Origin of the sequence: Cupriavidus pauculus (genome assembly GCF_008693385.1) — a bacterium.
In the GTDB taxonomy this organism is placed as follows: Bacteria; Pseudomonadota; Gammaproteobacteria; order Burkholderiales; family Burkholderiaceae; genus Cupriavidus; species Cupriavidus pauculus_D.
Genome location: NZ_CP044065.1, coordinates 281,606 through 738,160 on the forward strand (window position 1 = coordinate 281,606; position 456,555 = coordinate 738,160).

At 66.5% G+C, this 456,555-nt stretch carries 418 protein-coding genes, 11 tRNA genes, 1 other RNA gene and 2 pseudogenes (1 of these 432 running past the window's edge); 238 read left to right on the top strand and 194 right to left on the bottom strand.

The window, feature by feature from the left end:
* From FOB72_RS01355 to bamE, 3 genes are all read left to right on the top strand, one after another.
* Positions 1 to 97, top strand: the 3' portion of a protein-coding gene (locus FOB72_RS01355; RefSeq protein WP_150370895.1) for an autotransporter assembly complex protein TamA. Its footprint begins 1,745 nt before the window's first position; 97 of the gene's 1,842 nt are visible here — the last part of the coding sequence; the start codon falls outside the window, past its left edge; it ends in the stop codon at positions 95 to 97.
* Positions 97 to 4,305, top strand: coding sequence for a translocation/assembly module TamB domain-containing protein (locus tag FOB72_RS01360; RefSeq protein WP_150370896.1), 4,209 nt, complete (start codon positions 97 to 99; stop codon positions 4,303 to 4,305). Before FOB72_RS01355 ends, FOB72_RS01360 begins: the two co-directional genes overlap by 1 nt.
* Positions 4,306 to 4,373: 68 nt before the next feature.
* The gene (gene bamE / locus FOB72_RS01365) at positions 4,374 to 4,922 is read left to right on the top strand and encodes an outer membrane protein assembly factor BamE (protein ID WP_150373695.1); all 549 of its coding nucleotides are present in this window, start codon (positions 4,374 to 4,376) and stop codon (positions 4,920 to 4,922) included.
* Positions 4,923 to 4,980: 58 nt separating this feature from the next.
* On the opposite strand, the gene metG is transcribed toward bamE, so the two are convergent.
* Together metG and FOB72_RS01375 are read right to left on the bottom strand one after the other, a co-directional pair.
* Entirely contained in the window at positions 4,981 to 7,041 is a 2,061-nt protein-coding gene (gene metG, locus FOB72_RS01370; protein WP_150370897.1) for a methionine--tRNA ligase, read from the bottom strand.
* 219 nt (positions 7,042 to 7,260) lie between these two features.
* Entirely contained in the window at positions 7,261 to 7,896 is a 636-nt protein-coding gene (locus tag FOB72_RS01375; RefSeq protein WP_150370898.1) for an OmpA family protein, read from the bottom strand.
* A 280-nt stretch (positions 7,897 to 8,176) separates the two neighbouring features.
* On the opposite strand from FOB72_RS01375, the gene apbC reads away from it, so the two are divergent.
* From apbC to FOB72_RS01395, 4 genes are all read left to right on the top strand, one after another.
* On the top strand, positions 8,177 to 9,265 hold the full coding sequence (gene apbC, locus FOB72_RS01380; RefSeq protein ID WP_150370899.1) for an iron-sulfur cluster carrier protein ApbC: 1,089 nt from the start codon (positions 8,177 to 8,179) through the stop codon (positions 9,263 to 9,265).
* A gap of 89 nt (positions 9,266 to 9,354) precedes the next feature.
* Positions 9,355 to 9,927 (top strand): superoxide dismutase family protein, encoded by a 573-nt coding sequence (locus tag FOB72_RS01385; protein WP_150370900.1) that lies wholly within the window; start codon positions 9,355 to 9,357, stop codon positions 9,925 to 9,927.
* A gap of 139 nt (positions 9,928 to 10,066) precedes the next feature.
* Positions 10,067 to 10,633, top strand: a complete 567-nt coding sequence (dcd, locus tag FOB72_RS01390) for a dCTP deaminase (RefSeq protein WP_109580308.1) — start codon at positions 10,067 to 10,069, stop codon at positions 10,631 to 10,633.
* Between the two features lie 50 nt (positions 10,634 to 10,683).
* Positions 10,684 to 12,945 carry an arginine/lysine/ornithine decarboxylase gene (locus FOB72_RS01395; protein ID WP_150370901.1) on the top strand — a complete coding sequence of 754 codons (2,262 nt, stop codon included), beginning with the start codon at positions 10,684 to 10,686 and terminating at the stop codon, positions 12,943 to 12,945.
* 53 nt (positions 12,946 to 12,998) lie between these two features.
* Here FOB72_RS01395 and FOB72_RS01400 read toward each other — a convergent pair whose 3' ends face one another.
* From FOB72_RS01400 to FOB72_RS01440, 9 genes are all read right to left on the bottom strand, one after another.
* Complete coding sequence (locus tag FOB72_RS01400) at positions 12,999 to 15,386, bottom strand: hypothetical protein (protein ID WP_150370902.1); 2,388 nt, start codon at positions 15,384 to 15,386, stop codon at positions 12,999 to 13,001.
* A gap of 132 nt (positions 15,387 to 15,518) precedes the next feature.
* The gene (locus FOB72_RS01405; RefSeq protein ID WP_150370903.1) at positions 15,519 to 17,273 is read right to left on the bottom strand and encodes a TRAP transporter large permease subunit; all 1,755 of its coding nucleotides are present in this window, start codon (positions 17,271 to 17,273) and stop codon (positions 15,519 to 15,521) included.
* Positions 17,270 to 17,812, bottom strand: coding sequence for a TRAP transporter small permease subunit (locus FOB72_RS01410; RefSeq protein ID WP_150370904.1), 543 nt, complete (start codon positions 17,810 to 17,812; stop codon positions 17,270 to 17,272). The genes FOB72_RS01405 and FOB72_RS01410 overlap by 4 nt, the downstream gene beginning before the upstream one ends.
* Before the next feature lie 163 nt (positions 17,813 to 17,975).
* On the bottom strand, positions 17,976 to 19,397 hold the full coding sequence (gene argH, locus FOB72_RS01415; protein WP_150370905.1) for an argininosuccinate lyase: 1,422 nt from the start codon (positions 19,395 to 19,397) through the stop codon (positions 17,976 to 17,978).
* Positions 19,398 to 19,506: 109 nt separating this feature from the next.
* Positions 19,507 to 19,695 carry an anti-sigma factor family protein gene (locus tag FOB72_RS01420; protein ID WP_150370906.1) on the bottom strand — a complete coding sequence of 63 codons (189 nt, stop codon included), beginning with the start codon at positions 19,693 to 19,695 and terminating at the stop codon, positions 19,507 to 19,509.
* Positions 19,692 to 20,243, bottom strand: a complete 552-nt coding sequence (locus tag FOB72_RS01425; RefSeq protein WP_150370907.1) for a sigma-70 family RNA polymerase sigma factor — start codon at positions 20,241 to 20,243, stop codon at positions 19,692 to 19,694. Before FOB72_RS01425 ends, FOB72_RS01420 begins: the two co-directional genes overlap by 4 nt.
* 92 nt (positions 20,244 to 20,335) lie before the next feature.
* Positions 20,336 to 23,554, bottom strand: a complete 3,219-nt coding sequence (locus FOB72_RS01430) for an efflux RND transporter permease subunit (protein ID WP_150370908.1) — start codon at positions 23,552 to 23,554, stop codon at positions 20,336 to 20,338.
* On the bottom strand, positions 23,551 to 24,714 hold the full coding sequence (locus FOB72_RS01435; RefSeq protein ID WP_150370909.1) for an efflux RND transporter periplasmic adaptor subunit: 1,164 nt from the start codon (positions 24,712 to 24,714) through the stop codon (positions 23,551 to 23,553). Before FOB72_RS01435 ends, FOB72_RS01430 begins: the two co-directional genes overlap by 4 nt.
* A gap of 47 nt (positions 24,715 to 24,761) precedes the next feature.
* Complete coding sequence (locus FOB72_RS01440) at positions 24,762 to 26,282, bottom strand: efflux transporter outer membrane subunit (protein WP_150370910.1); 1,521 nt, start codon at positions 26,280 to 26,282, stop codon at positions 24,762 to 24,764.
* A 226-nt stretch (positions 26,283 to 26,508) separates the two neighbouring features.
* Between FOB72_RS01440 and FOB72_RS01445 the strand changes: the two genes are divergently transcribed.
* The 3 genes from FOB72_RS01445 to groL all read left to right on the top strand — a co-directional run bounded on the left by FOB72_RS01445 (position 26,509) and on the right by groL (position 29,402).
* On the top strand, positions 26,509 to 27,189 hold the full coding sequence (locus tag FOB72_RS01445; RefSeq protein WP_223851382.1) for a DUF899 family protein: 681 nt from the start codon (positions 26,509 to 26,511) through the stop codon (positions 27,187 to 27,189).
* Between the two features lie 236 nt (positions 27,190 to 27,425).
* Positions 27,426 to 27,716, top strand: coding sequence for a co-chaperone GroES (gene groES, locus FOB72_RS01450; RefSeq protein WP_109580319.1), 291 nt, complete (start codon positions 27,426 to 27,428; stop codon positions 27,714 to 27,716).
* A gap of 42 nt (positions 27,717 to 27,758) precedes the next feature.
* Entirely contained in the window at positions 27,759 to 29,402 is a 1,644-nt protein-coding gene (groL, locus tag FOB72_RS01455; RefSeq protein ID WP_150370912.1) for a chaperonin GroEL, read from the top strand.
* A gap of 87 nt (positions 29,403 to 29,489) precedes the next feature.
* Here the strand turns inward: groL and FOB72_RS32760 are convergent, their stop codons facing one another.
* Together FOB72_RS32760 and FOB72_RS01465 are read right to left on the bottom strand one after the other, a co-directional pair.
* A complete protein-coding gene (locus tag FOB72_RS32760; RefSeq protein ID WP_150370913.1) occupies positions 29,490 to 31,025 on the bottom strand; it encodes a YncE family protein in 1,536 nt (511 codons plus the stop codon).
* A 44-nt stretch (positions 31,026 to 31,069) separates the two neighbouring features.
* On the bottom strand, positions 31,070 to 31,507 hold the full coding sequence (locus FOB72_RS01465; RefSeq protein WP_411859820.1) for a DUF305 domain-containing protein: 438 nt from the start codon (positions 31,505 to 31,507) through the stop codon (positions 31,070 to 31,072).
* Positions 31,508 to 31,786: 279 nt separating this feature from the next.
* Between FOB72_RS01465 and FOB72_RS01470 the strand changes: the two genes are divergently transcribed.
* Together FOB72_RS01470 and FOB72_RS01475 are read left to right on the top strand one after the other, a co-directional pair.
* Positions 31,787 to 32,347 carry an RNA polymerase sigma factor gene (locus FOB72_RS01470; protein WP_150370915.1) on the top strand — a complete coding sequence of 187 codons (561 nt, stop codon included), beginning with the start codon at positions 31,787 to 31,789 and terminating at the stop codon, positions 32,345 to 32,347.
* On the top strand, positions 32,344 to 33,192 hold the full coding sequence (locus FOB72_RS01475) for an anti-sigma factor family protein (RefSeq protein WP_150370916.1): 849 nt from the start codon (positions 32,344 to 32,346) through the stop codon (positions 33,190 to 33,192). The genes FOB72_RS01470 and FOB72_RS01475 overlap by 4 nt, the downstream gene beginning before the upstream one ends.
* A gap of 41 nt (positions 33,193 to 33,233) precedes the next feature.
* Here the strand turns inward: FOB72_RS01475 and FOB72_RS01480 are convergent, their stop codons facing one another.
* The 15 genes from FOB72_RS01480 to FOB72_RS01550 all read right to left on the bottom strand — a co-directional run bounded on the left by FOB72_RS01480 (position 33,234) and on the right by FOB72_RS01550 (position 47,699).
* Positions 33,234 to 34,022, bottom strand: coding sequence for a metallophosphoesterase (locus FOB72_RS01480; RefSeq protein WP_150373696.1), 789 nt, complete (start codon positions 34,020 to 34,022; stop codon positions 33,234 to 33,236).
* A gap of 48 nt (positions 34,023 to 34,070) precedes the next feature.
* Positions 34,071 to 35,378, bottom strand: a complete 1,308-nt coding sequence (locus tag FOB72_RS01485; RefSeq protein ID WP_150370917.1) for a vWA domain-containing protein — start codon at positions 35,376 to 35,378, stop codon at positions 34,071 to 34,073.
* A 25-nt stretch (positions 35,379 to 35,403) separates the two neighbouring features.
* On the bottom strand, positions 35,404 to 36,036 hold the full coding sequence (locus tag FOB72_RS01490) for a TadE/TadG family type IV pilus assembly protein (protein WP_150370918.1): 633 nt from the start codon (positions 36,034 to 36,036) through the stop codon (positions 35,404 to 35,406).
* Positions 36,036 to 36,512 carry a TadE/TadG family type IV pilus assembly protein gene (locus FOB72_RS01495; protein WP_150370919.1) on the bottom strand — a complete coding sequence of 159 codons (477 nt, stop codon included), beginning with the start codon at positions 36,510 to 36,512 and terminating at the stop codon, positions 36,036 to 36,038. Before FOB72_RS01495 ends, FOB72_RS01490 begins: the two co-directional genes overlap by 1 nt.
* A gap of 32 nt (positions 36,513 to 36,544) precedes the next feature.
* Positions 36,545 to 37,501, bottom strand: a complete 957-nt coding sequence (locus FOB72_RS01500) for a type II secretion system F family protein (protein WP_150370920.1) — start codon at positions 37,499 to 37,501, stop codon at positions 36,545 to 36,547.
* 30 nt (positions 37,502 to 37,531) lie between these two features.
* Entirely contained in the window at positions 37,532 to 38,515 is a 984-nt protein-coding gene (locus tag FOB72_RS01505; protein ID WP_150370921.1) for a type II secretion system F family protein, read from the bottom strand.
* A 12-nt stretch (positions 38,516 to 38,527) separates the two neighbouring features.
* Entirely contained in the window at positions 38,528 to 39,940 is a 1,413-nt protein-coding gene (locus FOB72_RS01510) for a CpaF family protein (RefSeq protein ID WP_150370922.1), read from the bottom strand.
* A gap of 36 nt (positions 39,941 to 39,976) precedes the next feature.
* A complete protein-coding gene (locus FOB72_RS01515; RefSeq protein ID WP_150370923.1) occupies positions 39,977 to 41,185 on the bottom strand; it encodes a CpaE family protein in 1,209 nt (402 codons plus the stop codon).
* A 24-nt stretch (positions 41,186 to 41,209) separates the two neighbouring features.
* The gene (locus FOB72_RS01520) at positions 41,210 to 41,512 is read right to left on the bottom strand and encodes a hypothetical protein (RefSeq protein ID WP_150370924.1); all 303 of its coding nucleotides are present in this window, start codon (positions 41,510 to 41,512) and stop codon (positions 41,210 to 41,212) included.
* 28 nt (positions 41,513 to 41,540) lie between these two features.
* Entirely contained in the window at positions 41,541 to 43,481 is a 1,941-nt protein-coding gene (locus FOB72_RS01525; protein ID WP_223851384.1) for a type II and III secretion system protein family protein, read from the bottom strand.
* Between the two features lie 32 nt (positions 43,482 to 43,513).
* Positions 43,514 to 44,353, bottom strand: a complete 840-nt coding sequence (gene cpaB, locus FOB72_RS01530; protein WP_150370925.1) for a Flp pilus assembly protein CpaB — start codon at positions 44,351 to 44,353, stop codon at positions 43,514 to 43,516.
* Positions 44,354 to 44,470: 117 nt separating this feature from the next.
* Complete coding sequence (locus tag FOB72_RS01535; RefSeq protein ID WP_150370926.1) at positions 44,471 to 44,653, bottom strand: hypothetical protein; 183 nt, start codon at positions 44,651 to 44,653, stop codon at positions 44,471 to 44,473.
* A gap of 61 nt (positions 44,654 to 44,714) precedes the next feature.
* A complete protein-coding gene (locus FOB72_RS01540) occupies positions 44,715 to 45,329 on the bottom strand; it encodes a prepilin peptidase (RefSeq protein ID WP_150370927.1) in 615 nt (204 codons plus the stop codon).
* A 107-nt stretch (positions 45,330 to 45,436) separates the two neighbouring features.
* On the bottom strand, positions 45,437 to 45,622 hold the full coding sequence (locus FOB72_RS01545; protein ID WP_411859805.1) for a Flp family type IVb pilin: 186 nt from the start codon (positions 45,620 to 45,622) through the stop codon (positions 45,437 to 45,439).
* 1,105 nt (positions 45,623 to 46,727) lie between these two features.
* A complete protein-coding gene (locus FOB72_RS01550; protein ID WP_411859806.1) occupies positions 46,728 to 47,699 on the bottom strand; it encodes a LysR substrate-binding domain-containing protein in 972 nt (323 codons plus the stop codon).
* A gap of 69 nt (positions 47,700 to 47,768) precedes the next feature.
* Here FOB72_RS01550 and FOB72_RS01555 point away from each other — a divergent pair, with 69 nt between their 5' ends.
* Positions 47,769 to 49,034, top strand: coding sequence for an MFS transporter (locus FOB72_RS01555; RefSeq protein WP_150370928.1), 1,266 nt, complete (start codon positions 47,769 to 47,771; stop codon positions 49,032 to 49,034).
* Positions 49,035 to 49,054: 20 nt separating this feature from the next.
* Here FOB72_RS01555 and FOB72_RS01560 read toward each other — a convergent pair whose 3' ends face one another.
* From FOB72_RS01560 to hemL, 4 genes are all read right to left on the bottom strand, one after another.
* A complete protein-coding gene (locus FOB72_RS01560; RefSeq protein WP_150370929.1) occupies positions 49,055 to 49,558 on the bottom strand; it encodes a TPM domain-containing protein in 504 nt (167 codons plus the stop codon).
* A gap of 15 nt (positions 49,559 to 49,573) precedes the next feature.
* Positions 49,574 to 50,419: a TPM domain-containing protein gene (locus FOB72_RS01565; RefSeq protein WP_150373700.1), complete on the bottom strand. Its 846-nt coding sequence runs from the start codon at positions 50,417 to 50,419 to the stop codon at positions 49,574 to 49,576.
* Positions 50,420 to 50,524: 105 nt separating this feature from the next.
* On the bottom strand, positions 50,525 to 51,148 hold the full coding sequence (locus FOB72_RS01570; protein WP_150370930.1) for a LemA family protein: 624 nt from the start codon (positions 51,146 to 51,148) through the stop codon (positions 50,525 to 50,527).
* 74 nt (positions 51,149 to 51,222) lie between these two features.
* Entirely contained in the window at positions 51,223 to 52,515 is a 1,293-nt protein-coding gene (gene hemL / locus FOB72_RS01575) for a glutamate-1-semialdehyde 2,1-aminomutase (protein WP_150373701.1), read from the bottom strand.
* 185 nt (positions 52,516 to 52,700) lie between these two features.
* On the opposite strand from hemL, the gene FOB72_RS01580 reads away from it, so the two are divergent.
* The 6 genes from FOB72_RS01580 to FOB72_RS01605 all read left to right on the top strand — a co-directional run bounded on the left by FOB72_RS01580 (position 52,701) and on the right by FOB72_RS01605 (position 63,219).
* Positions 52,701 to 52,871 (top strand): rubredoxin, encoded by a 171-nt coding sequence (locus tag FOB72_RS01580; protein ID WP_109580342.1) that lies wholly within the window; start codon positions 52,701 to 52,703, stop codon positions 52,869 to 52,871.
* Positions 52,872 to 53,214: 343 nt separating this feature from the next.
* Positions 53,215 to 53,658, top strand: coding sequence for a response regulator (locus FOB72_RS01585; RefSeq protein ID WP_150373702.1), 444 nt, complete (start codon positions 53,215 to 53,217; stop codon positions 53,656 to 53,658).
* Positions 53,659 to 53,693: 35 nt separating this feature from the next.
* A complete protein-coding gene (locus FOB72_RS01590) occupies positions 53,694 to 54,062 on the top strand; it encodes a PleD family two-component system response regulator (protein ID WP_150370931.1) in 369 nt (122 codons plus the stop codon).
* Between the two features lie 99 nt (positions 54,063 to 54,161).
* On the top strand, positions 54,162 to 54,713 hold the full coding sequence (locus tag FOB72_RS01595; RefSeq protein WP_150370932.1) for a chemotaxis protein CheW: 552 nt from the start codon (positions 54,162 to 54,164) through the stop codon (positions 54,711 to 54,713).
* 92 nt (positions 54,714 to 54,805) lie between these two features.
* Positions 54,806 to 57,001, top strand: coding sequence for a methyl-accepting chemotaxis protein (locus tag FOB72_RS01600; protein WP_150370933.1), 2,196 nt, complete (start codon positions 54,806 to 54,808; stop codon positions 56,999 to 57,001).
* A 41-nt stretch (positions 57,002 to 57,042) separates the two neighbouring features.
* The gene (locus FOB72_RS01605; RefSeq protein WP_150370934.1) at positions 57,043 to 63,219 is read left to right on the top strand and encodes an Hpt domain-containing protein; all 6,177 of its coding nucleotides are present in this window, start codon (positions 57,043 to 57,045) and stop codon (positions 63,217 to 63,219) included.
* 41 nt (positions 63,220 to 63,260) lie between these two features.
* Here FOB72_RS01605 and FOB72_RS01610 read toward each other — a convergent pair whose 3' ends face one another.
* The 4 genes from FOB72_RS01610 to FOB72_RS01625 form a co-directional block, all read right to left on the bottom strand.
* Positions 63,261 to 64,565 (bottom strand): MFS transporter, encoded by a 1,305-nt coding sequence (locus FOB72_RS01610; protein WP_150370935.1) that lies wholly within the window; start codon positions 64,563 to 64,565, stop codon positions 63,261 to 63,263.
* A 52-nt stretch (positions 64,566 to 64,617) separates the two neighbouring features.
* Positions 64,618 to 65,376, bottom strand: coding sequence for an SDR family oxidoreductase (locus FOB72_RS01615; protein WP_150370936.1), 759 nt, complete (start codon positions 65,374 to 65,376; stop codon positions 64,618 to 64,620).
* Between the two features lie 65 nt (positions 65,377 to 65,441).
* A complete protein-coding gene (locus FOB72_RS01620) occupies positions 65,442 to 65,684 on the bottom strand; it encodes a hypothetical protein (protein ID WP_150370937.1) in 243 nt (80 codons plus the stop codon).
* Positions 65,677 to 67,113 (bottom strand): aldehyde dehydrogenase family protein, encoded by a 1,437-nt coding sequence (locus FOB72_RS01625; protein ID WP_150370938.1) that lies wholly within the window; start codon positions 67,111 to 67,113, stop codon positions 65,677 to 65,679. Before FOB72_RS01625 ends, FOB72_RS01620 begins: the two co-directional genes overlap by 8 nt.
* A gap of 111 nt (positions 67,114 to 67,224) precedes the next feature.
* Between FOB72_RS01625 and ppa the strand changes: the two genes are divergently transcribed.
* A complete protein-coding gene (ppa, locus tag FOB72_RS01630; protein WP_150370939.1) occupies positions 67,225 to 67,752 on the top strand; it encodes an inorganic diphosphatase in 528 nt (175 codons plus the stop codon).
* Positions 67,753 to 67,830: 78 nt separating this feature from the next.
* Here the strand turns inward: ppa and FOB72_RS01635 are convergent, their stop codons facing one another.
* Positions 67,831 to 69,009 (bottom strand): GNAT family N-acetyltransferase, encoded by a 1,179-nt coding sequence (locus tag FOB72_RS01635; protein ID WP_150373703.1) that lies wholly within the window; start codon positions 69,007 to 69,009, stop codon positions 67,831 to 67,833.
* A gap of 150 nt (positions 69,010 to 69,159) precedes the next feature.
* Between FOB72_RS01635 and FOB72_RS01640 the strand changes: the two genes are divergently transcribed.
* A complete protein-coding gene (locus FOB72_RS01640; RefSeq protein WP_150370940.1) occupies positions 69,160 to 71,226 on the top strand; it encodes an NAD(+) synthase in 2,067 nt (688 codons plus the stop codon).
* Positions 71,227 to 71,373: 147 nt separating this feature from the next.
* Positions 71,374 to 71,712 carry a P-II family nitrogen regulator gene (gene glnK, locus FOB72_RS01645; protein WP_061957551.1) on the top strand — a complete coding sequence of 113 codons (339 nt, stop codon included), beginning with the start codon at positions 71,374 to 71,376 and terminating at the stop codon, positions 71,710 to 71,712.
* Between the two features lie 66 nt (positions 71,713 to 71,778).
* Here the strand turns inward: glnK and FOB72_RS01650 are convergent, their stop codons facing one another.
* From FOB72_RS01650 to trxB, 3 genes are all read right to left on the bottom strand, one after another.
* The gene (locus FOB72_RS01650; protein WP_150370941.1) at positions 71,779 to 72,426 is read right to left on the bottom strand and encodes a trimeric intracellular cation channel family protein; all 648 of its coding nucleotides are present in this window, start codon (positions 72,424 to 72,426) and stop codon (positions 71,779 to 71,781) included.
* Positions 72,426 to 73,100 carry a Smr/MutS family protein gene (locus FOB72_RS01655; RefSeq protein ID WP_150370942.1) on the bottom strand — a complete coding sequence of 225 codons (675 nt, stop codon included), beginning with the start codon at positions 73,098 to 73,100 and terminating at the stop codon, positions 72,426 to 72,428. The genes FOB72_RS01650 and FOB72_RS01655 overlap by 1 nt, the downstream gene beginning before the upstream one ends.
* A gap of 101 nt (positions 73,101 to 73,201) precedes the next feature.
* On the bottom strand, positions 73,202 to 74,149 hold the full coding sequence (gene trxB / locus FOB72_RS01660; RefSeq protein WP_150370943.1) for a thioredoxin-disulfide reductase: 948 nt from the start codon (positions 74,147 to 74,149) through the stop codon (positions 73,202 to 73,204).
* Between the two features lie 179 nt (positions 74,150 to 74,328).
* Between trxB and FOB72_RS01665 the strand changes: the two genes are divergently transcribed.
* The 4 genes from FOB72_RS01665 (at position 74,329) to FOB72_RS01680 (ending at position 79,009) form a co-directional block, all read left to right on the top strand.
* Positions 74,329 to 76,680, top strand: coding sequence for a DNA translocase FtsK (locus FOB72_RS01665; RefSeq protein WP_150370944.1), 2,352 nt, complete (start codon positions 74,329 to 74,331; stop codon positions 76,678 to 76,680).
* A 176-nt stretch (positions 76,681 to 76,856) separates the two neighbouring features.
* Positions 76,857 to 77,450, top strand: coding sequence for an outer membrane lipoprotein chaperone LolA (lolA, locus tag FOB72_RS01670; RefSeq protein WP_317889538.1), 594 nt, complete (start codon positions 76,857 to 76,859; stop codon positions 77,448 to 77,450).
* A gap of 9 nt (positions 77,451 to 77,459) precedes the next feature.
* Entirely contained in the window at positions 77,460 to 77,882 is a 423-nt protein-coding gene (locus tag FOB72_RS01675; protein WP_150370946.1) for a hypothetical protein, read from the top strand.
* A gap of 77 nt (positions 77,883 to 77,959) precedes the next feature.
* Positions 77,960 to 79,009, top strand: coding sequence for a Fe(3+) ABC transporter substrate-binding protein (locus FOB72_RS01680; RefSeq protein ID WP_150370947.1), 1,050 nt, complete (start codon positions 77,960 to 77,962; stop codon positions 79,007 to 79,009).
* A 13-nt stretch (positions 79,010 to 79,022) separates the two neighbouring features.
* Here the strand turns inward: FOB72_RS01680 and FOB72_RS01685 are convergent, their stop codons facing one another.
* Both FOB72_RS01685 and FOB72_RS01690 read right to left on the bottom strand, forming a co-directional pair.
* On the bottom strand, positions 79,023 to 79,691 hold the full coding sequence (locus FOB72_RS01685) for a hypothetical protein (RefSeq protein WP_223851386.1): 669 nt from the start codon (positions 79,689 to 79,691) through the stop codon (positions 79,023 to 79,025).
* A gap of 114 nt (positions 79,692 to 79,805) precedes the next feature.
* Complete coding sequence (locus FOB72_RS01690) at positions 79,806 to 81,470, bottom strand: ABC transporter permease (RefSeq protein ID WP_150370949.1); 1,665 nt, start codon at positions 81,468 to 81,470, stop codon at positions 79,806 to 79,808.
* Positions 81,471 to 81,539: 69 nt separating this feature from the next.
* Here FOB72_RS01690 and FOB72_RS01695 point away from each other — a divergent pair, with 69 nt between their 5' ends.
* From FOB72_RS01695 to FOB72_RS01710, 4 genes are all read left to right on the top strand, one after another.
* Positions 81,540 to 82,655, top strand: a complete 1,116-nt coding sequence (locus FOB72_RS01695) for an ABC transporter ATP-binding protein (RefSeq protein WP_411859807.1) — start codon at positions 81,540 to 81,542, stop codon at positions 82,653 to 82,655.
* Positions 82,656 to 82,681: 26 nt separating this feature from the next.
* Positions 82,682 to 84,055 carry a replication-associated recombination protein A gene (locus FOB72_RS01700; RefSeq protein ID WP_150370950.1) on the top strand — a complete coding sequence of 458 codons (1,374 nt, stop codon included), beginning with the start codon at positions 82,682 to 82,684 and terminating at the stop codon, positions 84,053 to 84,055.
* 157 nt (positions 84,056 to 84,212) lie between these two features.
* A complete protein-coding gene (serS, locus tag FOB72_RS01705) occupies positions 84,213 to 85,526 on the top strand; it encodes a serine--tRNA ligase (RefSeq protein ID WP_150370951.1) in 1,314 nt (437 codons plus the stop codon).
* A 101-nt stretch (positions 85,527 to 85,627) separates the two neighbouring features.
* Positions 85,628 to 85,717: transfer RNA gene (locus FOB72_RS01710), tRNA-Ser, on the top strand.
* A gap of 132 nt (positions 85,718 to 85,849) precedes the next feature.
* Here the strand turns inward: FOB72_RS01710 and FOB72_RS01715 are convergent.
* Together FOB72_RS01715 and FOB72_RS01720 are read right to left on the bottom strand one after the other, a co-directional pair.
* Positions 85,850 to 87,178, bottom strand: a complete 1,329-nt coding sequence (locus FOB72_RS01715) for a hemolysin family protein (RefSeq protein ID WP_150370952.1) — start codon at positions 87,176 to 87,178, stop codon at positions 85,850 to 85,852.
* Positions 87,179 to 87,245: 67 nt separating this feature from the next.
* Complete coding sequence (locus FOB72_RS01720) at positions 87,246 to 88,226, bottom strand: LysR substrate-binding domain-containing protein (protein WP_150370953.1); 981 nt, start codon at positions 88,224 to 88,226, stop codon at positions 87,246 to 87,248.
* A 160-nt stretch (positions 88,227 to 88,386) separates the two neighbouring features.
* Between FOB72_RS01720 and FOB72_RS01725 the strand changes: the two genes are divergently transcribed.
* From FOB72_RS01725 to FOB72_RS01740, 4 genes are all read left to right on the top strand, one after another.
* The gene (locus FOB72_RS01725) at positions 88,387 to 89,694 is read left to right on the top strand and encodes a D-amino acid dehydrogenase (RefSeq protein ID WP_150370954.1); all 1,308 of its coding nucleotides are present in this window, start codon (positions 88,387 to 88,389) and stop codon (positions 89,692 to 89,694) included.
* An 80-nt stretch (positions 89,695 to 89,774) separates the two neighbouring features.
* Positions 89,775 to 90,683 (top strand): glutamate/aspartate ABC transporter substrate-binding protein, encoded by a 909-nt coding sequence (locus FOB72_RS01730; RefSeq protein WP_150370955.1) that lies wholly within the window; start codon positions 89,775 to 89,777, stop codon positions 90,681 to 90,683.
* Positions 90,684 to 90,855: 172 nt separating this feature from the next.
* Complete coding sequence (locus FOB72_RS01735; RefSeq protein WP_150370956.1) at positions 90,856 to 91,665, top strand: transporter substrate-binding domain-containing protein; 810 nt, start codon at positions 90,856 to 90,858, stop codon at positions 91,663 to 91,665.
* A gap of 118 nt (positions 91,666 to 91,783) precedes the next feature.
* Entirely contained in the window at positions 91,784 to 92,443 is a 660-nt protein-coding gene (locus FOB72_RS01740; RefSeq protein WP_150370957.1) for an amino acid ABC transporter permease, read from the top strand.
* 23 nt (positions 92,444 to 92,466) lie between these two features.
* On the opposite strand, the gene cphA (FOB72_RS01745) is transcribed toward FOB72_RS01740, so the two are convergent.
* Positions 92,467 to 95,037, bottom strand: a complete 2,571-nt coding sequence (cphA, locus tag FOB72_RS01745; protein ID WP_150370958.1) for a cyanophycin synthetase — start codon at positions 95,035 to 95,037, stop codon at positions 92,467 to 92,469.
* Positions 95,038 to 95,071: 34 nt separating this feature from the next.
* Entirely contained in the window at positions 95,072 to 97,714 is a 2,643-nt protein-coding gene (gene cphA / locus FOB72_RS01750) for a cyanophycin synthetase (protein WP_150370959.1), read from the bottom strand.
* 287 nt (positions 97,715 to 98,001) lie between these two features.
* Between cphA (FOB72_RS01750) and FOB72_RS01755 the strand changes: the two genes are divergently transcribed.
* Positions 98,002 to 100,332, top strand: coding sequence for an ABC transporter ATP-binding protein (locus FOB72_RS01755; protein WP_150370960.1), 2,331 nt, complete (start codon positions 98,002 to 98,004; stop codon positions 100,330 to 100,332).
* A gap of 10 nt (positions 100,333 to 100,342) precedes the next feature.
* On the top strand, positions 100,343 to 100,813 hold the full coding sequence (locus FOB72_RS01760) for a DUF1854 domain-containing protein (RefSeq protein ID WP_150373705.1): 471 nt from the start codon (positions 100,343 to 100,345) through the stop codon (positions 100,811 to 100,813).
* 36 nt (positions 100,814 to 100,849) lie between these two features.
* Here FOB72_RS01760 and FOB72_RS01765 read toward each other — a convergent pair whose 3' ends face one another.
* A complete protein-coding gene (locus FOB72_RS01765; protein ID WP_223851387.1) occupies positions 100,850 to 101,317 on the bottom strand; it encodes a hypothetical protein in 468 nt (155 codons plus the stop codon).
* Between the two features lie 331 nt (positions 101,318 to 101,648).
* Between FOB72_RS01765 and FOB72_RS01770 the strand changes: the two genes are divergently transcribed.
* Positions 101,649 to 102,464 carry a CsgG/HfaB family protein gene (locus tag FOB72_RS01770; RefSeq protein ID WP_150370961.1) on the top strand — a complete coding sequence of 272 codons (816 nt, stop codon included), beginning with the start codon at positions 101,649 to 101,651 and terminating at the stop codon, positions 102,462 to 102,464.
* A gap of 123 nt (positions 102,465 to 102,587) precedes the next feature.
* Positions 102,588 to 102,938, top strand: coding sequence for a c-type cytochrome (locus FOB72_RS01775; protein WP_150373706.1), 351 nt, complete (start codon positions 102,588 to 102,590; stop codon positions 102,936 to 102,938).
* A gap of 38 nt (positions 102,939 to 102,976) precedes the next feature.
* Here FOB72_RS01775 and FOB72_RS01780 read toward each other — a convergent pair whose 3' ends face one another.
* Together FOB72_RS01780 and FOB72_RS01785 are read right to left on the bottom strand one after the other, a co-directional pair.
* Positions 102,977 to 103,870 carry an SDR family oxidoreductase gene (locus FOB72_RS01780; protein WP_150370962.1) on the bottom strand — a complete coding sequence of 298 codons (894 nt, stop codon included), beginning with the start codon at positions 103,868 to 103,870 and terminating at the stop codon, positions 102,977 to 102,979.
* 42 nt (positions 103,871 to 103,912) lie between these two features.
* Entirely contained in the window at positions 103,913 to 104,353 is a 441-nt protein-coding gene (locus FOB72_RS01785; RefSeq protein WP_150370963.1) for a hypothetical protein, read from the bottom strand.
* Positions 104,354 to 104,487: 134 nt separating this feature from the next.
* Here FOB72_RS01785 and FOB72_RS01790 point away from each other — a divergent pair, with 134 nt between their 5' ends.
* The 3 genes from FOB72_RS01790 to FOB72_RS01800 all read left to right on the top strand — a co-directional run bounded on the left by FOB72_RS01790 (position 104,488) and on the right by FOB72_RS01800 (position 106,315).
* On the top strand, positions 104,488 to 105,378 hold the full coding sequence (locus FOB72_RS01790; protein ID WP_150370964.1) for a LysR family transcriptional regulator: 891 nt from the start codon (positions 104,488 to 104,490) through the stop codon (positions 105,376 to 105,378).
* Positions 105,379 to 105,482: 104 nt separating this feature from the next.
* Entirely contained in the window at positions 105,483 to 105,812 is a 330-nt protein-coding gene (locus tag FOB72_RS01795) for a type II toxin-antitoxin system PrlF family antitoxin (protein ID WP_150370965.1), read from the top strand.
* Positions 105,809 to 106,315: a type II toxin-antitoxin system YhaV family toxin gene (locus FOB72_RS01800; protein ID WP_150370966.1), complete on the top strand. Its 507-nt coding sequence runs from the start codon at positions 105,809 to 105,811 to the stop codon at positions 106,313 to 106,315. Before FOB72_RS01795 ends, FOB72_RS01800 begins: the two co-directional genes overlap by 4 nt.
* A gap of 119 nt (positions 106,316 to 106,434) precedes the next feature.
* On the opposite strand, the gene ssrA is transcribed toward FOB72_RS01800, so the two are convergent.
* The 4 genes from ssrA to ompA form a co-directional block, all read right to left on the bottom strand.
* Positions 106,435 to 106,792: a transfer-messenger RNA gene (gene ssrA / locus FOB72_RS01805) on the bottom strand.
* 81 nt (positions 106,793 to 106,873) lie between these two features.
* Positions 106,874 to 107,536 carry a phosphoglycolate phosphatase gene (gph, locus tag FOB72_RS01810; protein WP_150370967.1) on the bottom strand — a complete coding sequence of 221 codons (663 nt, stop codon included), beginning with the start codon at positions 107,534 to 107,536 and terminating at the stop codon, positions 106,874 to 106,876.
* 5 nt (positions 107,537 to 107,541) lie between these two features.
* Positions 107,542 to 108,282 (bottom strand): bifunctional 2-polyprenyl-6-hydroxyphenol methylase/3-demethylubiquinol 3-O-methyltransferase UbiG, encoded by a 741-nt coding sequence (gene ubiG, locus FOB72_RS01815; protein ID WP_150370968.1) that lies wholly within the window; start codon positions 108,280 to 108,282, stop codon positions 107,542 to 107,544.
* A gap of 79 nt (positions 108,283 to 108,361) precedes the next feature.
* On the bottom strand, positions 108,362 to 109,021 hold the full coding sequence (gene ompA / locus FOB72_RS01820) for an outer membrane protein OmpA (RefSeq protein ID WP_109580381.1): 660 nt from the start codon (positions 109,019 to 109,021) through the stop codon (positions 108,362 to 108,364).
* 434 nt (positions 109,022 to 109,455) lie between these two features.
* Between ompA and gyrA the strand changes: the two genes are divergently transcribed.
* The 14 genes from gyrA (at position 109,456) to rfaD (ending at position 125,899) form a co-directional block, all read left to right on the top strand.
* On the top strand, positions 109,456 to 112,188 hold the full coding sequence (gyrA, locus tag FOB72_RS01825) for a DNA gyrase subunit A (RefSeq protein WP_150370969.1): 2,733 nt from the start codon (positions 109,456 to 109,458) through the stop codon (positions 112,186 to 112,188).
* Positions 112,189 to 112,340: 152 nt separating this feature from the next.
* Positions 112,341 to 112,925 carry a DUF2059 domain-containing protein gene (locus tag FOB72_RS01830; RefSeq protein ID WP_150370970.1) on the top strand — a complete coding sequence of 195 codons (585 nt, stop codon included), beginning with the start codon at positions 112,341 to 112,343 and terminating at the stop codon, positions 112,923 to 112,925.
* Positions 112,926 to 113,069: 144 nt separating this feature from the next.
* Entirely contained in the window at positions 113,070 to 114,242 is a 1,173-nt protein-coding gene (gene serC / locus FOB72_RS01835) for a 3-phosphoserine/phosphohydroxythreonine transaminase (RefSeq protein ID WP_150370971.1), read from the top strand.
* Positions 114,243 to 114,318: 76 nt separating this feature from the next.
* Positions 114,319 to 115,458, top strand: a complete 1,140-nt coding sequence (pheA, locus tag FOB72_RS01840) for a prephenate dehydratase (RefSeq protein ID WP_150370972.1) — start codon at positions 114,319 to 114,321, stop codon at positions 115,456 to 115,458.
* A gap of 12 nt (positions 115,459 to 115,470) precedes the next feature.
* Entirely contained in the window at positions 115,471 to 116,370 is a 900-nt protein-coding gene (locus FOB72_RS01845; RefSeq protein ID WP_150370973.1) for a prephenate dehydrogenase, read from the top strand.
* 32 nt (positions 116,371 to 116,402) lie between these two features.
* A complete protein-coding gene (aroA, locus tag FOB72_RS01850) occupies positions 116,403 to 117,716 on the top strand; it encodes a 3-phosphoshikimate 1-carboxyvinyltransferase (protein ID WP_150370974.1) in 1,314 nt (437 codons plus the stop codon).
* Positions 117,717 to 117,775: 59 nt separating this feature from the next.
* The gene (gene cmk, locus FOB72_RS01855) at positions 117,776 to 118,435 is read left to right on the top strand and encodes a (d)CMP kinase (RefSeq protein ID WP_150370975.1); all 660 of its coding nucleotides are present in this window, start codon (positions 117,776 to 117,778) and stop codon (positions 118,433 to 118,435) included.
* Between the two features lie 155 nt (positions 118,436 to 118,590).
* A complete protein-coding gene (rpsA, locus tag FOB72_RS01860) occupies positions 118,591 to 120,285 on the top strand; it encodes a 30S ribosomal protein S1 (protein WP_150370976.1) in 1,695 nt (564 codons plus the stop codon).
* Between the two features lie 33 nt (positions 120,286 to 120,318).
* Positions 120,319 to 120,741 (top strand): integration host factor subunit beta, encoded by a 423-nt coding sequence (locus tag FOB72_RS01865; RefSeq protein WP_150370977.1) that lies wholly within the window; start codon positions 120,319 to 120,321, stop codon positions 120,739 to 120,741.
* A gap of 179 nt (positions 120,742 to 120,920) precedes the next feature.
* Positions 120,921 to 121,268, top strand: a complete 348-nt coding sequence (locus tag FOB72_RS01870) for a lipopolysaccharide assembly LapA domain-containing protein (RefSeq protein ID WP_150370978.1) — start codon at positions 120,921 to 120,923, stop codon at positions 121,266 to 121,268.
* A 3-nt stretch (positions 121,269 to 121,271) separates the two neighbouring features.
* A complete protein-coding gene (lapB, locus tag FOB72_RS01875) occupies positions 121,272 to 122,474 on the top strand; it encodes a lipopolysaccharide assembly protein LapB (RefSeq protein WP_150370979.1) in 1,203 nt (400 codons plus the stop codon).
* A gap of 42 nt (positions 122,475 to 122,516) precedes the next feature.
* A complete protein-coding gene (locus FOB72_RS01880) occupies positions 122,517 to 123,890 on the top strand; it encodes a UDP-glucose dehydrogenase family protein (RefSeq protein WP_150370980.1) in 1,374 nt (457 codons plus the stop codon).
* A 14-nt stretch (positions 123,891 to 123,904) separates the two neighbouring features.
* On the top strand, positions 123,905 to 124,843 hold the full coding sequence (rfaE1, locus tag FOB72_RS01885; RefSeq protein ID WP_150370981.1) for a D-glycero-beta-D-manno-heptose-7-phosphate kinase: 939 nt from the start codon (positions 123,905 to 123,907) through the stop codon (positions 124,841 to 124,843).
* A 48-nt stretch (positions 124,844 to 124,891) separates the two neighbouring features.
* Positions 124,892 to 125,899, top strand: a complete 1,008-nt coding sequence (rfaD, locus tag FOB72_RS01890) for an ADP-glyceromanno-heptose 6-epimerase (protein WP_150370982.1) — start codon at positions 124,892 to 124,894, stop codon at positions 125,897 to 125,899.
* 1 nt (position 125,900) lies between these two features.
* Here the strand turns inward: rfaD and FOB72_RS01895 are convergent, their stop codons facing one another.
* The 8 genes from FOB72_RS01895 to FOB72_RS01930 are packed head-to-tail and all read right to left on the bottom strand — an operon-like array spanning position 125,901 to position 134,076.
* Positions 125,901 to 126,596 (bottom strand): helix-turn-helix domain-containing protein, encoded by a 696-nt coding sequence (locus FOB72_RS01895; RefSeq protein WP_150370983.1) that lies wholly within the window; start codon positions 126,594 to 126,596, stop codon positions 125,901 to 125,903.
* Positions 126,583 to 127,911, bottom strand: coding sequence for a M20 family metallo-hydrolase (locus FOB72_RS01900; RefSeq protein ID WP_223851388.1), 1,329 nt, complete (start codon positions 127,909 to 127,911; stop codon positions 126,583 to 126,585). The genes FOB72_RS01895 and FOB72_RS01900 overlap by 14 nt, the downstream gene beginning before the upstream one ends.
* Before the next feature lie 49 nt (positions 127,912 to 127,960).
* Complete coding sequence (locus FOB72_RS01905) at positions 127,961 to 129,250, bottom strand: amidase (protein WP_150370984.1); 1,290 nt, start codon at positions 129,248 to 129,250, stop codon at positions 127,961 to 127,963.
* 48 nt (positions 129,251 to 129,298) lie between these two features.
* Positions 129,299 to 130,006: an ABC transporter ATP-binding protein gene (locus tag FOB72_RS01910; RefSeq protein WP_150370985.1), complete on the bottom strand. Its 708-nt coding sequence runs from the start codon at positions 130,004 to 130,006 to the stop codon at positions 129,299 to 129,301.
* A complete protein-coding gene (locus FOB72_RS01915; protein WP_150370986.1) occupies positions 130,003 to 130,785 on the bottom strand; it encodes an ABC transporter ATP-binding protein in 783 nt (260 codons plus the stop codon). The genes FOB72_RS01910 and FOB72_RS01915 overlap by 4 nt, the downstream gene beginning before the upstream one ends.
* Complete coding sequence (locus FOB72_RS01920; protein ID WP_150370987.1) at positions 130,782 to 131,951, bottom strand: branched-chain amino acid ABC transporter permease; 1,170 nt, start codon at positions 131,949 to 131,951, stop codon at positions 130,782 to 130,784. Before FOB72_RS01920 ends, FOB72_RS01915 begins: the two co-directional genes overlap by 4 nt.
* Positions 131,952 to 131,955: 4 nt before the next feature.
* A complete protein-coding gene (locus FOB72_RS01925) occupies positions 131,956 to 132,885 on the bottom strand; it encodes a branched-chain amino acid ABC transporter permease (protein ID WP_150370988.1) in 930 nt (309 codons plus the stop codon).
* A 48-nt stretch (positions 132,886 to 132,933) separates the two neighbouring features.
* The gene (locus FOB72_RS01930) at positions 132,934 to 134,076 is read right to left on the bottom strand and encodes a branched-chain amino acid ABC transporter substrate-binding protein (RefSeq protein WP_191002223.1); all 1,143 of its coding nucleotides are present in this window, start codon (positions 134,074 to 134,076) and stop codon (positions 132,934 to 132,936) included.
* Between the two features lie 338 nt (positions 134,077 to 134,414).
* On the opposite strand from FOB72_RS01930, the gene FOB72_RS01935 reads away from it, so the two are divergent.
* The 3 genes from FOB72_RS01935 (at position 134,415) to cysM (ending at position 137,251) form a co-directional block, all read left to right on the top strand.
* Positions 134,415 to 134,834: a ComEA family DNA-binding protein gene (locus FOB72_RS01935; protein WP_191002173.1), complete on the top strand. Its 420-nt coding sequence runs from the start codon at positions 134,415 to 134,417 to the stop codon at positions 134,832 to 134,834.
* A gap of 106 nt (positions 134,835 to 134,940) precedes the next feature.
* Positions 134,941 to 136,260 (top strand): solute carrier family 23 protein, encoded by a 1,320-nt coding sequence (locus FOB72_RS01940; protein ID WP_150370990.1) that lies wholly within the window; start codon positions 134,941 to 134,943, stop codon positions 136,258 to 136,260.
* A gap of 88 nt (positions 136,261 to 136,348) precedes the next feature.
* Positions 136,349 to 137,251, top strand: coding sequence for a cysteine synthase CysM (cysM, locus tag FOB72_RS01945; RefSeq protein WP_150370991.1), 903 nt, complete (start codon positions 136,349 to 136,351; stop codon positions 137,249 to 137,251).
* 12 nt (positions 137,252 to 137,263) lie between these two features.
* On the opposite strand, the gene mltB is transcribed toward cysM, so the two are convergent.
* Entirely contained in the window at positions 137,264 to 138,400 is a 1,137-nt protein-coding gene (mltB, locus tag FOB72_RS01950) for a lytic murein transglycosylase B (protein ID WP_150370992.1), read from the bottom strand.
* Positions 138,401 to 138,494: 94 nt separating this feature from the next.
* Here mltB and FOB72_RS01955 point away from each other — a divergent pair, with 94 nt between their 5' ends.
* From FOB72_RS01955 to FOB72_RS01985, 7 genes are all read left to right on the top strand, one after another.
* Positions 138,495 to 139,418 carry a histone deacetylase family protein gene (locus tag FOB72_RS01955; RefSeq protein ID WP_150370993.1) on the top strand — a complete coding sequence of 308 codons (924 nt, stop codon included), beginning with the start codon at positions 138,495 to 138,497 and terminating at the stop codon, positions 139,416 to 139,418.
* Positions 139,419 to 139,586: 168 nt separating this feature from the next.
* The gene (locus tag FOB72_RS01960) at positions 139,587 to 140,621 is read left to right on the top strand and encodes a methionine ABC transporter ATP-binding protein (RefSeq protein WP_150370994.1); all 1,035 of its coding nucleotides are present in this window, start codon (positions 139,587 to 139,589) and stop codon (positions 140,619 to 140,621) included.
* Positions 140,611 to 141,267, top strand: a complete 657-nt coding sequence (locus FOB72_RS01965; protein ID WP_109580407.1) for a methionine ABC transporter permease — start codon at positions 140,611 to 140,613, stop codon at positions 141,265 to 141,267. Before FOB72_RS01960 ends, FOB72_RS01965 begins: the two co-directional genes overlap by 11 nt.
* 37 nt (positions 141,268 to 141,304) lie before the next feature.
* Positions 141,305 to 142,105 (top strand): MetQ/NlpA family ABC transporter substrate-binding protein, encoded by an 801-nt coding sequence (locus FOB72_RS01970; protein ID WP_150370995.1) that lies wholly within the window; start codon positions 141,305 to 141,307, stop codon positions 142,103 to 142,105.
* A 256-nt stretch (positions 142,106 to 142,361) separates the two neighbouring features.
* Positions 142,362 to 143,111, top strand: coding sequence for an electron transfer flavoprotein subunit beta/FixA family protein (locus tag FOB72_RS01975; protein ID WP_150370996.1), 750 nt, complete (start codon positions 142,362 to 142,364; stop codon positions 143,109 to 143,111).
* Positions 143,112 to 143,128: 17 nt separating this feature from the next.
* Positions 143,129 to 144,064 carry an electron transfer flavoprotein subunit alpha/FixB family protein gene (locus FOB72_RS01980; RefSeq protein WP_150370997.1) on the top strand — a complete coding sequence of 312 codons (936 nt, stop codon included), beginning with the start codon at positions 143,129 to 143,131 and terminating at the stop codon, positions 144,062 to 144,064.
* A gap of 91 nt (positions 144,065 to 144,155) precedes the next feature.
* Positions 144,156 to 145,925: an acyl-CoA dehydrogenase gene (locus FOB72_RS01985; RefSeq protein ID WP_150370998.1), complete on the top strand. Its 1,770-nt coding sequence runs from the start codon at positions 144,156 to 144,158 to the stop codon at positions 145,923 to 145,925.
* 72 nt (positions 145,926 to 145,997) lie between these two features.
* On the opposite strand, the gene FOB72_RS01990 is transcribed toward FOB72_RS01985, so the two are convergent.
* Complete coding sequence (locus tag FOB72_RS01990; RefSeq protein ID WP_150370999.1) at positions 145,998 to 147,302, bottom strand: D-amino acid dehydrogenase; 1,305 nt, start codon at positions 147,300 to 147,302, stop codon at positions 145,998 to 146,000.
* A 119-nt stretch (positions 147,303 to 147,421) separates the two neighbouring features.
* Between FOB72_RS01990 and FOB72_RS01995 the strand changes: the two genes are divergently transcribed.
* Complete coding sequence (locus FOB72_RS01995) at positions 147,422 to 147,928, top strand: Lrp/AsnC ligand binding domain-containing protein (protein ID WP_150371000.1); 507 nt, start codon at positions 147,422 to 147,424, stop codon at positions 147,926 to 147,928.
* Positions 147,929 to 148,005: 77 nt separating this feature from the next.
* Entirely contained in the window at positions 148,006 to 149,220 is a 1,215-nt protein-coding gene (locus FOB72_RS02000; RefSeq protein WP_150371001.1) for a PA0069 family radical SAM protein, read from the top strand.
* A 12-nt stretch (positions 149,221 to 149,232) separates the two neighbouring features.
* Here FOB72_RS02000 and FOB72_RS02005 read toward each other — a convergent pair whose 3' ends face one another.
* Both FOB72_RS02005 and FOB72_RS02010 read right to left on the bottom strand, forming a co-directional pair.
* Positions 149,233 to 149,757, bottom strand: a complete 525-nt coding sequence (locus tag FOB72_RS02005; RefSeq protein ID WP_150371002.1) for an NINE protein — start codon at positions 149,755 to 149,757, stop codon at positions 149,233 to 149,235.
* Positions 149,758 to 149,858: 101 nt separating this feature from the next.
* Entirely contained in the window at positions 149,859 to 150,290 is a 432-nt protein-coding gene (locus tag FOB72_RS02010) for a hypothetical protein (RefSeq protein ID WP_150371003.1), read from the bottom strand.
* A 496-nt stretch (positions 150,291 to 150,786) separates the two neighbouring features.
* Between FOB72_RS02010 and rpsP the strand changes: the two genes are divergently transcribed.
* The 5 genes from rpsP to FOB72_RS02035 all read left to right on the top strand — a co-directional run bounded on the left by rpsP (position 150,787) and on the right by FOB72_RS02035 (position 153,787).
* Positions 150,787 to 151,044 (top strand): 30S ribosomal protein S16, encoded by a 258-nt coding sequence (gene rpsP / locus FOB72_RS02015; RefSeq protein ID WP_150371004.1) that lies wholly within the window; start codon positions 150,787 to 150,789, stop codon positions 151,042 to 151,044.
* A gap of 17 nt (positions 151,045 to 151,061) precedes the next feature.
* The gene (rimM, locus tag FOB72_RS02020) at positions 151,062 to 151,724 is read left to right on the top strand and encodes a ribosome maturation factor RimM (RefSeq protein ID WP_150371005.1); all 663 of its coding nucleotides are present in this window, start codon (positions 151,062 to 151,064) and stop codon (positions 151,722 to 151,724) included.
* A 16-nt stretch (positions 151,725 to 151,740) separates the two neighbouring features.
* Positions 151,741 to 152,523, top strand: a complete 783-nt coding sequence (trmD, locus tag FOB72_RS02025) for a tRNA (guanosine(37)-N1)-methyltransferase TrmD (protein WP_150371006.1) — start codon at positions 151,741 to 151,743, stop codon at positions 152,521 to 152,523.
* Between the two features lie 72 nt (positions 152,524 to 152,595).
* On the top strand, positions 152,596 to 152,988 hold the full coding sequence (gene rplS, locus FOB72_RS02030) for a 50S ribosomal protein L19 (protein ID WP_150371007.1): 393 nt from the start codon (positions 152,596 to 152,598) through the stop codon (positions 152,986 to 152,988).
* A gap of 115 nt (positions 152,989 to 153,103) precedes the next feature.
* A complete protein-coding gene (locus tag FOB72_RS02035; protein ID WP_150371008.1) occupies positions 153,104 to 153,787 on the top strand; it encodes a CoA pyrophosphatase in 684 nt (227 codons plus the stop codon).
* Between the two features lie 21 nt (positions 153,788 to 153,808).
* On the opposite strand, the gene FOB72_RS02040 is transcribed toward FOB72_RS02035, so the two are convergent.
* Positions 153,809 to 154,660: a sulfurtransferase gene (locus tag FOB72_RS02040; RefSeq protein WP_150371009.1), complete on the bottom strand. Its 852-nt coding sequence runs from the start codon at positions 154,658 to 154,660 to the stop codon at positions 153,809 to 153,811.
* A 164-nt stretch (positions 154,661 to 154,824) separates the two neighbouring features.
* Between FOB72_RS02040 and dnaE the strand changes: the two genes are divergently transcribed.
* Positions 154,825 to 158,349, top strand: a complete 3,525-nt coding sequence (dnaE, locus tag FOB72_RS02045) for a DNA polymerase III subunit alpha (protein WP_150371010.1) — start codon at positions 154,825 to 154,827, stop codon at positions 158,347 to 158,349.
* Positions 158,342 to 159,592, top strand: a complete 1,251-nt coding sequence (locus tag FOB72_RS02050; RefSeq protein ID WP_150371011.1) for a glycosyltransferase — start codon at positions 158,342 to 158,344, stop codon at positions 159,590 to 159,592. The genes dnaE and FOB72_RS02050 overlap by 8 nt, the downstream gene beginning before the upstream one ends.
* Here FOB72_RS02050 and FOB72_RS02055 read toward each other — a convergent pair.
* On the bottom strand, positions 159,522 to 160,307 hold the full coding sequence (locus FOB72_RS02055; protein ID WP_150371012.1) for a glycosyltransferase family 2 protein: 786 nt from the start codon (positions 160,305 to 160,307) through the stop codon (positions 159,522 to 159,524). The two genes, FOB72_RS02050 and FOB72_RS02055, sit on opposite strands and share 71 nt — an antisense overlap.
* Before the next feature lie 191 nt (positions 160,308 to 160,498).
* Between FOB72_RS02055 and msbA the strand changes: the two genes are divergently transcribed.
* Positions 160,499 to 162,256 carry a lipid A export permease/ATP-binding protein MsbA gene (msbA, locus tag FOB72_RS02060; RefSeq protein ID WP_150373709.1) on the top strand — a complete coding sequence of 586 codons (1,758 nt, stop codon included), beginning with the start codon at positions 160,499 to 160,501 and terminating at the stop codon, positions 162,254 to 162,256.
* 64 nt (positions 162,257 to 162,320) lie between these two features.
* Positions 162,321 to 162,932, top strand: a complete 612-nt coding sequence (locus FOB72_RS02065) for a peroxidase-related enzyme (RefSeq protein ID WP_150371013.1) — start codon at positions 162,321 to 162,323, stop codon at positions 162,930 to 162,932.
* A 13-nt stretch (positions 162,933 to 162,945) separates the two neighbouring features.
* Here the strand turns inward: FOB72_RS02065 and FOB72_RS02070 are convergent, their stop codons facing one another.
* From FOB72_RS02070 to phnG, 8 genes are all read right to left on the bottom strand, one after another.
* Positions 162,946 to 163,368, bottom strand: a complete 423-nt coding sequence (locus FOB72_RS02070; protein WP_223851468.1) for a hypothetical protein — start codon at positions 163,366 to 163,368, stop codon at positions 162,946 to 162,948.
* A gap of 227 nt (positions 163,369 to 163,595) precedes the next feature.
* Positions 163,596 to 164,810 (bottom strand): alpha-D-ribose 1-methylphosphonate 5-triphosphate diphosphatase, encoded by a 1,215-nt coding sequence (locus FOB72_RS02075; protein ID WP_150371015.1) that lies wholly within the window; start codon positions 164,808 to 164,810, stop codon positions 163,596 to 163,598.
* 22 nt (positions 164,811 to 164,832) lie between these two features.
* Positions 164,833 to 165,567, bottom strand: a complete 735-nt coding sequence (gene phnL / locus FOB72_RS02080; protein ID WP_150371016.1) for a phosphonate C-P lyase system protein PhnL — start codon at positions 165,565 to 165,567, stop codon at positions 164,833 to 164,835.
* A gap of 5 nt (positions 165,568 to 165,572) precedes the next feature.
* Entirely contained in the window at positions 165,573 to 166,349 is a 777-nt protein-coding gene (phnK, locus tag FOB72_RS02085; protein WP_150371017.1) for a phosphonate C-P lyase system protein PhnK, read from the bottom strand.
* Entirely contained in the window at positions 166,346 to 167,251 is a 906-nt protein-coding gene (locus FOB72_RS02090) for an alpha-D-ribose 1-methylphosphonate 5-phosphate C-P-lyase PhnJ (protein WP_150371018.1), read from the bottom strand. Before FOB72_RS02090 ends, phnK begins: the two co-directional genes overlap by 4 nt.
* Complete coding sequence (locus tag FOB72_RS02095) at positions 167,248 to 168,441, bottom strand: carbon-phosphorus lyase complex subunit PhnI (RefSeq protein ID WP_150371019.1); 1,194 nt, start codon at positions 168,439 to 168,441, stop codon at positions 167,248 to 167,250. The genes FOB72_RS02090 and FOB72_RS02095 overlap by 4 nt, the downstream gene beginning before the upstream one ends.
* 1 nt (position 168,442) lies before the next feature.
* A complete protein-coding gene (phnH, locus tag FOB72_RS02100) occupies positions 168,443 to 169,078 on the bottom strand; it encodes a phosphonate C-P lyase system protein PhnH (RefSeq protein ID WP_150373710.1) in 636 nt (211 codons plus the stop codon).
* 34 nt (positions 169,079 to 169,112) lie between these two features.
* Positions 169,113 to 169,619, bottom strand: coding sequence for a phosphonate C-P lyase system protein PhnG (gene phnG, locus FOB72_RS02105; RefSeq protein ID WP_150371020.1), 507 nt, complete (start codon positions 169,617 to 169,619; stop codon positions 169,113 to 169,115).
* A gap of 191 nt (positions 169,620 to 169,810) precedes the next feature.
* Here phnG and phnF point away from each other — a divergent pair, with 191 nt between their 5' ends.
* From phnF to phnN, 4 genes are all read left to right on the top strand, one after another.
* A complete protein-coding gene (gene phnF / locus FOB72_RS02110) occupies positions 169,811 to 170,545 on the top strand; it encodes a phosphonate metabolism transcriptional regulator PhnF (RefSeq protein WP_150371021.1) in 735 nt (244 codons plus the stop codon).
* A 90-nt stretch (positions 170,546 to 170,635) separates the two neighbouring features.
* The gene (locus tag FOB72_RS02115; RefSeq protein ID WP_150371022.1) at positions 170,636 to 171,847 is read left to right on the top strand and encodes an alpha-D-ribose 1-methylphosphonate 5-triphosphate diphosphatase; all 1,212 of its coding nucleotides are present in this window, start codon (positions 170,636 to 170,638) and stop codon (positions 171,845 to 171,847) included.
* Between the two features lie 11 nt (positions 171,848 to 171,858).
* Positions 171,859 to 172,578 carry a DUF1045 domain-containing protein gene (locus FOB72_RS02120; RefSeq protein WP_150371023.1) on the top strand — a complete coding sequence of 240 codons (720 nt, stop codon included), beginning with the start codon at positions 171,859 to 171,861 and terminating at the stop codon, positions 172,576 to 172,578.
* On the top strand, positions 172,575 to 173,168 hold the full coding sequence (gene phnN, locus FOB72_RS02125) for a phosphonate metabolism protein/1,5-bisphosphokinase (PRPP-forming) PhnN (protein ID WP_150371024.1): 594 nt from the start codon (positions 172,575 to 172,577) through the stop codon (positions 173,166 to 173,168). Before FOB72_RS02120 ends, phnN begins: the two co-directional genes overlap by 4 nt.
* 14 nt (positions 173,169 to 173,182) lie before the next feature.
* Here phnN and FOB72_RS02130 read toward each other — a convergent pair whose 3' ends face one another.
* The 12 genes from FOB72_RS02130 to FOB72_RS02185 form a co-directional block, all read right to left on the bottom strand.
* On the bottom strand, positions 173,183 to 173,719 hold the full coding sequence (locus FOB72_RS02130) for a phosphonate degradation HD-domain oxygenase (RefSeq protein WP_150371025.1): 537 nt from the start codon (positions 173,717 to 173,719) through the stop codon (positions 173,183 to 173,185).
* A gap of 34 nt (positions 173,720 to 173,753) precedes the next feature.
* Positions 173,754 to 174,554 (bottom strand): phosphonate ABC transporter, permease protein PhnE, encoded by an 801-nt coding sequence (phnE, locus tag FOB72_RS02135; protein ID WP_150371026.1) that lies wholly within the window; start codon positions 174,552 to 174,554, stop codon positions 173,754 to 173,756.
* 76 nt (positions 174,555 to 174,630) lie between these two features.
* Complete coding sequence (phnD, locus tag FOB72_RS02140) at positions 174,631 to 175,632, bottom strand: phosphonate ABC transporter substrate-binding protein (protein ID WP_150371027.1); 1,002 nt, start codon at positions 175,630 to 175,632, stop codon at positions 174,631 to 174,633.
* Positions 175,633 to 175,700: 68 nt separating this feature from the next.
* On the bottom strand, positions 175,701 to 176,549 hold the full coding sequence (gene phnC / locus FOB72_RS02145) for a phosphonate ABC transporter ATP-binding protein (protein WP_223851389.1): 849 nt from the start codon (positions 176,547 to 176,549) through the stop codon (positions 175,701 to 175,703).
* Positions 176,550 to 176,611: 62 nt separating this feature from the next.
* Positions 176,612 to 178,075: a ribonuclease G gene (gene rng, locus FOB72_RS02150; protein ID WP_150371028.1), complete on the bottom strand. Its 1,464-nt coding sequence runs from the start codon at positions 178,073 to 178,075 to the stop codon at positions 176,612 to 176,614.
* Between the two features lie 45 nt (positions 178,076 to 178,120).
* Entirely contained in the window at positions 178,121 to 178,741 is a 621-nt protein-coding gene (locus tag FOB72_RS02155; RefSeq protein ID WP_150371029.1) for a Maf family protein, read from the bottom strand.
* Positions 178,742 to 178,780: 39 nt separating this feature from the next.
* A complete protein-coding gene (rlmH, locus tag FOB72_RS02160; RefSeq protein ID WP_150371030.1) occupies positions 178,781 to 179,257 on the bottom strand; it encodes a 23S rRNA (pseudouridine(1915)-N(3))-methyltransferase RlmH in 477 nt (158 codons plus the stop codon).
* A 39-nt stretch (positions 179,258 to 179,296) separates the two neighbouring features.
* Complete coding sequence (rsfS, locus tag FOB72_RS02165) at positions 179,297 to 180,076, bottom strand: ribosome silencing factor (RefSeq protein ID WP_191002174.1); 780 nt, start codon at positions 180,074 to 180,076, stop codon at positions 179,297 to 179,299.
* Between the two features lie 13 nt (positions 180,077 to 180,089).
* Entirely contained in the window at positions 180,090 to 180,821 is a 732-nt protein-coding gene (locus tag FOB72_RS02170) for a nicotinate-nucleotide adenylyltransferase (protein WP_150371031.1), read from the bottom strand.
* Positions 180,818 to 181,747 carry an oxygen-dependent coproporphyrinogen oxidase gene (gene hemF, locus FOB72_RS02175; protein WP_150371032.1) on the bottom strand — a complete coding sequence of 310 codons (930 nt, stop codon included), beginning with the start codon at positions 181,745 to 181,747 and terminating at the stop codon, positions 180,818 to 180,820. The genes FOB72_RS02170 and hemF overlap by 4 nt, the downstream gene beginning before the upstream one ends.
* Before the next feature lie 147 nt (positions 181,748 to 181,894).
* Positions 181,895 to 183,163 (bottom strand): phosphoribosylamine--glycine ligase, encoded by a 1,269-nt coding sequence (gene purD / locus FOB72_RS02180; RefSeq protein ID WP_150371033.1) that lies wholly within the window; start codon positions 183,161 to 183,163, stop codon positions 181,895 to 181,897.
* 83 nt (positions 183,164 to 183,246) lie between these two features.
* Complete coding sequence (locus FOB72_RS02185; RefSeq protein ID WP_109580443.1) at positions 183,247 to 183,972, bottom strand: YebC/PmpR family DNA-binding transcriptional regulator; 726 nt, start codon at positions 183,970 to 183,972, stop codon at positions 183,247 to 183,249.
* A 146-nt stretch (positions 183,973 to 184,118) separates the two neighbouring features.
* Between FOB72_RS02185 and FOB72_RS02190 the strand changes: the two genes are divergently transcribed.
* Both FOB72_RS02190 and FOB72_RS02195 read left to right on the top strand, forming a co-directional pair.
* Positions 184,119 to 185,672 carry a helicase HerA-like C-terminal domain-containing protein gene (locus FOB72_RS02190; RefSeq protein WP_150371034.1) on the top strand — a complete coding sequence of 518 codons (1,554 nt, stop codon included), beginning with the start codon at positions 184,119 to 184,121 and terminating at the stop codon, positions 185,670 to 185,672.
* 351 nt (positions 185,673 to 186,023) lie between these two features.
* A complete protein-coding gene (locus tag FOB72_RS02195; RefSeq protein WP_150371035.1) occupies positions 186,024 to 187,130 on the top strand; it encodes a porin in 1,107 nt (368 codons plus the stop codon).
* Between the two features lie 65 nt (positions 187,131 to 187,195).
* On the opposite strand, the gene upp is transcribed toward FOB72_RS02195, so the two are convergent.
* Both upp and FOB72_RS02205 read right to left on the bottom strand, forming a co-directional pair.
* Positions 187,196 to 187,846: a uracil phosphoribosyltransferase gene (upp, locus tag FOB72_RS02200; protein WP_150371036.1), complete on the bottom strand. Its 651-nt coding sequence runs from the start codon at positions 187,844 to 187,846 to the stop codon at positions 187,196 to 187,198.
* Positions 187,847 to 187,994: 148 nt separating this feature from the next.
* Positions 187,995 to 189,017 carry a Bug family tripartite tricarboxylate transporter substrate binding protein gene (locus FOB72_RS02205; RefSeq protein WP_150371037.1) on the bottom strand — a complete coding sequence of 341 codons (1,023 nt, stop codon included), beginning with the start codon at positions 189,015 to 189,017 and terminating at the stop codon, positions 187,995 to 187,997.
* Positions 189,018 to 189,193: 176 nt separating this feature from the next.
* Between FOB72_RS02205 and FOB72_RS02210 the strand changes: the two genes are divergently transcribed.
* From FOB72_RS02210 to FOB72_RS02220, 3 genes are read left to right on the top strand one after another with little or no spacing between them, the layout of a single operon-like run.
* The gene (locus tag FOB72_RS02210) at positions 189,194 to 190,114 is read left to right on the top strand and encodes a DMT family transporter (protein WP_150371038.1); all 921 of its coding nucleotides are present in this window, start codon (positions 189,194 to 189,196) and stop codon (positions 190,112 to 190,114) included.
* A gap of 38 nt (positions 190,115 to 190,152) precedes the next feature.
* Positions 190,153 to 190,941 (top strand): SDR family oxidoreductase, encoded by a 789-nt coding sequence (locus FOB72_RS02215; RefSeq protein WP_150371039.1) that lies wholly within the window; start codon positions 190,153 to 190,155, stop codon positions 190,939 to 190,941.
* 17 nt (positions 190,942 to 190,958) lie between these two features.
* On the top strand, positions 190,959 to 191,342 hold the full coding sequence (locus tag FOB72_RS02220; protein WP_150371040.1) for a methylglyoxal synthase: 384 nt from the start codon (positions 190,959 to 190,961) through the stop codon (positions 191,340 to 191,342).
* Between the two features lie 43 nt (positions 191,343 to 191,385).
* Here FOB72_RS02220 and FOB72_RS02225 read toward each other — a convergent pair whose 3' ends face one another.
* From FOB72_RS02225 to FOB72_RS02250, 6 genes are all read right to left on the bottom strand, one after another.
* Positions 191,386 to 191,679 carry a YkvA family protein gene (locus tag FOB72_RS02225; RefSeq protein WP_121490629.1) on the bottom strand — a complete coding sequence of 98 codons (294 nt, stop codon included), beginning with the start codon at positions 191,677 to 191,679 and terminating at the stop codon, positions 191,386 to 191,388.
* A gap of 95 nt (positions 191,680 to 191,774) precedes the next feature.
* Positions 191,775 to 192,914, bottom strand: coding sequence for a BMP family ABC transporter substrate-binding protein (locus FOB72_RS02230; RefSeq protein WP_150371041.1), 1,140 nt, complete (start codon positions 192,912 to 192,914; stop codon positions 191,775 to 191,777).
* 34 nt (positions 192,915 to 192,948) lie between these two features.
* Complete coding sequence (locus FOB72_RS02235) at positions 192,949 to 193,869, bottom strand: ABC transporter permease (RefSeq protein ID WP_150371042.1); 921 nt, start codon at positions 193,867 to 193,869, stop codon at positions 192,949 to 192,951.
* A 16-nt stretch (positions 193,870 to 193,885) separates the two neighbouring features.
* The gene (locus FOB72_RS02240) at positions 193,886 to 194,980 is read right to left on the bottom strand and encodes an ABC transporter permease (protein ID WP_150371043.1); all 1,095 of its coding nucleotides are present in this window, start codon (positions 194,978 to 194,980) and stop codon (positions 193,886 to 193,888) included.
* Positions 194,973 to 196,538 (bottom strand): ABC transporter ATP-binding protein, encoded by a 1,566-nt coding sequence (locus tag FOB72_RS02245; RefSeq protein WP_150371044.1) that lies wholly within the window; start codon positions 196,536 to 196,538, stop codon positions 194,973 to 194,975. The genes FOB72_RS02240 and FOB72_RS02245 overlap by 8 nt, the downstream gene beginning before the upstream one ends.
* Before the next feature lie 254 nt (positions 196,539 to 196,792).
* Positions 196,793 to 197,719 (bottom strand): pirin family protein, encoded by a 927-nt coding sequence (locus FOB72_RS02250; protein ID WP_150371045.1) that lies wholly within the window; start codon positions 197,717 to 197,719, stop codon positions 196,793 to 196,795.
* 518 nt (positions 197,720 to 198,237) lie between these two features.
* Between FOB72_RS02250 and FOB72_RS02255 the strand changes: the two genes are divergently transcribed.
* Genes FOB72_RS02255 through FOB72_RS02270 form a run of 4 tightly spaced genes read left to right on the top strand, consistent with a single transcriptional unit; the run spans position 198,238 to position 201,773 of the window.
* Positions 198,238 to 198,951: an ABC transporter permease gene (locus FOB72_RS02255; RefSeq protein WP_150371046.1), complete on the top strand. Its 714-nt coding sequence runs from the start codon at positions 198,238 to 198,240 to the stop codon at positions 198,949 to 198,951.
* 14 nt (positions 198,952 to 198,965) lie between these two features.
* Entirely contained in the window at positions 198,966 to 199,952 is a 987-nt protein-coding gene (locus FOB72_RS02260; RefSeq protein ID WP_150371047.1) for a glycine betaine ABC transporter substrate-binding protein, read from the top strand.
* Positions 199,953 to 199,977: 25 nt separating this feature from the next.
* On the top strand, positions 199,978 to 200,628 hold the full coding sequence (locus FOB72_RS02265) for an ABC transporter permease (RefSeq protein ID WP_150371048.1): 651 nt from the start codon (positions 199,978 to 199,980) through the stop codon (positions 200,626 to 200,628).
* Positions 200,625 to 201,773, top strand: a complete 1,149-nt coding sequence (locus tag FOB72_RS02270) for a betaine/proline/choline family ABC transporter ATP-binding protein (RefSeq protein WP_150371049.1) — start codon at positions 200,625 to 200,627, stop codon at positions 201,771 to 201,773. The genes FOB72_RS02265 and FOB72_RS02270 overlap by 4 nt, the downstream gene beginning before the upstream one ends.
* A 69-nt stretch (positions 201,774 to 201,842) precedes the next feature.
* On the opposite strand, the gene FOB72_RS02275 is transcribed toward FOB72_RS02270, so the two are convergent.
* The 3 genes from FOB72_RS02275 to FOB72_RS02285 all read right to left on the bottom strand — a co-directional run bounded on the left by FOB72_RS02275 (position 201,843) and on the right by FOB72_RS02285 (position 204,652).
* Positions 201,843 to 203,420 (bottom strand): aldehyde dehydrogenase (NADP(+)), encoded by a 1,578-nt coding sequence (locus FOB72_RS02275; RefSeq protein WP_150371050.1) that lies wholly within the window; start codon positions 203,418 to 203,420, stop codon positions 201,843 to 201,845.
* Between the two features lie 191 nt (positions 203,421 to 203,611).
* Complete coding sequence (locus FOB72_RS02280) at positions 203,612 to 204,364, bottom strand: FadR/GntR family transcriptional regulator (RefSeq protein ID WP_150371051.1); 753 nt, start codon at positions 204,362 to 204,364, stop codon at positions 203,612 to 203,614.
* Between the two features lie 198 nt (positions 204,365 to 204,562).
* Positions 204,563 to 204,652: transfer RNA gene (locus tag FOB72_RS02285), tRNA-Ser, on the bottom strand.
* 242 nt (positions 204,653 to 204,894) lie between these two features.
* On the opposite strand from FOB72_RS02285, the gene FOB72_RS02290 reads away from it, so the two are divergent.
* On the top strand, positions 204,895 to 205,422 hold the full coding sequence (locus FOB72_RS02290; RefSeq protein ID WP_223851469.1) for a glycine zipper 2TM domain-containing protein: 528 nt from the start codon (positions 204,895 to 204,897) through the stop codon (positions 205,420 to 205,422).
* Positions 205,423 to 205,441: 19 nt separating this feature from the next.
* Here the strand turns inward: FOB72_RS02290 and hemW are convergent, their stop codons facing one another.
* The 5 genes from hemW to FOB72_RS02315 form a co-directional block, all read right to left on the bottom strand.
* Positions 205,442 to 206,680: a radical SAM family heme chaperone HemW gene (gene hemW, locus FOB72_RS02295; protein ID WP_150371053.1), complete on the bottom strand. Its 1,239-nt coding sequence runs from the start codon at positions 206,678 to 206,680 to the stop codon at positions 205,442 to 205,444.
* On the bottom strand, positions 206,677 to 207,291 hold the full coding sequence (gene rdgB / locus FOB72_RS02300) for an RdgB/HAM1 family non-canonical purine NTP pyrophosphatase (RefSeq protein WP_150371054.1): 615 nt from the start codon (positions 207,289 to 207,291) through the stop codon (positions 206,677 to 206,679). Before rdgB ends, hemW begins: the two co-directional genes overlap by 4 nt.
* A gap of 17 nt (positions 207,292 to 207,308) precedes the next feature.
* Positions 207,309 to 208,025 (bottom strand): ribonuclease PH, encoded by a 717-nt coding sequence (rph, locus tag FOB72_RS02305; RefSeq protein ID WP_150371055.1) that lies wholly within the window; start codon positions 208,023 to 208,025, stop codon positions 207,309 to 207,311.
* A 74-nt stretch (positions 208,026 to 208,099) separates the two neighbouring features.
* On the bottom strand, positions 208,100 to 209,014 hold the full coding sequence (locus tag FOB72_RS02310; protein WP_150371056.1) for a PP2C family protein-serine/threonine phosphatase: 915 nt from the start codon (positions 209,012 to 209,014) through the stop codon (positions 208,100 to 208,102).
* Between the two features lie 110 nt (positions 209,015 to 209,124).
* Complete coding sequence (locus FOB72_RS02315; RefSeq protein WP_150371057.1) at positions 209,125 to 210,165, bottom strand: serine/threonine protein kinase; 1,041 nt, start codon at positions 210,163 to 210,165, stop codon at positions 209,125 to 209,127.
* Positions 210,166 to 210,378: 213 nt separating this feature from the next.
* Here FOB72_RS02315 and FOB72_RS02320 point away from each other — a divergent pair, with 213 nt between their 5' ends.
* The 4 genes from FOB72_RS02320 to FOB72_RS02335 all read left to right on the top strand — a co-directional run bounded on the left by FOB72_RS02320 (position 210,379) and on the right by FOB72_RS02335 (position 214,878).
* Positions 210,379 to 211,314, top strand: a complete 936-nt coding sequence (locus FOB72_RS02320) for a YicC/YloC family endoribonuclease (protein ID WP_150371058.1) — start codon at positions 210,379 to 210,381, stop codon at positions 211,312 to 211,314.
* Between the two features lie 33 nt (positions 211,315 to 211,347).
* Complete coding sequence (gene gmk, locus FOB72_RS02325; protein WP_150371059.1) at positions 211,348 to 211,998, top strand: guanylate kinase; 651 nt, start codon at positions 211,348 to 211,350, stop codon at positions 211,996 to 211,998.
* A gap of 95 nt (positions 211,999 to 212,093) precedes the next feature.
* Positions 212,094 to 212,297 (top strand): DNA-directed RNA polymerase subunit omega, encoded by a 204-nt coding sequence (gene rpoZ, locus FOB72_RS02330; RefSeq protein ID WP_006578656.1) that lies wholly within the window; start codon positions 212,094 to 212,096, stop codon positions 212,295 to 212,297.
* Positions 212,298 to 212,442: 145 nt separating this feature from the next.
* A complete protein-coding gene (locus FOB72_RS02335; RefSeq protein ID WP_150371060.1) occupies positions 212,443 to 214,878 on the top strand; it encodes a RelA/SpoT family protein in 2,436 nt (811 codons plus the stop codon).
* 8 nt (positions 214,879 to 214,886) lie between these two features.
* Here the strand turns inward: FOB72_RS02335 and greB are convergent, their stop codons facing one another.
* Positions 214,887 to 215,459 (bottom strand): transcription elongation factor GreB, encoded by a 573-nt coding sequence (gene greB, locus FOB72_RS02340; RefSeq protein ID WP_150371061.1) that lies wholly within the window; start codon positions 215,457 to 215,459, stop codon positions 214,887 to 214,889.
* Positions 215,460 to 215,583: 124 nt separating this feature from the next.
* Here greB and FOB72_RS02345 point away from each other — a divergent pair.
* From FOB72_RS02345 to FOB72_RS02360, 4 genes are all read left to right on the top strand, one after another.
* Positions 215,584 to 215,660 (top strand) — tRNA-Arg (locus tag FOB72_RS02345).
* A 162-nt stretch (positions 215,661 to 215,822) separates the two neighbouring features.
* Entirely contained in the window at positions 215,823 to 216,092 is a 270-nt protein-coding gene (locus FOB72_RS02350) for a hypothetical protein (RefSeq protein ID WP_150371062.1), read from the top strand.
* A gap of 149 nt (positions 216,093 to 216,241) precedes the next feature.
* Positions 216,242 to 216,475, top strand: coding sequence for a hypothetical protein (locus FOB72_RS02355; protein WP_150371063.1), 234 nt, complete (start codon positions 216,242 to 216,244; stop codon positions 216,473 to 216,475).
* A gap of 93 nt (positions 216,476 to 216,568) precedes the next feature.
* Positions 216,569 to 216,645 (top strand) — tRNA-Met (locus FOB72_RS02360).
* A gap of 171 nt (positions 216,646 to 216,816) precedes the next feature.
* On the opposite strand, the gene FOB72_RS02365 is transcribed toward FOB72_RS02360, so the two are convergent.
* Positions 216,817 to 217,074 carry a hypothetical protein gene (locus FOB72_RS02365; protein WP_150371064.1) on the bottom strand — a complete coding sequence of 86 codons (258 nt, stop codon included), beginning with the start codon at positions 217,072 to 217,074 and terminating at the stop codon, positions 216,817 to 216,819.
* Between the two features lie 51 nt (positions 217,075 to 217,125).
* Positions 217,126 to 217,425, bottom strand: a complete 300-nt coding sequence (locus FOB72_RS02370; RefSeq protein ID WP_150371065.1) for a hypothetical protein — start codon at positions 217,423 to 217,425, stop codon at positions 217,126 to 217,128.
* A 196-nt stretch (positions 217,426 to 217,621) separates the two neighbouring features.
* Between FOB72_RS02370 and FOB72_RS02375 the strand changes: the two genes are divergently transcribed.
* The 3 genes from FOB72_RS02375 (at position 217,622) to lpxO (ending at position 220,521) form a co-directional block, all read left to right on the top strand.
* Positions 217,622 to 219,085, top strand: coding sequence for a DUF2252 domain-containing protein (locus FOB72_RS02375; protein WP_191002175.1), 1,464 nt, complete (start codon positions 217,622 to 217,624; stop codon positions 219,083 to 219,085).
* Positions 219,086 to 219,162: 77 nt separating this feature from the next.
* Positions 219,163 to 219,492 carry a hypothetical protein gene (locus FOB72_RS02380; RefSeq protein ID WP_150371066.1) on the top strand — a complete coding sequence of 110 codons (330 nt, stop codon included), beginning with the start codon at positions 219,163 to 219,165 and terminating at the stop codon, positions 219,490 to 219,492.
* A gap of 126 nt (positions 219,493 to 219,618) precedes the next feature.
* Positions 219,619 to 220,521, top strand: coding sequence for a lipid A hydroxylase LpxO (gene lpxO, locus FOB72_RS02385; protein WP_150371067.1), 903 nt, complete (start codon positions 219,619 to 219,621; stop codon positions 220,519 to 220,521).
* Between the two features lie 18 nt (positions 220,522 to 220,539).
* On the opposite strand, the gene FOB72_RS02390 is transcribed toward lpxO, so the two are convergent.
* Positions 220,540 to 222,045 carry a GGDEF domain-containing protein gene (locus tag FOB72_RS02390; RefSeq protein WP_223851390.1) on the bottom strand — a complete coding sequence of 502 codons (1,506 nt, stop codon included), beginning with the start codon at positions 222,043 to 222,045 and terminating at the stop codon, positions 220,540 to 220,542.
* A 130-nt stretch (positions 222,046 to 222,175) separates the two neighbouring features.
* On the bottom strand, positions 222,176 to 223,621 hold the full coding sequence (locus FOB72_RS02395) for a PLP-dependent aminotransferase family protein (protein ID WP_150371068.1): 1,446 nt from the start codon (positions 223,619 to 223,621) through the stop codon (positions 222,176 to 222,178).
* A 176-nt stretch (positions 223,622 to 223,797) separates the two neighbouring features.
* Between FOB72_RS02395 and FOB72_RS02400 the strand changes: the two genes are divergently transcribed.
* Together FOB72_RS02400 and FOB72_RS02405 are read left to right on the top strand one after the other, a co-directional pair.
* Positions 223,798 to 224,208: a hypothetical protein gene (locus FOB72_RS02400; protein ID WP_150371069.1), complete on the top strand. Its 411-nt coding sequence runs from the start codon at positions 223,798 to 223,800 to the stop codon at positions 224,206 to 224,208.
* Positions 224,168 to 225,787 carry an NAD(P)/FAD-dependent oxidoreductase gene (locus tag FOB72_RS02405; protein WP_150371070.1) on the top strand — a complete coding sequence of 540 codons (1,620 nt, stop codon included), beginning with the start codon at positions 224,168 to 224,170 and terminating at the stop codon, positions 225,785 to 225,787. Before FOB72_RS02400 ends, FOB72_RS02405 begins: the two co-directional genes overlap by 41 nt.
* Before the next feature lie 9 nt (positions 225,788 to 225,796).
* On the opposite strand, the gene FOB72_RS02410 is transcribed toward FOB72_RS02405, so the two are convergent.
* On the bottom strand, positions 225,797 to 227,083 hold the full coding sequence (locus FOB72_RS02410; RefSeq protein ID WP_150371071.1) for a TIGR03862 family flavoprotein: 1,287 nt from the start codon (positions 227,081 to 227,083) through the stop codon (positions 225,797 to 225,799).
* A 113-nt stretch (positions 227,084 to 227,196) separates the two neighbouring features.
* On the opposite strand from FOB72_RS02410, the gene FOB72_RS02415 reads away from it, so the two are divergent.
* Positions 227,197 to 227,769, top strand: a complete 573-nt coding sequence (locus FOB72_RS02415; protein ID WP_150371072.1) for a DUF1415 domain-containing protein — start codon at positions 227,197 to 227,199, stop codon at positions 227,767 to 227,769.
* Here FOB72_RS02415 and FOB72_RS02420 read toward each other — a convergent pair.
* The gene (locus FOB72_RS02420) at positions 227,760 to 228,665 is read right to left on the bottom strand and encodes a class I SAM-dependent methyltransferase (protein ID WP_150371073.1); all 906 of its coding nucleotides are present in this window, start codon (positions 228,663 to 228,665) and stop codon (positions 227,760 to 227,762) included. The two genes, FOB72_RS02415 and FOB72_RS02420, sit on opposite strands and share 10 nt — an antisense overlap.
* A 260-nt stretch (positions 228,666 to 228,925) precedes the next feature.
* On the opposite strand from FOB72_RS02420, the gene FOB72_RS02425 reads away from it, so the two are divergent.
* Positions 228,926 to 230,536, top strand: coding sequence for a DUF342 domain-containing protein (locus FOB72_RS02425; RefSeq protein WP_150373714.1), 1,611 nt, complete (start codon positions 228,926 to 228,928; stop codon positions 230,534 to 230,536).
* A 299-nt stretch (positions 230,537 to 230,835) separates the two neighbouring features.
* Positions 230,836 to 231,252, top strand: coding sequence for a response regulator transcription factor (locus FOB72_RS02430; protein WP_191002176.1), 417 nt, complete (start codon positions 230,836 to 230,838; stop codon positions 231,250 to 231,252).
* A 1-nt stretch (position 231,253) separates the two neighbouring features.
* Here the strand turns inward: FOB72_RS02430 and FOB72_RS02435 are convergent, their stop codons facing one another.
* The 10 genes from FOB72_RS02435 to FOB72_RS02480 form a co-directional block, all read right to left on the bottom strand.
* Positions 231,254 to 231,628 (bottom strand): hypothetical protein, encoded by a 375-nt coding sequence (locus tag FOB72_RS02435; RefSeq protein WP_150371074.1) that lies wholly within the window; start codon positions 231,626 to 231,628, stop codon positions 231,254 to 231,256.
* 46 nt (positions 231,629 to 231,674) lie between these two features.
* Positions 231,675 to 232,364: a DUF1120 domain-containing protein gene (locus FOB72_RS02440; protein ID WP_191002177.1), complete on the bottom strand. Its 690-nt coding sequence runs from the start codon at positions 232,362 to 232,364 to the stop codon at positions 231,675 to 231,677.
* Between the two features lie 235 nt (positions 232,365 to 232,599).
* A complete protein-coding gene (locus FOB72_RS02445) occupies positions 232,600 to 234,276 on the bottom strand; it encodes an L-lactate permease (protein WP_150371076.1) in 1,677 nt (558 codons plus the stop codon).
* A gap of 264 nt (positions 234,277 to 234,540) precedes the next feature.
* The gene (locus FOB72_RS02450; protein WP_150373715.1) at positions 234,541 to 235,185 is read right to left on the bottom strand and encodes a glutathione S-transferase family protein; all 645 of its coding nucleotides are present in this window, start codon (positions 235,183 to 235,185) and stop codon (positions 234,541 to 234,543) included.
* Between the two features lie 111 nt (positions 235,186 to 235,296).
* Positions 235,297 to 236,484, bottom strand: a complete 1,188-nt coding sequence (locus FOB72_RS02455; RefSeq protein ID WP_150371077.1) for a PLP-dependent aminotransferase family protein — start codon at positions 236,482 to 236,484, stop codon at positions 235,297 to 235,299.
* A gap of 46 nt (positions 236,485 to 236,530) precedes the next feature.
* Positions 236,531 to 236,986: a RidA family protein gene (locus tag FOB72_RS02460; protein ID WP_150371078.1), complete on the bottom strand. Its 456-nt coding sequence runs from the start codon at positions 236,984 to 236,986 to the stop codon at positions 236,531 to 236,533.
* A 10-nt stretch (positions 236,987 to 236,996) separates the two neighbouring features.
* Positions 236,997 to 238,004: a DMT family transporter gene (locus FOB72_RS02465; RefSeq protein ID WP_223851391.1), complete on the bottom strand. Its 1,008-nt coding sequence runs from the start codon at positions 238,002 to 238,004 to the stop codon at positions 236,997 to 236,999.
* A gap of 22 nt (positions 238,005 to 238,026) precedes the next feature.
* Positions 238,027 to 238,665 carry a LysE family translocator gene (locus tag FOB72_RS02470; protein ID WP_150371079.1) on the bottom strand — a complete coding sequence of 213 codons (639 nt, stop codon included), beginning with the start codon at positions 238,663 to 238,665 and terminating at the stop codon, positions 238,027 to 238,029.
* Positions 238,662 to 239,390: an alanyl-tRNA editing protein gene (locus FOB72_RS02475; protein ID WP_150371080.1), complete on the bottom strand. Its 729-nt coding sequence runs from the start codon at positions 239,388 to 239,390 to the stop codon at positions 238,662 to 238,664. Before FOB72_RS02475 ends, FOB72_RS02470 begins: the two co-directional genes overlap by 4 nt.
* A 30-nt stretch (positions 239,391 to 239,420) precedes the next feature.
* The gene (locus FOB72_RS02480) at positions 239,421 to 240,107 is read right to left on the bottom strand and encodes a VOC family protein (protein ID WP_150371081.1); all 687 of its coding nucleotides are present in this window, start codon (positions 240,105 to 240,107) and stop codon (positions 239,421 to 239,423) included.
* A 189-nt stretch (positions 240,108 to 240,296) separates the two neighbouring features.
* On the opposite strand from FOB72_RS02480, the gene FOB72_RS02485 reads away from it, so the two are divergent.
* From FOB72_RS02485 to FOB72_RS02505, 5 genes are all read left to right on the top strand, one after another.
* Entirely contained in the window at positions 240,297 to 241,721 is a 1,425-nt protein-coding gene (locus FOB72_RS02485) for a PLP-dependent aminotransferase family protein (protein WP_223851392.1), read from the top strand.
* 102 nt (positions 241,722 to 241,823) lie between these two features.
* Positions 241,824 to 243,725, top strand: coding sequence for a molecular chaperone HtpG (gene htpG, locus FOB72_RS02490; protein ID WP_150371083.1), 1,902 nt, complete (start codon positions 241,824 to 241,826; stop codon positions 243,723 to 243,725).
* Between the two features lie 32 nt (positions 243,726 to 243,757).
* Positions 243,758 to 244,258: a DNA-deoxyinosine glycosylase gene (locus tag FOB72_RS02495; protein WP_150371084.1), complete on the top strand. Its 501-nt coding sequence runs from the start codon at positions 243,758 to 243,760 to the stop codon at positions 244,256 to 244,258.
* Positions 244,259 to 244,482: 224 nt separating this feature from the next.
* The gene (locus tag FOB72_RS02500) at positions 244,483 to 244,668 is read left to right on the top strand and encodes a type II toxin-antitoxin system HicA family toxin (RefSeq protein ID WP_150371085.1); all 186 of its coding nucleotides are present in this window, start codon (positions 244,483 to 244,485) and stop codon (positions 244,666 to 244,668) included.
* 58 nt (positions 244,669 to 244,726) lie between these two features.
* Positions 244,727 to 245,146, top strand: coding sequence for a type II toxin-antitoxin system HicB family antitoxin (locus FOB72_RS02505; protein WP_150371086.1), 420 nt, complete (start codon positions 244,727 to 244,729; stop codon positions 245,144 to 245,146).
* Positions 245,147 to 245,153: 7 nt separating this feature from the next.
* Here the strand turns inward: FOB72_RS02505 and FOB72_RS02510 are convergent, their stop codons facing one another.
* The 3 genes from FOB72_RS02510 to FOB72_RS02520 form a co-directional block, all read right to left on the bottom strand.
* On the bottom strand, positions 245,154 to 246,389 hold the full coding sequence (locus FOB72_RS02510) for an MFS transporter (protein ID WP_191002178.1): 1,236 nt from the start codon (positions 246,387 to 246,389) through the stop codon (positions 245,154 to 245,156).
* Between the two features lie 49 nt (positions 246,390 to 246,438).
* Positions 246,439 to 246,720 carry a hypothetical protein gene (locus tag FOB72_RS02515; protein WP_150371088.1) on the bottom strand — a complete coding sequence of 94 codons (282 nt, stop codon included), beginning with the start codon at positions 246,718 to 246,720 and terminating at the stop codon, positions 246,439 to 246,441.
* Positions 246,721 to 246,990: 270 nt separating this feature from the next.
* Positions 246,991 to 247,482 (bottom strand): hypothetical protein, encoded by a 492-nt coding sequence (locus FOB72_RS02520; RefSeq protein WP_150371089.1) that lies wholly within the window; start codon positions 247,480 to 247,482, stop codon positions 246,991 to 246,993.
* 205 nt (positions 247,483 to 247,687) lie between these two features.
* On the opposite strand from FOB72_RS02520, the gene FOB72_RS02525 reads away from it, so the two are divergent.
* Together FOB72_RS02525 and FOB72_RS02530 are read left to right on the top strand one after the other, a co-directional pair.
* A complete protein-coding gene (locus FOB72_RS02525; protein WP_150371090.1) occupies positions 247,688 to 248,449 on the top strand; it encodes a tetratricopeptide repeat protein in 762 nt (253 codons plus the stop codon).
* A gap of 36 nt (positions 248,450 to 248,485) precedes the next feature.
* Positions 248,486 to 249,382, top strand: a complete 897-nt coding sequence (locus FOB72_RS02530; RefSeq protein WP_191002179.1) for a spermidine synthase — start codon at positions 248,486 to 248,488, stop codon at positions 249,380 to 249,382.
* A 33-nt stretch (positions 249,383 to 249,415) separates the two neighbouring features.
* On the opposite strand, the gene FOB72_RS02535 is transcribed toward FOB72_RS02530, so the two are convergent.
* Positions 249,416 to 251,011: an ABC transporter substrate-binding protein gene (locus FOB72_RS02535; protein ID WP_150371092.1), complete on the bottom strand. Its 1,596-nt coding sequence runs from the start codon at positions 251,009 to 251,011 to the stop codon at positions 249,416 to 249,418.
* 110 nt (positions 251,012 to 251,121) lie between these two features.
* Here FOB72_RS02535 and trmB point away from each other — a divergent pair, with 110 nt between their 5' ends.
* Positions 251,122 to 251,829 (top strand): tRNA (guanine(46)-N(7))-methyltransferase TrmB, encoded by a 708-nt coding sequence (gene trmB / locus FOB72_RS02540; RefSeq protein WP_150371093.1) that lies wholly within the window; start codon positions 251,122 to 251,124, stop codon positions 251,827 to 251,829.
* Here trmB and FOB72_RS02545 read toward each other — a convergent pair.
* The 6 genes from FOB72_RS02545 to FOB72_RS02565 all read right to left on the bottom strand — a co-directional run bounded on the left by FOB72_RS02545 (position 251,818) and on the right by FOB72_RS02565 (position 259,175).
* Positions 251,818 to 253,020, bottom strand: a complete 1,203-nt coding sequence (locus tag FOB72_RS02545) for a DUF2863 family protein (protein WP_150371094.1) — start codon at positions 253,018 to 253,020, stop codon at positions 251,818 to 251,820. The two genes, trmB and FOB72_RS02545, sit on opposite strands and share 12 nt — an antisense overlap.
* 124 nt (positions 253,021 to 253,144) lie before the next feature.
* Positions 253,145 to 253,279 (bottom strand): hypothetical protein, encoded by a 135-nt coding sequence (locus FOB72_RS32765; protein WP_258307836.1) that lies wholly within the window; start codon positions 253,277 to 253,279, stop codon positions 253,145 to 253,147.
* A gap of 147 nt (positions 253,280 to 253,426) precedes the next feature.
* Positions 253,427 to 256,132 (bottom strand): aconitate hydratase AcnA, encoded by a 2,706-nt coding sequence (gene acnA, locus FOB72_RS02550; protein WP_150371095.1) that lies wholly within the window; start codon positions 256,130 to 256,132, stop codon positions 253,427 to 253,429.
* A 199-nt stretch (positions 256,133 to 256,331) separates the two neighbouring features.
* A complete protein-coding gene (locus FOB72_RS02555; protein ID WP_150371096.1) occupies positions 256,332 to 256,901 on the bottom strand; it encodes a hypothetical protein in 570 nt (189 codons plus the stop codon).
* Between the two features lie 192 nt (positions 256,902 to 257,093).
* Positions 257,094 to 258,074, bottom strand: coding sequence for an HpcH/HpaI aldolase/citrate lyase family protein (locus FOB72_RS02560; RefSeq protein WP_150371097.1), 981 nt, complete (start codon positions 258,072 to 258,074; stop codon positions 257,094 to 257,096).
* Positions 258,075 to 258,191: 117 nt separating this feature from the next.
* Complete coding sequence (locus FOB72_RS02565) at positions 258,192 to 259,175, bottom strand: malate dehydrogenase (protein WP_109580504.1); 984 nt, start codon at positions 259,173 to 259,175, stop codon at positions 258,192 to 258,194.
* Between the two features lie 218 nt (positions 259,176 to 259,393).
* Here FOB72_RS02565 and FOB72_RS02570 point away from each other — a divergent pair, with 218 nt between their 5' ends.
* The 29 genes from FOB72_RS02570 (at position 259,394) to FOB72_RS02710 (ending at position 290,726) form a co-directional block, all read left to right on the top strand.
* Positions 259,394 to 260,266 carry a GntR family transcriptional regulator gene (locus FOB72_RS02570; RefSeq protein ID WP_150371098.1) on the top strand — a complete coding sequence of 291 codons (873 nt, stop codon included), beginning with the start codon at positions 259,394 to 259,396 and terminating at the stop codon, positions 260,264 to 260,266.
* A 318-nt stretch (positions 260,267 to 260,584) separates the two neighbouring features.
* Entirely contained in the window at positions 260,585 to 260,995 is a 411-nt protein-coding gene (gene sdhC / locus FOB72_RS02575) for a succinate dehydrogenase, cytochrome b556 subunit (RefSeq protein ID WP_150371099.1), read from the top strand.
* Positions 260,996 to 261,008: 13 nt separating this feature from the next.
* Entirely contained in the window at positions 261,009 to 261,374 is a 366-nt protein-coding gene (gene sdhD / locus FOB72_RS02580; protein ID WP_109580507.1) for a succinate dehydrogenase, hydrophobic membrane anchor protein, read from the top strand.
* Between the two features lie 3 nt (positions 261,375 to 261,377).
* Positions 261,378 to 263,156 carry a succinate dehydrogenase flavoprotein subunit gene (sdhA, locus tag FOB72_RS02585; RefSeq protein ID WP_150371100.1) on the top strand — a complete coding sequence of 593 codons (1,779 nt, stop codon included), beginning with the start codon at positions 261,378 to 261,380 and terminating at the stop codon, positions 263,154 to 263,156.
* 34 nt (positions 263,157 to 263,190) lie between these two features.
* Complete coding sequence (locus FOB72_RS02590; RefSeq protein WP_109580509.1) at positions 263,191 to 263,892, top strand: succinate dehydrogenase iron-sulfur subunit; 702 nt, start codon at positions 263,191 to 263,193, stop codon at positions 263,890 to 263,892.
* A 138-nt stretch (positions 263,893 to 264,030) separates the two neighbouring features.
* A complete protein-coding gene (locus FOB72_RS02595) occupies positions 264,031 to 264,318 on the top strand; it encodes a succinate dehydrogenase assembly factor 2 (protein ID WP_191002224.1) in 288 nt (95 codons plus the stop codon).
* Positions 264,319 to 264,359: 41 nt separating this feature from the next.
* A complete protein-coding gene (gene gltA, locus FOB72_RS02600) occupies positions 264,360 to 265,661 on the top strand; it encodes a citrate synthase (RefSeq protein ID WP_150371102.1) in 1,302 nt (433 codons plus the stop codon).
* A 507-nt stretch (positions 265,662 to 266,168) separates the two neighbouring features.
* The gene (locus FOB72_RS02605; protein ID WP_150371103.1) at positions 266,169 to 267,296 is read left to right on the top strand and encodes a branched-chain amino acid ABC transporter substrate-binding protein; all 1,128 of its coding nucleotides are present in this window, start codon (positions 266,169 to 266,171) and stop codon (positions 267,294 to 267,296) included.
* A gap of 68 nt (positions 267,297 to 267,364) precedes the next feature.
* The gene (gene livH / locus FOB72_RS02610) at positions 267,365 to 268,291 is read left to right on the top strand and encodes a high-affinity branched-chain amino acid ABC transporter permease LivH (RefSeq protein WP_150371104.1); all 927 of its coding nucleotides are present in this window, start codon (positions 267,365 to 267,367) and stop codon (positions 268,289 to 268,291) included.
* A 4-nt stretch (positions 268,292 to 268,295) separates the two neighbouring features.
* Complete coding sequence (locus FOB72_RS02615; protein ID WP_150371105.1) at positions 268,296 to 269,543, top strand: high-affinity branched-chain amino acid ABC transporter permease LivM; 1,248 nt, start codon at positions 268,296 to 268,298, stop codon at positions 269,541 to 269,543.
* A complete protein-coding gene (livG, locus tag FOB72_RS02620; RefSeq protein WP_150371106.1) occupies positions 269,540 to 270,307 on the top strand; it encodes a high-affinity branched-chain amino acid ABC transporter ATP-binding protein LivG in 768 nt (255 codons plus the stop codon). The genes FOB72_RS02615 and livG overlap by 4 nt, the downstream gene beginning before the upstream one ends.
* Positions 270,307 to 271,008, top strand: coding sequence for an ABC transporter ATP-binding protein (locus FOB72_RS02625; RefSeq protein ID WP_150371107.1), 702 nt, complete (start codon positions 270,307 to 270,309; stop codon positions 271,006 to 271,008). Before livG ends, FOB72_RS02625 begins: the two co-directional genes overlap by 1 nt.
* Before the next feature lie 306 nt (positions 271,009 to 271,314).
* Positions 271,315 to 272,724 carry a 3-isopropylmalate dehydratase large subunit gene (leuC, locus tag FOB72_RS02630; protein ID WP_150371108.1) on the top strand — a complete coding sequence of 470 codons (1,410 nt, stop codon included), beginning with the start codon at positions 271,315 to 271,317 and terminating at the stop codon, positions 272,722 to 272,724.
* A gap of 51 nt (positions 272,725 to 272,775) precedes the next feature.
* Positions 272,776 to 272,907, top strand: coding sequence for an entericidin A/B family lipoprotein (locus tag FOB72_RS02635; protein WP_150371109.1), 132 nt, complete (start codon positions 272,776 to 272,778; stop codon positions 272,905 to 272,907).
* A gap of 31 nt (positions 272,908 to 272,938) precedes the next feature.
* Positions 272,939 to 273,589: a 3-isopropylmalate dehydratase small subunit gene (gene leuD, locus FOB72_RS02640; protein WP_150371110.1), complete on the top strand. Its 651-nt coding sequence runs from the start codon at positions 272,939 to 272,941 to the stop codon at positions 273,587 to 273,589.
* A gap of 43 nt (positions 273,590 to 273,632) precedes the next feature.
* Entirely contained in the window at positions 273,633 to 274,700 is a 1,068-nt protein-coding gene (leuB, locus tag FOB72_RS02645; RefSeq protein ID WP_150371111.1) for a 3-isopropylmalate dehydrogenase, read from the top strand.
* Positions 274,701 to 275,025: 325 nt separating this feature from the next.
* Positions 275,026 to 276,162 carry an aspartate-semialdehyde dehydrogenase gene (asd, locus tag FOB72_RS02650; protein ID WP_150371112.1) on the top strand — a complete coding sequence of 379 codons (1,137 nt, stop codon included), beginning with the start codon at positions 275,026 to 275,028 and terminating at the stop codon, positions 276,160 to 276,162.
* 245 nt (positions 276,163 to 276,407) lie between these two features.
* Positions 276,408 to 279,359, top strand: coding sequence for a FimV/HubP family polar landmark protein (locus FOB72_RS02655; RefSeq protein WP_150371113.1), 2,952 nt, complete (start codon positions 276,408 to 276,410; stop codon positions 279,357 to 279,359).
* Between the two features lie 107 nt (positions 279,360 to 279,466).
* Positions 279,467 to 280,291, top strand: coding sequence for a tRNA pseudouridine(38-40) synthase TruA (gene truA / locus FOB72_RS02660; RefSeq protein ID WP_150371114.1), 825 nt, complete (start codon positions 279,467 to 279,469; stop codon positions 280,289 to 280,291).
* Positions 280,275 to 281,012 (top strand): phosphoribosylanthranilate isomerase, encoded by a 738-nt coding sequence (locus tag FOB72_RS02665; RefSeq protein ID WP_150371115.1) that lies wholly within the window; start codon positions 280,275 to 280,277, stop codon positions 281,010 to 281,012. Before truA ends, FOB72_RS02665 begins: the two co-directional genes overlap by 17 nt.
* Positions 281,013 to 281,117: 105 nt before the next feature.
* Positions 281,118 to 282,311, top strand: coding sequence for a tryptophan synthase subunit beta (gene trpB / locus FOB72_RS02670; protein ID WP_150371116.1), 1,194 nt, complete (start codon positions 281,118 to 281,120; stop codon positions 282,309 to 282,311).
* On the top strand, positions 282,311 to 283,207 hold the full coding sequence (locus FOB72_RS02675; RefSeq protein ID WP_150371117.1) for a DNA-methyltransferase: 897 nt from the start codon (positions 282,311 to 282,313) through the stop codon (positions 283,205 to 283,207). The genes trpB and FOB72_RS02675 overlap by 1 nt, the downstream gene beginning before the upstream one ends.
* 15 nt (positions 283,208 to 283,222) lie before the next feature.
* A complete protein-coding gene (trpA, locus tag FOB72_RS02680; protein ID WP_150371118.1) occupies positions 283,223 to 284,020 on the top strand; it encodes a tryptophan synthase subunit alpha in 798 nt (265 codons plus the stop codon).
* A 103-nt stretch (positions 284,021 to 284,123) separates the two neighbouring features.
* A complete protein-coding gene (accD, locus tag FOB72_RS02685) occupies positions 284,124 to 284,996 on the top strand; it encodes an acetyl-CoA carboxylase, carboxyltransferase subunit beta (protein ID WP_150371119.1) in 873 nt (290 codons plus the stop codon).
* 133 nt (positions 284,997 to 285,129) lie between these two features.
* Positions 285,130 to 286,440: a bifunctional tetrahydrofolate synthase/dihydrofolate synthase gene (gene folC, locus FOB72_RS02690; protein WP_150371120.1), complete on the top strand. Its 1,311-nt coding sequence runs from the start codon at positions 285,130 to 285,132 to the stop codon at positions 286,438 to 286,440.
* A gap of 49 nt (positions 286,441 to 286,489) precedes the next feature.
* Positions 286,490 to 287,284 carry an SPOR domain-containing protein gene (locus FOB72_RS02695; RefSeq protein ID WP_150371121.1) on the top strand — a complete coding sequence of 265 codons (795 nt, stop codon included), beginning with the start codon at positions 286,490 to 286,492 and terminating at the stop codon, positions 287,282 to 287,284.
* Between the two features lie 66 nt (positions 287,285 to 287,350).
* The gene (locus FOB72_RS02700) at positions 287,351 to 287,848 is read left to right on the top strand and encodes a CvpA family protein (protein WP_150371122.1); all 498 of its coding nucleotides are present in this window, start codon (positions 287,351 to 287,353) and stop codon (positions 287,846 to 287,848) included.
* A gap of 116 nt (positions 287,849 to 287,964) precedes the next feature.
* Positions 287,965 to 289,500, top strand: coding sequence for an amidophosphoribosyltransferase (gene purF / locus FOB72_RS02705; RefSeq protein WP_150371123.1), 1,536 nt, complete (start codon positions 287,965 to 287,967; stop codon positions 289,498 to 289,500).
* A gap of 20 nt (positions 289,501 to 289,520) precedes the next feature.
* A complete protein-coding gene (locus tag FOB72_RS02710) occupies positions 289,521 to 290,726 on the top strand; it encodes an O-succinylhomoserine sulfhydrylase (protein WP_150371124.1) in 1,206 nt (401 codons plus the stop codon).
* 59 nt (positions 290,727 to 290,785) lie between these two features.
* On the opposite strand, the gene FOB72_RS02715 is transcribed toward FOB72_RS02710, so the two are convergent.
* Positions 290,786 to 291,649 carry an ABC transporter permease gene (locus FOB72_RS02715; RefSeq protein WP_150371125.1) on the bottom strand — a complete coding sequence of 288 codons (864 nt, stop codon included), beginning with the start codon at positions 291,647 to 291,649 and terminating at the stop codon, positions 290,786 to 290,788.
* A 1-nt stretch (position 291,650) separates the two neighbouring features.
* Positions 291,651 to 292,562 (bottom strand): nodulation factor ABC transporter ATP-binding protein NodI, encoded by a 912-nt coding sequence (gene nodI, locus FOB72_RS02720; RefSeq protein WP_150371126.1) that lies wholly within the window; start codon positions 292,560 to 292,562, stop codon positions 291,651 to 291,653.
* A gap of 151 nt (positions 292,563 to 292,713) precedes the next feature.
* Between nodI and FOB72_RS02725 the strand changes: the two genes are divergently transcribed.
* Positions 292,714 to 293,331, top strand: a complete 618-nt coding sequence (locus FOB72_RS02725) for a LysE family translocator (protein ID WP_150371127.1) — start codon at positions 292,714 to 292,716, stop codon at positions 293,329 to 293,331.
* A 65-nt stretch (positions 293,332 to 293,396) separates the two neighbouring features.
* Here the strand turns inward: FOB72_RS02725 and rpsU are convergent, their stop codons facing one another.
* On the bottom strand, positions 293,397 to 293,609 hold the full coding sequence (gene rpsU / locus FOB72_RS02730; protein ID WP_029044331.1) for a 30S ribosomal protein S21: 213 nt from the start codon (positions 293,607 to 293,609) through the stop codon (positions 293,397 to 293,399).
* A 402-nt stretch (positions 293,610 to 294,011) separates the two neighbouring features.
* Between rpsU and FOB72_RS02735 the strand changes: the two genes are divergently transcribed.
* Positions 294,012 to 295,574 carry a M14 family zinc carboxypeptidase gene (locus FOB72_RS02735; protein WP_150371128.1) on the top strand — a complete coding sequence of 521 codons (1,563 nt, stop codon included), beginning with the start codon at positions 294,012 to 294,014 and terminating at the stop codon, positions 295,572 to 295,574.
* Between the two features lie 73 nt (positions 295,575 to 295,647).
* On the opposite strand, the gene FOB72_RS02740 is transcribed toward FOB72_RS02735, so the two are convergent.
* The 3 genes from FOB72_RS02740 to fdxA all read right to left on the bottom strand — a co-directional run bounded on the left by FOB72_RS02740 (position 295,648) and on the right by fdxA (position 297,456).
* Positions 295,648 to 295,723: transfer RNA gene (locus FOB72_RS02740), tRNA-Asn, on the bottom strand.
* 215 nt (positions 295,724 to 295,938) lie between these two features.
* A complete protein-coding gene (locus FOB72_RS02745; protein WP_150371129.1) occupies positions 295,939 to 297,045 on the bottom strand; it encodes an NAD(P)/FAD-dependent oxidoreductase in 1,107 nt (368 codons plus the stop codon).
* Positions 297,046 to 297,132: 87 nt separating this feature from the next.
* Entirely contained in the window at positions 297,133 to 297,456 is a 324-nt protein-coding gene (fdxA, locus tag FOB72_RS02750; RefSeq protein ID WP_150371130.1) for a ferredoxin FdxA, read from the bottom strand.
* Between the two features lie 332 nt (positions 297,457 to 297,788).
* On the opposite strand from fdxA, the gene FOB72_RS02755 reads away from it, so the two are divergent.
* The 6 genes from FOB72_RS02755 to FOB72_RS02780 all read left to right on the top strand — a co-directional run bounded on the left by FOB72_RS02755 (position 297,789) and on the right by FOB72_RS02780 (position 304,438).
* A complete protein-coding gene (locus FOB72_RS02755) occupies positions 297,789 to 298,310 on the top strand; it encodes a hypothetical protein (protein ID WP_150371131.1) in 522 nt (173 codons plus the stop codon).
* Between the two features lie 88 nt (positions 298,311 to 298,398).
* On the top strand, positions 298,399 to 299,574 hold the full coding sequence (pncB, locus tag FOB72_RS02760; protein ID WP_150371132.1) for a nicotinate phosphoribosyltransferase: 1,176 nt from the start codon (positions 298,399 to 298,401) through the stop codon (positions 299,572 to 299,574).
* Between the two features lie 109 nt (positions 299,575 to 299,683).
* Positions 299,684 to 300,370, top strand: coding sequence for a lactate utilization protein C (locus FOB72_RS02765; protein WP_150371133.1), 687 nt, complete (start codon positions 299,684 to 299,686; stop codon positions 300,368 to 300,370).
* A gap of 241 nt (positions 300,371 to 300,611) precedes the next feature.
* Positions 300,612 to 302,009: a sodium:proton antiporter gene (locus FOB72_RS02770; protein WP_191002225.1), complete on the top strand. Its 1,398-nt coding sequence runs from the start codon at positions 300,612 to 300,614 to the stop codon at positions 302,007 to 302,009.
* Between the two features lie 5 nt (positions 302,010 to 302,014).
* Positions 302,015 to 303,010, top strand: coding sequence for a 2-hydroxyacid dehydrogenase (locus FOB72_RS02775; protein ID WP_150371135.1), 996 nt, complete (start codon positions 302,015 to 302,017; stop codon positions 303,008 to 303,010).
* 6 nt (positions 303,011 to 303,016) lie between these two features.
* A complete protein-coding gene (locus FOB72_RS02780) occupies positions 303,017 to 304,438 on the top strand; it encodes a DNA recombination protein RmuC (RefSeq protein ID WP_150371136.1) in 1,422 nt (473 codons plus the stop codon).
* Between the two features lie 16 nt (positions 304,439 to 304,454).
* Here the strand turns inward: FOB72_RS02780 and FOB72_RS02785 are convergent, their stop codons facing one another.
* The 5 genes from FOB72_RS02785 to FOB72_RS02805 all read right to left on the bottom strand — a co-directional run bounded on the left by FOB72_RS02785 (position 304,455) and on the right by FOB72_RS02805 (position 311,467).
* On the bottom strand, positions 304,455 to 304,730 hold the full coding sequence (locus FOB72_RS02785) for a hypothetical protein (protein WP_109580544.1): 276 nt from the start codon (positions 304,728 to 304,730) through the stop codon (positions 304,455 to 304,457).
* Between the two features lie 221 nt (positions 304,731 to 304,951).
* Positions 304,952 to 306,250: a gephyrin-like molybdotransferase Glp gene (gene glp, locus FOB72_RS02790; RefSeq protein WP_150371137.1), complete on the bottom strand. Its 1,299-nt coding sequence runs from the start codon at positions 306,248 to 306,250 to the stop codon at positions 304,952 to 304,954.
* 9 nt (positions 306,251 to 306,259) lie between these two features.
* Positions 306,260 to 306,868: a molybdenum cofactor guanylyltransferase MobA gene (gene mobA, locus FOB72_RS02795; protein WP_150371138.1), complete on the bottom strand. Its 609-nt coding sequence runs from the start codon at positions 306,866 to 306,868 to the stop codon at positions 306,260 to 306,262.
* Between the two features lie 14 nt (positions 306,869 to 306,882).
* Positions 306,883 to 308,007: a GTP 3',8-cyclase MoaA gene (gene moaA / locus FOB72_RS02800; protein WP_150371139.1), complete on the bottom strand. Its 1,125-nt coding sequence runs from the start codon at positions 308,005 to 308,007 to the stop codon at positions 306,883 to 306,885.
* A 232-nt stretch (positions 308,008 to 308,239) separates the two neighbouring features.
* A complete protein-coding gene (locus tag FOB72_RS02805; protein WP_150371140.1) occupies positions 308,240 to 311,467 on the bottom strand; it encodes an Rne/Rng family ribonuclease in 3,228 nt (1,075 codons plus the stop codon).
* An 846-nt stretch (positions 311,468 to 312,313) separates the two neighbouring features.
* Here FOB72_RS02805 and FOB72_RS02810 point away from each other — a divergent pair.
* Genes FOB72_RS02810 through FOB72_RS02825 form a run of 4 tightly spaced genes read left to right on the top strand, consistent with a single transcriptional unit; the run spans position 312,314 to position 315,600 of the window.
* On the top strand, positions 312,314 to 313,321 hold the full coding sequence (locus FOB72_RS02810) for an RluA family pseudouridine synthase (RefSeq protein WP_150371141.1): 1,008 nt from the start codon (positions 312,314 to 312,316) through the stop codon (positions 313,319 to 313,321).
* 37 nt (positions 313,322 to 313,358) lie between these two features.
* A complete protein-coding gene (locus FOB72_RS02815) occupies positions 313,359 to 314,018 on the top strand; it encodes an HAD-IA family hydrolase (protein WP_150371142.1) in 660 nt (219 codons plus the stop codon).
* Entirely contained in the window at positions 314,011 to 314,403 is a 393-nt protein-coding gene (locus FOB72_RS02820) for a Rieske (2Fe-2S) protein (protein ID WP_150371143.1), read from the top strand. Before FOB72_RS02815 ends, FOB72_RS02820 begins: the two co-directional genes overlap by 8 nt.
* 39 nt (positions 314,404 to 314,442) lie before the next feature.
* Positions 314,443 to 315,600 carry a S49 family peptidase gene (locus tag FOB72_RS02825; RefSeq protein ID WP_150371144.1) on the top strand — a complete coding sequence of 386 codons (1,158 nt, stop codon included), beginning with the start codon at positions 314,443 to 314,445 and terminating at the stop codon, positions 315,598 to 315,600.
* Positions 315,601 to 315,609: 9 nt separating this feature from the next.
* Here the strand turns inward: FOB72_RS02825 and FOB72_RS02830 are convergent, their stop codons facing one another.
* Positions 315,610 to 316,341, bottom strand: coding sequence for an SAM-dependent methyltransferase (locus FOB72_RS02830; RefSeq protein WP_150371145.1), 732 nt, complete (start codon positions 316,339 to 316,341; stop codon positions 315,610 to 315,612).
* Positions 316,338 to 316,964 (bottom strand): Maf-like protein, encoded by a 627-nt coding sequence (locus FOB72_RS02835; RefSeq protein WP_150371146.1) that lies wholly within the window; start codon positions 316,962 to 316,964, stop codon positions 316,338 to 316,340. Before FOB72_RS02835 ends, FOB72_RS02830 begins: the two co-directional genes overlap by 4 nt.
* A 133-nt stretch (positions 316,965 to 317,097) precedes the next feature.
* Between FOB72_RS02835 and FOB72_RS02840 the strand changes: the two genes are divergently transcribed.
* The 21 genes from FOB72_RS02840 to nagZ all read left to right on the top strand — a co-directional run bounded on the left by FOB72_RS02840 (position 317,098) and on the right by nagZ (position 336,517).
* Entirely contained in the window at positions 317,098 to 317,748 is a 651-nt protein-coding gene (locus FOB72_RS02840; RefSeq protein ID WP_150371147.1) for a DUF177 domain-containing protein, read from the top strand.
* A gap of 116 nt (positions 317,749 to 317,864) precedes the next feature.
* Positions 317,865 to 318,044 carry a 50S ribosomal protein L32 gene (gene rpmF / locus FOB72_RS02845; RefSeq protein WP_017229329.1) on the top strand — a complete coding sequence of 60 codons (180 nt, stop codon included), beginning with the start codon at positions 317,865 to 317,867 and terminating at the stop codon, positions 318,042 to 318,044.
* A gap of 138 nt (positions 318,045 to 318,182) precedes the next feature.
* Positions 318,183 to 319,274 (top strand): phosphate acyltransferase PlsX, encoded by a 1,092-nt coding sequence (gene plsX / locus FOB72_RS02850; protein ID WP_150371148.1) that lies wholly within the window; start codon positions 318,183 to 318,185, stop codon positions 319,272 to 319,274.
* 78 nt (positions 319,275 to 319,352) lie between these two features.
* Positions 319,353 to 320,333: a beta-ketoacyl-ACP synthase III gene (locus FOB72_RS02855; RefSeq protein WP_150371149.1), complete on the top strand. Its 981-nt coding sequence runs from the start codon at positions 319,353 to 319,355 to the stop codon at positions 320,331 to 320,333.
* A 56-nt stretch (positions 320,334 to 320,389) separates the two neighbouring features.
* Complete coding sequence (gene fabD / locus FOB72_RS02860; protein WP_150371150.1) at positions 320,390 to 321,319, top strand: ACP S-malonyltransferase; 930 nt, start codon at positions 320,390 to 320,392, stop codon at positions 321,317 to 321,319.
* A gap of 37 nt (positions 321,320 to 321,356) precedes the next feature.
* Positions 321,357 to 322,103, top strand: coding sequence for a 3-oxoacyl-ACP reductase FabG (gene fabG, locus FOB72_RS02865; protein WP_150371151.1), 747 nt, complete (start codon positions 321,357 to 321,359; stop codon positions 322,101 to 322,103).
* A gap of 164 nt (positions 322,104 to 322,267) precedes the next feature.
* The gene (gene acpP / locus FOB72_RS02870) at positions 322,268 to 322,507 is read left to right on the top strand and encodes an acyl carrier protein (protein ID WP_008644813.1); all 240 of its coding nucleotides are present in this window, start codon (positions 322,268 to 322,270) and stop codon (positions 322,505 to 322,507) included.
* Between the two features lie 152 nt (positions 322,508 to 322,659).
* The gene (gene fabF / locus FOB72_RS02875; protein WP_150371152.1) at positions 322,660 to 323,892 is read left to right on the top strand and encodes a beta-ketoacyl-ACP synthase II; all 1,233 of its coding nucleotides are present in this window, start codon (positions 322,660 to 322,662) and stop codon (positions 323,890 to 323,892) included.
* 214 nt (positions 323,893 to 324,106) lie between these two features.
* On the top strand, positions 324,107 to 324,706 hold the full coding sequence (gene rpoE / locus FOB72_RS02880; RefSeq protein WP_109580561.1) for an RNA polymerase sigma factor RpoE: 600 nt from the start codon (positions 324,107 to 324,109) through the stop codon (positions 324,704 to 324,706).
* Between the two features lie 104 nt (positions 324,707 to 324,810).
* Positions 324,811 to 325,473, top strand: coding sequence for a sigma-E factor negative regulatory protein (locus tag FOB72_RS02885; RefSeq protein WP_150371153.1), 663 nt, complete (start codon positions 324,811 to 324,813; stop codon positions 325,471 to 325,473).
* A gap of 8 nt (positions 325,474 to 325,481) precedes the next feature.
* Entirely contained in the window at positions 325,482 to 326,567 is a 1,086-nt protein-coding gene (locus FOB72_RS02890) for a MucB/RseB C-terminal domain-containing protein (protein ID WP_150371154.1), read from the top strand.
* Between the two features lie 122 nt (positions 326,568 to 326,689).
* Positions 326,690 to 328,159, top strand: coding sequence for a DegQ family serine endoprotease (locus tag FOB72_RS02895; RefSeq protein ID WP_411859821.1), 1,470 nt, complete (start codon positions 326,690 to 326,692; stop codon positions 328,157 to 328,159).
* Positions 328,160 to 328,462: 303 nt separating this feature from the next.
* The gene (gene lepA / locus FOB72_RS02900) at positions 328,463 to 330,256 is read left to right on the top strand and encodes a translation elongation factor 4 (RefSeq protein WP_150371156.1); all 1,794 of its coding nucleotides are present in this window, start codon (positions 328,463 to 328,465) and stop codon (positions 330,254 to 330,256) included.
* Positions 330,257 to 330,289: 33 nt separating this feature from the next.
* Positions 330,290 to 331,189, top strand: a complete 900-nt coding sequence (lepB, locus tag FOB72_RS02905; protein WP_150371157.1) for a signal peptidase I — start codon at positions 330,290 to 330,292, stop codon at positions 331,187 to 331,189.
* 140 nt (positions 331,190 to 331,329) lie between these two features.
* Positions 331,330 to 331,653 (top strand): DUF4845 domain-containing protein, encoded by a 324-nt coding sequence (locus FOB72_RS02910; protein WP_150373717.1) that lies wholly within the window; start codon positions 331,330 to 331,332, stop codon positions 331,651 to 331,653.
* Between the two features lies 1 nt (position 331,654).
* A complete protein-coding gene (gene rnc, locus FOB72_RS02915) occupies positions 331,655 to 332,425 on the top strand; it encodes a ribonuclease III (protein ID WP_109580567.1) in 771 nt (256 codons plus the stop codon).
* A complete protein-coding gene (gene era / locus FOB72_RS02920; protein WP_150371158.1) occupies positions 332,422 to 333,360 on the top strand; it encodes a GTPase Era in 939 nt (312 codons plus the stop codon). Before rnc ends, era begins: the two co-directional genes overlap by 4 nt.
* A gap of 5 nt (positions 333,361 to 333,365) precedes the next feature.
* Positions 333,366 to 334,247: a DNA repair protein RecO gene (gene recO / locus FOB72_RS02925; protein WP_150371159.1), complete on the top strand. Its 882-nt coding sequence runs from the start codon at positions 333,366 to 333,368 to the stop codon at positions 334,245 to 334,247.
* Positions 334,248 to 334,257: 10 nt separating this feature from the next.
* Positions 334,258 to 335,052 (top strand): pyridoxine 5'-phosphate synthase, encoded by a 795-nt coding sequence (pdxJ, locus tag FOB72_RS02930; protein WP_150371160.1) that lies wholly within the window; start codon positions 334,258 to 334,260, stop codon positions 335,050 to 335,052.
* Positions 335,049 to 335,471 (top strand): holo-ACP synthase, encoded by a 423-nt coding sequence (gene acpS, locus FOB72_RS02935; RefSeq protein WP_150371161.1) that lies wholly within the window; start codon positions 335,049 to 335,051, stop codon positions 335,469 to 335,471. Before pdxJ ends, acpS begins: the two co-directional genes overlap by 4 nt.
* The gene (gene nagZ, locus FOB72_RS02940; protein ID WP_150371162.1) at positions 335,468 to 336,517 is read left to right on the top strand and encodes a beta-N-acetylhexosaminidase; all 1,050 of its coding nucleotides are present in this window, start codon (positions 335,468 to 335,470) and stop codon (positions 336,515 to 336,517) included. The genes acpS and nagZ overlap by 4 nt, the downstream gene beginning before the upstream one ends.
* Before the next feature lie 62 nt (positions 336,518 to 336,579).
* Here the strand turns inward: nagZ and efp are convergent, their stop codons facing one another.
* Positions 336,580 to 337,140 carry an elongation factor P gene (gene efp / locus FOB72_RS02945; protein WP_150371163.1) on the bottom strand — a complete coding sequence of 187 codons (561 nt, stop codon included), beginning with the start codon at positions 337,138 to 337,140 and terminating at the stop codon, positions 336,580 to 336,582.
* 110 nt (positions 337,141 to 337,250) lie between these two features.
* On the bottom strand, positions 337,251 to 338,432 hold the full coding sequence (earP, locus tag FOB72_RS02950) for an elongation factor P maturation arginine rhamnosyltransferase EarP (RefSeq protein ID WP_150371164.1): 1,182 nt from the start codon (positions 338,430 to 338,432) through the stop codon (positions 337,251 to 337,253).
* An 86-nt stretch (positions 338,433 to 338,518) separates the two neighbouring features.
* Here earP and uvrC point away from each other — a divergent pair, with 86 nt between their 5' ends.
* The 5 genes from uvrC (at position 338,519) to FOB72_RS02975 (ending at position 341,756) form a co-directional block, all read left to right on the top strand.
* Positions 338,519 to 340,585: an excinuclease ABC subunit UvrC gene (uvrC, locus tag FOB72_RS02955; RefSeq protein ID WP_150371165.1), complete on the top strand. Its 2,067-nt coding sequence runs from the start codon at positions 338,519 to 338,521 to the stop codon at positions 340,583 to 340,585.
* A gap of 99 nt (positions 340,586 to 340,684) precedes the next feature.
* Positions 340,685 to 341,284: a CDP-diacylglycerol--glycerol-3-phosphate 3-phosphatidyltransferase gene (gene pgsA, locus FOB72_RS02960; protein WP_150371166.1), complete on the top strand. Its 600-nt coding sequence runs from the start codon at positions 340,685 to 340,687 to the stop codon at positions 341,282 to 341,284.
* Positions 341,285 to 341,463: 179 nt separating this feature from the next.
* Positions 341,464 to 341,539: transfer RNA gene (locus tag FOB72_RS02965), tRNA-Gly, on the top strand.
* A 58-nt stretch (positions 341,540 to 341,597) separates the two neighbouring features.
* Positions 341,598 to 341,673 (top strand) — tRNA-Gly (locus FOB72_RS02970).
* 9 nt (positions 341,674 to 341,682) lie between these two features.
* Positions 341,683 to 341,756, top strand: a tRNA-Cys gene (locus FOB72_RS02975).
* A 69-nt stretch (positions 341,757 to 341,825) separates the two neighbouring features.
* Here the strand turns inward: FOB72_RS02975 and FOB72_RS02980 are convergent.
* Entirely contained in the window at positions 341,826 to 342,743 is a 918-nt protein-coding gene (locus FOB72_RS02980; RefSeq protein WP_150371167.1) for a LysR family transcriptional regulator, read from the bottom strand.
* A 105-nt stretch (positions 342,744 to 342,848) separates the two neighbouring features.
* Between FOB72_RS02980 and FOB72_RS02985 the strand changes: the two genes are divergently transcribed.
* Entirely contained in the window at positions 342,849 to 343,964 is a 1,116-nt protein-coding gene (locus tag FOB72_RS02985; RefSeq protein WP_150371168.1) for a YeiH family protein, read from the top strand.
* 82 nt (positions 343,965 to 344,046) lie between these two features.
* On the opposite strand, the gene FOB72_RS02990 is transcribed toward FOB72_RS02985, so the two are convergent.
* Positions 344,047 to 344,133 (bottom strand) — tRNA-Leu (locus tag FOB72_RS02990).
* Between the two features lie 175 nt (positions 344,134 to 344,308).
* Here FOB72_RS02990 and FOB72_RS02995 point away from each other — a divergent pair.
* The 3 genes from FOB72_RS02995 (at position 344,309) to FOB72_RS03005 (ending at position 345,776) form a co-directional block, all read left to right on the top strand.
* Positions 344,309 to 344,647, top strand: coding sequence for a hypothetical protein (locus tag FOB72_RS02995; RefSeq protein WP_150371169.1), 339 nt, complete (start codon positions 344,309 to 344,311; stop codon positions 344,645 to 344,647).
* A gap of 284 nt (positions 344,648 to 344,931) precedes the next feature.
* Positions 344,932 to 345,201, top strand: a complete 270-nt coding sequence (locus tag FOB72_RS03000; RefSeq protein ID WP_150371170.1) for a hypothetical protein — start codon at positions 344,932 to 344,934, stop codon at positions 345,199 to 345,201.
* 167 nt (positions 345,202 to 345,368) lie between these two features.
* Entirely contained in the window at positions 345,369 to 345,776 is a 408-nt protein-coding gene (locus FOB72_RS03005; RefSeq protein WP_150371171.1) for a GlcG/HbpS family heme-binding protein, read from the top strand.
* A gap of 95 nt (positions 345,777 to 345,871) precedes the next feature.
* Here the strand turns inward: FOB72_RS03005 and FOB72_RS03010 are convergent, their stop codons facing one another.
* The 4 genes from FOB72_RS03010 to FOB72_RS03025 form a co-directional block, all read right to left on the bottom strand.
* Positions 345,872 to 346,198, bottom strand: a complete 327-nt coding sequence (locus FOB72_RS03010; RefSeq protein WP_150371172.1) for a hemin uptake protein HemP — start codon at positions 346,196 to 346,198, stop codon at positions 345,872 to 345,874.
* A gap of 178 nt (positions 346,199 to 346,376) precedes the next feature.
* Complete coding sequence (locus FOB72_RS03015; RefSeq protein ID WP_150371173.1) at positions 346,377 to 346,790, bottom strand: ExbD/TolR family protein; 414 nt, start codon at positions 346,788 to 346,790, stop codon at positions 346,377 to 346,379.
* 20 nt (positions 346,791 to 346,810) lie between these two features.
* Entirely contained in the window at positions 346,811 to 347,542 is a 732-nt protein-coding gene (locus FOB72_RS03020) for a MotA/TolQ/ExbB proton channel family protein (RefSeq protein WP_150371174.1), read from the bottom strand.
* Positions 347,543 to 347,608: 66 nt separating this feature from the next.
* On the bottom strand, positions 347,609 to 348,262 hold the full coding sequence (locus FOB72_RS03025; RefSeq protein WP_150371175.1) for an energy transducer TonB: 654 nt from the start codon (positions 348,260 to 348,262) through the stop codon (positions 347,609 to 347,611).
* 437 nt (positions 348,263 to 348,699) lie between these two features.
* Between FOB72_RS03025 and FOB72_RS03030 the strand changes: the two genes are divergently transcribed.
* Positions 348,700 to 351,000 (top strand): AAA family ATPase, encoded by a 2,301-nt coding sequence (locus tag FOB72_RS03030; protein WP_150371176.1) that lies wholly within the window; start codon positions 348,700 to 348,702, stop codon positions 350,998 to 351,000.
* Here FOB72_RS03030 and murI read toward each other — a convergent pair.
* The 4 genes from murI to FOB72_RS03050 all read right to left on the bottom strand — a co-directional run bounded on the left by murI (position 350,990) and on the right by FOB72_RS03050 (position 355,147).
* Positions 350,990 to 351,802 (bottom strand): glutamate racemase, encoded by an 813-nt coding sequence (gene murI, locus FOB72_RS03035; RefSeq protein ID WP_150371177.1) that lies wholly within the window; start codon positions 351,800 to 351,802, stop codon positions 350,990 to 350,992. The two genes, FOB72_RS03030 and murI, sit on opposite strands and share 11 nt — an antisense overlap.
* A 54-nt stretch (positions 351,803 to 351,856) precedes the next feature.
* Positions 351,857 to 353,380, bottom strand: coding sequence for a fumarate hydratase (locus tag FOB72_RS03040; protein WP_150371178.1), 1,524 nt, complete (start codon positions 353,378 to 353,380; stop codon positions 351,857 to 351,859).
* A 196-nt stretch (positions 353,381 to 353,576) separates the two neighbouring features.
* Entirely contained in the window at positions 353,577 to 354,134 is a 558-nt protein-coding gene (locus tag FOB72_RS03045; RefSeq protein ID WP_150371179.1) for a TIGR00645 family protein, read from the bottom strand.
* 83 nt (positions 354,135 to 354,217) lie between these two features.
* Positions 354,218 to 355,147, bottom strand: a complete 930-nt coding sequence (locus FOB72_RS03050) for a DMT family transporter (protein ID WP_263364767.1) — start codon at positions 355,145 to 355,147, stop codon at positions 354,218 to 354,220.
* A 266-nt stretch (positions 355,148 to 355,413) separates the two neighbouring features.
* Between FOB72_RS03050 and acs the strand changes: the two genes are divergently transcribed.
* The 3 genes from acs (at position 355,414) to FOB72_RS03065 (ending at position 359,719) form a co-directional block, all read left to right on the top strand.
* Positions 355,414 to 357,396: an acetate--CoA ligase gene (acs, locus tag FOB72_RS03055; protein WP_150371181.1), complete on the top strand. Its 1,983-nt coding sequence runs from the start codon at positions 355,414 to 355,416 to the stop codon at positions 357,394 to 357,396.
* A 132-nt stretch (positions 357,397 to 357,528) separates the two neighbouring features.
* A complete protein-coding gene (locus tag FOB72_RS03060) occupies positions 357,529 to 359,580 on the top strand; it encodes a sodium:solute symporter family protein (protein WP_150371182.1) in 2,052 nt (683 codons plus the stop codon).
* A 48-nt stretch (positions 359,581 to 359,628) separates the two neighbouring features.
* Positions 359,629 to 359,719: transfer RNA gene (locus FOB72_RS03065), tRNA-Ser, on the top strand.
* Between the two features lie 197 nt (positions 359,720 to 359,916).
* On the opposite strand, the gene FOB72_RS03070 is transcribed toward FOB72_RS03065, so the two are convergent.
* The 6 genes from FOB72_RS03070 to oxlT form a co-directional block, all read right to left on the bottom strand.
* Positions 359,917 to 360,657 (bottom strand): hypothetical protein, encoded by a 741-nt coding sequence (locus FOB72_RS03070; protein ID WP_150371183.1) that lies wholly within the window; start codon positions 360,655 to 360,657, stop codon positions 359,917 to 359,919.
* 84 nt (positions 360,658 to 360,741) lie between these two features.
* Positions 360,742 to 361,026, bottom strand: a complete 285-nt coding sequence (locus tag FOB72_RS03075; protein WP_150371184.1) for an XRE family transcriptional regulator — start codon at positions 361,024 to 361,026, stop codon at positions 360,742 to 360,744.
* 258 nt (positions 361,027 to 361,284) lie between these two features.
* Positions 361,285 to 361,647, bottom strand: coding sequence for a hypothetical protein (locus FOB72_RS03080; RefSeq protein WP_223851393.1), 363 nt, complete (start codon positions 361,645 to 361,647; stop codon positions 361,285 to 361,287).
* Positions 361,648 to 362,229: 582 nt separating this feature from the next.
* Complete coding sequence (locus FOB72_RS03085) at positions 362,230 to 362,871, bottom strand: hypothetical protein (RefSeq protein WP_150371185.1); 642 nt, start codon at positions 362,869 to 362,871, stop codon at positions 362,230 to 362,232.
* 112 nt (positions 362,872 to 362,983) lie between these two features.
* Positions 362,984 to 364,714, bottom strand: a complete 1,731-nt coding sequence (gene poxB, locus FOB72_RS03090; RefSeq protein ID WP_150371186.1) for a ubiquinone-dependent pyruvate dehydrogenase — start codon at positions 364,712 to 364,714, stop codon at positions 362,984 to 362,986.
* Between the two features lie 238 nt (positions 364,715 to 364,952).
* Positions 364,953 to 366,275 carry an oxalate/formate MFS antiporter gene (gene oxlT / locus FOB72_RS03095; RefSeq protein ID WP_150371187.1) on the bottom strand — a complete coding sequence of 441 codons (1,323 nt, stop codon included), beginning with the start codon at positions 366,273 to 366,275 and terminating at the stop codon, positions 364,953 to 364,955.
* 706 nt (positions 366,276 to 366,981) lie between these two features.
* On the opposite strand from oxlT, the gene FOB72_RS03100 reads away from it, so the two are divergent.
* The 3 genes and pseudogenes from FOB72_RS03100 to FOB72_RS03110 all read left to right on the top strand — a co-directional run.
* Positions 366,982 to 367,932, top strand: a complete 951-nt coding sequence (locus FOB72_RS03100; RefSeq protein ID WP_223851394.1) for an ABC transporter substrate-binding protein — start codon at positions 366,982 to 366,984, stop codon at positions 367,930 to 367,932.
* Positions 367,933 to 367,945: 13 nt separating this feature from the next.
* Positions 367,946 to 369,541, top strand: coding sequence for an amino acid ABC transporter permease/ATP-binding protein (locus FOB72_RS03105; RefSeq protein ID WP_150371188.1), 1,596 nt, complete (start codon positions 367,946 to 367,948; stop codon positions 369,539 to 369,541).
* Positions 369,528 to 370,823, top strand: a pseudogene (locus FOB72_RS03110) (acetamidase/formamidase family protein); the annotation flags it as partial. The gene FOB72_RS03105 and the pseudogene FOB72_RS03110, both read left to right, overlap by 14 nt.
* Before the next feature lie 5 nt (positions 370,824 to 370,828).
* Here FOB72_RS03110 and FOB72_RS03115 read toward each other — a convergent pair.
* Positions 370,829 to 373,243 carry an acetamidase/formamidase family protein gene (locus FOB72_RS03115; protein WP_150371190.1) on the bottom strand — a complete coding sequence of 805 codons (2,415 nt, stop codon included), beginning with the start codon at positions 373,241 to 373,243 and terminating at the stop codon, positions 370,829 to 370,831.
* Positions 373,244 to 373,648: 405 nt separating this feature from the next.
* Here FOB72_RS03115 and FOB72_RS03120 point away from each other — a divergent pair, with 405 nt between their 5' ends.
* Positions 373,649 to 374,020 (top strand): hypothetical protein, encoded by a 372-nt coding sequence (locus FOB72_RS03120; RefSeq protein WP_223851395.1) that lies wholly within the window; start codon positions 373,649 to 373,651, stop codon positions 374,018 to 374,020.
* A gap of 38 nt (positions 374,021 to 374,058) precedes the next feature.
* On the opposite strand, the gene FOB72_RS03125 is transcribed toward FOB72_RS03120, so the two are convergent.
* A complete protein-coding gene (locus tag FOB72_RS03125) occupies positions 374,059 to 375,108 on the bottom strand; it encodes an FUSC family protein (protein ID WP_150373721.1) in 1,050 nt (349 codons plus the stop codon).
* Positions 375,109 to 375,351: 243 nt separating this feature from the next.
* Between FOB72_RS03125 and FOB72_RS03130 the strand changes: the two genes are divergently transcribed.
* Positions 375,352 to 376,392 carry a 2-dehydropantoate 2-reductase gene (locus tag FOB72_RS03130; protein ID WP_150371191.1) on the top strand — a complete coding sequence of 347 codons (1,041 nt, stop codon included), beginning with the start codon at positions 375,352 to 375,354 and terminating at the stop codon, positions 376,390 to 376,392.
* On the opposite strand, the gene FOB72_RS03135 is transcribed toward FOB72_RS03130, so the two are convergent.
* The 11 genes from FOB72_RS03135 to bcsD form a co-directional block, all read right to left on the bottom strand.
* Positions 376,379 to 377,107, bottom strand: coding sequence for a GGDEF domain-containing protein (locus FOB72_RS03135; protein ID WP_150371192.1), 729 nt, complete (start codon positions 377,105 to 377,107; stop codon positions 376,379 to 376,381). The genes FOB72_RS03130 and FOB72_RS03135 overlap by 14 nt on opposite strands.
* A 20-nt stretch (positions 377,108 to 377,127) precedes the next feature.
* Positions 377,128 to 377,517, bottom strand: coding sequence for a DUF1987 domain-containing protein (locus FOB72_RS03140; protein WP_150371193.1), 390 nt, complete (start codon positions 377,515 to 377,517; stop codon positions 377,128 to 377,130).
* Between the two features lie 21 nt (positions 377,518 to 377,538).
* Positions 377,539 to 378,117, bottom strand: a complete 579-nt coding sequence (locus FOB72_RS03145; protein WP_150371194.1) for a SiaB family protein kinase — start codon at positions 378,115 to 378,117, stop codon at positions 377,539 to 377,541.
* 27 nt (positions 378,118 to 378,144) lie between these two features.
* The gene (locus tag FOB72_RS03150) at positions 378,145 to 379,383 is read right to left on the bottom strand and encodes a SpoIIE family protein phosphatase (RefSeq protein WP_150371195.1); all 1,239 of its coding nucleotides are present in this window, start codon (positions 379,381 to 379,383) and stop codon (positions 378,145 to 378,147) included.
* A 239-nt stretch (positions 379,384 to 379,622) separates the two neighbouring features.
* Positions 379,623 to 384,143 carry a cellulose biosynthesis protein BcsC gene (locus FOB72_RS03155; RefSeq protein WP_150371196.1) on the bottom strand — a complete coding sequence of 1,507 codons (4,521 nt, stop codon included), beginning with the start codon at positions 384,141 to 384,143 and terminating at the stop codon, positions 379,623 to 379,625.
* A gap of 11 nt (positions 384,144 to 384,154) precedes the next feature.
* A complete protein-coding gene (gene bcsZ / locus FOB72_RS03160; RefSeq protein WP_150373723.1) occupies positions 384,155 to 385,414 on the bottom strand; it encodes a cellulose synthase complex periplasmic endoglucanase BcsZ in 1,260 nt (419 codons plus the stop codon).
* On the bottom strand, positions 385,414 to 387,837 hold the full coding sequence (gene bcsB, locus FOB72_RS03165) for a cellulose biosynthesis cyclic di-GMP-binding regulatory protein BcsB (RefSeq protein WP_223851397.1): 2,424 nt from the start codon (positions 387,835 to 387,837) through the stop codon (positions 385,414 to 385,416). Before bcsB ends, bcsZ begins: the two co-directional genes overlap by 1 nt.
* Positions 387,838 to 387,882: 45 nt before the next feature.
* Positions 387,883 to 390,213 (bottom strand): UDP-forming cellulose synthase catalytic subunit, encoded by a 2,331-nt coding sequence (bcsA, locus tag FOB72_RS03170; RefSeq protein ID WP_150371197.1) that lies wholly within the window; start codon positions 390,211 to 390,213, stop codon positions 387,883 to 387,885.
* Positions 390,159 to 390,935, bottom strand: a complete 777-nt coding sequence (bcsQ, locus tag FOB72_RS03175) for a cellulose biosynthesis protein BcsQ (protein WP_150371198.1) — start codon at positions 390,933 to 390,935, stop codon at positions 390,159 to 390,161. The genes bcsA and bcsQ overlap by 55 nt, the downstream gene beginning before the upstream one ends.
* Complete coding sequence (gene bcsP / locus FOB72_RS03180) at positions 390,932 to 391,504, bottom strand: cellulose biosynthesis protein BcsP (protein ID WP_150371199.1); 573 nt, start codon at positions 391,502 to 391,504, stop codon at positions 390,932 to 390,934. The genes bcsQ and bcsP overlap by 4 nt, the downstream gene beginning before the upstream one ends.
* Before the next feature lie 59 nt (positions 391,505 to 391,563).
* Positions 391,564 to 392,019 carry a cellulose biosynthesis protein BcsD gene (gene bcsD / locus FOB72_RS03185; protein WP_150371200.1) on the bottom strand — a complete coding sequence of 152 codons (456 nt, stop codon included), beginning with the start codon at positions 392,017 to 392,019 and terminating at the stop codon, positions 391,564 to 391,566.
* A gap of 360 nt (positions 392,020 to 392,379) precedes the next feature.
* On the opposite strand from bcsD, the gene FOB72_RS03190 reads away from it, so the two are divergent.
* Positions 392,380 to 393,249: a D-amino acid aminotransferase gene (locus FOB72_RS03190; protein WP_150371201.1), complete on the top strand. Its 870-nt coding sequence runs from the start codon at positions 392,380 to 392,382 to the stop codon at positions 393,247 to 393,249.
* A gap of 58 nt (positions 393,250 to 393,307) precedes the next feature.
* Entirely contained in the window at positions 393,308 to 393,580 is a 273-nt protein-coding gene (locus FOB72_RS03195; RefSeq protein ID WP_150371202.1) for a hypothetical protein, read from the top strand.
* A 24-nt stretch (positions 393,581 to 393,604) separates the two neighbouring features.
* On the opposite strand, the gene FOB72_RS03200 is transcribed toward FOB72_RS03195, so the two are convergent.
* From FOB72_RS03200 to FOB72_RS03210, 3 genes are read right to left on the bottom strand one after another with little or no spacing between them, the layout of a single operon-like run.
* Positions 393,605 to 394,129: an OmpA family protein gene (locus FOB72_RS03200; protein ID WP_150371203.1), complete on the bottom strand. Its 525-nt coding sequence runs from the start codon at positions 394,127 to 394,129 to the stop codon at positions 393,605 to 393,607.
* A 13-nt stretch (positions 394,130 to 394,142) separates the two neighbouring features.
* Positions 394,143 to 395,417 (bottom strand): diguanylate cyclase domain-containing protein, encoded by a 1,275-nt coding sequence (locus tag FOB72_RS03205; protein WP_223851398.1) that lies wholly within the window; start codon positions 395,415 to 395,417, stop codon positions 394,143 to 394,145.
* Positions 395,418 to 395,470: 53 nt separating this feature from the next.
* A complete protein-coding gene (locus FOB72_RS03210) occupies positions 395,471 to 396,082 on the bottom strand; it encodes a YfiR family protein (protein ID WP_223851399.1) in 612 nt (203 codons plus the stop codon).
* 326 nt (positions 396,083 to 396,408) lie between these two features.
* Here FOB72_RS03210 and FOB72_RS03215 point away from each other — a divergent pair, with 326 nt between their 5' ends.
* The 3 genes from FOB72_RS03215 to FOB72_RS03225 are packed head-to-tail and all read left to right on the top strand — an operon-like array spanning position 396,409 to position 397,553.
* Positions 396,409 to 396,963, top strand: coding sequence for a YXWGXW repeat-containing protein (locus FOB72_RS03215; protein WP_191002180.1), 555 nt, complete (start codon positions 396,409 to 396,411; stop codon positions 396,961 to 396,963).
* A gap of 56 nt (positions 396,964 to 397,019) precedes the next feature.
* A complete protein-coding gene (locus FOB72_RS03220) occupies positions 397,020 to 397,244 on the top strand; it encodes a hypothetical protein (RefSeq protein ID WP_150371205.1) in 225 nt (74 codons plus the stop codon).
* Between the two features lie 39 nt (positions 397,245 to 397,283).
* Positions 397,284 to 397,553, top strand: coding sequence for a hypothetical protein (locus FOB72_RS03225; protein ID WP_150371206.1), 270 nt, complete (start codon positions 397,284 to 397,286; stop codon positions 397,551 to 397,553).
* Here the strand turns inward: FOB72_RS03225 and FOB72_RS03230 are convergent, their stop codons facing one another.
* From FOB72_RS03230 to glpK, 4 genes are read right to left on the bottom strand one after another with little or no spacing between them, the layout of a single operon-like run.
* On the bottom strand, positions 397,554 to 397,934 hold the full coding sequence (locus FOB72_RS03230; protein ID WP_191002226.1) for a hypothetical protein: 381 nt from the start codon (positions 397,932 to 397,934) through the stop codon (positions 397,554 to 397,556). It abuts the gene before it with no gap.
* 48 nt (positions 397,935 to 397,982) lie between these two features.
* Complete coding sequence (locus FOB72_RS03235; protein ID WP_150371208.1) at positions 397,983 to 398,366, bottom strand: MliC family protein; 384 nt, start codon at positions 398,364 to 398,366, stop codon at positions 397,983 to 397,985.
* A gap of 21 nt (positions 398,367 to 398,387) precedes the next feature.
* Positions 398,388 to 400,007: a glycerol-3-phosphate dehydrogenase/oxidase gene (locus FOB72_RS03240; RefSeq protein ID WP_150371209.1), complete on the bottom strand. Its 1,620-nt coding sequence runs from the start codon at positions 400,005 to 400,007 to the stop codon at positions 398,388 to 398,390.
* A 21-nt stretch (positions 400,008 to 400,028) separates the two neighbouring features.
* A complete protein-coding gene (gene glpK / locus FOB72_RS03245) occupies positions 400,029 to 401,588 on the bottom strand; it encodes a glycerol kinase GlpK (RefSeq protein WP_150371210.1) in 1,560 nt (519 codons plus the stop codon).
* Between the two features lie 27 nt (positions 401,589 to 401,615).
* Between glpK and FOB72_RS03250 the strand changes: the two genes are divergently transcribed.
* A complete protein-coding gene (locus tag FOB72_RS03250) occupies positions 401,616 to 402,503 on the top strand; it encodes a DUF4743 domain-containing protein (protein WP_411859808.1) in 888 nt (295 codons plus the stop codon).
* A 62-nt stretch (positions 402,504 to 402,565) separates the two neighbouring features.
* Complete coding sequence (gene purU / locus FOB72_RS03255; protein WP_150371211.1) at positions 402,566 to 403,432, top strand: formyltetrahydrofolate deformylase; 867 nt, start codon at positions 402,566 to 402,568, stop codon at positions 403,430 to 403,432.
* 25 nt (positions 403,433 to 403,457) lie between these two features.
* Here purU and FOB72_RS03260 read toward each other — a convergent pair whose 3' ends face one another.
* Positions 403,458 to 404,228, bottom strand: coding sequence for a DeoR/GlpR family DNA-binding transcription regulator (locus FOB72_RS03260; RefSeq protein WP_150371212.1), 771 nt, complete (start codon positions 404,226 to 404,228; stop codon positions 403,458 to 403,460).
* Between the two features lie 169 nt (positions 404,229 to 404,397).
* On the opposite strand from FOB72_RS03260, the gene FOB72_RS03265 reads away from it, so the two are divergent.
* From FOB72_RS03265 to FOB72_RS03290, 6 genes are all read left to right on the top strand, one after another.
* The gene (locus FOB72_RS03265; RefSeq protein ID WP_150371213.1) at positions 404,398 to 405,552 is read left to right on the top strand and encodes an ABC transporter ATP-binding protein; all 1,155 of its coding nucleotides are present in this window, start codon (positions 404,398 to 404,400) and stop codon (positions 405,550 to 405,552) included.
* 1 nt (position 405,553) lies between these two features.
* Positions 405,554 to 406,666 carry an ABC transporter ATP-binding protein gene (locus tag FOB72_RS03270; RefSeq protein ID WP_150371214.1) on the top strand — a complete coding sequence of 371 codons (1,113 nt, stop codon included), beginning with the start codon at positions 405,554 to 405,556 and terminating at the stop codon, positions 406,664 to 406,666.
* Positions 406,663 to 407,547 carry a carbohydrate ABC transporter permease gene (locus FOB72_RS03275; RefSeq protein WP_150371215.1) on the top strand — a complete coding sequence of 295 codons (885 nt, stop codon included), beginning with the start codon at positions 406,663 to 406,665 and terminating at the stop codon, positions 407,545 to 407,547. The genes FOB72_RS03270 and FOB72_RS03275 overlap by 4 nt, the downstream gene beginning before the upstream one ends.
* Positions 407,540 to 408,367, top strand: a complete 828-nt coding sequence (locus FOB72_RS03280) for a carbohydrate ABC transporter permease (RefSeq protein ID WP_150371216.1) — start codon at positions 407,540 to 407,542, stop codon at positions 408,365 to 408,367. The genes FOB72_RS03275 and FOB72_RS03280 overlap by 8 nt, the downstream gene beginning before the upstream one ends.
* A 13-nt stretch (positions 408,368 to 408,380) precedes the next feature.
* On the top strand, positions 408,381 to 408,689 hold the full coding sequence (locus FOB72_RS03285; RefSeq protein WP_150371217.1) for a DUF2160 domain-containing protein: 309 nt from the start codon (positions 408,381 to 408,383) through the stop codon (positions 408,687 to 408,689).
* A gap of 115 nt (positions 408,690 to 408,804) precedes the next feature.
* Positions 408,805 to 410,544 (top strand): ABC transporter substrate-binding protein, encoded by a 1,740-nt coding sequence (locus FOB72_RS03290; protein ID WP_150371218.1) that lies wholly within the window; start codon positions 408,805 to 408,807, stop codon positions 410,542 to 410,544.
* 2 nt (positions 410,545 to 410,546) lie between these two features.
* On the opposite strand, the gene FOB72_RS03295 is transcribed toward FOB72_RS03290, so the two are convergent.
* Complete coding sequence (locus FOB72_RS03295) at positions 410,547 to 412,502, bottom strand: diguanylate cyclase domain-containing protein (RefSeq protein ID WP_150371219.1); 1,956 nt, start codon at positions 412,500 to 412,502, stop codon at positions 410,547 to 410,549.
* Positions 412,503 to 412,795: 293 nt separating this feature from the next.
* On the opposite strand from FOB72_RS03295, the gene FOB72_RS03300 reads away from it, so the two are divergent.
* Positions 412,796 to 413,395, top strand: a complete 600-nt coding sequence (locus FOB72_RS03300) for a cysteine hydrolase family protein (protein WP_150371220.1) — start codon at positions 412,796 to 412,798, stop codon at positions 413,393 to 413,395.
* 100 nt (positions 413,396 to 413,495) lie between these two features.
* Complete coding sequence (gene waaC, locus FOB72_RS03305; protein ID WP_150371221.1) at positions 413,496 to 414,518, top strand: lipopolysaccharide heptosyltransferase I; 1,023 nt, start codon at positions 413,496 to 413,498, stop codon at positions 414,516 to 414,518.
* Here the strand turns inward: waaC and FOB72_RS03310 are convergent.
* Positions 414,479 to 415,138, bottom strand: a complete 660-nt coding sequence (locus FOB72_RS03310; protein WP_150371222.1) for a hypothetical protein — start codon at positions 415,136 to 415,138, stop codon at positions 414,479 to 414,481. The two genes, waaC and FOB72_RS03310, sit on opposite strands and share 40 nt — an antisense overlap.
* A 74-nt stretch (positions 415,139 to 415,212) precedes the next feature.
* Positions 415,213 to 415,842: a flavin reductase family protein gene (locus FOB72_RS03315; protein ID WP_150371223.1), complete on the bottom strand. Its 630-nt coding sequence runs from the start codon at positions 415,840 to 415,842 to the stop codon at positions 415,213 to 415,215.
* 157 nt (positions 415,843 to 415,999) lie between these two features.
* On the opposite strand from FOB72_RS03315, the gene FOB72_RS03320 reads away from it, so the two are divergent.
* Both FOB72_RS03320 and bluB read left to right on the top strand, forming a co-directional pair.
* Entirely contained in the window at positions 416,000 to 418,915 is a 2,916-nt protein-coding gene (locus FOB72_RS03320) for an HD domain-containing phosphohydrolase (RefSeq protein WP_223851400.1), read from the top strand.
* A complete protein-coding gene (gene bluB, locus FOB72_RS03325) occupies positions 418,905 to 419,573 on the top strand; it encodes a 5,6-dimethylbenzimidazole synthase (protein ID WP_150371224.1) in 669 nt (222 codons plus the stop codon). The genes FOB72_RS03320 and bluB overlap by 11 nt, the downstream gene beginning before the upstream one ends.
* A 73-nt stretch (positions 419,574 to 419,646) precedes the next feature.
* Here the strand turns inward: bluB and FOB72_RS03330 are convergent.
* The 4 genes from FOB72_RS03330 to FOB72_RS03345 form a co-directional block, all read right to left on the bottom strand.
* Positions 419,647 to 419,721 (bottom strand) — tRNA-Val (locus FOB72_RS03330).
* Between the two features lie 159 nt (positions 419,722 to 419,880).
* On the bottom strand, positions 419,881 to 420,627 hold the full coding sequence (dnaQ, locus tag FOB72_RS03335) for a DNA polymerase III subunit epsilon (protein ID WP_150371225.1): 747 nt from the start codon (positions 420,625 to 420,627) through the stop codon (positions 419,881 to 419,883).
* A 22-nt stretch (positions 420,628 to 420,649) separates the two neighbouring features.
* Positions 420,650 to 421,087 (bottom strand): ribonuclease HI, encoded by a 438-nt coding sequence (rnhA, locus tag FOB72_RS03340; RefSeq protein WP_150371226.1) that lies wholly within the window; start codon positions 421,085 to 421,087, stop codon positions 420,650 to 420,652.
* Between the two features lie 30 nt (positions 421,088 to 421,117).
* A complete protein-coding gene (locus tag FOB72_RS03345) occupies positions 421,118 to 421,912 on the bottom strand; it encodes a class I SAM-dependent methyltransferase (protein ID WP_150371227.1) in 795 nt (264 codons plus the stop codon).
* A gap of 11 nt (positions 421,913 to 421,923) precedes the next feature.
* Here FOB72_RS03345 and gloB point away from each other — a divergent pair, with 11 nt between their 5' ends.
* Positions 421,924 to 422,718 carry a hydroxyacylglutathione hydrolase gene (gene gloB / locus FOB72_RS03350; RefSeq protein ID WP_150371228.1) on the top strand — a complete coding sequence of 265 codons (795 nt, stop codon included), beginning with the start codon at positions 421,924 to 421,926 and terminating at the stop codon, positions 422,716 to 422,718.
* An 80-nt stretch (positions 422,719 to 422,798) separates the two neighbouring features.
* On the opposite strand, the gene FOB72_RS32390 is transcribed toward gloB, so the two are convergent.
* On the bottom strand, positions 422,799 to 422,960 hold the full coding sequence (locus FOB72_RS32390) for a hypothetical protein (protein WP_223851401.1): 162 nt from the start codon (positions 422,958 to 422,960) through the stop codon (positions 422,799 to 422,801).
* Between FOB72_RS32390 and FOB72_RS03355 the strand changes: the two genes are divergently transcribed.
* The 15 genes and pseudogenes from FOB72_RS03355 (at position 422,947) to FOB72_RS03425 (ending at position 442,371) form a co-directional block, all read left to right on the top strand.
* Positions 422,947 to 424,524 (top strand): transglycosylase SLT domain-containing protein, encoded by a 1,578-nt coding sequence (locus tag FOB72_RS03355; RefSeq protein ID WP_223851402.1) that lies wholly within the window; start codon positions 422,947 to 422,949, stop codon positions 424,522 to 424,524. The genes FOB72_RS32390 and FOB72_RS03355 overlap by 14 nt on opposite strands.
* Before the next feature lie 142 nt (positions 424,525 to 424,666).
* Positions 424,667 to 425,776 carry a glycerophosphodiester phosphodiesterase family protein gene (locus tag FOB72_RS03360; protein WP_223851403.1) on the top strand — a complete coding sequence of 370 codons (1,110 nt, stop codon included), beginning with the start codon at positions 424,667 to 424,669 and terminating at the stop codon, positions 425,774 to 425,776.
* A 79-nt stretch (positions 425,777 to 425,855) separates the two neighbouring features.
* The gene (locus FOB72_RS03365) at positions 425,856 to 427,748 is read left to right on the top strand and encodes a propionate--CoA ligase (protein WP_150371230.1); all 1,893 of its coding nucleotides are present in this window, start codon (positions 425,856 to 425,858) and stop codon (positions 427,746 to 427,748) included.
* Between the two features lie 114 nt (positions 427,749 to 427,862).
* The gene (locus FOB72_RS03370) at positions 427,863 to 430,193 is read left to right on the top strand and encodes a bifunctional salicylyl-CoA 5-hydroxylase/oxidoreductase (protein ID WP_150371231.1); all 2,331 of its coding nucleotides are present in this window, start codon (positions 427,863 to 427,865) and stop codon (positions 430,191 to 430,193) included.
* Positions 430,194 to 430,201: 8 nt separating this feature from the next.
* The gene (locus FOB72_RS03375) at positions 430,202 to 431,014 is read left to right on the top strand and encodes an SDR family NAD(P)-dependent oxidoreductase (protein WP_150371232.1); all 813 of its coding nucleotides are present in this window, start codon (positions 430,202 to 430,204) and stop codon (positions 431,012 to 431,014) included.
* A 28-nt stretch (positions 431,015 to 431,042) separates the two neighbouring features.
* Entirely contained in the window at positions 431,043 to 431,918 is an 876-nt protein-coding gene (locus tag FOB72_RS03380) for an enoyl-CoA hydratase family protein (RefSeq protein ID WP_411859809.1), read from the top strand.
* Positions 431,919 to 431,935: 17 nt separating this feature from the next.
* Positions 431,936 to 433,096, top strand: a pseudogene (locus tag FOB72_RS03385) (acyl-CoA dehydrogenase family protein); the annotation flags it as partial.
* Between the two features lie 83 nt (positions 433,097 to 433,179).
* The gene (locus FOB72_RS03390; protein ID WP_150371234.1) at positions 433,180 to 434,844 is read left to right on the top strand and encodes an AMP-binding protein; all 1,665 of its coding nucleotides are present in this window, start codon (positions 433,180 to 433,182) and stop codon (positions 434,842 to 434,844) included.
* Positions 434,841 to 435,284, top strand: coding sequence for an acyl-CoA thioesterase (locus FOB72_RS03395; protein WP_223851404.1), 444 nt, complete (start codon positions 434,841 to 434,843; stop codon positions 435,282 to 435,284). Before FOB72_RS03390 ends, FOB72_RS03395 begins: the two co-directional genes overlap by 4 nt.
* A complete protein-coding gene (locus FOB72_RS03400) occupies positions 435,281 to 435,697 on the top strand; it encodes a RidA family protein (RefSeq protein ID WP_150371235.1) in 417 nt (138 codons plus the stop codon). Before FOB72_RS03395 ends, FOB72_RS03400 begins: the two co-directional genes overlap by 4 nt.
* 280 nt (positions 435,698 to 435,977) lie before the next feature.
* Positions 435,978 to 437,114 (top strand): glutamine-hydrolyzing carbamoyl-phosphate synthase small subunit, encoded by a 1,137-nt coding sequence (gene carA, locus FOB72_RS03405; RefSeq protein ID WP_150371236.1) that lies wholly within the window; start codon positions 435,978 to 435,980, stop codon positions 437,112 to 437,114.
* 34 nt (positions 437,115 to 437,148) lie between these two features.
* Positions 437,149 to 437,829 (top strand): leucine efflux protein LeuE, encoded by a 681-nt coding sequence (gene leuE / locus FOB72_RS03410; protein WP_150371237.1) that lies wholly within the window; start codon positions 437,149 to 437,151, stop codon positions 437,827 to 437,829.
* A gap of 73 nt (positions 437,830 to 437,902) precedes the next feature.
* On the top strand, positions 437,903 to 441,151 hold the full coding sequence (gene carB / locus FOB72_RS03415; protein WP_150371238.1) for a carbamoyl-phosphate synthase large subunit: 3,249 nt from the start codon (positions 437,903 to 437,905) through the stop codon (positions 441,149 to 441,151).
* A 226-nt stretch (positions 441,152 to 441,377) separates the two neighbouring features.
* Positions 441,378 to 441,854 (top strand): transcription elongation factor GreA, encoded by a 477-nt coding sequence (greA, locus tag FOB72_RS03420; protein WP_109580648.1) that lies wholly within the window; start codon positions 441,378 to 441,380, stop codon positions 441,852 to 441,854.
* 13 nt (positions 441,855 to 441,867) lie between these two features.
* Positions 441,868 to 442,371, top strand: a complete 504-nt coding sequence (locus tag FOB72_RS03425; protein ID WP_150371239.1) for a DUF4149 domain-containing protein — start codon at positions 441,868 to 441,870, stop codon at positions 442,369 to 442,371.
* Positions 442,372 to 442,422: 51 nt separating this feature from the next.
* Here FOB72_RS03425 and FOB72_RS03430 read toward each other — a convergent pair whose 3' ends face one another.
* Complete coding sequence (locus FOB72_RS03430) at positions 442,423 to 442,926, bottom strand: YhbY family RNA-binding protein (RefSeq protein ID WP_150371240.1); 504 nt, start codon at positions 442,924 to 442,926, stop codon at positions 442,423 to 442,425.
* Between the two features lie 125 nt (positions 442,927 to 443,051).
* On the opposite strand from FOB72_RS03430, the gene FOB72_RS03435 reads away from it, so the two are divergent.
* From FOB72_RS03435 to phoR, 11 genes are all read left to right on the top strand, one after another.
* Positions 443,052 to 443,717 carry an RlmE family RNA methyltransferase gene (locus FOB72_RS03435; protein ID WP_150371241.1) on the top strand — a complete coding sequence of 222 codons (666 nt, stop codon included), beginning with the start codon at positions 443,052 to 443,054 and terminating at the stop codon, positions 443,715 to 443,717.
* A gap of 127 nt (positions 443,718 to 443,844) precedes the next feature.
* A complete protein-coding gene (gene ftsH, locus FOB72_RS03440; RefSeq protein ID WP_150371242.1) occupies positions 443,845 to 445,731 on the top strand; it encodes an ATP-dependent zinc metalloprotease FtsH in 1,887 nt (628 codons plus the stop codon).
* A gap of 79 nt (positions 445,732 to 445,810) precedes the next feature.
* On the top strand, positions 445,811 to 446,668 hold the full coding sequence (gene folP / locus FOB72_RS03445; protein ID WP_150371243.1) for a dihydropteroate synthase: 858 nt from the start codon (positions 445,811 to 445,813) through the stop codon (positions 446,666 to 446,668).
* Between the two features lie 40 nt (positions 446,669 to 446,708).
* Positions 446,709 to 448,052, top strand: a complete 1,344-nt coding sequence (gene glmM / locus FOB72_RS03450; RefSeq protein WP_150371244.1) for a phosphoglucosamine mutase — start codon at positions 446,709 to 446,711, stop codon at positions 448,050 to 448,052.
* Between the two features lie 252 nt (positions 448,053 to 448,304).
* Positions 448,305 to 449,336, top strand: coding sequence for a phosphate ABC transporter substrate-binding protein PstS (pstS, locus tag FOB72_RS03455; protein WP_150371245.1), 1,032 nt, complete (start codon positions 448,305 to 448,307; stop codon positions 449,334 to 449,336).
* Positions 449,337 to 449,433: 97 nt separating this feature from the next.
* Positions 449,434 to 450,399: a phosphate ABC transporter permease PstC gene (gene pstC, locus FOB72_RS03460; protein WP_150371246.1), complete on the top strand. Its 966-nt coding sequence runs from the start codon at positions 449,434 to 449,436 to the stop codon at positions 450,397 to 450,399.
* Positions 450,396 to 451,298, top strand: coding sequence for a phosphate ABC transporter permease PstA (gene pstA / locus FOB72_RS03465; RefSeq protein WP_150371247.1), 903 nt, complete (start codon positions 450,396 to 450,398; stop codon positions 451,296 to 451,298). The genes pstC and pstA overlap by 4 nt, the downstream gene beginning before the upstream one ends.
* Before the next feature lie 23 nt (positions 451,299 to 451,321).
* Positions 451,322 to 452,110, top strand: a complete 789-nt coding sequence (gene pstB, locus FOB72_RS03470; protein ID WP_109582615.1) for a phosphate ABC transporter ATP-binding protein PstB — start codon at positions 451,322 to 451,324, stop codon at positions 452,108 to 452,110.
* 68 nt (positions 452,111 to 452,178) lie between these two features.
* The gene (phoU, locus tag FOB72_RS03475) at positions 452,179 to 452,883 is read left to right on the top strand and encodes a phosphate signaling complex protein PhoU (RefSeq protein ID WP_150371248.1); all 705 of its coding nucleotides are present in this window, start codon (positions 452,179 to 452,181) and stop codon (positions 452,881 to 452,883) included.
* Between the two features lie 37 nt (positions 452,884 to 452,920).
* Positions 452,921 to 453,628 carry a phosphate regulon transcriptional regulator PhoB gene (gene phoB, locus FOB72_RS03480; protein ID WP_150371249.1) on the top strand — a complete coding sequence of 236 codons (708 nt, stop codon included), beginning with the start codon at positions 452,921 to 452,923 and terminating at the stop codon, positions 453,626 to 453,628.
* 155 nt (positions 453,629 to 453,783) lie between these two features.
* On the top strand, positions 453,784 to 455,109 hold the full coding sequence (phoR, locus tag FOB72_RS03485; protein ID WP_150371250.1) for a phosphate regulon sensor histidine kinase PhoR: 1,326 nt from the start codon (positions 453,784 to 453,786) through the stop codon (positions 455,107 to 455,109).
* Here the strand turns inward: phoR and FOB72_RS03490 are convergent.
* The 3 genes from FOB72_RS03490 to FOB72_RS32770 are packed head-to-tail and all read right to left on the bottom strand — an operon-like array spanning position 455,106 to position 456,453.
* Positions 455,106 to 456,167 carry a fimbrial protein gene (locus FOB72_RS03490; protein WP_191002181.1) on the bottom strand — a complete coding sequence of 354 codons (1,062 nt, stop codon included), beginning with the start codon at positions 456,165 to 456,167 and terminating at the stop codon, positions 455,106 to 455,108. The two genes, phoR and FOB72_RS03490, sit on opposite strands and share 4 nt — an antisense overlap.
* Positions 456,164 to 456,322, bottom strand: coding sequence for a hypothetical protein (locus FOB72_RS32115; protein ID WP_191002182.1), 159 nt, complete (start codon positions 456,320 to 456,322; stop codon positions 456,164 to 456,166). The genes FOB72_RS03490 and FOB72_RS32115 overlap by 4 nt, the downstream gene beginning before the upstream one ends.
* On the bottom strand, positions 456,319 to 456,453 hold the full coding sequence (locus FOB72_RS32770; protein ID WP_263364752.1) for a hypothetical protein: 135 nt from the start codon (positions 456,451 to 456,453) through the stop codon (positions 456,319 to 456,321). The genes FOB72_RS32115 and FOB72_RS32770 overlap by 4 nt, the downstream gene beginning before the upstream one ends.
* Between the last annotated feature and the right edge of the window lie 102 nt (positions 456,454 to 456,555).

Here is a 456,555-nt window from a genome sequence, read left to right on the forward strand (position 1 = left end):
CTGGCGAAGTCCCGTGGGGCCGCTGCAGCTCGACCTCGGCTACGGCATCCAGCAGAACCAGTTCCGGCCGCATATCTCGCTGGGGGTGGCGTTCTGATGAACAGACCGGACATGCCCCCCATGCCGCGCCCGGACGACGACGCGCCGCGCCCCGCGCGCCAGCCGCGCCGACGGGCATCGCGCATCTTGCGCGTGTTCGCGTGGATCGGCGCGGTCATCGCGCTGCTGGTGGTCCTGCTGATCGGCGCCGTCGTGCTCGCGCTGCGCACCGAGGGCGGCACGCGGCAGCTCTGGTCGGTGGCCACGCGGCTCTCCGCCGGCATGCTCGCGGGCGAGTTCGAAGGCGGCACCGTGGCCACGGGCCTCCGCCTGCGCAACGTGGTGTATGCGAGCGGCGAGGGCGATACCGCCACGCGCGTGGCCATCGATCGCATCGACGGCACGTGGTCGTTCGCATGGTCGCCGGCACGGCTGCATGTGCAGGACCTGCGTATCGGCAATGTCGACGCGAAGCTGCCGCCGGCGGCGCCCGATCAGGCGGACCGCGCACCGGCGCGCATGCCGGACTCGCTGTCGCTGCCGCTGGCCATCGATATCGACACGCTGACGCTCGCGCAGCTGTCGCTGGTCCAGGGCAATGCGCCGACGGCCACGCCGCTGGTCTTCAAGGCGCTGGCCGCGGCGCTGCATTCCGATGGCACGAACCATCGGCTGACCGTCGATCGGCTCGTCACGCCCTACGGCACGCTGCAGGCCAATGCGCAACTGGCCGGGCCAAAGCCGTATCCGCTCACGGCGGAAGCGCTGCTCGAAGGGCAGTGGCAGAAGGAAACGTTCGCGCTGTCCGCCAACGTGTCCGGCTCGCTCGACGCGCTGCGCGCGCAGGTGGAGGCGACCGGCGACCGGATTCGCGGCCGCGCCACGGCCGACCTCACGCCGTTCGGCGCGGTACCGTTCACGCATCTGCTCGTCGATGGCGAGCGCATCAATCCGCGCCTGTTCAGCCCCGGCGCGCCGCAGGCCAACCTGACCGTGCACGCGGAGCTGCGCCCCGTGGAGGCGGTGGCGCCGCCGCCCGTGATCGCACGGCCGCAGCCGGGCCAGACCGCGGCGAGTGCCGTGGCGGAGGCTTCGGCGGCGTCGGCCTCCGCGCCGGTGCCGACACCGGCGACCCCCGCGCCCGGCACGCCGCCGCTGGCCGTGGCGGGCGAGATCACGGTGCGCAATCTCGAGCCCGGTCCGATCGACAAGGAACGGCTGCCCGTGGAATCCGTGCACGCGCGCGTGGAGGTCAGCGAGGCCGCGCAGAGCGTGCGGGACCTGCGCATCGCGCTGTCGGGCAAGGGCGAGATTCTGGGGCAGGGCATGCTGCGCGACGGCCGCGGCGGCTTCGACCTCGACGTGCGCCGGCTCGACGTGGCCGCGCTGCATACCGCGCTCGTGCCCACGCGGCTCGCGGGCCCGGTGATCCTGCGGCTCGAGCCGGGCCGCCAGAGCGTGGCCCTCGATCTCGCGGGCGGCGAGCTCAAGCTGTTTGCCGATGCGCGCGTCGATGAGGATGCGGTCACGCTGACGTCCCTGCGCGCGGGCATCGGCGCGGGCACGCTGACCGCCGACGGCAAGCTCGCGCTCAAGGAGGAGCAGGCCTTCCAGTTCAAGGGCAAGCTCGCGAACTTCGATCCCGCGCGCGTTGCCAAGGTGGCGCCGGGCCGCATCAACGCGGACTTCTCCACCACGGGCTCGCTGGCCGCGGGGGCGAACAAGGACGCGCTGCGCGTGGCCGTGGATTTCGCGCTGCGCGAAAGCGAGTATGCGGGGCTGCCGATGACGGGCAACGGCAAGATCCGGCTCGAAGGCGAACGGCTGCTGCCGAGCGAGGCGTCGCTGAGCATGGCCGGCAACCAGGTGGACCTGCGCGGGAGCTTCGGCGCGCGCGGCGACCGCCTCAGGGTCGCGATCGACGCGCCGCAGCTGGACCGCCTCAAGTTCGGCGTGGCCGGCCGCGCGAAGGTCGATGCCGACATCACGGGGACGATGCGGCGGCCCGAGATCGTCGGCGATTACAGCGCGCAGGGTCTCGTGTTTGGCCCCCACAAGCTCGCGAGTGCCAGCGGCCACGCCGAACTGCGCGGCGGCCTCGACGGCACGCTGTCCGCGCAGCTGACCGCGCGCGACTATCAGGGGCCCGACGCGGTCATCCGCACGCTCGACGCGAACCTTGCGGGCACGCAGGCCAATCACACGTTCGAGGCGAAGGCAGCCGGCACCGTGCGGCGCCGGCAGGTGCAGCTGAACGTGGCGGGGCAGGGTGCATGGCAGGGCAGCGATCGAAACGGCGGGGGCTGGAATGGCACGATCCGCACGCTCGAGGAGCGCGGCGCGGTCAATCTGCGCCTGACCGCGCCCACCACGCTGCTGGTGGCGGACCAGCATATCAAGGTCGGCGCGGCGCGCTTCGCGTTCGATAACGCCGCGCTGGCCATCGACGGGCTCGACTGGGACCACGGCCGCATCCGCACCGCGGGGTCGCTCGATGGCGTGCGCGTGGCGCATGTGCTCGAACTCGTCGAACTGTTCAGCGGCGAGGCGCCGCCCGTGCGCTCGGACCTCGTGCTCGACGGCAAGTGGAACCTCACGCTCGCCGAGACGGCCTCGGGGTTTGCGGAAATCCGCCGGCGGTCGGGCGATGCCTCGATCAATGCGGGCCGGGGATGGACCACGCTCGGCCTCGGCGAGACGCAGCTGCGCGCCGATATCGCCGGCAATCGCGTCACGCTGCGCGGCGGCACCGTGGCCGAGCGCATCGGACGCATCGTCGTCGATGCGTCGGCGGGCCTCGTGACCGAGCAGGGCCTGCAGAACGTCGGCCCCGCGTCCACGCTCGATGGCACCGTGGCGTTCGATATCCCGAGGCTCAAGTCGCTCGAGGCGTTCACGGGGCCGCAGTACGCGCTCGAAGGCAAGCTCGCCGCGAATATCAAGCTCGCTGGCACCGTGGGCAAGCCGCTGCTGACGGGGAATGTCGATGGCAGCGGCATCGGCGTGACGCTTTACGACCTCGGCATCCGCCTGACCGACGGCATCGTGCAGGTCGTGCTCGACCAGAACACCGTGGAACTCAGGCAGGTGCGTTTCCGCGGCGGCGACGGCACGCTGACGGCGACGGGCGCGATCAAGCTCGGCGAGTCCGATCCGAACCTCACGGGCAAGATCGTCGCGGACAAGCTGCAGCTGTTCGCGAGCCCCGAGCGCACGCTCATCGTGTCGGGCGAGGCCGGTATCGCCAACGAGGACCGCAAGCTGGCGATTCGCGGCAAGTTCCGCGTCGATCGCGGGCTGTTCGACCTGCCTAAGGCCGGGGCGCCGGAACTCGGCGACGATGTGGTGGTGATCCGCCGCAGCGACCAGCGCGAATTGCCGACCGCCAGTGCGCCGGTGCCCGAGGACAAGCCCACGAGCCAGTTCAGCCCGGTGATCGACCTCACGATCGATCTCGGCAACAACTTCCGCTTCCGGGGCGCGGGCGCGGACCTGCTGCTCGCGGGACAGCTCGGCATTGCCAGCGCGCCGCTCACGCCGCTGCGCGCGACGGGAACGGTGCGCGTGGTCGATGGCACGTACGAGGCCTTCGGCCGCAAGCTCAATATCGAACGCGGCATCGTGAACTTCAACGGGCCCATCGGCAATCCGAACATCAATATCCGCGCGATGCGCCGCAATCAGGAGGTGGAGGCGGGCGTCGAGGTGACGGGCACCGTGCGGTTGCCGCGCGTGCGGCTGGTGTCCGAGCCCAACGTGCCCGACGAAGACAAGCTCTCGTGGCTGATGTTCGGCTACGGCGCGGAGAGCGCGGGCGCGGGACAGCAGCGGCAGCTGAGCGGCGGGGCGCTCGGGGGCGCGGCGCTCGGCATGATCGGCGCGCGCGCGGGCAAGGGCATCGTCCAGCATTTCGGCATCGACGAGTTCTCGATCGGGCCGAGTACCGCGGGCCTGAACGACCAGCAGGTGGTCAGCGTGGGCAAGGCCGTGACCGAGCAGATTTCGGTCGGCTACGAGCAGAGCCTGACGTCGGCGTCCAATATCGTCAAGCTGACGTGGGCGTTCTCGCGGCGGTGGTCGCTGATTGCCAAGGGCGGGTCGATCAACGGGCTATCGGTGCTGTTCAACCGCCGGTTCAACAACTGGAGTAGTCTGTTCGCGGGGAGCACCAACCGGCGGACGACCGATGTCGATCCGGATCTGTCGCCCGACGGCCGGCCGGCCAGCGAGCCCGCCGGCGATCCGGTCGAAGCCATCAAGCGTTGAGCGGTGGATGCCGCCCCTCTGGAGACGACATGCGAAACCCTGACGCGTCTGCCCGACGCCTTGCCGCCATGGGAATGATTGCTGCCTTGCTGGCGCTGGTCGGATGCGACCAGCAGAAGGTCGATGAAGCGATGAAGAAGGCCGGCGATACCGCGCGTGGCGTGTGGAACAGCGTCAAGCCGGACAGCCAGCTGTTCAAGGGCATCGAGATCGGCCGCTCGACCGAGGACGATATCCGCCGGCAGGCGGGCAAGCCCGAGATCGTATGGGAGGAATCGGACGGCGGACGCCGGCTCGAGTATCCGCGCGGGCCCGAGGGGGCCACCACGTGGATGGTGACGATCGGGCCGGACAATACCGTAAGAAAGATCGAACAGGTCCTGACGGCCGAGAACTTCGCGCGGGTGCGGCCCGGGATGACACAGGACGCGATACGCCGCCTGCTCGGCAAGCCGACAAAGATCGAGAAGTTCGCGTTGAAGCAGGAAGAGGTCTGGGGCTACCGCTGGTACGAGACGCCCAACGACCGGGCGTTCTTCAACGTGCATTTCGACCCGCAGGGGACGGTAACGACGACGTCTCGCAGCGACGATCCGTCGCGGCGGCAGGGCGGCTGAGGGCGATCGAGGGCGATCGAGGGCGATCGAGGGCCGGCGCCCCCAACCGTTTTACCCCTTAGCGAATGCGCATGCCCGGGACCGCGCCGTCGTGCGGTTCCAGGATCCACAGGCCCGGATTGGCCTTTTCGTCGGCCGCGCTGGCCGCGAGGACCATGCCCTCGGACACGCCGAACTTCATCTTGCGCGGCGCGAGGTTGGCGACCATCACGGTCAGCTTGCCCACGAGCTGCTCGGGCGAGTAGGCCGACTGGATCCCCGAGAACACGTTGCGCGTCTTGCCTTCGCCGAGATCCAGCGTGAGCTGCAGCAGCTTGTTCGAGCCCTCCACCTTCTGGCAGTCCACGATCTTCGCCACGCGCAGGTCCACCTTGGCGAAGTCGTCGATCGTGATCGTCTCGGCGATCGGCTCGATGGCAGGCGCGCCCGAGGCCGCCGGCGCCGTGGCCTGCAGCGACTCGCGGTTAGCCGCCAGCAGCGCTTCCACCTGCTTGCCATCGACGCGCGTCATCAGGTGCGAGTACGGCTGCACCGGGCGCGACGACGACAGTTGCGTATCGATCGCGCGCCAGTCGAGCGGCGCCACGTTGAGGAAGCGCTCGACGCCGGCCGCCATGGCCGGCAGCACGGGCTTCAGGTACACGGTCAGCAGGCGGAACGCCTCGAGGCACACCGAGCACGCCGCATGCAGGGCCGCGCGCTTCGCCTCGTCCCTGGCGAGTTCCCAGGGCTTCTCGGTATCGACGAACGCGTTCACGGTGTCGGTGAGTTCCATCACGAGGCGCAGCGCCTTGCTGTATTCGCGCGCTTCATAGAGCTGCGCGACCTGCGGCGCGGCTTCGCGTAACTGCAGCAGCAGCGGATGCGCGAGCGCGCCGTCATCGACCTTGCCGTCGAAACGCTTGACGAGGAAACCCGCCGCGCGGCTCGCGATATTGACGTACTTGCCCACGAGGTCGCTGTTCACGCGCGCGATGAAGTCGTCGAGGTTCAGGTCGAGGTCTTCCATGCTCGCGTTGAGCTTGGCCGCGAAGTAATAGCGCAGCCATTCGGGGTTCATGCCCGTGTCGATATAGCTCTGGGCCGTGATGAACGTGCCGCGCGACTTGCTCATCTTGGCGCCATCGACGGTGAGGAAGCCGTGCGCGAACACGTTGGTCGGCGTGCGATGGCCCGAGAAGCGCAGCATCGCGGGCCAGAACAGCGTGTGGAAGTACAGGATGTCCTTGCCGATGAAGTGGTACTGCTCGGCGGTCGAATGGGGGCCTACCCAGGCGTCGAAGTCGATGCCGCGCTGCTCGCAGAGGTTCTTGAAGCTCGCGTAGTAGCCGATCGGCGCGTCGAGCCACACGTAGAAGTACTTGCCGGGCGCGCCCGGAATCTCGAAGCCGAAATAGGGGGCGTCGCGCGAGATATCCCAGTCGGAGAGCGTCGAGGCCTCGCCGTCGCCACCGAGCCACTCCTGCATCTTGTTGGTGGCCTCGGGCTGCGCGAGATCGGCGACCCATTCGCGCAGGAACGTCTCGCAGCGCGGGTCCGACAGCTTGAAGAAGTAGTGCGTCGAGGACTTGCGCACGGGCGTGGCGCCCGAGACGGTCGAATACGGGTTGATCAGGTCGGTCGGCGCGTACGTCGTGCCGCACACCTCGCACGAATCGCCGTACTGGTCCTTCGCGTGGCACTTGGGGCATTCGCCCTTGATGAAGCGGTCCGGCAGGAACATTTCCTTGACCGGATCGTAGAACTGCTCGACGTCGCGCGCGTCGATCAGGTTCTCGGCCTTCAGCGCGAGGTAGATCTTCTCGCTCAGCACGCGGTTCTCTTCCGAGTCGGTGCTGTAGTAATTGTCGAAGGACACCAGGAAGCTGTCGAAATCGCGCTTGTGCTCGGCCCAGACGCGGTCGATCAGCTGCTTCGGGGTGATGCCTTCCTTCTCCGCCCGCAGCATGACCGGCGTGCCGTGCGTGTCGTCGGCGCCGACGTAGTAGACCTCGTTGCCCATCATGCGCTGGAAGCGGACCCAGATGTCGGTCTGGATGTACTCCACCAGGTGGCCGATATGGATCTGGCCGTTGGCGTAGGGGAGGGCTGACGTGACGAGGATGCGACGGGCGGTCATAGGGGAGCCGATGGGTGATGCAGAGAGGGGAAACGGCTATTTTAGCGGAAGCGCCGACGCTGGCGGATTTGAGCGCCGGGCAAAAAAAAAAGCGCCGGTCGATACCGGCGCAGCTTTCCACAACGGAAAAGGAGGAGAAATCAGGCACCGCCCGGGAGGTCAGCCACCTATCGCGAGCCAGCAATCGGTAGCAAGCGGCACCTGAACTCTATGACTCCGTTATCCCTGAATTGGTTTCAAAAATATTTCGACCCGGCGATTCTGGGCGCGTCCGGCCTCGGTGGCGTTGTCCGCCACGGGCTGCGTCTGGCCCCGGCCCTCGGCCGTCAGGCGGTTGCGCGCGACGCCGCGGTCACCCAGGTAGGACGCCACGCTCTGCGCCCGGCGCTGCGAAAGCTGCATGTTGTACTGGGCGTTGCCGGTGCTGTCCGTATGGCCCACGACATTGGCCGACACGTCCTGATGCTGGCCCAGCGTCTGCGCCACCTGATCCAGCACGCTGCGGAACGACGGCTTGATCGAGGCGCTGTCCGTATCGAACGTCACCTGGCTCGGAATGTTCACCTTGAGCGAGCCGTCCGGCTGCTCGGTGATCTGCGTGCCGGTACCGGCCGTATCCTTGTTGAGCTTGCCCCGGATCGCGTTCCAGTTGTAGCCCGTCGCGCCGCCCAGGGCGCCGCCCACGGCCGCGCCGACCAGCGTGCCGGTGGTATTGCCGCCAATCAGGTTGCCGAGACCGGCACCGACCGCGGCACCCACACCGGTGCCCACCGCGGTATGGGTCTGCTGTTCCGTGGCGCAGCCGGCCACCAGAAGCGTGGCGACCAGCGGAACGATGGCGAACTTCGCGTGCATGCTTTCTCCTTCTGAGATTTCCCTTGAATGTCTTACCGACTGCATACCGCATGGTAACGGGGTTTGTGCAGGTTCGGCTGTCAGCGTTCATCTGTATCGCGCGTACGGAATGCGACGGTGACAGGCGCACTACAATAGGCATATGCCGCGCCGTGCACAAGCGTCAGACTGTGAGAGATGTAAATGTCTGTAATCGCACACTCACTGCTAAGCTGGCGCCTGTGCGGGCACCGCGCGCCTCATACTCGACTAATTCATCCCCCTACAAGCGGAGACCGTCTTGAGCCTCACCACTGAGCAGGTAACCGAAGCCCTGCGTTCCGTCATCGATCCCAACACCGGCCGCGACCTCGTCTCGTCGCGCTCGGCCCGAAATATCCGCGTGGACGGTGCCGACATCTCCCTGGAAGTGGAGCTTGGTTATCCTGGCAAGAGCCAGATCGAGCCGATCCGCCAGCTTGTGATCGGTGCGCTGCGCAAGCTGCCCGGCGTGGGCAACGTGAGCGCGGCGGTGACCATGAAGATCGTCGCGCACGCGGTGCAGCGCGGCGTCAAGCTGCTGCCCGGCGTGAAGAACGTGATCGCGGTCGCGTCCGGCAAGGGCGGCGTGGGCAAATCGACCACGGCCGTGAACCTCGCGCTGGCGCTGGCCGCCGAGGGCGCCCGCGTGGGCATGCTCGACGCCGACATCTACGGGCCGAGCCTGCCGATGATGCTGGGCATCAGCGGCCGGCCGGAATCCACCGACGGCCAGACCATGAGCCCGCTCGAGGGCCACGGCATCCAGGCCAATTCGATCGGCTTCCTGATCGAGCAGGACAATCCGATGGTGTGGCGCGGCCCGATGGTGACGTCGGCGCTGGAGCAACTGCTGCGCCAGACCAACTGGAACGACCTCGACTACCTGATCGTCGATATGCCGCCGGGCACCGGCGATATCCAGCTGACGCTGTCGCAGAAGGTGCCGGTCACGGGGGCCGTGATCGTGACCACGCCGCAGGACATCGCGCTGCTGGACGCCAAGAAGGGCCTCAAGATGTTCGAGAAGGTCGGCATTCCGATTCTCGGCGTGGTCGAGAACATGGCCGTCTACTGCTGCCCGAACTGCGGCCACGTCGAGCATATCTTCGGCGAGGGCGGCGGCGCGCGCATGAGCGCGGAATACCACGTGGACATGCTGGGCAGCCTGCCGCTGAACCTGTCGATCCGCGAACAGGCCGACGCGGGCCGCCCGACCGTCGTGGCCGAGCCGGACGGCGCGATCGCGGCGATCTACCGCGAGGTGGCGCGCAAGGTGGCAATCAAGGTCGCGGACAAGGCGCGCGACATGACCAACAAGTTCCCGAGCATCGTCGTGCAGAACACCTGAGATCCGTGCGAGCTGTGATGCATCTATCACGATATCGCCCATAAGCCAGCGATAAAATCGCGGCCACTTTCACCGTGAGGAGGTTTGGCATGAAACGTGTACTTTTCGGTTTGGCAATCGGCGCGGCAGCCGCGGTCGTCGCGGGCTGCGGCAGCATGGGCGGCGACTCGGGTTCGGGCAGCATGGCGAGCGCGGCGGCCCCGGCGGGCGGCAGCGCAAAGGCCGCAGCCCCGCTGGCCGCCAAGAGCGGCACCAATACCGGGGGCCGCGTCACGTTCGAGCAGCAGTCCGGCGGCACGCTCGTCACGGTGTCCGTCACGGGCCTCGCGCCGGGCTCCGTCCATGGCTTCCATGTCCACGAGAAGGGCGATTGCTCGGCCCCCGACGCGATGAGCGCCGGCGGCCATTTCAACCCGACCGCAAAGCCGCACGGCCAGATGGCGATGGGCGACCATCACGCTGGCGACATGAACAACCTGACCGCCGACGCCAACGGCAACGTGCGCGTGCAGTTCGTGATGAAGGACGTGACCGTGGCGCCGGGCACCGCCAGCGTGGTGGGCCGCGCGGTGGTCGTGCACAAGGATCCGGACGACTACCGGACGCAGCCGACGGGCAACTCGGGCGGCCGTATCGCCTGCGGGGTGGTGGCGGCGATCTGATCGGGGACCGATCGGGTAGCGGGGAGCGGCTGGCGGGCTGGAGCGCCGGCGGGTCGGCGGATCGAGGGCGTTGTTGGCAGATGCCTGTACAATCCCGCCTCATCGCGCGGCAGGGGCCGCCGGCCCTCTTTCACTTCCTATGAGCATCAAGTCCGACAAGTGGATCCGCCGCATGGCGGAGCAGCAAGGCATGATCGAGCCGTTCGAGCCGGGGCAGGTCCGCGAGCAGGACGGCCGCAAGATCGTGTCCTACGGCACGTCCAGCTACGGCTACGACATTCGCTGTGCCGACGAATTCAAGATCTTCACCAATATCAACAGCACCATCGTCGATCCGAAAAACTTCGACGAGAAGTCGTTCGTCGACTTCAAGGGCGATGTCTGCATCATCCCGCCGAACTCGTTCGCGCTGGCCCGCACGATGGAATACTTCCGTATTCCGCGCAGCGTGCTGACGATCTGCCTGGGCAAGAGCACGTATGCCCGCTGCGGCATCATCGTCAACGTGACGCCGTTCGAGCCCGAGTGGGAAGGGTACGTGACGCTCGAGTTCTCCAACACCACGCCGCTGCCCGCCAAGATCTACGCGGGCGAGGGTTGCGCGCAGGTACTGTTCTTCGAGAGCGACGAGGTCTGCGAGACCTCGTACCGCGATCGCGGTGGCAAGTATCAGGGTCAGCACGGCGTCACACTGCCGAAGACCTGATCGCATACAATGCGGCCCGCCTTCAGTCCAATTTTCTTCGAGGACGCCCGATGAAATTCCGCTTTCCCGTCATCATCATCGATGAAGACTTCCGCTCCGAGAACATTTCCGGCTCGGGCATCCGCGCCCTCGCGCAGGCCATCGAGGCCGAGGGCATGGAGGTGATGGGCCTGACCAGCTACGGCGACCTGACGTCGTTCGCGCAGCAGGCCAGCCGGGCGTCCACGTTCATCGTGTCGATCGACGACGACGAGTTCGTGCGGGCCGACGATCAGCCCGAAGCGGCCGCGATCGAGAAGCTGCGCGCGTTCGTCAACGAAGTGCGCCGCCGCAATTCCGATCTGCCGATCTTCCTGTACGGCGAGACCCGCACCTCGCGCCATATCCCGAACGATATCCTGCGCGAGCTGCACGGGTTCATCCACATGTTCGAGGACACGCCGGAATTCGTCGCGCGCCATATCATCCGCGAGGCCAAGGTGTATCTGGACTCGCTGGCGCCGCCGTTCTTCAAGGCGCTGATCGACTACGCGCAGGACAGCTCGTACTCGTGGCACTGCCCGGGTCACTCGGGCGGCGTGGCATTCCTGAAGAGCCCCGTGGGCCAGGTGTTCCACCAGTTCTTCGGCGAGAACATGCTGCGCGCCGACGTCTGCAACGCCGTGGACGAACTGGGCCAGCTGCTCGACCACACGGGTCCGGTTGCCGCATCCGAGCGCAATGCCGCGCGGATCTTCAACTCGGATCACATGTACTTCGTGACCAACGGCACGTCGACGTCGAACAAGATGGTGTGGCACGCGAACGTGGCCCCCGGCGATATCGTCGTGGTGGACCGCAACTGCCACAAGTCGATCCTGCACGCGATCATGATGACCGGCGCGATTCCGGTGTTCCTGATGCCGACGCGCAACCACTACGGCATCATCGGCCCGATTCCGAAGAGCGAGTTCGATCCCGAGACGATTCGCCGCAAGATCGCCGCGCATCCGTTCGCGAGCAAGGCCGCGAATCAGAAGCCGCGCATCCTGACGCTGACGCAGGGCACGTACGACGGCGTGCTGTACAACGCCGAGCAGATCAAGGAAATGCTGACGACCGAGATCGACACGCTGCACTTCGATGAAGCGTGGCTGCCGCATGCGTCGTTCCACGAGTTCTATCACAACATGCACGCGATCGGCCGTGGCCGGCCGCGCAGCAAGGACGCGCTGGTGTTTGCCACGCAGTCCACGCACAAGCTGCTGGCGGGCCTGTCGCAGGCCTCGCAGATCCTCGTGCAGGATTCCGAGACGCGCAAGCTGGACCGCTACCGGTTCAACGAGGCGTACCTGATGCACACCTCGACGAGCCCGCAGTACTCGATCATCGCGTCGTGCGACGTGGCCGCGGCGATGATGGAAGCGCCCGGCGGTACCGCGCTGGTGGAAGAAAGCATTCAGGAAGCACTGGACTTCCGCCGCGCGATGCGCAAGGTGGAAGGCGACTACGTGGCCGACAACGGCGACTGGTGGTTCAAGGTGTGGGGCCCGGACGCGCTGGCCGAGGATGGCATGGCCGACCGCGAGGAGTGGATGCTCAAGGCCAACGAGCGCTGGCACGGCTTCGGCGACCTCGCCGACGGCTTCAACCTGCTCGACCCGATCAAGGCCACGATCATCACGCCGGGGCTGGACGTCGATGGCGAATTCAGCGATCGCGGCATTCCGGCGGCGATCGTCACCAAGTACCTGGCCGAGCACGGCATCATCATCGAGAAGACCGGGCTGTACTCGTTCTTCATCATGTTCACCATCGGCATCACCAAGGGCCGCTGGAACTCGCTGGTGACCGAGCTGCAGCAGTTCAAGGACGACTACGACCAGAACCAGCCGCTCTGGCGCGTGCTGCCCGAGTTCGTGGCGCGCCATCCGCAGTACGAGCGCATGGGCCTGCGCGACCTCTGCGATGCGATCCACAGCGTCTACAAGGCCAACGACGTGGCGCGCGTGACCACCGAGATGTACCTCTCGGACATGGAACCCGCGATGAAGCCGTCCGACGCCTGGGCGATGATGGCGCACCGCGAGATCGAACGCGTGCCCGTGGACGAACTGGAGGGCCGCGTGACCGCGATCCTGCTGACGCCGTATCCGCCGGGCATTCCGCTGCTGATTCCGGGCGAGCGCTTCAACCGCACGATCGTGCAGTACCTGAAGTTCGCGCGCGAGTTCAACAAGCTGTTCCCGGGCTTCGAGACCGATATCCACGGCCTCGTGGAAGACGAGATCGACGGCCAGAAGGCCTACTTCGTGGACTGCGTGAAGCAGTAACCCAGGAAGCTACGCGGCCAACCCGCTTATCGACGCGATCGCCGCGACCGCAGCTAGGGTCGCAGCTCGCGGCGATATTCGAGCGTTGACTCCCACGCCCGCCTATTCGCGTGCAACAGCCGCTGGAAGGTGTCCGCGTTGCCGAGAAAGCGGCCGAAGAACGCGCCGTAGTGCGACGCCGGGGCCGGGCTCGCGTCCAGTGGCCGGCGCACCGGTTCCGGCAGTCTGTCCGCGGTCTGCTCCAGCACGCGCAGGACCTCGCGCAGCGAGTGGCCGCCATCGCGCATCACCATCGTGGCCAGTCCCAGAATCATGTGGTCGATATCCAGCCGCGCCACGGCGCTTGCGGTCGCGGGTTTTGTCGCGGCATCCGCCAGGAAATGCAGCAGGAGATTGGTCGTTCCCGACGAGCCCCAGACACTGGGGCGTCCGGTCCGCAGCGCGGTATCGATCTCCGTCGTGCGCGCGCCGAAATCGGTCACGCTGGACAACACACCGCGCACGTCCTCCTTGTCGTCGTAGTTCACGAAGTTCGGGGAGATCTGATGGCGCATCAGTAGCCCGACATCCGGTCCTTCCTTGAAGCTGTCGTCCGGGAATTTCGCCGGTCCCCGCTCGTCGAGCAGCCGGTCGTAATTCTCGTCCGAGGCGTCCTTCCATGTCGCGACGTCCGGGACCTCGTCCTGCATGGCTGCCAGCACGCGGCAGGCGACGAGGTACGTGGCCATGCAGGACACCCCGTCCCTGACGGTGCGGTTCAGGAACGCTCTCAGCGCCATGGCGTCGTCCGGGCGCTCGCGCAGCCATGCGGTGGCCATGTCTGCGTCGAGCCAGTGTCCGGGATACGCGCTTTCGATGCGGTTCACCGCGTTTTCCGTGATGGCCTGCTTCTGGGCGGGCGTGCATGTTGCCAGGGCTGCCGACAATAGCCGGCGCAGGTTCGTCGCCGCGTCCAGCATCGCGGGCGACGGATTCTCGGCCAGCGCTTCCGCGAACGCGGATTCCCATCGCCGTCCGTTGACGTTGTCGTGGAGGCGGGTCGCCGCGGGACCCTCGGCACCGTGCGATCGCAATCCCTCGATCTTCTCCCCGATGTCCGTCGCGGCCTGCGCGAGCCGCGGGTCGCCGGTGGCCTGCAGGCCCTGCCGCATCGCCGTCAGGAAGGCGATGGTCGATGCCGTGTCGAGGCGATCGGTCAGCCAGTGCTGCTGGGCGCGCTGGCCAATGAGGGTAAAAGCTTGCTGGTGCCCGGGCGAGCCGCCGGACTCCCTTGCGCCGCGATCCGCGAGATCGACCAGCCAGGCGATGGCTTCGGTAGGCGTGGGTTTCGCCGGCGGGGCATCGACATCATCGTGCTGTGTGGAAAGGCGGCGGTCCTGGGCCAGCAACGGAATGTTGTCGAGCAACGCGACCGCGTGCCCGGCGGTCAGCGGCTCGCCGCTGAAATCCGCCTTGAGGTCCTGCAATTGCTGCGGCGGCAGATCGGTACCGCGGCCGGCCAGCTCGGTCCACGCGTGATCGAACATCTGCATCAATGCCTGCTGCGCAAGCGCTTCGGCCGGTCCGGGGGTATGTGTCAGCCGGCTGGTCATGACGATACCGCCACGGCCATCGAGGTAGGCCGAGAGATAGCTGCCCGGCGCGACGGCGTCCAGAAACGGCAGCAACTGCCCGCGGTTCCCGGGCGTCGGCGGCATGGGCAGCGTGACGGCGGGCGGAGTGGCGTAGCGTGCCAGGCGTGCCTCGATCTTTCCGGCGAGCGCCATCACGTCATTGGCATCGAGCGGCGCGGCATTGGGGCCAAAGCGCGTGAAGTCCTGCTCGGGAAACAGGATGCCGGGCGCATGGTCGTCGGCGTCCGGCAGCGCGCGGATGGCCTGATTCACGACGGCCTGGAGATAGGCTTTCGCTTCCGCGGCGCCGGCGAGCGGCTGTGTACCGGCCTCCGATCCGGCCTCCGATCCGGCCTCCGATCCGGCCTCCGATGCGGCATCCGACGCGGCATCGGGTGCGCTATCGGGTGCCGGTGCGGGTACCCATGCGAGGCGAGGACCCGCGGCGGTCTGCTGCAGGATCAGGTAATGCAACGACGACGACGGCGGGTCGTCGAGCGGGCCCAGCTGGCCGAGCAGGCGTTGCCAGCCACCGTCATCACGCGGCAACGGCGTGGACGACGAACCTTGCGTCGCGGGCTGGGGAAGGCGGCTGCGCGGAACGGGCCGGCGCGCGGCGCGCGGATGGGTGGGGGTCGCCACCGAGGGGGACATCGAGGGCGCCGCGGTACCCGCTTGCGGTGCCGTCCCGCCCGGCATGCCGGGCGGACGGGCGTGGGGGGCGCCATGCCGCCTGTGGTGTCGCGCGGGCGCGCCCGGCGCCGCGGGGTTCGACGTGTCTGGCTCGCCGTAGGCGTCGACGGCGGAGCGGGAAGAGACTTTGGGCATCACGGCTGTGCGATCGATAGTCCGAACGCCGACCATCTTCCGCGCCCGACCGGGCGCGTGGGACGGTAATGCGAAGACCCGTGTGCGTGGGCGAAGCCCGGTCGTCTTGCTGTCGTCTCTCCCGGTCCGGCGTCAGTTCTTCTTCTCGAACTCGAACTGCGGTGCCGCCGGTTCGCTCTCGCTCTGCTGCGGCACGTTGAGGTCCAGCGAGCCCGCGCTGGAGCCTGGCGCCGATGCCGGTGCCGTCGGTGGCGGCACGTTCTCCGCGCCACCCCCGCCCCCAAGCGGAATGCTGATCTCCGCCGAGTTGCTGTGTTTCATCGACCCCTTGTCGAGGAACATCGTCACCATGCCGGGCCAGAACATCACCAGCAGCACCATGATCATCTGCAGGCCGACCCAGGGCAGCGCGCCCCAGTAGATGTCCGAGCTCTTGACTTCCTTCGGCGCGATGCCGCGCAGGTAGAACAGCGCGAAGCCGAACGGCGGGTGCATGAACGACGTCTGCATGTTCACGCACAGCATCACGCCGAACCAGACCAGCGCGGCCGTGGCCGCCGCTTCGGGGTTGCCGCCCATCGAGTCCGCGACCACGGGGGCCAGCACCTTGACGGCGACCGGCGCGAGCATCGGCACGACGATGAACGCGATCTCGAAGAAGTCCAGGAAGAACGCGAGGAAGAAGATGAACAGGTTCACCACGATCAGGAAGCCGATCCAGCCGCCCGGCAGCGAGGTGAACAGGTGTTCGACCCATGCCCCGCCATCGACGCCCTGGAACACCACCGAGAAGCAGGTGGAACCGATGAGGATGAACACGACCATCGCGGTGATGCGCGCGGTGGACTGGTAGGCATCCACGATCAGCAGGCGCAGGTCGGTCAGCTGGCCCGCGCGCAGCAGCAGCCAGACCACCACGAGGTAGGCCACGGCCAGCGGAATGCGGAACGCGTGCGAACCGAACGCAAACACGCCGACCGCGGCGGCCACGAGCGTCGCGGCAATACCGATGCGGTAGATGTTGCGGTCGATACGGTTGAAGCCCTTGTCGCGGATGACGGCCAGCACCAGCGCGCCGACGGCGCCCATCGCGCCCGATTCAGTCGGGGTGGCGATGCCGAGCATGATCGTCCCGAGCACCAGGAAGATCAGCACCGCGCAGGGAACGATGCCGCGCAGGCACTTGGCCCACAGCGCCCACCCGCGCAGCGTGCGCGCTTCCGCGGGCACGGGCGGCAGCCAGTCCGGCTTGATGCGCGTGAGCACGAACGTGTAGAGCGCGAACAGCGCGATCTGCACGACCGACGGCCCCCATGCGCCGAGGTACATGCTGCCGACGTCTGCACTGCCGGCCGGCGTCTTGAGCTGGTCCGCCAGCACCACGAGCACGAGCGACGGCGGCACCAGCTGCGTGATGGTGCCCGACGCGGCCAGCACGCCGGTGGCGTACTTCATGTTGTAGCGGTAGCGCATCATCACGGGCAGCGAGATCATCGCCATGGCGATGACCTGCGCGGCCACGGTGCCGGTAATCGCGCCGAGGATAAAGCCGACGATGATCACCGAGTAGCCGAGGCCGCCGCGCACGGGGCCGAACAGCTGGCCCATCGAGTCGAGCATGTCCTCGGCGAGCCCGCATTTCTCGAGGATCGCGCCCATGAAGGTGAAGAACGGGATCGCCAGCAGCAGTTCGTTGGCCAGCACGCTGCCGAACACGCGGGTCGGCACGGCCTGCAGGAACTGGAGCGGGAAGTAGCCCCATTCGATGGCAAGAAAGCCGAACGCGAGACCGACGGCCGACAGCGAGAACGCCACCGGGAAGCCGATCAGCATGAACAGCACCAGGCCGCCGAACATCAGCGGCGGCATGTACTCCAATGGAATCATTGCACGGGCCTCTCGTATTTCGATTCGATGCGCACGAGGCCCTTGAGGGCGGCAAAGCGCTTGATGAGTTCGGAAATGCCTTGCAGCGTGAGGAAGGCAAAGCCGAGCGGTACCACGAGCTTGATGGGGTAGCGGGGGAGGCCGCCCGAGTTACCCGATTGCTCGAGGATGCGCCACGAGGGCATGAACAGCGAATCCCACGCCAGCCACGTGAAGAGGATGGTCGAAGGCAGCAGGAACACGACAATGCCGAAGATGTCGATCCAGTGCTGCGCGCGTTCGGACACGTTGCCGTAGATCAGGTCCACGCGCACGTGCTCGTTGCGCTGGAACGTGTACGACGCGCCGAACATCACCGCGACGGCGAACATGTACCACTGGAGTTCGAGCGGCCAGTTGTCGCTGAGATTGAAGCCGTAGCGGAGCAGGGCGTTCCCTGCGCTGATCAGGCACGACAGCAGGATCATGATGTTTGCAAGCCTGCCCGTGTGCTGATTCAACCTGTCGATCTGCCGTGACAGACCAAGCAAGTAGTTCATGGGTTGTCTCCCCCGTATTTTGCGGCGATTAGTGTATCTGTAACAAAATGCTGCGGCGCTCCGTAGTTGTACCTATCGATGGCGTGCGCGCAACGGACAGACATGAAAAAAGCCGCCGGAGCTTTCGCTCGGCGGCTTTTTGTTGCGCAGGCTTACGCGAAACTTACGACGATGGCGAGAGGCTCGCGCGCGCCGCCTTGATCGCCGCCCGCACCTGATCGGGAGCGGTGCCGCCGATATGATTGCGCGAGGCCACCGAGCCTTCGAGCGTCAGCACCGCATGCACGTCGTCACCGATCAGCGAAGCCTTGTCGCCAAGGCCCGACGCGTCGCGGAGCTCGGCCACCGTGAGGTCGGCCAGATCGCACTGCCGCACGTCGCAGGCGCGCACGGCGTGGGCCACGGCCTCGTGCGCGTCGCGGAACGGCAGGCCGCGCTTGACGAGGTAGTCGGCCAGATCCGTCGCCGTGGCATAGCCCTGCAGCGCGGCCGCGCGCATGGCATCGGGCTTGACCGTGATGCCGGGCACCATGTCCGCGAAGATGCGCAGCGTATCGACGACCGTATCGACGGTGTCGAACAGCGGTTCCTTGTCTTCCTGGTTGTCCTTGTTGTACGCGAGCGGCTGGCCCTTCATCAGCGTGAGCAGGCCGATCAGGTGGCCGTTGACGCGGCCGGTCTTGCCGCGCGCCAGCTCGGGCACGTCGGGGTTCTTCTTCTGCGGCATGATCGAGCTGCCCGTGCAGAAACGGTCAGCGATATCGATGAAGCCGACGCGCGGGCTCATCCACAGCACGAGTTCTTCCGAGAAGCGCGAGACGTGCGTCATCACGAGCGCGGCGGCCGCGCAGAATTCGATGGCGAAGTCGCGATCGGACACCGCGTCGAGCGAGTTGCGGCACACGCCGTCGAAGCCGAGCTGGCTCGCGACGAATTCGCGATCGATCGGATAGCTCGTGCCGGCCAGCGCGGCGGCGCCCAGCGGCAGGCGGTTGACGCGCTTGCGGCAGTCGGCCATGCGCTCGGTGTCGCGCGTGAACATTTCCACATAGGCCATCAGGTGGTGGCCGAACGTCACGGGCTGGGCGACCTGCAGGTGCGTGAAGCCCGGCAGGATCGTATCGGCGTTCTGCTCGGCGAGGTCGAGCAGCGCGCCGCGCAGGGCGCCGAGCAGCCCGATGATGTTGTCGATTTCGCTGCGCAGCCACAGGCGGATGTCGGTCGCTACCTGATCGTTGCGCGAGCGGCCCGTGTGCAGGCGCTTGCCGGCGTCGCCGACCAGCGCGGTCAGGCGTGCCTCGATATTCAGATGGACGTCCTCGAGGTCGAGCTTCCACTCGAACGCGCCGGACTCGATCTCGCCACGGACCTGCGCCATGCCGCGCTCGATCTCGGCACGGTCGGCCTCGGCGATGATGCCCTGCTTCGCCAGCATGGCCGCGTGGGCCAGCGAGCCCTGGATATCGAACAGCGCGAGGCGCTTGTCGAAGAAGACCGAGGCGGTATAACGCTTCACGAGGTCGGATACCGGCTCCGAGAAGCGGGCGGACCAGGCTTCGCCTTTCTTGGCAAGTTGGGAAGTCATGACGGCAGGGCGCAAAAACGGGAAACCGCGATTATAAGCCGAGGCGGCCTCCCGGCTGGCGTCTTGTCCCGATGCGACCGCTGGCCCATGCCGGCGCGTGTGACGAAAGCTACTCTCCGCAGGTGTCGAAGTAGACGGCGCCGTCGCGCACGAGCTTCCGCAGCGTCCGCAACCCCCCAAGCATCTCCACGCAATCGGAGCAATCCTCGAGATGATGTTCGAGCCGGACGCTGTCCCCCGCGCCGATCTCCCCGTCCGCACACACCTCCAGCAACTGGCGGGCTTCGTTACAGTTCATGGCGTGGAACTCCGGAGCAGGACGATGGTGGCGGCGAGCTGGCGCCGCGCGCGGGAGAGCGTGGCCTGCACGGCCTCGCGGGAGCTATCGGTGACGGCGGCGATATCGCGGTAATGGAGTCCCTCGAGCTCGCGCAGCACGATGGCCTCGCGCGCCGCAACGGGCAGCCGTTCGAGCGCGGCCTGCACGAGGGGGAGATCCTCTTCGCGCAGACGGAGCATCGGATCGCCCGCGCTGGGCGTGCCGAGATCCAGCGTATCGCGCTCGGGCATGGCGGGCTGCCGCGCGCGCCACGTCGCGTGGACCATGGCCAGCAGCCATGTGCGGGGCCGCTCGCCCTGAAAGCCGCCGATGGCTTGCTCGGCATGGCGCAGCGATGCGTGCGCGAGGGCATCGGCGTCCTGCGCATTGCCGCACAGCCAGCGCGCGAGATTGTGCGCGGCATCCGCGTGCGGCAGCACGAGCGCGTCGAAACGGTTGGTCCGGGCGGACGACGTGGATGATGCAGACGAGGCAGACTGGACAGTCTGGTGAGACCACAGGCTCATGCGCTAACCCTCCCGCCGTCGGCATGACGGCGGGCCCAGTGTATCCGCGGCCCTTCCATTGCGCATCGACTTTCTGTCATGCGCCTGCCGCATCAATCGGGGTTCGACTCCGCGAGAGGCCGGTCGTGCGGGGCATGCGGCGATGCTGCACCGCCGCGAGCCAGGCGCGCGGCTTCGTGTGCTTCCGCACGCGCGGCCTTGCGCCGCATGTACCAGTAGTGCGCGCGATCGAGGTACAGGTAAACCACAGGTGTCGTGAACAGCGTGAGCAACTGCGAGACCAGCAGCCCGCCGACCATCGCGTAGCCGAGCGGGCGGCGCAGCTCGGAGCCCGCGCCGTGGCCGAGCATCAGCGGCAGGCCCGCCAGCAGCGCGCACATCGTGGTCATCATGATCGGGCGGAAGCGCAGCAGGCACGCTTCGTAGATGGCCTCCTGCGGCGTCAGTCCGCGTTCGCGCTCGGCCTGCAGCGCGAAGTCCACCATCATGATGCCGTTCTTCTTGACGATGCCGATCAGCAGGATCACGCCGATCAGCGCAATGACCGTGAAGTCGTAGCCGCCGAGCAGCAGCACGAGCACCGCCCCCACGCCGGCCGACGGCAGCGTCGAGAGAATCGTCAGCGGATGGATATAGCTCTCGTACAGCAGGCCCAGCACGATATAGACGGCGATGAGCGCCGCCGCGATCAGATACGGTTGCGAAGCCAGCGAGGCCCCGAACGCCTGCGCGGTGCCCTGGAACGCGCCCGAGAGCGCGGTGGGCTTGCCCATGGCCGCGAGCGCCTGGTTGATCGCGGTCACCGCGTCGCCGAGCGACGTGCCCTGCGACAGGTTGAACGAGATCGTCACCGCGGGGAACTGCCCCTGATGGCTGATCGACAGATACGACGTGCGGCCCGTGTCGATGCTGACGAACGCGGATAGCGGCACCTGCTGGCCCGTGATGGGCGAGGTCACGTAGAGCTTGTCGAACAGGCGCGGGTCTTCCTGCAGTTTCGGCGTGGCTTCGAGAATCACGTGATAGCTGTTGATCTGCGTGAAGTACTGCGCCACCTGCCGCTGGCCGATCGCGTCGTACAGCGTGGCGTCGATGAGCGCGGGCGTGATGCCGAAGCTCGAGGCGCGCGCGCGGTCGATCGTGATCATCGCGGCCGCCGCGGCGTTCTGCTGGTCGGACGCCACGTCGGCGAGTTCGGGCAGTTGCCGGAAGCGCTGCAGGATGCGCGGCGCCCAGCTGTTGAGTTCGGCGAGGTTGGCGTCGGTCAGCGTGAACTGATATTGCGTGCGCGACAGCCGGCCGCCGACGTTGATGTCCTGGCCCGCCTGCAGGAACAGGTTGGCGCCTTCCACCCTGGCCAGCTTCGGCCGCAGGCGCGCGATGACCTCGTCGGCGGTGGCCGTGCGGCCCTCGTCCTTCGGCTTCAGCGAGATAAAGAAGTTGCCCGTGTTGACGGTGTTCTGGCCGCCCGTCATGCCCACCGCGGCCACATCGGGATCCGCGCGCACGACGTCGGCCAGCGCGACCATGCGCGCATTCATCGACTTGAACGATGCGTCCTGCGCGGACTCGGCAAAGCCGAACAGGAAGCCGGTGTCCTGCTGCGGGAAGAAACCCTTGGGGACATACAGGAACAGCGCCACGGTCGCGGCCACGGTCAGGATGAACGCGCAAAGCGTGAGGAACTGGTGGCGCATCACGCGATCGAGCCCGTGCCGGTAGGCGTTGAGCATCGCGTCGAAGCCGCGTTCGAACAGCTGGAACAGCTTGCCGTGCTGCTCGGTGTGCCCGGGCGTATGGGGCTTGAGGAAGCGCGAGCACAGCATTGGCGTGAGCGTCAGCGAGACGATGACCGACACCGCGATCGTCAGCGTGACCGTCACCGCGAATTCGCGGAACAGCCGTCCGACGATGCCGCCCATCAGCAGCAGCGGAATGAACACGGCCACGAGCGACACCGAGATGGAGATGATCGTGAAGCCGATCTCGGCGGCGCCCTTGAGCGCGGCCTCCATGGGCGCCATGCCGTCCTCGACGTGGCGGTAGATGTTCTCGAGCATCACGATCGCGTCGTCCACGACGAAGCCCACCGCGATGGTCAGCGCCATCAGCGAGAGGTTGTCGCGCGAGTAGCCGAGCATGTACATGCCGCCGGCGGTGCCGAGCAGCGCGAGCGGCACCGTCACGCTCGGGATCAGCGTGGCGGGCAGGTTGCGCAGGAACATGAAGATGATCATCACGACGAGCGCGATGGTCAGCACGAGCGTGAACTCGACGTCCGCTTCCGACGCGCGGATATTCTGCGTGCGGTCCGCGAGCACGTTGACCTGCACCGACGCCGGGATCGACGCGCGCAGCTTCGGCAGCGCGGCCTTGATGCTGTCCACGGTGGCGATCACGTTGGCGCCGGGCTGCTTGGTCACCGCGAGGATGATCGCGCGGCCATTGTGGATGGTGGCGTCCTCGGGCACGGCCGCGCCCGCGAAGCCCCAGCCCGCGAGCTTGGCGTTCTCGGGGCCGTCGATCGCCACGCCCACGTCGCGCACGCGCACGGGCGCGCCGTTGCGGTACGCGAGCACCATGTCGTTCCACGCGGCGGCCTTGGTGAGCTGGTCGTTCGTGTAGACGTTGAACGCCTTGCTCGGCCCGTCGGTGCTGCCGGTGGGCGCGTTGACCGTGGTCGAGGCGATCACGCCGCGAATGTCCTCGAGGCTCATGCCGAGCGCCGAGATCTTGCCCGGGTCCACCTGGATGCGCACGGCCGGCTTCTGCTGGCCGCCGATATTGACGAGGCCGACGCCCGCGATCTGCGAGATCTGCTGCGCGAGGATGTTGTCCGCGTAGTCGTTGACGGCCGTGAGCGGCAGCGCGTCGGACTGCACCGCCATGACGAGGATCGGCGAGTCCGCGGGGTTGATCTTGCGGAACGAGGGCGGGCTCGGCAGGTTGGTCGGCAGCTGGCCGCCGGCCGCGTTGATCGCGGCCTGCACGTCCACGGCGGCGGCGTCGATGCTGCGGTTCAGGTCGAACTGCAGCGTGATCTGCGTGCTGCCCTGCGCGCTTTGCGAGGTCATCTGCGACAGTCCCGCGATCAGCGAGAACTGGCGCTCGAGCGGCTGCGCGACGTTCGACGCCATCGTTTCGGGGTTGGCGCCGGGGAGATTGGCCGTGACCTGGATCGTCGGGAAGTCGACCTGCGGCAACGGGGCGATGGGCAGCAGCGGCCAGGCGGCCACGCCGACCAGCAGCAGCGCCAGCGCGAGCAGCGACGTGCCGATCGGGCGCTTGATAAAGGCGGCGGAAATACTCATGAGCGGGGCGTGGCGGCGGTAGCGGTGGATTCGACGATCTTTGCGCCGGCGCGCAGCTTGTACTGGCCTTCGGCGACGACGCGGTCGCCCGCGGCGATGCCCTTGGCGATGACTGCGCGGTCGCCCTGCAACTCGGCGACATCGACGGGCTTCATCGCCACGGTGTCGTCGGCCTGCACCGCATAGACATACGTGCCCGCATCGTTGCGCTGGATGGCGGAAGAGGGCACCGTGATCGCCTGCGTGCGCTGGCCCAGTACGAGGCGCGCATCGACGTACTGGCCCGGCCACAGTGCATGGGTCGGGTTCGGAAAGCGCGCCTTGAGCTGGATGGTGCCGCTCGTGGTATCGATCGTGTTGTTCACGAGAATCAGCTTGCCCTCGCCGAGCCGCTTGCCGGACTCGCGCTCGTTGGCATCGACGGCCAGTGGGGTGGTGTCGTCGTGCGTGGCGTCATGAATGCGCGACACCGCTTCTTCGGGCAGCGTGAACACCACGTCGATGGGATCGATCTGCCGGATCACGACGAGACCCGTGGTATCGGTCGCGTGGACGATATTGCCGGGATCGACGAGGCGCGCGCCGACGCGGCCGGCCAGCGGCGCGGTGATCGTCGTGAAGTCGAGCTGCACACGCGCGAGCGCGATCTGCGCGTCATCGTTACGCACCGCGGCTTCGAGCTGCGCCACCGTTGCGCGCTGCGTATCGAGCGTCTGCTGCGTGGTCGCGTTTTCCGTGATCAGTCCCTGGAAGCGCGTGAGGTCCAGCTTCGCGTTGGCGAGGTTGGCCGCGTCGCGCGCGCGCGTGGCCTGCGCCTGCTGCAACTGCGCCTGGAACGTGCGCGGGTCGATGCGCGCGAGTACCTGTCCCTGCTTCACGTCCTGCCCCTCGACGAAGCCCACGCTCTCCAGCTGTCCGTCGATGCGCGGCTTGACCGTGACGGTCTGCATCGCCTGCACGGTGCCGACGCCGACGAGGCCGATATCCACGTCCTGCGCCTGTGCGCGGGCCGTGGTCACGCCGACGGGCGGCGTGGGGGGCTTGCCCGGCTTGGGCGCGAACACGCGCGTGGCAACGTACCCGCCCACGCAGACGAGGAGGATCGCCGCGATGGCGATGCGTGCGCGGGCGTGCTTGTGAGGTCGGGCTGCGGCGGTCATGGCAAGGGATCGGTTGGTATGCGGGGCGTATGAGAGCGGCGCGCGGTTCAGCGCTGGGCGGCGACGGCCGGTGCGTCGTGGGTAGTCATCGGCGGTGGAGACCGCAATGCATCGGTCTGCCATCCGCCACCGGTCGCCTTGACGAGTGCAACGCTGGCCGCGAACGCGCGGCCGCGCAGCGTGATGGCCGTGCGCTCGTTGGTCAGCGCCAGCTGCTGCGCGGTGATGACGGTCAGGTATTGCGCGGTGCCGGCGCGGTATTGCGCGAGCGACACGCGCTCGGCGCGCCGCGCGGCATCCACCGCGCGGTCTTGCACCACCACTTCCTGATCGAGCACACGCAGCGCGGACAGGCTGTCTTCCACTTCCTGCAGGCCCGAGAGCACGGTCTGGCGGTATGCGGCCGCGCTTTCATCATAGGCCGCGACGGCCTGATCGTTGCGCCCGCTGCGCAGGCCGCCGTCGAAGATGGTCTGCGCGAGGCCCGCGCCCAGCGACCATACCCGGCCCGGCGCGATAAACCAGTTGGCAAGGTTCGCACTGCTGCCGCCGCCCGATGCGGACAGCGTCAGCTGCGGGTAGTACGCGGCGCGCGCCACGCCGATCTGCGCATTGGCGGCCGCCATCCGGCGTTCGGCGGCGGCGATATCGGGACGGCGTTCGAGCAGCGTGGACGGCAGGCCCGGCGGCGGCGCGAGCAGCCGCATCGTGACCGGCGTGCCGGGTGCGGCCTGCGCGAGCGCGAAGGCGCCGGGCGCATGGCCCGTGAGCACGGCCAGCGCATGTTCGAGTTGCGTGCGCTGGACGTCGAGGTCGATGCCCTGCGCGCGCGCGGATTCGAGCGTGACCTGTGCCAGCGACACGTCCGCATCGGTGGCGATGCCCGCGCGGAACTGGCTCTGCGTGAGCTTCAGCGACTCCTCGTCGGCGGCGACCGTGCGCGCGAACAGATCCTTGAGCACGTCGGTCGTGCGCAACTGGACGTAGTCCTGCGCGACCTCGGCCTGAATGGCGAGCCGCGCGGCGGCCAGGTCGGCCGCCGTGGCCTGCTCGGTGTCGCGCGCGGCTTCCACGGCGCGGCGCACGAGGCCCCACAGATCGACTTCCCAGCTGGCATCGAGCAACGCGGCATGGCTGTTCGACACGGCCGGCACGCCATTCGACGACGCGCGGCCGCGGCCCGTCGAGACCTCCGCGCCGAGCGTCGGGAACAGCCCGGCCCGCGCCTGCTGCGTGAGCGCGCGCGCCTGCCGATAGCTCGCTTCCGCCTGCCGTAGCGTCTGATTGGCCGCCATGGCCGCATCGACGAGTCCATTCAGGGTCACATCGCCATAGGCGGTCCACCAGTCCTGGTTCGGATCGATGCTGGCCGGCTGCGCGACCTTCCACTGGTCGTCGGGCGGCGGCACCTCGCGCCAATTGGCCGGTAATTGCTGGTCGGAGAGCGTAGGCTTGACGTAGTCGGGGCCGACCGTGCATCCGGAGAGCGCCGCCAGCGCGGCGAGCGCGAGCGTGGTGAGGGTGGCGGCAACGGCGGCGCGCGCGGCACCTGGTGGGGGAGCGGTCATTGGCGGACTCTGTCGGTCGGGCTTGACGGGCAAGCAGGCGCGCGACGGTCTGCTCGGGGCAGCCATCGCGGACAGATTCACTGTAAGCCTCGCGGGGGTGCCCGTGTATGTCCGGTTACACGTGGCGTATTACGGTGTGTTTCTCCGTATTACGCCATGTTTCGCACTTGGTACCGAGTCGCTTCCCACGCGCTTTCCATGGGCTTTCCAACGAGGAGACATGACGATGCCAGCATTGCACGACCATCGCTATCCGAACGAATCGGCCGACTACCGCGCCGCGCGCGACGCGCTGCTCGAGGCCGAAATCGCGCTGCGCCGCCAGACCGAAGCCGTGGCCGCGATGCGCCGCGCGCTGCCGCCGGGCGGGCGCGTTGAGGAAGACTATCTGTTCGAGCAGGCCATGCCCGGCCAGCCGGGGCAGGTGCGGCTCTCGGAACTGTTTGCGCCGGGGCAGGACACGCTGGTGCTCTACAACTTCATGTACGGACCGAACATGAAGCAGGCCTGCCCGTCGTGCACGTCGATCCTCGATGCGATCGACGACGTGGTCCCGCACGCGCGCCAGCGCATCGGCTTTGCCGTGGTGGCCCGTTCGCCGCTGGAGCGCCTGCTCGCCTATGCCCGGCAGCGCGGCTGGGCACACATGCGGCTGCTGTCGTCGGCCAATAACGCGTATAACGCCGACTACCATGGCGAAACCGCCGAGGGCGCCCAGATGCCGATGCTCAACGTGTTCACCCGCCGCGACGGGGAATTGCGCCATTTCTACGGGACCGAGCTGATGTTCACCAAGGGCGAGGACGGCCAGGATCCGCGCCACGTGGATCCGATCTGGCCGCTCTGGAGCCTGCTGGACTACACCCCGGAAGGCCGGGGCGACTGGCGGCCGGCGCTGAATTACTGACTTCCCACGTGAATCTTTCAAGACATTAGGGAAAACCCGTATCAAGTTCCTGCCTTGAAAAGGACATACCCCGTCCTTATAATTAGCACTCGTCGGGCCTGAGTGCTAACAGCATTCACCCGCAGGCACGTGAAGCGTGCCAACCCCTTCCCGATGGAAACCTGATGGTCGTCCGGATGTTCAAGACTGGACGGCCATTTGTGGATCAAAACTCACTTTTTGTATTAGGAGTCCGTATGAATCTGCGTCCCTTGCACGACCGCGTGATCGTGAAGCGTCTGGACAACGAAACCAAGACCGCGTCCGGCATCGTGATTCCCGATAACGCCGCGGAAAAGCCCGATCAGGGCGAAGTGCTGGCCGTGGGCCCCGGCAAGAAGGACGACAAGGGCAACTCGATCGCCCTCGACGTCAAGGTGGGTGACCGCGTGCTGTTCGGCAAGTACGCCGGCCAGGGCGTGAAGGTGGATGGCCAGGAACTGCTGGTCATGCGCGAAGAAGACATCATGGCCGTGGTGCAGAAGTAATTTTTTCGCATCCACCTCGTACAGCATCAGGAGAATCAGAACATGGCAGCAAAAGACGTAGTGTTCGGCGACGCCGCCCGTGCCAAGATGGTCGAAGGCGTGAACATCCTCGCCAACGCAGTGAAGGTTACGCTGGGCCCGAAGGGTCGTAACGTGGTGCTGGAGCGCAGCTTCGGCGGCCCGACCGTGACCAAGGACGGTGTGTCCGTGGCCAAGGAAATCGAACTGAAGGACAAGCTCCAGAACATGGGCGCGCAAATGGTCAAGGAAGTGGCTTCCAAGACCAGCGACAACGCCGGTGACGGTACCACCACCGCAACCGTGCTGGCCCAGTCGATCGTGCGCGAAGGCATGAAGTTCGTGGCCGCCGGCATGAACCCGATGGATCTGAAGCGCGGCATCGACAAGGCCGTGGCCTCCGCCGTGGAAGAGCTCAAGAAGCTGAGCAAGCCCACGACGACCAGCAAGGAAATCGCTCAGGTTGGCGCCATCTCGGCCAACAGCGATGCCTCGATCGGCGAGCGTATCGCCGAAGCGATGGACAAGGTCGGCAAGGAAGGCGTGATCACCGTGGAAGACGGCAAGTCGCTGGCCGACGAGCTGGAAGTCGTGGAAGGCATGCAGTTCGACCGCGGCTACCTGTCGCCGTACTTCATCAACAACCCGGAAAAGCAGGTTGTTGCCCTGGACTCCCCGTTCGTGCTGCTGTTCGACAAGAAGGTGTCGAACATTCGCGACCTGCTGCCGGTGCTGGAGCAAGTGGCCAAGGCTGGCCGTCCGCTGCTGATCATCGCTGAAGACGTCGAAGGCGAAGCCCTGGCGACCCTCGTGGTGAACAACATCCGTGGCATCCTGAAGACCGCCGCCGTCAAGGCTCCGGGCTTCGGCGACCGCCGCAAGGCCATGCTGGAAGACATCGCCATCCTGACCGGCGGTACCGTGATCGCCGAAGAGATCGGCCTGACGCTCGAGAAGGCTACCCTGCAAGACCTGGGTCAAGCCAAGCGCATCGAGATCGGCAAGGAAAACACCATCATCATCGACGGTGCTGGCGACGCATCGGCCATCGAAGGCCGCGTGAAGCAAATCCGTGCCCAGATCGAAGAAGCGACCTCGGACTACGACCGTGAAAAGCTGCAAGAGCGCGTGGCCAAGCTGGCCGGCGGTGTTGCCGTGATCAAGGTTGGCGCTGCCACCGAAGTCGAAATGAAGGAAAAGAAGGCACGCGTGGAAGACGCGCTGCACGCAACCCGCGCTGCCGTGGAAGAAGGCATCGTCCCCGGCGGTGGTGTTGCACTGCTGCGCGCTCGCGCTGCCATCTCGGGCCTGACGGGCGACAACGCCGATCAGAACGCCGGTATCAAGATCGTGCTGCGCGCGATGGAAGAGCCGCTGCGCCAGATCGTGCTGAACGCCGGTGAAGAAGCCTCGGTCGTCGTGGCCAAGGTCATCGAAGGCAAGGGCAACTACGGCTACAACGCGGCCTCCGGCGAGTACGGCGACCTCGTGGAAATGGGCGTGCTGGACCCGACCAAGGTGACCCGCACCGCGCTGCAGAACGCCGCTTCGGTGGCGTCGCTGATGCTGACGACCGACTGCGCCGTGGCGGAAACGCCGAAGGAAGAATCGGCGCCGGCAATGCCGGGCGGCATGGGTGGCATGGGCGGCATGGAAGGCATGATGTAATTTGCCTGACAGCCGGCCTCCATCGGCCTGCTTCAAGAAAAACCCCCGCGGGTGCGAACCCGCGGGGGTTTTTTCATTGGCGTGCGGTTATTGCTGCTGGAGCTGGACCGGCGCGCCGGGCTTGCCGTCGGCCTGCGGCGCCACCATCAGGTAGCGGCGCTTGTCGGTTGCGGGATTGGTCGGCGCGTGGGTCGGCGCGTGGGTCGGCGCGTGGGTCGGCGCGTGGGTCGGCGCGTGGTCCGGCGTCACAACCTGGCGGATCGGGCCGATCGAATTGACGATGGCCGAGCCCGCGGGATTGGTCATGAACGACGCGAGCGGCTGCACGTTGCCGCTGCCGTCGGCGTTGTCGGCCAGCGCGAGCACATACGGCGCCCTGGGCTGCAGACCCGTCACCGATGCCTGCAGCACCTGCACGAGGCCCTGATCGAACAGCGAGACGCTGGTAGGGGCCGCGGCCGCGCTGGCACCGGCCGGCGCGAGCGTCAGATGCGAGACCTGCCCGGCCACGCCGAGCGGCTGCAGGTTCTGCGTGCCGTCGCCTTCGGGCACCGCGTCTGGCACGTAGGCGATGGCCTGCGGCGCCTGGCCGATCGGCACATTGGCGACCACGCGCTGCGTGGCGGTATCGATCGCGGCAAGCGCGTCCGCGTTCTCGAGGCCCACATAGATGCGCGTGCCATCGGCCGAGGGCCACACGCCGTGCGGGAGCTTGCCGACCGGAATCGTCGCCACCAGCGAGAAATCGTCGGTGCGGAAGACCTTGACCACGTTGAGGCCGCCGACGGTGATATAGGCGAACGTTCCCTTGGGCGTGCGCGCGAAGTTCACATGGTTGGTGATCGGGCCGGTGTCGATCGTCCGGATCGGCGCGAACGGCGGCCTGGCATCGAACACCTGCGTGCGGCCCACATCCTTGAGCGTGAACCAGACCTGCGTGCCGTCCGGCGAGGCGGCGATATTCGGGCAGAACGGGCTTTCCTGCTTCACGGTGCCGACGATCTTGTGATCGGCCACGGAGACGACCTTGGTCTCGGGATTGAACGACGAGCAGATATAGCCGTACTTGCCGTCGGGCGAGAAGATCTGCATGCCGGGGCCCGCCGGCGTGACGATGCGTGTCTTCTCTTCGAACGTGTTCGCATCGAGCACGGCCACGTAGTTCTCCCCGCGCACGGTGACCCAGACCTCCTTGCCGTCTGGCGTGTAGAAGGCCTCGTGCGGCGAGCGGCCGACGTAGGTCGTGTGCTTGACCGTATTGGTCTGCGTGTCGATGAACGTGACCGAGTTGGAGCCGATGGATACCACGGCGAGCGTGCGGTGGTCGGGGGAGAAGCCCATGCCGTGCACGAGCACCTGCCCGCGATAGAGCGGGCTGAAGTTGCCCGGGGACGGATCGCCGAGGCGGATCACGCCAAGCAGGCGGTTATCGGCGGGGTCCGTGACCGATACCGTGTTCGAGAACTGCTCGGCCGCGTAGAGACGGTCGCGGTGGCTGATGGGAATGTCGGCGGCGCTGGCTGCGCCCGGGGCCTGGCCGGCCCAGGCGGTGGCGGCGGTGGCGGTGAGGGCGATGCCAGCGGCGAGCGCGGCGGCGAGGCGGGTAAGCGGGTGATGTGTCATCGGGGCTTGGGTCGTTGGGATGTATGGGTGTGCAAGAGGACGCGTCAGTCGTGATGCGACATGGACATCGCGTGGGAATGCGTGCCCGATGGCGCGGTGGCGGCCGCCGGCGCCGCGGTCGGAGCCGCCCCACCCGGCGCGGTAGGGGCCGGGGCCGATGGCGGGGCCGGCTGGCCGAGCGCGAGCTGCATGGCGGCGATCTCCTGCTGCTGATCGACGATGATTTCCTGCGCGATGCGCCGCAGCTGCTCGTTCTTGCCATGGCGCAGCACGGCCTGCGCCATCTCGATGGCACCCTGATGGTGCGGCGTCATCATGGCGACGAAGTCGCGGTCGATGTCGCCGGTAGGCTGGATGTCCATGTCTTTCATCATCCTGGCCATGGCGGCATCGTTCTCGGCGATGAAAGCCGCCTCGCCGGCGGGCGGCGCCGCAAAGGCAGGAAGGACGACAAGCGGCGTCAGCAACGCCAGCAGGCCCAGCTGGCTTCGCGGCCGTCTTGTTCTCGGGGCCGGTGCTCTCGGGACCGGTGCTGTCGGGACCGGTGCTGTCGGGACTGGTGCTCTCGGGCCGGATGCGTTCGCGCGTCGTGGCATGGGATCTCTCCATCGGGGTTGTTGCCGGGTATACACGGCCGCCACGCGCTTATTCCGCCACGTGGCGCAAATAAAAAATTTGCCGGCACGCTGGAATAAACTCGCGGCTGCCCGTGTATGCCTCGGGTAAGGGCGGCTCGATGCCGCCGCCAACGGAAACCGACGATGAACATCCGGGATGTCCTGATCGACCATGTGCCGCGGCTGCGCCGCTACGCGCGTGCGCTGATCCAGAACCGGGAACTGGCGGACGATCTCGTGCAGGACACGCTGGAACGCGCGCTCGGCCATGCGCACCAGTACCGGCCGGACGGCGATGCGCGCGCATGGCTGTTCGCGATCATGCATAACGTCCACGCCAACCAGGCGCGGCGGGCATCCGCGCGCGCGCCGCATGTGGCGATGGAGGGCGATGTGCTCGATGCCGCCATCGACGCCGCGGGGTTTGCCGGCCTGGCGGGGACCCCCGACGGCCAGGCGCGCGCGCTGGAGTTGCGCGACCTCGACGCGGCGCTGGCGAAGCTGTCGGCCGAACAGCGCGAGGTGGTGCTGCTGGTCGGTCTGGAGGACATGAGTTATGCCGAGGTGGCGCAGACGCTCGGCATTCCGCTGGGCACCGTGATGTCGCGCCTGTCGCGCGGACGCGAACGGCTGCGCGCGCTGGTGGCGGGAGAAGCCGGCGACCTCGGGCAGGGCGCCGCGACGAAACTGAGGGTGGTGCGATGAACGACGAACGACCAACGGGCCCGGCCGACGCGGCCATCGGCGAACTCGAACTGCATGCCTATGTCGATGGCGAGCTGTCCGCCGAGCGGCGGGCGGCCGTGGAGCGCGCGCTCGAGTCCGATCCGGTGCTCGTGGCGCGCGTGGACGACTACCTTGCGCAGAAGCGCCTGCTGCATGCGCGATACGACGCCGTGCTCGACGAGGCCGTGCCGCGGCGATTATGGCCGGCCGCCAATGCGCGGCGCCGGTCGCGAATGACCGTGGCGTTTGCGATGGCCGCGATGCTGGCGCTCGGCGTAGGGATCGGCATCGGCATGGGTGGCGTCATGGGCGGCGTCATGGGCGGCGTCATGAGCGGCGGGCCGTCGTCGCGCGTGGTGGTGGCGTCGCAGGGCGGCGACGCCTCGTCGGGCTTTGCGCGCCGCGCGGCGCTCGCGCATGTGGTGTTCATGCCCGATATCGTGCGGCCGACGGCGATGGATGGCGGGCACGAGCAGGACTTCGTGAACTGGCTTGCGCAGCGGCTCGGGACCGATGTGCATCCGCCGATGCTCACGCGCAGCGGGTTCGAACTCGTGGGCGGGCGGCTGCTGCCCGATGCCAATGGCGATGTCGCCCAGTTCATGTATCGCGATGCGCAGGGGCAGCGGATCACGCTATGCGTGTCGCGGCGCAAGGCGGACAGTGGCACGACCGCGTTCCGGCTCTATCAGGATGGGTCCGTCAATGTGTTCTACTGGATCGATGGCGATTTCGGCTATGCCGTATCGGGCGGCATCGGCCGCGACGTGCTGCTCGAGTTGTCGCACGACGTGCATGAGCAGATTGCGAACAGGAAGCGTTAGCCGGCGCTTCAGCGCTCTCCGACGCTTCAGCGCTGTCCGCTTCAGATCTCCACGACGTAGTTCCAGTCGAACCGCGGGTTCTCCATCTCCCCCGTCCGTCGCGACCGGTAGCCGCGCGGGTTGCAGACCACACGGGCATCGTCGATGCGGTAGTCGAAGCCCGTATGCGTATGCCCATGCACCCACAAATCTGTCTGCATGACCAGGTCCGGCCGTTGCGAGAGGAAGCCCGCCGACACGATATCGTGCGCATAACGCGCATCGAGGCTGCCGATATCGGGGCCGTGATGCGTGACCACGACGGTCTTGCCGTCGAACGGCTGCGCGAGCGTTGCCTCGAGCCATGCCGTCGCGCGCCGGTGCCGGGCCAGCGCATCGGCGGGCGTAAAGCGCCGAAGCGTCCCGTCTTCCGAAGCCGTGTGGATCAGCCGATGGTCCACCATGACGCTCGCGCAGGCCGCCATCGCGTCGTCGAAGCGCGCCGCGCCGAACAGCTGGTAGTCGGTCCACCACGTGGTGCCGATGACGCGCACACGCGTCCCGTCGCGATCGGCAAATTCCGCCACCGCCTCGTTGAGCACGATCACATGGCCGAACTCGGCCGACGCGGCCGCGAGCTGCCGATCGACCAGCGCGAAATTGCTCTCGTAGTACTCGTGATTGCCCGGCACATAGACCACGGGCACGTCGAACGTGCGCGCGGCCCAATCGACGCCCTCGCGACCGTTGGCGATATCGCCGGCGAGGATCACGAGATCCGCGTCGCAGGTGGGCACGTCCTGCGGCATGTCGTGCTCGAGGTGGAGATCGCTGAGCAGGCGCAGCTTCATGGGCAACTCCCGGATGCGTGAAGGATCAGGCATCCGATTCTCCCACAGCTATTTGGAAATGCGCAGGATCTCCGAGGCCAGTTTCGCGAAGCAGGGACGCAGGTCGTTGATCGTGGCCGCGTAGCAGTACACGCCACTTGTCTGCTTGTTGTTGTAAGACGGGGCGTCTGGGGTATTGGCCATGTTCCGCAGCAGATCCGCGTCGAAGCCGCCGTTGCCGTCGAGGCCGAGCGTGAAGATATACACGCCCGCGTCGCGCATGGACGACGCCATGGCCAGCGGTACGTTGGCCGCCGCGTTGTAGACATTGCGTGCGAGATTGTTGCCGTTGGTGGCGGCCGTCACCGTGTTGGGCTTGCTGCCGACGATCAGGAACTCGGTATCGTTCGCGTTGTGCACGTTGTAGTAGGTGGGCATCTGCGTCGGCGCCTTGTTGCCATTGACCGCGTCGCAGTTGCCGCCCATGGTCGAGTTCTGCTTGTCGAACGTGTAGTAGCCGCTCGGCGTCGCGGTGGGGGAAGACGCCGTGATGCCGCCCGCGCAGGTGCGATTGCCGTTGAGCTGGTACGTGGCCGCGATCGTATTGGGCCGCCCGTCGGAGAAGAACACCACCACGCGCAGGCTCGACCGGTTGGTCTGCAGAATGCTGTTGAGCTGCGCGCGTGCCTGCCAGAGCCCCTCGGCATAGTTCGTGTTGCCGCCGTTGCTCATATTGGTGATGGTCGTCTGCATCGTGGGCCGGTCGAAGCCCCGCTGCGACGTGCGGATGGGAATGTCCGTGAGGCCACCCGACGAAAAATGTACCAGGCCCACGCGATCGGTCGTCGGGCTGAACTGGTTCAGGAAACTGTTGGCATTGGACCGCACGGTGCTCCAGACCGGACCCATCGAGCCCGACGAGTCGATCACGAAGATCATGTCGAGGTCTTTGCGGATCGTCGTGGACGTGGCCGCGACCGCGACGTTGTTGAAGCCGAGGACCTTGAGCAGCGTGAGGGGCATCGTGCTCGTGGCGGAAACCGAAATCGTGACCTTGCCCTGTTCGAACTGCACGGTCGGGGTGTTGAGCGACGGCGTGCCGCGCAGATAGCCGTTGGCGAAGTTCGCGTGGAAGAAGTCGGAGGCGGCCTGCTGTGCCGAGGCGGTCTGCTGGGCCTGCGTCGTGCCGTTGGTGACGGCGCGCGCGGCGGCCACGGCGGCCGAGTCCACGGCCGCGTTGAGGCGCGCCTTGGTGACGTACGCCATGCCGGCGTCCACCGCCAGCCCGACGATGCCCGCGAGTCCGATCATCGTCAGCGCGGCGATGATCGTGATCTGGCCTTGCTGACGTGCATGTCGTGGGGAGAGGGGTTTCATGGTGCCTCCTGCCGCTTGGCTTCGCTCAGAACACCGTCGAGGAATACAGGTTGGGGCCGAGCGTCGGCATCCGCAGCGTGCCGATGCCCAGACCCTGGAAGAACATGTTGAAGCTGTAGTACGACTCCACGACCCAGATGACCTGCCCGTCGGCGATCTTGCCGGGCATCGTGTTGGCGGTGGGCGAGCCGGTGCCGGGCGAGGGCAGGCTCGAACAGCTGCCGTCGTTGCCCCAGCGGCTGCAGCTGCCGTACGTCTTGCTGGCGGGCGCGCTGCCGCCCATGCTCCAGCCGCCCGTCCAGCGATATTGCTCGAGCACGATATTGCGGACCGTGCAGTTGGTGCCGGACTTGTTGCAGTTCTCGGCATTGCCCATCACCTTGGTCACGTAGATCATGCCGCGCCGGCCCATATCGAGCGGCGGCGTGGTCTGCGCGAGCGAGTTCATGATGACCTGCGGCGTCTGCGAACTGCGCGACGCCAGGCTGGCGCCTTCGCGCGTGAGGTTGACGAGGATGAGGTTGGCCTGGATCGCGCGGGCGAAGTCGATGACGGGCAGCGTGAGGAACACGAAGATCGGCATCAGGATCGCGAACTCGATCACGGCGATGCCGCGTTGCGTGCCACGCTGGGTCCGGAGGGTGCGTGCGGGAGTCATCAGAAGGCCTCGTTGCGCATGGTGGCCGCCACGCGAAAGCGGTACTTGCCGCCGGTGGAGGTGTAGAACGCGGCCACGACGGGGGTGAGCAGCGGCCAGTTGCAGGTGACCTCGATGATCACGATGTCGCCGGCCGAGCCGAACATGCCCGCGCCGCTGGCCTGCGAGGTACCGTTGACCCGCGTGGTGACCTGCGCGCCGGACATGTCGTACACCCCGAGCGAACTGTCGTGGATTTTCTCGAGCACGGCGCGATAGCGCTGCTGGCTGCTCGTGTTGGGGTCGAGGTTGGTCTGGCCCGTCACCGCATAGCGCGCGCCTTCGCGCACCGCGTGCTGCATGGTGAGGTTGGCCCACATCATCGCGCTGAAGTCGATGATGGAAAAGAACGTGAGGAAGAACAACGGGGCCACGAGCGCGAACTCGACGGCGCTGGCGCCACGCGTGCGAGCGCGACGAAGGATGCGTGCAGTCATGGGAATCCCCCCTTGCATGGCAGCGTGGGCGGCTATCCGCCCTGTCCCATCATGAACGGCATGAGCGCGCGATAGAACTGCAGCGCGGGCGAGCCGAGCAGTACGACCATCAGCGACGGAAAGATAAAGAAGATGAGCGGGAACAGCAGCTTGACCGCGATCTTCGCCGCGCATTCCTCGGCGCGCTGTCGGCGCCGTGTGCGCAGCGTATCGGCCTGCACGCGCAGCGACTCCGCGATGCTCGTGCCGAAGCGGTCCGCCTGAACGAGCATGCTGACCAGCATGTCCACGTCATCGACGTCCGTGCGCAGCGCGAGATTGCGCAGTGCCTTTTCGCGCGAGAGGCCGGCGCGCAACTCCAGCACCAGCAGTTCGAGCTCTTCGCCCAGCGCGCCGCGCTGGCTGCGCAGTTCCTCCACCACCTTGAGCAGCGCCGCATCGAGCGCGAGGCCCGCCTCCACGCAGACCGTGATCAGGTCCAGCGCATCGGGGAACGCCTCGAAGATTTCCTGCTTGCGCTGGCGGATGCGCCGGCGCAGGACGAGGTCCGGCAGGTAGAAGCCCGCGATGGCCGCGGCGAGCATCGCGATGGGCAACAGCCGCGGGTTGTCCTCGCTGACCACACCGCCCGTGGCGAGGAACACCGCAAGCGGGAACGCAAGTGCCAGCGCGGTCTTGGCCGCGAAGTAGACGGGAATCGCCGCGGGGCTGCGCCAGCCGGCGTTCATGAAGCGCGTGCGCAGCACCGAGCCGTCCCAGCCTTCCTTCGGCACGGCGAGCTTCGCGAGGGGCTTCGATGCCTGCGCGAGCCGTTGCAGCCATTCGTCCTGCAGGACCGACGGCGTGTCGTCCTCCCCGGCCGTGGCGCGCGAAGCCTCTTGGATGCGCTTGCGCGAAGCATCGGGCTGGAGCAGCAACATCGCCGCGAGCGCCGCGCCAAAGGCCAGCACGAACGTCAGCACCAGTACCGCGATCTGTTCGACTTTCATGTCGCACTCCTCATGGCGATCTCCCGGTGTCTAGATATGGATCCGCACGATCCGGCGCATCCACACGAGTCCCAGCGCCATCAGCAGCAGCGCATAGCCGACGATCCACGGTCCGGCCGGATCGTTGCGCAGCGGCTTGAGAAAGCCGGGGTTCACGAGGTACATCGCGCCCGCCAGCCCGAACGGCAGCAACGCGAGGATGATGCCGGACAGCCGCCCCTCGGCCGACAGCACGCGCACCTGGCCCATGAGCTTCATGCGTTCGCGAATGATGTAGGCGACGTTGCCGAGAATCTCGGCCAGATTGCCGCCCGACTCCCGCTGGATCAGCACCGCGATGACGAGGTAGCGCAGGTCGGGCAGCGGCGCGCGCTCGGCCAGGTTGGTCAGTGCATCGTGCATCGAGGCGCCGTAGTTGATCTCGTCGAACGTGGTGCGGAACTCGGCGCCGAGCGGATCGGACAATTCGGCACCGGCCATATCGAGCGCGCTCGAGAACGAGTGGCCGGCGCGCAGCGCGCGGCTGATCATGTCCGCGGCCTCGGGCAACTGCATCTCGATGCGTGCGAGCCGGCGCGCGCGGCGGCGCTGCACGTGCCAGAACGGCAGCACGAGCCAGCCGAGGCAGGCGACGGTCAGCATGAGGTCGGGCACGCCCAGCAGCCGGCCCAGCAGCCACAGCGCCACCGGCGGCAGGAACGTGATGGTCGTGAACGTCGAGACGTTCCACCGCAGCCCCGACTGCATCAGCATGCGGTCCAGCGCGTGGATGCGCGGCATGCGCTCGAGCAGCGCCGCGACGAATGGCGAGCGGCTGAACGCGCGGTCCTTGACGATGGAGCCGGCACCGTTGCCGTCTTCCTGCCAGCTCGCTTCCGACACCGCGCGCAGGCGGCGGTCGAAGCGGCGCGCGGCCGCGCTATGGCGGCGCATCCACCATTGATAGCCGAGCGCGAGCATCACGACGATGGCGATGAAGAGCGACAGCGCGAAGCCGATCAGCGTGTTGTCCATGGCGGTCTCCAATCAGACGTCGAACCGTATCGAAGGCTCGTAGAGCCGCTCGGGCACCGACAGCCCGAACGCGGCGAGGCGGTCCGAGAAGTGCGGCCGCACGCCCGTCGCGCAGAAGTAGCCCTTGACCCGGCCGTCGGCATCGACGCCCGAGCGCTTGAACGTGAAGATCTCCTGCATGTTGACGACGTCGCTCTCCATGCCCGTGACTTCCTGGATGCTCAGCAGCTTGCGGCGGCCATCGGTCAGCCGCGATACCTGCAGGATCACCGTGATGGCGGACGTGATCTGCTGGCGCATCGTGCGCGGCGGCAGCGAGAGGCCCGCCATGCTGACCATGTTCTCGAGGCGCGTGAGCGCGTCGCGCGGGCTGTTCGCGTGGATCGTGGCGAGCGAGCCTTCGTGGCCGGTGTTCATCGCGTGGAGCATGTCGAGCGCTTCCGCGCCGCGCACTTCGCCGAGGATGATGCGGTCCGGGCGCATCCGCAGCGCATTGCGCACGAGCGAGCGCTGCGTGATCTCGCCACGGCCCTCGATGTTGGGCGGACGCGTTTCCAGCCGCAGCACGTGGTCCTGCCGCAGCTGCAGTTCGGCCGCGTCCTCGATGGTCACCACGCGCTCGCTGGCGGGAATGAAGCCCGAGAGGATGTTCAGCATCGTGGTCTTGCCGCTGCCGGTGCCGCCGGAGATCAGGATATTGAGCTTGGCCTTGACCATCGCCTCGATCAGCTGCGCCATCGGCGGCGTCAGCGTCTGGAGTTCGACCAGGTCCTTGACCATCAGCGGATTCACCGCGAAGCGGCGAATCGACAGCAGCGGGCCATCGACGGCCGAGGGCGGGATGATCGCGTTGATGCGCGAGCCGTCGGGCAGGCGCGCATCGACCATCGGGCTCGATTCGTCGATGCGCCGGCCCACGCGCGAGACCATGCGGTCGATCACCTTGAGCAGGTGCGCGTCGTCGTGGAACGTCACGTCGGTGAGTTCGAGCTTGCCGCGCCGTTCCACGTAGACCTTGCTCGCGGTGTTGACGAGGATGTCCGAGATCGTGGGATCGGCGAGCAGCGGTTCCAGCGGACCGTAGCCGAGCATCTCGTCGCGCACGTCGGAGACGAGCCTGCGCCGTTCGGCCTCGTTGATCGGGATATTGCGTTCCTCGATGATGCGCTCGACGAGCACCGCGATTTCACGGCGTACCTGATCGGGCGTGAGGCGCTGCAGCTTTTCCAGTTCCACGCGCTCGATGATGGCCGCGTGGATATCGAGCTTGAGTTGCTGATAGGCGGCGTTGGCGCCCGACCCGGGGGGCTGGGCGCTACCGCCGCCCGGATGGCAGGCGTTGGCCGCGGTGCCGGTATCGGCGGCCACCACATGGTCCGGCATGGCCTCGCCGGCTTTCTCGAACAGTTGGGCGCGCAGGGACATGGCGGTTCTCCGTGGGGGTCTCGATCGGTGGCGGCGTCAGGCCTGCTTGCCGAGCGCGAGCGGCCGGGCCGGCGCGGCGCGGTGGCCCAGCAGCCGCGAGAACAAGCCTTCTTCGCGCGCGCCGGCCTGCGGGAACATGTCATCGACCATGCGCGTGAACGCGCGCGAGATCGCGCTGTGCGGCGCGAGCTGCAGCACGGGCACGCCCTGGTTGGCCGCTTCGCGCGCGGTCTTCGGATCGTGCGGCAGCGTATGGGCCACGCGCGCGCCGAGGGTTTCCTCGAGCGTGCGTCCGGTGATGGGTGCGTGGCGATCGAACTGGTTGACGACCAGCTGCGTGCGTTCGGCCGGGTAGCCGAGCGAACGGAAGATGTCCAGCAGATGGCGGCCCGCGCGCAGGTAGGGCAGCGACAGTTGCGTGACGCAGTGGATCGAGTCGCTGTGGTCGAGCACCATGATCGACGACGGATTGATCTCCTGCCCGACGTCGAACACGAGCACGTCGTACGCGGGTCGCGCGAGGTCGAGGATCAGTTCGAGATGCGCGGCCTTGAGATCGCCGGCCTTGACCGGATCGCCGGCGCCGGCGATCACGTCGAGATTCGGATGCGCATGCGTGATGCATGCATCGAGCAGCGCGAGATCGAGCCGGCCCGCCTGCTGGCAGATATCGGCAATGGTGGCGGGCGGCTTCTTGTCGGTGACGACGAACGCGGCGTCTCCGAACTGCTGCACGAGGTCCACGAGCAGCACGCGCTTGCCGCGCAGCGCGGCCACCGCATGCGCGAAGTTCGCCGCGACGAAGGTGGTGCCGGCACCGCCCTTGCACGAGGAGAACGAAATGGTGCGCGCCTCGGCCTGCATCTCGGCCGGTGTGCGCGCGGCCACGCGGCAGAGCTCGGCGTGGAATTCGCGCGGGTCGAGCGGCCAGCGCAGCACGCTGCGCACGCCCATGCGCATCGCGCGCATCAGCAGGTCCGCGGACGGCGCCGGCGTGACGAGGATGCAGGGCACGTCGCCCGGTTCCGGAAAGCGCTGGCGCAGCCGTTCGAGCACGTCGGCGTCGAACTCGTCCGCCTGCAGCACGAGGAAATCCGACGTGTGGATCAGGCCGGCCATGGCGAGCGCCTTGGCGGGCTCCGCGCACACGAGCTGCGGCTGGCGCTGGATGTCGGCCTGCTGGGCCAGCGCCAGCATCTGCCGTGCGCGGGTGTCGTCGGCCGACACCAGGATAAGCTTTGCCATGGCGAATCTCCGTTGGATGCAAGTTCAGGGCGAACCCACGCTGCCGCCGCCCACGCCGATCACGTACGCATTGGTGTCGGTCGGCGGATTGCGAAAGGACTGGTTGTAGCGGTCCATGGCGAACGTGGCCGCGCGGCCATCGACGCCCGTGACGGGGTCGGGGTTGTATGGCGCATTGGGATTGAGCGTCTGCATCATGCGCACGGTGCGCACGGCGTCACCGAAGTGCGCGTCCCAGACGGGCGAGGTGTTCATGCAGCCCCCGAGGCCGAGCGTGAGCAGCGCGCCGAGGACGGTGAGGGCGGTGGCGATGGGACGTGAGTTCATGTCGGTCTCCTTGACGATGCCGTGCGGACTACTGCGTGCTGCTGGCCGCCGCCAGCGAGGACGCCGTGGCGGGGGGCGCGGAGGGCGGCAGCGCGGCCGTCGGTGTGAAGCCGCCGCTCGCCGGTTGCTGCGGCGTCGGTGCCAGCGGCGTTGCGGTGACGGCAGGGTCCGCAACCGTGTTGACCGTTGCCGGCGCCGGCGCGATCGATGTGGTCGGGGGCAGGGCGCTGCCGGGGGCGGGCATCGGTTGCGGCTGCGGCACGACCATCGGCGGCGTGCGCGGGTGGCCTTCCATATTGCCGTTGATAAAGACCTCGCCCGGCGTCACTGGCCCGAACGAATCGGTCGGCATCGGATAGTTGGCCGGCAGCGGCTTGACCAGACGCGGCGTTACCACGAACAGCAGTTCGCTGCGGTCCTGCTGGAAGTTCGTGCTGCGGAACAGGTTGCCGAGAATCGGCAGCTCGCTCGCGCCGGGCAGTCCCTTGAGGCTGCCCGTCACACCGCTCTTGATCAGGCCGCCGATGGCGAAGCTCTGGCCGTCCATCACCTGCAGCGTGGTGGACGCGCGTCGCGTATTGATCAGCGGCAGGATCGTCGATCCGGACAGGTTCGGCGCGGTGAGCGCGACGCCCGTCGGCGACAGTTCGGAGACTTCCGGTGCCACCTTGAGGTTGATGCGCCCGTTGGCGAGCACCGTCGGCGTGAAGCGCAGGCCCACACCGAAGGTTTCTTCCTGCAGCACGATCGAGGTCACGCCGCCGAACGTCGATTGCGGCACGGGAATGAAGACCTTGCCGCCGGCGAGGAAGCTCGCTTCCTGCCCGCTGATCGCCATCAGGTTCGGTTCGGCGAGGATCTTGACGAGGCTGTCGCCCTTCTGCGCGTCGATCGCGACCTGGAAGGGCAGGTTGTTCGCCTTCGAGCCGGTGATCACGCCCGAGGCGCCCGAGAGGAAGTTCGCGAGCAGGCCGAACGACCAGCTGCCGAACGCGCCCTGCAGGTTCGCGGCCGCGCCGAGCTGGTCGATGAGCGTCTTCGACACCTCGGCCACCTTCACCTCGAGCATCACCTGCTGCGGGGCATCGACGGACATCATGTTGATGATGCGCGGGTTGCGAACGGGCATGCCGCCGTTGCTCGTGGCGGCAAGGTTGTTGGCCATCGGCATCATTGCACCGCCCATCGCACCGCCCATCGCCATGGCCGGCATCATCGGCATGCCAGGCGTGCCCGGCGTGGGCGCCGGCGTGCCCATCGGCTGCTGCGGCGCCTGCAGCGGGCTGCGGCTCTGGCGCTGCACGAAGGCGTTGGCGATATCCATGATCTGCTGCGCGACGATCGCGTCCGGCACATTGCCGGACAGCACGAGGCTGTCGGCCGCCGCGGAGACGCGCACCGCGCGGGCCTGCGGCAGCAGCGAGTGGAGCGCGGACTGCAGGCCGGCCGGATCGGCACCGACCGTCACGTCGATCACCGTGCAGCGGCCGCTGCGTCCCTGCACGATCATGTTCGTGGTGCCGACGTCGAGGCCGAGCACATAGAGTGTCTGCGGCGAGACCAGCATCGCCTGGACGATGCTCGGATTGCCGAGCGTGCGCGTGCGCACGGGCTCGGGCAGCGGCAGCATGCGCGACTTGCCGATGGGCACGGTGACCTGTTCGGGCTCGGCGGCGGCGCCGACGCAGCTGGGGCCGCGGCTGATGCTGCCGTCGGCCGGTGCTGCCGGCGCGGCGGCGGCGCCGATGGTCAGCTGGATCGGGCCCGTCGCCGCGATGCGTGTCGGCTGCCCCGCGGCGGCCGAAGCCGCTGCCGCTTCCTCCGCGGCCTGTACCTGCTCGCTGGCCAGCCAGACGCTGACGAACGCGAGGCTCGCGAGGGTGGTGGTACGCAGGACCCGGCGCATGCGCGGGCGATCGGTGGAGCGCGTAGACCGTGGGGTCCGCGCGGGCGTATGGCTGGCTTTCATTTCGATTCCCCCGGTGGATATGGACACGGTGCTTAGAAGCACTCCTGGTTCTGTTGCATGCCGCTGATCACGCCGACGCACTGGCTGTTGAGCTTTTTCTCGACGACGCGTTGCACGACCTGCACGGCACGGACGACCGGCGCGGGCGCGGCGGCCTGCACCACGGGCTCGTTGAGCAGGCTGCGCTTGGTGGCGCCCGCCGTATCGACGGGGCGCTGCTCGACCTGGTTGCGCAGCACGAGCGAGAGCGAGCCGACGCTACGCGCGAGGTCGAGTTTCTCCGCCTCGACCGGCGACACTTCGAGGGTTACCGCGTTGACGACCTTCGGCTTGGTTTCGTCGCGGTTCACTTCCTGCGCCACGGCGAGCACGAGGATCTTCTCGAGCACGATCTTCGAGATCGATTGCTCGGGTTGCGCGCCGTCGGGTTTGTCCTTTTGCGTATTGACGATGATGTCGACGAAGCTGCCGGGCAGCGCGAAGCCCGCCACGCCAACCACGTCGTTCACGCGCACGGTGATCGCGCGCTTGCCTTCGGCAATGACGGCCGAGAGGCCACCCTTGGTGCCCGCGGGCGTGAGCTTCGACTCGAGGATCGGCTCGCCGCGCATCACACTTGCCTTGGTCACGCGGCCGTCGATCGTGGCGACGTCGCGCATCGCGCCCGGCGGCAGGCTTTCGCGCGGCCAATCGACGAGCTTGACGAACTCGGGCGCGAGGCGTTGCCCGAGATTGATGTCGGCGGTAGCGACCGCGACCTTGGTGGTGCTGCCGGCGCTCTGCTGGACCATCCAGCGCGAGGCCATCACTACCGCCGCCAGGCCCGCGAGGGCTGCGACCAGCAGCATCACCAGTGTGCGTACGTTTCTCATTTCAAGGTCCCTCCGGTCTGTCGGTGCGAACGCATGCACGCCGCCCTGGCCGCGCCGGTTGCCGGCGCGCCATGGTCGTGATGCGGTGGTGCGGTAATGCGGGCGAGCGTCGCTGCGCTAGCGGAACATTCGGCCCGCGAGCTGCCGCATGTGGCGGCCCGCCTGCAGCGGCGCCTCGCCCTGCGGCGAGCGGCTCCAGAAGCGGGAGGGGCAGGGGCGCTGGCTGGCGGCGGCGGTGTCGCCGGCGTTGCTGTCGCCGTCCTTGCGTGCGTTGCGTGCGTTGCGGTCTGACCTGGCCATGATGTTTCTCCCGTTCCTGACTTCCCTGTGTTGCCTGTCGAATGCCCGTCGGTGGCCGGCGTCAGAGGACGCCCGTCATGACCAGCAGGACGCCGCCCGCGATGGCGACTGCATAGGGCAGCCGCGCGGTGGTCGTCATGTTCGTTTGCGCGGTGCCTTCGCTGCCGGCGCGCCAGCTGAACGGCAGCCACAGCAGCGTGCCCATCACCCCGGCCATCGTGCGGCGCACGTGCCGGCGCATCACCATGGTCCACACTGCCATCGCCCCGCCGCACAGCAGCGTGGCGATCAGAATCTCGAGAGCGGTCTCGGGGCCGACGAACGCGCCCACGCAGGCCATCAGCTTTGCGTCGCCCGCGCCCACCGCGCTGACGAGGTACAGCACGACGAAGGGCGCGATGCCGGCCGCGAGGCCGGTGAACCAGAGCCATGCGCCAGGGCCCGCCCCATGCAGCGCGATCTGCAGCAGCAGGGCCGCGATGGCGGCCGTGGCGACGAGCCGGTTCGGAATACGATGACTGCGGAAATCGGTCACGGCGGCCGTGCCCACCAGCGCCAGCAGGCCGATGGCGGTCAGCGCATCGAAGCGGCCCAGCTGTCCGGCGGTGGCCATGCCGGCGAGCGCGGCGAGCGGCTCCAGCAGGCGGGACAGCGAGCTGACGGGTTCGATGGCCATGATGCGATCCTTTCAATCGTTGAACGATGAAGCACGGAGGCGCGGCGCGAAGCCCGGAAAGTGGCGCACTTCCCGGGCCGCGCGGCGCACCGCCCGACCCGATCGACTCAGGTCGAAGCTGCCGTCAGGGCGGTCTGGATGCGGGTCCAGATCGTCGTGACCGCGGTTTCGATCGCCGGACCCGCGGCGACCATGCAGAGGGCCACGAATGCGAGCAGCAGCGCGTATTCGATGCCAGCGGCGCCGTCTTCCTCATGTGCAAAACGCTTGATGCCTTCGAACATGGTGTTCATGTCCTTCTCCTTCACGTCATGGTTGATGGGAAAAAAGCGCCCGCTGGAGACCGGGCACAAGCTTCGGCCGGCAATGCCGGCCGGGCCAAACCGGACCGCGGCCGCTGGCGCGAGCGCGTTCCCGTTCCACCCTGCCCAGGCGGCCCCGCCGCGGCCAGAGACCGCTGCGGCGCGCGTCGCCCGATGCGTGGCTGCTCCCGGCAGGCCATGCACCCCGTTGGGCGCCGCGGACCGGTCCGACCTTCTCCAGGGACCGGCCCGCGCCTGAATGTGCTGCTACCCGCGTTCGACGGTCCCGTTTCCGGGTCCCGCCCCGGGCGGCATTGCAGCGTGCCGCCCGGCCTTCCTCCCCCCGGGCGGACCTCGACTGCGATCCTTTGGCCCGTTCCCCGTCCCCACTTGTGCGTATCCGCTTTCTTGCGGCCGGTCCGCTGTGACGCTGGCCGTCCGTCGTGGTTGCGGGACATGGAGCGACGAACGTGCCATTAAGGCTAAGTCTTTGATTTATATAGAGGTGGGATTTGCCGAGTGCGTCGTTTTCGAGACTGTGTAACTAATTGTTTCTGTGTGGTTACTAGTCTTTTTGAGCACTTCAGCACGCGCGTTTGCTCGCTTTTTCATCATTTGTGATGGAAAAGGCGTATCAAACGCCGTCAAATGTGATCGGAACGATGATCGGGGAGGGGTTGTGCCCGATATGGTCCGTGCGGACCAAAACGTTTCATTTGTGAAGCGGCTAAACATCCATACGGCCGCGCGACGCCGGGAGAAACGCGACGGCTCCATCTTTTGGCGCGGCCGATCGCACGAGTCCCTCGGGCAACCGGATGTCCCTTCGGCGGCGTGGCATGGCGTTGCAACGGGGGGTTGCGCCACATATTGGGTGAGTCCCCACTCATCCTTTCAGGCGAGGCACAGGCTGGAAGGCTCTGCCACGCCACAACGGCATCGCCCAGAAGATGGAGGCAAGCGCTCGCTGCGGGCCCGAACGCGCGCGCGGCGAAATGGTTGCATCCGTGAAACCTCGGCCCCTGCCGGGCGCGAGTTGTTAAAAACGTGAAGCGCCTGACAGGCCATATGCCGACCGGTCGGTCCGGGATCTGTTTCAGTTCGGAAACGGCAGTGAAGATTGTTCAACCTGCTGGCACAGCCACTGGTAGAAGCGATGGATCGCGCGCTCGCGAGGATTGCCTTCGCGCCAGGTGACCCAGTAGTGGAGGCTGGACGGGATGCGCGTGGTCCCAACCTGCACGAGCTGCCCGCTGGCCAGGTAGTCGTGCGCGAGCTGCGCGCGCGCCGTGGCCACGCCGAGGCCCGCCACCGCCGACTGGAGCATCAGGCCGGCATCCTGGAAGATCGGCCCGCGCTCGGGCTCAACCGGCGGCAGGCCGGCCACCACGAGCCAGTCGCGCCAGGGCCGCAGCGCGAAGCGCAGCATCGGCAGCCGCGGCAGGTCGGCCACGGTGAAGCCGGGATACTGCGCGAGCAGCGCCGGGCTGGCGACGGCGATCACATAGTCCTCGATCAGGTTGTGACAAACGAAGCCGGGCAGGTCGATGCGCTGGTGCCAGATGCCGACGTCCACCGCGTAGGGGTCGGGCGGCGGCGAGATCTCGGCATGGAGCCGGAGATGCAGATCGAGCTCGGGCGCCTGTGCATGGAGGCTCGGCAGTCGCCGGATCAGCCACGCGTTTGCCAGGTCCGCCATCACGCTGATCTGCAGCTGGACGACGGGCGGGCCCGCGTCGTGGGTGGCCTCGCGCAGCGCGGACTCGAGGTCGTCGAGTGCGCTCCGCACCTGTTCGGCGAGCCGCGTCCCCGCGCTCGTGGGCGTCATCGAGCTGCCCGTGCGCTGGAACAGCTTGGTGCCGAGGCTATCCTCGAGCCCGCGGATATGGTGGCTGATCGCGCTGTGGGTGAGCGCAAGCTCCTCCGCCGCGCGCGTAAAGCTGCGGTGCCGCGTCGCGGCCTCGAGCGCGCGCAGCGCCTGCAACGCCGGCATGTGGAAGGGGCGCTGCGCGCGATCCGGGCGGGAAGACGGCGCGGCGGGGGTGGGAGGAGTTTGGGAATCGGCCATGGCCGTCAAATTCTACTCACAATGGGCGCGGGTATCTTTCGCTGGCCTTGCACTGTTTTGGTGACGACAATGCACGGCATGACCGCCACCAACGCTTCTTCCCCCGCCGTCGACGTGCGGCCGCCGGCCGCCGCCGGCAATGCGCGCTGGCGCGTGCTGGCCGTGTTCTCGCTCGGCTTCCTCGTCTCGTATATCTTCCGCGGCGTCAATCTGGGCTTCGCGCCGCACCTCGTCCGCGAACTGGGACTGACCGCGGGCGACCTCGGCCTGCTGACCAGTTTCTATTTCCTCGGCTTTGCCTGCGCGCAATTGCCCGCCGGCCTGCTGCTCGACCGCTTCGGCCCGCGCCGCACGGAGGCGGCCCTGCTGTTGCTGGCCGTGGCCGGGTCGCTCGTGTTCGCGTCGGCGCCGGGCATGGTGGGCCTGGCCGCGGGCCGCATGATGATCGGCATCGGCGTGTCGGTGTGCCTCGGCGCCGCGATCCAGGCACTGTCGATGTGGTTTCCGCTGTCGCGCATGCCGCTGCTGAACGGCGTGGTCATGGCGATCGGCGGCCTGGGCGCGGTCGTGGTCGGCACACCGCTCGCCTGGCTGCTGTCGTGGACCGACTGGCGCACGCTCAGCGCCGCCATGGGCGGCGTGTCGCTCGCGATGGCCGTCTTGCTGTGGTTCGGCGTGCCCGACGTCCCGCGTGTGGGACGCGAGAGCCTGGCCGAGCAGTTGCGTGGCACACGCGAGATACTCTGCAGCGAGCGCTTCTGGCGCGTCGTCCCGCTCACGCTGCTCAACCAGGGCATCTTCCTCGCGGTGCAGACCCTCTGGGTCACCGCGTTCATGCGCGACGTGCAGGGACTGGCCGCCGCCGACAGCGCGCGCTATGTGTCGGTGATCGGCATGGCGATGATGACGGGCTGCGTCGGCGCGGGCTGGGCCGCGCGGCACCTCGAACGCGCGGGCATCAGCCTCTATGCATTCGCGGGCTTCGGCATGATGGGCTTTATCGCGATACAGGGGCTGCTGATGCTGCGTGTGCCCGTGCCGCTCGCGGTGCTATGGGCCGCGTACGGCGTGTTCGGGTCGAGCGGTATCCTGACGTACGCGGTGCTCGCGCGGCGCTTTGCGGATGCCATGATCGGCCGCGCGACCACGGCGCTGACGCTGACGGTGTTTCTCGCGACGTTTGCGTTCCAGATCGGCATCGGCTTCGTGCTCGATTTCTGGCCGGCCACCGACGGCCACTATCCGCCGGCCGCGCACCTGTCGGTGTGGGCGGGGCTGGTCGTGCTGCAGGTGCTGGCCGCCGCGTGGTACCTGATGGGCCGCAGGCCCGGCTGAGACTGCGGGCCGAGACCGCGCTACAGCACGATCGGGCGGTCGTCGAGCTCGTTCGGGTTGTAGCCGCCGTCCGAGGGGTAATGCTCGATCAGCAGCGCGTGGATGCGCGCGATGGCATCGAGCACGGGCTTGACCGACAGATCCTTCGCCAGCCCGCGCGCGAGGTCGTCGCAGATCTGCCGCCACGCGGTCTGGCCGACGCGCGCGTCGATGCCGCGATCGGCGAGCAGCTCCACCGCATGATCGGCGAGGTTGATATAGAGCAGCACGCCCGAATGGTCCTCGGTATTCCAGACCTCGAGCGCGCCGAACAAGGCGCGCGCGCGCTCGCGCGGCGTGACGCCGGCCCACGCGTGGCCCACGGGCATGGCGGACTCGATTGCCACGCGCACCTCGCCGCGATGATGCTGTTCGCCGGTATGGACGGCCACCTGCAACTGGTGCTGGGCCTCGGGCGGAAACGCCTTGCGCGCGGCGCTCTGCGTGGTGCCGAGATGTCGCAATGCACGCTTGAACGATGGCATCGACCGGGCCTCCCGTTACCAGTTGCCCGAGGCGCCGCCGCCGTCGAACGTGCCGCCACCGCCGCCGCTGAAACCGCCGCCGCTGCTTCCGCCGCCAAAATCGCCACCACCGAGGCCGCCACCGAGGCCACCACCAAAGCCGCCGCTGCCGCGTCCCCAGCGCTGCCCGATCTCGTAGCCCGCGATACCGCCGAGCCCGCCCGCCGTCGTGTTCTGCCAGCCGCGCCGGCCCGTGACGATATGCGGCCCGCGCGACGCGCGCATCAGTGCCGAGAAAAAGAAGAACGCGATGATCGCCAGCGGAAACAGTACGGGCAGCCAGTCCTGCCACGACGACTGCTGCGCGCGCTGTTTCGCCTGCGGCGCGGCCAGGCCTTCCTTGTCGATGGTGGCCTGGATCGCCGTGATGCCCGCCGCGAGCCCGCCGTAGAAATCGTTCTGACGGAAGTGCGGGGCGATGACGTCCTGCAGGATGCGTTTCGACATCGCATCGGTCAGCGAGCCCTGTACGCCGCGCCCCACCTCCAGCCGCAGGCGGCGCAGATCGGGCGGGTTGTTCATGGCCACCAGCAGGATCACGCCATCGTCGATGCCCTTGCGGCCCGCGCGCCAGGCGTCCGCCACGCGGATGCTGTACGCGTCGATGGTCTCCGGCGCGGTGGTCGGCACCATCAGCACGAAGATCTGGCTGCCGCGCTGCTGATCGTATTCGGCCAGCACGTTCTCCAGCGCGCTACGCTGGTCCGCCTTGAGCGTGCCGGTCAGGTCGGTCACGCGCTGGGTCAGCGGCGGCACATTGACGAAGCCGTCCGTCGTGCCCTGCGCCCGCGCGGCACATGCAAACGCGCACAGCAGCACCATGCTCAGCAACTTCGTGGCGGCCGCGCGCCACCGCGCAGGTTGCGGCAACAGGCCCAGCGACGGACGACGGGTTTGCGGACAGGCCGCGCGCGCAAGCATGACGCGTCAGAATTTGACGGCTGGCGGCGTGGAGATCGCCTTCTCGTTTTCCACCGTGAACGACGGCTTGACGGGGTAGCGGAAGACCATCGCGGTCAGATTGGTCGGGAAGCTGCGCGCGAGCACGTTATAGGACTGCACCGCGGCGATATAGCGCTGGCGCGCGACGGTGATCCGGTTCTCGGTCCCTTCCAGCTGCGACTGCAGGTCGCGGAACCCCGCGTCGGCTTTCAGCTGCGGATAGTTTTCCGATACCGCGATCAGGCGCGACAGCGCACTCGAGAGCTGGCCCTGTGCCTGCTGGAAGCGCGCGAACGCTTCGGGATCGTTGAGCGTCTCGGGCGTGACCTGCACGCTGGTGGCCTGCGCGCGCGCCTTGGTCACGGCCTCGAGCGTCTCGCGCTCGTGGCTCGCGTAGCCCTTGACCGTGTTGACGAGGTTGGGAATCAGGTCGGCACGCCGCTGGTACTGGTTGACGACCTCGGCCCACGCGGCCTTGACGGCCTCGTCCTTCGACTGGAAGTCGTTGTACCCGCAGGCGGACAGCAGGCTGACGGCGCACAGCAGCGCCAGCCAGCGGAAAACGTTGATTCGGGCAATGGGGGGGACAACGGTCGGGGATGCGCGCATCGATGGCTCCTGAACACAAGGTGCGACAGCAACCAGTGTAGCGCAGGGCCGACGCGCGGCACCCCTGTCCTGGATCAATCGGCGGCGAATGCCCTGGCCGCGGCGGCCACGGTCGCGTCGATGATCGCGTCGTCGTGCTGGGCCGACACGAAGCCCGCCTCGTATGCCGACGGCGCCAGGTAGACGCCTTCGTTCAGCATCGCGTGGAAGAAGCGGTTGAAGCGGCCGACGTCGGATTCCGTGACTTCGGCGAAGCGCTTCGGCACCTCGTTGCGGAAGTAGAGGCCGAACATGCCGCCGACCGCGTCCGCGGAGAACGGCACGCCGGCCGCGCGCGCCGCGGCGGTCAGGCCGTCGGCGAGCTTGCGCGTCTGCGCGCCCAGGCGGTCGTAGAAGCCCGGTGCCTGAATCAGGCGGAGCGTCGTCAGGCCCGCGGCCACCGCCAGCGGATTGCCGGACAGCGTGCCGGCCTGGTAGACGCCGCCGAGCGGCGCGAGCTTCGCCATGATGTCGCGCCGGCCGCCGAACGCCGCCGCGGGCATGCCGCCGCCGATCACCTTGCCCAGGCAGGTCATGTCGGGCCGGATGCCGTAATGCGCCTGCGCGCCACCGAGCGCCACGCGGAAGCCAGTCATCACTTCATCGAAGATCAGCACGGCGCCGTGCTGGCTGCACAGATTGCGCATCGCGCGCAGGAACGCCTCGCTCGCGCGCACGAGGTTCATGTTGCCGGCCACGGGCTCCACGATCACGGCCGCGATCTCGCCCGCATGGCGCGCAAAGGCCTGCTCGAGCTGCTCCACGTCGTTATAGGCGAGCACCATCGTGTGGCGCGTCACGTCGGCGGGCACGCCGGCCGAGGACGGGGCGTTCTGCGTGGTGTCCGCGAACGTCAGCAGGCCGGAGCCCGCCTTCACGAGCAGGCTGTCCGCATGGCCGTGGTAGCAGCCCTCGAACTTGATGATCAGGTCGCGGCCCGTGAAGCCGCGCGCCAGCCGCAGCGCGCTCATGGTGGCTTCCGTGCCCGACGAGACCAGGCGGACCTGCTCGATCGACGGCACGAGCTTGCAGATTTCCTCGGCCATCTCGATCTCGCCCTCGGTCGGCGCGCCGAACGAGAAGCTGTGGGCGGCGGTCTCCTGCACCGCGCGCACCACGTCCGGGTGGGCATGGCCGACGATCATCGGGCCCCAGGAGCCGATGTAGTCGATATAGCGCTGGCCGTCCGCGTCCCACATGTAGGCGCCCTCGGCACGCGTGATGAAACGCGGGGTGCCGCCCACCGAGCGGAAGGCACGGACCGGCGAATTGACGCCGCCGGGGATGGTTTGCTGGGCACGATCGAAAAGCTGCTGGTTACGGGACATGGTCACGGGAGTGTCTTGAAGGTGCAAAAGAGGCGAAGCGCGCGCGATTTCGTTATCAACGGCATATAACAGGCGCGAACGCGTGAGAACTGGCCTGAATCTTGCGGCGCCACGCTGGCGCCTTGGGTATCGATTCGGGTACCATCATGCGCTGGATTTTAATGGAGAGTGGCAGAAGCCTGAATATGGAATACAAGACCTGGATGTGCCTGATCTGCGGCTGGATCTATGACGAGGCCACCGGCGCCCCCGAAGACGGCATCGCGCCGGGCACCCGCTGGGAAGACGTCCCGATGAACTGGACGTGCCCCGAGTGCGGCGCGCGCAAGGAAGATTTCGAAATGGTTGCCATCTGACGCGGCGTTTCGCCGCGCCCGGCGCGCCGTAGCGCCAAAGCGACAGATCGGCGGGCCGCGTCCGGGGCTCCGGATTGACGGCCCCTCGCCGAGAAGTCACACTCTGCGGCAAAACCGGATAACCGTCCCGACTCCCGGGGCGGCATGGAAATCCGGAAGCTTTGCAATAAAACAGAGGCCCTGAACCGGGCCCATGCGTACAGCGCCGGCTGGTCGGCTGGCTTTTTTTGACTGGGAAACAGGATATCGGGGGCCGCCGCCGCAGCGCTTTGCTGCGTCGTGCGGGTGTTCTCAAGTGAATACTGGCGCCTGCTTTCCGCAGGCAGCTGGTCGCGGGAACAACATGCGGGTCACGCAAACAGAAGACGTATCGGGTCAGGCGGCCGCGCGCCGCAAGGTGCTCGTCATCGACGACTCCAGCACCATCCGCCGCACAGCGGAGATTTTCCTGTCGCAGGCAGGCTGCCAGGTCATGCTCGCCGAGGATGGCTTCGACGCGCTCGCCAAGATCGGCGACATGCATCCCGACCTGATCTTCTGCGACATCCTGATGCCGCGCCTCGACGGCTATCAGACCTGCTCCCTCATCAAGAAAAGCCCGCGTTTCCACGCGATCCCGGTGATCATGCTGTCCTCGCGGGACGGCGTGTTCGACCGCTCGCGCGGCAGGCTCGTCGGCGCGCACGATCATCTCGCCAAGCCCTTCACCCGCGAAGCCCTGCTGCAGGTCGTCAATACCTGCCTGCCGGGCGGCGTACCGGAGGAGGGCGCGGCCGTGGCGGCCTGAACGGGGCCGCCACAGCATTCCCAGGAACGATACCAATGACCATCAGCAAAATCCTCATCGTCGACGACTCGCCCACCGAAGCCCTGTTCATGTCCGACCTGCTCGGCAAGAAGGGATTCAAGGTTTCCGTGGCCGGCAACAGCGACCAGGCCATGGCGCGGCTCGAGGCCGAAGCGTTCGACCTGATCCTGATGGACGTGGTGATGCCCGGCCAGAACGGCTACCAGACCACGCGCGCCATCAAGCGCGACGACCGCTTCAAGGACATCCCCGTGATCATGTGCACGAGCAAGGGGCTCGACACGGACCGCATCTGGGGCATGCGCCAGGGCGCGTCGGACTATGTCGTGAAACCCGTCGACGGCGAGGAACTGTTGTCGAAGATCGCCGCGCTGGCCCAGTAACCGGGCACCGGCCCGCCGCCGCACTGTTGTAGTCGCCACCTTGCCATCCCGGCGGCGCTGCGCCCATGCAGCCCGCCCTCCGCCTTGGGTATTCCGATCATGAACGCGCCGCGCCAAGACCTCCGAGCCCGCCAGACCAGGTTGCAGGACTATCAGGCCATGCTGGCCCGGCGCCTGCGCGAGGCGCGCAGCCTGCCCGCGGTGGACAGCTACCTCGGCGTGCAGATCGGCCAGCGCCACTGGCTGCTGCCGCTGCCCGAGACCGGCGAGGTGCTCGAAATGCGCCAGCCCGCGGGCGTGCCGCTGACCCAGCCGTGGTACCGCGGCCTGATCAACGCGCGCGGCAACCTGCTCGGCGTGATCGACTTCGGCATGTTCTGCGGCGAGGCGCCCACGCCGGTGCAGGCGGGCAGCAAGATCGTGGTGCTGTCGCGCAACGTGGAGCGCGCGTGCGGGATCATCGCGACGCGCGTGGTCGGCCTGCGGCACGCGGGCGACCTCACCCTGCCGCACGGCGAGCTGCCGCCCGCCGAGTCCGCATGGGAAGGCGCGAGCTTCGCGGACCGCGACGGCCGCGACTGGCAGGTGCTCGACATCCGCCAGCTGCTGGAAGCGCCGGCATTTCTGCAGGCCGGCCGCGTGGCAGCCTGATATCGGTTTGTTTTCGAGGGTAACTCCCGGCTCCGGACGGAGCGGGAGGCAGCAGATAAACAGGTCAGACGAATAACGACAAGAGGGTTGCTATGGGTATCAAGAAGATCAGCCTGGGACGCCGGGGAGCGGCGGCGGGCGCGGCCGAGGCCCCCGCGGGTATCGCGCCGGGAAGCGTGTTTGCCAAGCGCAAGGCGCCGAGCGGGCTGGGACGGACCCCCGTGGAGCAGATGTCGTCGTGGCTGTCGCGCATGCCGTTCGCCTCCCAGCAGCGCGTGCTGACCGGCGGCGTGGTGGTGTCGCTGCTGGCCCTGCTGGCCTCCGTGTACCTCGATAACCGCCAGGCGACCAACGGCGCGGCGCAGATCGAAATCGCCGGTAACATGCTCATGCACTCGCAGCGCCTGGGCAAGGCGGTGCCGGTGGCGCTGCTCGGCAATGCACAGGCTTTCACGCAGCTGCGCCAGTCCAAGGAAGAACTCGCGGCCGACCTCAAGGCGCTGCAGGACGGCAGCGACGAGCGCCACGTGCGCGCCACGACGGGCACGGCGCAGCCGCTGCTGGAACGCGCGATCGACTCGTGGAAGCGTTCCGAGAAGAGCGCGGGCGACGTGCTCGCGCAGCAGCCCATCCTGACGCAGATCGGCCAGACGCTGCAGATCTTCAACGCCTCGAACCCCGAACTGCTCGAAGCCGCCGAACAGGTGGCCGCCATCAAGCTGCAGGCCGGCTCCAACGCGCGCGAAGTGGCCGCCTCCGCGCAGCTGGTGATGCTGACGCAGCGTCTGGGCAAGAACCTCAACGAATTCCTCTCGGGCGAAGGCGTGAACCCCGAGACCGCGTTCCTGCTGGGCAAGGACACGAACACGTTCCGCGAAACGCTGGACGGGCTGCTCAACGGCTCCGAACCGCTGCGCCTCTCGGCCGCGGCCGACGCGGAGACGCGTACCTACCTGCAGCAGCTCTCGCAGCGCTTCGACGCGGTGCAGAAGACCACGCAGACCATTCTGCAGAACCTGCCCGGCCTGATCGCCGCCAAGCGCGCGCAGCAGCAGATCTTCAACGACAACGAAGCGTTGCGCGGGGAACTGGGCACGTTGCAGAGCGCCTACGTGGAAGCCGCGCGTTTCCGTCCGTGGACGCTCGGCGCGATGATCGTGTCGGCGCTGGCGACGCTGGTGTTCCTTGGCGGGCTGGCCGCGCTGTATCTGCGCGACTCGCGCCTGCGCGCGGTGGAAGCCGAATCGCGCGAGCGCGAGGCGGATGCCCGCCGAATGGAAGAAAAGCGCACCAACGACGCGACCCAGAAGGCCATTCTGCAGCTGATGAACGAACTGCAGGACATCGCCGACGGTGACCTGACGCGTCAGGCAACGGTGACCGAGGACATCACGGGCGCGATCGCCGACTCGGTGAACTACACGGTGGAAGAACTGCGCGAACTGGTGGGCCGGGTCCAGCAGACCGCGGGGGAAGTGCAGAACGCCTCGAGCCAGGTGCAGGAAACGTCGGTGCAGCTGGCCGCGACCACGGAAGAGCAGTCGCGCCAGATCCGCCAGACCGGCGAGTCGGTGGTGGAGATGGCGGACCGCATCACGCAGGTGTCGCGCGGCGCGGCGGAATCCGCGAACGTGGCGCGTGCCTCGCTGTCCGCGGCCGAGCAGGGCCAGCACGCGGTGCAGAACGCCATCGCGGGCATGAACGACATCCGCGAGCAGATCCAGGAAACGTCCAAGCGGATCAAGCGCCTGGGCGAATCGTCGCAGGAGATCGGTGAAATCGTCGAACTGATCTCGGACATTACCGAACAGACCAACGTGCTGGCGCTGAACGCGGCCATCCAGGCCGCATCGGCCGGCGAGGCGGGCCGCGGCTTCTCGGTGGTGGCGGAAGAAGTGCAGCGCCTGGCGGAACGCTCGGGCGAGGCAACGAAGCAGATTGGCGCGCTGATCCGCACGATTCAGACCGATACGCAGGATGCCGTGCACGCCATGGAGCGCAGCACGCAGGGCGTGGTCGAAGGGGCCCGCCTGTCCGATAACGCCGGTGCCGCACTGGTGGAGATCGGCCGCGTGTCGCGCCAGCTTGCCGAGCTGATCGAGCAGATCTCGCAAACGACGTCGCATGAGGCGGACCTCGCCACCAACGTGGCACGCCATATCGAAGGCATCCTGCAGGTGACCGCGCAGACCACCGCCGGCACGCGACACACCGCGAGCTCGGTGCGACAGCTGACGGCACTGACCGAAGAGCTGCGTAACTCCGTGTCGCGGTTCAAGATCGCCTGAGTCCTCACGCCCGGACGCGTCCGGGCACAACCCAAGCCGTCATGTCCCTGAATTCCACCGTCCCGAGCGCCCTGAACGAGCCAAGCGACCCGAGCGATCCGGCTGAGCCGCTTTCCACCCACGCCGCCGCTGACATCGACAGCGGCGCCCCGGTGGCGGCGCAGCGCGACCTGTCGGTCCTCGCCTGGCTCGCGCCGAGCCTGCGGGCCGCGCTCGACGATGCCGCGAGCGAACTCGGCCATTACATGGACGAGGTCCGGCAGACGCCCGAGGCGCTCGGCGCGCGCGACACCACGTCGCTGCGCCTGGCCGGCCAGCAGCTGCATCAGGCCGCGGGCGCGGTGCATATCGTGGGACTGCGCGGCGTGGACGTGTATTGCCAGGCCTTGCGCCGGCTGCTGGAGGCCATCGACGCGGGGACGGTGCCGGCGGGCGCGGAAGCGCTCGCGGTATTCCGCCATGGCGTGCAGGCACTGGCCGAGTACGTCGACGACCTGATGGCCGGCGACGCGGAAGATCCGTTACGGCTGTTCCGTCCGTATGCCGACGCGCTGGTGCTGATGAAGGAAGAGCGCATCCATCCGGCCGACCTGTGGGTCGAGGAGCTGCAGATGCTGCCGGGCATGGTGCTGCCGTCGCGTTCGGCCACCGCCGTCACGCGCGCGCGCCAGCGCTTCGAGGCCGCGCTGCTGCGCGCGTTGCGCCTGCCCACGCCGTGCCATGACGCGTCGCTGTTGCGCGAGGCGTGGCTGCCGCTGCAGACCGCGCTCGACGAGGTGCGCAACCACGAGCAGGACTCGCGCCGCTCGTCCGATCATCCCGACCGCGGTATCTGGCATGTGCTCGCGCTCGTGTTCCGCGCGCTCGCGCACGGGCTGCTGCCGTCGGACCTGCTGGCCAAGCGCTTCGCGGCGCGCGCGCATCTGCTGCTGCGCCAGTATCTGCAGGGCCAGGTGCGCGTGCCGCAGGCGCTGCTCAACGATGCGGTGTTCCTGCTCGTGTCCACGGGGTTGATGCCCGATCCGACGCCGGATGCCACCACGCCCGCGATGCAGGCCTCGCTGGACGTGCTGCGCATCGATATCGCGCGCTGCCTGCAGGCGTTCCGCATCGATGCCGCGCATGCGTCGGCGCGCGCGGACTTCCGTCTGCGCTACTACGGCTGGCTCGACCCGATCGATTCGCAGAACCTGCAGCAGGCCGCGGGCGCCATCGAGCGCGCGGCCGGTGGCGATGCCGCCGAATGGGAGCGCGCGCTCGCGGCGCTCGCGGAAGCCGCGATGCCGCTCTCGCAGCCCGCGTTACAGAAGCTTATCGCCACGGCCGCCGCACGCGGCGGCGAGGCCGGCGACAGTACCCGCGACGATGGCGGCGACGCCAGCGATGCGCGGGCCGAGGCGCTCGGACCGGCGGGGCTCGTCCTGTTTCTCTCGCGCGCGCTCGCCATGCCGTGGCGCGTGCATGGCAACTCGGGCCATCCGTCCGCGGCAGCGTTCGCGGCGCGCTGCGAGGCGCTGACGGCCTGCCTCGAGGACGCCGGCGCGGCTGTGCCCGACTGGTTCGCGGAGATGGTCGAGGCCGCGCAGGCGCAGACGCTGCGGACCGAAGCGGTCACGCAACTGCGCGCGCAGCTCGACAGCGGCGAGTCGTGGCTCGACACGTACGACCGCAATGCCGCCAATCCGGCGGGTCCCGGGGCGCCGGCCGTGTCCAGCGCGCTCGGCGACGCCATCGGCGCGTTCGACGCGCTGCGCGCGACGCTGGAACGCCTGCGCGACAGCGTCGCGATGCCCGAAGGCATCGACGCGGAAGCCGACGCCGCCCGCACGGCGATGGCCGCGGTACGCGAGCGCCTGGACGCGCTCTCCGCGCTCGGCGGTGCCACTACCGCCGAAATGCGGCTGGACCGGTTGTCCGCTATCGCGTCCGAACTCGGCGCGGTGCATGCGTTCGTCGATACGCTCGAGTTCGGCCGCGGCAAGCGCAATGCCGATCCGCTCGCCGATGTCGAGAGCCTGCTGACGGGCGGCGGCGCGCTGGAAGGCACGTCCGGCGCCGCGCTGAATCCGCTGGCGGCTGCGCGCGCGGCCGCGGTCGATGCGATCCGCGTGGGCGCCGGTGCCGATTCGACCGAGGTCGCGCGTCTGCGCGCGGCCCTGCAGGTGGTGTCCGACCAGGCCGCGATCGACGACGACGCGGCGCTGCGCAAGCAGGCCCACGATGCCACCACGCAATTGCATGCGTGGCTGGCCGGCAGCGAATCGGCCGCGGAGCGGCTGGTCGTCGCGCTCGCGGAGCCGATGCCCGCGCCCGCGTCCGCGGGCGAGCAGAAGCCGGGTGCGCCGATGCCGACCGATGCGGCGGCCATCGATGCCGAGCTGCTCGAGATTTTCCTGGCCGAGGCCGAAGAGGTGCTTGGCAATGTCGCGCTGGACCTGCCCGGCGGGCTCGATGCGTTCCGCAATGCCGACGTGCTGAGCCGCGTTCGCCGCGCGTTCCACACGCTCAAGGGGTCGAGCCGCATGGTCGGCCTGACGCGCTATGGCGAGGCCGCGTGGGCGATCGAGCAGGTCATGAACCTGTGGATCGCCGAGGCGCGCGAGCCCGTGCCCGCGCTGCTGGCATTGCTCGAACGCGCGCACGCGCTGCTGGGCGACTGGGTCGCCGCGCTCCAGCGCGATCCGGCATCGCTGCGCGATATCACGTCGCTGGTCGAGGACGCGCAGCAGCTGCGCGAGCCGTCGCAGGGCGGCGCGCAGGCCGCGGCGGAGGAGCCGCTGTCGCTCGATGCGCTGCTGGCCGCGCATTCGGAGGGCGCGACCGACAACGCGACCCACAACGCGACCGACAGCGCGACCGACGGCGCGACCGACGTGGCGGGCGATATCGATCCGCTGGCCGAAGCGAACGAGCCGTCCGCGACGATCGTGATCGCGCCGTTCAACGACGCCGGCGATGCCATCGGCATGACCGCGTCCGACGACAACAACGTGCTGCCGTTCCGGCTGCCCGATGCGCTGTCTAACGACGACGATCACTTCAAGGTCATCGGTCCGATCCGCATCGGCCTGCCGCTCTACAACGTGTACCTGCAGGAAGCCGACGACCTGCTGCGCCAGTTCGCGACGGACCTGTCCGAGTGGCGCCTGTCGGGCTATCCGTCGCCGAGCGACCTGTCGCTGCGCGTGGCCCACACGCTGCAGGGCAGCGCCTCGACGGTCGGCCTCGAACCCGTGCGCGAGATCGCCGGTGCGCTCGAGCGCCTGCTGCTGTTGCTCGGCAATCATCCGGTGGTCATGCATCCGGGCGACTTCCGTCTGCTCGAACAGGCCGTGGAACGGCTGCGCGGCATGCTGCATCAGTTCGCGGCGGGCGTGTGGCCCGATGCCGAGCCCTCGCTGTGCCGCAGCCTCGACGAGTTCGGCGACCGTGCGCTCGTGCGTCCGCGCGTCAACCTGCCGCCGCCGCAGGTCAGCGTCGGCAACGAAAGCTCCGTGGCGCAGCTGTTCGAACAACTGCCGCAGGCCTCGGTGCTGCCACTCGTGTCCGAGCCTTCGCTGCATGCGGGCACGGCATCTTCCGGCGCGCTGCCGTCGATCGATGCCGTCACGCCGCATCTGACGCCCGTTACCGAACTGCCACCCGTGCACGATGCGGTGGTGCTGCCGCTGCGCCAGCCGCAGGCCGCGACCCTCACGTCCTTCGCGCACGATCCTTCGCACAAGGAAGTCGTTGAAATCCGCGCGCCCGAGCCCGAGAACGATCCGTCGCTCGATGCCTCGCTGCTGGACCCGGCCCTCGTCGAGATCTTCCTCGAAGAGGCGCAGGGCAGCGCGCCCGAACTCGGCAAGCTGCTCCGCACGTGGGAGGCCGCGCCCGAGGAAACGCAGCATGGCGGGCTGATGCTGCGCGCGCTCCATACGCTGAAGGGCAGCGCGCGCATGGCCGGCGCCATGTCGCTGGGGCAGGCCGCGCATGAAATGGAAACGCTGGTCGAGGCCGCGGTGCGCGGCCAGCGCATCGAGCCCGATCTGTTCCGTCGGCTCTATGCCTGGTACGACCGTATCCTCGCGCACGTCGATGCGCTGCAGAACGGCCGCCTGCTGTCCGCCGACGACGCGGAAGTCGTCAACGGTCTCGTCGAGGCGCCCGCCGATCCTGCGGCGCCGCAGGGGCAGCCAGGCGAGGCATCGCAGGCGATCGCGGAGAGCGAGCCGGCGCAGGGTACCGGCGGTGCCGCGCTCGTGCCGGTGGCCGCGGCCTCCACGCCGCCCGCGACGCAACTGCCGGCGCAGTCCGATGGCGAGCGCCAGCGCGCGATGGTGCGCGTGCAGGCGCGCGCGCTCGACACGCTGATCAACGACGCGGGCGAGGTCGGTGCCACGCGTGCGCGGCTGGACAGCGAACTCGAGGCGCTGCGTTCGTACCTCGGCGAACTGAACGACAACGTCGCGCGTCTGCGCGGCCAGCTGCGCGAGATCGAGATCCAGGCGGAAACGCAGATGGCCTCGCGCATCGCGGACCAGCAGCAGAATCAGGAGTTCGATCCGCTCGAGTTCGACCGCTTTACGCGCTTCCAGGAACTCACGCGCATGATGGCCGAGTCGGTGAACGACGTGGCCACGGTCGAGCAGAACCTGCAGCGCGGTTTCGACCGCGCGTCCGGGGACCTCGCGGCGCAGGCGCGGCTCACGCGCGGACTTCAGCGCGGCCTGATGCAGGCGCGCATGGTGCAGTTCGATGCGCTGGCCGAACGGTTGTATCGCGTCGCGCGGCAGGCCGCCGGCGAGACCGGCAAGGAAGTGCGGCTGCTGATCAAGGGCGGTACGGTGGAGATCGACCGCTCGGTGCTGGACCGCATGGCCGGCCCCATCGAGCACCTGATCCGCAACGCGGTGGTGCACGGTATCGAGGACGCCGTGGTGCGGCAGGCCGCGGGCAAGCCCGCGACCGGTTCGCTGTCGCTGGAAGTGCAGCAGGAAGGCAACGAGGTCGTGCTCCATTTCTTCGACGATGGCGGCGGACTGGACCTCGCGCGCATCCGCTCGCGCGCCATCGAGCGCCAACTGCTGTCGCACGACGACGATGCGAGCGAGGCGCGGCTGACCGAGATGATCTTCGCGCCCGGTTTCTCGACGGTCGATGCGGTATCGGAACTCGCGGGCCGTGGCGTCGGCATGGACGTGGTGCGCGCGGAGACCGTGGCGCTGGGCGGCCGGATCAACCTGACCACCGAAGCCGGCCGCGGCACGCGCTTTACCGTGCATCTGCCGCTGACCACGGCGATTACGCAGGTGCTGCTGATCTCCGTGGGCAACCGTCTGTACGCGATGCCGAGCGGCATGGTGGACCAGGTGCATCAGCTGCGCTCGCAGCCGCTGCTCGAAGCCTACAACGCGGGCACCTATGCGGCGGCGGGCGGCGACGTGCCGTTCTTCTATTTCGGCACGCTGCTCGAGGAAGCCGCGGCCATTGCGTCGGGCCGCAAGTATTCGCCGGTCGTCGTCGTGCGCTCGGGTGCCGAGCGTGTGGCGGTGCACGTCGATGAAGTGGTCGGCAACCGAGAAGTGGTGGTGAAGCATATCGGGCCGCATCTCGCGCGTCTGGAAGGCATTGCCGGCGCGACGACGCTCGGCGATGGCGAGATCGTGCTGATCTACAACCCGGTGGTGCTCGCGCAGCGCTTCGTGCGCGAACGTGGCGACCAGCCGGCGGCACTGCCGATGCCGGCCACGGCCGAGGCCATCGGCGCGGTGGCCGAGATCGGCCGCGCGGGCGATGCCACGCCGGTGCCGGGTCTGGCCACGCGGCCGACCGTGATGGTGGTGGACGATTCGCTGACCGTGCGCAAGGCGAGCCAGCGGCTGCTGTCACGCGCGGGCTACCAGGTCGTGCTCGCGCGCGATGGCGTGGATGCGCTGAAGCAGCTGCAGGAGGTGATGCCCGATGCGATGCTCGTGGACATCGAGATGCCGAACATGGACGGCTTCGACCTGACCCGCAACGTCCGCGCGGACGATCGTACGCGGCATATGCCAATCATCATGATCACGTCGCGCACCGCGGAGAAGCACCGCAGCTACGCGATGGAGATCGGCGTGGACGTGTACCTCGGCAAGCCGTTCAACGAGGACGAACTGCTGCGCACGCTGCACGAACGCCTCGGCGAGCGCGCGGCTGGCACGGCAGGTTCCATCGCGCAGATGCTGGGCGAGTAATTCGCGTCCGGAAAAACAAGGGGCCCCGCGGGGCCCCTTTTCTATTTGCGGCTGACCATCGCCGCCGGCACGGAGAGCGCCAGCGCCGCACCGACCACCATGCAGGCCGCCAGCAGATACATCCCCGAGTCCGTACTCTGCGTGGCGTCCTTGAGCCATCCCACCGCATACGGGCTGATAAAGCCCGCGAGGTTCCCCAGCGAGTTGATCAGCGCGATTCCCGCCGCGGCGCCGGTCCCCGCGAGAAACGCGGTCGGCAGGCTCCAGAACAGCGGCAGCGTGGTCAGGATGCCGATCGTGGCCAGCGTCAGCGCCACCATCGCCAGGGTGGTATCGGCCCGCCAGTGCACCGACAGCACGAGCCCCACCGCACCGATCAGCGCCGGAATCGCGATATGCCAGCGGCGTTCGCCACGCCGGTCCGCGCTGGACGCAAAGAGCACCATGCCGATTACCGCGCAGCCGTACGGAATCGCGGTCAGCAACCCGATATGCAGCGCGCTGCTGACGCCGGTCTGCTTGATGATCGTCGGCAGCCAGAAGCTCACGCCGTACAGGCCCATGACGAAGCTGAAGTAGATCGCCGCCATCAGCCACACGCGCGGGCTCGACAGCACGCGGCCGATCGGCGGATCTTCCTTGTGCTGGTCCTCGGCCGCGATATTGCGCTCGAGCACGGTCTTCTCGTCGGCGGTGAGCCACTTCGCATGGCCGATGCGATCGTCGAGGTAGGCCAGCACCCACAGTCCCACGAGTACCGACGGCACGCCTTCGATCAGGAACATCCACTGCCAGCCGGACCAGCCGTTATGGCCGTCGAACGCCTGCATGACCCAGCCCGACAATGGTCCGCCGATCACCCCGGAGAGTGCGATCGCGGTCATGAAGTAGGTGGTGGTGCGCCCGCGCCGGGCGGCCGGATACCAGTAGGTCAGGTAGAGAATGATGCCGGGGAAGAAGCCGGCCTCGGCCACGCCAAGCAGAAAGCGCAGCACGTAAAACATGGTCGGCGTGGTCACGAACATCATGGCCGCGGAGATCAGCCCCCACGTGATCATGATCCGCGCGATCCAGATACGCGCCCCGACGCGATGCAGGATCACGTTGCTCGGCACCTCGAACAGGAAATAGCCGATAAAGAAGATGCCGGCCCCGAGCCCGTAGATCGTCTCGCTGAACTTGAGGTCGTTGAGCATCTGCAGCTTGGCAAAGCCCACGTTGACGCGGTCGAGATACGCGACCACGTAGCAGAGCAGCAGGAAGGGAACCAGCCGCCAGCTCACCTTGCGGTAGATGGCGTCTTCGGATGTCGTATTGACGCCGGAATCGACTGTAGCCGCGGTCATCGTTTGTCTCCTCGTTATAGGGATACCGCCAACAGCAAAAACAAAAACGGGTTTACACGCACCGGCCTCCGTCGACCTCGATGCACGTTCCCGTAATGAAAGCCGCCTCGTCGGACGCGAGATACAGGCACGCATTCGCCACGTCCGCCGGCGTGGACATGCGTCCCATCGGAATCGTGGCAAGAAATTTCGCGCGGTTCTCGGGCGTGTCCGGCATGCCCATGAACTGCTCGAGCAGCGCCGTGGCGCCGATGACCGGATTGACGCAGTTGACGCGAATATTGTCGGGCCCGAGCTCGGCCGCCATGGCCTTGCTGGCGGTGATGACCGCCCCCTTGCTGCCGTTGTACCAGACCAGCCCGGGACGCGGCCGGATGCCGGCGGTCGAGGCGATATTGACGAACACGCCGCCGCCGCGCTTGCGGAAATGGGGAATGAAGTGATGCGCGGCCCAGTAGATGCTCTTGACGTTGACCGCGTAGACGCGATCGAACTCGTCTTCCGAGATCTCGAGGATGGGCTTGTTGCGATGCGTGGTGCCCGCGTTGTTGACGACGATATGCACGTCGCCGAATGCCGCGAGCGTGGCATCGCGCATGGCGCAGACGTCGGTGCCGCGCGAGACATCGGCAGGCACGGCCTGCGCGCGTCCGCCATCGTCGCGAATGGCGGCGGCCACGCGTTCGGCCGCTTCGAGGTTCATGTCGGCCACCATCACCGCCGCGCCCTCGCGCGCGAAGGTCTGCGCGATGCCCGCGCCGAAACCGGACCCGCCGCCCGTGACGACGGCGACCTTGCTGGCAAGTCTCATCTGGTGTCTCCTCGTTGGGCCCGCCGCGGTCTGTCGCCGTCGATCGAAGCCGGTGGTTTCCCCTCTTAGTGCGAGAACGGTCCCCGTCCGCGCAGCGCGTTCGCCACCATCATCAGCGCGAGCAGGAACGGCAGCGCGACGTACAGGCACCAGTGGACGCGATCGCCCACGGTTTCGCCCCATTTGCGCTTGAAGACCTGGAGGCGCGGCATGCCGGACGGGTTGGTGGCGCGCTTGTTCTTCACGTGCCACGCCATCCAGAAAAAGAAGATGGCAAATGCGACCGACAGGAAATTGATGTTACCCATGTTGAATGGCGATGGTTTTCAGTGTGGTGAATCCGTACAGGGCCTCGAAACCCTTCTCGCGGCCGTAGCCGGACTGGCCCGCGCCGCCGAAGGGCAGCTCCACGCCGCCGCCGGCGCCGTAGTTGTTGATGAAGACCTGGCCCGCGCGAAGTTTGCGTGCAAGGCGCATCTGGCGGCCGCCGTCGCGCGTCCATACGCCCGCGACGAGGCCGTAGGGCGTGCCATTGGCCAGCGCGAGCGCTTCTTCCTCGGTATCGAACGGCATGGCCGCGAGCAGCGGGCCGAAGACTTCTTCCTGCGCCAGGCGGTGCGTGGGCGGGACGTCGCGGAACAGCATCGGGACCTGATAGTAGCCGGCCTCCGGCGCTTCGCCGACGATATGTCCCTGCGCGACCACGGCGATGCCGGCATGCTGCGCGTCGGACACGAAGTCCCACACGCGTTGCTGCTGCTTGCGGCTGATCAGCGGGCCGCATTCGAGGTCGAGCGCGGAGGGGCCCACGCGCAGCGACTCGAAGACGCCCGCGAGCTGGTCGAGCAGCGCGTCGTAGACGGGCCGCTCGACGAGCAGGCGGCTGCCGGCCGAGCAGGTCTGGCCCGCGTTCTGCACGATGCCGTTGACGATCACGGGCAGCAGCGCGTCGAGGTCCGCGTCGGCGAACACGATCTGCGGCGACTTGCCGCCGAGCTCCAGCGTGACGGGCACGTGATGCTCGGCCGCGAGCTGGGCCACGAGCTTGCCGGTCTCGGGCGAGCCCGTGAACGAGAGATGGTTGATGTCCGGATGGCGCGCGAGCGCCGCACCGGCTTCATGGCCGTAACCGGTCACGATATTGAGCGCGCCCTCGGGCAGCCCGGCTTCGGCGGCAAGCTCCGCGACGCGCAGCAGCGACAGGCAGGCGTCCTCGGCGGGCTTCACCACGCAGGCATTGCCCGCGGCGAGCGCGGCACCGACGCTGCGGCCGAAGATCTGCAGCGGGTAATTCCACGGAATGATATGGCCCGTCACGCCATGCGGCTCGCGCACGGTCAGTACCGTATAGCCGGGCTGGTACGGAATCGTCTGGCCGTGCAGCTTGTCCACGGCACCGGCGTAGAACTCGAAATAGCGGGCCACGGCGCGCGCGTCGGCCTGCGCCTGGCGCAACGGCTTGCCGGTATCCCGCGCCTCGAGCGCGGCCAGCTCGTCCTCGTGCGCGATCAGCGTCAGCGCCACGCGATTGAGCAGCCGCACGCGGTCGGCCGGCGCCATCGCCCCCCAGGCACCCTCATACGCGCGCCGCGCGGCGTGCACGGCCACGCTGATATCGGTGCCATTCCCGCGCGCGATCTCGGCAAACGGCTCCCCGCTCGACGGATCGAACACCTTGATCCGCAACCCGGAGTCGGGTGCGATCAGACGGTTGGCTACGAAATGCTGGGCGTGCATGAATGTCTCCAGCTCATGAATTGAGCGAATGCCAATGCGGCATTATCGCGCATTCGCGGGCCCGGCTATAATGCCCGCCATCCGACAACACCAGCCATCTGGAGAATCCGCATGAGCTTCAACCTCGTCTCCCCGGGCAAGGACATTCCCAACGATTTCAACGTCATCATCGAAATCTCCGCCCAAAGCGATCCCGTGAAGTACGAGGCCGACAAGGAAACCGGCCTGCTGTTCGTGGACCGCTTTATCGGCACCGGCATGCGTTACCCGGCCAACTACGGCTTTATCCCGCAGACGCTGTCGGGCGACGGCGATCCCGTGGACGTGCTCGTGCTGTCGCCGTTCCCGATCCTGGCCGGCGCGGTGGTGCGCTGCCGTGCCCTCGGCATGCTGAAGATGACCGACGAAGGTGGCGTGGACGCCAAGCTGGTGGCCGTGCCCGTGGACAAGCTGTCCCCGGCCACCGCGTTCATGAAGGGTCTCTCGGACGTGCCGCAGAACCTGCTCGACCAGATCAAGCACTTCTTCGAGAACTACAAGGCACTCGAGCCGGGCAAGTGGGTCAAGGTGGACGGCTGGGCCGGCATCGAGGAAGCCCACAAGGAAATCGCGGACGGCGTGGCGAACTACAAGAAGTAAGCCGCACCCAGTCAGCCGCACGCGCCCGGATCCCGGGCCGCAGGACAAAACCGCCAGCGATGGCGGTTTTTTTATGCCTCAGCGCCTGGCGAACGGATTCCGGTCGTCGAGCTCGTCCAGATAGGCGCTCATCCCCTCGCGCTCCCGCTCCAGAAACCGCTCCACGGCATCGGCGAAGGACGGATGCGCCAGCCAGTGCGCCGACCGCGTCGCCACGGGCAGGAACCCGCGCGCCATCTTGTGCTCGCCCTGCGCGCCGCCCTCGAACGTGCCGATCCCCTCGGCAATGCAGAACTCCAGCGGCTGGTAGTACGCGGTCTCGAAATGCAGGCAGGGATGGTGCTCGAGCGCCCCCCAGTAGCGGCCATACAGCGTGCTGACTGCCGGATCGGCGTCATAGACCACCAGCGACGTCGCAATCGGCCGGCCCTCGCGCTCGGCCACGACCAGCAGCAGGTTCTCGGGCATTTCCGCCCCGATACGGCGGAAGAAGTCGAGATTCAGATAGGGCGTGGAATGGTGCTCGCGATAGGTCTGCCGGTAGCACCGGTTGAACAGCTTCCAGGCGTCATCGTCGATCTCCGCCCCGCGCAGCCAGCGGAACGTGATGCCGGCCTCGGCCACGCGCCGCCGCTCGGCCCGGATGTTCTTGCGCTTCTTCTGCGACAGCGTCGCGAGGAACGCCTCGAAATTCGCGTAGCCGGCGTTGGTCCAGTGGAACTGCACGCCGTGCCGCATCATCATGCCGGCTTCCTGCAGCAGCGGCTCCTCCTCGGCGGAGGGGTAGAGCACGTGCAGCGAGGACATGCCCGATTCCTCGGCCAGGGCCAGCGCCACGCGCACGAGCCATGCGCGCGCCTCGGCGCTCTCGGCCAGCAGCCGCGCCCCGCGTACCGGGGTGAACGGAATCGCGGACAGCCATTTCGGGTAATACTCGACGCCGTGGCGCTGATAGGCGTCGGCCCAGGCCCAGTCGAACACGTATTCGCCGTAGGAGTGCGCCTTGGCGTAGAGCGGCATCGCGGCGGCCAGGCGCGCGTCGGCACCGTCGCCGGCCCAGAGCGTCAGGTAGCGTGGCGACCAGCCCGTCTCGTCGGTCGCGCTGCCGCTCGCATGCAGTGCATGGAGAAAGGCATGGCGCAGGAACGGCGTGGGTTCCGGCTGGGCCGCGAGCAGCGCGTCCCATTGCGCGGGCGCGATGCGGCTCAGGTCCTCGACAATCTCGGTACGGAAATCGGCAAAGCGGGAATCGGACATCATGTCATGAACTGCCGCGACGGCGGCGCCGGACGAGTCTACCGGATTTGCCCCACCGATGTTGGCCGCACTCGGGCCGCCGACGCCCACGCGACGTAGAATGCGACTATGCACGGCGCAAGCCAGACCATCGAGCCACAAAAGGCAACCATGACGCATCCGTTCTTCAACCTGTATTCCCACGGCTTTGCGCGCGTGGCGGTGGGCGTGCCCGAGTGCCGCGTGGCCGATCCCGCGTTCAACGCCGAACAGACCATCGCGCTCGCGCGCGAGGCCGCGGCCAATGGCGCCGCACTCGTCGCGTTTCCCGAACTGGGCCTGTCGGCCTACACCTGCGACGACCTGTTCCACCAGCGCGCGCTGCTGCGCGAATGCGAACTGGCGCTGCAGCAGATCGTCGAGGCGTCGGCGACCATGGCGCCGGCCATCGTCGTCGGCATGCCGCTGCTGGTCGAGCACCAGCTGTTCAACTGCGCGGTGGTCGTGGCGGGCGGCGCGATCCGCGGCGTGGTGCCCAAGAGCTATCTGCCCAATTACTGGGAGTTCTACGAGGCGCGCCAGTTCAGTGCGGCCGACAACGCGACCGTCTCGCGCATCTCGCTGCTCGGCGCGACGGTGCCGTTCGGCGCGGGGCTGCTGTTCGAGGTGGAAAACATTCCGTTCTTCCGTTTCCACGTGGAGATCTGCGAGGACGTGTGGGTACCCGTGCCGCCGTCGTCGTTCGCGGCGCTGGCCGGTGCCACCGTGCTCGTGAACCTGTCCGCGTCGAATATCGTCATCGGCAAGGCCGGCTACCGGCATCAGCTCGTGTCGCAGCAGTCCGCGCGCTGCCTCGCGGCCTATCTGTACACGTCCGCGGGCAAGGGCGAATCGACGACCGACCTCGCATGGGATGGCCAGGCCCTGATCTACGAAAACGGCGAACTGCTCGGCGAGTCCGAGCGCTTTTCCGACAAGTCGCATCTGCTGTGCGCCGATGTCGATGTCGAACGGTTGTCGCGCGAACGCATGCACCAGGTGACGTTCGGCCATTCGGTGCGCCGCCATCGCGAGGAAGTGGCGCGCTTCGAGGTCGTGTCGTTCCGCGTGGACGTGCCCACGACCGAGGCGCTGCCGCTCGCGCGCCATGTCGCGCGCTTCCCGTACGTGCCCGCGGACCCGCGCCAGCGCGACGAGCGCTGCATGGAGGTCTACAACATCCAGGTCCAGGCGCTCGTGCAGCGGCTTTCGTCCAGCAAGCTGTCGAAGGTGGTCATCGGCGTATCGGGCGGGCTCGATTCCACGCATGCGCTGCTGGTCTGCGCGAAGGCGATGGACCGGCTGGGCCTGCCGCGTTCGAATATCCTCGCGTACACGATGCCGGGCTTTGCCACGAGCGACCGGACGCTGAAGCAGGCGCGCGAACTGATGGCGCGCGTGGGCTGCACCGCAAGCGAGATCGATATCCGCCCGAGCTGCATGGCGATGCTGAAGGACCTCGATCACCCGTACTCGCGCGGGGAGCCCGTGTACGACGTCACGTTCGAGAACGTGCAGGCCGGCGAGCGCACCAACCATCTGTTCCGGCTGGCCAACCATCACGGCGGGATCGTGATCGGCACCGGCGACCTCAGCGAGCTCGCGCTCGGCTGGTGTACCTACGGCGTGGGCGATCATATGTCGCACTACAGCGTCAACGCGAGCGTCCCGAAAACGCTGATCAGCCACCTCGTGCGCTGGGTCGCGGACACCGGACAGGTCGTGGAGGAGGGCAAGGACGTGCTGCTTGCCGTGCTCGATACCGATATCAGCCCCGAACTCGTGCCCGCGGGCGCGAAGCAGGGCGGCGAGGCAGACAAGGCCCCGGGCCAGAAGACCGAGCAGATCATCGGGCCGTACGAACTGCAGGACTTCAACCTCTATTACACGCTGCGCTTCGGTTTTTCGCCGTCGAAGGTCGCATTCCTGGCGCAGTCCGCATGGGGCGACCGCGAGCGCGGCGTCTGGCCGAATGGCCCGGAAGTCGCGCGCAACGCGTACGAACTCGCCGAAATCAAGCGCATCCTCGCGATCTTCGTCGATCGTTTCTTCCGCACGAGCCAGTTCAAACGCTCCTGTATTCCGAATGCACCGAAAGTGGGCTCGGGCGGATCGCTGTCGCCGCGCGGCGACTGGCGCGCGCCCAGCGACGCCGAATCGGTGGTGTGGATGCGGGATCTGGCGCGGATTCCGGACTGATGGAAAGGGCGGGGCAAGGGGGGTGAAACCGCCCAAGGTGGGCCAGCGCACGCTTTTTTCGAGGTGCCGCTGGCGCCGCGCCCGATCCGTCAGAATCGTTTCGCGTTAAAATCGGGCATCTTTGACGACAAAACGCAGGGGCCAGACATGAAGCAGATTACCGCGATCATCAAACCGTTCAAGCTCGACGAAGTGCGCGAGGCGCTGGCCGATGTGGGCGTGACCGGTCTGACGGTCACCGAGGTAAAGGGCTTCGGCCGCCAGAAGGGGCATACCGAGCTGTACCGCGGCGCCGAGTATGTCGTGGACTTCCTGCCCAAGATCAAGATCGAGGTCGTGGTGGCCGAGAACCAGCTCGACACCGTGCTCGATTCGATCGTCAAGGCCGCGCACACGGGCAAGATCGGCGACGGCAAGATCTTCGTCACCGAGATCGAGCGCGTGATTCGTATCCGCACGGGCGAGCAGGACGAAGCCGCGGTCTGAGTCCTCGGACCCCGCAAAAAAAACCGGCCCCGGCCGGTTTTTTTTATGTCTGCGCGTCTTGCGTACTCAGCTCGGCAGTTTCCATCCGAACTGCACGGACACCAGCCGCATCGTCATGGTGACGAGCGACCCCGCCAGTAGTGCCACCTCCTGATCGGCGCGCAGCCACGTCAGTCCCACATAGACCCAGCAGCCGACGAATGAACAGGTGGCATACGGCGACCGGTCGCGCAGGATCATCGGCACCTCGTTGCACAGCACGTCGCGCACCACGCCGCCGAACACCGCGGAGATGATGCCCATCATGACGGCAACGGTCGGCGTCATCTGCGCAACCAGCGCGAGCGACGTGCCCGTGACGGAAAACAGGCCGAGGCCGATCGCATCGGCCACGAGCATCGCGCGGTCGGATGCCACGGAGCTCACCACACGAAAGACGATGGCCGCGCCGATCGACATCGCGAAGATCAGCATCACGTAGTACTCGTGCTCGACCCAGTAGAACGGCCGGCGGTCCAGCAGCACGTCGCGCACGGTGCCGCCGCCGAATGCGGTGGCGAAGGCAACGATAAACGTGCCGACGGCATCGAGCCGCTGCTTGCGCGCATCGACCACGCCGGAGATGGCGAACGCGAGCACGCCGATGACCTCCATCACGTGGAGGATCAGGGGCAGGCGCCCCATCAGCAGGTCGAAGGGCAGATGCAAATGCATCAAGTGCGAGGCTGACGCAGCAATACCATCACGGCGCCGGCGCCGCCCTGCGTCTCGCGGGCCTGCACGAAGGCGATGACCTCTTCTTTCTGCACGAGCCAGCTGCGCACCTTGCCCTTGAGCACCGGCAGCTTGTCGGGCGAGCCATTGCCCTTGCCGTGGATCACGCGCACGCAGCGCACGCCGTTACGCACGGACCGGCGCAGGAACTCGGCCAGCGCCTCGCGCGCTTCCTCGCGGCGCAGGCCGTGCAGGTCGATCTTGTCCTGCGGCACCCATTCGCCGCGGCGCAGCTTGCGGATGACGTCGAGCCCGATGCCGGGACGGCGGAACGACATCTCCTCGGTGTCGAGCAGATTCTCGATATCGAACTCGTCCGATAACGAGGCCTCGAGCACGGCCTGGTCGTTCAGCTGGCTTTGCACCGGAACTGGTGCGGGATGTTGCGGGGGATGGCTCACGCGATTGCGATCGCGCAGCTGATTGACGCCGCCGATGCTGCTGCGGAAGACGTTGGCTTCCTCGTGCGCGCGCTGCGCGGCCGCCTCGGCGGCAATGCGCTCGGCCTCGCGCCGTTCGGCATCGGCCTTCAGACCGTCGCGCAGGCTGGCGAGATCGCCAAGGCCAAGGCGTTGTCCGGAAGGGCGGTTGGATTTGGGGGCGCCTTGCGACATGGAAACTTCTCCGTAAGCACGACGCCGATTATAGCCATCGCCCGCCGCCCCGGCCCCACCCGTGGGGAGGGGCGCGGCGGCGGCGCGGCTGACGCCTGCGATTACTTCAGCGCTTCGACGTAGCGCTGCGCGTCGAGCGCGGCCATGCAGCCCGTGGCCGCGCTGGTGATCGCCTGACGGTAGATCTGGTCCTGCACGTCGCCGGCCGCGAACACACCCGGGATGCTGGTCGCGGTGGCGTCGCCGTTCAGGCCGCTCTTGGTCACGATATAGCCGTTGTTCATCTCGAGCTGGCCCGTGAACAGATCGGTGTTCGGCTTGTGGCCGATCGCGATGAACACGCCCGCGAGCTGCTTCGCCTCGACGTCGCCGGTCTTGACGTTGCGGATGTTCACGCCCGTCACGCCCGAATCGTCACCGGTCACTTCGTCCAGCACGCTGTCGAAGCGGATCTCGACGCGGCCTTCCTGCGCGCGTTGCAGCAGGCGGTCGCGCAGGATCGGTTCCGCGCGGAAATCGTCGCGGCGATGGATCACGGTGACCTTGCTCGCGATGTGCGACAGGTACAGCGCTTCCTCGACCGCGGTATTGCCGCCGCCGACGACCGCGACTTCCTGGTTCTTGTAGAAGAAGCCGTCGCAGGTCGCGCAGGCGGATACGCCGCGGCCCATGAACGACTCTTCCGAGGGCAGGCCCAGGTACTGGGCCGAAGCGCCGGTGGCGATGATCAGGGCATCGCACGTGTATTCGCCCGCGTCGCCGATCAGCCGGATCGGGCGTTCGGTCAGCTTGGCCGTGTGAATGTGATCGAAGATGATTTCCGTGTTGAAGCGCTCGGCGTGCTCCAGGAAGCGCTGCATCAGTTCCGGGCCCTGCACGCCGTTGGCGTCGGCGGGCCAGTTTTCCACGTCGGTGGTGGTCATCAGCTGGCCGCCCTGGGCCAGGCCGGTGACGAGAACCGGGTTCAGGTTGGCGCGCGCCGCGTAGACGGCGGCGGTGTAACCCGCGGGCCCGGAGCCGAGAATCAGCACTTTTGCGTGTTTGGACATGATGCGTTCCTTTACTGGCGCGGCTTCCTCGCTGTGGAAGCCTCACGCCGGCTTGAATTCGAAGCCGCCATTATAAGTGGTGCGGCATTTGCTCACTGTTGCAAATTCCAATGGGGGCGATAGCCGCCGGCGAGGGTAAAATGGCCGCCATCGTCCACATTCGGCACTCCGTCTCCTGCATGGCCCGAGCTACCACGACAACCCGTACCGACCCGTCCGCGCTGCCTTCCCGCATCGGCAAGCTGCTCGGCGAAGTACGCTGGTTCCTGCTGCTAGCCGTCACGCTGGGTTTCCTCTGCGTGCTGGCCAGCTACAGCAAGGCGGACCCCGGCTGGTCCCACGCCAACCAGGTGGCCGATATCCACAATCTCGGCGGCCGCGTCGGCGCCTGGCTGGCCGATGTGCTGTTCTTCATCTTCGGCTTCTCCGCCTACTGGTGGAGCGTGCTGCTTCTGCGCCGCTGCTGGCGCGGCTGGCGCACGCTGACGGCCGAACTCCCCGAACGCGCGCACGCCGATGCCGGCGAGGGCAGCGCCGCGGTCAGCTGGATCGGCTTCACGCTCACGCTGGTATCGAGCATGGGCCTCGAGGCCATCCGCATGTATCCGCTGCGCGCGGCGCTGCCGCGCGCGCCGGGCGGCGTGCTCGGCGACCTGCTCGGCGGCTGGCTGCAGATCGCGCTCGGCTTCTCCGGCGCGACGCTGCTGCTGCTGACGATGTTCGCGATCGGTCTGTCGCTGTTCTTCCATTTCTCGTGGCTCTCCGTGGCCGAACACGTCGGCGGGTTCGTCGAGTCGCTGTTCCTCGGCTTCAAGGCGCGCCGCGAAAGCAAGCAGGACCGCATCATCGGCGAGGCCGCCAAGGTCGAGCGCACCGAGACCGTCGAGGTCCAGCGCGTGCGCATCGAGGAAGCCACGCCCGTGCAGATCGTGCGCCCGCAGGCCGTGCCCAAGCACGAGCGCGTGGAGCGCGAAAAGCAGCAGCCGCTGTTCGCCGACATCCAGGACTCCGACCTGCCGCCGCTGTCGCTGCTCGATCCGATTCCCGCGCATCAGGAAACCGTCAGCGCGGAAACGCTCGAGTTCACGTCGCGCCTGATCGAGAAGAAGCTCAAGGACTTCGGCGTCGAGGTCAAGGTCGTGGCCGCCTACCCGGGCCCCGTCATCACGCGTTACGAGATCGAGCCGGCCACGGGCGTCAAGGGCAGCCAGGTGGTGAACCTCGCGCGCGATCTCGCGCGCTCGCTGTCGCTGGTCTCGATCCGGGTCGTGGAGACGATTCCGGGCAAGAACTACATGGGGCTGGAGCTGCCGAATCCCAAGAGGCAGACCGTGCGTCTGTCGGAGATCCTCGGCTCGCAGGTGTACAACGAGAGCGCGTCGGCGCTGACGATGGCGCTCGGCAAGGACATCGCCGGCAAGCCGATGGTGGCCGACCTGGCCAGGATGCCGCACTGCATGGTGGCCGGCACGACGGGCTCGGGCAAGTCGGTGGGGATCAACGCGATGATCCTGTCGCTGCTCTACAAGGCCAAGGCCGAGAGCGTGCGGCTGATCCTGATCGACCCGAAGATGCTCGAAATGAGCGTCTACGAAGGCATTCCGCATCTGCTGTGCCCCGTGGTCACCGACATGCGCCAGGCCGGCAACGCGCTGAACTGGGCCGTCGGCGAGATGGAGCGCCGCTACAAGCTCATGAGCAAGCTCGGCGTGCGCAACCTCGCCGGCTACAACAAGAAGATCGAGGAAGCGGCCGCGAAGGAAGAGAAGATTCCGAATCCGTTCAGCCTGACGCCGGACGCGCCGGAGCCGCTCGAGAAGCTGCCGATGATCGTGATCGTCATCGACGAGCTGGCCGACCTGATGATGGTCGTCGGCAAGAAGGTCGAGGAACTGATCGCGCGTATCGCGCAGAAGGCACGCGCCGCGGGCCTGCACCTCGTGCTGGCCACGCAGCGGCCGTCGGTGGACGTGATCACGGGGCTGATCAAGGCCAACGTGCCCACGCGTATCGCGTTCCAGGTCAGCAGCAAGATCGACTCGCGCACGATCCTCGACCAGCAGGGCGCGGAAGCGCTGCTGGGCATGGGTGACATGCTGTACCTCGCGCCGGGCACGGGCCTGCCGATCCGCGTCCATGGCGCGTTCGTCTCCGACGATGAAGTGCACCGCGTGGTGGACAAGCTCAAGGAAGCGGGCGAGCCCAACTATATCGAGGGCATTCTCGAGGGCGGGCTCGTCGATGGCGATGGCGCCGGCGACAGCCTGGGCGGCGGCGCCGGTATCGGTGGTGGCGGTGCCGAGGCCGATCCGCTCTACGACCAGGCCGTCGAGGTCGTGATCAAGAACCGCCGCGCGTCCATCTCGCTCGTACAGCGGCACCTGCGCATCGGCTACAACCGCGCCGCGCGGCTGCTGGAAGACATGGAAAAGGCCGGGCTGGTCTCGGCGATGTCGGGCAACGGCAATCGCGACATCCTCGTACAGGGCGGTGCCGCCGGTGCGGGTGCCGGCGCCCGCGACGACGAGTAGTCGGCCGGCTAACGCGCTGTTACGTCCGTCACAGGCTGGCCGGGAATCCCCCGGCCGCGCCGCGCTCTAATCGGACAGACACCGGACAGACCGGACAGACCGGACAGACCCCAGGGAAAGGAAATAGACTCATGCGATTTCGCGTTTTTGCGTCCACCGTCGCGGCAGTGACGACCATGCTGGTCATGACGCCTGCCGCCCATGCTGCCGCCACCGACCAGCTGCAGAGCTTCGTGTCGAGCGTGAAGAGCGCGCGCGGCGAATTCACGCAGAAGCAGGTCAAGGGGCAGGGCGATATCCTCAAGGTGGCCGGCCAGTCGAGCGGGACCTTCACGTTCGCGCGGCCCGGCAAGTTCGTCTGGCGCTATACCAAGCCCTACGACCAGCTGCTGCAGGCCGACGGCCAGACGCTGTACATCTACGACAAGGACCTGAACCAGGTGACCGAGCGCAAGCTCGATGGCGCGCTGGGTTCGAGCCCCGCGGCGATCCTGTTCGGCAGCAACGACTTCGAGAAGAACTTCAATGTCGCCAATGGCCCGACGCGCGACGGTATCGAGTGGCTCGAGCTGACGCCGAAGTCGAAGGACACGCAGTTCGAACGCATCGGCATCGGTTTCAAGGGGGGTAATCTGGAGGCCATGGAACTGCGCGACGCGTTCGGCAATACCACGCTGCTCACGTTCACGAATATCCAGAAGAATCCTTCGCTGCCGGCGGACACGTTCCGGTTCGCGGTGCCGAAGGGCGCCGATGTCATGAAGCAATAAGGTCGATCGATGTCCCACGCCTCCATTCGTTACCTGCCCTTTGTCTCGCTGAGCACGGCGGCGACGCTGGCCGCGCTCGGTGCCGCCACGCTGATGTCGGGCTGCGCCGCGCCCGGCAGCAGCCGTCATTTCGACGTCGACGCCTTTCTGCGCGGTTCGGACACCGCGCTGCCCGAGGTCATCGGCAATGCCGACTTCCTCAAGGCCACGCGTGTCTCCACGACCGAGTGCGCGACGCTGCTGCAATCGCCGACCAGCGGCGCGCTCGAGGACCTGCCGCCCACGGGCCTGCGCCCCGCGTGGCTGCTGCATCCGGCCGGCACGCCCGACAAGGTGTGGCTGATCGTCAGTGAAACGGGGGGCGAGCGCAGCTGCCATGGTCCGCTGCCGGCCGATGCGATGAAGACGCTGGCCGAGCGCGCCAGGGGCTGACATGACAAATTTGTAATTTGACCCCCCTGATGCGAATGATTATCGTCATCGGCTGACATCCGCTCACGGAGAAGACGATGAGGAAGCTAGGGGGAGGCGCGGCTGGGGTGGCCGCGGCGGCCGCGTTGCTGAGTATTTCCATGGGCCTGCCTGCACAGGCAGTCGCTCAGGAAAAGGTGCTCAATCTGTACACCGCGCGCCACTATCAGACCGACGAGTCGCTGTACAACAACTTCACGCGACAGACCGGCATCAAGATCAACCGCATCGAGGGCCAGGAAGATCCGCTGCTCGAGCGCATCCGCAACGAAGGCGCCAACAGTCCCGCCGACGTGTTCATCACCGTCGATATCGGACGGCTCTGGCGCGCGCAGCAGGCCGGCGTCTTCGCCCCCGTGAAATCGAAGGTGCTGGAGTCCCGCATTCCCGCCAACTATCGCGACCCCGCCGGCGAATGGTTCGGTTTCTCGGCCCGCGCGCGCGTCATCGCGTACAACAAGACCGCCGTGAAGCCTGGCGATATCACGCGCTATGAGGACCTTGCCGATCCGAAATGGAAGGGCAAGGTGTGCACGCGGTCGAGCGGCCATGTCTATAACCTGTCGCTGGTATCGAGCCTGATCGCGCACGATGGCGAGGCGAAGACCGAAGCGTGGGCGCGTGGCGTCGCGGGCAACCTCGCGCGCGCGCCCAAGGGTGGCGATACCGATCAGCTCAAGGCCGTTGCGGCCGGCGAGTGCGATGTCGCGATCTCCAACACGTACTACATCGCACGCCTGCTCAAATCGACGAAGCCCGAAGACAAGGCCGTCTCCGAAAAGCTCGGCGTGGTGTGGCCGAACCAGTCGAGCCAGGGCGTGCACATGAATATTTCCGGCGGCGGCATGCTCAAGCATGCGCCGAACAAGGAAGCCGCCGTGAAGTTCCTCGAGTACCTGGCCAGCGACGAAGCACAGGCTTACTTCGCCGATGGCAACAACGAGTGGCCCGTGGTGCCGAGCGTGAAGATCGCGAACCCGGCGCTCGAGTCGCTCGGCACGTTCAAGGCCGACAGGATCGGCGTCGCCGAACTCGGCAAGTACCAGCCGGAAGCGCAGAAGCTCGTCGACAAGGCCGGCTACCGCTAATCCAGCATCCCGCTCAGAGCAGGAAGCGGCGATTGTCGTTGGGCGGGTACTGGGTCTCGACCTTGCGGAATTTCAGGCGCGTGCTGCTCGTGAGCTTGCGCTTGGCCATGCGTTTCTGCAGCTGGCGATGGACGGCGCCGATATGGCCGACCGAGCCCTGCTCATAGGGCTTGCCGTCGGTGGCGCCCGCGAGCCCGCCGCCCGCGGCGAGCGCGGCATTGGTTTCCGCGGCCGACTTCGCGATCAGCACGTCGAGCGCCTGCCGCGCGCGCACGGCGGCCTGGAGCATCGCATCGCCGGGGTTCGCACGCGCGCGCACGGCATCCTGCGGCAGGCGCACGTTGCCGGCCACGCGACGCAGCGCCGCACGCAGTTCGCCGCCATCGAGCGCGGCTTCCTGCACGATCCACACGGCATCGTGGCGCAGCCAGCCCTCGACGTCCTGCAGGCGCCGCAGCAGCGCCGGCATGAGCATGCGGCCGCCGAAACGGCGTCCGCGGCGAATCGCATGCAGGCCGATACGGCGCATCTGCGGGTTGTCGCTGTCGATCAGATCCGCGATGACCCGGTCCGCGTCGTCCTGCGACTCCATCAGCTCGGCGAACTGGCCGGCCAGCGAAATCTCCTCCACATTGCTCAGCTTGTTCTTCGCCGCCAGCCTGGAAGTCTTGAACAACAACATGCGGTAACGCAGCATAAATACCCTCGAACGGAATAGCCGAAAAATACCTGCTCGTGGCCGCGCGTGAAGACAGGGGCCATTGGCGGTTGTCGGCATCTGCCGGGGAAACTTTAGCTAAGTGTTTACCCTGATCGCGCGTGACAGCAGGATCACAGGGAGGATGCCCACCGCGACGATGACGAGGGAAGCGGTGGCCGCCTCGGCCAGCCGCTCGTCGGCGGCGAGGTTGTACGCCTGCACGGCCAGCGTGTCGAAATTGAACGGCCGCATCACGAACGTCGCGGGCAATTCCTTCATGACGTCGACGAACACGATCAGCGCGGCGGTGAGCAGGCTGCCGCGCAGCATCGGCGCATGGACGCGCCGCAGCGTCGCGGCCGGGCCGTGTCCGAGGCTGCGCGCCGCGCTGTCCATGGCCGGCGTGATGCGCGCCAGTCCCGCATTGACCGACTGCAGCGCCACGCCCAGGAATCGCACGAGGTACGCGTAGACGAGCGCGGTCATGCCGCCCGTCAGCAGCAGGCCGACCGACAGGTCGAGATGCCGCTGCAGCCAGTCGGCCAGCGCGTTGTCGAGGCGCGCCACGGGCACGAGCACGCCCACGGCGATCACGGATCCCGGCAGCGCGTAGCCCATGCCGCAAAGCCGCGTAAGCATGCGCACGAAGCGCGCGCGCAGTCCGCCGGGCGCGCCGCGTCCCGCGTAGCCGATGGCCAGTGCCACGAGCACCGCGGCCGCGGCCGTCACGCTTGCGAGCGTAAAGCTGTTGCGCACGAGCGCGATAAAGCGCGGACCGAACTGTGCGTCTCCCTCGGCGAACGCCATGCGGCACAGCATCAGCGCGGGGATCAGAAAGCCCAGCAGCACGGGCAGCGCGCAGACGCCCGTCGCGAGCCAGCCATGCCAGCCCGCGAGCGTGCGCGCCTGCGGACGCCGGTGGCCGGCACGCGCATCGTCGTGAACCTTCGCGCGGCCGCGGTTCATGCGTTCGAGCCAGAGAATGCCGATCACGAACAGCATCAGGCAGGCCGACAGCTGCGCGGCGGCCAGCTTGTCGCCAAGCGAGAACCACGCGCGGAAGATGCCGGTCGAGAATGTCGGGATGCCGAAGTACGCGACGGTGCCGAAGTCCGCGAGCGTTTCCATGAGCGCGAGGACCGTGCCCGCGAGAATGCCGGGCCACGCGAGCGGCAGCGTGACGTGCCATGCCACGCGCCATGGGCCATGGCCGAGCAGGCGCGCGGCCTCGAGCGCGCTGGCACCCTGTTGCAGGAACGCGGCGCGCGCGGTCAGGTAGACGTAGGGATAGAGCACGAGCGTGAACAGCACGATCGCGCCGCCGATCGAGCGGATATCGGGAAACCAGTATTCGCGCGCGCGCCAGCCGGTGACCTCGCGCAGCCACGTCTGTACGGGCCCCGCGAACTGGAGCGCGTCGGTATAGGCGTACGCGATGACATAGGCGGGCATCGCGAGCGGCAGTACCAGCGCCCACTCCATCAGGCCGCGTCCCGGAAAGCGGCACATCGCGGTCAGCCAGGCCGTGGGGACGCCGATCAGCAGCACGCCCGCCATGACGCCGGCCAGCAGCACCAGCGTATTGCCGATGTACTCGGCCAGCACCGTCTCGACGAGATGCCGCCATGTGTCGGTGGCCGGTGCGAGCACGCTCGCGGCCACCACGCCCAGCGGAATGACGATCAGCAACGCCATCAGGCATGCGACGGTGGTCAGCGGCGGAGGCAGGAAGCGTCGGCGGTGGCGGTCGAGCAGGAGCATGGGAGAGCCGGAACGGCAAAGCGTCGGGATTCGCGCATTCTAGCGTCGTGGCTCCTTATAATCTCCGGCATGCGCACCGATCTTTCCGACCCCGCCATCGCCATGGCATCGCACCCCGCCATCGCACCGGCGCGGCCCGTCGTCGAACTCGATCGCATCGTCCACGGGTTCGGCCGCCACACCGTCGTCGATGGCCTGTCGTTCTCGCTCGCGCGGGGCACCATCGCGTGCCTGCTCGGCCCGAGCGGCTGCGGCAAGACCACCGTGTTGCGCGCGATCGCGGGGTTCGAGACCCTGCGCGGCGGCGAGATCCGCCTCGATGGCGAGGTGGTTTCGTCGGCCGGCGGCGGCCTGCCGCCCGAGCAGCGGCGCATCGGCATGGTGTTCCAGGACTACGCGCTGTTTCCGCACCTCGATATCGCCGCCAACGTGGGCTTCGGCCTCGTCGGCGACGACCGCGCCACGCGTGCGGCGCGCGTGCGCGAGATGCTGGCGCTCGTGGGTCTGCACGACGCGGGCGGCCGTTATCCGCACGAGCTGTCGGGCGGCCAGCAGCAGCGCGTGGCGCTGGCCCGCGCGCTGGCGCCGCGGCCCGCGCTGCTGCTGCTCGACGAACCGTTCTCCAACCTCGATATCGACCTGCGCGAGCGGCTCGGGCAGGAGGTGCGCGATATCCTGCGCGCGCAGGGTGCCACGGCCATTCTCGTCACGCACGACCAGCACGAGGCGTTTGCGATGGCCGACGAGATCGGCGTCATGCACGGCGGCAGGATCGAACAGTGGGGCGATGCGCACGCGCTCTATCACCAGCCGGCCACGCGCTTCGTGGCGGGGTTTGTCGGGCAGGGCGTGCTGCTGCCGGGCCGCGTGCGCGCGCCGGGCGAGATCGCGCTGAGCATCGGCACGCTGCCGTGGCGCAATCCGCTGGCGCTTGCCGATGGCGCGGGCGTGGATGTGCTGATCCGCCCCGACGACCTCGTGTACGACGACGGCAGCCCGCTGCGAGGCCGCGTCCGCGACCGGGCGTTTCGCGGGGCCAGCATCCTCTACACGGTGGAACTCGCGGACACCAGCCGCGTGCTCGCGCTGGTGCCGTCGCACCACGACCTCCCGGTCGGCGCGCCCCTCGGCCTGCGGCTGGAGGCCGATGACGTGGTGGCCTTCCCGCGATCGTCTACACTCTGATGCTTACCTAACGAGCAATACTGACCGTGGCGGACTCGCTGTTTTCTGACCCCCCCGACCGTTCCAGGCAACCGCTGGCCGAGCGCCTGCGGCCGCGCACCATCGACGAGGTGATCGGCCAGCAGCACTTGCTCGGCGCGGGCAAGCCGCTGCGTGTGGCGTTCGAATCGGGCGAGCCGCATTCGATGATCCTGTGGGGTCCGCCCGGCGTCGGCAAGACCACGCTCGCGCGGCTCATGGCCAATGCGTTCGATGCCGAGTTCATCGCGCTGTCGGCCGTGCTGTCGGGCGTCAAGGACATCCGCGAGGCCGTCGAGCGCGCCGAGCAGTACCGCATGCACGGCCGGCGCACGCTCGTGTTCGTCGATGAGGTGCACCGTTTCAACAAGAGCCAGCAGGACGCCTTCCTGCCGCACGTGGAAAGCGGGCTGTTCACGTTTATCGGTGCGACCACCGAGAATCCGTCGTTCGAGGTCAACGGCGCACTGCTGTCGCGCGCGGCCGTCTACGTGCTCCGGAGCCTCGACGAGGCCGACCTGACCGCGCTCGTGCGCCGTGCCACCGATGAGCTCAATGCCTCCGCGCCGGAAGGCGATCCCCCGCTCGAATGGGATGACGAGGGCGAGGGCAATGCCCTGCAGCTCATCGTGCAATCCGCCGATGGCGACGGCCGCAAGCTGCTCAACAATATCGAGATCGTCGCGCGCGCGGCGCGCAACGCGAAGCAGGCGCGCATCGACACGGCGCTGCTCGGCAGTGCGCTGGCGGAGAACCTGCGCCGCTTCGACAAGGGCGGCGACGCGTTCTACGACCAGATCAGCGCGCTGCACAAGTCCGTGCGCGGCTCGGACCCCGACGGCACGCTGTACTGGTTCTGCCGCATGCTCGACGGCGGCGCGGACCCGCGCTATCTGGCCCGCCGCATCGTGCGCATGGCATGGGAAGATATCGGCCTGGCCGATCCGCGCGCGGCGCGCATCACGCTCGACGCCGCGGAAACGTACGAGCGGCTCGGCTCGCCCGAGGGCGAACTCGCGCTCGCGCAGGCGCTGCTGTATCTCGCCGTGGCGCCCAAGTCCAACGCGGGCTACAACGCGTACAACGCCGCGCGGGCGTTCGTGTCCAAGGACAAGTCGCGGCAGGTGCCCGTGCATCTGCGCAACGCGCCCACGCGCCTGATGAAGGAGCTCGGGTACGGCCACGCGTATCGCTACGCGCACGACGAGCCGGAAGCGTACGCGGCCGGCGAGCATTACCTGCCCGACGATCTGGCCGACCAGAACTGGTACCGGCCCACGCCGCGCGGGCTCGAGGGCAAGATCGGGGAGAAGCTGCGGCATCTGCGCGAGCTCGACGAGGCCTGGCACCGCGAGCGCAAGGGAAAGAAGGGCGAGGGCTAGCCCGACCGGTGCTCCGGCGGGATTGCCACGGGGAAATTGCCACGGGGAATCGCCACGGGGAATTGCCATCAATTTGACCGGTGGTGTGCCCCGTCCGTGCAGTAAAATGTCCCGTTCTCCGGCAGATTGCCGAATTCAGCACATCTCACATCGCAACATGCTCGACATCCAGCTGTTCCGCAAAGACATCGACGCCGTGGCGCAACGCCTCGCCACGCGTGGCTATTCCCTCGACGTGGCGGCGTTCCAGGCACTGGAAGCCGAACGCAAGCAGTTGCAGACCCAGACCGAGGATCTGCAGGCGCGCCGCAACAGCCTTTCCAAGCAGATCGGCATGCTCAAGGGCAAGGGCGAAGACGCCTCGGCCGTGATGGCGGAAGTGGGCGGCATCGGCGACAAGCTGACCGCCTCGGCCGCGCGCCTGGCCGAGATCCAGTCGCAGATGCAGGACACGATGATGTCCATTCCGAACCTGCCGCACGAAAGCGTGCCGGTCGGCAAGGACGAGACCGAGAACGTCGAGGTCCGCCGCGTGGGCACCCCGCGCGAGTTCGACTTCGAGGTGCGCGACCACGTGGATGTCGGCGCGAAGATCGGCCTCGACTTCGAGACCGCGAGCAAGGTCACCGGTGCGCGCTTCACGATGCTGCGCGGCGGCGTGGCCCGCATGCACCGCGCGCTGGTCCAGCTGATGCTGGACACGCATACGCTCGAGCACGGCTACACCGAGACGTACGTGCCGTATATCGTCAACGCGGCATCGATGCGCGGGACGGGTCAGCTGCCGAAGTTCGAGGAAGACCTGTTCAAGGTGCCGCGCAAGATGGGCGGCGAGGGCGAGGACGGTCAGGGCCGCACCGAGAATTTCTACCTGATTCCCACGGCCGAAGTGCCGCTCACGAACATCGTGCGCGATACCATCGTCGCGGGCGATACGCTGCCGCTGCGCTTCGTCGCGCATACGCCGTGCTTCCGTTCGGAAGCGGGCGCGTACGGCAAGGACACGCGCGGCATGATCCGCCAGCATCAGTTCGACAAGGTCGAGCTCGTGCACGTGGTGGAGCCCGAGCAATCGATGGACACGCTCGAGCAGCTGACCGGCCATGCCGAGGCGATCCTGCGCAAGCTCGAACTGCCGTTCCGGACGATCGTGCTGTGCACGGGCGACATGGGCTTCGGCAGCACGAAGACCTACGATATCGAGGTGTGGATCCCGGCGCAGAACACGTACCGCGAGATCAGCTCGTGCTCGAACATGGGCGACTTCCAGGCCCGCCGCATGGGCGCCCGCTACAAGGTGGGCCAGGGCAAGCCCGAGCTGCTGCACACGCTCAACGGCTCCGGCCTGGCGGTCGGCCGCACGCTCGTGGCCATTCTCGAGAACTACCAGAACGCCGATGGTTCGGTCACCGTGCCGGCCGCGCTGCAGCCGTATATGGGCGGCGTGACGCGACTGGTTCCGGAAGCATAAAGAGGATGCGATCGGGGGGGCTTGCATTCCCTGCGGGGATATCGCTATAATCGCGGTTTCGCTGGAAACACGAAGCGACCAAGTTACCGCTGAAAGTTACCGGAGAGGTGGCAGAGTGGTCGAATGTACCTGACTCGAAATCAGGCGTACCGGCAACGGTACCGTGGGTTCGAATCCCACCCTCTCCGCCAAAATAAAAACCTGCTGCAAGATTCGACCACCAGCAAGGCCCAAACGTAGTAAATCTCGAACCGACGCCTGCGCAAGCAGCCGTCGGTTTTATTTTTGTGCCGCCGGTTTTGTGCCGCCGGTTTTCCGCGTCCCTACTCGCCGAACCCCTCCGCCGGCGGCAGCGGCGTGTCCGCCTCCGCGGGCAGCTTCGACACCAGCAGCTGGTCGATCTTGTGATGGTCGATATCGAGCACCTCGAAGCGGAACCCCGCCACCGTGAGCGACTCCGATTTCTTCGGAATCCGCTTGAGCGCATAGATCACGAGCCCCGCCGCCGTATCCACATAATCCTCGCCGGGCAGCGTATCGAGTTCGAGCGCCTTCTTCAGATCGACAATCGGCGTCAGGCCATCGACGAGCCATGACGAATCGTCGCGGCGCACGATCTGTTCGTCCTCGGTCGAGTACAGGATGTCCCCCATCAACGCGCCGACGAGGTCGTCGAGCGTGACCACGCCCACCACGAGCCCGTACTCGTTCATGACCACCGCAAAGTTCTCGTGCATCTCGCGAAAACGCGTAAGCGCTTCCGAGAGCGTGAGCGTATCGGGCACCACGAGCACGTTCTTGTCGTAGTGCTGGCCGATGTCGGCGAGCACGGCCGCGCTCTCGTTCGCGAGCAGCTGCTGCAGGATGTCCTTCGAGTCGATATAGCCGAGCACGTCGTCCAGATCCTGTCCGCAGACCGGATATTGCGCATGGGGCTGGGTCACGAGCTTGCGCCGTACGCTCTCGGCGGTCTCGGCGAGGGTCAGGTACACGACGTCGTCGCGCGGCGTCATGATCGCGGGAATGCCCTTGGAGTCGAGTTCGAACACGTTCTCGATCAGATGCAGCTCGTGCTTGCGCAGCACGCCGGCTTCCGCGCCGGCATCGACCATCGCCGCGATGTCCTCGGTGGTGATCTGGTCGACGGGCTTGGTCGGCAGGCCCAGCAACCGCAGCATCGCGTCGGCGGCGCCGTTGAAGATCCAGACTAGCGGCTTCAGTACCTTGAGCAGCGTCAGGATCGGGCCGATCACGCTGACCGCGCACGCTTCCGGGAACGTCATCGCGATGCGCTTGGGAATCAGGTCGGCAAACTGGATGAACAGCAGCGTGACGATCAGGAACGAGCCGATATTGGCCACGCGCTGGGCATGATCGACGCTGAGGTAGGGCAGCAACGCCTCATAGGCCAGATCCGATACATGCTTCTCGCCGAGAATACCGGCCAGGATCGCGACGCTGTTCACGCCGATCTGCACGATCGTGAAGAAATTGCCGGGCTCTTCCTTGAGCAGCATGACCTTGGTCGCGCGCAGGTCGCCCCGCTCGGACATGGTCTGGAGCTTGGTGCGGCGCGCGGCCGTGAGCGCGATCTCGGAAACCGAGAAGAACGCGCTGATCGCCACGAGCAGGAGGAGGGTCAGAACAAACATAAGAACGCCACGAACGGTATGTGATCGATAATGGTGCAGCCGCCATCGCGCTGTCAATGCGCGCTTGTCAGTGTGAATCGAAGTTGACGACCGGCGCATCCAGCCGCGACGCCAGTGTGGCCGATATCGCCTCGGCCGCCTCTGCGAACTGCAGGCGCATATCGTCGACGAGGCTCGACGTGGCCCGATGGCTCGCGCGCAGCAACTGCACTTCGAACGGCAGCGCCGGCGCGATGTCATGCAGCATCACGCGCGACGCATCGGCCGTCAGCGCCGTGAACTGGTCCAGCAGGCTGATGCCCAGTCCCGCATCGACGAGCGACAGCGCCAGCGAGTAGGTCTGCACCTCGAGCGTGGCATGCGGCTCCAGCGCATGGCGCGCGAGCGTCTGGCGTACGAGCAGGCCCAGCGACGTATTGTCGTCGTGCCCGATGAATGGGCGGTCCATCAGCCGTTGCATGGCCAGCGCCGCTCTGGCCTTGCCGGCGCGGCCGCCGGTGCCGCCCGTGGCTTTCTCGGGCACGAGCGGCTGCGCGCGCGGCACGGCCAGCAGCATGCGGCCCGCGGCCACGGGCTCGCTCGCGATGGCCTCGTGCCGCGGCGGCGCATAGGCAAAGCCGACATCGATCTGGTTCGACAGCAGCGCATCGACGATCTCGTCCGTATGGTGCGTGAGCACCTGCACCTGCGTCTCCGGATGCCGCGCGCAGAAGCGTCGCACGGCGGGAACCAGCAGCGGATTGGCCAGGCTCGGCGTGGCCGCCACGCGCAGCCGTCCGGCGCCCTTGTGCCGCAGGCTCTCCGAGACGCGCCGCACGCGCTCCACCTCGCCATATAGCCTTTCGACATCGCCGTAGAGCGCCACGGCCTCGGGCGTGGGCTGCAGCCGGCCGCGCACGCGTTCGAACAGGCGGAAGCCCAGCGAGGCCTCGGCATGCTGCAGCACGCGCGTGACCACGGGCTGGGAAACGTGGAGCAGGCGCGCGGCCTCGCTGACGGTGCCCGTCAGCATCACGGCGCGGAACACTTCGATCTGGCGCAGACGCATCGTCGTGGTGCGGAAGTTTTTCGGTTTTGGTGCGGGAAAACCCCGGTAGCGGGTATCCATAGCCTGAGGACATATTCTGGCACGTATTCGCATTGGGCAAGCCGCGCGGCGTGGCATACGCTCTGGCCCATCGTCTTGGGAAAGAAGGGTTCGGCCGGCAATGCATGTAGCGATCGTGGGAGCGGGCGTGGTCGGCATGACCACCGCGTGGCGGCTGGCCAATGAAGGGCACGCGGTAACCGTGCTCGAGCGCCGCGACGGCCCCGGCGAGGAAACGAGCTTTGCCAACGGCGGTCAGCTCAGCTACAGCTACGTGGCGCCGCTGGCCGGGCCGGGCGTGCTGTCGAAGGTGCCGGGCTGGCTGCTGCGGCGCGATTCGCCGATGCGCTTCCGGCCCAGCGCGGATCCCGCGCAGTGGCGCTGGCTGCTGGCGTTCGCGCGGGCCTGCAATGCGGGCACCAGCGATGCGACCACGCGCAAGCTGCTGCGCCTGGCGTTTCATTCGCGCGACCTGATGCAGGCGTTCGTGCATGGCGAGGAAGCACGGAACGAGAATGCGCTGGGCCATGTGCCCGGCGGCGGATTCGATTTTGCGCGGCGCGGCAAGCTGATCGTGCACCGTGACAAGGCGGCATTCGATGCCGCGCGCCGGCTGCTCGATTATCAGGCGAGCCTGGGCTGCGAGCAGATCGCGCTCGACCGCGATGCCTGCGTCGCGCTGGAACCGGCGCTGGAACGCATCCGCGGCGATATCGCGGGCGCGATCCATACGCCGAGCGAGGAAGTGGGCGATTGCCATCGGTTCTGCGTGGCGCTGGCCCGATTGCTGCAAGGGAGGCCCGACACGCAGCTGCGCTTCGGCACCCGCGTGACCGGTCTCAAGCGCGACCTCGGGCGGGTCACCGGCGTGCTGATCGCCGATGGCGAGGCCGAGCGCGCGATCGATGCCGATGCGGTAGTGGTCGCCGGCGGCATCGGCAGCGTGCCGCTGCTCCGGCCGACGGGACTGCGGCCGATGCTCTGGCCGCTCAAGGGTTACAGCATCACGGTGCCGATCGCGGACGGCGTGCGCGCGCCGCACGTCAGCGTGACGGACTTTGCGAACAAGATCGTCTACGCGCGTATCGGCAACACGCTGCGCGTGGCCGGCATGGCGGACCTCGTGCGCGGCGGCCCGACCATCGACGACGAACGCGTCGCGGCACTGGCCGCACAGACGCAGGCCGTGTTCGGCATCGGGGGCGCGGACGATACGGCGGCGTTGCAGCCGTGGGCGGGTTTGCGTCCCGCCACGCCGGGCGGCCTGCCGCTGATCGGCGAATCGCGCGTGCGCGGCCTGTGGCTCAACATCGGCCATGGGGCGCTCGGGTTCACGCTGGCCATGGGCAGCGCGAGCCTGCTCGCCGATGCGATGGCCGGCCGCCGCAGCGCGATCGATGCCGGCGATTTCAGCGCGCTGGCCGCATGAGGATGTCGAAGGTTTTCGCAGTTGCAGTGCCAAACGTAATACGACGTGCCACTAAACCAAGCTCATCCAAGGAGCGAAACATGAAGAAACTGCCCGCCTCTTATCTGCCGCGCCGCGTGCTGGTCACCGCTGCGCTCGCCCTCGTTGCCGCCGGCGCGCAAGCGGCCGATGGGGACACGCTCAAGAAGATCAAGGAAACCGGCGTGATCTCGCTCGGTCACCGCGAATCGTCGATCCCGTTCTCCTACACCGACGGCAAGGAGGTCATGGGCTATTCGCAGGACATCATGATGATGATCGTCGACAAGGTGAAGGCCGACCTGAAGATGCCGAACCTGCAGGTCAAGCTCACGCCCATCACCTCGCAGAACCGCATTCCGCTCGTGCAGAACGGCACCATCGACATCGAGTGCGGCAGCACGACCAACAACCTCGAGCGCCAGAAGCAGGTCGCGTTCTCGAACAGCATCTTCATCTACGGCATTCGCATGCTGACGAAGAAGGACTCGGGCGTGAAGTCGCTGGACGACCTCAAGGGCAAGAATGTCGTGACCACCGCCGGCACCACGGGCGAACGCCTGCTCGTGAAGATGAACGGCGAGAAGGCCATGAACATGAACCTGATCAGCACCAAGGATCATGGCCAGTCGTTCCTGATCCTCGAAACGGGCCGCGCGGCCGCGTTCGTGATGGACGAGCCGCTGCTCTACGGCGAGCGCACCAAGGCCAAGAACGCGAACGACTGGGTCGTCGCGGGCGAGCCGCTGCAGGTGGAGAACTACGCGTGCATGTTCCGCAAGGACGATGCCTCGTTCAAGGCGCTGGCCGATGGCGTGGTCGCGGACCTGCAGAAGAGCGGTCGCGCCGAGAAGCTCTACAACAAGTGGTTCATGCAGCCGGTGCCCCCGCGCGGCATCAACCTGAACTACCCGCTGTCGGACGACATGAAGGCGCTGTTCGCGTCGCCGAACGACAAGGCGTATCAATAACGTATCGATCGCGATCCGCAACCGGTCCAAAGTGCTATGGCGGTTATATAGCCATGATGGATCGTTATTTCTCTTTCGATAGCGTTTGCGGTAGTGTTGCGTGCGTTATAGGCTCGATGTGATCCTGTGACGCACCATAACTACAGCACGACTACCTGATACTGGAGAAACTATGCGATCGATTCGAACGGGACTGCTCTCGTCCCTGCTGGCCGTGGCACTGGCCGCGGGCGCCGCGCTGACGGCCACGGCGGCAAGTGCCGCCGACCTGCTGGACTCGGTGAAACAGGCCGGCGTGCTGAAGATCGGCATCGAGGGCACCTATCCCCCGTTCGGCTACCGTGGCGCGAAGAACGAGCTCGAAGGCTTCGACGTGGATGTCGCGCGCGCCGTGGCGGCCAAGCTCGGCGTCAAGCCCGAGTTCGTGACCACCGAATGGAGCGCGATCATTGCCGGCCTGCAGGCCGGCAAGTTCGACATCATCGTCAATCAGGTCTCGGTCACGCCCCAGCGCAAGCAGGCGCTCGATTTCTCGACGCCTTACGTCTACTCGGCCGCGCAGCTGATCCAGCGCAAGGACGACAAGCGCGAGTTCAAGTCGCTCGAGGACCTCAAGGGCCACAAGCTCGGCGTCAGCCTGGGCAGCAATTACAACGACCTCGCCAAGTCGGTGCCCGGTATCGACGTGAAGACGTACCCGGGCGCGCCCGAGTATCTGCGTGACCTGGCCTCGGAGCGCGTGGATGCGGCGCTCAACGATCGTCTGATGGTCAATTACCTGATCAAGAACGCCAACCTGCCGCTGCGGCCGGGCGCGGTCGTGGCCGGTGCCAGCTCGGAAGTCGCGATTCCGTTCCGCAAGGACAATCCGAAGTTCGCGCAGGCCATCGACAAGGCGCTGGACGACCTGCGCAAGGACGGCACGCTCGCCAGGCTGTCCACCAAGTGGTTCGGCTCCGATGTGACGAAGGCCGCAAAGTAATTTTCAAAGATTGGCAGGCCCTCCCATCGCGGCAGCGGGGGAGGGCCTTGTTGCATCCGCGCGTCGAGTATGATCGCGGCAATCGCCACGCGCGTCCCCCGTTTCTGCCCCCAAGCCCATGTCAGCTCTCACGCTTGTCACCGATTCGTTGCCGATCCTGCTACAGGGGGCACTGCTCACGCTCAAGTTCGCCGTGCTGTCGATGATTTTCGGGCTGACCATCGGCGTGGTGGTCGCGCTCATGGGCATCAGCCATTCGAAGATCCTCAACGGAATGGCGCGCACGTACGTCAGCATCATGCGCGGCACGCCGCTGCTCGTGCAGATCTTCGTCGTGTATTACGGCCTGCCCGGCGTCGGCATCGCGCTGGAACCCACGCCCGCGGGCGTGCTCACGCTGAGCCTCAACGTGGGCGCGTATCTGTCGGAAAGCATGCGCGGCGCGATTCTCGGGATTTCGCGCGGCCAATGGATGGCGGCGTACAGCCTCGGCCTCACGCGCGCGCAGACGCTGCGCTACGTGGTCGGCCCGCAGGCGCTGCGGCTGGCCGTGCCGAGTCTCTCGAACAGCCTGATCAGCCTGATCAAGGACACGTCGCTGGTTTCGGTGATCACCGTGACGGAACTGCTGCGCACCGCGCAGGAAATCATCGCGGCCACCTATCAGCCGCTGCCGCTCTATCTGGCCGTTGCGGCCATCTACTGGGTGCTCAGCACGGCGTTGTCGTTCCTGCAGCGCGGCCTCGAGCGACGGTTGTCGCTGCCGGGCCGCCACTGACAGGAACGGAGGGCGGGGACCGCTCAGCCCTCGGTGATGCGCTTCTCGATATGGCCGAGCGCTTCCTCGACCTGATCCACGAGGATCAGGCACAGGTCGCCCGGCTGCAGCGCGGCCAGTCCGGTATCGATGGCGAGGAACTCGCCGCGGATCTCGTCCACATGGCTCGTGCGCTGCGCGCCCTGCAGGCCTTCGCGCAGCAGGGCCAGCACTTCGCCGTCTTCACGGCCGCGCTGGCACTGGTCCTGATAGAGCACCACGTTGTCGAACACGCCGCCGAGGATCTGCGTCTGACGGCGGATATCCTCGTCGCGCCGGTCGCCGGCACCGCTGATCACGACCACGCGGCGCCCGGCCGGGATCGATTCCACCGCATTGCACAGCGCCTGGATCGCGTCGGGATTGTGACCGTAGTCGGCAATCAGCGTCGCGCCCTTGTAGTCGAACACGTTGAAGCGTCCCGGCGCGGTGGCCGCGTCGTTGACGAACGTGGCCAGGCCGCGGCGGATGACCGCCCAGTCGATGCCGAGCGCCCAGGCGGCGGCAACCGACGACATCGCGTTCTCGACCTGGAAGCCGATGCTGCCGTTGCGCGTGAGCGGAATGTCCGCCAGCGCGATGCGCACCTGCGTCTCGCCTTCGGACGCGACGATTTCCGCGCCTTCGACGAACACGACGCGGCGGCCCTGCGCGCGATGGAGCGCCATCGTCGGCAGGTTCGGGTCGTGCGCGAAGAACGTCACCGTGCCCGGGCAGGCATCGGCCATGCGCGCGACCATCGGATCGGCCGCGTTGAGCACGGCCATGCCGTGCGGCGCGACGTTCTGCACGATCACGCTCTTGAGCACCGCGAGGTCTTCCACCGTGCTGATGTACGACAGGCCAAGGTGATCGCCTTCCCCGACGTTGGTCACCACGGCCACGTCGCAGCGGTCGAACGCAAGACCTTCGCGCAGCAGGCCGCCGCGCGCGGTTTCGAACACGGCCGCATCCACGTCGGGATGCACCAGCACGTTGCGCGCGCTGCGCGGGCCGCTGCAGTCGCCGGTGTCGATGCGCTCGCCCTGGATATACACGCCGTCGGTTCCGGTCATGCCCATGCGCAGGCCGCTGGTTGCCAGCAGATGCGTGATCAGGCGGACCGTCGTGGTCTTGCCGTTCGTGCCCGAGACCGCGACGACCGGAATGCGGCCGTCGTCGCCATCGGCGAACATCGTCGAGATGATGGCTTCGCCCACCGCGCGGCCCTTGCCGTACGACGGCTGCAGGTGCATGCGCAGGCCGGGGGCCGCGTTCACTTCCACGATGCCGCCGGCCTGTTCCTCGAACGGCTTGAGCATCGTCTCGCACACCGCATCCACGCCGCAGATATCGAGCCCGACCATCTGCGCGGCCGCCACCGCGCGCGCGGCGATGTCCGGGTGGACGTCGTCGGTCACGTCGGTCGCGCTGCCGCCGGTGGAGAGGTTCGCGTTGTTGCGCAGGACCACGCGCGTGCCGTTGGCCGGCACCGATTCCGCGGTCAGGCCCTGCTTGGCGAGCACGGCCAGCGCGATATCGTCGAAGCGGATCTTGGTCAGCGACGTCGCATGGCCTTCGCCACGGCGCGGGTCGCGGTTCACGGTTTCCACGAGCTGGCGAACGGTATGGACGCCATCGCCGATCACCTGGGGCGGATCGCGGCGCGCGGCGGCCACGAGGTGCTTGCCCACCACGAGCAGGCGGAAGTCGTGGCCAGGGATGTAGCGCTCGACGATCACGTCGGACGAGATATCGGAGGCCACCTCGTAGGCGGTCATCACTTCCTCGCGCGTGCGGATGCGCACGGCCACGCCCTTGCCCTGGTTGCCGTCGCGCGGCTTCACCACGACGGGCGCGTCGATCTCCTGCGCGGCGGTCCACGCTTCCTCGGCGCTGCGCACCGAACGGCCGCGCGGCACCGGCACGCCTGCCGCATGCAGCAGGCTCTTGGTCAGTTCCTTGTCCTGCGCGATGGACTCGGCCACGGCGCTCGTCAGATCGGTCTCGGCGGCCTGGATGCGGCGCTGCTTGCTGCCCCAGCCGAACTGCACCATCGAGCCCTGCGTCAGGCGGCGGTACGGAATGCCGCGTGCCACGGCCGCGTAGACGATCGAACCCGTGCTCGGGCCCAGGCGCACGTCCTCGTCCAGTTCACGCAGGCGGTGCAGCGCGTCCTCGAGGTCGAACGGGGCATCGTCGCGCGCGGCAAGAATCAGTTGCTCGGCCAGCGAGAACGCGAGGCGGCCCACGTCCTCCTCGCTGTACTCGACGACCACCTGATAGGTGCCGGGCTCGACGGTCGGCGCGGTGTTGCTGAACGTGACCGGGCAGCCCGCGGCGGCCTGCAGCCGCAGCGCGGCCACTTCGAGCGCGTGCGCCATCGAGGGGGAGCCGGCTTCGTCGTCGGGCCGCAGCGGACCGATGGCCGGGAAGCGCGCGCGCAGGCGGTCTTCGAAACCGGGCAGCTCGGCCAGCAGGTGCGAGGCGTCGGAGCACGCCACGATCGCTTCGATCGCGGTATGCCGGCACCAGAGATTCGGGCCACGCAGGGCCCGGATGCGAGAGACTTCCATAGAATCGCTTATCCGTTGTTCTGTCCGGCGCCGCTCAATGGCGGCGCCCGCCGCGGCCCAGCCACTGGTGCACGAGCTCCACCGCCGACTCGGTCGACGCCTCGTCGCACTGGAGCACCAGCAGATCGCCGGCCACGAGCTGCGACAGCGCGGACTCGATCGCCGAGCGGCGGCCACCTTCGTCGATGATCTTCGTGACGCGCCGGCCTTCGTACAGGCCCTTGCGCAGCAGCGCGCGCGCCTCCACGTCGGGCAGGTCGCGCCGCACGCTGTGGTCCTCGCACAGGAACACGCGGTCGAACGCCTTGCCGATGATCTTGCCCTGACGCACGAGGTCCTCGTCGCGGCGCTGCACGCCCGCGCCGAACACCAGCATGCGGCGCTCGGACGGGAAGCGGTCCAGCGCGGCGGCCAGCGCCTCGAGCGCCGGCGCATTGTGCGCGTCATCGACGATGACGGTCGCGCCGTTGCGCTCGAACAGCGTGAAGCGGCCCGGCACATCCACCTGGCCCACGTCGAACGTCACCACGCCCGCGCGAATCAGGTCGTTGGAGATGCCCAGCGCCCAGCCCGTCGCGATGGCGGCCAGCACGTTCTCGATCTGGAACGCCACGCGCCCCGCGTACGTCAGCGGAATCGCCGCGACGTCCGTCAGCGCGGTCTCGCTGCCGCCGGTGGCCAGCACGACCTTGCCGTCGCGGACGTACACCGCGCGCTTGCCCGCGGCGCGATGCGCGGCAATCGCCGGCAGGTCCGCGCTCAGGCCGAAGAAGATCACGTCGCCATCGCACAGCTCGGCCATCTCCGCCACGCGCGGGTCGCGCGCGTTCAGCACGGCCACGCCGTCCTTGAGCACGACGTCCACCTGCGTGCGCAGGACGCTGACCATGCGGTCGATGTCTTCGACGTAGTAGTCGTCGAGGTGATCGGGTTCGTCGATGTTCGTGACCACGCCTACCTGGCAGCGGTCGTAGGCGAGGCCCTCGGAGAGGATCGCGCCGCTGTCGTTCTCGAACACGGCGGCTTCCACCGCGCGGTTCATCAGGATGCGATGGCCGGCTTCCCAGTTCGCGCGGTCGCCGCGCTCCACCTGACGGCGGTCCAGGAACAGGCCGTCGCTGCAGGCGAGGCCCGTATGCTTGCCCGACAGCTGCAGCAGCCGCGCGACCATGCGCGCGACCACGGTCTTGCCGTTGGTGCCGGTAATGCCCACCACGGGAATGCGGCCGTCATCGACCTGTCCGTCGCGTTCGCGGAACAGGTGATCGACGATCGCGCGGCCCACCGGGCGCGGCGTGCCGTCGGCCGGCTTGATATGCATGAGCAGGCCGGGGCCCGCGTTGACTTCGACGATCGCGCCGCCCTGTTCGGCGAGCGGGCGCGAGATATCCTGCGCCACGAGGTCCACGCCGGCGATATCGAGGCCCACCACGCGCGCGGCCAGCGAGGCATGCGCGGCCACGCTCGGATGCACGCGGTCGGTGACGTCGAACGCCACGTTGCCGTTGCGCTGGATCAGGATGGTCTTGCCCGCGGGCGGCACGGAATCGCCGTCCACGAGGCCCTGGCGGCGCAGCTCGAGGCGCGCGGCCGAGTCCAGGCGGACGCGGTTCAGCGGATGATCCTCGGTACTGCCCCGGCGCGGGTCGGAATTGATCTGGCTGTCGATGAGTTCGTCGATCGTCGATTTGCCATCGCCGACGACGCTCGCGGTCTCGCCCATCGCGGCGGCAACCAGCCGGCCGCCGACCACGAGCAGGCGATGCTCGTTGCCGGGGACGAAGCGCTCGACGATCACGCCGCCGCCTTCGTCGATGGCCACCGCGTAGGCGGTTTCCACTTCCTCGCGCGTCATCAGGTTCGTGAACACGCCGCGGCCGTGGTTGCCATCGTAGGGCTTGACGACGACGGGCACGCCGATGTCGGTGGCCGCGTCCCAGGCATCCTCGGCGCTCTCGACCATGCGGCCTTCGGGCACCGGCACGCCGCACGATTCGAGCAGGCTCTTGGTCAGGTCCTTGTCGCGGGAGATCGACTCCCCGATCGCGCTCGTGCGATCGGTCTCGGCGGTCCAGATACGGCGCTGGCGCGCACCGTAACCCAGTTGAACCAGATTGCCGTCGGAGAGTCGGAGAGAGGGAATGTCGCGATCGTCGGCGGCATCGACGATGCACGCGGTGCTCGGGCCCAGGCAATGCTCATCGACGAGGTCGCGCAGTTTTTCCACGGCGGCGGGCACGTCGAACGGACGATCCTCGATCGCGGCCATCACAAGGTCTCGCGCGGCGAACAGCGCGGCACGCGTGACTTCTTCATGCCAGGCCCGGACGATTACCTTGTAGACGCCCCGAACCGGCGTTTCGCGGGCCTTGCCGAAGCCGCCGGGCATGCCGGCGAGGTTCTGCAGTTCCAGTGTCACGTGCTCGAGGATGTGGCCGGGCCACGTACCTTCCTTGAGCCGCTGCAGGAAGCCCCCGCGTTCCCCGATGCTGCATCGATGCTCGATCAGTGTCGGCAGCCACGTGGACAGCCGCTCGTAGAAGCCCGGAATCTTGTTGGACGGAAAATCCTCCAACTCCCCGATATCGACCCATGCCTCCAGAACCGGCCGATATGTCCACATATTCGGGCCGCGCAGCGACATGACATCGAAAATCTCAATGTCCTTCTTTTTCATCGATTTAGCGATTTGAGCTTTAGGCTGTGGGCGGATGCCCGAGAACAAGAAGCCTAACCTTTCAGTAACGTTACATCCAACGATACGTTGACGTACTGGACCCTTTGCAGTCTTGTGCAATGCACAAGCGCTGACGAAGCGCACCCGCTGGTTTGCGTTATGTATACTTGCGGGCAAAATCGCGGGCCGCCAGTCGCCTCCCGCGCCAATTTGTTTCAAGTTATGTCTGTCTTTGACGTATTTTGCGCGTCATTCGGACGCTTTTTGCGCAACAACGCGCGTCAACAATGACCCAGCCTTCCCCGTCCGTCCCCCATGCTCCCGTCGTGCAGAACGTCTGGGAGACCGAACTCGACGCGACCCCCGGCACGCTGGCATCGGGCGAAACGATCCTGGCCGGACTGAGGCTGGATCTCGACGAGCGGCTGCATTTTACCCAAGGGTGGGTGATTGTCACCGATCGCCGCGTGATCGCCCGCGCGCCCGGTGAAACGGCCGTTTCGGCCTGGCCGATCTCGGCCGACCTCACGCTGACCCATATCGACCATGCCGGTGTCGGCACGCTCGAGCTCGTCAACGGTGCCGGCCGGCTCGCCCGGTGGCGCTATACGCTTGGTTACAATCCCGACGCGCTGCGGCTGGCCGACCAGTTCGACGCGCGCCGCGACCTGCTGGCCACGGGCCTTGCGCCGGCCGCGAGCGACGACGATATCTGCCCGAGCTGCAAGGCGCCGCTGCCGCCGGGCGAGGACGAATGCCCGCAGTGCAGCCGCGATCTGGAGACGCCGCCCTCCACGTGGGCGCTGCTCCGGCTGTGGCGCTTTGCGCGCCCCTATCGCTTCGAGCTGCTGGCCGGCTTTCTGCTGACGCTGATCGGCACGGCCGCCACGCTCGTGCCGCCGTATCTGACCATGCCGCTCATGGACAAGGTGCTGATTCCGTTCCAGAACGGCGTGCCCATCGACTACGGCCTCGTCACGATGTACCTGGCGGGCCTGCTCGGCGCGGCGCTCACCGCATGGGGGCTCGGCTGGGCGCGCACCTACCTGCTTGCGCGCGTGTCCGAGCGCATCGGCGCGGACCTGCGCACGACCACGTACGAACACCTGCTCAAGCTGTCGCTCGAATATTTCGGCGGCAAGCGCACGGGCGACCTGATGGCGCGCATCGGCTCGGAGAGCGATCGCATCTGCGTCTTCCTGTCGCTGCACCTGCTCGACTTCGCCACCGATGTGCTGATGATCGCGATGACCGCGATCATCCTGATCTCGATCAACCCCTGGCTGGCGCTCGTCACGCTGGTGCCGCTGCCGTTCATCGCGTGGATGATCCATCTGGTGCGCGACCGCCTGCGCCATGGGTTCGAGAAGATCGACCGCATCTGGTCCGAGATCACCAACGTGCTGGCCGACACGATTCCCGGCATCCGCGTGGTCAAGGCGTTCGCGCAGGAGAAGCGCGAGGTCGAACGCTTCCGCGAGGCCAACAAGCACAACCTCGCGGTCAACGATCGCGTGAACGCGGTGTGGTCGCTGTTCACGCCGACCGTCACGCTGCTGACCGAAGTGGGCCTGCTCGTGGTGTGGATCTTCGGCATCTGGCAGGTGTCGCGCAGTGCGATCACGGTGGGCGTGCTGGTCGCGTTCCTCACGTACATCAGCCGCTTCTACACGCGCCTCGATTCGATGAGCCGCATCGTCTCGGTCACGCAGAAGGCGGCCGCCGGCGCCAAGCGGATCTTCGACATCCTCGATCACGTGTCGAGCGTGCCGGAGCCCACGCGGCCCCAGCATCTGGAAAACGTGAAGGGCGCGATCGAGATGCGCGACCTCGGCTTCCGCTACGGCAACCGCGCGGTCATTCGCGGGCTGGACCTGTCGATCGCGCCGGGCGAGATGATCGGCCTCGTGGGACACAGCGGCTCGGGCAAGAGCACGCTCGTCAATCTGATCTGCCGCTTCTACGATGTGTCCGAAGGCGCCATTCGCGTGGACGGCATCGATATCCGCTCGCTGCCCGTCTCCGAATATCGCCGCCATATCGGCCTCGTGCTGCAGGAGCCGTTCCTGTTCTTCGGCACGATTGCCGACAACATCGCCTACGGCAAGCCCAATGCCACGCGCGAGGAAATCGTCGCGGCCGCGCGCGCCGCGCATGCGCACGAGTTCATTCTCCGCCTGCCGCATGGGTACGACTCGCTCGTCGGCGAACGCGGGCAGGCGCTGTCCGGCGGCGAGCGCCAGCGCATTTCCATCGCGCGCGCGCTGTTGATCGACCCGCGCATCCTGATCCTCGACGAGGCGACGTCGTCGGTCGATACCGCGACGGAGAAGGAAATCCAGAAGGCGCTCGACAACCTCGTGAAGGGACGCACGACGATCGCCATCGCGCACCGGCTCTCCACGTTGCGCAAGGCCGATCGCCTCGTGGTCATGGATCGCGGGCAGATCGTGGAAGTGGGCAGCCACGACGAGCTGATGCCGAAGGAGGGCGCGTACTACAAGCTATACCAGGCGCAGTTGCGCAATGTGGATGGCGAGGACGATGCGATCGGCGGCGGCAGCGAAGGCACGACGGGCGAGCGTCCCGTGGTGTCCGAGGCGGCCGCGGCACAGTGACATGACGACTATGCAGAACAACGACTTCACCCTCACGCGTAACCAGTTTGGCCGTCTGGTCATGACCATGGCGGACGGCACCACGCACGAAGGCGTGATCCCCGTGCGCGCGTTTCCGATCGCCGCGCCCGACGATGGCTTCGGCATGGTCAGCACCGATGGGCGCGAACTCGCATGGATTCCGCGGCTGGACGTGCTCGCGGCGAACGAGCGCGAACTGATCGAGCGCGAACTCGCGAGCCGCGAGTTCATGCCCGAGATCCAGCGCATTGTCGGGGTCTCGACGTATGCCACGCCGAGCATCTGGACCGTGCGCACCGATCGTGGCGAGACCACGCTGGTGCTGCGCGGGGAAGAAGATATCCGCCGGCTGTCGGGGGGCACGCTGCTGATCTCCGACAACCACGGCATTCACTACCTCATTCGCGATCTGTTCGCGCTCGACAAGCCGAGCCGCAAGATTCTCGATCGCTTCCTGTAGGCCACCGGGGCCCGAGGAGGCCCGTGGCCCTTCGCATCAGTGCAGGACGCGCGGCGACGGGCCATCGTCGCCGCCTTCTTCCTCGGCGTCGCCATCGTCCCCGTCGTCGCCATCCTCGGCGTCTTCCGTATCCTCGTCCCAGTCCTCGTGCAGCACGGGCGTGTCCGCCGCGAGGTCCCACACCATCGAATGCACGCGCACCGTGAACCATTCGCGGAACATCGCGAGCGTCAGCTGCCGGGGCCACAGCGCATCGGTGAACCACTCGCCGAGCATCAGTTCGAAGAACGAGCGCCAGCGCGCCTCGACCCACTTGACCGTGGACTCGACGTCGTCCGCGAACTCGGGCGGCACCAGAAAGACGGTCTCGTCCTCGCGCACGGCTTCCAAAGTGAGCGTTTCAATCGGGTCGGGATCGACCGCCAGGATCCAGTCGAGGAACGGTTGCTCGGGGACGAGCATGACGGCGGCGCGATTGATGGAAAAACGAGGGTGGTCGTGCATGATCTCAGGCCGCAGGGCGAATTCAGGGGTCTATTGTAGCCGCGCGCCGATACCCGGGAAGCAACGAGCGTTCTGTTGTGCAGAGCAAAAGTCATGAATGGCTGTTGCGTGCGCAGAACGGTTCGCGATACGTGCCTTTTTGGTGGGATCGTGCCGCGCTTATAATGGCCCGGCGCTTTTTCCGGGTGTGAGGGTCACAGTAACCGGCATGCAGCATCGATGCCGGACCGGAGAGAGACGCGGGCTGGCGCGGAACAAGCATGCGAACCATCGCACACCGACGCCTCGCCAGGCCACGGGTATGACGTGAATAACAAAAAGCGAGGTCAGTATGAGTTTCAAATTGACGGGTGTCGCCCTGGCATCGGTATCGGTTCTCCTGCTTTCGGCATGCGCGGACATGCAGATGGGCGCGAAGGATGCCAAGACCGTTGCCACCGGTTCCGCCGCAGGCAGCACCACGCAGAACGCGAACACCGGACTCCAGCGCTGCGACGCACCGCTCGGCACCGTTTCCATCATCGAGGACACCTCCGCTCCCTGGTACGGCATCCTCACCGGGCAATACAAGCTCGGCAGCACGGTTCCCGTGCTCAAGCTCCTGGTCCAGCAATCGAACTGCTTCGTCGTGGTCGATCGCGGCCGCGGCCTCGACGCCGCGATGTCGGAGCGCGCGCTCAACCAGACCGGTGAACTGCGCAAGACGTCGAAGATGCAGAAGGGCCAGATGGTGGCGGCCGACTATACCGTCAGCCCGACCATCACGTTCGCCGCCAACGACACCGGTGGTGGCGGTGCTTCGCTGCTCAACTATGTGCCGCACGTGGGCGGCATCCTCGCTGGCGTGGCCGGCAGCATGAAGAGCTCGGAAGCATCGACGCTGCTGACGCTCGTCGATAACCGTTCGAGCGTGCAGCTGGCTGCCGCCGAAGGCTCGGCCAAGAACATCGACTACGGCATGCTGGCCGTGTTCGCCAGCGACAACTCGCGCGGTCGCGCGGGTGCGTACTCGAACACGCCGCAAGGCAAGGTCGTCGTAGCGGCATTCACCGACTCGCTCAACAACCTCGTTGCGGCCGTCAAGCAGTACAAGGCCCAGAACGTGAAGGGCGGCCTCGGCGCCGGCGGTCAGCTGAAGGTCAACTGATCTTCCTGCCCGCATCCTCTGCCGTGCGCACGCGCGGCGGAGGATGCCAGCTGAATACGGGACGATTACAATCACGGCATGCGTCGATTTCTCAAGCCGTGGTTCCGTTCGTCCGCTGTGTCCATGCTGGCCGCGGTCCTCTTTCCCGTTGCAGCGCACGCTGCGGGTGACCCCGCGGCGGGCGAGCGCGTGTTCGCGAGCAAATGCGCGCAGTGCCATCGCGTGGGCCCCAGCGCGCGCGGGGGCTTTGGTCCGCAGCTCAACGGCCTGATCGGCCGGCAGGCGGGCAGCGTGAGCGAATACCGCTATTCCGACGCCATGAAATCCGCCGGCTTTGCCTGGAACGAAGACCGCCTGCGCGCGTTCGTCAAGTCGCCGGGCAAGGTCGTGCCCGGCAACAAGATGCTCTTCTGGGGCATGCGCGACGACAAGGACATCGACGACCTGCTCGCGTATCTGCGCACGTTCCCATAACGCGTACCTCATCCCCGCGTACCTCATGCCCGCGTGAATCACCCGCGCGGCTTCAGCAGATCCGCGAGGCCGACATTGCGGAACAACTCTGCCCGCACGCGATCGGCCACGCCATTGACGATTTCCGCGCCATCCTGCGACGGATCCACATGCACGCGGAACGGCCGCTTGCCATGCGGCAGGCCCACCACGCGCACGATCTCGCGCGCGACGTCCTCGGGGTCCGCATCGGCGGGCTCCAGACTTGCGAGCCCCTTCAGGGCCTGCTCGGCCACGCCCGCGTACGGACCGTCCTCGTACTCGGCCACGATCCGCGTGTCGGCCGGCTTGCCCGAGTGCGCGAAGTGGTTGGTGCCCTGGGTGAAGGCACCTGGCACCATGATCGTGGTCTCGATGCCCCAGCGCGACAGTTCCGAGGCGTACGACACGGCCAGCGCATCCATGGCCGCCTTGGCCGCGAAGTAGGGCGCGAGAAAAGGCGGCGTGCCGCCGCGCGTCGATGACGACCCCACCCACAGCAGCAATGCCTTGCCCTGCTTGCGCAGATACGGCAGTGCCGCGCGATTGACGCGCTGCGCGCCAAGCACGTTGACGTCGTACTGCTGGATCATCTGCTCCGGCGTGAAGGCCTCGGCGGGGCCGAACACCATATGCCCCGCGTTATGCACGATCACGTCGAGTCGGCCTGCATCGTCGAGCACCTTCGCGATGGCGGCGGCCACGGAAGCCTCCGATTGCACGTCGAGTTCGACCGCGCGCAGGTCGGCGTCGTGGTTCTCGGACCATTGGGCGATCTCGGCCACGCGCGTCGCGTTGCGGCCCGCGGTTTCGCGCATCGAGGCATACACGGTATGGCCGGCCTTCGCCAGCGCCCTGGCGGTCATGAGGCCGAAGCCCGACGATGCGCCGGTAACGAGGATGGTGTGGGACATGATGGTTCTCCAGAGTGGGAAGTTGCGTGCACGAGGAACGGTTCACTGCGTGGCAGGGGCCGGCGCCGCGTCCTGCGCGATGGCCCGATACAAGGAACGCCCCGCGTCAAGATGCCGCCCGAACGCAAAACCCCGCGCGACCATGTCGTCCATCTCGGCGCGCGCGATATGCATGACGTAGCTGTGCTCGGTGGCCACGAGCGCGAACGGCTGCGCCGCGAGCAGGTCCTGGTCGAACCATTTGCCCGGATCGGCGTGGCGGCTCGACACCGCGTGGTCGCCCACGCGCAGCGTCCAGCCACCGTCGAGCAGCACCCAGTAGCCGTCGCTGTCGCCGGGTTGCCGGCTGCTGGCGATCGTGCCGCCGGTCCGCACCTCCCATTCGCGGGAATGGGCGATGACCCAGCGCAGCTGATCGGTCTCGAGCGAGGTGAAGAACGGCGTATGCCGCAGCAGATGCAGATAGGTGATGGATGGCGTCATGGCGGGTCTCGTCGGTTTCGGGTTGGCGTGAACCCATTCTGGACTGTTCAACCGGAAAGATAATCGCTGGTATATTGCGATCACAATTCCATTTGCTTTAACTATCGGATGGACCGGTTTCGAGGGGGGAAACCATGGATCGCTTCAAGGAAATGCAGGTGTTCGTGCGCATCGCGGACCGCAACAGCTTCACGCTGGCAGCCGAGGATCTCCAGATCCCGCGCGCGACGGTGACCAACCTGATCAAGCGGCTGGAACAGCGAATCGGCGCACGGCTCCTCGAACGCACGACGCGCCAGGTCCGCCTCACGCACGATGGCGAGGCGTACTACTACCGCTGCGTGCGGCTGCTGACGGATCTGGAAGAAACGGAGAGCGCATTCCGCGACGCCCCGCCGAAGGGTTTGCTGCGCGTGAACCTGCAGGGCACGCTGGCGCGGCATTTCGTCATGCCCGCGCTCGGGGATTTCATGAACCAGTACCCCGATATCACGCTGCGGGTGAGCGAGGACGACAGACTGGTGGACCTCGTCCGCGAAGGCATCGACTGCTTGCTGCGCGCGGGCGTCTTGCGCGACTCGTCCCTGATCGGAAGACAGGTCGCGCAGATGCCGCAGGTCACGGTGGCGAGCCCAGCCTACCTGAAAGCGCACGGCATCCCGAAAACGCTCGACGACCTGAGCGCCCACCTGATGGTCAGCTACCTGTCGAGCGCCACAGGCCGCCCCGCGACCCTCGACTTCACGGTGGGCAAGGAGGTCGTCGAACGCCGCCTCGACGCCCGCATCGCGGTCACGGGCGCCGACCTCTACACGGGCGCGGCACTATCGGGCCTCGGCCTGATCCAGGTCCCGCGTTACCGCATCACGAACGAACTGGCCGAAGGCAATCTCCGCATCGTCCTCCCCAATCACCCACCCCCACCCATGCCGGTCTCGGTCCTCTATCCCCAAAACCGCCAACTGTCGGCACGCGTGCGGGTGTTCGCGCAATGGCTCGCGCAACGCTTTGCCGACGCGGGGTGAATGCTGGCGCCAGGGGAGGGGTAACGGTAATGCAATCGCATTGACATGGTAAGGCGATCGCATTACCATCCTCCATATCTGCACCTCATGCCCCCGAGAGAACCATGCCCGCCACCATCGAAGTTGAATCCACGCTGACCGATCGCTACCAAACCACGGTACCGGAAACGGTCCGGCGCGCGCTCGGACTCGGCAAGCGGGACAAGATCCACTACAGCATCCGCGCCAGCGGCGAAGTCGTCCTGACGCGCGCGGAGGCCTCCGAAGGCGAAGACCCCGTGCTCGAGCAATTTCTCAGTTTCCTGGAACGCGACATCGCAAGCCACCCCCAACGTGTTCGTCCGGTGGACGCAGCATTCGTGGCGCGTTTGCAATCGCTCGCAGGTGGCGTCAAGGTCGACCTCGATGCGCCGCTGTCGGAAGACGATGAATGAAGCAAGGCAGTTCTACCGCATTCGTCGTCCATGGCTGGACCGTCTACGCGCATCCGCTATTCGTCGCGCAGATTGAAGCGCTGGCAAAGCATGTCGATTCGCTGAAGCGAAAAGACCCGACGGGCTACGTAAAAAAGAACGCGACGAAGCGTCTGGCCGCCGTCACGGCGCTCGCGTTCGACATCATCCCGCAGGATCCAACCCGCGCGGAATATCGGCAGGGTGGCACGCTAGGCGCGGAACGCAAGCACTGGTTCCGGGCCAAGTTTTTCCAGCAATACCGATTGTTCTTCCGTTATCACGCAGCCAGCAGGATCATCGTGTTCGCATGGGTCAACGACGACGACACGAAGCGCGCCTACGAGAGTAGCGACGATGCGTATCGGGTGTTCCGCAAGATGCTGGAAAGCGGTCATCCGCCCGATGATTGGGATCAACTGCTGAGCGAGGCCTGCAGCGGAGGACATCGTCTGCAGGAGATCGATGCGGCAATCAGAAATTGATCGAAGACGGTGGACAAAGGTCCGGGAAGTTTTTTATTGAAAAACCCCAGAAACTTTCATTTCTGGGGTTTTTGTTACTTCGCTGTGATATTCAGTCTGGGGAAACTGAAATCAATATCTGGTGGAGCCGGCGGGAATCGAACCCGCGTCCGCAAGCCCTCCACAGAAAGTTCTACATACTTAGTTCTGTCATTTGATTTAACCGGCGCATCGCGGACGAACACGCTCTACGACGGCGAGTCACTAAGTTTTCGTCCCCCAGCCCGTGACACTCCGGGGGCTTATCTGACGTAAATGACCTCGCGTGGTCTTGCGACCCTAGCCCGTCAGCGAGCCAGTGCGAGGACGGCGGCCCTTAGGCTGCCAGTGCGTAACGTTCGTCGTTAGCAGTTATTGCATTCCCATTGATTAACGAGGTGACGGGTCCTCGGTATGCCCTCACTGCTTCGCAACCCACGTCGAAACCAGGTCGGCCCCAATGAAGAAGACGGATTGTACCCGCTTCAGTTCCCTATGTGTGGACATCTCCGCCCGGATCAAGCCCGGGCGGGGCACATTTCAGGAAAGCGCGAGCAGGGGGATCAGTTCGCTCGGATGGCGGATCAGATGGTCCGCGCCCCAGGCCTCGGGCGGCACGCCTTCGCCGCAATACCCGTAGGCGGCCGTAACCGTCATCATGCCGGCCGCCTTGCCGGCCTGGATATCGCGCAGGTCGTCGCCCACATAGACGCAGCGCTGCGGCGCCACGCCGCTGACCTCGGCCGCATGCAGCAGCGGGGCCGGGTGCGGCTTTGCGTGCGGCGTGGTGTCGCCGCTCACGATCGCCGACGCGCGCGGCGTCAGCCCGATCTTCGCGACCAGCGGCACCGTGAAGCGCGCGATCTTGTTGGTCACGATGCCCCACCGGATATCGGCGGCCTCGAGGCGCGCGAGCACGTCGTCCATCCCCTCGAACAGCCGCGTATGCACCGCGATGTCCGCCTCGTAGTAGTCGAGGAACGTATCGCGCAGCGTGGGAAACTCGGGGTCCTCGGGCCGCTTGCCGAATGCGGCGCCGATCAGGCCGCGTGCGCCATGCGAGGCCACGGGCCGTAACGTCTCATACGGCACCGGCGGATGGCCATGCTCGACCACGAGCCGGTTGGCGGCCGCGGCCAGATCGGGCGCGGTATCGGCCAACGTCCCGTCGAGGTCGAAGAAGACAGCGTCGAAGGATCGCATGGGTCTCAGGCGTGACGACGGAACGCCATCATGTAGTTCACGTCGGTGTCTTTGCCGAGCGCGTACACCTGCGTCAGCGGGTTATAGGTCATGCCGCGCATCTCGACGAGCTCGAGCCCCACATTGCGGGCAAAGCGCGCGAGCTCGGACGGCGTGATGAACTTGTCATAGTCGTGCGTGCCGCGCGGCAGCATGTTCAGCACGTATTCGGCACCGAGGATCGCCAGCGCGTACGCCTTGAGGTTGCGGTTGATGGTGGAGAAGAACACGAGGCCACCCGGTTTCACGAGCGTGGCGCACGCGCGCACGATCGACTGCGGATCGGGCACATGCTCGAGCATCTCCATGCAGGTCACCACATCAACGCTGGCCGGCATGCGCGCGGCGAGGTCTTCCACCGGAATCTCTTCGTATGTCACGGCAACGCCGGATTCCAGGCTATGGAGATCCGCGACCTTGAGCGCCTTGGACGACAGGTCGATGCCACGCACGGTCGCGCCCGTGCGCGCCATGCTCTCCGACAGGATGCCGCCCCCGCAGCCCACGTCGATCACCTGCTTGCCGGCCAGCCGCGCAATGCCATCGATCCAGCCCAGGCGCAGCGGGTTCAGCTCGTGCAGCGGCTTGAACTCGCTGTTCGGGTCCCACCAGCGGTGGGCGAGCTCGCTGAACTTGTCGATCTCCTTGGGATCCGCATTGCGGCCGGAGACGGGGGAGGAGGGGGTAGCGACGGAGGAAGGCGACATCGGGCAACTGTACCAAAAAACGGGATAGCAAAAAAAAAGCCCAGCTTTCGCTGGGCTTTCTTCATCGGAAAAAATCCGATTAACGTGCGCTGCGCGTACCGACCACTTCCACTTCCACGCGGCGGTTCGGCTGCTGGCAGGCGATCTGAGCGGTGCGGTTGCCCTTGCACGACTTCGGATCGACCTTCAGCTGACGCTTGCCCTTGCCTTCGGTGTAGACGCGGTTGGCTTCCACGCCCTTGCTCACCAGGTAGGCCTTGACGGATTCGGCACGACGGATCGACAGGCGATCGTTGTAGCGGTCCGAACCGAACGAGTCGGTGTGGCCAACGGCGATGATCACTTCGAGGGTGATGCCTTGCAGCTTCGAGACCAGATCGTCCAGCTTGGCCTTGCCTTCGGGCTTCAGGACAGCCTTGTCGAAGTCGAACAGCGTGTCAGCTGCGAAGGTAACCTTCTCGCTCGACACCACCGGTGCTGCCGGAGCCACCGGAGCCGCCGGAGCGGGTGCCGCGGCCGGGGCCAGGGCGCCATCGCACAGGGCGTTTGCCGTAGCCGGGGTCCAGGAGCTGTCGCGCCAGCAGAGCTCGTTCGTGCCGTTCTTCCACACGTACTCGCTCGTACCGTTGCCCCAGTTGTCGTTCACTGCCTTCTTTTCGTAGGGAACGGATTGGGCTTGAGCGGATGCAGCCATTACTGCGGTAGCTGCAACGAGCGCGAGCTTGGCAAATTTTTTCATATTTCTCCTCTCAGGATGAGATCACCGCAGGGTTACTGCGAGCAAATGGACGAAAACAAGTCATACATTCTTCGGAGTATAACATTCTCGATGTGGTGGATGCTCCACTTCGAACAACGTCTGGCTCTTCGCTGGGGAATTGTGCCACAAGGCTCGTTTCCTAAGAAGTAAATATATTCGATTCAACCAAGGCGTTTTAGGCCTGTGGTGTTTGTGCAACATCGCACTTGCGACGCCCGCAAACCCTTGTCCCGTCTGGCTTACCGGCGATGGGGGGTGCTCACCGGAAGGGCACCGCCGAGGCAGTGGAAGGGGGTCGGGGAGGGGTGTTCGCGCGTGATAGAATGGCGCGTTGCCCATCCCTCGCAGCGCGGTCTTCCGCCCGGCGGGAATCGGGCTTCATTCGCTTAAACCTGCCGCATAACCACGCCGCAATGGATCAATTCGCCAAAGAAACTCTTCCGGTATCGCTGGAAGAGGAAATGCGCCGCTCGTACCTGGATTACGCGATGAGCGTTATCGTCGGGCGCGCGTTGCCCGATGTCAGGGACGGCCTGAAACCAGTACACCGACGCGTGCTCTATGCGATGCATGAGCTCAATAACGACTGGAACCGCCCGTACAAGAAGTCGGCGCGTATCGTCGGTGATGTGATCGGTAAGTATCACCCGCACGGCGATACCGCGGTTTATGACACGATCGTCCGGATGGCGCAGAATTTCTCGCTGCGCTACATGCTCGTCGACGGTCAGGGCAATTTCGGTTCGGTCGACGGCGATAACGCCGCGGCCATGCGTTATACGGAAATCCGCCTGTCGAAGATCGCGCATGAAATGCTGCAGGATATCGACAAGGAAACCGTGGATTTCGAACCGAACTATGACGGTTCGGAAAAAGAGCCCGGTATTCTGCCCGCGCGTATTCCCAATTTGCTGATCAATGGCTCGTCGGGTATTGCGGTCGGCATGGCGACCAATATCCCGCCGCATAACCTGAATGAAGTGGTCGATGCCTGCCTGCATCTGCTGCGGAATCCCAGTGCGACCGTCGACGAACTGATCGAGATCGTGCCCGCGCCCGATTTTCCGACGGCCGGCATCATCTACGGTATCCAGGGCGTCCGCGAGGGCTACCGCACCGGCCGCGGCCGTGTGGTGATGCGCGCCCTGACGCACTTCGAGGATATCGACCGCGGCCAGCGCCAGGCGATCATCGTCGACGAGCTGCCGTATCAGGTGAACAAGCGCACGCTGCTCGAGCGCATCGCCGAGCTCGTCACCGAAAAGAAGGTCGAGGGCATCTCCGATATCCGCGACGAGTCTGACAAGTCCGGCATGCGCGTGGTCATCGAGCTCAAGCGCAACGAAGTGCCGGAGGTCGTGCTCAACAACCTCTATAAGAATACGCAGCTGCAGGACACGTTCGGCATGAACATGGTGGCGCTGGTCGATGGCCAGCCGCGCCTGCTGAACCTGCGCCAGATGCTGGACGCGTTCCTTTCGCATCGCCGCGAAGTGGTCACGCGCCGCACCGTGTTCGAGCTGCGCAAGGCGCGCGAGCGCGGTCACGTGCTCGAAGGCCTGGCCGTGGCGCTGGCGAACATCGACGAGTTCATCGCGATCATCAAGGCCGCGCCGACGCCGCCGATCGCGAAGCAGGAACTGATGGCCAAGTCGTGGGACTCGAGCCTCGTGCGCGAAATGCTCGCGCGCGCGGAAAGCGAGACCGCCGGCGGCCGCGCATCGTATCGTCCGGACGGCCTGCCGGCCCTGTTCGGCATGCAGCCCGACGGCCTGTACCGCCTGTCCGATGGCCAGGCGCAGGAAATCCTGCAGATGCGCCTGCAACGCCTGACGGGCCTCGAGCAGGACAAGATCGTCCAGGAATACCGTGAAGTGATGGCGGTCATCGCCGATCTGCTCGATATCCTCGCGCGTCCGGAACGGATCACGACGATCATCTCCGACGAACTGTCCGCGATCCGCGCCGAATTCGGTGACGCGCGCCGTTCGCAGATCGAGCTCAATGCGACCGAACTCGACACCGAGGACCTGATCACCCCGCAGGACATGGTGGTCACGCTGTCGCACAGCGGCTATATGAAGAGCCAGCCGATCTCCGAGTATCGCGCGCAGAAGCGCGGCGGTCGCGGCAAGATGGCGACGGCCACGAAGGAAGACGACTGGATCGACACGCTGTTCGTCGCGAACACGCACGACTACATCCTGTGCTTCTCCAACCGCGGCCGTCTCTACTGGCTCAAGGTCTACGAAGTGCCGCAAGGCTCGCGCAACGCGCGGGGCCGCCCGATCGTGAACATGTTCCCGCTCTCCGACGGCGAGAAGATCAACGTGATCCTGCCGGTACGCCAGTTCGACGCCGAGCACTTCGTCTTCATGGCCACCGCGCGCGGTACCGTGAAGAAGACCGCACTCACGGAATTCTCGAATCCGCGCAAGGCCGGCATCATCGCGGTCGACCTCGACGAGGGCGACTACCTGATCGGTGCCGCCGTGACCGATGGCCAGCATGACGTGATGCTGTTCTCGGATGCGGGCAAGGCCGTGCGCTTCGACGAGAACGATGTGCGCCCGATGGGCCGTCAGGCACGTGGCGTACGCGGCATGAACCTCGACGAGAGCCAGACGGTCATCGCGATGCTCGTGGCGCCGGCCGAGAATGCCGAAGCCGAAGGTGCGGAGGGCGCGAGCGCCACGGCCAGCGTCGCCACCGTGGGCAGCGTGCTGACCGCGACGGAGAATGGCTACGGCAAGCGCACGCCGATCTCCGAGTACACTCGACACGGCCGTGGCACCAAGGGCATGATTGCGATCCAGACGAGCGAGCGCAATGGCCGTGTGGTGGCTGCCGCACTGGTGTCGCCGGAAGACGAGATCATGCTGATCACGACCGGTGGCGTGCTGATCCGCACGCGCGTGGCCGAGATCCGCGAGATGGGCCGCGCCACGCAGGGTGTGACGCTGATCAACGTGGATGAGGGCACGCGCCTCTCCGGCCTGCAACGTATCGTCGAGAGCGACGCCGACAACGGCGGCGCGGACGATGCCGAAGGCGCCGAGGGGGCGATCGACAGTGCCGAGGGTGGCACGGAGGGCGGCGCGGCGGACGGCTCCGCGGATACCCCCGACGCGAGCGCCGAATCCTAATTTCGTCGTAATTTCCCCGATAGGCGTCTCGTTATCGCCCGGATTACATCGCAAATCACCGTAAATCGTAATCAGATGAAACAGTAGCCCGACGGCCCGGAACTCACTCATGGGCCGTCGGACTAATGGGACATATTTTCCAGGGAGTCATAATGCTCAAAACGTATCGACGTATCGCTGTTCTGGCTGCTTTCGTTCCGGTGTTCATGGTCGCGCAGGGCGCCCATGCGCAGGACGCCAGCGCCGCCGGCGCTGACAAGGACAAGACGGCAGCCATCAAGGAACTGCTGTCCGTCATGCAAGCCGACCAGGCCGTCAAGGGCCAGGCCGAGAACTGGCAGGCCGGCGCCAAGCAGGAAGCGCCGCTGGTGCTGGAGCAGGTGCTGGTAGAGAACAAGACGCTCGACGACAAGAAGAAGCAGGCAGCCGTCGAGAAGCTCAAGAAGAACGGTGCCGTGCAGCGCATGGTCGACGGCGCGGGCTCGCAGTTCTCGACCGACGGCTTCCGTCAGGACGCCCTCAAGGCGCACTACGACGCGTTCGGCAAGTACTACACGACGCAGGAAATCAAGGACCTGACGACGTTCCTGAAGTCGCCGACCGGCCAGAAGTTCATGGCCAACCAGGGCAAGGCGACGCAGGAAATCTGGGGTTCGATGATGCAGAAGTACGGCCCGCAGGTTGGCAAGTCGATGCGCGACGCCGCCGAGAAGGAAATCGCCGCTGCTTCGAAGTAAGCACGTCCGATAGCGGATCGATTAGCGGATCGGCTATCGGGCGCAGGTCCAACTGCGCGCGTGTTTGAGGGATAATGGCTGCCTGGCTCCAACCGGCAGCCATTTTTCCTTTTGCCGCTCCCTTTGTAGTTCCATTTCCACTCCATGAACGATCCACAGACTCCCGCCCTTGCCGGCCTCATGCAGCGCGCGTTGGCCGAGCGCGTGTACAACTTCTCCCCGGGTCCCGCGGCGTTGCCCGCCGAGGTGCTCCAGCAGGCGGCCGAGGAAATGCTGTCATGGCAGGGCAAGGGCGTGTCGGTCATGGAAATGAGCCACCGCAGCAAGGAGTTCGAGGGCATCCACAACGCAGCGCTTGCCGACTTCCGCGAGCTGCTGAAGATTCCCGACAACTTCCATGTGCTGTTCCTGCAGGGCGGCGCGATCGGTGAGAACGCGATCGTCCCGATGAACCTGATCGGCCGGCTCGGTGCGAAGGCGCCGCAGCCGAAGGTCGATCTCGTGATGACCGGGCTGTGGTCGGTGAAGACCGAGCAGGAAGCGCGCCGCTACGGCACGACGCATATCGCCGCCACGAGCGTGGACAGCAACTACCGCAATATCCCCGACGTCGCGTCGTGGAACCTGTCGGACGATGCCGCGTATCTGCATCTGTGCACGAACGAGACGATCGGCGGCGTGGAGTTCCACGAGATTCCCGATGTCGGCCAGACCGGCACGCACGACCAGGGCCGCATCGTCGTGGCCGATGCGTCGAGCCATATCCTGTCGCGCCCGATCGACTGGTCGCGCGTGCAGGTGGTCTACGGCGGCGCGCAGAAGAATATCGGCCCGGCCGGCGTGACGTTCGTGATCGTTCGCGAGGACCTGCTCGGCTTTGCGCATCAGCACTGTCCTTCGGCATTCAACTGGCGCATCGTCGCCGACAACAATTCGATGTTCAACACACCGCCCACCTACGCGATCTATATCGCGGGGCTCGTGTTCCAATGGCTCAAGCGCCAGGGCGGCGTGGCCGCGATCGAGCAGCGCAATATCGCGAAGGCGAAAGCGCTGTACGACTTCCTGGACCAGAGCGAGTTCTACCGTAACGATATCGATCCGGCCTGCCGTTCGCGCATGAACGTACCGTTCATCCTGCGCGACGAATCGCGCAACGAAGCGTTCCTGACCCAGGCGCGCGCGAATGGCCTGGTGCAGCTCAAGGGCCACAAGTCCGTGGGTGGAATGCGCGCGAGCATCTATAACGCGATGCCGCTGGAAGGCGTTTCCGCGCTGATCGAATTCATGCGCGAGTTCGAGCGGACGTCCGCGTAAGCGACGGCGCGCGGACGCACTCGCGCTCGATTCACCCCACCGGCCATGCCCGCGCATGGCCGTTCAGGTTTTCATCATGACAAGCGAAGACAAGCAAGACGCTGGCGCGAACGGCAGCGCCGGACCGAGCGAACAGGAACGCGCGCTGTCGGCGGACCTCGCCCCCCTGCGTGGCCAGATCGATGCCGTGGACCGCGAACTGCTTGCGTTGCTCAACCGCCGCGCGCAGCTCGCGCTCGACGTGGGCGAGGTCAAGAAGAAGTACGGTGCGCCGATCTTCCGGCCCGAACGCGAGCTGCAGGTCGTGCGCAAGGTACAGGGCGCCAACCCCGGTCCGCTGCTCGGCGAGAGCGTCGGTTCCATCTGGCGCGAGATCATGTCCGCGTGCCGCGGCCTCGAGAAGCCGCTGGAAATTGCATTTCTTGGCCCGGCCGGCACGTTCTCCGAGCAGGCGCTGTACGCGCACTTCGGCCACGAGGTGACCGGCGTGCCGTGCCCGAGCATCGACGAGGTGTTCCGCGCGGTGGAAGCCGGCACGGTCGAATACGGCGTGGTGCCCGTCGAGAATTCCACCGAGGGCGCGGTGTCGCGCACGCTCGACCTGTTCCTGCAGACCTCGCTCAAGATCAGCGGCGAGATCGCGATCAAGGTGCACCACAACCTGATGGCCTCCACGCCGGACATGCAGGGCGTCAAGGTCGTACGCGCGCATCCGCAGGCGCTGGCGCAGTGCCAGCACTGGCTCACCGCGAACTATCCGCATCTCGAGCGCCAGGCCGTCTCGAGCAACGCCGAAGCCGCGCGCATGGCCAGCGAGGATCCGACCGTCGCGGCGATCGCGGCGGAGGCGGCGGCCAATCGCTACCACCTGCATATCGTGCGCACGCATATCCAGGACGATCCGCACAACCGCACGCGCTTTGCCGTGATCGGCCGCTACGAGACCGAGCCGTCGGGCAGCGACCAGACGTCGCTGATCCTGTCGGTGCCGAACACGGCCGGCGCGGTCTATCAGCTGCTGGCGCCGCTCGCGCAGAATGGCGTGTCGATGTGCCGCTTCGAGTCGCGCCCCGCGCGCAGCGGCGCGTGGGAGTACTACTTCTACGTGGACGTCGAAGGCCATCAGCATGATCCGGCCGTGGCTCGCGCGCTCGAGGAACTGCGCCGCAACGCCGCCTACATGAAGGTGCTCGGCTCGTATCCGTCGAGCCGGTAGGAGACCGACCCAGTGAACGCATTGCATTTTTCCCGGGTGGTCATCGTCGGCGTCGGCCTGATCGGCGGCTCGCTGGCCCTGTCGCTCAAGCGGGCCGGCGTGGTCGGTACCGTCGTCGGTGTCGGACGTTCGGCCGCATCGCTCGAACGCGCGAAGTCGCTGGGCGTGATCGACGAGATTGCCCCGTCCATCGAAGCGGCCGCGCGCGGCGCGAGCGTGATCGTGCTGTGCGCGCCCGTCGCACAGAATTTCGCGCTGCTGCACGCGCTCGAGCCGCATCTGGAGCCCGGCACCATCGTGACCGATGCGGGCAGCACGAAGTCCGACGTGATCATGGCGGCCAAGACCGCGCTCGGCGACAAGGTCGCGCAGTTCGTGCCCGCGCATCCGATCGCGGGCCGCGAGCTCAGCGGCGTGGAAGCGGCGCTCAACGACCTGTATCTGGACAAGAAGGTCATGCTCTGTCCGCTGCAGGAGAACAGCCGCGCGGACGTGGCCGCGGTGCGCGCGATGTGGGAATCGACGGGCGCCGAATGCCATGTCATTTCCGCGGTCCAGCACGACGCCGTGTTCGCGGCGGTCAGCCATTTGCCGCACCTGCTCGCGTTCGCGCTCGTGGCCCAGATCGCCAATGCCGAAGATGCATCGATGAAGCTCGACTTCGCGGGCGGCGGTTTTCGCGACTTCACGCGGATCGCGGGGTCGTCCCCCGAGATGTGGCGCGATATCTGCATCGCGAACAAGGACGCGCTGCTGCGCGAACTCGATACGTACGAGGCCGTGCTCGGACACCTGCGCAAGCAGATTCGCGAAGGCGACGGCGCGGCGCTCGAACGCGTGTTCGCGCGCGCCAGCGAAGCACGCCTCAAATGGGGCGCCGCGCGCAATGCGGCCCGCAATGTCGAACCCTGAGTCTTATCTGAGTCTTACCTGAGTCGCCCATCATGGAACACCTCACGCTTGGTCCCCTGATCCGTGCCGCCGGCACGGTCCGCCTGCCGGGTTCGAAAAGCATCTCTAACCGCGTGCTGCTGCTGGCCGCGCTCGCCACGGGCGAGACGCGCGTGCGCGACCTGCTGGACTCCGACGACACGCGCGTCATGCTCGACGCGCTGCGCGTGCTGGGCGTGACGTGGCGCCGCGAGGGCGGCGACTGCATCGTGACCGGCGTGGGGGGCGACTTTCCGAACAAGTCGGCCGACCTGTTCATGGGCAACGCGGGGACCGCGATCCGTCCGCTGACCGCGGCGCTCGCGCTGCAGGGCGGCGAGTACAGGCTGAGCGGCGTGCCGCGCATGCACGAGCGGCCGATCGGCGATCTCGTCGATGGGCTGCGCCAGATCGGCGCCAGCGTGGACTACCTCGGTACCGAGGGCTACCCGCCGCTGGCGATCGGTCAGGCCTCGCTGCGTATCGATGCGCCGATCCGCGTGCGCGGCGACGTGTCGAGCCAGTTCCTGACCGCGCTGCTGATGACGCTGCCGATGGCCTCGGCGCCGGCCGGCCGTATCGAGATCGAGGTCGTGGGCGAATTGATCTCCAAGCCGTATATCGAGATCACGCTGAACCTGCTCGCGCGCTTCGGCATCGACGTCGAGCGTCAGGGCTGGGAGCGCTTCGTGCTGCCCGCGGGCGCGCGGTACCGCTCGCCCGGCGAGATCTACGTGGAGGGCGATGCGTCCACCGCGTCGTACTTCCTGGCCGCCGGCGCGATCGGCGGCGGTCCCCTGCGCGTGGAAGGCGTGGGCATTTCCAGCATTCAGGGCGACGTGCGCTTTGCCGATGCGCTGAACCGCATGGGCGCCAATGTGATGGCCGGCGACAACTGGATCGAGGTACGCGGGACCGAGCGCGACGATGGCCGCCTCAACGGCATCGAGCTCGATTGCAACCACATTCCGGATGCCGCGATGACGCTCGCGGTAGCGGCGCTGTTCGCCGAGGGCACGACCACGCTGACCAATATCGCGAGCTGGCGCGTGAAGGAAACCGACCGTATTACCGCGATGGCCACCGAGCTGCGCAAGCTCGGCGCCGAAGTGGAAGAGGGTGCCGACTACCTGCGTGTGACGCCGCCGGCATCCGCTGCGGACTGGCGTACGCCGGCCGACGGCATCGGCACCTACGACGACCATCGCATGGCGATGTGCTTCTCGCTGGCCGCCTTTGGCCCGCTGCCGGTCCGGATCAACGATCCGGGCTGTGTGGCAAAAACGTTCCCCGAGTATTTCTCCGTCTTTGCCGACGTGGCACGGTAGGCATACATTGAGACAGAGGCGCTTGAAAGGAGACGCCTCGTCCAAGCCATGAATAACTAATGACTATCATCGACGTCATAACGATAGACGGACCAACTGCATCCGGCAAAGGCACCGTGGCGCATCGCGTCGCCGACGCCGTGGGCTTCCATCTGCTCGACAGCGGCGCCCTGTATCGCCTGGTGGCGCTCGCGAGCGACCGCGCCGGCGTGGCGCAGGACGACGTGGACGCCCTTGCAAAAATGGCCATGCGCCTCGATGTGAAGTTCGGCCCGGACCGGGTCTGGCTGTCCGGCGAGGAAGTGAGCCATGCGATTCGCGCCGAGGCGATCGGCAACCGCGCCTCCGCGATTGCCGTCTACCAGCCCGTCCGCGACGCGCTGACCCAGTTGCAGCGCGACTTTCGCAAACTTCCGGGCCTCGTGGCCGACGGCCGCGACATGGGCACCGTGATCTTTCCGGATGCCCGCCTCAAGGTGTTCCTGACCGCAAGTGTCGAGGCGCGCGCCCGGAGGCGCTATAAACAATTGATTGATAAGGGAATTTCTGCTAATATCGAAGACCTTTTGCGTGACCTCGAGGCGCGCGACGCGCGGGACCGTTCCCGTGCCGCCGCCCCGCTGCGTCCCGCGGAGGATGCGCGACTGCTCGATACCTCCGATATGACGGTGGAACAATCGGTCGCGCAGGTGCTGCAGTGGTTCAACGCTTTGCGATGATCAAGCTGTAGGCACCATGGTGTCCGCATGCAGGTTCGTATGGTCTTTGATATGGCCTGCCTGCGGATGTTGGCTCACCTGACCCCGCTGCACTTGGCAGACTGCGCGCGATCCTCGCGCCGGCCCGTGTACCGCGGATTGATAACCCTACGTTTATGTCCGACCTGCAATCCAACGAATCCTTTGCCGCACTGTTCGAGGAATCGATCGCCCGCTCCAACATGAAGGCTGGCGAAGTGATCTCCGCCGAAGTCGTGCGTATCGACCACAATTTCGTGGTCGTGAACGCCGGCCTCAAGTCCGAGGCGTTTGTGCCGGTGGAGGAGTTCCTGAACGACCAGGGCGAACTCGAAGTGCAGGCCGGCGACTATGTCTCCGTGGCCATCGATGCGCTCGAGAACGGCTATGGCGACACCATTCTGTCCCGCGACAAGGCCAAGCGCCTGGCGTCGTGGCTCAACCTCGAGAAGGCGCTGGAAGACGGCGAAATCATCTCGGGTACCGTGACCGGCAAGGTCAAGGGCGGCCTGACCGTGATGGTCAATGGCATCCGCGCGTTCCTGCCGGGCTCGCTCGTGGACGTGCGTCCGATCAAGGACACCACGCCGTACGAAGGCAAGACCCTCGAATTCAAGGTCATCAAGCTCGACCGCAAGCGTAACAACGTCGTGCTGTCGCGTCGCGCCGTGGTGGAAGCCACGCTGGGCGAAGAGCGTCAGAAGCTGATGGAAACGCTGAAGGAAGGCGCGATCGTCAACGGTATCGTCAAGAACATCACCGACTACGGCGCGTTCGTGGACCTCGGCGGTATCGACGGCCTGCTGCACATCACCGACCTGGCATGGCGCCGTGTCCGCCACCCGAGCGAAGTGCTGTCGGTTGGTCAGGAAATCACCGCCAAGATCCTCAAGTTCGACCAAGAGAAGAACCGCGTTTCGCTGGGCGTGAAGCAGCTGGGCGAAGATCCGTGGGTGGGCATCTCGCGTCGTTACCCGCAAGGCACCCGCCTGTTCGGCAAGGTGACCAACCTGACCGACTACGGCGCGTTCGTCGAGATCGAAGCCGGTATCGAAGGCCTGGTCCACGTGTCGGAAATGGACTGGACCAACAAGAACGTGGCCCCGTCGAAGGTTGTCCAGCTGGGCGACGAAGTCGAAGTCATGGTTCTGGATATCGACGAAGACAAGCGTCGTATCAGCCTGGGCATGAAGCAGTGCAAGGCGAATCCGTGGGACGATTTCAGCCGCAACCACAAGAAGGGCGACAAGCTGACGGGCCAGATCAAGTCGATCACCGACTTCGGCGTGTTCATCGGTCTGCCTGGCGGCATCGACGGCCTGGTGCACCTGTCCGACCTGTCGTGGCAGGAAGCCGGCGAAGAAGCCGTTCGCAAGTACAAGAAGGGCGACGAAGTGGAAGCCGTTGTACTGGGCATCGACGTCGACAAGGAACGCATCTCGCTGGGCATCAAGCAACTGTCGGGCGACCCGTTCAACAACTTCATCTCGGCCAACGACAAGGGCTCGCTCGTGCAAGGCACGATCAAGACCGTGGACGCCAAGGGCGCCGTGGTGCAGCTGGCTGACGACGTGGAAGGTTACCTGCGCGCTTCGGAAATCTCCGCAGACCGCGTGGAAGACGCCCGCAACGTGCTGAAGGAAGGCGAGCAGATCACCGCTCTGGTTGTGAACGTGGACCGCAAGGCCCGCAACATCAACCTGTCGATCAAGGCCAAGGACAGCGCAGAGCAGCAGGAAGCGATGCAGAAGTTCCAGGCCGACACCGGCACGGCTGGCACGACCAACCTCGGCGCACTGCTGAAGGCCAAGCTCGGCCAGGACAACCAGTAATCACCGCAGGTCCGAACCCCGCGCGGAACCGCCATGACCAAGTCCGAGCTCGTCGAAAAACTGGCTGCCCGCTTCCCGCAGTTGCTGCTGCGGGATGCGGACATCTCGGTGAAAACGATCCTCGACGCGATGTCCGAGGCGTTGGCCGATGGCCATCGCATCGAGATTCGCGGCTTCGGCAGCTTTGGTCTGAACCGGCGGCCGCCGCGTGTGGGCCGTAACCCCAAGTCCGGCGAACGGGTGCTGGTGCCTGAAAAACGGGTGCCGCACTTCAAGGCGGGCAAGGAGTTACGGGAACGCGTGGATCGCCCGATGCCGCCGCAGGGTGGCATGGTCAACGGCAAGGTCATTGGCGCGGTGGGATTGTCTTCGGACAAGTCCGCCGCGGCGCATGGCCCGGCTGCCGCGTCGGGTACGCTCGACGAGGACAGCCAGTTGAACCTCGTGCGGTCCTGACACGCGTCTGCAATGCTGGATGTCTTTGGAAAGCGCTCCTCCGGGGGCGCTTTTTCATTGGTGCCGCGCCTGCGCCCGCACTTATCGGGCGTGAAGCGACTGGTTACCGTTTGCCAGAAGTGATTCCGCTACAATGCCGGGGTTCGCCAACCGCACCGCCAACCGCTAGCTGCCACTGCATGAGACTAGTCGCCTGGATCATCCGTATCGTCCTGTTCGCCCTCCTGTTCGTGCTCGCGCTGCGCAATACCGATGACGCCACGCTCCAGCTGTTCTTCGGGGCGGTATGGCATGCGCCGCTGATCCTGATCCTGCTGGCCGCGTTCGGCCTTGGCATCGTCGCGGGCCTCGCGGCGGTTGCGCCGGGGCTGATGCGCCAGCGCATGGAAGTGGCGAGGCTGCGCCGCGCGCTCAACGACGCGCGCGCGAAGGCGCCCGCCGGCACACCCGGCCCGGGCGGCAATCCGCCGCCTGAGGCGCAGGTATCTCCTTACAACGTTATTGGCCCGAGCGGCCCGAGAGTCTGACCGATGATGTTTGAAACCTGGTGGCTGCTCGCGCTGCCGTTCGTCTTCGGCCTGGGATGGATGGCCGCGCGCTTCGACCTGCGCCAGCTGCTGAGCGAGCAGGGCGCGCTGCCGCGCTCCTATTTCAAGGGCCTCAATTTCCTGCTCAACGAGCAGCCGGACAAGGCGATCGACGCCTTTATCGAGGTGGCACGTCTCGATCCGGAAACCACCGAGCTGCATTTCGCGCTCGGCGCGCTGTTCCGCCGCCGTGGCGAGACCGAACGCGCGATCCGCGTGCATCAGAACCTGGCGACGCGTCCCGATTTGCCGGAACCCGAACGTGAGCACGCACTCTATGAACTGGGTCAGGACTTCCTGCGCGCGGGGTTGCTCGATCGCGCCGAGGAGTCGCTGCGCCGGCTGATGTCGGGACCGTATGCGGCGTCCGCCAAGCGGGTGCTGCTGGAACTGTACGAGGTCGAGAAGGAGTGGCAGAAGGCCATCGAGGCCGCGCGCGAACTGCAGACGCTCGAGCAGAAGGACTATCGCGTGCAGATTGCGCAGTTCTGCTGCGAACTCGCGCAGGATGCGCTGCAGCGCAAGCGTCCGGAAGACGCCGTCGAATGGCTGCGCAAGGCGACGCAGGAGAATCCCGCCAACGTGCGCGCGCCGATCCTGCTCGGCGACGTGGCGATGGCGGCCGGCGATGCGCGTGGCGCGCTGTCGCACTGGCTCGGTATCGAGCAGCAGGACGCTTCGTTCCTGCCGCTGGTGGCGGACCGCGTGGTCAAGGCCTATGCGACGCTCGGCGAGCAGGGTCAGGCGCTGGCGTGGCTGCGCGAGCTGCTCAAGGGCAACCTTGCCGCGGAACTGCTCGACACCGCGTATCGCACCGAACTGGAAGTGAACGGTCCGGTCGCGGCCGCGACGCTGATGCGCGAGCAGTTGCGCCGTCAGCCGACGCTGCTGGCGCTGACCAAGTATTTCGAGGCGCAGGCCGAGCGGGCCAGCGCGACCGCGCCGGAGGGACAATCGCCGGAAGCTTCGCAGGAGACCTCGCAGGAGACCGCCGCGATTCGCGACCTGCTGCAGGCGCGCACGCGCAACCTCGCGCGCTATACCTGCCGCGAGTGCGGGTTCCGCGCGCGGCTGTTCTACTGGCAGTGCCCGGGCTGTAACCGTTGGGAAACTTATGCACCGCGTCGTACCGAAGCCCTCGGCTGAGCGTTATACGCACACTAGCCCATTGCTTCTGGAAATTCTGCTATGAAAGTCACAATTATTGGTAGCGGCTATGTCGGCCTGGTCACTGGCGCCTGTCTGGCCGAACTCGGCAACTCGGTGTTCTGCCTCGACGTCGACGAACGCAAGATCGCGCTGCTCAATGCGGGCGGCGTGCCGATCTACGAGCCGGGCCTCAAGGAACTGATCGAACGCAACCGCGCGGCGGGACGCCTGACGTTCTCCACCGACGTGGCCGCGAGCGTCGAGCATGCCGACGTGCAGTTCATCGCCGTGGGCACGCCGCCCGACGAGGACGGCTCGGCCGACCTCCAGTACGTGCTGGCCGCCGCGCGCAATATCGGCCGCCATATGACCGGCTTCAAGGTCGTGGTGGACAAGTCGACCGTGCCCGTGGGTACCGGCGACCGCGTTGCCGCGGTCATTCGCGAGGAACTGGCCGCGCGCGGCCTCGAGGACCTGCAGTTCTCGGTCGTGTCGAACCCCGAGTTCCTCAAGGAAGGCGCGGCGGTGGAAGACTTCATGCGGCCGGACCGCATCGTGCTGGGCTGCGACGCGAATGCCGCGGGCCGCCATGCGCAGGCGATCATGCGCCAGCTGTACTCGCCGTTCAACCGCAATCACGAGCGGACGTTCTACATGGACGTGCGCTCGGCCGAGTTCACCAAGTACGCGGCCAACTCGATGCTGGCCACGCGTATCTCGTTCATGAACGAGCTGGCCAACCTGGCCGACGAGGTCGGCGCCGATATCGAGCTCGTGCGGCTCGGCATCGGTTCCGATCCCCGTATCGGCTACAGCTTCCTGTACGCGGGCGCCGGCTATGGCGGTTCGTGCTTCCCCAAGGACGTGCAGGCGCTGATGCGCACGGCGTCGTCGTACGGCAAGCCGATGCGCGTGCTGGAAGCCGTGGAGGCCGTCAACGACAGCCAGAAGCAGGTGCTCGGCGCGAAGGTCGTGGCGCGCTTCGGCGAGGACCTGAGCGGCCGCACGTTCGCGGTGTGGGGCCTGGCGTTCAAGCCGAACACCGACGACATGCGGGAAGCGCCGTCGCGCGTGCTCGCGCGCGAGCTGGTGTCGCGCGGCGCGTCGCTGCGCGTGCACGATCCCGTCTCGATGGAAGAGGCGCGGCGCGTGCTGGAAACGGATCTGGCCGACATCGCCGGTGGCATGGCGCGCGTACACTTCTGCCAGCAGCAGATGGATGCGCTCGACGGTGCCGACGCGCTCGTGATCGTTACCGAGTGGAAGGTATTCCGCAGCCCCGACTTCGCGCAGATCCGGAGCCAGCTCAAGGAGCCGGTCATCTTCGATGGCCGCAATCTCTATGAACCCGATGCCATGGTCCAGGCCGGCATCGAATACCACGCGATCGGGCGTCCGACCCTGACGCGCTGATACGCGGACATCGCATGAGCAGAATCCAAATCCCGCAGGAACAGATTCAGCAGGCACAGGTCCTGGTGGTCGGCGACATGATGCTGGACCGCTACTGGTTCGGCAGCGTGGACCGCATCTCGCCGGAAGCGCCGGTGCCCGTGGTGCAGATCAAGCGCAGCGAGGAGCGCCTGGGCGGCGCGGCCAACGTGGCGCGCAACGCGGCGGCGCTCGGTGCACAGGTGGGCATGCTGGGCGTGATCGGCGACGACGAGCCCGGCCATACGCTCGAGACGCTGCTCGCGGAAAGCCACGTGCAGCCTTACCTGCATCGCGACCCGACGCTCAACACCACGATCAAGCTGCGCGTGGTCGCGCATCAGCAGCAGCTGCTGCGCGTGGATTTCGAGAACGCGCCGGCGACCGAGGTGCTCGCTTCGGTACAGGATCGCTTTCAGGCGCTCGTCGGCGACTATCAGGTACTCGTGCTGTCCGACTACGGCAAGGGCGGCCTGACGCACGTCGGCCGTATGGTCGAGGCGGGCCGGGCCGCGGGCCGTACCGTGCTGATCGACCCCAAGGGCGACGACTACTCGCGCTATCGCGGCGCCACGCTGATTACCCCGAACCGCGCCGAGATGCGCGCGGTGGTGGGCGCGTGGAAGACCGAAGCGGACCTGACCATTCGCGCGCAGAACCTGCGGCGCGCGCTGCAGCTGGAAGCGCTGCTGCTTACGCGCTCGGAAGAAGGCATGACGCTGTACACGGAGGCCGAAGTGCTGCACGTGTCGGCGCAGGCGCGCGAGGTCTATGATGTATCGGGTGCGGGCGATACCGTGATCGCCACGCTGGCCACGATGCTCGGCGCGGGCGTGCCGCTCAAGGAAGCCGTGCAGCATGCCAACCGCGCGGGCGGTATCGTCGTCGGCAAGCTCGGCACCGCCGTTGTCACCTATCCCGAGCTGTTCGGTTAAAGGGCTGTTCGGTTAAACAAGGCTGTTCGGTTCACTCAAGCATTCATCATGACCATCATCGTCACCGGTGCCGCCGGCCTGATCGGCAGCAACCTCGTCAAGGGTCTCAATGACCGCGGCGAGTCCGACATCATCGCCGTGGACAACCTCACGCGCGCCGAGAAGTTCAACAACCTCGTGGACTGCGAGATTGCGGACTACGTGGACAAGCAGGAATTCCTCGCGCGCTTCGCGCGCGGCGATTTCGGCAAGGTCCGCGCGGTGTTCCACGAGGGCGCGTGCTCCGACACGATGGAGACCGACGGCCGCTACATGATGGAGAACAACTACCGCTACACGCTGGCGCTGATGGAGAGCTGCCTCGAGCAGGCCACGCAGTTCCTGTACGCGTCGTCGGCGGCCACGTACGGTGCCTCGACCACGTTCCGCGAGGAGCGCGAGTTCGAGCGTCCGCTCAACGTGTACGGTTACTCGAAGTTCCTGTTCGATCAGGTGGTGCGCCGGCGGCTGGCGTCGGCGCGCGCGACGGGCATGTCGCAGGTGGTGGGTTTCCGCTACTTCAACGTCTACGGTCCGCGCGAGGCGCACAAGGGCCGCATGGCGTCCGTGGCGTTCCACAACTTCAACCAGTTTCGCGCGGAAGGCACGGTCAAGCTGTTCGGCGAGTACGGCGGCTACGGCCCCGGCATGCACAGCCGCGACTTCGTGTCCGTCGAGGACGTGGTGAAGGTCAACCTGTTCTTCCTGGACCATCCGGGCAAGTCGGGCATCTTCAACCTCGGCACGGGCCGCGCGCAGCCGTTCAACGATATTGCGCAGACCGTGGTCAACACGCTGCGCGAAGCCGACGACAAGCCGCCCCTGTCGCTCGACGACATGGTGCAGGAAGGGCTGGTGGAATACATCAAGTTCCCCGACGCGCTGCGCGGCAAGTACCAGTGCTTTACGCAGTCCGATGTGTCGCGCCTGCGCGCGGCCGGCTACGAGGCGCCGTTCCTCACGGTGCAGGAAGGCGTGGCGCGTTACTGCAAGTGGCTGCTCGAACGCGCGGCCTGATTCAGAACGTTGCCGGTGAATTGACCCACAGGACGCGCGCGATACCCGTGCCCACGTTGCGATACCCATGCGCGACGTGGCTCGGGAAGTGGAACGCGTCCCCCGCCTGAATCACGTACGTCTCGTCGCCGAGCATCAGCTCGAGCGTGCCCTCCAGCACGTAGCCGACTTCTTCCCCCGCATGCACGATCTGCCCGTCGCTCGCCTCGCCGGGCGACACGATATGGATATTCGCCTGTAGCAGGCCGCCGCGCTGCGGCAGCACGAGCCGCTCCAGCGCGATGCCGCCCGCCCGGATCACGTGCCGCTCGCCGGCGCGGCGGATCGGGCTGTCGAGCGGGGCCTCCTCGCTCGTGAGCGCGGCGATATTGGTATCGAGCGCGACCGCGAGCCGGTGCAGCATCGCGAGCGATGGCGTGGCCAGTCCGCGTTCGAGTTTCGAGAGCAGGCTCTCCGAACAGTCGGCCTTGCGCGCGACCTGCAGCAGCGTGAGGCCGGCCACGAGGCGCGCGTGCTTGAGTCGCAGGCCGAGCGTCGCGGTCGGGCTCGGTGCGGGCCCCGCTGTCGGCGCCCGCGACTTCCTTGCGGCGGGCTTGCGTGCCGGTGCGGATCCGGCCGTGGATTTCGCCGTGGATTTCGCCGTGGATTTGGCCGCGGATTTGGCCGCGGATGTCGGCGAGGGCTTAACGGTCGGCATAGGCAAGCGCCGTCACGGTATAGGCAAGTGCCTGCGCGCCGAGCAGCAGCGACGGCGCGTCGGTGAACTCCGCCGCGTTGTGGCTGATGCCATTGCGGCTCGGCACGAAGATCATCGCGGTGGGGCAATGCCCCGCGAGGTACATCGCGTCGTGGAACGCCCCCGACGTCAGCCGCACCGGCGCGCCATGTCCCCCTTGCGCCAGCGCGCGCGTGCAGGCGGCCTCGACGAGCGTCTGCATCGCGGCCGGGAAATGCGTCGGCGCCTGCCGGAAGAACCCTTCGATCGTGATGTCCTGGCGCGGTGTGCGGACCTCGGCGATGGCCGCGTGCAATGCCTGCTCGAAGCGATCGAGCACGGCTTCATCGACGCAGCGCGCATCGACCGTGAAAGTGACGCTCCCGGGAATCGTGTTGACGGAATTCGGTGCCACCAGCCAGCGGCCCAGCGTCAGGCGCAACTGCGTGGCGGCCTCGGCCGCGGCATGGGCATAGAGCCGATGCGCGAGCGAGACCGCGCGGGCCATGGCGTCGGCGCGCTCGTCCATCGGCGTGGTGCCCGCATGCGCCATCTGGCCCATGCAGGTCACGCGATACCAGCGTACGCTCTGGATGCCGGTGACGACGCCGAGCGGCACGTTCGCGCGCTCGAGCACGGGGCCCTGTTCGATATGCAGTTCGACGCAGGACGCCATCGGACGCGCCATCGGCAGCACCGGTACGTCCGGCACCTCGGCAAGCGCGGCATCGAGTGCGTCGCCAAAGCGCACGCCGTCGCCATCGGCCGATGCACGGAAGCCGTCGAGCCGGGCCGGATCGACGAACGCGCTCGACCCCATGCAGCCCGGACCGAAGCGGCTGCCTTCCTCGTTGGTCCACGCCACGACCTCGATCGCACGCGGCGTGCGGATGCCCGCATCGTTGAGCGCGGCAATCACCTCGAGTCCCGCGATCACGCCATATGCGCCGTCGAGCTTGCCGCCCACGGGCTGGGTATCGGCATGGCTGCCGGTGAGGACCGGCGGCAGCGTGTCGTCGAGACCGGGCCGGCGGAAGAACAGGTTCGCGCACGCGTCGATGCCGACTTCGCAGCCGAGCGCGCGCGCACGATCGATCAGGTGGCGGCGCGCGGCGAGGTCGATGGGCGTCAGCGTCTGGCGCGATACGCCGCCGTCGTCGCGCGCCCCGAAGGCGGCGAGGTCGGCGATGGCGCGCTGCAGGCGGGCGTCATCGACGTGGTCCTGCGCGCGCGCGGCGGCGAGATCGGACGAGGCGCCGGTGCTGGCGGAGGAAGCGGGAATGCGGGGGGAATTCAAGCCGGGACTCCGTGGGTGACGGTGAGGCGTGGTCGTGTCGGGGATGGCATCAAAGGTCGTGCGCGAGCGCGCGCTCCAGCGCGTACGCGGCGGATAGCGCGGCGGCATCGCCATGGGCTGGCGCGATGACCGTGACGCCGACCGGCATGCCCGTGGCGCCGACGCCCGTCGGCACGTGCACGCACGGCACGCCGAGCAAGGTCCACATGCGATTGAACAGCGGATCGCCGGTGGCCTCGAGCCCGGCAGGCGCTTCACCGGGCGCGCTCGGGGCGACGATCACATCGACCTGCGCGAACGTTTCGGCCAGCGCGCGCCGCACCTCGGCCGCATGCGCGCGCGCGGCGGCATGGCGCGTGCCCTCGAGCGCGTTGCCGCTGGCGAGCAGCGACGCAAATCCCGTGCTGAAGCCGTCCGCGTGCGCGCGCGCCTCGGGCGCAAAGGCGGCGGCCGCCTCGATCGCCATGATGTCGATCTGCGCCTGCGTCAGGTCGGCGGTGAAGGCCGGAATCGTCAGATCGGCGACCGTCGCGCCCGTGCGTTCGAACGCGCGCGCGGCGGTCTCGAACGCGCCGCGGCCGCTGGCATCGACGCGATCCCAGTGTGGCGTGCGGAACAGCCCCACACGGAGCGACCGCGGTGCCTGAGGCGTCAGCGGCAGCCGCGCGAGCGTACCGATAAAGAACGCGGCATCGTCCACGCCGCGCGCGAGCACGCCGACGGTATCGAGGCTCGGCGCCAGCGGCTTGATGCCCGCGAGCGGCAGCGTGCCGTGCGTGGGTTTGTACCCGACCACGCCGCAGAACGCGGCCGGGCGGATGATCGACCCGGCGGTCTGGGTGCCGAAGGCCAGCGGCACCATGCCGGCGGCAACGGCCGCGGCGGATCCGCTCGACGAGCCGCCGGGCGTATGCGGGGCATCGGCGGGGGCACGCGGATTGCGCGTGGGCCCGGGCTGATAGGTTGCGAACTCGGTGGTCACGGTCTTGCCGAGGATCACCGCGCCCGCCTCGCGCGTGGCGGCCACGACGGCCGCGTCGTATTGCGGCCGATGGCCGGCGTAGATCGGCGAGCCATAGGCGGTCGGCAGATCGGCCGTGTCCATCAGGTCCTTCACGCCGACGGGCAGCCCGTGCAGCGCGCCCGTCACGGGACCCGCATCGAGCCGGCGCGCGGCCGCGAGCGCGCTGTCGGCATCGATCGCGGTCCAGGCACGCACATCGGGTTCGCGCGCCGCGATGCGGTCCAGGTGCGCGCGCACCACGTCCTCGGCGCGCAGTTCGCGCCGCGCGAGGCGGATGGCAAGCATGCGGGCGGGCAGGGTCAGCAGATCATCCATGGCGTTCCTCGTCTACGTTCCGTCAAAGCCGGTTCAGCCAAATCCGGTTCAGCCAAAATAAGCGGCGCGCACTTCATCGTTGCGCGAGAGCGCGTCGCAGGTATCGTGCGCGACCACGCGGCCCTGCGACAGCACGTAACCGTAGTGCGAGATCGCAAGCGTCTGGCGCGCATTCTGCTCCACGAGCAGCACCGTGATGCCGAGCTGGTTGATGCGCTCGATCACCTTGAAGTTTTCCTTCACGTACAGCGGCGAGAGGCCGAGCGAAGGCTCGTCGATCACCAGCAGCCGCGGCTGCGCCATCAGGCCGCGGCCGATCGATACCATCGCCTGCTCCCCGCCGGACATGGTACCCGCGAGCTGCTTCGCGCGCTCGCGCAGCCGCGGAAAGATCTCGTACACCTGCTCGAGCCGTTCCCGCACGCGCGGAGCATCCTTCTCCAGGAATGCCCCGAGCGCGAGATTCTCGGCCACGGTCATGCGCGGGAACACCTTGCGGCCTTCGGGAATGCAGGAGATGCCGCGCGCGATGATGTCGTGCGTGCGGCGGCCGGCCAGATCCTGCCCGTCCCACATGACCTGGCCCGCGCGCGGCGGCGTCAGGCCGAGAATCGCGCGAATGAGCGTGCTCTTGCCCGCGCCGTTGGCGCCGAGGATGCAGGTGATCTTCCCATCGGGCACGTCGATCGACACATCGTGCAGCACGTTGACCTTGTCGTATCCCGTGGTCAGTCCACGGACGCTGAGCGTGTTCATGCGGCATCCTCCCCGAGGTAGGCGGTCTGCACGGCCGGGTCCGCCGTGATTTCCGCGTAGGTCCCTTCGGCAATCTTGCGGCCGTAGTTGAGCACCACGCAGCGGTCGGTGATGCGTTCGATCACGTTCATCTCGTGTTCGATCAGCACGACGGTCAGGTTGCCGAGCTTCGCGCGCACATCGAGGATGTCGCGCATGAGCGCATGCGTCTCGTCGTGCGTCATGCCGGCGGACGGCTCGTCGAGCAGCAGCAGGCGCGGCTGGCTGATCAGCGCGCGGCAGACCTCGATGCGGCGGCGGTCGATCATGCTGAACGTTTCCACCGGTTCGAACAGCCGCTCGGCCAGCGGCGGGCTGAAGATGCGCAACAGCCCGAGCACCTTCTCCACGTACATGTCGTACTGCGCGCGGAACGCCTTGCGGCGCAGCAGATTGAACACGAGCCCGTGATCCATGCGCTGGTAGTCGCCGATGACGATATTGTCGAACACGGTCAGCGGCAGCGACAGGCGCGAACGCTGGAACGTGCGCGCGACCCCGGCGCGGTAGACCTCCTGCGGCGTCCTGCCGATGATATTGCTGCCGTCATAGGCAATGGTGCCGCTGGTGGCCTTGTAGAGCCCGGTCAGGACATTGAAGAACGTGGTCTTGCCGGAGCCGTTGGGGCCGAGCAGGCCGAGCACCTCGCCCGTGCGGATGGACATGTTCAGGCCATCGAGCGCGGTCAGGCCGCCGAAGCGCATGGTGAGGTCGCGGACTTCCGCCAGGGTCTGGGTCATTGCGATTCTCCTCGCGGCGCGCGCGCGCCGAAGAACAGCCGCGTGCGCCGCGGCAGCAGCCCGTCGGGGCGGAACAGCAAGATGACGATCACGAGCGCCGCGTAGAACAGGAAGCGGTACTCCTGGATGAACTGCAGCTTTTCGGGCAGGACGAGCACGATGATCGCGGCGGGGATGAGGCCCACCGCATTGCCGAGCCCGCCGAGAATCACGATCGACAGCATCAGCAGCGAATCCGCGAACGTAAAGTTGTTCGGTGCGACGAAGCCTGTGACCATGCCGTACACGCTGCCCGCCACGCCGGCGAAGAAGTTGCCGAGCATGAAGGCCACGACCTTCCAGCGCGCGATATGCAGGCCGAAGGTCGCGGCCGCGGTCTCGTCCGTGCGCACGACATCCATGGCCAGGCCGACCCACGACCGCTCGAGCGACTTCACGAGCGCGAACACGCCCGCGCAGATGCCGAGGCTCAGCAGCGCGTAGCTCACGTAGAACGAGGCTTCCACGCCGAACAGCGTGAAGCCGTCGTTCCACGCATAGCCGAACGTCGTCATGCCAGGCACCTGCATGCCCTGCGGACCGCCGAGCACGTCGTTCACCTCGATGAACGTGCGGAACAGGATACCGAACGCGATGGTGACCAGTGCGGCGTAATGGCCGCGCGTGCGCAGCACGGGCGTGATCAGCAGCGAGCCCACGAGCGCCGCGAGCAGGCCCGAGATCACGATGATCAGCAGCTGCGGCAGGCCAGTATGCGTGGCGAGCACGGCGGTGGCGTAGCTGCCGATACCGAAGAACGCGGCGCCGGCGAAGTTGGCCACGCCGGAGAAGCCGAACTGCAGCGTGAGGCCCAGGCACGCGGTGGTGTAGAGCAGCACCGTGCAGACCATCAGCAGCGCGAAGTGCGTATCGAAGAACGCGGCGATCAGCGCAAGCGCGCCGCCGAGCGCCCACAGCGCGGCCAGGCCCGGATGCCGGGCGCCGGCCTGCTCGATGGCGGCGATGGCGCCGACGCGGCGGCCGGCCAGCGTGGCCACCACGGCCACTGCCAGCAGCACGCCGACCGCGAGCTGCGATTCGGCATGCAGGAACGACCACAGGTACACCGTGAGCACGACGCTTGCCAGCGCGAGCACGGTCTTGGGGGAACGCAGGGATGTCCGCATGATGTCAGACCCGTTCACTGGATTTTTCGGCGATCAGCCCGGTGGGCTTCCACGCCATCAGCAGAATGACCGCGGCAAACGCGAACACGTCCTTGTACGCGCTCGGGATGTCGGGGACGAGCGCGGGCAGCAGCGCGCTGCCGAAGACCTGCAGCGCCGCGAACAGGAAGCCGCCGATGATGGCGCCGTAGATATTGCCGAGGCCGCCGAGGATGGCCGCGGCGAAGCCGATGACGCCGAGCAGCAGCCCGACGTTGAAGTTGATCTCGTTGTAATAGAGCCCGTTCATGACGCCGGCCAGCGCGGCCATCGACGAGCCCAGCGCGAAGGTCAGCAGCACCACGGCCTCGAAGTTGATGCCCATGAGCGTCGCGGTCTCGCCATCCTGCGCCACCGCGCGAATGGCCATGCCGAAGCGCGTGCGCGTGATGAGCAGATGCACGCCCGCGATGATGGCGATGCCCGTGCCCAGCAGGATCACGTTGTCCGCGCGCAGTGCAAAGCCGCCGAGGTCGATCGACGCGGTGGGCAGCAGCGGCGGAAACGGCTTGGGGTTCGAGCCGTCGGGATAGAACAGCCGCACGCATTCGCGCAGCACGGTGCCCAGCATCAGCGTGGCCAGCAGCGTATTGAGCGGCGGCGCCTTGCGCAGCGGCAGGATCAGGAAGCGCGCGATCACGGCGCCGAGCAGACCGGTCACGCAGACCGCGCAGACGACCACGGCCAGCAACTGCAGCCATGGCGCATCGATGTGCAGCATCACCATGCCGGCCGATGCGGCCAGGCCCGCGAACGCGCCGACCATCAGCGTGTCGCCGTGCGAAAACTTGATGACGTCGAGCACGCCGAAGAACAGCGTGAAGCCAACGGCGACCATTGCGTAGATCATGCCGAGCATCAGGCCGTTGAACACGTATTGGGCAATCAGGCTCATCGGAATTCCGGTGGGGTGGGGCGGCGCAAGGCCGCCCGGTGGATCGATTTACAGGCCGGCGAGCTTCTTCTTGCCTTTGCCGTAGCTGCTGTCTTCCCAGATCACCCACTTGCCGTCCTCGACGACATACTTGGTGACCAGCGGCACCACGTTCTGGCGATGGTCGTCGAACGTGACCTTGCCGATGACCGTGTCCGCGTCGCGCGTGCCGTTGAGCACGTCACGCACCTTCTTGCGGTCCGGGCCGACCTTCTCGATGGCATCGATGATCAGGTTCGTCGCGGCGAACGCGAACACGCCATAGGCCTCGGGCGGCTCGCCGTACTTCTGCTGCTGGTACTTGCCCGTGAAGAACAGGCCGCCGGGCAGCTTCTCCCACGGGGCGCCTTCGATGAATGCGAGCGAGCCTTCGGACAGCTGCTTGCCCGTGCCTTCAATATACGCATCGGACTTGATGCCGGAGGTGCCTTCGAACTGCGCCTTGATGCCGAGCTTCTCCATCTGCGTGCGGATGCGCACGCCGAGCGGCGTCAGGCCGCCGAAGTAGACGACGTCGGGCTTGAGCTCGCGGATCTTGGTCAGCTCGCTCGTGAAGTCCTGCTGGTCGGCGGTCACGCCGAACGTGCCGACGACGGTGCCGCCGTCGCGCTTCAGGAATTCGCTGAAGTACTTGTTGTGGCCCTTGCCGTAATCGGTGGTGTCATGAATGATCGCCCACTTCTTGTAGCCGAGGCCCGTCATGAACTTGGCGGCCACTTCGCTCTGGTTGATCATCGTGCCGTTGACACGATGGATCTCCTTGAAGTTGTTGCCGTACGTGATGTCTGGCAGCACCGCGCCCCAGACCACCACGGGCAGGCCGAAGCGGTTGTAGACGCCCACCGTGCCCATCGCCACCGCGGAGCAGAAATGCGTGACGCCGGCCACGATGCCGCGGTCCGCGCTGATCTTGGTGGCCACCTGCACGCCGACGTTGGGCTTGCACTCGTCGTCCTGCGTCACGAGTTCGTAGGTGTATTTGGTCTGTGGATCGGCATTGCGCAGCTTCACCGCGAGGTCCGCCGAGTTGCGGCCTCCCAGGCCGATCGACGACACGCCGCCCGTGAGCGGCCCGACGAACGCGATCTTGACGACTTCCTTGGCCGACACCGGCATCGACGCGATGGCCAGTGCCACCGACGTACCCAGCATCGCCGCCGCAACTCCGTATTGAATCTTTCGCACGCTGCTCCCCTTGATCGAGAATGGACTCAAGCGACTTGCGCTGAAGTACAGGGACATTCAAGGCATTCAAGTCACTTGAATGGCAGGGGTCGCAACAAGCGTGCCACGCGGTCGCCCGCGTTTTGCACCATGTTCTGCACGCATGCGACGCGCGCGCAGTGCAGCGCGCACCAGTCTCGGGCAGACACCTATCCACATCGCCTGCGTGGCAGTTTGTGTCGGACGCGTCCGATCGCGCAGCATGGACCTATGCTGTCGTGCGCCCTCGTTCAATCCAATGCAAGGAGAACGTTCCGATGTTCGATATGAGCAAGAGGCTGACGCTGGCAAAACAGCTGGCAAAACAGCTGGCAAAACAGCTGGCAACGCGGCAGTTGTGCCGGCTGGCGGCGGCCATGGTGCTGTCGTGCGCTGGGCCCGCCGTGCCGGCATTCGCGGGCGTGGACGTGAATACGGCCACCGAGGCCGCGCTGACCGATGTGCGCGGCATTGGCCCGGCCATGGCGCGGCGCATCGTCGAGGCGCGCGCGCAGGGCGGGGCCTTTCGCGATGCCGACGACCTCGTGGACCGCGTGGCCGGTGTGGGGCCGAAGTCCGCGGCGAACCTGCAGGCCGCGGGACTGACCTTCGGCAAGACCGGCGCGGCGCCACCGGGGAAGGGTGCGGCAAGGAGCGAAGGGAGGAGCGACGGGAGGGGCGGGACCTCGGCCGCCGGCAAGCGCTGATGTGCCGATGTCCGGACGCGCGGTATCATGCGGGCGCTGACGGCCGGGGCGATCCTCCGCGCCCGACAGCGCCATAACCATAGCCAGCGAAGACAGGGAGAAAAACATGAGCAATGGCGAGCGTGCAGACGACGGCGGGTTCCTGCCGACATGGCGGCTCAAGACAGAAGGCGTGATCGCGCCCGATGAGCGCCTGCCCGCGGGGCAGACCATCCTGGCCGGTATCCAGCACGTGGTGGCGATGTTCGGTTCCACCGCGATCGCGCCGATCCTGATGGGCTTCGCGCCCAATATCGCCATCCTGTTCTCGGGCATCGGCACCCTGATCTTCTTTCTCTGCGTGCGCGGCCGCGTGCCCAGCTACCTGGGCTCGAGCTTCGCATTCATCGCGGTGGTCATCGCGGCCACGGGCTACGGCGGCAGCGGTCCCAACGCGAATATCCCGCTCGCGCTCGGCGGCATCATCGCGGCCGGGGCGTTATATACGGTCATCGGCCTGATCGTGCAGGCCGTGGGCTATGGCTGGGTCGAGCGCCTGATGCCGCCGGTGGTGACGGGCGCGATCGTCGCGGCCATCGGCCTGAATCTGGCGCCGGTGGCGGTCAAGGCCGTCAGCGCCGCGCCGCTCGACACATGGATCGGCCTGCTGACCGTGCTGGCCGTGGGCCTGGTCGCGGTGCGCGCGCCCGGCATGGCGGGCCGGCTGCCTGTGCTGCTCGGCGGCCTAGCCGGCTACCTCGCTTACTTCGTGGCGACGAACCTGATGGGCATGGGCAAGCCGATCGACTTCTCGGGCGTGGCATCGGCCGCGTGGTTCGGCATGCCGGCGTTTACGGCGCCCGTGTTCGATGCGGGCGCGATGCTGCTGATCGCGCCCGTCGCGGTCGTGCTCGTGGCCGAGAACCTCGGCCATATCAAGGCCATCGGCGTGATGACGGGCCGCAATCTGGACCCGTACATCGGCCGCGCGTTCATCGGCGACGGCGTGGCGACGATGCTGTCCGCAAGCGGCGGCGGTACCGGCGTGACCACCTACGCCGAGAACATGGGCGTGATGGCGGTGACGCGCATCTACTCGACGCTGATCTTTATCGTCGCCGCGATCGTCGCGATCCTGCTCGGCTTCTCGCCGAAGTTCGGCGCGCTGATCCTGACGATTCCGGGTGCGGTCATCGGCGGGCTCACGATCGTCGTGTTCGGCCTGATTTCGGCCACCGCGGGCCGCATCTGGGTGCAGAACAACGTGGACTTCTCGAGCTCGCGCAACCTGATCACCGTGGGCGCCACGCTCACCGTGGCGGCCGGCGACCTCACGCTGCGGCTCGGCGGGCTGACGCTCGGCGGCATCGGCACGGCCACGTTCGGGGCCATCCTGCTGTATCACGTGCTGGGCGAAGGCAAGTCGGCGAAGGACGCCGCGCTGTAGGTCGCGCTGTGGGCCACATATCCGTGCTGGCTGCGGGGGTGTTTGTGGTGCATTACAATGGCCGCCGAACCCCCAAATAGCGCATCACATGGCCTACAAGACGATTGAGGACACCATCGGCAACACGCCGCTGGTCCGGCTGCAACGCATTCCTGGTGCCGCGCTCGAAGCGCGCGGCAATGTGATCCTTGGCAAGCTGGAGGGGAACAATCCCGCAGGCTCGGTCAAGGATCGTCCCGCGGTCTCGATGATTCGCCGCGCCGAGGAGCGCGGCCGCATCAAGCCCGGCGACACGCTGATCGAGGCGACGTCGGGCAATACGGGCATCGCGCTCGCCATGGCGGCCGCGATCCGCGGCTACCGCATGGTGCTGATCATGCCCGAGGACCTGAGCCTCGAGCGCCGCCAGAGCATGGCCGCATACGGCGCGGAAATCATCCTCACCCCCGTCAAGGGCGGTATGGAATACGCGCGCGACCTCGCCGACTCGATGGAGCGCGATGGCAAGGGCGTGATCCTCGACCAGTTCGCGAACCCCGACAATCCGCTCGCGCATTACGAGACGACCGGTCCCGAGATCTGGAACGATACCGAAGGCCGCATCACGCATTTCGTGTCGGCGATGGGCACCACCGGCACCATCACCGGTGTGTCGCGTTACCTGAAGGAAAAGAATCCGGCGATCCAGATCGTCGGCGCGCAGCCGGCCGAAGGCTCGCGCATTCCGGGCATTCGCAAGTGGCCGGAAGCGTACCTGCCCAAGATCTACGACGCGACCTTCGTCGATCGCACGGAACCCGTGAGCCAGGCCGATGCCGAGCACATGGCCCGCCGCATGGCGCGCGAGGAAGGCATCTTCTGCGGCATCTCGGCCGCGGGCGCGCTATGCGTGGCGCTGCGGGTCGCCGAGGAAGTGGAAAACGCGACGATCGTGTTCGTCGTGTGCGACCGCGGCGACCGTTACCTTTCCACGGGCGTGTTCCCAGCCTGATCGGCGGCCCGATCAGGCCATCGCGGCCTTGACGGCTTCGCCCAGCTGGTAGACGGCCAGCGCATAGAAGAAGCTGCGGTTGTACCGCGTCAGCACATAGAAATTGCGCAGGCCGATCATGTACTCGGTGGGCTGGTTCGGCGTGGGCAGGTCCACCACGAGCACACCGGTCTCGCCTTCGCGCGCCGTATCGATCGGCTCGTCCACCCGCAGTCCCGCGCGCGTGAGCTGATTCAGCGTGCGCGTGGGCCACGGCTCGCCATCGGCGGCGGCAATCGCCACGCCGCGGCTGCCGTCGTCGCCGGCGATGCGCCAGACCACGGGCCGGCCCTGTTCCCATCCATGCAGCTGCAGGAAGCGCCCGACGCTGCCGATCGCATCGACCGGGCTGTTGCGCAGGTCGATATGCCCGTCGTTGTCGTAGTCGATCGCGTATTCGCGCAGGCTGGTCGGCATGAACTGCGGAATGCCGATGGCCCCCGCGTACGAGCCCGTCACCGAGAACACATCGGTGCGCGTGTCGCGGCACCACAGCAGGTAGTCGGCCAGCTGGTCGCGGAACAGCTTCGTGCGCGCGTCGCGATTCGGCGTGTCGGGATAGTCGAACGCGAGCGTCGAGAGCGAGTCCATCACGCGGAACGAGCCCATGTCGCGGCCGTAGATCGTCTCGACGCCGATGATGCCGACGATGACGGAGGCGGGCACGCCGAACTCGGCTTCCGCACGGCGCAGCGTCTCGCGGTTCTGCTGCCAGAACCGGACGCCGGCATTGATGCGGATGGGTTCGATAAAGCGGGAACGGTACGCGCGCCAGCTCTTCTTGCCGGGCGTGGTCGGCGGCATGATCAGCCGCGCCACGGTGGCGGAGTACGCGGTCTGGGCAAACCAGCCCTCGATGTCCGCGCGCGCGAAGCCGTTGCGCGCGACCATATCGTCGATAAACGCCCGAGCCTGCGGATGATTCTGATAACGGCCCGGATCGATCTCCTCTTCCCGTACGCTGACGCGGCGCTTGCCGGCGGCCAGCAGGGTAGGAGAGAGGCCGGAGAGGCCCATTGCGGCCGCACCGAGCGCGGCGCCCAATAACGTCCGTCGATGAGAGGTACGTCGATGAGACGGGCGTCGCGGGGTTCGCTGTTTCTCGTTCATGTTGTCCTTTGCCAGTCGCGGACGAGTATAACGGACCCATCCGACGTCCTGTGCTAACGTAACGTTCGGAGACAAACTTGAACCCACAAACACGATGCCAACGGGCTATTACACTCACCCGGCGTTCCTGTTGCACGAGATGGGGCATTTCCATCCCGAATGCCCGGAGCGGCTGCAGGCGATCGAGGACCACCTGATCTCGCACGCGGTGGACGGCCTGCTCGACCACCGCGAGGCGCCGGCGGCCACCAGCGAGCAGATCGAGCGCGTGCATCGGCCCGACTACGTGAGCGGGCTGGCGTCGATCAGCCCCGCCGAGGGGTATTTCCAGATCGATCCCGATACCGCGATGAACCGCCATACGCTGACCGCCGCCACCCATGCGGCCGGCGCGGCCGTGGCGGCCACCGACGCGGTGATCGCGGGCGAGCTCGAGAACGCGTTCTGCTGCGTCCGCCCGCCGGGCCATCACGCCGAGCCCGGCCGCGCGATGGGGTTCTGCTTCTACAACAACGTGGCCATCGCCGCGCGCCATGCGCTGGCGGCCCATGGGCTGAAGCGCGTCGCGGTCATCGACTTCGACGTCCACCACGGCAACGGCACCGAGGCCGCGTTCCGCAACGATCCGCAGGTGCTGATGTGCAGCTTCTTCCAGCATCCGTTCTATCCGTACAGCGGCACGGACAACGTCGCGCCCAACATGTCGAACATTCCGCTGCCCGCGTATAGCAACGGCATGGCCGTGCGCGAGGTGGTGGAAACGATCTGGCTGCCGCGGCTCGACGAATTCAAGCCCGAGATGCTGTTTATCTCCGCCGGCTTCGATGCGCACCGCGAGGACGACCTCGGCCAGATGGGGCTCGTGGAGCAGGACTATGCATGGATCACCGCGCAACTGATCGCCGTGGCGCGGACCCATGCGCGCGGCCGGATCGTCAGCTGTCTGGAGGGCGGCTACAACCTCAGCGCGCTGGGCCGCAGCGTGCTGGCCCATCTGAAGGTCCTGCTGGAAACCTAAAGATGCATATAAAGCACTTTATGGTGTTTTATATGCCATCTATGCATAAGGGCATCGAAAAAATCTCGTTTGAGGTATGAAGGCGTTCGCATAAAATGCGGGCTTCGCCAAATCCAAGTGCGGCAACAGCGCTCGAGCCCGTCTCGCCTGTTGCCGTTTTCATTTCTCATGATCGAACTGCAAGGACTCTCGCAGCGCTTCCCCGGCGGGTCCGGTGAAGTCCATGCGCTACGGGATGTCAGCCTCGGCATCGCCGCGGGCGAGATCTTCGGCATTATCGGCCGCAGCGGCGCGGGCAAGAGCACGCTCGTGCGTGCCATCAACCTGCTGAACCGCCCGACCGCGGGCCGCGTGATCGTCGGCGGCCAGGACCTGACCGCGCTGGACACGGCCGCACTGCGCGAAGCCCGGCGCGAGATCGGCATGATCTTCCAGCACTTCAACCTGCTGTCGTCGCGCACGGTCTACGACAACGTGGCGCTGCCGCTGGAGCTGGCGGGCAAGTCGAAGCGCGAGATCGCCGAGACGGTGCTGCCGCTGCTCGAGCTCGTCGGCCTGTCCGCGCTGCGCGACCGGTATCCCGCGCAGATCAGCGGCGGGCAGAAGCAGCGCGTGGGTATCGCGCGCGCGCTGGCCAGCAAGCCCAAGGTGCTGCTCTCCGACGAGGCCACGTCCGCGCTCGACCCCGAAACCACGCGCTCGATTCTCGAACTGCTGCGCAAGATCAATCGCGAGCTGGGTCTGACCATCGTGATGATCACGCACCAGATGGAGGTCATCAAGCAGGTCTGCGATCGCGTGGCCGTGCTCGAGGCCGGCAGCGTGGTCGAGACGGGCCGCGTGATCGACGTATTCCTGCGGCCGCAGCACGAGGTCACGCGCGCGATGATCGGCGACGTGATCGCGCAGGAGCTGCCCCAGAGCGTGCTCAAGCGCGTGGAGTCGCGGCTCGGCAATGGGCGCGACCACGTCTATCGCCTGGCCTTCACGGGCGAGAACGTCGATCAGCCCGTGCTCGCGCAGGCGATTCGCCAGCATGGGCTCGACTTCAATATCCTGCACGGCCATATCGACGAGATCCAGGGCCAGGCCTTCGGCTCGCTCGCGATCATGGCGACCGGCGAACCCGAGGATGTGCGGGCGGCCATGGAATACCTGCGCACGCAGGGCGTGGTGGTGGAGGAGATCGATCATGTGGTCTGAAGAATTGCTGGACCTGTTTCTGGGATCGTTCGGCGAGACCCTGCTGATGGTGGGCATCTCGGGCGTGGTCGGCGCGTTGTTCGGCGTTCCGCTCGGCGTGCTGCTGCACCTGACCAACCGCGGCGGCGTGCTGTCGCACCCGCTGTTCAACCGCACCATCGGCGTGGTGGTCAACGCGGTGCGCTCCATTCCGTTCATCATCCTGCTGGTGGTCGTCATTCCGTTCACGCGCTTTATCGTGGGCTCCTCCATCGGGACCACGGCCGCGGTCGTGCCGCTGACCATCGCCGCAGTGCCGTTTATCGCGCGCCTCGTGGAAGCGGCGCTGCGCGAAGTGGACAAGGGCCTCGTCGAGGCCGCGCAGGCCATGGGCGCGACCACGCGCCAGATCGTCTGGAAGGTGCTGCTGCCCGAGGCGATGCCCGGCATCGTCGCGGGACTGACCATCACGTTCGTGAGCCTCGTCGGCTATTCGGCGATGGCCGGCGCGATCGGCGGTGGCGGTCTGGGCGACCTCGGCATCCGCTACGGTTACCAGCGCTATATCACCGAGGTGATGGTCGCGGTGGTGATCATCCTGATCGTTTTCGTGCAGGCCGTGCAGAGTTTCGGTGACTGGCTGGTTCGCCGCATCAGTCATCGCTGATCAACGCATCACATCATCAAGCTAGAGAGAAATCGACATGCAACGTCGCAACATGCTGAAGACCGTCGTCGCGCTGGGCGCGGCATCGCTGGTGCTGTCCACGGGCGCGAACGCGCAGGAGAAACCGATCAAGGTCGGCGTGACGGGCGGTCCGCACGCGCAGATCATGGAGCAGGTGAAGAAGGTCGCCGCCAAGGACGGCCTCAATATCCAGGTGGTCGAGTTCAGCGACTACATCCAGCCGAACGCCGCGCTGCAGGCCGGCGACCTCGATGCCAACAGCTACCAGCATCTGCCGTACCTCGAGGCGCAGATCAAGGACCGCGGCTACAAGTTCAGCAACGTGGGCTTCACGGTGACGTTCCCGATGGGCGTGTACTCCAAGAAGATCAAGTCGCTCGACCAGCTCAAGAACGGCGCGCGCGTCGGCGTGCCCAACGACCCGACCAACGGCGGCCGCGGCCTGCTGCTGCTCCAGGCCAAGGGCCTGATCAAGCTGCGTCCGGACGCGGGCCTGAAGGCCACGCCGCTCGATATCGTCGAGAACCCGCGCAAGATCAAGATCGTCGAACTGGACGCCGCGCAGCTGCCGCGTTCGCTGGATGACCTCGACGCCGCCGCGATCAACGGCAACTACGCCGAATCGGCCGGCCTCTCGCCGACGCGCGACGCGATCGCCACGGAAGGTCCGAAGGGCCCGTACGCGAACCTGCTGGCCGTGCGCACCGCGGACAAGGACAAGCCGTGGGTCGCCAAGCTGGTCAAGGCCTACCACTCGCCGGAAGTGAAGCAGTACATCACGACGACGTTCAAGGAATCGGTCATCGCGGCCTGGTGATCCGTCACCGACGAGCGGCATGCCTCGGGCCCTCGGGTTTTCCCTGAAGGCAACCGAGGTTTTCGTCGAAACGCTGTCCACGGGCCGGAACCTGCGGCACAATGGTCGGCGAATCTGGATCTGCCGGGCGATGCCCGGCAATCTTAGCCGGAAAAATAGTACGATCGTTCGGAAAACCGGATCGGCCTGAAGCCGGTGGGTATAATGGCGGGCGATTTCAAATCTTTGACTATCCAGCAATCAGTGGAGTGAGCGCATGAAAGTACTCGTCGCAGTCAAGCGGGTGGTGGACTACAACGTGAAGGTCCGCGTGAAGTCGGATGGCTCGGGCGTTGACCTGGCCAACGTGAAGATGAGCATGAACCCGTTCGACGAGATCGCTGTGGAAGAGGCGGTCCGTCTGAAGGAAGCCGGCGTGGTGACCGAAGTGATCGCCGTGTCGTGCGGCGTGACGCAGTGCCAGGAAACGCTGCGTACCGCGATGGCCATCGGCGCCGACCGCGGCATTCTGGTCGAATCCGCCGAAGACCTGCAGCCGCTGGCCGTGGCCAAGCTGCTCAAGGCGCTGATCGACAAGGAACAGCCGCAGCTCGTGATCCTGGGCAAGCAGGCCATCGACGACGACTCCAACCAGACTGGCCAGATGGTGGCCGCGCTGGCGGGCCTGCCGCAGGCGACGTTCGCCTCGAAGGTCGTGGTCGCGGACGGCAAGGCTTCCGTGACGCGTGAAGTGGATGGCGGTCTCGAAACCATTTCGGTGAAGCTGCCGGCCGTGGTGACCACCGACCTGCGCCTGAACGAGCCGCGCTACGTGACGCTGCCCAACATCATGAAGGCGAAGAAGAAGCCGCTCGAAACCGTCAAGCCGGAAGACCTCGGCGTGGACGTCAAGCCGCGCCTCTCGACCGTGAAGGTCGTGGAGCCGCCCAAGCGCAGCGCGGGCGTGATGGTGCCGGACGTCGCGACGCTGGTGCAAAAGCTGAAGAACGAAGCCAAGGTTATCTGAGCGCGGAGAGAGAAAACATGACTGCACTCGTCATTGCTGAACACGACAATCAATCGATCAAGGCCGCCACGCTCAACGTCGTGACGGCTGCCGCCCAGTGCGGCGGCGACGTTCACGTGATCGTGGCCGGCGCCAATGCCAAGGCCGCCGCCGATGCCACCGCGAAGATCGCGGGCGTGAGCAAGGTCCTGCTGGCCGACGCGCCGTACTTCGCCGACGGCCTGGCCGAGAACGTGGCCGAGCAGGTGCTCGCGATCGCCAGCGACTATTCGCACATCCTGGCGCCGGCAACCGCGTACGGCAAGAACATCCTGCCGCGCGTGGCCGCCAAGCTCGACGTCGCGCAGCTGTCGGATATCACGAGGGTGGATTCGCCCGACACGTTCGAGCGTCCGATCTACGCTGGCAACGCGATTGCCACCGTGAAGTCGGCCGACAAGATCAAGGTGATCACCGTGCGCGGCACGGCGTTCGACCCGGCCGCGACGGAAGGCGGCTCGGCCAGCGTGGATACGCTGCAGGCCGTGGCCGACGCGGGCATCTCCCAATTCGTGTCGCGCGAAGTCACCAAGAGCGATCGTCCCGAACTGACCGCCGCCAAGATCATCGTGTCCGGTGGCCGTGGCGTGGGGTCGGGCGAGAACTACACCAAGGTGCTGACGCCGCTGGCGGACAAGCTGAACGCGGCGCTGGGCGCCTCGCGCGCGGCCGTGGACGCGGGCTTCGTGCCGAACGACTATCAGGTCGGCCAGACCGGCAAGATCGTCGCGCCGCAGCTGTATATCGCGGTGGGTATCTCGGGTGCGATCCAGCATCTGGCCGGCATGAAGGACTCCAAGGTGATCGTCGCGATCAACAAGGACGCCGAAGCCCCGATCTTCTCGGTGGCCGACTACGGCCTCGTGGGCGACCTGAACACCGTGGTGCCGGAGCTGGTGTCCGCGCTGGGCTGATCCACCGGCACAAGAAGAAAAAAATAGCCGTTCCGGGCGCGTCCCGCGAGCGGCTTTTTTATACGTTCATACCGAGGACGAGGAGACATCGATGACCTACCGCGCACCGCTCAAGGACATGCTGTTCGTGATGAACGAGCTGGCGGGGCTCGAGGCCGTGAGCCAGCTGCCGGGCTTCGAGGAGGCCACGCCCGATACCGTGCAGGCCGTGCTCGAGGAAGCCGCGCGCTTCAACGAACAGGTGGTGGCGCCGCTGAACCGCATCGGCGACACCGATCCGAGCAGCTGGAAGGACGGCGAGGTCCGGACCACGCCCGGCTTTCGCGATGCGTTCCGCCAGTTCGGCGAGGGCGGCTGGCAGGGCGTGCTGCATCCGGCCGAATTCGGCGGACAGGGTTTGCCGAAGCTCGTGGCGACGCCGTGCAACGAAATGCTCAACACCGCGAACCTGTCGTTCGCGCTGTGCCCGCTGCTGACCGATGGCGCGATCGAGGCGCTGCTGACCGCCGGCACCGAGGCGCAGCGATCGACGTTCCTGCCGAAGCTGATCTCGGGCGAGTGGACCGGCACGATGAACCTCACGGAGCCGCAGGCCGGCTCCGACCTCGCCGCGGTACGCACGCGCGCGGAGCCGCAGGGCGACGGCACGTTCAAGCTGTTCGGCACCAAGATCTTCATCACGTACGGCGAGCACGACATGGCGAAGAACATCGTGCATCTGGTGCTCGCCCGCACGCCCGACGCGCCCGAGGGCGTCAAGGGCATCTCGCTGTTTATCGTCCCGAAGTTCCTCGTCAACGCCGACGGCAGCCTCGGCGCGCGCAACGACGTGCATTGCGTGTCGATCGAGCACAAGCTCGGCATCAAGGCGAGCCCGACCGCGGTGTTGCAGTTCGGCGATCATGGCGGCGCGATCGGCACGCTGGTCGGCGAGGAGAATCGCGGCCTCGAGTACATGTTCATCATGATGAATGCCGCGCGCTTCTCGGTGGGCATGCAGGGCATTGCGGTGTCCGAGCGCGCGTACCAGCAGGCCGCGGCCTATGCGCGCGAACGCGTGCAGAGCCGGCCTGTCGATGGCTCGGCGCGCCAGGCCGTGACCATCGTCCATCATCCCGATATCAGGCGCATGCTGATGACGATGCGCGCGCTGACCGAAGGCGCGCGCGCGGTGGCCTATGTGGGCGCCGCCGCAAGCGATGCCGCGCACAATCATCCCGATGCCGACGAACGCGCGCGCAACCAGGCGTTCTATGAATTCCTCGTGCCGGTCATCAAGGGGTGGAGCACGGAGATGTCGATCGACGTGACGAGCCTCGGCGTGCAGGTGCATGGCGGCATGGGCTTTATCGAGGAGACGGGCGCGGCGCAGCACTATCGCGACGCGCGCATCCTGCCGATCTACGAAGGCACGACGGCCATCCAGGCCAACGACCTCGTGGGCCGCAAGACGCTGCGCGACGGCGGCGCGGTGGCGCGTGACATCCTGTCGCGCATCGCCGAGACGGAGGCTGCGCTAAGCGGGCATCCGGCCGTGCGCAGGCAACTCGCGCGTGGCCGCGAGGCGCTGGCCGATGTGGTGGCGTTCGTGGTGGAGAACGCGAAGGCCGATCCCAATGCGGTGTTCGCGGGCAGCGTGCCGTATCTGCGGCTGTGCGGCATCGTGTTCTCGGGCTGGCAGATGGCGCGTGCGTTGCTGGCCGCCGAAGCGCGCCGGGGCGACGATCCGTCGTTCTACGATGCCAAGATTGCCACCGCGCAGTTCTATGCGCAGCATCTGCTGCCGCAGGCGACGGCGTTGCGCGATGCGATCGTCGAGGGCGCGGCTTCGGTCAACGCGCTGACCGAAGACCAGTTCTGAGGCGCGCGCCCCAAAGACAAAGGGCCCCGCAAGGGGCCCTTTGTCATTCGGCGGGTGCGATCGGGCAGGTAATCAGGCCGGTACCGGACGCAGATTGCCCTGCGAGCGCGGCACCTTGCGATACCGATCCACCGACAGATCGTCGGCGCGAATCGCGGGGCGCGTGCCGGACACCAGATCCGAGAGCAGCTTGCCCGAGCCGCATGCCATGGTCCAGCCCAGCGTGCCGTGGCCCGTATTGAGCCACAGGCCGCGAATACCGGCCGGCCCGACGACGGGCGTGCCATCGGGCGTCATCGGACGCAGGCCGGTCCAGAACGTCGCGCGGCTCACATCGCCGGCGCCCGGGAACAGATCGGTCACCACATGCTCGAGCGTGCGGCGCTTGGCCGGGTCGAGCGTGCGGTCGTAGCCAACGATCTGGGCCATGCCGCCCACGCGGATACGATCGTCGAAACGCGTGATGGCCACCTTGTAGGTTTCATCGAGCACCGTCGAGACGGGGCTGCGCGACGCGTCGGTCATCGGCACCGTGATCGAGAAACCCTTGAGCGGATAGACCGGCAGGTTCGACAGGCCCGGCAGCACATGCCGCACGAACGGCGTCGACCAGCTGCCGAGCGCCACGACGACGGCATCGGCCTGCATCGGCTTGCCTTCGATCATCGCGCCCGTGATGGCATCGCCTTCGGTCAGCAGACCGTCGATCGAGCGGTTGTACTGGAACGTCACGCCGATGGACGCGGCCATCGCGGCCAGGCGCTGCGTGAAGAGCTGGCAGTCGCCGGTTTCGTCGTTCGGCAGGCGCAGGCCGCCGGCCAGCTTGCCGCTCACGGCGGCCAGCGCGGGCTCGCAGGCGGCGAGTTGCTCGCGGGTCAGCAGTTCGTAGGGCACGCCGGCTTCCTCGAGCACCGCGATGTCCTTGGCCGCGCCTTCGTATTGCTCGGCCGTGCGGAACAGTTGCAGCGTGCCTTGCTGGCGGCCTTCGTAGGAGATACCGGTCTCGGCGCGCAGCGTGCGGATGCAGTCGCGGCTGTACTCGGCCAGACGCACCATGCGCTCCTTGTTCACCGCGTAACGGTCCTCGGTGCAGTTCCGCAGCATCTGCCACATCCACTGGAGCTGGAACAGCGTGCCGTCCGGCTTGATCGAGAGCGGCGCGTGTTCCTGGAACATCCACTTGATCGCCTTGAGCGGAATGCCGGGCGCGGCCCAGGGCGAGGCGTAGCCCGGAGAGATCTGGCCGGCGTTGGCAAAGCTCGTGCCGAGCGCGGGCGCGGCCTCGCGATCGATGACGGTTACCTCGTGACCCGCGCGGGCCAGATACCAGGCGCTCGTGACGCCAATCACACCACTGCCAAGGACCAGAACTCGCATTTTTTTCTCTCCCCGACCAGGCTGTCAGGCTTTCATGGATGGATTTAGGAAACATCTCTATATTATTGAGTTCAACCCAGTCAGAGTTACCGTATTTATCAAGGAAACAGGAATAGTTCATGAGAACGAGCCGTCAACCCGTACGTAGCCTCGACAAACTCGACCGGCGCATCCTCACGCTCCTGCAGAGCGACGGGCGGATGTCGATGAAGGACCTGGCCGAGGCCGTGGGACTGACCATCACGCCGTGCATCGAACGCGTGAAGCGGCTGGAGCGCGACGGCGTGATCATGGGGTATTACGCGCGGCTCAATCCGACGCTGCTCGGCAGCGGGCTGCTCGTATTCGTGGAGATCTCGCTCGGCAACAAGGCCGGCAACATGTTCGACAAGTTCCGGCGCGAGGTGCTGCGCATTCCGGAGGTGCTGGAATGCCATCTGGTGTCCGGGGACTTCGATTACCTGATCAAGGCGCGCATCCGGGAGATCGCGGAATACCGGCGGCTGCTCGGCGACATCCTGCTGCAGCTGCCCGGTGCGGCGCAGTCGAAGAGCTACGTGGTGATGGAAGAGATCAAGGAGACGCTCGAGATCATGGTGGAAGGGCGCGACAGTCCGCAGGGCTAAGGAGATTGCAATCGCCAAATCGCGCAGATCGCGCGCGATGGCTTGGATACTGTATAAATATACAGTATCATCGGTGCATGGACGCGCATGACGAGCATGACGAATTTCCCCCGCCGGATACCTACGCCGCAGCGCCCGTTCCCCGTGAGGTGCCTCGTAAAGGGCGCGGCGCGGTGGCCAACGTGCAGGGGCGGTTCGAGCGCGACCAGCGCGAGCGGTTCGACGACGGCTGGGCGGAAGCGAAGGGCGGCGGGGGCGATGGCAACGGCAATGGCGACGGCGATGGCAACGGCAATACGCCGCCGCGGCTCGTCACGCAGGTGTCCATCGAACGCGCGCGATCGATTCTCACGCATAATGCGTCGCCGGATATCCCGTTCGATACTTCGCTCAATCCCTACCGGGGCTGCGAGCATGGCTGCATCTACTGTTTTGCGCGCCCCACCCATGCGTACCTGGACCTGTCCCCGGGCCTCGACTTCGAATCCCGATTATTCGCCAAGACCAACGCGGCCGAACGGCTTCGCGACACGCTGGCCCGCCCGTCTTATCGATGCGAGACCATCGCGCTCGGCGTCAACACCGATGCGTACCAGCCGATCGAGCGCGAGCATCGCATTACGCGCGGCGTTCTCGAGGTGCTGCACGAGTGCGACCACCCGGTCGCGCTGATCACGAAGTCTTCGCTGATCGAGCGCGATATCGATCTGCTGGCGCCGATGGCGCGGAAGCGGCTCGCGGTGGCCGCGCTGACCATCACCACGCTCGATGCCGAGATGGCCCGCACGCTGGAACCGCGTGCGGCCACGCCGAGCCGCCGGCTGCGCGCGATTCGCACCTTGTCGGAAGCGGGCATACCCGTGGGCGTGAGCGTGGCGCCCGTCATCCCCTTTATCACCGAGCCCGATCTGGAGCGCATTCTCGAGGCCGCGCGCGAGGCGGGCGCGGTGTATGCGAACTACATCGTGCTGCGGCTGCCCTGGGAAGTGCAACCGCTGTTCGAGCAATGGTTGCAGGCGCATTTTCCCGACCGTGCGGAACGCGTGATGAACCGCATCCGCGATATGCGCGGCGGCAAGGCGTACAACGCGGATTTCGCCACGCGCATGCGGGGCAGCGGGATCTGGGCCGATCTCATGCGGCAGCGTTTCTACAAGGCCGCGGACAAGCTCGGCTTTCGCTACGACCGCTACGGACTCGATACCACGCTGTTCCGGCCGCCAACCGTCACCAAGGCGCCGGTGCGCGCGCCGCAGGCCGCCGCTGACGGCGCGCAGGGGTCGTTGTTCTAGCGGCCGTCTCGATTACTGGGACAGCGCCTTGGCGGCTTCCACCTGCGATTCGAAGAACGTCTGGAAGCTGATCGCGAGCCCGGCCATTAGCAGGCCGGTGCCGATCAGCAGCGACAGGATCACGAGGATCACGACGGGCCAGCCCGAGCGGGTCGGCTGGCCATGCGGGTTGTAGCGTGCGTCCCATTGTTCGTCGGGACGCAGGCCGAACACGATGGCCGTCAGGAATGCGCTGATCACGGAGATGCCGCCGGCAACGGCGAACGTCCAGTTCATTGCGGGATTGCCGGTGTCGAGCAGCAGCGAGGCGAAGCCGATCGCGCCGGCCACCGTGGCGAGCAGATGGAGCCAGCCGAACTTGTCGCCAACACCCTTCAGATAGAAACGATGCGCGCCCAGGCTGCCGGCCACGAAGGCCAGCGCGACGGTGATCAGCTTGGATTTTCCGCGTGGCTGGACGGCCGGCGCGAAGGCGGGGGACGCACCGGGAGACGCACCGGAAGGCGCACCGGAAGGGCGGGGGCTGGCGACAGGCATCGTTGCGGCGTGGGAAGCGCCGCCCAGAGCGGCATTGGCGCACATTGTACGCCGGCCGCCCGCGGGCGCCGCACGGGATGCAGGGATGGCGCGGGATCGGACTACCGCCCGCCGTCGCGGCTGCGCGCCTGCCAGCCGGGGCCCATGCCCGTGGGGCGCGGGTCGTTGCCGCCTTGCGCATCGGCCTGCGCCGAGCGGTCCGGCGCGCGCGCGGCACGTCCGTCGCCGCGGCCATCGTCGCGGCGGTCCGGATCGGGGCGGCCACTCAGACGGTCGTCGGCGCGTGCGCGCGCTTCCATGCGTTCGATTTGCGCGCGCACATGGTCGCGGCTTTCGGCGCGCACGCTGGCGACCTCCATGCCACCGGCCACGCGGGGACCGTGCGCGGTACCGTGCGTGGTATTGCCCCCCGCGGCGTGGCGGAGGTGTTGCCAGAAGGAGACTTGCGCATGACTGGCGGCAATTCCGCCGAGCAGCCCGGTGGCGACCAGGCTGCCCGCCACCAGTCTGCGAAGGCGAGAGCGGTCAAACATGCGAAATCCAGTAAGCCCGAACACAGATATCCAAAATGAAAAAACCGGGCGATGGGTTCATGTTACGCATGCGTCCGCGTGACCGCCTATGCCAATCCCGTTACCGGTGTAACGGATTGTTTCCCCGTTGCCGGAGGCACCGGAATCGCGCCGTGGTGGCCGGTTTCACGATCGATGGCAAGGCCGCGGCAGGGCGCGTTTCGGTGGGCGTTTCTGCGGGCGTTTCTGCGGGCGTTTGGGCAGCGGTTTCGACGGCAGTGCGGGGCGCCGATTCCGCCGAAACATGGCAGGCGGCGCGCGTGCGGCCGGCGCGTCGTTCCTACGCCACACCGGCGCCACACCCGGCGCTACATCCAGACCCGCGTTGTCGGCTATGCGCCGCACGGGCCGGCGCGTTTGACGCCGGGGCGGCTATTTGTTTGTTCGGGGTCGGTTAATGGGCTATACTCTTGCGTTTCGTGTTCGCACACCCCCCGTTTTTTTCGAGGAATAACCCATGGTCGTAATCCGTCTGGCTCGCGGCGGCAGCAAGAAGCGCCCGTTCTTCAACATCGTTGCTACCGATTCGCGCAACCGTCGTGACGGCCGCTTCATCGAACGCATCGGCTTCTACAATCCCCTGGCCGCTGGCAAGGAAGAAAGCCTGCGCGTCGCGCAAGACCGCCTGACGTACTGGGAAGGCGTTGGCGCGCAACTGTCGCCGACCGTTGCCCGTCTGGTGAAGCAAGCCGCCAAGGCCACCGTCGCTGCCTGATTGATCAAGGCGCGTACGTGTCGGCTTCGGAAAGTGGGCGCCCCGCGCGCAAGCCACTGAATCTGCCGCCCCGGTCGTCCGCGGGCGAGGATCGCGCAGGCGGTCAGCCGAAAGCATTACCGCAGGCACTGTTGTACACGGAGCCGTTGCCCGATGATCTCATCGAGGTCGGCTACGTCGCCGCCGCGTATGGCATTCGGGGCTGGATCAAGGTTCAGCCGCATGCGGACGACGCCTCCGCGTTGCTCCATGCACGGCGCTGGTGGTTGCTGCCGGCAACCCCGCAACCCGACGGTGTCAGGGTCGCGTTGAAGATCGCGCAATCGCGCGAGCACAGCGGTACCGTCGTGGCCCAGGCCACGGGTGTCTCGGACCGCAATGTGGCCGAAGCGCTCAAGGGCCGCCGTGTCTGGATCCGGCGGTCGGACTTTCCGGCACCGGAAGAAGACGAGTTCTACTGGGTCGATCTGATCGGCTGCGCCGTGTTCAACGAACAGGGCGAGGCGCTTGGCGAAGTGTCGGGCCTGATCGACAACGGTGCCCACCAGATTCTGCAGGTGGCGTATCAAGGTGCCGATGGCAATGCCGACGAGCGGTTGATCCCGTTCGTGGACGTCTATCTGCGTACCGTCGATATTGCCGGCAAGCGGATCGTCGTGGATTGGGGACTCGACTACTGAAGCAAGGGAGGCGCGGATGCAGTTCGATGTGATCACGCTGTTTCCCGAGATGTTTCGTGCGCTGACCGACTGGGGTATCACCAGCCGGGCGGCCAAGCAGCAGCGTTACGCGCTGCGCACGTGGAATCCACGCGACTTTACCGTAGACAACTACCGTACGATCGACGATCGGCCGTATGGTGGCGGTCCCGGGATGGTCATGCTGGCCAGGCCGCTCGAGGACGCGATTGACGCGGCCGGCGCGGCGCAGTCGCAGGCCGGCGTGGACAAGCCCCATGTGGTGCTGATGTCGCCGCAGGGTGCGCCGCTAACGCATGCAAAGGTGATGTCGCTGGCACAACGGCCCGGACTGGTGCTGCTGTGCGGGCGCTACGAGGCGATCGACCAGCGTCTGATCGACCGCCGCGTGGACGAGGAAATCAGCCTCGGCGATTTCGTGCTGTCCGGGGGCGAACTGCCCGCGATGGCGCTGATCGACGCGGTGGTGCGGCATCTGCCGGGGGTACTCGGCGATGCGCAGTCGGCCGTGCAGGACAGCTTTGTCAACGGACTGCTGGACTGCCCGCATTACACGCGGCCGGAAGAATATGAAGGTGTGAGGGTGCCCGATATACTGCTGGGCGGCCATCATGCCGAGATCGAGAAATGGCGGCGCCAGCAGGCGCTGGCCAATACCGTGCGCAAGCGTCCCGACCTGATCGAGGCCGCGCGCGGGCAAGGTTTGCTGACCCGTGCCGACGAGAAATTCCTGTCGGAATGGGCTGCGAAAGAAGGGCGGGAGCCTGCTCCCGCCAAGTGATAACCCCATCCTCTGCCGGGGCCCGGAAAATCCGGGGCATTTAACGCCGGCACGATGGTCAAGGAGAAAACGATGAACATCATCGAGCAGATCGAGAAGGAAGAGATCGCCCGTCTGACCGCCAACAAGACCATTCCGGCATTCGCCCCCGGCGATACCGTGATCGTCAGCGTGAACGTGGTCGAAGGCAACCGCAAGCGTGTGCAGGCTTATGAAGGCGTCGTGATTGCCAAGCGCAATCGTGGCCTGAATTCGTCGTTCATCGTGCGCAAGATCTCGTCGGGCGAAGGCGTGGAACGTACGTTCCAGCTGTACTCGCCGCTGATCGCTGGCATCGAGGTGAAGCGTCGCGGCGACGTGCGTCGCGCGAAGCTGTACTACCTGCGTGAGCGCTCGGGCAAGTCCGCGCGTATCAAGGAAAAGCTGGTGTCGAAGGCTGCTGCCGCTGCAAAGGCTGCACAGTAAGGACCGGCATCCCCGCCGGGCAACCGGCGGCGCATGGCGTTGCGAAAGGCACCTTCGGGTGCCTTTTTTGTTGGTCCCTGCACCGCGCGCGGCGCTCTGTCATACTTGCGCCGTTATGCGCCCGATATTCGATCCCGAAACGCTGCCTGTCATCGACACCGACATCCGCGGCATTCCCCTTTCCCACGCCCGCATGGAGCCGGAATTCATCCGGCGCCGGCTGCAGTCCCCGCCACCGGCCTGGGAGCCGCTGCTGACGGACGAATCGCGCGTCTACGACAAATCGCGCGCGCTGCGCGATGCCTCCGTGCTCGTACCGCTGGTGGCGCGCGAGGATGGGCTCTGGGTCCTCTTTACGCAGCGCAATGCCAACCTCAACGCGCATGCGGGGCAGATCAGTTTTCCCGGTGGACGGCAGGAGGCATACGATGCCGATCGCGTGGCCACGGCGCTGCGGGAGACGGAAGAAGAAATCGGCGTCGGCCCCGATTACGTCGAGGTGCTCGGCACGCTGCCGGACTACATCACGGGTACCGGTTATCACGTGAGCCCCGTGGTCGGGCTGATGCGTCCCGGCTACGTGCTGCGCCCCGATGCGGGCGAGGTGGCGGAAGTCTTCGAGGTGCCGCTCGCCTTCCTGATGGATCCGGCGCGCCACGAGCGCCGGTTATTGCGCTGGGTCGATGGCGAGCGGAAGTTCTACGCGATGCCGTATCCGCGCGAGGAGGGTGGCCACCGCTTTATCTGGGGCGCCACCGCGGCGATGCTGCGGAATCTCTATTTGCTGCTGGCCGCCTGAAGCTCAGGTTCAGGCTCAGGCTCAGGCTGCGGCGCCGGCGGTTGCGACCGAGGCGCACTGCGGGCAGCTCTTGCCGACCACATACGCGGGATCCTGCTGCTGCTCGGCCGTCACCACGGCGCGGCACGCAAAGCACTGGACCGGGCCCGACGGCTCGAGGTTCGGGTTCAGCGCGGTCCGATAGTCGAACACGAAGCAGTCGCCGCGATAGTGGCTGCCGCCGACTTCCTCGAAATACTTGAGGATGCCGCCCTCGAGCTGGTAGACGTTCTCGATGCCGACTTCCTGCATATGGATCGCGGCTTTCTCGCAACGGATGCCGCCCGTGCAGAACGACACCACGGTCTTGCCTTCGAAATCGGCCCGGTGCTCGGCCACGGCCGGCGGGAAGTCGCTGAACTTGGCGATGTCGTACTCGACGGCGGCCTCGAACGTGCCCACGGCCACCTCGAACGCATTGCGCGTGTCGAGCATCACCACGGGGCGCCCGGCGTCGTCGTGGCCCTGGTCGAGCCAGCGCTTGAGATCGACGGGGCTGACAGACGGCGCGCGTCCGGCTTCGGGCCGGATCAGCGGCATCTTCATCGTGATGATTTCCTTCTTCGCCCGGACCAGCATCCGCTTGAACGGCTGGTTCTCGGACAGGCTTTCCTTCGGCGCGATGTCCGCGAAGCGCGCATCGGCGTGCAGCCACGCCATAAAGCCGTCGATGGCCTCGCGCGGGCCGGCCAGGAACATGTTGATCCCTTCGGGCGCCAGCAGGATCGTGCCCTTGAGCGAGAGCGCCTCGCAGCGCGCGCGCATTTCCGAACGCAGCGGTTCGATATCGTCGATGGAGACGAATTTGTAAGCGGAAATGTTGACGATCTGCATGGGAACACTGCTCGACCACGTGCCTGCGCACGTAGTAACTGCCTGATTGGAAACGCGAAATTATACGCTTCGGGCGCGCCCGCCGCATGATCGGGGACAAAAATCGCGGTCCCCGCGGGCGGGGGCTGCCGGTACAATGTCGGCCTGAGATTCCCTGCCCGCCAATGTCCGCGCTCCGCTACGTACACCTCCGCCTGCATTCCGAATACTCCATCGTGGACGGCATCGTCCGCCTGGAGGATGCCGTCAAGGCCGCCGCCGCCGACGGCATGGGCGCGCTCGCGCTGACCGACCTCGCCAACGCCTTCGGCCTGATCCGCTTCTACAAGGAAGCGCGCGGCGGCGGCGTCAAGCCGATCGTCGGCGCCGACGTCTGGATCGCCAATGGCGACGACCGCGACAAGCCGTCGCGGCTGCTGCTGCTCGTGCAGGACAAGCGCGGCTACCTGAACCTGTGCACGATGCTGTCGCGCGCATGGCTCGGCAATCAGCACCGCGGCCGCGCGGAGCTGGAGGCGGGATGGTTCGACGAGCCGGGCGAAGAGGGCCTGCCGCTCTCCACGGGCCTGATCGCGCTGTCCGGCGCGATGGGCGGCGATATCGGCCTCGCGCTGGCCAACGCCAATGTGGAAGGCGCGCGGCGCGCCGCGCAGCACTGGGCGCGCGTGTTCCCGCAGCGCTTCTACATCGAACTGCAGCGCGCGGGCCTGCCCGGCACCGATGCCTACGTGCAGCAGGCCGTGCAGCTGGCCGCATCGATGCAGCTGCCCGTGGTGGCCACGCATCCGGTCCAGTTCATGACGCCCGACGATTTCACCGCGCACGAGGCGCGCGTGTGTATCGCCGAGGGCGAGCTGCTCGCGAACCCGCGCCGCGTGCGCAAGTTCACGACGGACCAGTATTTCAAGACTCAGGACGAGATGTGCGAACTGTTCGCCGATATCCCGTCCGCGCTGCAGAACGCCGTGGAGATCGCGCGGCGCTGCAACCTGACGCTGGAGCTCGGCAAGCCGCGTCTGCCGCTGTTCCCGACGCCCGACGGCATGTCGCTGGACGACTACCTCGTGCTGATGGCGCGCGAAGGCCTCGAGCGCCGGCTCGAGGTGCTGTACCCCGACGAAACGGTGCGCGAGTCCAAGCGCGCCGAGTACCACGCGCGGCTCGACTTCGAGACTGGCACCATCATCAAGATGGGGTTCCCGGGCTACTTCCTGATCGTGGCGGACTTTATCAACTGGGCGAAGAACAACGGCGTGCCTGTCGGGCCCGGCCGGGGTTCGGGCGCCGGTTCGCTCGTGGCATACGCGCTCGGCATTACCGACCTCGATCCGCTCAAGTACGCGCTGCTGTTCGAGCGGTTCCTGAACCCGGAACGGGTCTCGATGCCCGACTTCGATATCGACTTCTGCCAGCACGGCCGCGATCGCGTGATCACGTATGTGAAGGAGAAGTACGGCAAGGACGCGGTATCGCAGATCGCGACGTTCGGCACGATGGCGGCCAAGGCCGCGGTGCGCGACGTGGGCCGCGTGCTCGACCTCGGCTACGGTTTCGTCGATGGCGTCGCGAAGCTCATTCCGTTCAAGCCCGGCAAGCTCGTGACGATCGAGGAGGCCAAGAAGGAAGAGCCGCTGCTGACCGAGCGCGAGAACAACGAGGAAGAAGTCCGCCAGCTGCTGGAGCTCGCGCAGCGCGTGGAGGGCATGACGCGTAACGTCGGCATGCACGCGGGCGGCGTGCTGATCGCCCCGGGCAAGCTCACCGATTTCTGCCCGCTGTACACGCAGGGCGCGCAGAACGACGGCATGAGCGGCGTGGTGAGCCAGTACGACAAGGACGACGTCGAAGCCGCCGGCCTCGTGAAGTTCGACTTTCTGGGCCTGACCACGCTGACGATCCTCGACTGGGCCGAGCGCTATATCCGCCGGCTCGATCCATCGAAGGCCGACTGGAACTGCAGCCATATTCCGCTCGACGACGGCCCCGCGTTCGACATCCTCAAGACGGCCAACACGGTCGCCGTGTTCCAGCTGGAAAGCCGCGGCATGCAGGGCATGCTCAAGGACGCCAGGCCCGACCGCTTCGAGGACATCATCGCGCTCGTGGCGCTGTATCGTCCGGGCCCGATGGATCTGATTCCGAGCTTCTGCGCGCGCAAGCACGGCCGCGAGAAGGTCGAGTATCCGGATCCGCGCGTGGAGCCCGTGCTCAAGGAGACCTACGGCATCATGGTCTACCAGGAGCAGGTGATGCAGATGGCGCAGATCATCGGCGGCTACTCGCTCGGTGGCGCCGATTTGCTGCGCCGCGCGATGGGCAAGAAGAAGGCCGAGGAAATGGCCAAGCATCGCGAACTGTTTCGCGAGGGTGCCGCCAAGAACGGCCTCTCGTCGCAGCAGGCCGACGATATCTTCGACCTGATGGAGAAGTTCGCGGGCTACGGCTTCAACAAGTCGCACGCGGCCGCGTATGCGCTGCTCGCGTACTACACGGCGTGGCTCAAGGCGCATCATCCGGCCGAATTCATGGCGGCCAACATGTCGCTGGCCATGGACGACACGGACAAGGTCAAGATCCTGTACGAGGACTGCCGCGTCAACGGCATCAAGGTGCTGCCGCCGGACGTCAATGCCAGTGAGTACCGCTTCGCGCCGACCGATGCCAAGACCATCCGCTACGGCCTGGGCGGCATCAAGGGATCGGGGCAGGGCGCCATCGAGGATATCCTGCGCGCGCGCGAAGAGGCGCCGTTCCGCGACCTGTTCGATTTCTGCGAGCGCGTCGATCGCCGGCAGGTGAACCGCCGCACGATCGAAGCGCTGATCCGCGCGGGCGCGTTCGACAGCCTCAACGACAATCGCGGCCAGCTGCTGGCGTCGGTGTCCATCGCCATGGAAGCGGCCGAGCAGAAGGCGGAGTCGGCCAACCAGGTCTCGCTGTTCGACCTGATGGACGACGCGTCCGCGGAAGCGCACCGGCCCGAGCTCGTCGATGAGCCGCGCTGGTCGATGAAGCGCACGCTGCAGGAAGAGAAGCAGGCGCTCGGCTATTACTTCTCCGGCCACCTGTTCGATGCATGGCGCGAGGAAGTGCGCCGCTTCGTCAAGGGCACGCTCGGCAACCTCGAGAAGGAGGTGCAGGGCAACGGCGGCGGCTACGGCCGCGACGTGCGCGGCAAGACCATCGCGGGCGTGATCGCGGGCATCCGCACGCAGATGACGCAGCGCGGCAAGATGCTGATCGTGGTGATCGACGACGGCACCGGGCAGGTCGAGATGACGGTGTTCAACGAGCTGTTCGACGCTAACCGGCATATGTTCCGAGAGGACGAACTGCTGATCGCCAAGGGCAATGCGCGCCACGATACGTTCACGGGCGGTGTGCGCTTCACGGCCGAGTCCGTGATGGACCTCGTGTCCGCGCGCGCCGAATACGCCGATGCGGTCTGCCTGGCCTTCAATGGCAATGCCTCGACCGAGCGGCTGCGCGAACTGCTGACGCCGTATCTGGCGAACGTATCGCGCACGCCCGGCGTGCCCGTGCGCATTCGCTATACCAATCGCAATGCGCAGTGCGAGGCGACGCTCGGCGCGCAGTGGCAGATCACGCCGTCCGACGATGCGCTGACGAGCTTCCGCAATGCGCTCTCCAACGATGGTGGCGACGGCGTGCGGATGATCTATGGCTGACGCATTGGGCCATCGCGACCCCCGCACACGCATCCTGTTCCACGTCACGCACTTCCTGCATGGCGGTATCGAGACCGCGCTGGTTTCGCTGCTTGCTTCGCTCGATCCGGCGCGCTTCGACGTCGGACTGACCGTGACCTATCCGTCGGACGCGCTGGAGAACCACTTTCGCGCGCGGCTGCCTTCGCATGTGAAGGTGCACGTGCTTGCCCCCGAACGCTGGCTGTCGCATTGCCGTCAGCTCAAGAAGGCACGCAAGCTCGGGCCGCTCGGAAAGCTGTACGAAGAGGTGCTGCTGCCGCCGGTGCGCAAGCCGCTGATGAATCGCCGCTTCCGGAAGATCCTGTCCGACCGGGCGTACGAGGTCGTGGTGGACTACGACATGTCGCTGTCGCGGCTGACCGGGCGCCTGCCGGTGCCGATGATCGGCTACCAGCATTTCAGCGTGGCGCACCTCGCGCAGGGCCATGGCCGCAAGCTGCGCAAGCTCCGGCACCAGTGCCGCGTGGACTACGATCGCGTGGTCATGCTCAACGAGAGCATGCTCGCGGACGCGAAGCGCCTGATTCCCGAAGCCGCCGACAAGTTCGTGAAGCTGTACAACGCATTCGATCTCTCGCGTATCCGCTCGCTGGGCGATGTGGCGCTGCCCGAGTTGCCGACGGCGCCGTATATCGTTTCCGTGGGACGGCTGGAAGAGAGCCAGAAGGACTTCACGACGCTGCTGAAGGCTTATGCCCGGCTCGTGCGCGATGGGGTCGCCGAAGATCTCGTCATCGTCGGCGAGGGCGCGTCGCGCGCGCAACTGGAGGCACTGACGCGCGAGCTCGGCCTCGCCGAGCGCGTGCGCTTCGCGGGCTTTCAGTCCAATCCGTTCCCATGGATGCGTCATGCAAGGCTGATGGCGTTCAGCTCGCGCATGGAAGGGCTGGGCAATGTCCTCGTGGAGGCGCTGGCGCTCGATCAGGTGGTGGTGAGCACCGACTGCCCCGTCGGACCGCGCGAAATGCTCGACGATGGCCGCGCGGGGCTGCTGGTGCCCGTGGGCGACGTCGATGCGCTGGCCGATGCCATGACGCGCGCGCTGCGCGATGCGGCGCTGCGTCAGACGCTGCTGGACCACGCGCGCGGGTTTGTCGCGGGCCTGGGGCTGGCGCCGACCGCCGAGGCGTTCAGCCGCGTGGTGGCGTCGCTGACCGGTCGTCCGGTTGCCGCGCCTGCCGGCACAGCAGCCACAGCTTGACGTACTTGTAGTAGCTGGCCTGGCCGTTCATCAGCGCCACGCCGAGCCCCTGCGCGCCGTCGAGAAAGCCGCGCCGGAATACCCACGTGCGCAGGAACGCCCAGACGCCGTGGCCGAGCGCGCTGGCTACCGTGGCCGTCTTGCCGCGGCGGAACGCCTGCTGGGCGCCCAGGGTCGAGTATTGGTCGATCTTGCGCAGGACCTGCGAGAAATCGTCGTAGGTGTAGTGGAGCAGCGGCGTGCGCAGCCTTGCCACGGGTTGGTCGGCGACCACGTTCTCGTGGACGAGGTCGTCGGTGAATCGGGCCTTGCCCACGCGGAACACGCGCGTCAGATAGTCGGGATACCAGCCGCCGTGGCGGATAAAGCGGCCGCAGAACCGGGAAAGACGCGGCATTTCATAGGCATCCGCGCCGCCGGATTCGATCGCGGCGAGGATTTCATCGCGCAGTTCGGGCGTGACGCGCTCGTCCGCATCGATCGACAGCACCCATTCGGTCTGGACCTTCGACAGCGCGAGGTTTTTCTGCGGGCCGAAGCCGGGCCACGTATCGGTCTGATAGACGTCCGCGCCGAGCGAGCGCGCGATCTCCACGGTGCCGTCCGTGCTACCCGAATCCACTATAATCGCGCGGTCGCACCAGGAAACGGACGCCAGGCACTCGGCGATGTTGTGAGCCTCGTTCTTGGTGATCAGGACGGCAGAGATTTTCATAGAGATGGTGGCGATGGAGCCCGGCCCGACCGGTTCGGCGAGGGCGCTCCCACAGACCCGCTATTCTAGCGGGACTTGTGTCCTCCACCGCGCCCCTGCGATCGGCCTTCGGCCGATGCCCCCGGATTAAGAAGCACTCCCCGCGCAAACGGGGTGGAGTCAATGTGAAAGACAAGCAAGCACAATCATCGTTGGTCAAGACGTCGCTGCAGGAGCGCGATACGCTCCGCCGCGTCTGGACCTACCTGCGGCCCGAGCTGCGCACCTTCCTCCTCGCGATTCTGGCGATGGGCGTGGTGGCGGCCAGCGAGGGCATCATCCCGAAGATCGTCAACGACCTGCTCGACAAGGGCTTTGGCGGCGCGTACGCGGGCAAGCTCTGGCACGTGCCGGCGCTGCTGACTGGCGTGGCGCTGATCCGCGGCGTGGCGCAGTTCACGTCGGGCTACCTGCTGAGCCGCGTGTCCAACAACGTGCTCAAGACGATGCGGCTGCAGATGTTCGAGCGCATGCTCCATGCGCCGGCGCTGTTCTATCACCGCAATACCGCGGCCTCGCTGATCAACGCGGTGGTGTTCGAGGTCAACCAGGTCATGCAGATTCTCACAGGCGTGCTCATCACGCTCGTGCGCGATTCGCTGACCGTGCTCGCGCTGCTGATCTACCTGTTCTACACGAACTGGCGCCTGACGCTCGTGGTGGCCGTGCTGCTGCCGTCCATCGGCTTCGTGATGTCGCGCGTGAATCGTCGCCTGCGCAAGCTCAATCGCGAACACCAGGCGATGACGAACACCGCGGCCTATGTGGTCGAGGAAGCGGCCGGCGGCTACAAGGTCGTCAAGCTGCACGGCGGCGAGGCGTACGAGATGGATCGCTTCCAGACCATGGCGGAGCGCCTGCGCGGTTATTCGATGCGCATGGCCGTGGCGGGCGGCCTGAATCAGCCCGTGACGGCATTCCTGGCGTCGCTGGCCCTGTCGGTGATCCTGACCATCGCCGTGGTGCAGTCGCAGGCCAGCCAGACCACGGTGGGCGGCTTCACGGGCTTCGTGATGGCGATGCTGCTGCTGATCTCGCCGCTCAAGCACCTGACCGACCTGAACCAGCCGCTGCAGCGCGGCGTGACGGCCGCGGAGATGATCTTCGGGCTGATCGACGAACCGATCGAGCCGCAGCAGGGCGGACTGCCGCTTGCGCGCGCCAAGGGCGATCTCGCGTTCGAGAACGTGGGCTTCCGTTATGGCGATGCGGGACGCGCGGCGCTGTCGAACGTCGCGTTCCGGGCCTCGGCCGGCGAAGTCGTGGCGCTGGTCGGGCCTTCGGGCAGCGGCAAGACCACGCTGGTCAACCTCGTGCCGCGCTTCTTCGATCCGACCGAAGGCCGCATCCTGCTGGACGGCCAGTCGATCGACGCGTTCGCGCTGGCCGATCTGCGCCGCCAGATTGCCTTCGTGAGCCAGGACGTGGTGCTGTTCAACGACACCGTCGCCGCGAACGTTGCCTATGGCGTGCATCCGGGCGAGCAGATCGACATGGCGCGCGTGGAGCGCGCGCTGGCGGCGGCCTACCTGACGGATGTCGTCAGCGGTCTGCCGGAAGGTCTGGAGACCAATATCGGCGACAACGGCATGAAACTGTCGGGCGGCCAGCGCCAGCGCCTGGCCATCGCGCGCGCGATCTACAAGGATGCGCCGATCCTGATCCTCGACGAAGCCACGTCGGCGCTGGACTCGGAGTCCGAGCGCCAGGTGCAGGCCGCACTCGAGTCGCTGATGGTCGGCCGCACCACGCTCGTGATCGCGCACCGGCTCTCCACCATCGAGAACGCGGATCGCATCGTCGTGCTCGAACATGGCCGTGTGGCCGAGCAGGGCAGCCATGCGGAACTGCTGGCGGCCAACGGCCTCTATGCGGGGCTGCATCGGATTCAGTTCGCGACGTCGCAGTAAGCCTCCGCGCCGGATGGCGGTAAGATGCGGCTTCAGACGGGGACCATACCCCGAGGAGACTCGCATGACCGCCATCAGCTCACTTCCTGTTAGCGGATTTCCCGTTAGCCGGTTTCCCGTCCCCGAACTGAAGGACCTGCCCGACGATATCCGCGCGCGGATCGTCGAGGTGCAGGAAAAGGCGGGCTTCGTCCCCAACGTCTTTCTGGCGCTCGCGCACCGTCCCGACGAGTTTCGCGCGTTCTTCGCCTACCACGACGCGCTGATGCTCAAGGAGACGGGCAGCCTGACCAAGGGTGACCGCGAGATGATCGTGGTGGCCACGTCGGGCGCCAATCAATGTCTCTACTGCGTGGTCGCCCATGGCGCGCTGCTGCGCATCTACGAGAAAAAGCCGCTGATCGCGGATCAGGTGGCCACCAATTACCGCAAGTCCGATATTTCGCCGCGCCAGCGCGCGATGCTCGACTTCGCGATGAAGGTCTGCGAGGACTCGCGCGGCGTTTCGGAAGCCGACTATGATGCGCTGCGGGAACACGGCTTCAGCGACGAGGACGCGTGGGACATCGCGGCCATCACGGCGTTCTTCGGGCTCTCCAACCGCATGGCCAATACGATCGCCATGCGTCCGAACGACGAGTTCTACCTCATGGGCCGCGTGCCCAAGGCAAGGTAGCCGGCGCGCCGTCCTATTTGATGTCCGCGCAGTTGCCGCTGCGCGGGTCGAACAGCACGGGCCACGCCTGCTCGTAGATGCCGGCCGTGCAATGCTTTTCGCAGCGCGCATGCGCGAGCGTGACGCGCCGCGGATCCTGCCAGACCATCAGCTTGCAGCCGCTGCCATCGAGCGCGACGAGTTCGATATGCGGTGTCTGCTGCGTCTGTTTGAATTCGGACAGATTGAATTCGCACGAGCCGCGCTTCGACACCCATAGCTTCCAGCTCAGCGTCTTCACGTCGTTGTGCGAGATGCGCATCATGGCGTCCTCGCGAAAGCCGTCTTCTTCCGTCCGCTTGCAGTCTCCGGCCATGTCGATGACGCGGGCGGGAATCGGGGTCGACCGGGTTTCGGGCGCGGGTGGGTAAGTCTTGGGCGCGCTCGGGCCCTGCATGGGCTTCGAGCGGTCGGCGAGCATCGGCGGCGTGCACGCGGCGCAGAGCAGCGTGGCCAGCAGCACGGCTGGCGCGGTAAGACGGGATGGCATGACGACTCCTCGACGGCCCCTACATGATCAGTTATAGGGGGCGCGCCGGGGAATGGGATGGGTGCCGGCGTCGGTGATTATCCTAGAGGCGGCGTCAGGGTAGCCGTCTATAGTCAGAGGATGCGCCGGCGACGTCAGGCGACAGCCGCCTGCGACTCCCGTTGCCGAACGCTTTCGCTTTCCATACGCTCGTTCGGATATCCCGCCGCGAACACCAGCCGTCCCGCCGACCACGTATGCGTGACCAGCGGCTGCCCGGCCACCGTCCTGACCGCGATGACGTCCGCGCGCGCGCCGGCGCGCAGGCGGCCGCGGTCCGACAGCCCGCAGGCATCGGCCGGATTGGCCGTGACCAGTGCCAGTGCCGCGTCGAGCGGCAGTTCGGCCTGACGCGCCGCCGCAAACGCGGCCGCGATCAGCGTCGAAGGCTGGTAGTCCGAACACAGGATGCTGGCCACGCCCGCGAGAATCGCATCGAGCGCCCGCATCGAACCGCTCTGGCTCCTGCCGCGCAGCACATTGGGCGCGCCCAGGATCGTGGGCAGCGCCACATCCCTCGCGGCGCGCGCCGTGTCCACGTTGATCGGGAACTCGCTCATCCGCACGCCGAGCGCATGCATGGCGGCGATGCGTTGAGGCGAATCGTCGTCGTGGCTCGCGGTCGGAATGCCGTGCAGGCGCGCGCGGTCCAGCAGGCGGTTGACGCGCTCGGGCGCGCCCTCGAGTTCGGCCTGCTTCTTCGCGGCGGCGTCCGCCGCCTCCTCGCGCGTCATGCCGTGGTTGCCCATCATGTACGCCAGGTAGGCATCCAGCGTCTTGAACTGGCCCTGTCCCGGCGAGTGGTCCATGACGGACAGCAGATCGACCGCGCCTTCGTCCATCAGCGCCTCGAGCACGGGTACGGCGGCCGGATCGGTGACTTCGTAGCGGCAGTGGATGCGGTTATCGACGAGGCTGTGCGCGTTGAATGCGGCCACGGTGCGTACGAGCGTCGCGGCCGTGTCGTTGTTGCGCACGCCGAACTGGTTGCTCGCGAACGACACCGCGTGATACGGCGTGGTGATGCCGGCCGCCGCGTTGCGGCGATCGACCTGCGCCACGGCGAAGTCGAGCGGAAACAGCACGCCCGCGCGCGGTTCGGCTTCCTTCTCGATGGCGTCGCAGTGCACGTCGATCAGGCCGGGCATGACCGTATGGCCGCGCAGGTCGATCACGCTGGCGCGCGACGGCACCTGTGCGGCATCGGGTTCGATGGCGACGATATGGCCGTCGTCGATCAGCAGCGCGCTGTCGGCGAGCAGCCGGTCCGGCAGCACGAGCGTGGCGTGCGTGAGGTAGCTTGTGGACATGTCGGAAGGTCCGAAGAAGGGGTCAGGCCGCCGCGCCGGTGGCATGCACGGCGGGCTGCAACGGCAGCAGGCGTGTGGCCACGGCGTCGCGCACGGCTTCGTCGTGGAAGATGCCGATCAGGCAGCGGCCCGCGTCGAGCGCTTCGCGGATAAGCGCCACCACGACCGCGCGGTTGTCGGCGTCCAGCGATGCGGTCGGCTCGTCGAGCAGCAAAATCGGGTGGTTGCCGATCAGGCCGCGCGCGATATTCACGCGCTGCTGCTCGCCGCCCGAGAACGTCGCGGGCGGCAGGTCCCACAGGCGGCGCGGCACGTTGAGCCGCGCGAGCAGTGCCGCGGCGCGTTCGCGCGCCTCGGGCAGGGCCGTGCCGCGCTGCTGCAGCGGCTCCGCCACCACGTCGAGCGTGCTGACGCGCGGAATCGCGCGCAGGAACTGGCTCACGTAGCCGATGACGTCGCGGCGCAGGCGCAGCACGTGCTGCTCGGGCGCATCGGTCAGCTCGATCCACGGGGCGCCTTCCTGCGCGGTGTCGCGCAGGCGGATGGAACCTTCCGTGGCCAGGTAGTTGCCATAGAGGCAGCGCAGCAGCGTGCTCTTGCCCGTGCCCGAGGGGCCGGACAGCACGAGGCATTCGCCGCGGGCCGCATCGAAGTCGATCGCCTGCAGCACGGGCAGGCGGATGCCGCCCTGGTTGTGCAGCGTGAACATCTTGCCGAGGCCACGGACCTCGAGCATGCGTTGGGAGTCGTCGTGCATTGCGATCAGCCTTGCAGGATGGAGGACACGAGCAGCTGCGTGTACGGGTGTTGCGGATCGTCGAGAATCTGGTCGGTCAGCCCCTGCTCGACCACGCGGCCACCCTGCATGACGATGGTCCGGTGCGCGAGCAGGCGCGCCACGGCGAGATCGTGCGTGACGAGGATGGCGGCGAGTCCGAGGTCGTTCACGAGCCGGCGCAGCAGGTCCAGCAGGCGCGCCTGCACCGAGACGTCGAGCGACGCGGTGGGTTCGTCCATGAACACGAGGCGCGGATGCGTGACGAGGTTGCGCGCGATCTGCAGGCGCTGCTGCATGCCGCCCGAGAACGTCGCGGGAATGTCGTCGAGACGCGCGAGATCGATCTCCATCTTCTCCAGCCATGCACCGGCGATTTCGCGCAGGTCGCCATAGTGGCGCTCGCCCACGGCCATCAGGCGCTCGGCGATATTCGCGCCCGCGCTGACCTGCATGCGCAGGCCATCGCGCGCATGCTGGCGAACGAAGCCCCAGTCCGTGCGCGCGAGCAATCGCATGCGCGCGCTCGACAGCGTGGCCAGATCGGTCAGCCCTTGTTCGCGTACGTCGTACCAGACGCTGCCGCGCTGCGGGGCGGCCTGCATCGACAGTGCCTGCAGCAGTGTGCTCTTGCCGGAGCCGGACTCGCCGACCACGCAGAGCACTTCGCCCGGATAGAGATCGAAATTGACGTCATGGCAGCCGTGAATGCCGTCCCACGTGCGGCTCACGTCGCGGACCGAGAGGAGGGGCGTCGCGCTCATGCTGCGGCTCCTTCGATGGATTGGCGGCGGTCCGCACAGTACTCGGTGTCCGAGCACACGAACATGCGCGTGCCCGCGTCGTCGGTGATGATCTCGTCCAGATAGCTGTCGGTGGCGCCGCACTGCGCGCAGCAGCTCGACCACTTTTCGACCGTGAACGGGTGATCGACGAAGTCGAGGCTCTTGACCGACGTATAGGGCGGCACCGCGTAGACGCGCTTCTCGCGGCCCGCGCCGAACAGCATCAGCGCCGGGCTGTTGTGCAGCTTGGGGTTGTCGAACTTGGGAATCGGCGAGGGACGCATCATGTAGCGCTGGTTGACGATAACCGGATAGTCGTACGTCGTCGCGATATGGCCGTGGTGCGAGATGTCCTCGTAGAGCTTGACGTGCATCGCGCCGTACTCGGCCAGCGAATGCATCGTGCGCGTTTCCGCTTCGCTCGACTCGAGCCAGCGCAGCGGCTCGGGAATCGGCACCTGGAACACCATGACCTGTCCCGCGCGCAGCGGCGTTTCGGGAATGCGGTGGCGCGTCTGCACGATCGTCGCGTCGTGCGTGCGTTCCGTGGTGGCGACGCCCGTCACGCGGCCGAAGAAGCGGCGGATGTTGATGGCGTTGGTGGTGTCGTCGGACCCCTGGTCGATGACCTTCAGCACATCGCGCGTGCCGATGATCGCCGCGGTCACCTGGATGCCGCCGGTGCCCCAGCCATACGGCAGCGGCATCTCGCGGCTGCCGAACGGCACCTGATAGCCCGGGATGGCCACGGCCTTCAGCAGTGCGCGGCGCAGCATGCGCTTGGTCGATTCGTCGAGGTAGCCGAAGTTGTAGTGGTCGTCGCGCGCCACCTTGGTGGCGGCGGCTTCGCGGTCGCTGAACGGATTCACGGACTGGCTCATGCGAGCGTCTCCTCTTGCGGCTGGGGAGCGATAGGGGTGTCGGTGTCGGCCGCGGGCGGTTGCCGCGAGGCCGGCGCCGACGCGTCGGCCTGTTCCGCGCGCAGGCGGCGCAGCAGTTCGAGGTTGGCCTGGAAGTCGACGTAGTGGGGCAGCTTCAGATGCTGGACGAAGCCCGAGGCCTCGACGTTGTCGCTGTGATAGAGCATGAACTCGATATCGTTGGCCGGTGCGTCGCCGGCTTCGCCGAGCTCCGCCGCGCGCATCGCGCGATCGGCCAGTGCCATCGACATGGCCTTGCGCTCGCCATAGCCGAACACGAGGCCATAGCCGCGGGTGAAGCGGGGCGCCTCGTTGGCGCTGCCCGCGAACTGGCTCACCATCTGGCATTCGGTCACTTCGATCTCGCCGATGGTCACGGCGAAGCCGAGCTCCTCGACGAACAGTTCGACCTCGGTGTTGCCATAGCGGATCTCTGCCGCGAACGGATGCGTATTGCCGTAGCCGCGCTGCGTCGAGTAGCCCATCGACAGCAGAAAGCCTTCGTCGCCGCGCGCGAGGTTCTGCAGGCGCGCGGCGCGGCCGGCGGGCAGCGTAAGCGGTTCGCGCGTGAGGTCGGGCGGTGCGGGATCGCCGGGCGGAATCGCATCGATCTCCACCAGCGATTCGGCTTCGAGCAGCGTCGTGACGCGCGGCATGGAGGCGGCGGGTTTGCCGGTCGCGACAGTGGTGGGAGCAGCGGTGGCAGCAGCCGTGCTGACTTCGGTATGGGACTCGGCATTGCCTTCGACTTCCAGCGAGAAATCGAGCAGCCGCTGCGTGTAGTCGTAGGTCGGCCCGAGGACCTGTCCACCGGGCACATCCTTGAACGTCGACGAGATCCGGCGGTGCAGGCGCATCGCGCCCGTATCGAGCGGTTGCGTATAGCCGAAGCGCGCAAGCGTGGTGCGATAGGCGCGCAGCAGGAAGATTGCCTCGACCTGATCGCCGGCCGCCTGTTTCAAGGCCAGTGCGGCCAGGTGCGGATCGTAGAGCGAGCCTTCGGCCATCACGCGCGAGACCGCGAGCGGCATCTGCTCGCGAATCTGCGCGAGCGTGAGTTCGGGAACCGCGACGTTGCCGCGCCGATAGGCGTCGAGCCGGCGGTACGAGTTGAGGATGGCGCGTTCGCCACCCTTGACGGCTACGTACATGTCAGGCCTCCAGATGCGTGGTGCGCGGCAGCGCGCAGAAGCGGTCGCCAGCGGTCAGCAACAGATCCACGCCGAGCGGGAAGCCCGCGTTGTTGGCGCGCCATTGCACGGGGAAATCGGTGGGCAGGCCGCTCGCGTACAGCGCTTGCATGGTCTCGATGCCGGGGCCGCGCAGCACGAACGTGTCGTCGGGCGCGGCCGTGTTCGCGAGGGACGACACTTCCACGAGCAGCGTGGCCGAGCGATCGGGGTAAGCGGGGTCGCCCTGCGCGCATTGCGCGAGCGGCGGCACGGCGTGGCCCGCGGGCACGCACACGAAGGTCGCCTGCCCCAGGGTCTCCGCCAGCGGGCAGCCGCAGTGGAAACGCAGGAACGCGCGCGCGGCCGGGCCGATATCGGCGGGCAGCCAGACGGGCGTGTCGCTGTCCGCGAGCGTGAGCAGCAGGGCGGTCATGGCCGGGGACAGGCCGTCCGGCAGTCCCGTGCTGGCGGCGGGCAGGGCCTGCAGCGTGCCGGGATGGGCAAACGCGTCGAGCGCCGCGCGGAAGACCTGCTGGGCGTCGTCGACGGGGTTGTCGAAGCCGGGCAGCAGCGACGGGCCCGTCGTGGCATCGACCCGAGCGGACAGGGAGGCCATCGTGGTGGTGTCGTGGGTATCGATAGGGGTCATGTCAGTCCTCGCCGCGTGCCATCGTGAAGAACTCCACGCGCGTGCGCGCGGCCTCGGCGGCCTCGCGCGCGGCGCGCGCGGCAAGTGCCGCGTCGAGCGGCGCGATCACCGACGCGTGGATACGGTCATGCCACGCGGGGAGTTGCAGCAATGCATCGAGCACCGCCGCGCGCTCCGCATGGCGCGCGCCACGGCCGCCGCAGCCTTGCAGATAGGCCACGCCCGCGACACCATCGGTGTCGAGCACCACGGCGCAGCGCGTGACGGACATCTCGCCGAGGTTGAACTGCGCCCCGGTGCCGCCGGCGCGCGCGCGGACCATCGTCATCCCGCTCTCGGGCTTGCGCAGGAAGCGGTAGGCGGGCATCTGCGCGCCGTCGGCGAGCAGGCGGTCCCATGCGGTGTCCAGTGCGTCCGGGCCCGACAGCGCGAGCGTGCGCATCCATGCGGCACGGGCGGCATTCGCTGCATTCGCCACGTTGGTATCGCCGGAATTTTGGGTCTTCATTCTTACCCCTATACGTCTATACGTTTAGATGTACACTATCACAACTGGGCGCTACTAGACCACACAGGGATGACGCTTTGATGACGCGCCCGACGATCCTTTCCACCCCGCACACCGGCTCGCGGCCGTCGCCGCACTGAGGCACAATCGCATGGTTTTGATGAATGCTTGATGACACGAGGCGGGACGAGATGTCTGAACGGGAAGTCGAACGCGGCTCGGGTGTGGCCGTGTGGCGCCAGATAGGCGAAGCGCTGGCGGATGACATTCGCAACAAGCTTTACGGGCCGGGCGAGCAGCTGCCGCCCGAACCCGAGCTGGCCACGCGCTTCTCGGTCAATCGCCACACGATTCGCCGCGCCATGGGCGAGCTGGAGCTGAGCGGGCTGGTCCGCATCGAGCAGGGGCGCGGCACGTTCGTGCAGGAGCATGCGATCGACTATGCGATCGGCCGCCGCACGCGCTTCTCGCGCAACCTTGCCGCGCAGGGCATGCGCGGGCATCTCGAAATCGTCGAGTCGCAGCTGCTGCGCGCGCCGGAAGTGGCCAGGCATCTGGGGCTTCCGCGTACCGCGCAGATCCTGCATGTGCAGATGATCGGCAAGGCCGAGGACCGGACGATCGATGTGGCCGAACACTACTTCGATCCCGCGCGGTTTCCCGGGCTTGCGGAGCGGTTGCACGAGACGAACTCGATCTCGCGCGCGCTCGCGCATTACGGCATTGCCGACTACACCCGCAAATGGTCGCGCATCACGGCGGCCATGCCTTCCGCGCCGGTCGCGCGCCTGCTGAGCCAGCCGAAGACGCGGCCGGTACTGCAGGTGGAGGCACTCAACGTCGATCTCGACGGCCAGCCGCTGCAGTACAGCATGACCCGCTTTGCGGGGGACTGGGTGCAGCTGACCGTCAGCGACACCGAGTAGAAACGCCTTGCGGGCGCGCGGCATGTGCTGCGTGCCCGGCATATTGGTCTAGACATCTGCTTGTCATGTCTCAGGAATAACGTGACGTTCATGCATACGACCTCCTACACTCATCAGCCGCTTGCCGGCATCACGGGCCGCCGCGTGCTTGGCACCGGCGGCATTGGCCCCGCAACGCTCGGTATCGACGGCACGCGCCTCGCCGAGCAGCCCGCGCGCGGCGGTGCCTGCATCGATGCGGGCAACCTGCTCGTGCTGCCCGGCATCGTCGATATCCACGGCGATGCGTTCGAGCGCGCGGTGATGCCGCGGCCCGGTGTGAGCTTTCCGTACGCGAGCGCGCTGATCGACGTCGATCGCCAGCTGCTCGCGCATGGCATCACGACCGAGTTCCACGGCGTCACGCTGTCGTGGGAGGGCGGACTGCGTGGAGAAGCCTATGCGCTGCGCATGTTCGATGCGCTGGCGCAGCTGCGGCACGTGCTCGGTGCCTCGCACCGCGTGCATCTGCGCTTCGAGGCGTATCACCTGTCCGGCCTCGACACCGCCATGTCGTGGATTGCCGATGGCCGCGTGGGCCTGCTCGCGATCAACGATCACCTGCCGACGACGGCGCGCCGCATGACGGACGAGCGCAAGATGGCCCAGTACGCCGATCGCGCCGAGTGCGATGTGGAGACGTTCCGCGAGCGCCTGCGCACGGCCAGCCGCCATGCCCCCGACGTGCCCGCGGCGATGTCGCGCCTGATCGCCGCCGCGCGCGCGGCCGGCCTGCCCGTGGCCTCGCACGACGATCCCGATGTGGCCACGCGGCAGCACTACCATCAGCAGGGCTGCGCGATCGCCGAGTTCCCGCTGACCGTCGATGCCGCGCGCACGGCGCGCCAGCTTGGCAACGAGACCGTGTTCGGCGCGCCGAACGTCATGCGGGGGCAGAGCCATACCGGTGCCCCCAATGCGACGGAGATGGTCGGCGCGGGGCTGTGCACGGTGCTGGCCTCCGACTATTACTACCCGGCGCCGCTGCAGGCCGCGTTCAAGCTTGCGCAGCTTGGCGTCGTGGACCTCGCCGGCGCCTGGAACCTCGTGTCGCGCAATCCCGCGCGCGCGGGCGGCCTGAACGATCGTGGCGTGCTGCTGCCCGGCCTGCGTGCCGATGCGATCCTCGTCGATGACAGCCAGCCCGGCCTCCCGCGCGTGTGCGCCGCCATCGTCGGGGGCCAGCTGCGCCACGCGACGCTGCCGCTGCCGCTCGTGGAAGCAGGCGCGATCGCCGACGGTGCCGCCAGCCTCGCGGCCTGAGCGAGGGCGGTATGCAGGCACATCGCTACGCGATCTATCTCGCGCCCGCGGAACCGTTTCGCACGATTGGCGCGCAGTGGCTCGGCCGTTGCCCCGATGCGGGTCGCGCAGGCCTGACGCCGGCGTTCGACGACCCGCGCCGCGCGGCATGGGTGGAGGCGCCCGCGCATTACGGACTGCACGCCACGCTGAAGCCGCCATTCCGGCTCGCCGAAGGCACCGATGCCACGATGCTCGACGCCGCCGCGCGCGCGTTCGCGCACGGGCGCACCGCGTTCGACGCCTCGCTGGAACTGCACGCGCTGCGCGGCTTTATCGCATGGTGCCTCGGCGAGCATGGCGTTCAGCCCATGCATGCGCTGGCCGACGATGCGGTGCGCGCATTCGAGCGTTTTCGCGCGCCCGCCACCGAAGCGGAACTCGCGCGCCGCAATCCGGCACTGCTGAACGACGCCCAGCGCGCGATGCTCGCGCAGTGGGGCTATCCCTATCTGTTCGAGACGTTCACGTTCCATATCACGCTGACCGGCATGGTGCCGGAAGCGGAGCAGCGCGATGCGATGGCGCTGCTCGAGCGCCTGACGGCACCGCTGCGCGGTGTGCCGCTGCATGTCGATGGCATTGCGATCTTCGTGCAGCCGAAGCGTGGCGACGACTTCATGATCGCGCGGCACTACGCGTTCGACGGCGCCGTGACGGATGGCGCGGGCGCCGCGTACATGGTGTCATGACGGGTGCCGTCCGGCAGGTCGCCGCACCCATGCACGGTCCGAGCCGGGGCAGTGGGCTGTTCTACGTCATGGGCCCGTCGGGCAGCGGCAAGGACTCGCTGCTGCGCGCGCTGCGCGAGCGGCTCGGCCACGACGACCGTATCGTGATCGCGCATCGCTATATCACGCGCGAGGCCGATGCCAACGAGGCATCGGTCGCGCTGTCGCCCGAGGAGTTTCATCGCCGCGAGGCGCTCGGTTGCATGGCGCTGCATTGGCATAGCCATGGCCTGCACTACGGCATCGGCATCGAGATCGAGACATGGCTCGCGCAGGGCCTGCGTGTCGTCGTCAATGGTTCGCGCGAATATCTGCGCCATGCGGTGGCGCGCTATCCGGCGTTGTGCGCGGTGCATGTGCGCGTGCGGCCCGAGGTGCTGGGCAAGCGGCTGCGCCAGCGCGGCCGCGAGTCCGAGGATGCGATCGCGGCGCGCCTGGCGCGCGCGACGCAGCCGTTCGATGTGCCGGCGGAGTGCTGGCTCGTCGAGCTCGACAACAGTGGCAATCTCGACGACGCTGTCGAGCGGCTGGCGACGATCGTCGCCAGCTGACTTCTCCCGACGCGTCAGGCCGAAGCGCGCACGCAGCGCGCGGCCATCTCCATGTAGTGCGACAACGGCGGCGTCCGCTGGTCCACGATCTTCGCGAGATCGTCGTAGCGGCGCAGGCGCACCGCGGCTAGTGCATGCGGCTGCCGCGCGAACGCGTCGGCCTGCGCCGCGTCGAACGGCCCGCCCTGCAGCACCAGGCTGTGCACCGACGCCGGCGACAGCGTGTCGTGATACCCGGCATCGCGCGCGCACAGATAGCGCTTGGCGGCCACATGCAGGCGCACGGGCTCCGTCACGGCGTCGTCGAACAGTTCGGCGAGCGCGCCCGCCGCGGCTTCCTGATGGCGCATATCGGTGGTCGAGCTCTCGGCGAGCATCAGGTGGCCCACGTCGTGCAGCAGCGCGGCGACGATCAGCGCCTCGGGCTCGCCGGCCTGCTCGGCCAGCTGCGCGCATTGCAGCGCATGCGCGGTCTGGCTGATGGCCTCGTCGCCGTAGTAGTTGGTGCCGTGATTGGCGAACAGCGTTTCGATCTGGTCGAGTGTCAGCATGGGGACGTTGGTTCTTGTTGCGCGATGGCGTGGGTTACACGAGCACCTTGCGGATCTGCGCGGACAGCATGTCGATGGCGGTCACGAACAGCACGATGATGATCATCACCGCGCAGGTCTGCCCGTACTGGAAGCTGCGGATGATTTCCCACAGCACGGTGCCGATGCCGCCGGCACCGACGATGCCGACGACCGAGGCCGAGCGCACGTTGGATTCGAAGCGATAGAGCGCGAACGAGAGCCACAGCGGCAGCACCTGCGGAATCACGCCGTAGACGATCTCTTCGATCGGGCCGGCGCCGGTGGCGCGCACGCCTTCCACGGGGCGCGGATCGATGGCCTCGACGGCCTCGGCGAACAGCTTGGCCAGCACACCGGTCGTATGGACCCAGATGGCCAGCACGCCCGCGAACGGGCCGAGGCCCACCGCGACGATGAACAGCATCGCGAAGACCATCTCGTTGATCGCGCGGCACGCATCCATCAGGCGACGCGCCGGCTGGTAAATCCACGGCGGCACGATATTGGCCGCGCACAGCAGGCCCAGCGGCACCGCCAGCACGACGGCGAGCGCGGTACCCCAGACGGCGATCTGCACCGTGACGAACATCTCGTCGAGGTAGTGGCGCCAATCGCGGAAGTCCGGCGGGAAGAAGTCGGCGGCGAATTTCGCCATGTTGCCGGAGTCGTTCAGCAGGTCGAGCGGACGCATGTCCGCGCCATTCCACGATACGACGAGCGTCGCCAGCAGGATGGCCCAGATCAGCATCACGGCGAGCGACGTGCGCGGCGGGCGGGCCGTCGGGGGATTGGTGGGCGTGGCGGTCAGGGACATGGCGGGAGTAGGGGGATTCGGGTGAATCAGCGCACATCGGGCGCGGCGCAACGCGGCGCCACGCCCGATGGCGGCGTTACTGCGCGCTGGCGGCGAGCTTGTCGAGCTCGGCCAGGCGGCGGGAGACGTCGGCCAGCTGCTTGTCCTTGTCGGCGGCGGCGAGCGAGCCATCCTGCTCGATCCTGGCCTTTTCCTTGGCCAGGTCGAGCTGGCGAATCGGCACCAGCTGGGCGTCGGTGGAAGGACGGAAGCCCTGATACGTCAGCGTGGCAAGCAGCTGCTTCTCGCGCGCGGCGTCGGGACCCTTGCCGTAGTTCACGAAGAACGACTTGATCTTGGCCTTGGTATCGGCCGGCAGATCCTTGCGGTAGACCAGCGGATCCGCCGGGATCAGCGGCGACTTCCACAGCACGCGCACCTGGTCGAGCGCGTTCTTGCCGGTGCTGATGCGATAGCGCTCGATCGCCTCGGTGTTGGCGATCGCCACGTCCACCTGCTTGTTCATCACCGACAGCAGATTGGTTTCATGGTTGGCGATGCGCACGGCCTTGAACAGCGTCTTCGGCTCGACCTTGTTGGCGGCCCACAGGTAGTAGCCCGGCACCGCGGTGCCCGAGGTCGAGTTCGGATCGCCGGCGCCATACGACAGGTCCTTGCCGCGGCGGATCACGTCCTCGACGGACTTCAGCTCGCTGTCCTTGTTCACGAGCAGCACCGACCAGTAGCCCGGATTGCCGTCCTTGTCGATCACGGACGCGAACACTTCACCGTTGGCGCGGTCCACCGCTTCGATGGCGGCCTTGTTGCCGAACCAGGCCACCTGCACCTTGTTGAAGCGCATGCCTTCGATGATGCCGGCATAGTCCGATGCGAAGAACGGCTTGACCTGCACGCCGAGCGCCTTGCTCAGGTCGTCGATCACGGGCTGCCAGGCATTCTTGAGGTTCGACGACGACTCCGTCGAGATAAAGCCGATGTTCAGGACCTTGGCGTCCTGTGCCAGCGCGGGCGTGGCAACGGTGCCAGCCATCACGACGGTCACGGCCGCGGCCGCGGCGAAGAAGGTTCTGCGAAGCATGGGTGACTCCGGTGTGAAAACGTTGGGGTAAAAGCGCAGGAAAAGAAGCTGGTTCAGGCGGCCATCGATCAGACGGCCATCACAGTGGCGGGCACGCGTTCGTCGGCGCCGGCCTTGCCGTCATGGGCACCGTGGTGCGTGTCGTGCAGCAGCTCGTCGGCTTCCGTGCCGTAGAGATCGCGCAGCATCGACGCGGTCAGCGCGGCGGAAGGGCCGTCGTAGACCACCTTGCCCTGGCGCAGCGCCACCACGCGGGGGCAGTAGCGCATGGCCACGTCCACCTGATGCAGCGAAACGACCACGGCCACCTTGCGCGTGCGGTTGATCTGCGAGAGCAGCGTCATTACACGGCGCGAGGACTCGGGATCGAGCGAGGCGATGGGCTCGTCGGCCAGGATCACGTTGGCGTTCTGCACGAGCGTGCGGGCAATGGCGGCGCGCTGCTGCTGTCCGCCCGACAGCGTCGATGCCCGCTGAAACGCATAGTCGTCTATACCAACCTGAGCAAGGGCGTCGAGGCCGGCCTGCACTTCCGCGGCACGGAAAATGCGCAGGAGGCTGCGCCACTTCGGCACACGCGTGAGCATGCCGACGAGCACATTCGTCAGCACGGGCAGACGGCCCACCAGATTGAATTGCTGGAATACGAAGCCGATTTCGGCGCGCACGCTGCGCACATTGCGCGCCAGGCGGCCATTGCGCTGCACGATGCGGCCATTGACGAGAATCTCGCCCGCGCCGGCATCGCCCGTGATGAATCCGGCCACGTGCCGCAGCAGCGTTGACTTGCCGGACCCCGAAGCGCCAAGCAGCGCCACCATTTCGCCGGGCGCAACCTGCAGCGTGACGTCGTCGAGCGCCTTGCGGTCGGCCCGGAAAGTTTTCGAGAGTCCGCGGACCTCGATGGCATGCGTCATGTCCACTCCTCGTTGAATGACACGGCGCATTCTGGAGGGAGCGGATGACAGAACGATGACGGCTACATCAGGATGATGTCGTACTGTTCCTGATGAAACGTCGACTCCACTTGCAGGGAGATGGGCTTGCCGATGAAATCGCCGAGCATCGCCAGATGCTGGCTTTCTTCCTCGAGGAAGAGGTCGATGACTTCCTGCGACGCGAGGATGCGGAACTCGCGGGGGTTGAACTGGCGGGACTCGCGCATGATCTCGCGCAGGATGTCGTAGCAGACCGTGCGCGGCGTCTTGACCTGCCCCTTGCCGGTGCAAACCGGGCATTGCTCGCACAGCACGTGCGCGAGCGATTCGCGCGTGCGCTTGCGCGTCATCTCGACGAGGCCGAGCTGCGAGAAGTTGTTGACCGTGATGCGCGTACGGTCGCGCGAGAGCGCCTTCTTCAGTTCGGAGAGCACCTGCTCGCGATGCTCGGCGTTCTCCATATCGATGAAGTCGATGATGATGATGCCGCCGAGATTGCGCAGGCGCAGCTGCCGCGCGATCGTGTGCGCGGCTTCGAGGTTCGTCTTGAAGATCGTGTCGTCGAAATTGCGCGCGCCGACGTAGCCGCCCGTGTTGACGTCGATCGTCGTCATCGCCTCGGTCTGGTCGATCATCAGGTAGCCGCCGGACTTCAGGTCCACGCGCCGCGACAGCGCGCGCTCGATTTCGGCGTCGATATTGAACAGATCGAAGATCGGCCGTTCGCCCGTGTAGTGCGACAGGCGGGGCAGCACGGCAGGGGTGTACTCCTGCGCGAACTCGACGAGCTTGAGGTAGTTTTCGCGCGAGTCCACCTGAATCGAGCCCGTGGCCTCGCTGATGAAATCGCGCAGCACGCGCTGCGCGAGATTCAGATCCTGATAAAGCAGACTCGGCGCCGGCAGCGTCGTGGCGTTGAGCTTGATCGCCGACCAGATCTTGCGCAGGTACGCGATATCGTTGCCGAGCTCGTCGTTGCTGGCTTCCTCCGCGATCGTGCGGACGATAAAGCCGCCACGCTCGTCGGTAGGGACCAGGCCCTGCACGCGCGCGCGCAGCGCCTCGCGATCGACCTCGCCCTCGATGCGCTGGGAGATACCGATATGCGGGTCCTGCGGCAGATACACGAGTGTGCGGCCCGCGATGCTGACCTGCGTGGACAGCCGCGCGCCCTTGGTGCCGATGGGGTCCTTGATGACCTGCACCATCAACGCCTGGCCTTCGTACAGTGTCTTCTCGATCGCGAGCTGCACGCCGTTCTTGTTGTCGGGGTCGCGCGGGTGCCAGATATCGGCCACGTGCAGGAACGCCGCGCGTTCCAGTCCGATATCGATGAAGGCCGACTGCATGCCAGGCAGCACGCGCACGACCTTGCCCAGATAGATGTTGCCGACGAGCCCGCGCGTGAGCGTGCGTTCGACGTGCAGTTCCTGGACGGCGGCTTGCTGCACGATGGCGACGCGGGTTTCCTGCGGTGTGATGTTGACTAGGATGTCTTCAGTCATGGCGATGGGAAACGTGTCAGAACCGCAAGTCTCAGACCGCAAGTCTCAGAACCGCAATCCTGCCTCGCGCAACAGCGCGGCCGTCTCGAACAGGGGCAGGCCCATGATACCCGAATAGCTCCCCGAGATACGTTCGATGAACTCGGCGGCGCGGCCCTGGATGCCATATGCGCCGGCCTTGCCGAGCGGTTCGCGGCTCGCCACGTAGCGCTCGATCTCGTCGGCGCCGAGCTTGCGGAAAGTGACGTCGGAGATCGACAGCGCATGGCGCGTGCCGGCCACCGATACCACCGATACCGCGGTCAGCACGCGGTGGGTGGTGCCCGAGAGCGCGGCGAGCATCGCGGTCGCCTCGGCGGCGTCCGCGGGCTTGCCGAGAATGTCGCCGCCGCGGCAGACCGTGGTGTCCGAAGTCAGGATCGGCCGCGCGGGCAGGCCCCGGCGCTGACGGCGCTGCAACGCGGCCTCGGCCTTGAGCGCGCACACGCGCTGGACATAGGCGTCGGGCGACTCGCCAGGCAGCACGGCCTCGAGCGCCTCGGCATCTTCGGCCGCATCGGCCAGCAACAGTTCATAGCGCACGCCCAGTTGCGTCAGCAGTTCGCGGCGGCGCGGGCTTTGGGAGGCGAGGTAGAGAATGTCGTAGAGGGACAGGTCGATGGGCATGGGAAGAGGCCTGGCACCATGCCGGTCGGGCACGGCGCCTCAAACGCGATGATAGGGGTGGTTCTGCGTGACGGACCACGCGCGATACAGCTGCTCGGCCAGCAGCACGCGCACCATGCCGTGCGGCAGCGTCAGGCTCGACAGGCGGATGAGCGTGCTGGCGCGCGCCTTCAGCGCCGGATCGAGCCCATCGGCACCGCCGATCAGGAAGGCGACGTCGCCGCCCTCGCGCTGCCAGCCGGTCAGTTGCTCGGCCAGCTTGACCGTGGTGAGGTCCTTGCCGCGTTCGTCGAGCGCGACGATGCGCGGGCGCGTCAGCGCGCCCAGCGCGGCCTCGATGCGGGCCGCCTCGCGCTGCATCACCGTGGCGGCGTTATTGCTCGAGGAACGCGCTTCCGGCTTGATCTCGCGCAGTTCGATACGCAGCTCGGGCGGCATCCGTTTGGCATATTCTGCAAAGCCCGATTCGATCCAGGCAGGCATCTTGTGGCCGACGGCCACGATCACGAGTTGCATGCGGAAGTCGCCCGATCGTTACGGATGCCGCCTGTTCGGTCAGGCCGTACGCTTGCGTGCGGCCGTCTTGGCCGGTGCCTTCGCGGCTGTCTTGGTTGCCGTCTTGGTGGCCGTCTTGCGCGTGGCGGTGCCCGCCGTCGTCTTGGTGGCGGTCTTGGTCGCGGTCTTCGTCGCCGTCTTGCGTGCCGGGGTGCCCGCCGTCTTGCCGGCCGCCTTCCGCGCCGGCGCCGTCACCGGTCCCTTGACCGGCACGCCCGTCGAGGCCTTGCGCGTGACGGGCCTGCGGCCCATCGTCGCCAGGGCGTCCGGATCGGTGTCCTCGTGGCCCATCGGCGGCGACGGTTCCTTCATGCCCTCGGGCAGGCGCGCCAGCGCCGGCTTGAGGTTGGTCGCACGCCTGGCGCGCGGCGCACGCTCGGCGGTGTCCTCGTCGTCCTCGTCCATCGGCTCGCTGGCCTTGGCCAGGCCCTTGCCGCTCGCGAGCTTCATGCGCACCGGCTTGTCACCCCAGATTTCCTCGAGGTTGTAGTACAGGCGCAGCTGCGGCTGCAGGATATGGACGACCGCGTCGCCGCAGTCCACCAGTACCCACTCGCCCGTTTCCAGGCCCTCGACGGCCACGATATGGCCGCCGGCATCCTTGACCGTGTCGCGGACCGAGGCGGCCAGCGCCTTCGTCTGCCGATTCGAACTGCCGCTGGCGATCACCACCCGGTCGAACAGCTCGGTCAGGTGAGTGGTGTCGAACACCTTGATGTCCTGCGCTTTGACATCCTCGAGCCCGTCGACGATGGCGCGTTGCAGTTTGCGAATATCCATGGTGTGTTCTTGTTCAGCCTTGATTCGAGTTGGGAGGCGAGTCGCTCCGGGCCTTGTGGTAAAGACCGTGACTCGCGATGTAGTGTGCCACGCCGTCCGGTAACTGGTCATCCGCAGTGTCACCACTGGCCAGACGGGCGCGCAGGCCGGTGGACGACAGATCGACGGCAAGCGTCTGATCGAGCCACATGTGGCCGGAGGGCGTGGATTGTATCAGGTGCCTGTCCGCCAGCCGTGCGCCCATGCTGGCGCGCACCGGCCCCTCGAGCGTGGCGAGGTCGAATCCCGGCCGTGTGGCCACGCACAGGTGCACGTGTTCGAACAGGTCTTCCCATCCGTGCCACGTGTGCAGGCGCAGCAATTGGTCGGCGCCCATGAGCCACGACATCGACGCTTCCGGGCCGTACTGCTCGCGCAGTTGCCGTACGGTATCGATGGTGTAGCTGGGGCCCGCGCGATCGACCTCCATGCGGCTCACGCCGACTGCGGCGGCGGTCTCGCCCACGGCCGCGGCGGCCAGTTCCGTCATCGCGAACCGGTCGGCGGCGGGCGTTACATCGTCGCCTTTCTGCCACGACTGGCCCGTGGGAATCCAGACGAGCTCGTCGAGCCCGAGGTGTTCGATAAACAGTTGCGCGAGCGCGACGTGGCCGCGATGGGGCGGATCGAATGTGCCGCCGAGAATGCCGAGACGGTAGGGTCGTTGCAATGCGGGACGCTGCAATGCGGAATTCGGATGGGTCATCGCACCGCGCCCAGTGCCGCCCAGTCTCGCGGGGGCAGGAAGTCGCTGTATAGCGCGGCTTCGGGGGTATCCGGCGCCGGCTGCCAGTCGTAGCGCCAGCTCACCTGCGGCGGCATCGACATCAGGATCGATTCCGCGCGTCCGCCCGATTGCAGCCCGAACAGCGTGCCGCGGTCGAACACGAGATTGAACTCCACGTAGCGGCCGCGGCGATAGGCCTGGAATTCACGCTCGCGCTCGCCATAGGGCGTGTCCTTGCGTGCGGTCAGAATCGGCAGATAGGCATCCAGAAACGCGTCGCCCACCGATTGCATCATCGCGAAGCTGCGGTCGAAACCGAGCGCGGAGAAGTCGTCGAAGAACACGCCGCCGATGCCGCGCGCCTCGCCGCGGTGGCGCAGGAAGAAATACTCGTCGCACCACTGCTTGAAGCGCGGATACAGGTCGTCGCCGAACGGCGCGAGCGCGCGTTCGCACGTGCGATGGAAATGCACGCAATCGTCGGTTTCACCGTAGTAGGGCGTCAGGTCCATGCCGCCGCCGAACCACCAGACCGGTTCCGCATCGGGCTTCACGGCCACGAAGCAGCGCACGTTCATATGCACGGTCGGCACGTACGGATTGCGTGGATGGAACACCAGCGAAACGCCGGTGGCCTCGAAACTGCGGCCCGCGAGTTCGGGGCGGTTGGCCGTGGCCGAAGGGGGCAGCGTGTCGCCGCGCACGTCGGAAAAGCCCACGCCCGCGCGTTCCATCACGGCGCCGCCTTCGAGAATCCGCGTCCGGCCGCTGCCACGCAGGCGTTCGGTGGGCGGTTTCTCCCAGGCGTCGGTCAGGAACGGCTGGCCATCCACGGCCGCGATGGCATCGGTGATGCGGTCTTGCAGACCGAGCAGATAGGCACGGACTGCCTGGGTATCGATCATGATCGAAAAGATCGTAGGGGCCGGTAACAAAACCGCCGACGGATGGCATCCACTGCGTCGGCGGTCATCGTGGTGTCACGATTGTACCGGCTGGGCTGGCCCCACGTGCCGTGGAGCGCTCGCCGGTCGGGAAGGTGTCCGGCCGCCTCAGCGGCGGATGGCGCGGTAGCCAATGTCGGTCCGGTACTGCATGCCGTCGAACCGGATCTGTTCCACGGCCGCGTAGGCGTTCTTCTGCGCGGCCTTGACGGTGTCCGCGAGGCCCACCACGCACAGCACGCGGCCGCCCGAGGTCAGCAGCTTGCCGTCCTGGAGGGTGGTGCCCGCATGGAACGTCACGGCGTCGGCGGTCTCGGCCGGAATACCGGTGATCTCGTCGCCGTTGCGCGGCGTGTCGGGATAGTTGTACGCGGCCATCACCACGCCCAGCGCGGTCCGGCGGTCCCAGTCGAGCTCGACTTCGTCGAGGCGCATGGTCACCGCGGCTTCCATCACGTCCACGAGGTCGGTCTTCAGGCGCGCCATGATCGGCTGCGTTTCCGGATCGCCCATGCGGCAGTTGAACTCGAGCGTCTTCGGGTTGCCGTCCTTGTCGATCATCAGGCCCGCGTACAGGAAGCCCGTGTACGGAATGCCATCCTTCTCCATGCCGCGCACGGTCGGCATGATGATCTCGCGCAGCGCGCGCGCATGCAGCGCGGGCGTGACCACCGGCGCGGGCGAGTAGGCGCCCATGCCGCCCGTGTTGGGGCCGGCATCGGCGTCCAGCAGGCGCTTGTGATCCTGGCTCGTGGCCAGCGCGAGCACGTTCTTGCCATCGACCAGCACGATGAAGCTCGCTTCCTCGCCCTCGAGGAATTCCTCGATCACGACACGCGCGCCGGCATCGCCGAGCTTGTTGTCGGCCAGCATCATGTCCACGGCCGAATGCGCTTCTTCGAGCGTCATCGCCACGACCACGCCCTTGCCCGCGGCCAGGCCGTCGGCCTTGATCACGATCGGCGCGCCCTGGGCGTCGATATAGGCATGCGCGCGCGTGGCGTCGGAAAACGTCTCGTACGCGGCGGTGGGAATGTTGTGGCGGTGCATGAAGGCCTTGGCGAAGTCCTTCGACGACTCGAGCTGCGCCGCCGCGCGCGTGGGCCCGAAAATGCGCAAGCCGCGCGCGCGGAACACGTCCACGATGCCGCGGGCCAGCGGCGCCTCGGGCCCCACCACGGTGAAGGCCACGCCTTCGCGCTCGGCGAATGCGGCAAGCACTTCCGGGTCGGTCAGCGGCACGTTCTGCAGGCGCTTGTCGAGCGCCGTCCCGCCATTGCCGGGCGCCACGTAGACGACCTGCACCTTGGGCGACTGGGCCAACTTCCAGGCCAGCGCATGTTCACGGCCACCGGAGCCGACTACCAATACTTTCATGTTCCACTGCCAGATAAGAAACGGATGCGCGGAGGGACTGCGGCCGTTTCGGGAGTTTTCGGGGGTCGAGTCGCGCCGAGGCGTTACTCCTCGATGACCGCGTTGGTGAAGACTTCCTGCACGTCGTCCAGATTTTCGATGGCGTCCAGCAGCTTCTGCATCTTCACGGCATCGTCGCCCGTGAAGCTCACCTCGTTCTGCGGCTTCATCACGACGTCCGCCACCTCGGCCTTGAAGCCCGCGGCTTCCAGCGCCGCCTTCACCGCCGAAAAATCGTTGGGCGGGCAGGTGACTTCGATCGAGCCGTCCTCGTTGCCGACCACATCGTCGGCACCGGCTTCGAGCGCCGCTTCCATGAGCTTGTCCTCGGGCGTACCCGGGGCGAACAGGAACTGGCCGCAATGCGTGAACATGAAGGCCACGGAGCCTTCCGCGCCCATGTTGCCGCCGTGCTTCGAGAAGGCGTGGCGTACTTCGGCCACGGTCCGCGTGCGGTTGTCGGTCAGGCAGTCCACGATGATCGCCGCGCCGGCCAGGCCGTAGCCCTCGTAGCGGATTTCTTCGTAGTTGGCACCCTCGAGGCCACCCACGCCGCGCTGGATCGCGCGCTGGATGTTGTCCTTGGGCATGTTGGCGTCCATGGCCTTGTCGATCGACAGGCGCAGGCGCGGGTTGGAATCGGCATCGCCGCCGCCGAGCTTGGCGGCCACGGTGATTTCCTTGATGAGTCGCGTCCAGACCTTGCCGCGCTTGGCGTCAGCGGCGGCTTTCTTGTGTTTGATGTTGGCCCATTTGGAATGACCGGCCATGATTTCTTCTCTCCGAGGCGGAAACGCGTGACGGCGCGGCCAGCGCGCCATGTGATGGATGTGCCAATCTGCTGGCTATAATCAGCGCAGGATTTTATCACGCGGCCAACTCTCCCTGACGGCCGCACGTGCTTCCAGAGACTGCCATGGCCGATCCCATCCTCCTTGCCAAGAATGCCGAGCACGAACTGGTGCTGCTGCCCGAAATGGGCAACCGGCATGGCCTGATCACCGGCGCCACGGGCACCGGCAAGACCGTCACCCTGCAAACGCTCGCGCAGGGGTTCTCGCGGCTGGGCGTTCCAGTGTTCATGGCCGACGTCAAAGGTGACTTGACCGGCATATCCCAGCCTGGGCAGGCATCCGAGAAACTCAAGGCGCGGCTGGCCGAGCATGGCCTGCCGGAGCCGGTATGGGGCGGCTGCCCGACCACGTTGTGGGACGTCTTCGGCGAGAAGGGGCATCCCGTGCGCGCCACGGTCTCGCACATGGGGCCGCTGCTGCTGTCGCGCATGCTCGAGCTCAACGACACCCAGCAGGGCGTGCTGAACCTCGTGTTCCGCATTGCCGACGCCAACGGCCTGCTGCTGCTCGACGCCAAGGACCTGCGCGCGATGCTCCAGTACGTGGGCGACAACGCCGCGCAGTTCACCACCGAGTACGGGAATATCTCCGCCGCGTCCATCGGCGCGATCCAGCGCGGCCTCGTCGCGCTCGAGTCGCAGGGCGCGGACCAGTTCTTCGGCGAGCCGATGCTGAACCTCGAGGACTTCATCCAGACCGAAAAGGGGCAGGGCGTCGTCAATATCCTGTCCGCCGACAAGCTGATGAACGCCCCGCGCCTGTACGCGACGTTCCTGCTGTGGATGCTGTCGGAGCTGTTCGAGAAGCTGCCCGAGGCCGGCGATCTGGAAAAACCCAAGCTCGTGTTCTTCTTCGACGAGGCGCATCTGCTGTTCAACGACGCGCCCAAGGGGCTGCTCGACAAGATCGAACAGGTGGTGCGGCTCGTGCGGTCCAAGGGCGTCGGCGTGTACTTCGTCACGCAGAACCCGCTCGATATTCCCGATACGGTGCTCGGCCAGCTCGGCAATCGCGTCCAGCACGCGCTGCGCGCGTTCACGCCGCGCGACCAGAAGGCCGTGAAGGTGGCCGCGACGACGATGCGCGCGAACCCCAAGCTGTCGCTGGAACAGGCCATCGGCGAGCTCGGCGTGGGCGAGGCGCTGGTCTCGTGCCTCGATGCCAAGGGCACGCCGGGCATTACCGAGCGCGCGTGGGTGCTGGCGCCGGGCAGCCGTATCGGCCCGATCAACGACGACGAGCGCAAGCAGCTGATCGCCACGTCGCTCGTGGCGGGCGTCTACGAGCAGGCGATCGATCGCGAGTCGGCGTACGAGAAGCTGCGTGGGGAAGCGGCCAATGGCGGCCGCGGCAAGACCGCCGCGCCGTCCGCGAAAGTGCCCGCCGGCACGACCGCCGGCACCCCGCCGGAAGCCCCGTCCGAGGAAGGCGGCTGGCTCGGCCAGGCCGGCGATATCTTCGGCACGCTGACGCGCGGCACGGGCAAGAGCGGCCGCGGCGATTCCATCCTCGAGTCGATGGCCAAGTCCGCGGCGCGCACGGTCGGGTCGCAGGTGGGCCGCGAACTGATTCGCGGCGTGCTGGGCAGCCTGCTGGGATCGGGGCGCAAGAAATAGCGCGACATCCAGTAGCGCGACATCCGCCTCTCCAAATGGAACAAGGGCCGCCTTTCGGGCGGCCCTTGTTTTTGCTGCAAGGAAAGTTGAGCATCGATGAAAATGCCCGAAGCGAATCGTATTTTCTTTGTGGCGCGGAATGAATAAGCCAAACCTTATTTAAGTGAAACGCTTTGTCTTATTTTCGTTTATATAGATACATATCCTTGATTTTTAAGGGATAAATTTAGATAAAAGCGGTTTGTCCGGATGCAACAATGGCCCCGGGTGCCATTGAGCATATCAAATCGATGATTTCATAATTGGCTCGCTCGCAAGAATTGGCTTGCGAAAATATAAGAGAGCATATTTATGAAATTGAAGGTTCTGCCTATTGCTGCCGCAGCCCTGCTTTCCACGTCGGCATTCGCGCAGTCGAGCGTTACGCTGTACGGCGTGCTCGATGCGGGCATCGAATATCGCACCAACACGCCGGTGGGCGGCAAGTCCGTGCTCGGCATGACGTCCGGCGGCCTCGCCGGCAGCCGCTGGGGCCTGCGCGGCGTGGAAGACCTCGGCGGTGGGCTGAAGGGCGTCTTCGTGCTGGAAAGCGGCTTCGATATCGACACCGGGAAATCGGGCCAGAACAACCGCCTCTTCGGCCGCAAGGCCTATCTGGGCCTGGCCGGCAACTGGGGCCAGCTGACCCTGGGCCGTCAGGAAACTCCGGCCTTCGACTTTGCGTTGCAGTTCGATCCGATGGGGCTCGCCAACTACTCGCTGGCCACGCAGGACGGCGCGTTCGCGGGCCGTGCCGACAATGCCGTCAAGTACGCGGCGAACTTCAACGGGCTGACCGTGAGCGCGCTCTACAGCTTTGGCGCGAACACGGGCGGCGGCGGCTGGGGCGAAGTGCCGGGCAAGGCGAAGCTGGGCGCGGAGACGAGCCTCGGCCTCGGCTATGCGTCGGGCCCGTTTGCCGTGGGCGCGGTCGTGGACCAGCTCAACGTGGGGCAGCCCAATGGTACGGTTGCCCGGATGCCGAATTCGGAAGACATGAAGATCCGCCGCGCGGCGCTGGGCGGGTCGTACGCGATCGGTCCGGTCAAGATGTATGCGGGCTATCGCTGGGCCAAGGCCTACAGTTTCGCCACGCTGCCGGGTACCGATGGCAAGAACGCATCGAACCTGTACTGGCTGGGCCTGGGGTATCAGGTCACGCCGGCCCTGTCGCTGACGGGCGCTGCCTACTATCAGGACGTGCGCGGCTCGGGTTCCGATCCGTGGACCTTCGTCGTGTCCGGCGACTATGCGTTCTCCAAGCGCACGGACATGTACTGGAACCTCAGCTATGCGATGAACCGCGAACGGTCCACGATGGGCGTGGCAGGTGTGGGCATCGGCGGCAGCGGCTACGGCTCGGCCGCCATCGGCCAGAGCCAGTTCGGCTCGACCATCGGCCTGCGCCACAAGTTCTGATGGCCTGAGGTCGGCGCGGGCAGGCGGGATGTGGCCGCTCGCCCGCGCGATGCGCCCGGTCGATGCTAGTTTTTCGTACCGAACAGACGGTCGCCGGCGTCGCCGAGGCCGGGCACGATGTAGGCGTGCGAGTCCAGGTGGCTGTCCAGCGATGCCACGAACAGCTTGACGCCCGGATGCGCTTTCTGGAAAACCTCCACGCCTTCCGGCGCGGCCACGAGCGCCACGAACGTGATGGCGTCATCCTTCACGCCCCGCTTCTTGAGCACGTCCACCGCATGCGCGGCCGAGTAGCCCGTGGCGACCATCGGATCGCAGAGGATGAAGCTGCGGTCCTCGAGATCGGGCAGGCGCACCAGATATTCCACGGGGCGGTGCTGCTCGTCGCGATACACGCCGATATGGCCGATACGCGCCGACGGCACCAGTTCCACGAGCCCGTCGCTCATGCCCACGCCCGCGCGCAGTACCGGGACGATCGTGAGCTTCTTGCCGGCGATGACCGGCGCTTCCAGCGGTGTCAGCGGCGTCTCGATATGGCGCGTGGTCAGCGGCAGGTCGCGCGTGATCTCGTATCCCATCAGCAGCGTGATCTCGCGCAGCAGTTCGCGGAACGTGCGCGTGGACGTTTCCTTGTCGCGCATGTGCGAGAGCTTGTGCTGGATCAGCGGGTGGTCGAGGATGAACAGGTTGGGGAAGCGCGGATCTTGTTTCATGCTGGCAGTCTGGAGTCCCGCCGAGGGGACTCGGCTAATGAGGAGCGGGCGCCGCGCGGCATGCCGGCGCGGACCCGATGCAGCGCGATTGTAATGGCATTGACCGCCGGACGGTCACAACCGCGCCACCGGACGCCCGGTCCACCGCTCAGTCCACGGTAATGGCGGCTTCCTTCGCGACCTTGCCAAAACGCTCGTACTCGGTCTGCGTCAGCGACTGCAGCTCGGCCGCGCTCGATCCCTTCGGATTGAAGCCCGCCGCCACCAGCTTGTCGCGCACGTCCGGCCGCGCCAGCGCCTCCACGAACGCGGCGTTGAGCGCCTGAACCACCGGCGCGGGAAGGTTCGCCGGCCCGTAGACGCCGAACCACGGCTCCACCGAGTAACCGGCCAGGCCCGCCTCGGCAAGCGTCGGCACGTTCGGCAGCGACGGCGAGCGCGTCTTGCCCGCCACCGCCAGCGCGCGCAGCTTGCCCGCCTGGATATGCGGCAGCGAGGCCGGCAGGTTGTCGAACATCACCTGCAGGTGGCCGCCGAGCATGTCGTTGATGGCCGGGCTGCTGCCCTTGTACGGCACGTGCACGAGCCCTGTCTGCGTCATCTGCGAGAACATCGCGCCGGCGAGGTGCATCGAGGTGCCGGTGCCGGCGGTCGCGTACGTCAGGCCCGGATGCGCCTTCGCGTAGGCGACCAGCTCGGGCACGGTCTTCACGGGCAGGCTCTCGCTGACCTCGAGCACGATGGTCGAGGTGCCCAGCAGGCTGATCGCCGTGAAGTCCTTGCGCGGGTCGAACGGCACATGCTTGTAGATATGCGGATTCAGCGCGTTGGTCGAGATCGCGCCGAAGCCGATCGTGTAGCCGTCGGCCGCGGCCTTGGCCACCGCGTCCATGCCGATATTGCCGCCCGCGCCAGGCCGGTTTTCGATGACCACCGGCTGGCCCAGCTTCTCGGCCACGCGCTGGCCCACCGTGCGTGCGACGAGGTCGGTGGTGCCGCCGGCCGCGTAGGGCACGACGAAGCGGATCGGCTTGGCCGGATAGGCGTCGGCGGCGCGCGCGGTCAGGACGGAGAAGGGCAGCGCGAGCGCGACGGGCAGGGCGAGGGCGGACTGGATCAGCGTGCGGCGGACGCGCGCGCGGCGGTGCGCCGGGCGAAGGGTGTACGGCATGACTCGAATGTCTCCTGGATAGTTGTCTTGGCGCCGGGCCGCGCTTGTGACGCGGGCCGGGCGCGAGCCATTGTAGGGGATCGGGCCGCCCTCGTGCTTGCGCCTTTTGACATACAATCGGCGGGTCCCGGCGCCCCGGCCTACCCGGCGCCGGCCCGCCTGACCGAACGCCGCCCGTGCCCGCTTCCCAGAAAACCCTTCCCCTCGATGTCCCCGCCGCGCAGCGCTATGGGCTGGCCGTCGCCGCCGTCGGCGCCGTGCTGTTCTCCGCCAAGGCGATCGTCGCCAAGCTCATGTACCGCTACAACGTGGATGCCGTCATGGTCATCACGCTGCGCATGCTGTTCGCGGTGCCGCTGTTCATGGCCATCGGCTGGTGGCAGGCGCGCAAGCTGCCCGCGCTGTCGTGGGCCGATCGCGGACGCGTGGTGTTCCTCGGCTTTATCGGCTATTACCTGTCGAGCTTCCTCGACTTCGTCGGCCTGCAATACATCACGGCGGGGCTCGAGCGGCTGATCCTGTTCCTCACGCCGTCGTTCGTGCTGCTGACCACCGCGTTCCTGTTCCGGCGGCCCATCCACGCGCGGCAGTGGATCTCGCTGCTGCTGGCCTATGCGGGCATCGTGCTCGTGTTCGCGCACGACCTCGACGTGAGCGGGTCGCAGGTCTGGCTCGGCGGCGGGCTGGTGCTCGGCAGTGCGTTGTCGTATGGTGTGTATCTGATTCTGAGCGGCGAGCTCGTGCAGCGCGTGGGATCGCTGCGGCTCGTCGCGTATGCGATGTGCGTATCCACCGCGTGCTGCGCGATCCAGTACGTGGTGCTGGGCCGGCCGCTGGCCGAACTGGCGCAGCCTGCGCCGGTCCTCTGGCTGTCCGTCGTGAATGCCGTGTTCTGCACCGTGCTGCCCGTCTCGATGACGATGGTCGCGGTGGCGCGCATCGGCGCGCCGATGGCCTCGCAGGCTGGCATGATCGGCCCGGTGTCCACGCTCGCGCTGGCGTTCTGGCTGCTCGGCGAGCCCGTCACCGGCGTGCAGCTTGCGGGGAGCGCGCTCGTGCTCGGCGGCATGTACCTGCTGTCCGCGCGCAAAGCCTGATTTGTTTCACCAGACAACACCCAACGGAGAGAGAAGACATGGATTTCGGATTGCGCGGTAAGCATGCGCTGGTGTGCGGCGCCAGCAAGGGTCTCGGCTTTGCGTGCGCGGACGCGCTCGCGGCGGAAGGCGTCGATGTGGTCATCGTCGCGCGCGGTGCCGAAGCACTGGAGAAGGCCGCGGCCGATCTGCGCGCGCGCCACGGCCGCCGCGTGATCGCGGTGGCGACCGACATCACCACGCCCGAGGGCCGCAAGCTGGCGCTCGACGCGGTGGCCAAGCTCGGACAGCTCGATATCCTCGTGAACAACGCCGGCGGCCCGCCCCCGGGCAACTTCCGCGACTGGGAGCGTGACGACTGGATCGCCGCGATCGACGCCAACATGCTGACGCCGATCGAACTGATCAAGGCGACCATCGACGGCATGATCGCGCGCAAGTGGGGCCGCGTGATCAATATCACGAGCGGTGCGGTCAAGGCGCCGATCGACGTGCTGGGCCTGTCCAATGGCGCGCGCTCGGGTTTGACGGGCTTTATCGCCGGCCTCTCGCGCGAAGTGGCGCAGCATGGCGTGACGATCAACAACCTGCTGCCGGGGCCGTTCAATACGGATCGCCTGTACAAGACGATGGAAGGCGCGGCCAAGAAGGCCAACCTGACCATCGACGAAGTGTCGGCGCGCCGTGCGGCCGCCAACCCGACCCGCCGCTTCGGCGAGCCGGCCGAGTTCGGCGCGGCCTGCGCCTTCCTGGCCAGCAAGCAGGCGGGCTTCATTACGGGCCAGAACCTGCTGCTCGACGGCGGCGCGTTCCCCGGGACCATGTGACGCAGGAGCGGAACGAGATGGCACGTCCACGTATCGCGCTGATCGCGCACGATCACAAGAAGGACGACATCGTGGCGTTCGCGGGGCGGCATCGCGCGTTCCTCGCGCAATGCGAATTGCTGGCCACCGGCACCACCGGCGGCCGCATTGCCGACGAGACGGGCCTGACCGTCACGCGCATGCTGTCGGGACCGTGGGGCGGCGATCTGCAGATCGGCGCGCAGCTGGCGGAAGGGCGCGTCACCGCGGTGATCTTCCTGCGCGACCCGATGACACCGCAGCCGCACGAGCCCGATATCAACGCGCTCGTGCGCGCGTGCGACGTGCACAACGTGCCGTGCGCGACGAACCTCGCCACCGCGGAGCTGCTGATCGCGCAGCTCTCGCAGGACAGTCACTGAGGGGAGCGGGGCCCAGCGCGGTATTAGCGCGGTATTAGCGGTATTAGCGCGGCCTGACCGTGGTGGCGGTCGCGCGCAGGCTGGCCTGCCGCAGGATGTGAGGCGGCAGGCGCTTCAGCATCAGATGAACGGCGAGCGGAATCAGTACCACGTCATCGACGATGCCGAGGCCCGCGACGAAGTCGGGAATCAGGTCGATCGGCGACACCGCATAGACCAGCAGCGCGATGGTCGCCGGACGCAGCCATACGGGCGCGTCAGGGTGCCGCAGCGCAAACCAGAGCATCCGCCCGTCGCGGCGGATCATGGTCCACAAGGCGGAAAAACGTTTCCACATGGAAGGGCCTCCTCGATCACGCGGACCGTGCAAAGCACACGGCCCAGGCAATTAGCTTGGGCCGTTCTTCACTGCTTCAAGTTCCGCGCGCGGTATCAACCCGGCACGTTGCCCTCCACGCCTTCCACATAGAATTTCACGTTATGCAGGAACGCGTCGTCGGCCGTCTGGCCCGCGGCAACCTGTTCCTTGCCGGCGTTGTCCTTGATCGGACCCTTCCAGATCGGTGCCGAGCCGTCGGCGATGCCCTTCTTGCGTTCTTCCACGAGCGCCTTGACGTCCGCCGGCACGACGGCGTTGAAGCCCTTGAGGTCGATCATGCCTTCCTTCAGGCCCCACCAGATCGTGCTGTTCTTCCACTGGTTCTTCAGCACGTCATCGACGACCTTCGTGTAGTACACGCCCCAGTCGATCACGGACGCCGCGAGGTGTGCCTTCTCGCCGAACTTGCTCATGTCGCTGTCCCAGCCGAACGCGTAGACGCCTTTCTCCTGCGCGGTCTGGACCACGGCCGCCGAGTCGGTGTTCTGCATCAGCATGTCCACGCCCTGGCCGATCAGCGTGGTCGCGGCCTCGCGTTCCTTGCCCGGATCGAACCACTTGTTGACCCACACCACCTTGACCGTCGCATTCGGATTCACGCTGCGCGCGCCGAGCGTGAACGCATCGATATTGCGGATGACCTCGGGAATGGGCACCGAAGCCACCACGCCCATCTTGCCGCTCTTGCTCATCTTGCCCGCGACCAGACCGGCGAGGTACGCACCCTCGTAGGTGCGGACGTCATATTGCGCGAGGTTGTCGGCGGTCTTGAAGCCCGTGGCGTGTTCGAACTTCACGTCCGGGAATTCCTTCGCCACCTTGAGCATGGACTCCTGATAGCCGAACGTGGTACCGAAGATCAGCTTGTTGCCCTGGCTGGCCAGATCGCGGAACACGCGCTCGGCGTCCGAAGCGGACTCGGGCACGTTCTCGACGAACGAGGTCTTCACCTTGTCGCCGAACTTCGCTTCCACCGCCTTGCGGCCGGCGTCGTGCGCATAGGTCCAGCCCGCATCGCCGACCGGGCCGATATAGACGAACGCAACCTTGAGCGGCTCGCCTGCCGCGGCAGCGGGGGCGGAAGCGGGACCCGCCGAGGCGGCCGGCGCTTCTTCCTTCTTGCCGCAGCCTGCAAGCGCGAGCACGGTGGTCGCCGCGAGGGCCGCCAGCGTCGTTCTGCGTGTGATCTTCATGATCTCTCCTTATGTGATGTTGTGATAAGACTTCTTATGCATTGCCAGGGCGGAACGGCTTGCCCAGCGATGCCGGCATGTTGAGACGGATCCAGGCCGGATTGCGCGAAATCAGTGCGAGCACGACGATCGTCGCGGCATAGGGCAGCATCGACAGGAACTGCGGCGCCACCGCGATGCCCACGCCCTGCAGATAGAACTGCAGGATCGTCACGCCGCCGAACAGCCACGCGCCGATCAGCACGCGGCCCGGACGCCAGGTCGCGAACGTCGTCAGCGCCAGCGCGATCCAGCCACGGCCCGCGACGAGGTTCTCCACCCACATCGGCGTGTAGACCAGCGACAGATACGCGCCCGCCAGTCCGCAGCAGGCGCCGCCGAACAGCAGCGCACCGAAGCGGATCCAGCGCACGGGATAGCCGAGCGCGTGCGCGGACTCGGGCGATTCGCCGATCGCGCGCAGCGTCAGGCCCGCGCGCGTCCGGAACAGGAACCACATGATGGCCGCGCACAGCAGCAGGCTGAAGTACACCATCCAGTGCTGCTGGAAGAACGCGGGGCCGATGAACGGGATGTCCGCGAGGCCGGGCACGGCCTTCGCCTGCGCGGGCATCGCGTAGCCGACGAAGCGCTGGCCCATGAACGCGGAGAGGCCCGTGCCGAAGATCGACAGCGCGAGGCCGGTGGCGACCTGATTGGTGGCGAGGACCAGCGCGAGCCACGAGAACAGCGTGGCCATCAGCATGCCGGCACCGGCGCCGGCGATAAAGCCGAGCATCGGCGACTGCGTCTGGTAGCCGACCATGAAACCGAAGGCCGCGGCCACGAGCATCATGCCCTCGGCGCCGAGGTTGAGCACGCCGGCGCGCTCGTTGACGAGCAGGCCCAGCGCGGCCAGCAGCAGCGGGGTACCGGCATTGATCGCGGTGGCGATCAGGGGAGCGAGTTGTTCCATGTTCTTGTGAACTCCCTCAGGCGGCCGTGGCGCGCCAGCGCAGGCGGTTGTCGATCAGCGTGTCGCACGCCAGCAGGAAGAACAGCAGCATGCCCTGGAACACCCAGCCGAGTGCCGAGGGCAGGCCGATGCGCGACTGCGCCATCTCGCCGCCGATATAGAACAGCGACATCACGATGCCGCCGAACACGGTGCCCACGGGATGCAGGCGGCCGACGAACGCGACGATGATGGCCGTGAATCCGTACCCCGGCGAGATCGATGGCAGCAGCTGGCCGATCGGCCCCGTTACCTCGAACGCGCCCGCGAGGCCCGCCGTGGCGCCCGAGATCAGCAGCGCGCTCCAGAGCGACCCGCGCGCGGAAAAACCCGCGTAGCGCGCGGCCGCCGGCGCGGTGCCGCCGACCTGGAGCCGGTAGCCCGCGAAGCTGCGGAACACGAACACGGTCATGATGGCCACGAGCACGAGCATCACCGCGAAGCCCGCGTGCAGGCGCGAGCCCGACAGCAGGTTCGGCAGCAGGAACTCGGACGAGAACACCTTGGACTGCGGAAAGTTCATGCCCTGCGGATCCTTGAGCGGACCGTTGACGACCCAGAGGATGAGCTGCTGCGCGATATACGTGAGCATCAGCGAGACGAGGATCTCGTTGGCATTGAAGCGGTCCCGCAGCAGCGCGGTGATCGCGGCCCACAGCATGCCGCCGATGATGCCGGCGAGCGACGCCAGCACGAGTACCGGCAGGCCGCCGATCGTATGACCGGGCACGTCGAAGTAGAGCACGGTGGCGCCGGCAAAGATGCCGCCGAGAATCAGCTGTCCATCCGCGCCGATATTCCAGACGTTGGCGCGATAGCAGACGGCCAGGCCGAGCGCGCACAGCACGAGCGGCACGGTCTTCAGCAGCACCTCGCCGATCGCGCGCTTGTCGCGCAGCGGATCGACGAGAAACACCTTCAGCGCGGACGCGGGATCCTTGCCGAGAGCCACGAACAGTAGCGCGCCAAACAGCAACGTGAGCGCGAGCGCGATAAACGGCGAGGCATAGGCCATCGCGCGCGAGGGCGTGCCACGCGGCACGAGCGACAACGGCAGGCGGAACTCAGCCATGGCTCACCTCCGCGTTGGCCTTGTCCCGCTCGGTCGCGGGCCCGCCGGGCCATAACCCGCTCATCCAGAGGCCCACCTGTTCGCGCGTGGCGGTCTCCACGTGCATCGACGGCGACAGATGGCCCTTGGCGATCACGTGCAGCCGGTCGCAGATCGCGAACAGTTCGTCGAGTTCTTCGGAGACGACCAGTACCGCGCAGCCCGTTGCCTTGAGCGCGAGCATCTCGTTATGGATCTGCGCGGCCGCGCCGACATCGACGCCCCACGTCGGCTGCGCGACGATCAGCACCTTCGGGCCCGAAGCAATCTCGCGTCCCACGATGAATTTCTGCAGGTTGCCGCCGGACAGGCTGCGCGCAAGCGCTTCCGGACCGTTGGCCTTGACGCGGAAACGCTGGATCACGGTGGCCGCGAGTCCCGCCGCGGCCTTGGGCGAGATCAGCCCGCCGCGCACGAACGGCGGCGACTGGTGCGACAGCAGCGTATTCGCGGCGAGGCTCATGCCGGGCACGGCGCCGCGGCCAAGGCGTTCTTCGGGCACGAAGGCGAGGCCCGCGCGGCGGCGTTCTCGCGCGCCGAGCCGGCCCACCGCGCGGCCGTCGATCTGCACCGCGCCGCCCGTTTGCCGTCCATCCTCCCCGGACAGGGCCGCGAGCAGCTCCTGCTGGCCGTTGCCGGACACGCCGGCGATACCGACGATCTCGCCGCCATGCACGTCGAGCGCAATGCGTTCCAGTGTGGTGCCGAAGGCGTGCGAGCGCGGGAGCGACAGGTCGCGAACGGTGAGCCGCAGCGGCCCGCGTTCGGCGGCCACGCGCGCTTCACGCGGGGGTTCGCCGCCGATCATCAGGCGGGAGAGGGACGCCGCGCTTTCTTCGCGCGGATCGCACACGCCCGTCACGCGGCCCATGCGCATGACGGTGGCGCGATGGCACAGCGCGCGAATCTCGTCGAGCTTGTGGCTGATGTACAGGATGCTCGTGCCCTCGGCCGCAAGCTGGCGCAGCGTGACGAACAGCGTCTCCACGGCCTGCGGGGTCAGCACCGAGGTCGGCTCGTCGAGGATCAGCAGCTGCGGATTGGCCAGCAGCGCGCGCACGATCTCCACGCGCTGCCGCTCGCCCACGGAGAGCGTGTGCACGTGGCGCTGCGGCTCGAGCGGCAGACCGTAGCGTTCCGCCGTCGTGCGGATGCGGGCGGCCAGCTGCTTCATGTTGCCGGCATCCCTGGGCGGCAGGCCCAGCGCGATGTTCTCGGTGACCGTGAGCGTGTCGAACAGCGAGAAATGCTGGAACACCATCGCGATGCCCAGGTTGCGCGCATCGTGCGGGCTGGCGATCGAGACCGGCGCCCCGTTGAAGTGCACCTCGCCGGCATCGGGCCTTACCGCGCCGAAGATGATCTTCATGAGGGTCGATTTCCCGGCGCCGTTTTCGCCGAGCACGGCATGGATCTCGCCGGGCGCGACGGACAGGCTGACGTCGTCGTTGGCGGTCACGCCGGGATAGCGCTTGGTGATGTGGGCAAGCGCCAGCCTGGGAGGGGTTTGTAATGTCACTGAGGCGGCTCGAATTGTTGTGGCAGCAACTTTCCTAGGTCAGAAACCTAGGGCCGGACACGCGCGCCATCATCATGGTTGACGTATGCCCAATATTTGCTCCGGATTATATAAGTGTGCAGGGGTCTGGCCGCGCGTTTTGCACGACTTGCCGCGCCCTGCAACGGCTGGCGGGAGGTTGCAAGTCGCATGCCGGAAACAAAAAAGGCCACGGCATTGCGCCGTGGCCTTGGGGAAAGCACGCAGGAGATACGTCAGCCGTGATTCTCGGCCGGGATCTTCGCGAAGCGGCCGTCGCGGTAGTCGGCCAGCGTCTGGTAGATCTGGTCCTGCGTGTTCATCACGAACGGGCCGTACTGCGCGATGGGCTCGTTCAGCGGTTGCCCCGCGATCAGCAGGAAGCGCGCTTCGGCGGTGGCGTGGATCACCACGCCGTCGCTCACGCCCGCATTGTCGAGCACGCCCATGCGTTGCGCTTCCACGACGGCCGCGTTCTCTCCATCGCCAACCGTGACCTCTCCGCGATACACGTAGAGGAACGCGTTGTGCCCCGCCGGCAGCGTCTGCGCAAAGCGCGCGCCGGCCGGCAGATGGACGTCGAGGTACAGCGGCTCGGTCACGGGCCGCGTGACGGCGCCCGCGATGCCATGCGACGACCCGGCGATCACCCGTACCGTGCCGCCCGCCGTGTCACCACCGGGCAGCGCGACGGTCGGGATATCGCGCGATGGCACGTCGCGGTACCACGGCGTGGTCATCTTGTCGGCGGCGGGCAGGTTCAGCCAGAGCTGGAAGCCTTCCATGCGGCCGTCTTCCTGCTCGGGCAGTTCCGAGTGCACGACGCCCGAGCCCGCGACCATCCATTGCGCGCCGCCATTCTCGAGCAGGCCTTCGTGGCCCGCACTGTCGCGATGGCGCATGCGGCCGGCCAGCATGTACGTGATGGTCTCGAAGCCGCGGTGCGGGTGGTCGGGGAAGCCGCCGATATAGTCGTCGCGGTTGTCCGTGCCGAATGCGTCGAGCATCAGGAACGGGTCCAGGCGGCGTTGCAGGTTCTGCGTGAGGACGCGGGTCAGCTTGACGCCGGCGCCGTCGGACGTGGCAATGCCGCGCACGACGCGATCGACCGTGCGCGAGCGCGTAACGGTCTCTGCGGCGGTGGCGGGGGTGCGGGTTTCCATGTCGTTCTCCGGTTGAGGTGCTTGCATACCCATGCAATGTAAGGGTTTGGCGGAAATCCGGTAGAGGCCTCAAGGGCAAAAGATTGTTCCGTTGGCGGAACGGGGCAGCAACGCGGCCCGGCGGGCGGGGGAATCCGGCCGTTCGACAGGATTGCAGAAATTGTGTAGAATAGCCGCCTGTTTGTCACACGTTGCGCAGAGATCGCAACAATCCCGATGGCCATCGAGGCCGGCGCACCGACCACAACCCCGTGTGCTGCCCGGCTTCTTGCGCCGCTACCGGAACGACCACGCCGCCCTGTGGCCGCTCCATCCAAAGAGGTGCTCCGCCCAAGACCCTGAGGCGAAGCCCCGATAGTCCGTCCGCCGGCGCCCATGCCGGTCATGGCGGCAATGCAATCTGACCCGGCTCCGGCGGACATGTCCGCCTCGGACCCATTGTTTTTCGCTGTCGTCGTGTGGCGCTCCGTGCTCATGGAGTGCCATGGACCACCTTTGGCTTCAAGGAAAAGGACCCCATGACCAGACAAGCCGCTCGCCTCGCATGGGGTGGGCTTATTGCCATTGCACTGGCCGGCCTGATCGCCTGGATCGGCCCGGACGTCATCGCCGCCCATCGCGATCGCCTGCTGTACGACCTTGCCGATCATCTGCGCCTCGTGGCGATCTCGATGGTGCTCGCGCTCGCCACGGGCATTCCCGCGGGCATCGCGCTCTCCCGGCCGTGCATGCGCCGCTGGGCGGACCGGCTGATGCAGGTCTTCAACATCGGCAACACGGTGCCGTCGCTGGCCGTGCTGGCCCTGGCGCTCGCGGTGCTCGGCATTGGCGAGCGTCCCGCGATCCTCGCGTTGTGGCTCGCGTCGCTGCTGCCGATCGTGCGCAATACGTACGAAGGGCTGCGCAACGTGTCGCCCGCGCTGCGCGAAGCCGCGCGCGGTATCGGCATGACGCCGCTGCAGCGCCTCGCGCGCGTCGAATTCCCGAACGCGCTGCCCGTGGTGCTCGCGGGCGTGCGCATCAGCCTGGTGATCAATGTCGGCACGGTGCCGCTGTCGTTCCTGATCGGCGCGAACAGCCTGGGCGAGCTGATCTTCCCGGGCATTTACCTGAACAACCAGTCGCTGCTGCTGCTTGGCGCCGCGGCCACCGCGCTGCTCGCGCTCGTGCTCGATGCGCTGTTCGCGTATGCGGGGCACGTGTATCTGCGTCGCCGCGGGCTGGCGAATTGAAGGAGTCGGTACTCATGGCATGGAATCCGGAAACGGAGCGCAAGGCGTTCTGGATCTTCGCGATCGTTGGAGCGATCTTCGCCGCGCTGCTGCTCGGCACCGCGCCGGCGCACGCGCAGGCGTCGCAGCCCGATGTGGGCACCAACGCGAACGCCGCCACAAACGCCGCCACAAACGCCACGCCCCTGCGCGTGGGCGGCAAGAACTTCACCGAGCAGCTGATCCTGTCCTCGATGACCACGCAGTACCTGCGCGCGAAGGGCTTCGGCGCCGAACTGACGTCGGGCCTCGGCAGCACGCTCATGCGGCAGGCGCTCGAGTCGGGGCAGCTCGACGTGGTGTGGGACTACACCGGTACCGCGCTGATCGTCTTCAACCACGTGGAAGAGAAGCTCGATGGCCCCGAGAGCTATGCGCGCGTGAAGGCGCTCGACGGCGAGAAGGGCCTCGTGTGGCTCGCGCCTTCGCGTATCAACAACACCTATGCGCTCGCCATGCCGCGCGCGCGGGCGGAGGCGGCCGGCGTGACCACGCTGTCGGCGCTTGCCGCGAAGATGCGCGCCGGCCCCGACGACAAGCATCCGTTCGCGGTGGATATGGAATTCGCGGCGCGCCCCGACGGGCTCGAGCCGCTCAAGGCCGCCTACCAGCTGCCCTTCACACGCAAGGATGTCATCCAGCTCGATCCGGGCCTCGTGTACACGGCGCTCAAGAACGATCAGGTGGAACTGGGCCTCGTCTACACGACCGATGGCCGCGTCAAGGGCTTCGACCTCGCGCTGCTCGAGGACGACCTGCATTTCTTCCCGCCCTACAACGCGGTGCCCGTGGTGCGCCGCGCGGTGCTCGACGCCCATCCGGAACTGGCGGGGCTGCTCGACGCGCTGTCGTCGAAGCTCGACAACGCCGCGATGACCGAGATGAACTATCAGGTCGATATCGGGCAGCAGCCCGTCGACAAGGTGGCCGGGGATTTCCTGCGCGCCAACGGCCTGATCTGACGTGACGACGTGACATGAGGAACCCATGGACCTGATTGCCTACCTTCAACACAGCTGGCCCACGCTGCTGCGGCTCACGGCGCAGCATCTCGCGCTCGTCGGTGCCGCCGTGACGCTGGCCATCGTGATCGGCGTGCCGCTCGGCATCCTGATCACGCGCCATCGCTGGCTCGCCACGCCGCTGCTCGCGCTGGCCACCATCGTGCTCACGCTGCCTTCCATCGCGCTGTTCGGGCTGATGATCCCGATCTTCGCGCGCTTCGGCCACGCGCTCGGTTATCTGCCGGCCGTGACCGCCGTGTTCCTGTACTCGCTGCTGCCGATCATGCGCAATACGTACACCGCGCTCGTCAATGTCGACGCCGGCATTCAGGAGGCGGGCCGCGGTATCGGCATGACGACGTGGCAGCGCATGCGCCTCGTCGATCTGCCGCTCGCGGTGCCCGTGATCCTCGGCGGCGTGCGCACGGCCGTGGTGATGAACATCGGCGTGACGACGATCGCCGCGCTGATCGGCGCGGGCGGCCTCGGCGTGCTGATCCTCCAGGCCATCAGCCAGAGCAACATGAGCAAGCTTGCGGTCGGCGCGGCGCTCGTGAGCGTGCTCGCCATCGTCGCCGACCTGTGCCTGCAGCGCCTGCAGCGCGCGCTGACACCGAAAGGAATCCGACTATGATCGAACTCGACAAACTCACCAAGACATTCGTGCAGAAGGACGGCACGCGCTCCAATGCCGTGGATGCCGTCTCGCTCGAGGTCCCGCGCGGGGAAATCTGTGTATTCCTCGGTCCGTCCGGCTGCGGCAAGACCACCACGCTCAAGATGATCAACCGGCTGATCGAGCCGACGTCGGGCACCGTGCGCATCGATGGCGAGGATACCGCCGCGATCGACGGCGTGGCGCTGCGTCGCAAGATCGGCTACGTGATCCAGCAGATCGGGTTGTTCCCGAACATGACCATCGAGGAAAACATCATGGTCGTGCCGCGCCTGCTGGGCTGGGACAAGCGCCGCAGCCGCGAGCGCGCGCGCGAGCTCATGGCCATGGTGCAGCTCGACCCGGACCGCATGCTTGGCCGCTATCCGCGCGAGCTGTCGGGCGGCCAGCAGCAGCGTATCGGCGTGATCCGCGCGCTCGCGGCCGATGCACCCGTGCTGCTGATGGACGAGCCGTTCGGCGCGGTGGATCCGATCAACCGCGAGAGCATCCAGAACGAGTTCTTCCAGATGCAGCGGCAACTTGGCAAGACCGTGATCATGGTGTCGCACGATATCGACGAAGCGATCAAGCTTGGCGACAAGGTTGCCGTGTTCCGTCGCGGCCAGCTCGTGCAGTTCGATCATCCGGACGCGCTGCTTGCGCATCCCGCGGACGATTTCGTGCAGGCGTTCGTGGGCCACGACAACACGCTCAAGCGCCTGCTGCTGGTGCGCGCGGGCGATGCGGCCACGATGCCGCCGAGCGCGGCACCGGGCACCACGCTCGCGCAGGCGTTCGGCGTGATGGACGACGCCGACGTGCGGCATCTGCCGGTGGTCGATGAGGCGGGCAGGGCGGTGGGATATGTCTCGCGGCGCGACGCGCGCGCGGGCATGACCGGCGGCGGGACCTGTGCGGAGGTGCTGCGGCCGTTCGCGGCAACGGCCGCGTTCGACGAGCATCTGCGCATCGTGCTGTCGCGCATGTATCAGCACAACACGAGCTGGCTGCCGGTGGTGGATGCCGATGGCACGTACCTCGGCGAGGTCACGCAGGAGTCGATTGCCGACTACCTGAGCTCGGGCAAGTCGCGCGGCGCAAAGCTGGCGATGGCCGCATGATGCAAAAAGCCCCGCTTCCGTGAGGAAGCGGGGCTTCGAGGCGTCGCGCTAGGGCCCGCCGAGGGTCGCTTATGCGTGACCCAGTTCGCCATCCTTCAGGCGCCACAGGTTCAGCGGATTGCCATCCTTCACGGCTTCCGGCAGCAGGTCGGCCGGCACGTTCTGATAGCAGACCGGACGCAGGAAGCGATCGATCGCGGTGGTGCCCACCGAGGTCGTGCGCGTGTCCGACGTGGCCGGGAACGGGCCGCCGTGAACCATCGCGAAGCACACTTCCACACCGGTCGGATAGCCGTTGAACAGGATACGGCCCGCCTTGCGCTCGAGCGTGGGCAGCAGGCGGGCGGCCAGGGCGTGGTCGCCGGCGTCGGCCTGCACCGTCACGGTCAGCTGACCCTCGACGGCACGCGCCACGGCGACGAGGTCGTCGGCGTTACGGCAGGTCACGAGCACGGTCGACGGACCGAACACTTCGGCGTGCATGCGCTCGTCGGCCAGGAACTGCTGGGCCGATGCTTCGAAGAACGCCGGACGCGCCTGGTTCGGGCCCGTGGCCTCGAGGCCGCAGCCGACCTGCGACAGGCCGTTGATATCGGCCAGCTTGGCCACACCCTTCTCGAATGCGCCGTGAATACCCGGGGTCAGCATCGTCGCGGCGGGCTTGCCGCCGATCGCCGCGGTGGCCGCCGCGCGGAACTTGTCCAGTGCCGGGCCTTCGATCGCGAGCAGCAGGCCGGGGTTCGTGCAGAACTGACCCACACCCATGACCAGCGAATCCACGAGATCCTTCGCGATCGACTCGCCACGCGCGGCCAGTGCTTCGGGCAGCAGGAACACGGGGTTGATGCTGCTCATCTCGGCGTAGACCGGAATCGGCTGCGGACGGTTGTTGGCGACCTGCGTCAGGGCGAGGCCGCCGACGCGCGAGCCCGTGAAACCCACGGCCTGGATGGCCGGGTGTGCGACGAGCGCGGTGCCGACCGCGATGCTCGCGCCGCCGACCATCGAGAACACGCCTTCGGGCAGGCCCGCGTCCGCCACGGCCTTCTGGATCGCGCGGCCCACGAGTTCGGACGTGCCCGGATGCGCCGGGTGCGCCTTCACGACGACGGGGCAGCCCGCGGCCAGCGCGGAAGCGGTATCGCCGCCGGCCACCGAGAAGGCCAGCGGGAAGTTGCTGGCGCCGAACACGGCCACGGGGCCGATCGCGATCTTCTGCATGCGCAGGTCCGGACGCGGCGGCGTACGCTCGGGCAGCGCGCTGTCGAGCGTGGCGTTCTGCCAGCGGCCGTCACGCAGCAGGCGTGCGAACAGGCGCAGCTGGCCCGTCGTGCGGCCACGCTCGCCGGTCAGGCGCGCCAGCGGCAGCGCGGTCTCGGCATTGGCGCGCTGGAGCAGTTCGTCGCCCACCGCCTCGATGTTGTCGGCGATCAGCTCGAGAAACTTGGCGCGTTGTTCCGGCGACGTCGCGCGGAACGTGTCGAACGCGGCTTCGGCCAGCGTGCAGGCGCGGTCCACCTCGGCGGTGCCGCCACCATGGAACGTCGGGGTCAGCGCCTCGCCGGTGGCCGGGTTGATGGCTTGGAACGTGTCTGCGGTGCCGCGCACTGCGCTGGCGCCGATCAGCAATTCGCCGGTAATCGTCATGATGGGAAGTCCTGCTGGAAAGAAGGGGAGGAAATCGGAAGCGTTCCGCGTGGGAGGCAAGCATACAGGCGCATGCGGCGCGCCCCGGGAAAATCAGCTTTGCATTATCGACATGGGACGGTCGTCATAGGACATCATATGACATGGCGGGCCGGATCGCAACCGCGCGGCCGGGGCCGCGCCGCGCGCATTCAGGCGCCCGTCCCGGCGGCCATCGACGACGCCTTGCGCAGCCGCTCGCGGCTGTTGGTAAGGTGCATGCGCATCGCGGCCTTGGCCGCCTCGGGATCGCGCCGCTCGATGGCATCGTAGATGCTCTCGTGCTCGAAATTGACGCGCTCCAGATACTGCTCGCGCTCCGGCGTATTCACCTGCAGCCGGCTGCGCGGGATCACCATGGTACCCAGATGGCCCATGATGTCCGTGAAATAGCGATTGCCGGTCGCGCGTGCGATCGACAGATGGAATTCGAAGTCCGAGCGCACCGCATCGTTGCCCGCGGCCGCATTGCGCTTGAGTTCGTCGAGCGCGCGGCGCATCGCGTCCAGATGCTCGTCGGTACGGCGCGACGCAGCCAGGCTCGCGGCCTCGGCCTCGAGGCTCACGCGGAACTCGAGCATCGCGAGCACGTCCATCGCGGTGATCATCGCGGACGGATCGATGCGGAACGGCGAGTGGGTTTCGGCCGCACGCGCCAGCACGAACGTGCCGATGCCGTGACGGGTCTCGACCATGCCGCTCGCCTGCAGCCGCGACAGCGCCTCGCGCACCACGGTGCGACTCACGCCCAGCGTCGCCATGATCTCGGATTCGGTCGGCAGCTTGTCGCCGGGTTTGAGCTGGCCCTGCTGGATGCTTTCCGAGAGATTGCCGACCACTTCCTCGGCGAGCGTGCGGCCGCGGCGGCGCAGCGGTGCGGGAGGGGCGATCGTGGCGTTGGACATGATATTCAGCGGAGATTCGGCGGAGATTCGACGAAAGCGGGCGTTCAGACGGCGGAGACGACGCTTCATTATACGTTGTCATAGGTCATACGACGACCGATAACGCACACCTAGCGTATGCGCGATCTTGCCGGTTGGCAAGGATTATGGCAACGGTGGGACGACTCGGGAAATGCCGGAAGACAGGTGGCGGAAGGCTGGCGGAAGCGGTGAGATTCGAACTCACGGATGGGTCACCCCATCGGCAGTTTTCAAGACTGCTGCCTTAAACCACTCGGCCACGCTTCCATCGGGACTGCAGAGAAGAGCGCGCATTATACAAGCATGCGCATGAATAAAACGACGCTTCCGCCGTGTCAGTCTCCGTCGGACAGCGCGGAACCTTGTGGTGTGCGAAGGTCTCTTACCCGACGTGGACCCCTGAGTGGGTTACGCATCGATCAATGACAGAGGAGGGATCCCTTATGCGCACTTCCAACAAGACCCATCGACACGGCGCCTATCGGCATGGCGCCATCATCGCCACCGTCATGGCCGCCGCCGCGCTCGCCGGCTGTGCCCAGCCGGGCGGCTACGGCAACTCGGCCTACAACGCGCCGCCCCCGCCGGGATACAACCAGCCTGGCTACAACCAGCCCGGCTATAACCAGCCCGGCTATGGCCAGCAGCCCGGCTACCAGCAACAGGGACCGGCGACCTATCAGGCCCCCGCGGGCTCCGTGTTCACGGGCCGCGTGGAGTCGATCGAGCCGATCACGACCGAACAGAACAGCTCGGGCATTCTCGGCACCGTGATCGGCGGTGCGGCCGGCGGTCTGCTGGGCAACCAGATCGGCGGCGGACGCGGGCGTACCGCGGCCACCATCGGCGGTGCCGTGGTGGGTGCCGTCGCCGGCAATCAGGTGGAGAAGCGCACGGGCAGCAATACGAGCACCGTGTATCGCGTTAACGTGCGTCTGGACGATGGCCGCATGGCCAGCGTGACGCAGCGCGACGTCGGCGCACTGCGCATCGGCGATCGCGCGCGCGTGGCCAACGACATGGCCATGCCTTACTGACCGTCGGCGCCCGGACGGCCTACAGGAACATCTCCTGCAGGTCGTTCAGGAAGCGCCGTCCCAGCTCGGTCGGGCGGATCGTCGTCAGGTCCGCCTCGAGCAGTCCCTTCTTCTCCGCCGCCGCCAGTTGCTTGCTGATGGCATGCAGCGGCAATCCCGTGCAGTCGTGGAAGCTCGATGCGGGCACACCGTCGGTGAGCCGCAGCGCATTGAGCATGAACTCGAACGGCAGTTCCTTCGCGTCGACGTCGCGCGATTCCTGCACGGCCTCGCCCGCGAGCGCCTTCTCCATATACGTGGCCGGATGCTTGTAGCGCATCTGCCGCAGCACGCGATGCGGAAACGACAGCTTGCCGTGCGCGCCCGCGCCAATGCCGAGGTAATCCCCGAAACGCCAGTAGTTGAGGTTATGCCGCGCCTCGCGATGCGGCTGCGCATACGCCGACGTCTCGTAGTGGCGGAAGCCGGCCTGCGCCGTGCGCGCCTCGATCAGGTCCTGCATCTCGTACGCGATGTCCTCGTCCGGCAGCGCGGGCGGATATTTCGCGAACAGCGTATTCGGCTCAAGCGTCAGGTGGTACATCGACAGATGCGTGGTGCCGTAGCCCAGCGCCGACTCGAGGTCGTGCAGGCACTCGTCCAGCGTCTGCTGCGGCAGCGCGTACATCAGGTCCAGATTGACGTTGTCGAAGTGCCGCAACGCGATCTCGATCGCCGCGCGGGCTTCGCGCTCGCCATGAATGCGGCCCAGCGCCTGCAGATGCCGGTCGCTGAAGCTCTGAATGCCGATCGACAGCCGGTTGATGCCGCTCGCGCGGAAGCTCGCGAAGCGCTCGGCCTCGAACGTGCCGGGGTTCGCTTCCATCGTGATCTCGGCGTCCGCGTCCAGCGGCAGCAGCGCGCGGATATCGGACAGCAGGCGGTCCATGCCGGCCGCCGACAGCAGGCTCGGCGTGCCGCCGCCGATAAACACCGTATGCACGGGGCGGCCCCAAACGAGCGGCAGCGATTGCTCGAGGTCCGCGCGCAGCGCGTCGAGGTACATCGCCTCGGGAATCTCGTGCGTGCCGCCCGGTGCCGCGTGCGAATTGAAATCGCAGTACGGGCACTTGCGCACGCACCAGGGGATATGCACGTACAGCGACAGCGGCGGCGACCCCGGCAGGGCGATCTGCCCGGGCTTGAGCCACAGCTGCTGATTGTCGGCGGGGGAGAGCGTCGCGGGCTTGGCGCTGCCAGCGGGAACGATCGGAATCATGTACCGATCCGCATGCCGTGCGTCTGCAGGCGGGCCACCAGCCCCTGCAGCGCCAGCGCGCGATGGCTGACGGTGTTCTTCTCTTCCGCGCTGAGTTCGGCGGCGGTCCTGCCGATGCCGGGCAGCATGAAGTGCGGGTCGTAACCGAAGCCGCCGCTGCCGCGCGGCGCATCCACGACCTCGCCGGCCCACGTGCCTTCCGCGATCAGCGGACGCGGGTCGTCGGCATGCCGCACGAGGACCAGCACGCAGTAGTACTGCGCGCGGCGGTTGAGCTTGCCCGCCAGTTGCGAAATCAGGTGCGCGTTGTTGGCCGCGTCCGACTTGGGTTTGCCCACGCATTGCGCGTAGCGTGCCGAGTAGACGCCCGGCGCGCCGTCGAGCGCATCGACGCAGATGCCCGAGTCGTCCGCCAGCGCGGGCATCCCGGCCAGGCGGCTGGCATGGCGCGCCTTGGCCAGCGCGTTCTCGATGAACGTCGCATGCGGTTCCTCGGCCTCGGGAATGCCGAGCTCGCCCTGCGGCACCACGTCGAAGCCGAACGGCGCGAGCAGGGCGCCGAACTCGCGAAGCTTGCCGGCGTTGTTCGAAGCGAGGACCAGACGTTGCATGTTGCCTCCCACGCGTTTCAGAGTCCCAGCGCCTGGCGCTGATGGCGGACCAGTTCGGCGATGCCGGCTTCCGCGAGCCGCGTCATCGCATCGAGATCGGCACGCACGAACGGCGCGCCTTCGGCCGTGCCCTGGACCTCGACGAAACCGCCGCTGCCGGTCATGACCACGTTCATGTCGGTATCGCAGGTGCTGTCCTCAGCGTAGTCGAGGTCCAGCACGGGCATGCCATCGACCATGCCGACCGACACCGCCGCCACGAAGTCGCGGATCGGGCTCGCGGCGATCTGGCCGGCGGCCAGCATCTTGCTCACGGCGTCGTGCGCGGCCACGAACGCGCCGGTAATGGCGGCCGTGCGTGTGCCGCCATCGGCCTGCAGCACGTCGCAATCGAGGTGGATGGTGTACTCGCCGAGCGCGGCGAGGTCGAACACGGAGCGCATCGCGCGGCCGATCAGGCGCTGGATCTCCTGCGTGCGGCCGGTCTGCTTGCCGCGCGCGGCCTCGCGGTCCGAGCGCGTGTGCGTGGCGCGGGGCAGCATGCCGTACTCGGCGGTGACCCAGCCTTCGCCGGAGCCCTTCTTGTGCGGCGGCACCTTGGCGAGCACGCTGGCCGTGCACAGGACCTTGGTATCGCCAAAGGCACACAGCACGGCGCCTTCGGCGTGGCGCGTGTAATGACGGGTCAGGGTGACAGGTCGCAGCGCATCGGCTGCGCGGCCGCTCGGTCGCATGGGGGAGTCTTTCGTGGAATCGATTGAGACCGCGATTCTAACGCCGCCCGGGTATGCGTGCTGCCAGAGGCCGCTTACCGCATGAAATTGCTGGTCTTGTCGATGGCGGCGCGGATCTCGGCAATCGAACGTTCGATTTCTTCCTCGGACAGCAGGTCGCTGTCGTTACCCGTGCGCTCGAGAATCGACGTCGTGAACGCGTTGAGCGGCAGCGTGTCGGTCAGCACGGCTTCCTCGCTCGGCGTCGCGGTGTCCAGCTCCCACATCATCGCGATCGCGGTGGTGTTGTCGGCACCTTCGCCGGCATTGAGCAGCGCCTGCTCGATCAGGTCCGGAATGGCATGCACCACGGACAGGTTGGTCACCTTGTCCACGATGACCCGTTCCTCGATGCTGCCCCACAGGCCGTCCGAGCACAGCATCGCCACGTCGCCCGGTTCCAGCCGCACCGGACCGCCGATATCGATCAGCGGCAGGTTGGGCGAGCCCAGGCAGTTGTACAGCTTGTTGCGCTCGGGATGGTTGGCCACATCCATCGGCAGCACGCGCTCCTGCTGCAGCAGGTTCTCGATCTTCGAATGGTCGCGCGTGCGCGTCAGCAGGGCGCCCTTGCGCACGAGATACAGCCGCGAATCGCCCGCATGGGCCCAGTGGATCTGCCCCTGCTGGATCAGGCAGCACACCACGGTCGTGCGGGGGATATCCGCTAATCGGTTGGCTTCCGCGTAACGGTGGATCTCGCGGTGCGCGAGCATGATCGTGTCCTGCAGGAAGTCCGCCGGGTTGCGGATGGCCGGGCGGGCCTGTGCCTGGAACTGGCGCGCGAGCGTCTGCAGCGCCTGCTGCGCGGCGACCTCGCCGAGCGCGTGGCCGCCAAGGCCGTCGGCCAGCACCATCAGCAGGGCATCGCGCGTGAAGCAGTAGCCCATGCGGTCCTGGTTGATGCGGCGGCCGCCCTTTCGGCTTTCCTGATAGACGGAGAATCGCATGTTGGCTATTCGGTAACGTTCTGGGGCGCGCCGGCCGGGCAGTGGGCCACGCCGTCGCGCCGTGATTCAATCGGCGCCCGCGACTCGCGCGGCGCCCGTTCTTTGTCCGCTCAGTCGGTCCCCACCTCGCGGCGGCGCAGCAGCGTCATGAACCGGCTCGTCGCGCCGGGGCGCTCGGGCATCGGCGCCGTGGCGGGCGATGCGCCGGCCAGCGCGGCCGCGGCGGACTGCTCGCCGAGCGCATTGCTCTGGTCGCGCAGTTCCTTCTGCAGGCGAAACACGCTCTGCGGCCGCTCGGACGGCGTCAGCCGCAGGCACCATTCGACCAGATCGACGAGGCCGTTCGTGTACGTGCTGCGCAGGCGCGACATCGCCTCGCCCATGCGGTCGTCCTTCTCGCGCTGGTTCGCTTCCTGCGGCGGCATGCCGGCCATGCAGGCATAGAGCGTGGCGCCCAGGCTGTAGATATCGGTCCATGGACCGAGTTCGGAGTGCTTGCCGTACAGTTCGGGCGCGGCAAAGCCGGGCGTGTACATCGGCTGGAAGCGCGCGGCCTCCATGGTCAGGATCTGCCGCGCGGCGCCGAAGTCGAGCAGGATCGGCGACTCGTCCTCGCGCAGGTAGATGTTGCCGGGCTTGATATCCAGATGCAGCAGCTTGTGGATATGGACCTCGCGCAGCCCGCTCATCAGGTCGTGGAACACCTTGCGGATGAAGCGTTCGCGCAGCACCTTGGCGCGTCCCTGCTGCCGGGCCTGCAGGATATGCTCCTGCAGCGTCTTGCCCAGCTCGTAGTTCATGACCATGTAGACCGTGGAATTCTCGCGAAAGAAATTCACGACGCGTACCACGCTCGGATGGGAAATACGGGCGAGCGAACGGCCTTCTTCGAAGAAATACTTGAGCCCGAGCCGGAATGACGCGGCATTTTCGTCGGGCACCACGGGAATCAGTTCGCCCGGGCTGCGGCGCGCGAGCGAGGAGGGGAGATATTCCTTGATGGCGACGGGCGCGCCGGTTTCGTCGGTCGCGAGATAGACGAAACTGAACCCCCCGCTGGCCAACTTCTTTACAATGCGGTAGTTGGCAAGCAGCGTGCCGATTGGCAGCGGCGCACTCTTGGGTGGGTTAGCGCCCTTGGACTCTGTCATAGGATTCGGGACCGGATTTGCTCACGGATTGTCCGGGCTAATCGGTCACTTGTAAAGGAACGTGTAGCGGGGTGTTGTCGCGCGGTGTCGCCATTATCCAACCCTCGCCGAATTTCATTCCGGCCTGCTGTTTTGCATGGCTTTTTCCCTGATTTTCGATGCCGCCCGGCCGCATTTCCGGCCCGGCCACCGAGTTATTCGCGAGATTACCCAATGATTCACAGCATGACAGGTTTTGGTTCGGCCACGCGGCAGGCGCCGCTGACGAACGCGCAGGGCGAGCCCAGCGGGCGGACCGCATCGGTTTCGGTCGAGTTCCGGACTGTCAATTCGCGTTTCCTCGACCTGTTGTTCCGCGCGCCCGAGGAATGCCGCGCGTACGAGCCGGCGCTGCGTGAAATGCTGATGGGCGAACTGTCGCGCGGCAAGCTCGAATGCCGGATCAACCTGCAGCGCACGGACACCGGCGGCGCCACGCTGGCGCTGAACCAGGGCCTGCTGGACCAGATCCGCGCGCTGGAAACCACGGTAAGCGCCACCTTCGCGGGCGCGGGCTCGCTGCGCATGGGCGAGATCCTGCGCTGGCCCGGCGTGCTGGTGGAGCCGGAACTCTCGCAGGACGCCCTGCGCGAGGCCGTGATGGGCGCCGCCCGCGATGCGCTGAAGCAGTTGCTGGAAGCGCGCCGCCGCGAGGGCGAAGCCCTCAAGGCCACGCTCGAGGAGCGCGTCGATGCGATGCTCGCGATCGTCGAGCGCCTGACGCCGACGATTCCGCAACTGATCGCGCATCATCAGGAGAAACTGACCGAGCGGCTGCAGGAGGCGTTCAACCTCGCCGCGCCCACGGGCATGCCCTCGATGAGCCGCGACGAAATCGCCGAACGGATCCGCCAGGAAGCCACGGTGTACGGTATCCGCATCGATATCGCCGAGGAACTTTCGAGGCTCCAGGCCCACCTGAATGAAACGCGGCATATCCTGAAGAAGGGCGGCCAGGTCGGCAAGCGGCTCGACTTCATGATGCAGGAGCTCAACCGCGAAGCCAACACGCTGGGTTCGAAGGCAGCCGCCAAGGAACTCTCCGACGCCTCGATGGAGCTCAAGCTGCTGATCGAGCAGATGCGCGAGCAGATCCAGAACCTCGAATAACGATTTACCCGATCCACACGATTCACGATCATCATGAGCGACTCGACCCATACTGCCATCGACACCGCCTATCCCGGCAACCTGTTCATGGTGGTCGCGCCCTCCGGGGCCGGCAAGTCCACGCTGGTCAATGCGCTGCTCGCGCAGGACCCGGCCATCCGCCTGTCCATTTCGCACACCACGCGCGCGCCGCGTCCCGGCGAGCAGAATGGCCGCGAATACCATTTCACGACCATCGACACGTTCCGCGCCGCGCGCGACCGCGGGGACTTCCTCGAGTGGGCGGAAGTCCACGGCAACTACTACGCGACGTCGCGCGTGTGGATCGAGGAACAGATGGCGCAGGGCAACGACGTGCTGCTGGAGATCGACTGGCAGGGCGCGCAGCAGGTGCACAAGCGGTTCTCCAATGCGATGGAGATCTTTATCCTCCCGCCGTCGCTGACGGCGCTCGAGGAACGGCTCAAGAAGCGCGGCCAGGACGAGCCCAACGTGATCGTGCGGCGCCTGCTGGCCGCGGGGAGCGAAATGGCGCACGCGAGCGAGTCCGACTACGTGATCATCAACGAGGTGTTCGAAGACGCGCTGGAGCAGCTCAAGAACGTCGTTCGTGCGACACGTCTGCGCTTTTCGTCGCAGAAGGCGCGTCACGCGGAGCTCTTTATCGAGCTCGGAATCCACTGAGAACTTCAGTGAGTCATGGGCGGCCGGACCCGTTTCGGCCGCGTGCTGTAAAATGGCGGCCTGTCGAACAGGTTTTATCCCAAGGTGGATTTGATATGGCGCGTATTACCGTCGAAGATTGTCTGAAACACATCCCGAATCGTTTCGAGCTCGCGCTCGCCGCGACGTACCGTGCACGCCAGCTGGTGCAGGGTCACACGCCCAAGGTCGAAGCGAAGGACAAGCCCACGGTCGTGGCACTGCGTGAAATCGCCTCGGGCCAGGTCGGCATCGAGATGCTGAAGAAGGTCCCGACCTGATTGGTCAGGCGGCCCATCGTGTGTCCTCGCTACCAGCCGGATTCCATAGGCCGCCATCATGTCTTCCCTGCCGCCTGCACCCCCTGCTTCCTCCGGCCCCTCCGGTCCGGCCGGGCGTAGGCAAGGCAACCCCGGCTCGCCCTCAGTGACGGCACGCACCGGCGCACCCAATCTCCCCGATCCGCTCGGCAACGACGTTGTCGGGGAGCGGGCGGTCGTCCCGCCCATCGCGCAAACGAAGGCGCAGACGAAGTCCCGCGCCGCCACCGAGACCGAAGAGCTGCTGGCGGAGCCGCCCGCGAGCGTGCCGCCGCCGGCGCCCGGCAGCGACCTCTATATCGACGCGGTGCTGGCGCAGTCCTACCGGCACTTCTTCGGCCCCACGTCGCAACCCGCGGTCCCGCCGCGGCAGCAGGTCATCTCGATCGCTCGGCTCATGGAGAAGCTGGCTTATCTGAAGCCAGCCGATCAGGCCGTCGTGCGCGAGGCATTCCAGTTCTCCGACGAGGCGCACCTCGGCCAGTACCGGCAGAGCGGGGAGCCGTACATCACGCACCCCGTCGCGGTGGCCGAACTGTGCGCGGAGTGGAAGCTCGACGTGCAGTCGATCATGGCCGCGCTGCTGCACGACGTGATCGAGGACCAGGGGATCACCAAGAGCGAGCTCGCGGAGAAGTTCGGTCCCAAGGTGGCCGAACTCGTCGATGGGCTGACCAAGCTCGACAAGCTCGAATTCCAGAGCCGCGAACAGGCGCAGGCGGAAAGCTTCCGCAAGATGCTGCTCGCGATGGCGCGCGACGTGCGCGTGATTCTCGTCAAGCTGGCCGACCGCACGCACAACATGCGCACGCTCGGCTTCGTGCCGCCCGAGAAGCGCCGCCGCATCGCGCTCGAGACGATGGAGATCTACGCGCCCATCGCGCACCGTCTCGGTCTCAACACGATCTATCGCGAACTGCAGGAGCTGTCGTTCAAGGTCGGCTCGCCGTTCCGCTACGCCACGCTCGAGAAAGCCGTGAAGGCCGCGCGCGGCAACCGCCGCGAAGTGGTCAAGCGCATTCTCGAGGCCGCGCAGCATGCGCTGGCCGACGCGGGCATCGTCGCCGAACTGTCGGGCCGCGAGAAGACGCTCTACAGCATCTATCGCAAGATGCACGACAAGCAGCTGTCGTTCTCGCAGGTGCTCGACGTCTACGGTTTCCGCGTGGTCGTGGAAACGCAGATGCACTGCTACATGGCCATGGGCGCGCTGCACGGCCTGTACAAGCCGATGCCGGGCAAGTTCAAGGACTACATCGCGATTCCGAAGATCAACGGCTACCAGTCGCTGCATACGACGCTGGTGGGTCCGTTCGGCACGCCCGTCGAGTTCCAGATCCGCACGCGCGGCATGCACCAGATCGCCGAGGCCGGCGTGGCTGCGCACTGGATGTACAAGCATCAGGCCGATCACGCCAACGATATCCAGCAGCAGGCGCACCAGTGGCTGCAGTCGCTGCTCGATATCCAGAGCCAGACCGGCGATTCGCAGGAATTCCTCGAGCACGTCAAGATCGACCTGTTCCCGGACGCGGTCTACGTGTTCACGCCCAAGGGCCATATCCGCGCGCTGCCGCGCGGCGCCACCGCGCTCGACTTCGCGTACGCGGTGCACAGCGACCTCGGCAACCAGTGCGTGGCCGTCAAGATCAACAACGAGCTGCTGCCGCTGCGCACGGAGCTCAAGAGCGGCGATATCGTCGAGGTGGTGACGGCGCCGTACTCGAAGCCCAATCCGGCGTGGCTCGCGTTCGTGCGTACCGGCAAGGCGCGTGCGGCGATTCGCCACTACCTCAAGACGACCAAGCTCGACGAGGCGATCCAGCTCGGCGAGCGCCTCCTCGAGCAGGCGGCGCGGCAGCTGGGCATCGAACTCAAGGCGGTGCCGCAGGCCGTGTGGGACCGCATGATCCAGTGGACCGGCAACAAGCATCGCGAGGATATCTTCGCGGACCTCGCGCTGGGCCGCCGCGTGCCGGCCGTGGTGGCGCGCCGCATGGAAATCCTGCTGCAGGAGTTGTCCGGCGATGTCGATAGCGCGCTGCTGGCCGCCGTGCAGACCTTCGCGGGCGAGGAAGCCCCGGCCGTGGCGATTACCGGCGACGAAGGCATGTCGATGATCTTCTCGGCATGCTGCCGCCCGATTCCCGGCGATTCGATCGTCGGCTATCTCGGCAAGGGAGAAGGCCTGCAGATCCACGTGCAGGATTGCAAGGTGGCCAAGCGGCTGCACAGCAAGGATCCCGAGCACTGGATCGAGGTCATGTGGGCGAAGAAGACCACGCGCGCGTTCGACGTCTCGATCAAGGTCATGGTGCACAACGTGAAGGGCATCGTGGCGCGCGTCGCTGCAGACCTCACGTCGGCGGACGCCAACGTGGCCCACGTGTCGATGGAGCAGCAGCAGGGCGGCCATCAGGAAGCCACGTACATGCAGTTCGTGATCCAGGTGCAGAACCGTCTGCACCTCGCCAACGTCATGCGCGCGCTGCGCCGCAATCCGGACGTGATCCGGATCTTCCGCGACCGTAACGACGGCTGACCCGCCGGTCAGGCCTCCGCTTGCCCCCGCTTCGGGTAGCGGACTTCCAGAATATCGATCTGTTCGATGCCGGCCGGCGTTCGCAGCGGCACGGTATCGCCCTCGCGCGCCTTGATCAGTGCCTTGGCGATCGGCGAGATCCAGCTCACGCGATGGGTGTCGAGGTCCACCTCGTCCATGCCGACGATGGTGATCGTGGTCTCCTCGCCGGCCTGGTTCGCATAGGTCACGGTGGCGCCGAAGAAGATCTGGTCGTTGTCGCCCTGCAGGGAGGGATCGACGACCTCCGCCTTATCGAGCCGGCGCGTGAGAAAGCGGATGCGCCGATCGATCTCGCGCAGCCGCTTCTTGCCATAGAGGTAGTCACCGTTCTCCGAGCGGTCGCCATTCGATGCGGCCCACGACACGATCTGCACGACGTCCGGCCGATCCACGTCGATCAGATGCATGAGTTCGTTGCGCAGGCGGTCGTAGCCGGTGGCGGTGATGTAGTTCTTGGTTCCCGCCGGAATCGGTGTGGCGCCTTCCGGAAGGTCGTCGTCGTCCTCGTCGGACGACTCTTTGACAAATGCCTTGTTCATGGTCGGGATCACTTCATGAGGCTGTCATTATAGAAAGTTGCGGCTCTGCGGCCCCGATGGCGAAAAAAATGCACGAAGGGGCTTCCCAAAAATCAAAACTTCTATATAATCTCTTTTCTCGCGTGCGGCTGTAGCTCAGTTGGATAGAGTACTTGGCTACGAACCAAGGGGTCGTGGGTTCGAATCCTGCCAGCCGCGCCACCTATAGAGACGAAGGGCTTCCGGAAACGGAAGCCCTTTTTCTTTTCCGCTTCCTTTTCCGCTTCCCTTTTCCGCTTCCTTTTCTCGCATCTTCCTCTCATTCCCGGAACGCCTTCCCGTCGCCAGGCTCCAACCTCTGTGATCACACACGGGAGAGACCTCATGGCAAGCGATGACTGGCGCGTGGAGCAATACCGCGGCAAGGACGCCTACGTCCTGATTTCGCCGCAGCGAGAGCACATCGCGGGCAGCGTCGATGAGACGCAGCTGTGGACCTACGAGGTTCGCATCGCGGAGGAGGGCACCGATCCTGCCGACGCGGGCGATACCGAAGTGCTGCAGAGTGGCAATCATGTCTTCGCGACGCGTCATGCGGCCGAGACCGCCGCGTTCGCCGCGGCGTACGCGCTGATCGACAAGCTGCTCGCATAATCCACCTTCCGCGCGCCATTGCGGTTCTCGCAATGGCGCATGTCGACAGCCATTGCCGCGCGTTTGACGCGGATCATTTTTGTCGCGAAGGGTTGGACCTACGCTGGAATTGGACGCGGAGTTGCGCGTCGCAGTGGCAGGAGCCAACCATGAAGGAGTACGACGGATACAAGATCCTCTACGAAGTGATCGCCATGCCCAAGGGCAAGTGGGCCATCATGATCGAGGTCATTCATCGCGAGAGCGGCACGACGATCGCAGAGCGGCACAACCCGTTTCCCGTGCACGCATTCGACACGAAGCTCGAAGCGCTCGGACACGTCAATCGACATATCGAGACGCTCATCGATGCGCATGGCGCACAACTGCGGCGCATCGCATGACCTGAAATGGGACGCGCGCCGCGGCAATCCCCATCGCTGTGCAAATAACGATTGCGTCAGCGATGGGTTTCAGACATAATTGCCTTCTTCAGACGCGGGGTGGAGCAGTCTGGCAGCTCGTCGGGCTCATAACCCGAAGGTCGCAGGTTCAAATCCTGCCCCCGCAACCAATCCTCTGCAGTACAGTCTCTCAGTGGTCGTCGCAGTGCAGCCCTCTCGGGTGTAGCGTGCACAGATCCCTGGGACGCGCCAAGTCAGTTTCCTGCGACCCGTCTTCGCAAACTTCCTTTTTCGCGAACTTCCCAGCAGTGATGTGATCGCCGTTGCGACGCCGTTGAGATTTACTTCGCCAGCGTCGCCGCTTTCGCGAACGTATCGCGTACGAGTGCCTGTCCTTCGCGTTCGGCCGCTTCCGCGCGTTCGTGCAGCCGCTGCGTGAGTACCTGAAGCGTGGCCGCATCGGCGCGCGATGTCGCCTCGCGCATCGTCTGCGCGAGTTCGCTGCTCACGTCGGCGCCATCGAAGGCGCTGACGGAGAGGGCGGAAATGCGTTCGAGGAAATTGTTGACCAGCGCCTCATCGTGTTTCGGTTCGGACATATTGCATGCTCCTGAATGATGAAGAGGGTGGCGCCGGCCAGAGGCCGGACGTCAGTCGCGCGGCGGCGGCAATTGTCCGGGGTAGTTCGCGGTCATGCGCCGCCGGGCGGGTTTCATCGCGCGAGCGGGCCAGAGCACGTAGTTGGTATGCGGGTCCATCGGCTTGCCGAAATAGGACACCCACACTTGTACGCCATGCTCGGTTTCCGAGACGATGGCAGCGACGGCACGCGCCGCGACGGACGGGGACTTCAACAGATCGGCCAGCGCTTCGACGCCCTGGACCACATGATGTTTCACACCCCTGAACCACACGTATTGACGCATGGCAGCAAGAAAACTTTTGGTCATGAGTTCGACTCTTCCTGTGTCTATGCGATGTTTGAGACAGCAGCTTACACAAGAAGTTGTGACGGTCTTGTAGGGGAGCGTCTGATTTTTCCCATTCGCGCACGATGCGTCACACGCAGGCTCTGTGGGCTGTCAAATTGACAATCGCGGGACCTTGCATTACGTTCGATCACATCGGGCCCATCATGGAGGCATCGTGGCGATCGTGGCAGGTTCGGACGCAAGACGGGCGCGCGGCAAGGCATTGCGGCAACATGCGCCGCGCAGTCTGCACGCCGCCATCGGCCACGTGGATCGCGACCCCATCCGGCTGCTAGAGATCAGCAGCGCCGGCCGTGTCGATCGGCTGATTCCGCTGCGCTACGGGCGCATGCTCGAATCCCCCTTTGCATTCTTCCGCGGCAGCGCGATCGTGCAGGCGCACGATCTGGCCGGCACGCCGTATTCGGGCATCGTCCAGCAGATCTGCGGCGACTGCCATGTGGCCAACTTCGGCGGCTTTGCCACGCCCGAGCGCGCGCTGCTGCTCGACGTCAACGACTTCGACGAGACCGCCGAGGGGCCATGGGAATGGGACCTGAAACGGCTGGTCGCGAGCTTCGTCGTGGCGGCCCGCCATCTGCGCCATTCGCGCGCGACCGCCGATACGCTCGTGCGGCAGGCCACGTCCAGCTACAGCGCCCGCATGGCGACGTACGCGGATATGGGCATCCTCGATACCTGGTATGACCACATCACGTTCGAGCGGCTGCTGAACGAGGCCACCGACCCCGACGCGCAGCGCGCGATCCGCCGTGGCATGGAGCGCGCGGCCGATCGCACGCATGCGGCATTGCTGCCCAAGCTCGGCGTGCAGGTCAACGGCCGCTGGCATATCCTCGACGCGCCGCCCGCGGTGTTCCACGTGCGCGGCAATCAGACCCTGTTCGCGGCGAGCGACGACTGGATGAGCGTGAAGGATGTGGAGGCGGTGCTCGACAAGTTCCACGCCGAGTACCTGACCACGCTCGCGCCCGACCGCCGTCAGTTGCTCGCGCATTTCACGCGGCACGACATGGCGTTCAAGGTGGTGGGCGTGGGCAGCGTGGGCACGCGCTGCCTCATCCAGCTGATGATCGATACCCACGGCAAGCCGCTGTTCCTGCAGGTCAAGGAGGCGGGGCAGTCGGTCGTGGCGCGGTATTTCAAGGCCCGGCGCGCGGCCGCGGGGAAGCGCGGCGCAGGGCGGTCGGTCCGGCCGGCGGCGGCACCCGTGCACGAGGGCCGGCGCGTGGTCGAAGGGCAGCGCCTGATGCAGGCCGCGAGCGATCTGTTCCTGGGCTGGGCCAAGGGGCCCTTCGGCCGGTGTTTCTATCTGCGCCAGCTGCGCGACATGAAACTGTCGCCGCAGCTCGAACTCATGGACGCCAACCTGCTGGGCCGTTACGCGTCCACCTGCGGGTGGGTGCTCGCCCGCGCGCATGCGAAGGCCGGCGGGCAGGCGGCGGAGATCAGCGGCTACCTGGGCAGCGGCGATCGCATGGCCGAGGCGCTGGTGGAGTATGCGAACGCGTACGCGGATCAGGTCGAGCGCGACTATGCGCGCTTTGTGGAAGCGTGCCGCAAGGGCGATCTGCCCGCGCGCACCGACGAGGATATGGCCGCCGAGTTTAGGGTCTAGCAGGGTGTAGCAGGGATTAGCAGGGATTAGCAGGGACTAGCAGGGTTTGATCACAGAGGGACGACAGGAGCTTGCCGATGACCGAGGAAATGCTGCTGCAACTGATGGCCGAAGTCGAGAAGGAGGACCCGATCGACTATGCGGACCTGCCATTCGACGACGCCGGATTGCGCGAGATCGCCTGCCGCCTGATCGCGGCCCGCTCGCAGGAAATCGAGGCGTCCGGCATGTCCGTGGACGCGCTGCTGGCCACGCTGTGGGCATCCACCGCCAAGCTCGTGCTGGAGAACATCGTGCTCAACGCGCGCCTGCTGACGTTGCAGGGGGCCCCCGAGGACGCGCGTGCGCTGATCGACCGGATTGCCCGCCAGTCGCGCGACACACCGCCCGGATCGGAAGATTCTTGATCGGAATCAAAGGTGCCGGCTCGTGCACACAGTGCGGCGCCGTCATCATTTCGCTAAAATACCGATCTTTCGCCGGGGACGCCTTGTCAGGCCGCGTCTCGCGGTGCCTGACTGGAGGATTCTCGGGTGATCAAGTGGCTAATCGTCGCCGTCTATGCCGGCGCTATTCTGTACGTGCATTTGCGCGGCAAGGTGAGGCTGCCGTTCATGCGTCAGTTGCTGGACCACTCCGCCCTGGTCGCGCCGGTCAACTGCTTCATGTACATGTTCTCGGGCGTCCCGACCACGCCGTATATCCCGACCGAGCGTTTTCCCGATCTCGAGAAGCTGCGCGCCGCCTGGCCGCAGATTCGCGACGAGGGGCTGGCGCTGATCGCGATGCGCAAGATCAAGGCCGCGGACAAGAACGACGACGCCGGCTTCAACTCGTTCTTCAAGTACGGCTGGAAGCGCTTCTACCTCAAGTGGTACGAAGCGCAGCATCCGTCCGCGGAAACGCTGTGCCCCAAGACCGTGGCGCTGCTGCGCGAACTGCCGACCGTGAAGGCGGCGATGTTCGCGGAGCTGCCGCCTGGCGGCAAGCTCAACCCGCACCGCGACCCGTTCGCGGGCTCGCTGCGTTACCACCTGGGGCTGTCCACGCCGAACGACGACCGCTGCTTCATCGAAGTCGATGGCGAGCGCCATAGCTGGCGCGACGGGCATGGCGTGGTGTTCGACGAGACCTATCTGCACTGGGCCGAGAACAAGAGCGAGACCGACCGGCTGATCCTGTTCTGCGATATCGAGCGCCCGATGCGCTATCGCTGGGCCGCGGCGTTCAACCACTGGATGGGCCGCAAGGTCATGACGGCCGCCAGTTCGCCGAACGACGAGGCCGACCAGACCGGCGCGATCAACAAGCTGTTCCGCTTCGTGTGGCTCGGCGGCCAGCATCGCCGCCGCTTCAAGGCGTGGAACCGGCCCCTCTATTACGTGACCAAGTTCGGCCTGATCATCGGCGGCGTCGCACTGATCGTCTTCGTCTGATCGCTTCTCCGCCAGACTTCACTCGTCGCCGGACTGGCGGCGTTCGTTGCCCATCTTGGCGTAGTGCGCGCGCTTGGCCTCGTACATGCGCGCGTCGGCGATCTTGCAGGTGTCCGTCAGGCGCTCGCCCTGCGCGCAGGTCGCGGCGCCGATCGAGAACGACAGCCGCACGCCCGGGTAGAAGCTGTTGTTCAGTTCCACGACCTGTTCGATCTGCTCGACGACCGTCGAGGCGCCGCGCTCGTCGCGGCCGGGCAGCAGCACCATGAATTCGTCGCCGCCCGTCCGGGCCACGCACGCCTGTTCCCCCACCGCCTTCTTCAGGACCTCGCCCGTACGGCGCAGCAGCGCATCGCCGTCGCTGTGGCCGAACTGGTCGTTCACGACCTTGAGCCCGTTGAGGTCCACCGCGATGACGCTGACCGGCCACGGTCCCTTGCGGCCGAGGCGCGCGAGTTCGTCCTCGTAGTACGCGCGGTTGAACAGCTTGGTCAGCACGTCGTGCTTGCCGAGGAATTCGACGTAGGCCTCGGCCTTCTTGCGCGCGGTGATATCGGTCAGCGATACGAGTACCTGGTCCCAGTCCGCCTCGCGGCCCGGAAACACCGACCATTGCATGAACACGTCGACGGCGCGGCCATCGAGCGCGTAGTTGATGACCTCGCGCTGCTGCCACAGCTTCTCGTGCCACAGGTCGACGAGCTGCTCCGCGAAGTGGATGCGCATGTCGTCGCGGAACACGTCGCCGAGCCGGGAGAGCAGGATGTCCTTGGTCGGCGCGCTGAACATCGACAGTGTCTGCTGGTTGACGTCGAGCACGCGGATTTCCTGCATGCAGCGCGTGACGAAGTCCGGATGCACGTTCAGGAATGTGCGGAAGTCGGTGATGCCCGCCGCGCGCACTTCGTCGAGCAGCATCTTCACCGCGCTGAAGTCTTCCACCCACAGCGAGACCGGCGAATGTTCGAACAGCCCCACCGCATACTGCTGGCTCCGGCGCAGGTCGCGTTCCGTGCGGACGCGCGCGGTAATATCCTCGACCGACAGCAGCACGCGCGACCAGTCCGATTCGTGCCCGGGCATGACGCTGGCTTCGAGCCGGATGTCGAGCCGCTCGCCGTCGAGCGTGTAGTTCACGGTCTGGCTCGAGAAATGATTGCCGCCGTCCCAGAGCTGGCCCAGTTCCTCGACATGCTGGTCGAACATGTCGTCACGGAACACCGCATCGAGGTTGGCCACGAGATCGCCAAAGTCCGCCGCGCGGAAGAGGGTGAGCGTGCGGCGGTTGACCGAGACGACACGGATGAGCGCGGAGCAGCGCGCCACTTCCGCGGGGTTCGCGCGCAGGTAGGCGCGCAGATCGGTCACCCCTTCGGCGCGCAACTGCTCGAAGGCCTCGCGCACGGCGCTGAAATCCTCGAGCCAGAGCGATACCGGCGCCAGCTGGAACAGCGTCTCGTAGTCGTTATCGATCGTGGCGTTGATGGTGTCTTCGAGCGGCGTGGCAGCGCGTTCGCTATGCAAATCTCTTCTCCCGGAATCCGCTGGGGCGGCCTGTCTGTACTAGCGCATTAGGATAGGCGAGCGCGCCCGGATTGGGGGAGAAAACTTGCAGGTCGATGCCTGCTTCCAACACTTCGCGGCCGGAATCCGCTCAGCGCGCGCCCTGCAGGACGATGGTGGCGAGCGTATCGAGCGCGCGTTCGATCTCGTCCGACCGCGGCGCCCCGCAATTGACGCGCAGATAGCGGTCGTAGCGCGTGGAATTGGAGAACATCGCTCCCGGCAGCACGCGAATGCCCTGCTGCAGCGCGCGGTCAGCGATGCGCGAGCCCGACAGGTCTTCCGGCAGCGCGATCCACAGGTGCATGCCGCCGCGCGGCAGCGTCAGCCGCGTGCCTTCGGGGAACGTGCGCGCGATCCTGCCGGCCACCCATTCCCGCTGCGCGCGCAATTGCACGCGCAGGCGGCGCAGATGGCGTTCGAGGCCGCCGTCGTGCATGAAGTCCGCGGCAATGATCTGCGGCAGCGCCGCGTTGGGCCGGGTGATGCCGATCTTGATCATCTCCACGCGCGCCTGCCACTTGCCCGCGGCCATCCAGCCCAGCCGCAGGCCCGGCGCGAGGACCTTGTTGAGCGACGCGCAATAGATCACGTTGCCGGTCGTATCCCACGCCTTGGCGGCCGCGAGCGGCACGTCGTCATCGACGGTGCCCGAGAAGCAGTCGTCCTCGATCAGCGCGAGGCCGCGCCCTTCGCACCAGGCGACCAGCCGCGCCTTGTTCGCGTCCGGCATGATGCAGCCGAGCGGATTCTGCAGGTTCGGCACCACCACCACGGCCTTGATGTCCGCATGCGTTTGCGCCGCGAGTTCGAGCGCCTCCAGCGAGATGCCGGTCTGCGGGCTGCAGGGTACCTCCACCGCGCGCAGGCCGAGGCTTTCCAGCGTCTGCAGCAGGCCGTAGTACGTGGGCGACTCCACCGCGACGGCATCGCCGGGCGACGTGACCGCGCGCAGGGCAAGGTGCAGCGCCTCGGTGCAGCCGTAGGTGATGGCGATATCCTCGGGCGCCACGCGAATGCGCGCGCGCATCGCATGACGGGCCACGGCCACGCGGAAGGGCGCGTGGCCATCGGCCTGCACGACATGGCCGTACAGGTCGGGATGGCGGCGCAGCGCGCGCGTGGCGGCCGTGCGCAGCGCGTCGTTCGGATATAGCGCGGGCGCGCAGAACGCGCCGCCGAAATCGACGCGGATCTCGTGGCGCTGCCAGCTGGCCATGATCGACGAGATGCGCGCATGGATGCCCGCGAACTGCCCCGCGAGCTGATCGGCATCGGGCAGCGAGAGGTCGGGCTCCGCCAGCGGCCGCAATGCGGGACGCATGGGCGCGCAGACGAAATAGCCCGAGCGCGGCCGGGCCTCCAGCAGCCCCGCGGCTTCGAGCTCGCGGCATGCCTGCAGCGCCGTGGAGAGGCTCACGTCGTGCAGGCCCATCAGCGTGCGCACGGACGGCATGCGGTCGCCGGGCGCGAGCGTGCCGGCGTGAATGGCCTGGCGGTAGCGGGTGGCGAGTTGCTGATAGAGCGGGGCGGTCATGCTGGTGATGATCGGTGAACGCGGGCGACAGGAACAGATACAGACGCGGGGGCTCTGTATCGTAACAGAGCAGATTTTTCTTATCTGTTCCGATTCAGGACACCAATCCTTGTGTCTGTCTCGGCCGGTGGCGGGCCGATACGCTGGAGTCCATGCCATCCCCACCGGAGCACGCCATGGACAGGCCACCGCGACTGACAACCCAACATATCGATCTCGCACCGGGGCAGGTGCTGCGTACGCACCTTCCGCGCGGCGCGGTGCTGCATGTGGCCTTGGGCCGCGTGACGCTGACGGGCGCGCCCGAATGGCTGGCGGAAACCGTGGTGCGGCCCTTCATGACCCTGGGCGGGGGCGCGACCGAGGTGGCCGGACACGGCGGCTGGGTCACGATCGCCGCGGCCGGTCCGGCTTCGCTGCGATTGATTCTGCCGGCGCCGCATCGATGGTGGCACTGGCTGATAAAATCGCGGCCTGGCCGTTCTGGACTCCTGCCGGGTAACACCTGGCCACCAGACACACAGGCCGACGTTTCATCAGGTCCCCATGCTACGACTCAGCGAAGTAAAACTCCCGCTCGACCATGACGAGGGTGCGATCGAGGCCGCCGTGCGCGCGGCTCTTGCGCAGATCGGCGTCAAGAATGACGGTCTTGTCGGGTTCACGGTCTTCCGGCGCGCGCACGATGCGCGCAAGCGTTCCGACATCAAGCTCACCTACATCATCGATATCGAGGTGAAGGACGAGGCGGCGGCCATCCGCCGCATGGCGGGCAAGCCGAACTGGAGCATCACGCCGGACATGACCTACCGCTTCGTGGCGCAGGCGCCCGCGGGCGGGCCGGAGAAGCGTCCCGTGGTGATCGGGCTCGGGCCGTGCGGCCTGCTGGCCGGGCTGATTCTCGCGCAGATGGGGTTCCGTCCCATCATCCTCGAACGCGGCAAGGAAGTGCGCGAGCGCACGAAGGACACGTTCGGGCTGTGGCGCAAGAGCGTGCTGAATCCGGAGTCGAACGTGCAGTTCGGCGAAGGCGGCGCGGGCACGTTCTCCGACGGCAAGCTGTACAGCCAGATCAAGGATCCGAAGCATTACGGCCGCAAGGTGCTCGAGGAGTTCGTGCGCGCGGGCGCGCCGGACGACATCCTCTTCAAGGCACGGCCCCATATCGGCACGTTCCGCCTCGTGAGCATGGTCGAGAAGATGCGCGCGGAGATGCTGTCGCTGGGCGCGGAGATCCGCTTCGAGACGCGCGTCGATGATTTCGACATCGACAAGGGACAACTGCGCGGCCTCAAGCTGTCGACCGGCGACTATCTGCCGTGCGAGCACGTGGTACTCGCGGTGGGCCATAGCGCGCGCGACACGTTCGAGGTGCTGCACGAACGCGGCGTGTTCATGGAGGCCAAGCCGTTCTCGCTGGGCTTCCGCATCGAGCATCCGCAGGGCATGATCAACCGCAGCCGCTTCGGCAAGTTCGCGGGCAACAAGCTGCTTGGCGCGGCCGACTACAAGGTCGTGCATCACTGCAGCAATGGCCGCGCGGTCTACAGCTTCTGCATGTGCCCGGGCGGCACCGTGGTGGCCGCGGCATCGGAGCCTGGGCGCCTCGTGACCAACGGCATGAGCCAGTATTACCGTGCCGAGCGCAACGCCAACGCGGGCATCGTGGTGGGCATCACGCCCGAGCGCGATTACCCGGGCGGCCCGCTCGCGGGTATCGCGTTCCAGCGCAAGTGGGAAGAGCGCGCATTCGAGCTCGGCGGCAGCGACTATCGCGCGCCGGGGCAGCTCGTGGGCGACTTCCTCGCGCGGCGTCCCTCGACATCGCTCGGTTCGGTGGAGCCGTCGTACAAGCCCGGCGTGACGCCGACCGACCTCAGCACGGCGCTGCCGGACTACGTGATCGACGCGATTCGCGAAGCGTTGCCCGAGATCGACAAGAAGGTGGCCGGCTTTGCGATGCACGACGCGGTGCTGACCGGCGTGGAGACGCGCACATCGTCGCCGCTGCGCATCGAGCGCGACGACAGCTACCAGAGCGTCAACGTCAAGGGCCTGTATCCGGCCGGCGAAGGCGCCGGGTATGCGGGCGGCATCTATTCCGCGGCGATCGATGGCATCGAGGTCGCGGAAGCGGTGGCGCTGGCCATCACCCACGGCGCATAAGTGCGGCCGCTATCGCTTCAGATAGTCGGCGGCACCCATGCCCGCCACGCGCCCGCTGCCGAAGCACGCGGTCAGCAGATAGCCGCCGGTCGGCGCTTCCCAGTCGAGCATTTCCCCCGCGCAGAACACGCCCGGCAGGGCGTTCAGCATCAGGCGATCGTCCATCGCCTCGAAGCGGACGCCGCCGGCCGAGCTGATGACCTCGTCGATCGGCCGCGCGCGCTCGAGCCGCAGCGGCAGCGCCTTGATCGCGGCCGCCAGCGCGACGGGATCGTGCATGGCCTCTTTCGACAGCACTTCGCGCAGCAGGCCGGCCTTGACGCCGGCAATGCCGAGGCGGCTCTGCAGATGGCTGGAAACCGAACGCGAGCCGCGCGGCCGGCCGATCTCGCGCGCCACGTCTTCCGCGGCGCGGCCCGGTGCGAGGTCCAGCGTGATCGTGGCATGGCCGTCGGCCTCGATGCGATCGCGGATCGGCGCGGACAGCGCGTACACGAGGCTGCCCTCGATGCCGGACTCGCTGATCACGAACTCGCCGAGACGATGCCAGGGGGTGCCGTCGAGGGCGGTCACCGACATCGCCACGGACTTCACCGGTTCGCCCGCGTTGCGCGCGCGAAAGACATCGCTCCACGCAATCTCGAAGCCGCAGTTCGCGGGGCGCAGCGGGGCGATATCGACGCCGCGCGCGGCGAGCATCGGTATCCACGCGCCATCGGAACCCAGTCGCGCCCAGCTGCCACCACCGAGCGCGAGCACCACGGCGCGCGCATGGACGGTCGCCTCGCCATCCTTCGTGGCAAAGCGCAGCGCGTGCCTGCCATCGGCCAGTCCGTCGCGGGCGGAATCGAATCCGAGCCATCGGTGCCGCATGTGAAAGCGCACGCCGCGCTCGCGCAGCCGGTGCAGCCACGCGCGCAACAGCGGCGCGGCCTTCATGTCGGTGGGAAACACGCGGCCCGAACTGCCGACGAACGTGTCGATGCCGAGCGCATGCACCCAGTCGCGCAACGCCTGTGCGCCAAAGGCTTCGAGCCACGGCGCGATGTCCGGCGCGCGGCTGCCGTAGCGGCCCAGGAATGCATCGGCCGCTTCCGCGTGCGTGAGGTTCATGCCGCCCTTGCCGGCCATCAGGAACTTGCGGCCCACCGAGGGCATGGCGTCGTACACGTCCACACGCAGCCCGTTTGCCGCAAGCATCTCGGCGGCCATGAGGCCGGCCGGACCGCCGCCGATCACGATGGCATCGCGGCGATCGTCGTCGGCATGGGGGGCGTGGGGAGCGGCAGCGGACATGTGGGAGGAGGGTGGCGTGAGCGGTGGGGATGCGCGGCGGGTGGGGCGGGCCGATTATAAGCGTTGGTCCGCATTGTCGGCAGTAGAATGGCGTTTTGCCGCGCCGTGCCACCATGTTCCCAGAATCTTCCACGCCCACCGACGAACGCGTCGTCGCCGACACGCGCCACTGGCTCTCGCGTGCCGTGATCGGCCTGAACCTGTGCCCGTTCGCCAAGAGCGTGTACGTGAAGGAGCAGGTGCGCTACGTCGTGAGCCGCGCCACGGAAGAGGGCGCGCTGATCGACGACCTCGAGCGCGAACTGCGCTGGCTTGCGGAGGCCGATCCGGCGCAGACCGACACGACGCTGCTGATCCTGCCCGATGTGCTGCAGGACTTCCTCGCCTACAACGACTTTCTCTATCTGGCCGACAGTCTGCTGCAGAGCCTGCGGCTCGATGGCGTGCTGCAGATCGCCAGCTTCCATCCGCGTTACCAGTTCGAGGGTACCGGCCCCGACGATATCGAGAACTTCACGAACCGTTCCCCGTGGCCGATCCTGCATCTGCTGCGCGAGGACAGCATCGAGCGCGCTGTCGACGCGTTTCCCGATGCGGCCGATATCTACGAGCGCAACGAGGCCACGATGCGGAAACTCGGCCCCGAAGGCTGGCGCCAATGGATGGACGGCGACGCTCAGGCCTGAGCCGTCGTAAAGAAGCGCTCGCGCATCTCCTGCAGGCCGAGCGTGGCCAGCACGTCGTCTAGCCGCTCGGCCGGGCGGCGGCGCGGCAGGTCCTTGAACTGCGCGACGATCAGTTCGTTCTTCATCGAGTGTTCCCAGCCCACGAGTTCGGTCACGCTGACCTGATATCCGTGCGCTTCCAGCTGCAGGCAGCGCAGCACGTTGGTCACCTGGCTGCCGAACTCGCGCGTGTGAATCGGATGCCGCCAGATTTCCGTCAGCGGATTGCCGGCCAGCTGCACGCCCTTGTTCTTGCGCAGCACCGCGGCCACCTCGGCCTGGCAGCACGGCACCAGCACGATATGGCGCGCCTGCTTGGCGAGCGCGAAGCGGATGGCATCGTCGGTGGCCGTGTTGCACGCATGGAGGGCCGTGACCACGTCGATGGTCTCCGGCAGCGCGGGCGAGGTGATGGAGTCCGCGACGGACAGGTTCAGGAACGACATGCCCCCGAAGCCGAGCCGACCGGCCAGTTCGCGCGATGTGGCGACCAGTTCCTCGCGTGTCTCGATGCCGAAGATATGGGAATCGTCCTCGAGCGCCTTGAAGAACAGGTCGTAGAGGATAAAGCCCAGGTACGACTTGCCCGCGCCATGATCGACGAGCGAGACGCGGCCCTTCGCTGCTTTCACGTCCGCCAGCAGCGGCTCGATGAACTGGAACAGGTGATAGACCTGCTTGAGCTTGCGGCGGCTGTCCTGATTCATCTTGCCGTCGCGCGTGAGGATGTGCAGCGCCTTCAGCAGCTCGATGGACTGGCCGGGACGGATATCGTTGGGATCCGACGGCGCCGTGGCGGGCGTGGCGGACTTTCCGGACTTGCCGGATCTGGCGGGCTTTGGGGAGTTGGCTGGCATGGCGAGGCGGGAATACAAGGCGACAGTTTACCGAAGTCCTGCCGCGCAGGCGCTGCCCGGCAAAAATATGAAGTACTAGGCGCTTTAGTGCCTTTTATGTGATTCCCCACTTTTGTGGGCTCAAGTTCACCCAGAACCGTCCGTCAACCAAAGATCGACGACAACTATTAGCAGGACGACCAAGGTGGACCCCGAGCGGAGGGGTCGTGGGCCGACAGGCCGCACCGGCGTCCGGCATGGCCAGAAAGAAGCGGGGACACATGATTGCCGACGGGGGTTTGCGTCTGGAGTTGAGTCAGCCTGGGGAGCAGGTTCGTGCCTGCTTCGCGCCGGTGGCGGATCGCATGCCGCCGGACCGCACCGCGCTGCAGGAAAGCCTCGTGGCGCAGGGCTGGCAGGACGCGCGGCTCGATGCCGACGCGGTCAACGCGTTTCTCGCGCAGTGCCAGCTGGCCGAGCACGAGATCGACGCGGTCATCGGCACGCTGCTCGACGGCGAATTCGAACTCGAGGTGTCCGAGGACAAGCTCGTGCTGCGGCTGACGCTCGTGCCGCCCGAGGGCGGCAAGCCGATCGAGCTCGAGGATATCCGCGCGGCCATCGCGGGACTGCAGGTCACCGCGCCGCTCGACCTGCCGGCCATCACGTCCGCGCTTGCCACCGGCAGCTGCGAGAACGTCGACATCGCGCGCGGTACCGCGCCGGTCCCCGGCACGCCGGCCCGCTTTACGAGCATGGTGCAGCCGCGCAAGCCGGTCATGTCGGAAGGGGAGGACGGCCGCTTCGATCTGCGCGATCTCGGCAGCCTGCTGCTCGTCAATCCCGGCACCGCGCTGATGCGCCGCACGCCGGCCGTGCCCGGCCGCGAGGGCGTCGATCTCTTCGGCAAGCCGATTCCCGCCGAACTTGTGGAAGACGTGCCGTTCGACGACGATCTGACGGGCGTCGCGGCCGACCCCAACGATGCCAATCTGCTGCTCGCCGTGATCGCGGGCTCGCCCAAGGTCGTGCCGCGCGGCGTGACCGTGAGCCCCGTCGTGGACGTGGAGGCGGTGGACCTGCATTCGGGCAACGTGACGTTCGACGGCTCGCTGCGCGTGTCCGGCGACATCCGCACGGGCATGTCCGTGAAGGTGACGGGCGACGTCGTGGTCAATGGCACGATCGAGGCCGCGCACGTGGAAGCGGGTGGCGACGTGATCGTCAAGGGCGGCATCATCGGCAAGGCCGAGAGCGCGCATGGCGACAGCGACGAGATCGCGAGCGTGCGTAGCCGGGGCGCCGTGCATGCGCGCTATATCCAGAACGCGATCGTCGAGGCCGTGACCGAGGTGATCGTGGAGTCCGGCATCCGCCAGAGCGATGTCTCGGCGGGCGAGCGCGTGGTGGTCGGCACGCCCACGGGCCAGGGCAGCATCAGCGGCGGCCGCACGCGCGCGATGGCCACCGTCAGCGTGGCCACGCTGGGCGCGCCGGCCGGTACCGCGACCGCGGTGCAGGTGGGCCTCAACCCGTTCGCGGACCAGCAGCGCGCCGAACTCGAGGCGCAACGGCGCAAGGTGCTCGAGGATCAGGCCAAGCTCCAGCAACTGGTGGCGTTCTTCGCCAAGCATCCCGAGCGGGCCACGGGCGAGGTCCGCGAGAAGGCGCGCGCGACCATGCACAAGATCAACCGCGACCTGTTCGAACTCGAGGCCGAGATCGCGCGCATGACCGAGCAGATGAAGCCGGCCGCGGACGCGGTGATCGTGGCGGGCAGGCGTATCCATGGCGGCGTCACGCTGCAGGTGGGCCACAAGGTGCTCAAGGTCATGGAGGACAAGCCCGGCGGCCAGGTGCGCGTGCTCGACGACCGGATCCAGGTGAACTGACAGCCTGCGTTACGGGTGTCGTGACACGTTACGTCAGGCGTAACGTAACGCGCCCCTGGGCGCGCGGGGTGTCCCGAGCACCGGCCACGCGCGCGGCCACGTGCCGCGTCGCCCGGCGCGCCGCGCGTCCGGGTGCGAAAGCCAGTCGTGACAAGGGATTGCCGGTCGCGGCGCGCGCTGGAACGCGCGAAGCGCAAGAGCCGAACGCGGGTCGGAAGGGGTGACGAATTCTGGCAATGTGGCTGGCACGGCGTTTGCGGTATGTCTCCCGACAGAAAACAACTACGGGGAGAGGAAACATGTCGACGATGGTCATCGAATCGCATCCGCTCGTGCGCCTTGGCATGCAACGCATGCTCGAACGCATGCCGGGTGTGGGCGCCGTGCGCAGCCTGGAGCCCAGCGCCGTGATGGGCCTGCGGGAGAGCCCCGAGGAAGCGCTGGTCCTCTTCGGCATGTCCGAGGATGCGACCGACAACTGGTATCTGCTGCGACGCCTGCATCAGGCGATGCCGAACGCGCGCATCCTGCTGCTGTCGGACAACATGTGGCTGCGCGTGCCGTCGTCGCTGCAGACCTGCGGCGTGGTGGAACACCTGCCGAAGTCCGCGTCCATCGAGCGCATGGAAGCCGCCATCCGCAACATCCTGGAAGACGACTACATGCCGCTGCCGATGCCGGGCCGCCACGCATGGGAGGCCGTGCAGCACCAGTGAATTACTGACGCCACACCACGTGCGCGACGGCGGCGCAGGTCGCCATCGCGCCCGTCCACTTTCTCTCCGTCACGGTCCGGATCTGCTGTGCCTCGGGCATGGCGATCGGCCGCTGACGCCGCTCCGCCAGATTGTTCGCGATGTTCGTCGCGACGGTCCGGCACTGCGTCTCCGCGGTGCTACGCCGCAACACGAAATCCGGGTAGCGGTAATTCATCGTCAGCATGAAGCCATCCGCGACATACTCCACCGTGTATTCGGTGGACATGTCGTACGTCGACATCTGACGTGTGGAGGCCGGCGGCGGGGGTGTCGTCGTGCTGCACGCCGTGGCCAGCGCGCATGTCGTTGCGGCCAGCGCCAATCTGATCTTCACTGCGGGGCTCCCGGTTGTCTGCCATCAGCCCGCGATGGTAGCGCGATTACAGATAACTGAGCGAGATCGTGGCCAGGCCGTCGATCTGCACTTCCTGATCGAGCGGCGGCAGATCGCCGGTCTTGCCCAGTGCGAGCGTGACCTTGATCGGTTGCGTGATGACCTTGTACGCGGCCGGGGGACTGGAGCTCGACGGCGCCCATGCGTGCAGCCGCACGCCCGGTTGCGCGGGCCCCAGCAGCGAGCTGATCCATTGCTTGCCGCCATCCTGCGAATAGACGGCCGTCACGCTGGCGCCATCGGCCGTGGCCTGCACGCCGGCATTGGAGCCGAGCATCAGCGAATAGGCGCCGATGGTCTTGCCGCCGATCGCGCCGACCCCGAACGTGTACCCCGGCGTGGAAATCAGCGCGGTGCCCGCGGCCTCGTTGACGGTGCCGGCGCGGTTGTCGGTGGTGGTGATGCCGACCTTCGTGGCCGTGTTGCAGGTGATGGTCAGCGTCACGATCTGCGCGGGAAGCACCGTGGCCGCGGTCGCGCTCAGTGCGCGCGCGGAGATGGTGCCGAAATCCGCGATGGCACCGCCGGACAGGGCGGTACTGCAGGCAGCGGGACGGATGACGCCGGTTACGGTGAGGTCGGCGGAACCGGCTGCGTGCGCGCCGATGGGGGCGAGGCAAGACACCGCGGCGGCGATGACAGCCGCGGCGCGCGCGATCCGGCGAGGGCCGCGCAAGTCGGGATGGGGAACGTTGGAATGGTGAAAGACGGGATGGATTAAGCGCGTGTGCATGATGGTGCGGGGGCGGAATGGCGAAGACCTATGCATTCTCGTTGCCGTCGCGGCCTCGATGAATCGCTGTTTCTTTAAAACGAACGCAAAGTGACGCGCAAACAAAAATGCCGCCCGGCGCAGACCGAGGCGGCATCGAAGGTGTCCTGCCCGCTGACGCGAGCAGGGAAGTGCAAATTCAATGAACGACCATGTGCGTGAACGGCGGCACATAGGCCTGGAGCGTTACGAAAAGTCCGACCAGAATCGCGAGCGCGATCGAGTGGAAGAACACGTAGCGAAGGATGTCGCCCTCGTGGCCGTACCACTTCGTCGCGGTGGAGGCCACGACGATCGACTGCGCGTCGATCATCTTGCCCATCACGCCGCCCGAGCTGTTGGCCGAGGCCATCAGGATCGGCGACAGGCCCAGCTGCTCCGCGGTGGTCTTCTGCAGGCCGCCGAACAGCACGTTGGAGGCCGTGTCGGAACCGGTCAGCGCCACGCCGAGCCAGCCCAGCATCGTGCCGAACAGCGGGTACAGCACGCCCGTCTGCGCGAACGCGAGGCCGAGCGTCGCGTCCAGGCCCGAATAACGGGTCAGGTAGCCGATGCCGAACATCGCGCAGATCGTCAGCAGCGAGTAACGCGTGAGCTTGATCGTCTCCCAGTACTCCTTGATCAGGCGTGGCACCGAGTAGCCCATCAGCAGGCCGCCGACGATGGCCGATACCAGGATGCCGGTACCGGCCATCGACAGCACGTTGAACGTGAAGACCGCGCCTTCGGCGGTTTCCTTCGGCACCACGGGCGGCCCCTTGAGGACCATCTTGTCGAGGCCCGGAATCGGAAATTTCCACTGCCACAGGCCGTCCATCAGTTTCTTGAACTCCGGGATCCCCCACATAAATACGAAAACGGTGAGGATGACCCACGGCATCCATGCCTTGACCACCGAGATGCCCGCCGACGCGGCGGTCGCCCTGGCATCGGCCTCGATCGCTTCCGCGTGATCGACCTTCGAGTCGTCATCGCGGCCGAGAATCTTGGTCGAGGTCCAGATTTCCTTCGGCTGCCAGATCTTCAGGAAGCCTGCCAGGCAGCCCATCGAGATCAGGGCCGAAATCACGTCCACGAGCCACGGGCCATGGAAGTTCGACACGAGGAACTGCGGAATCGCGAAGCTGACGCCGGCCACGAGAATCGCGGGCCAGATCGCGAGCATGCCGCGGAAGCCCGCGAACGCCCAGATCAGCCAGAACGGCACGAGCACCGAGAAGAACGGCAGCTGGCGGCCGATCATCGCGGACAGCGCGGTCTGCTCCAGGCCCGTGACCGCGGACAGGCCGATGATCGGCGCACCGAGCGCACCGAAGGCCACGGGCGCGGTATTGGCGATGAGCGCCAGGCCCGATGCCGCGAGCGGCGAGAAGCCGAGGCCGATCAGGATCGCACCGGTCACCGCCACCGGCGTGCCGAAGCCCGCCGCGCCTTCGAAGAACGCGCCGAAGCTGAAGGCCACGAGCAGCAGCTGGAGCCGCCGATCCTCGGTGATGCCCGAGATCGAGTTCTGCAACACCTTGAATGAGCCGTTCAGGGTGGTGAGCCGGTGCAGGAAGATGATGTTGAGCACGATCCAGCCGATCGGGAACAGGCCCGATACGATGCCGAGACCGGCCGCCTTGCTGGCCATCTCCGCCGGCATGCCGAACACGAACGACGCCACGATGACACCGACCACCAGCGCCAGGCCGGCGGCGAAGTGGGCCTGCAGATGGAAAAATGCGAGCGCCGCGAGCAGCACGGCGACAGGGACACCCGCGGCAATGGTCGACAGCGCCATATTGCCTAGCGGGTCATAGACTTGACTCCACACGATGACTCCTCCTCTGGTGTTGGCGGCCGCCTTGCCTCTTTGTGCCTGGACGACCGTTTTGCCACGTGCGGCGACCGCCGCTTGTATGGCAAATGTCGGATTTTAAGGAGCGGTCTATCGCGAACGGCCCAAATTCCGGTCACGGACTCCGTGAATCGGATTCAGGGATCAGGGTTTGCTCGGGGGAGCGAGGGCATCGCGACGCACGTTCCTGGGACCCAACGGGAGGGTACTCCTCAAACGCGCGTTCGATTTCGAGGGAAATTACTGGAGGGGGAGGACGAGGATGCCGGTCGCGGCCGGGCGGGCGCGCATGGCGGCAAGCCAGCGCTCGAGATGCGGTCGCGCGGCGTGGGGTGCGGGTGTGCCGAACCAGCGATGGGCGGCGCAGGCGAGCGAGATGTCGGCCATGGTGAAGCGGTCGCCGCCGATGAATTCCTTGCCTTCGAGCGCGGCGTCAAGCATGGCCGCGAGCGGCTCGGTACGGGCGCACGAGGCCGCGATCACGGCGTCGTCGCGGGCGTCGGCCGGCGCACGCACGAGGTTCAGGAAGGCCGGCCCCATGGCGGGGCTGAAAGCGGTCGTCTGCCAGTCCATCCACCGGTCCGCGGACGCGCGCGCCTTGACGTCGGCGGGCCACAGCGTGCCCTCGCCATAGCGCGCGCACAGATAGCGCACGATCGCGTTCGACTCCCACAGCACGAACGGTTCGCCACCGACGTCCGTGCCGCGGAAATCCTCGATCACGGGAATCAGGCGGTTCGGGTTGAGCCGCACATAGGCTTCGGTGTCCAGCTCCCCGCGCACGTGGCCGATATCGATGCGTTCGTGGTCGAGGTGCAGCTCGCGCGCGCACCAGACCACCTTCTGCACGTTGATCGACGAGAGCCGGCCCCAGATGCGGAGCATGCCCTGGCCCTGTCCGTCGTCTGCACCGAAGTCTGGCTGTGCCATCGCGCGGGTTCCCGTGTTCGCTATGTGAGGTCGATCGGTCGATCGGTCGATCGGTCGATCGGTCGATCAGGCCGCGCGGGCCTGCGGCGCGGCCTGCGCGATCGCTTCGCGGAACAGCTCGCCAAGGATCGTCACGCCCTGCTCGATGCGTTCCGGCGGTACCGTCACGAACGCGAGGCGCAGCGTGTTCTTGCGCGGCGCGCCCGCATAGAACGGCGCGCCCGGCACGTAGGCCACGTTGCGGCGCACGGCTTCCTCGAGGATCTTCATGCTGTCGAGGCCTTCGGGCAGCTCCACCCAGATGAACATGCCGCCTTCGGGGCGGTTCCAGGTCACGCCCGCGGGCATATGGCGCGTCAGCGCGTCGAGCATGCACTCGCACTGCTTGCCGTACAGGTCGCGGATGGTCGGGATATGGCGCTCGAGCAGGCCGTCGCGCACGCTCTCGTACGCGAGGCGCTGCGTGAAGCTGGGCGTGTGCAGGTCCGAGGCCTGCTTGGCCTGGCATAGCTTGAAATGCAGGTCGGGCGGGGCGATCACGAAGCCGAGGCGCAGGCCGGGGGCCAGGATCTTCGAGAACGAGCCCATGTAGATCACGCCGTCCGGGTTCATCGACAGCAGCGTCGGCAGCTGGTCGCCGGTATAGCTCAGTTCGCCGTAGGGATCGTCTTCCACGATCAGCAGGTCCAGTTCCTTCGCGCGCGCGATCAGCGCCTGGCGGCGCTCGAGCGGCAGGCGGCGGCCGGTCGGGTTCTGGAAGTTCGGCAGCGCGTACAGGAAGCGCGCGCCGCTGGTCAGTTCACGCGTCAGTGCCTCGGGCAGCAGACCGCGTTCGTCGGTCGGCACCGACACGAATTCGGGTTCGAACAGCGAGAAGGCCTGCAGCGCGCCGAGGTAGCTCGGCGTCTCCACCAGCACGGGGCTGCCCGGGTCGATCATGACCTTCGCGATCAGGTCGAGCGCCTGTTGCGAGCCGGTGGTGATGAGCACGCGTTCCACCCCCACGTTGTAGCGCTTCGCCACGAACTCGCGCAGCGGCAGATACCCCTCGGTGGAAGCGTACTGCAGCGCGGCCTGCGGGTTGTCGGCGAATACACGGGCTACCGCGGCTTCCATTGCCGCTACCGGGAACGATGCCGGAGAGGGCAGGCCGCCGGCGAAGGAAATGACTTCCGGACGCTCGGTGACCTTCAGGATTTCGCGGATGGCCGAGCTGGTCAGTTGCTGTGCCCGGCGGGAGATAGCCCATTTCATGATGTGTCTCTACTGGTCGTGGGGGTGAATCGTGTGGGGTGCTAGGTTACTTCACTTCGACGATCATTTCGATCTCGACGCAGGCGCCGAGCGGAATCTGCGCCACGCCGAAGGCGCTACGCGCATGCTTGCCCTTGTCGCCGAACACTTCCACGAGGAATTCCGAGCAGCCGTTGGTCACCAGATGCTGTTCGGTGTACTCGAGCGTGGAGTTGACGAGGCTCATGACCTTGACGATGCGCGTGACGCGGTTCAGGTCGCCCACATGGGCGTGCAGCGTGGCGAGCAGGTCGATGGCGATCGCGCGCGCGGCGGCCTTGCCGGTTTCGGTATCGACGTCCTTGCCGAGCTTGCCGACCCAGGGCTTGCCATCCTTCTTCGCGATATGGCCCGACAGGAAGACCGTGTTGCCGGTCTGCGCGGCCATCACGTAGGCGGCGGCCGGTGCGCCCGCGGTGGGCAGTTCCACGCCGAGGCGCGAGAGGGTGTCATAGACGGACATGCATTCTCCTTCAGTGAAAACGTCCCGGGGCCGTGGGCCGGGTATCGAGGCGGGTGTTCAGGCTGGTATTCGGTCTGGCATCCGGGCCAGAGCCTGGCTGGCCTGCCGGGGCCGCGCCGCCCACGGCCGCCCGCCGGCCCAGCGCCACCACGGCGATGACCGCGATGGCAAAACCGATCGTCGCGGCGTCGAGCGGCTCGCCCAGAATGAGGGCGCCGCCCGCGAGTGTAAGAAACGGTTGCAGCAATTGTATCTGGCCGACGCGGGCCACGCCGCCTTTTGCCAGTCCGGCGTACCAGAACAGGAAGCCGACGAACATCGAGAACACGGACACATAGGCCATGCCGAGCCATGCGCGCGGAGACGCGGCGGCAATGGCGGCGGCGTCCGCGTGCGCGAGCCAGCCCACCACGGGAAGCAGCAGCGGCAGCGACACCACGAGCGCCCAGCTGATGGTTTCCAGTCCGCCGAGTTCGCGCGAGAGCTTGCCGCCTTCGGCGTAGCCGAGCGCGCCGAGCACCACGGCCGCGAACAGATACCAGTCGGCGTGCTGCAGGCCGCCCGCACCTTGCCACAGCGCAAAGCCCACCACGAGCGCGCTGCCCGCGAGCGCGGACAGCCAGAAGGCGAACGAGGGGCGCTCCTGCCCGAACCATGCGGCGAACACGGCCGTGGCCAGCGGCAGCAGGCCGATGACGATCGCGCCGTGCGCGGCGGGTACCTCGCGCATGGCCAGCGACGAGAACACCGGGAAACCGGCCACGACGCCGACGGCCGTGACGATCAGCCGCGCCCATTGCCGGCCGCGCGGCCGCCGGTCCGCCGCCAGCGCGCCGCGCAGGGCCAGCAGGCCGAGCGCGAGCACGGCGGCGATGACCGCGCGCCCGAGCGCCACGAATAGCGCGTCGAACTCGGCCACGGCCATGCGCGTGAACGGCAGCGTCTGGCTGAAGATGGCCACGCCGATGAATCCCAGCAGCATGCCGCCGCCGGCGGGGGTGTTCGTGTGTTGTGTCATGGCGCAGGTCTCCGTCGTCGTGCTAATGGGCACCGGGGCGGGCGCCCATGGCGATCCACAGCGCCGTGGCGCCGAGCGCGAGTCCCATGATCCGGTTGAACCACGCCACGCGGTTGCCGTGCGAGAGCCATTGGCGCAGCGACGCGCCGAGCACGCCGTAGAACCCGTTGCTGATAAAACCGAGCGTCGCGAACACCGCGCTGACGAGCGCCGCGCGATGGAGCGTCGAGGGCGCGCCGGCCATATAGGACGCGGCGACGGCCAGCGACAGCATCCACGCCTTGATGTTCGCGTACTGCAGCGCCGCCGATTGCCACACGGTCATCGGGCGCAGGACCTGCTTCTCCGAAAGCCTGGTGCCGCGTGCGATGCGTGCCGCGAGCCACAGCAGATAGATCACGCCGGCCACGTGGATGAGCGTGGCGAGCCACGGGCTTGCGAGAATCAGCGCGCCGACACCGGCCGCGCAGAGCGCGACGATGCTCGCGAACCCGATCGACACGCCGAGGCTGTGCGGCAACGTGGCGCGCGCGCCGAAGTTCGCGCCGGTGACGGCGGCGATGGTCGTGTTCGGGCCGGGGGTGAACGTACCGACGACCAGCAGCGTGACGAGCGCGAGAAACTGTTCGGGGGGCAGACCGGCAAGCCAGGCGTTGTTCATGCGAAATTCACGACCACGCGTCGGTTGGTGCGGCTCTTCTTCTCGATCTTCGTGACGACGATCGCGCCGATCTCGCGCGTGTTGGCCACATGCGTGCCGCCGCACGGCTGGCGATCGACGCCGGGAATCTCGATGATGCGGATGGTCTCGGTACCGGCCGGCGGCGCGGCGCCGATCGTGCGCACGAGGTCGGGCTGCGCGGCGAGCGCTTCCGGCGTGATGCGGTCGATGCGCAGTTCCGTCTGCGCGTCGATCAGGGCGTTGAGCCGTGTGGTCAGGTCCGCCTTGTCGAGCGTCGACTCGGGCAGATCGAAGTCGATGCGCGCGGAGTCGGGCGAGATGCCGCAGCCCGTCACGGGCACGGGAATCAGCGAGCCCAGCAGATGCAGGCACGTGTGCAGGCGCATCAGGCGATGGCGGCGCGTCCAGTCGATGGTCACCGTCACGCGATCGCCCACGGCGGGGCGGGCTGGGTTCGAGGGGGCGTCGGATGCCAGCACGTGCACGATGCGCGTGCGATCGTCGGCGTAGACCGTATCGGCGATCGCCAGCGTGCTGCCGTCGGCGAGCGTGAGCGTGCCGGTGTCGCCAGCCTGTCCGCCGCTGCGCGCGTAGCACACGGTCTGGTCGAGTTCGATGCCGTCGTCGCTCGCGGCGATCACGGTGGCCTCGCACGAGGTCAGGTAGGCATCGTCGTCGAAGCGCTTGCGGGTGGGGGCGGACATCCGGGGTCTCCGTTCTTCTGGGTGCTGGGGCTACTGCAGCGTCTTCACGCCGTTCGGGGTTTCGATTTCGGCGCGCAGCAACGGCACGCCATCGGTCTGTTCGATCGCGATCAGGTGGTCGGCGCCGATCCACGCGAGGCCCTGGCGCAGCAGTTCCGCATGCGGATGGCTGCCGTGCAGCCTGCGCAGGGCGAGGTCCTGTCGCGGCAGGCTCCTGCCGGGATAGTCGGCCACGTCCCACTGGATCAGCGTCGGGAACACGCCCTCGCCGGCGCTGGCCGCCTCGCCGCGCCACGCGGGCAGCGAGCCGTCGTCCGGCACCGTGAGGCGCCAGTGCAGATGGCCGCGCGACATGGGAATGGCGGGGGCGATGCGGTCCGGATACTGCGCCTGCCAGCGCGACAGGTCGGCGGGGCGTTCCACGCGCGCAGCCCAGTGCAGCAGGAACGGGCCGTCGCGCAGGCGCTGCTGCACGAGTTCGCCATCGAGGCCGAACCAGCGTGGCCGCTCGGGCGCGTGCTGGCCCGTTGCCGCGGGATCGATGGCGATGACTTCGAGATAGACGCCGCCATACATGCCGAGCACGCGGTTGTGCGTGCCCATGCGCGCATGGGCGCCCCCGCCGGCCGGCGCAACGCCGAGCGCGGCGGCTACGTAGTCGGCACCGGTGTCGAGGTCCGGCGCGGCAATCACGAGGTGGTCGAGGGCGAGTGTCATCGTGGGTTGATGGTAGACAAGGTTCTCGGTACAGTACCGGTACAGTTCTGCGGATCGTATTCTGTACAGTTGCGGGAGCACCACATGGAAAGCATCCAGGACGGCACCGAGCGTGCCGGCCAAGACCGCAAGGATAGTGAAAAAGGCGCCGGAAAAGCTAGCGCTGGCGCCCGATCCTTGCGTCTCGTCATGCCCGGGACCGAGCGCCTGCCCGACCCGGTGCCATCGGCCCAGATGACGCTGGTCGAGCAGCTCACCGAATGGGCCCGGTTGCGCATCGACGAGCGCGTGTTCCGCGCGGGCATGCGCATGCCCTCCATCCGGCAACTGGCGCAGGAAAAGGGCATCTCCCGCTTTACGGTGGTGGAAGCCTACGAGCGGCTGGTCGCGCTCGGCTACCTCGAGTCGCGCCGCGGTTCGGGCTTTTACGTGCGGGAGCGCGCGAGCCAGCATGCGGCGGCCATCGCGGCCACGCCGCCGACCTCGCGTGCCATTGACGTCACATGGCTGCTGCGCAGCATGTTCCACTCGGCGGAGCCTCACAAGGCGCCCGGTTGGGGGTTCCTGCCCAACGACTGGCTCGACGGCGAGCTCGTTGGCAGCGCGCTGCGCGGTCTGGGGCGCCAGCCCGGCAATCACTTCCTCGCCAGCGGTACGCCCCAGGGCTTTCTGCCGCTGCGGCAGCAGTTGCGGACGCGGCTGGAAGAGCTCGAGATCGGCGTCACACCCGAGCAGATCGTCATGACGTCGGGCATCACGCAGGCGTTCGACCTGATCGCGCGGCAGTTCCTGCATCCCGGCGATGCGGTGCTCGTGGGCGATCCCGCGTGGTTCGTGATGTTCGCGCGCTTTGCCGCGCAGGGTGCCCAGGTGATCGGCGTGCCGTACACGCCCGATGGGCCGGATCTGGAAGCGCTCGAGCGCATCGTGCAGGCGCATCGGCCCAAGCTGTTCGTGGTCAATTCCGTGCTGCACAACCCGACCGGCACCTCGCTCTCCGCGGCGCGCGCGTTCCGGCTGCTGCAACTGGCCGAGCAGTACGACTTCCTGATCGTCGAGGACGACATCTACTGCGACCTGTGCCCGCCCGGCCATGCGGCGACGCGGCTGGCCAGCCTCGACCAGCTGCGCCGCGTGATCTACCTCGGCAGTTTTTCCAAGACGCTCGCGGCCAACCTCCGGGTGGGCTTTATCGCGGCCAGCCCGGACCTCGCGGTCACGCTGACCGACAGCAAGCTGCTGACCGGCATGGCCACGCCCGAGATCAACGAGCGCGTGCTCTACAAGGTGCTGACCGAGGGCCACTACCGCAAGCACGTGGAACGCGTGCGCATGCGGCTGGACCGCGCGCGGGACGAGACCCGGCGCGCGCTCGAGGATCTGGGCCTGCGCATGTTCCCGGGGCAGTCGGCCGGCATGTACCTGTGGGCCGATTCGGGCGTGGACACCAATGCCATTGCCACGGCCGGCCACGAGGAGGGGTATCTGTTCGCGCCGGGCAGCCTGTTCTCGCCGTCGCAGCTGCCGTCGGGCTGGATGCGGTTCAACGTGGCCAGCAGTTCGGATCCCGGGATGCTGCGGTTTCTGGCCGTCCAGCTCGACCGCCGGCCTTGAAAATCCCGGGCCGCGTCCCTATTTCACCGCACATCGACCCCGCGCCGCTTTGACCGGCCGGGGCATTGACCTGTCGATTGTTTCGTTTTCAAGAGGAGAACCATGACCGCGCCGCACGAGACGATGAGCTTCCAGGCGGAAGTGAAGCAGCTGCTGCATCTGATGATCCACTCGCTGTACAGCAACAAGGAAATTTTCCTGCGCGAGCTGGTATCCAACGCCTCCGACGCCACCGACAAACTGCGCTTCGAGGCCATTGCCAATCCGTCGCTGCTCGAGAACGACGCCGATCTGGCCATCCGCATCGAAGCCGACGCCGCCACGCGCACGCTTCGTATCACCGACAACGGTATCGGCATGAGCCGCGACGAGGCGATTCGCAACCTCGGCACGATCGCGCGTTCGGGCACGAAAGAGTTCTTCCAGCAACTCTCGGGCGATCAGCAAAAGGATGCGGCGCTGATCGGCCAGTTCGGCGTGGGCTTCTATTCGGCATTTATCGTCGCGGACAAGGTCACGGTGGAAACGCGCCGCGCGGGCCTGGCGGCCGACGAGGCCGTGCGCTGGGAAAGCGCGGGCGATGGCGAATTCACGATCGACGCGATCTCGCGCGCCGAGCGCGGCACCACCATCACGCTGCATCTGCGCGAGGGCGAGGACGACTTCCTGTCCGCCTACCGCCTGCGCCATATCATCCAGAAGTACTCGGACCATATTTCGCTGCCGATTCGCATGCCCAAGGAAGAGTGGGACGCGGAGTCGAGCACGCACAAGGTCACGGGCGAATGGGAGAGCGTGAACCAGGCGAGCGCGCTCTGGACGCGTAACAAGAGCGATATCACCGACGAGCAATACCAGGCGTTCTACCAGCACCTGTCGCACGACAACCAGGCGCCGCTGACGTGGACGCACAACCGCGTGGAAGGGCGCAGCGAGTACACGCAGCTGCTGTACATTCCCGCGCGTGCGCCGTTCGATCTGTTCGATCGCAACCACAAGGCCGGCCTCAAGCTGTATGTGAAGCGCGTGTTCATCATGGACGATGCGGACCAGCTGCTGCCGGCGTACCTGCGCTTCGTCAAGGGCGTGGTGGACTCGGCGGACCTGCCGCTGAACGTGTCGCGCGAACTGCTGCAGGAGTCGCGCGATGTGAAGGCGATTCGCGAAGGCTGCACGAAGCGCGTGCTGTCGATGCTGGAGTCGCTGGCGGACAGCGAGGACGAAGCCGATCGCGCCAAGTACACGACGTTCTGGGAACAGTTCGGCCAGGTGCTGAAGGAAGGCACGGGCGAGGATCATGCAAACACCGAGCGGATCGCCAAGCTGCTGCGCTTTGCGTCGACGCATGCGGATACGGCCGAGCAATCGGTGTCGCTCGCCGCGTACGTGGGCCGCATGAAGGAAGGGCAGGACAAGATTTACTACGTCACGGCCGACACGTACGCCGCGGCCAAGTCGAGCCCGCACCTCGAGGTGTTCCGCAAGAAGGGTATCGAAGTCCTGCTGCTGACCGAGCGCGTGGACGAATACATGCTGTCGTTCCTGAACCAGTTCGATGGCAAGGACCTCGTCTCCGTCGCGCGCGGCGACCTCGACCTCGGCTCGCTGGCCGATGCCGAGGAGAAGGCCGAGCAGGAGAAGGCCGAGACCGAATGGAAGGAAGTGGTAGACCGCGCCAAGACCGTGCTCGAGGGGAAGGCCAAGGACGTGCGCGTGACGCTGCGCCTGACCGAATCGGCCTCGTGCCTGGTGTCCGACGACGGCGACATGAGCGGTTATCTGCAACGCCTGCTCAAGCAAGCTGGCCAGAAGGCCCCCGACGCCCAGCCGATCCTGGAACTGAACCCGGAGCATGCGCTGGTGAAGAAGCTGCGCGACATCCCCGACGGCGAAGCCTTCGGCGACCGCGTGCGGGTGCTGTTCGATCAGGCGCTGCTGGCGGAGGGCGGGATGCTGGACGATCCGGCGGCGTACGTGCAACGCGTGAACCGTCTGCTGGCCTGAGGTAGCGGAACGAGAGCCGGGGTGAGGGCACATTGACGACCAAACGGTGCTTTCCCCCGGTGGTGGACGCGAACACACGCGTCCTGATCCTCGGCAGCCTGCCGGGCGAAGTCTCGCTCGCGCAGAGCCAGTATTACGCGCACAAGCAGAACCGCTTCTGGCATCTGATGAGCGAGATCCTCGAACGGGATCTCGTCGGCATGGAGTACGCAAGCCGTCTTCAAACGCTCTTGCAACATCGCATCGGGCTTTGGGACGTGGTAGCGGAAGCGCAGCGCGCAGGCAGTCTGGACAGCAGCATTCGCAATCATGCGAGCAATGACCTGATCGCGTTGATCGAGACTTTGCCGAAGCTGGAAGTGATTGCGTTCAATGGCGGCACCGCGGAGAAGATCGGCACGCGCGCGCTCGGTTCGCTGACGGAGCGCTATCGGGTCATGCGGTTGCCATCCAGTAGTCCCGCTTACGCGGCGGTGCCCTATCGGGCGAAGCTGTCGGAATGGCTTCGCCTGCGAGCGTGCCTTGCCGCGTGACGCGACGGTACGGCTGCTTTCCCTATACACCGTTGTCAGTAGTTTTACTGTTCCGCCCTCTGTGCGCGGATCGCGGCAACCATCAGCCATTCGATCTACGTCACGAACCACGTCTCCCCGCAAAATGATGGAGCACACTGCCCCGCCTGATGGTCGTCGCGCCTTGCGAAATACAACATAGATGTTGTATCATCCGCTAGCCCCCCACATCAAACGGGGGATACATGAAGTACAGCGAGTTCCGACGCTGGCTGGCCAGGCAGGGTGCGACGTTCGAGAAGCACAAGGCTGGTTCCAGCCACTACCGAGTCACCCTGAATGGCAAGACAACGATCTTCCCTGATCACGGCGCCAGGGAAATCGGTACCGGCCTCGTCGAAGCCATCAAGAAGCAGCTCGGGATCAAATGACGCGATGCTCGCCCCGCGTTCTTGCGGCAGTTCTTCGCCATCCACGACAGGAGTTCCCATGTTTGCGTATCCAGTGAATTTGACGCCCGATGACAATGGCACGCTGCTGGTTACCTTCAAGGACGTGCCAGAAGCCATCACGGCAGGGGAATCGGAAGACGATGCACTGACACAAGCCTTGGATGCGCTGGAAGCGGCCTTCGAGATCTATTTCGCGGAGAAGCGGCCTATCCCTATGCCCTCCAAGCCGAAGCGAGGCCAGCGGGTGGTCCAGTTGCCGGTACTGACGGCCACCAAGGTGCTACTCGCTAACGAAATGTTGGCGCAGAAAGTACGCAAATCCGACCTGGCACGCCGAATGGGCATCAATCAAGTCCAGGTGGACCGAATGCTGAAGATGAACCACGCGACGCGTGTTGAATCGCTGGAAACGGCCCTTGGTACGCTGGGCCGGCATCTCGAAGTCAGCCTCGTCTGATCACGATTCATCGAGCGCCTTCGTCAGGCGCTCGATGTGCTTGACTGAATCCCACGCGAAGCACGCCGGCCGCCGCCAGTGCCGCGACGGCATACACGATGGCAAGCGATGTCGCGGTACCGTCGTATGCCAGACTGGCAATCAGCGCCGCCGCACCGCCGACCAGTGCCAGAAATCCGTTGAGCGTGCCTGCGATGGCGGTGCGACTGTCTTCCGGCACATCCATCGCTCGGGCGTTTGCTGTGGGTACGACCATGCAAAAGCCGAGTTGTGCCGTCGCGAGCGCGAGCATGAACAGCGGCAGCGAGACGTGTGGCTGCACGGTCAGCGCGATCAGTGCGCATGCGCATACGCCCTGCAGGAACACGCCGGCGCGCATGCAGCGAAGCGGGGCGATACGCGCCATCAGTGCGCCAGTGGCGAGGTAGCCGGTGACGCCGACGCAGGCGAAGCCGGACAGTACAGCACCGACGGCAACGACGGACATGTCGAAGCGGTCCATCAACAGGAATGGTGCGGCCACCAGCAGCGCGGTGTAGCCGGCGTGCGTTGCGCATAACAGCGCGATCGGCGGGAGCGATGGATGGTGCCACCAAACCTGCCCGGTGCCGTGACGTCGCGCGCGGCATGTGCGAGTGCGCTCTCTCGTCCCTGCGAGCGTGGGGACGAACCATCCGATCATCGGCACGATCAGCAGCAGCGCGATACAGAACACGGCGAAGGTCGTACGCCAGCCCCACGCGATTGCCATGACACCCGCGGCAAGCGGTGCCACGGTACACGCCGTTTCCAGCGCGGCCTGCCCGTATGCATATACCTTTCCATAACCTTCCGCGCCGGATAGGTCGCGCAGCAACGCCCGTGCGGCAATTGAGCCCATGGCGTTCACGACGAGTATGGCAGGCAAGATAACGGCGTAGCCAAGGCCGGAAGTCACCGCCGTGCTCAGCAGTCCGAGCGCGCAAACGAGCACTGCACTCATCGTCACCATTGTCCGGCGGCCCACACGGTCGACGATCGGGTGGCCAAGCAGGGAGACACCCGCCGTCATGATCGTTGCCGCCGAGAGCAGCGATTGCAGCAAGTCCGGGCCGAGGGCGAGATCGCGGCCGATAAGCGGGAGGAGCGGTTGCAGGACTTCGAAGAGGACCGTTACCAGAATGATGCGCAGGTACAGGCAGGTGCAGGCGAGCGCCACGCTTGCGCGGCGCGACATTGGGACATGGCTGGACATGGCAGGCATGGCGACACGCGCCGGGACGTCGTTCGCCGCGGCGCATGCATGCGTCGTGTCAGACGGCGGCAGCCATCGTGGCGGCATCGGCGCCATGCCGGCCCTGTGCGCGGCGTCGCGCGCTGCCCGCGCACCAGGTTTCGATCAGTTGCCGGTGCTGCGGATACCGCCTGCAGAAATAGTCGGAGAATGCTTCCCAGTGGTCGTCCTTCAGCATGCCGTGCAGCATGCCCAGGTCTTCGACGGGAAAGGTCAGGTCCATATGCATGCGGAACGCGGACATCTGGTCCGGCGTTGCGTGATCGCATAGCACTTCGGCATTGAGTCGATGTTGGCCCATGGAAGGCGCTCCTTTGGCGTAAACAGGAAGGGGGCGGCAATGGGACGCGGTGTTCGCGCCCGACGCAGCGCTATGGCTGCCTGATCAGCTTAAGAAACGCAGAGGCGCGTAGCGATAGCGGTTCAACGGAAGTTGAAATGGCTGGCGAGGGAGGGGAGAGGGGAGGTAGGGGGCGCGGGGTACGCGGCGCCGTGGTGGGCGCCGCGCAAGGATCCGTAGGGCCGGATCGGAAAAGGCGGGTCGAGGCGGGTCGAAGGGGGGGGAGCGGATTCAGACCGTCGTATCGACGTTGTTCCCCACCATGCTGCCACTTTCCTGCTGAATCGCCTCCGCCAGCTTCGCCATGGCCGCCCTCAACGCGCCCTGCAGCGTGTTGGCCTGCCCCTGCAAGCCGGCCAGTTGCGTCGCCTTGAGGCGTTCGTCCATGTCGCTCGACTGGATACTCTGGATCTGCTGCTGCACCACCGCCAGCTGTTTCTGGATCTGTTCGATCATCTCCTTGATCGTCTTGATCGTGACCGACTCGTTGCTGTCGTCCTCGGTTCCCTGTGCCGCGCCGCCGGCCGAGGCTGCGCCGCCGGCGAGGGTGGGGCCCTGGATGCGGCCGCTGCGGTCGGCTTCGCCCGTGGTGGTGCCGGTGGCGGCGTCCGGGGTGGAAGTGGCCGCTGACTTATTGGAGGCCTGCTGCGCGGCGATGGTGTCGCGCGGCGTCAGGACCTGTGGCGTGATGTTGGCGAGGCTGGTGCCGGAGACGCTGGTCATTGCTGTAATCCTGTCGAGGGAAGAGCCTGTCACGGAGAACGGCACGAAACTGCGAAAACTTTAGTGGCCACCGAGAGACCAAAGACAGGGGCGTGCCGCGCCCGGCGAGAGCCAGCCGGCCCGCATCTGTCACAATCGCGTCCGTGGCGCCGCATTCCGTCTTCCCGACCCGCGCCGCGTGCTAAACCCGATTTCGGATTGATCCATGTCTTCTTACCTCGGATTCGGTGGTATCGGCCTGCATGTCATCGTGGCGATCTTCTTCGCCGTGCATGCCGTGCGTACCCACCAGAACATGTACTGGCTGCTGCTGCTGTTCATTTTCCCGGGCCTCGGCAGCATCGTGTATTGCTTCGCCATTTATCTGCCGAGCCTGCGCCAGACGCGCGGGGCCCGGGCGGCCGGCCGCGCCATCCGGCAGATCGTCGATCCGAACCGTGCCGTGCGCGAGGCGCGCGACGCGTTCGATCGCGCCCCCACCGTCGATGCCCGTATGCGCCTGGGCGCCGCGCTGCTCGATGCCGGCAACCCGGCCGAGGCGCTCGAGCACTACCAGGCCGCCGCGAACGGGCCGTTCGCCGCCGATCCGGCGCTGCTGCTCGGCCTGGGCCGCGCCCAGTTCGCCACGGGCCAGCACGCGGCCGCGCGGCAGACGCTGGAGCGGCTGTTCGAGGTCAATCCGATCTCGCGCGAGCAGTCGGATCCGACACTGCTTTATGCGCGCACGCTCGCGGTGCTCGGTGCCGATGGCACCCGGGCTGCCTTCGAGCAGGCGCTGACGAGCGCCAGCGACGTGGCGGCACGTTGCCTGTTCGCAGACTGGCTGGCCAAACAGCCCGACGCAGCGGACCGGGAACGCGCTAAGGCGCTCTATACCGAGATCGTCCACGACGCGCGCCACTGGCCGCGTCATGCCCGCGAGCACAATCGCGAATGGCTGCAGCGCGCGCAATCGGCGCTGGGCTGAATGATTTCACGCGCCGTTGGCGCATTCCTCCGCAATATGACGCTTCTGAAACGCAAATCGATCGAGGCGGTGGCCTCCCGCCGTCCCGCCCGGGGCACCCGCTCCAGCGAGGGTACGCGCGAACCGCGCGCCGCGCGCCACGACTTCGGCGACGAATCCCGCATGACGCCGCGCTTCGCGCCGGTGACGTTCTCCGAGATGGACGGCGTGCGCTATCTCCATTTCGGTACCGAGTGGGTGCAGGGTGCGATGCGCCTGCGCAAGCCCGATGCCATCGAGCTCGAATATGCGCAGCAGATGATGGCGTGGCTGCTGTTCCAGTCGCCGTCCGCCGACGGCTTCCATGTGGCGCAGCTCGGGCTTGGCGCCGCGGCGCTGACCAAGTTCTGCCATCGCTATTTCGCGCGCGCGAAGGTGACGGCCGTCGAACTCAATCCCGCGGTGATCATCGCGGGACGCAGCATGTTCGGCCTGCGCGAGGACGATGCGCGTCTGACCGTGCGCGAGCAGGACGCGTGGGACTTCGTGATGGATCGCGCGAACATCGCGAGCATCGACGCGCTGCAGGTGGACCTGTACGATGCCACCGCGCGCGGCCCCGTGCTCGACACCACCGCGTTCTACAACGCATGCCGGCGCGTGCTGAAGGCGCCGGGCGTGATGACGATCAACCTGTTCGGCGACCACGAGAGTTTTCCGAAGAACATCGTGCGCATCTGCGAAGCCTTCGACAATCGCGTGCTCGTGTTTCCGGAAGTCCACGACGGCAACATCATCGCGATGGCTTTCAACGGCCCGCGCATCGACGTGTCGTGGGACACGATCGAGGCACGGGCCGAGGTCGTCGAGGCGACGACCAGATTGCCCGCGAAGGATTGGGTGAAGAAGCTGCGCGCGGCGAATGCGCGGCAGGAAGCACGGCTCGTGATCTGACGGAAAGGGTGCCCCGCGCGGGCACCTTCGCCATTACTCCTTGTGGAAGAACTGCGCGAGCGACCACTCGTCCGTGCGGGCCTCGTAGCGAACGCCCTTGCGCATCGCCCACATCGCCAGCTGGCTATGCGAGGGAATGATCGCGTGGTCGTCGAGCGCGAACCTTGCCGCCGCGCGCGCGTTCTCTTCGCGCGCCTTGTCGCTGCTGACCGTCGTCAGCGAGGTCTCGATAAGCTTGTCCAGCTGCGGATTGCTGTACTTGCCCCAGTTCCACGTGCCGTAGCCCGTCTGCGGATTCGGCGTGCCGGTAATCGAGCGCAATGCCACGTCCGCGGCCGCCGAGCCCCATCCCAGCATCTGGAACGAGAACTCGCCCTGACGCGCGCGCGTGAAGTACGCGGCCACGGGCATCGTTTCCACCTTGGTCTGAATGCCGATACGCGTCAGCATCGCGGCCGTGGCCTGCGCCACCGCGTTGTCGTTCAGATAGCGGTTGTTGGTCGCATGCAGCGTCAGCCCGAAGCCATTCGGATACCCGGCGGCGGCCAGCAGCTTTTTCGCGCCTTCGGGATCGTAGGCATCGGGTTTGGTCCCCGGATGCCCGAAGATCTGCGGCGACACGATCGACGAGGCCGGCACCGCGAGCCCTTCCATGATGCGGCTGACGATTGCATCGCGATTGAGCGCCTTGCTGATGGCGGCCCGCACACGCGCATCCTTGAACGGATTCTTGCCCAGTGGCTTGCCGGCCTTGTCGGTGACGAACGGCGGATTGTCGCGCGACTGGTCCATCTGCCAGAAGATCGTGCGCCACGATACCTGCTGCTCGATGCGGAACTTGGTGTTCTGCTTGAAGCGCGCGACGTCTGCCGCCGGCACGGATTCGATCACGTCCACATCGCCAGAGAGCAGGGCGGCCGTGCGCGCGCCGTTGTCGGTCAGGATGCGGAACGTCACGCGGTCCCAGTCGACCTTCGGTCCCCAGTAATCGGGATTACGCTGCATCACGATTTCCTGCCCGCGCGCAAAGCGCACGAATTTGAACGGCCCCGTGCCGATCATCAGCTTGCCCGAGTCGAAGTCCGCCTGCGTGAGCGTGGCGGCCACCGCCTTCGGCATGATCGGCACGCTGTTCAGGTCGTTGGCGAGGTTCGCGTAGTTCTGCACGTTCATCGTCAGCCGGACCGTGAGCGCGTCGGGCGTGTCGATGCTCTTGATGGGCTTGGTGTAGCTCGTGAACGTGCCGGGGCTGTTCACGAGTTTCTCGGGGCGCTCGAGCGAGGCCTTCACGTCGGCGCTCGTGAACGGCGAGCCGTCATGCCATTTGACGTTCGGCCGCAGCTTGATCTCCCACGTGGTGGGATTGACGGGCTTCCACGACAGCGCGAGGCCGGGGATATAGCGTGCGTTCTTGTCCATGAACACGAGCGACTCGAACACATGCAGCGCGATGGCATTGTTCGGGCCCGCGTTGTTCCATTGCGGATCCATCGATGTGACGTCGGCGGCGAGGCCCACGCGCAGGTCTTCGGCCAGGGCCGCATGGCCCGGGACCAGCAGGGCCGTGCCGAGCGCGAGTGCCGCGGCGGCGCGTGCGAACCATTGGCCAACTTGGTGATAGATCTTCATCGGAAGCTCCTCTGCGGTCGTCAACTCGGCATTGTGCCGCCAAACTTACATCGACGCGAGCGCGCCGGCCAGTTACGAATGCCCGCCGGTTGCCAGTAAAATCGGCGCCCATGTTCGCCAATTCCCGCACCATCGCCTCCGCGCAGACCGATATCCACGATCATCTGGCCGCGCGCGTGGCCCGCCACCTCGCCGAGCCGTTCCGCAAGCCCATCGGCGACGCCAGCCGTCACGCCATGGACGAGGCGCTGTCCGCATGGCGCCGCGCGGGCGGTGGGGGAGGGGATAGGCCGCTGATCCTCGATGCCGGATGTGGCGTCGGCGAGAGCACGCTGCGCCTCGCGCGCGCCTATCCTGACCACTTCGTGATCGGCGTCGATCAATCCGAAAAACGGCTGACCGCGGGCAAGGACTGGTGGGAAGGGGAGATGCCCGGCAATTACCACTGGGCGCGCGCGGACCTCGTCGATGTCTGGCGCATGCTCGTGGCGGATGGGGTGCCGGTGGCGCGCCATTACGTGCTGTACCCGAACCCGTGGCCGAAGATTGGGCATCTGGGGCGGCGCTGGCAGGGCCACGCGGTGTTTCCCGCGCTGGCGGCGCTGGGCGATTATCTCGAATGCCGCAGCAACTGGAAGATCTATATCGACGAGTTCGCGGCCGCGCTGGAGATGGTGGGCCGCCCGGCAGTCACGGAACCGTGGCTGCCCGCCGTCCCGATGACGCCGTTCGAGCGCAAGTACGGCGCATCGGGCCACGATCTGTGGCGCTGCGTGAGCAGCCCAACGAAGGTCCCAACGAGCGGCTCAGTGAAATAACGGCTGCTGCGTCGGCGCGTCTTCGGGCAGTTCCGCATGCACGATCTCGCCGGTGCGATCGGCGTAGAGCGGCGTGCCGCAGTCCTCGCAGTACTCGGGATCGAACAGCGCGGCGTGGCGGAAGATGTCTTCCACGCCGACGTTACGCAGTTCCTCGCAGATCTGCTCGAGCGGATTGCCCTTTTCCTCGGCATCCACCTCGCCCGCCTCGCGGCCATACACGGGCCAGACGATGCCGTAGATCACGTCCTTTTCGCCGCGGATCGTGAAGCCCACGCGGTATTCCTCGACCACTTCCTCGCCGAACGACGCGACCACGGCGGCCAGCTGACCGGCCGGCATATCGAGCGTGCCGCTCAGGTAGTTGACGGCCGCGCGCACGGTCAGCGGACGAATGCTCTTGTCGGACTCGCGGCAGGACAGGAAGAACGCGTCCGGCAGCAGAAGCTCGAATTCGCAGCCCGGCAGCATCATCGCCACCGACGGTTGCACCTGCGTGCGCCATTGTTCGAGGCAGACCGAACGCTCGGCGTGGTGCTCCTTGGCGTCTTCCTGCCAGCGGAACAGCGCGCCTTCGTGCGGGGCGACGACCACGGCCAGCAGATAGCGCGGATCGGCGAGAATCGGGGCGGTTTCCGGCAGGTCGCGCAGATCGACCTTGGGCACGGCGCCCGCCAGCGCGGCGGCGGCCAGCTTGTGGGTCAGTGCGAAGGTATCGCTATGCGTGCGCGGCAGCTGGTCGATGCTGTACAGGTAAGGCGACAGCGCGACCTTGGTGCCGTTGGCCAGCACGTGGGCCTGCAGATGCACGGACAGCGTCTGGGCCACGTCGCCCTTGAGCGCGCCCGACGGAATCGCATAACGCGTATGGGCCAGGATCGGCGCGGCGATCAGCAGCGCGTCGTAGCGCACGCCGTCCACCTCGATCGTCGCGGACTCCGCGAGCGTCTCGGCCTGTTCCGCGAGCACGTCGGAGGCGTCGGCATTGTGCTTGAACAGGTGTTCGAGCGCCGCGTCGAGCGCGGTCTGGCTGCCATTTTTCAACAGACGCCCGAGGCGCTGAGAGAGACGGCGCTCCCAATAGCCGTCCTCCATGCGGCTGCCCGAGGCGTCGAGCGCCAGTGCATCGGCCACGAGCCGTTCGGCGTCGGGCGAGAGTCGGGGGGAAGCCTTGGGACGAAAACCTGCCATAGATAGAAACCGTCTGTTTTGCGTAAAACGGTATTCTACTCGCTGCGTTGGCAAAAGAAGGCCCCAGTCGGGCCTCTCGTGTATCCGCGAGTGCGGGGATGCCGCACGATGGCAGCCAGCGCGGTTATTTCTGCGTGGCGGGGGCGTGGGTTTCGGTGCCGTGCTGCTCGCCGGCGATGGACACGTCGTCTCCGCCCTTGGTGAGCAGATAGAGGGCGGCGCCCGCGACGACCACGAATGCGATCACAATCTTGACCATGCTGTCTCCTGGCTAATCGTTATATTGTCAGGAGGCAGTCTGGCAGTGCCGGCTTGCGTGGAACTTACGGGGCGGATCGGGGAAATCCCTTAAGAAAATCCCCGATCCGTGGCCGCCGTGGCCGATCAGCGGTCGATCAGCGGTCGATCAAGCCGCCAGCAGCTGGCGCAGCACGAACGGCAGGATGCCGCCGTGGTTGTAGTAGTCCACCTCGATCGGCGTATCGATGCGCAGCAGCACCGGCACGCGCTGGGTGTCGCCATTGCTGCGATGGATCACCAGCACCACATCCTGCTGCGGCTTCAGTTCGCCCTCGATGCCCTCGATGTCGAACGTCTCGCTGCCGACGATGCCCAGCGACTGTGCGCTGTCGCTGCCCTTGAACTGCAGCGGCAGCACGCCCATGCCCACGAGGTTCGAACGGTGAATCCGCTCGAAGCTGCGCGCGATCACGGCCTTCACGCCCAGCAGCTGCGTGCCCTTGGCCGCCCAGTCGCGCGACGAGCCGGTGCCGTATTCCTCGCCACCGAACACCACCGTGGGCGTGCCCTCGGCGATGTACTTCATCGCGGCGTCGTAGATCGACATTTCGTCGCCGGTCGGCTGATGCAGCGTAATGCCGCCTTCCACGCGCGAGCCGTCGGCCTTCGGCGGAATCATCAGGTTCTTGATGCGCACGTTGGCGAACGTGCCGCGCATCATCACCTCGTGGTTGCCGCGGCGCGAACCGTAGCTGTTGAAGTCGGCCTTGAGCACGCCGTGGGAGAGCAGGTACTTGCCCGCCGGCGAGGTGTCCTTGATCGAGCCGGCCGGGGAAATATGGTCGGTCGTCACGGAGTCCCCGAACACGCCCAGCGCGCGGGCGCCGCGCACGCTGGCGCTCGCGGCCTTCGGCTCGATGTCGAAGTCCTGGAAGAACGGCGGCTCGGCAATGTAGGTCGAGTCCGGCCAGTCGTAGACCTGGCCCGTCGTGCCCTTGATCTTCGCCCACAGCGGGCTCGGATCCTTGACCTTGCCGTAGTTGTTCTTGAAGACCTTGGCATCCAGCGCGAACTTCAGCAGGCCGTGGATTTCTTCCGACGTCGGCCAGATATCGCCGAGCCAGACGTCCTGGCCGTCCTTGCCCTTGCCCACGGGCTCGGTCATCAGGTCGCGCGTCATCGTGCCGGCGATCGCGTAGGCCACGACCAGCGGCGGCGAGGCCAGGAAGTTGGCGCGGATGTTCGGGTGGATGCGCGCCTCGAAGTTACGGTTGCCGGACAGCACGGCCGCGGCCACGAGGTCGTTCTCGACGATGGCCTCGTTCAGCGGCGCGGTCAGGTCGCCCGCGTTGCCGATGCAGGTCGTGCAGCCATAGGCCGTCACGCCGAAGCCGAGCTTCTCGAGGTACGGCAGCAGCTTGGTCTTGGTCAGGTACTCGGTGACCACGCGGCTGCCCGGGGCGAGCGAGGTCTTGATATGCGGCGCCACGGTCAGGCCGGCTTCCACCGCCTTCTTCGCGAGCAGGCCCGCGGCCAGCAGCACGCTCGGGTTCGACGTGTTCGTGCACGAGGTGATGGCGGCGATCAGCACGTCGCCGTTCTTCACCTTCACGCCGTCGGAGGTCTCGTACTGCGCCGTCAGTTCCTCGGGCTTCTTGTTGAAGCCGTTCTCGGAGACGGGCTTGCTGAACAGCGACGCGAACGTGCTCTTCACGTGGCCGATCTCGATGCGGTCCTGCGGACGCTTCGGGCCTGCCAGCGACGGGGCCACGGAACCGAGATCCAGCGTCAGGTTCACGCTGTAGTCGATCTCGCCCGGGCCGGCCACGCCGAACAGTTCCTGCGCGCGGAAGTAGCCTTCGAACGCGGCGATTTCCTCGTCCGTGCGGCCCGTCCCCTTGAAATAGTCGATGGTCTTCTCGTCCACCGGGAAGAAGCCCATGGTCGCGCCGTATTCGGGTGCCATGTTGCCGATGGTCGCGCGGTCCGGCACGGCGATGTTCGCGGTGCCTTCGCCGTAGAACTCGACGAACTTGCCCACGACCTTCTCGCGCCGCAGCATCTCGGTGATCGTCAGCACGAGGTCGGTGGCGGTCACGCCCTCGCGCAGGCGGCCCTTCAGCTCCACGCCCACGACGTCCGGCGTCAGGAAGTACACGGGCTGGCCCAGCATGCCGGCCTCGGCCTCGATGCCGCCCACGCCCCAGCCCACCACGCCGATGCCGTTGATCATCGTGGTGTGCGAATCGGTACCCACGAGCGTGTCCGGATAATAGACATCGCCCTTCTTGTGCACGCCACGGGCCAGGTATTCGAGGTTCACCTGGTGGACGATGCCGAAGCCGGGCTGCACCACGCCGAACGTGTCGAACGCCTGCATGCCCCACTTCATGAACTGGTAGCGCTCGTTGTTGCGCTGGAACTCGAGCTGCATGTTCAGATCGAGCGCCTTCTTCTCGCGGAAGTGGTCGATCTGCACCGAGTGGTCGACCACGAGGTCCACCGGCACCAGCGGCTCGATCTTCTTGGGGTTCTTGCCCATCTTCTCGGCCACGTTACGCATGGCCGCCAGATCGGCGAGCAGCGGCACGCCCGTGAAATCCTGCAGCACCACGCGGGCCACGACGAACGGGATCTCGTCCACGCGATCGGCGTTGGGCTTCCAGTGAGCCAGCTGCCGCACGTGTTCCTCGGTCACCTTCTTGCCGTCGCAGTTGCGCAGCACGGACTCGAGCACGAGTCGAATCGACACAGGCAGGCGCTCGATCGCGACGCCGAGCTCCTTGCCCAGCTGGGGCAGGGAATAGAACTGGCCGCTACCGTTGCGGCCGATCTTGAACGACTTCAGGGTATTTTTGAGATTGTGGGGCATTACCTGGCTCCAATGAAGGAATGACGCGGTGCTACGGCTTCTTGTTCTTGAGAGACCCCGGCGCGCGCCCGAGGTTCGTCACGGGGTGCGCGCCGTCACAGCAAACACTTATTGTGCGCGAGGCGAAGAAACTCTGCCACGCTGCAGGCCATCGTGATCGTCAATCACGATGGCGAGACGCTACGGTAATGGCGTTTCTTTACTGCTTCGGGGCAACCAGGGCCGCAGGCTGTGCCTGGGCGGCCGGTTGCTGCTGCTGGGCATCGGCCTGCGGTGCGGCCGGGGCGGCCAGCAGCGGCGTGGCCACCGGCGCGCGCAGCGCGCCGGCGACGGTCGGCGCGGAGCCGCCAGCCTGCATGTCGGCGTTCTGGCACTCGTCGGCCAGGCGCTGGCCCAGGTTCTTGTTGAACAGCATGGCCTTGCTCGGGATCACCACCAGGTCGAGGCCGCTGCGGGCATCGTAGTAGCGGTCCGCACCGGTCACGGTGGCCTGGCGCGGCAGGCGGTATTCCTTGGCCTCCCAGTTGACGACGATCACTTCGTCACGGCGCATGTCGCCGGCGATGTAGATCGCATGGCCCAGTTCGCATTGCCACTTCTCGCCGTTCGGCGTGACGGGCACTTCGGCGACCGGCGTGGCCTTCTTGGAGGACTTCTTGGCGGGCGCTTTTTTGGTCGCGGCCGGCTTCTTGGCGGGTTCCTGGGCCAGCGCTGCACCGGCGGTCAGGGTCATGGCGCCAATGCAGGCTGCGAGCACGAGGTGTTTCATTGCTGGTTCCTTTTCGGATATCAAAATAGTAGACCGCGGTATCGATGGGGTGCGGCAAGGGGGGGGGCAGTCATAGTTCGCCGCTATTCTCTACGATTTGCAAAGCCCGGCGTAGTACATCATGGGTTGGTTACACAATTGCACGGATTCGGATCACATCGTTGTTTCCATGTGCGCGACAACGGTGCCGGATCACGCGAAAAACAGCTCGGCGGCCGGCGGCGGCAGGGCCGTGCCCGTGGCCTGTGCGCGCTGCAGCAGAGACCAGTAATAGCGGTAGCTCGCGCGGTCGTGCAACTGCCCGTCATGGCGGATGGGCCCCCAGTTGTTCCGGTGCGCCGCGAGCAGGATCTCGCTGGCCGCGCCGATTTCCGCGTCGCTGGGCCGGAAGGCCGCCACGATCGGCGCGATCTGGCCCGGATGGATGCTCCATTTGCGCAGGTAGCCGAATTCGGTACGCGCGCGCAGCGCATCGTCGCCCGCGCGCTGCGGCATCTGGACGTCGGTGCTCACGTTGTGCGAGGGCACCTTGCCATGCCGGTGGCAGGCCGCCGAGATCTCCAGCATCGCGCGCCGGATCAGCGGCTGCTCGAATTGTTGCGGCGAGCGCATCGCCTCCCCGGGGATTGCCCCATGATGCGCAGAAACAAAATCCATGAGGCCGAACGATAGACACTCCACCTGCACCAGCGCGGCGATGTCGAACGCCTGCTCGAGGGCGGCATGCGTCTCGATCAGGACATGGATCGGGATATGGCGCGCGATGCCGGCCATGCGCGCGGCATGGTTGACGTGATCCGTCACGCGGGCCACCTCCACCACGTCCGTGACCTTCGGCACCACGACGTAGGCCAGCCGGGCGCCGGCGGCGGTGACGAGGATGTCGATGTCCTCGCGCCACGCGGGGTGGGCCGGGTCGTGAATGCGCACGCCCACGCGGTTGAACGCGTTCTCGCGGCTGTTGATCAGCTGCGCGCAAAGCGCGGCGTGTTCGCGTTCCTGGCCGACGGCGGCGCCGTCCTCGCAGTCGAACGTGATGTCGAACACGGGGCCAAGCTCTTGTTGCAGGCCCAGCGACTTGCGCATGAGCTTCTCGGTGCCGGCATAGTGGTCACAGACCGGTAGCTGGACCGGAATCGCTTCGCCCTGGAACAAGACCTCGGATGGATGCACGTTGATCGAGAAGTAGAGAGTTAAGACAGGCCGAATAAAAAAACCGGGGCCCGCGCCGATTCACGAAAATCCTGAATCGATGCAAGGCCCCGGTCTGTCATCGGAGGCGACTGGCGATCAGCCCAGCAGGTGCTGCACGCCGGCACGCTCTTCTTCGAGTTCCTTGAGCGTGATATTGATCTTTTCCTGGCTGTAGGCGTCGACTTCGAGGCCCTTCACCACTTCGTACTTGCCGTTGACCGTGGTCACCGGGAAGCCGAACATCGTGTCTTGCGGAATACCGTAGTCGCCGTTCGACGGGATGCCCATGGTCACCCACTTGCCGTTCGAACCCAGCACCCAGTCGCGCACGTGGTCGATGGCGGCGTTGGCGGCCGAAGCAGCCGACGACAGGCCACGGGCCTCGATGATCGCGGCGCCGCGCTTGCCGACGGTCGGCAGGAACACGTCGTTGTTCCAGGCGTGGTCGTTGATCAGCTCCTTGACGTTCTTGCCGTCAACGGTCGCGTAGCGGTAGTCGGCGTACATGGTCGGGCTGTGGTTGCCCCACACGAACAGCTTCTCGATGGCCGACACCGGCTTGCCGGTCTTGGCGGCGATCTGCGACAGCGCGCGGTTGTGGTCCAGGCGCAGCATGGCGGTGAAGTTCTCGCGCTTCAGGTTCGGCGCGGACTTCATGGCGATGTAGGCGTTGGTGTTGGCCGGGTTGCCGACCACCAGCACCTTGACGTCGCGGCTGGCCACTTCGTCCAGGGCCTTGCCCTGCACGGTGAAGATCTGGGCGTTGGCTTCGAGCAGGTCCTTGCGTTCCATGCCCTTGCTGCGGGGACGCGCGCCCACCAGCAGTGCCACGTCGGCGTCCTTGAACGCAACCTTGGGGTCGTCGGTGATCACGACGCCGGCCAGCAGCGGGAACGCGCAGTCTTCCAGCTCCATCACGACGCCCTTGACGGCGGCTTGGGCTTGCGGGAGGTCCAGCAGTTGGAGGATGACCGGCTGGTCTTTGCCGAGCATGTCGCCATTGGCGATGCGGAACAGCAGGGAATAGCCGATCTGGCCAGCGGCGCCGGTCACTGCGACGCGCATTGGGGCTTTAGCCATGGGAAAGTCTCCAAACGATGAAAAGGGGTGTGTCGCCACGGGGGCAGGGCGGCCATCCGCCGACAAGCCGTAAGTCTACTACTGCTATGTGGCGGCGCGGGGCTGCGGGAGTGTAGGTCCGGGCGGCGGACCCTGTCAAATAAGATGTCTTATATAAGACATAAGACATTTCATAGTTCGCTGGACGCGTTTCTCGCTTTTGTGGTGAAATCCGGGCTATGTCAACCCTGCCCACGTCCCTGGCCGCCGCGACCGCTAATGGCGCGCCGGAATCTGGCGCCGCTCCGTCCGGTGCCGGGACGCCGCCGCCCGCTTCGGGCGCGCCCGCCGCCTCGCCGGCGCCGTCGCCCGCCGCCCCGCCCGTCATCTCGAATTCGCCCACGTTCAGCCCGCTTTACCAGCAGATCAAGGCCCTCATCATGCAGAGCCTGCAGTCCGGCGAGTGGAAGCCTGGCGACATGATCCCGAGCGAGATGGAACTGGCCGCGCGCTACAAGGTGAGCCAGGGCACGGTCCGCAAGGCCATCGACGAGCTGGCTGCCGACAATCTGGTGGCCCGCCGCCAGGGCAAGGGCACGTTCGTCACGACCCATCACGAGGATGTGGTCAAGTTTCGCTTCCTGCGGCTGGTGCCGGACGAAGGGGAGCCGCACTACGGCGCGAGCCGGGTGCTCGAATGCAAGCGCCTGCGCGCGCCGGCGGAGATCGCGCGTCTGCTCGACCTGCGCACCGGCGACAGCGTGGTGCAGATTCGCCGCGTGCTGACGTTCTCGGGCGAAGCGACCGTGCTCGACGAGATCTGGCTGGTCGGCGCGAGCTTCAAGGGCCTGACGGCCGAGAAGCTCACGGAATGGAAGGGCCCGATGTACGCGCTGTTCGAGGCCGAATTCGGGACGCGCATGATCCGGGCCACCGAGAAGATCCGGGCGGTGGCGGCCGACGAGACGGCGGCGTCGCTGCTGTCCGTCCCGGCGGGCTCGCCGCTGCTGTCGGTGGAGCGGGTCTCGTTCACGTATGGCGACCGCCCGGTGGAAGTCCGCCGCGCGTTGTATGTCACAACACGCCACTACTATCAGAACGATCTGAGCTGACCCGTGAGTTGACCCGTGAATTGTCGAGCGGAAATGTCGAAAAACCACGCCGGGGTAGTGGAATTGTCATGCTCCAGGCTGGTGCGTGGCGATGTGGCGTGCGATTGTCGCGCACGCCGTGGTGGTGCGTGATAGCTGAAAATTATTGGTGCGCTGCGCAACAAAGGCGCTAAAATCATGTGGATTTGCCCCAGTGCATTCCTCTGTATGCAGTGCCGATATGCATGAATCATCGTGACGCGATGACCGTGGATTGGCAAGGGGTGATGGCAGTTTCGTTCTTTGGTAGTTCTTTTCTTACCGCAAATGGGGTCTCGCATGGCTGAAGCCGTCAAACAAGCCAGGCCGGAGTTCCGGAACATCCATGTCGCGCAACTCGCGCGATACAGGTTGCCCTGGGCCGGCAAGGTATCCATCCTGCATCGCGTGAGCGGTGCGTTGATGTTCCTCCTCCTTCCGTTCGTTCTCTTCCTGTTCGAGCAGAGCGTTACGTCCGAAATCAGCTTCGCCCGTTTCTCGAGCCTGCTGTCCAACGGCTTCGTCAAGCTGGTCGTGCTGGCCCTGATCTGGGGTTACCTGCATCACTTCTGTGCCGGTATCCGCTTCCTGCTGCTCGATCTGCACGTGGGTGTATCGAAGCCCGCTTCCGGCAAGTCTGCCATTACCGTGCTCGTCGTCAGCCTGCTGCTTACCCTGATTTTCGGGCTGAAGCTTTTCGGCCTGTTCTGAGGAGAGTATTCAAGTGGCAAATAACAATATCGGTCCCAAGCGCCTCGTCGTCGGCGCGCACTACGGTATCAAGGACTGGCTTGCGCAGCGCGTGACTGCGGTGATCATGGTGGTCTTCACCGTGGTCCTGGCCATCGCCTTTCTCGCCTTTGGCAACCCCACGTATGAAGGCTGGGCAGGTCTCTTCGCCAATCAATGGATGAAGATCCTGACTTTCCTGACCATCCTCTCGCTGCTGTACCACGCCTGGATCGGCGTGCGCGACATCTGGATGGACTACGTCAAGCCGATGGCCGTGCGCCTCGTGCTGCAAGTACTAACGATTCTGTGGCTCGTCGGTTGCGCGGGCTACGCTGCTCAGATTCTCTGGAGGGTGTAATAAATGGTCGCAGTCAAGACTGGATTGCCGCGTCGTCGATTTGACGTGGTCATCGTCGGGGCGGGCGGCGCCGGGATGCGCGCATCCCTCCAGCTCGCGGAAGCCGGCCTGAACGTGGCCGTGCTGTCCAAGGTTTTCCCCACGCGCTCGCACACCGTGGCCGCCCAGGGCGGTATCGGCGCCTCGCTCGGCAATATGAGCGAGGACAACTGGCACTATCACTTCTACGACACCATCAAGGGTTCCGACTGGCTCGGCGACCAGGATGCGATCGAGTTCATGTGCCGGGAAGCGCCGAAGGTCGTGTACGAGCTCGAGCACTTCGGCATGCCGTTCGACCGCAATGCCGATGGCACGATCTACCAGCGTCCGTTCGGCGGCCACACGGCCAACTACGGCGAGAAGCCCGTGCAGCGTGCCTGCGCCGCGGCCGACCGTACCGGCCACGCGCTGCTGCACACGCTGTACCAGCGTAACGTCCGCGCCAAGACCCACTTCTTCGTCGAATGGATGGCGCTGGACCTGATCCGCGACCAGGACGGCGACGTGCTGGGCGTGACGGCGCTGGAAATGGAAACGGGCGAAGTCTATATCCTCGAAGCCAAGACCACGCTGTTCGCCACGGGCGGTGCCGGCCGTATCTACGCCGCATCGACCAACGCGTTCATCAACACCGGTGACGGCCTGGGCATGGCGGCGCGCGCCGGTGTGCCGCTCGAGGACATGGAGTTCTGGCAGTTCCACCCGACCGGCGTGGCCGGCGCGGGCGTGCTGATCACCGAAGGCGTGCGCGGCGAAGGCGGTATCCTGCGTAACAAGGACGGCGAACGCTTCATGGAGCGTTACGCGCCGACGCTGAAGGATCTGGCGCCGCGTGACTTCGTGTCGCGCTCGATGGACCAGGAAATCAAGGAAGGCCGTGGCTGCGGCCCGAACGGCGACTACGTGCTGCTGGACCTGACGCACGTCGGTGCCGAGACCATCATGAAGCGCCTGCCGTCGATCCGCGAAATCGGCATGAAGTTCGCCAACGTGGACGCGATCAAGGAACCGATCCCCGTCGTGCCGACCATCCACTACCAGATGGGCGGTATCCCGACGAACTTCCACGGTCAGGTGGTGGTGCCGAAGAACGGCAACCCCAACGAAGTGGTCAACGGTTTCTACGCGATCGGCGAATGCTCGTGCGTGTCCGTGCACGGCGCGAACCGCCTGGGCACGAACTCGCTGCTCGACCTCGTGGTGTTCGGCCGTGCCGCCGGCAACCACATCGTCGCCAGCGCGCTCAAGCAGAAGGAACACAAGCCGCTGCCGGCCGATGCCGCCGACCTCGCGATGTCGCGCCTGGCCAAGCTGCAGGCGACGTCGTCGGGCGAGTACACGCAGGACGTGGCAAACGACATCCGTCGCAACATGCAGTCGCACGCGGGCGTGTTCCGTACGCAGAAGCTGATGGACGAAGGTGTCGAGCGCATCCTCGAAGTGGCGGAACGTGCCGACAACATCCACCTGAAGGACAAGTCGAAGGTCTTCAACACCGCGCTGGTGGAAGCCCTCGAAGTGGCCAACCTGGTGGAAGTGGCCAAGGCCACGATGATTTCGGCCGCGGCCCGCAAGGAATCGCGCGGTGCGCACGCGCACAGCGACTTCCCGAACCGCGACGACCAGAACTGGCTCAAGCACACGCTGTTCTACAGCGAAGGCAACCGCCTCGACTACAAGCCGGTGAAGATGGAACCCCTTACGGTGGAATCCGTTCCGCCGAAGGCTCGTACCTTCTGAGCACCGCATCGTAGAGAAAACAGGACCCACAGAAATGAAGCGTATCTTCGAAGTCTACCGCTACGATCCGGACAAGGATGCCGCCCCGCGCATGCAGACCTACGAGGTCGAGCTGGACGGTCACGAGCGCATGCTGCTGGACGCGCTGGTCAAGCTGAAGAAGCTGGACGAGACCATCTCGTTCCGCCGTTCGTGCCGTGAAGGCGTGTGCGGTTCGGACGCGATGAACATCAACGGCAAGAACGGCCTGGCCTGCCTGACGAACCTGCGCGAGCTGCCGGACCGCATCGTGCTGCGTCCGCTGCCCGGCCTGCCGGTGGTGCGCGACCTGATCGTCGACATGACGCAGTTCTTCAAGCAGTACAACTCGATCAAGCCGTTCCTGATCAACGACGAGCCGCCGCCCGAGAAGGAGCGTCTGCAGTCGCCGCAGGAACGTGACGAGCTGGACGGCCTGTACGAGTGCATCTTGTGCGCGAGCTGCTCGACGTCGTGCCCGTCGTTCTGGTGGAACCCGGACAAGTTCGTCGGCCCGGCCGGCCTGCTGCAAGCCTACCGCTTTATCGCGGACAGCCGCGACCAGGCCACCGGCGAGCGTCTGGACAACCTGAACGACCCGTACCGCCTGTTCCGTTGCCACAGCATCATGAACTGCGTCGATGTGTGCCCGAAGGGTCTGAACCCGACGAAGGCCATCGGCAAGATCAAGGAGCTGATGGTTCGCCGCGCGGTATAAGCGGCCGTGGCGGAAGCGGTCTAAACTGTCTTTCGCCACATGACTTAAGCGTAGTAGCGACGTAGTAGCAAGCAATGTAGTAAGCGGGGTGCAAGCCTGGGCGGTTATCGTCGGGGTTCGTGCTCCGCAGCACGAAGGCTGACCATGAGTCTTTCCACCACTTTCTCCCATCAGGCTGACCCGCACAAGCGCGCGCGGCTTCGCTGGCGTGCCCGCCGCGGCCTACTGGAGAACGACATCATCGTCGAGCGATTCTTCAACCGTTACGAGGAAAGCCTGTCCGACGAGGACGTGGCTGCACTCTCCGAGCTCTTCGAGCTCAGCGACAACGAGTTGATGGACCTGCTGCTTGCCCGCAAGGAGCTTGACGGTGAGCTCGACACGCCCCCGATGCAACGGCTGATTGGCCTGTTGCGTTCGGTCTGAGTTTGGTCAACATATTATTCACAGCATTTGAAGGAACCGACATGACGCCGTCCGATGTGAAAGCCACGCTATCGTTTTCCGATGGTTCCCCCAGCGTTGAGCTGCCGATCTACAAGGGTACCGTTGGCCCGGACGTGATCGACATTCGCAAACTGTACGGTCAGACCGGCAAGTTCACCTACGACCCGGGGTTCATGTCGACCGCCTCCTGCAACTCGAAGATCACCTACATCGACGGTGACAAGGGCGAGCTGCTGTACCGTGGCTACCCGATCGAGCAACTGGCCGCGAAGTGCGACCACCTCGAGACCTGTTACCTGCTGCTGAAGGGCGAGCTGCCGAACGCCAAGCAAAAGGAAGACTTCGTCTTCAACGTGATGAACCACACGATGGTTCACGAGCAACTGCAGTTCTTCATGCGCGGTTTCCGCCGTGACGCCCACCCGATGGCCGTGCTGACGGGCCTGGTCGGCGCCATGAGCGCGTTCTACCACGACGCGATGGACATCGACGATCCGCATCAGCGCGAGATCTCGGCCATCCGCCTAATCGCCAAGATGCCGACCCTGGTCGCCATGGCGTACAAGTACAACATCGGCCAGCCGTACATCTACCCGCAGAACGACCTGTCGTACTCGGGCAACTTCCTGCGCATGATGTTCGGCACGCCGTGCGCGCCGTATCACGTGAACCCGGTGCTCGAGCGCGCGCTCGACCGCATCTTCATCCTGCACGCCGACCACGAGCAGAACGCGTCGACCTCGACCGTGCGCCTGGCCGGTTCGTCGGGCACGAACCCGTTTGCCGCCATCGCCGCCGGCGTGGCCTGCCTCTGGGGCCCGGCTCACGGTGGCGCGAACGAAGCCGCGCTCAAGATGCTGGAAGAAATCGGCAGCGTGGACCACATCAACGAGTTCATCAAGCAGGTCAAGGACAAGAACTCGGGCGTGCGCCTGATGGGCTTTGGCCACCGCGTGTACAAGAACTACGACCCGCGCGCCAAGCTCATGCGCGAAACCTGCCACGAAGTGCTGAACGAACTGGGCCTGCACAACGACCCGCTGTTCAAGCTGGCCATGGAGCTCGAGAAGATCGCGCTCGAGGACGAATACTTCGTGAGCCGCAAGCTGTACCCGAACGTGGACTTCTACTCGGGTATCGTGCAGCGCGCGCTCGGCATCCCGACCTCGCTATTCACCTGCATCTTCGCGCTGGCACGTACGCCGGGCTGGATCTCGCAGTGGGAAGAAATGATCACCGATCCCGAGTACAAGATCGGTCGTCCGCGCCAGCTGTTCAACGGCGCATCGAGCCGCGACGTGCCGGACATGGCCAAGCGCTGATCGAGGCTGTTGCCGCGCAGGTTGCGGTACAGGAAGCCCCCGACCCGGTCGGGGGCTTTTTTTTGCGTGCTTTCTCCGTGGTGGTGCAAGACTGCCGGCGCAATTAAATGCGCACCACAATCGTGATATCCCGTTTCTGCGCCTTATTCTGCCGTACAGTGGTTGCAATCGTCGGCATTTATTGTGCAAATTTCCGTATTGATGGGAATCTCTGCTTCAATGCGGTGCAACTTCTCCCTATAATGGCGGCTGCTTCGCCGACGGCAGCCGGGCCATCCCTCCGGTCCTGACGTACCGGCCAAGCGGGGCAGGCGACGCGCTTGCGCAAGAGACAACGACAGTTGCTTGTCTTACCGAACATGACGCCCGGGCACCCCCGGGCGTCAGCACAGGCCGGGCCCCGCATCTCTCCATTTCCCTCGCTGGCCCGCATCCCTCCGTTCGATTGCGCGAGTCGCCCGACTCTGCCCGGCTGACCCACATCTACCTAGAACAGAGGAGCTCCTGATGACGTCTTCCCGTCTCACGTCCATCTCCGTCGCCGCTGCCATGGCGACGGCTGCCGCCTTCGCTGCGTCCGGCGCCAGCGCGGAAACCGTCAAGATCGCCATCGCCGGTCCGATGAGCGGCGCGGTCGCCCAGTACGGCGACATGGTCAAGGCCGGCGCGCTGACCGCCATCGAGCAGATCAACGCGGCCGGCGGCGCCGGCGGCAACAAGCTCGAAGCCGTGCTGATGGACGATGCCTGCGAGCCGAAGCAGGCCGTGGCCGTGGCCAACAAGATCGTCAGCCAGAACATTCGCTACGTGATCGGGCATGTGTGCTCGGGCTCGACGATTCCCGCATCGGACATCTACGAGAACGAAGGCATCGTGATGGTCACGCCGTCGGCCACCGCGCCGCAGCTGACCGAGAACAAGAAGCGCAAGTTCATCTTCCGCACGATCGGCCGCGACGACCAGCAGGGCCCGGCCGCCGCGCAGTACATCATCGGCAAGGTCAAGCCGAAGAAGGTGGCGATCCTGCACGACAAGCAGTCGTACGGCCAGGGTATTGCGAGCTCGGTGCGCAAGGATCTGGAAGCGGCCAAGATTCCGGTGGCGGTGTTCGAAGGCATCAATGCCGGCGACTCCGACTACTCGGCCGTCATCACCAAGCTGAAGTCGCAGGGCGTGGACTTCGTCTACTTCGGCGGCTATCACCCCGAGATGGGCCTGCTGCTGCGCCAGGCGCGCGAACAGGGCGTCAAGGCCACGTTCATGGGCCCCGAAGGCGTGGGCAACAAGGACGTGACCGCGATCGCGGGGCCGGCCTCCGAAGGCATGCTCGTGACGCTGCCGGCCGACTTCTCGGCCGATCCGGCCAACGCGGGTCTGGTCAAGGCGTTCGCGGACAAGAAGCGCGATGCGAACGGCGCGTTCCAGATGCCGTCGTATGCGGCCGTGCAGATCATCGGCGACGCCATTGCCGGCGCGAAGAGCACGGATCCGGCGAAGGTGGCCGCATACATGCACAAGAACGCGTTCCAGACGCCGATCGGCAAGGTCGAGTACGACGAGAAGGGCGACCTGCGCGCCTTCAAGTTCGTGGTCTACACGTGGCACAAGGACGCCACGAAGACCGCAGCCAACTAAACGGCAGCCAACCCAGTCGCGCCCCGCCGGCCATGTGCCGGCCGGGGCGCGTCGCAATGGACGCGCCCATGAATGAATTCCTCCCACAATTCACCCAGCAGCTGGTCAACGGCCTGACGCTGGGTGCGATCTATGCGCTGATCGCCATCGGCTACACGATGGTCTACGGCATCATTGGCATGATCAACTTTGCCCACGGCGAGATCTACATGATCGGCGCCTACGTGGGCCTCGTCACGCTGACCGCCATCGGCGCGCAGGCGGGCTATCCGCTCCCGCTCGTGCTGGGCGCGGCGCTGATCGTCTCGGTGGCGGTCACGGGGCTGTATGGCTTTGCCGTCGAGCGCGTGGCGTATCGCCCCTTGCGCGGCGGGCCGCGGCTCGTGCCGCTGATCTCGGCCATCGGCATGTCGATCTTCCTGCAGAACTATGTCCAGATCGGGCAGGGCGCGCGCGACGTGTCCGTGCCCCAGCTGATCTCGGGCGCCATCGAATTCCAGATGGGCGGCGACTTCACGGTCACGGTGCCGTATTCGCGCCTGCTCATCGTCGGCGTGACGCTGGTGCTGATGATCGCGCTGACGCTGTTTATCGGCCGCTCGCGCATGGGCCGCGCCTGCCGCGCCTGCGCGGAAGACATGCGCATGGCGAACCTGCTCGGCATCGATACCAACCGCGTCATCTCGTTCACCTTCGTGCTCGGCGCGATGCTGGCCGCGGTGGGCGGTGTGCTGATCGGCCTGACCATCGGCAAGCTCAATCCGTTCATCGGCTTTATCGCCGGCATCAAGGCGTTCACCGCGGCCGTGCTCGGCGGTATCGGCAGCATTCCGGGCGCGATGCTCGGCGGCGTGCTGCTGGGTCTCGCGGAGACGTTCGCCTCGGGGTACATGCCCGCAGAGTACAAGGACGTGGTCGCGTTCGGCCTGCTGGTGCTCGTGCTGCTGTTCCGTCCCACCGGCCTGCTCGGCAAGCCGGACGTCGAGAAGGTGTAATCCGATGACCCTGTCCATCAAGAATGCCGTCACCGCCGCGGTGATGACGGCCATCCTCACCATCCCGATCCTCGGCCTGCAACTGAAGCTCGAGGGCTACAAGGTCGTGCTGGAGCCGCACTGGCAACCCGTGTGGATCGCGGTCGGCGCGGTCTTCCTGTTTCAATTGTTCCGTCCGCTGTTTGGTCCGCTGTTTGGTCCACTCTTTACGCGCGCGGGCACGGTGGCCAGACTGCCCAGGGTGGAACTCGGCGCGCGCCAGCAGCGCGTCGTCATCTGGGTGCTGCTCGCGGTCGGCCTCGTGTGGCCGTTCTTCGGTTCTCGCGGCGCCGTCGATGTGGCGACCCTCGCGCTCATCTACGTGATCCTCGGCCTCGGCCTCAATATCGTGGTGGGCTATGCGGGACTGCTCGACCTTGGCTACGTGGGCTTCTACGCGGTGGGCGGCTACACCTACGCGCTGCTGAACCAGTACTTCGGCCTGACGTTCTGGGAATGCCTGCCGCTCGCGGCCGCGCTGTCCGCGGCGTTCGGGTTCGCGCTCGGTTTCCCCGTGCTGCGCCTGCGCGGCGACTACCTCGCCATCGTCACGCTCGGTTTCGGCGAAATCATCCGCCTGCTGCTCAACAACCTGACGAGCCTCACGGGCGGCCCGGACGGCGTGTCGGGCATTCCGAAGCCGACCGTGTTCGGTATCGAGATGGCGCGCAGCGCAAGCGTGGAAGGCACGAAGACGTTCCACGAGCTGATCGGGCTCGACTACAGCGGCCAGCACATGGTGATCTTCCTGTACCTGCTTGCGCTGTTGCTCGTCGGCTTTACGCTGTTCGTGACGAGCCGCCTCGTGCGCATGCCGATGGGCCGCGCGTGGGAAGCGCTGCGCGACGACGAGATCGCATGCCGCTCGCTTGGCCTCAATCCCACGCGGATCAAGCTGTCGGCGTTTACGCTCGGCGCGTCGTTCGCGGGTCTCGCGGGCGCGTTCTTCGCGGCGCGTCAGGGCCTCGTCAATCCGGAGTCGTTCACGTTCATCGAGTCGGCGCTGATCCTCGCCGTCGTCGTGCTCGGCGGCATGGGTTCGCAGCTTGGCGTGATCCTCGCCGCGATCCTGCTGACCGCGCTGCCGGAAGTCGCGCGCGGATTCGCCGAGTACCGCATGCTGATCTTCGGCCTGGTAATGGTGTTGATGATGATGTGGCGTCCGCAGGGCCTGCTGCCCGCGAGCCGTCCGCACGTGGAGCTACCCCGATGAGCGCGGAACTGCTGAAAGTGTCGGGCCTGCAGATGCGCTTCGGCGGGCTGCTGGCCGTGGACGGCATCGACTTCGATGTGCGTCGCGACGAGGTCTTCGCGATCATCGGCCCGAACGGCGCGGGCAAGACCACGGTGTTCAACTGCGTCGGCGGTTTCTACAAGCCGACCGCGGGAGAGGTGTCGCTCGACGGCGATGCCATCGCGGGCCTGCCGAGCCACCTCGTGGCGCGGCGCGGCCTCGTGCGCACGTTCCAGAATATCCGCCTGTTCAAGTCGCTGACGGTGGTGGAGAACCTGCTCGTGGCCCAGCACCTGCAGGTGCGGTCCGGCCTGCTGCGCGGCCTGTTCGCCACGCCCGGATATCGCCGTGCCGAACGCGAGGCGCTCGAGCGCGCCGCCGTGTGGCTCGAACGCATGAACCTGACGTCCGTGGCCAACCGCGAGGCGGGCACGCTGTCGTACGGCCATCAGCGCCGCCTCGAGATCGCGCGCTGCATGATCACGAAGCCGCGCCTGCTGATGCTCGACGAGCCGGCGGCCGGTCTCAACCCGCAGGAGAAGGTGGAGTTGCAGCAGCTGATCGACGGGCTGCGCCGCGAGTTCAATATCTCGGTGCTGCTGATCGAGCACGACATGAGCCTCGTGATGGGCGTGTCCGATCGCATCCTCGTGATGGAGCACGGCCGGCCGATCGTGATCGGCGAGCCGGAAGCGGTGCGCAACGACCCGCGCGTGATCAAGGCCTATCTGGGAGAGGACTGATGCTGAAGCTGGAAAACGTCCACACCCACTACGGCGCCGTGGAAGCGCTGTCGGGCGTGTCGATCGAGGTCAACAAGGGCGAGATCGTCACGCTCATCGGCAGCAACGGCGCGGGCAAGACCACGCTGATGATGACCGTGTGCGGCACGCCGCGCGCGTCGAGCGGCCGCGTGCTGTTCGAGGGGCAGGACATCACGCAGATGGACACGCACCGCATCATGCGGCTCGGCATGGCCATCTCGCCGGAAGGCCGTCGCGTGTTTCCGAGCCTGACCGTGCTCGATAACCTCAAGATGGGCGGATTCTTTTCGAACCGGGAGGAAATCGAAGCCGGCATCGCGCACGTGTTCAAGCTGTTTCCGCGGCTGGCGCAACGCGCGACGCAGCGCGCCGGCACGATGTCGGGCGGCGAGCAGCAGATGCTGGCGATCGGCCGGGCGCTGATGAGCCGGCCCCGCCTGCTGCTGCTCGACGAGCCGACGCTGGGCCTCGCGCCGCTGGTCATCGCGCAGATCTTCGACATCATCCGCACGATCCGCGAAGAGGGCGTCACCGTCTTCCTGGTCGAGCAGAACGCCAACAAGGCACTGCAGGTCGCCGACCGTGGCTATGTGCTGGAAACCGGCCGTGTGGTGCTGGCCGATACCGGCGCCAATCTGCTGGCCAACGACCGCATCCGCGCCGCGTATCTGGGCGGCTGATCCCCAGGCTGGTAGCGGCGCTACCAGCCTGAATCGCCCGGTTTTTCTCTTTTCGTCAACGACGAAATCCCCCCTTCGCCAATCACATGCGGCAGGTGCCCTCCCGGGGTGCCGGCTGGCCGCTGCATGGGCGCTTCACGTGGCATAATCGCTTGTGATGTCAAGCAATCGCCGTCGCCACCGAAAAGGCTGCACAATCGGACTGCACAGCGGCGGTGACATCGCCGGTAAAAACAATCCCCTGCAAACCACATTGCGGATCGCTTGTGTCCCTTGCCCGGACGTGACGGTTCGCCCCCCTGCATCATGGCCAAGACGCTCTACGACAAACTCTGGGATGACCACACCGTCCACGTCGAGGAAGACGGCACCACGCTGCTCTACATCGACCGACACCTGCTGCATGAAGTCACGAGCCCGCAGGCGTTCGAAGGCCTGAAGATCGCATCGCGTCCGGTATGGCGCATCAGCGCCAACCTGGCCGTGTCGGACCACAACGTGCCGACGACCGATCGCACCCAGGGCATCGCCGACCCCGTGTCGCGCCTGCAGGTCGATACGCTCGACGCCAACTGCGACGCGTTCGGCATCACCCAGTTCAAGATGAACGACCACCGCCAGGGCATCGTGCATGTGATCGGGCCCGAGCAGGGCGCGACGCTGCCCGGCATGACCGTGGTCTGCGGCGACTCGCACACGAGCACGCACGGCGCGTTCGGCGCGCTCGCGCACGGCATCGGCACCTCCGAAGTGGAGCACGTGCTGGCCACGCAGACGCTGCTGGGCAAGAAAGCCAAGAACATGCTCATCCGCGTGGAAGGCAAGCTGCCGCGCGGCTGCACGGCCAAGGACATCGTGCTCGCGATCATCGGCAAGATCGGCACCGCGGGCGGTACCGGCTACACGATGGAATTCGCGGGCTCCGCGATTCGCGACCTGACGATGGAAGGCCGCATGACCGTCTGCAACATGGCGATCGAAGCCGGCGCGCGCGCGGGCCTCGTCGCGGTGGACGACGTCACGCTGGAATACGTGAAGAACCGTCCGTTCGCGCCGCAGGGCGTGGAATGGGAGCAGGCCGTCGGCTACTGGCGCACGCTGCATTCGGACGCCGGCGCCCATTTCGACAAGGTGGTCGAGCTGCGTGCCGAGGAGATTCGTCCGCAGGTCACCTGGGGCACGTCGCCCGAGATGGTCGTCAGCATCGAGGACCGCGTGCCCGATCCCGAGAAGGAGAAGGATCCGGTCAAGCGCGGCGCGATGGAACGCGCGCTCGAGTACATGAACCTCGAGCCGAACGTGCCGATGGACGCGATCAAGATCGACAAGGTCTTTATCGGTTCGTGCACCAACAGCCGCATCGAAGACATGCGCGCGGCCGCGTGGGTCGTGCAGAAGCTCGGCCGCCGCGTGGCGTCCAACGTCAAGCTGGCCATGGTCGTGCCGGGCTCGGGCCTGGTCAAGGAACAGGCCGAGCGCGAAGGGCTGGACAAGGTGTTCAAGGCCGCCGGTTTCGAGTGGCGCGAGCCGGGCTGCTCGATGTGCCTGGCGATGAACGCCGACCGCCTGGAGCCGGGCGAGCGCTGTGCCTCCACCTCGAACCGCAATTTCGAGGGCCGGCAGGGCGCGGGCGGCCGCACCCATCTGGTAAGCCCGGCGATGGCTGCTGCCGCAGCCATCGAGGGCCATTTCGTCGATATCCGTAAGCTCGGCTGACCCCGGGCATCCCATCCCATCCTGTCTACGGTTATTTCGAAAGGCTTGAAGATGAAAAAGATCCTGATCGCGCTGCTGGCATGTGTCGGCATCCTGCAGCTGGCGGGCTGCAACACGGTCGCCGGATTCGGCAAGGACACCCAGGCTGCCGGTCACGCGCTCGAGCGCGCCGCCAACAAGTAACGCGCAGCCACCAAGCGAGGCAATCCGCATCATGGAAAAATTTACGGTTCACAGCGGCCTGGTTGCGCCGCTCGATCGCGAGAACGTCGATACGGACGCGATCATCCCCAAGCAATTCCTCAAGTCGATCAAGCGCACGGGCTTCGGTCCGAACCTGTTCGACGAGTGGCGCTATCTCGATGTCGGCCAGCCGGGCCAGGACAACACCAACCGGCCGCTGAACCCGGACTTCGTGCTGAACCAGCCGCGCTACCAGGGGGCGTCGATCCTGCTGGCGCGCGACAACTTCGGCTGCGGCAGCTCGCGCGAGCACGCACCGTGGGCGCTTGCGCAGTACGGCTTCCGCGCGATCATCGCGCCGAGCTTCGCCGACATCTTCTTCAACAACTGCTACAAGAACGGCCTGCTGCCGGTGGCGCTGACCGCGCTGCAGGTGGACCACCTGTTCAACGAGACCAATGCGTTCAACGGCTACAAGCTGACGATCGACCTGGACAAGCAGGTGGTGATCACGCCCGATGGCACGAGCTACGCGTTCGATATCACGCCGTTCCGCAAGTACTGCATGCTGAACGGCTTCGACGATATCGGCCTGACGCTGCGCCAGTCGGACAAGATCAAGACCTATGAAGCCGAGCGTCTGACGCGCATGCCGTGGCTCGGAAACCGCGTGGTCGGCTGATCGCACACGCACACGCATACGCACACGTACAGGAATCAGAAAGATGAAGATTGCAGTCCTGCCGGGCGACGGCATCGGCCCCGAGATCGTCGCGGAAGCCGTCAAGGTACTTGGCGCGCTCGACGAGAAGTTCGAACTGGAAACCGCGCCCGTGGGCGGCGCGGGCTACGAGGCCGAAGGCCATCCGCTGCCGGACAACACGCTCAAGCTGGCCAAGGAAGCCGACGCCATCCTGTTCGGCGCCGTGGGCGACTGGAAGTACGACAAGCTCGAGCGCGCGCTGCGCCCCGAGCAGGCCATTCTCGGCCTGCGCAAGCACCTGCAGCTGTTCGCCAACTTCCGCCCGGCCATCTGCTATCCGGAACTGACCGGCGCCTCGAGCCTGAAGCCCGAGCTCGTCGCCGGCCTCGATATCCTGATCGTGCGCGAGCTCAACGGCGATATCTACTTCGGTCAGCCGCGCGGCCTGCGCGAGGCGCCGGACGGGCTGTTCAAGGGCGCCCGCGAAGCCTTCGACACGATGCGCTACAGCGAGCCCGAGATCCGCCGCATCGCCCACGTGGCGTTCCAGGCGGCCGCCAAGCGCGGCAAGAAGCTGTGCAGCGTGGACAAGGCCAACGTGCTGGAGACGTTCCAGTTCTGGAAGGACGTCGTCATCGACGTCAGCAAGGAATATCCGGACGTCGAGCTGTCGCACATGTACGTGGACAACGCGGCCATGCAGCTGGTCAAGGCGCCGAAGAGCTTCGACGTGATCGTCACCGGCAACATGTTCGGCGACATCCTGTCCGACGAGGCGGCAATGCTGACGGGTTCCATCGGCATGCTGCCTTCGGCGTCGCTCGATGCGAACAACAAGGGCCTGTACGAGCCGTCGCACGGCTCCGCGCCCGATATCGCGGGCAAGGGTGTCGCCAACCCGCTGGCGACGATCCTGTCGGCGGCGATGATGCTGCGCTACTCGCTGAACAAGGCCGAGCAGGCGGACCGCATCGAGAATGCCGTCAAGAAGGTGCTGTCGCAGGGCTACCGTACCGGCGATATCCTCACGCCGGGCTGCAAGCAGGTCGGCACGCGTGAAATGGGCGACGCCGTACTCGCCGCGCTGTAAGTCGTATCAGGCGGGGCGGGCCGTATGGCCCGCCCCGTCGTATTTCCGTGCGGCATCGCCGCAAAATATCGTGTAGACTCCCCCGCATGGTCATCTCCCAGTCTATCCAGACTGCACTCTCCATCGCTGCTATCACCACGCGTGATATCGTCACCCCTGATTCGGGCGGCGTGGAGTCGCATGGCCCCGCGGTTACCGCAACGACGATTAAAACCATTACCAAAACGATCCCCTAGATCGTTCGTCGTGCCTGCCCGTCTTCCCCGCGCAGCCACGCCGGGCGAGGAAAATGGCGGGGAAGTTCACATCACATCCGAGGTTTGTCATGATTGTAGGTCTCGTCGGTTGGCGGGGAATGGTTGGCAGCGTCCTGATGCAACGCATGCAGGAAGAGCGCGATTTCGACCATATCGAGCCCATTTTCTTCAGCACGTCCAACGCTGGCGGCAAGGCGCCGGCGATGGCGAAGAATGAAACCACGCTCAAGGATGCCAACGACATCGAGGCGCTGAAGAAGTGCGACGTGGTGCTGACCGCCCAGGGCGGCGACTACACCAACGACGTCTTCCCGCGCCTGCGCGCGGCCGGCTGGAACGGCTACTGGATCGACGCGGCCTCGTCGCTGCGCATGAAGGACGATGCGATCATCGTGCTCGATCCGGTCAACCTCGGCGTGATCAAGGATGCGCTGGGCAAGGGCGTAAAGAATTTCATCGGCGGCAACTGCACGGTGAGCTGCATGATGATGGGCCTCGGCGGCCTGTTCCAGCACGACCTCATCGAGTGGATGACCTCCATGACGTACCAGGCGGCCTCGGGTGGCGGCGCGCAGCACATGCGCGAACTGCTGACCCAGTTCGGCACGCTCAACGCCGCGGTCAAGCCGCTGCTCGACGACCCGGCTTCGGCGATCCTCGAGATCGACCGCCAGATCCTGGCGACCCAGCATGGCCTGTCCGCGGACGAGACCAAGCAATTCGGCGTGCCGCTGGCCGGCAACCTGATTCCCTGGATCGACAAGGACCTGGGCAACGGCGTGTCGCGCGAAGAGTGGAAGGGCGGCGCCGAGACCAACAAGATTCTCGGCCGTGGCGAAGGCTTCGTGGGCGCCACCGGCGCGGCCCCGATCGCCGTGGACGGCCTGTGCGTGCGGATCGGCGCGATGCGCTGCCATTCGCAAGCGCTCACTATCAAGCTGCGCAAGGATGTGCCGATCGACGAGATCGAAGGCATGCTCGCCGCGAACAACCAGTGGGCGAAGGTCGTGCCCAATACGCGCGAGGCCAGCATGACCGACCTCACGCCCGCTGCCGTGACTGGCACGCTGACCATTCCGGTGGGCCGTCTGCGCAAGATGCAGATGGGCGGCGAGTACCTGTCCGCGTTCACCGTGGGCGATCAGCTGCTGTGGGGCGCGGCCGAACCGCTGCGTCGTATGCTGCGCATTCTGATCGAAGCCTGACCGTTCCGGCTGCCCGGCTGCAACGCGAGCATCGGCGTTGCGGCCAGGCAACAAAATGGGTCACTTTCCTCGCAACGCCGCGCCCCCGCGCGGCGTTGTTACGTTCCGGCGCGTTTTTTTCGCAGGGTTGCGTCACAATACAGCCGGCATAAGCCCATGCCGAGGGGGGAGGTCACCCTCGATCGGGCGCGCCTGTTTTTGGGGTCGGGTCAATTCTGTTCATTAGAAAACAAACGGAGCACGAGGTGAGTGTGAACCTACATCGCCGGAAAGATGCGCCTACTGTCCGTCAGCGCTGGTCAACGCTGGCCGTGACGGCTCTCGGTCTGCTGCTTGTACAGCCGGCCGCGTATGCCGCAGGGTTTGGACAACTACGGGTACAGTCGAGCCTGGGGCAACCGCTTCAGGCTGAAATCGATATCAGTGGCGTCGCGCCGGAAGAGGCCGAGAGCCTCGTCGTCAAGCTCGCGTCCCCGGCCGCCTATGCGCGTGCGGGACTCACGTACCTGCCGGCCGTCGGCAGCGTGCGCGTCAACGTCGAGCGCCGTCCGAACGGCAGCTACGTCGCCTACGTGCGCTCCAACCAGCCGATCAGCGAGCCGTTCGTCGATATCCTCGTCGATATGGCCTGGTCGAGCGGCAAGGTGACGCGCGCGTACACGTTCCTGCTCGATCCGGCCGGCAGCAAGCCTTCGCCGCAGTCGTTCGCGCCGACCACGGTCGTGCAGGCGGCGACGCCGGACGCTTCGCCCGCCGAGAACAATGCCGCGCCCGCACCGCTGGCCGCCCCGACGCCGTCGGCCGCGCCGATCGCCGGTGCCGGCGCCAATCCGGGTGCCGAACCCGCACAGCCGCGCCAGCGCCCGCAGCGCCGCGCGCAGCAGCCCGCACCGGCCGCGCCTCCCGCTTCCCCCGTCGCCGGCAGCTACACCGTGCAGCGTGGCGACACGCTGTCGTCCATCGCCGGCGAAGCGACCCAGGGTGCGGAGTCCGTCTCGCTCGACCAGATGCTGCTCGCGCTGTACCGGAACAATCCGAACGCGTTCATCGGCGGCAATATCAACCGCATCAAGTCCGGCGCGGTCCTCAAGGTCCCGACGACCGAGCAGGCGCAGTCCGTGAGCCCCCGTGAAGCGCGCCGCGAAGTGGTCGCTCGCACGCAGGGCTTCGACAGCTACCGTGCGCGTCTGGCCGCCGCGGCTGCCGCCAAGTCCGTCGAGAGCGGCACGGGCCGCGAGCAATCGGGTGCCGTGACCGCACGCGTGCAGGAACAGGCCGCACCGGCCGCCGGCCCGCGCGACGAACTCAAGCTCAGCAAGGGCGAGCAGGGCGCACAGGCCAAGGCGAATGCCCAGGCCGAAGCCAATGTCGCCAACGAGCGCAAGCTCAAGGAAGCCGAGTCGAAGCTCGCGCAGCTCGAGAAGAACGTCACCGACATGCAGCGCCTGATGGAGCTGAAGAACGCGGAGATCTCGAAGCTCGCGCAGGCCAATGACGCGGCCAAGTCGTCCGCTGCCGCCGCGACGGCTGCCGCCGCAGCCACCGCCGGCGCTGCCAGCACGGCCACCAACGCTGCACCGGCGCCCGCGCCGACCGTGGTGCCGGCGGCACCGGCCAAGGCCGATGCCGCGACAACGCCGGCTGCTCCGGCCGCACCGGTTGCGGGCACGACCACTACCGCAACGACCACCCCGGGCACCGGCGCCGCTGCGGCATCCGATGCCGCCGCGCCGGCCGTGACGGCTGCCGCCGCTTCGGCACCGCAGGCCACCGCCGCGGCGTCGAGCCCCGCTGCCGCCACCGCCACGCCGGCGAAGCCGGCGGTGCGTCCGCCGGCACCGCTGCCGCCCGAGAAGTCGTTCCTCGACGATCTGCTCGAGAACCCGATGCTGCTGCCGGGCGCCGGCCTGCTCATCGCGCTGCTGGGCGGCTATGCGATCTACCGCCGCCGCCAGAAGCAGAAGGCCAGCGAAGGCCACGGCTTTGGCGACAGCATCCTCTCGCAGGAAAGCACGGTGATGGCCGGTGGCCATTCGCTGTTCGGCGCGGCCGGCGGCCAGAGCGTGGACACGTCGCAGCACAGCGTGTTCGGCGCGGACTTCCGGATCGGCAGCAACTCGCCCGAAGCGACCGAGGTGGATCCGATCGCCGAGGCCGAGGTCTATATCGCCTACGGGCGCGACGTGCAGGCAGAGGAGATCCTGCGCGAAGCGCTTCAGCAGAACCCTGAGCGCCAGGCCATTCGCCTGAAGCTCATGGAGATTTACAGCACTCGTCAGGATGTGGAAGGTTTCCGAGTGATCGCAGAAGAAATGTTTGCCCAGACGGGCGGACAAGGCGCGGACTGGCAACAGGCCGTGGAGATGGGCCGCAAGCTCGATCCGAGCAATGCGTTGTATTTGACGGTCGCGCCCGATGCGGCCGGGGATCAGGACACGAAGACGCCTGCCGCCGATCAGTGGCGCACGCAGGATCCGGCGATGAACCTGCAGCAGCAGCCGGCGGCAGTGCCGACGCTCGGCGATATCGCCCTGCCGCTGGACGGCTTTCCGGCGCCCGCCGCGGGGGAGCCCATCGTGGCGCCGCAGTCGGCCTCGCTCGTGTTCGGTGGTGACCTGAACGCGACCGAACCGGCGGCACGATCGGTGGATGTTCTGGACGAGCGTTTCGACGACGGCCTCGACCTGCCCGAGTCGGACGCCGGCCGCCCGGCCGAGGTGGCCTCGTTCGATGCCCCCGCGCTGGACACCCCGACGCGCTCGCGTCCGCTGGAGTTCGACATGTCGGGCCTTTCGCTCGACCTGAACGCGGACCTTGGCGCCGCTGGCGGTTCGCTGGGTCAGGACACCGTCCGCGAGGACGCGCCGGCACCGCAGCGCGTGCCGCAGCTCGACGAAGCGACGGTACCGCTGCCCGCGCCGACGATGCTGCAGGACGGCAAGCTCGTGGAGCCGATCGACCTGTCGCGCGTGACCTCCGAGCACCGCAGCGAGCACACCAACGGCGTGGCACCGAGCACGCTGTCCGCGGTGGGCATCGATGGCGGCCGCGACATGCAGATCAAGCTCGATCTGGCGCGCGCCTATATCGAGATCGGCGACAAGGAAGGGGCCCGCGAACTGCTGCAGGAAGTCGTGGACCAGTCGCAGGACCCGCTGCAGGCCGAGGCCCGCACGCTGCTGCGCGAGGTCGCCTGACCTGAGCCGGATCGTGCTGCGCTGAGCGGTCCCGCGCTGCGCTATCATTGCGGTTCGCGAACGATGCGCCGGAAGCGTTCCTTCCGGCGCATTTTCTTTTGACCCCCATGAATCGCATCGCCATCGGCCTCCATTACGACGGAGCCGCCTTTTCGGGCTGGCAGTCCCAGCCGCACCGCAATACCGTGCAGGATCACCTCGAAGACGCGATCGAGCGTTTCGCGGGCGTGCGTCTGGCGACGACCGTCGCGGGCCGTACGGATACCGGCGTGCATGCGCTGGGGCAGGTCATCCACCTCGATACCGAACTGTCGCGCGAGCCGTTCTCGTGGGTGCGGGGCGTCAATGCGTTCCTGCCGCCGTCGATCGCGCTGCAGTGGGCGCAGCCCGTCGATGACGGTTTTCACGCGCGCTTTATGGCCTACGAGCGCATGTATTACTACGCGCTGTACACGGGCCCGCATCGCGTGCCGATGGTGCACGGCCGTGCCGGCTACCTGATGCTGCCGCCGGGCCGGCGGCTCGACGTCGAGGCGATGCGCGAGGCCGCGGCGTGCCTGGTCGGCGAGCACGATTTCTCGTCGTTCCGCGCGGCCGAGTGCCAGGCGAAGTCGCCCGTCAAGACGATGTACGACGTGACGCTCGCCGAGGACGGCAACTGGCTCTTCCTGCGCTTTCGCGCCAGCGCGTTCCTCCACCATATGGTCCGCAACCTGATGGGCGGGCTCGTCGCGGTAGGGCGGGGCCGCTATCCGGCTGCGTGGATGGCCGAGCTGCTGGCCGCGCGCGACCGCCGGCGTGGCGCGCCGACCTTCATGCCGGATGGGCTGTATCTGGTCGACGTGAAGTATCCTGAGCCTTATGCCCTTCCGGCCGCGGATACGTCCGCGAGCCTGTTTCACGGAGTATTTGCCGATGACGGCGCCAGATAGCCCAACCTCCACCCCGCTGGTGACGATGCCCCACCGCACGCGCATCAAGATCTGCGGCCTCACGCGCGAGCAGGACGTTGCCGCCGCCGTGGATGCCGGCGCCGACGCCATCGGCCTCGTGTTCTACCCGGGCAGCCCGCGGCATGTCGATGTGGCGCGCGCCGCCGCGCTGGCCGAGCGCGTGCCGCCGTTCGTCTCGGTGGTCGGCCTGTTCGTCAACGCCGATGCCGAGGAGGTCGCCCATGTGGCCGAGCGTGTGCCGCTGACACTGCTCCAGTTCCATGGGGACGAGACGCCACAGCAATGCACGGAGATCGCCCGCCGCTGCCGGCTGCCGTTCATGCGCGCCGCCCGTGTTCGGCCGGGCCTCGATTTGGTAGAATTCGGCCATCAATATGCCGACGCCGCCGGCCTGCTGCTCGATGCCTTCGTGGAAGGGTATGGCGGCGGTGGCCACGTCTTCGACTGGACCCTGATTCCCCCTCGATGGCTCCCGCCAGCACCTACAGTGCCTGCAACGACAGGCAGCCCGACCGCAAGCGACGCTCCTCGCATCGTTTTGAGTGGTGGGTTGAACGCGCAAAACGTCACTGAGGCGGTCGCACGCGTGCGCCCCTACGCCGTCGATGTCAGCAGCGGCGTGGAGGCAGCCAAGGGCGTCAAGGATGCCGCCCGTATTGCCGCGTTCGTGCGCGCGGTCCGATCCGCCGAGGCGGGTTAAGCAGGACGGCTTCCCAGCCACGCCGCCGTCCGCTCCCCGCCTACGGCCCCTCCGGCATTACGTCCCCGCGCCATCGCGCCGGGACCCTCTCTGAAGAGACTGGACATGTACGATTTGCCCGATTCCCGCGGCCACTTTGGCCCCTATGGCGGTGTTTTCGTTTCCGAGACCCTGATGCACGCGCTCGACGAGCTGCGCCAGGCCTATGCGCATTACCAGAAGGATCCGGAGTTCGACGCCGAATTCCGCCGGGAGCTCAAGCACTTTGTCGGCCGCCCGTCGCCGATCTATCACGCGCAGCGCTGGAGCGAGACGCTCGGCGGCGCGCAGATCTACCTCAAGCGCGAGGACCTGAACCACACCGGCGCGCACAAGATCAACAACGTGATCGGCCAGGCGCTGCTTGCGCGCCGCATGGGCAAGAAGCGCGTGATCGCCGAGACCGGCGCCGGCCAGCACGGCGTGGCCGCGGCGACCATCGCCGCGCGCTTTGGCATGGAATGCGTGGTCTACATGGGCTCCGAGGACGTCAAGCGCCAGGCCGCCAACGTGTACCGCATGAAGCTGCTGGGCGCGACCGTCGTGCCCGTGGAAAGCGGCTCGCGCACGCTCAAGGACGCGCTCAACGAAGCGATGCGCGACTGGGTGACCAACGTCGAGAGCACGTTCTACATCATCGGTACCGTGGCGGGTCCGCACCCGTATCCGATGCTCGTGCGCGACTTCCAGTGCGTGATCGGCGAGGAAGCCAAGGTGCAGATGCCCGAACTGACGGGCCGCCAGCCGGACGCGGTGATCGCGTGCGTGGGCGGGGGCTCCAACGCGATGGGCATCTTCTATCCGTACATCGACCACAAGGACGTGCAGCTGATTGGCGTGGAGCCGGCCGGCGACGGTATCGAGACGGGCCGTCACGCGGCATCGCTCACGGCCGGCGTGCCCGGCGTGCTGCACGGCAACCGCACGTACCTGCTGCAGGATGCGAACGGCCAGATCATCGAGACGCATTCGGTGTCCGCCGGCCTCGACTACCCGGGCGTCGGCCCCGAGCACGCCTGGCTCAAGGACAGCCAGCGCGCGCAGTACGTGACCATCACGGACGATGAAGCGCTCAAGGCGTTCCACGACTGCTGCCGCATCGAAGGCATCATCCCGGCGCTCGAGTCGAGCCATGCCATCGCGTACGCGTGCAAGCTCGCGCCGACGCTGCCCAAGGACAAGCTGCTGCTCGTGAATCTCTCGGGCCGTGGCGACAAGGACATGCACACCGTGGCCGAACGCGCCGGGATCAAATTCTGATGCAAGCTGCCGACCCGACCGCTGACGTGCTCGACACGCCCAATCTGCGCCTGTACCAGGAAGACATGCTCGAGGGGCTCGCCCGCATTCCGGACGGCTCGATCGATCTCGTGGTCGCCGACCCGCCTTACGGGCTCGGCAAGGACTACGGCAACGATTCGGACCTGCTCTCGGGGCAGGCCTATCTCGACTGGTCCGTGCGCTGGATGGACGCGCTGATTCCGAAGATCGCGCCGCGCGGCTCGCTGTACCTGTTCTGCACGTGGCAATACTCCCCGGAGCTGTTCGTCATGCTGAAGCAGCGCATGACGATGATCAACGAGATCATCTGGGACCGCCGCGTGCCGAGCATGGGCGGCACCACGCGCAAGTACTCCTCGGTGCACGACAACATCGGCTTCTTCGCCCGCCAGCGCGACTACTACTTCGACCTCGACCCCGTACGCATTCCGTACGATGCCGAGACGAAGAAGGCGCGCAGCCGCCCGCGGTTCGAGGGCAAGAAGTGGCTCGAGGTCGGCTACAACCCGAAAGACCTGTGGAGCGTGCCCCGGATCCATCGCCAGGATCCGGAGCGTGCCGATCATCCCACGCAGAAGCCGCTCGAAATCGTCGAGCGCATGGTGCTGGCCAGCTGCCCGCCGGGCGGCATCGTGCTCGATCCGTTCTCGGGCAGCGGCACCACGGCCGTCGCATGTCTGCGCCACGGCCGGCGCTTCGTCGGCTTCGAGATCAACGCCACGTATATCGACGTGGCGCGCCAGCGCGTGGCCGCGACGCAGCCCGCGCTCGCTCCCGCGGCCGAAGCAGGGGATGACGCCGCACAGGCCGAAGCATCCAATACCACCGACGCGGCCAACGACGACGTTGCGTCCGCGAGCGGCACCCTAATCTGAGGAGTTGAGGACCCCATGTCCCGCATCCAGAAAACGTTCGCGGCACTGACCGCGCAGAACAAGAAGGGCCTGGTACCGTTCATCACGGCGGGCGATCCCGCGCCGGCGCTGACCGTCGAACTCATGCACGCGCTGGTGGCCGGTGGCGCCGACGTGATCGAGCTCGGCGTGCCGTTTTCCGATCCGATGGCCGATGGCCCCGTGATCCAGCGCGCGTCCGAGCGCGCGCTCGCGCAGGGCGTCACGCTCGTGCACGTGCTCGAGTGGGTCGCCGAATTCCGCAAGACCGACAACGAGACGCCCGTGGTGCTGATGGGCTATGCGAACCCCGTGGAGCGCATGGGCATCGAGCGCTTCGCGGCCGATGCGAAGGCGGCCGGCGTCGATGGCGTGCTGATCGTAGACTATCCGCCCGAGGAGTGCGAGGCGTTTGCCGCGCTGATGCGCGCCAACGACATGGACCCGATCTTCCTGCTGGCGCCGACGAGCACCGATGCGCGCATCGAAGCCGTGGCGCGCGTGGCCAGCGGCTATCTTTACTACGTGTCCCTGCGTGGCGTGACCGGTTCGGCCGCGCTGGACCTGGACAGCGTGGCGCAGCGCATTCCGCTGATCAAGCGTCATGCGAACCTGCCGGTGGGCGTGGGCTTCGGGATTCGCGACGCGCAGAGCGCGCGCGCGATCGGCGAGCTGGCCGATGCGGTCGTGATCGGCAGCCGGATCGTGCAGCTGCTGGAAGACACGCCGCGCGAGCAGGCCGTGGAGGCGCTGCGCGCATTTATCGCCGAGATCCGGACGGCACTCGATCGGTAATTGTGCTTTAAAAGTCTCAAAAACCGCGAAATACCAGGGCTGGCTGCGGCGGGGAACCCCCCGCCGTGGTAAATTCGCGGCCTGAATTCCGTAAGGAGCTTTCATGAGCTGGTTGGATAAACTCCTGCCTCCCAAGATTCAACAGACCGACCCCTCCACCCGCAAGGGCATTCCGGAAGGGCTGTGGGTCAAGTGCCCGGCGTGCGAATCGGTCCTGTACCGGACCGACGTCGAGGCCAATCTGCACGTCTGCCCGAAGTGCGATCACCATATGCGTATCCGCGCGCGCGAGCGTCTGGACGCGCTGCTGGACGCCGAGGGCCGCTACGAGATCGGCCAGGAGATCGTGCCGGTCGACGCGCTGAAGTTCAAGGACACCAAGAAGTATCCGGACCGCATCAAGGCGGCCATGGACGAAACCGGCGAGACCGACGCGATGGTCGTGCTCGGCGGAGCGATCCATACGATCCCGGTGGTCGTGTCGTGCTTCGAGTTCGAGTTCATGGGCGGCTCCATGGGCTCCGTGGTGGGCGAGCGCTTCGCGCGCGGCGCACAGGCGGCGCTCGAGCAGAAGGTGCCGTTCATCTGCATTACCGCCACGGGCGGCGCGCGCATGCAGGAAAGCCTGCTGTCGCTGATGCAGATGGCCAAGACCACGGCCATGCTGAACCAGCTGTCGAACGCCAAGCTGCCGTTCATCAGCGTGCTGACCGACCCGACCATGGGTGGCGTGTCGGCGAGCTTCGCGTTCCTGGGCGACGTCGTGATCGCCGAACCGAAGGCGCTGATCGGCTTTGCCGGCCCGCGCGTGATCGAACAGACCGTGCGCGAGAAGCTGCCGGAAGGCTTCCAGCGCGCCGAGTTCCTGCTGCAGAAGGGCGCGATCGACATGATCGTCGATCGCCGCAAGCTGCGCGCGGAAATCGCGCAACTGCTCGCGCTGCTGCAGAAGCAGCCGGCTGACGCGGTGGCCTGATACGGCCGCCGCCGCAATACGGAACGGCGCGGGCGGTTGACGCGCCGTTTTTCATTTGGAGCGCGCAGTTGCCCCGCACTGTTTGCGCTCCCGCAGGTCCAACGCTAGTACGATCCTCCGCCGCCCCGCTGAAATGCCCATCTTCCACAATCTTCCCGACTGGCTGACCCATCTGGAAACCGCGCACCCTGTCGGCATCGACATGGGCCTGACGCGCATCACGCGCGTCAAGGAAGCGCTCGGCCTGCGCATCGACGCCGTGGTATTCACGGTGGGCGGCACCAACGGCAAGGGCTCGACCTGCGCGATGCTCGAGCGCATCCTGCTCGAGGCCGGCTACAAGGTGGGCTGCCATACGTCGCCGCACCTGATCTCGTTCAACGAACGCGCGCGCATCAATGGCGAGTTCGCGACCGACGCGCAGCTGCTGCCGCACTTCGAGGCCGTGGAGCGCGCGCGCACGAGCTTCGCCGATCCGGTCAGCCTGACGTACTTCGAATTTACGACGCTCGCGATCATCCACATGTTCGCGCAGGCGGGCCTCGATGCGATGGTGCTGGAAGTGGGGCTCGGCGGCCGTCTGGATGCCGTCAACGTGATCGATACCGATTGCGCGGTGATCACGAGCGTCGATATCGACCACACGCAGTACCTTGGCGACACGCGCGAGAAGATCGGCTTCGAGAAGGCCGGCATCTTCCGCCCGCATGTGCCCGCGATCTGTGGCGATCCGATGCCGCCGCAGTCGCTGATCGCGCATGCCGAGGAAATCGGCGCCGACCTGTGGCTCGTCGGCCGCGATTTCCAGCATCAGGCCGCCAAGGGCCAGGAGCGCCAGCAGTGGGACTGGAGCGGCCGCGACCGCAAGCTCAACGGGCTTGGCTATCCCGCGCTGCGCGGGGCCAACCAGCTGCTCAATGCCTCGGCCGCGCTGGCGGCGTTGCAGGCCATGCGCCCGCGCCTGCCGGTGAGCGCGCAGGAAGTGCGCAACGGGCTGGCCTTCGTCGAACTGCCAGGCCGATTCCAGGTCATGGCGGGGCGCCCGACCGTGATTCTCGATGTGGCCCATAATCCGCATGCGGCGGCGACGCTGGGCCAGAACCTCGAGAATATGGGGTTTTTCCGCTACACCTATGCGGTGTTCGGCGCGATGCACGACAAGGACATTGCGGGCGTGCTGCAGCACGTCGGCGACAAGATCGACCACTGGTGCCTGTGCGATCTGCCCAGCGAACGCGCGGCCAGCGCGGCCGAACTGCTGGAGAAACTCGAGGCCAGCGGATTCGAGGCGGGACCGGATAATTCGGCCGCGTGTTTTGCGAGTCCCGAACTGGCGTATCGGGACGCCATCGGCAGAGCGACCGAGAATGATAGAATTCTGGTCTTCGGATCGTTCTACACGGTTGCAGGCGTGCTCGCATACCGCGCCACGCAGGCAAATTGATCAACGCTGATCAACGCTGATCGACCTCGAACCATTTTTCTAGGCATCCATGGGCCTGCTTTCGCTGTTCTCGTCCCGCAAGGGCAAAGATTCGACGAGACAATCGACGGGAAGAGACGTCAATCCCGAGCGGGGGCGGCGCTCGCGCACGGATTCCGCTCCTCCCTCGCGTGGCCGCGCCAGTGCGTCGAGCGAGTACGCCGACGACACCCTCGATCCCGATTTCCCGCAGAAGCAGCGCGCGCGCCGTCGCCTGATCGGTGCCGTGGTGCTGCTGGCCGTGGCCATCATCGTTCTGCCCATCATCTTCGAACACAAGCCGCGCCCGGTGTCGGAAGACATCGCGGTGAAAGTGGCGAACGGGGCGGCGCAGGGGCAGAAGCCCAAGGTCGAGCCGCGCAAGGCGGATCCGCTGCCGCCGGCCCCCGCTGCGTCCTCGCGCAACGATGCCGCGCTCGATGCCGGCGAGGAAATCGTGAACACAACGGGCGGCAACGCTGCGGCCGCGGCCAGGCCCGCCGAGGCGAAGCCGGCCGAGGTGAAGGTTGCCGACAAGCCCGCCGCCAAACCTGCCGACAAGCCCGCGGACAAGGTCGGCGACAAGGCCACCGGCAGCGGCAAGTACCTGATTCTGATCGGCGCGTTCGCCTCCGAGGAACGCGCGAAGAACTGGCTGGCCAAGCTCAAGGAGAGCAAGGTGCCGGCCTATGTGGAAAAGAAGACGCTTGCCGATGGCGAGCGCAACCTGTTGCGTGCGGGCCCGTTCAGCGATCGCGAAGCGGCCGAGGCGGCCGAGAAGCGCGTCCGGGCCATTGGCCTGACATCGAAGCTGGTGGAACAGTAAGCGGCCATTGCAGGCTGTCCGATCGGCCCCATCTTCGAGGAACGCGCGGTAGCGCCCATGACAGGCATGGCACTGACTTTTTTTGACTACGGCGTTGCCTTCATTCTGGTGGCGTCGGCATTGATCGGCATCCTCCGCGGACTGGTGCGGGAGCTGCTGGCGCTGGTGGGCTGGGTGGTGGCGCTCGTGGTGGCGTATCACTTCGGCGCGACGGTCGCGGCCTGGATGCCCGAGTCGCTGCCGGGCGGCCAGCTGACGCGCACGGCGCTGGGCTACGTGGCGGTGTTTCTCGCGGTCTGGATCGGTGCGGCGCTCGCGGGCACCGTGCTCGGCCAGCTGCTGGAGACCACGGGCCTGAAGCCCGCGGATCGCGGGCTGGGCCTGATCTTCGGGCTGGCGCGCGGCGCGTTGCTGATCATGGTGATCGTCACGGTCGCGAGCCTGACGAAATTGCCCGAGGAACCGTTCTGGCGAGACGCGGTTTCCCGGCCTTACGTGACCCAGGCCATCGAGGCCGCGCGGCAGTGGCTGCCGCCGGAGCTGGCCAGGTACGTGAGGACCTGAACATCGATTTACGGGAACCGTGCCACAAGCGGGTTTCCGAACAACGCGGGTTCGCTCTCAGGGCGGGCCGCGCCCCCTGAATTCTTTGCAATTTTGCATTCCGTTGGGAGCTTGGCATGTGCGGTATCGTCGGCGTGGTGTCCACTTCGCCTGTCAATCAGTTGATCTATGACAGCCTGCTGCTGTTGCAACATCGCGGGCAAGATGCAGCCGGCATCGCCACCGCCAACGGCAGCACCTTCCACATGCACAAGGCCAACGGTCTCGTGCGCGATGTCTTCCGTACCCGCAACATGCGCGGCCTGCCCGGCGCGGCCGGTATCGGCCAGGTACGTTATCCGACCGCGGGTTCCGCCTCCAGCGAGGAAGAGGCCCAGCCGTTCTACGTCAATGCGCCGTACGGCATCATGCTGGCGCACAACGGCAACCTGACCAACTGGCGTCAACTGCGCGAGGAAATGTTCCGCCGCGACCGTCGCCACATCAACACGCATTCCGATTCGGAAGTGCTGCTGAACGTGCTGGCCGACGAACTCCAGCGCGCGAGCAACGGCAATTCGCTCGACCCGGAAGTGATCTTCCGCGCCGTGGCCGGCATGCACCGCCGCGTCAAGGGCGCGTACGCGATCACCGCGCAGATCGCGGGCTACGGCATGCTTGCCGTGCGCGATCCGTTCGGCATCCGTCCGCTGTGCCTGGGCAGCATCGATACGCCGACGGGCAAGGAATACATGGTCGCGTCGGAATCGGTGGCGCTCGAGGGCATCGGCTACACGATGGAGCGCGACGTGGCGCCGGGCGAAGCGATCTTCATCGACCTCGACGGCAAGCTCTACAACAAGCAGTGCGCCGACAATCCGGTGCTCACGCCCTGCATTTTCGAATACGTGTATCTGGCGCGTCCCGACTCGTGCCTCGATGGCGTGCCCGTCTACGACGCGCGCCTGCGCATGGGCGACTACCTGGCCGAGAAGATCCGCAAGGAAATCTCGGGTGGCGATATCGACGTGGTGATGCCGATTCCCGATTCGAGCCGTCCGGCCGCCATGCAGGTGGCGAACAGCCTCGGCGTGGATTATCGCGAAGGCTTCTTCAAGAACCGCTACGTCGGCCGCACGTTCATCATGCCGGGCCAGGCCGTGCGCAAGAAGTCGGTGCGCCAGAAGCTCAACGCGATGGGCGTGGAGTTCAAGGGCAAGAACGTGCTGATCGTCGATGACTCGATCGTGCGTGGCACCACGTCGTTCGAGATCGTCCAGATGGCCCGCGATGCCGGCGCCAACAAGGTGATCTTCGCTTCGGCCGCGCCGCCCGTGAAGTTCCCGAACGTGTACGGCATCGACATGCCGACGCGCAGCGAGCTCGTGGCCCACGGCCGTACCGACGAGGAAGTCGCGCAGATGATCGGCGCCGACAAGCTCGTGTACCAGGACGTGGAAGCGATGAAGCAGGCCGTGCGCGACATCAACCCGGCGCTGCGCGACTTCGATGCGTCGTGCTTCGATGGCAAATACATCACCGGCGATATCGACGAAGCCTACCTCGAGCGCCTCGAGACCGCGCGTAGCCAGGCCGATCGCGACGGCACCAGCGCCAGCGGCGACACGGAGCGTTCGCAACTGCATCTGCAGCGTTCGGGCACCAACGAGTAATCGAAGACCATAACCACAAGATGAGCGAACCGTTCGATCCCAATGCCCTCGGCATCGACACGCTGGGCGTGCGCGCCGGCACCCTGCGCAGCGAGTTCCAGGAGCACTCGGAGGCGATGTACCTGACCTCCAGCTTCTGCTTCGCCAACGCCGCGGAAGCCGCCGAGCGCTTTGCCAACTCGGAAGAGGCGTACACGTACTCGCGCTTCACGAACCCGACCGTGTCGATGTTCCAGGCGCGGCTGGCCGCGCTCGAAGGGGCCGAGGCCTGCCAGGCCACGGCCTCCGGCATGAGCGCGATCCTGTCCGTGGCGCTGGCCACGCTGCAGTCGGGCGATCATATCGTGAGCTCGCGCTCGATCTTCGGTTCGACGATGACGCTGTTCAACACGGTGCTCGGCAAGTTCGGCGTGGAAACGACCTACGTCGATGGCGGCGATGTGTCGGCGTGGCGTGCGGCCGTGCGTCCCAACACGAAGCTGTTCTTCCTCGAGACGCCGTCGAACCCGCTGACCGAGGTGGCCGATATCGCCGCCGTGGCCGATATCGCGCACAACGCGGGCGCGCTGTTCGTCGTCGATAACTGCTTCTGCTCGCCGGCGCTGCAGCAGCCGCTGAAGTTCGGTGCCGACGTCGTCGTGCATTCGGCGACCAAGCATATCGACGGGCAGGGCCGTGTGCTCGGCGGCGCGATCGTCGGGACGCGCGACTTCATCATGGGCAAGGTGTTTCCGTTCGTGCGCACCGCGGGTCCGACGCTGTCGGCCTTCAACGCATGGGTCATGCTCAAGGGCATGGAAACGCTGGCCATCCGCATGGAACGCCATTCGTCGAACGCGCTCGCGCTGGCCGAGTTCCTGGAGTCGCATCCGGCCGTCGCACGCGTGTTCCATCCGGCGCTGAAGTCGCATCCGCAGTACGAGACCGCCAGGCGCCAGCAAAGCGGTGGCGGGGCGATCGTCTCGTTCGAGCTGAAGGGCGCGACGGCCGAGCAGCAGCGCGCCAACGCATGGCGCGTGATCGACAGCACGAAGCTGTGCTCGATCACGGGCAATCTCGGCGATACGCGCACGACCATCACGCATCCGTACACGACCACCCACCTGCGCGTGACGCCCGAGGCCAAGGCGGCCGCCGGCATCAGCGAAGGCCTGATCCGCCTGTCGGTGGGCCTGGAGTCGGTCGAGGACCTGAAGGCGGACCTGCTCCGCGGCCTCGGTCAGTAAAGGCTTTGCCCTCTCCCTGCGGGGAGAGGGGCCTCCCTTCCTTCTTTCCCGTCTTTCGCTTACTTCAGCATCCGCCGGCGCAGCAACACCAGCGCCAGCACCAGCGCGACCACCGCATAGACCAGCAGCACGCCCAGATGCAGGCCCACGTGCTGTACCGGCGTGCCCAGCATCAACGGACGGATCAGCGCCACGGCATGCGAGAGCGGCAGGAAGGCCGTGGCCGTGCGCACGCCTTCCGGTAACTGCTCGAGCGGGAAGAACACGCCGGACAGCAGCAGCATCGGCGTCATCACGAGCGTCTGGTAGAACATGAAGAAGTCGTAGCCCGGCGCCAGCGACGTCACGATCATCGCGAGGCTCGCGAACGTGATGCCCGCGAGCACGATCACGGGTAGCGCCATGAGCGCGCCAGGCATCTTCGCATAGCCGAGCGCGCCCGCCACGAGCATGATGGCCACGCCGGACAGCACGGCCTTGCTGGCCGCCCATACGATCTCGCCCAGCACGACGTCCCCGAGCGTGAGCGGCGCATGCATGATGGCCTCCCACGTGCGCTGCACGTGCATGCGCGAGAACGCCGAGTACATCGCCTCGAAGCTCGCCGACATCATGACGCTGGACGCCGTGGTACCCGCCGCGAGAAACGCGATATACGACACGCCGCTGACCTGGCCGACCAGCAGTCCCAGCCCGAGCCCCAGCCCGAACAGATAGATCATCGGGTCGGCGAGATTGCCGATCATCGAGGGAATCGCGAGCTTCTTCCACACCATGAAGTTGCGATACCAGACCATCATCCAGTTGCGCGCATTGCGCGGCAGCAATGGCTGGGGGTAGTGCGTGGGCACGGCCGCGGCGCCCGCTATCGAGGCGGTGCCCGCGCGGTTCACGCCGGTATTGGGGGGATCCTGTTCGCTCATCTCAATCTCTCATGTCGCGGCCGGTCAGCTTGAGGAATACGTCCTCGAGATTCGCGGGCCGGTGCAGATAACGGATGCCCGCGCGGCCATGGAGCGCGGCCAGCAGCGGCGCGGGCTCGCGCACGTAACAGTACAGGGTCTCGCCACGCATCTCGCAGCGCTGGCCGAGGGGGCGGACCACTTCGTGGATCGGCCCCAGCTCGTCGCCATAGATCTCCACGACGTCGCAGCCGATCTCGCTGTCGATCAGCTCATGCGGCTTCCCCTCGGCGATCTTGCGGCCCCCGTCGATCACGCACAGGTGGTCGCACAGGCGTTCCGCTTCCTCCATGAAGTGCGTGGTGAGCAGAATGGTCTTGCCCGCGGCGATCAGCGACTTCAGGCGTTCCCAGATCAGGTGGCGCGCCTGCGGATCGAGGCCGGTCGTCGGCTCGTCCATCACGAGCAGATCGGGATCGTTGATCAGCGCGCGCGCGACCGTCAGCCGCCGGCGCATGCCGCCGGAGAGATCGCGCACCTGCGCCTTGGCGCGGTTCTCGAGCCGCGCGAACTCGAGCAGCTTCGGCACGCGCTCCTCGATCACGGCGGACGAGAGACCGAAGTAACGGCCGAAGATGCGCAGGTTCTCGATCACCGAGAAATCGGGATCGAGGTTGTCGAACTGCGGCACCACGCCAACACGCATGCGTGCCTGCGGCGCGCGCTGCGGAATCGGTTCGCCGCACAGCGTAAGCGTGCCGGAGGCGGGCGTGGTGAGCCCCAGCAGCATGCGCAGCGTGGTGGTCTTGCCGGCGCCATTGGGTCCCAGCAGCCCGAAGCACTGGCCACGCTGGACTTCGAGGTCGAGGTCGTCGACCACGACGGTGTCGCCGTAGAGCTTGCGCACCTTGCGCAGTTGGAGGATGGCAGTCAAGGCTGGCCTCGTTGGATGCAATACCCGCCATTATGCCGATCGTCGCGTGCCGCAATGCAGCACCAATAACATCGGCAGGGGACATGCAGACAGCGGGCGAGCTTTGTACTACGCTGTGGCGACTACAACCTTCGACGCAGGGGACAGAAAGATGTCGTTCGAACACTGGCTCGCATTCGTGCTGACGAGCATCGTGATCCTGATCATCCCGGGACCGACGATCCTGCTCGTGATCGGCGATGCGCTCGCGCATCGCGGCCGCAGCGCCTTCGCCACCGTGGCCGGCGTGGCCGCCGGAGACCTCACCGCGTTCACGCTGTCGATGGCGGGGCTGGGCGCGGTGCTCGCGGCCTCGGCCACGCTGTTCACCGCGCTCAAATGGGCCGGCGCCGCCTATCTCGTGTATCTGGGCGTACAGGCGCTGCGATCGGCGGGCAGGGCGGAGGCCATGCAGGTATCGTCGCAGGCCGGCAGCGGCCGCCAGCGCTTTGCCAAGGCGTGGCTGGTCACGGCGCTGAACCCGAAGAGCATCGTGTTCTTCGTGGCGTTCGTGCCGCAGTTCCTGGACCCGCATCTGGGGTTCTGGCAACAGGCCGTCGTGCTGATTCCGACCTTCGTCGTGATGGCGAGCGCCAATGCGATGGTCTACGCGCTGCTGGCGCGATCGCTGGCCACACGGCTGACCACGCGCCGTGCGCAGTCGAACGTGCAGCGGGCCGGCGGCATCACGCTGATCGGGGCCGGTGCGCTGATCGCGGCCAAGAGCTGAGATAGAAACCCGGGACGAAAAAAAACCGCCAGCTTGCTGGCGGTTTTTTTACTTGCTGATCCGAATCAGTACAGCTTCTTCGGCAGCATTTGCATGCGGAGACGCTTGCGCAGGCGCGATTCAGCAGCCTTCTTCTTGCGCTTGCGCTCGGTCGTCGGCTTTTCGTAGGCCGTACGGCTCTTCAGTTCCACGATCAGGCCAGTCTGCAGAATGGCGCGACGGAAACGACGCATTGCAACTTCAACGGGCTCACCCGGTTTCAGAACGATCTTAGTCAACTCAGTCCTTTAGGAAATGCCGCGGGCAGCGGCGGTTCATACGGGGGGAAACGTCGTCGCAGTCCGGCTCCGGAGCCTTGGGCGACTGAGGTATGCACGCTACGGCGAGTGCCGCGGTGCCCCCCGAGGACCTGCAAGAGAGCGATCGGGGTGTTCTGGCCAAATTTTCCTACGTAGGTAAAAACTTGGCGGGGCCTACCTGTTTCCTTGGATATTGCGCAAGTAATACGCCGGTAAGCTTTTACAGGTTTACGGGTCGGGCGTCAAGTGAAAGCGCCCTGAACGGGTCAGGCGGCGCCGCCAAGTGCGGCGGTGTCCCTTCGGAAGTTTCGGAAGGCGGCGATGGACCCCGGATATCCCCGCGTATAGCTTTCAGCACACGACTGCGATGCGGGGGATGTCATGCGCGAGGGTGGCTGGCGAGGGATGCTGTGCAAGGTGTTGATCGGCGCCGTGGCGGCCTGGGGCCATCCGCGGGTATCGCTGGCCGCGCTGGCCGCGTCAAACCCCTTCGATGCCGTGGCGGCCTGCTATCGCGGCGTGGCGCGCATCCAGACGGATATGGCGGAGCTCGAACGGCATTATCCGCAGCTAGCGCGCGTGGCGCTGGTCGGGCAGACGTGGAGCCAGCGCCAGATTCAGTCCCTGCGCGAGCTGGTGGGGCGCATCCTGCCGGCACGTGTCCTGCCGGTGCATGTCGAGCGCGCGCGCCGGCACGGCATCGTGGCGCTCGTGCTCGGCAACCGTGCGGGCCCGCCGCGCCGCGACAGGCCGCGCATGGTGATCACGGCGGGATTGCACGCGCGGGAGCTCGCATCGTCCGAGGGCGCCATGCGGTTCGCTGAATGGCTGTTGCGAAGCTATGGTGAGGATCCCACCGCGACATGGCTGCTCGATCGCCACGAATTCCACATCATCGTCCACGCGAATCCCGATGGCCGTGTCATGGCGGAGCAGGGCGTTCTCTCGCGAGGCGGCGGCTGGCGCAAGAATCTCAATGTCGTGGACGGTCATTGTTCCGCCTCCCCGATCGATTCCGGCGTCGATCTCAATCGCAATTTCCCGCACGGCTGGGGTCGCAGCACGCAGGCATCGGCGAGCGATCCGTGCGACGAGACCTATCGCGGTCCGGCACCGCTGTCGGAGCCTGAGACGCAGGCCATCGTGCGATACATCGCCGGCGTGCGTGACGGCGATGGCAGATATCGCGGCGGCATAATGTCTGACTTGCGGTCTGACCTGCGCGCGGGCTGGCCCGCGCCGGCCGATTACCCGGGCCTCTACGTCGATCTGCACAGCTTTGGCGGATGGATCCTGTGGCCCGATGACGATGCGCGCGCGATGACCGCGCTTGCGCAGCGCATGGCCTGGCTCACGCGCTATCGCGCGGTGCAGCGTCTGGGCTATGCCGTCGATGGCGATGCGGCGGCCATGTTCCGCGCGACACTGGGTGTGCCGTCGCTCGTGATCGAGATGGCGAAGTCGTTCTACGAGCCATGCTACGAATTCCAGCGCACCAGCCTGCCGCCGGTTCTCGATGCACTGCGTTACGCGGCCCGCACGCTCGGTGCGCCACAGGCGCTCTCGCGTGGTCCCGATGTGGCGCAGATCCGGTTATCGGCGTCGCGCGCGCGACAGGGCGAGGTCGTGACCGTTTCCGCGACGCTCGACAGCGATCGGTATCGATACGATCGCGGCTTGCGCGGTCAGCCGCCCGTCAGGCGCACGGTGCCGCGGATCGCGGTGGCGGGGCACGCCGCGGTGCGTGCGATGCCGGGAGACGTGGGTGCCGTGCCTGTCGTGCTGCGCGTGAATCGGCGATCGGGCGCGACGGCCGAGGTATCGGGCACGCTGGAGACCGCGGACCTGCCGGTCGGGCGGCATCTCGTGTTCGTGCAGGGGATTGGGCTGGGAGGACTGCGCGGCGCGCCCGATGCCGTGTTCCTCGATATCGAGGATTCTTGAAGCACGCACAAACGAAGCGTGTACCAAAGAAAAAAGGCCGATGCTTTCGCATCGGCCTTCCTTCTCTATCGGTTGGCTCCCCGACCTGGGCTCGAACCAGGGACCTACGGATTAACAGTCCGGCGCTCTACCGACTGAGCTATCGGGGAACAGCTGAGAAAGAGATTATAACCAGCTTCTCTTCGTTTCGTCAACAACTTTTTGACGTTTTGCTTTCGTGTGAATGCATGTCGGAAGTCGCTGCTGAAACTCTGGTTCGCTGTTTGTCCTGCTCAACAGCGAGGCCGCATTATAGCGACGCTTTTTGGTTTGTGCCAGAAAAAAACCGCCCGGAGGCGGTTTTTTCTTTCGCGACCGGAAACGATCAGTCGAACACCGGCGAATCGACGCCGAGGATCTTGTGCAGCTTCGGCGAAGTCGTCGTGTACTGCATGTGGATCTTCTTCTCGGGGAAGATGTACGGCGCGGCGCCGAACGCTGCCAGCGCGCACTCGTGGAAGCCCGACAGGATCAGCTTCTTCTTGCCCGGGTAGGTGTTGATGTCACCCACCGCGAAGATGCCCGGGACGTTCGTCTGGAACTTCTCGGTATCCACCTTGATCTGCTTGCGCTCGAGGTCCAGGCCCCATTCGGCGATCGGGCCCAGCTTCGGCGACAGGCCGAAGAACACGAGCAGATCGTCGAGCGGCAGGCGGCGCGTCACGCCGTCGGCACCGGCCACCTTGATCTCGGTGAGCACGCCGTCCTTCTCTTCGTAGCCGCTGATCTGGCCGACCAGGAACTGCATTTCCATCTGGTCGCACAGCTCCTTCATCTTGGCCACCGAGGCGGGTGCCGCGCGGAAGCCATCGCGACGGTGCAGCAGCACGATCGACTCGGCCTTGCCGTGCAGGTCCAGCGCCCAGTCCAGTGCGGAGTCGCCGCCGCCGACGATCACGAGGTTGCGGCCGTGGAAGCGGCTCGGATCCTTCACGCGGTAGAACAGCTGCTTGCCGTCGAACTTGTCGATGCCCTCGACCTTCACGGTACGCGGCTGGAACGAGCCCACGCCTGCGGCGATAAAGATGGTCTTGGTCAGGAAGCGCGTTCCGAGCGAGGTCTCGACGAAGAAGCGGCCGTCTTCACGGCGCTCGACGATCGTGACTTCCTGGCCCAGGTGGAACGTCGGTTCGAACGGCTCGATCTGCTTGAGCAGGTTGTCCGTCAGTTCCTGGCCCGTGCAGATGGGCACGGCGGGGATGTCGTAGATCGGCTTGTCCGGGTAGAGTTCGACGCACTGTCCGCCGACCACCTTGAGCGAGTCGATCACGTGCGCCTTGATCTCGAGCAGGCCCAGCTCGAAGACCTGGAAGAGACCGACGGGGCCGGCACCCACGATCAGCGCGTCGATTTCCAGCGGCTGGCCGCCGGCGTTGCCACCGTTGCCTTGCTGCGTCGCGTCGGCCACGGGATTGGGAATGCTCAAGTCCATATTCGTCCTGATACGTTGTGGGCACCGGGTGCCCGGCATTGCGGGAAAGCGCGTGGGGACGGCTTTCGTATTGCTTGTTGGTTGGTCTTAGCGCTGCAGGTATTGCAGCTTGTCGGTGGCGTCCTTCCACTCCTCGGCCTCGGGCAGCGGGGCCTTGGTCTTGGTGATGGACGGCCAGCTACGGGACAGCTCGGCATTCAGATCGATGAAGTGCTGCTGATCGCCGGGCACGTCTTCCTCGGCGTAAATCGCGTTCACCGGGCACTCGGCCACGCACACGGCGCAGTCGATGCATTCGTCGGGGTCGATGGCCAGGAAGTTCGGGCCTTCGCGGAAACAATCGACCGGACACACATCAACGCAGTCGGTATAGCGGCAACGGATGCAGGAGTCGGTGACAACGTGAGTCATTTCGGTTCCAGAAAAACGGGCGGTCTTCGATGGGGAAACTGGTTAGGCCACTTGTGTCGAGCGCAATGGTTTGACGCAAAGGCTTGAACGCGCAGGCTTGAACTCATAGGCGAGCGCGGGCCGTGGCCTTTCAAAGACCGCTATTGTAGCCGAGCCTTCCGGCAAGGATAGCGACTCTATATAGCTGGGTCAGACAGTTTTCTTATTTCTTTATGTGCTTCCGGTGCAAAACTGCCCGGAACGCCGCCTCGGACCGTGCATTCCGAACATTTGACGAGTGATTCCGGCCTACTATTCCCTTATATTTCCCGGGTCTTTAGGAGTTTTGCCCGATGCTGTTTTCCTCCCGCACGCGTATGCAGCTGCTTGCCGCGCCATGGATCGCGATGGCCGTCGCCGTCCCGCCCGCCGGCGAGGCGTCGGCCCAGACGCTGGCCGTATCGAACACGACCGACAGCGTGGTGGCGCGGCTCGTGGCATCGCGCGCCCGCGACGACCAGCCCGTCATGCTGTCGTCCCTGACGCCCTTCGAGTGGGACAGCTTCAGCGTGATCCGGGTGCCGGCGGGGGAAAGCATGGCCAACTGCGGCCGGCAGGGGTTCCTGCCGTGCGGGCCCGAGCTTCGCCCGTCGCCGGACGGCGTGGTGCAGGTGCTGCGGTTCGACCGGAACGGCGAGGCCGTCTACGAGGAGCGCATCATGGCGGCGTCGGGCCGGTTTGCCGACCCGTTGCCGAACGCCGTGCCGCGCGCGCACGCGACGCTCGTATCGTGCCCGGGGCCGGCGCGGCAGCCGGTCTGGTGCGTCAAGCCATACGGACCGCGCCCCGCGCAGCGCTTTCTCGACGGCGGCTGAGCGGGCCGGTGTGTGCGCCCGCGCGCGGGACTTCGGTTAGGATGTCTGCCTCCGCGGGTGCTGGCGCCCGCTTGCCTCATGGCCCGTTATGATCATTCGCTCGCTGCTCGACACCGACCTGTACAAGTTCACGATGATGCAGGTGGTCCTGCACCATTTTCCGCAAGCGCAGGTCGAGTACCGGTTCAAGTGCCGCAACAAGGTCGACCTGACGCCGTACGTTGACGATATCCGCGACGAGATCGCGCAACTGTGCGAGCTGCGCTTCACGGAAGAGGAGCTCGACTACCTGCGCGGCATGCGCTTCATCAAGAGCGACTTCGTCGACTTTCTCGCGCTGTTCCATCTCAACCAGAAATACGTGACCGTGGCGCCGTCGGCGAACGGCAACGGCGAGATCGACATCACGATCCGCGGGCCGTGGCTGCACACGATCCTGTTCGAGGTGCCGCTGCTCGCGATCGTCAACGAGGTGTACTTCCGCCGCACGCAGCCCGAGCCCGATCTCGCGGAAGGGCGCCGCCGCCTCGATAGCAAGCTCGCGCTGCTGCAGGCCGCCCCGTATGCGGACTGTGTGATCGCGGACTACGGCACGCGCCGGCGGTTCTCGCGCGACTGGCAGGAAGAGGTGCTGCTGACCGCGCGGCAGACGCTCGGCCCGCAGCTTGCGGGCACGAGCAACGTGCACTTCGCGCGGCTGCACAACATGACGCCGCTCGGCACGATGGCGCACGAGTACCTGCAGGCCTGCCAGGCGCTGGGCCCGCGCCTGCGGGACTCGCAGGTGTTCGCGCTCGAGAACTGGGCGCGCGAGTATCGCGGCGACCTCGGCATCGCGCTGTCCGATACCTATGGCTTCGATGCGTTCCTGCGCGACTTCGACCTGTACTTCTGCAAGCTGTTCGACGGCGTGCGCCACGATTCGGGCGATCCGCTCGAATGGGGCGAACGCATGCTCGCGCACTATGCGGACAATCGCGTCGATCCGCGCGGCAAGACGCTGATCTTCAGCGACAGCCTGAACATTCCGAAGGTCATCGAGCTGTACGAGCGGTTTCGCGGCCGCTGCCGGCTCGCGTTCGGCGTCGGCACCAACCTCACCAACGACCTGGGCTATACGCCGCTGCAGATCGTGATCAAGATGGTGCGCTGCAACGGCCAGCCCGTGGCCAAGCTGTCGGATACGCCCGAGAAGACGATGTGCGACGACCCTGGCTATCTGGCCTACCTGCGTCAGGTGTTCACGGTTCAGCGCGCCGCTTAGGATTATTCATGACGCCGCGCGCGCGAGCGAGGCTTGCGCGGGCGCGCGCGGGCCTATAATCGCCCGACCGCACTTCGCTTACCGCTCATCGCCTATCCGCCCGCCGACCATGGACACCACTGCCGCCCGCGACCGAATCCTTGCCCGCATCCGTTCCGCCCAGGGGCGTTCGCCGCAGGTCGGGCCGGGCGAGCGGGAAGCCGTGGCGGATTACCTCGCGCGGCATCCGCAGGGGCCGCAGCCCGCGCTGGGCGGCGATGTCCCGCAGGTGTTCGCCGAGCAGGCGCAGAAGATGGCCTCGACGGTCGATCGCGTGGCCACGCTGGCCGACGTGCCCGCCGCGGCCGCGCACTATCTCGAAGGGCTGAACCTGCCGCGCCGCGCCATTGCCTGGGAGACGCTGGGCGACCTGCCATGGCAGGCGCACGGGCTCGACGTCGAGGTGCGGCCGCCCGTGCGCGATGCGCGCGGCGATCTCGAGCATGGCGATCTCGTCGGCATCACGGGCTGCTTCTGCGCGATCGCCGAAACGGGCTCGCTGATGCTGTTGTCGGGGCCGCAGACCTATGCCTCCGCGGCACTGCTGCCGGAGACCCATATCGCGGTGGCGCCCGTTTCGCGCATCGTCGCGAACCTCGAGGCCGCGTTCGCGCTGATGCGCGCGGAGCGCGGGGAGCTGCCGCGCGCCACCAATATCATCAGCGGTCCCTCGCGCACGGCCGATATCGAGCAGTCGCTCGTGCTCGGCGCGCATGGGCCGTATCGCGTGCACGTGATTCTCGTCGACGAGGCATAAGGCGCGAGCGGGGCTCGATTTGGCGGTATTGCGATGCCGATTTTGAGACCAGTCTCATAGGGCTTTGCTTTACACTGGGCCTTCCTTACGTCACAGGAAAGGCCTGCCGATGCCGGTGCTCGTCTTCCGTTTGCTGTCCCTCCGATTGCTGTCGCTCCGCTTGCTGTCGCTCCGCTTGCTGTCGCTCCGCTTGCTGTCGCTCCGCTTGCTGCCGCGCCGTCTCCTGTCGCTTGCGGTCGTCATGGCTGCTGGCGTCATGCCTTCGCTCGCGCTTGCCGCCGATGTCGATGGCGCGGCATTGTCCCCGCTGTGGGGGCTGCCATTCGCGGGCATCCTGCTCTCCATCGCGCTGTGCCCGCTCGTGATGCCATCGGTCTGGCATCACCATTACGGCAAGATCGCCGCGGGGTGGGGGGCGCTGTTTCTCGTGCCATTCGCGCTCGCGTTCGGCGCGCACGCGGCGGTGGCCAACGTCGTGCACGCGCTGTTCGCGGAGTACCTGCCTTTCATCGTGCTGCTGACGGCGCTCTACGTGGTGGCGGGCGGCATCTGCGTGCAGGGCAACCTGCATGGCTCGCCGAAGCTCAACACCTTCCTGCTCGGGCTCGGCACGGTGCTCGCGAGCGTGATGGGCACGACGGGCGCGGCCATGCTGCTGATTCGCCCGCTGCTGCGCGCAAACGACAACCGCCGCCATGTGGCGCACGTCGTCATCTTCTTTATCTTCCTCGTGGCGAATGCGGGCGGCGCGCTGACGCCGCTCGGCGATCCGCCGCTGTTCCTCGGCTTTCTGAAGGGCGTCGATTTCTTCTGGACGCTGCGCCATATCCTGCCCGAGACGCTGTTGCTGTGGGTCGTGCTGCTCGTGTTGTTCTACTTCGTGGACCGGCACTATTACGTGAATCGAGAGGAGTTGCTGCCGGTCGATCCGACGCCCGATTCGGGCGGACCTCGCGCCGGCATCCGCATCGAAGGCAAGGCGAACTTCGCGCTGCTGGTGGCCGTGGTCGTGCTGGTGCTCATGAGCGGCCTGTGGAAGCCTGGCGTCGTGTTCGACATCATGGGCACCGAGGTGCCGTTGCAGGCGGCCGTGCGCGATGGCCTGCTGATCGCCGTCACGCTGGTCTCGCTCGCGGTCACGCCGCGCAGCGCGCGCACCGGCAACGAATTCAACTGGGAGCCGATGCTCGAGGTGGGCAAGCTGTTCGCGGGGATTTTCCTGACCATCATTCCGGTCATCGCGATGCTGCAGGCCGGCACCGACGGTGCGTTCGCGGGCATCATCCACATGGTCAGCGACACCAATGGCCAGCCGATCGACAGCATGTACTTCTGGGCCACCGGTATCCTGTCGTCGTTCCTTGACAATGCCCCGACGTATCTGGTGTTCTTCAATACCGCCGGGGGCGATCCGGCCACGCTGATGACGCGCGACGCATCGACGCTGGCCGCCATCTCGGCGGGCGCCGTGTTCATGGGCGCCAATACCTATATCGGCAATGCGCCCAACCTGATGGTGAAGGCGATCGCGGAAAGCCGTGGCGTGCGCATGCCGAGCTTCTTCGGCTATATGGCATGGTCCGGCGCCATCCTGCTGCCGATCTTCTTCGTGATGACGTTTCTCTTCTTCCACGTGTGAGCGCTATGAAGCCTTCCATCCTCGTGACGCGCGCGATCTTTCCCGATGTGATCGATTGCCTGGCGCAGTATTTCGACGTCGACAGCAACCAGGAGGACGCGGTGCTGGACGCGGCCGCGCTGCGCGAACGGCTGGCCGGCAAGGCGGGCGTGCTCGCCAATGCCGCGGACCGTATCGATGGCGCGCTCGCGGCCGAGCTGCCGCAGCTGCGTGCCGTATGCAACATGGCCGTCGGCTACAACAACCTCGACGTGCCCGCGCTGACGGCGGCTGGCGTGGTGGCGACGAACACGCCCGACGTGCTGACCGAGACCACGGCCGATTTCGGCTGGGCATTGCTGATGTCCACCGCGCGGCGCGTGACCGAGTCCGAGCACTATCTGCGCGCGGGAAAATGGGAGCGCTGGAGCTATGACATGCTGGTGGGCATGGATGTGTTCGGCGCCACGCTCGGCATTCTGGGCATGGGCCGGATCGGTCAGGCCATCGCACGGCGCGCGTCGGGTTTCGGCATGCCCGTGATCTATCACAATCGCAGCCGCCTGCCCGCCGATACGGAACAGGCGCTCAACGCGCGCTACGTCGGCAAGGACGAACTGCTTGCGCAGGCCGACCATCTGATTCTCGTGCTGCCCTACAGCCCGGAGAGCCACCACGCGATCGGCGCGGCGGAGCTCGCGAAGATGAAGCCGACGGCCACGCTGATCAATCTCGCGCGCGGGGGCATCGTCGACGATGCGGCGCTGGCGAATGCGCTGCGCGCGCGGCAGATCTTCGCGGCAGGCCTCGACGTGTTCGAAGGCGAGCCGAGCGTGCATCCCGATCTGCTGACGGTGCCCAACGTCGTGCTGACACCGCATATCGCGAGCGCTTCCGAGAAGACGCGGCGCGCGATGGCGAACCTGGCCGCCGACAACCTGATTGCCGCGCTCGACGCAGGCCCGAACGCCGGACATCCGCCTTCGGTCATCAACCCCGACGTGTTGCCACGTCGTCGCTAGGTATTTATGGACTGGCTGCAAATCCTCACGTTCTTCGTCGCGCTGATCGGCGTGGCGCTACTCGTTGTGTTGCTGGCGCGCACGCGCACCGCGTCGTCCGAAGTCGAACTCGCACGCCTGCTTGCCGGTTCGCTGGCGGAACTGCGTGGGCAGGTGCGCGACGATGCGTCGCGCGGATTCGAGCGCGTGGAGCGCGAGCTGCGTCACGAGATCGACGAGACCGCGCGCGCGAGCCGTGGCGAGGCGGGCCAGCAGATGATGCGGCTGCAGCAGGCGCTGCTGTCGCAGCTGACCGAGATCGCGCGGCTGCAGAACAATCAGATCGACACGTTCGCGCAGCAGCTGGGGCGGCTGACCGAGTCGAACGAGCGCAGGCTCATCGAGGTGCGCGCGACCATCGAGCAGAAGCTGCGCGATATCGAGTCCAACAACGCGACCAAGCTCGAGGAAATGCGCCGCACCGTGGACGAGAAGCTGCACGCGACGCTCGAGCAGCGGCTCGGCGAATCGTTCAAGCTGGTCTCCGATCGGCTCGAGCAGGTGCATCGCGGGCTCGGCGAGATGCAGATGCTTGCGCAGGGCGTTGGCGATCTCAAGCGCGTGCTGACGAACGTGAAGACGCGCGGAACGTGGGGCGAAGTGCAGCTGGAAATGTTGCTCGAGCAGATGCTTACGGCCGAGCAGTACGCCAAGAACGTCGAGACCGTGCGCAATTCGGGCGCGCGCGTCGAGTTTGCGATTCGCCTGCCGGGCAAGGATGTATATGGCGAACCGGTCTGGCTGCCCATCGACGCCAAGTTCCCGAAGGAGCAGTACGAACGTCTGGTCGATGCGCAGGAGCGCGGTGACGTCGAGGGCGTGACGGCAGCGGGCCGCGAGCTCGAGGTGGCGTTGCGGGGCGAGGCGCAGAAGATTGCGGAGAAGTACCTCTCGCCGCCCGCGACGACCGATTTCGCGATTCTGTTCCTGCCGACCGAAGGCCTGTATGCCGAGGTCCTGCGGCGTCCGGGTTTGACCGACCTGCTGCAGCGGAACTATCGCGTGACCGTGGCGGGGCCGACGACGCTGACCGCGCTGCTCAACAGCCTGCAGATGGGGTTTCGCACGCTCGCGCTCGAGAAGCGCTCGAGCGAGGTCTGGGAGGTACTGGGCGCGGTCAAGACCGAGTTCGGGAAATTTGGCGAGGTATTGGCCAAGACGCGCGACACGCTCGTGCGGGCGGCGCGCAATATCGAGCAGGCGGAAGTCCGCACGCGGCAGATGGAGCGCAAGCTGCGCAACGTGGAGGCGTTACCGGGGGAACTGGCGGAACAACTATTGGGGACGGTGCAGCCGGATGCGGGGCGGACCGCCGCGGGACCAGAGCAGCCCGCAGTGCCCAGCGAGCCCACAGCGCCCAGCGAGCCCACAGCGCCCACAGCCGATTGATGGCAGCGCGGCGGGATCAGTCCTGCCGCGTCAGTTCGCGGACGTGAACTTCGATGCCGCCGAAACGGGCGGCCACCCAGTTGTAGGCCTTGCAGCCCAGCCACAGGAGGCCAAAGCCGATCAGCGCGTTGAGAATCAGCGCCGTGAAAACGGTGATGCCCGGCAGGTCGCCATAGCGGACGAAGGCCACGAACAGGCCCATCGCCACGATCGGCACCGAGAAGCACAGATAGACCAGCACCAGCGCGCGGGCGGTCTTCACGGGGTGGAGGTAAGCAATCTCCTGGTTCATGACGGGGGTATGGGGTGAGGAGGGTGTATGCATTTTCGTGCTGCAAGTGTAGCGACTGGGATTATGGCCGCATAGCCCGCCAAAGGAGCGTATGCGTAATTCCAAGGTTTGGTGCGTTCACGCGGCCAGCGAATGGTGCACAAAAACGACAGATTGGCGTGACCGCTTAGCGCTCATCGATTTTGGTGATCAATGTGACGGATCCATGTCAGGTCCGCCACTCAGATCAGCCCATCGAACAGCATCACCTCGACCGCACCGCCCGCGGAAACCGGACCCTGGTCGTGGCCCAGCACGATAAAGCAGTTGGCCTCGCTCATCGAGCGCAGGACGCCCGACCCCTGCTGGCCCGTGATGCGGACCTCCCACTCGCCATCGGCACCGCGCGCGAGCACGCCGCGCTGGTACTCGGTACGGCCCGGCTTCTTGCGAATCGGCCCCGCGCTGCGCACGCGGAACAGCGGCAGCGGCGGGACCTCCGCGCCCATCTGGCGATGCAGCGCGGCGCGCACGAAATGGTAGAACGTGACCATGACCGCGACCGGGTTGCCGGGCAGGCCGAACAACAGCGCATCGTGGCCATCGGATGTGATGCGGCCAAATGCCATCGGGCGGCCGGGCCGCATCGCGATCTTCCAGAACGTGACTTCGCCAAGCCGCGACATGGTCTGCTTGGTAAAGTCCGCTTCGCCGACCGACACGCCGCCCGACGTGATGATCGCGTCCGCGTTTTCGCAGGCGGTGCGGAACGCCGTCTCCAGCGCATCGGGATCGTCGCGCACGACGCCCATGTCGATCAGGTCCACATGCAGGCGGCGCAGCATGCCATGCAGCGTGTAGCGGTTGGAGTCGAACACGCAGCCGGGGTCGAGCGGCTCGCCGATCGAGCGCAGCTCGTCGCCCGTGGAGAAGAACGCCACGCGCAGCCGGCGCCGGACCTTGATCTCGGGAATGCCGAGCGAGGCCAGCATGCCGATATCGGCGGGGCGCAGGATGCGACCGTTCTGCAGGGCGGCCTGGCCGCGGGCGAGATCCTCGCCGCGCAGGCGGCGGTTGTCCCCCGCGCGCACCGCATCGGCGGCGAAGCGGATGCGCTGGGTGCCCGCGCCGTCGTCGATCACCTCAACGAATTCCTGCGGAATCACGGTATCGCACCCGGCCGGCATGACGGCACCGGTCATGATGCGCACGGCCTGCGTGGCCGAAGCCGTGACGCCGATGGCGCCGCCGGCGAAAGACGTGCCGGCGACGTCGAGCGTGACGCCATCGGCCGTGGCGGTGGCCAGCGCGGCGCTCGAGAACGCGTAACCGTCCATCGCCGCGTTGTCGTGAGCGGGCACGTCGATCGGCGAGACGATGTCTTCCGCGAGCACGCGGTCGAGCCCGGCGCGGATGGCGACCTGCTCGATGCCGCGAATCGGCTCGATCACGTCGGCGAGGATCGATGCGACCTGATCGACGGACATCGCGGAAGGATCGTAGTCGGACAGGCAGGAGATAACGGATTGCAGGGAAGGCATCGGTCGGGGTCAGCGCGCTTCGAAGGCACGCAGTTCGTCCAGCGTGTTGATATTGGCGAAGGCGCCGGCATCGTCGAATGGCACATCGACGCGCGGATGGCTCGCCGCCCATGTCTCGATCTTGCGTTCGCCGCGATCCAGATAGTCGCGCAGGCTGTCGCGCAGGGACACGGCCATCAGGCAGAACGCCGGCTGCGGCTGGCGGCGGTCACCGGCGAGGGTCACGGGCATGGCGATCTTCGCGCCGCTGACGACGATCGCCTCCGCGAGCCGCGCAACGAGGTTGGTGGGCAGGAACGGCGTGTCGCAGGGAGAGGCGACCATCCATGCGGTGTCGCAGCGTACGAGTCCGGCGAGCATCCCGGCCAGCGGGCCGTCGAAGCGGACCGCGTCGCCCGGCGCGTCGTCGCTGACGACGGGCACGCCGAATGACGCATAGACATCGAGATGGCGATTGGCGTTGATGAGCTGGGTGCCGGTCTGCGGGGCAAGCCGGCGCAGCGTGTGGAGCGCCATCGGCGTGCCGTGCAGCGTCTGCAGGCCCTTGTCGACGCCGCCCATGCGGCTGCCGCGGCCGCCAGCCAGGATCAGTCCGGTGATGTCGGATCGGTCGATCATGAGATGCCCATCGCTCAGCCGCCGATGTACGACATCTCGATCTTCTGTTCGGCGCGCGCGAGCCGCACGGCGGGGTCGCTACGCTGTTCCGAATAGTTGTCGGTGCGCCCGCGCCAGACCTGCGCGATCGCATTGGAAACCTCGAGGTCGCTATGGCCCCCGCGCAGCAGCGCGCGCAGGTCGTAGCCTTCGGTCGCAAACAGGCATTGATACAGCTTGCCCTCGGTGGACAGGCGAATGCGGCTGCAGTCGCCGCAGAACGCGTGCGTGACGCTCGAGATCACGCCGATCTCGCCCGCGCCATCGCGATAGCGCCAGCGCTCGGCGGTCTCGCCCGTGTAGTTGGCGGCGATCATCTCGAGCGGGAACGCTTCGTCGATCCGGCGCACGATTTCGTCCGAAGGCATGACTTCGTCCATCTGCCAGTGATTGCTGGCACCGACGTCCATGAACTCGATAAACCGCACGATGATCCCGGTATTGCGGAAATGGCGCGCCATGGGCACCACTTCGGCGTCGTTCGTGCCGCGCTTGACCACCATATTGACCTTGATCGGTGCGAGGCCCACGGCCTGTGCGGTCTCGATGCCGTCTAGCACGTCGCGCACCGCGAAGTCGACGTCGTTCATGCGCCGGAAGGTCGCATCGTCGATCGCATCGAGGCTGACGCTCACGCGCGTCAGGCCCGCGTCGCGCAGCGCGCGCGCCTTGCGGGCGAGCAGGGAGGCATTGGTGGTCAGCGTCAGGTCGAGCGGCTTGCCGGACACGGTCTCGATGCGCGCGAGCATTTCCACGAGCCGCTCGATGTTCTTGCGCAGCAGCGGTTCGCCGCCAGTCAGCCGGATCTTCTCCACGCCGTGCGCGACGAACAGCCGCGCGGCCCGCTCGATTTCCTCGAAGCTCAACAGCGCCGAGTGCGGCAGGAAGGTGTAGTCCTTGTCGAACACCTCCTTCGGCATGCAGTAGACGCAGCGGAAGTTGCAGCGGTCGGTCACCGAGATGCGCAGGTCGTGCAGCATGCGGCCACGCGTGTCCGTCACCAGCCCCGTGGGCGGGGTGAGGCGGGCGGGAATGGCCGGCACCATCGAACGATATCGATGTTCGCGCAGGTCGAGGATCGGAATGACGGTGTCGGTCATGAGCGGGGGCGTTCGCGACGGCACAGGCCGCGGCTATGGATGCCATTCTAGCCGACACCGTCAAACTACCGCGCCGGGACGGGCATACACCTGGGGCGACAGTTCAGGAGTACAGATGTTGCGGTGCGCCGGAAGTCGTCCGGTTTCGCCAAAAAAAAAACCGGCAGGCCTTGCGGCGCTGCCGGTTCGTCGTGCTGTCGCGGCCCCTCCGGAGAGCGGCCGCGAAGGCGCGTTACTGCTGTTGTTGCTGTTGCTGCTGCGTGGCCGGGTCGGCCTGGCGGCTGCCCGTTTCGACCAGGACCATCGGGCCCTGGGGCAGCGGCGGCAGCGGCTTGCGCTCGCGAGGCACGCGCGGTGCCGGCACGATGCGGGCAGCGGCTTCCTGCGCGGCGCGGTGCTTGCTGTCGTCGGTGTGCACCCATTGCAGGCCTGCCGCGGCGAGCATCGGCTCGAGCGCGGCCTTGGCGATGCCGGCCGTTGCGGCCGGGGCTGCAACCGGAGCTGCAACCGGAGCTGCAACCGGGGCTGCAACCGGGGCGGCCGTCACTTCGGGCGACACGATCGCCGGTTCCGGTGCCGCGGCGGCTGCCGGGGCGGCGATGGGCGCTGCCACCGGCTCGGCTGCCGGTGCCGGCGCCGCTGCCGGTGCGGAATAGCTCGCCGCAACAGGCTCGGCTTCCGGCGTCACCGGTGCGAACACGGGCTCCGGGGCCACCGGGGTGGCGGCCGGGGCCGGGGCCGCCGGCACCGCCACGGCCGTGACCGGCTCGGCAGCGGGTTGCGCCACGGGCTCCGCCGCCGGTTGCGACACCGGTTGCACTGCCGATTGCGATACCGGCTGGGCGATCGGCTGCGATACCGCCGGCGCGGCCGTTTCGACAAACTCGGACTCGGATTCGGTCACGCCCGCTGCCACCTCGGCGAGGTTGGCGACGTTGTCGCCGTCCGCGCCCTGTGCCTCGTCACGCTCGCGACGGTAGCGGTTGCGGCCACGGCGGTTGCGGCGGCGGCGCTCTTCACCCTCGCCACCTTCCGTCGCCACGCCTTCCAGGCCTTCGGCACGCTCGAGCGCATCGGCGCCTTCCGCGGTGTCGAACGTCTGGGCGATCGTCGCCGGCGCGGACTGGATGGCCTCGAACGCGGTCTGCGGCGCGGCGGCCACGGCGTTCAGTTCATCGGTCGTCTCGCCTTCGCGCGACTCGCCGCGCTCGCGCTGACGTTCACGCTGGCGTTCGCGGCGTTCCTGATTGCGCTCGCGACGGCCGCCTTCCGGACGGGCCTCGGTACCCGCGGCGGCATCCGCCTGACGGGCTACGGCCGGCGTAGCCTGCGCATCGCGCGGGGCACGGGCCGGGCGCTCACCGCGCTCGGCACGCTCGCCACGCGGTTCGCCACGCAGGTCGGCGCGTTGTTCGCCACGCGCCTCGCGCGGCTCACGCTGCTCCTTCTCGCCACGCTCGCCGCGTTGGCCACGGCCTTCGCCGCCACGCTCGCCGCGCTGGCCACGTTCGCCACGTTCACCGCGCGCCTCGTTGCCGGCACGGCCACGACCTTCGCCGCGCTGGCCACGCTCACCGCGCTCGCCACGCTCGCGGCGGCCTTCACCACGACCTTCACGACCTTCACGGCCCTCGCGACCCTCACGGCCTTCGCCGCGCGCTGGCGTCGAGGCGGCTGCCTTGACGGGCTCCGCCGCCGGCGCAGCCGGACGGGCACCGAACAGGCCCTTCAGCCAGCCGATAAAGCCGCCGGCCGCCACCGGCTGCGTGGCCGGAACCGGACGCGCAACGGGGGCTTCCGGACGCGGCGCGCGCTCGGGGCGCGGCACCGACACCGGCGCGGGCGCGTCGGGCGTGATGCCCTTGACGGCCGCTTCCTGGCGCGGACGCGCGTCTTCCTTCTTGCGGCTGCTGTAGCTCGTATCGGCTTCCAGTTCCTTGGCCGCGGCTTCCGCCATGCGGTAGCTGGCCGTGGAATCCTCGAGGCGCGGATCGTCGTGACGCAGGCGCTCGAGCTTGTAATGCGGGGTTTCGAGGTGCTTGTTCGGGATCAACAGCACGTTGACCTTGAAACGCAGCTCGATCAGGTTGATTTCCTGGCGCTTCTCGTTCAGCAGGAACGCCGCGACTTCCACGGGCACCTGGCAATGGATCGCCGCGGTGTTCTCCTTCATCGCCTCTTCCTGGATGATGCGGAGCACCTGCAGGGCGGACGATTCGGTATCGCGGATATGGCCAGTACCGTTGCAGCGCGGGCACGTGATGTGCGAACCCTCGGACAGCGACGGACGCAGGCGCTGACGCGACAGTTCCATCAGGCCGAAGCGGCTGATCTTGCCCATCTGCACGCGTGCGCGGTCGTGGCGCAGCGCATCCTTCAGGCGCGTTTCCACGTCCTTCTGGGCCTTGCCCGACTCCATGTCGATGAAGTCGATCACGATCAGGCCGCCCAGGTCGCGCAGGCGCAGCTGGCGCGCGATTTCGTCGGCGGCCTCGAGGTTCGTGCGCAGCGCCGTTTCCTCGATGTCCGCGCCCTTGGTGGCGCGCGCCGAGTTCACGTCCACGGAGACGAGTGCTTCGGTATGGTCGATCACGATCGCGCCGCCCGAGGGCAGCATGACCATGCGCGAGTAGGCCGATTCGATCTGGTGTTCGATCTGGAAGCGCGAGAAGAGCGGCACGTCATCGCGGTACTTCTTCACGCGATTCATGTTGTCCGGCATCACCACGCTCATGAAGGCGCGGGCCTGCTCGTAGATCTCGTCGGTATCGATCAGGATTTCGCCGATATCGGGCTGGAAGTAGTCGCGGATCGCGCGGATCACGAGGCTCGATTCCAGATAGATCAGCAGCGGGGCCTTGTTGTCGCCGGCGGCGCCGTCGATGGCCTTCCACAATTGCAGCAGATAGTTCAGATCCCACTGCAGTTCCTCGGCCGCGCGGCCGATGCCCGCGGTCCGGGCGATGATGCTCATGCCGTCCGGCACCTGCAGCTGCGCCATGGTTTCGCGCAGTTCCTGACGGTCTTCACCCTCGATGCGGCGCGACACGCCGCCGCCACGCGGGTTGTTCGGCATCAGCACGAGGTAACGGCCGGCCAGCGAGATGAACGTGGTCAGGGCGGCGCCCTTGTTGCCGCGTTCTTCCTTTTCGACCTGGACGATCAGTTCCTGGCCTTCGTGCAGCGCGTCCTGGATGCGCGCGTTGCGCACGTCCACACCTTCCTTGAAATACGCGCGGGCGACTTCCTTGAACGGCAGGAAGCCATGGCGCTCTTCGCCGTAGTTGACGAAGCACGCCTCGAGCGACGGCTCGATGCGCGTGATCACGCCCTTGTAGATATTGCCTTTGCGCTGTTCGCGCCCGGCAGTTTCGATGTCGATGTCGATCAGCTTCTGACCATCGACGATCGCGACGCGCAATTCCTCTTGTTGCGTCGCATTGAACAGCATGCGTTTCATCGCAATACCTCACTCCAGTGTCGCGCGGGGCCGAAAGCCAAAGGGTGGCCGTGCGCGCAACGATCCATGGAGCACGCGAGGAAAGAGAGCAGGGTGGGAGAATTGCCAGGGCACCGGCGCGCAAGACATGCGAACCGGCAAGGGCACGGGTGAGGGAGAGGCGATGACGTCGAGGCAGTCGTCCGCTGGCAGGGAGGGGCACCAAACAAGTCCTGCTCCTCGTGCAGCGGCTCCGGCGAACTCCCGGATGCCAGCGGCGGCGCGCCAGCACTGCATGCCTGCGGCATGGGTGCCTCGCACCGCGGCTGGCCGGGACGGCCCAGACGCGTCAAAGAGCAAGTTTTTCGGACACGGCAGGCGAAACACTCGCCCACCTGACTTCTCCTTCTGGGCGCGCTGGCTGCTTCTTGGAGTTCTGCGACCAGGCGCGTGCGTCAGGCCGGCGCGGCGCAAACCACATCAACGACGCGGCGCCGGCATGACAAGTCAGGTGGCAGTTCAACCTGCCGGCCGGCACCGGATTCCCGGTGCAGGCGGTCTTCTCTCACCATTTGCGGATGCCACCTGGCATCCGCATCCAAATTCTGATCTACCTGATAGCTCTGTTCCCACGAGCCCGCCGTCTTCGCCGAAGTCGCCTGTGGGCGGCTTCCTGCGCGCCGGCGTGGCGCGTGCGTGCTGCTGATGCCGTCATTCACCCATCGGCGCGCGCGAATATATGTGCGTTTGCGCGGGACGGGCCGGGCTGGCGGCAACCCGAAGTGTAAAATGCGGAATTACGCAAAGTCACACTGGCTTTTGCGTTGCTGGCGTCTCGCCGGCAACAGCGGGGAAATTATATTGAAAATGAATGAGTTACGCCATCAAATTGAAAAGGAGCCGCGTTCCACGTCGAACGCCCTCCAGGTGGCGTATGTCACGATCGACGAAAGTGGCGACGGGCAACGTATCGACAACTTTCTGCTGAAGGTTGCGCGCGGGGTCCCGAAAAGCCATATCTATCGGATCCTGCGTTCGGGCGAAGTCCGCGTCAACAAGGGTCGCATAGATGCTACCTATCGATTGAAGATCGGCGATATCGTTCGGATTCCGCCGATGCGGGTCGCCGAACGGGCCACGTCCGCCGAAGCCCCGCCCAGCGAATTCCCGATCCTGTTCGAGGACGCGCACCTGCTGATCGTCAACAAGCCGGCCGGCGTGGCCGTGCACGGTGGCTCCGGCGTCGCATTCGGCGTGATCGAGCAGCTGCGGCGCGCGCGGCCCGAGGCGAAGTTCCTCGAACTCGTGCACCGGCTGGACCGGGAGACCTCGGGCGTGCTCGTGCTGGCCAAGAAGCGCTCGGCGCTGGTGAACCTCCACGAACAGATCCGGGGCGACGGCGATGCGCCGGGCATGGACAAGCGCTACTTCGCCTGCGTGGCCGGCGAGTTCACGAACCAGCGCCAGCACGTCAAGCTGCCGCTGTTCAAGTACAGCACCGCCGATGGCGAGCGCCGGGTACGCGTGCAAGCCGACGGGCTGCCGTCGCACACGGTATTCAACCGCGTGGAGGCGTTTCCCGGCTACACGCTGCTCGAGGCGGAGCTCAAGACCGGCCGCACGCACCAGATCCGCGTGCATCTGTCCCATTCGGGCTTCCCGATCGTCGGCGACGACAAATACGGGGACTTCGCCCTGAACAAGGCGCTCGCGCGCGGCAACGCGCGTCCCGGCATCAAGCGTATGTTCCTGCACGCGCACCGGCTGACGCTGACGCACCCGGCCACTGGCGAGCCGCTGACCGTGTCCGCGCCGCTGCCGCCGGAGTGTGTCGATTTTCTGCAACAATTGCGGGAGCCCGGCGCGGCGGCCTGACGGCCCGGCGCCGAAAAGTCTCCCTACAAGGACCCCAATGGCCAGGCAGCGCTTCGACCTGATCGTGTTCGACTGGGACGGAACCCTCATGGATTCCACGCCCACCATCGCCAAATGCATCCAGCTGGCCAGCCGCGATCTGGGGCTGCCCGTGCCCGACGACAGCGCGGCCAGCCACGTGATCGGCCTGGGCCTGAAAGACGCGCTGTCCTATGCGGTGCCCACGCTCGACCCGGCCGACTATCCGAAGCTGGCCGAGCGCTACCGCTATCACTTTCTGACGCGCGATGCGGACCTCGTGCTGTTCGACGGTGCGCGCGAGATGCTGGAGGCGCTGCGCGCCGAGCATTACTTCCTCGGCGTCGCCACGGGCAAGACCCGGGCCGGGCTGGACCGCGCACTCGCGGCCACGGGCCTCGCCAGGCTGTTCGACGCCACGCGCTGCGCCGACGAGACGTTTTCCAAGCCCCATCCCGCGATGCTGCACGAACTCACGCGCGAGCTCGGGCAGGATGTCGAACGCACGGTCATGATCGGCGACACCACGCACGACCTGCAGATGGCGCTCAACGCGGGGGCGCACGGCCTCGGCGTGTGCTACGGGGCGCACCCGGAGGATTCGCTGCGCGCCATGACGCCCGTGCACTGCGCGACGTCGATCGAAGACCTGCACGGGTGGCTGCTGACTCATGCCTGACATGGCCAGCGCGCGGCGGGTCTGCGCGTCCGGAGACCTCGCCGATGGCGGCATGGGCGTCCGCTTCACCGTGGCGGTTGCCGCGCGGGAGTCGATGCGCGACGTCGGCGCCTTCGTCATCCGCTACGACGGCGTGGCCCACGGTTATCTGAACCAGTGCGCCCACGTGCCGATGGAGATGGACTGGCAGGAAGGCCAGTTTTTCGATAGCGCGGGCCTATACTTGATGTGTGCGACACATGGCGCGGTCTACGCGCCAGACACCGGTCAATGCATGGGCGGCCCTTGCCGGGGCGCCGCGCTGGCCAAACTCCGGATCGAGGAACGCGATGGCGCCATTTACTGGCTGCCCGAGCCGCCTTTTTTCCCGCCCGAAGACCAATGAAGGACGGGCGGCACAGTCTGAACCCAACGAGTCCATTGCATGACAGAACAGCAGAAACCGCCGGTCGATCCGACGTCCGCCGACGCGGGCAATACGACACCTGACGATGCACAACGGCTCGACGTGGCGCGCGAAGCCGCGCATCCGCTCGAGAACGACCTGCGCGCCGGCGACGAAGCCGCGCGCAGGGAGGCCGACGCACGCCGCGCGCGCATGGCGGGCAAGGGCGGCACCGCGCCGGTGGGCGCGCCGGGCGCGCGCTGGGAGCGCGACGTGCTCGAGCGCGTGCTGATGGCGACGCTGCGCGAGCAGCGCGCGGCACGGCGCTGGCGCATCTTTTTCCGCTTTATCGGGCTCGGCATCCTGGCGCTGATCCTGTTCGCGGTGTTCGACTTCAAGGGCGACGGCGCGCTGAGCACGTCGGGCCGCCACACGGCGATGGTCACGCTCGAGGGCGAGATCGCGGCGGGCACGCCGGCCAGCGCGGAGTCGATCAATGCCTCGCTGCAGGCCGCGTTTGCCGATACCACGGCCGCGGGCGTGATTCTCAAGATCAATTCGCCGGGCGGCTCGCCGGTGCAGGCCGGCATCATCAACGACGAGATCCATCGCCTGCGCACGCTGTACCCGAGCAAGCCGTTCTATGTGGTCGTGGAAGAAATCTGCGCATCGGGCGGCTACTACGTGGCGGCCGCGGCCGACAAGATCTATGTCGACAAGGCCAGCATCGTCGGCTCGATCGGCGTGCTGATGGACGGCTTCGGCTTCACGGGGCTGATGGACAAGCTCGGCGTCGAGCGCCGCCTGTACACGGCCGGCGCCAACAAGGGCATGCTCGATCCGTTCTCGCCGCAGGTGCCGCGCCAGAAAGCCTATGCCGAGACCATGCTCAAGGAGATTCACCAGCAGTTCATCAATGTGGTGAAGGAAGGGCGCGGAGACCGCCTCAAGGACGACCCCGATCTGTTCTCGGGCCTGTTCTGGTCGGGCGAGCGCGCGGTGGAGCTGGGCCTTGCCGATGGCGTGGGCAGCGCCGACTACGTGGCGCGCGACCTCTTCAAGGCCGAGGACATCGTGGACTACACGGTCAAGGAGAATATCGCCGAGCGCGTGGCCAAGCGGTTCGGCGCGGCCATGGGCACCGCGGCGATGAAGGCCATGATCTACGGCGGGGCCCGCATCGACGCGATTCGCTGATCCGACGGCTCAGGCGGCCAGCAGCGAGAAGATCGCCGGCCGCTTGTGCAGCGCAAGCCGCTCCGGCGTCCACGCCGACAGCGGCAGCGTGACGATCGACTCGGTCGGCAGCGTCAGGTCCACGGCCACCGACAGCAGCGTCGTGCCGGCGCAATGCTGGCGCAGCGCCTCCAGCAGCGCGCCGTTGCGGTACGGCGTCTCGATCCACACCTGGGTTTGACGGTCCTTGCGCGAGCGCGCTTCCAGCTCGCGCAGGCGGCGCGCGCGCTCGTCCGGATCCACGGGCAGGTAGCCATTGAACGCAAAACTCTGGCCGTTCAGGCCGGAGCCCATCACCGCGAGCAGGATCGAACTCGGACCCACGAGCGGGCGCACCGTGACGCCGCGCGCATGCGCGAGCCGGACCAGATCCGCGCCCGGATCGGCCACGGCCGGCACGCCGGCTTCCGACAGCAGGCCGCCGTCGCGGCCCGCGGCAATCGGGTCCAGCAGTGCGCCGAGGGCGTCCGCGCGCGTGTTGACGTTGAGTTCGCGGATCTCGATCTGCTGGATCGGCCTGGCGAGCGGGCACGTCTCGCCGAGCTTCTTCAGGAACGCCCGCGCGGTCTTGGCGTTTTCCGCCACGAGGTAGTCGAGTTGCGCGGCGATCTGCTGCACGCCGGCGGGCAGCACGTTCGGCAGCGGATCGAATTCGTCGCGCTTGCCGAGGGTGTTCGGTAATAGATAGAGCGTGCCGCTCATGGCCGGTCCCCCGGCTGGACCTCATTCAGCGGATAGCCCGCGTGGCGCAGCATGCCGGTCAGCGCGATCAGCGGCAGGCCGATCAGCGCCGTGGGGTCGTCCGATTCCACGCGCGCGAGCAGCGTGATGCCGAGTCCTTCCACCTTGGCGCTGCCGGCCACGTCGTACGGCGTCTCGCGCCGCAGATAGGCGTCGAGCTCGGCGTCGGGCAGGTCGCGGAACGTCACCCGCGTCTGGACGTCTGCCAGTTGCGCCTCGCCGGTGCGGCTATCGAGCAGGCACAACGCCGAATGGAAGGTGACCGTGCGGCCGCGCATGCGCTGCAGTTGGGCGAGCGCGCGTTCGTGGGTGCCGGGTTTGCCGAGTTGCGCGCCATCGAGCGTGCACACCTGGTCCGAGCCGATGATCAGCGCTCCCGCCGCGCCCGGATGGCGGGCGGCAATCGCCTCGGCCTTGCGGCGCGACAGGCGCAGCGCGGTGGCTTCGGGGGCTTCGCCGGGGAGGGGCGTCTCGTCGATATCGGGCACCGCCACCTCGAAGGGCAGGTGCAGGCGCGTCAGCAGCTCGCGCCGGTAAGGCGAACTCGAGCCGAGGATCAGGGGAGGCCGCGAGGGGTGTGGCATATGAGTAACTATCTGAAGCGAAAGGAAAACGGTGGAACGGATCTTTGGCGGGTCAGGCCGGTAAACTTTGCTGTGCGGACGAAAGCGTCGTATAATCGCGCGTTTAGCTGCTCGCGTATCGCAGGAGATCAACATGACTCCATCGACCCCGCCCACCCCGCCGACTGGTGCAAACGTCGCTAACGTGGCGAATGTCGTTGAATTCGATTTGCGCGAGACCGACATTTTCGCGTTTTGCCGCAAGGGCGGCAGCGCGGAAGGCGAAATCGCGGTGCGCGATTTGCCGCGCATCTTAGCCGAGACGGCCGAAGACGCGCCAGCGACGGCACCCGACGAGACGTTCCGCTATACCATCCGGGGCTTTGTCCAGGAAGACGCGGCGGAACCCGGAGCGCCGGCGGTCCAGCGGCTGTATCTCGACGTGACGACGGCAGGGCGTGTATGGCAGGACTGCCAGCGCTGCCTGGCGGCATTCGCGGAGCCCATCGACACCGATATGCGGTTCGAGGTGATGGCCAGCGACGAAGAGGCCGATGCCGTGCCCGACGAGGACGAAGACGTGGATGTGATCGTCGGTTCGCGCCGGTTCTCGGTGCTGGAACTGATCGAGGACGAGGTTCTGCTGGCGTTGCCGGTGGCGCCGAAGCATGAAGTCTGTCCGACCGTGCACGAGTCGCTCGTGACCGGTGTGGATGGAGAGGTGGAGCCCGAGGCGCCGCCTGAAGAGGAAAAGCGGCCATCGCCCTTTGCGGCGCTGGCTGGCCTGAAGACGACGAAGCACTGATGAAAGCATCGGCGCCGTCAGTCAGAGGGTAGTAAGTTGAAGCATCCGGCCGGGCCCCGGCTACGCCTTGTGCAGGGTGCGTGTGTTAATATCGCAAAATTCTCGAAGGAGTCATCATGGCTGTTCAACAGAACAAGAAGTCGCCGTCCAAGCGCGGCATGCACCGTTCGCACGACCATCTGTCGGCTGCGCCCCTGGCTGTCGAGCCGACCACCGGCGAAGCGCATCTGCGTCACCACGTGAGCCCGAACGGCTACTACCGTGGTCGCAAGGTCATCAAGACCAAGAACGACTGACCAAGTCGTTCGGCGTGACCTTGCGTCTCGCTCGCGAACGTTGTCAGGTATGAAACAGGAAAGCGGCAAGCTCGTTGCCGCTTTTTTGTTGGGCGCTCGGCCTTCGGGCCGGCAGCGCGTTTTCCGTACCAGGAAACAATGACGATCAAGCTCGCCATCGACTGCATGGGCGGCGATCACGGCGTGTCCGTGACCGTGCCCGCAGCGATCAGTTTTCTATCCCGTCACGACGATGCCGAGATGGTGCTGGTCGGCCTGCCCGACGCCATCGAAGCGCAGCTGAAGAAGCTGCATGCGCTCGATCACCCGCGCGTGACCGTCGTGGCCGCCACCGAGGTCATCACGATGGATGATCCGGTGGAAGTGGCGCTCCGCAAGAAAAAGGACTCCTCGATGCGCGTCGCAGTGACGCAGGTCAAGGAAGGCCGTGCGGGCGCCTGCATCTCCGCCGGCAACACCGGCGCGCTGATGGCGGTCTCGCGATACGTGCTCAAGACGCTCGAAGGTATCGAGCGTCCCGCCATCGCCACCACGATTCCGAACGAGCAGGGCTGGGGAACCACCGTGCTCGACCTTGGCGCCAATGCCGATTGCGAACCGGAGCATCTGCTCCAGTTCGCGCGCATGGCCGAGGCAATGGTTGCCGTCGTCGATCACAAGGCGCATCCCACGGTCGGCCTCCTCAATATCGGCGAGGAAGTCATCAAGGGCAATGAAGTGGTCAAGGCCGCGGGCGAACTGCTCCGCGCGTCCGAGCTCAACTTCTACGGCAACGTCGAAGGCAACGACATCTTCAAGGGCACCACCGATATCGTCGTCTGCGACGGCTTTGTCGGCAATGTCGCGCTCAAGAGCAGCGAAGGGCTGGCGAAGATGATCGGCAGCATGATCAAGGACGAGTTCACCCGCTCCTGGTTCACCAAGCTGCTGGCCGTGATCGCGATGCCGGTGCTCAAGCGACTGGCCAACCGGCTCGACCCGGCCCGCCATAATGGCGCGTCGCTGCTTGGCCTGCGCGGCCTCGTGATCAAGAGCCATGGTTCGGCCGACGCCCGCTCTTTTGAATGGGCGATCAAACGCGGGTATGATGCCGCCAGTAACGGCGTCATCGAACGCATCGCCAGGGCTTTCGCCAACAAGGCCGGCGCCACCAGCGCCGCTGCTGGCGACCCCGCCGGCGGCCCGGAGACAAATTCGCCCGATCCTCATTCCAGCAAGCATGCGGCCTGACACGGCGTCCGAGAGGGCGCCGGGCGCGCGGCGTTTGTGGCAGCGAGCCGCGGCCCGGACCACACGATCCGACACTACATGACCAAGTACGCAAAAATCATCGGTACGGGGAGCTATCTGCCTCCGCGGCGCGTCACCAATCAGGAACTCGCCGCCCAGCTCGCGGAAAAGGGCATCGAGACCAGCGACGAATGGATCCTCACGCGCAGTGGCATCTCGGCGCGTCACTGGGCGGAGCCCGATGTCGGCAGCAGCGACCTCGCGGTCAAGGCCGCCGAGCGCGCGATCGAAGCCGCGGGCATCGACCGCCAGGACATCGACCTGATCGTGGTGGCCACGTCCACGCCCGACTTCGTGTTCCCGAGCACTGCCTGCCTCGTGCAGAACAAGCTCGGCATCACGAACAACTGCGCGGCCTTCGACATGCAGGCCGTGTGTTCCGGCTTCGTGTACGCGCTGGCCACGGCGGACAAGTTCATTCGCAGCGGTTCGCACCGCAATGTGCTTGTCATCGGCACCGAGGTATTCTCGCGCCTGCTCGACTTCAACGACCGTACGACGTGCGTGCTGTTCGGCGATGGCGCGGGCGCCGTGGTGCTGACGGCCTCCGACGAGCCGGGCATCCTGTCGTCGGCGATGCATTCGGACGGCAGCCATGTGGATATTCTCTGCGTGCCCGGCAATGTCTCCGGCGGCAACATCACGGGCAACGCCTTCCTGCATATGGATGGCCAGGCCGTGTTCAAGCTGGCCGTGACCGTGCTCGACAAGGTGGCGCGGGAAGCGATCGCGCTCGCGGAGATGCAGCCGGAGCAGATCGACTGGGTCGTGCCGCACCAGGCCAATATCCGCATCATGCAGGGCACCACGAAAAAGCTGGGCCTGTCGAACGAGCGCATGGTTGCCACGGTGCACGAGCACGGTAATACTTCGGCCGCGTCGATTCCGCTGGCGTTCGACGTCGCGGTGCGCGACGGCCGCATCAAGCCGGGACAGACCGTGCTGATGGAAGGTGTGGGCGGTGGTTTCACGTGGGGTGCGGTGCTGCTGCGCATGTAAGCAGGTCCCGATCGAATCCAGCAAAGATCCAGTAAAGATCCAGGAAAGAATCACCCATGACATTCGCATTCGTATTTCCGGGCCAGGGCTCGCAGGCAGTGGGCATGCTCAATGCCTTCGCCGACAATGCGGTCGTGCGCGCGACGCTCGAGGAAGCATCCGCGGCGCTCGGCCAGGACATCGGCCGCCTGATCGCCGAAGGTCCGGCGGAAGAACTGAACCTCACCACGAACACGCAGCCGGTCATGCTGACCGCCGCGGTGGCCGTGTACCGTGCATGGCTCGACGCGGGCGGTCCGCGTCCGGCGCTGGTGGCCGGTCACAGCCTCGGTGAATACTCGGCGCTGGTGGCCGCGGGCGTGATCCCGTTCGCCGACGCCGTGCCGCTCGTGCGCTTCCGCGCGCAGGCGATGCAGGAAGCCGTGCCGGTGGGCGAGGGCGGCATGGCCGCGATTCTTGGCCTCTCGGATGACGACGTGCGCGCGGCCTGCGCCGAAGCCGCATCGGCGGGCGTGGTCGAGGCCGTCAACTTCAACGCGCCGTCGCAGGTCGTGATCGCGGGCCACAAGGGCGCGGTCGAGCGCGCGTGCGAGATCGCCAAGGCGAAGGGCGCCAAGCGCGCGCTGCCGCTGCCGGTGTCCGCGCCGTTCCACTCGTCGCTGCTGAAGCCCGCTTCGGACCGCCTCAAGGAACGCATGGCGACGCTGACGTTCGCCGCGCCGCAGATCCCACTCGTGAACAACGTCGATGTGGCCATCGTCAGCGACCCGGAGCAGATCAAGGATGCGCTCGTGCGCCAGGCCGCCGCACCGGTGCGCTGGGTCGAGTGCGTGCAGAAGATCGCCGCAGAGGGCGTGACCCACGTGATCGAATGCGGTCCGGGCAAGGTACTTGCCGGCATGACCAAGCGCATCGACGGCAACCTCGTCGGTGGCGCGATCTTCGATCCGGCATCGCTGCAGGACACACTGGCGCTGCTGAAGTAAGCCGCCGCAACTGAACGCAACTACGCAACAACGCAAGATGAGCAAGCTTCTCGACAATCAGGTTGCACTGGTCACCGGCGCATCGCGCGGCATCGGCCGTGCCATCGCGATCGAACTCGCGCGTCAGGGCGCCTACGTCATCGGCACCGCGACCAGCGAAGCCGGCGCCGCGACGATCGGTGAATACCTCGCGGCCGAAGGCCTCAAGGGCAACGGCGCCGTGCTCAACGTCAACGACGCCGCACGCTGCGACGCCCTCGTCGAGGAAATCGTGAAGACGCATGGCGGCCTGAACGTGCTGGTGAACAATGCCGGCATCACGCAGGACCAGCTGGCCATGCGCATGAAGGACGAGGACTGGCTCAACGTCATCGACACGAACCTGACGGCCGTCTTCCGCCTGTCGCGCGCCGTGCTGCGCCCGATGATGAAGGCGCGCGGCGGCCGCATCATCAATATCACCTCGGTGGTCGGTTCGACCGGCAACCCGGGCCAGATGAACTACGCGGCGGCCAAGGCCGGCGTGGAGGGCATGTCCCGCGCGCTCGCGCGCGAGATCGGCAGCCGCAACGTCACGGTCAACAGCGTGGCGCCTGGCTTCATCGATACCGACATGACCAAGGTCCTGTCGGAAGAACAACATGCCGCGCTGAAGTCGCAGATCCCCCTCGGCCGTCTGGGCCAGCCGGAAGACATCGCGAACGCGGTGGCTTTCCTGGCCGGTCCGCAGGCGGCCTACATCACGGGCACGACGCTGCACGTGAACGGTGGCATGTATATGTGAAAGGCTTTTTCCGGCTTCGAGGGAGAAGCCTTACGAAGCCGGCCGTAGCAGTCGTTTTTCAAACCAAACGGGCGCGATTCTTGCAAAGACCGCTAAGCGGATTTTTTGCGGTCCAAACCTGCTAAAATGCGCCCACTTTTTGTCGAACTTCCCTGGAGGGTTACATGGACAATATCGAACAACGCGTCAAGAAAATCGTGGCTGAACAGCTTGGCGTGGCCGAGGCAGACATCAAGAACGAATCGTCGTTCGTGAACGATCTCGGCGCCGACTCGCTGGACACGGTTGAACTCGTGATGGCGTTGGAAGATGAATTCGGCATGGAGATTCCGGACGAGGAAGCCGAGAAGATCACGACTGTGCAACAAGCGATCGATTACGCTACCGCACACGTCAAGGCCTAAGCCTGTCGTCTCTGCTGCCGTCTCGGTATTCATTCGAGCCACAGAAGGCACGGCGGCCGGCCAGTCCGGTCCGTCAAGCTGCTTTCTGTGGCTTTCGTCTGTTCGACGAAGCGAGATTCCGTTTCGCTTCACGCACCTCGTAGGAAAAGATAGTGAGCCGTCGTCGCGTCGTCGTCACTGGGCTTGGCCTTGTGTCTCCGGTTGGAAACACGGTCGCCGAAGGCTGGGCCAATCTGGTTGCCGGCAAGTCCGGCATCGCCACCATTACCAAATTCGATCCTTCCGCATTCGCCTGCCATTTCGCCGGTGAAGTGAAGGGCTTCAACGCCGAGGATTACATCCCCGCGAAGGAAGCCCGGAACATGGATACGTTTATCCATTTCGGCATTGCGGCAGGAACCCAGGCGCTGCGCGACAGTGGCCTGGAGGTGACGGAAGCCAACGCCGAGCGCATCGGCGTGCTCGTCGGCTCGGGCATCGGCGGCCTGCCGATGATCGAGGATACGCAGATGGTGCTGGCCAATCGCGGCCCGCGTCGCATCTCGCCGTTCTTCGTCCCGGGTTCGATCATCAACATGATCTCGGGCCACCTGTCGATCATCCACGGCGTGAAGGGCCCGAACATCGCGGCCGTCACGGCGTGCACGACGGGCCTGCACAGCATCGGCCTGGCCGCGCGCCTGATCCAGTATGGCGATGCGGACGCGATGCTCGCGGGCGGTGCCGAGTCGACCGTCTCCCCGCTGGGCATCGGCGGCTTTGCCGCGGCGCGCGCGCTGTCGACGCGCAACGACGATCCGGCGGGCGCCTCGCGTCCGTGGGACAAGGACCGCGACGGCTTCGTGCTGGGCGAGGGTGCCGGCGTGCTCATGCTCGAGGAGTACGAGCACGCGAAGGCGCGCGGCGCACGTATCTATGCGGAGCTGACCGGCTTCGGCATGAGCGGCGACGCGTTCCACATGACCGCCCCGAACACGGACGGTCCGCGCCGCTGCATGGTCAACGCGCTCAAGGATGCCGGCGTCAACCCGGACGAGGTGCATTACCTGAACGCGCACGGCACGTCCACGCCGCTGGGCGACAAGAACGAGTCCGACGCGGTCAAGCTGGCCTTCGGCGATGCCGCCTACAAGCTGGCGGTGAATTCGACCAAGTCGATGACGGGCCATCTGCTGGGCGGTGCCGGCGGCCTCGAGTCGGTGTTCACGGTCCTGGCGATTCATCACCAGGTCTCCCCGCCGACGATCAACCTGGTCAACCAGGATCCGGAGTGCGATCTCGACTACGTGGCCAACACAGCACGCGAGATGAAGATCGATGTTGCCGTGAAGAACAACTTCGGTTTTGGCGGCACCAACGGCACGCTTGTCTTCAAGCGCGTCTGATACCGCTCCCGCCTGCGCGCCGGCGCCCCCGGAAGGGGCGCGCCGCGTGCAACCCTTTCCCCGCGCGACGCGCGCATCACGTGCAAGGAACGTTTCTTGCGCAGTGATGGTCACAGAATGCGCTGCGCAACACACGGCAGTTTCGCGAACGTAGGTAAAATACAACGCTTGTCGTGACGACGAAACCAAGAGATACACTGCAGGTGAACCATTCGTGAGCGAACGCGAAGCCGATCAGCTTCTTGTTGAACGCGTCCAGCAGGGCGACAAACGGGCATTTGAATTGCTGGTGGCCAAGTACCACCGCAAGATCATTCGCCTGATCTCGCGCCTCGTCAGGGACCCCGCCGAAGTGGAGGATGTGGCGCAGGATGCCTTTATCAAGGCATATCGCGCCTTGCCCCAATTCCGGGGCGAATCCGCTTTCTACACGTGGCTGTACCGGATTGCGGTCAATACTGCCAAGAACTATCTGGCGACCCAGGGCCGGCGCCCGGAGGCCTCCAGCGATATTGACGCCGAAGAGGCTGAAACTTTTGCGGACGGTGAACAACTAAGGGATATCAATACGCCGGAGTCGATGCTCCATACGCGGCAGGTGGCCGAGACGGTCAACCGGGCGATGGAGGCGCTGCCGGAGGAATTGCGTACCGCCATCACCCTTCGCGAGATCGAGGGCCTCAGTTACGAGGAGATCTCCGAGGCGATGGGGTGCCCCATCGGCACGGTGCGCTCGCGGATCTTCCGCGCGCGGGAAGCCATTGCCGAGAAATTGCGGCCCTTGCTGGGAACGGCAGAGGGCAAGCGGTGGTAAGAAGAATGTCGTGCAGCCAGCGTTGCAGCCTATTCCTGCATCGATAAACGACAAGCAGTAGTACGGGATTTATCGGTGTTCAATGGAATTTCTTGGGGTTGGAAATGGGTCAGGCTCATAAGCAGTCGGTTCATGCGGTTCAGGTAGTGGAAGCATCGGAGCAAATCTCCGTATTGATGGACGGCGAGCTGGCGCCGAACGAAGTCGATGCAGTACTGGCGCTCGCCAAGGGCGATGCCGGCATGGCCGACTGGTCAACCTATCAGCTGATTGGCGATGCCCTGCGGTCCGAGGAACTCACGCATGCCGGTTCGACCGATGCGTTCCTCGCCCGGTTTTCCGCGACGCTGGAAGCCGAGCCGCACGTGCTGGTTCCCGCGGTTGCCGCGGCGAGCCGCCAGCGCATGCTCGTGCGCCCGTCGTGGGTACGCCGCGTGATGCCGGGCACCGCGATCGCGGCCGCCGTGGCCGCGGTGAGCTGGGTCGTCGTGCCGCAGATGCGCGGCCCCGCCGACATCGGTGCGCCGGATGCCGTGGTGGCACGCGCGGAACAGCCGGCGGCAGCCGTGCAGTCCGTCGTCGCCAAGCCTGCCGCGAGCGGTGCGCTGGTGACCGTCGCGGCCGACAGTTCGCAGATGATCCGCGACCCGCGCCTCGACGAGTACCTGCGCGCGCACCGTACGTCGGTGGCGACCGATGCCGTCGTGCCCACCATGCGCACGGTGGCCAACGGCGCCAATTTCACCCAGGATAATTCGCAGGAATAATGCCGGACATGCATAAGGGACACACGCCTGCCAACGTAGCAGGCGGATACGGAATGAAGGGCCTGCGCAGGTCCTTTTTTCTGGCCTTGTGTCTGACCGCTGCCGCAGCGACTGCGCAGCCGGACAGCACGCTGAACCGCCGCGACGCCACCGCATGGCTCAACAAGATCCATCGGGCGGCGCAACGCGAAAACTACGTTGGCACGCTGATCTATCAGCGTGGCAGCGTGATGCACGCCTCGCGCATCCAGCACTACAGCGACCTCGTGCACAACGAGTACGAACGCCTCGAAACGCTCGATGGCAAGCCGCGTGAAGTGCTGCGTCAGAACGACGTCGTCCACAGCCTGATTCCCGAAGCGAAGCTCGTGGTCGTGGAGAAGCAGGAAGCAAAGGACCGCTTCCCGGCGCTGCTCGCGACGAACAAGACCGACGTGCTCGATCTGTACGACATGCGCAAGCTGCCGGCGGAGCGCGTGGCGGGCGTCGAGTGCGAGGTGTTCGCGCTGGAGCCGCACGACAGCGCGCGGTATGCGGTGCGCCTGTGGGCGGACAAGAACTCGGGATTGCTGATGCGCGCGCAGACGCTGGGCGAGGGCGGCAAGGTGCTCGAGCAGGTCGCGTTCTCGCAGGTCGATATCGGCGTGCCGTCGGAGAAGCAGCGCATTCTCTCGGCGATCAAGAACTCCAGTTCCTGGAACCACTACGAGGTCAACTACCAGCCGGCCAACCTGGCCGACGAGGGGTGGACCATCAACCCGCCGCTCAAGGGTTTCCAGAAGATTCGCGAAGTGCGCCGTCCGCTCGGCGAGCTGCGCGCGCCCGCCCAGGACAGCAAGGACGGGAACAAGGGTCAGGTGTTCGAGGTGCTGCAGGTCGTCTACAGCGACGGCCTTACCGGTCTGTCGATCTTTATCGAGCCGGTGTCGGAGCAGCGTACGCGCCGCGAAGGCGTGGCCTCTCTCGGCGCGACCCAGGTGGTCGTGCGCCGCGTGTCCGATTACTGGATCACCGTCGTCGGCGAGGTGCCGGCCGCCACGGTCAAGCAATTCGCAACGGCCGTCGAATACCGTCCGCCCAAGACGGTACACTGAGCCGGTTCGGGGCGTCCCATGGGACGCTCCTTGCATTTCTTTCTCACTGCATTCCTTTCTCGCTGCAATCCCGGGAGCCGTCGATGATGATGAAATCTCCATCCGTGGTGCGAACCATGGTCATGGTGGCCATGCTCGTGCTTGGCCCGGCCGTTTCCATGTCCGGCCACGCACAAGCCGCGGCATCGAACTACAACCTGCCGGACTTTACCGATCTGGTGGAGAAGGCCAGCCCCGCCGTCGTGAATATCCGTACCACCGAACGCGTGCGCGCGCGCGGCAACGGCACGCCCGACGATGACGAGATGGCCGAGTTCTTCCGCCGGTTCTTCGGCGTGCCGATGCCGGGCCAGCCGACGCCTCCGGGCGGTGGCGGCAATACGCCGCGCCGCGGTCAGCCGCCGCAGGGCGAGGAGCAGAGCCGTGGCGTGGGGTCGGGCTTCATCATCAGCCAGGACGGCTACGTGATGACGAACGCCCACGTGGTGGCCGATGCGGAAACCATCTACGTGACGCTGCCGGACAAGCGCGAGTTCAAGGCCAAGCTGATCGGCTCCGACAAGCGGACCGACGTGGCGCTGATCAAGCTGGAGGCGACGGGCCTGCCGCGCCTGACGCTCGGGGACTCGGACAAGATCCGCCCGGGCGAATGGGTGCTGGCCATCGGCTCGCCGTTCGGGCTCGACAACAGCGTGACGGCGGGCATCGTCTCGGCCAAGGGCCGCGACACCGGCGACTACCTGCCGTTTATCCAGACCGACGTGGCGGTGAACCCGGGCAATTCCGGCGGCCCGCTGATCAACCTGCGCGGCGAGGTCATCGGCATCAACTCGCAGATCTACAGCCGCAGCGGCGGCTATATGGGCATTTCGTTCGCGATTCCGATCGACGAGGCGATGCGCGTGGTCGAGCAGCTCAAGACGTCGGGCAAGGTCACGCGCGGCCGGATCGCGGTGGCGATCGGCGACGTGACGAAGGAAGTGGCCGATTCGCTGGGGCTGGGCCGCGCGCGTGGCGCGCTGGTCGGCAGCGTCGAGCCGGGCGGCCCCGCGGAAAAGGCGGGTATCGAGGCGGGTGACATCATCCTGAAGTTCAACGGCCGCGATATCGAGAAGGCCTCGGATCTGCCGCGCATGGTGGGCGACACCAAGCCGGGCACGCGCGTGCCGCTGCAGTTCTGGCGCAAGGGCCAGACGCGCGACGTGTCGATCACGGTTGCCGAACTGGAACCCGACAACGCCAAGGTGGCGCGCTCGCGCGGCGGCGACAAGAAGGGCGGCGACGAGGGCGCCCAGCAGGCACCGAAGCCCAATGCGCTCGGACTGGTGGTAAATGACCTCGCCGAAGCGCGCCTCAAGGAGCTCAAGGTCAAGTCGGGCGTCGAAGTCGATACGGCAGACGGTCCGGCGTTGCGGGCCGGGATTCGTCCGGGCGACATCATCCTGCGCCTCGGCGACACGGACGTTACGGGCGCGCGCCAGTTCAACGATCTGGTCAAGGCGCTCGACAAGAGCCGCATCGTGGCCATCTTCGTGCGCCGCGGCGACGCCACGCAGGTGCTGACACTGCGCCCGAACGGGCAGGCCCGCTGAAGCGGGCGCCCCGGCCCTCGTCTTGCTCAGATGCAGGGCGATGGCGGGGGAAGCCGGACAATGTGGCACAACGTGGCCAGCCAACGTCGCGCGAGAAGCGCGGCGTTTTTTCTTGATGCGCACCGAGTGTTGTGTGGGCCACCCGGCCCGGTGGAGCCGGACCATTTGAAGTCACGGAACCCTTTGAAATTCCTGTAAAATCTCGGTTTGGCGCGCGGATTGCGAAACACCCGCACATGCGCGCCGCCCCGCATCCGGCCAGACAGACCGACCCGGCCGCGCCACGCTTCCCAGAACTTGTAGATGGACCATATCCGTAATTTCTCGATCATCGCCCACATCGACCATGGGAAATCGACCCTGGCCGACCGGATCATTCAGCTTTGTGGGGGCCTTTCCGATCGCGAGATGGAAGCGCAGGTTCTGGACTCGATGGACATCGAGAAAGAGCGCGGCATCACGATCAAGGCCCAGACCGCCGCGCTGAGCTACAAGGCGCGCGATGGCAAGCTGTACAACCTGAACCTCATCGACACCCCGGGACACGTCGACTTCAGCTACGAAGTCAGCCGTTCGCTGTCCGCGTGCGAAGGCGCGCTGCTGGTCGTCGACGCGTCGCAGGGCGTGGAAGCCCAGACCGTGGCCAACTGCTATACCGCGATCGAACTCGGCGTGGAAGTGGTGCCCGTGCTCAACAAGATCGATCTGCCGCAGGCCGATCCCGCGACCGCGATCCAGGAGATCGAGGACGTGATCGGTATCGATGCGCAGGACGCAACGCCGTGCTCGGCCAAGACCGGCCAGGGCGTGGAAGACGTCATCGAGGCGCTGATCGCCAAGGTGCCGCCGCCCGAGGGCGATCCGAGCGCGCCGCTGCAGGCGCTGATCATCGACTCGTGGTTCGACAACTACGTGGGCGTGGTGATGCTCGTGCGCGTGGTCAACGGCACGCTGCGTCCCAAGGACAAGATCCTGCTGATGGCAACGGGCGCGCAGCACCTGACCGAACAGGTCGGTGTGTTCTCGCCGAAGTCGATCCCGCGCGATTCGCTGTCGGCGGGTCAGGTCGGCTTCGTCATCGCCGGTATCAAGGAGCTGAAGTCCGCGAAGGTGGGCGACACGATCACCACCACCACGCGCAAGGCCGACGCGCCGCTGCCGGGTTTCAAGGAGGTCAAGCCGCAGGTGTTCGCTGGCCTCTATCCGGTGGAATCGAACCAGTACGAAGCCCTGCGCGAGTCGCTCGAGAAGCTGCGCCTCAACGATGCCGCGCTGCAGTTCGAGCCGGAAGTCTCGCAGGCGCTGGGCTTCGGTTTCCGCTGCGGCTTCCTCGGCCTGCTGCACATGGAAATCGTGCAGGAGCGTCTGGAGCGCGAATTCGACATGGACCTGATCACGACCGCGCCGACCGTGGTCTATCAGGTGCAGCTGCGTGATGGCTCGATGGTCACCGTCGAGAACCCGGCCAAGATGCCCGACCCGAGCAAGATCGAGGCGATCCTCGAGCCGATCGTCACGGTCAACCTCTACATGCCGCAGGACTACGTGGGTTCGGTGATCACGCTGTGCACGCAGAAGCGTGGCTCGCAGATCAACATGAGCTACCACGGCAAACAGGTGCAGCTCACGTACGAGATCCCGATGGCCGAGATCGTGCTCGACTTCTTCGATCGCCTGAAGTCGGTGTCGCGCGGCTATGCGTCGATGGACTACGAGTTCAAGGAGTACCGCCCGTCGGACGTGGTCAAGGTGGACATCCTGATCAACAGCGACAAGGTGGATGCGCTGTCCGTGATCGTGCACCGTTCGAACTCGCAGTACCGCGGCCGTGAAGTCGCCGCGAAGATGCGCGAGATCATCCCGCGCCAGATGTACGACGTGGCCATCCAGGCGGCCATCGGCGCGAACATCATCGCGCGCGAGAACGTCAAGGCGCTGCGCAAGAACGTGCTGGCCAAGTGCTACGGCGGCGATATCTCGCGGAAGAAGAAGCTGCTGGAAAAGCAGAAGGCGGGCAAGAAGCGCATGAAGCAGGTGGGCACGGTCGAGATTCCGCAGGAGGCGTTCCTCGCGATCCTGCAGGTTGACGACAAGTAAGAACACAAAGAAACCGACAATCAAAACGCCGTCATGAATTTCGCCTTGATCCTTTTTGTGCTGGTGGTCATTACGGGCATTGCCTGGGTCGCGGACAAGCTCGTCTTCGAGCGCCAGCGCCGCAGTGTGGCGCAGCTGGCGCTGGCCGAGTTCGACGCGAACCGCAGCCAGCTTGCCACGACGCATGGTGGCGCCGAGCTCGATACCTCGCGCGCCCGGCTGGCCGAAGAAAAGATGCGCCAGCCCTGGTGGCTCGAATATTCGGCGAGTTTCTTCCCGGTCATCCTCGCGGTGTTCGTGCTGCGCTCCTTCGTGGTGGAGCCGTTCAAGATTCCGTCGGGCTCGATGATCCCGACGCTGCTGATCGGCGATTTCATCCTCGTGAACAAGTACGACTACGGCATTCGCCTGCCGGTGATCAACAAGAAGGTCATGAACGTGGGCGAGCCGCAGCGCGGCGACGTGATGGTGTTCCGTTACCCGAAGGACGAATCGCTCGACTACATCAAGCGCGTGATCGGCGTGCCCGGCGATGTGGTCCGGTACGAGAACAAGAAGCTCACGATCAACGGCAAGCCGGCCGAGTACCAGCCGCTGCCCGACTACCTCGACGAAGAGCGCCTCACGTATTCGAAGCATTTCACCGAGACGCTGCCCGGCGGTCCGTCGCACGGTATCCTCAACGACGCCGACCGGCCCGCGTTCGTGGCCGGCGCCGACCCGGATTTTCCGTTCCACGAGAACTGCACTTACAATCAGCAGGGGCTGACGTGCAAGGTGCCCGAGGGTCATTACTTCGTCATGGGTGACAACCGGGACAACAGCCTCGATTCGCGGTACTGGGGATTCGTACCGGATAAGAATGTGGTGGGAAAGGCATTCGTGATCTGGATGAATCTGGGCAATTTCGGACGCGTGGGAACGTTCAAATAGCAGGGAACAGGCGTTCTTTTCGCGCCGCGCAAACACTCACATAGAAGAGAGAAGCGCATATGGGTCAATGGGTCAGCATCAACAGGAAACAACAGCTTCGTGATGTGATGTATAAGTCGCATCGATCGCGAGGTTTTTCGATGGGGTCGTTACTCATCGTCATCGTCATACTGATCTGCGTGATCTTGCCCGCAGTGAAGTCGATACCGAGTGTGCTCGAATATTTCTCGGTGCGGCGCGCGGTGACGTTTGCGAAGGACCACGCCGCGAACCGCAAGGAAGTGGCGACGTACTTCGACAAGCAGGCGCAGATCGACCAGATTTCCTCGATCAAGGGTGAGGATCTGGACGTGCAGGAAGATGAAGGCGGTCGCGTGCGCGCGATCGATTTTTCGTACCGGACCGAGATTCCCGTCTACGGCGCCGTGAGTCTATTGATTACCTATTCGGGAACGCAGCACTGACATGAACCTCGACGCATTGCAGCAACGGCTCGGCTACCGATTCAGCAAGCCCGAATTGCTGCAACAAGCGCTGACGCACCGCAGCCACAGCGCCCAGCACAACGAACGCCTCGAATTCCTGGGCGATTCGGTGCTCAACTGCGCCGTGGCGGACATGCTCTACGGCATGTTCGGCAAGCTCGACGAAGGTGACCTGTCGCGTGTGCGCGCCAACCTCGTGAAGCAGCAGGCGCTGTACGAGATCGCCCAGATGCTGCAGCTGTCCGACACGCTGCGGCTGGGCGAGGGCGAGCTCAAGAGCGGCGGCTTCCGCCGTCCGTCGATCCTGGCGGACGCGCTGGAGGCCATCGTCGGCGCGGTGTTCCTCGACTCTGGCTTCGATGCGGCGCGCGGATTGATCCGCAAGCTGTACATCCCGATTCTCGAGCAGGTGGATCCGCGCACGCTGGGCAAGGACGCCAAGACCCTGCTGCAGGAGTATCTGCAGGGGCACAAAATCGCGCTGCCGCAGTACAACGTCGTCGCCACCCATGGCGCCGCGCACAGCCAGCAGTTTGAAGTCGAATGCACGGTGCCTAAACTGGAAGTCAGCGTGTTCGGCACGGGCGCCTCGCGGCGCGCGGCCGAACAGGCGGCAGCGAAGCTTGCACTCGACGAAGTACAGAAGCTCGTGCCGCAGCTGCTCAAGCGCAGCCGCGCCGAGCGCACGGGCAAGACACGCAAGCAACCTGTGCCACCCGATCCCCAGTTGTCTCTCAGGTTGAAGGAATGACCGAATTACAGCCTCCGTCGCAAGAAGCGGCGGGCAACCCCGATGCCCCGGCGTTCCGCTGCGGCACGGTGGCCATCGTTGGCCGTCCCAACGTCGGCAAGTCCACGCTGATGAACGCGCTGGTCGGCCAGAAGATCAGCATCACGTCCCGCAAGGCGCAGACCACGCGCCACCGCCTCGTCGGCATCCAGACCACCGACGACGCGCAGTTCGTGTTCGTCGATACGCCGGGCTTCCAGACGCGCCATGCCAGCGCGCTCAATCGTTCGCTGAACCGCGCGGTCACGTCCACGCTGTCGTCGGTCGACCTCGTGCTGTTCGTGGTCGAGGCCGGGTATTACGGCCCCGATGACGAGAAGGTGCTCGCGCTGCTGCCGAAGAATACGCCGGTGCTGCTCGTGACCAACAAGCTCGACCGGCTCGGCGAGAACCGCGCCGAGGTCATGATGCCGTTCCTGGAAAAGATGGGACACCAGTTCCCGTTCCGGGAAGTGGTGCCGATGTCGGCCAAGACGCGCGACCATATCGATCGCCTGATGGCGATCATCCGTCCGTACCTGCCGGAAGGCGAGCCGATGTACGACGCGGACGCGATGACCGATCGCAGCGAGCGTTTCCTCGCGTCGGAAATCATCCGCGAGAAGGTGTTCCGCTGGACCGGCGACGAGCTGCCGTACACGAGCACGGTGATCATCGACAAGTTCGAGACCGAAGGCCGCCTGCGGCGCGTGTTCGCGACGATCCTCGTCGAGCGCGACGCGCACAAGGCGATGATCATCGGCAACAAGGGCAGCAAGCTCAAGCAGATCTCGACCGAGGCGCGCCTCGACATGGAGAAGCTGTTCGACGGCAAGGTCTACCTGGAGATGTGGATCAAGGTCAAGAGCGGCTGGGCCGACAACGAAGCGGGACTGCGTGCCTACGGATACGAGTAAGGGGCATGGCTGAAGCGCGCCGCGGCGCCGGCAACGTGCGCCGCGCCGATCCCATTGCCGAGGAGGCCGCCGAGCTGCTTGCCACGCAGGCGGTGCCGTCCATGAGCGCTTCCGTCGCGCTCGGGCGCGAGATGATGGACCGCGCGATGCGCATCGTGCCCGCGCGCAGCGAGGCGCGCGTCACGAACGAGACGGGCTTCGTGCTCCATGCCTATCCGTACCGCGAAACGAGCCTGATCCTCGATGTCTTCACGCGCGATCATGGCCGGATGGCAATGGTCGCCAAGGGCGCCAAGCGTCCGCACTCCGCGCTGCGCGCCGTGCTTCAGCATTTTCATCCGATCTCGCTGTCCTGGAGCGGCCGCGGCGAAGTCAAGACGCTGACGAAGGCCGAGTACGTCGGGGGCATGCTGCCGATGGCCGGCGATGCGCTGCTCTCCGGCTTCTACCTCAATGAGCTGCTGCTGCGGTTCTGCCCGCGCGAGGATGCCCATCCCGCGCTGTTCAAGCATTACATGATCACGCTCACGCGGCTGGCCCATGGCGAGGCCGCGGGGCTCGTGCTGCGGAGTTTCGAGCGCGTGCTGCTGCAGGAGACCGGGTTTGCCGTGGCGTTCGACCGCTGCGCGGGCACGGACGAACGCGTGCAGCCCGGCCTCGACTATGTGTACCAGCCCGAACGCGGCGTGCGCCGCGCGCAGGCGAGCGATCCGTCCAGCTGGCCGGTGGTGTCGGGCCAGACCCTGCTCGATATGGCACAGGACGATTACGGGCGCGCGCAGACCGTCGCGCAGAGCCGTGGCCTGATGCGGTTCCTGCTGCATTATCATTTGCAGGGCGTGCCGCTGAAAACGCGGCAGATCCTGATCGACCTGCAATTCCTCTAATGAAGACAGCATGATTTTCCACGCGAATCCCGGCGTCATCGACCTCGGCGTCAACATCGACCACGTGGCCACGCTGCGCAACGCGCGCGGTACGGTCTATCCCGATCCGATCCAGGCCGCGCTGCAGGCCGAGGAGGCTGGCGCGGATCTGATCACGCTGCACCTGCGCGAGGACCGTCGCCATATCCGCGATGCCGACGTGCGCGCGCTGCGCCCGAAGCTCGCCACGCGCATGAACCTGGAATGCGCGATTACCGCCGAGATGCTCGATATCGCATGCGAGATCCAGCCCCAGGACGTCTGCCTCGTGCCCGAGAAGCGCACGGAGGTCACGACCGAGGGCGGTCTCGACGTGGTGGGGCACTACGCGCAGGTGGAAGCCGCATGCCGCCAGCTTGCGGCGGCGGGCATCCGCGTGTCGCTGTTCATCGATCCGGATCCCGAACAGATCGCGGCGTCGAAGGCCGTCGGCGCGCCCGTCATCGAACTGCACACCGGCCGCTATGCCGATGCGCACGATGCGGCGGAGCAGGCCGCGGAACTCGAGCGTGTGGCGGCGGGCGTGGTCGCCGGCGAGAACCACGGCCTGATCGTCAATGCCGGTCATGGCCTGCATTACACGAACGTGCAGCCGATCGCGGCGCTGCCGGGCATCAAGGAACTCAATATCGGCCATGCGATCGTCGCCCACGCGGTGTTCGCGGGCTGGCAGAACGCGGTGCGCGAGATGAAGGCCATCATGGTCGCCGCGCGCCTCGGTACGCGCTATCCGTCGGTTTCGACGTTCGCCGGAAAGTCCGCGTGATCTCCGGCATCGGCACCGACATCATCGAGATCGACCGCGTGCGCGGCGTGATGGAGCGCACGCGCGGACGCTTTGCCGAGAAGATCCTCGGCCCACGCGAACTCAAGATCTATCACGCACGCAAGGCACGCTCGGAAAAGCGCGGGCTCGCGTTCCTGTGCACGCGCTTCGCGGCCAAGGAGGCGTTTTCCAAGGCCATCGGCCTCGGCATGCGCTGGCCCATGACGTGGCGCGCGATGGAACTGGTGAACCTGCCGTCGGGCGAGCCCACGCCGGTCTGCTCGGGCGAGCTGGCCGAGTGGGTTCGGGAACGCGGGCTGACCATTCGGGTCAGTGTCAGCGACGAACACGCGTATGCGGTCGCCTTCGCGATCGCCGAGCGTGGCGTGCCCTCCAACGAATCCAATCAGACACTATGAACAAGAAGACCTCCGGCAAGCGGCCGGGCCCGGTAGTGCTCGACGTCGTCGGCAAGCAGCTCGATGACGAGGATATCCGCCGTATCGCGCATCCGTTGACGGGTGGCGTGATCCTGTTCGCGCGCAACTTCGAGTCGCGCGCGCAACTCGTGGCGCTCACGCGCGCCATCCGCGAGGTGCGGCAGGACGTGCTGATCTGCATCGACCACGAAGGCGGCCGCGTGCAGCGCTGCAAGACCGACGGCTTCACGCATCTGCCCGCGATGGCAAAGCTTGGCGCGCTGTGGGATCAGGACGTGCTGGCGGCCACCAAGGCCACGATCGCGTGCGGCTACGTGCTGGCAGCCGAGCTGCGCGCCTGCGATATCGACCTGAGCTTCACGCCCGTGCTCGACCTCGATTACGGCAGTAGCGGCGTGATCGGCGATCGCGCGTTCCATGCGGATCCCCGCGTGGTGACGATGCTGGCGAATCACCTGACGCATGGCCTGCTGCTCGCGGGCATGAGCAACTGCGGCAAGCATTTTCCGGGGCATGGTTTCGTCGCGGCGGACTCGCACGTCGCGGTGCCGGTGGACGAGCGTTCGCTCGACGAGATCCTCGAACGCGATGCACGTCCCTACGACTGGATGGGGCAGGCGCTGGCATCGGTGATGCCCGCGCACGTGATCTATCCCAGGGTCGATCCGAATCCGGCGGGCTTCTCGCGCTTCTGGCTGCAGGACATCCTGCGCTCGCAGCTCGGTTTCGAAGGCGTGATCTTCAGCGACGACCTCAGCATGGAAGGCGCCAGCGTTGCGGGCACCGTCACGCAGGCCGCGCGCGCGGCGATCGATGCCGGCTGCGACATGGTGCTGATCTGCAATCATCCCGATCGCGCGGACCAACTGCTCGCGGAGCTGGACGTGCGCATCGGCAAGGCGTCGCAGCGCCGTATCCGCAAGCTGTTCGGCCGCAGGAAGCCGCTCGAGTGGAATCGCCTGCAGCAGGAGCCCGAGTACCGCGCGGCGCTGGCGCTGCTCAAGAGCCATGACCTGATCGCATGACCGGGCGGGGACAACAATAAAAAAAGGCAGCCGAGGCTGCCTTTTTTATCGAGCGTGCGAGATCAGTTCGCGCGGCTGCGGTATTCGCCGGTGCGCGTGTCGATTTCGATCTTGTCGCCGATGTTGCAGAACAGCGGCACTTGCAGTTCGAAGCCGGTGTTGATCTTGGCGCCCTTGAGCACCTTGCCCGACGAGGTGTCGCCCTTGACGGCGGGTTCGGTGTAGACGATCTCGCGCACGAGGGTCGTCGGCATTTCCACCGAGATGGCCTTGTCGTTGTAGAACACCACTTCGACGTTCATGCCGTCTTCGAGGTAGTTCAGCGAGTCGCCCATGCTGTCCTTCTCGACTTCGTACTGGTTGTAGTCGGTGTCCATGAACACGTACATCGGATCGGCGAAGTACGAGTAGGTGCACTCGCGGCGCTCGAGCACGACCACTTCGAACTTGTCGTCGGCCTTGAACACCGACTCGCCCGGGGCGTCCGTCAGCAGGTTCTTGTACTTCATCTTCACGACGGCGGCGTTACGGCCCGACTTGTTGTATTCGGCCTTCTGCACGACCATCGGGTCCGAGCCAATCATGAACACGTTGCCGACGCGGAGTTCCTGTGCGATCTTCATTTGATCCGTTTCCTGAAAAAATCTGTCCGGGGGGTGGTTGCGTCCCCGGAGTATCGTGTAAGGCGGGCGACGCTGTGGCTGCTCACTGACTCGCCACGGAAATCAACCGGCTATTCTACCTGAATTTCACAAAACGACACCAGGTTGGCGGCCAGATCGCCCAAGTGCTGAAGCTGCCGCTGCCAGCGGTCCGTGCCCTTGGCGAGGGCCGGCAATTGTGCGCGAAACGCCTCCCATGCGGCCACTTGCCGTGCCGGATCGGCGTAGTCGTCGTAGGCGTTCCACGCGTGGCACAGGCCGGTCATGGCCGCGGCGGTCTCCGGGGCCACGCCGGCGCGTGCGAAGCGCGCCAGCCACGCGTCGAGCTTGACGCGGTGCGCATGCTCGTCCTGCGGATAGATATGCCACGCAAGCGGCCGCGCCGCCCATAGCCCCCGCACCAGCGAGTCTTCGCCGCGCACGAAGTTGACGTCGCAGGCCCAGAGCAGTTCGTCGAACAGTTCCTGCCGCACGAACGGCACCACGTTGAGCGTCAGGTTGCCCTGCGCATGACGGGTGCCCGGCGTGGCCGCCGTGCCGAGCACCTGCGCGGCCTGCTGCGCGGCGAGTCCCTGCGGGACGAGGCACTGCACCGGTTCCGCGCCGTCGCGCCACTGCGCGAGCAGGGTGGGGAGCATCGGATTCTCGTAGGCGAACAGGCTCACCCGCAGCGCCCCGGCGACGGGCTGGAAGCCGAGCCGATGCCAGAGCGCGGCCAGCGCGGCCGGGCTCGACAGGAACGCGTCGCGCTGCGCGCCGAGCATCGACTCGCGCAGCAGGCCGCCGGTATCGTGCGCAAAGCCCGGAAAGAAGAAATGCTTGACGAGCGGCAGGCGCGGATGCGGCGATGCCATGCGATGGTGCTCGGCGACCCAGGACTCCGCGCTCAGGTACTCGAGGTTGATCCATACGGGTTTGCGCGGCGCGGCGGCCATGCGCTGCAGCAGCGCATACGGCAGGTCGCAGGCGAAGGCCTCGACCACGACGTCGTGCGGCAGGAAACCGTCTTCGGCCGGGAAGGGGGCATCGGTCCCCTGTTGCCATGGCCGGACTTCCACGCCCGACAGGCGTTGCGTGGGGGCGGTGGGATCGATTTCGGGCGCCAGGCGCGCAAAGCTGTGCAGGTCATCGACCCAGAGGCGGACCGCGTGGCCGTGCTCCTGTGCAAGCTGGCGCGCGAGGCGCCAGCAGACGCCGATATCGCCGAAGTTGTCGACGACGGTGCAGAAGATGTCCCAGGAGCGGATAGTCATGCGGGAGGCCGGCAAAGGAATGCTCTAAACTTGCGATTCTAGAACGTCCCCAGCCTTATCCCCAGCCTTACCTCCATTCGAATCCGATGCCCGAGCAGGATCCCGCCACGCCCGCAGAACCCAAGATTGCCGATGCGCTGACCGACGCGGACGCCGCCGAGCAGGCCGATCCGGCCGAGCCGGTAGAGCCGGTCGGGGAGGCCGTGTTCGACGCGCGGCCGATCATCGCGCGCCTGCCCGGCCTGCCCGGTGTCTACCGCTATTTCGACGCGGCCGGCAACGTGCTGTACGTGGGCAAGGCGCGCGACCTGAAGAAGCGCGTCTCCAGCTATTTCAACAAGACGCAGCTGTCGCCGCGCATCGCGCTGATGGTGAGCAAGATCGCCCGCATCGAGACCACGGTGGTGCGCACCGAGGCCGAGGCGCTGCTGCTCGAGAACAACCTGATCAAGGCGCTCGCGCCGCGGTACAACATCCTGTTCCGCGACGACAAGTCCTATCCGCTGCTCAAGCTGACCTCGCACAAGTTTCCGCGCATGGCGTACTACCGCGGCGCGACGGACCGCAAGCACCAGTACTTCGGGCCGTTCCCGAGCGCGTATGCGGTGCGCGAGAGCATGCAGATCCTGCAGAAGGTGTTCCAGCTGCGCACGTGCGAGGACACCGTCTTCAACAACCGCACGCGTCCCTGCCTGCTGCATCAGATCCATCGCTGCACGGCGCCGTGCGTGAACGCGATTACCGAAGAGGACTACGCGCGCGACGTCGGCAATGCCGCGCGTTTTCTCCAGGGCCACGAGAACGAGGTGCTGGCCGCGCTGCAGGCCAAGATGGAATCGCATGCGATGCAGCTGGAGTTCGAACAGGCCGCGGCCGTGCGCGACCAGATCGGCGCGCTGTCGACGGTGCTCAAGCGGCAGGCCGTGGAGGAAGTGGGGCAGGCGCGCGATATCGATATCCTCGCGGTGGCCGTCGAGGGGGGGCGCGCGTGCGTCAACCTCGCGATGGTGCGCGGCGGGCGGCATTTAGGCGACAAGGCCTATTTCCCGGCGCATGCCGACGAGGCGGCGGTCATCGTCGAGGACGGCGAGGAAGCGGAGGCCGTGGAGGTCGTGGAGGCCGGGGCGGACTTATCGGTGGATCGCGCAGTGGATCGGGTCGCCGCGCGCGTGCTGTCGGCGTTCATGATCCAGCATTACCTCGACCAGGGCGCGCCGCCGATCATCGTGGTCAGCCATATGCCCGCCGATGGCGCGGTGGTGGAGGCGCTCTCGATGCAGGCGGGCCGCAAGGTCGCGCTCGTGCGCCAGCCGCAGGGCCAGCGGCGCGTGTGGCTCGAGATGGCGCAGCAGGGCGCCGCGCTTGCCCTGTCGCGGCGGCTGGCGGAGCAGGGCAGCCAGCAGGCGCGCACGCGCGCGCTGGCCGAGACCATCGCCCTCGATCTGGAGGACCTTGCCACCCTGCGCATCGAGTGCTTCGACATCAGCCATACCGCGGGCGAGGCCACGCAGGCGTCGTGCGTCGTGTTCCATCACCACGCGATGCAGAACGGCGAGTACCGGCGCTACAACATCAACGACATCACGCCCGGCGACGATTACGCGGCGATGCGGCAGGTGCTGACGCGACGCTACCAGAAGCTCGTCGAGCAGATGCAGGAAGACGCCGGCGCGGAGCCTGGCACGGCCGTGGCGGAAGAGCGCTCGAAGATGCCGCGCATCGTGCTGATCGATGGCGGCAAGGGGCAGGTGGAGGTCGCGCGGCAGGTGTTCGAGGAACTCGGGCTCGATATCGGCCTGCTCGTGGGCGTGGCCAAGGGCGAAGGCCGCAAGGTCGGGCTCGAGACGCTGATCTTCGCGGACGGCAGGCCCTCGCTCGAACTCGGGCAGGGCAGCGCGGCGCTGATGCTCGTGGCGCAGATCCGCGACGAGGCGCACCGCTTCGCGATCACGGGCATGCGCGCCAAGCGCGCGAAGGCGCGCACCACGTCGCGGCTGGAGGAGATCGAAGGCATCGGTGCGCGCCGGCGTCAAAAACTGCTGACGCGATTCGGCGGCCTGCGCGGCGTCATGGCGGCGAGCATCGACGAACTCGCGAGCGTCGAGGGTATCTCGCGCGCGCTGGCCGAGGAGATCTATCGCCAGCTGCATTGAGGGACCGGAAGTCACGAATTGGCATGCGGTGGCGGAAATCGGCGACAATCGCGGCATTCCATTGATCGACCCGGCCCAGCCTCCGTCGCCCTCCGCTCCATGCCACTGAACATTCCCATTCTGCTGACCTGGCTTCGCGTGGCCATGATTCCCCTCGTGGTGGGCGTCTATTACCTGCCCGAGGCATGGATGCCGATGCCGATGAAGAACGTCACCGCAGCCACGTTCTTTATCGTCGCCGCCGTGACGGACTGGCTCGATGGGTTCCTGGCCCGGCGCTGGAACCAGACGTCGGCCTTCGGCGCGTTTCTCGACCCCGTGGCGGACAAGCTCATGGTCACCGCAGCGCTGCTGTCGCTGCTGGCACTGGGCCGCGTGGCCGACCTGATCGCGCTGGTCATCATCGGCCGCGAGATCACGATTTCCGCGCTGCGCGAGTGGATGGCGCAGATTGGCGCCTCGCGCAGCGTGGCCGTGAATTTCCTGGGCAAGCTCAAGACCATGGTGCAGATGATCGCGATTCCGCTGCTGCTGTTCCATGACTCGCTGTTCGGCTTCGATGCGTCGGTGCTCGGCGGCTGGATGATCTACGTGGCGGCGGTGCTGACGCTGTGGTCCATGTTCTACTACATGAAGCTCGCATGGCCGCAGATTCGCGAGCGCGCCAGTGTCGTGAGTGGCGCACGCACGCAAAAGTAAATCGGATTAAAAAAGTTGTTGACGGGGCCGTTCGGTCTTTGCAATAATCTCGTTCTCGCTGCTGCTGACGCAAACGAATCGAGCAAGATTAAACGGTTTTGGCGTCGGAACGAAGCACGATAATGCGTAGTTAAAAGATGTTGCGCGATTGTCTGCTTTTCAGTAGTATGCAGGACCCTGCGGGAGTAGCTCAGTTGGTAGAGCGCAACCTTGCCAAGGTTGAGGTCGCGAGTTCGAGACTCGTCTCCCGCTCCAGGTTAAGTTGTTCGACGGTTTGCATACGCCGGCGAGCATGTTGTAAAGCAAGTCGTATGCGGGAGTAGCTCAGTTGGTAGAGCGCAACCTTGCCAAGGTTGAGGTCGCGAGTTCGAGACTCGTCTCCCGCTCCAGTTCCCTAAGGCGGGGTGGCAGAGTGGTTATGCAGCGGCCTGCAAAGCCGTGTACGCCGGTTCGATTCCGACCTCCGCCTCCAAGTGTTCTGTTTTGCCGAACGGCGTCGTGAAAACGACGCCGTTTTGCTTTGGTCCGTTTTGCTTTGGCATTACGCACTGATTCCCGGCGCCGCCGCGCGCAGGTACTCGCTGAACGCGAGCAACCCCTGCGTCGGATACTTGTCCTGATGCACCACGAGCTGCAGCGGCCGGATGATGGGCGGCAATCCTTCCCGTAGCGGCAGCAGCAGCCCGCGCGCGATCTCGTCGCGTACCACGTGCAACGACAGGCAGCTCACGCCGAAACCGCTCATCACCGCGCGCTTGATCGCTTCCGCATTGCCCAGTTCCAGCGCATAGCGCAGCGTGCCTAGCGCGGGCACGAGCCGCGACTCGATGATCTCGCGCGTGCCCGAGCCCGGTTCCCGCACGATCCAGTCGGCTTCCCGCAGCATGTCGTGCAGCGTCTCCGGCCGCTGCGACGCCAGCGCCAGCGGATGCGAAGGCCCCACCACGACCACCATTTCGTCGTCGCACCAGTGCACGCTGCGCAGTTCGCGCTCGTGGCTCGTGCCTTCGATCAGCCCGATATCGACCTCGAACTGCAGCAGCGACTGCAGGACGTCTTGCGTATTGCCGATGCGCAGGTCGAGTGAGCAGGGGCCCGGCTGCGCGTTGCGGAAGCCCGCGAGCAGAGGCGGGAGGATATAGCTGCCGATGGTATTGCTGGCGGCGATGCGCAGTGCGACGCCGCTTTGCGCGGAGAAGCGCTCGAGCTCGTGTGCCTGGTCGAGCAGCGATAGCGCGCGCGGAAAGAACTGGCGCCCCGATTCGTTGATGCTGAGCCGCCGCGCCACCCGGTCGAACAGCGGGCCGTCGAGCGCGCGTTCCAGTTCCGCGAGCGAGGCGCTGACCGCGGACTGCGACATCGCCAGCGCCTCGGCGGCCGCGATGGTGCTGCCGTGCTGGGCGACGGCCACGAACACGGAAAGCTGGCGCAGGGTGAGACGAAGCGGGCGGTATTCCATTGTTCTATCGATAAAACAGTTAAGGCATAACGATATTACCCGTTTTACTGATTGAGCGGCGATCACTACGCTTAGGGACATCGACGCAGACCTCCCCCCACTGCCATGTCCTCGAACCCCATTTCCGCGCCCGCCGCTGCTTCCACGCCGTCCACGCCTTCCGCTCCGGCCGTCGCCTCGTGGCCGACGCGTCTGATCGCGCTGGTTCCGCTGGGCGGCATCGCGTGGCTGATGATGACGCTGGCCGATCATCCGGCGGTGTCGCGGTATGGCCTGAGCGCGCTGACGCTGGCGATGTGCGCGGGGATGGTCGCGGCCAACACGATGCCGCGGCACTGGCTCGCGCCGCTCGGCCCGGGCATGCAGCTCGCGCGGCATCATCTGCTGCGTCTGGGTGTGGCGCTCTACGGCCTGCGCCTGACGTTCGGCGCCATCGCCGCGCTGGGCGCGGCGGGCGTCGTGGTGCCGCTGACGATGCTGGTGGCGACGCTGCTGCTCGGCACGTGGGTGGGCTCGACGTTCTTCGGTCTGTCGCGGCGCGAGGCGATTCTCGTCAGCGCGGGGAGCGCGGTGTGCGGCGCGGCGGCGGCGATTGCCGTGTCCTCCGTGGTGCGTACCGACGATCGGCAGACGGCGGTCGCGGTCGCGACCGTGGTGCTGTTCGGCACGGTCGGCATGTTGCTCTATCCGTGGCTCTACGAACTGGCCACGCAGCACTGGCATCTGGCGATCACCGAGCGTGCGTTCGGCATCTTCACGGGGGCAACGCTGCACGAGGTGGCGCAGGTGATTGCCTCGGGCAAGATGGTCAGCGACGCGACCGCCGATGCGGCCGTGGTGGCCAAGATGGTGCGCGTGCTTGCGCTCGGTCCGCTGCTGCTGATCATGGCGCTGTGGCCGCAGGGCAAGGCTGCCGAGGGCGATGGCGAGGCTCGGGCCAAGGCGCGCGACTGGCGCGCGCTGCTGCGCGCGGTGCCCTGGTTTGCGCTGGGGTTCGTCGCGGTGATGGCGCTCAACTCGGCATCGCTGGTGCCGCAGGACTGGAAGACGCCGCTGATCGCGCTCGACAACTGGATGCTGGCCTGCGCGATGCTCGCGATCGGTCTGCACACACGCATCGGCGATCTGCTACGCGCGGGGCGCAAGCCGCTCGGCCTGGCGGCGGTGCTGTTCGTGTTCCTGATGGTGGGTGGCGCGCTGCTCTGCTACGCGGTGATCTGAGGCGATCCGAGGCGATCCGAGGCGGACCCGAGGCCGAGGGTGGGGCGATGGCGGGGCGGTGGTGGGGCGATGGTGGGTGCTCTGGTGCGGCCGACGGGACTCGAACCCGTAAGCCTGGAAAGGCGGCAGATTTTAAGTCTGCTGAGTCTACCAATTTCTCCACGGCCGCATGGCAAGCCCGATATTGTGGTGGCTTAGGCGCGACTCCGCAAGCACGACGCATCGCCGGCATCATGTGATCTGGCTGTTACCGGCGGTAACAATGTAGCGCGTGCGGTTTCACCTGAATTTTTGCCGAGCGCTAGAATACGCCTCATCAAAGCTCACTTTACGAGGCAACGATCATGAAACGCTGGTTCCTTGCAGCATTTGGTGTGGCCGCCGCGCTGGCGTCTGGCGCTGCAATGGCCCGTGTGAACGTGGACATCGGCATTGGCGTCCCTGGCGTCGTCGTCGGCGGTCCCGCGTACTACCCGCCTGCGCCCGCCTACTACTCGCCGCCGCCGCCCGTCGTGGTGGCCCCGGCCCCGGTCTACTATGGCCCGCCGCCGGTGGTGGTACGTCCGGCCCCGGTCTACTACGGTCCTGGCTACTATGCTGGCCCGCGCTACTACTACGGCCCCGGCTATCGCGGCTACGGCCACTATCACGGCGGTTACCACGGCGGTCACGGCCACCGTTGATTCGAAATACATGCCTGCGAAAAAGCCCCTTCGGGGGCTTTTTTGTTGGATGCACACGGTTCTTTGGTAGAGGGGCGTCAGCATTTTCCGACATTCGATGAATGGAAATTGCGCGTGTCGGTTCCAACTAAAATTCGACGCTCAATTTATTTGACCAGACCGATCAATCACATTGGCCGAGTGGCTCAGGGTTACCACCTACACTGCTTTCGTGACATCGCTGCTGCACTGCAACGATGCCGTGTCACCAACGAACAGCGTCCACGAACGCAGAGGATTCCCAAATGTCCATCCAACGCATTGCTACCGCAGTCGCTTCTGTCGCGCTTCTTGCACTCGGTGCCGCCTCGGCATCGGCCATCGCCGCGCCGATGAACGCCGACAACGCATACTCCACCACGAACCGCGTGGCCGCCCCCGATCCGTACACCGATGGCGCGCGCATCAGCAATCGGGATGGCTACGTGCCCGACGGCGCGCATGGCCGGGCCGATCCGTTCACCGACGGCGCGCGCGTGACCGATCGCCGCGATGCGTTCACGGACGGCGCCTGATCGTCCGCCGGCGATTTCCCCTCGCTGAAGAAGCCCGCCGCCAGGCGGGCTTTTTTTGTGCGATGTTCGCGAGCGGCGGCGCGATGGGACGCGCTTTGTCGGCGGGCGCGCGCACGTCGCACGATATACTGCGGCCTCGACCTTGATGACACACCTTAGGAGAGGGTATGCAGCAAAAGACCGTACTGACGGCTGACGACGTGAAGAAGCTGGTTGCGGCCGCCGAAGCGGAAGCCAAGCTTCATAACTGGGCTGTCACGATCGCCGTGGTGGACGATGGCGGCCATCCGCTCGCCCTGCAGCGACTCGACGGCGTGGCACCGATCTCGGCCTATATCGCCACCGAGAAAGCGCGCACGGCCGCAATGGGCCGCCGCGAGTCCAAGATCTACGAGGACATGATCAACAATGGCCGCTACTCGTTCCTGACGGCGCCGAACCTGCAGGGCATGCTCGAGGGCGGCGTGCCCATCGTCGTGAACGGCCAGTACGTGGGTGCCGTCGGCGTGTCGGGCGTGAAGTCCACCGAAGACGCGCAGATCGCGCGCGCCGGCATTGCCGCGCTGGGCATCTGAGCCATTCAGCGCCCGTAGCACAATGAAAAACCCCGCGGGCGCAATGTCCGCGGGGCGATGTTTCGGCAGGTCGGCAGGTCTTCTATCCGGCGAACCTACTTCGTCAGGATCAGCTTCCCATAGCGCGTGATGCGCAGCGTATAGACGTCGCCGTTATGCAGGATCGGCAGCGTCGTCGCGCCTTGCATCAGCGATTCCAGCGGCACGGCGGGCGCAGTCGTCTGCGCGGCCGGCGCAATGGTTTCCACGCGCATCAGCGCTTCCAGGCGGGCGGGCAGGGCGGCGACCGCCGAGCGGACCGACGCCATGGCCGAAGAGGCTTCGCGGCGGGGCTGCTGCGGGGCAACCTCCACACGACGAAGCGACAGACGGCGACGCGAGACTTCTCGCGGTTGCTGCATTGGCAGGCTGAGAGTGCTCATGTTCTTCTCCAGACGCGATCCATTGATCGATTGATGGAGTGATCATAAATGAGAACCGTTATCATTACAAGCGTGTTCACATCCATTTACACGGTTGTTCGATCGGCGCGTCGGTGGCGTGCGGCGAATAAAAAAGGGCATCCACGCGGATGCCCTTTTTTTGCCGAAACCCCCGCGCTCAGCGCTTGGGCTCGGTGATGAAGCCGATCTTGCCCAGGCCGCCATGCTGCGCGGCGGCCATGACTTCCGCGACCGCCTCGTAGCGGACGTCGCGGTCCGCGCGCAGATGCAGTTCCGGTTGCGGCTGCAGCTGCGCGGCCTGCGCGATGTTCGCTTCCAGCGTGGGCTGGTCGACCTCCTGCTGGTTCCAGTACACCTTGCCCTGCGCATCGACGACCACGTTGATGTTTTGGGGCTTCGTGTCGTTGGGCTGGTTGGTCGCGCGCGGCAGATCGATCTTGACCGCGTGGTTGATCACGGGAATCGTGATGATGAAGATGATCAGCAGCACCAGCATGACGTCCACCAGCGGCGTCATGTTGATCTCGCTCATCACCTCGTCATCGTCCCCGTCGAGCGTGCCGAATGCCATGATGGATTCCTCTTTGCAGCTTAGTTCTTGACGGCCAGGCGCACCGAAGCGTCATCGGAGGCGGCGCCACGGGCGGTCGGGCGCAGGCGCGCGCCGGTGATGAAGTAGGCGTGCAGGTCGTGCGCGAAACGGTTGAGCTTCGAGATCACGCCCTTGTTGCCGCGCGACAGCGCGTTGTAACCGAGCACGGCCGGGATGGCCACGGCCAGGCCGAAGGCGGTCATGATCAGCGCTTCACCGACGGGGCCGGCCACCTTGTCGATGGTCGGGACGCCCGAGGCGCCAATGCCGATCAGGGCATGATAGATGCCCCACACCGTGCCGAACAGGCCGACGAACGGCGCGGTGGAGCCCACCGATGCCAGCACGGCGAGGCCCGACTGCATGCGCGACACGGCTTCGTCGATCGAGCTCTTGAGCGAGCGCGTCAGCCAGTCCGAGATATCCATCGCGTCATGCAGCTGCGGCTGGCTTGCGCGGTGATGCTGCGCGGCTTCCTTGCCGGTCAGCGCCAGCATGCGGAACGGGTTGCTGTCGTTCGAGCCCAGCGTTTCCAGCGCGTGGTCGAATTCGTCCGAGTGCCAGAAGCGCTTTTCCGCGCCATGCGCCATCTTTTTGAGACGGACCAGATCCCACGCCTTCGTGAGAATCACGATCCAGGACAGAAGGGACATGATGAGCAGAATGATCGCGGTCGCGCGCATGACGAAATCGCCTTGCGTCCAGAGGTGGGAGAGTCCGAGGTCCTGCATGGTTGTTCCTGATGAGTCTGTTGTTTGGAGATCCGGGCGAACCGGGCACTTACGTTGATGGGATGGCTACTTCAATTCGAAATTGATCGGCTGCACCGCGGTGACCGAGATCGGCCGGCCGTTGTCCATATAGGGCTGGCAGCGCATGCGGCGAACGGCGTCGAGCGCGGCCTCGTCGAGTCGCGACGAACCGCTCGATTGCGTGATGCTCGATTTGGAGATACGGCCACCTTCGTCGATCGTCAGGCGAATCATTGTCGTGCCGGTCTCGTTGAGGCGGATGGACTGGCGCGGATAGGTCGGGGCCGGCTGCGAGCACTGTACCTCGCCGATGCCGATGGCGCGCGGCGCGGCGCTGACCGGGGGCGGCGCGGGGGCGGGCTCGGGCGCGGGCGGCGCAGGCGGCGCGGGCGGTGCCTCGATCGCGGTGGGCGACGGCGGCAGCGACGGCGCCGGCTCGATCGCGGGCTTCGGCGGCTGCGGCGTCGGGCGCGGCGTGACCACCTTCACCTGCTTGGGCGGCGTCTCGGGCTTGGCCTTGGGAGGCTCCGGCGCGGGCGGCGCCTTGGGCGGCTCCATCGGAATGATATGGGCGATGATTTCCGGCGCGATGATCGCCTCGGTCATCTTGCGGCCGAGACCGCTCTGGATCAGGTACAGCAGCCCCGCGTGAAACAGCAGAACAGCAACGGTGATCTTGAGAAAACGTTGATCGAACATGTGAAGGGCAACTAGAACTACCGCGCGTTACTTGCGATAGAACAGGATCAGCGAGATGCCACAACCAACCAGCAGGCTAAGCAGCAGTTCCATGATAAACGCTCCGAAAGGCACTTCGAAATACACGAATCCGAAGGGGAAGCGCCACTCTGGGGCAGCGTTATCAGCGCAGCAGTATAAACGATAATGATTCTTATTTGTTGCGCATTGTGCAATGCACGCAGCGGATCGTTGTGGCCGAAGGTTCCATTCCGCAATGTGGCCGCCCGCTCCAAACGTCCGTGCGACGCGCCCTGCGCGGGTTCTCGCGGATGTCACGCAAATCCTAAAGCGCGCTACGATTAACAGACTGCGAGAGAACACCGCGAACGTAACCGGGTAGGCAGGCGCGACGCGACAAGGGTCCGCCGGCTACATCCCGTGCGAAGGGAACAGGCATGGACTTCACACGCTTCGCCGAAGACGATCGCTCCACGCTGCTACGTCCGACGACTGGGGCGGCGTCGAGTTCCGCGCTCGACTGGATGTGCGCGCAGTTTGCGCTGCGCGTGGTCTGCACGCTGGGCCCGCGCTTCAACCTGCGCAGCAATATCAACGACGTGCTGACCGTGAGCGCGCAGGAAATGGTGTGGCCATACGGCGTGGTGCTGCGCGTGCAGCGGTTCCTCGCCGCGCGCTGCGCCGACATGCCCGCGTGGAAGGGCGCCTCGCGCCTGACGCCCGAGGAATTTCTCGACCGGCATGGCCAGTGGAACAGCGCCTTCGACGAAAGCGCGCTGTTCTATTACCTCGACGAGTACGTGAAGCACCATGCGAAGGACATGTTCGCGGTGTTCGACGCGTCGGCCTCCGCGATCGCGGGGCGCCTGCAGGGCGAGCGCGTGCTGCTCGTGCGCAATATCGACATGCTGAGTCACGTGCTCAACCTGCCCGACCATGAACGCAAGCTGCTGCTCTATGCGGCGCTGGCCAAGTACAAGCGCGACCTGCGCGCGGTGATGGTCGATTGCAAGGTCGCGCACAGCCAGGAGGCGTTCCAGATTCTCGCGGGACTGACCGGTGCGAGCGCGGGGGAGGTGGCCATGTCGCTGCGGCCCGGCTCGCGGCTGGAGACGCTGAACCTGATCGAGCAGCCGCTGCCCGAGAACAGCGTGACCGATCTGGGCGACCTGATGCGCCTGTCCGACCGGCTGCTGCATGTGCTGCTCGGCAACTATGCGACCGAGGCCGAGATGATGGCCGTCTTCACGCGGCCCGCCGCGGCGCCGACACTCGGCACGGGCGACTATCCGCATGTGGAAACCGATGCGCGGTACCTGTCCGCGCTGCTCGGCAACGCCACGCGCCAGAGCGCGGCCGGCGTGAACGTGCTGATCTACGGGCCGCCCGGTACCGGCAAGACGGAGTTCGCGCGGCTGATCGCGCGCGAGGCGGGGTGCGAACTGTACGAGGTCGATTGCCTCGATCGCGACGGCAACAGCCTGTCCGGGCGCGACCGCTATCGATCGCTGCAGGTATCGCAGGCCTTTCTGCGCGGGCGGCCGCGCACGGCATTGCTGTTCGACGAGGTGGAGGACGTGTTTCCGGGCAGCGCGCGCGAGCTGATGAGCCTGTTCGGGCAGGAGGATACGCGCGCGTCCGTGAACGGCAAGGCGTGGGTCAACCAGACGCTCGAGCAGAATCCGGTGCCCGTGATCTGGATCTCGAATTCGATCCGCCAGATCGATCCCGCGTATCTGCGTCGCTTTCAGTTCCACCTGGAACTCAAGATTCCGCCGCCGCTCGTGCGCGAGAACATCATCCGCAAGCATCTGGGCGCGCTCGACGTGAGCGATGCGTTCATTGCCACGCTGGCCGCGCGCAAGACGCTGACGCCGGCGCAGGTGCAATCGGCGGCGCGGTTCGTCGAGCTCGCGCGGCCGAGCGTGGAGGAGCCGACCGAGGCGCTGATCCTGCGGCAACTGGAGCATGCCGACCGCGCGATGGGCATGCGGCCCGAGGCCGAGGCGCGCGCGGTGGTCACGCACTATCGGCTCGACAACCTGCACCTCGAGACGCGTTTTGCCGTGGACAAGATCATTACCGCGCTCGGGGCGCGGCAGCGCGGCACGCTGTGTTTCTACGGGCCGCCGGGGACCGGCAAGACCGCGCTGGCCGAACATATCGCGAGCGCGCTCGACCTGCCGCTGATGATCCGCCGCGCATCGGACCTGATGAGCAAGTACGTGGGCGAGACCGAGCAGCAGATCGCCGCGATGTTCGCGCGCGCGGAAGAGGATGGCGCGGTGCTGCTGCTCGACGAGGCCGACAGCTTCATGCAGAGCCGGCAGCGCGCGGTGCGCAACTACGAGGTGTCCGAGGTCAACGAGATGCTGCAGGGCATGGAGCGTTTCAACGGCATCTTCATCTGCACGACCAACCTGTTCGATCGTATCGACGAAGCGGCGCTGCGGCGCTTCTCGTTCAAGATCCGTTTTCAGGCACTGCAGCCCGCGCAGCGGGTACGGATGTTCGTCGAGGAAGCGCTGGCAGGCGACGAGGCGGCCCTGACCGATGCGATTCGCGCCGAGCTGCTGGCGATGGACTGCCTGACGCCCGGCGACTTCGCGACGGTCAAGCGGCAGGGCGTGGTGCTGGGGGAAGCGCTGACGGCCGACGAGTTTCTGGCGCAGCTGCGGCAGGAGCATGCGGTGAAGCCCGAGGTGCGGCAGCATCGGCCGCTCGGCTTTACGCAGTGAGGTCGGTACCGATCGTCACAGTTTCGGCGGCCGCATCGACGCCGAGCAGTGCTGCCGCCATGGCCCGCAGATGCGCGGCGTCGCGCGTGGAGACATAGCGGTCTCGCGGTGCGGCGTCGGACGGGGCGGCAAGATCGAACTCGGCGAGCTTGCGCGCAAGCTGGCGCGCGATGGCCACGCCGGTATCGACGATGGTCAGGCGGTCACCGACCATCTCGCGGATGGTTTGCGTCAGAAACGGATAGTGGGTGCAGCCGAGCACCAGCGTATCGGCGCCCGCGTCCAGCATCGGCGCGAGCAGCGACTGCAGGCGCGCGCGCATCGCGGCGCTGTCGATATCTCCCTGCTCGATCATCGGCACGAGGCCGAGTCCCGCTTCGCAGACGAAGCGGCTGGCGTGCTGCAGCGTGCCCAGCAACCGGTTGAACTTGTCGCTCTTGAGCGTGTTGGCGGTGGCCAGCACGCCGACCACCTTGCTGCGGCTGGCCGCGGCCGCGGGTTTGAGGCCCGGCTCGACGCCGATGACGGGCAGCGTGGTGAAGCGCGCGCGCACGGCCTGCACCGCGTGCATCGTCGCGGTATTGCAGGCGATGACGAGGGCCTTGCAGCCTTGCGCGACCAGCCATTCGCAGACGTCCAGCGTGCGGGATTCGACGAACGATTCGGGTTTTTCGCCGTAGGGTGCGTGGCGCGAGTCGGCGACGTACAGCAGCGATTCGTGCGGCAGCAGCGCGCGGATCTCCCGCAGCACGGAGAGGCCGCCGAGGCCGGAATCGAAGACGCCGATCGGGGAGGGGTTCAACGCAGAGGGGAAGTGGCCCCTCTCCCGGGGGAGAGGGGGGACATCGGGGATGTATTACGCGGTGGCGACGGGGATCTTGCCGATCTTGGCCTGCCATTCCGCGGGGCCGGTCTTGTGGACCGAGGTGCCCGAGCTGTCCACGGCGACGGTCACGGGCATGTCCTTGACGTCGAACTCGTAGATGGCTTCCATGCCGAGGTCTTCGAAGGCCAGGACCTTCGCGCCGCGGATGGCCTTGGACACCAGGTAGGCGGCGCCGCCGACGGCCATCAGATATGCCGACTTGTGCTTCTTGATGGCCTCGATGGCGACGGGGCCGCGTTCGGCCTTGCCGATCATCGAGATCAGGCCCGTCTCCGAGAGCATGGTCTCGGTGAACTTGTCCATACGGGTAGCGGTGGTGGGACCTGCCGGGCCAACCACTTCGTCACGGACCGGATCCACGGGGCCGACGTAGTAGATCACGCGGTTCGTGAAGTCGATGGGCAGCTTCTCGCCCTTGGCCAGCATGTCGGCGATGCGCTTGTGCGCGGCATCGCGGCCGGTCAGCATCTTGCCGTTCAGCAGCAGCGTCTGGCCCGGCTTCCACGAGGCGACTTCCTCGGGGGTGAGCGTGTTCAGATCGACGCGCTTCGACGTTTCGGTGTCCGGTGCCCATTCCACCTTCGGCCAGGCCGACAGGTCCGGCGCTTCCAGCTGGGCCGGGCCGCTGCCGTCCAGCGTGAAGTGCACGTGGCGGGTGGCCGCGCAGTTCGGGATCATCGCCACGGGCTTCGAGGCCGCGTGGGTCGGGTAGCCCATGATCTTGACGTCGAGCACGGTGGCCAGGCCGCCCAGGCCCTGCGCGCCGATGCCGAGCGCGTTGACCTTCTCGTACAGCTCGACGCGCATTTCCTCGATCCAGTCCTTCGGGCCGCGGGCGATCACCTCGTGGATGTCGATCGACTCCATGAGCGATTCCTTGGCCATGACCATGGCCTTCTCGGCGGTGCCGCCGATGCCGATGCCCAGCATGCCGGGCGGGCACCAGCCGGCGCCCATCGTCGGCACGGTCTTGAGGACCCAGTCAACGATCGAATCCGACGGATTCAGCATCACGAACTTGGACTTGTTCTCCGAGCCGCCGCCCTTGGCCGCGACCTGGATATCCACGGTGTTGCCGGGGACCACTTCATAGTGGATCACGGCCGGGGTGTTGTCCCTGGTGTTCTTGCGGCCGCCTTCGGGCGGGTTCACGATCGACGCGCGCAGCACGTTGTCGGGGTGCGTATAACCGCGGCGCACGCCTTCGTTGATCATGTCCGTCAGGCCCATGGTGGCGCCATCCCAGCGCACGTCCATCCCCACCTTGACGAAGATCGTGACGATGCCGGTGTCCTGGCACAGCGGACGCTTGCCTTCGGCGCACATGCGGCTGTTGGTCAGGATCTGCGCGATCGCATCCTTCGCGGCCGGACTCTGCTCCAGCTCGTAGGCGCGGCCCAGGCTGGTGATGTAGTCCATCGGATGGTAATAGCTGATGTACTGCAGGGAATCGGCGACGCTCTGGATGAGGTCTTCTTGCTTGATGACTGTCATTTTGTGGGGGTGGGGCTGCGGTGAAACACAGCCCCGGATGATACACCGTGCGCGGCGCGGCTGCCCGGTTGCATACAGGCGTCGACAGCCATTTTCGTGTCCGAGAGGCGCCCGAGAGGTGCCCGAGAGGTGCCCGGATGTGGGGCCGGGGCGACATCGGGCGGCCGGACGATCGCCCTGGGCCGTCCGACGGGTGTCAGTGATCGGCCGTGGCGGGAGCGCCCGCCGTGCCGGCGGGGTCGTGGGCCGGCGCGGGATGCGACGTCATGCGGTCCACCCATGCCATGGCGACCGCCGACAGCAGGAAGGCCAGATGGATGATGACCTGCCACATGATCGTGTGTTCCGACCGCTGTTCGGCGTCGATGAAGGTCTTGAGCAGGTGGATCGACGAGATGCCGATCAGCGCCATCGACAGCTTGACCTTGAGCACGCCGGCGTTGACGTGGTCGAGCCATTCCGGTTCGTCGGGGTGGTTGTCGATGCCGAGGCGGGAGACGAAGGTCTCGTAACCGCCCACGATCACCATGATCAGCAGGTTCGAGATCATCACGACGTCGATCAGGCCGAGCACCACGAGCATGATCTTGGCTTCGTCGAACGTGGCCGCATGCGAGACCAGATGCCAGACCTCGATCAGGAAGTGATAGACGTAGACACCCTGCGCGACGATCAGGCCGAGGTAGAGCGGCAGTTGCAGCCAGCGCGAGGCGAAGATGATGCTGGGGATGGGACGCAGGGGAGTGTGGGCCATGGAGGATGCGGACGGTTGGATGGCGGACATTCGTTGCAGACATTCAAAGCGGCGTCGATTGTACCGTCTGCCTGCCGTTTACCCTACCTTTTCGGCCCCGCTGATTCGCTACCGATTGTTTCAGCGCGGGGGGCGGCCATCGCGCGCCGCGCGATCGGCCCGGGCCAGCTGGCGATGGCGATGCCCGCCAGCACGCAGGCCAGCGCGACGCCATGCGCCCAGCCTGGCCGCTCGCCCAGAAACACGATGCCGTAGACCGCCGCCGCGATCGGCAGCACCGAGGTGAACACGCCGGCCAGCTGCGCGGGCACATGGCGGATGCCCTTCATCCAGAGCCAGAACGAGAAGATGCTTGCCGACAGCGCGTACCAGACGATCTGCGCCCAGACATGCGGAGAGACGGCAGCCGCATCGAACGACAGCAGCGGCACGATGCCGAGCGGCAGCATCAGCAGACCGCCGATCAGGTGCGTGTACGCGCAGATCTCGATCGCGGCGAGCGACTGGGACAGCCGCCGCGACAGGATGACGTAGATCGATTCGCAGACCACGGCGCCGAGGATCATCAGGTTGCCGAGCAGTGCATGCGTGCCGCCATCGGCGGCGTGGCCCGCACCATGGCCATCGCCACCGCGCGCGATATTGAGCACCGCGATGCCGACGACCGCCAGCAGTACCGAGGCGACGGTCCGGCGCGACAGCGCCTCGCGCAGCAGCAGCCATGACAGCAGGGCCACGGTCGCTGGGATCGTGCTCGTGATCACGCCCGCGGCCATCGCGCTGGTCAGCCGCACGCCGCCGAGCATCAGCAGCGTGAAGCCGAACGTGCCGAAGAACGCCATCAGGAAGAGGTTGCGCCATTCCGCGCGCGAGACCGCGCGCATGCGGGCGGGGCGATACCACGGCACGAGGCAGACGATGGCGATGACGAACCGCAGCAGCGCGAACAGCAGGACGGGGACCTCGGCGATGATGGACTTGCCGAGGCCGACGTTGCTGCCGACGAGGGCCATCGCGGCGATCAATAACAGGGCGTGGAAGGACACGTTGGCGAAGCAGGGAGGCGTGCGTTGGCGCAATACGGTCTGCGCGATTGCGGGTGGCTCGCGGCATTGTAGCTGTGCTAGCCTAATGGAGCCGACTGCACATGCGCGCCCGGCTTGCTGCTGCGTCGCAGCATGCCGCCGAGCGAGACCGTTCCTTCGACCGTCAGGTTTGAGTAAGGCGCCGGGCGTACCTTGCAGCCAAAAGCATTCCATCCAGATCAGGAGACAACCTCATGTCCGCCATCGAGTCGGTGATGCAGGAGCATCGCGTTTTCAATCCTCCCGAGTCGCTCGCCAAGACCGCCTCGATCCCGAGCATGGAGGCCTACCAGGCGCTGTGCGACGAAGCGGCCCGCGACTACGAGGGTTTCTGGGCGCGCCATGCGCGCGACCTGCTCCACTGGCACAAGCCGTTCACGAAGGTCCTCGACGAGAGCAACGCGCCGTTCTACAAGTGGTTCGAGGACGGGCAGATCAACGCGTCGTACAACTGCCTCGAGCGGAATATCGAGAAGGGCATTGGCGACAAGACCGCGATCGTGTTCGAGGCGGACGACGGCGCCGTCTCGCGCGTCAGCTACAACGAGCTGCTCGCGCGCGTCAGCCGCTTTGCCAACGGGCTGAAGGCGCTTGGCATCAAGAAGGGCGACCGCGTGGTCATCTACATGCCGATGTCGGTCGAGGGCGTGGTGGCCATGCAGGCGTGCGCGCGCATCGGGGCCACGCATTCGGTCGTGTTCGGCGGGTTTTCGGCGAAGTCCCTGCAGGAGCGTCTGGTGGACGTCGGCGCCGTGGCGCTGATTACCGCGGACGAGCAGATGCGCGGGGGCAAGGCGCTGCCGCTGAAGGCCATTGCCGACGAGGCGCTCGCGCTGGGCGGCTGCGAAGCCGTGAAGCATGTGGTCGTGTATCGCCGCACGGGCGGCAAGGTCGCCTGGACCGAAGGCCGTGACCGCTGGATGGAGGATGTGTCCGCCGGCCAGCCGGATACGTGCCCGGCCGAGCCCGTGGATGCCGAGCATCCGCTGTTCGTGCTGTACACGTCGGGGTCCACCGGCAAGCCGAAGGGCGTGCAGCACAGCACGGGCGGCTATCTGCTGTGGGCGCTCATGACGATGCGCTGGACGTTCGATATCAAGCCGGACGACCTGTTCTGGTGTACCGCCGATATCGGCTGGGTCACGGGGCACACCTATATCGCGTACGGTCCGCTGGCGGCGGGCGCGACGCAGGTCGTGTTCGAGGGCGTGCCCACGTTCCCGAATGCCGGCCGCTTCTGGGACATGATCCAGCGCCACAAGGTGTCGATCTTCTATACCGCGCCGACCGCGATCCGTTCGCTGATCAAGGCGGCCGAGGCCGACGAGAAGATTCATCCGCGCCAGTACGATCTGTCGAGCCTGCGCCTGCTGGGCACGGTGGGCGAGCCGATCAATCCGGAAGCATGGATGTGGTACTACAAGAATATCGGCGGCGAGCGTTGCCCGATCGTCGATACGTTCTGGCAGACCGAAACCGGCGGGCACATGATCACGCCGTTGCCGGGTGCCACGCCGCTGGTGCCGGGTTCGTGCACGCTGCCGCTGCCGGGCATCATGGCCGCGATCGTGGACGAGACCGGGCAGGACGTGCCGAACGGCAGCGGCGGCATTCTCGTCGTCAAGCGTCCGTGGCCGTCGATGATCCGGACGATCTGGGGCGATCCGGAGCGCTTCAAGAAGAGCTACTTCCCGGAAGAACTCGGCGGCAAGCTGTATCTGGCGGGCGATGGCTCGATCCGCGACAAGGACACCGGATACTTCACGATCATGGGCCGCATCGACGACGTGCTGAACGTGTCGGGCCACCGCATGGGCACGATGGAGATCGAGTCCGCGCTCGTGGCGAACTCGCTGGTGGCCGAGGCCGCCGTGGTGGGCCGCCCCGACGACATGACGGGCGAGGCGATCTGCGCGTTCGTCGTGCTCAAGCGTTCGCGGCCGACGGGCGAAGAGGCCGTGAAGATTGCGGCCGAGTTGCGTAACTGGGTGGGCAAGGAGATCGGTCCGATCGCCAAGCCGAAGGACATCCGCTTTGGCGACAACCTGCCGAAGACGCGCTCGGGCAAGATCATGCGTCGTCTGCTGCGGTCTCTGGCCAAGAACGAAGAGATTACGCAGGACACGTCCACGCTCGAGAATCCGGCGATTCTCGATCAGCTGAAGCAGGCACAGTAAGTTCTGTCCGCCGAGGCTGGGCCGAGTGCCTGACGCCATGCGCCCCTCTGCCGCCTAGCGGGAGAGGGGCGCTTTTCTGTCCGCGCTTGTCTGGCATTTTGCCGAGCGCGTTCTTCATCGGTCGCCACCTTCATGTCTGACGCGCAGTCGAAATTCCGCCGCCGGTTGATGCTCTACTACAGCCTCTTCACGCTGGGGCTGCTGGGCTTCGTCGCGATGATGGGGTTGCTCGAGCATTCCAATGCCGATGCGCTGTGGCTTGGGTATGTGTTCCTCTTCGTCACGATCGCGATCTATGCGTGCATCGGGCTGATCTGCCGAACTTCGGACCTCAACGAGTATTACGTCGCGGGGCGGCGCGTGCCGGCGATGTTCAACGGCATGGCGATTGCCGCGGACTGGATGAGCGCGGCATCGTTCATCGGGCTCGCGGGCATTCTGTTTGCCTCGGGGTATGAGGGGCTGGCCTACGTGATGGGCTGGACCGGCGGCTATTGCCTCGTGGCGTTTCTGCTTGCGCCGTATCTGCGCAAGTATGGCGGCTACACGATTCCCGATTTCCTGGCGGCGCGGTATGGCAATGGCAAGCCGGGCGGCAATCTGCCCGTGCGCGCGATCGCGGTGCTGGCGGCGTCGCTGTGTTCGTTCGTCTATCTGGTTGCGCAGATCCAGGGCGTGGGGCTCATCGTGACGCGCTTTATCGGCGTGGAGTTCGCGGTCGGGGTGTTCTTCGGGCTGGCGGGCATTCTGGTGTGTTCGTTTCTCGGCGGCATGCGGGCGGTGACGTGGACGCAGGTGGCGCAGTACATCATGCTGATCGTCGCGTTTCTGCTGACCGTGTCGCTGATTGCCTGGAAGCATCATGGCGAGATCCTGCCGCAGGTCAGCTATGGGTCGCTGCTCAGTCAGCTGGACAGGCAGGAGCAGGCGCTCGAACAGTCGCCGGCCGAGATCCAGGTCCGCGAGATCTTTCGCCGGCAGGCGGGGGCACTCGACGAGCGGATCGCGCGTCTGCCGCAGTCGTTCGACGAAGAGCGCGCCGCGCTCGATGCGCGGCTGCTGGAGTTGCGGGTGCGGAATGCGCCGTTGCGCGAGATCAAGACCGTCGAGCGGGAGCGGGCGACGTTTCCGGTGGACGCGGCCGATGCGCTTCAGCAATGGACGCTGATGCGCGACGAGGCGCTGGCACGGAGCCAGCCCTCGACGCCGTCGACGGAGCCTTATCCGGCGGCGACCGAGGAGGAGCGCGCGACCAAGCGGCTGAACTTCGTGCTGCTGGTGTTCTGCCTGATGCTTGGGACCGCGAGCCTGCCGCATATCCTGACGCGGCTCTATACGACGCCGTCGGTGCGCGAGAGCCGCAATTCGGTGGCGTGGGCGGTGTTCTGCATCGCGCTGCTATACGTCTCCGCGCCGACGCTGGCGGCGCTGGTCAAGTACGAGTTCTTTCACCATCTGGTGGGCACGTCGTATGGCGATCTGCCGCAGTGGGTCGTGCAGTGGCGCAAGGTGGATCCGCCCGTGTTCGGCATTCGGGATATGAACGGCGATGGCATCGTGCAGTGGGCCGAGGTGCTGATCCAGCCGGACATGATCGTGCTGGCGGCGCCGGAGATTGCCGGGTTGCCTTACGTGATTTCGGGTTTGATCGCGGCGGGCGCGCTGGCGGCGGCGCTGTCCACGGCCGACGGGCTGCTGCTGACGATCGCCAATGCGTTGTCGCACGACGTGTACTACCACATGGTCGATCGGCAGGCGAGTCATCAGCGGCGGGTGACGACGGCGAAGATCGTGCTGCTGGGGGTGGCGCTGTTTGCGTCGTACGTGACGTCGCTACGGCCGGGGAACATCCTGTTCCTGGTCGGCGCGGCGTTCTCGCTGGCGGCGTCGAGCTTCTTTCCGGTGCTGGTGCTGGCCATCTTCTGGCGGCGGACGACAGCGGCCGGGGCGGTGGCGGGGATGGCCACGGGACTGGCGGTCGCGGTCTATTACATTTTCGTCAACTATCCGTTCTTCACGCGCATCACGGGGATCTTCGGCAACCGCTGGTTCGGCGTGGACCCCATCGCGTCCGGGGCATTCGGCGTGCCGGCAGGCTTTGCCGCGGCCATCATCGTGAGCCTGATTACGCCAAGGAATGCACCGGTGATCGACCGGCTGGTGAGTTATCTTCGGCGCGGGTAGGGCGCCTCTGGACAGCGCGAGTGGCTCTGCTATAATCGCGGACTTCCCGGAGAGATGGATGAGTGGTTTAAGTCGCACGCCTGGAAAGCGTGTATAGGTTAATAGCCTATCGGGGGTTCGAATCCCCCTCTCTCCGCCAGATACCCTTCCTAGCAAGTCCTTCACTGTCCCGCAAAATCCCCGTCAATCCCGCCAAATATGGGATTTGTGGGGTAACGCTTGTCTCGGGACGTTCTTCGCCGGCTTACATAACTTCGGCGTGCGCGCACGCATCGCAGGGCGCCTAAGGCGATTAGACTTCGCGAGTCTTTTGGCGTGCAGTGGCAAGAGGTATTGCTAGCGCAGCGATCGCATATACTCGTCCAGGCGCCTGCGGTATTCATGCTGCGATATCGCCGGCCCGACAGCTATTGCGTCACCGTCGGCGCGGAATCTCGTCTCCACAAAGCCGAATAGGCTGCTCGATTCGACGTGCCCATATTGGCTGACAATCGTGAACTTATCGGCCAGCGGGCTGATCGTCGGCGCCCAACAGGCCCGCGTCAGCTTGCGACCTTGGAACAGTTCGGCGGCCTGCATATTCGGTGCGGCGGCGATGGGCAGACTGCAGGGAACGTGAGAGTAGAGTACATAGATCATGTCGTCCCGCCTAATAACGTCGCCCGGCGATACATTGCCCCCACCGCGACTGAATACGTATCCCGTGATCTCGGTTGATTTAGCCGGAGCTGCGACGCCGGCGTGGCAACGCTGCCACACGCGCTGATAGCCGTAATCACTTTCCTTTCCATAACACCATCCCGCCTTTTTAAGGCGGGTGATAACGGCGTCTCGTTGATCGCACGCACGCATCGTGGCAGGGTCGTCTCCAGATCCTCCGCGGCATCGGTCGTTCAATCGCTCCGCCTGTTCGAATAGCTGTGCTTCCGGATACTCGCTCCGGCCGTGGGCCGAGGGTGCGGCAAGCACGATCACGGCAAACAACGCAGCAAGGGTTCTCATAGTGAGTGGGGGGAGCGTATAGATGATGCCGAAACAGGACTTCGAGTGGCGAGCCGGGATGTCCGAGATGGACATCGGATCGGACAGGTGAACGCGGTTTCAGCCTCTCCGGAACGATCGAAATTCGATTCTGCTGACGCAGAATTCTGCGCGACGGGTTCAGTCCTGCTCGTCGGCCGGTGCCTCGACGGACAAGTCGATAGCCGCACCAATCTCCCGCATACGCGCTAGCACGCGTTCTAACTCTTCATCGGACAGCGCCAGCCGCGCCGCGCCAAAGAACAGCATCTGTGGCGCCATCTCGCGCGGCTGAGCGCCGCCGGTGTACTTGCGCCATTGCTGGCCGCCGGCCACGCCGAATAGGTCGGCCATTTCTTCGCCGGTGCGTCCGAGGTCGTTCTTCAGGCGTTGGAAGTCTGCTGCTTTGGGAGGGGAATAGCGCATAGGAAAAAGCCGCCTTTCGGCGGGTCCGGGACTCTCAATGGAGAAAGATTTTTGCTACCCTGATGCCCGCCGCCAGTAGGCCGGTGGCGTACACAACTGGCATCCAGGGCGTTCTCGGTGCATCTTGGCTGCCTCAGCGTTTTAAACCGCTCGGGCCTTTTGCTTCGCCAAGCTATCTACGTTCTCAAGTCACCGCGTACAGCATCCTGTGGGAGTTGACCCGTCGCGAGTCACCCCGTTTGCCATTAGCTGTCTCTGTCAATTGCATCCGTAGGGGCCGCACTGCCGGCTGAAGCTGCGGCCATGCGAATCGGTTCCGTAGGTGCTGGTGTAGCCGTTCCCATAGTTCTGCGTCGTGCTGTTCCAGCTATTACCATTGGATGCCGTCCCCGTGGTATGGGTGCTGTTGCCGTAATGCTGCGAAGACTGATTCCATGACGAACCGGTTTGCGCGTTGTAGCCGTTCATCGTGGTCACGTTGCCCATGCGATTGACCTGATACGAATTTCCCGAGCTATCGTTGCAGGTGTACATGTTCTGAGAGCCGAAGCAGGCTGCCCATGTGGGCGTGGCAACGAGGAATGCCATCACGGCCGCCGCCGTGCTTCTCATGAGGTTCATCTTTATACCCGTCCAAATCGTTACCGCGACTGCGACCTGTAAACCTATCTTGGTTCGTGCAAGTACTGTCGTTTCTCCGCGGCAAGGCGGCAATCCCTCTTTGGAGGTAGCGGCCATGCTCGCCGGCCCATATTGATGTCGTGGCGAACGTCGTCTAGCATGGGGTTAGCGCATCGCATCGGTGCGACTTCGCGTTGCCTCTTCCACAGCCCGCCATGAGCGGGCTTTCGCACATTCGGCTTATGAAACGTGGAAGGATGACGAATGGAAAAGGGAAGAGCGTATCGGCGGGCGCAGATTGCGCGGTTGAAGGCGAAGCGGCGGGGCTATCACGGCGGTGCGCGAGATGCGCGCGAGTTGGGGCGATGGGTGGGGGCGGCGGCCGTCTGTAGTTGCTGGATGTGTGGCAATCCGCGGCGGCATTTTGGTGAGCGGACGATTCAGGAGCGGCGATTCGAGCAGCGGATGGGCCTGGGGTTTGGGTCGTAGCGGTAGTATTTCGTATCTCGCCGCGACGGGCGGCTGCGTGTCCAAATGCCCGCGCAAGCGGGCATTGTCGTTTCTGGATGCGCGGCGCCGTCCTTATGCCGGAGGGTCCTGCTTCGTCTTGGATGTCGATCTTGGTTTTCTGGACCTGTTCGTTGCGGCGAACGTGTCGACTTCGTCGGCGTTGATCTGGAGCCAGACGTTTCTGTCGCGGATGAGGTTGAAGCTTGTGTAGCCGCCCCTGCGCAATGGCGCGAGTGCGGCGGCGAGGCTTTTGCGGACCTTGGGGCAGCGCCACATGGCCAGCGTGCGGGGGTCTACCCCTTCGAAGGGTTTGTCGATGGCGCGATTTGCGAGCCGTCGTCTGGCGGCGGCGACCTCGTTGGGAGGCAGGCCGCGCAGATGTCGCAGGAACCAGATCAGTCCGCACATCGGCGCGGCGAGCAGAAGCAGGACGCTGACGGTTGCTACTTCGCTGCTCGCGCGCGTGCCAAACGAGGTCTTCCGCGTTTCGTCTTCCACTTGCAGAAACCTGACGCCGAAGTATCCCGGCTTTACGCCCCTGTGGACCTCCACGCGTAACCGCTTCGTATTGCCGTGGACCGCTGACATCACGGCCGTGAACAAGTCGGTGACGGCCACCAGGGCCGGCACGAGAACGATGGTATTGGCGTGGCGGCGTGCGGGCACGGGGCCGTCGTAGAAGACCTGAAAGACTTCGATTTCTCGCGTGGCCATCGGTGGGCGCCTTTGGAATGTCGGAAGCCCGATGATGATCGTGGCCGCACTATGCGGCTATCGGAATGCGGCCATTTTTCGCGCGAGTCTTCCGACAAGGGCCCGGCAGGCACTACCGCAGCAGATTCGTTTTCGCCAACTCCACCAGTTCGTCCGCGCGGCCGTTCATGACGGCCTTCAGGGCCCACAGGCTGAAGCCCTTGACCTGTTCGGCCTTCAGTGCGGGCGGCATCGCCAGTTCCTGCGTGTTCGTGACCACGTCGAGCAGGGCGGGGCCGTCGTGTTGCAGCATCGCGTCGATGGCGGCCGGGAGGTCGCGCGGGTCTTCCACGCGCTGGCCCCAGATGCCGATGGCGCGGGCCATGGCACCGAAGTCTGGATTGTCGAGGGCGGTGCCGGTCTCCAGCAGGCCCGCGGCTTTCATTTCCAATGCGACGAAGCCCAGCACGCTGTTGTTGAAGATCACGACCTTCACGGGCAGCTTCTGCTGAGTGAGCGTGAGGAAGTCGCCCATCATCATCGCAAAGCCGCCGTCGCCGGACATGCTGATGATCTGGCGGCCGGGATAGGCCGATTGCGCGCCGATGGCCTGCGGCAGGGCGTTGGCCATCGAGCCGTGCGCGAGCGAGCCGATCAGCCGGCGCTTGCCGTTCATGCGCAGATAGCGGGCCGCCCAGATCGTCGGGGTGCCGACGTCGAACGTGAAGACGGCATCTTCCGACGCCTTCTCGCTCAGTAGCCGCGCGACATGCTGCGGGTGGATCGGCTTGCGGCCGCTGTCGCCGCTGGCCAGGTCGTCGAGCTCCTTGCGCGCGCTGCGATAGTGGCGCACGCACGCATCGAGGTATGTGGTGTCGGTCTTCGCGGTCAGCAACGGTTGCAGCGCATCGAGCGTGGCGCCGACATCGCCGACGAGGCCGAGATCGAGTCGCGTGCGCCGGCCCAGATTCTCCGCGCGGACATCGATCTGGATGACCCTCGCATGCGACGGATAGAACTGCCGATACGGGAAATCGGTCCCGAGCATCAGCAGCGTGTCGCAGTTCTCCATCGCGTGATAGCCCGAGCTGAAGCCGATCAGCCCGGTCATGCCGACATCGTACGGATTGTCGTACTCGATGTATTCCTTGCCGCCCAGCGCATGCACGATGGGCGCCTTCAGCGTTTCGGCAAGACGCACGACCTGATCGTGGCTGCCCGCGCAGCCTCGCCCGCACAGCATCGTGACCTTGCCGCTGTCCGCGAGCATCTGCGCCAGCGTGGTCAGCGACGCCTGGTCGGGTACGACCACCGGCTCTTTCGGGATCAGTGCGGCCGGCGCGGACATGCCTGCGGACACCTGCCGCAGCGCCACGTCGCCGGGAATCACGACGACCGCGACGCCGCGCTTGCCGACGGCCGTGCGGATGGCCGTCTCCAGCACACCGGGCAACTGATCGACGCTCGTGACGAGCTCGCAGTAGTGACTGCATTCGCGGAACAGGTTCTCCGGATGCGTCTCCTGAAAATAGTTGCGGCCGATCTCGGCACTCGGAATATGCGCGGCGATCGCCAGCACCGGCACCCGCGATCGATGGCAATCGAACAGGCCGTTGATCAGATGCAGGTTGCCCGGCCCGCAACTGCCCGCGCACACGGCGAGGTCGCCGGTCAGATGCGCCTCGGCGCCCGCGGCAAATGCGGCCGCTTCTTCATGGCGCGTGTGGATCCAGTCGATGTCCTCGCGTTTGCGCAACGATTCCGTAATGCCGTTGAGGCTGTCGCCGACGACGCCATAGATGCGCTGTACACCGGCATTGGCGAGGACGGCGGTGATGAGATCGGCTGCGAGGGTGGCGGGCATGCTGGCTCCTTGATGACTGGCAATCGACGGTGTGCGGCAAAGGTGGTCTGGAAGTGTCGACGCGCGGGGGCGCGCCGGAGTTCCGTACCGGCGTCCCGCCCGCACGATGTTTCACTGTAGTGCCTGCCGAGGCGGTTCGTTGTCGCGTGTGGGACGCATTGGCCGTAAAGCGTGCCGGACATAAAAAAAGCGGGCTTTTCGCGAAGCCCGCTTTTTGTCTGGATTGCCGCCTGCAGTATCAGGCGCCCACGCGTGCCCCCGCCGATGTGGTGGCCGCCTCCGAGGCGAACAGCCGTTTCGACGATGCCACGTGGCTGGCCAGCACCGGTCTCAGTACCGTGAAGGCGAGGAAGGCCGCGGTCAGGTCCATCGCGGCGACGGTGTAGAGCACCGTCGACCACGTGCCCGTGGCTTCCATCATCAGGTTGCCGATCGGCACGAACAGTGCGCCAATGCCCTTCGCCGTGTAGAGCACGCCGTAGATCTTGCCGATGTGCTTGGTGCCGAATGCATCGCCGGCCAGCGCGGAGAACAGCGAGTACACCTCGCCCCACGCCAGGAACACGACGCCGGACAGGATCAGGAACGCGTACGGATTGCTGCCCCAGTAGCCAAGCGCGATGATGCCGAAGCCTTCGAGCGTGAACGCGATGACCATCGTTTTCTCTCGGCCGATGTTGTCCGAGATCCAGCCGAACAGCGGGCGCGAGATACCGTTCATGATGCGGTCCAGCATCAGCGCGAGGGGCAGCGCGGCCATCACGAAGAAGTGCAGGTCGACCTGGAACTCCTTGACGCCGAGGTCCTTCGCGATGACGCCGAGCTGCGCCACGGCCATCATGCCGCCCGTGACCACGAGCACGAACATGACGAGCATCAGCCAGAACAGCTTGGTGCTCATGGCCTCCTTGAGCGTGTAGTCGCGCGTGGCCTGTGCCAGCTTGCTCGATGCGCGGACCTCGGTAGCCTTCGGTGCACGCAGGAACCAGGCCGCGACGAACGCGATGGAGCCCTGCAGCAGCCCGAAGAACAGGAAGGTTTCCTGGTAGCCGGCCGATTCGATCATCGACGCGATGGGCAGGATCGTCGCCGCGGAGCCGGCGCCGTAGCCGCCCGCCGTGAGGCCGACCGCGAGACCGCGCCGGTCCGGGAACCATTTGAGCGCGTTGTTGATACAGGTGGCGTAGATCGAGCCCACGCCGATACCGCCGACGGCCGCGCCGATATAGAAGCCCATGAGCGTGGTGGCCTGCGCGTTGATGACCCATGCCGTGCCGATCATGATGGCGCCGAACGCGACCATCAGCCGTGGCCCGAACTTGTCGATAAAGTAGCCCTCGATCGGTGCCAGCCACGTCTGCACGAGTACGAACAGCGTGAAGGCGACCTGGATCTGTGCGCGGGGCCAGCCGTAGGTTTCCTCGATTTCCGGGACGAACAGCGTCCAGGCGTACTGGATGTTGGCCGTGGCCACCATGCAGACCACGCCCGCGATCAGCTGGAGCCACCGCTTGTTGTCCGTTGGCTGGTTGGGGGAGAGCGTTGCCGATGCGTTATTCATGTCTCGATGTCTCCTATATTGATGGCGATAACCGTTGATTAATCGGCATCAATCGGAAGACGATCGAAAACCAATCGAAATCAATCGGGAATTCGCACGCGAAGTAAATCGCGGCAAACGCCTTTTATGTGGGTGCATAGGAATTGCCGATCCCTCTCGCATTGCAGGCAAAACGGTGTCCTGGCCACTCCATTGGGTGGCTGTTGCCTTCTCGCGGGTGCAGCATTAACAAAATGCGTGGGGAACGGCTACACAGTATGTGATATACCAGCGAAGAGCAAGATAAAGCCGTGGCAGGGTTTTCACCAAATGAGGGGATTATTCCGCGATTAAATGGATATTATCCGTTCACGCCGTTACGGAATAAATTGGCAAAAAAAATGCCCGCGGGCCGGCCTGCGGGCTGAGTCGTGCGATGTGACACCAGTCCACGGCACGTTTCTCCTTTATAAATGAAACGCGTACGCCTGCGGGAGGTTTTTTCATTACATTTTGGCAATGTAGCGAAGGGTATTAACATTACAGCTTTGTCATAATCGAACATTACAAAACTGTCAGAAATGGATCGGGTAATGGCGGGCGGTGCGGACAAGAACTCGTGCGCCTCCAGACAAGTCTCCTGGCGACGGGTTTTTTAGACTCCGGAAAGCGGTAGCCGGGGCGGACAACGGTGTTCGCCGGGGCCGCAACAAGGGAGTCCTGAGCCATGAAGAGCCTGTTCGCCGCCTTCCGTTGCGGCATCCACCGCGGCATCCGTCGCACCCTCATGCTTGCGTGCGCGATCGGTACCGGCGGCATGCTGACCCTGTCCAGCGCGCCGGTCCATGCCGAGGTATTCACGCCGCCCGCGGCCGAATGCGCGGCGCTGCAGGCCAGGTACCCGCAGTTCAAGGGCAAGACGCTGGTCAACGCCATCAATCCGCATACGCCCGGCTACGAAACGATCGATCCGAAAGACCCGAGCCGCTATATCGGCTTCGATATCGACCTCGGCGAAACGCTCGGCGCCTGCCTCGGCTTCAAGGTCACGTACAAGCCGGTGACGTTCGCGGCGCTGCTGACCACGCTGCAGGCGGGCCAGGCGGACTTCGTCATCTCCGATATCTACGCGACCGAAGAGCGCGCGAAGGCCGCGGACTTCATCACGTACTCGAAGGTGTTCGACGGCGTGCTCGTGGCCAAGGGCAATCCGAAGAAGATCACGGGTATCAACGCATCGTTGTGCGGCACGGTGGCGGCCGAGAACACCGGTTACGTCGAGGTGCCGCTGATCCAGGCGCTGGCCGCGCAATGCAAGGCGCAGGGCAAGCCCGAGCCGCAGGTGCAGCTGTACGACAACAACCAGAGCTGCATCCAGGCGATTCTCGCAGGCCGTGCGGACACGTATATCAACGACGTGAACACGGTGGATGGCGCGGTCAAGGCGTATCCGGACAAGCTCGAGAAGGCGATCGCCGTGACGATTCCGTACTCGGTGGGCATCGCCGTGCCGAAGAACAAGACCGATTTCCGCGAGGCGATGATGGCCGCGCTGGTGGTGCTGCAGAAATCCGGCGTGCAGACCGCGATGCTCAAGAAGAACAACCTGCCCGAGGAGAATCTCGAGGCGCCGCGCCTCGTGCTCGCGAACAGCGCAGCCAACAGCGCGGCCAAGTAACGGCGCGCCGGCGATGGAACTGTTCTTCCATTACCTGACGCTGCCGTACCTGCTGGCCGGTGCCGAGTTCACGCTCGGCGCGACGGCGATCGGCCTGGTGGGCGGCACGCTGATCGGGCTCGTACTCGCGGCGATGCAGCTGAGCCGCTTTCGTCCGCTGGCGACGTTCGCGCGCGGCTACGCGGTGATCTTTCGCGGCACGCCGCTGATCCTGCAGATGGTGTTCGTCTACGACGCGCTGCCGCATGTGGGCATCAAGCTGCCGGGTCTGCTGGCGGCGGGCGTGGCACTGGCGTTCAACGAGGCGACGTTCATCGCGGAGATGTTCCGGGCCGGCGTGCTCGGCGTGGATCGCGGGCAGCTGTCGGCCGGGCAGGCGCTCGGCATGACACCGTCCGTGCTGATGCGCCGGATCGTCGCGCCGCAGGCGCTGCGCGCGATGATCCCGGCGATGGGCAACGAGGCCGTGAGCACGCTCAAGAACTCGTCGCTGGCCTCGGTGATCGCGGTGCAGGAACTCACGCTGCGCAGCACGCAGCTGGCGTCATCGACGTTCGATTTCTTCTCGATCTTCTTTGCGTCGGGTGTCATGTACCTCGTGCTGACGGGCGCGGTCGGGCTCGTGCAGGTGGCGCTCGAATCGCGGTTCGATCTGGAGAAGCATGGCACGCGGACCGGCATCGCGCGGTGGCTGCCATGGGTGAGGGCCCAGAGCGTGGTGGCCGTACAGCCGCCCGTGACGCCCGCACAGGCGTCGGCAGAGGCCGTCATCGCGAGGGCGGACGGGCTGCCGGACGCCGCGGCAGCCGTGGCGGCCCGCGCGCAGCGGCTGGCGCAGGCGCCCGTGGCGGTGCGCGTCAACGGCGTCACGAAAGCCTACGGCGCGCAGGCCGTGCTGACCGACCTGAGCCTGACCATCGGCGAAGGCGAGGTGGTGGCGTTGCTCGGGCCCAGCGGATCGGGCAAGAGCACGCTGCTGCGCTGTATCAACCATCTGGAAGGATGGGATGCCGGCCATATCCACGTGCACGGCAAGCGCCTCGGTTACCGGCCCGACGGGCAACTGATGCGGCCCGCCGATCTGGCGCGCGAGCGCGCGAGCCTTGGCGTGGGCATGGTGTTCCAGCAATTCAACCTGTTCGCGCATCTGACCGCGCGCGAGAACATCGCGGGACCGCTGCGGTGGGTGCATGGATGGTCCGACGAAGCGGCCGACGCGCGCGCGCTGGGCCTGCTCGAACGCGTGGGGCTGTCGCACCGCGCCGATGCGCTGCCGCGGCATATGTCGGGCGGCCAGCAGCAGCGCGTGGCCATCGCGCGCGCGCTGGCGCCCCATCCGCGCGTGCTGCTGCTCGACGAGCCGACGTCCGCGCTGGATCCGGAACGCGTCAACGAGGTGCTCGACGTCATTCGCACGCTCGCGCGCGAGGACGGACTCACGATGATCATCTCGACGCACCAGCTGCGCTTTGCCGCGGAAGTGGCGGACCGCGTGGTGTTCCTGGCCGACGGCCGCATCATCGAGAGCGGACCCGCGCGGCAGGTGCTGACGCAACCTTCGCATCCGCAGACCGCGCGATTCCTGAGCGTGATGACCGCGGACGCCTGAATCTTTCCAGCCATATCATTCAAATCGAACCATGAAGCAGCATACTCTTCGCGTGTCGCCGCAGACCGTGCACTGGGGCTATTTCAGCAAGGCCGTCGCCCCGTCGCTGACGGTGCGATCGGGCGATCGCGTCACGATCGAAACGCTCACGCACCATGCCAACGACGACTATGAACGCATGATCGCGGGCGACCCCGGCGCGGAGTCGGTGTTCGCCTGGACGCGCGAGCACAAGGCGATATCGCGCCGGGGCGCGGGGCCCACCACGGGCACGTTCCAGTACGGCGAAGGCGAGGGCGTCGGCGTGCATCTGCTGACGGGACCCGTGGCGATCGAGGGCGCGGAGCCCGGCGACGTGCTCGAGGTGCGCATCCTCGACGTGCGGCCGCGGCCCAGCTGCAGCGCCTGCTTTGCCGGGCGATGCTTCGGATCGAACGCGGCCGCGTCGTGGGGCTTCCATTACCGCGATCTGATCGAGGAGCCCAAGCCCCGCGAGGTCATCACGATCTTCGAACTCGATACGTCGGGCGAGCCCTATGCGCGCGCGGTCTACAACTACATCTGGACGCCGCAGACCGATCCCGATGGCGTGGTGCATCCCACGATCGACTATCCGGGCGTGCGCGTCGACCATAGCCTGGTGCGCAAGCGCGAGAACATCCTGCGCGATGTGAAGGTGCCCGCGCGGCTGCATTTCGGCACGATGGGCCTCGCGCCCTCGGAGTCCGATTTCGTGAGCTCGATTCCGCCGAGCTATACCGGCGGCAATATCGATGACTGGCGCGTCGGCAAGGGCGCGCGCATGTACTATCCGGTGGCCGTGGCCGGCGCGTTCTTCTCGGTGGGCGATCCGCATGCGGCGCAGGGCGACAGCGAGCTCGGCGGCACCGCGATCGAAACGTCGCTGACCGGCGATTTCGAGTTCGTGCTGCACAAGAAGAACCAGCTGGAGGGCACGATCCTCGAGGGGCTCGATCATCCGATGCTCGAGACCGACGAGCAGTGGTCGGTGTACGGCTTCACGTTCCCGAACTATCTGGCGGCGCTGGGCCCCGATGCGCAGACCGCCGTGGCGCAGCACTCGTCGCTGGACCAGGCCATGCGCGATGCGTTCCGCAAGCTGCGGCGCTTTCTGATGCAGGTGCATAGGCTCAGCGAGGACGAGGCCATTGCGCTGCTATCGGTGGCGGCCGATTTCGGGGTGACGCAGGTGGTGGATGCGAACTGGGGCGTGCATGGCTCGATCCGCAAGGAGGTGTTTGGGCGGCAGTTCGGCCGATAGCCCGGTCATGCGGACGGCTGCCTGTCCCGCAGCCGTTGCCGGAACATCGCCTTGCGCACCACCGCATGCACGCCCCAGTTGCCGTCGACGACCTGCGTCACGCCGAAGTCGACGGCCACGGACATCAGCGAGATCGCTTCGTCCTCGGTCAGGCCCATTGCGGTCATCAGGAAGCGGCGCGTCTTGCGGAACGCATCGCGCATGGCGGGATCCAGCGACGAGTTCTCGTAGACGAGGCTGCGTGCCTGATCGCCGAGATCCTTGAGATAGTTGGCGTGCGAGAAGCCGTGCAGCACCCACTCGTCGGCGGTTTCCACGAGCGGGTAGTCGATATCGGCGAACGGCTCGGTGGTCAGGTCCCGCGCCTTGTGCAGGACGATCTGGAACACGCCCGTGAGCGAGCATTCGATCGCGGTGCCGCACAGTTCGCTGTCGCCTTGCGAGGCATGCGGGTCGCCGACGGATAGCAGGCCGCCATCGACGCCCACGCGCAGATAGACGGTGGCGCCCTTGGCGATGCGCCAGTTGTCGAGATTGCCGCCGAAGTAGGACGGCGGAATTGAATCCACCACGCCCGTTTCCGCGGGCGCGAGCGCAATCACGCCGAAGTGCGGCCGCACGGGAATCTCGATGCCGGCGAGCACGCCGTGGTTCTCGACGATCGACGCGCGGTCGATCGGCACGCCGGGATAGTCGATGGTCGGATGCAGCGTGCCGCTGGGATCGCGCTGCGGCGTCCAGCGGAAGTTGTAGACCGCGTGCGCGCACGTGCGGCCGGGCTCGCAGTTGACCTCGTAGATGGTGATGACCTCGCGCGGCCTCGGCGCTTCGATGAGGTCGTCGTAATGAAAACCCCACCAGGTGGCCGCGTTGCTGCCGAAGGCGCGCTGCGCATAGCGCGCGTTGGCCGTAAGCCGCGGCGCGAGGTCGAGAATGCGCACCTCGAGCACGTCGCCGGGCTCGGCGTCCTTCACATAGATCGGTCCCGTGCAGATATGCACGCCGAAGCCTTCGCCGCTGCCGCGCCCGTAGATGGACGCATCGGTGGGTCCCGCGCCGCGGCGGTCGATGGCCTTGTGTTCGCGCGTCCACTGAAACACGCGCTCGGCCCCGGAGTCCCCCTTGATCATGCGGTCGTAATCGTCGTACGCATGCTGTGTGAGCGTTTCGATGGTGACGATGTCGCCCGAGTCGATCGTGAGCACCGGCGGGATGGTCTGGCTGAAGTAGCCCCAGTGGATGGTCTCGGGCGTGGCGGGCAGGTGATGATGGCGGCCGGCTGGCGATTCGGCGATGGCGGCGGAAGCGTCCCTTTGCGGCGATGTCGCCGTGGCGACGCGCGCATCGGCCGGCGCTTCCAGTGGCACATCGGGCTGTGTCTCGAAGTATCCCGAGGGCCAGCCGCGCCGGATGCGCTTGCGCAGCGTCTGCTGGCTGGCCTCGTTGGCCTGCTGCCGGTACTGCCGTGGCGACATCTTGTACCGGTCGCGGAACGCATGGCTGAAGTGCGCCGCATCGTTGAAGCCCCACCGAAAGCAGATATCGGAGATGGACAGGTGCCCGTACTGGCGGCTGCCGAGATCGGCGCGGCATTGTTCGAGGCGGCGCTGCCGCACGTAGCCGGTGAACGTCTGTCCCGTGCCTTCGAATAGCTTCTGCACGAGCCGCTCGGAGATGTTCTCGTGCGCGGCGACAAGGGCGAGCGAGAGGGCGGGATCGCTGAGCGCGCTTTCGATGAACTGGCAGACGCGGCGATAGGTGGCGGCCTGCGTGCTGCCGATGGCGGCGGTGGCATTGTCGTGCCGGTCGGCGAGACTCGTGGCCACGTAGTCGAGCAGCGACGATTCGACGGTGGAGACTTCGTCGTCGCTGAGCGTGTCGAACGCGTCGGCCAGCGCGCCGAGTGTGCCAGCCAGCAGGCGTCCCATGCCCGCCTGGCCCGACAGATGGCCGGTCAGCAGCGCCTGCGCGTCGGGCAGGCGCGATTTCAGGGCCGCCGCGGGCACGGAGACGAGGAACTGGCGAAAGTCGGAATCGAAGACGAGGCGCGCGGCCGTATGCGTGGGCCCGTAGACGATGTCGCCCGGCGACAGCGCGACGGCCTGGTCCCCATCGTGGAGCGCGGCGCGCCCGGTTTGGTGCAGGGCGAGCCAGATCGCGTCGCCGCCACGGTCGGCCCGATCGAGGTCCGCGGCGCCACCCGCGTGCGCGAGCGTCTGCGCACACGAGGCAATGCGCACGAGTCCCACGCCCCGGCCCGTGCGCGCCGCCGTAAGCTGACCGAAGATCTGTGGCGCCAGCAACGGCGAGGCTTCCGAGGCGATGGCGGACTGCAGCTGGTGCGGACGCAACGCTTCCCGCCAGACCTGCGCGCGCTGATGGATCGGATAGGACTCGGTGGTGAACTGTTCGATGCGCACTGCCGGCTCGCTGGGAAGGTCCGTCGCGAGACAGCAAGTCTTATGCCATTGCCGCGGTGCCTGCGGTTCGCCCGCACCCGGCACGCCATGCGCGCCCGATCCCTCGACGCGTCCCCACCCGGGCCGCACTTCACTGCGCATTACGCACCCCCGTGCCGCCCCGATGTTCGCTATCGAAAGGGCTTTCCCACGCAAGTGTAGACGTGTGCACCCCGGCGATTGCATGCGCGAATGTCTGCTGCGTTTACACCACGAAAGCGCGACGGAAACGCGTCGAAACGCAACGAGAACGCCAGATTGAAGTGGGCCTCGAATGTGGGGGCATCGAACGCGCGAGGCTGCGTGCTACCCTTCAGCTTTTGCCAAGAATGCCGTAATTGGACTATCTGGCTTTGGAGAAACGTAGTGAGCCTCCTGTCCAACTTTCCTGCCTCTCTCGCGATGGATCATATCGGTGAACGTTTTGCTGAGGCAGATCTCATCACAATCCGTGAAGAGCGCTGGGCCGCACAGGCGGTCATCGCGCTCGATACCGGCGATCTTCATCTCGTGGGTCTGGTCCTGTTCAAGGCCATCCAGGAATACGGTCTCTATCAGTTCGCGGAACTGGTCGGCGAGGCGCCGATTCGTTTGCAGCGTCTGTGGATGCCCGGCGTCCTGACGACCCTGGAACGCGCGCTGGAGCTCTTTACGGCGCTTGGCGTACGCCTGCCGATCGAGCCCTATCACGCGACGCTCCTCGCGAATTTCTCCGCGACGGGCGCCTCGATTCACTGAGCTTCCACCGCGACCTGGTGGCTGGCTCGGTGGCCTGCTCAGTTGCTCGCATAAGGGAACTCGTACTTCGTACTCATCTGCGCGAGCACGTTGCGCGTGCGCGAGAGTTCCGCCTGCAGACGCCGTGACAGGAAAGCGAACGAGCCCGTGGTCGTCGCCGGTAACCCTTCATTGCCGTTCGTCGCGGGCAATCCGGCCGCCGCCGGCGCCATGTCGATATCGTCCGGCGCATTCCCGCTTTCCAGCGAATCCGCCAGCGCGAGCATCGCGCTGCGAATGCCGCGATCGTCCTCACGCGGGTGATCGGCGTTCGGTTCGATCGCCGCCATCAATTCCAATGCACTGATGCACACGCGCGCCGCGTGCTGGATTTCCTCGAGCTGGGCCGCGGGAACGTCGGTCTCCTTGGCCACCGACGGAATCAGGCTGCGCAGCTGCACGAGCTGCATGCCCAGCTGCATCATCTCCTTCTGCAGCGTGGCCGAATCGATGTCCCCGCGCTGCACGCGCGCATGCACCGCGGCGCTCGCGCGCAATAGCGCGGCCAGCTTGACGCGCCACGAGTACGACGCGTAGGCAGGCAGCGCGAACGAGAATACGAGCGCAACGGCGGTGCCGATCAGCACATCGACGGTCCGCCACAGCGCGTCGAACACGTCCTGGTCGCCATGGCCCGCGGTAATGACGACCGTGATGGCGGTGAGCAGCGCGATATAGCCCCCCTTGCCGATCGCGTGATACGCGCAGTAGCCGCAGACCAGCGCCATCAGTACATAAGTGACCAGTGGCGAATGGAGCAGCCAGGACTGCTGCGCGATCAGCGCGAGGCCGATCACCGCGCCCAGCAGCGTGCCGACGCCGCGCTCGGCCGCGCGCCGGCGGATATTGCCGTGGTGCTGCAGGCCGCCGATGACGACGAGCACGGTGATCGACGCCCATTCGCCGTGCGGAATGCGGATGCCCGTGGTGAGCGCGATCGAGACGAGCAGGGCGAGGGCCACGCGCATCGCGTGGAACAGGCGCGCCTGGCTATATCGCCGGTTCGGATCGAGCAGCACGTTGGAGGTTTTGCGGAAGGCGTCTCGCATGGCGGGCGACAGGGACGAATAGAACGACGAAGCGGAAGAGAATGACAGCACGGCAGTAACCGGAAATCACAGTGTAGAGCATGCTTCGTGCCAGCGGCGGTTTGAATAATTGCGGAAGGCTTTGGCGGAAGGCACGGTCGCGGGCGCCAAGGTGGGGCAACATGGCTTGTCCGTGTGCGCGCGTGCCACCAGAATGGCCGCTTGTTTCTCGCGCAGCGGGGCGCTCGCCCCGGAACGACATCGATGCACGCAGACCCGTCCACCGCGCTCATCGCGCCCACCGCACTCACCGCGCCCACCACATCCCATGCCTCCACCCGTCAGCGCGTCGCCGTGATCGGCGCCGGCGGCGTGGGGCTGTCCGTGGCCGCATGCCTTGCCGTGGGCGCGCGGCATGACGTGATGCTGTGCGCGCGCGCGCCGATCGCCGAGATCGGACTCGAGGCCGCGGAGGGCGCCCGGCGCGTGCCCGTGCCCACGCTCACGGACCCCGCCGCGGCGACGCCCGTCGATTGGATCCTGCTGTGCACGAAGGCGCAGGACACCGCGTCCGCGGCGCCTTGGCTCGCGCGCTTGTGCGCGCCCGGAACGCGCGTGGCGGTTCTGCAGAACGGCATCGGCCACGTCGCGCGCGTGGCGCCGTGGCTGCCGCTCCCGCGCGATGCGGCAGAGGCGGCGGTGGTGCCCGCCGTCGTCTATTTCAACGCGGAACGGCTCGCACGCGATCGCGTGCGGTTCGGCGAAGCGGGCGACCGGCATCTGTCGGTGCCGGACGACGAAGGCGGCCGCGCGTTGTCGCGGCTGTTCGAGGGCTCGCGCATGCATGCGCATCCGAACGCGGATTTCGTCACGCTGCAATGGCGCAAGCTGCTGCTCAATGCGGTGGCCAACCCGATGACCGCGCTGACGCGCCAGCGCATGGCCGTGCTCCATCATGCCGACGTGCGCGCGCTATGCATGGACGTGCTCAATGAGGCGGTAGCCGTGGGGCGCGCGAGCGGGGCGCACTTTCCCGACGGCGAAGCGAGCGCCATGCTTGCCACGGTGCTTGCGCTGTCGCCCACGTTCGGCACCTCGATGTATGCGGACTGCCTCGGTGGCCGGCCGCTCGAGGTCGACGCGCTGACCGGCGCGATCGTCGCGGCGGGCGAGGCCCTTGGGGTGCCGACGCCCGTCAACCGCACGATGCTCGCGCTGCTGCGGGCGATCAGCGATGCCAATGCGGCAGCGGGAGTCGATGCGGCTGCGGGAGCCGAGGCCGCGGTAACGGTCAGTCGCCGCTGACGAGGCCGTCCGCGCATACCACGCGGTTGCGCCCGGCGCGCTTGGCGTCGTAGAGCGCCTCGTCCGCGCGCGCATAGGCACTGACGAAGCTCGTGCCGCGCGCATTGCAGCTGATGCCGAAGCTCGCGGTCACCGGGCCGGTGAGCGGCGCCGGGAACCGATGCCCGGCAATGCGGCCGCGCATGCGTTCGGCCAGTGCGATCGCGTCGTCGCAGCCGGTGTCCGGCAGCAGGGCGGCGAATTCCTCGCCGCCCACGCGGCCCAGCAGGCCGCCCGCGGGCATCTCGTCGTGCAGGCAGGCCGTGACCTCGCAGATCACGATATCGCCCACGGGATGCCCGAACGTGTCGTTGAGCCGCTTGAAGTGGTCGATATCGAGCACGATCAGCGCGAGCGGGCCGCGATCCAGCGCCGCGGCCGCGCGTTCGATCACGGCGCCGCGGTTCAGCACGCCGGTCAGCTGGTCGTGCGTGGCGCGGTGTTCGAGTTCCTGCGCGAGCTCCTGCAGCCGCGTGTTGAGCCGGTTCATTTCCAGCTCCTCGCGGTCGCTGCGCCGGATCAGGCGGCGCGTCTCGCGCATCAGGCGTTCGTAATGGACGATCAGCTCGCCGAGCGTCGCGCGATACGTGGCCGTGCTCGCGCCGGCATCGAGGTAGATGCCGCGCGCGTGCGCCAGGGCGCTGTTCTCCGTATCGAACAGATCGGGTTCGGCCATGGAGGCGTGTGAAAGCGCGTTCAACCGTTCGTCGTGATGTGGTCGGTGAAATCGATGGCCGGAAAGTCCGCGTGCAACTCCTGGCCGAACTCGAGGATCGTGTCGTCGTCCTCGTCGTGATACCAGTTGACGGCCACGTGGTTGCCGCGCTGGGACGCTTCGTCGAGCGCGTCGAAGATGCTGAACAGGATCTTCGTGCTCGAACTGTTGAAATAGGTGAGCGCGACGTTGACCGTGATGTCGGTGTCCTCGCACAGGCTCAGGTACTTGCGCAGGCGCGTCAGCGCCTCGCCGTAGAACACCGCGGCGTTCTCGGGGTAAGACTCGCCCTTGAGCGACAGCGTGTGCTTCTGGAAGTCGAAGTTGACTTCCGGCGAGGCTTGCGTGGCGGCAATGAACAGATTTTCCATGGCTGATGCTTCCCGATGGCGTCAGATCGTGGCGACGAGCTGGAACATCGTCGAGACCGGGTCCGCGTCGATCGGCTGAAAGTTGTATTCGAGCGGGGCGCTGGCGTCGCGGGCCATCGTCAGGAGTCCGAGACCCGCGCCCTTGCTGCCCTCTGGCGCTTCCGCGCGCAGTGTCTCGCGATAGGCGGCCTTGATCTCGTCGAGCGTCATCGTGCGCAGGGGCTCGAGTGTCGCACGCAATTGCTCCACCCGCGCGGTAGCGACGGGATTCGAGCAGATGAGCCGGTAGCGGTCGTCCACGCGGCTGATGCAGACCGAACCGTGGCGGAGCTGGCCGTCGTCCTGCGTGGACGGCGTGAGCGCATCGGAAGAATAATGCACGATGTTCTGCGCCATCTCGACGAACGACGAAAACAGCTTGCGGCGCGTGCCGCCATCGACCCCGCTCACCGCGAGCTGCAGGCGCACCGCGTCCGACATGGCGGCGATGATGTTCTGCGAGAAATATCCGACGTAGTAGAAGATCACGTTGCGTTCCCGGGCCACGGCGAAGAATGCCCCATATTCGTTGTCTATCGAGGAGGGTGTGGTGGCGGACATGGATGATTGTTCTGGCGGGCGTCCCGATTAGCGGACGCGAAAGCAGAAATAGGTGAGGTCGTCGCGGCGGCGGTTATGGCCCTGCCACGCGAGGTGCGCGTCGAGCACGGCCTGGCTCAGTGCCGCGGTGGGCAGCTCGCGGCTCGCGCGCAGCGCCTCGCGCACGCGCCGCTTGCCGAATGCGATTTCCTTCGGCCCGCCGATCTGGTCGATCAGGCCGTCGGTCGTGACGAAGACCACGGTGCCGGCCCGCGTGTCGACATGGCGGTTGGGCCAGGCGAAATCCATGGCGGTGTCGATATAGCCGACGCCCTTGCGCTCGCCGTCGATTACGTGGTCGTCGGCTTCGCCGGGATGCAGCACGAACAGCGCGCAGCGCGCGCCCGCGAAGGTCAGCCGGCGCGTGGCGTTGTCGAACCAGAAGAACGCGGCGTCCATGCCGTCGTTGGACTCGGCCGTCATGGCGTCGCTGCCGTCGCTCTGGCCGAGCATCTGCTTGATGCCGCGGTTGACGGCCGCGAGCAGCGCGCCGGGGTCGCGCGGGCCTTGCTGCTCGATGGCCTGCGTGAGCAGCGACGAGGCGATGAGCGTCATGAACGCGCCCGGCACGCCGTGGCCCGTGCAGTCGGCCAGCGCGGCGAACCAGCCGTCCTCGAAAGCGACAAAGTGATAGAAGTCGCCGCCGACGACATCGCGCGGTTCCCAGACCAGCGACGCATCGGGCAGCGTGTGGGCGAGTGCGTCACGCGAGGCACGCAGCATCGCGCGCTGGATGATGCTCGCATAGTCGATGCTGTGCATGATCTGGCGGTTGCGCTCGGCCTGGATGTCGGCGACCACGCGCATCAGTTGCAGTCCGTGGCCCACGCCGAGGAAGCGGCCTTCGCTCGCGATGATAAAGCCGTCGGTCAGCGCTTTCTCGCCGTATTCGACGGTGCGGAACGTCAGCGCCTCGATGCTCATGGCGGCGTCCACGACCAGCGGCTCCTTGTCCATGAACGCGATGCAGCTCTTGCGGTTGTAGAGCTCGCGGTGGTACGGCTTGCTCATCTGCGAGAGGAAGATCGAGCGATTGATCAGACCGATCGGGCGATCGTTTTCCGTCACCGGCAGCGTGGCGAGTTCGCGATGCTCGGTGAAGACCTCGAGCACATCCTGGTTGGTGTGATCGGTGGTGACGGAAGGGGTGGCCACGCAGAGATCCTCCGCGCAGGGCTGCCGGAACCGTGGACGGGCGGCGGAGGAAGCGGGCGAGACGCTGGACATGCCGAGCCAATGGAGCCATGGGAACGGCGGCCATTCTAGGCCTTCACGATGTCGGATCCATGACGTGATCGGCGGAAGATCGGCGAGTTACGCCCTACCGTAGGGGGATTGCGGGCGGAGGGTGGGGGTGTCCCCCCACCCTCCGCCCTTGGGCGACAGGGTTGCCCTCTCCCCCGGCCCCTCTCCCCGGGGGAGAGGGGGGCACACCATCGCCGGGTTTTGGCTCGGGGGGGGAGCAGTCAGAACGGCAATGCCGCCACCGCCGACTGCGGCGGCACGGGCGGGAACGCAATCGCCCCGTTCTGTTTCTGGAGCGCGTACCGCACGTAGACGCCGGCATACCACTGCCGGTAGTCGCGCGCGTTGTCGATGCCCAGCGTGCCGCCGACGAACAGCTGCTGCGCGGCCTGGTATTCGACCGAGCCGACGAGGTTGTACGCGAGCCCCGTCTTGGACTGCCCCGGATACACGGCCGACGTCTGGCTCGTCAGGTTCTGCTGGTTGGCCACGGCCACCGCCGCGTTTGCCGCGGTCTGCTGGCCCGGGTTGGTCGGGAAGTAGTCGGCATCGTCCTCGCGGAACGCCTGGACGCCGAGCGCGCCGCGCACGTGGTATGCCACGCGGCCCGAGCGGCCCGACAGCGCGAGCGGCACGGTGACCGCGAAGTAGGTCTGCGGGCTGAAGTAACCGCCGTGGCCCAGTGTGAAGTAGCGCAGGTTCTCGCTATAGCCCATCGACGTGAAGTTGATGCCTGACGTGAGCCGCTGCACTTCGTCGTCGATCAGCCGCATGTAGAACCCGCCGCCGCCTTCCCACTTGTTGTTGCGCTCGACGTCGTGGCCCGCGAGCACGCTGTAGCCGCCGTACCCGTAGATGCCGAAGAAGCCGTCGTCCCAGCCGAGGTCGGCGCGGCCGCCGCTCTGCATGACGCCGCCCCATGTGGCGCCGGTGCGCTCGTCGCGCGCGCCCGCGTACGACAGCAGGCTGTCCGTGACCGGACGGCGCGAGCCCGAGAGGGCCAGCGTGCTGCGCTGCGTGAGCGGGAAGTTCACGCGGCCGCCCGCGGTGACGTCGGTGTAGCGGAAGCCGAGCGGCGTCGATCCCACGTCGAGGCTGAAGCGATCGCTTTCGTACGCGATGCCGAGGGCCACGCCGAATGCGCTTTGCGATCCTGCCGAAGTGGAGGGCAGGGTCTGGTTGAACAGGTTCCTGCCTGTGGAGGGCAGCGTGTAGGCGAGCGGGCCGCCGCCGAAGCGGCTGGCGGTGTTGTAGTCGCCGCCGAGGTTGCCGGCATCGAGCGCGACCGGCGTGACGCGGCCGATCAGCTTGCCGTCGCCCACGGCCTTCTTGCCTTCGGCGACGACCTGGAGCTCGGTCAGCTGGCTCATGCCCGAGTCGCCATTGCGGCCGCGGAGCATGGGGCCGCCGGCGAGGGTGGTCGTGCGCTGCTGCTCGATCTCGCGCAGCTCGTCGAGTGCGGTCTTGGGGCCGGTGCGCTGCGGCTGGCTGTCGTCGGCGTCGGCGAGCCATGGGAGGCGGGACTGCGCGCCGTAGGGTTGCGGGGCGCTTTGTGCCACGGGCTGCGCGGGTTGCTGGGCCGCGTAGGCCTGCGGCGAACCATAGCCGGGCTGCTGGGCGGGCGCGTTCTGCGCGTACGCCTGCGGTGGCGCATACCCTTGCGCGGCGGGCTGTGCATAGCCAGGCGGCGTTTGGCCCTGCTGTGGATAGCCGGCTTGCGGGTACGCGGACTGCGCATAGGCTTGCTGCGGGTACGGCTGCACCGTGGCTGGCGTCTTGCCGCGCGCCGAGGTGGCACCCGCGCGTGATGTCGTCCGCGCGGTGTTCGTGCCGGGCGGCAGCGCCGCACGCGCGCCGGCGGGATAGTAGGCCGACGGGGCCTGCATGCCGGCTTGCATGCCAGCCTGCATCTGCCCGCCGGTCTGGCCGGCCGAGACGGGCATCGGGATATACGGCTGGCCTGGCATCGCCGCCGCGACGGGCATCATGCCCTGCGGCTGCGCCGCGCTCGGCACCGCCGCGTAAGTGGCGCCCTGCGGCAGCGCGCCGGGACCGCCGGCATAACCGCCGCCGCCTTGCAACGCGGAAGCGGGCACGCCCGCGTAACCCAAGCCCTGCGGCGCGGCCGTCTGGGGCACGGCGGCGTACGGCGCCGCCGAACCCGGGGGTGGGAGCTGCGACGCGCGCCGCTGGCCGGGCATGCCGACGAAGGGGTTCGCGGGAACGCGGTCGAAGCCCGCGCCCGGGGGCCGCGTGCCGTCGGCGAGCGCGTTGCCCGTGGCCGCCTCCGCGGCGACAGCCTGCCGGAAGTACTGCTCGGCCTTCGCATTGCGGCCCTGCGCGCGGTAGAGGCGACCTGCCGCCGTGAGCACGGCGGCCGAGTTCGGCGACTGTTGCAGCGCGGGCTGCAGGGCCTGCTCGGCCCAGCGATACTCCTTCGCGGCCGTCGCGGTGCCGATCGCGGCGAGCCGCAGATCGAGGTTGTTCGGCTCGCGCGAAAGCACGCTCTGGTAGATATCGAGCGCCTGCTTGTTCTCGCCCGCCTGCGCATACATCCGCGCGAGGCTCGCGCGCACGGCGCTGCTGCCGCCGCGCTCTGACAGCGCGGGCGCCAGCATGTCGTAGGCCGCCACGAGGTCGCCCGCTTCGGTCAGCGCGTCGGCCTGCCGCACGATATACGCGACGCGCAGATCGTCGTAGTCGCGCCGCTGCCGCGTGGTCATCTGCGCGCCGGCGAGTTGCCGCAGCAGCCCCGCCAGTTCCATGTCCTGCCGCGTCTTGAGCAGGATGGCCGCATATTGCAGCTGCGTGCCCACGTCGGGCAGCACGGAACGGCTCATCGCGCCGCGCATCAGCGAAAGCGCGCGCTGGTCGTCGCCTGCATCGGCATAGCCCTGCGCCAGCGCGCCGATCAGCTCGGGATCTCCCTGCGCAAAGCGTTCTGCCTGTTGCAATACGCCGAGCGCGGCCGGCTGCTGGCCGGCACTGGCGAGACCGCTCGCGCGTTCCGCTTCGGCGTGCACCCACAGCCGGCGCTGCAGCGTGCCCATCTCGGCCGTGCGCTGCGCGGCGGGAATCTGCTCGAGCAGATCGAGACCGCGCTGCCACGCATTGGTCTCGGCCGCGAGCAGGGCGCTCGCGAAGAGCGCCTCCACGTTGTTCGGCGCGGAGGCGAGCAGATTGTCCATCACGTTCCGCGCCTGCTCGGGCATGCCCATCGCCACGTAGTTGCGCGCCACGTCGAGCCGCACCCATGGATTCATCGGGTCTGCGGCCATCGCGTCCTCGAGCAGGCGCCGCGCGCCGGCCGCATCGCCGGCCTGCAGTGCCTGACGCGCTTCGGCACGTGCCTGATCGGCGCGCAGGCGGCCCACGGAGCCCACCTTGTCGCGCTGCGCGGGCGTCATGCGATCGACGAGCGCGAGCGCCTCGGTGCTCTTGTTCTGCGCCGACAGCACGCTGACGAGGCCGCGCTGCGCATCGGGATTGTCGGGCTGGCGCTGCAGCACGCGGCGGTAGGCGGCCTCCGCCTGCGCGTACTGGCGGTCCTCGGCCAGCAGATCGGCGAGCGCGACCTGCGCGCTTACCTCATTGGCGTCGAGCCGCACCGCGCGCTCGAGCAGCTGGCGTGCCTGGGCACGGTTGCCGGATTCGCGCGCGGCCGTGGCCTGCTGCACGAGCAGCCAGTACTGCGCGCTGTTCTGCGCCTGCCGATAGCGCGTGCCCGCGCCATTGCGCGCCGCGCGTTCGAGCAGGTCGCTGGCCTCGGCGAACTTCTCCTGCTTCAGGCGCAGCACGCCCATGCCCGCGAGCGCATCGGGATCGTTGGGCCGCTGCGCGAGCACGCTCTGGAAGCGTTCCGCGGCACGCACCTGGTCACCCGCATTGAGCGCGGCAAAGCCCTGCTGCGCCACCGCGCGCAACGGATCCGCGGCGGGCGTGGATGCGCGCTCGGTCTCGCTCTGGCGCGTGATCGCGTCGAGCTTCGCGCGAATGGTGGCATCGTCGGCATGCGTGGCGAGCCATGCCTGATAGAACGGTGCGTCGGCGGGGCGGCCGCCGAGCCAGTTCAGCGCGCGGCGCCATGCCTCGGCCGCCTGCGCGCCGACGTCGGGACGCGCGGCCAGCGTCTCGAGCTGGCGAATGCCGTCGCGCCGCGTGGCATCGCGATAGGTCAGGTGTTGCGCGAGCGCGAGCTGCGCGCGCGCATCGGACGGGTTGTTGCGCGCGATCTGCTCGAGCCCACGTCGCGCCTGATCCCAGCCCTGCGCGGTGCCGCCGAGCGTCTGGTAATACTCGAGCGCGAGGTCGCCCTGCGGCACGGCGCCGCCGGCGGCCTGCTCGTATCGCTTGACCGCTTCCTCGGCCTGGCCGCTGCGCGCGAGCTCGCGCGCCTGTTCCACCTGCTGGCGCGTGCCTGCCGAGCCACGCTGGATGGATTGCGCGAGCTGCCGAGAGAGCGCGGAATTGGGCTGCACGCGGTTGAGGCGGTCGAGGTAGCTGCGCGCGCTGTCCGCGCGGCCCGCCTCGAGTTCCGAGACGCCCATGCCATAGAGCGCCTCCGGCTGGTTCGGATCGAGCCGCAGGATCTTCTGCCACGACTCGGCCGCGCGATCGGCGCGGCCGCGCGCCTGCCAGTACTTGCCCTGATCGACGAGCACCTTGACGGGGTCTTCCTGCGCGCCGGCCGTCGAGGCCAGCGTGGCCAGCAGACCGAACATCAGTGAACGTGCGGGGGCCATCCTTCGTCTTTTCAGGCTGTCTTGCCGCGACATGGGCCCTCCCGTTTTTCCGATGGCTCCCACTCCATCTCCAGTTGCCCAGACGGGCCGAATCGATAGCGGCCTTCGATATGACCGAGGCCGAACAGTCCCAATACCGTGTCGTAGTACGCGGGTGCGGCAGGTCCCGCTGGCGCACCGACCATCGCCTCCGCGCGCGCGCGCTGCGTGGCGAGGGCGGGCGAGTCCGCCAGCTTGAGGAACGGCAGCAGCGCGGCCGAGAATCCCGGCGGGCCATTGCCTTCGAGCGCGCCCGTGTCCGCATGCATCTTCTCGGGCGGCGCCGCGCGGCCATCCATGCGCTGTGCGTTGGGCAGCAGCGCGCGCATCAGCGTGCGGCTCGCGCCATCGGCCGCGGGCGTCATGCCGGCCCACAGATAGACGCGGATGGCGTCGTAGCTGCTCAGGTCGCCCGTGGCCGGATCGGTGATGAAGCCCGACGCATCGCCACCCGTACCCCGCGCACCCCCTGCACGATAGGCGGACCAGTCCGGCACGATGCCCTGCCTGGCCACGGCCTCGATAAATTTCGGCGTCTGCGTCGCGAGCGCGCTCCATGGGCCGTTGCGATCGAACGCGGCAAGGCGGCGGAGCACGGGTACCGGCAGATAGCTGGCGTTGAGGCGCCATGTCCGTTGACCATCGGGCTTGCCCTCGACGAACCCCTGCGGGCCGGGCAGCAGCATCGTGCCGAAATCGGGCAGCGTCACCACTTCCTGCTTCGCGACGAGGGTCAGCAGCGCGCGCGCGGCATCGCCATAGGCCGGTGCTTTCCAGACACGCGCGGCCTCCGCCAGCGCGAACGCGAACCAGAGGTCGGCATCCGATGCCGGATTGGCATCGATCACGCCCCACGAATTGTCATTGCGGCGGCCCCATTGCCAGGCGGGCAGCTTGTCGGCGAGATTGCCGGCGCCGAGATTGGCCACGCTCCATTGCCACAGCCGGTCGAACGTGGCGCGGTCGTTGGCGATCAGCGCGAACACCATGCCGTACGACTGGCCTTCCGACGTGCTGTGCTGCGCGGGCGTGGAGGGATCCACCACGCGGCCGTCGGCCTGCACGAAGCGCGACAGGAACTGCTGATAGAACGGCCAGGGGCAGGGCGCCGCGGCCCGTGCCTTGCCCGCGGGTGCCGCGCAGGCGGCCAGCGGTGCCGCAAGCAGTGCGGCGCCCGCCGCGCCGAGGCGGGCGAGCTGGACGAGGTGGCGCCGTCGCGCGCGATTCGCCATCACGCCTGACCCGCCTTGCGCCGGCGCGCGAGACTGCGCAGCGACAGGAACAGCAGCGCCGCGAGCAGCAGCGTGGCGCCGCCGGCCATCAGCACGAGCGCGAGCGGGCGTTGCGAGAGCCACCATTGCAGCCATGTCCACGGCGACAGGCGTCCCACTTCATAGGTCTGCTGGGCGGCCAGGCTGTCCACTTCCTTGCCGCGCACGAGCACGAGGCTGCCTTGCACTTCCTTCAGGCGATCGGGGTCGAGCAGCGCGTCGGTAACGTTATGGAGACCGTTGGTCGCGTTGCTGGTGACCACGACGACGCTGCGGCCCGATTGCAGCGGCGACTCGAAGCCCGCGAGCGCGGCATCGGTACCCGCGCTGCTGATGGAGAGCTGCGTCTCGGCGCGCGCGTTGCGCGTGCCGTCGGCACCGTTCCACCAGCCGAGGATCGACGAATACACGTCCGTCAGCGTAAAGCGCTTGGCATTGCCCGTGAGCGAGACGGGCATGCGGTCCGCCCATTGCGTGAGCAGCGGCTGCCCCTGCGTGGTGCCGATGACGAGCAGATCCTTCGCCGCGACCTTGGCCACATCGTCGGGGCCGACGACGGATACGCCGGTGGCGGGGTAACCCGTGGACTCGCCCATGCGGCCGAGCAACGTGAGGTACGTCGAGTAATCGTCGGCGGAAGGTTGCGACGGCAGTACGACGGCGCTGTCGGACAGATCCGCCATGCGCGTGAACGGAAAGCCGCTGTTGCCGAACACCGCGAGGTCCGGCAGCGAGATGAAGTGCGGCAGGCCGGAGACGTCGATGGTGGAATCGGGATCGATCGCGCCCTTGACGTTGTCCAGCAGCACGTCCTTGCACGCGCCCTGCTTGAGGTAGTCGTAGTAGAAGTGGAACTGCAGCTGCGTCTGCGCGGGCAGCATGAACAGCGGCAGGTCGAGGCGATGCTGCGCGGGCGCGGAACCGTCGGGCAGCACGCTTTCCAGCAGGCGCGTCGCGCGGCCCTGTTCGTCCTTGAGCGCGCGCAGCGGGTAGGCACGCAGGAACTGCCGGTTCACGTTGATGTTCAGCGTCGATTTGTCGACGGTCGGGCGCGGCGTGTAGCGATACTTCAGATCGACCGGAATGCCCTTGCTGCGCCAGCCGAACAGATCGGGCGGCAGGCGGAAGCCCACGCGCACGAGGTCGGGGTTGTAGCCCGACACGTTGAGGTCCGCCACCGGCGTGAGCTCGCCGAAGCGGACGGGGCGGTCGCTGCGCAGCCAGTTCGGCGCGTCGTACGGCTCGCGCGGCTTGACGTCGTCGAGCTTGGTGATGGTCGCGCGCGGACCGGACAGCGCGCGCGCACCGAGCGTCAGCGCGCGCGCGGCCACCTTGAGGTCCGCGCTGTTGGCGCCCATCACGAGCAGCAGCTTGGCCGACGGATCGGACGGATTCGGCACGATCGCGAGCGACGGGCCGTCGATGGCCGGGAGCTCGACGCCAGCCGGGCGTTCCTGGCTCGTGGCGAACACCACCGCGTTGCCGGACGACGGCACCTGGTTGAGCGCGGCGGGGAACGTCGCGCCGCGATAACCGGCCAGGCCGCCGAACCACGACGATACGGCCCCCGCGGCCTCGAGCGTGGCCGGCGAGGGCGCACCCGCGAACACGAATGGCAGGTTCAGCTGGCGCACGTCGCGGCGGTCGAAGAACGGCAGCGGCAGCAGCGACAGTTCGTTGGCGAGCGCGACCGGCGTGACGGTCAGCTCGAGCACGCTTGCATTGCTGACCGTCGCCCAGAGACTCGAATGGAACGGGTCCTCGCACTCGGTCGTGTAGTGGCCGATCAGCTGCAGGTTCAGGCGGTTGAACTCGCTGATCAGACGCGGCTCGAGCGTGACCTCGCGGTCGAGGCTCGTGCCCGCCGTTTCCTTGGGCACCGGCACCGTGGCCGCGACTTCGCCATTGATGATCACGTTGATATGCGACAGCGCGGGAATCAGCGCCGGCGAATAGTTGTAGCGCAGCTTGAGCTTCGCGCCCGTCACCACTTCGTCGGCGCGCACCGAGAACGGCACGCCGTTGATGCCATCGACGCCGCGCAGCTGGAACGGGCCGTCGGCGCCGAGCTGCTTGAGCGTGACCGCGAGCGTGCGGGACGCGCCGCGCGCGGGTGGCGCGGCGGGAACCGGGGCGTTCGAGAGCGGGGCCATGACCGCGGCCGTCCCCGTGGAGCGCGGCGACGGATCGGGTTGCGGCTGGGATTGCGCGAGCAGCGTCTGCGCATGCGCGGGCATCGTCGCGGGCAGCAGCGTCAGGCAGACGAGGGCGGCGGCCAGTCTCGAAGGCTTGGCGGACTTGGCGGAGGAATCGGTCGTGCTAGACGTATCGGGCGTCATCGATCGGATGAAATCGGGTTTCCGGTTCCGGCGGTCACGGGACATGTGCGGCCGGTCATGCGTGCTGAATGCGAGCGTAACGGGTGTGGGTCAGCGTCCCGCCTGCCCGCCGGACGCGGCGGGCGTGGCGGACTTGCGGCGGAACAGATGCCGCATCTCCCGGCTCAGGTGGAACATCACGTTCTGGAAGCCCATGAGGCCGATGCGGAAGATCTGGCTCGCGGCCATGCGCGGCGCGTCGCGGCGCTTGTTCCCCCACGAGTCGATCCACGCATCGGCGCGCGAGAACGTGCACTGCACGAAGGCCATCTCTTCGCGCGGCGACATTTTCGCGAGCTCGAGCCCCGTGTGCCGCGCGCCATGGAAGACCACGCGCGCGGGGAACGTATGCTCGGCGTTCTGCAGGTAGAGCGAGATCTGTACCGAATCGCCGACGCTGGCCGGCACGCCCTGCGGCAGGCGGATACCGAGGCCGCCTTCGGCGAAGTCCACGGTCTCGCAGACGACCGCGCGGCCATCGGCGAAGCGCAGCGTGGCGGGGAGCTTCATCGCCACGCGATGGGCCACGCGGATCTGGCGCGATTCGCTGGCCACCGCGATGGATGCGCCGAGGATGATCAGGTTGTAGACGGTCCAGATCAGGTTCAGCACGACCGTGGTCGCCTCGTGCGTGTTCCATACCGTCAGCCGCCCGATGCCGATGCCCACGCCGATGAGGTTGGCGAGCAGCAGGATCAGGTAGGGCCGCGAAATGATCCAGTCGAAGTACGCTTCCTCGATCACGCCGCCCTTCGGCGTCACGTTGAACTTGCCCGCCGCGGGGTTGAAGAATGCGACCATCGTCGGCCGCATGATGTACCACGCGAGCACCGACTCGTAGACCTCGTTCCAGAACGAATGGCGGAACTTGCCCTGCACGCGCGAGTTCGTCATGTTCGCGTGCAGCAGGTGCGGCAGCGCGAAGATCGCGATCGTCAGCGCCGGGGCCTGGATCACGTGCGCGCCAAACAGCAGGTAGGCCAGTGGCGCGGTCAGGAACACGAGCCGCGGCAACCCATAGAAGAAGTGCAGCATCGCGTTGAGGTAGCACAGCCGCTGCGGCAGCTTCAGGCCGGGGCCCAGCAGCGGATTGTCGAGCCGGCAGATCTGCGCCATCCCGCGTGCCCAGCGAATACGCTGGCCCACGTGGCCCGACAGGCTTTCCGTGGCGAGGCCGGCCGCCTGCGGAATGGCGAGGTAGGCGGTGCCGTAGCCCTTGCGGTGCAGCTTGAGCGCGGTGTGCGCGTCCTCGGTCACGGTCTCGATGGCAATGCCGCCCACTTCCAGCAGCGGCGCGCGGCGGATGACCGCGCACGAGCCGCAGAAGAACGTGCCGTTCCAGAGGTCGTTGCCGTCCTGCACGAGGCCGTAGAACAACTCGCCTTCGTTCGGCACGTCCTGGAACGTATTGAGGTTCTTCTCGAACGGGTCGGGCGAGAAGAAGTAGTGGGGCGTCTGCAGCATCGCGAGCTTGTGGTCCTTGATGAACCAGCCCATGCAGACCTGCAGGAACGAGCGCGTGGGAATGTGGTCGCAGTCGAAAATCGCCACGTACTCGCCGTTGGTGCTCTTGAGCGCTTCGTTGATATTGCCGGCCTTGGCGTGGCGATTGTGATTGCGGATGACGTGCGTGACACCCACTTCCTCGCAGAACGCGCGGAACTCCTCGCGGCGGCCGTCATCGAGCACGTAGACGTTGATCTTCTCGCGCGGCCAGTCGAGCGACATCGCCGCGAACACGGTCGGCTTCACCACCGACAGCGGTTCGTTATAGGTCGGAATGAAGATATCGACCGTCGGCCACGTCGAGACGTCCCTGGGCATGGCCGCGGGCTTCCTGTTGAGCGGCCATGCGGTCTGGAAGTAGCCGAGCAGCAGCACGAGGAACGCGTAGATTTCCGCGAGCACGAGGCCGAAGCCGAACGCCGCGTCGATCCAGCTCTCGAAACCGACGGTCTCCGTCAGCCGCCAGTACATATAGCGGCTGGACGCGGCGATCGACAGCAGCACGAGCATCAGCGTGGCAAGGTGGCCGCGCACGCGGTTCAGGTAGATCGCGAGTGCGAAGCTGACCGCGGCGAACGCGATCTGCTGGTAGAAGTCCAGCGGCACGCTGATCACGAGCGCGAACATGAACAGCCCGAGCAGCAGCGCGATCGTGCGGACGATCGCGTTGTCCCAGAGGGGGAGCGCGATAAAGCGGTCGATCAGGCGATGGACCACGCCGCTGCCCGAACGCGCGCGGCGCCGGGCCGACGGTTTCGCGCCCGCCTTCGCTTTGCCCGTGTTGGCCTTGCCCGCGTTCGCCTTGTCTTTCGCCGTCGCGCTCACGCGGTCTCTCCCTGGACGGTGCTCAGTCGTTGCCGCAGCCACGCGGCGCATCGCTGGATATCGTTGCCCGCCTGGCTGTGCGGGCTGTACTCGAGCACGCTGCGGTCGTAGGCCAGCGCCTCGGGCACGGCCTGGTCCTGATGCACGACGCCGAGCACGCGGCTGCCGAGCTGGTCGCGCAGCACCTGCACGACGTCCTTGCCGAGCTGGCGGCTGACGTCGACCTGATTGATCACGTGCACCTGGCCGAGGAAGTCGGGGCGGCTCGCGCAATAGGTGTGGATGAGGTCTTCCATCAGCGGCAGCGTGGCGTACGACGCGGCATCGGCCAGCGTCACGGCCACGCAGAGGTGCGCGTTCGTCAGCGCCTGGCGCATATAGGGCGAGGGGCCCGGCGGCGTGTCGATGACGACCACGTCATTGCGGCCCAGGCCCAGTGCGTCCAGCTGGCTGCGCAGCCAGTTCGGATGCGTGGCCAGATGCTGTTCGAAGTTCGCGCGATCGATTTCGGTCAGGCTGCCGAACGGCAGCACGAGCACGCGCGAGCGGCCCTGATAGATACTCTCGACCCACCGCTCGCCGGCGAGCGTCGCGCGCGCATGGCCGGCCACGTCCTGCGGCGGCATGCCGAAGTGCAGGCGCAGCGCGTTCTGCGGGTCGAGGTCGACCGCGAGCACGCGTTCGCCGGCCTGGGCGAGCGACTCCGCGAGATTGGCGGACAGCGTGGTCTTGCCCACGCCGCCCTTGGCGGAAACAACGGCGATGATCTTCACGAGCGATTCAGTCGGTCGAGGAAAGAACGGCGAACGGGGGCGCGCTCGGCCGTGGCCGGCGCCTCGGTACGGCCCTCGAGCCGTGCGAAAACGTTCTGCAGGGTGCCCGGCGCCGGGCTTGCCGCGCGCGGTGCGTGTGCGTGTGGGTGTGCGTGTGCGGGGGGCTCGAGCGGCGGCAGGGCGGGCGCGGCGACTGGCGATGCGGGTTGCCACAGCGGCTGCGCGGGGGATGCTGGGGCCACCGCCTGCGGCGCTGCAGCGACCGGAGCGGCCGGAGCGACCGGAGCGACCGGTGCGACCGGAGCGGTAACGGCGTCGGGCGCCGAAGCCGCGAAGCGCGCACCGATCCCGCTATCGGCCTGGGCGGCGGACACGGGCTGGATGCCCGATGTCAGCGACGCTGCCTGCACCGGCGGCGTCGGCATCGACTGGTCCGCGCGCATCGCGGCAAGCAGCGGCCAGCGCTCGCGTGCCTCCTTGGCGGCGTCCTCGCGCACGATCTCGCGGTAGGTATCTTGGCGGCCGCCGAAGCGGTCGAACAGCTTGGTGAGATCGTCTGACTGGCTCATGGCAATTTACTTTCCTGGCGGCTGCCGCCGGATACGCTCCGGCTTGCGGGGCGCGCCAGTCATCGTCCGAAGCGAAACTCCACACTCCCTGTCGCATCCACGGCAGATTGCTGGGAAACCTGAAGCGTTTCCGAAGAGCCGAGCATGCGGAACCAGTGCTGATAGGCGCCTTGCAGAAACGCGCTGCTCCACGCGTCGGATGACTCGCCGAATGCCGTGCGCAGCGGCGCGCAATGGTGGCGGATGACGAGCGCGTCGCCGTTGTCCTCGATGCCGGTCCATCCCCAATCGACGTCGAGCCAGACCTGCGCGATCGCCCGCTCGAGTTCGGCGAGCGTGCCGCACGGGCCGAGGTCGAAGCGCTGGGCGAAACGTGCACCAATACGCGCCATGAATTCACGGGCGCCGTCGGGGCTCATCTGCGCGACGAGTTCTTCGCCGAGCGCACCCAGGAAGTCGCGCCACTGCGTGGCGCAGTGACGCTCGGTCAGGTATTGAAGAGCCGCTTCGTTCACTTGTGAGTTCCCATCTTTAGCCGATCGTTTCGCCACAGACGGGCGTTTTGATGTTGTCCGAATTCATTGCACGAAGCAAAGGAATTGAAATTAATACATAGGGCGTGCACTGAGCTCTGTTTCACGGAAGCAACACTCTCATCGATCATAGGCGGCGGTATCGCCACCCCGCCGTCTGAAACGCTCGTTCGAGCAGGAAACATGCCGTCTACAGACCGGTCGCGGCGCACGGTTTCAGTGCATTTGCGAAGATTGCGGTCGCGCGAAAAAGGCATGCCGTTTTTGCATGGAGGCGCCCCGCGCGGTGTGGAAGAATCGTGGCATTCCTCCTCCTCGCCTTTACGCGACATCGCCTCAGCCATGACCGAACCCGTCGTCTATCTCAATGGGGAAATGCTCCCCCTGTCCGAAGCGCGCATCCCCGTCCTCGACCGCGGCTTTATCTTCGGCGACGGCATCTACGAAGTGATTCCGCTGTACGACGCCAAGCCGTTCCGCGCGCAGCAGCATCTGGCGCGCCTGCAGCGCAGCCTGGCGTCGATCGGCATTCCCGATCCGTTCTCGACCGCCGAATGGCTGGCACTGATCACGCGCGTAGTGACTGCTAACGCACTGGGCGATCAGATGGTTTACATCCAGGTCACGCGCGGCGTGGCCAAGCGTGCACATGCGTTCCCGAAGGATGTGACGCCGACCGTACTCGTCATGACCAATCCGCTCGTGCTGCCCTCGGCGGAACTGCGCGAGAAGGGCGTGGCGTGCGTGACGATGGAAGACCGCCGCTGGCTCAACTGCCAGATCAAGTCGACGTCGCTGCTGGGGAATGTGCTGGCGGCGCAGAATGCGGCGAAGCACGGCGTGACCGAAACGATCCAGTTCCGCGACGGCTTTCTGACCGAGGCATCGTCGTCGAACGTCTGGGTGGTGAAGGGCGGCCGTGTCGCGGCACCGCCGAAGGACAACCTGATTCTGGAAGGGATCCGTTACGGCCTGATGGAAGAGCTGTGCGCGGCGATGGATATTTCGCTGGAGGCACGCCGCATCACCCGCGACGAAGTTTTCGCCGCGGATGAAATCATCATCTCGTCGGCCACGAAGGAGATCCTTCCGGTGGTCACGCTCGACGGCAGCACGATCGGCAGCGGCAAGCCGGGCCCCGTGTTCGCGAAGCTGTATGCGGGTTATCAGGCCGCCAAGCTGGCATCGAGCGACGAGCTGACCGCGTCCTGACCGATCGCGGCATGCGTGCTACGATGCCCGCGGACGAACCACCGATTGGAGGCCAGTCATGGCCAAGCGCGGACGTAGCTGCCGTGTCCTGAAGGAAGAAGTCAGCCGGCGCGTGCACCAGATCGACGAGATTGCGGACGACGGCGCGCATATCCGCGTGCCCGATCCCGTCCCCCATGCACGCGATGCGCGCGGCCGAAACTGGGACATGGCGCGCTTTGGCAATGCGCGCGGCTACGAAGCCAGCATCCGCGCCGTGGTGGATGACGTGCGCGACGAGTTCGACCTCGTGGACGAACCCGAGTCGCGCGTGCCGAATCCTTTCGAATAAGCGCGTTCGAATGATCGAACGCGTTCAGTCCACCGTCACGATGATCGCCACGCGCCGGTTCTCGGCGCGTCCCGCGGCGGTCTTGTTATCGGCCACCGGCCGCGACTTGCCGAGTCCGCGCACCTCGATGTGATCGCGCGCGAAACCCGCCTCCACCAGCAGCCTGACCACCGCCAGCGCGCGGCGTAACGACAGTATCCGGTTGTACTCGTCGGTACCGACGTCGTCGGTGTGCCCGTCGACGCGCACATGCTCGATGCCGGCCCGCGACAGCGCACGCCCGACGTCGAGCACCGAATACCGGCGGGGGCCGCTGATGGTGTGCTCGTCGAAACCGAACAGCACCTTGTGCGGCATGCCCAGTTCCCAGCCCTGATCCGTCAGCGCGAACCCTTTCTCCTTGAGCACCGTGACCTGTGTGGGGCTCAGTTTCGGCGGTGGCGGTTCGGGCGGCGGCGCGGGCGGCACGGTCTGGCAGCCCGCGATCGCGACTGTGCAGACGAGCAGGGTCACGGCGAGCCGGGCGAGGCGCGCGAGCGGGAGCGGCATCGGCGAAGACTCCTCAGACCAGCGTGTCGGGCGGCGTCGGCTCGGCGCTGCGCCACGTGGCGCCCGAGTGCCGCTTGGCCCCGTACATCGCGACATCGGCCGCATGCAGCAGGCCCTTGGCGCTGCGCGCATGCACCGGGTAGATCGCCAGGCCGATGCTCATCGGCGCGACGATCGTGCCGCCGCTGGGGAGCAGCAGCGGCGATTGCATGGCCTCCAGGATATGTTCGGCGATCTGCGCGGCATCCTCGGGCTGACGCAGCCCCGTTGCAAGCACCGCGAATTCGTCGCCGCCGAGACGCGCCACGAGGTCGGTCTCGCGCATGCAGCCTCGGATGCGCTGCGCGATGCCGATCAGCACGGCATCGCCGGCCGCGTGGCCGTGGCGGTCGTTGATGTTCTTGAAGTCGTCACTGTCTAGATAGAGCACGGCGGTATGCTGGTTACGCGCGGCGGCACTGCGAACCGCGAGTTCCAGTGCCTCTTCGAATGCCGCGCGGTTGAGCAATCCTGTCAGACCGTCGTGCGTCGCACGGTGCGCGAGCGAACGGTTCTCGTGCTGCATCTGGCTCTGCCATGCCTCGAGCTCGTCGAGCAGGCCGTTGAAGTCCTCGCCCAGCGCGTTGAGTTCCGCGATGCGCGCGGGCGGCATGCGCTGATCGAACGCGCGTTGGGAACGCACGGCATGGGCCACGCGCATCAGGTTACGCACGGGGTCGATGATATGGACGAGCATGCGGCTGGACATGTAGTGCGCGCCGATGGCCGTGAGCAGCAGGCAGGCGAGCAGCCCCAGCGTGCCCTGCACGAGGAAGTGCAGCAGCGCGACGGGATCGCCCGCCACCTGCACGCTGCCGACCTGCTGCGACTCGTGATAGATCGGCTGCTCTACGGGGCCCGACGTCAGCAGGTCCGTGGCCAGCCGCTGCAGCGCCGGAAAGCGGTGCGAGTCGGCGCGCTGCCAGGCCGCGAGCGGCTGATGGTCGCGATCGAAGATCTTCGCCATCGCCACGTCCTCGGTGGCCGCGATGAGCGAGAGCGTCTCGGTGGCGGCCGCGGTGTCGCGGAACACGACGGGCGCCTCCACCGTATAGGCGATGGATCGCGCGACCAGCCGCAGGTTGTGATCGGCATAGGCACGCAGCGCGGTGAGCCCGAGCGCGGTGAGCGAGATGCCGGCCGTGCAGACGGCGATCAGCGCCACGCTCAGGTGAATGCGTCGCAGCGTGCCATACAGGGTCGGCCGCGCATGCGTCTTTCGGGCGGGGCGCGCCTTGGGCGTCGTCACCGGAGACGACTGTGACGAAGACGGCTGTGACGAAGACGGGTTGCGCGGCGCGTTCATGATGCGGGCGCCTTGCGCCGGCCGAGCTGCAGCACGCCGGGATGGACATGGATGCCGCTGCGCGCGATCGAGTCCAGATTCACGCGGAACGACACCTGGTTGTCGCGGATATTGAGGCAGAACATGCTGCCCGCCTCGCACTCGAAATCTTCCTCCGCGATCACGAGCACCGGCTTGCCCGCCAGTTCGTCCGCGAGGCGCTTGCGGCGGGCGTCGGAGACCGTGCCGACGTACAGCGCGTCGCACGCGGGCGCGATGGCTTCGGTCATCAGGTCGATCCGGCGCGACTCGACGAAACGGCCCGTCGTCAGCGCGCCGCCTTCCATGAGCTTGCCCGCGTAGCGCGTGCCGGTGTCGACGCACAGCCGCACGGTATCGCGCTCGGTGGGCCAGCGCGCGTAGCTGAGCAGGCTCAGGACCACGCGCGCCACCGCGTCCTGCCGGGAGCCGGGCGCCGAGGGAGACGCAGAGGGGGACACGGAGGGCGGCGCCGGCGGCAGTCCGGTGACGGCGGAGCCCTGCGCGAACGCGATCGGCGACGGCATTGCCGCCTGGGCGGTCACGAGTGCCAGCGCCAGCCCGGCGCGGCAGAAGAAGTGGGCGGCCATGTCGAAGTGAGGGCGCGCGGCGCCGGGGCGAGAAAAGGCGATAGCAGTCAACGAATGATCGACATCGATGATCGACACTAAACGGCACGGCGTGATGGATACGGTAGTCCGCTCTCATGGCGGCGTCGGTGGTCCAGGGCACGCAGGGCCTCACTACTTTTCGGCGCGACTCGCGGGAACTGTAGACCTAAATGTCTGCGCCCGGCATCGGTCAAACGCCTGCGGCTTCGTAATTTCCCGATACCCTTTCTTACATAGAAGCGGCGAAAGGGTGGCTAGACTGCGATCAAATGCTTCCCGCACAAGACAACAACATGAGGGTTTATATGCTTTGTCGCCGTTTCAATCGCCGCATCCTCGCGCTGGCGGGTCCCGTAGTGGCCGCCGCCGCGGCCCTGCTGGCCATCGCGTACGTGCCGTCGGCGCAGGCGCAGGTCAACGTCGCCATCGGCATCAACACGCCGCCGCCGGCGCCGATCTACGAGGTGGTGCCCGGCCCGCGTCCCGGTTACGTCTGGCAGCCCGGTTACTGGGGGTGGGACGACCACCATCACCGCCACCACTGGCGCAAGGGCCGCTGGGCCCATGCGCGGCCCGGGTATGTCTACCAGTCGCCGCACTGGGTGCATGGCGGCAATGGCTGGGTCATGCGGGGCGGCGGCTGGGACCGCGGGCATGGCGGCTACTACGGCGGTCCGCGGCATGGCTACGGGCCGGGATACGGCCATCCGCCGCGCCATCATCCGGGCCATGGCTTCCACGGCGGCCCCGGGCGGGGGCATGGAGGCGGTCATGGGGGCGGCCACGGCCACGGCGGGGGACACCGCGGCGGCGGGCATGGCGGCCATGGTGGGCACGGCGGCGGTCACGGCCATCGCTGACCGCGCCATGGCGCCATGCTAGGATGCCCGCAGCGGTCCGAACATGGAGGCATGACATGGCGAAGCAGGTCTTCTCGCGCGCGCAGTACCTCGATATTCTCAACGACAGCCTGCGCAAGCATCCGGGCTGGCAGCCCGGCATGGCGTTCGTATTCCTGCCCCCGGGCGCGGATGCGAGCCAGGCTTCAGGCGTCGGCTGCACGGGCCCGCTCGAGGCCATGCCCGTCTATTGCGAGATCGAGCGCGTGGCGTCGGGACTCATCGAGGTCCGCGCCGGGTAGAATGGCGCCCTTTATTGGCTCTGCTGGGAATATACGGTCGTGAAAAAGACGGATCTCGAAAAGAACAAGGGTCTCAAGATCAACAACGACATGAAGCACGCGGCGGCCGTGCGCGGTGGCGCCGGTGGGCAGGGCGAGAAGATCGACCGCCGCGAACAGCGCCGGCTCGACCAGGCCGCCGGCCTCGTGCCCTTCGCCTGCAAGCTGGACGGCAAGCTCGTCGCCCGGCTGCAGGAACTGGCCAAGGATCACCCGGGCGGGATCAATGGCCTGATGGGCGAAGTGGTAACAAAAGGTCTCGGAGACTGATCAGTCTTCCTCTTCCTCGTCGAGGAATTCGCGGCGCAGCATCCAGTTGGCGATGGCTTCGTCGCAGACCTTCTTGAGCTTGTTCTTCTCCGGCAGCTTGTCGAACAGCTGGAAGTTCACGAGTGCCATGCCGGCATCGGTGATGTAGAACAGGCGGTCGGGCTCGTCGTAGTGCACCACGCGTCCGTCGATGCCGCTTTCGTCGCTGTCGGCGGGCATGTCCTCGAGTTCGACCACGCGGCACGTGAAGCGCGGGCTGCGCGTGTGCGTGAGGTACTCGAATTCGTCGTGCGTGATGTCGCCGCCCTTGTCGGTGGCGATGGCGAAGCCCCAGATAAAGCGGGGCATCGGCAGATCGGACAGATCGTCAATCTCGTCCATCTCGTCCATGGTGTTCTCCGTGATGCGATAGCCCGCATTATCGCCGAGTTATCTCGCCGCGTGGCAGTTCGCGAACACGGGCGGCGCGTCCTGCGCGGCCATCAGGTCGCGCAGGTTGCCTTCCTCGCCCTTGGTCCACCATTCGTAGCGGCCCGCCGCGTAGCGCGCGCCCGATCCGCTCATCACGTTCACGAACAGCATCGGCTTGTCCTCGATGCGCATCAGCGCCAGCCTGTTGTCGGCGCTGTTGAGATACCGCACGGCCAGGCGCCGGCCGCCGTCGCACTGGTAGGACACGGCCCGGTTGTCCTGGAACCGCAGATTGTCGAGCCGCGGCTGGGCGGCCGCGGGGGCGATTCCCGCGATGGCCAGTGCCGCCAGCATGGCCGGCATGACCGGTTTGAGCGTCGCAAAGCATGGGCGTGCGTGCATGGTATCCCCCCCCTTCTTTCGTTACGACTCGAGCATGTACCCCTTGGCCAGCGCCCCGAACGAGGCCACTTCGGTTTCCTGCCATGCGGCATCGTGGCCCAGCTCCTCCGCGAGGATTTCCGCGACGCGCGGCGCGCCGGCCACGGCCGCGCGGGCATCGAGGAACAGCGCGCGGTTGCGGCGGGCGAGCACATCCTCCACGCGGCGCGCGAGTTCATGGCGCGCGGCAAAGCGCACGTGCGCGGCCGTCAGCCCCGCCGCGGGCACGATGATGTCGTCGTTGCCCGGCAGCGCGCGCAACAGCGGCAGATCGGAACCATAGTAGCGGTCCGGGGAGCCGGAGTTGGCCGCGGGCAGGTCGGCCGGCAGGTCGGTCGCGCCATGCAGCGGCAGCTCGGCCGTCACGCCCGGCGCCGCCTTGAGCAGCTGGCGCTGGATCGCGGTGCCGATCACGTCTTCGGCCATCTTGCGATAGGTCGTCCACTTGCCGCCCGTCACCGTGATCAGGCCGGCCTTCGACACGAGGATCGTATGTTCGCGCGACAGCGAGGCCGTCGACGATTCGCCCGTGGCCTTGACGAGCGGACGCAGGCCCGCCCACACGCTGGTCACGTCCGCGCGCGTGGGGTCGCGCGAGAGATAGCGCGAGGCCGTCTCGAGAATAAAGTCCACGTCGTCGCCGGTCGCGCGCGGTTCCAGCGGCAGGTCCTGTCGCGGAGAATCGGTCGTGCCGACGATCGTGTGGCCGTTCCAGGGCACGATGAACAGCACGCGGCCGTCGTCGGTCTTCGGCACGAGGATCGCGCGATCGCCGGGCAGGAAGCTGCGCGGCAGCGTCAGGTGCACACCCTGGCTCGGCGCGACCATCGTGCGCGCCTGGCCGTCTTCCATCTGGCGGATGGCATCGACCCACACGCCCGTGGCGTTGATCACGCAATCCGCGCGGAGTTCGAACGTGCGGGTTTCGTCGATGGGGCCGATGACATCCTGCGCGGTCACGCCCGTGATCACGCCGTTCTTCTGCTGCAGGCCCGTCACACGCATGTAGTTGAGCGCCACGCCGCCGACATCGAACAGCGTGCGCATCAGCGCCGTGGCCAGCCGGGAGTCGTCGAACTGCCCGTCGAAATAGAGATTGCCGCCACGCAGCGGCCGGCCGCCGACATGTTCGGCCAGCGTCGGTGCCGCAGCGAGCGCCTCGCGATGGCTGAGCCAGCGGCTGCCCGAGAGGTTGAGCCCGCCCGCGAGCATGTCGTAGACCTTGAGGCCGATGCCGTAGAACGGCTGGTCGAACATCTGGTAGGCCGGCACCACGAACCCGAGCGGCCAGACGAGGTGCGGGGCGTTGCGCGCGAGCAGGCCGCGCTCGTGCAGCGCCTCGCGGACCAGGCTGATATTGCCCTGTGCGAGGTAGCGGACGCCGCCGTGTACGAGCTTGGTGGCCTTGCTCGAGGTGCCCTTGGCGAAGTCGGCCGCTTCGAGCAGCAGCGTGCGATAGCCACGGGATGCGGCATCGACCGCGGTGCCGAGGCCGGTGGCGCCGCCGCCAATGACGATGACGTCCCAGCGCGGTTCGCGCTCGAGCGTGGCGAGCAGCTCGGCGCGCGAAGGTGGCTGGACGGAAGGTACGGGTTTCTGCATGACAGTAGGGATCAACGGTATTCAGGAGGGCCGGGCGGCAGGGCGGCTGTCGCCGCTGTCGTGCTCGTCATCGTCGCGGGCCCAGTCGCGTGCGCGCGCCACCGCGCGATGCCAGCGGCGCAGGCGCTGCGCGCGCTCGTCGGCGGAGAGCCGCGGCTCGAAGCGCTGCTCCACCTGCCATTGCTGGCGAATCTCTTCGGTATCGCTCCAGTAGCCGGTGGCGAGGCCGGCCAGGTAGGCGGCGCCGAGGGCCGTGGTTTCGGTCACGCGCGGGCGTACCACGGGGGTGCCGAGCAGGTCGGCCTGCATCTGCATGAGCAGGTCGCTGCGCGACGCGCCACCATCCACGCGGAGCTCGGCCAGCGGCAGGCCCGCGTCTTTCTCCATGGCCTGCAGCACGTCCACGCTCTGGAACGCGATGGACTCGAGCGCCGCGCGCGCGATATGCGGACGGCCCGTGCCGCGCGTGATGCCGACCATCGTGCCGCGCGCGAACGCATCCCAGTGCGGCGCGCCGAGGCCAGCGAAGGCGGGCACCAGCACCACGCCCCCGGTGTCGTCGCACTGGCGCGCGAGCGCTTCCGCCTCGGGCGCGCTCTCGATGATCTTCAGGCCGTCGCGCAGCCACTGGATCGTCGCGCCGCCCATGAACACGCCGCCTTCGAGGCAATACTGGGTATCGCTCCCGATCTGCCAGCCGATGGTCGTGAGCAGACGGTTCTGCGATGCCACGGGTTTGTCGCCCGCGTTCATCAGGATGAAGCAGCCCGTGCCGTAGGTGTTCTTGGCCATGCCCGGCGACAGGCAGACCTGCCCGAACGTCGCCGCCTGCTGGTCGCCCGCGATGCCCGCGATCGGAATCTCGGTGCCGAACAGCCGCGCCGAGGTCCGCGCGACTTCGCCGCTCGACGGCGCCACGTCCGGCAGCAGGCTCTTTGGAATATCGAGCACGGCCAGCAGGTCGTCGTCCCAGCGGAAATCGTTGATATTGAACATCAGCGTGCGCGCCGCGTTGGACACGTCGGTCACGTGGCGGCGGCCCTCGGTCAGCTGCCAGATCAGCCAGCTATCGACGGTGCCGAACGCGAGCTCGCCACGCTCGGCGCGCGCGCGGGCGCCTTCGTAGTTGTCGAGCATCCAGCGCAGCTTGGTGCCCGAGAAATAGGCATCGATGATCAGGCCAGTCTTCTGCTGGAACAGCGGGCCATGGCCGTCGTTCTGCAACTGCTCGCACAGCGGGGCGGTGCGGCGGTCCTGCCAGACCAGCGCGCGGCCGACCGGTTCGCCGGTCTTGCGGTCCCATAGCACCGTGGTCTCGCGCTGGTTCGTGATGCCGATGGCGCGCACCTGCGTGCCGCTGACGTTGGCCGCGGTCAGCACCTCGTGCGCGACGGCGAGCTGCGACTGCCAGATCTCGTACGGATCGTGCTCGACGTGGCCGGGATGCGGATAATATTGCCGGAATTCGCGCTGGGCGATGCGCACCACGTTGCCCGCGTGATCGAACAGGATGGCGCGCGAGCTGCTCGTGCCCTGATCGAGCGCCAGGATGAAAGTTGGCTGTGAAGACGTGGTGCTCATGCGTGCCCCGTCGAAATCGAATCGAACATGTCAGAAATGAATGAAGTCGCCGCGCGAGCGGCACGCGCCGGTCTGGTGGAACGTACGGCGGCCGGCGTGGCCGCGCGCAGTCCATTCGATGCCGATTCGCATCTGCGGCTGATTGTCGAAGGCTGCCACGTCGGCTGGCTGCCGCGCGCGCACGCCATCGTGCTGCGGTCGATGCAGGCCGAGGCGGCCGCCGAGGGCACCGGGGCCATCGAATGGGTGGGGGCGGAAGCCCATGGCACCATCGCGCTGCTGCCCGGCCGCCACGACTTTGCGAGCCGCAGCGCCGCGCTGGCCCGGCTCGCGAAGCGGCTCGCGGACGCGGGCCACGTGCGCGGCTGGCGCAACGAGCTCTTCGCGGTGACGCCCGCGCTCGACGCGCCCGCGTTCGCGACCATCGAGCGCGCCGCGGCCCGGTACCTGGGCCTGCTGACGTTCGCCTCCCATATGAACGGGATCATCGACACGCCGCCCGGGCAGCCGCCCGCGCTGTGGGTGTCGCGGCGCAGCCCGTCCAAGTCGGTGGACCCCGGCATGTGGGACAACCTCGTCGCGGGCGGCATGCCGCATGGCAGCGCGCCGCTGGAAACGCTCGTGCGCGAATGCGACGAGGAATCGGGCATTCCGCAGGCACTGGCCGCGCGGGCCGAGGCCCACGGCATGATCGAGGTCCTGCGCGAGATCCCCGAAGGCGTGCAGTGGGAACAGGTCTTCGTGTACGACCTCGTGCTGCCCGCGGACTTCGTGCCCGTGAACCGCGATGGCGAGGTGGCCGAGCATCGGCGGATCGCCCCGGCGGCATTGCTTGCTATCATGGCGGACCGCGCGATGACCGTGGATGCCACGCTGGTGACGCTCGATGCGCTCCGGCGGCGAGGCTGGGCCTGAGATTTCAGGTACCCATCCCAGCCCCGTGTCCCCACGGCCTGCCCTGAACCCAATCGCTTACGATGAGCAACACCGGATTTATTCTCACCATTTCGTGCCCGGACCAGCCGGGCATCGTCCATGCCGTTTCGGGCCTGCTGTTCCAGCACGGCTGCAATATCGTTGACTCCGACCAGTACGGCGACGCCTTTACGGGCCGCTTCTTCATGCGCGTGCATTTCAGCACCGCCGCGGGCGGTCCGGATCTTGCCGCACTGCGCACCGCGTTCACGCCGGTCGGCGATCAGTTCGGCATGCAGTGGGAAATGTTCGACGATTCGGTCAAGCCGCGCGTCATGATCATGGTGTCCAAGATCGGTCACTGCCTCAACGACCTGCTGTTCCGCGCCAAGGCGGGCGGCCTGCCCGTCGAGATCGCGGCGATCGTCTCGAACCATCGCGACTTCTACCAGCTGGCCGCGTCGTACGACGTGCCGTTCTTCCACCTTCCGCTGATGAACGCCTCGGGCGAGCAGAAGGCCGCGCAGGAAGCCCGCGTGTTCGAGGTCGTGCGCGACCAGAACATCGACCTCGTCGTGCTCGCGCGCTACATGCAGGTGCTGTCGGACGATTTGTGCCGCAAGCTGGCCGGCCGCGCGATCAATATCCACCATTCGTTCCTGCCGAGCTTCAAGGGCGCCAAGCCGTACTACCAGGCGCACGACCGCGGCGTGAAACTGATCGGCGCGACGGCCCACTACGTGACCGCGGACCTCGACGAGGGCCCGATCATCGAGCAGGAGATCGAGCGCGTGGACCACAGCATGGACCCCGACCAGCTCACGGCCGTGGGCCGCGACGTCGAGTGCGTGGCCCTTGCGCGTGCCGTCAAGTGGCACGCCGAACACCGCATCCTGCTCAACGGCCACAAGACGGTCGTCTTCAAGTAAGCGGACCGCCGCGGGCCCCATCCCCTTACTCGGGGTCCGCGACCACACAGCTCACTCCACTGTCGCCCAGCATCTGCACGAACGGTTCGCGCAGCGGTTCGTCCGTGAACAGGCGATCGACGCTCGAGAGCGGCGCCAGTTCCACCATGGCCTGGCGATTGAACTTGCTGGCGTCGGCGGCCAGCCAGATCTCGCGCGAATGTTCCATGATCGTGCGCGCGACCTTCACCTCGCGGAAATCGAAATCGCGTAGCGTGCCGTCGGCCTCGATGCCCGAGATGCCGATCAGCCCGATATCCACCTTGAACTGACGGATAAACTCGACCGTGGCCTCGCCGATGATGCCGCGGTCGCGCGAGCGCAGCACGCCGCCCGCGACGATGACCTCGCAATCGGGATTGTCCGCAAGGATATTGGCCACGTGGAGGTTGTTCGTGATGACGCGCAACCCGCGATGGTGGATGAGCGCGCGCGCGATTTCCTCGACCGTGGTCCCGATATTCAGGATCAGCGAGCAGCCATCCGGCACCGCCGCGGCCACCGCGCGGCCGATGCGCGCCTTGCCGTCGGCATTGAGCAGTTGCCGCTGCCGGTAGGCAATGTTCTCCGTCGTGGAGTTCTCCATCCGCACGCCGCCGTGGAAGCGCGTGAGCATGCCATTCTCGGCCAGCAGATTGACGTCGCGGCGCACCGTCTGGAGGGTCACGCCGAACTTGCGCGCGAGCGCGTCGATGGAGGCGAAGCCCTGGCTGCGTACCTCTTCGAGCAGGGCAGTCTGGCGGGGATTGAGGATCATGCGGGCATTCTAGAACAAACAGAAACGAAAACAAATGATGCGCCGCACAGTTGTATTACGTTCGCTTTTTTGCTAAAACGAGCAGGACACAGAAAATAGTGCATTGCAGCGCCCACAGCGGTTACGCGTGAGAGTGCTGAATAAGGCATAAGAACATATTGGAGACTGGATGCAGCTCAGCCTGGAAGGCGTTGCGCAGCAGGTCGGTTCGCAACCCTATCTTTATCCGATGTCGCTCGCGCCGGTACCCGGCGCCGTCACGATTCTGCTTGGCGCCACGCAGGCCGGCAAGACTTCGCTGATGCGCGTGATGGCCGGGCTCGACCGGCCGACCGCAGGCCAGGTGCGCGTCGATGGCACGGACGTGACCGGCGTGCCGGTGCGCGACCGCAACGTGTCGATGGTGTACCAGCAGTTCATCAACTACCCGTCGCTCACGGTCTTCGACAACATCGCTTCGCCGCTGCGCCTGCGCAAGACCGGGCGCGACGAGATCGCGCGGCAGGTGCGCGAACTGGCGGCGCGGCTCCATATCGATCATCTGCTGCAGCGCTATCCGGCCGAGCTGTCGGGCGGCCAGCAGCAGCGCGTGGCCCTCGCACGGGCGCTGGCGAAGAACGCGCCGCTGATGCTGCTGGACGAGCCGCTCGTCAACCTCGACTACAAGCTGCGCGAGGAACTGCGCGAGGAGCTCACGCAGCTGTTCGCGCATGGCGACGCCACGGTCATCTACGCGACCACCGAGCCCGCCGAAGCGCTGCTGCTGGGCGGCTATACGGCCGTGCTCGATGCGGGCGAACTGCTGCAGTACGGGCCGACGCCGCAGGTCTTCCACTATCCGGACTCGCTGCGCGTGGCGCGCGCGTTCAGCGATCCGCCGATGAATCTGATCGCCGGGACGTTCGCCGCGGGGCGCGTGACGCTGCCCGGCGGGATCTCGCTGCCCGTGCCCGAGGCCGCGGGCTACGAGGGCGCGGTAACGATGGGCGTGCGCGCGGCCGCGCTGCGGCTCAAGCCGACCGCGTCCGCGGACGGCGAGGGCGCGAGCGTCGATGTGCCGGGCCGCGTGGCGCTGGCCGAACTGTCGGGTTCCGATACGTTCGTGCACGTGGACACGGCCGCCGGCAACCTCGTGGCGCAGTTCGCGGGTGTGCTCGACTTCGCGCTCGGCGCGCAGCTGTCGCTGTATCTGGACCCCGCGCAGATCTATCTGTTCGATGCCGCCGGCGCGCGCATCCACGCGCCGCGCCGGCCGGGCGCGCTGGCCGATGCGGTCAGCACGCCGCTGTCCGCCGCGTTGTCACCCACGGCAAGCGGAGGCTGAGATGGCACGTATCGATCTCGACCTCGCCCATGCCTACGGCCCGAACCCGCAGCGCGACGAGGACTATGCGCTGCTGCCGCTGCAATTCACGTTCGAGGACGGCGGCGCCTATGCGCTGCTCGGCCCGTCGGGGTGCGGCAAGACCACGCTGCTCAACTGCGTGTCCGGGCTGCTGCGCCCGTCGCATGGCACGATCCATTTCGATGGCAGGGACGTGACCGCGGCCTCGCCGCAGGCGCGCAATATCGCGCAGGTGTTCCAGTTTCCGGTGATCTACGACACGATGACCGTCGGCGAGAACCTCGCGTTTCCGCTGCGCAATCGCGGCGTGCCCGATGCGCAGGTCAGGGAGCGCGTGGGCCGCGTGGCGGAGATGCTCGACCTCTCGTCGTCGCTGGACCGCCGCGCGAGCGGGCTGGCCGCCGATGCCAAGCAGAAGATCTCGCTCGGGCGCGGCCTCGTGCGGCAGGACGTCTCGGCCATCCTGTTCGACGAACCGCTGACCGTGATCGACCCGCACCTCAAATGGCAGCTGCGGCGCAAGCTCAAGGAAATCCATCACGAGTTCCGGCTCACGCTGATCTACGTCACGCACGACCAGACCGAGGCGCTCACGTTCGCGGACCAGGTGGTCGTGATGTCGCGCGGCAAGGCCGTGCAGGTCGGTTCGGCCGATGCGCTGTTCGAAAAGCCCGCGCACACGTTCGTCGGGCACTTTATCGGCTCGCCGGGCATGAATTTCCTCTCGGCCACATGGCGCGACGGGGCGATCGAGGTGGAAGGGGGCCATGACGGGCGCCGCTACACGCCGGCACTCGAACCGCATGTCGCGGCCGCGCTGCAGGCCGCGGGCACGTTCCGCATCGGCGTGCGGCCCGAATACCTGGGCCTGTCGGGCGAGGGCGATCCGCTCGCGATGCCGGTGCGCGTGACGCGCGCGCAGGACATCGGCACGTACTGGCTCGTCACGGCGGGCGTGCGCGGCGCGGAAACCGCCACGCTGCGCGCCCGGCTCGGTACCGAAGCCGCGGCGCTGAACGCGGGCGATGCCGCGTGGCTCACCGTGTTCAACCGCCATACCTGCTACTACGTCAACGAGGAACTGGTCCAATGAAGCCCGTCAACCAGAAAGCCTGGCTGCTGGTCCTGCCGGTGGTGATCTGCGTGGCGTTCTCCGCCATCCTGCCGCTGATGACCATCGTCAACTACTCGGTGCAGGACATCATCTCCCCCGAGCGCCGCGTGTTCGTCGGCACCGAATGGTTCGCCACCGTGCTGCGCGACGCGGAGCTCCATGACGCGCTGCTGCGTCAGCTCGGGTTCTCGCTCGCCGTGCTGGCCGTGGAGATTCCGCTCGGCATTCTTCTGGCGCTGGCCATGCCGGCCGCGGGCTGGCGCGCGTCGGCGACGCTCGTGGTCATCGCGCTCTCGCTCCTTATTCCGTGGAACGTGGTCGGCACGATCTGGCAGATTTTCGGCCGGACCGATATCGGCCTGCTCGGCGCCTCGCTGGCGGGGCTCGGGTTCGACTACAACTACACGGGCAGCGCCGTCGATGCGTGGGTCACCGTGCTCGTGATGGACGTATGGCACTGGACGCCGCTGGTCGCGCTGCTCTGCTACGCGGGCCTGCGCGCGATTCCCGACGCCTACTACCAGGCCGCGCAGATCGATGGCGCCTCGCGCTTCGCGGTGTTCCGCTTTATCCAGCTGCCCAAGCTGCGCGGCGTGCTGATGATCGCGGTGCTGCTGCGCTTCATGGACAGCTTCATGATCTACACCGAGCCGTTCGTGCTGACCGGCGGCGGGCCCGGCAACGCGACCACGTTCCTGTCGCAGTATCTGACGCAGAAGGCAGTGGGGCAGTTCGACCTCGGCCCCGCCGCGGCGTTCTCCATCGTGTACTTCCTGATCATCCTGCTGACCTGCTTCGTGCTCTATAACTGGATGCAGCGCGCCGGCACGGCCGGCAGCGAGGAGGTGTCCCATGGCTGAGAAGCAACCTGGCCAGCGCACCAGCGCATGGCGTCCGGTCTTCCTCACGATCTACCTGCTGTTCGCGATCGTGCCGATCTACTGGATGGTGAACATGTCGTTCAAGACCAACGAGGAGATCGTGTCCACGCTGTCGCTGTGGCCCGCGAGCTTCACGTTCGAGCATTACGTGACCATCTTCACCGATGCGTCGTGGTACTCGGGCTATATCAACTCGATGATCTATGTCGCGCTGAACACGGTCATCTCGATCTCCGTCGCGCTGCCGGCCGCGTACGCGTTCTCGCGCTACCAGTTCATCGGCGACAAGCACGTGTTCTTCTGGCTGCTGACCAACCGCATGACGCCGCCGGCCGTGTTCCTGCTGCCGTTCTTCCAGCTCTACACGACCATGGGGCTCATGGACACGCACCTCGGCGTGGCGCTGGCGCACCTCGTGTTCAACGTGCCGCTGGCCGTATGGATTCTGGAAGGCTTCATGTCGGGCGTGCCGCGCGAGATCGACGAGACCGCCTACGTGGATGGTTATTCGTTCCCGCGCTTCTTCCTGACCATCTTCCTGCCGCTGATCAAGGCCGGCGTGGGCGTGGCCGCGTTCTTCTGCTTCATGTTCAGCTGGGTGGAGCTGCTGCTCGCGCGCACGCTGACGTCGGTGGAGGCCAAGCCGATCGTGGCGACGATGACGCGCACGGTGTCCGCGTCGGGCATGGACTGGGGCGTGCTGGCCGCGGCCGGCGTGCTGACCATCGTGCCGGGCGGCATCGTGATCTGGTTCGTGCGGCACTACATCGCGAAGGGCTTCGCGATGGGTCGCGTCTGAGGGAGGGCGATCGATGCTGAGCTGGATGGTATGGACCACCCCCGTGGCGGTGTTCTTTGCAAGCGTGGTCGTGATGCTCATCGGCATGACGATCTGGGAAATGCGCGCGCCCACGGTATTGCGCAAGGGGTTCCTGCCGATTGCCACCACGCGTGGGGACCGGCTGTTCATCGGGCTGATGTGCGCGGCCTGGATCAACCTCGCATGGGTGGGTCTCGGCGAAAAGATGCAGGCGTGGTTCTCGCTGGCCGAGGAACCGTCGGTATGGATCAGCGCGGGCATCTCGCTGCTGGTATTGCTGGTGATCATGCGCAAGGGCTGATTCGTTCGTTCTTGCCGCAAGTTGTCCCATTCGATGGGCTGTGCCGCCTGTTCTCTTCCCCGGGGCGCCATCCCAGAAACAGAAATCCGGGGAGGGGGTTCCTGAGGAGACATTGATGAAACAGCACGTAAGGTTGGGGATGTCGGCCCTGGCGTTTGCGGCGGCGCTCGCGTGCGGGCACGCGTCGGCAGGGGAAGCGGAAGCGAAGAAGTGGGTGGACAACGAGTTCCAGCCGTCCTCGCTGAGCAAGGACAAGCAGCTCGCGGAGATGAAGTGGTTCATCGATGCCGCGGCCAAGCTCAAGGCCAAGGGCGTCAACCAGATCAACGTGGTGTCGGAAACCATCACCACGCACGAATACGAGTCCAAGACGCTGGCCAAGGCGTTCGAGGAAATCACGGGCATCAAGGTCAACCACGACCTGATCCAGGAAGGCGACGTCGTCGAGAAGCTGCAGACCTCGATGCAGTCCGGCAAGTCGATCTACGATGGCTGGATCTCCGACTCGGACCTGATCGGCACGCACTACCGCTATGGCGCGATCCTGCCGCTGTCCGACTATATGTCCGGCGCGGGCAAGGAGTTCACGAACCCCGATATCGACCTCAAGGACTTTATCGGCACCAAGTTCACCACGGCCCCGGACGGCAAGCTCTATCAGCTGCCCGACCAGCAATTCGCCAACCTGTACTGGTTCCGCGCGGACTGGTTCGCGCGCAAGGACCTGCAGGACAAGTTCAAGGCCAAGTATGGCTATGACCTCGGCGTGCCGACCAACTGGTCCGCATACGAGGACATCGCCAACTTCTTCTCGAACGACGTGAAGGAGCTCGACGGCAAGAAGGTCTATGGCCACATGGATTACGGCAAGAAGGATCCGTCGCTGGGCTGGCGCTTCACCGACGCGTGGCTCTCGATGGCGGGTACCGCCGACAAGGGCCTGCCGAACGGGATGCCCGTGGACGAGTGGGGCATTCGCGTGGGCGCCGACAAGTGCACGCCGGAGGGTGCGTCGGTGTCGCGTGGCGGCGCCACCAACAGCCCGGCCGCGGTCTATGCGCTGACCAAGTACATCGACTGGATGAAGAAGTACGCGCCGCCGCAGGCCATGGGCATGACGTTCTCCGAAGCCGGCCCGGTGCCCGCGCAGGGACAGGTCGCGCAGCAGATCTTCTGGTACACGGCATTCACCGCCGACATGACCAAGAAGGGCCTGCCCGTGGTCAACGCCGATGGCTCGCCCAAGTGGCGCATGGCGCCGTCGCCGTATGGCCCCTACTGGAAGCAGGGCATGCAGAACGGCTATCAGGACGTGGGTTCGTGGACGTTCTTCAAGAACACCGATCCGAACCGCCTGGCCGCCGCGTGGCTCTACGCGCAGTTCGTGACCGCGAAGACCGTGTCGCTGAAGAAGTCGCTGACGGGGCTGACCTTTATCCGCGACAGCGATATCAACAACGAGTACCTGACCAAGAACGCGGCCAAGTACGGCGGCCTGATCGAGTTCTATCGCAGCCCGGCGCGCGTGGCGTGGACGCCGACGGGTAACAACGTGCCCGACTATCCGAAGCTCGCGCAACTGTGGTGGAAGAACGTGGCCACCGCGGTGACGGGCGAGAAGACGCCGCAGGCGGCGATGGACACGCTGGCCGAAGAGATGGATCAGGTGATGGCACGGCTGCAGCGCGCGGGCATGAGCCACTGCGCGCCGAAGCTCAACCCGAAGAGCGATCCGTCGAAGTGGCTGTCGTCGGAACACGCGCCGTGGAAGAAGCTCGACAACGAGAAGCCGAAGGGCGAGACGATCGCGTACGACAAGCTGCTGCAGGCGTGGAAGGAAGGGAAGGTGCGGTAACCTCAGGACATCGTCGCCGGCGCCGGACTGGCCGGCGACGCATGTCGCGCCTTCCCATGGCGCTTGGCCTCGTACAGCGCCATATCCGCCCGCATGAACAGCTCGCTGATCGAGCTCCCCGTATGCGGATGGTGCAGGGCACTCCCCACACTCGCGGTCGCCACGAACGGCTGGTCGCCGATGACGAGCGGCCGCATCGCGGCCTGCACCACGGTGCGGGCCAGCCGATTGACCGTCGCGGGCGTGCCCACGTTCTCCAGAATGATCGCGAACTCGTCGCCGCCGATGCGCGCGACCGCGTCGCCCTTGCGCACGCAATGGGTCAGCCGCTCCGCAAAGGCCACGAGCAGACGGTCGCCGACGGCATGCCCGTAGGTATCGTTGACGGCCTTGAAGTCGTCGAGGTCCACCAGCAGCAGCGCCGCGCGCTGGCCGCCGGCATCGGCGCGCGTCATCACCTCCGCCAGCCGGCGATCGAACCCCTTGCGGTTGAGCAGGCCGGTCAGATGGTCCGATAGCGTCTGCGCCTCGAGTTGCCGCAGCCGCGCGCGCTCGTCGGTCACGTTGCGCGCGAACATATGGAGCCCGGTCAGCGCATCGCGCGCTTCGTTCCACGCCGGCTGGTAGGTGACCTCCACCCATTCCCCGTCGGCACACTCGCGCGTCACGGTCACGGCCTCGCCCGCGCGGGCCTGCGCGAGGTAAGGCTCGTTGGCCACGTACTCCGTGGTCCCCCACAGCTCGCGCAGCGTCAGCCCGACGATCTGCTCCGGCGCCACGCCGAAGTGATTCGCGTAGGCCTGGTTGACGTAGGCGAAGCGTTCGGTGGCGTCGATAAAGGACACATAGTCGGGCACATGGTTGGCAATGGCCTCCATGCGCTTCTCGCTCGCATCGGCGCGGTCTTTCGCGGCCTCGAGCGCGCGCTCGCGCTCGGACAGCTGATGCATGACCTCGCGGAACGCCGTGGCCAGCTCGCCGATCTCGTCCTCGCGCCCGATCGGCAGCTCTTCCACCGCGGTGGGCTGCGTCGTCACCTGCCGCACGGCGCGATGCAGGCGTTCGAGGGGCGCAAGCATCTGCCGGATCAGCAGCCACATCAGCACGCCTGCGATCAGCAGCGAGATGACGGCGGCCGCCATCGCGCGCTGGCGAATCTCCATCAGCGGCGCAAACGCTTCCTTTGCCGGCAGCACGGCCACCACCTGCCATCCGTTGGCCTCGAGCAGATGCCGCGCGACGATCGGCTGTCTGGGCGACAGCCATTCCCATGCGGACTCGGGCTGCTCGGCCCCGCACGACTCGCCGGCCGCGCGCGCGGGCTGCAGGACGTTGCTGGCCACGGGATGGAGCGCGTAGCGCGGGCTGGCCGTCGAGGACACCAGGCAGTAGTAGCCGGTGACGCCGACCCGGCTGCGTGCGACCTCGCGCAGGAAGTTATGACCGCTGAGATTCAGCACGCCGCCGACCACGGCGAGCAGTTCGCCGTTCGGCCCGCGCAGCGGTATCGCGAGAATCACGCCGGGCGAGTTCGAATAGCGGCCCTGGATCAGATCGGAGACGACGAACGGCGCGCCTTTCAGAATGGCCTGAAAGTATTCGCGTTCGCCGACGTTGGGCTTGTACCCCTCGGGCACCGCGGTGCTGAAGGCCAGCGTGCCGTCGGGCCAGGCCATGAGCACCGCGTTGAAGCTTTCGGGCATGTCCACGGTGTCCGTGGCAATGCGGCGCAGTTCCGAGGTGGGGCGGGAAAGGGCGGGGGCGAGCTGCTTCGCCAGCCGGCGCAGCACGATCTCTCGCGACTCGAGCTTTTCGTCGAGCTGTTCGGCGACCATCTTGACGAGCGTGTCCTGCTGGTCTTGCAGCAGGCCCTTGAGGCTGTCGTACGCGTAGTACTGGGAAAACCCCGCGCGAACCACGAGGACCAGCGTGACCACGAGCGCAGTCGCGACCGCCATCCGGTACTTCAAAGAGTGCCGCATGTTCATGTTCTTTTTCATGCACGCTCGCGTATCGCCTGGGATATCGCAATACTGGCGCGCACTGACCCGTTCTCGGTGCCTGGGCTTTTGTCCGGCAACCCCGCCCATTTTTCGGCAACCGGTTCGCAGCGTAGCAGATGTGCACCCACGTAAACGCGGACTAATCCAAATGGATGTGTTCAGCCGTACGTGATGTGATGCGTACGGAACGGTGAAGCCGCGCGTGAAGTGGATTAGTATCGACGTTTTGACGAAAGGACCCGTCTACCATGTCCGCTCCCTTCACCCTGCTCGACGCCGCCGGCGCGAGCCGCAAGCCCGCTGCCTGGCAGGACGCCGTGCTGGTCGTCGTCGACCACCAGCAGGAGTACGTCGATGGCCGGCTGCCGCTGGTCGGCATGCCATCCGCCATCGCGGCCTGTGCCGAACTGCTCGCGCTCGCGCGCGAACATGGCACCCCCGTCGTGCATATCGTCCATCACGGCAAGGCCGGTGGCGCGTTCGACCCCGGCACCCGCTTCGCGCAGATCATCGACGGCCTGACGCCGCAGGGCGACGAGGCGACCGTGGTCAAGCATCTGCCCAACAGCTTTGCCGGGACCGAGCTCGCGGCGCGGCTGGAGGCGCTGGGCCGCAAGGAGCTGATCGTCGCGGGCTTCCAGACGCATATGTGCGTGAGCGCCACCGTGCGGTCCGCGCTCGACCACGGTTACCGCTGCACGGTGGTGGCCGCGGCCTGCGCCACGCGCGATCTGCCCGATCCGCTCGGGGGCGAGCCGGTGCCGGCCGCCGCGCTGCACCGCGTGACGCTGGCGGCGCTGCACGATCGCTTTGCCACGGTGGTGCCGGACGCCTCCGCCTGGCGGTAAGCGTTGCCAGTCCAGAGAGGCTGGAGGTGACGAGTGCGCGCGCGCGCTCAGGCATACTAGCGGCTTCGCCAATTTCACCGGTTCCAGCCGCCGCCCCCGCATGAAGCGCATCCTCGTCATCAAGATCACCTCGCTTGGCGATATGGTCCACACGCTGCCGCTGATCTCCGATCTGCGCCGCGCATATCCGGAAGCGAAGATCGACTGGGTCGCGGATGCATCCTGCGCGGACATCCCCCGCTGGGCCGTCGGGGTCGATCGCGTGATCTCGCCCCCGCTGCGCGGCTTCAAGAAGCAGCGCAGCCTGAAGAACCTCGGCGGCATCCTCAAGGCCATCCGCCAGCTGCGGCGCGAGAAGTACGACGCGGTGGTCGATGTGCACGGCGTGATGAAGAGCGCGATCGTCGCGCGGCTCGCGCGCGCGCCGCGCCGCTACGGCTATGCCGCCGAATTTCTGGGCGAGCCGCAGGCCGAGGTCTTCTACACCGACATCTACGGCCCGCATGGCGACGCCACGTGCCGCCACAAGATGCGCATGGTCGTGGCCAACGCGCTGGGTTACGAGATCGAGCCGCGCGAGACCAACGCGCTGCGCGTGCCGGCGCCCGCGACGCCGCTCAATGCGGACGGCGTGCCGCGCTGCATGCTGTTCCATGCGACGTCCGCCGAGATCAAGAAGTGGCCGCAGGCCAGCTGGGTCCGCGTGGGGCAGGCCCTGACCGCGCGCGGCTATCGCATCCAGCTGCCGTGGGGCTCCGACAAGGAGCGTCAGGAATCGGAGGCGCTGGCCGCCCAGATTCCGGGCGCCGAAGTGCTGCCGCGCATGTCGATCACCGAAGTCGCGCAACGCGTCGATGCCGCCGCGCTCGTCGTGGGCATGGACACGGGCTTCGTGCACCTGGCCGATGCGCTTGGCAAGCCGTCGGTGATGCTGTTCACGGCCACGGACCGGCAGCATTTCGGCATCCATACGGAAGGGCAGTCGCTGTCGATCGGCGATCGCGGCGCGCCGCCGACGGTCGAGGACGTGATGGCCGCGGTGGATAAGGTGACGGCGCCTCATGACGCCAGCCCGGCCCTCCATCAGGCGGCCGGCGCAAGCGCGATGCAATCCCCCGCGTAGTGCCAGTATTCGAAGCGCAGCACCGTCAGGCCGTCCGCGCTCGTCATCACGTCCAGCACATGCGGCACCTGCCGCAGCCACATCAGCGATGAGAATCGGGCCACGCCGGTCAGTCCCGCCGGCGGCGGCAGCCGTTCGCCATGCCGCAGCGCCAGCCGCAGGATATGCACGGGCACGAAGTGCGCGCGGTCCTGCATGCGGGCGAGGGCGGGTTCGGTAAAGAACAGCGGTTCCTGCGCCATGGCCATGAAGTGCCGGCGCAGCGCGCCCACCGCGTCGGGCCCGACCGGCGCGCCGCTGCCGATTGTGCCCAGCGGCGTCATGCCGCGGACCCGCGGCGTCCAGAGCCCGCCCGTGACCAGCACCGTGTCGGCGATATCGGGTTCGGGCAGGAACGCATTGCAGGCCCATACCGCAATGACGTCGCCATCGAGGTTCATCAGCTGCACGCGCCGCGCGTGCGCGCGCAGGTAACCGACCATGCAGCCAAGTTCGTCGTCGTAGACGGGCAGCGCATCGCGAGGCAGCCGCGGGGGCCGTACCTCGAAGGGACCCGCCGACGCGGGATATCGCCCCGCCCAAGCGCGCGCGTGCGCGCAGGCAACATCGATCGCCCACATCCGGTCACCACTCCGTGGCCATTGGAAAGCTCGTACGCTATACCGGCGCGGCGGCGCTGACGATCGCTGTCTTCTTATTTCGGGCGAATCATCTCGAACTTGTCCCCGGTCTGTGCATACTCGGCGCGATAGCCGGCGCGCATGATCGGCTGGGCGCGGAACGTATCGAACAAGCCGTCCGTGAGGAATTCGTCGCGGATATGCACGCCGACCACCTGCCCGAGCACGAGCCAGTTGGACATGGGCTCGCCGTCGATATTGGTCAGCCGGATCACCTGCATGACCTTGCATTCGAGCGCGGCGGGAGACTCGGCCACGTGCGGCACATCGACGGCCTGGCCGGGCACGGGCGTCAGGCCCGCAAGCGCGAACTCATCGACGTCGCTCGGCACGCTGGCCGAGGTCGCGTTCATCTTCTCGGCCAGCGACAGGCTCGCCATGTTCCAGACGAATTCCCCGGTGGCCTCGACATTGCGCACGGAGTCCTTGTAGCCCTCGCTGGAGAATCCGATAACGGGCGGATTGCCCGCGAACGCGCCGAAGAAGCTGTACGGCGCCAGATTGAAGCGGCCCTCCGCGTCGCGGCTGGAGATCCAGCCGATCATGCGCGGCGCCACGATGGCCTTGAACGGATCGTGCGCGAGCCGATGGCCCGCTTCGGGGCGATAAAAATGCACACCGGCGGTGCGTGTGGAATCTGTCATGGAGATCTGCCGAAGCGGCGGCCCGAGTGAATAAACCGCTAGTCTCGCATGGCGCGCGAAGGCCTGCTTGACGAGTCAACAGCCGCAGTCGACACTCACGCAACCCGAGGGCGGTTACTTCAAGAAAATCAGGCAGCGTCTCATGCCGGAGATGGCGATGAACAAACATAGGAGTTATCCGCTTCATGTCTATCTGTGGGCGCTGTTCGGCTCGCTCGTGCTGCTGGTCTGCGCGCTGACCTCCGGCATCAATTTCCTGATGACCAAATCCGCGCTCGAGGCCTCGGCTTCGGAGGCGCGGCACCGGCTGAGCCGCGAGACGCTCGACGACGTCGAAGCGCTGCTCGGGCCGGCCCAGCTCGCGGTCCGGCTCATCGCGCACAGCTCGCTCGCGGAGGCGACGACCGTGGCCGAACGCCTTGGCCGGCTGCCGCTCGTGCGCGATGCGCTGGAGACATCGCCGGTGCTGCAGGCGCTCTACGTCGGCTATGGCGACGGCGGGTTCTTCTTCGTGCGGCCGCTGCGCGATGACGCGGAACGCGCGCTGTACCAGGCGCCGCGCGAGGCCGCTTATGTCGTGCGCAGTGTCGAGCGGATTGGGTCGGGGGAGGGCGCGCGCCGTGTCGGTCAGCTCTTCTTTCTCGCCGACGACCTGTCCGTGATCCACACGGCCGCGATTCCCGAATTCGCCGAGCGTTACGACCCGCGCACGCGCCCCTGGTACCGCTCGGCCATGGCCGCAGGCGCGATGGTCCGGACCGAGCCCTACACGTTCTTCTCCGATCAGGACTCGGGCGCCTCGCTGGCCATGCCCGTTGGCGGCAACGCGGTAGTGGGCGGTGACTTCCGGCTCAATGCGCTTGGGCAGATGCTGGCCATCAAGAAGACCACGCCGCGGTCGATGCTCGCGCTCGTGGACCAGCAGGGCAGGTTGATCGCGATCGACCGCAAGGTCGACAGCGTCGGCGGCTCGTCGCCGGGCGAGGTCGGAGATTACGCGCTGCCGGTGCTGGCGCAGCTCGTGGCGCGCGTCGGTCAGCTCGGCACCGCCACCGGCCTGCAGGAGACGCTCTCCGCCGGCGGCGAGTCGTGGTACACGACCATCGACCGGCTGACGCCGAACGGCGGCAAGTCGCTCTACCTGCTGTCGGCGATTCCGCAGGACGAACTGCTGCAGGCGGCCATGCGGCAGGCGCTGACCGAGATCGGCGTTTCGGCCGTCATCCTGCTGCTATCGCTGCCGCTGATCTGGTTTGCGGCGCGCGCGGTGGCCCGGCCGCTGCAGTCGCTCGCGCGCGAGGCCGATGCCACGCGGCGCTTCGATTTCGTGCAGCCCTTCGTTATCCGCTCGCGCGTGCGCGAGCTCAACGAGCTCGGCGTTCGCATGAACGAGATGCGCAGCACGATCCAGCGCTTTCTGTCCGTCATGCAGACCGTGTCCGCGGAGACGCGCCTCGAAGACCTGCTGCCCAAGCTGCTGCGCGAGATGCTGACGGCCGCGGGCAGCCACTCGGGCGTGCTGTATCTCGTCGATGACACCGACATGCGCGCGGAGGTGGCGTTCGATCGCGAAGGCCGCGAAGTGGCCGGCACCATCGCGCGCACGACGCTCGCGCGGACCGTGCCGCTGATCCGCACCGCGGCGGGGGATGGCACGGCGCACGCGCAATGGCTCACGCAGGACGTGCTGGAGGAAGCGGCGCTCGGTGGCCTGACGCCATCGGCCGCCTGCCATGCGGCGGCCATTCCGCTGATCAACCATCAGCGGGAACTGCTCGGCATGATCCTGATCTTCCGCGACACGCCGATGGAAGATGCGCAGCTCGCGTTCGTCAGCACGCTGGCCAATCTCTGCGCGGGCGCGCTCGAGGTCCAGGCGCTCACGCGCGCCCAGCACGATCTGTTCGATGCGTTCATCAAGCTGCTGGCGGGTGCGATCGATGCCAAGAGCCCGCACACCGGCGGGCACTGCGCGCGCGTGCCGGAGCTCACCAAGATGCTGGCGCGCGCGGCCTGCGATGCGCGCGAGGGGCCGTACGGCACGTTCGCGCTCGACGAATCGCAATGGGAGGCCCTGCACGTGGCCGCGTGGCTCCATGACTGCGGCAAGGTCACGACGCCCGAGTACGTCATCGACAAGGCGACCAAGCTGGAGACGCTGTACGACCGCATCCACGAGGTGCGCATGCGCTTCGAGGTGCTCAAGCGCGATGCGGAGATCGCGTATCTGCGCGGCGTGGCGGCCGGCGACGACGCGCGGTCCGCGCGCGAGCGCCGCGATGCCTTGCTGCGCGAACTCGACGACGATTTTGCATTCGTCGCGGCGTGCAATCTCGGGGTCGAGAAAATGGAAGAGGCGGACCGGGACCGCCTGCGCGCGATCGGCGCGCGCACGTGGCTGCGCACGCTCGACGACCGGCTCGGCGTCTCCTACGAGGAACGCGCGCGCAAGGGGCGTACGCCGCCCGCGCCGTTGCCGGTCGTGGAGCCGCTGCTTGCGGATCGTCCCGACCATATCATCGAGCGCGGCCCGCGCGACGTGATTCCGCGCGACAACCCGTGGGGCTTCCGCCTCGATACGCCGGCCAACCTGTATGATCGCGGCGAACTGCACAATCTGCTGGTCTCGCGCGGCACGCTGAGCGAGGAGGAGCGGTTCAAGATCGAGGACCATATCGTCCAGACGCAGATCATGCTGTCGCGGCTGCCGTTTCCCAAGCATCTGCGGCAGGTCCCGGAGATCGCGGGCGGCCATCACGAGAAGATGGATGGCACGGGATATCCGCGCGGCCTGCGCCGCGAGGAAATGAGCCCGCTCGCTCGCATGATGGCGATTGCCGATATCTTCGAGGCGCTGACGGCGGTGGACCGGCCCTACAAGCGGCCGAAGTCGCTGTCCGCGTCCGTGGAGATCCTGTACCAGCTCAAGCTGAAGCAGCATATCGATCCGGAACTGTTCGACCTGTTCATGACGTCGGGCGTGTACCGGCAGTATGCGGAACGTTTCATGGCGCCCGAGCAGATCGACGAGGTCGATGTCGGACGCTACGTAGGAGAAGGTGTTGTCATCTGAAGCAGGACCGCCGGGCGGCGCATTCAACGAATCCGAGCGCGACGCGCTGTATCGGATCATCGCGGCACGACGCGACTGCCGCCATTTCACGCCGGGCCCGCGGCTGCCCGACGCGCAGCTGGAACGCCTGCTTCACGCCGCGAACCAGGCACCCTCGGTCGGCCTGATGCAGCCCTGGCGCTTTATGCGGCTAAGCACCGCCGCATGGCGCGAACGCCTGCTGCCGATCGTGGAGGCGGAACGCCTCGCCACTGCACAGGCGCTTGGCGAACGCGAGGCCGAATTCCTGCGGATCAAGGTGGAGGGCATCCGCGACTGCGCGGAACTGCTCGCCATCGTACTGCCGCCCGACGACGGCACGATCTTCGGCCGCCGCACCATGCCACAAGACATGGCGCTCGCTTCCGCATCCTGCGCGGTCCAGAACCTCTGGCTCGCCGCCCGCGCCGAAAACCTCGGCCTCGGCTGGGTCTCGATGTTCGACCCCGAGGCCCTCGCGCGGGCGCTGCAACTCCCCGAAGGCGCAAGACCCCTCGGCCTGCTGTGCCTGGGGCCGGTGCCATCGTTCTACGATGCCCCGATGCTGGAACAGATCGGCTGGCGCGAACGGAGGCCTCTGGGGGAGATGCTGTGGAACCGCCCCGGCGACGCGCCTTGATCTCGTGCGCTGCGGCAAGCTTCGGGTACGAACGCAAAAAAGCCAGCGCGAGGCTGGCTTTTTTATCGAATTCTGGTGGGCGGTGCAGGGTTCGAACCTGCGACCCCTGCCGTGTGAAGGCAGTGCTCTACCACTGAGCTAACCGCCCAATCGGATGCTGCAAGACTGGTTGCAGACCGGTTGGGTTTCCCCGGGTCGTTCGCCGCGGCGCTGCGTTTGACCGCTGTGCGTGCTGCGAAGAAACGAGATTATGCAGACCGGACAGTATCTTGTAAAGCCCTTTTTCGAACTTTTTTACTCGAATCTGTCACTGCACCGAGGCAGGTGCGGTCATTGGTGCGCCCATTTCGCCGGGCATGTCTTTCCACACGGTCTTGCCGCCGCTGGCCTTGTCCAGTTCCTTCAGCACCGACGCATGCGCGGTGAGCTCGTCGTCGGTAGCCAGCAGGACCGGCAGCGTCAGCACGGAGAGGTCGGCCGTGGAAGCCGCCACGCCTGCGCCCGCGTTCGTGTCGATCATGTCGATGACCAGCGAGTTCTGGCCGCGCGTCATGGCCAGGTAGACCTCGGCCAGCAGTTCCGCATCGAGCAATGCGCCGTGCAGCGTGCGGTGCGCATTGCTCACGCCGAGCCGGTCGCACAGCGCATCGAGCGAGTTCCGCTTGCCGGGGAACATCTGGCGCGCTTCGCGCAGCGTGTCCACCACGCCGCCCACGCACTGGCGGAACGACGGCAGGCCCGCCAGCTGGAATTCCATTTCCAGGAAGCCCATATCGAATGCGGCGTTGTGGATGATCAGCTCGGCGTCCTGCACGAACTCGCGAATCTCGTGCGCGATCTCGGCGAATTTCGGCTTTCCGATCAGGGACTCGAGCGTGATGCCGTGCACGGCGATCGCTTCCTCCGGAATATCGCGTTCCGGGTGCACGTAGTAGTGCAGGCGGCGCCCCGTCAGGCGCCGGTTGACCATTTCGACGCAGCCGATTTCGATCAGGCGGTCGCCGGCGTTGGCATTGAGGCCGGTGGTTTCGGTATCGAGAATGATCTGTCGCATGGGCGGCATTCTACTGGATGGGTCAGCTGCCGATGGACGCCACGCCGCGATTGGCGAGCGCGTCCGCGCGTTCGTTGCCCGGGTGGCCGTTGTGGCCCCGGACCCAGTGCCAGCTGATCTCGTGCGGCTGCACGAGCTCGTCCAGCTGCTGCCAGAGGTCGGCATTCTTGACCGGTTTCTTCTCGGCGGTCAGCCAGCCGCGCGCCTTCCAGCCGCGGATCCACTCGCTGATGCCTTTCTGCACGTACTGCGAATCGGTATAGACCTTGACCACGCACGGCCGCTTGAGCGCGCGCAGCGCCTCGATGACCGCGGTGAGCTCCATGCGGTTGTTCGTGGTCGGGTTTTCACCGCCAAACAGTTCCTTTTCGTTGCCGCCGGCAACGAGCACGGCGCCCCAGCCGCCGGGGCCGGGGTTGCCCTTGCAGGCGCCATCTGAATAGATCGTGACTTCTTGCATGAATTCTCGAATAAGACGCGGACGCCGCGATCAGCGGTCCTCGCCGGGGGTCTTGCCATGGGTGCCGGTGGGCGTGGCCACGGGCGCGGAGACGGGCGCCAGCGCGGGCTTGGAGGTCTTCCAGGCCGGGCCCACCAGCCGGATATTGCGCACGCGCTTGACGGCCGAGATCATGTAGACCGAGCCGAAGATCGGCCACCAGCGGTCGCCGGCCTTCTCGAGGAAGGCCATGCGCTGGAGCCAGCGGTCGGTCCGGTAGGGCGGGCAGTAACAGCCGAAGCGGCCGCGGATGATATCGAAGCCGAGCAGCTTGAGCCAGTCCTTGATCCGGACGAAGCCGATCGTCTGGGCATCGCTGGGCAGGAAGGGCGACGCGCCGAGCCGGTTCAGGCCCTGCCGCGCGCCCCACAGGCTCATCGGATTGAAGCAGGTGACCACCACGCGGCCCTCGGGCATCAGCACCCGCGATACCTCGCGCAGCACTTCGTGCGGGTCTTCCGAGAACTCGAGGATGTGCGGCAGCGTCATCAGGTCGATACTCTGGGTATCGAACGGCAATTCGTCGAAGCGGCACAATAGCTGGCGCGCGTCGATATGACCCTCGCGCGGGCCGTGCGGCCCCGCGCGGCCGTCGAGCGCGAGCGCGGAGAACGGCATGCGGTTCTCGCGGAGCGTGTCGATCGCCGGCAGGCCCATCTGGACCGCGTGGTAGCCGAAGATGTCCGCCACGGTCCGGTCATACTGCCGGCTTTCCCAGTCGAGCATGTACTGCCCGGGAGGCGAGGCCAGCCAATCTTCCCAATTTATAATCGGACGGTTGGACATAAGGAGCACACATGTTGAAGGTGGAGCCAATCCCCGCATTCCAGGACAACTATATCTGGGCGATCCACGATGGGCATAGCGCCGCGATCGTGGACCCGGGTGAAGCCGCGCCCGTCGAGCGATTTCTCGCGGATCGGGGCCTGGCCCTGGGCGCTATTGTAATCACCCATCACCATGGGGATCACCAGGGCGGGGTCGCGGACCTTCTGGCCGCGCATCCGGACGGTCCCGATGGCGCCCCCGTTCCCGTGGTCGGCCCGGCCGGCGAACGCATCGGCGGCCGCACGCAGGCGGTGCGGGAAGGCGATACCGTCGCATTGCGGCATCCGGCGCTGACGCTGCGCGTGCTCGACGTGCCGGGCCACACGGCCGGCCACGTCGCGTACGTCGGCGAGGCGGACGGCCCCGCGCTGTTCTGCGGCGACACGATGTTCGCGAGCGGCTGCGGGCGGCTGTTCGAGGGCACGCCGGCCCAGATGCTGGACTCGCTGGACAAGTTCGCCGCGCTGCCGGGCGACACGCGCGTTTATTGCGCGCACGAATACACGCGCAGCAACGTGAAGTTCGCGCGCGCCGTGGAACCGGGCAACGCCGCGCTGGCCGCGTGGTCCGATCGCGTGGAGGCGCTGCGCGAGGCGGGGCAGCCGACGCTGCCGACGACCGTGGCGCACGAGCGCGCGGTCAATCCGTTCCTGCGATCGCGCGAGGCGTCGGTGCGGCAGGCCGTGCAGGCGCAGGGCGGCCAGACCGCCGATGACGCGTCCGCGTTTGGCGCGTTGCGGGCCTGGAAGGACAGCTTCCGCTAAGCGGCGGCCAGCAAAAAACGGGGTCTGGCGGGCGTCGATGGGGAAAATCTCATTGACGCGTCCCCGTCATTTCCATAGCATCATGCAAACTTTTTGGCGTCACTTTCCGAGAACTTAATGAAATTTGGTCGTCTTCTGGCGGTTTTTGCATGTGCCGCGCTGTTAGCAGCCTGCGCCAGCACACCGACCCCGCCCACCGGCAGCAGCGCCGGCGCTTCGACCGCCCTGGTGGACAGCAGCAAGAAGGATCCGCTCAACACGCTCAACAGCACCGGCACCGCGGGCAGCCTGTCGAGCAGCACCGTGATCAATGTCGATGAGGTCAGCGTGGACTGGATGCGCGGCCCGTCGACCGATATCTGGGACCGCATCCGCCGTGGCTTCGCGATGCAGGACCTCGAAGGCACGCTCGTTGACGATCGCACGCAATGGTATGCGGCGCGGCCCGAGTACATGGAGCGCATGGTCGGCCGGTCCAGCCGGTACCTGTACCACATCGTCGAGGAGCTCGAGCGGCGCAAGATGCCGACCGAGCTTGCTCTGCTGCCGTTCGTCGAAAGCGCGTTCAATCCGCAGGCGGAGTCCACGGCCAAGGCGGCCGGCATGTGGCAGTTCATCCCGAGCACGGGCAAGACGTACAACCTCAAGCAGAACATGTTCCGCGACGAGCGGCGCGACGTGCTCGCGTCCACGGACGCGGCGCTCGACTACCTCGGGCGGCTCTACGACATGTTCGGCGACTGGCACCTTGCGCTGGCGGCGTACAACTGGGGCGAGGGCGCGGTCTCGCGCGCGATCGCGCGCAACCAGGCGCGCGGCCTGCCCACGGACTACGCCAGCCTGACGATGCCGAACGAGACGCGCTACTACGTGCCGAAGCTGCAGGCGGTGAAGAACATCATCGCCAACCCGGCCGCGTACGGCGTGAAGCTGCCCGATATCCCGGACCATCCGTACTTCGTCACGGTGACCACGTCGCGCGATATCGACGTGGCGCTGGCGGCCAAGCTCGCGAACATGCCGATCGAGGAATTCAAGGCGCTGAACCCGTCGTTCAACAAGCCCGTGATCCTTGGCGCGGCAAATCCGCAGATCCTGCTGCCGTTCGATAACGCGGAACGCTTCCAGTACAACCTCAATACGTACCGGGGCGGCCTCTCCAGCTGGACCGCGGTGACCGTGGACAGCCGCGAGCGCGTCGAATCGCTGGCCGCGCGGCTCAACGTGGATGCCGACACGCTGCGCGAGATCAACCGGATTCCGAAGGGCATGCGCCTGAAGGCCGGCTCGACCGTGATGATTCCGCGCACGGGCCCGCACGATCAGGACATCAGCGCCACGCTGGCGGAGTCCGCGATGATGCTCGTGGAACCGGATGTGCCCGACGCGCAGCGCATCGTCGTCAAGGCGGGACGCCGCGATACCGTGTCCAGCGTCGCGCGCCGGTACGGCGTGTCGGTGCGCCAGGTGCAGTCGTGGAACAAGCTGTCCGGCAGCAAGCTCGTATCGGGGCAGAGCCTCGTGCTGATGGTGCGGCCGTCGGTGGCCGCGCGCGCGGCGGCCGAGCCCGATCCGCCCCCGCGCGTCGATGCACCGGCGGCAAAGGGCCGCTCCGCGCGCGCCGCGCACGAGGTGCAGGCCCATGGCAAGGCGCGCGCCGAGCCCGTGCGCCGCGTCGCCGCGGAACCCGCCGCGCGCAAGTCGGCCAAGCCGACCGGCAGCGCCAAATCGGGCGCGACCAAAGCGGCCGCGCCCGCGCCGGCCAAGCCCGCGCCGAAGGCGAGCGCGAGCAAGCGCGCGCATTGAATTTCGGCGAACGACGATCTGAAAAGCTGCGCGATATGCGCCGCGCTTGATTGGGATCAAGCAAGTGCGGCGCGCCGGGGCGAAACCGGGCACCGCCGCACGGGGTTGCACTCTGACGAAGACCTCGTCAACGGAGTCAACCATGTCGCGCAGGCGTTTCACCACGTTGTTGCTGATGTCCACGAGTGTCACGATGGCGGCGTCCTGTTCGCCCACCGTGGTGCTGCCGGCAGCGGTGCCTTCCACCGCGCCTTCGACTGCAGCGGGATCTCCGGCGCCGTCCGGCAAGACGTCCGTGTCCCCCGACACTTCTGCCAACGCGAGTCCCCCGGCCCCACCAAGCTTCCCCCGGCTCGTCGCCCACCGCGGCGGCACGCAGGACCGGCCCGAGAACACGCTCCTGGCCATCGAGACCGCGCTGGCCAATGGCTCCGACATGATCTGGCTCACGGTGCAGCTGAGCGCGGACGATGTGCCCGTGCTCTACCGTCCCGCCGACCTGTCCAGCCTGACCGAGGGCAAGGGCCCCGTGGCCGGCATGACGTTCGCGCAGCTGCAGCAGCTGAACGCCGGCTGGAACTTCACGGGCCCCGTTGCCACACAGCCCCCCATCTATCCCTATCGCACGCGTCCGGTCCGCATCCCGTCGCTGCGCGAGGCCTTGCAGCGCATTCCCGACGCGGTGCCCGTGGTGCTCGACATGAAGGCGCTGCCGGCCGCCGCGCAGACGGTGGCCGTGGCCAAGGTGCTCGATGCGGAGCGCGCCTGGGGGCGGGTGCTCATCTACTCGACGGAAGCCGACTATCAGCGCACGTTCGGGTCGTATCCCAGGGCACGCCTGTTCGAGTCGCGCGACGCCACGCGGCAGCGGCTCGTCGATATGACGCTGGGCGGGCGCTGCGATGCGCCGGGCAACGGCACCTGGGCCGGGTTCGAGTTGCGGCGCAAGGTCACGGTCACCGAGACGTTCACGCTCGGCAAGGGCGAGACGACGACGAACGCGGCGTTCTGGAATGCGCGGACCGTTGCCTGCTACCGTTCGCGCAGCGCGGTGAATCTGGTCGCCTTCGGGGTAAACGACGAGGCCGGATATTGCGAGGCGATGCGTCTCGGCGTGGATGCAGTCATGGTAGATTCTCCGACACGAATGCGCGCGATACGCGCCAGGCTCAAGACGTTGCCCGCACCCTGCGTGCGGGACGGCGCGAGTGCCCTGAATACCCCTGGCGCCCCGGTCACACCGAACAAGTAGCCGGCCGGCCCGCCATCCCTCGGGCGTTGGCAGGCACGTGCCGGCAGGATTTGCAGGCAACGCAGGAGGAGACGACATCATGACGGCAAGCCGTGCCATGCACGCGCGGTCGCTCGCCGACCCCCAGGGGTTCTGGGCCGAGCAGGCGGCGCGTATCGAGTGGGAAACACCGTTCGAGCGCGTGCTCGACGACAGCCGCGCGCCGTTCGCGCGCTGGTTCGTCGGCGGGCGCACCAATATCTGCCACAACGCGATCGACCGGCACCTGCCCGAGCGGGCGCAGTCGCGCGCGCTGGTCTACGTATCGACGGAGACCGGCGACGAGCGTGTCTACACGTACGCGCAGCTGCACGACGAGGTGCAGCGCATGGCCGCGATACTTCAGGCGCTCGGTGTGCACAAGGGCGATCGCGTGCTCGTCTATATGCCGATGATTCCCGAGGCGCTCTTTGCGATGCTCGCCTGCACGCGCATCGGCGCGATCCATTCGGTCGTGTTCGGCGGGTTTGCCTCGGTCAGCCTGGCCGCACGCATCGACGATGCGCGGCCGGCCGTGATCGTCAGTGCCGACGCGGGCTCGCGCGCGGGCAAGGTCGTGCCCTACAAGCCGTTGCTGGACGAGGCCATTCGGCTGGCATCGCACAAGCCCGAAAAGGTGCTGCTCGTGGATCGCAAGCTGGCGGACATGCCGCGCGAGGCGGGCCGCGACGAGGACTACGCAGGCTGGCGCGAACGTGTGGCCGGCACCGAGGTGCCGTGTGTCTGGCTCGAATCCAGCGAGCCGTCGTATGTGCTCTACACCTCGGGCACCACGGGCAAGCCCAAGGGTGTGCAGCGCGATACCGGCGGCTATGCGGTGGCGCTCGCGACGTCGATGGAATACATCTTCTGCGGGAAGCCTGGCGACACGATGTTCACGGCGTCCGACGTTGGCTGGGTGGTCGGCCACAGCTATATCGTCTATGCGCCGCTGCTCGCGGGCATGAGCACGGTCATGTACGAGGGCACCCCGATCCGGCCCGATGGCGGCATTCTGTGGAAGCTCGTGGAGCAGTACGGCGTGAACATGCTGTTCACCGCGCCGACCGCGATCCGCGTGCTCAAGAAGCAGGACCCGGCGCTGCTGCGCAAGTACGACCTGTCGAGCCTGCGGCTGCTCTTTCTGGCCGGCGAGCCGCTCGACGAGCCGACCGCCCGGTGGATTCAGGATGGCATCGGCAAGCCCGTGGTGGACAACTACTGGCAGACCGAATCGGGGTGGCCGATCATCGCGATCCAGCGCGGGGTGGAGGCGCTGCCCGCCAAGCTCGGTTCGCCCGGGGTGCCGGCCTATGGATATGACCTGCGCATCGTCGACGAGACCACCGGCGAGGAGTGCCCGCCGGGGCAGAAGGGCGTGGTGGCGATCGACTATCCGTTGCCGCCGGGATGCATGAGCACGCTATGGGGCGATGACGACCGCTTCGTGCGCACGTACTGGACCGCGGTGCCCAATCGCCGCTGCTATTCCACGTTCGACTGGGGTGTGCGGGACGAGGATGGCTATGTGTTCATCCTTGGCCGGACCGACGACGTGATCAACGTGGCCGGGCACCGGCTCGGCACGCGCGAGATCGAGGAGAGCCTGTCCTCGCACGCGGGCGTGGCCGAGGTGGCGGTGGTGGGCGTGCAGGACGCGCTCAAGGGGCAGGTGGCGATGGGCTTCTGCATCGCGCGCGATGCCGGCCGCACGGCAACGACCGCGGACCGGATGGCGCTCGAGGGCGAACTGATGAAGACCGTAGACCAGCAGCTCGGTGCCGTCGCACGGCCGTCGCGCGTGTATTTCGTGAATGCGCTGCCGAAAACGCGCTCGGGCAAGCTGCTGCGGCGCGCGATCCAGGCGGTGGCCGAAGGGCGCGACCCCGGCGATCTGACGACGATCGAGGATCCGACGGCGCTGGAGCAGATCAAGGCGGCGATGGCAGAGTAACGCCGCTGGGGGGGGGCAGGGGGAGATCCCCCTTGCCACGCGCCGAACCCTGTCCTAATATTTTAGACATCAACTATTTAACCCTAATAAAAAACAGCGGCAGGAGGCGGAGCAATGCGCGTGCTGTGCATCGGCGGTGGCCCGGCCGGCCTGTATTTCGGGCTGCTGATGAAACTGCGGAACCCCGCCAACGAGGTGGTGGTGGTTGAGCGCAACCGCCCGTACGACACGTTTGGCTGGGGCGTCGTGTTCTCCGATGCCACGGTGGACAACCTCCGGCAGGCCGATGCCGCCAGCGCGCGCGATATCGATGCCGCGCTCAACCACTGGGACGATATCGATATCCATATCGCGGGCCGCACGATCCGCTCCGGCGGCCACGGCTTTATCGGTATCGGCCGCAGGAAGCTGCTCAATATCCTGCAGGGGCGCTGCGAGGCGCTTGGCGTGCGGCTGGTGTTCGAAACCGACGTCGCCGACGACCAGGCGCTGGCCAGGCAGTACGGCGCGGACATCGTGATTGCCGCCGACGGTATCAACAGCCGCATCCGCGCGCGTTATGCCGAAACGTTCGCGCCCGATATCGATACGCGCCGGTGCCGCTTCGTCTGGCTTGGCACGCACAAGCGCTTCGACGCGTTCACGTTCGCGTTCGAACGTACCGAACACGGCTGGTTTCAGGCCCACGCCTATCGCTTCGACGACGACACCTCGACGTTTATCGTCGAGGCACCCGAGGCGGTCTGGCAGGCGGCAGGCATCGACCGCATGAGTCAGGAGGAGGGCGTGGCGTACTGCGAGCGTCTGTTCGCGCGCTACCTTGACGGGCATCGTCTCATCAGCAACGCCACGCATCTGCGCGGCTCCGCCAACTGGATCCGCTTTCCGCGCGTGATCTGCAAGCGCTGGGTGCACTGGCATACGTTCGACGACGGCCGTCGTGTGCCGGTGGTCCTGATGGGCGATGCCGCCCATTCCGCGCATTTCTCGATCGGGTCCGGTACCAAGCTCGCGCTCGAAGATGCCATCGACCTTGCGGCCGAGATCGCGCGCGAGGGCGGTGACGTGACGGGACTTGCCGCGGCGCTCGCGCGCCATGAGGCCACGCGCGGTGTCGAGGTGCTCAAGATCCAGAACGCCGCGCGCAACTCCACCGAATGGTTCGAGAACGTCGAACGCTACGCGGGGCTGGCGCCCGAGCAGTTCGCCTACTCGCTGCTGACGCGTTCGCAGCGCATTTCGCACGAGAACCTGCGCGTGCGCGATGCCGCCTACGTCGGCGGCTACGAGCAGTGGCTCGCGGGCCGCGCGGGGGTGGACGGCCGCGTGCCGCCGATGTTCACGCCGTATCGCGTGCGCGGGGTGACGCTGAAGAACCGTGTGGTGGTGAGCCCGATGGCGATGTATTCGGCCGTGGATGGGGTGCCCGGCGATTTCCACCTCGTGCACCTCGGCGCCCGCGCGCTCGGCGGTGCCGCGATGGTCATGGCGGAGATGACATGCGTGTCGCCCGATGCGCGCATCACGCCCGGGTGTCCGGGTTTGTGGAACGACGCGCAGCGCGATGCATGGCGACGGATCGTGGATTTCGTGCATGGCGGTAGCGACGCGCGCATGGCGATCCAGCTGGGGCACGCGGGGCGCAAGGGATCCACGCAGGTGGGGTGGGAACGCATGGACCATCCGCTGGCGGATGGCAACTGGCCGTTGATATCGGCCTCGGCACTGCCATATCTGCCGGGCATCTCGCAGACGCCGCGTGCGATGACGCGCGCGGACATGGACCGCGTGCGGGACGACTTCGTGGCCAGTGCGCGGCGCGCGGCGGAGGCGGGATTCGACTGGCTCGAGCTGCATTGCGCGCACGGGTACCTGCTGTCGAGCTTTATCTCGCCGCTGACGAACCGGCGCGACGATTCGTACGGTGGATCGCTGGCCAACCGGTTGCGGTATCCGCTCGAGGTATTTGCCGCGGTGCGGGCCGTGTGGCCCGAGGCGCGGCCGATGTCGGTGCGGATCTCCGCGCACGACTGGGTGGAGGGCGGTATGACGGCCGACGATGCGGTGGAGATCGCGCGCGCGTTTCGGCTTGCGGGGGCGGACATGATCGACTGCTCTTCGGGGCAGGTGAGTCCGGATCAGGCGCCCGTGTATGGGCGCATGTACCAGACACCGTTCGCGGACCGGATTCGCAACGAGGCGGGCATCCCGACGATCGCGGTCGGGGCGATCTTCGAGGCCGATCACGTGAACGGCATCATCGCGGCGGGCCGCGCGGACCTGTGCGCGATCGCGCGGCCGCACCTCGCCGATCCCGCGTGGACGCTGCACGAAGCGGCCCGCGCCGGCGTGCGCGACGTCGCGTGGCCCCGGCAGTATCTGGCCGGCAAGCAGCAGCTGGAAACCAACCTCGCGCGGGCGTCGGCGCCCACGCCGGGTCATTGAGCGTGACGATGAACTCGCCGAGGGAAGCTTCCACTCTGGCCGGCCGCCACGCCCTCGTCACCGGCGGCAGTCGCGGGATCGGTGCCGCGATTGCGCGGCGGTTGCTGGCCGATGGCGCGGTCGTCACGCTGCTCGGCCGCAATGCGAGCGCGGCGGCCACGCTCGAGGCGACCGCACACGCATTGCGCGCCGACACCGGTGGCCGCGTGCATACGGTGACGGCCGACGTGACCGATGCCGACAGCATCGCCACGGCGATGGCGCACGCCGCGCGGCAGGCGGGCCCCGTGCAATTGCTCGTCAACAACGCCGGGCAGGCCGCCAGCGCGCCATTCGGCAAGACCGGCCTCGACACCTGGCGCCGCATGCTCGACGTCAACCTCACCGGCACCTTCGTCTGCACGCAGGCCGCGCTGCCCGCCATGCTCGAAGCCGGCTGGGGCCGCATCGTCAACGTGGCGAGCACTGCCGGCCTCGTCGGCTACAGCTACGTCAGCGCGTACTGCGCGGCCAAGCATGGCGTGATCGGCCTGACCCGCGCGCTCGCGCTCGAACTGGCCACGAAAGGGGTGACCGTCAACGCGGTCTGCCCCGGCTATACGGACACCGACATCGTGCGCGATGCCGTGGCCAATATCGTCGGCAAGACTGGCCGTACGGAAACCCAGGCACGCGCCGAGCTCGCCGCCCGCAATCCGCAGCGGCGCCTCGTGCAGCCCGAGGAAGTCGCCGACGCCGTCGCGTGGCTATGCCAGCCCGCCGCCGCCGCGATCACGGGGCAGGCCATTCCGGTGGCCGGGGGCGAAGTGATGAGCGGCTGAACATTCGAACAAACGAGCGAGACCCGACATGAGCGACCTCCCATCCCTCGCGAAAGCGGACACGGATCCCCCGATGCACCATCACAAGCGCGACCTCGCCGCCTATCGCGCCACCCACTTCCTGTGGTCCGCGTCCCCCGACGGCAAGATCGGCACGATCACGCTGAACCGCCCCGAGCGCAAGAACCCGCTCACGTTCGACGCCTACGCGGAATTGCGCGACCTGTTCCGCGCGCTGGCCTACGCGCGCGATATCAAGGCCGTGGTGGTGACCGGCGCGGGCGGCAACTTCTGCTCGGGCGGCGACGTGCACGAGATCATCGGCCCGCTCACGCGCATGACGATGCCCGAGTTGCTCGACTTCACGCGCATGACGGGCGACCTCGTCAAGGCCATGCGTGCCTGCCCGCAACCGGTGATCGCCGCGGTCGATGGCGTCTGCGCGGGCGCCGGCGCGATGATGGCGCTCGCATCGGACCTGCGCCTCGGCACGGCGCGGGCCAGGACCGCATTCCTGTTCGTGCGTGTCGGCCTGGCCGGCGCGGACATGGGCGCCTGCTCGCTGCTGCCCCGCGTGATCGGGCAGGGACGCGCGGGCGAGTTGCTCTACACGGGCCGATCGATGTCGGCGGAAGAGGGCCTGGCATGGGGCTTCTTCAATGCGCAGCACACGCCCGATACGCTGCAGGAGGCCGCCTGCACGCTGGCCGCGCAAATCGCGTCCGGCCCGACCTTCGCGCATGGCGTCACCAAGAAGCTGCTCCATCAGGAATGGAACATGGGACTCGACGAAGCCATCGAAGCGGAGGCCGAAGCGCAGGCCATCTGCATGCAGACGCGCGACTTCCGGCGCGCCTACGATGCATTCGTCGCGAAGCGGCAGCCCGTGTTCGAAGGCGATTGACCCACCGAGGCGCATCGATGGCTGACCGAACCTATCTCGACCTGCCGTTTCTCGACGACGCCCACCGCGCGCTCGAGCGTGACCTCGATGCATGGTGCGAGCGCGCGCTGCGGGATATCGATCATGCGGACACCGATCGTGCCTGTCGCGCGCTCGTGCGCGCGCTCGGGGAAGCGGGATGGCTGCGCTACTGTGTACCCGCCGCGCACGGCGGCGCGCTGCCCGCGCTCGATTCGCGCGCGCTGTGCATCGTTCGCGAAACGCTCGCGCGGCACGACGGGCTTGCCGATTTCGCATTTGCGATGCAGGGTCTGGGCTCGGGGGCGATCACGCTTGCGGGCGACGACGCGCTGCGCGCGCGCTATCTGCCACGCGTCGCGCGCGGGGAGGCCATCGCCGCGTTTGCGCTGTCCGAGCCCGATGCGGGTTCCGATGTGGCCGCCATGCGGTGTCAGGCCACGCTGTCGGCCGACGGCAGCCACTATGTGCTCGACGGCGCCAAGACGTGGATCTCCAACGGTGGGATTGCCGACTTCTACTGCGTGTTCGCGCGTACCGGTGAAGCGCCGGGCGCGCGCGGCATCACGGCCTTTGTCGTCGACGCCGATACGCCGGGACTGACGATCGCCGAACGCATCGAGGTGATCGCGCCGCATCCGCTTGCCACGCTGCGGTTCGACCGGTGCCGCGTGCCCGTCTCGCAGCGGCTCGGCGAGGCGGGGCAGGGGTTCAAGGTCGCGATGATGACGCTCGATATCTTCCGCGCGTCGGTGGCCGCCGCCGCGCTGGGCTTCGGGCGTGCAGCGCTCGACGATGGGCTGGCGCGCGCGACATCGCGCGAGATGTTCGGCGGCAAGCTGGCCGACCTGCAGCTGACGCAGGCTGCCATCGGCGAGATGGCCACCGCGATCGATGCGGCGGCGCTGCTCACCTATCGCGCGGCGTGGCTGCGCGACGTGCGGCAGGTGCGCACGTCGCGCGAGGCCGCGATGGCCAAGATGGTCGCGACCGAGAACGCGCAGCAGGTCATCGACCGCGCGGTGCAGATCTTCGGCGGGCTCGGCGTCAAGGTTGGCACGCGGGTGGAACGGCTATACCGCGAGATTCGCGCGCTGCGCATCTACGAAGGCGCGACCGAGGTCCAGAAGCTGATCATCGCGCGCGAGACGCTGCGCGCGTTCGCCGACCCACGTGCCGCGGCGGCAGCCCGCTCGCGCGCCGGGGGGCAGACCGAAGCGCCAGTCCCCGCCGGGAGGCCCGCATGAGCGCCACCACCGACACCGCCCACTACGACACGTTCGCGCGCGACCGGCTGCCGCCGCGCGACGCGTGGCCTGCGTTCCGGTTCAATGCCGACACCGGCTATCCCTCGCGCCTCAACTGCGTAACCGAACTGCTCGACCGCCACATCGCGGAAGGGCGCGGCGCGCGCGTCGCCATACGGCATGCGCAAGGCACCGTCACCTATGCCGAGCTCGCCGCGCGCGTCGACCGCATCGCACACGTGCTCGTCGGCGAGATGGGGCTCGTGCCCGGCAACCGCGTGCTGCTCCGCGGCCCGAACAACCTGATGATGGCCGCAAGCTGGCTCGCCGCGGTCAAGGCCGGCATGATCGTCGTGCCGACCATGCCGCTGCTGCGCGCGAAGGAACTCAGGCAGATCATCGACAAGGCCCAGGTCTCGGCGGCGCTGTGCGACGCCCGCCTGCGCGAGGAGCTCGATGCCAACCTCCGGCCCGACAGCGAGTTCTACTGCCCAACCCTCACGGCCGCGCCCGGCAAGGTGCGCTACTTCAACGGCGAGGGCGAGGGCGCGCTCGAAACCTCGATGGCCCGCGCGGCGCAACAGGGCCCGTTTCCCGCATGCGACACCGCCGCCGACGATATCTGCCTGATCGCGTTCACCAGCGGCACCACGGGCCAGCCCAAGGGCTGCATGCATTTCCATCGCGATGTGCTCGCGATGTGCGACACGTTCCCGCGCCACGTCCTGAAGCCCACCCCCGACGACGTGTTCTGCGGCACGCCGCCGCTGGCCTTCACGTTCGGCCTCGGCGGCATGCTGTGCTTCCCGTTGCGTATCGGCGCGAGCGCGGTGCTGGCCGAGCGGCTCACCCCCGAGACGCTGCTCGCACTGATTCAGACGCACCGCGCGACGATCGTCTTCACCGCGCCCACCTTCTATCGCCAGATGGCGGCACTCGCCCCGACATTCGACCTGCGTAGCCTGCGCAAGAGCGTGTCCGCCGGCGAGGCGCTGCCCGATGCCACGCGGACCGCATGGCGCGCGGCCACCGGCATCGAGATGACCGACGGCATCGGCGGCACGGAGATGATGCATATCTTCATCTCGAGCGCGGACGCAGACGTGCGCCCCGGCGCCATCGGCCGCGTGGTGCCCGGCTACGAGGCACGCATCGTCGATGAGGACATGCAGCCCGTGGCGCCCGGCACGCCGGGCCGGCTCGCGGTGCGCGGCCCCACAGGCTGCCGCTATCTGGACGACCCGCGCCAGCAGGCCTATGTGCGCGACGGCTGGAACCTGCCCGGCGACACGTTCGTCGCCGACGCCGACGGTTACTACTTCTATCAGGCGCGCTCGGACGACATGATCATCTCGGCTGGCTACAACATCGCGGGCCCGGAAGTGGAGGGCACGCTGATGCAGCATCCGTCCGTCGCCGAGTGCGGCGTGGTCGGCGGGCCCGACGCGGAACGCGGCCAGGTGGTAACGGCCTATGTGGTGCTGCGCGAAGGCGTGCCCGCGAACGAGGAGACGCGCGCCGCGCTGCAGGACTACGTAAAGCGGCATATCGCGCCGTACAAGTATCCGCGCCGGCTCGAGTTCGTGAGCGCGCTGCCGCGTACCGAAACCGGCAAGCTGCAACGATTCCGGCTGCGCCAGATGGCGCAGGGGCAGGCATGAGCGCCGTCGTGGGCAATGCCTTCCGCAGCACGGTGCGCGTGCGCTTCGGCCACTGCGACCCCGCGGGCATCGTGTTCTACCCGCGCTACTTCGAGATGCTCAACGATTTCGTCGAGGACTGGTTCGCGCAGGCGCTGCACTGGCCGTTCGACGTCATGCACGCGACGGACCGCGCGGGCGTGCCCACCGCGAGCCTCGAGTGCCGCTTCCACGCGCCGAGCCGGCTCGGCGAACCGCTGACGCGCGAACTGCGCGTCGCGCACGTCGGGCAGTCGAGCTGTGTGCTCGACATCCGCTTTGCCGGTCCCGCCGGCGATATCCGATTGACCGCGGCGCCGCGGCTGGTCTGCGTGGACCTCGACAGCCTCGCGCCTCGGCCGCTGCCCGCAACCGTCCGTGCCGCCATGGACGCCTTTCATATGACGGAGACCCGCGCATGAAGACGCTGCAACCGCCCGGCTGGGCGCCCCCGCGTGGCTACGCCAACGGCATCATGGCCGAGATGCAGGCCGGCAGCCGGTTACTGTTCGTCGGCGGCCAGATCGGCTGGAATGCCGACCACGTGTTCGAGACCGACGATTTCGCGCAGCAGGTCGCGCAGGCGCTGCGCAATGTCGTGGCCGTGCTGGCCGCGGGCGGCGGCAGGCCCGAGCACATCGCGCGCATGACGTGGTACGTGACGGACCGTGACGAATACGTGGAAGCCTACAAGGCCGTCGGCGCGCATTACCGCGAGATCATCGGTCCGCATTACCCGGCCATGACCGCCGTGGAGGTGTCGGCACTGGTCGAGCCGCGCGCGCGGGTGGAGATCGAAGTGACTGCTATCGTGCCGCCCCCAGCCGCGCCATGAGCGCCGCCAAGTCCTTGAAAACTTGAGAAATTGGGCGGCGCAGGATATAATTCGAAAGTTTCGCTTTCAGAACCCTTCACCCTAGCGCCTACCGCCAACTACCGGAACTCCAACCTTCCGCCGTCCTCGGTCGCCCGTGACTCAGGCGAGCATTTTCCACATCGCACGATTCGGTTATTCGATACGTGCCAATGTGACGAAAACGCTGCCCACCGTCGCGACCCCGGGCAGGATGCGTTGAGCAGGTCGGTCACGGGGTGAATCCAGCAGGAGCCTACCCGTGTTACCGTCTTTTCCGTCCGCCATCCTCGCGCTTGCAGACGGCACGGTCTTTCGTGGCTATTCCATTGGCGCTTCCGGCCATACCATCGGCGAAGTGGTGTTCAACACCGCCATCACCGGTTATCAGGAAATCCTCACCGATCCCAGCTATTCCCGGCAGATCGTCACGCTGACGTATCCGCATATCGGCAATTACGGCGTGAACGTTGAGGATGTCGAAGCCACGAAAGTCCATGCCGCCGGCCTGATCATCAAGGATCTGCCGATCCTGGCCTCCAATTTCCGCAAGCAGCACACGCTCGGCCATTACCTCAAGCAGGAGAAGGTCGTTGCCATCGCCGGCATCGACACGCGCAAGCTCACGCGTATCCTGCGCGAGAAGGGCGCCCAGAACGGCTGCATCCTGGCCGGCGAGGACAATGTCCAGAAGGCCATCGACCTCGCGCGCTCGTTCCCCGGCCTGGCCGGCATGGACCTGGCCAAGGTCGTGTCCGTGCGCGAGCCGTACGAGTGGACGCAGTCGGAATGGTCCATCGAGTCGGGATACGGTACGCAGGACAAGCCGCAGTTCCACGTGGTCGCCTATGACTACGGCGTCAAGTTCAACATCCTGCGCATGCTCGCCGCGCGTGGCTGCAAGGTAACCGTGCTGCCCGCGCAGGCCACCGCCGCCGACGCGCTCGCGCTGAATCCGGACGGCATCTTCCTGTCGAACGGCCCCGGCGATCCGGAGCCTTGCGACTACGCGATTGCCGCGACGCGCGAGTTCATCGCGCGCGGCATTCCGACGTTCGGCATCTGCCTGGGCCACCAGATCATGGCCCTCGCGGTGGGCGCCAAGACGCTGAAGATGAAGTTCGGCCACCACGGTGCGAACCATCCGGTCAAGGACATGGACGACGGTCGTGTCGTGATCACCTCGCAGAACCATGGCTTTGCCGTGGATGCGGACACGCTGCCGTCCAACGTGCGCGTCACGCACACGTCGCTGTTCGACGGTTCGCTGCAGGGTTTCGCGCTGACCGACAAGCCCGCGTTCTGCTTCCAGGGTCACCCGGAAGCCTCGCCGGGCCCGCACGACGTGGCGTACCTGTTCGACCGCTTCATCAAGCTGATGAAGGACGCGAAGCAGTAAGCCACCGGACGAGAACGAGACGAAAAGAGACGCGATGAACGCCTTCATGCACGCCAGCCTCGGCATTACCGATTTCTGGACCTTCCTGCTCGGCACGATCTTTATCGTGCTGCTGCCGGGGCCGAATTCGATGTATGTCCTGTCGGTCGCGGCCCAGCGCGGTATCCGCGCCGGCTATCGCGGCGCGTGCGGCGTGTTCCTCGGCGATGCGATCCTGATGGTGCTGTCCGCCGCGGGCGTCGCGTCGCTGCTGAAGGCGAGCCCGGGCCTGTTCCACGTCGTCAAGTACGTGGGCGCGGGCTACCTCGCGTGGATCGGCCTGCAGATGCTGCGCGGCGCGGTGCGCGCGTGGCTGCGCCGTGGGGAGACCGCGGAGGCGGCGGTGGAGCAGGTGCCGGCCGTGGGTGCATCGCCAAGCCCGTTCCGCAAGGCACTCGTCATCAGCCTGCTCAATCCGAAGGCGATCCTGTTCTTTATCTCGTTCTTCATCCAGTTCGTCGATCCGCAATTCGGCTACCCCGCGCTGTCGTTCGTCGCGCTGGGGCTCGTGTGCCAGGTCTGCAGCTTCGCGTACCTGACCACGATCATCCTCGTGGGCGCGCGGCTTGCCGACGCGTTCCGCCGGCGGCGCCGCCTTTCGGCGGGCATGACGAGCGGCGTCGGGGCGATGTTCCTGGGCTTCAGCGCCAAGCTGGCCACGGCCACCCTGAACTGACGAGCGGCCATATCCTGATATCCGGCGCGGTGCGCGACAGTTTCGCGCCACCGGCCAACAAAGAGAGCGTGCAATGCCAAAGCGCACAGACATTCAAACCATCCTCATCATCGGCGCGGGCCCGATCATCATCGGCCAGGCGTGCGAATTCGACTATTCGGGCGCACAGGCCTGCAAGGCGCTGCGCGAGGAAGGCTTCCGCGTGGTGCTGGTCAACTCGAACCCGGCCACGATCATGACGGACCCGAACACGGCCGACGTGACCTATATCGAGCCCATCACGTGGGAAGTCGTGGAACGCATCATCGCCAAGGAGCGCCCCGACGCGATCCTGCCGACGATGGGCGGCCAGACCGCGCTGAACTGCGCGCTGGACCTGCATCGCCACGGCGTGCTGGACAAGTACAAGGTGGAGCTCATCGGCGCGTCGCCCGAGGCGATCGACAAGGCCGAGGACCGCCAGAAGTTCAAGGACGCGATGACCAAGATCGGTCTCGGCTCGGCCAAGTCCGGCATCGCGCATTCGATGGACGAGGCGATGGCCGTGCAGGGCCGCATCGCGCAGGAAACCGGCACCGGCGGCTATCCGATCGTGATTCGCCCGTCGTTCACACTGGGCGGCACGGGCGGCGGTATCGCCTACAACCGCGAAGAGTTCGAAGAGATCTGCAAGCGCGGCCTGGACCTGTCGCCGACGCGCGAACTGCTGATCGAGGAATCGCTGCTCGGCTGGAAAGAGTACGAGATGGAAGTCGTGCGCGACCGCAACGACAACTGCATCATCATCTGCTCGATCGAAAACCTGGACCCGATGGGTATCCACACGGGCGACTCGATCACCGTCGCGCCGGCCCAGACGCTGACCGACAAGGAATACCAGATCCTGCGTAACGCCTCGCTGGCCGTGCTGCGCGAGATCGGCGTCGATACCGGCGGCTCGAACGTGCAGTTCTCGATCAACCCGGTCGATGGCCGCATGATCGTCATCGAGATGAACCCGCGCGTGTCGCGCTCGTCGGCACTGGCCTCCAAGGCCACGGGCTTCCCGATCGCGAAGGTCGCGGCGAAGCTGGCCGTCGGCTACACGCTCGACGAGCTCAAGAACGAGATCACCGGTGGCCAGACCCCGGCATCGTTCGAGCCGTCGATCGACTACGTGGTGACCAAGATCCCGCGTTTCGCGTTCGAGAAGTTCCCGCAGGCCGACAGCCACCTGACCACCCAGATGAAGTCGGTGGGCGAGGTGATGGCCATGGGCCGCACGTTCCAGGAGTCGTTCCAGAAGGCGCTGCGCGGCCTCGAGGTCGGCGTGGACGGCCTGGACGAGAAGTCCACCGACCGCGACGAAGTGATCGAGGAAATCGGCGAAGCCGGTCCGGACCGTATCTGGTACGTCGGCGACGCGTTCCGCCTGGGCATGTCGCTGGAAGAGGTGTATGCCGAGACCGCGATCGACCCGTGGTTCCTGGCCCAGATCGAAGACCTGGTCAAGACCGAAGGCGCGGTGCGCGCGCGCACGCTGGAAAGCCTGTCGGCCGCCGAGCTGCGCCACCTGAAACAGAAGGGCTTCTCGGACCGCCGCCTGGCCCGCCTGCTCAAGACCGACGCCAAGGCCGTGCGCGAAGCGCGTATCGCCAGCAACGTGCGTCCGGTCTACAAGCGCGTGGACACCTGCGCCGCCGAATTCGCGACCAACACCGCGTACATGTACTCGACCTACGAGGCCGAGCATGGCGAGTGCGAAGCGGATCCGACCGGCAACCGCAAGATCATGGTGCTGGGCGGTGGCCCGAACCGGATCGGCCAGGGCATCGAGTTCGACTACTGCTGCGTGCACGCGGCGCTCGCGCTGCGCGAGGATGGCTATGAAACCATCATGGTCAACTGCAACCCGGAAACGGTTTCCACCGACTACGACACCTCGGACCGCCTGTACTTCGAGCCGCTGACGCTCGAGGACGTGCTCGAGATCGTGGACAAGGAAAAGCCCGTCGGCGTGATCGTCCAGTACGGCGGCCAGACCCCGCTGAAGCTCGCGCTGGATCTGGAAGCCAACGGCGTGCCCATCATCGGCACGAGCCCGGACATGATCGATGCCGCCGAAGACCGCGAGCGCTTCCAGAAGCTGCTCAACGAGCTCGGCCTGCGCCAGCCGCCCAACCGCACCGCGCGTGCCGAGGACGAGGCGCTGCGCCTGGCCGAGGAAATCGGCTACCCGCTCGTGGTGCGTCCATCGTACGTGCTGGGCGGCCGCGCGATGGAAATCGTGCACGAGCCGCGCGACCTCGAGCGCTACATGCGCGAGGCCGTCAAGGTATCGAACGACTCGCCGGTGCTGCTGGACCGCTTCCTGAACGACGCGATCGAGTGCGACGTCGATGCGCTGAGCGATGGCCAGCGCGTGTTCATCGGCGGCGTGATGGAGCATATCGAGCAGGCCGGCGTCCACTCGGGCGACTCCGCGTGCTCGCTGCCCCCGTACTCGCTGTCGCAGGAGACCGTGGACGAGCTCAAGCGCCAGACCGCCGCGATGGCCAAGGCGCTGAACGTGATCGGCCTGATGAACGTGCAGTTCGCGATCCAGCAGGCCGACGGCAAGGACACCGTCTACGTGCTGGAAGTGAACCCGCGCGCCTCGCGTACCGTGCCGTACGTGTCCAAGGCCACGGGCCTGTCGCTGGCCAAGATCGCCGCGCGCTGCATGGCCGGCCAGACGCTGGACTCGCAGGGCGTCGGCGCCGAGGTGGTGCCGCCGTATTTCAGCGTCAAGGAAGCGGTGTTCCCGTTCAACAAGTTCCCGGGCGTCGATCCGGTGCTTGGACCCGAAATGCGCTCGACCGGCGAAGTCATGGGCGTGGGCAAGGTGTTCGGCGAGGCGCTGTTCAAGAGCCAGCTCGCGGCCGGTTCGCGCCTGCCCGAGAAGGGCACCGTGCTGATCACGGTCAAGGACAGCGACAAGCCGCGCGCGGTGGGCGTGGCCCGCATGCTGCACGACCTGGGCTACCCGATCGTGGCGACGCGCGGCACGGCTTCGGCGATCGAGGCGGCCGGCATTCCGGTACGCACGGTCAACAAGGTCAAGGACGGCCGTCCGCATATCGTGGACATGATCAAGAACGGCGAACTCGCGCTGGTCTTCACGACCGTCGATGAGACGCGCACGGCCATCGCCGATTCGCGTTCGATCCGGATCGCCGCGCTGGCCAACCGCGTGCCTTACTACACCACGATCGCCGGCGCCCGCGCCGCGGTCGAGGGGCTCAAGCACATGCAGAGCCTCGAGGTGTACGACCTGCAAAGCCTGCACGCGTCGCTCGCCTGACGGGGCCTTCCCGCCGGTTCCCATTGCAACCCAACGTTGCACCGGGTTGATACCGGCGGGCGTAATGGCCTACACTACGTCGAATTCGCCGTTCGGTGAGTGTTGCGCCTGCGCATCACCCCGAACCTTCATCTGAAAGCCGCGGTCGAGCGGAAGTGCCTCTGGGGGAGCATCCCGGATGCATGGTTCCAGCTCCGCTGCGGCTCATTTTTTTGTTGAACGAGACATGAGCACCATTCCGATTACCAAGCGTGGCGCGGAACTCCTGAAGGAAGAGCTGCAGCGCCTCAAGGCCGTCGAACGCCCCGCGGTGATCAACGCCATCTCCGAAGCGCGCGCACAGGGCGACCTGTCCGAAAACGCCGAGTACGATGCCGCCAAGGAAAAGCAGGCGTTCATCGAGGGCCGGATCCTGGAAGTGGAAGCCAAGCTGTCCGCCGCGCAGGTCATCGACCCGACCCAGCTGGACACCGACGGCCGCATCGTCTTCGGCGCGACCGTGGACCTCGAAGACCTCGAGTCCGGCAAGAACGTGAGCTACCAGATCGTCGGCGACGACGAGGCCGATATCGACTCGGGCAAGATCTCGGTGAGCTCGCCCATCGCGCGCGCGCTGATCGGCAAGTTCGAGGGCGATGTGGCGACCGTGCTGGCCCCGGGTGGCGAGCGCGAATACGAAGTCGTGACCGTCCGCTACGTCTGACGGGCGCCCGGCTGTGTTCTCGTCTTCCTATTCGAACCTGCCCCCGCTACCGCATCGCATCTTCCTGCTGTTGACGGTGGTCTGGGCGGGCAGCCTGTGGACCGTCGGGTACATGGTCGCGCCGACGCTGTTTTCGGTGCTGCCCAGCCGGGAGACCGCCGGCATGATTGCCGGCCATCTGTTCCGTACCGAGGCGATTCTCGGCGTGACGATCGGCGTGCTCCAGCTCGTGCTGTGCAACGTGATGATCCGCCGCGGCGCGGCACGCTACCGCGCGCTGCGCTGGATCGTGCTGGCGATGCTGGTGTGCGTGCTGGCGGGGTATTTCGGCGTGCAGCCGTTTATGGAAAGCCTGCGCGCGAAGGCCCAGGCTGCCGGCGTGGGCGTCTCCGAATCGCAGTACAAGTCGCAGTTCGGCATGCTGCACGGCGTGTCGAGCGTGATCTACCTCGTGCACAGCGTGCTGGCGCTGGTGCTGGTGTGGCGCGCCTCGGCGCCGCGCTCGGCAGGGGAGTAGTGCATGCCCCTCTCCCGTGGGGAGAGGGCGAGAAGCATCGGTCCGGCGGAATCAGCCGAGCGACTTCTTCTTCTGGCTGGCGGGACGGGCGCGCGAGCGCTTGACCGTGCCGCCCGCGGTAACGCGTTCGTTGCCCAGTACGGTGACTTCCTTGCGCGTCGGGCGGCGATTCGGTGCCGCGCTGGGCTTGCGGATGGTCACGGTACGCGGCGCGGAGCCGCCCGAGCGCTTGAGCAGGCGGCGGCCGGTATCGTCGGCCTGGTTTTCCTTCAGGCGGGCCGGACCCGGACGCCAGACGACCAGCAGCTTGCCGATGTGCTGGATCGGGGCGGCGTCGAGCTCGTCGCAGATCGCTTCGTAAATGGCGATACGCGCGTCGCGTTCGTCGCCGAACACGCGGATCTTGATGAGATCATGTGCCGCCAGGCTGCGGTCGATCTCGGCCAGGACCGCGCGCGTGAGGCCTTCGCCGCCGACCATCACGACGGGATTGAGGCCGTGGGCACGGGAGCGGAGTTCGGAACGCTGGGCGGGAATCAGTTGTAGTGCGGGCATGGGATCTGCAAAGGCAAAGTGGCGCGTATTATCCGCCAAAACCGCGTCCGCAGGCGGTAAACATCAGGAAAAAGGGACAGATTCCTGCGCGAGATCATGAAACCTCGCACGGGGAACGGCACAGCATGGCCAAGAACAAGTTCAACCAGTCGTGGCTGCACGACCATATCAACGACCCTTACGTGAAGATGGCCCAGCGCGAGGGCTATCGCGCCCGGGCCGCCTACAAGCTCAAGGAAATCGACGAGCAGGACAAGCTGATCAAGCCGGGCAGCGTGGTCGTCGACCTCGGCGCCGCGCCGGGCAGCTGGAGCCAGTACGCCCGTAACCGGCTTGCGGCCTCGCCGCGCGCCAGGGACGGGAAAATCGACGGCGCCGTGGTGGCCATCGATATCCTGCCCATGGACCCGGTGGCCGACGTCACATTCATTCAGGGCGATTTTCGGGAGGAGTCGGTTTTCCGGCAGCTCGAATCGGTCGTGCTGGAAGCGTCCGGCGGGTCGAGAATCGACCTTGTTATCTCGGACATGGCCCCCAATTTGTCCGGTGTGGCCTCGGCCGATTCGGCGCGCATCGAGTATTTATGCGACCTGGCGCTGGAATTTGCCCAGGCGCACCTGAAGCCTGATGGTGCTTTGCTGGTAAAGTGTTTCCACGGTAGCGGCTACAGCCAGATCGTGGAAAAGTTCAAACGCCAGTTCAAGGTGGTCGCGAAGCGCAAGCCCAAGGCGTCGCGCGACAAATCGTCGGAAACCTTTATTCTTGGGCGGCATCTGAAATCGGTTGATTGAGGGGTCGATTGCGCCTATCCAGGCACTATCGCCCCGATAGTTTTGCGTTTCACCCCCAGGAACGGGCACTGCATTACAATGCAATGCAGCTATCCCGTTGGCAAGGCAATTGCAAAGGAGTTCGGCCTTGAATAACAACCTGTTTCAAAAGGCGGCAATCTGGCTCGTGATCGCGCTGGTATTGTTCACCGTCTTCAAGCAGTTCGACAAACCTCGCGCCCAGGACGGCGTCACCTATTCGCAGTTCATGGATGACGCAAAGAATGGCAAGGTGAGCCGCGTCGACGTGCAGGGCCGGAATCTGGTGGTGACACCGAAGGAAGGCACCAAGTACACCATCATCTCGCCGGGCGACATCTGGATGGTCGGCGATCTGATGAAGTACGGCGTGCAGGTCACCGGCAAGGCAGACGACGAGCCGAATGTCCTCGTACAGGCGCTCTATTATCTCGGGCCCACCCTGCTGATCATCGTGTTCTGGTTCTACATGATGCGGCAGATGCAGGGCGGCGGGAAAGGCGGTGCCTTCTCGTTCGGCAAGTCGCGCGCGCGCCTGATCGACGAGAATCAGAATGCGGTCACCTTCCAGGACGTTGCCGGGTGCGACGAATCCAAGGAAGAAGTGGTCGAGCTGGTCGATTTCCTGAAAGATCCGCAGAAATTCCAGAAGCTGGGCGGCCGTATCCCGCGCGGCGTGCTGCTGGTGGGCCCTCCGGGTACCGGCAAGACGCTGCTGGCGCGTGCCATCGCCGGCGAAGCCAAGGTGCCGTTTTTCAGCATCTCGGGTTCGGACTTCGTTGAAATGTTCGTCGGTGTGGGCGCCGCCCGCGTCCGCGACATGTTCGAAAACGCGAAGAAGCAGGCCCCCTGCATCGTGTTCATCGACGAAATCGACGCGGTCGGCCGCCATCGTGGCGCCGGCATGGGCGGCGGTAACGACGAGCGCGAACAGACGCTGAACCAGATGCTGGTCGAGATGGACGGCTTCGAGGCGAACTCGGGTGTGATCGTGATCGCCGCGACCAACCGTTCGGACGTTCTCGACAAGGCGCTGCTGCGTCCGGGCCGTTTCGACCGCCAGGTCTACGTCGGTCTGCCGGATATCCGCGGCCGCGAGCAGATCCTGAAGGTCCATATGCGCAAGGTGCCGATCGGCAACGACGTGGACGCATCGGTGATCGCGCGCGGTACCCCGGGCTTCTCGGGCGCCGACCTGGCCAACCTGGTCAACGAGGCCGCGCTGTTTGCCGCCCGCCGCAGCAAGCGTGTGGTGGACATGCAGGACTTCGAGGACGCGAAGGACAAGATCTACATGGGTCCGGAGCGCAAGTCGACGGTCATGCGCGAGGAAGAGCGCAAGGCCACGGCTTACCACGAGTCCGGCCACGCGGTGGTGGCAAAGCTGCTGCCGAAGGCCGATCCGGTGCACAAGGTCACGATCATGCCGCGCGGCTGGGCGCTGGGCGTGACCTGGCAGCTGCCGGAGCATGACAAGTATTCGAAGTACAAGGACAACATGCTCGAGGAGATCGCGATTCTCTTCGGCGGCCGTGCGGCGGAAGAGGTGTTCCTCAACGCCATGAGCACGGGGGCGTCCAACGACTTCGAGCGCGCCACCAAGATCGCCCGCGACATGGTGACCCGCTTCGGCATGAGCGACTCGCTCGGCGCGATGGTCTACGTCGATACCGAGCAGGACGGCATGTTCGGCAAGCTGTCGTCGAAGACCGTGTCCGAAGCCACGCAGGTGAAGGTCGATAGCGAGATCCGCCGCATAATCGACGAGCAATATGCGCTGGCCAAGCGCCTGCTCGAAGAGAACCGCGACAAGGTCGAAGCGATGACCAACGCGCTGATGGAGTGGGAAACGATCGACGCCGACCAGGTCAACGACATCATGGCCGGCAAGCCGCCGCGCCCGCCGCGTGGCGTGTCGGGTCCGAACGGTGGCGGCAACACGCCTTCGGGCGGTTCGCCGGTGACCCCGCCGAGCAACGCGCCCGCGACGGCCTGAACGTCCGCGACGCTGGAAAAAAAGCCGGTGCCTTTGGCACCGGCTTTTTTTCTTTTCGTTTTTTGGTACTCTCCCGTCGATGAGCACTTCCGTATTCCAGTGCGGGCGCTATCGCTTCGCCCGCGACCGCCGCCCGCTCGTGATGGGCATTCTCAACGTCACGCCCGATTCGTTTTCCGATGGCGGCCGCCATGCCTCGCGCGACGCCGCGCTGCGCCATGCGGAGCAGATGATCGCCGAGGGCGTGGACATCATCGATATCGGCGGCGAATCGAGCCGGCCCGGCTCCGCGGCGCTGCCGCTGGACGAGGAGCTCGCGCGCGTGATGCCGATCGTCGAGGCGCTGACCGACTGCGGCAAGCCGCTGTCGATCGATACCTACAAGCCCGAGGTCATGCGCGCCGCGCTGGCGGGCGGAGCCGATCTGATCAACGATATCTGGGGGTTCCGCATGCCGGGCGCGGTGGAGGCCGTGGCCGGGGGCGACGCAGGGTTGTGCGTCATGCACATGCAGCGCGATCCGCAGACCATGCAGGAAGACCCGCAGTACACGGACGTGGTGGGGGAGGTGGCCGATTTCCTGCGGGAACGCGTGTCAACCCTGCGGACGGCGGGCGTGAGCGAGGCGCGCCTCTTGCTCGATCCGGGCTTTGGCTTTGGCAAGACACCGGATCATAATCTGCGTCTGCTCGCACAGTTGCCGCGGCTCGCGATCGATGACCTGCCGATTCTGGCGGGATTGTCGCGCAAGTCGACGCTCGGTGCGATCATCGGGGGCAAGCCGCCGATGCAGCGCGTGGCGGCGAGCCTGGCGGCCGCGGTCTGCGCCGCGGAGCGCGGCGCCTTTATCGTGCGCGTGCACGATGTAGAACAAACGGTGGACGCCCTCAGGACGTGGTGGGCGATCCGTCACGAATCGGTTGCCGCCGCACGCTGAGTGGCCTTGCACGGCGGTGGCACTGGGAGAACGAGAACACATGACACGTAAATATTTCGGGACCGATGGAGTACGTGGCCGGGTCGGCGAGTCGCCGATCACGCCGGATTTCGTGATGCGCCTCGGCTATGCCGCGGGCAAGGTGCTGGCGCTGAGCCAGAAGACCACGCAGGGCAAGCCGACGGTGCTTATCGGCAAGGACACGCGGATCTCGGGCTATATGCTCGAAGCCGCGCTGGAGGCGGGCTTCACGTCCGCCGGCGTCAACGTGCTGCTGACGGGGCCGCTGCCCACGCCGGGCATCGCGTATCTGACGCGTGCGCTGCGCCTTGCGGCGGGCGTGGTCATTTCGGCCAGCCACAATCCGTACTACGACAACGGCATCAAGTTCTTCTCGTCGAATGGCGACAAGCTGCCCGATGCCGTCGAGTCCCAGATCGAGGCCGCGCTCGAGGAGCCCATGGTCTGCGTGCGCTCGGACGACCTGGGCCGCGCGCGGCGCATCGACGATGCCGCCGGCCGCTATATCGAATTCTGCAAGAGCACGTTCCCGTACGAACAGGACCTGCATGGCCTCAAGATCGTGGTGGACTGCGCCCATGGCGCCGCCTATCACATCGCCCCGCACGTGTTCCATGAACTCGGGGCGGACGTGGTGTCCATCGGCAACCAGCCCGACGGCCGCAATATCAACGCCGGTTACGGTGCCACCGCGCCGGACAAGCTCGTGGAAGCGGTCAAGACGCATGGGGCGGACCTCGGCCTCGCGTTCGACGGCGATGCCGACCGCCTGCAGGTGGTCGATGCCACGGGCCGCCTCTACAACGGCGACGAGCTGCTGTACGTGATCGTGCGGGATCGCCAGGCCGCGGGACAGAAGGTGGAAGGGGCGGTGGGCACGCTGATGACGAACATGGCCGTGGAGCTCGCGCTCAAGCGGCTGGGCGTGGCGTTCGTGCGCGCGAACGTCGGCGACCGCTATGTGCTGGAAGAGCTGAACCGCAACAAGTGGACGCTCGGCGGCGAAGGCTCCGGCCATCTGCTCTGCCTGGACCGGCATACCACGGGCGACGGCATCGTCTCCGCGCTGCAGGTGCTGGCGGCGCTGCGCCGAAGCGGCAAGACGCTGGCGCAGATGCTCGAGGGCGTGAGCCTGTTCCCGCAGACGCTGATCAACGTGCGCGTGGAGAAGGGTTTCGACTGGAAGACCCACGCGGGCCTCGCGGCCGCGCGCGCGACCGTGGAGCCCGAACTGGAAGGCCGGGGCCGTGTGCTGATTCGCGCGTCGGGCACCGAGCCCGTGGTGCGGGTGATGGTGGAAGCGGAGCAGGTGGAGACCGCCGAGCGGGCGGCACAGACGCTCGCCAAGGCGTTGCAGTCGTGATGCGCTGATTTTCCGCTCCCTCCCGAAAAGGCCAGCCTTGCGCTGGCCTTTTTATTTGCCAGTTTATCAATTAACCGCCTCCATATGGCACCCAACCGCGGGGTTGCGCCTGGGACACTGGCTACCCGCAAACGGCCAGCTGAAGCCACTTTCAAAGAACATTGCGTGATGTCACGGAACTGTCATACAGACCGCATACAGTTCGACTTGTCAAAAATTTGTCATTCCCCAACCATGTTCTCTGGAGGACATATGAAGCTGGTCAAGACTGCCGTGGCAGGCATCGTTTCGATGGTGGTAGCGGGCACTGCGTTCGCGGCGGAAATTACCGGTGCAGGCGCCTCGTTCCCGGCGCCCGTGTATTCCAAATGGGCAGACGCCTATCAAAAAGCAACGGGTAACAAGGTCAACTATCAATCCATCGGTTCGTCGGGCGGCCTGAAGCAGATCGGCGCCAAGACGGTCGATTTCGGTGCTTCGGACGCGCCGCTGAAGGACGACGAACTGGCCAAGCAGGGCCTCGTCCAGTTTCCGACGGTGATCGGCGGCGTGGTGCCCGTGATCAACCTGCAAGGCGTGAAGCCGGGCGAGCTCGTGATTACCGGCGAAGTGCTGGCGAACATCTACCTGGGCAAGATCAAGAAGTGGGACGATCCCGCCATTGCCTCGCTGAACCCGAAGGTCAAGCTGCCGAACCAGGACATCCTGCCGGTGCGCCGCGCCGACGGTTCGGGCACGACCTTCATCTTCACGAACTACCTGGCCAAGGCCAGCGCCGACTGGAAGAACACGGTGGGCGAGGGCACGACCGTGAACTGGCCGGGTGGCGGCACGGGCGGCAAGGGTAACGAAGGCGTCGCCGCGTTCGTGCAGCGTCTGAATGGCGCGATCGGCTACGTCGAGTACGCGTACGCCAAGCAGAACAAGATGACCCACCTGAACATGAAGAACACGGCTGGCGAAACCGTGCAGCCGAGCGACGACGCGTTCCGTGCGGCCGCCGCCGGTGCGGACTGGAGCAAGACGTATTACCAGATCCTGACCAACCAGCCGGGCAAGGGTGCGTGGCCGATCGCCGGCGCGACCTTCATCCTGGTCCACAAGAGCCAGGAGAAGGCCGCGCAGGGTACGGAAGTGCTGAAGTTCTTCGACTGGGCCTACAAGAGCGGTGGCGCCATGGCCACGGACCTCGACTATGTGCCGCTGCCCGAGTCGGTCGTGACGCAGATTCGCAATACGTGGAAGACGTCCGTGAAGGACGCTTCGGGCAAGGCGCTGTACTAAGCCCTGTCCAACGGCCGGGCCGCGGCGGTATCGCGGCCCGGCCGGGTTCCTCCGGGTCTCATCGCTTCATCGGTTTCAACGCAACCCCAATTCCACCATGGCGACTTCGTCCGATCTTCCGGCCGTACGGCCACCAAGCCGCACCGGCGACATTCTGTTCGGCGGGCTGACACGCGGCGCCGCCATCGTGACGCTGCTGCTGCTGGGCGGCATCATCGTTTCGCTGGCCATTAGCGCGTGGCCGTCGATCAAGCAGTTCGGCATCGGCTTCCTGTGGAACGCCGAGTGGGATCCACCCGCGGACGTGTACGGTGCACTGGTGCCCATCTACGGCACGATCGTGACTTCGCTGATCGCCCTCATCATCGCCGTGCCGGTCAGTTTCGGCATCGCCCTGTTTCTTACCGAGCTGTCCCCGGCGTGGCTGCGCCGACCGCTCGGTACCGCCATCGAGCTGCTCGCGGCCGTGCCGTCGATCGTGTACGGCATGTGGGGCCTGCTCGTGTTCGCGCCGCTCTTCGGCGAATATTTCCAGAAGCCGCTGGCCGCGACCATCGGCCAGGTGCCGGTGATCGGCAAGCTGTTCCAGGGCGCGCCGCTGGGCATCGGCCTGCTGTGCGCGGGCGTGATCCTCGCGATCATGATCATCCCGTATATCGCGTCCGTGATGCGCGACGTGTTCGAAGTCACGCCGACGCTGCTCAAGGAGTCCGCGTACGGCGTGGGTTGCACGACGTGGGAAGTGATGTGGCGCGTGGTGCTGCCCTACACCCGCGCCGGCGTCATCGGTGGCGTGATGCTCGGCCTGGGCCGCGCGCTCGGTGAAACGATGGCCGTCACCTTCGTCATCGGCAATACCAACCTGATCGACAGCGTCTCGCTGTTCGCGCCGGGCAACAGCATTACCTCGGCACTCGCCAACGAGTTCGCCGAAGCCGGCGCCGGCCTGCATACCGCGGCGCTGATGGAACTGGGCCTGATCCTGTTCTTCATCACGTTCGTGGTGCTGGCCCTGTCGAAACTGCTGCTGCTGCGCCTTGCCAAGAACGAGGGGGGCAAATGAACCAAGCTAGCAACGCCATGGCGACGTCTTCCATTCCCGCAGTCCGGCCCGATGCCGACGCAGTGCGCATGCGCCTGCAGGGCTCGCGCCGCCGCATGAACCTGTATGCGCTGACCGCCTCGCTGGCCGCGATGGGGTTCGGCCTGTTCTGGCTGATGTGGATCCTCTGGACCACGATCTCGCTCGGTATCGGCGGCCTGTCGCTCGATCTGTTCACGCAGATGACGCCGGCCCCGAACACCGCCGGCGGCGGTCTGGCCAACGCGATCTTCGGCAGCTTCGTGATGGTGGGAATCGCCACGCTGATTGGCACGCCGCTGGGCGTGCTGGCGGGCATCTACCTCGCCGAGTACGGCCAGAAGAACATGCTGGCCAGCTTTATCCGCTTTATCAACGACATCCTGCTCTCGGCGCCGTCGATCGTGATCGGCCTGTTCGTCTACGCGCTCGTGGTGACCCGGATGGGCCATTTCTCGGCCTGGGCCGGCATCTGCGCGCTGGCGCTGCTCCAGGTGCCGATCGTCGTGCGGACCACCGAGAACATGCTGAACCTGGTGCCGAACGCGCTGCGTGAGGCGGCCGTGGCCCTCGGCACGCCGAAGTGGAAGATGATCATGTCGATCACGGTCAAGTCCTCGTACGCGGGCATCATCACCGGCGTGCTGCTGGCGGTGGCGCGTATCGCGGGCGAGACCGCGCCGCTGCTGTTCACGGCGCTCTCCAATCAGTTCTGGAGTACGGACCTCGACAAGCCGATGGCCAACCTGCCCGTGACGATCTTCCGCTTTGCGATGAGCCCGTTCACGGAATGGCAGCAACTGGCGTGGGCTGGCGTTTTCCTGATCACCGTCGGTGTGCTGGCGCTGAACATCGTCGCGCGCATGCTGTTCAAGAAATAACCGAATTCAAGCGAGACATGAGCATGACCTCTACCGTCATCGACATTCCCGATACCGTCCGCGCCAAGATCGATGTGCGCGACCTGAACTTCTACTACGGCCAGTTCCACGCGCTCAAGCACATCAACATGTCGATCCCGGACCGCAAGGTCACGGCGTTCATCGGTCCGTCGGGCTGCGGCAAGTCCACGCTGCTGCGCACGTTCAACAAGATGTTCGCGCTGTACCCGGAGCAACGCGCCGAGGGCGAGATCAACATGGACGGCGAGAACCTGCTGACGAGCAAGCAGGACATCGCGCTGCTGCGCGCGAAGGTCGGTATGGTATTCCAGAAGCCGACGCCGTTCCCGATGTCGATCTACGACAACATCGCATTCGGCGTGCGCCTGTTCGAGAAGCTGTCGCGCTCGGAGATGGACGACCGCGTGGAGTGGGCGCTCTCCAAGGCCGCGCTGTGGAACGAGGCCAAGGACAAGCTGCACCAGTCGGGCTACGGCCTGTCCGGCGGCCAGCAGCAGCGGCTGTGCATCGCGCGCGGTATCGCCATCCGCCCCGAAGTGCTGCTGCTGGACGAGCCGTGCTCGGCGCTGGACCCGATTTCCACGGGCCGTATCGAGGAACTGATCGCCGAACTCAAGGACGAGTACACCGTGGTGATCGTGACCCACAACATGCAGCAGGCCGCGCGCTGCTCGGACTACACGGCGTACATGTACCTGGGCGAGCTGATCGAGTTCGGTGAAACCGAGAAGATCTTCATCAAGCCGCACCGCAAGGAAACGGAAGACTACATCACCGGCCGCTTCGGCTGACGCAACCGACGGCGCAACTGCCGACGCAACATCGCGCGTAACATACGCATAGCGGCCAGGAGAACACCATGACTGACAAGCACCTGTCGACGCAGTTCGACGCCGACCTCAACGCGATCAACACCAAACTGCTGCAGATGGGCGGCCTGGTGGAGTCGCAGATCGAATCGGCCATGCGCGCGCTGGCAGATTTCGACGGCGAAGTCGCTGATCGCGTGATCGCGCGCGAGCTGCAGCTCAACGCGCTGGAAGTGGAAATCGACGCGGATTGCGGCAATATCATCGCGCGCCGCCAGCCGACGGCGCGCGACCTGCGCCTCGTGATGGCGATCTCCAAGACGATCACGAACCTCGAACGCGCGGGCGACGAGGCCGAGAAGATCGCCAAGCGCACCAAGCACATCATGGAAGACGCCGCCGCGCACACGATCAACTATTCCGAGGTGAAGCTGTCCGGCGAGATGGCCATCTCCCTGCTGCGCCAGGCGCTGGACGCGTTCGCGCGGCTCGATACCGTGGCCGCCGCCCGCATCGTCAAGGACGACAAGGCGATCGACGACGAATTCCGTGCGTTCGTGCGCAAGCTGATTACGTACATGATGGAAGATCCGCGATCCATCTCGGTGGCGCTCGATTTCCTGTTCATCGCCAAGGCGGTGGAGCGGATCGGCGATCATGCCAAGAACATCGCGGAGTTCATCATCTATATCGTGAAGGGTACCGACGTCCGCCACGCCTCCCGTGAAGACATGGAGCGGGAAGCGCTGAGCTGACGCGGTACTGGACTGACGAAGAGCGGAGAAAAATTACATGCCAAGCAGTATTCTCGTTGTCGAGGACGAACCGGCGATCGCGGAACTGATCGCCGTCAACCTGCAGCACGCGGGACATTATCCGATCCGGGCATACAACGCCGAGCAGGCCCTGTCGCTGATGAGCGACGTTTTGCCGGACCTCGTGCTCCTGGACTGGATGCTCCCGGGCAAATCGGGTGCGACCTTCGCCAAGGAGCTGCGGTCCAACGACCGCACCAAGCAGATTCCGATCATCATGCTCACCGCGCGCAGCGAGGAGCAGGACAAGGTCATGGGTCTCGAGGCGGGGGCCGACGACTACGTGACCAAGCCCTTCTCGCCGAAGGAGCTGCTCGCGCGCATCAAGGCCGTGCTGCGCCGCCGCGCGCCGCAGCTGACCGATGACGTGGTGGCGATCAACGGCCTGCGCCTGGACCCGGCCACGCATCGCGTGACGGGCCAGGACGACGCGGGTCCGCTGAAGCTCGACCTCGGTCCCACCGAGTTCCGGCTGCTGCACTTCCTGATGACGCATCCGGAGCGCGTGCATAGCCGCTCGCAGCTGCTGGACCAGGTGTGGGGCGATCACGTGTTCGTCGAGGAACGCACGGTGGACGTCCATATCAAGCGCCTGCGCGCGGCGCTCACGCCGGGCGGCTACAGCAACATGATCGAGACCGTGCGCGGCAGCGGGTACCGTCTGGCCCGCTCGCCAAGCCACTGAGATGCATCCGGTGCCATCGCATCCGCCCGGCGGCGATGGCATCTGCGGGGAATCCGCCATGTGCCACCGGTTTGATTCCGTGGCACACTCCGTCGCAAACGCGGTCCAATCTCGCATGAGCGCCGTCTGAAGCCGTTCGATTCCCTTACCTCCGCATGAATATCATCTGGGCCCGATCCGCGGCCGCCCTGATCAGCCTTGCCGTCATCGCCGCCGGAATCTACCTGTTTGCCGGCGCATTGGCCGCACTGCTCGCGCTGTGCGCGATGCTGTTCCTGCTGCTGGGGTACTACCTGTTCCAGATCAACCGGCTGTGGAAGGTGCTCGACGCGCCGGCCTACGGCGAGATTCCGAGCGCGCTCGGTATCTGGGGCGAGGTCTATTACCGCCTGCACCGGCTGGTCAAGCGCTGGCGCACGCAGGTGCTGCAGGTGGAGCAGCAGCACACGCGCTTTATCCAGGCCATTCAGGCATCCCCTTACGGCGTGCTGATGCTCGACGATGCCGACCAGATCGAATGGTGCAACGGCGTGGCCGAGCATCATTTCGGGCTCAATGCGCGGCGCGATGTGCGCCAGCGCATCACGCACCTGATTCGCCGGCCCGAGTTCGTCCATTACCTGACGCGCGAGCGCTACGACGAGCCGCTCGTCATGCGCGACATGGGTGAGCACAAGCGCAACGTGACGGCCGTGCAGATCCTTCCCTATGGCGAGAACCGAAAGCTCGTGCTGACCCAGGACATCACCAAGGTGGAAAACACCGAAGCCATGCGGCGCGATTTCGTGGCGAACGTCTCGCACGAACTCAAGACGCCGCTGACCGTGCTGACCGGCTTTCTGGAAACGGTGCGGGACCTGCCGGTCTCCGAAGAGGATCGCCATCGCTATATCGACATGATGCTCGTGCAGTCGATGCGCATGCAGCGCATCGTCGAGGATCTGCTGGCGCTGGCCAAGCTCGAGAGCGATGCGCAGGCGCCGACGTTCGACCGCATCAACGTGGCCGCGCTGGCCGCGCACCTCGTGCACGACGCGGAGGCGCTGTCGCAGCAGCGCCATCGCATCGAGGTGGAGATCGATCCCGCCGTGGTGCTGCGCGGTGCCGAGCAGGAACTGCTGTCGGCGCTCGGCAATCTCGTCTCCAACGCGGTGCGCTACACGCCGGACGGCGGCCGTATTGCCATCCGCATGAAGTTCACCGACGGCCATTCGGTGTTCTCGGTCAGCGATACGGGGCTGGGCATCGCGCCCGAGCATATCCCGCGGCTGACCGAGCGGTTCTATCGCGTCGATCGCAGCCGCTCGCGCGACACGGGCGGCACGGGCCTGGGTCTCGCCATCGTCAAGCACGTGCTGTCGCGCCACCACGCCGATCTGCGCGTGACCAGCGAGCTCGGCCGTGGCAGCACGTTCCGCATCATCTTCCCCGCGGACCGCAGCGGCTACGAGCCCGAGGACGCCGCGCGCCAGGTTGCCTAGCGGTAGTCGAGCGTCACGGTCACCTCCGCGCGCACGGCCCCGGCCGTGACCACGCTCCCGGTCTGGTAGAGGCGCGCAGCGAGCGGAATCGCATAGTCGGCGTCGCGGCGCGTGTCGTAACCGGGCACGTCGATCGGCGTGCCGAGCCGCATGGGGTCGCCCGCGGCATCCAGCAGCTGCACACCGACGCCGGTGGCGCCGGACGCGGCATTGAGCGCGACCACGGCCTTGTCGGCGGCCACGATGGCGGAGCGCGCATCGATCCGGTATGTGATGCCGTTCAGGCCGGCCGGGCAATCGTTGAGCGCGAACTGAAACAGCCTGGGTGGCGTCGTGGATCCGGGGCCCGTGAAGCGGTGCGTCATATGCGTGCCGAGGTCGACGACCACATCGGGCGTGCGACACGTGGATGGCTGCACCGCGGTGGCCGATATCCGGAAGGTGACCGGTGGCGGCGTCGTCTGCGCGACGTCGCCGATCACGGCGGCGCCTTCCGCGACGAGCTCGGACGGCAGCGTGCCCGCCGTGACGGGGCCGGTCTTGACCAGCATCACGCCGAACCGCACCCCGGTCGTTTCCATGCCGCCTGGCTGTGTCGCTGTGCCCTGTGTGCGCGTGCGGTCGACCTGCCATGACGCGGCATTGCCCGGCGTGCCGGCGCGGTGCCAGCCCGCATAGACCCGGTCGCCGATCTTCACGTCGCGGCGGATGGCCATGCCCACGCCCGCAAGCCCCGTCCGATAGACGGCATATGTGACACCGTCCGACTGGATATCGAGGCCAGCTTCGCGCACGCCGGGCAGGCGCGAGCCGATGCCGGCGTCGGCGCCTGCCGCGCAGGTGTAGTGGTCGTTCACGGCGGGCGAATCGATCCAGCCCGTCAGCGCGGTGCCGACCGACGCCGTAGGCAGGACGCGGATCGTGGCGGGCAGCATCAGCACGTAGGTCTGCCCGCCGCCTGTGCATGCGGCGGACCACGCGACGCACGGCAGGGACAGCAGCCCGGCCAGCATGGCCACGCCGCGCGCGCGCATGTCCGGTGGGCCCGGCGATCTCATAGCGGCGCGGCACATCGGCCTTCTCCGACGGCGAGGTCGCTGGTGGCGCGCGTCAGCGCGGCATCGCGCGTGCATTGCCGATGCGGATCGCCGTCCGGCGGGGGCACCATGGCCACGCCGCGCGCGCGCATGTCCGGTGGGCCCGGCGATCTCATAGCGGCGCGGCACATCGGCCTTCTCCGACGGCGAGGTCGCTGGTGGCGCGCGTCAGCGCGGCATCGCGCGTGCATTGCCTATGCGGATCGCCGTCCGGCGGGGACATCATGGCCACGACGCGCGCGCGCATGTCCGGTGGCCCCGGCGATCTCATAGCGGCGCGGCACATCGGCCTTCTCCCACGGCGAGGTCGCTGGTGCCCCCCGTCAGCGCGACATCGAGCGCGCATTGC

Coding starts and splice junctions, on each gene's coding strand:
- FOB72_RS01360 (WP_150370896.1), top strand. CDS start 97: ATGAACAGACCGGACATGCCCCCCATGCCGCGCCCGGACGACGACGCG.
- bamE (WP_150373695.1), top strand. CDS start 4,374: ATGGGAATGATTGCTGCCTTGCTGGCGCTGGTCGGATGCGACCAGCAG.
- metG (WP_150370897.1), bottom strand. CDS start 7,041: ATGACCGCCCGTCGCATCCTCGTCACGTCAGCCCTCCCCTACGCCAAC.
- FOB72_RS01375 (WP_150370898.1), bottom strand. CDS start 7,896: ATGCACGCGAAGTTCGCCATCGTTCCGCTGGTCGCCACGCTTCTGGTG.
- FOB72_RS01385 (WP_150370900.1), top strand. CDS start 9,355: ATGAAACGTGTACTTTTCGGTTTGGCAATCGGCGCGGCAGCCGCGGTC.
- dcd (WP_109580308.1), top strand. CDS start 10,067: ATGAGCATCAAGTCCGACAAGTGGATCCGCCGCATGGCGGAGCAGCAA.
- FOB72_RS01395 (WP_150370901.1), top strand. CDS start 10,684: ATGAAATTCCGCTTTCCCGTCATCATCATCGATGAAGACTTCCGCTCC.
- FOB72_RS01400 (WP_150370902.1), bottom strand. CDS start 15,386: ATGCCCAAAGTCTCTTCCCGCTCCGCCGTCGACGCCTACGGCGAGCCA.
- FOB72_RS01405 (WP_150370903.1), bottom strand. CDS start 17,273: ATGATTCCATTGGAGTACATGCCGCCGCTGATGTTCGGCGGCCTGGTG.
- FOB72_RS01410 (WP_150370904.1), bottom strand. CDS start 17,812: ATGAACTACTTGCTTGGTCTGTCACGGCAGATCGACAGGTTGAATCAG.
- argH (WP_150370905.1), bottom strand. CDS start 19,397: ATGACTTCCCAACTTGCCAAGAAAGGCGAAGCCTGGTCCGCCCGCTTC.
- FOB72_RS01420 (WP_150370906.1), bottom strand. CDS start 19,695: ATGAACTGTAACGAAGCCCGCCAGTTGCTGGAGGTGTGTGCGGACGGG.
- FOB72_RS01425 (WP_150370907.1), bottom strand. CDS start 20,243: ATGAGCCTGTGGTCTCACCAGACTGTCCAGTCTGCCTCGTCTGCATCA.
- FOB72_RS01430 (WP_150370908.1), bottom strand. CDS start 23,554: ATGAGTATTTCCGCCGCCTTTATCAAGCGCCCGATCGGCACGTCGCTG.
- FOB72_RS01435 (WP_150370909.1), bottom strand. CDS start 24,714: ATGACCGCCGCAGCCCGACCTCACAAGCACGCCCGCGCACGCATCGCC.
- FOB72_RS01440 (WP_150370910.1), bottom strand. CDS start 26,282: ATGACCGCTCCCCCACCAGGTGCCGCGCGCGCCGCCGTTGCCGCCACC.
- FOB72_RS01445 (WP_223851382.1), top strand. CDS start 26,509: ATGCCAGCATTGCACGACCATCGCTATCCGAACGAATCGGCCGACTAC.
- groES (WP_109580319.1), top strand. CDS start 27,426: ATGAATCTGCGTCCCTTGCACGACCGCGTGATCGTGAAGCGTCTGGAC.
- groL (WP_150370912.1), top strand. CDS start 27,759: ATGGCAGCAAAAGACGTAGTGTTCGGCGACGCCGCCCGTGCCAAGATG.
- FOB72_RS32760 (WP_150370913.1), bottom strand. CDS start 31,025: ATGACACATCACCCGCTTACCCGCCTCGCCGCCGCGCTCGCCGCTGGC.
- FOB72_RS01470 (WP_150370915.1), top strand. CDS start 31,787: ATGAACATCCGGGATGTCCTGATCGACCATGTGCCGCGGCTGCGCCGC.
- FOB72_RS01475 (WP_150370916.1), top strand. CDS start 32,344: ATGAACGACGAACGACCAACGGGCCCGGCCGACGCGGCCATCGGCGAA.
- FOB72_RS01480 (WP_150373696.1), bottom strand. CDS start 34,022: ATGAAGCTGCGCCTGCTCAGCGATCTCCACCTCGAGCACGACATGCCG.
- FOB72_RS01485 (WP_150370917.1), bottom strand. CDS start 35,378: ATGAAACCCCTCTCCCCACGACATGCACGTCAGCAAGGCCAGATCACG.
- FOB72_RS01490 (WP_150370918.1), bottom strand. CDS start 36,036: ATGACTCCCGCACGCACCCTCCGGACCCAGCGTGGCACGCAACGCGGC.
- FOB72_RS01495 (WP_150370919.1), bottom strand. CDS start 36,512: ATGACTGCACGCATCCTTCGTCGCGCTCGCACGCGTGGCGCCAGCGCC.
- FOB72_RS01500 (WP_150370920.1), bottom strand. CDS start 37,501: ATGAAAGTCGAACAGATCGCGGTACTGGTGCTGACGTTCGTGCTGGCC.
- FOB72_RS01505 (WP_150370921.1), bottom strand. CDS start 38,515: ATGGACAACACGCTGATCGGCTTCGCGCTGTCGCTCTTCATCGCCATC.
- FOB72_RS01510 (WP_150370922.1), bottom strand. CDS start 39,940: ATGTCCCTGCGCGCCCAACTGTTCGAGAAAGCCGGCGAGGCCATGCCG.
- FOB72_RS01515 (WP_150370923.1), bottom strand. CDS start 41,185: ATGGCAAAGCTTATCCTGGTGTCGGCCGACGACACCCGCGCACGGCAG.
- FOB72_RS01520 (WP_150370924.1), bottom strand. CDS start 41,512: ATGAACTCACGTCCCATCGCCACCGCCCTCACCGTCCTCGGCGCGCTG.
- FOB72_RS01525 (WP_223851384.1), bottom strand. CDS start 43,481: ATGAAAGCCAGCCATACGCCCGCGCGGACCCCACGGTCTACGCGCTCC.
- cpaB (WP_150370925.1), bottom strand. CDS start 44,353: ATGAGAAACGTACGCACACTGGTGATGCTGCTGGTCGCAGCCCTCGCG.
- FOB72_RS01535 (WP_150370926.1), bottom strand. CDS start 44,653: ATGGCCAGGTCAGACCGCAACGCACGCAACGCACGCAAGGACGGCGAC.
- FOB72_RS01540 (WP_150370927.1), bottom strand. CDS start 45,329: ATGGCCATCGAACCCGTCAGCTCGCTGTCCCGCCTGCTGGAGCCGCTC.
- FOB72_RS01545 (WP_411859805.1), bottom strand. CDS start 45,622: ATGAACACCATGTTCGAAGGCATCAAGCGTTTTGCACATGAGGAAGAC.
- FOB72_RS01550 (WP_411859806.1), bottom strand. CDS start 47,699: ATGGCCGATTCCCAAACTCCTCCCACCCCCGCCGCGCCGTCTTCCCGC.
- FOB72_RS01555 (WP_150370928.1), top strand. CDS start 47,769: ATGCACGGCATGACCGCCACCAACGCTTCTTCCCCCGCCGTCGACGTG.
- FOB72_RS01560 (WP_150370929.1), bottom strand. CDS start 49,558: ATGCCATCGTTCAAGCGTGCATTGCGACATCTCGGCACCACGCAGAGC.
- FOB72_RS01565 (WP_150373700.1), bottom strand. CDS start 50,419: ATGGTGCTGCTGTGCGCGTTTGCATGTGCCGCGCGGGCGCAGGGCACG.
- FOB72_RS01570 (WP_150370930.1), bottom strand. CDS start 51,148: ATGCGCGCATCCCCGACCGTTGTCCCCCCCATTGCCCGAATCAACGTT.
- hemL (WP_150373701.1), bottom strand. CDS start 52,515: ATGTCCCGTAACCAGCAGCTTTTCGATCGTGCCCAGCAAACCATCCCC.
- FOB72_RS01580 (WP_109580342.1), top strand. CDS start 52,701: ATGGAATACAAGACCTGGATGTGCCTGATCTGCGGCTGGATCTATGAC.
- FOB72_RS01585 (WP_150373702.1), top strand. CDS start 53,215: ATGCGGGTCACGCAAACAGAAGACGTATCGGGTCAGGCGGCCGCGCGC.
- FOB72_RS01590 (WP_150370931.1), top strand. CDS start 53,694: ATGACCATCAGCAAAATCCTCATCGTCGACGACTCGCCCACCGAAGCC.
- FOB72_RS01595 (WP_150370932.1), top strand. CDS start 54,162: ATGAACGCGCCGCGCCAAGACCTCCGAGCCCGCCAGACCAGGTTGCAG.
- FOB72_RS01600 (WP_150370933.1), top strand. CDS start 54,806: ATGGGTATCAAGAAGATCAGCCTGGGACGCCGGGGAGCGGCGGCGGGC.
- FOB72_RS01605 (WP_150370934.1), top strand. CDS start 57,043: ATGTCCCTGAATTCCACCGTCCCGAGCGCCCTGAACGAGCCAAGCGAC.
- FOB72_RS01610 (WP_150370935.1), bottom strand. CDS start 64,565: ATGACCGCGGCTACAGTCGATTCCGGCGTCAATACGACATCCGAAGAC.
- FOB72_RS01615 (WP_150370936.1), bottom strand. CDS start 65,376: ATGAGACTTGCCAGCAAGGTCGCCGTCGTCACGGGCGGCGGGTCCGGT.
- FOB72_RS01620 (WP_150370937.1), bottom strand. CDS start 65,684: ATGGGTAACATCAATTTCCTGTCGGTCGCATTTGCCATCTTCTTTTTC.
- FOB72_RS01625 (WP_150370938.1), bottom strand. CDS start 67,113: ATGCACGCCCAGCATTTCGTAGCCAACCGTCTGATCGCACCCGACTCC.
- ppa (WP_150370939.1), top strand. CDS start 67,225: ATGAGCTTCAACCTCGTCTCCCCGGGCAAGGACATTCCCAACGATTTC.
- FOB72_RS01635 (WP_150373703.1), bottom strand. CDS start 69,009: ATGTCCGATTCCCGCTTTGCCGATTTCCGTACCGAGATTGTCGAGGAC.
- FOB72_RS01640 (WP_150370940.1), top strand. CDS start 69,160: ATGACGCATCCGTTCTTCAACCTGTATTCCCACGGCTTTGCGCGCGTG.
- glnK (WP_061957551.1), top strand. CDS start 71,374: ATGAAGCAGATTACCGCGATCATCAAACCGTTCAAGCTCGACGAAGTG.
- FOB72_RS01650 (WP_150370941.1), bottom strand. CDS start 72,426: ATGCATTTGCATCTGCCCTTCGACCTGCTGATGGGGCGCCTGCCCCTG.
- FOB72_RS01655 (WP_150370942.1), bottom strand. CDS start 73,100: ATGTCGCAAGGCGCCCCCAAATCCAACCGCCCTTCCGGACAACGCCTT.
- trxB (WP_150370943.1), bottom strand. CDS start 74,149: ATGTCCAAACACGCAAAAGTGCTGATTCTCGGCTCCGGGCCCGCGGGT.
- FOB72_RS01665 (WP_150370944.1), top strand. CDS start 74,329: ATGGCCCGAGCTACCACGACAACCCGTACCGACCCGTCCGCGCTGCCT.
- lolA (WP_317889538.1), top strand. CDS start 76,857: ATGCTGGTCATGACGCCTGCCGCCCATGCTGCCGCCACCGACCAGCTG.
- FOB72_RS01675 (WP_150370946.1), top strand. CDS start 77,460: ATGTCCCACGCCTCCATTCGTTACCTGCCCTTTGTCTCGCTGAGCACG.
- FOB72_RS01680 (WP_150370947.1), top strand. CDS start 77,960: ATGAGGAAGCTAGGGGGAGGCGCGGCTGGGGTGGCCGCGGCGGCCGCG.
- FOB72_RS01685 (WP_223851386.1), bottom strand. CDS start 79,691: ATGTTGTTGTTCAAGACTTCCAGGCTGGCGGCGAAGAACAAGCTGAGC.
- FOB72_RS01690 (WP_150370949.1), bottom strand. CDS start 81,470: ATGCTCCTGCTCGACCGCCACCGCCGACGCTTCCTGCCTCCGCCGCTG.
- FOB72_RS01695 (WP_411859807.1), top strand. CDS start 81,540: ATGCGCACCGATCTTTCCGACCCCGCCATCGCCATGGCATCGCACCCC.
- serS (WP_150370951.1), top strand. CDS start 84,213: ATGCTCGACATCCAGCTGTTCCGCAAAGACATCGACGCCGTGGCGCAA.
- FOB72_RS01715 (WP_150370952.1), bottom strand. CDS start 87,178: ATGTTTGTTCTGACCCTCCTCCTGCTCGTGGCGATCAGCGCGTTCTTC.
- FOB72_RS01720 (WP_150370953.1), bottom strand. CDS start 88,226: ATGCGTCTGCGCCAGATCGAAGTGTTCCGCGCCGTGATGCTGACGGGC.
- FOB72_RS01725 (WP_150370954.1), top strand. CDS start 88,387: ATGCATGTAGCGATCGTGGGAGCGGGCGTGGTCGGCATGACCACCGCG.
- FOB72_RS01730 (WP_150370955.1), top strand. CDS start 89,775: ATGAAGAAACTGCCCGCCTCTTATCTGCCGCGCCGCGTGCTGGTCACC.
- FOB72_RS01735 (WP_150370956.1), top strand. CDS start 90,856: ATGCGATCGATTCGAACGGGACTGCTCTCGTCCCTGCTGGCCGTGGCA.
- FOB72_RS01740 (WP_150370957.1), top strand. CDS start 91,784: ATGTCAGCTCTCACGCTTGTCACCGATTCGTTGCCGATCCTGCTACAG.
- cphA (WP_150370958.1), bottom strand. CDS start 95,037: ATGGAAGTCTCTCGCATCCGGGCCCTGCGTGGCCCGAATCTCTGGTGC.
- cphA (WP_150370959.1), bottom strand. CDS start 97,714: ATGAAAAAGAAGGACATTGAGATTTTCGATGTCATGTCGCTGCGCGGC.
- FOB72_RS01755 (WP_150370960.1), top strand. CDS start 98,002: ATGACCCAGCCTTCCCCGTCCGTCCCCCATGCTCCCGTCGTGCAGAAC.
- FOB72_RS01760 (WP_150373705.1), top strand. CDS start 100,343: ATGCAGAACAACGACTTCACCCTCACGCGTAACCAGTTTGGCCGTCTG.
- FOB72_RS01765 (WP_223851387.1), bottom strand. CDS start 101,317: ATGCACGACCACCCTCGTTTTTCCATCAATCGCGCCGCCGTCATGCTC.
- FOB72_RS01770 (WP_150370961.1), top strand. CDS start 101,649: ATGAGTTTCAAATTGACGGGTGTCGCCCTGGCATCGGTATCGGTTCTC.
- FOB72_RS01775 (WP_150373706.1), top strand. CDS start 102,588: ATGCTGGCCGCGGTCCTCTTTCCCGTTGCAGCGCACGCTGCGGGTGAC.
- FOB72_RS01780 (WP_150370962.1), bottom strand. CDS start 103,870: ATGTCCCACACCATCCTCGTTACCGGCGCATCGTCGGGCTTCGGCCTC.
- FOB72_RS01785 (WP_150370963.1), bottom strand. CDS start 104,353: ATGACGCCATCCATCACCTATCTGCATCTGCTGCGGCATACGCCGTTC.
- FOB72_RS01790 (WP_150370964.1), top strand. CDS start 104,488: ATGGATCGCTTCAAGGAAATGCAGGTGTTCGTGCGCATCGCGGACCGC.
- FOB72_RS01795 (WP_150370965.1), top strand. CDS start 105,483: ATGCCCGCCACCATCGAAGTTGAATCCACGCTGACCGATCGCTACCAA.
- FOB72_RS01800 (WP_150370966.1), top strand. CDS start 105,809: ATGAAGCAAGGCAGTTCTACCGCATTCGTCGTCCATGGCTGGACCGTC.
- gph (WP_150370967.1), bottom strand. CDS start 107,536: ATGCGATCCTTCGACGCTGTCTTCTTCGACCTCGACGGGACGTTGGCC.
- ubiG (WP_150370968.1), bottom strand. CDS start 108,282: ATGTCGCCTTCCTCCGTCGCTACCCCCTCCTCCCCCGTCTCCGGCCGC.
- ompA (WP_109580381.1), bottom strand. CDS start 109,021: ATGAAAAAATTTGCCAAGCTCGCGCTCGTTGCAGCTACCGCAGTAATG.
- gyrA (WP_150370969.1), top strand. CDS start 109,456: ATGGATCAATTCGCCAAAGAAACTCTTCCGGTATCGCTGGAAGAGGAA.
- FOB72_RS01830 (WP_150370970.1), top strand. CDS start 112,341: ATGCTCAAAACGTATCGACGTATCGCTGTTCTGGCTGCTTTCGTTCCG.
- serC (WP_150370971.1), top strand. CDS start 113,070: ATGAACGATCCACAGACTCCCGCCCTTGCCGGCCTCATGCAGCGCGCG.
- pheA (WP_150370972.1), top strand. CDS start 114,319: ATGACAAGCGAAGACAAGCAAGACGCTGGCGCGAACGGCAGCGCCGGA.
- aroA (WP_150370974.1), top strand. CDS start 116,403: ATGGAACACCTCACGCTTGGTCCCCTGATCCGTGCCGCCGGCACGGTC.
- cmk (WP_150370975.1), top strand. CDS start 117,776: ATGACTATCATCGACGTCATAACGATAGACGGACCAACTGCATCCGGC.
- rpsA (WP_150370976.1), top strand. CDS start 118,591: ATGTCCGACCTGCAATCCAACGAATCCTTTGCCGCACTGTTCGAGGAA.
- FOB72_RS01865 (WP_150370977.1), top strand. CDS start 120,319: ATGACCAAGTCCGAGCTCGTCGAAAAACTGGCTGCCCGCTTCCCGCAG.
- FOB72_RS01870 (WP_150370978.1), top strand. CDS start 120,921: ATGAGACTAGTCGCCTGGATCATCCGTATCGTCCTGTTCGCCCTCCTG.
- lapB (WP_150370979.1), top strand. CDS start 121,272: ATGATGTTTGAAACCTGGTGGCTGCTCGCGCTGCCGTTCGTCTTCGGC.
- FOB72_RS01880 (WP_150370980.1), top strand. CDS start 122,517: ATGAAAGTCACAATTATTGGTAGCGGCTATGTCGGCCTGGTCACTGGC.
- rfaE1 (WP_150370981.1), top strand. CDS start 123,905: ATGAGCAGAATCCAAATCCCGCAGGAACAGATTCAGCAGGCACAGGTC.
- rfaD (WP_150370982.1), top strand. CDS start 124,892: ATGACCATCATCGTCACCGGTGCCGCCGGCCTGATCGGCAGCAACCTC.
- FOB72_RS01895 (WP_150370983.1), bottom strand. CDS start 126,596: ATGCCGACCGTTAAGCCCTCGCCGACATCCGCGGCCAAATCCGCGGCC.
- FOB72_RS01905 (WP_150370984.1), bottom strand. CDS start 129,250: ATGGATGATCTGCTGACCCTGCCCGCCCGCATGCTTGCCATCCGCCTC.
- FOB72_RS01910 (WP_150370985.1), bottom strand. CDS start 130,006: ATGAACACGCTCAGCGTCCGTGGACTGACCACGGGATACGACAAGGTC.
- FOB72_RS01915 (WP_150370986.1), bottom strand. CDS start 130,785: ATGACCCAGACCCTGGCGGAAGTCCGCGACCTCACCATGCGCTTCGGC.
- FOB72_RS01920 (WP_150370987.1), bottom strand. CDS start 131,951: ATGCGGACATCCCTGCGTTCCCCCAAGACCGTGCTCGCGCTGGCAAGC.
- FOB72_RS01925 (WP_150370988.1), bottom strand. CDS start 132,885: ATGAGCCTGATTGCCCAATACGTGTTCAACGGCCTGATGCTCGGCATG.
- FOB72_RS01930 (WP_191002223.1), bottom strand. CDS start 134,076: ATGCTGGGTACGTCGGTGGCACTGGCCATCGCGTCGATGCCGGTGTCG.
- FOB72_RS01935 (WP_191002173.1), top strand. CDS start 134,415: ATGAGCAAGAGGCTGACGCTGGCAAAACAGCTGGCAAAACAGCTGGCA.
- FOB72_RS01940 (WP_150370990.1), top strand. CDS start 134,941: ATGAGCAATGGCGAGCGTGCAGACGACGGCGGGTTCCTGCCGACATGG.
- cysM (WP_150370991.1), top strand. CDS start 136,349: ATGGCCTACAAGACGATTGAGGACACCATCGGCAACACGCCGCTGGTC.
- mltB (WP_150370992.1), bottom strand. CDS start 138,400: ATGAACGAGAAACAGCGAACCCCGCGACGCCCGTCTCATCGACGTACC.
- FOB72_RS01955 (WP_150370993.1), top strand. CDS start 138,495: ATGCCAACGGGCTATTACACTCACCCGGCGTTCCTGTTGCACGAGATG.
- FOB72_RS01960 (WP_150370994.1), top strand. CDS start 139,587: ATGATCGAACTGCAAGGACTCTCGCAGCGCTTCCCCGGCGGGTCCGGT.
- FOB72_RS01965 (WP_109580407.1), top strand. CDS start 140,611: ATGTGGTCTGAAGAATTGCTGGACCTGTTTCTGGGATCGTTCGGCGAG.
- FOB72_RS01970 (WP_150370995.1), top strand. CDS start 141,305: ATGCAACGTCGCAACATGCTGAAGACCGTCGTCGCGCTGGGCGCGGCA.
- FOB72_RS01975 (WP_150370996.1), top strand. CDS start 142,362: ATGAAAGTACTCGTCGCAGTCAAGCGGGTGGTGGACTACAACGTGAAG.
- FOB72_RS01980 (WP_150370997.1), top strand. CDS start 143,129: ATGACTGCACTCGTCATTGCTGAACACGACAATCAATCGATCAAGGCC.
- FOB72_RS01985 (WP_150370998.1), top strand. CDS start 144,156: ATGACCTACCGCGCACCGCTCAAGGACATGCTGTTCGTGATGAACGAG.
- FOB72_RS01990 (WP_150370999.1), bottom strand. CDS start 147,302: ATGCGAGTTCTGGTCCTTGGCAGTGGTGTGATTGGCGTCACGAGCGCC.
- FOB72_RS01995 (WP_150371000.1), top strand. CDS start 147,422: ATGAGAACGAGCCGTCAACCCGTACGTAGCCTCGACAAACTCGACCGG.
- FOB72_RS02000 (WP_150371001.1), top strand. CDS start 148,006: ATGGACGCGCATGACGAGCATGACGAATTTCCCCCGCCGGATACCTAC.
- FOB72_RS02005 (WP_150371002.1), bottom strand. CDS start 149,757: ATGCCTGTCGCCAGCCCCCGCCCTTCCGGTGCGCCTTCCGGTGCGTCT.
- FOB72_RS02010 (WP_150371003.1), bottom strand. CDS start 150,290: ATGTTTGACCGCTCTCGCCTTCGCAGACTGGTGGCGGGCAGCCTGGTC.
- rpsP (WP_150371004.1), top strand. CDS start 150,787: ATGGTCGTAATCCGTCTGGCTCGCGGCGGCAGCAAGAAGCGCCCGTTC.
- trmD (WP_150371006.1), top strand. CDS start 151,741: ATGCAGTTCGATGTGATCACGCTGTTTCCCGAGATGTTTCGTGCGCTG.
- rplS (WP_150371007.1), top strand. CDS start 152,596: ATGAACATCATCGAGCAGATCGAGAAGGAAGAGATCGCCCGTCTGACC.
- FOB72_RS02035 (WP_150371008.1), top strand. CDS start 153,104: ATGCGCCCGATATTCGATCCCGAAACGCTGCCTGTCATCGACACCGAC.
- FOB72_RS02040 (WP_150371009.1), bottom strand. CDS start 154,660: ATGCAGATCGTCAACATTTCCGCTTACAAATTCGTCTCCATCGACGAT.
- dnaE (WP_150371010.1), top strand. CDS start 154,825: ATGTCCGCGCTCCGCTACGTACACCTCCGCCTGCATTCCGAATACTCC.
- FOB72_RS02050 (WP_150371011.1), top strand. CDS start 158,342: ATGGCTGACGCATTGGGCCATCGCGACCCCCGCACACGCATCCTGTTC.
- FOB72_RS02055 (WP_150371012.1), bottom strand. CDS start 160,307: ATGAAAATCTCTGCCGTCCTGATCACCAAGAACGAGGCTCACAACATC.
- FOB72_RS02065 (WP_150371013.1), top strand. CDS start 162,321: ATGACCGCCATCAGCTCACTTCCTGTTAGCGGATTTCCCGTTAGCCGG.
- FOB72_RS02070 (WP_223851468.1), bottom strand. CDS start 163,368: ATGCAGGGCCCGAGCGCGCCCAAGACTTACCCACCCGCGCCCGAAACC.
- FOB72_RS02075 (WP_150371015.1), bottom strand. CDS start 164,810: ATGTCCACAAGCTACCTCACGCACGCCACGCTCGTGCTGCCGGACCGG.
- phnL (WP_150371016.1), bottom strand. CDS start 165,567: ATGCACGACGACTCCCAACGCATGCTCGAGGTCCGTGGCCTCGGCAAG.
- phnK (WP_150371017.1), bottom strand. CDS start 166,349: ATGAGCGCGACGCCCCTCCTCTCGGTCCGCGACGTGAGCCGCACGTGG.
- FOB72_RS02090 (WP_150371018.1), bottom strand. CDS start 167,251: ATGAGCCAGTCCGTGAATCCGTTCAGCGACCGCGAAGCCGCCGCCACC.
- FOB72_RS02095 (WP_150371019.1), bottom strand. CDS start 168,441: ATGTACGTAGCCGTCAAGGGTGGCGAACGCGCCATCCTCAACTCGTAC.
- phnH (WP_150373710.1), bottom strand. CDS start 169,078: ATGGCCTCCCTGTCCGCTCGGGTCGATGCCACGACGGGCCCGTCGCTG.
- phnG (WP_150371020.1), bottom strand. CDS start 169,619: ATGAAGACCCAAAATTCCGGCGATACCAACGTGGCGAATGCAGCGAAT.
- phnF (WP_150371021.1), top strand. CDS start 169,811: ATGTCTGAACGGGAAGTCGAACGCGGCTCGGGTGTGGCCGTGTGGCGC.
- FOB72_RS02115 (WP_150371022.1), top strand. CDS start 170,636: ATGCATACGACCTCCTACACTCATCAGCCGCTTGCCGGCATCACGGGC.
- FOB72_RS02120 (WP_150371023.1), top strand. CDS start 171,859: ATGCAGGCACATCGCTACGCGATCTATCTCGCGCCCGCGGAACCGTTT.
- phnN (WP_150371024.1), top strand. CDS start 172,575: ATGACGGGTGCCGTCCGGCAGGTCGCCGCACCCATGCACGGTCCGAGC.
- FOB72_RS02130 (WP_150371025.1), bottom strand. CDS start 173,719: ATGCTGACACTCGACCAGATCGAAACGCTGTTCGCCAATCACGGCACC.
- phnE (WP_150371026.1), bottom strand. CDS start 174,554: ATGTCCCTGACCGCCACGCCCACCAATCCCCCGACGGCCCGCCCGCCG.
- phnD (WP_150371027.1), bottom strand. CDS start 175,632: ATGCTTCGCAGAACCTTCTTCGCCGCGGCCGCGGCCGTGACCGTCGTG.
- phnC (WP_223851389.1), bottom strand. CDS start 176,549: ATGACGCATGCCATCGAGGTCCGCGGACTCTCGAAAACTTTCCGGGCC.
- rng (WP_150371028.1), bottom strand. CDS start 178,075: ATGACTGAAGACATCCTAGTCAACATCACACCGCAGGAAACCCGCGTC.
- FOB72_RS02155 (WP_150371029.1), bottom strand. CDS start 178,741: ATGCCCATCGACCTGTCCCTCTACGACATTCTCTACCTCGCCTCCCAA.
- rlmH (WP_150371030.1), bottom strand. CDS start 179,257: ATGCAACTCGTGATCGTGGCCGTCGGCCACAAGATGCCTGCCTGGATC.
- rsfS (WP_191002174.1), bottom strand. CDS start 180,076: ATGGATATTCGCAAACTGCAACGCGCCATCGTCGACGGGCTCGAGGAT.
- FOB72_RS02170 (WP_150371031.1), bottom strand. CDS start 180,821: ATGACCCATCCGAATTCCGCATTGCAGCGTCCCGCATTGCAACGACCC.
- hemF (WP_150371032.1), bottom strand. CDS start 181,747: ATGATCGATACCCAGGCAGTCCGTGCCTATCTGCTCGGTCTGCAAGAC.
- purD (WP_150371033.1), bottom strand. CDS start 183,163: ATGAAAGTATTGGTAGTCGGCTCCGGTGGCCGTGAACATGCGCTGGCC.
- FOB72_RS02185 (WP_109580443.1), bottom strand. CDS start 183,972: ATGGCCGGTCATTCCAAATGGGCCAACATCAAACACAAGAAAGCCGCC.
- FOB72_RS02190 (WP_150371034.1), top strand. CDS start 184,119: ATGGCCGATCCCATCCTCCTTGCCAAGAATGCCGAGCACGAACTGGTG.
- FOB72_RS02195 (WP_150371035.1), top strand. CDS start 186,024: ATGAAATTGAAGGTTCTGCCTATTGCTGCCGCAGCCCTGCTTTCCACG.
- upp (WP_150371036.1), bottom strand. CDS start 187,846: ATGAAACAAGATCCGCGCTTCCCCAACCTGTTCATCCTCGACCACCCG.
- FOB72_RS02205 (WP_150371037.1), bottom strand. CDS start 189,017: ATGCCGTACACCCTTCGCCCGGCGCACCGCCGCGCGCGCGTCCGCCGC.
- FOB72_RS02215 (WP_150371039.1), top strand. CDS start 190,153: ATGGATTTCGGATTGCGCGGTAAGCATGCGCTGGTGTGCGGCGCCAGC.
- FOB72_RS02220 (WP_150371040.1), top strand. CDS start 190,959: ATGGCACGTCCACGTATCGCGCTGATCGCGCACGATCACAAGAAGGAC.
- FOB72_RS02225 (WP_121490629.1), bottom strand. CDS start 191,679: ATGTGGAAACGTTTTTCCGCCTTGTGGACCATGATCCGCCGCGACGGG.
- FOB72_RS02230 (WP_150371041.1), bottom strand. CDS start 192,914: ATGAAGATCACACGCAGAACGACGCTGGCGGCCCTCGCGGCGACCACC.
- FOB72_RS02235 (WP_150371042.1), bottom strand. CDS start 193,869: ATGGAACAACTCGCTCCCCTGATCGCCACCGCGATCAATGCCGGTACC.
- FOB72_RS02240 (WP_150371043.1), bottom strand. CDS start 194,980: ATGGCTGAGTTCCGCCTGCCGTTGTCGCTCGTGCCGCGTGGCACGCCC.
- FOB72_RS02250 (WP_150371045.1), bottom strand. CDS start 197,719: ATGGAAACCCGCACCCCCGCCACCGCCGCAGAGACCGTTACGCGCTCG.
- FOB72_RS02255 (WP_150371046.1), top strand. CDS start 198,238: ATGACCAGACAAGCCGCTCGCCTCGCATGGGGTGGGCTTATTGCCATT.
- FOB72_RS02260 (WP_150371047.1), top strand. CDS start 198,966: ATGGCATGGAATCCGGAAACGGAGCGCAAGGCGTTCTGGATCTTCGCG.
- FOB72_RS02265 (WP_150371048.1), top strand. CDS start 199,978: ATGGACCTGATTGCCTACCTTCAACACAGCTGGCCCACGCTGCTGCGG.
- FOB72_RS02270 (WP_150371049.1), top strand. CDS start 200,625: ATGATCGAACTCGACAAACTCACCAAGACATTCGTGCAGAAGGACGGC.
- FOB72_RS02275 (WP_150371050.1), bottom strand. CDS start 203,420: ATGACGATTACCGGCGAATTGCTGATCGGCGCCAGCGCAGTGCGCGGC.
- FOB72_RS02280 (WP_150371051.1), bottom strand. CDS start 204,364: ATGTCCAACGCCACGATCGCCCCTCCCGCACCGCTGCGCCGCCGCGGC.
- FOB72_RS02290 (WP_223851469.1), top strand. CDS start 204,895: ATGGCCGCCGCCGCGCTCGCCGGCTGTGCCCAGCCGGGCGGCTACGGC.
- hemW (WP_150371053.1), bottom strand. CDS start 206,680: ATGATTCCGATCGTTCCCGCTGGCAGCGCCAAGCCCGCGACGCTCTCC.
- rdgB (WP_150371054.1), bottom strand. CDS start 207,291: ATGCAACGTCTGGTCCTCGCTTCGAACAACGCCGGCAAGCTTCGCGAG.
- rph (WP_150371055.1), bottom strand. CDS start 208,025: ATGCGACCGAGCGGCCGCGCAGCCGATGCGCTGCGACCTGTCACCCTG.
- FOB72_RS02310 (WP_150371056.1), bottom strand. CDS start 209,014: ATGCGATTCTCCGTCTATCAGGAAAGCCGAAAGGGCGGCCGCCGCATC.
- FOB72_RS02315 (WP_150371057.1), bottom strand. CDS start 210,165: ATGACAGAGTCCAAGGGCGCTAACCCACCCAAGAGTGCGCCGCTGCCA.
- FOB72_RS02320 (WP_150371058.1), top strand. CDS start 210,379: ATGATTCACAGCATGACAGGTTTTGGTTCGGCCACGCGGCAGGCGCCG.
- gmk (WP_150371059.1), top strand. CDS start 211,348: ATGAGCGACTCGACCCATACTGCCATCGACACCGCCTATCCCGGCAAC.
- rpoZ (WP_006578656.1), top strand. CDS start 212,094: ATGGCGCGTATTACCGTCGAAGATTGTCTGAAACACATCCCGAATCGT.
- greB (WP_150371061.1), bottom strand. CDS start 215,459: ATGAACAAGGCATTTGTCAAAGAGTCGTCCGACGAGGACGACGACGAC.
- FOB72_RS02350 (WP_150371062.1), top strand. CDS start 215,823: ATGGCAAGCGATGACTGGCGCGTGGAGCAATACCGCGGCAAGGACGCC.
- FOB72_RS02355 (WP_150371063.1), top strand. CDS start 216,242: ATGAAGGAGTACGACGGATACAAGATCCTCTACGAAGTGATCGCCATG.
- FOB72_RS02365 (WP_150371064.1), bottom strand. CDS start 217,074: ATGTCCGAACCGAAACACGATGAGGCGCTGGTCAACAATTTCCTCGAA.
- FOB72_RS02370 (WP_150371065.1), bottom strand. CDS start 217,425: ATGACCAAAAGTTTTCTTGCTGCCATGCGTCAATACGTGTGGTTCAGG.
- FOB72_RS02380 (WP_150371066.1), top strand. CDS start 219,163: ATGACCGAGGAAATGCTGCTGCAACTGATGGCCGAAGTCGAGAAGGAG.
- FOB72_RS02395 (WP_150371068.1), bottom strand. CDS start 223,621: ATGACCGCCCCGCTCTATCAGCAACTCGCCACCCGCTACCGCCAGGCC.
- FOB72_RS02400 (WP_150371069.1), top strand. CDS start 223,798: ATGGACAGGCCACCGCGACTGACAACCCAACATATCGATCTCGCACCG.
- FOB72_RS02405 (WP_150371070.1), top strand. CDS start 224,168: ATGCTACGACTCAGCGAAGTAAAACTCCCGCTCGACCATGACGAGGGT.
- FOB72_RS02410 (WP_150371071.1), bottom strand. CDS start 227,083: ATGTCCGCTGCCGCTCCCCACGCCCCCCATGCCGACGACGATCGCCGC.
- FOB72_RS02415 (WP_150371072.1), top strand. CDS start 227,197: ATGTTCCCAGAATCTTCCACGCCCACCGACGAACGCGTCGTCGCCGAC.
- FOB72_RS02420 (WP_150371073.1), bottom strand. CDS start 228,665: ATGCCAGCCAACTCCCCAAAGCCCGCCAGATCCGGCAAGTCCGGAAAG.
- FOB72_RS02425 (WP_150373714.1), top strand. CDS start 228,926: ATGATTGCCGACGGGGGTTTGCGTCTGGAGTTGAGTCAGCCTGGGGAG.
- FOB72_RS02430 (WP_191002176.1), top strand. CDS start 230,836: ATGTCGACGATGGTCATCGAATCGCATCCGCTCGTGCGCCTTGGCATG.
- FOB72_RS02450 (WP_150373715.1), bottom strand. CDS start 235,185: ATGCTCCGCATCTGGGGCCGGCTCTCGTCGATCAACGTGCAGAAGGTG.
- FOB72_RS02455 (WP_150371077.1), bottom strand. CDS start 236,484: ATGAAATGGGCTATCTCCCGCCGGGCACAGCAACTGACCAGCTCGGCC.
- FOB72_RS02460 (WP_150371078.1), bottom strand. CDS start 236,986: ATGTCCGTCTATGACACCCTCTCGCGCCTCGGCGTGGAACTGCCCACC.
- FOB72_RS02465 (WP_223851391.1), bottom strand. CDS start 238,004: ATGACACAACACACGAACACCCCCGCCGGCGGCGGCATGCTGCTGGGA.
- FOB72_RS02470 (WP_150371079.1), bottom strand. CDS start 238,665: ATGAACAACGCCTGGCTTGCCGGTCTGCCCCCCGAACAGTTTCTCGCG.
- FOB72_RS02475 (WP_150371080.1), bottom strand. CDS start 239,390: ATGTCCGCCCCCACCCGCAAGCGCTTCGACGACGATGCCTACCTGACC.
- FOB72_RS02480 (WP_150371081.1), bottom strand. CDS start 240,107: ATGACACTCGCCCTCGACCACCTCGTGATTGCCGCGCCGGACCTCGAC.
- FOB72_RS02485 (WP_223851392.1), top strand. CDS start 240,297: ATGCCCGGGACCGAGCGCCTGCCCGACCCGGTGCCATCGGCCCAGATG.
- htpG (WP_150371083.1), top strand. CDS start 241,824: ATGACCGCGCCGCACGAGACGATGAGCTTCCAGGCGGAAGTGAAGCAG.
- FOB72_RS02500 (WP_150371085.1), top strand. CDS start 244,483: ATGAAGTACAGCGAGTTCCGACGCTGGCTGGCCAGGCAGGGTGCGACG.
- FOB72_RS02505 (WP_150371086.1), top strand. CDS start 244,727: ATGTTTGCGTATCCAGTGAATTTGACGCCCGATGACAATGGCACGCTG.
- FOB72_RS02510 (WP_191002178.1), bottom strand. CDS start 246,389: ATGCCTGCCATGTCCAGCCATGTCCCAATGTCGCGCCGCGCAAGCGTG.
- FOB72_RS02515 (WP_150371088.1), bottom strand. CDS start 246,720: ATGGGCCAACATCGACTCAATGCCGAAGTGCTATGCGATCACGCAACG.
- FOB72_RS02520 (WP_150371089.1), bottom strand. CDS start 247,482: ATGACCAGCGTCTCCGGCACCAGCCTCGCCAACATCACGCCACAGGTC.
- FOB72_RS02525 (WP_150371090.1), top strand. CDS start 247,688: ATGTCTTCTTACCTCGGATTCGGTGGTATCGGCCTGCATGTCATCGTG.
- FOB72_RS02530 (WP_191002179.1), top strand. CDS start 248,486: ATGACGCTTCTGAAACGCAAATCGATCGAGGCGGTGGCCTCCCGCCGT.
- FOB72_RS02535 (WP_150371092.1), bottom strand. CDS start 251,011: ATGAAGATCTATCACCAAGTTGGCCAATGGTTCGCACGCGCCGCCGCG.
- trmB (WP_150371093.1), top strand. CDS start 251,122: ATGTTCGCCAATTCCCGCACCATCGCCTCCGCGCAGACCGATATCCAC.
- FOB72_RS02545 (WP_150371094.1), bottom strand. CDS start 253,020: ATGGCAGGTTTTCGTCCCAAGGCTTCCCCCCGACTCTCGCCCGACGCC.
- FOB72_RS32765 (WP_258307836.1), bottom strand. CDS start 253,279: ATGGTCAAGATTGTGATCGCATTCGTGGTCGTCGCGGGCGCCGCCCTC.
- acnA (WP_150371095.1), bottom strand. CDS start 256,132: ATGCCCCACAATCTCAAAAATACCCTGAAGTCGTTCAAGATCGGCCGC.
- FOB72_RS02555 (WP_150371096.1), bottom strand. CDS start 256,901: ATGAAACACCTCGTGCTCGCAGCCTGCATTGGCGCCATGACCCTGACC.
- FOB72_RS02565 (WP_109580504.1), bottom strand. CDS start 259,175: ATGGCTAAAGCCCCAATGCGCGTCGCAGTGACCGGCGCCGCTGGCCAG.
- FOB72_RS02570 (WP_150371098.1), top strand. CDS start 259,394: ATGTCAACCCTGCCCACGTCCCTGGCCGCCGCGACCGCTAATGGCGCG.
- sdhC (WP_150371099.1), top strand. CDS start 260,585: ATGGCTGAAGCCGTCAAACAAGCCAGGCCGGAGTTCCGGAACATCCAT.
- sdhA (WP_150371100.1), top strand. CDS start 261,378: ATGGTCGCAGTCAAGACTGGATTGCCGCGTCGTCGATTTGACGTGGTC.
- FOB72_RS02590 (WP_109580509.1), top strand. CDS start 263,191: ATGAAGCGTATCTTCGAAGTCTACCGCTACGATCCGGACAAGGATGCC.
- gltA (WP_150371102.1), top strand. CDS start 264,360: ATGACGCCGTCCGATGTGAAAGCCACGCTATCGTTTTCCGATGGTTCC.
- FOB72_RS02605 (WP_150371103.1), top strand. CDS start 266,169: ATGACGTCTTCCCGTCTCACGTCCATCTCCGTCGCCGCTGCCATGGCG.
- livH (WP_150371104.1), top strand. CDS start 267,365: ATGAATGAATTCCTCCCACAATTCACCCAGCAGCTGGTCAACGGCCTG.
- FOB72_RS02615 (WP_150371105.1), top strand. CDS start 268,296: ATGACCCTGTCCATCAAGAATGCCGTCACCGCCGCGGTGATGACGGCC.
- livG (WP_150371106.1), top strand. CDS start 269,540: ATGAGCGCGGAACTGCTGAAAGTGTCGGGCCTGCAGATGCGCTTCGGC.
- FOB72_RS02625 (WP_150371107.1), top strand. CDS start 270,307: ATGCTGAAGCTGGAAAACGTCCACACCCACTACGGCGCCGTGGAAGCG.
- leuC (WP_150371108.1), top strand. CDS start 271,315: ATGGCCAAGACGCTCTACGACAAACTCTGGGATGACCACACCGTCCAC.
- FOB72_RS02635 (WP_150371109.1), top strand. CDS start 272,776: ATGAAAAAGATCCTGATCGCGCTGCTGGCATGTGTCGGCATCCTGCAG.
- leuD (WP_150371110.1), top strand. CDS start 272,939: ATGGAAAAATTTACGGTTCACAGCGGCCTGGTTGCGCCGCTCGATCGC.
- leuB (WP_150371111.1), top strand. CDS start 273,633: ATGAAGATTGCAGTCCTGCCGGGCGACGGCATCGGCCCCGAGATCGTC.
- asd (WP_150371112.1), top strand. CDS start 275,026: ATGATTGTAGGTCTCGTCGGTTGGCGGGGAATGGTTGGCAGCGTCCTG.
- truA (WP_150371114.1), top strand. CDS start 279,467: ATGAATCGCATCGCCATCGGCCTCCATTACGACGGAGCCGCCTTTTCG.
- FOB72_RS02665 (WP_150371115.1), top strand. CDS start 280,275: ATGACGGCGCCAGATAGCCCAACCTCCACCCCGCTGGTGACGATGCCC.
- trpB (WP_150371116.1), top strand. CDS start 281,118: ATGTACGATTTGCCCGATTCCCGCGGCCACTTTGGCCCCTATGGCGGT.
- FOB72_RS02675 (WP_150371117.1), top strand. CDS start 282,311: ATGCAAGCTGCCGACCCGACCGCTGACGTGCTCGACACGCCCAATCTG.
- trpA (WP_150371118.1), top strand. CDS start 283,223: ATGTCCCGCATCCAGAAAACGTTCGCGGCACTGACCGCGCAGAACAAG.
- accD (WP_150371119.1), top strand. CDS start 284,124: ATGAGCTGGTTGGATAAACTCCTGCCTCCCAAGATTCAACAGACCGAC.
- folC (WP_150371120.1), top strand. CDS start 285,130: ATGCCCATCTTCCACAATCTTCCCGACTGGCTGACCCATCTGGAAACC.
- FOB72_RS02695 (WP_150371121.1), top strand. CDS start 286,490: ATGGGCCTGCTTTCGCTGTTCTCGTCCCGCAAGGGCAAAGATTCGACG.
- FOB72_RS02700 (WP_150371122.1), top strand. CDS start 287,351: ATGGCACTGACTTTTTTTGACTACGGCGTTGCCTTCATTCTGGTGGCG.
- purF (WP_150371123.1), top strand. CDS start 287,965: ATGTGCGGTATCGTCGGCGTGGTGTCCACTTCGCCTGTCAATCAGTTG.
- FOB72_RS02710 (WP_150371124.1), top strand. CDS start 289,521: ATGAGCGAACCGTTCGATCCCAATGCCCTCGGCATCGACACGCTGGGC.
- FOB72_RS02715 (WP_150371125.1), bottom strand. CDS start 291,649: ATGAGCGAACAGGATCCCCCCAATACCGGCGTGAACCGCGCGGGCACC.
- FOB72_RS02725 (WP_150371127.1), top strand. CDS start 292,714: ATGTCGTTCGAACACTGGCTCGCATTCGTGCTGACGAGCATCGTGATC.
- FOB72_RS02735 (WP_150371128.1), top strand. CDS start 294,012: ATGCGCGAGGGTGGCTGGCGAGGGATGCTGTGCAAGGTGTTGATCGGC.
- FOB72_RS02745 (WP_150371129.1), bottom strand. CDS start 297,045: ATGGACTTGAGCATTCCCAATCCCGTGGCCGACGCGACGCAGCAAGGC.
- fdxA (WP_150371130.1), bottom strand. CDS start 297,456: ATGACTCACGTTGTCACCGACTCCTGCATCCGTTGCCGCTATACCGAC.
- FOB72_RS02755 (WP_150371131.1), top strand. CDS start 297,789: ATGCTGTTTTCCTCCCGCACGCGTATGCAGCTGCTTGCCGCGCCATGG.
- pncB (WP_150371132.1), top strand. CDS start 298,399: ATGATCATTCGCTCGCTGCTCGACACCGACCTGTACAAGTTCACGATG.
- FOB72_RS02765 (WP_150371133.1), top strand. CDS start 299,684: ATGGACACCACTGCCGCCCGCGACCGAATCCTTGCCCGCATCCGTTCC.
- FOB72_RS02770 (WP_191002225.1), top strand. CDS start 300,612: ATGGCTGCTGGCGTCATGCCTTCGCTCGCGCTTGCCGCCGATGTCGAT.
- FOB72_RS02775 (WP_150371135.1), top strand. CDS start 302,015: ATGAAGCCTTCCATCCTCGTGACGCGCGCGATCTTTCCCGATGTGATC.
- FOB72_RS02780 (WP_150371136.1), top strand. CDS start 303,017: ATGGACTGGCTGCAAATCCTCACGTTCTTCGTCGCGCTGATCGGCGTG.
- FOB72_RS02785 (WP_109580544.1), bottom strand. CDS start 304,730: ATGAACCAGGAGATTGCTTACCTCCACCCCGTGAAGACCGCCCGCGCG.
- glp (WP_150371137.1), bottom strand. CDS start 306,250: ATGCCTTCCCTGCAATCCGTTATCTCCTGCCTGTCCGACTACGATCCT.
- mobA (WP_150371138.1), bottom strand. CDS start 306,868: ATGATCGACCGATCCGACATCACCGGACTGATCCTGGCTGGCGGCCGC.
- moaA (WP_150371139.1), bottom strand. CDS start 308,007: ATGACCGACACCGTCATTCCGATCCTCGACCTGCGCGAACATCGATAT.
- FOB72_RS02805 (WP_150371140.1), bottom strand. CDS start 311,467: ATGAAACGCATGCTGTTCAATGCGACGCAACAAGAGGAATTGCGCGTC.
- FOB72_RS02810 (WP_150371141.1), top strand. CDS start 312,314: ATGAATGAGTTACGCCATCAAATTGAAAAGGAGCCGCGTTCCACGTCG.
- FOB72_RS02815 (WP_150371142.1), top strand. CDS start 313,359: ATGGCCAGGCAGCGCTTCGACCTGATCGTGTTCGACTGGGACGGAACC.
- FOB72_RS02820 (WP_150371143.1), top strand. CDS start 314,011: ATGCCTGACATGGCCAGCGCGCGGCGGGTCTGCGCGTCCGGAGACCTC.
- FOB72_RS02825 (WP_150371144.1), top strand. CDS start 314,443: ATGACAGAACAGCAGAAACCGCCGGTCGATCCGACGTCCGCCGACGCG.
- FOB72_RS02830 (WP_150371145.1), bottom strand. CDS start 316,341: ATGAGCGGCACGCTCTATCTATTACCGAACACCCTCGGCAAGCGCGAC.
- FOB72_RS02835 (WP_150371146.1), bottom strand. CDS start 316,964: ATGCCACACCCCTCGCGGCCTCCCCTGATCCTCGGCTCGAGTTCGCCT.
- FOB72_RS02840 (WP_150371147.1), top strand. CDS start 317,098: ATGACTCCATCGACCCCGCCCACCCCGCCGACTGGTGCAAACGTCGCT.
- rpmF (WP_017229329.1), top strand. CDS start 317,865: ATGGCTGTTCAACAGAACAAGAAGTCGCCGTCCAAGCGCGGCATGCAC.
- plsX (WP_150371148.1), top strand. CDS start 318,183: ATGACGATCAAGCTCGCCATCGACTGCATGGGCGGCGATCACGGCGTG.
- FOB72_RS02855 (WP_150371149.1), top strand. CDS start 319,353: ATGACCAAGTACGCAAAAATCATCGGTACGGGGAGCTATCTGCCTCCG.
- fabD (WP_150371150.1), top strand. CDS start 320,390: ATGACATTCGCATTCGTATTTCCGGGCCAGGGCTCGCAGGCAGTGGGC.
- fabG (WP_150371151.1), top strand. CDS start 321,357: ATGAGCAAGCTTCTCGACAATCAGGTTGCACTGGTCACCGGCGCATCG.
- acpP (WP_008644813.1), top strand. CDS start 322,268: ATGGACAATATCGAACAACGCGTCAAGAAAATCGTGGCTGAACAGCTT.
- FOB72_RS02885 (WP_150371153.1), top strand. CDS start 324,811: ATGGGTCAGGCTCATAAGCAGTCGGTTCATGCGGTTCAGGTAGTGGAA.
- FOB72_RS02890 (WP_150371154.1), top strand. CDS start 325,482: ATGCATAAGGGACACACGCCTGCCAACGTAGCAGGCGGATACGGAATG.
- FOB72_RS02895 (WP_411859821.1), top strand. CDS start 326,690: ATGGTGGCCATGCTCGTGCTTGGCCCGGCCGTTTCCATGTCCGGCCAC.
- lepA (WP_150371156.1), top strand. CDS start 328,463: ATGGACCATATCCGTAATTTCTCGATCATCGCCCACATCGACCATGGG.
- lepB (WP_150371157.1), top strand. CDS start 330,290: ATGAATTTCGCCTTGATCCTTTTTGTGCTGGTGGTCATTACGGGCATT.
- FOB72_RS02910 (WP_150373717.1), top strand. CDS start 331,330: ATGGGGTCGTTACTCATCGTCATCGTCATACTGATCTGCGTGATCTTG.
- rnc (WP_109580567.1), top strand. CDS start 331,655: ATGAACCTCGACGCATTGCAGCAACGGCTCGGCTACCGATTCAGCAAG.
- era (WP_150371158.1), top strand. CDS start 332,422: ATGACCGAATTACAGCCTCCGTCGCAAGAAGCGGCGGGCAACCCCGAT.
- recO (WP_150371159.1), top strand. CDS start 333,366: ATGGCTGAAGCGCGCCGCGGCGCCGGCAACGTGCGCCGCGCCGATCCC.
- pdxJ (WP_150371160.1), top strand. CDS start 334,258: ATGATTTTCCACGCGAATCCCGGCGTCATCGACCTCGGCGTCAACATC.
- nagZ (WP_150371162.1), top strand. CDS start 335,468: ATGAACAAGAAGACCTCCGGCAAGCGGCCGGGCCCGGTAGTGCTCGAC.
- efp (WP_150371163.1), bottom strand. CDS start 337,140: ATGAAGATCGCACAGGAACTCCGCGTCGGCAACGTGTTCATGATTGGC.
- earP (WP_150371164.1), bottom strand. CDS start 338,432: ATGACTATCCGCTCCTGGGACATCTTCTGCACCGTCGTCGACAACTTC.
- uvrC (WP_150371165.1), top strand. CDS start 338,519: ATGCCCGAGCAGGATCCCGCCACGCCCGCAGAACCCAAGATTGCCGAT.
- pgsA (WP_150371166.1), top strand. CDS start 340,685: ATGCCACTGAACATTCCCATTCTGCTGACCTGGCTTCGCGTGGCCATG.
- FOB72_RS02980 (WP_150371167.1), bottom strand. CDS start 342,743: ATGGAATACCGCCCGCTTCGTCTCACCCTGCGCCAGCTTTCCGTGTTC.
- FOB72_RS02985 (WP_150371168.1), top strand. CDS start 342,849: ATGTCCTCGAACCCCATTTCCGCGCCCGCCGCTGCTTCCACGCCGTCC.
- FOB72_RS02995 (WP_150371169.1), top strand. CDS start 344,309: ATGAAACGCTGGTTCCTTGCAGCATTTGGTGTGGCCGCCGCGCTGGCG.
- FOB72_RS03000 (WP_150371170.1), top strand. CDS start 344,932: ATGTCCATCCAACGCATTGCTACCGCAGTCGCTTCTGTCGCGCTTCTT.
- FOB72_RS03005 (WP_150371171.1), top strand. CDS start 345,369: ATGCAGCAAAAGACCGTACTGACGGCTGACGACGTGAAGAAGCTGGTT.
- FOB72_RS03010 (WP_150371172.1), bottom strand. CDS start 346,198: ATGAGCACTCTCAGCCTGCCAATGCAGCAACCGCGAGAAGTCTCGCGT.
- FOB72_RS03015 (WP_150371173.1), bottom strand. CDS start 346,790: ATGGCATTCGGCACGCTCGACGGGGACGATGACGAGGTGATGAGCGAG.
- FOB72_RS03020 (WP_150371174.1), bottom strand. CDS start 347,542: ATGCAGGACCTCGGACTCTCCCACCTCTGGACGCAAGGCGATTTCGTC.
- FOB72_RS03025 (WP_150371175.1), bottom strand. CDS start 348,262: ATGTTCGATCAACGTTTTCTCAAGATCACCGTTGCTGTTCTGCTGTTT.
- FOB72_RS03030 (WP_150371176.1), top strand. CDS start 348,700: ATGGACTTCACACGCTTCGCCGAAGACGATCGCTCCACGCTGCTACGT.
- FOB72_RS03040 (WP_150371178.1), bottom strand. CDS start 353,380: ATGACAGTCATCAAGCAAGAAGACCTCATCCAGAGCGTCGCCGATTCC.
- FOB72_RS03045 (WP_150371179.1), bottom strand. CDS start 354,134: ATGGCCCACACTCCCCTGCGTCCCATCCCCAGCATCATCTTCGCCTCG.
- FOB72_RS03050 (WP_263364767.1), bottom strand. CDS start 355,147: ATGGCCCTCGTCGGCAGCAACGTCGGCCTCGGCAAGTCCATCATCGCC.
- acs (WP_150371181.1), top strand. CDS start 355,414: ATGTCCGCCATCGAGTCGGTGATGCAGGAGCATCGCGTTTTCAATCCT.
- FOB72_RS03060 (WP_150371182.1), top strand. CDS start 357,529: ATGTCTGACGCGCAGTCGAAATTCCGCCGCCGGTTGATGCTCTACTAC.
- FOB72_RS03070 (WP_150371183.1), bottom strand. CDS start 360,657: ATGTCCATCTCGGACATCCCGGCTCGCCACTCGAAGTCCTGTTTCGGC.
- FOB72_RS03075 (WP_150371184.1), bottom strand. CDS start 361,026: ATGCGCTATTCCCCTCCCAAAGCAGCAGACTTCCAACGCCTGAAGAAC.
- FOB72_RS03080 (WP_223851393.1), bottom strand. CDS start 361,647: ATGAACCTCATGAGAAGCACGGCGGCGGCCGTGATGGCATTCCTCGTT.
- FOB72_RS03085 (WP_150371185.1), bottom strand. CDS start 362,871: ATGGCCACGCGAGAAATCGAAGTCTTTCAGGTCTTCTACGACGGCCCC.
- poxB (WP_150371186.1), bottom strand. CDS start 364,714: ATGCCCGCCACCCTCGCAGCCGATCTCATCACCGCCGTCCTCGCCAAT.
- oxlT (WP_150371187.1), bottom strand. CDS start 366,275: ATGAATAACGCATCGGCAACGCTCTCCCCCAACCAGCCAACGGACAAC.
- FOB72_RS03100 (WP_223851394.1), top strand. CDS start 366,982: ATGAAGAGCCTGTTCGCCGCCTTCCGTTGCGGCATCCACCGCGGCATC.
- FOB72_RS03105 (WP_150371188.1), top strand. CDS start 367,946: ATGGAACTGTTCTTCCATTACCTGACGCTGCCGTACCTGCTGGCCGGT.
- FOB72_RS03125 (WP_150373721.1), bottom strand. CDS start 375,108: ATGCGAGACGCCTTCCGCAAAACCTCCAACGTGCTGCTCGATCCGAAC.
- FOB72_RS03130 (WP_150371191.1), top strand. CDS start 375,352: ATGCACGCAGACCCGTCCACCGCGCTCATCGCGCCCACCGCACTCACC.
- FOB72_RS03135 (WP_150371192.1), bottom strand. CDS start 377,107: ATGGCCGAACCCGATCTGTTCGATACGGAGAACAGCGCCCTGGCGCAC.
- FOB72_RS03140 (WP_150371193.1), bottom strand. CDS start 377,517: ATGGAAAATCTGTTCATTGCCGCCACGCAAGCCTCGCCGGAAGTCAAC.
- FOB72_RS03145 (WP_150371194.1), bottom strand. CDS start 378,117: ATGTCCGCCACCACACCCTCCTCGATAGACAACGAATATGGGGCATTC.
- FOB72_RS03150 (WP_150371195.1), bottom strand. CDS start 379,383: ATGTCCAGCGTCTCGCCCGCTTCCTCCGCCGCCCGTCCACGGTTCCGG.
- FOB72_RS03155 (WP_150371196.1), bottom strand. CDS start 384,143: ATGGCCCCCGCACGTTCACTGATGTTCGGTCTGCTGGCCACGCTGGCC.
- bcsZ (WP_150373723.1), bottom strand. CDS start 385,414: ATGGCGAATCGCGCGCGACGGCGCCACCTCGTCCAGCTCGCCCGCCTC.
- bcsB (WP_223851397.1), bottom strand. CDS start 387,837: ATGTCCCGTGACCGCCGGAACCGGAAACCCGATTTCATCCGATCGATG.
- bcsA (WP_150371197.1), bottom strand. CDS start 390,213: ATGCGCCGCGTGGCTGCGGCAACGACTGAGCACCGTCCAGGGAGAGAC.
- bcsP (WP_150371199.1), bottom strand. CDS start 391,504: ATGAGCCAGTCAGACGATCTCACCAAGCTGTTCGACCGCTTCGGCGGC.
- FOB72_RS03190 (WP_150371201.1), top strand. CDS start 392,380: ATGACCGAACCCGTCGTCTATCTCAATGGGGAAATGCTCCCCCTGTCC.
- FOB72_RS03195 (WP_150371202.1), top strand. CDS start 393,308: ATGGCCAAGCGCGGACGTAGCTGCCGTGTCCTGAAGGAAGAAGTCAGC.
- FOB72_RS03200 (WP_150371203.1), bottom strand. CDS start 394,129: ATGCCGCTCCCGCTCGCGCGCCTCGCCCGGCTCGCCGTGACCCTGCTC.
- FOB72_RS03210 (WP_223851399.1), bottom strand. CDS start 396,082: ATGGCCGCCCACTTCTTCTGCCGCGCCGGGCTGGCGCTGGCACTCGTG.
- FOB72_RS03215 (WP_191002180.1), top strand. CDS start 396,409: ATGCTTTGTCGCCGTTTCAATCGCCGCATCCTCGCGCTGGCGGGTCCC.
- FOB72_RS03220 (WP_150371205.1), top strand. CDS start 397,020: ATGGCGAAGCAGGTCTTCTCGCGCGCGCAGTACCTCGATATTCTCAAC.
- FOB72_RS03230 (WP_191002226.1), bottom strand. CDS start 397,934: ATGGACGAGATTGACGATCTGTCCGATCTGCCGATGCCCCGCTTTATC.
- FOB72_RS03235 (WP_150371208.1), bottom strand. CDS start 398,366: ATGCACGCACGCCCATGCTTTGCGACGCTCAAACCGGTCATGCCGGCC.
- FOB72_RS03240 (WP_150371209.1), bottom strand. CDS start 400,007: ATGCAGAAACCCGTACCTTCCGTCCAGCCACCTTCGCGCGCCGAGCTG.
- glpK (WP_150371210.1), bottom strand. CDS start 401,588: ATGAGCACCACGTCTTCACAGCCAACTTTCATCCTGGCGCTCGATCAG.
- FOB72_RS03250 (WP_411859808.1), top strand. CDS start 401,616: ATGTCAGAAATGAATGAAGTCGCCGCGCGAGCGGCACGCGCCGGTCTG.
- purU (WP_150371211.1), top strand. CDS start 402,566: ATGAGCAACACCGGATTTATTCTCACCATTTCGTGCCCGGACCAGCCG.
- FOB72_RS03260 (WP_150371212.1), bottom strand. CDS start 404,228: ATGATCCTCAATCCCCGCCAGACTGCCCTGCTCGAAGAGGTACGCAGC.
- FOB72_RS03265 (WP_150371213.1), top strand. CDS start 404,398: ATGCAGCTCAGCCTGGAAGGCGTTGCGCAGCAGGTCGGTTCGCAACCC.
- FOB72_RS03270 (WP_150371214.1), top strand. CDS start 405,554: ATGGCACGTATCGATCTCGACCTCGCCCATGCCTACGGCCCGAACCCG.
- FOB72_RS03275 (WP_150371215.1), top strand. CDS start 406,663: ATGAAGCCCGTCAACCAGAAAGCCTGGCTGCTGGTCCTGCCGGTGGTG.
- FOB72_RS03280 (WP_150371216.1), top strand. CDS start 407,540: ATGGCTGAGAAGCAACCTGGCCAGCGCACCAGCGCATGGCGTCCGGTC.
- FOB72_RS03285 (WP_150371217.1), top strand. CDS start 408,381: ATGCTGAGCTGGATGGTATGGACCACCCCCGTGGCGGTGTTCTTTGCA.
- FOB72_RS03290 (WP_150371218.1), top strand. CDS start 408,805: ATGAAACAGCACGTAAGGTTGGGGATGTCGGCCCTGGCGTTTGCGGCG.
- FOB72_RS03295 (WP_150371219.1), bottom strand. CDS start 412,502: ATGGCGGTCGCGACTGCGCTCGTGGTCACGCTGGTCCTCGTGGTTCGC.
- FOB72_RS03300 (WP_150371220.1), top strand. CDS start 412,796: ATGTCCGCTCCCTTCACCCTGCTCGACGCCGCCGGCGCGAGCCGCAAG.
- waaC (WP_150371221.1), top strand. CDS start 413,496: ATGAAGCGCATCCTCGTCATCAAGATCACCTCGCTTGGCGATATGGTC.
- FOB72_RS03310 (WP_150371222.1), bottom strand. CDS start 415,138: ATGTGGGCGATCGATGTTGCCTGCGCGCACGCGCGCGCTTGGGCGGGG.
- FOB72_RS03315 (WP_150371223.1), bottom strand. CDS start 415,842: ATGACAGATTCCACACGCACCGCCGGTGTGCATTTTTATCGCCCCGAA.
- FOB72_RS03320 (WP_223851400.1), top strand. CDS start 416,000: ATGAACAAACATAGGAGTTATCCGCTTCATGTCTATCTGTGGGCGCTG.
- dnaQ (WP_150371225.1), bottom strand. CDS start 420,627: ATGCGACAGATCATTCTCGATACCGAAACCACCGGCCTCAATGCCAAC.
- rnhA (WP_150371226.1), bottom strand. CDS start 421,087: ATGCAAGAAGTCACGATCTATTCAGATGGCGCCTGCAAGGGCAACCCC.
- FOB72_RS03345 (WP_150371227.1), bottom strand. CDS start 421,912: ATGTCCAACCGTCCGATTATAAATTGGGAAGATTGGCTGGCCTCGCCT.
- gloB (WP_150371228.1), top strand. CDS start 421,924: ATGTTGAAGGTGGAGCCAATCCCCGCATTCCAGGACAACTATATCTGG.
- FOB72_RS03360 (WP_223851403.1), top strand. CDS start 424,667: ATGTCGCGCAGGCGTTTCACCACGTTGTTGCTGATGTCCACGAGTGTC.
- FOB72_RS03365 (WP_150371230.1), top strand. CDS start 425,856: ATGACGGCAAGCCGTGCCATGCACGCGCGGTCGCTCGCCGACCCCCAG.
- FOB72_RS03370 (WP_150371231.1), top strand. CDS start 427,863: ATGCGCGTGCTGTGCATCGGCGGTGGCCCGGCCGGCCTGTATTTCGGG.
- FOB72_RS03375 (WP_150371232.1), top strand. CDS start 430,202: ATGAACTCGCCGAGGGAAGCTTCCACTCTGGCCGGCCGCCACGCCCTC.
- FOB72_RS03380 (WP_411859809.1), top strand. CDS start 431,043: ATGAGCGACCTCCCATCCCTCGCGAAAGCGGACACGGATCCCCCGATG.
- FOB72_RS03390 (WP_150371234.1), top strand. CDS start 433,180: ATGAGCGCCACCACCGACACCGCCCACTACGACACGTTCGCGCGCGAC.
- FOB72_RS03395 (WP_223851404.1), top strand. CDS start 434,841: ATGAGCGCCGTCGTGGGCAATGCCTTCCGCAGCACGGTGCGCGTGCGC.
- FOB72_RS03400 (WP_150371235.1), top strand. CDS start 435,281: ATGAAGACGCTGCAACCGCCCGGCTGGGCGCCCCCGCGTGGCTACGCC.
- leuE (WP_150371237.1), top strand. CDS start 437,149: ATGAACGCCTTCATGCACGCCAGCCTCGGCATTACCGATTTCTGGACC.
- carB (WP_150371238.1), top strand. CDS start 437,903: ATGCCAAAGCGCACAGACATTCAAACCATCCTCATCATCGGCGCGGGC.
- greA (WP_109580648.1), top strand. CDS start 441,378: ATGAGCACCATTCCGATTACCAAGCGTGGCGCGGAACTCCTGAAGGAA.
- FOB72_RS03430 (WP_150371240.1), bottom strand. CDS start 442,926: ATGCCCGCACTACAACTGATTCCCGCCCAGCGTTCCGAACTCCGCTCC.
- FOB72_RS03435 (WP_150371241.1), top strand. CDS start 443,052: ATGGCCAAGAACAAGTTCAACCAGTCGTGGCTGCACGACCATATCAAC.
- folP (WP_150371243.1), top strand. CDS start 445,811: ATGAGCACTTCCGTATTCCAGTGCGGGCGCTATCGCTTCGCCCGCGAC.
- glmM (WP_150371244.1), top strand. CDS start 446,709: ATGACACGTAAATATTTCGGGACCGATGGAGTACGTGGCCGGGTCGGC.
- pstS (WP_150371245.1), top strand. CDS start 448,305: ATGAAGCTGGTCAAGACTGCCGTGGCAGGCATCGTTTCGATGGTGGTA.
- pstC (WP_150371246.1), top strand. CDS start 449,434: ATGGCGACTTCGTCCGATCTTCCGGCCGTACGGCCACCAAGCCGCACC.
- pstA (WP_150371247.1), top strand. CDS start 450,396: ATGAACCAAGCTAGCAACGCCATGGCGACGTCTTCCATTCCCGCAGTC.
- pstB (WP_109582615.1), top strand. CDS start 451,322: ATGACCTCTACCGTCATCGACATTCCCGATACCGTCCGCGCCAAGATC.
- phoU (WP_150371248.1), top strand. CDS start 452,179: ATGACTGACAAGCACCTGTCGACGCAGTTCGACGCCGACCTCAACGCG.
- phoB (WP_150371249.1), top strand. CDS start 452,921: ATGCCAAGCAGTATTCTCGTTGTCGAGGACGAACCGGCGATCGCGGAA.
- phoR (WP_150371250.1), top strand. CDS start 453,784: ATGAATATCATCTGGGCCCGATCCGCGGCCGCCCTGATCAGCCTTGCC.
- FOB72_RS03490 (WP_191002181.1), bottom strand. CDS start 456,167: ATGAGATCGCCGGGCCCACCGGACATGCGCGCGCGCGGCGTGGCCATG.
- FOB72_RS32115 (WP_191002182.1), bottom strand. CDS start 456,322: ATGAGATCGCCGGGCCCACCGGACATGCGCGCGCGCGGCGTGGCCATG.
- FOB72_RS32770 (WP_263364752.1), bottom strand. CDS start 456,453: ATGCGCGCGCGCGTCGTGGCCATGATGTCCCCGCCGGACGGCGATCCG.